414 protein-coding genes, 1 tRNA gene, 1 pseudogene and 1 riboswitch (1 of these 417 only partly in view) are annotated in these 461,373 nt (G+C 64.4%); of the genes and pseudogenes, 245 read left to right on the plus strand and 171 right to left on the minus strand.

Annotated features, from left to right (window positions below; all coding sequences use genetic code 11):
• The first annotated feature begins 496 nt into the window (after positions 1-496).
• The 4 genes from ABIB99_RS00005 (at position 497) to ABIB99_RS00020 (ending at position 3,262) form a co-directional block, all read left to right on the plus strand.
• Complete coding sequence (locus tag ABIB99_RS00005) at positions 497-1,117, plus strand: TetR/AcrR family transcriptional regulator (protein ID WP_502917477.1); 621 nt, start codon at positions 497-499, stop codon at positions 1,115-1,117.
• 51 nt (positions 1,118-1,168) lie between these two features.
• The gene (locus ABIB99_RS00010; RefSeq protein WP_354174202.1) at positions 1,169-2,362 is read left to right on the plus strand and encodes an MFS transporter; all 1,194 of its coding nucleotides are present in this window, start codon (positions 1,169-1,171) and stop codon (positions 2,360-2,362) included.
• A 140-nt stretch (positions 2,363-2,502) separates the two neighbouring features.
• On the plus strand, positions 2,503-2,922 hold the full coding sequence (locus ABIB99_RS00015) for a DUF4118 domain-containing protein (RefSeq protein ID WP_166087212.1): 420 nt from the start codon (positions 2,503-2,505) through the stop codon (positions 2,920-2,922).
• A gap of 139 nt (positions 2,923-3,061) precedes the next feature.
• Complete coding sequence (locus ABIB99_RS00020; protein ID WP_014497279.1) at positions 3,062-3,262, plus strand: hypothetical protein; 201 nt, start codon at positions 3,062-3,064, stop codon at positions 3,260-3,262.
• An 83-nt stretch (positions 3,263-3,345) separates the two neighbouring features.
• Here ABIB99_RS00020 and ABIB99_RS00025 read toward each other — a convergent pair whose 3' ends face one another.
• A complete protein-coding gene (locus ABIB99_RS00025; RefSeq protein WP_354174205.1) occupies positions 3,346-5,736 on the minus strand; it encodes a TonB-dependent receptor in 2,391 nt (796 codons plus the stop codon).
• Between the two features lie 386 nt (positions 5,737-6,122).
• Positions 6,123-7,100 carry a LysR family transcriptional regulator gene (locus ABIB99_RS00030; protein ID WP_028148254.1) on the minus strand — a complete coding sequence of 326 codons (978 nt, stop codon included), beginning with the start codon at positions 7,098-7,100 and terminating at the stop codon, positions 6,123-6,125.
• Positions 7,101-7,219: 119 nt separating this feature from the next.
• Here ABIB99_RS00030 and ABIB99_RS00035 point away from each other — a divergent pair, with 119 nt between their 5' ends.
• The 9 genes from ABIB99_RS00035 to ABIB99_RS00075 all read left to right on the plus strand — a co-directional run bounded on the left by ABIB99_RS00035 (position 7,220) and on the right by ABIB99_RS00075 (position 16,566).
• Complete coding sequence (locus tag ABIB99_RS00035) at positions 7,220-8,257, plus strand: class 1 fructose-bisphosphatase (RefSeq protein ID WP_247314189.1); 1,038 nt, start codon at positions 7,220-7,222, stop codon at positions 8,255-8,257.
• A 12-nt stretch (positions 8,258-8,269) separates the two neighbouring features.
• Entirely contained in the window at positions 8,270-9,145 is an 876-nt protein-coding gene (locus ABIB99_RS00040) for a phosphoribulokinase (protein ID WP_354174207.1), read from the plus strand.
• Positions 9,146-9,161: 16 nt separating this feature from the next.
• The gene (gene tkt, locus ABIB99_RS00045; protein WP_354174209.1) at positions 9,162-11,183 is read left to right on the plus strand and encodes a transketolase; all 2,022 of its coding nucleotides are present in this window, start codon (positions 9,162-9,164) and stop codon (positions 11,181-11,183) included.
• A gap of 14 nt (positions 11,184-11,197) precedes the next feature.
• The gene (gene fba, locus ABIB99_RS00050; RefSeq protein WP_063984963.1) at positions 11,198-12,283 is read left to right on the plus strand and encodes a class II fructose-bisphosphate aldolase; all 1,086 of its coding nucleotides are present in this window, start codon (positions 11,198-11,200) and stop codon (positions 12,281-12,283) included.
• Between the two features lie 31 nt (positions 12,284-12,314).
• Positions 12,315-13,775 (plus strand): form I ribulose bisphosphate carboxylase large subunit, encoded by a 1,461-nt coding sequence (locus tag ABIB99_RS00055; protein ID WP_063984962.1) that lies wholly within the window; start codon positions 12,315-12,317, stop codon positions 13,773-13,775.
• A gap of 11 nt (positions 13,776-13,786) precedes the next feature.
• Positions 13,787-14,194, plus strand: coding sequence for a ribulose bisphosphate carboxylase small subunit (locus tag ABIB99_RS00060; RefSeq protein ID WP_354174212.1), 408 nt, complete (start codon positions 13,787-13,789; stop codon positions 14,192-14,194).
• A 98-nt stretch (positions 14,195-14,292) separates the two neighbouring features.
• On the plus strand, positions 14,293-15,228 hold the full coding sequence (gene cbbX / locus ABIB99_RS00065; RefSeq protein WP_354174214.1) for a CbbX protein: 936 nt from the start codon (positions 14,293-14,295) through the stop codon (positions 15,226-15,228).
• Positions 15,225-15,962 carry a ribulose-phosphate 3-epimerase gene (rpe, locus tag ABIB99_RS00070; protein WP_208073515.1) on the plus strand — a complete coding sequence of 246 codons (738 nt, stop codon included), beginning with the start codon at positions 15,225-15,227 and terminating at the stop codon, positions 15,960-15,962. The genes cbbX and rpe overlap by 4 nt, the downstream gene beginning before the upstream one ends.
• A 391-nt stretch (positions 15,963-16,353) precedes the next feature.
• Positions 16,354-16,566: a hypothetical protein gene (locus tag ABIB99_RS00075; RefSeq protein ID WP_028148245.1), complete on the plus strand. Its 213-nt coding sequence runs from the start codon at positions 16,354-16,356 to the stop codon at positions 16,564-16,566.
• Positions 16,567-16,597: 31 nt separating this feature from the next.
• On the opposite strand, the gene ABIB99_RS00080 is transcribed toward ABIB99_RS00075, so the two are convergent.
• Positions 16,598-17,434, minus strand: coding sequence for a universal stress protein (locus ABIB99_RS00080; RefSeq protein ID WP_063984958.1), 837 nt, complete (start codon positions 17,432-17,434; stop codon positions 16,598-16,600).
• Between the two features lie 194 nt (positions 17,435-17,628).
• Between ABIB99_RS00080 and ABIB99_RS00085 the strand changes: the two genes are divergently transcribed.
• On the plus strand, positions 17,629-19,164 hold the full coding sequence (locus ABIB99_RS00085) for a Do family serine endopeptidase (protein ID WP_166087358.1): 1,536 nt from the start codon (positions 17,629-17,631) through the stop codon (positions 19,162-19,164).
• Between the two features lie 271 nt (positions 19,165-19,435).
• A complete protein-coding gene (locus ABIB99_RS00090) occupies positions 19,436-19,798 on the plus strand; it encodes a hypothetical protein (protein ID WP_028148242.1) in 363 nt (120 codons plus the stop codon).
• A gap of 12 nt (positions 19,799-19,810) precedes the next feature.
• Here ABIB99_RS00090 and ABIB99_RS00095 read toward each other — a convergent pair whose 3' ends face one another.
• Positions 19,811-20,098: a DUF6496 domain-containing protein gene (locus ABIB99_RS00095; protein WP_247314174.1), complete on the minus strand. Its 288-nt coding sequence runs from the start codon at positions 20,096-20,098 to the stop codon at positions 19,811-19,813.
• A gap of 71 nt (positions 20,099-20,169) precedes the next feature.
• On the minus strand, positions 20,170-20,364 hold the full coding sequence (locus ABIB99_RS00100) for a DUF3072 domain-containing protein (protein WP_063984955.1): 195 nt from the start codon (positions 20,362-20,364) through the stop codon (positions 20,170-20,172).
• A 115-nt stretch (positions 20,365-20,479) separates the two neighbouring features.
• Here ABIB99_RS00100 and ABIB99_RS00105 point away from each other — a divergent pair, with 115 nt between their 5' ends.
• Positions 20,480-20,701, plus strand: coding sequence for a hypothetical protein (locus tag ABIB99_RS00105; RefSeq protein WP_038958668.1), 222 nt, complete (start codon positions 20,480-20,482; stop codon positions 20,699-20,701).
• Positions 20,702-20,719: 18 nt separating this feature from the next.
• Positions 20,720-20,905: a hypothetical protein gene (locus ABIB99_RS00110; protein WP_014497260.1), complete on the plus strand. Its 186-nt coding sequence runs from the start codon at positions 20,720-20,722 to the stop codon at positions 20,903-20,905.
• A 98-nt stretch (positions 20,906-21,003) separates the two neighbouring features.
• Here ABIB99_RS00110 and ABIB99_RS00115 read toward each other — a convergent pair whose 3' ends face one another.
• A complete protein-coding gene (locus ABIB99_RS00115) occupies positions 21,004-21,249 on the minus strand; it encodes a hypothetical protein (protein ID WP_354174220.1) in 246 nt (81 codons plus the stop codon).
• Between the two features lie 96 nt (positions 21,250-21,345).
• Positions 21,346-21,603: a hypothetical protein gene (locus ABIB99_RS00120; protein WP_247314168.1), complete on the minus strand. Its 258-nt coding sequence runs from the start codon at positions 21,601-21,603 to the stop codon at positions 21,346-21,348.
• 56 nt (positions 21,604-21,659) lie between these two features.
• On the opposite strand from ABIB99_RS00120, the gene ABIB99_RS00125 reads away from it, so the two are divergent.
• A complete protein-coding gene (locus ABIB99_RS00125) occupies positions 21,660-21,965 on the plus strand; it encodes a hypothetical protein (RefSeq protein WP_354174222.1) in 306 nt (101 codons plus the stop codon).
• An 88-nt stretch (positions 21,966-22,053) separates the two neighbouring features.
• Here ABIB99_RS00125 and ABIB99_RS00130 read toward each other — a convergent pair whose 3' ends face one another.
• The 3 genes from ABIB99_RS00130 to ABIB99_RS00140 form a co-directional block, all read right to left on the minus strand.
• Positions 22,054-23,544: an HWE histidine kinase domain-containing protein gene (locus tag ABIB99_RS00130; protein WP_354174224.1), complete on the minus strand. Its 1,491-nt coding sequence runs from the start codon at positions 23,542-23,544 to the stop codon at positions 22,054-22,056.
• A 14-nt stretch (positions 23,545-23,558) separates the two neighbouring features.
• The gene (locus ABIB99_RS00135; RefSeq protein ID WP_063984951.1) at positions 23,559-29,852 is read right to left on the minus strand and encodes a HAMP domain-containing protein; all 6,294 of its coding nucleotides are present in this window, start codon (positions 29,850-29,852) and stop codon (positions 23,559-23,561) included.
• 458 nt (positions 29,853-30,310) lie between these two features.
• Positions 30,311-30,823 carry a DUF4142 domain-containing protein gene (locus tag ABIB99_RS00140; RefSeq protein WP_354174226.1) on the minus strand — a complete coding sequence of 171 codons (513 nt, stop codon included), beginning with the start codon at positions 30,821-30,823 and terminating at the stop codon, positions 30,311-30,313.
• 94 nt (positions 30,824-30,917) lie between these two features.
• Between ABIB99_RS00140 and ABIB99_RS00145 the strand changes: the two genes are divergently transcribed.
• The 3 genes from ABIB99_RS00145 (at position 30,918) to ABIB99_RS00155 (ending at position 31,649) form a co-directional block, all read left to right on the plus strand.
• The gene (locus ABIB99_RS00145; RefSeq protein ID WP_063984949.1) at positions 30,918-31,112 is read left to right on the plus strand and encodes a hypothetical protein; all 195 of its coding nucleotides are present in this window, start codon (positions 30,918-30,920) and stop codon (positions 31,110-31,112) included.
• 117 nt (positions 31,113-31,229) lie between these two features.
• The gene (locus tag ABIB99_RS00150; RefSeq protein WP_256376429.1) at positions 31,230-31,361 is read left to right on the plus strand and encodes a hypothetical protein; all 132 of its coding nucleotides are present in this window, start codon (positions 31,230-31,232) and stop codon (positions 31,359-31,361) included.
• A gap of 81 nt (positions 31,362-31,442) precedes the next feature.
• A complete protein-coding gene (locus ABIB99_RS00155) occupies positions 31,443-31,649 on the plus strand; it encodes a hypothetical protein (RefSeq protein ID WP_354174229.1) in 207 nt (68 codons plus the stop codon).
• Between the two features lie 136 nt (positions 31,650-31,785).
• Here the strand turns inward: ABIB99_RS00155 and ABIB99_RS00160 are convergent, their stop codons facing one another.
• Complete coding sequence (locus ABIB99_RS00160; RefSeq protein WP_028148230.1) at positions 31,786-32,046, minus strand: hypothetical protein; 261 nt, start codon at positions 32,044-32,046, stop codon at positions 31,786-31,788.
• Between the two features lie 177 nt (positions 32,047-32,223).
• On the opposite strand from ABIB99_RS00160, the gene ABIB99_RS00165 reads away from it, so the two are divergent.
• The 3 genes from ABIB99_RS00165 to ABIB99_RS00175 all read left to right on the plus strand — a co-directional run bounded on the left by ABIB99_RS00165 (position 32,224) and on the right by ABIB99_RS00175 (position 33,040).
• Positions 32,224-32,382: a hypothetical protein gene (locus tag ABIB99_RS00165; RefSeq protein ID WP_354119914.1), complete on the plus strand. Its 159-nt coding sequence runs from the start codon at positions 32,224-32,226 to the stop codon at positions 32,380-32,382.
• Complete coding sequence (locus tag ABIB99_RS00170; protein ID WP_354174232.1) at positions 32,366-32,557, plus strand: hypothetical protein; 192 nt, start codon at positions 32,366-32,368, stop codon at positions 32,555-32,557. The genes ABIB99_RS00165 and ABIB99_RS00170 overlap by 17 nt, the downstream gene beginning before the upstream one ends.
• 108 nt (positions 32,558-32,665) lie before the next feature.
• A complete protein-coding gene (locus ABIB99_RS00175) occupies positions 32,666-33,040 on the plus strand; it encodes a PRC-barrel domain-containing protein (protein WP_354174234.1) in 375 nt (124 codons plus the stop codon).
• A 96-nt stretch (positions 33,041-33,136) separates the two neighbouring features.
• On the opposite strand, the gene ABIB99_RS00180 is transcribed toward ABIB99_RS00175, so the two are convergent.
• Complete coding sequence (locus ABIB99_RS00180; protein ID WP_014497248.1) at positions 33,137-33,601, minus strand: winged helix-turn-helix transcriptional regulator; 465 nt, start codon at positions 33,599-33,601, stop codon at positions 33,137-33,139.
• A gap of 165 nt (positions 33,602-33,766) precedes the next feature.
• On the opposite strand from ABIB99_RS00180, the gene ABIB99_RS00185 reads away from it, so the two are divergent.
• From ABIB99_RS00185 to ABIB99_RS00205, 5 genes are all read left to right on the plus strand, one after another.
• Entirely contained in the window at positions 33,767-34,504 is a 738-nt protein-coding gene (locus ABIB99_RS00185) for an SDR family oxidoreductase (RefSeq protein WP_063986596.1), read from the plus strand.
• A gap of 62 nt (positions 34,505-34,566) precedes the next feature.
• Positions 34,567-35,568, plus strand: coding sequence for an NAD(P)H-dependent flavin oxidoreductase (locus ABIB99_RS00190; protein ID WP_354174237.1), 1,002 nt, complete (start codon positions 34,567-34,569; stop codon positions 35,566-35,568).
• Positions 35,569-35,677: 109 nt separating this feature from the next.
• Entirely contained in the window at positions 35,678-36,097 is a 420-nt protein-coding gene (locus ABIB99_RS00195; RefSeq protein ID WP_063984945.1) for a hypothetical protein, read from the plus strand.
• Positions 36,098-36,215: 118 nt separating this feature from the next.
• On the plus strand, positions 36,216-37,796 hold the full coding sequence (locus ABIB99_RS00200; RefSeq protein ID WP_063984944.1) for an alkaline phosphatase D family protein: 1,581 nt from the start codon (positions 36,216-36,218) through the stop codon (positions 37,794-37,796).
• Positions 37,797-38,100: 304 nt separating this feature from the next.
• Entirely contained in the window at positions 38,101-38,919 is an 819-nt protein-coding gene (locus ABIB99_RS00205) for an aldo/keto reductase (protein ID WP_063984943.1), read from the plus strand.
• 231 nt (positions 38,920-39,150) lie between these two features.
• On the opposite strand, the gene ABIB99_RS00210 is transcribed toward ABIB99_RS00205, so the two are convergent.
• Together ABIB99_RS00210 and ABIB99_RS00215 are read right to left on the minus strand one after the other, a co-directional pair.
• Positions 39,151-39,372 carry a hypothetical protein gene (locus tag ABIB99_RS00210; RefSeq protein WP_063986595.1) on the minus strand — a complete coding sequence of 74 codons (222 nt, stop codon included), beginning with the start codon at positions 39,370-39,372 and terminating at the stop codon, positions 39,151-39,153.
• Positions 39,373-39,525: 153 nt separating this feature from the next.
• Positions 39,526-39,978, minus strand: a complete 453-nt coding sequence (locus ABIB99_RS00215) for a hypothetical protein (RefSeq protein WP_063984942.1) — start codon at positions 39,976-39,978, stop codon at positions 39,526-39,528.
• Between the two features lie 156 nt (positions 39,979-40,134).
• Here ABIB99_RS00215 and ABIB99_RS00220 point away from each other — a divergent pair, with 156 nt between their 5' ends.
• Complete coding sequence (locus ABIB99_RS00220; protein WP_014497240.1) at positions 40,135-40,407, plus strand: helix-turn-helix domain-containing protein; 273 nt, start codon at positions 40,135-40,137, stop codon at positions 40,405-40,407.
• A gap of 8 nt (positions 40,408-40,415) precedes the next feature.
• Here ABIB99_RS00220 and ABIB99_RS00225 read toward each other — a convergent pair whose 3' ends face one another.
• Both ABIB99_RS00225 and ABIB99_RS00230 read right to left on the minus strand, forming a co-directional pair.
• Entirely contained in the window at positions 40,416-41,648 is a 1,233-nt protein-coding gene (locus ABIB99_RS00225; protein WP_063984941.1) for an aminotransferase-like domain-containing protein, read from the minus strand.
• A gap of 54 nt (positions 41,649-41,702) precedes the next feature.
• On the minus strand, positions 41,703-42,230 hold the full coding sequence (locus ABIB99_RS00230) for a DUF3124 domain-containing protein (protein WP_063984940.1): 528 nt from the start codon (positions 42,228-42,230) through the stop codon (positions 41,703-41,705).
• 67 nt (positions 42,231-42,297) lie between these two features.
• On the opposite strand from ABIB99_RS00230, the gene ABIB99_RS00235 reads away from it, so the two are divergent.
• The 4 genes from ABIB99_RS00235 to ABIB99_RS00250 all read left to right on the plus strand — a co-directional run bounded on the left by ABIB99_RS00235 (position 42,298) and on the right by ABIB99_RS00250 (position 47,761).
• Positions 42,298-44,028 carry a cation:proton antiporter domain-containing protein gene (locus tag ABIB99_RS00235; RefSeq protein ID WP_063984939.1) on the plus strand — a complete coding sequence of 577 codons (1,731 nt, stop codon included), beginning with the start codon at positions 42,298-42,300 and terminating at the stop codon, positions 44,026-44,028.
• A gap of 190 nt (positions 44,029-44,218) precedes the next feature.
• Complete coding sequence (gene ribB / locus ABIB99_RS00240; protein ID WP_063984938.1) at positions 44,219-45,295, plus strand: 3,4-dihydroxy-2-butanone-4-phosphate synthase; 1,077 nt, start codon at positions 44,219-44,221, stop codon at positions 45,293-45,295.
• Between the two features lie 138 nt (positions 45,296-45,433).
• Complete coding sequence (locus ABIB99_RS00245; RefSeq protein ID WP_028148218.1) at positions 45,434-46,648, plus strand: acyl-CoA dehydrogenase; 1,215 nt, start codon at positions 45,434-45,436, stop codon at positions 46,646-46,648.
• A 189-nt stretch (positions 46,649-46,837) separates the two neighbouring features.
• On the plus strand, positions 46,838-47,761 hold the full coding sequence (locus tag ABIB99_RS00250; protein ID WP_028158079.1) for an MBL fold metallo-hydrolase: 924 nt from the start codon (positions 46,838-46,840) through the stop codon (positions 47,759-47,761).
• Between the two features lie 53 nt (positions 47,762-47,814).
• Here the strand turns inward: ABIB99_RS00250 and ABIB99_RS00255 are convergent, their stop codons facing one another.
• Both ABIB99_RS00255 and ABIB99_RS00260 read right to left on the minus strand, forming a co-directional pair.
• A complete protein-coding gene (locus ABIB99_RS00255; RefSeq protein ID WP_028148216.1) occupies positions 47,815-48,669 on the minus strand; it encodes a DUF1499 domain-containing protein in 855 nt (284 codons plus the stop codon).
• Between the two features lie 294 nt (positions 48,670-48,963).
• On the minus strand, positions 48,964-50,592 hold the full coding sequence (locus ABIB99_RS00260; RefSeq protein ID WP_063984935.1) for a fatty-acid--CoA ligase: 1,629 nt from the start codon (positions 50,590-50,592) through the stop codon (positions 48,964-48,966).
• Between the two features lie 64 nt (positions 50,593-50,656).
• On the opposite strand from ABIB99_RS00260, the gene ABIB99_RS00265 reads away from it, so the two are divergent.
• Entirely contained in the window at positions 50,657-51,754 is a 1,098-nt protein-coding gene (locus ABIB99_RS00265) for an extensin family protein (RefSeq protein WP_085401297.1), read from the plus strand.
• Between the two features lie 36 nt (positions 51,755-51,790).
• Here the strand turns inward: ABIB99_RS00265 and ABIB99_RS00270 are convergent, their stop codons facing one another.
• Positions 51,791-52,477, minus strand: a complete 687-nt coding sequence (locus ABIB99_RS00270; protein WP_063984933.1) for a L,D-transpeptidase — start codon at positions 52,475-52,477, stop codon at positions 51,791-51,793.
• Positions 52,478-52,814: 337 nt separating this feature from the next.
• Between ABIB99_RS00270 and ABIB99_RS00275 the strand changes: the two genes are divergently transcribed.
• A complete protein-coding gene (locus tag ABIB99_RS00275) occupies positions 52,815-53,792 on the plus strand; it encodes a magnesium transporter CorA family protein (protein WP_354174245.1) in 978 nt (325 codons plus the stop codon).
• A 490-nt stretch (positions 53,793-54,282) separates the two neighbouring features.
• Here ABIB99_RS00275 and ABIB99_RS00280 read toward each other — a convergent pair whose 3' ends face one another.
• From ABIB99_RS00280 to pdxH, 3 genes are read right to left on the minus strand one after another with little or no spacing between them, the layout of a single operon-like run.
• Entirely contained in the window at positions 54,283-55,053 is a 771-nt protein-coding gene (locus ABIB99_RS00280) for a class I SAM-dependent methyltransferase (protein WP_354174247.1), read from the minus strand.
• A 17-nt stretch (positions 55,054-55,070) separates the two neighbouring features.
• On the minus strand, positions 55,071-55,823 hold the full coding sequence (locus ABIB99_RS00285) for an SDR family NAD(P)-dependent oxidoreductase (protein WP_063984930.1): 753 nt from the start codon (positions 55,821-55,823) through the stop codon (positions 55,071-55,073).
• Between the two features lie 25 nt (positions 55,824-55,848).
• Positions 55,849-56,490: a pyridoxamine 5'-phosphate oxidase gene (pdxH, locus tag ABIB99_RS00290; RefSeq protein WP_354174250.1), complete on the minus strand. Its 642-nt coding sequence runs from the start codon at positions 56,488-56,490 to the stop codon at positions 55,849-55,851.
• Between the two features lie 113 nt (positions 56,491-56,603).
• Between pdxH and ABIB99_RS00295 the strand changes: the two genes are divergently transcribed.
• Both ABIB99_RS00295 and ABIB99_RS00300 read left to right on the plus strand, forming a co-directional pair.
• On the plus strand, positions 56,604-57,011 hold the full coding sequence (locus ABIB99_RS00295) for an RT0821/Lpp0805 family surface protein (RefSeq protein WP_028158074.1): 408 nt from the start codon (positions 56,604-56,606) through the stop codon (positions 57,009-57,011).
• A gap of 108 nt (positions 57,012-57,119) precedes the next feature.
• On the plus strand, positions 57,120-58,082 hold the full coding sequence (locus ABIB99_RS00300; RefSeq protein WP_354174252.1) for a DnaJ C-terminal domain-containing protein: 963 nt from the start codon (positions 57,120-57,122) through the stop codon (positions 58,080-58,082).
• A gap of 444 nt (positions 58,083-58,526) precedes the next feature.
• Here the strand turns inward: ABIB99_RS00300 and ABIB99_RS00305 are convergent, their stop codons facing one another.
• Both ABIB99_RS00305 and ABIB99_RS00310 read right to left on the minus strand, forming a co-directional pair.
• Positions 58,527-59,297, minus strand: a complete 771-nt coding sequence (locus ABIB99_RS00305) for an anti-sigma factor family protein (protein WP_354174254.1) — start codon at positions 59,295-59,297, stop codon at positions 58,527-58,529.
• 106 nt (positions 59,298-59,403) lie between these two features.
• Complete coding sequence (locus tag ABIB99_RS00310) at positions 59,404-59,892, minus strand: sigma-70 family RNA polymerase sigma factor (protein WP_014497222.1); 489 nt, start codon at positions 59,890-59,892, stop codon at positions 59,404-59,406.
• Positions 59,893-60,063: 171 nt separating this feature from the next.
• Between ABIB99_RS00310 and fabI the strand changes: the two genes are divergently transcribed.
• From fabI to ABIB99_RS00335, 5 genes are all read left to right on the plus strand, one after another.
• Positions 60,064-60,879 (plus strand): enoyl-ACP reductase FabI, encoded by an 816-nt coding sequence (gene fabI, locus ABIB99_RS00315; RefSeq protein WP_354174257.1) that lies wholly within the window; start codon positions 60,064-60,066, stop codon positions 60,877-60,879.
• 14 nt (positions 60,880-60,893) lie between these two features.
• Complete coding sequence (locus tag ABIB99_RS00320; RefSeq protein ID WP_038958652.1) at positions 60,894-61,493, plus strand: histidine phosphatase family protein; 600 nt, start codon at positions 60,894-60,896, stop codon at positions 61,491-61,493.
• 89 nt (positions 61,494-61,582) lie between these two features.
• The gene (aroC, locus tag ABIB99_RS00325; protein WP_247314124.1) at positions 61,583-62,671 is read left to right on the plus strand and encodes a chorismate synthase; all 1,089 of its coding nucleotides are present in this window, start codon (positions 61,583-61,585) and stop codon (positions 62,669-62,671) included.
• 70 nt (positions 62,672-62,741) lie between these two features.
• Positions 62,742-63,932 (plus strand): adenylate/guanylate cyclase domain-containing protein, encoded by a 1,191-nt coding sequence (locus ABIB99_RS00330; RefSeq protein WP_354174259.1) that lies wholly within the window; start codon positions 62,742-62,744, stop codon positions 63,930-63,932.
• Positions 63,933-63,972: 40 nt separating this feature from the next.
• Positions 63,973-64,371, plus strand: a complete 399-nt coding sequence (locus tag ABIB99_RS00335; protein WP_247314120.1) for a hypothetical protein — start codon at positions 63,973-63,975, stop codon at positions 64,369-64,371.
• Between the two features lie 57 nt (positions 64,372-64,428).
• Here the strand turns inward: ABIB99_RS00335 and clpS are convergent, their stop codons facing one another.
• From clpS to ABIB99_RS00360, 5 genes are read right to left on the minus strand one after another with little or no spacing between them, the layout of a single operon-like run.
• The gene (gene clpS, locus ABIB99_RS00340; RefSeq protein WP_014497217.1) at positions 64,429-64,734 is read right to left on the minus strand and encodes an ATP-dependent Clp protease adapter ClpS; all 306 of its coding nucleotides are present in this window, start codon (positions 64,732-64,734) and stop codon (positions 64,429-64,431) included.
• Positions 64,735-64,775: 41 nt separating this feature from the next.
• Complete coding sequence (locus tag ABIB99_RS00345) at positions 64,776-65,117, minus strand: DUF190 domain-containing protein (protein WP_208085197.1); 342 nt, start codon at positions 65,115-65,117, stop codon at positions 64,776-64,778.
• Positions 65,118-65,119: 2 nt separating this feature from the next.
• Entirely contained in the window at positions 65,120-65,548 is a 429-nt protein-coding gene (crcB, locus tag ABIB99_RS00350; RefSeq protein WP_247314118.1) for a fluoride efflux transporter CrcB, read from the minus strand.
• A gap of 6 nt (positions 65,549-65,554) precedes the next feature.
• Positions 65,555-65,989, minus strand: a complete 435-nt coding sequence (gene crcB, locus ABIB99_RS00355) for a fluoride efflux transporter CrcB (RefSeq protein WP_354174262.1) — start codon at positions 65,987-65,989, stop codon at positions 65,555-65,557.
• A complete protein-coding gene (locus ABIB99_RS00360) occupies positions 65,964-67,172 on the minus strand; it encodes an MFS transporter (RefSeq protein ID WP_354174264.1) in 1,209 nt (402 codons plus the stop codon). Before ABIB99_RS00360 ends, crcB (ABIB99_RS00355) begins: the two co-directional genes overlap by 26 nt.
• A gap of 92 nt (positions 67,173-67,264) precedes the next feature.
• Positions 67,265-67,342: riboswitch (Fluoride riboswitch) on the minus strand.
• Between the two features lie 263 nt (positions 67,343-67,605).
• Here ABIB99_RS00360 and ABIB99_RS00365 point away from each other — a divergent pair.
• Positions 67,606-68,469, plus strand: coding sequence for a DUF1194 domain-containing protein (locus ABIB99_RS00365; protein WP_063984919.1), 864 nt, complete (start codon positions 67,606-67,608; stop codon positions 68,467-68,469).
• 180 nt (positions 68,470-68,649) lie between these two features.
• Positions 68,650-69,282 (plus strand): hypothetical protein, encoded by a 633-nt coding sequence (locus ABIB99_RS00370; RefSeq protein WP_071916058.1) that lies wholly within the window; start codon positions 68,650-68,652, stop codon positions 69,280-69,282.
• Positions 69,283-69,314: 32 nt separating this feature from the next.
• Here ABIB99_RS00370 and ABIB99_RS00375 read toward each other — a convergent pair whose 3' ends face one another.
• Positions 69,315-70,088: an enoyl-CoA hydratase/isomerase family protein gene (locus ABIB99_RS00375; protein ID WP_354174267.1), complete on the minus strand. Its 774-nt coding sequence runs from the start codon at positions 70,086-70,088 to the stop codon at positions 69,315-69,317.
• Positions 70,089-70,306: 218 nt separating this feature from the next.
• Here ABIB99_RS00375 and ABIB99_RS00380 point away from each other — a divergent pair, with 218 nt between their 5' ends.
• The gene (locus ABIB99_RS00380) at positions 70,307-70,690 is read left to right on the plus strand and encodes a bleomycin resistance protein (protein WP_063984917.1); all 384 of its coding nucleotides are present in this window, start codon (positions 70,307-70,309) and stop codon (positions 70,688-70,690) included.
• A gap of 30 nt (positions 70,691-70,720) precedes the next feature.
• Here ABIB99_RS00380 and ABIB99_RS00385 read toward each other — a convergent pair whose 3' ends face one another.
• The gene (locus ABIB99_RS00385; RefSeq protein WP_354174270.1) at positions 70,721-71,779 is read right to left on the minus strand and encodes a class I SAM-dependent methyltransferase; all 1,059 of its coding nucleotides are present in this window, start codon (positions 71,777-71,779) and stop codon (positions 70,721-70,723) included.
• A gap of 254 nt (positions 71,780-72,033) precedes the next feature.
• Between ABIB99_RS00385 and ABIB99_RS00390 the strand changes: the two genes are divergently transcribed.
• Entirely contained in the window at positions 72,034-72,636 is a 603-nt protein-coding gene (locus ABIB99_RS00390; RefSeq protein ID WP_354174272.1) for a hypothetical protein, read from the plus strand.
• Positions 72,637-72,684: 48 nt separating this feature from the next.
• Here ABIB99_RS00390 and ABIB99_RS00395 read toward each other — a convergent pair whose 3' ends face one another.
• Positions 72,685-73,515 carry a GntR family transcriptional regulator gene (locus ABIB99_RS00395; RefSeq protein ID WP_071917648.1) on the minus strand — a complete coding sequence of 277 codons (831 nt, stop codon included), beginning with the start codon at positions 73,513-73,515 and terminating at the stop codon, positions 72,685-72,687.
• 40 nt (positions 73,516-73,555) lie between these two features.
• Here ABIB99_RS00395 and ABIB99_RS00400 point away from each other — a divergent pair, with 40 nt between their 5' ends.
• From ABIB99_RS00400 to ABIB99_RS00420, 5 genes are read left to right on the plus strand one after another with little or no spacing between them, the layout of a single operon-like run.
• Entirely contained in the window at positions 73,556-74,620 is a 1,065-nt protein-coding gene (locus ABIB99_RS00400) for a hydroxymethylglutaryl-CoA lyase (RefSeq protein ID WP_354174275.1), read from the plus strand.
• Complete coding sequence (locus ABIB99_RS00405; RefSeq protein WP_354174277.1) at positions 74,617-75,837, plus strand: CaiB/BaiF CoA transferase family protein; 1,221 nt, start codon at positions 74,617-74,619, stop codon at positions 75,835-75,837. Before ABIB99_RS00400 ends, ABIB99_RS00405 begins: the two co-directional genes overlap by 4 nt.
• A gap of 38 nt (positions 75,838-75,875) precedes the next feature.
• Positions 75,876-76,922 carry an ABC transporter substrate-binding protein gene (locus ABIB99_RS00410; RefSeq protein WP_354174279.1) on the plus strand — a complete coding sequence of 349 codons (1,047 nt, stop codon included), beginning with the start codon at positions 75,876-75,878 and terminating at the stop codon, positions 76,920-76,922.
• Entirely contained in the window at positions 76,919-77,767 is an 849-nt protein-coding gene (locus ABIB99_RS00415; protein WP_354174281.1) for an ABC transporter ATP-binding protein, read from the plus strand. The genes ABIB99_RS00410 and ABIB99_RS00415 overlap by 4 nt, the downstream gene beginning before the upstream one ends.
• Before the next feature lie 2 nt (positions 77,768-77,769).
• Positions 77,770-78,621 (plus strand): ABC transporter permease, encoded by an 852-nt coding sequence (locus tag ABIB99_RS00420; protein ID WP_354174283.1) that lies wholly within the window; start codon positions 77,770-77,772, stop codon positions 78,619-78,621.
• Between the two features lie 40 nt (positions 78,622-78,661).
• Here the strand turns inward: ABIB99_RS00420 and ABIB99_RS00425 are convergent, their stop codons facing one another.
• The 8 genes from ABIB99_RS00425 to ABIB99_RS00460 all read right to left on the minus strand — a co-directional run bounded on the left by ABIB99_RS00425 (position 78,662) and on the right by ABIB99_RS00460 (position 87,747).
• Entirely contained in the window at positions 78,662-79,909 is a 1,248-nt protein-coding gene (locus ABIB99_RS00425; protein ID WP_354174285.1) for a class I SAM-dependent RNA methyltransferase, read from the minus strand.
• A complete protein-coding gene (locus tag ABIB99_RS00430; RefSeq protein ID WP_063984912.1) occupies positions 79,902-80,636 on the minus strand; it encodes a TlyA family RNA methyltransferase in 735 nt (244 codons plus the stop codon). Before ABIB99_RS00430 ends, ABIB99_RS00425 begins: the two co-directional genes overlap by 8 nt.
• A 26-nt stretch (positions 80,637-80,662) precedes the next feature.
• Entirely contained in the window at positions 80,663-81,217 is a 555-nt protein-coding gene (locus ABIB99_RS00435; RefSeq protein WP_063984911.1) for a nucleoside 2-deoxyribosyltransferase, read from the minus strand.
• 37 nt (positions 81,218-81,254) lie between these two features.
• Entirely contained in the window at positions 81,255-83,183 is a 1,929-nt protein-coding gene (dxs, locus tag ABIB99_RS00440; protein WP_028148183.1) for a 1-deoxy-D-xylulose-5-phosphate synthase, read from the minus strand.
• Between the two features lie 589 nt (positions 83,184-83,772).
• Positions 83,773-84,024 (minus strand): exodeoxyribonuclease VII small subunit, encoded by a 252-nt coding sequence (locus tag ABIB99_RS00445; RefSeq protein WP_008132970.1) that lies wholly within the window; start codon positions 84,022-84,024, stop codon positions 83,773-83,775.
• A gap of 68 nt (positions 84,025-84,092) precedes the next feature.
• On the minus strand, positions 84,093-85,022 hold the full coding sequence (locus ABIB99_RS00450; RefSeq protein WP_085401274.1) for a histone deacetylase family protein: 930 nt from the start codon (positions 85,020-85,022) through the stop codon (positions 84,093-84,095).
• Positions 85,023-85,157: 135 nt separating this feature from the next.
• Complete coding sequence (locus tag ABIB99_RS00455; protein WP_354174289.1) at positions 85,158-86,813, minus strand: bifunctional metallophosphatase/5'-nucleotidase; 1,656 nt, start codon at positions 86,811-86,813, stop codon at positions 85,158-85,160.
• 178 nt (positions 86,814-86,991) lie between these two features.
• Positions 86,992-87,747, minus strand: a complete 756-nt coding sequence (locus tag ABIB99_RS00460; RefSeq protein ID WP_166088224.1) for an enoyl-CoA hydratase-related protein — start codon at positions 87,745-87,747, stop codon at positions 86,992-86,994.
• A 302-nt stretch (positions 87,748-88,049) separates the two neighbouring features.
• Here ABIB99_RS00460 and ABIB99_RS00465 point away from each other — a divergent pair, with 302 nt between their 5' ends.
• Positions 88,050-89,285, plus strand: coding sequence for an MFS transporter (locus ABIB99_RS00465; RefSeq protein WP_063984908.1), 1,236 nt, complete (start codon positions 88,050-88,052; stop codon positions 89,283-89,285).
• Positions 89,286-89,502: 217 nt separating this feature from the next.
• Here ABIB99_RS00465 and ABIB99_RS00470 read toward each other — a convergent pair whose 3' ends face one another.
• Positions 89,503-91,278: an acyl-CoA dehydrogenase family protein gene (locus tag ABIB99_RS00470; RefSeq protein WP_354174292.1), complete on the minus strand. Its 1,776-nt coding sequence runs from the start codon at positions 91,276-91,278 to the stop codon at positions 89,503-89,505.
• A 269-nt stretch (positions 91,279-91,547) separates the two neighbouring features.
• Between ABIB99_RS00470 and ABIB99_RS00475 the strand changes: the two genes are divergently transcribed.
• The 6 genes from ABIB99_RS00475 (at position 91,548) to ABIB99_RS00500 (ending at position 96,578) form a co-directional block, all read left to right on the plus strand.
• Positions 91,548-91,622, plus strand: a tRNA-Gln gene (locus tag ABIB99_RS00475).
• Positions 91,623-92,137: 515 nt separating this feature from the next.
• Positions 92,138-92,401, plus strand: coding sequence for a DUF1488 family protein (locus ABIB99_RS00480; protein ID WP_063984906.1), 264 nt, complete (start codon positions 92,138-92,140; stop codon positions 92,399-92,401).
• Between the two features lie 103 nt (positions 92,402-92,504).
• Complete coding sequence (locus tag ABIB99_RS00485; RefSeq protein WP_354174294.1) at positions 92,505-92,822, plus strand: co-chaperone GroES; 318 nt, start codon at positions 92,505-92,507, stop codon at positions 92,820-92,822.
• Between the two features lie 141 nt (positions 92,823-92,963).
• Positions 92,964-94,613, plus strand: coding sequence for a chaperonin GroEL (gene groL, locus ABIB99_RS00490; protein WP_071917644.1), 1,650 nt, complete (start codon positions 92,964-92,966; stop codon positions 94,611-94,613).
• A 585-nt stretch (positions 94,614-95,198) separates the two neighbouring features.
• Positions 95,199-95,570, plus strand: coding sequence for a hypothetical protein (locus ABIB99_RS00495; protein ID WP_354174297.1), 372 nt, complete (start codon positions 95,199-95,201; stop codon positions 95,568-95,570).
• A 333-nt stretch (positions 95,571-95,903) separates the two neighbouring features.
• Positions 95,904-96,578: a Crp/Fnr family transcriptional regulator gene (locus tag ABIB99_RS00500; protein WP_063984903.1), complete on the plus strand. Its 675-nt coding sequence runs from the start codon at positions 95,904-95,906 to the stop codon at positions 96,576-96,578.
• 63 nt (positions 96,579-96,641) lie between these two features.
• Here ABIB99_RS00500 and ABIB99_RS00505 read toward each other — a convergent pair whose 3' ends face one another.
• Positions 96,642-97,040, minus strand: coding sequence for a hypothetical protein (locus ABIB99_RS00505; RefSeq protein ID WP_354174299.1), 399 nt, complete (start codon positions 97,038-97,040; stop codon positions 96,642-96,644).
• Between the two features lie 382 nt (positions 97,041-97,422).
• Positions 97,423-98,379, minus strand: coding sequence for a hypothetical protein (locus tag ABIB99_RS00510; protein WP_354174301.1), 957 nt, complete (start codon positions 98,377-98,379; stop codon positions 97,423-97,425).
• 351 nt (positions 98,380-98,730) lie between these two features.
• Between ABIB99_RS00510 and ABIB99_RS00515 the strand changes: the two genes are divergently transcribed.
• Positions 98,731-99,129 (plus strand): hypothetical protein, encoded by a 399-nt coding sequence (locus tag ABIB99_RS00515; protein WP_354174303.1) that lies wholly within the window; start codon positions 98,731-98,733, stop codon positions 99,127-99,129.
• 47 nt (positions 99,130-99,176) lie between these two features.
• On the opposite strand, the gene ABIB99_RS00520 is transcribed toward ABIB99_RS00515, so the two are convergent.
• From ABIB99_RS00520 to ABIB99_RS00530, 3 genes are all read right to left on the minus strand, one after another.
• Positions 99,177-100,199 (minus strand): alpha/beta hydrolase, encoded by a 1,023-nt coding sequence (locus ABIB99_RS00520; RefSeq protein WP_354174305.1) that lies wholly within the window; start codon positions 100,197-100,199, stop codon positions 99,177-99,179.
• 235 nt (positions 100,200-100,434) lie between these two features.
• Positions 100,435-101,685: a Bcr/CflA family efflux MFS transporter gene (locus ABIB99_RS00525; protein ID WP_354174307.1), complete on the minus strand. Its 1,251-nt coding sequence runs from the start codon at positions 101,683-101,685 to the stop codon at positions 100,435-100,437.
• Between the two features lie 84 nt (positions 101,686-101,769).
• Entirely contained in the window at positions 101,770-103,116 is a 1,347-nt protein-coding gene (locus ABIB99_RS00530) for a nucleotide disphospho-sugar-binding domain-containing protein (protein ID WP_063984899.1), read from the minus strand.
• Between the two features lie 389 nt (positions 103,117-103,505).
• On the opposite strand from ABIB99_RS00530, the gene ABIB99_RS00535 reads away from it, so the two are divergent.
• The 6 genes from ABIB99_RS00535 (at position 103,506) to ABIB99_RS00560 (ending at position 110,365) form a co-directional block, all read left to right on the plus strand.
• A complete protein-coding gene (locus tag ABIB99_RS00535) occupies positions 103,506-104,456 on the plus strand; it encodes a c-type cytochrome (RefSeq protein ID WP_063984898.1) in 951 nt (316 codons plus the stop codon).
• A 365-nt stretch (positions 104,457-104,821) separates the two neighbouring features.
• A complete protein-coding gene (locus ABIB99_RS00540; RefSeq protein WP_014497160.1) occupies positions 104,822-105,547 on the plus strand; it encodes a response regulator in 726 nt (241 codons plus the stop codon).
• A gap of 107 nt (positions 105,548-105,654) precedes the next feature.
• Positions 105,655-106,290: a DUF1127 domain-containing protein gene (locus tag ABIB99_RS00545; protein WP_063984897.1), complete on the plus strand. Its 636-nt coding sequence runs from the start codon at positions 105,655-105,657 to the stop codon at positions 106,288-106,290.
• A gap of 186 nt (positions 106,291-106,476) precedes the next feature.
• A complete protein-coding gene (locus ABIB99_RS00550) occupies positions 106,477-107,385 on the plus strand; it encodes a cytochrome-c peroxidase (RefSeq protein WP_354174310.1) in 909 nt (302 codons plus the stop codon).
• Positions 107,382-109,883: a two-component system VirA-like sensor kinase gene (locus ABIB99_RS00555; RefSeq protein WP_354174312.1), complete on the plus strand. Its 2,502-nt coding sequence runs from the start codon at positions 107,382-107,384 to the stop codon at positions 109,881-109,883. Before ABIB99_RS00550 ends, ABIB99_RS00555 begins: the two co-directional genes overlap by 4 nt.
• 197 nt (positions 109,884-110,080) lie before the next feature.
• Positions 110,081-110,365, plus strand: coding sequence for a hypothetical protein (locus tag ABIB99_RS00560; RefSeq protein ID WP_135215059.1), 285 nt, complete (start codon positions 110,081-110,083; stop codon positions 110,363-110,365).
• A gap of 54 nt (positions 110,366-110,419) precedes the next feature.
• Here the strand turns inward: ABIB99_RS00560 and ABIB99_RS00565 are convergent, their stop codons facing one another.
• Positions 110,420-111,307 (minus strand): VOC family protein, encoded by an 888-nt coding sequence (locus tag ABIB99_RS00565; protein ID WP_354174314.1) that lies wholly within the window; start codon positions 111,305-111,307, stop codon positions 110,420-110,422.
• Between the two features lie 172 nt (positions 111,308-111,479).
• Here ABIB99_RS00565 and ABIB99_RS00570 point away from each other — a divergent pair, with 172 nt between their 5' ends.
• The 4 genes from ABIB99_RS00570 to ABIB99_RS00585 all read left to right on the plus strand — a co-directional run bounded on the left by ABIB99_RS00570 (position 111,480) and on the right by ABIB99_RS00585 (position 116,419).
• Positions 111,480-112,667 (plus strand): CaiB/BaiF CoA transferase family protein, encoded by a 1,188-nt coding sequence (locus tag ABIB99_RS00570; RefSeq protein WP_354174316.1) that lies wholly within the window; start codon positions 111,480-111,482, stop codon positions 112,665-112,667.
• Between the two features lie 103 nt (positions 112,668-112,770).
• On the plus strand, positions 112,771-113,826 hold the full coding sequence (locus ABIB99_RS00575; protein ID WP_354174318.1) for a LacI family DNA-binding transcriptional regulator: 1,056 nt from the start codon (positions 112,771-112,773) through the stop codon (positions 113,824-113,826).
• A gap of 210 nt (positions 113,827-114,036) precedes the next feature.
• Positions 114,037-115,395 (plus strand): ABC transporter substrate-binding protein, encoded by a 1,359-nt coding sequence (locus tag ABIB99_RS00580; RefSeq protein WP_354174320.1) that lies wholly within the window; start codon positions 114,037-114,039, stop codon positions 115,393-115,395.
• Positions 115,396-115,486: 91 nt separating this feature from the next.
• Positions 115,487-116,419, plus strand: a complete 933-nt coding sequence (locus tag ABIB99_RS00585; protein ID WP_354174322.1) for a dihydrodipicolinate synthase family protein — start codon at positions 115,487-115,489, stop codon at positions 116,417-116,419.
• A 95-nt stretch (positions 116,420-116,514) separates the two neighbouring features.
• On the opposite strand, the gene ABIB99_RS00590 is transcribed toward ABIB99_RS00585, so the two are convergent.
• From ABIB99_RS00590 to ABIB99_RS00630, 9 genes are all read right to left on the minus strand, one after another.
• Complete coding sequence (locus ABIB99_RS00590; RefSeq protein WP_354174324.1) at positions 116,515-117,195, minus strand: SDR family NAD(P)-dependent oxidoreductase; 681 nt, start codon at positions 117,193-117,195, stop codon at positions 116,515-116,517.
• Positions 117,196-117,199: 4 nt separating this feature from the next.
• Positions 117,200-118,414 (minus strand): sialidase family protein, encoded by a 1,215-nt coding sequence (locus ABIB99_RS00595; RefSeq protein ID WP_354174326.1) that lies wholly within the window; start codon positions 118,412-118,414, stop codon positions 117,200-117,202.
• Positions 118,411-119,838, minus strand: a complete 1,428-nt coding sequence (locus tag ABIB99_RS00600; protein WP_354174328.1) for a sodium:solute symporter family protein — start codon at positions 119,836-119,838, stop codon at positions 118,411-118,413. Before ABIB99_RS00600 ends, ABIB99_RS00595 begins: the two co-directional genes overlap by 4 nt.
• A gap of 293 nt (positions 119,839-120,131) precedes the next feature.
• Positions 120,132-121,280, minus strand: a complete 1,149-nt coding sequence (locus tag ABIB99_RS00605) for an amidohydrolase (RefSeq protein ID WP_354174330.1) — start codon at positions 121,278-121,280, stop codon at positions 120,132-120,134.
• Between the two features lie 229 nt (positions 121,281-121,509).
• Positions 121,510-122,598, minus strand: a complete 1,089-nt coding sequence (locus ABIB99_RS00610; protein WP_354174332.1) for a mandelate racemase/muconate lactonizing enzyme family protein — start codon at positions 122,596-122,598, stop codon at positions 121,510-121,512.
• A gap of 163 nt (positions 122,599-122,761) precedes the next feature.
• Positions 122,762-123,523: an alpha/beta fold hydrolase gene (locus tag ABIB99_RS00615; RefSeq protein ID WP_354174334.1), complete on the minus strand. Its 762-nt coding sequence runs from the start codon at positions 123,521-123,523 to the stop codon at positions 122,762-122,764.
• Between the two features lie 90 nt (positions 123,524-123,613).
• The gene (locus tag ABIB99_RS00620; RefSeq protein ID WP_354174336.1) at positions 123,614-124,807 is read right to left on the minus strand and encodes a M20/M25/M40 family metallo-hydrolase; all 1,194 of its coding nucleotides are present in this window, start codon (positions 124,805-124,807) and stop codon (positions 123,614-123,616) included.
• Between the two features lie 172 nt (positions 124,808-124,979).
• On the minus strand, positions 124,980-125,741 hold the full coding sequence (locus ABIB99_RS00625; RefSeq protein WP_354174338.1) for an outer membrane protein: 762 nt from the start codon (positions 125,739-125,741) through the stop codon (positions 124,980-124,982).
• Between the two features lie 330 nt (positions 125,742-126,071).
• The gene (locus tag ABIB99_RS00630; protein ID WP_354174340.1) at positions 126,072-127,316 is read right to left on the minus strand and encodes an MFS transporter; all 1,245 of its coding nucleotides are present in this window, start codon (positions 127,314-127,316) and stop codon (positions 126,072-126,074) included.
• Positions 127,317-127,374: 58 nt separating this feature from the next.
• Here ABIB99_RS00630 and ABIB99_RS00635 point away from each other — a divergent pair, with 58 nt between their 5' ends.
• The 3 genes from ABIB99_RS00635 (at position 127,375) to ABIB99_RS00645 (ending at position 132,569) form a co-directional block, all read left to right on the plus strand.
• Entirely contained in the window at positions 127,375-127,743 is a 369-nt protein-coding gene (locus tag ABIB99_RS00635) for a hypothetical protein (protein ID WP_354174342.1), read from the plus strand.
• Positions 127,744-128,152: 409 nt separating this feature from the next.
• The gene (locus ABIB99_RS00640; RefSeq protein ID WP_354174344.1) at positions 128,153-129,385 is read left to right on the plus strand and encodes an efflux RND transporter periplasmic adaptor subunit; all 1,233 of its coding nucleotides are present in this window, start codon (positions 128,153-128,155) and stop codon (positions 129,383-129,385) included.
• Position 129,386: 1 nt separating this feature from the next.
• Entirely contained in the window at positions 129,387-132,569 is a 3,183-nt protein-coding gene (locus ABIB99_RS00645) for an efflux RND transporter permease subunit (protein ID WP_354174346.1), read from the plus strand.
• 189 nt (positions 132,570-132,758) lie between these two features.
• Here the strand turns inward: ABIB99_RS00645 and ABIB99_RS00650 are convergent, their stop codons facing one another.
• The 3 genes from ABIB99_RS00650 to ABIB99_RS00660 form a co-directional block, all read right to left on the minus strand.
• Positions 132,759-135,296, minus strand: a complete 2,538-nt coding sequence (locus ABIB99_RS00650) for a hypothetical protein (RefSeq protein ID WP_354174348.1) — start codon at positions 135,294-135,296, stop codon at positions 132,759-132,761.
• Positions 135,297-135,608: 312 nt separating this feature from the next.
• Positions 135,609-135,926 carry an SdpI family protein gene (locus ABIB99_RS00655; RefSeq protein ID WP_187387775.1) on the minus strand — a complete coding sequence of 106 codons (318 nt, stop codon included), beginning with the start codon at positions 135,924-135,926 and terminating at the stop codon, positions 135,609-135,611.
• A 142-nt stretch (positions 135,927-136,068) separates the two neighbouring features.
• Positions 136,069-136,938, minus strand: a complete 870-nt coding sequence (locus ABIB99_RS00660) for a LysR family transcriptional regulator (RefSeq protein WP_063984879.1) — start codon at positions 136,936-136,938, stop codon at positions 136,069-136,071.
• Between the two features lie 107 nt (positions 136,939-137,045).
• Here ABIB99_RS00660 and ABIB99_RS00665 point away from each other — a divergent pair, with 107 nt between their 5' ends.
• Positions 137,046-138,149 (plus strand): HlyD family secretion protein, encoded by a 1,104-nt coding sequence (locus ABIB99_RS00665; RefSeq protein ID WP_354174351.1) that lies wholly within the window; start codon positions 137,046-137,048, stop codon positions 138,147-138,149.
• Between the two features lie 17 nt (positions 138,150-138,166).
• Positions 138,167-139,273, plus strand: a complete 1,107-nt coding sequence (locus ABIB99_RS00670; RefSeq protein WP_063984877.1) for an FUSC family protein — start codon at positions 138,167-138,169, stop codon at positions 139,271-139,273.
• A 476-nt stretch (positions 139,274-139,749) separates the two neighbouring features.
• Here the strand turns inward: ABIB99_RS00670 and ABIB99_RS00675 are convergent, their stop codons facing one another.
• From ABIB99_RS00675 to ABIB99_RS00685, 3 genes are all read right to left on the minus strand, one after another.
• Complete coding sequence (locus ABIB99_RS00675) at positions 139,750-141,138, minus strand: hypothetical protein (protein WP_063984876.1); 1,389 nt, start codon at positions 141,136-141,138, stop codon at positions 139,750-139,752.
• Positions 141,139-141,463: 325 nt separating this feature from the next.
• Positions 141,464-141,733 (minus strand): HGGxSTG domain-containing protein, encoded by a 270-nt coding sequence (locus ABIB99_RS00680; RefSeq protein ID WP_063984875.1) that lies wholly within the window; start codon positions 141,731-141,733, stop codon positions 141,464-141,466.
• Positions 141,730-142,401 (minus strand): hypothetical protein, encoded by a 672-nt coding sequence (locus ABIB99_RS00685; RefSeq protein WP_283018521.1) that lies wholly within the window; start codon positions 142,399-142,401, stop codon positions 141,730-141,732. Before ABIB99_RS00685 ends, ABIB99_RS00680 begins: the two co-directional genes overlap by 4 nt.
• Before the next feature lie 422 nt (positions 142,402-142,823).
• Here ABIB99_RS00685 and ABIB99_RS00690 point away from each other — a divergent pair, with 422 nt between their 5' ends.
• Positions 142,824-143,798, plus strand: coding sequence for a Bug family tripartite tricarboxylate transporter substrate binding protein (locus tag ABIB99_RS00690; protein ID WP_354174354.1), 975 nt, complete (start codon positions 142,824-142,826; stop codon positions 143,796-143,798).
• A 157-nt stretch (positions 143,799-143,955) separates the two neighbouring features.
• Here the strand turns inward: ABIB99_RS00690 and ABIB99_RS00695 are convergent, their stop codons facing one another.
• The 3 genes from ABIB99_RS00695 to ABIB99_RS00705 all read right to left on the minus strand — a co-directional run bounded on the left by ABIB99_RS00695 (position 143,956) and on the right by ABIB99_RS00705 (position 146,511).
• Entirely contained in the window at positions 143,956-144,231 is a 276-nt protein-coding gene (locus tag ABIB99_RS00695; RefSeq protein WP_063984872.1) for a hypothetical protein, read from the minus strand.
• Between the two features lie 79 nt (positions 144,232-144,310).
• Positions 144,311-145,168, minus strand: coding sequence for a VOC family protein (locus ABIB99_RS00700; RefSeq protein ID WP_354174357.1), 858 nt, complete (start codon positions 145,166-145,168; stop codon positions 144,311-144,313).
• Positions 145,169-145,320: 152 nt separating this feature from the next.
• Positions 145,321-146,511: a urate hydroxylase PuuD gene (locus tag ABIB99_RS00705; RefSeq protein WP_354174359.1), complete on the minus strand. Its 1,191-nt coding sequence runs from the start codon at positions 146,509-146,511 to the stop codon at positions 145,321-145,323.
• Between the two features lie 236 nt (positions 146,512-146,747).
• On the opposite strand from ABIB99_RS00705, the gene ABIB99_RS00710 reads away from it, so the two are divergent.
• Positions 146,748-148,088: a PQQ-dependent sugar dehydrogenase gene (locus ABIB99_RS00710; protein WP_354174361.1), complete on the plus strand. Its 1,341-nt coding sequence runs from the start codon at positions 146,748-146,750 to the stop codon at positions 148,086-148,088.
• Positions 148,089-148,133: 45 nt separating this feature from the next.
• Here the strand turns inward: ABIB99_RS00710 and ABIB99_RS00715 are convergent, their stop codons facing one another.
• From ABIB99_RS00715 to ABIB99_RS00725, 3 genes are read right to left on the minus strand one after another with little or no spacing between them, the layout of a single operon-like run.
• Positions 148,134-148,934 (minus strand): SDR family NAD(P)-dependent oxidoreductase, encoded by an 801-nt coding sequence (locus tag ABIB99_RS00715; RefSeq protein ID WP_354174363.1) that lies wholly within the window; start codon positions 148,932-148,934, stop codon positions 148,134-148,136.
• Between the two features lies 1 nt (position 148,935).
• Entirely contained in the window at positions 148,936-149,490 is a 555-nt protein-coding gene (locus ABIB99_RS00720) for a carboxymuconolactone decarboxylase family protein (RefSeq protein ID WP_354174365.1), read from the minus strand.
• An 11-nt stretch (positions 149,491-149,501) separates the two neighbouring features.
• On the minus strand, positions 149,502-150,314 hold the full coding sequence (locus ABIB99_RS00725) for an SDR family NAD(P)-dependent oxidoreductase (protein ID WP_354174367.1): 813 nt from the start codon (positions 150,312-150,314) through the stop codon (positions 149,502-149,504).
• Positions 150,315-150,547: 233 nt separating this feature from the next.
• Here ABIB99_RS00725 and ABIB99_RS00730 point away from each other — a divergent pair, with 233 nt between their 5' ends.
• From ABIB99_RS00730 to cyoD, 4 genes are read left to right on the plus strand one after another with little or no spacing between them, the layout of a single operon-like run.
• Positions 150,548-151,381 carry a cytochrome ubiquinol oxidase subunit II family protein gene (locus tag ABIB99_RS00730; RefSeq protein ID WP_166088820.1) on the plus strand — a complete coding sequence of 278 codons (834 nt, stop codon included), beginning with the start codon at positions 150,548-150,550 and terminating at the stop codon, positions 151,379-151,381.
• Complete coding sequence (gene cyoB, locus ABIB99_RS00735) at positions 151,371-153,371, plus strand: cytochrome o ubiquinol oxidase subunit I (RefSeq protein ID WP_354174370.1); 2,001 nt, start codon at positions 151,371-151,373, stop codon at positions 153,369-153,371. The genes ABIB99_RS00730 and cyoB overlap by 11 nt, the downstream gene beginning before the upstream one ends.
• Positions 153,371-154,012 (plus strand): cytochrome (ubi)quinol oxidase subunit III, encoded by a 642-nt coding sequence (locus ABIB99_RS00740; RefSeq protein WP_028150138.1) that lies wholly within the window; start codon positions 153,371-153,373, stop codon positions 154,010-154,012. The genes cyoB and ABIB99_RS00740 overlap by 1 nt, the downstream gene beginning before the upstream one ends.
• Complete coding sequence (cyoD, locus tag ABIB99_RS00745; RefSeq protein WP_028150137.1) at positions 154,009-154,398, plus strand: cytochrome o ubiquinol oxidase subunit IV; 390 nt, start codon at positions 154,009-154,011, stop codon at positions 154,396-154,398. The genes ABIB99_RS00740 and cyoD overlap by 4 nt, the downstream gene beginning before the upstream one ends.
• Positions 154,399-154,611: 213 nt before the next feature.
• On the opposite strand, the gene ABIB99_RS00750 is transcribed toward cyoD, so the two are convergent.
• Complete coding sequence (locus ABIB99_RS00750) at positions 154,612-155,400, minus strand: thermonuclease family protein (protein ID WP_354174372.1); 789 nt, start codon at positions 155,398-155,400, stop codon at positions 154,612-154,614.
• A gap of 201 nt (positions 155,401-155,601) precedes the next feature.
• Between ABIB99_RS00750 and ABIB99_RS00755 the strand changes: the two genes are divergently transcribed.
• The 4 genes from ABIB99_RS00755 to ABIB99_RS00770 all read left to right on the plus strand — a co-directional run bounded on the left by ABIB99_RS00755 (position 155,602) and on the right by ABIB99_RS00770 (position 160,573).
• Positions 155,602-157,200: a GMC family oxidoreductase gene (locus ABIB99_RS00755; RefSeq protein WP_354174374.1), complete on the plus strand. Its 1,599-nt coding sequence runs from the start codon at positions 155,602-155,604 to the stop codon at positions 157,198-157,200.
• 7 nt (positions 157,201-157,207) lie between these two features.
• Entirely contained in the window at positions 157,208-157,657 is a 450-nt protein-coding gene (locus tag ABIB99_RS00760; RefSeq protein WP_063984862.1) for a gluconate 2-dehydrogenase subunit 3 family protein, read from the plus strand.
• Between the two features lie 106 nt (positions 157,658-157,763).
• Entirely contained in the window at positions 157,764-158,783 is a 1,020-nt protein-coding gene (locus ABIB99_RS00765; RefSeq protein WP_283018522.1) for a S1C family serine protease, read from the plus strand.
• Positions 158,784-158,842: 59 nt separating this feature from the next.
• The gene (locus tag ABIB99_RS00770; RefSeq protein WP_354174377.1) at positions 158,843-160,573 is read left to right on the plus strand and encodes an FAD-dependent oxidoreductase; all 1,731 of its coding nucleotides are present in this window, start codon (positions 158,843-158,845) and stop codon (positions 160,571-160,573) included.
• 141 nt (positions 160,574-160,714) lie between these two features.
• Here ABIB99_RS00770 and ABIB99_RS00775 read toward each other — a convergent pair whose 3' ends face one another.
• Positions 160,715-164,191, minus strand: coding sequence for an indolepyruvate ferredoxin oxidoreductase family protein (locus tag ABIB99_RS00775; protein WP_231144390.1), 3,477 nt, complete (start codon positions 164,189-164,191; stop codon positions 160,715-160,717).
• A gap of 164 nt (positions 164,192-164,355) precedes the next feature.
• On the opposite strand from ABIB99_RS00775, the gene ABIB99_RS00780 reads away from it, so the two are divergent.
• From ABIB99_RS00780 to ABIB99_RS00790, 3 genes are all read left to right on the plus strand, one after another.
• Positions 164,356-165,309, plus strand: a complete 954-nt coding sequence (locus ABIB99_RS00780) for a hypothetical protein (protein ID WP_354174379.1) — start codon at positions 164,356-164,358, stop codon at positions 165,307-165,309.
• A gap of 329 nt (positions 165,310-165,638) precedes the next feature.
• Positions 165,639-166,343: a cysteine hydrolase family protein gene (locus ABIB99_RS00785; RefSeq protein ID WP_063984857.1), complete on the plus strand. Its 705-nt coding sequence runs from the start codon at positions 165,639-165,641 to the stop codon at positions 166,341-166,343.
• Between the two features lie 4 nt (positions 166,344-166,347).
• Entirely contained in the window at positions 166,348-168,015 is a 1,668-nt protein-coding gene (locus ABIB99_RS00790; protein ID WP_354174381.1) for a regulator, read from the plus strand.
• A gap of 56 nt (positions 168,016-168,071) precedes the next feature.
• Here ABIB99_RS00790 and ABIB99_RS00795 read toward each other — a convergent pair whose 3' ends face one another.
• The 11 genes from ABIB99_RS00795 to ABIB99_RS00845 all read right to left on the minus strand — a co-directional run bounded on the left by ABIB99_RS00795 (position 168,072) and on the right by ABIB99_RS00845 (position 179,345).
• Positions 168,072-170,003, minus strand: coding sequence for a S9 family peptidase (locus ABIB99_RS00795; protein WP_063984855.1), 1,932 nt, complete (start codon positions 170,001-170,003; stop codon positions 168,072-168,074).
• Between the two features lie 160 nt (positions 170,004-170,163).
• Complete coding sequence (locus ABIB99_RS00800; protein WP_371496096.1) at positions 170,164-171,018, minus strand: carbohydrate ABC transporter permease; 855 nt, start codon at positions 171,016-171,018, stop codon at positions 170,164-170,166.
• Positions 171,015-171,953, minus strand: coding sequence for a carbohydrate ABC transporter permease (locus ABIB99_RS00805; RefSeq protein ID WP_063984854.1), 939 nt, complete (start codon positions 171,951-171,953; stop codon positions 171,015-171,017). Before ABIB99_RS00805 ends, ABIB99_RS00800 begins: the two co-directional genes overlap by 4 nt.
• The gene (locus tag ABIB99_RS00810; protein ID WP_063984853.1) at positions 171,950-173,299 is read right to left on the minus strand and encodes an ABC transporter substrate-binding protein; all 1,350 of its coding nucleotides are present in this window, start codon (positions 173,297-173,299) and stop codon (positions 171,950-171,952) included. The genes ABIB99_RS00805 and ABIB99_RS00810 overlap by 4 nt, the downstream gene beginning before the upstream one ends.
• A gap of 58 nt (positions 173,300-173,357) precedes the next feature.
• Positions 173,358-174,137: a sulfur oxidation c-type cytochrome SoxA gene (soxA, locus tag ABIB99_RS00815; protein WP_354174385.1), complete on the minus strand. Its 780-nt coding sequence runs from the start codon at positions 174,135-174,137 to the stop codon at positions 173,358-173,360.
• On the minus strand, positions 174,134-174,451 hold the full coding sequence (gene soxZ, locus ABIB99_RS00820) for a thiosulfate oxidation carrier complex protein SoxZ (protein ID WP_014497100.1): 318 nt from the start codon (positions 174,449-174,451) through the stop codon (positions 174,134-174,136). Before soxZ ends, soxA begins: the two co-directional genes overlap by 4 nt.
• Complete coding sequence (locus tag ABIB99_RS00825) at positions 174,451-174,918, minus strand: SoxY-related AACIE arm protein (RefSeq protein ID WP_063984851.1); 468 nt, start codon at positions 174,916-174,918, stop codon at positions 174,451-174,453. Before ABIB99_RS00825 ends, soxZ begins: the two co-directional genes overlap by 1 nt.
• 4 nt (positions 174,919-174,922) lie before the next feature.
• Positions 174,923-175,375 carry a sulfur oxidation c-type cytochrome SoxX gene (gene soxX, locus ABIB99_RS00830; RefSeq protein WP_063984850.1) on the minus strand — a complete coding sequence of 151 codons (453 nt, stop codon included), beginning with the start codon at positions 175,373-175,375 and terminating at the stop codon, positions 174,923-174,925.
• Complete coding sequence (locus tag ABIB99_RS00835; RefSeq protein ID WP_231144392.1) at positions 175,368-176,651, minus strand: NAD(P)/FAD-dependent oxidoreductase; 1,284 nt, start codon at positions 176,649-176,651, stop codon at positions 175,368-175,370. The genes soxX and ABIB99_RS00835 overlap by 8 nt, the downstream gene beginning before the upstream one ends.
• 46 nt (positions 176,652-176,697) lie before the next feature.
• A complete protein-coding gene (locus ABIB99_RS00840; RefSeq protein ID WP_063984849.1) occupies positions 176,698-178,884 on the minus strand; it encodes a xanthine dehydrogenase family protein molybdopterin-binding subunit in 2,187 nt (728 codons plus the stop codon).
• A gap of 11 nt (positions 178,885-178,895) precedes the next feature.
• Positions 178,896-179,345: a (2Fe-2S)-binding protein gene (locus ABIB99_RS00845; RefSeq protein ID WP_028156974.1), complete on the minus strand. Its 450-nt coding sequence runs from the start codon at positions 179,343-179,345 to the stop codon at positions 178,896-178,898.
• Between the two features lie 320 nt (positions 179,346-179,665).
• On the opposite strand from ABIB99_RS00845, the gene ABIB99_RS00850 reads away from it, so the two are divergent.
• On the plus strand, positions 179,666-181,288 hold the full coding sequence (locus tag ABIB99_RS00850) for a B12-binding domain-containing radical SAM protein (protein ID WP_231144393.1): 1,623 nt from the start codon (positions 179,666-179,668) through the stop codon (positions 181,286-181,288).
• A 4-nt stretch (positions 181,289-181,292) separates the two neighbouring features.
• Here the strand turns inward: ABIB99_RS00850 and ABIB99_RS00855 are convergent, their stop codons facing one another.
• Positions 181,293-182,681: an MFS transporter gene (locus ABIB99_RS00855; RefSeq protein ID WP_063984847.1), complete on the minus strand. Its 1,389-nt coding sequence runs from the start codon at positions 182,679-182,681 to the stop codon at positions 181,293-181,295.
• A gap of 171 nt (positions 182,682-182,852) precedes the next feature.
• Here ABIB99_RS00855 and ABIB99_RS00860 point away from each other — a divergent pair, with 171 nt between their 5' ends.
• Together ABIB99_RS00860 and cax are read left to right on the plus strand one after the other, a co-directional pair.
• Entirely contained in the window at positions 182,853-183,914 is a 1,062-nt protein-coding gene (locus tag ABIB99_RS00860) for an isocitrate/isopropylmalate dehydrogenase family protein (protein ID WP_354174390.1), read from the plus strand.
• 379 nt (positions 183,915-184,293) lie between these two features.
• Entirely contained in the window at positions 184,294-185,349 is a 1,056-nt protein-coding gene (gene cax, locus ABIB99_RS00865) for a calcium/proton exchanger (protein WP_354174393.1), read from the plus strand.
• Between the two features lie 94 nt (positions 185,350-185,443).
• Here cax and ABIB99_RS00870 read toward each other — a convergent pair whose 3' ends face one another.
• From ABIB99_RS00870 to ABIB99_RS00880, 3 genes are all read right to left on the minus strand, one after another.
• A complete protein-coding gene (locus ABIB99_RS00870) occupies positions 185,444-185,905 on the minus strand; it encodes a hypothetical protein (RefSeq protein WP_354174395.1) in 462 nt (153 codons plus the stop codon).
• A 177-nt stretch (positions 185,906-186,082) separates the two neighbouring features.
• The gene (locus ABIB99_RS00875) at positions 186,083-186,721 is read right to left on the minus strand and encodes a hypothetical protein (protein ID WP_354174397.1); all 639 of its coding nucleotides are present in this window, start codon (positions 186,719-186,721) and stop codon (positions 186,083-186,085) included.
• A gap of 9 nt (positions 186,722-186,730) precedes the next feature.
• Positions 186,731-187,918: a zinc metalloprotease gene (locus ABIB99_RS00880; RefSeq protein WP_354174398.1), complete on the minus strand. Its 1,188-nt coding sequence runs from the start codon at positions 187,916-187,918 to the stop codon at positions 186,731-186,733.
• Positions 187,919-188,155: 237 nt separating this feature from the next.
• Here ABIB99_RS00880 and ABIB99_RS00885 point away from each other — a divergent pair, with 237 nt between their 5' ends.
• From ABIB99_RS00885 to ABIB99_RS00895, 3 genes are all read left to right on the plus strand, one after another.
• Complete coding sequence (locus ABIB99_RS00885) at positions 188,156-188,368, plus strand: hypothetical protein (protein ID WP_085404479.1); 213 nt, start codon at positions 188,156-188,158, stop codon at positions 188,366-188,368.
• A gap of 69 nt (positions 188,369-188,437) precedes the next feature.
• Positions 188,438-190,432, plus strand: coding sequence for a LodA/GoxA family CTQ-dependent oxidase (locus ABIB99_RS00890; protein WP_354174400.1), 1,995 nt, complete (start codon positions 188,438-188,440; stop codon positions 190,430-190,432).
• A gap of 8 nt (positions 190,433-190,440) precedes the next feature.
• On the plus strand, positions 190,441-191,442 hold the full coding sequence (locus tag ABIB99_RS00895) for an NAD(P)/FAD-dependent oxidoreductase (RefSeq protein WP_354174899.1): 1,002 nt from the start codon (positions 190,441-190,443) through the stop codon (positions 191,440-191,442).
• Between the two features lie 61 nt (positions 191,443-191,503).
• On the opposite strand, the gene ABIB99_RS00900 is transcribed toward ABIB99_RS00895, so the two are convergent.
• A complete protein-coding gene (locus ABIB99_RS00900) occupies positions 191,504-192,598 on the minus strand; it encodes an amidohydrolase family protein (RefSeq protein ID WP_354174402.1) in 1,095 nt (364 codons plus the stop codon).
• 322 nt (positions 192,599-192,920) lie between these two features.
• Here ABIB99_RS00900 and ABIB99_RS00905 point away from each other — a divergent pair, with 322 nt between their 5' ends.
• The 3 genes from ABIB99_RS00905 to ABIB99_RS00915 all read left to right on the plus strand — a co-directional run bounded on the left by ABIB99_RS00905 (position 192,921) and on the right by ABIB99_RS00915 (position 195,953).
• Positions 192,921-193,274 (plus strand): UBP-type zinc finger domain-containing protein, encoded by a 354-nt coding sequence (locus ABIB99_RS00905; RefSeq protein ID WP_166350696.1) that lies wholly within the window; start codon positions 192,921-192,923, stop codon positions 193,272-193,274.
• A 339-nt stretch (positions 193,275-193,613) separates the two neighbouring features.
• Positions 193,614-195,518 (plus strand): AMP-binding protein, encoded by a 1,905-nt coding sequence (locus ABIB99_RS00910; protein ID WP_354174405.1) that lies wholly within the window; start codon positions 193,614-193,616, stop codon positions 195,516-195,518.
• Positions 195,519-195,578: 60 nt separating this feature from the next.
• The gene (locus tag ABIB99_RS00915) at positions 195,579-195,953 is read left to right on the plus strand and encodes a hypothetical protein (RefSeq protein ID WP_354174407.1); all 375 of its coding nucleotides are present in this window, start codon (positions 195,579-195,581) and stop codon (positions 195,951-195,953) included.
• Here ABIB99_RS00915 and ABIB99_RS00920 read toward each other — a convergent pair.
• Together ABIB99_RS00920 and ABIB99_RS00925 are read right to left on the minus strand one after the other, a co-directional pair.
• Positions 195,922-196,305, minus strand: coding sequence for a YidH family protein (locus ABIB99_RS00920; RefSeq protein WP_028150113.1), 384 nt, complete (start codon positions 196,303-196,305; stop codon positions 195,922-195,924). The genes ABIB99_RS00915 and ABIB99_RS00920 overlap by 32 nt on opposite strands.
• Before the next feature lie 97 nt (positions 196,306-196,402).
• A complete protein-coding gene (locus ABIB99_RS00925; protein WP_247309079.1) occupies positions 196,403-197,146 on the minus strand; it encodes an SDR family NAD(P)-dependent oxidoreductase in 744 nt (247 codons plus the stop codon).
• A gap of 145 nt (positions 197,147-197,291) precedes the next feature.
• On the opposite strand from ABIB99_RS00925, the gene ABIB99_RS00930 reads away from it, so the two are divergent.
• From ABIB99_RS00930 to ABIB99_RS00955, 6 genes and pseudogenes are all read left to right on the plus strand, one after another.
• Complete coding sequence (locus ABIB99_RS00930) at positions 197,292-198,062, plus strand: methyltransferase domain-containing protein (RefSeq protein ID WP_354174409.1); 771 nt, start codon at positions 197,292-197,294, stop codon at positions 198,060-198,062.
• A 212-nt stretch (positions 198,063-198,274) separates the two neighbouring features.
• Positions 198,275-199,276: a DctP family TRAP transporter solute-binding subunit gene (locus tag ABIB99_RS00935; protein ID WP_354174411.1), complete on the plus strand. Its 1,002-nt coding sequence runs from the start codon at positions 198,275-198,277 to the stop codon at positions 199,274-199,276.
• Positions 199,277-199,536: 260 nt separating this feature from the next.
• Positions 199,537-199,884, plus strand: a pseudogene (locus ABIB99_RS00940) (TRAP transporter small permease); the annotation flags it as partial.
• A 237-nt stretch (positions 199,885-200,121) separates the two neighbouring features.
• Complete coding sequence (locus ABIB99_RS00945) at positions 200,122-201,405, plus strand: TRAP transporter large permease (RefSeq protein WP_063986578.1); 1,284 nt, start codon at positions 200,122-200,124, stop codon at positions 201,403-201,405.
• Between the two features lie 121 nt (positions 201,406-201,526).
• Positions 201,527-202,684, plus strand: coding sequence for a diguanylate cyclase domain-containing protein (locus tag ABIB99_RS00950; protein WP_354174413.1), 1,158 nt, complete (start codon positions 201,527-201,529; stop codon positions 202,682-202,684).
• Positions 202,685-202,937: 253 nt separating this feature from the next.
• Positions 202,938-204,860, plus strand: coding sequence for an alkyl/aryl-sulfatase (locus ABIB99_RS00955; protein ID WP_354174415.1), 1,923 nt, complete (start codon positions 202,938-202,940; stop codon positions 204,858-204,860).
• Positions 204,861-205,037: 177 nt separating this feature from the next.
• Here ABIB99_RS00955 and ABIB99_RS00960 read toward each other — a convergent pair whose 3' ends face one another.
• Entirely contained in the window at positions 205,038-206,108 is a 1,071-nt protein-coding gene (locus tag ABIB99_RS00960) for a glycosyltransferase family 4 protein (RefSeq protein ID WP_063984831.1), read from the minus strand.
• 272 nt (positions 206,109-206,380) lie between these two features.
• Between ABIB99_RS00960 and ABIB99_RS00965 the strand changes: the two genes are divergently transcribed.
• From ABIB99_RS00965 to ABIB99_RS00980, 4 genes are read left to right on the plus strand one after another with little or no spacing between them, the layout of a single operon-like run.
• Complete coding sequence (locus tag ABIB99_RS00965; RefSeq protein ID WP_028150105.1) at positions 206,381-208,144, plus strand: ABC transporter ATP-binding protein; 1,764 nt, start codon at positions 206,381-206,383, stop codon at positions 208,142-208,144.
• Positions 208,145-208,203: 59 nt separating this feature from the next.
• Positions 208,204-210,408, plus strand: a complete 2,205-nt coding sequence (locus ABIB99_RS00970; RefSeq protein WP_063986577.1) for an amylo-alpha-1,6-glucosidase — start codon at positions 208,204-208,206, stop codon at positions 210,406-210,408.
• 22 nt (positions 210,409-210,430) lie between these two features.
• Positions 210,431-210,964, plus strand: coding sequence for a PRC-barrel domain-containing protein (locus ABIB99_RS00975; protein ID WP_208085439.1), 534 nt, complete (start codon positions 210,431-210,433; stop codon positions 210,962-210,964).
• 23 nt (positions 210,965-210,987) lie between these two features.
• Positions 210,988-212,301 carry an MFS transporter gene (locus tag ABIB99_RS00980; RefSeq protein WP_354174419.1) on the plus strand — a complete coding sequence of 438 codons (1,314 nt, stop codon included), beginning with the start codon at positions 210,988-210,990 and terminating at the stop codon, positions 212,299-212,301.
• Between the two features lie 42 nt (positions 212,302-212,343).
• Here the strand turns inward: ABIB99_RS00980 and ABIB99_RS00985 are convergent, their stop codons facing one another.
• The 4 genes from ABIB99_RS00985 to fixL all read right to left on the minus strand — a co-directional run bounded on the left by ABIB99_RS00985 (position 212,344) and on the right by fixL (position 215,750).
• Complete coding sequence (locus ABIB99_RS00985) at positions 212,344-213,042, minus strand: helix-turn-helix domain-containing protein (RefSeq protein ID WP_354174421.1); 699 nt, start codon at positions 213,040-213,042, stop codon at positions 212,344-212,346.
• Between the two features lie 103 nt (positions 213,043-213,145).
• The gene (locus ABIB99_RS00990; protein WP_247307759.1) at positions 213,146-213,568 is read right to left on the minus strand and encodes a response regulator; all 423 of its coding nucleotides are present in this window, start codon (positions 213,566-213,568) and stop codon (positions 213,146-213,148) included.
• Between the two features lie 43 nt (positions 213,569-213,611).
• Complete coding sequence (gene fixJ / locus ABIB99_RS00995) at positions 213,612-214,229, minus strand: response regulator FixJ (protein WP_028150099.1); 618 nt, start codon at positions 214,227-214,229, stop codon at positions 213,612-213,614.
• A 3-nt stretch (positions 214,230-214,232) separates the two neighbouring features.
• Positions 214,233-215,750 carry a sensor protein FixL gene (gene fixL / locus ABIB99_RS01000; protein WP_354174424.1) on the minus strand — a complete coding sequence of 506 codons (1,518 nt, stop codon included), beginning with the start codon at positions 215,748-215,750 and terminating at the stop codon, positions 214,233-214,235.
• A 207-nt stretch (positions 215,751-215,957) separates the two neighbouring features.
• Between fixL and ABIB99_RS01005 the strand changes: the two genes are divergently transcribed.
• The 12 genes from ABIB99_RS01005 (at position 215,958) to ABIB99_RS01060 (ending at position 227,759) form a co-directional block, all read left to right on the plus strand.
• The gene (locus ABIB99_RS01005) at positions 215,958-216,791 is read left to right on the plus strand and encodes a universal stress protein (RefSeq protein WP_354174426.1); all 834 of its coding nucleotides are present in this window, start codon (positions 215,958-215,960) and stop codon (positions 216,789-216,791) included.
• A 39-nt stretch (positions 216,792-216,830) separates the two neighbouring features.
• On the plus strand, positions 216,831-217,256 hold the full coding sequence (locus ABIB99_RS01010; RefSeq protein ID WP_354174428.1) for a CBS domain-containing protein: 426 nt from the start codon (positions 216,831-216,833) through the stop codon (positions 217,254-217,256).
• A gap of 301 nt (positions 217,257-217,557) precedes the next feature.
• Positions 217,558-219,207 carry a cytochrome-c oxidase, cbb3-type subunit I gene (gene ccoN, locus ABIB99_RS01015; RefSeq protein WP_354174430.1) on the plus strand — a complete coding sequence of 550 codons (1,650 nt, stop codon included), beginning with the start codon at positions 217,558-217,560 and terminating at the stop codon, positions 219,205-219,207.
• A gap of 10 nt (positions 219,208-219,217) precedes the next feature.
• Complete coding sequence (ccoO, locus tag ABIB99_RS01020) at positions 219,218-219,952, plus strand: cytochrome-c oxidase, cbb3-type subunit II (protein WP_014497065.1); 735 nt, start codon at positions 219,218-219,220, stop codon at positions 219,950-219,952.
• 13 nt (positions 219,953-219,965) lie between these two features.
• A complete protein-coding gene (locus tag ABIB99_RS01025) occupies positions 219,966-220,130 on the plus strand; it encodes a CcoQ/FixQ family Cbb3-type cytochrome c oxidase assembly chaperone (RefSeq protein ID WP_014497064.1) in 165 nt (54 codons plus the stop codon).
• Positions 220,131-220,136: 6 nt separating this feature from the next.
• Positions 220,137-221,012 carry a cytochrome-c oxidase, cbb3-type subunit III gene (ccoP, locus tag ABIB99_RS01030; RefSeq protein WP_354174433.1) on the plus strand — a complete coding sequence of 292 codons (876 nt, stop codon included), beginning with the start codon at positions 220,137-220,139 and terminating at the stop codon, positions 221,010-221,012.
• Between the two features lie 112 nt (positions 221,013-221,124).
• A complete protein-coding gene (ccoG, locus tag ABIB99_RS01035; protein WP_354174435.1) occupies positions 221,125-222,591 on the plus strand; it encodes a cytochrome c oxidase accessory protein CcoG in 1,467 nt (488 codons plus the stop codon).
• Positions 222,592-222,606: 15 nt separating this feature from the next.
• A complete protein-coding gene (locus ABIB99_RS01040) occupies positions 222,607-223,092 on the plus strand; it encodes a FixH family protein (protein ID WP_354174438.1) in 486 nt (161 codons plus the stop codon).
• Positions 223,093-223,103: 11 nt separating this feature from the next.
• A complete protein-coding gene (locus ABIB99_RS01045) occupies positions 223,104-225,293 on the plus strand; it encodes a cation-translocating P-type ATPase (RefSeq protein ID WP_354174440.1) in 2,190 nt (729 codons plus the stop codon).
• Positions 225,293-225,460 carry a cbb3-type cytochrome oxidase assembly protein CcoS gene (gene ccoS / locus ABIB99_RS01050; protein ID WP_014497059.1) on the plus strand — a complete coding sequence of 56 codons (168 nt, stop codon included), beginning with the start codon at positions 225,293-225,295 and terminating at the stop codon, positions 225,458-225,460. The genes ABIB99_RS01045 and ccoS overlap by 1 nt, the downstream gene beginning before the upstream one ends.
• Positions 225,461-225,592: 132 nt before the next feature.
• Entirely contained in the window at positions 225,593-226,735 is a 1,143-nt protein-coding gene (locus tag ABIB99_RS01055) for a patatin-like phospholipase family protein (protein WP_354174442.1), read from the plus strand.
• Positions 226,736-226,808: 73 nt separating this feature from the next.
• Positions 226,809-227,759 (plus strand): oxygenase MpaB family protein, encoded by a 951-nt coding sequence (locus ABIB99_RS01060; RefSeq protein ID WP_354174900.1) that lies wholly within the window; start codon positions 226,809-226,811, stop codon positions 227,757-227,759.
• Between the two features lie 165 nt (positions 227,760-227,924).
• On the opposite strand, the gene glgA is transcribed toward ABIB99_RS01060, so the two are convergent.
• Positions 227,925-229,340, minus strand: a complete 1,416-nt coding sequence (glgA, locus tag ABIB99_RS01065) for a glycogen synthase GlgA (RefSeq protein WP_354174444.1) — start codon at positions 229,338-229,340, stop codon at positions 227,925-227,927.
• 194 nt (positions 229,341-229,534) lie between these two features.
• Between glgA and ABIB99_RS01070 the strand changes: the two genes are divergently transcribed.
• The 9 genes from ABIB99_RS01070 to ABIB99_RS01110 all read left to right on the plus strand — a co-directional run bounded on the left by ABIB99_RS01070 (position 229,535) and on the right by ABIB99_RS01110 (position 238,996).
• Positions 229,535-230,731 carry a CaiB/BaiF CoA transferase family protein gene (locus ABIB99_RS01070; protein WP_354174446.1) on the plus strand — a complete coding sequence of 399 codons (1,197 nt, stop codon included), beginning with the start codon at positions 229,535-229,537 and terminating at the stop codon, positions 230,729-230,731.
• A 131-nt stretch (positions 230,732-230,862) separates the two neighbouring features.
• Complete coding sequence (locus tag ABIB99_RS01075; protein ID WP_354119796.1) at positions 230,863-232,407, plus strand: ABC transporter substrate-binding protein; 1,545 nt, start codon at positions 230,863-230,865, stop codon at positions 232,405-232,407.
• 7 nt (positions 232,408-232,414) lie between these two features.
• Positions 232,415-233,365 carry an ABC transporter permease gene (locus tag ABIB99_RS01080; RefSeq protein WP_071915956.1) on the plus strand — a complete coding sequence of 317 codons (951 nt, stop codon included), beginning with the start codon at positions 232,415-232,417 and terminating at the stop codon, positions 233,363-233,365.
• On the plus strand, positions 233,352-234,221 hold the full coding sequence (locus ABIB99_RS01085; RefSeq protein ID WP_354174449.1) for an ABC transporter permease: 870 nt from the start codon (positions 233,352-233,354) through the stop codon (positions 234,219-234,221). Before ABIB99_RS01080 ends, ABIB99_RS01085 begins: the two co-directional genes overlap by 14 nt.
• Positions 234,218-235,210, plus strand: coding sequence for an ABC transporter ATP-binding protein (locus ABIB99_RS01090; RefSeq protein WP_354174451.1), 993 nt, complete (start codon positions 234,218-234,220; stop codon positions 235,208-235,210). Before ABIB99_RS01085 ends, ABIB99_RS01090 begins: the two co-directional genes overlap by 4 nt.
• Complete coding sequence (locus tag ABIB99_RS01095) at positions 235,207-236,178, plus strand: ABC transporter ATP-binding protein (RefSeq protein ID WP_354174453.1); 972 nt, start codon at positions 235,207-235,209, stop codon at positions 236,176-236,178. The genes ABIB99_RS01090 and ABIB99_RS01095 overlap by 4 nt, the downstream gene beginning before the upstream one ends.
• A gap of 81 nt (positions 236,179-236,259) precedes the next feature.
• A complete protein-coding gene (locus ABIB99_RS01100; RefSeq protein ID WP_166089648.1) occupies positions 236,260-237,327 on the plus strand; it encodes an alcohol dehydrogenase in 1,068 nt (355 codons plus the stop codon).
• A 134-nt stretch (positions 237,328-237,461) separates the two neighbouring features.
• Entirely contained in the window at positions 237,462-238,541 is a 1,080-nt protein-coding gene (locus ABIB99_RS01105; protein WP_354174455.1) for an isocitrate/isopropylmalate dehydrogenase family protein, read from the plus strand.
• 38 nt (positions 238,542-238,579) lie between these two features.
• Positions 238,580-238,996 carry an ASCH domain-containing protein gene (locus tag ABIB99_RS01110; RefSeq protein WP_354174457.1) on the plus strand — a complete coding sequence of 139 codons (417 nt, stop codon included), beginning with the start codon at positions 238,580-238,582 and terminating at the stop codon, positions 238,994-238,996.
• Between the two features lie 15 nt (positions 238,997-239,011).
• Here ABIB99_RS01110 and ABIB99_RS01115 read toward each other — a convergent pair whose 3' ends face one another.
• The 4 genes from ABIB99_RS01115 to ABIB99_RS01130 form a co-directional block, all read right to left on the minus strand.
• The gene (locus ABIB99_RS01115) at positions 239,012-239,833 is read right to left on the minus strand and encodes an enoyl-CoA hydratase (RefSeq protein WP_354174459.1); all 822 of its coding nucleotides are present in this window, start codon (positions 239,831-239,833) and stop codon (positions 239,012-239,014) included.
• A 176-nt stretch (positions 239,834-240,009) separates the two neighbouring features.
• Positions 240,010-241,359 carry a L,D-transpeptidase family protein gene (locus ABIB99_RS01120; protein WP_354174461.1) on the minus strand — a complete coding sequence of 450 codons (1,350 nt, stop codon included), beginning with the start codon at positions 241,357-241,359 and terminating at the stop codon, positions 240,010-240,012.
• A gap of 410 nt (positions 241,360-241,769) precedes the next feature.
• Positions 241,770-242,141: a helix-turn-helix domain-containing protein gene (locus ABIB99_RS01125; RefSeq protein ID WP_014497036.1), complete on the minus strand. Its 372-nt coding sequence runs from the start codon at positions 242,139-242,141 to the stop codon at positions 241,770-241,772.
• Between the two features lie 25 nt (positions 242,142-242,166).
• Entirely contained in the window at positions 242,167-243,216 is a 1,050-nt protein-coding gene (locus ABIB99_RS01130; RefSeq protein WP_038943246.1) for a LysR family transcriptional regulator, read from the minus strand.
• A 482-nt stretch (positions 243,217-243,698) separates the two neighbouring features.
• Between ABIB99_RS01130 and ABIB99_RS01135 the strand changes: the two genes are divergently transcribed.
• A complete protein-coding gene (locus ABIB99_RS01135; protein ID WP_028152051.1) occupies positions 243,699-243,965 on the plus strand; it encodes a hypothetical protein in 267 nt (88 codons plus the stop codon).
• Positions 243,966-244,172: 207 nt separating this feature from the next.
• Positions 244,173-244,904 carry a cytochrome c biogenesis CcdA family protein gene (locus ABIB99_RS01140; protein ID WP_354174465.1) on the plus strand — a complete coding sequence of 244 codons (732 nt, stop codon included), beginning with the start codon at positions 244,173-244,175 and terminating at the stop codon, positions 244,902-244,904.
• A gap of 1 nt (position 244,905) precedes the next feature.
• Here the strand turns inward: ABIB99_RS01140 and ABIB99_RS01145 are convergent, their stop codons facing one another.
• Together ABIB99_RS01145 and ABIB99_RS01150 are read right to left on the minus strand one after the other, a co-directional pair.
• Positions 244,906-246,219 carry an ATP-binding protein gene (locus ABIB99_RS01145; RefSeq protein ID WP_354174467.1) on the minus strand — a complete coding sequence of 438 codons (1,314 nt, stop codon included), beginning with the start codon at positions 246,217-246,219 and terminating at the stop codon, positions 244,906-244,908.
• Complete coding sequence (locus ABIB99_RS01150) at positions 246,216-246,878, minus strand: response regulator transcription factor (protein ID WP_063984805.1); 663 nt, start codon at positions 246,876-246,878, stop codon at positions 246,216-246,218. Before ABIB99_RS01150 ends, ABIB99_RS01145 begins: the two co-directional genes overlap by 4 nt.
• Positions 246,879-247,135: 257 nt before the next feature.
• On the opposite strand from ABIB99_RS01150, the gene ABIB99_RS01155 reads away from it, so the two are divergent.
• Positions 247,136-249,445 (plus strand): TonB-dependent receptor, encoded by a 2,310-nt coding sequence (locus ABIB99_RS01155; RefSeq protein WP_354174469.1) that lies wholly within the window; start codon positions 247,136-247,138, stop codon positions 249,443-249,445.
• Positions 249,446-249,542: 97 nt separating this feature from the next.
• Positions 249,543-249,821, plus strand: a complete 279-nt coding sequence (locus tag ABIB99_RS01160) for a hypothetical protein (protein ID WP_354174471.1) — start codon at positions 249,543-249,545, stop codon at positions 249,819-249,821.
• Positions 249,822-249,839: 18 nt separating this feature from the next.
• Here ABIB99_RS01160 and ABIB99_RS01165 read toward each other — a convergent pair whose 3' ends face one another.
• From ABIB99_RS01165 to ABIB99_RS01175, 3 genes are all read right to left on the minus strand, one after another.
• Positions 249,840-250,973 carry a mandelate racemase/muconate lactonizing enzyme family protein gene (locus ABIB99_RS01165; protein WP_354174473.1) on the minus strand — a complete coding sequence of 378 codons (1,134 nt, stop codon included), beginning with the start codon at positions 250,971-250,973 and terminating at the stop codon, positions 249,840-249,842.
• A 22-nt stretch (positions 250,974-250,995) separates the two neighbouring features.
• On the minus strand, positions 250,996-252,453 hold the full coding sequence (locus ABIB99_RS01170; RefSeq protein WP_063984801.1) for a sensor histidine kinase: 1,458 nt from the start codon (positions 252,451-252,453) through the stop codon (positions 250,996-250,998).
• 400 nt (positions 252,454-252,853) lie between these two features.
• Positions 252,854-254,128, minus strand: a complete 1,275-nt coding sequence (locus tag ABIB99_RS01175; RefSeq protein ID WP_354174474.1) for a serine hydrolase domain-containing protein — start codon at positions 254,126-254,128, stop codon at positions 252,854-252,856.
• Between the two features lie 162 nt (positions 254,129-254,290).
• Between ABIB99_RS01175 and ABIB99_RS01180 the strand changes: the two genes are divergently transcribed.
• Positions 254,291-255,208, plus strand: coding sequence for an intradiol ring-cleavage dioxygenase (locus tag ABIB99_RS01180; RefSeq protein ID WP_354174476.1), 918 nt, complete (start codon positions 254,291-254,293; stop codon positions 255,206-255,208).
• A gap of 757 nt (positions 255,209-255,965) precedes the next feature.
• Here ABIB99_RS01180 and ABIB99_RS01185 read toward each other — a convergent pair.
• The gene (locus tag ABIB99_RS01185) at positions 255,966-257,702 is read right to left on the minus strand and encodes a bifunctional protein-serine/threonine kinase/phosphatase (protein WP_354174901.1); all 1,737 of its coding nucleotides are present in this window, start codon (positions 257,700-257,702) and stop codon (positions 255,966-255,968) included.
• 55 nt (positions 257,703-257,757) lie between these two features.
• Complete coding sequence (locus ABIB99_RS01190; RefSeq protein WP_028146778.1) at positions 257,758-258,597, minus strand: formate/nitrite transporter family protein; 840 nt, start codon at positions 258,595-258,597, stop codon at positions 257,758-257,760.
• 673 nt (positions 258,598-259,270) lie between these two features.
• Here ABIB99_RS01190 and ABIB99_RS01195 point away from each other — a divergent pair.
• From ABIB99_RS01195 to ABIB99_RS01245, 11 genes are all read left to right on the plus strand, one after another.
• Entirely contained in the window at positions 259,271-260,584 is a 1,314-nt protein-coding gene (locus ABIB99_RS01195; protein WP_354174479.1) for a CmpA/NrtA family ABC transporter substrate-binding protein, read from the plus strand.
• A gap of 58 nt (positions 260,585-260,642) precedes the next feature.
• Positions 260,643-261,539, plus strand: coding sequence for a nitrate ABC transporter permease (gene ntrB, locus ABIB99_RS01200; protein ID WP_354174481.1), 897 nt, complete (start codon positions 260,643-260,645; stop codon positions 261,537-261,539).
• Between the two features lie 13 nt (positions 261,540-261,552).
• Positions 261,553-262,347 (plus strand): ABC transporter ATP-binding protein, encoded by a 795-nt coding sequence (locus tag ABIB99_RS01205; RefSeq protein WP_085404431.1) that lies wholly within the window; start codon positions 261,553-261,555, stop codon positions 262,345-262,347.
• A gap of 336 nt (positions 262,348-262,683) precedes the next feature.
• Complete coding sequence (locus tag ABIB99_RS01210; protein WP_063984793.1) at positions 262,684-264,075, plus strand: MFS transporter; 1,392 nt, start codon at positions 262,684-262,686, stop codon at positions 264,073-264,075.
• Between the two features lie 121 nt (positions 264,076-264,196).
• Positions 264,197-264,625 (plus strand): globin family protein, encoded by a 429-nt coding sequence (locus tag ABIB99_RS01215; RefSeq protein ID WP_354174484.1) that lies wholly within the window; start codon positions 264,197-264,199, stop codon positions 264,623-264,625.
• Positions 264,626-264,635: 10 nt separating this feature from the next.
• Complete coding sequence (locus ABIB99_RS01220) at positions 264,636-265,853, plus strand: NAD(P)/FAD-dependent oxidoreductase (RefSeq protein ID WP_354174486.1); 1,218 nt, start codon at positions 264,636-264,638, stop codon at positions 265,851-265,853.
• A gap of 14 nt (positions 265,854-265,867) precedes the next feature.
• The gene (locus ABIB99_RS01225) at positions 265,868-268,573 is read left to right on the plus strand and encodes a molybdopterin-dependent oxidoreductase (protein ID WP_354174488.1); all 2,706 of its coding nucleotides are present in this window, start codon (positions 265,868-265,870) and stop codon (positions 268,571-268,573) included.
• A 261-nt stretch (positions 268,574-268,834) separates the two neighbouring features.
• Entirely contained in the window at positions 268,835-269,731 is an 897-nt protein-coding gene (locus ABIB99_RS01230) for an SMP-30/gluconolactonase/LRE family protein (RefSeq protein ID WP_063984790.1), read from the plus strand.
• 8 nt (positions 269,732-269,739) lie between these two features.
• Positions 269,740-270,579, plus strand: coding sequence for an aldo/keto reductase (locus ABIB99_RS01235; protein WP_063984789.1), 840 nt, complete (start codon positions 269,740-269,742; stop codon positions 270,577-270,579).
• 188 nt (positions 270,580-270,767) lie between these two features.
• Positions 270,768-271,709, plus strand: a complete 942-nt coding sequence (locus ABIB99_RS01240; RefSeq protein WP_187388086.1) for a DMT family transporter — start codon at positions 270,768-270,770, stop codon at positions 271,707-271,709.
• A gap of 60 nt (positions 271,710-271,769) precedes the next feature.
• The gene (locus ABIB99_RS01245; RefSeq protein WP_231144401.1) at positions 271,770-272,849 is read left to right on the plus strand and encodes a zinc-binding dehydrogenase; all 1,080 of its coding nucleotides are present in this window, start codon (positions 271,770-271,772) and stop codon (positions 272,847-272,849) included.
• Here ABIB99_RS01245 and ABIB99_RS01250 read toward each other — a convergent pair.
• The 3 genes from ABIB99_RS01250 to ABIB99_RS01260 all read right to left on the minus strand — a co-directional run bounded on the left by ABIB99_RS01250 (position 272,827) and on the right by ABIB99_RS01260 (position 275,784).
• Entirely contained in the window at positions 272,827-274,254 is a 1,428-nt protein-coding gene (locus tag ABIB99_RS01250) for a TAXI family TRAP transporter solute-binding subunit (protein WP_063984787.1), read from the minus strand. The two genes, ABIB99_RS01245 and ABIB99_RS01250, sit on opposite strands and share 23 nt — an antisense overlap.
• A gap of 51 nt (positions 274,255-274,305) precedes the next feature.
• The gene (ppk2, locus tag ABIB99_RS01255; RefSeq protein ID WP_166089860.1) at positions 274,306-275,226 is read right to left on the minus strand and encodes a polyphosphate kinase 2; all 921 of its coding nucleotides are present in this window, start codon (positions 275,224-275,226) and stop codon (positions 274,306-274,308) included.
• Between the two features lie 96 nt (positions 275,227-275,322).
• Positions 275,323-275,784, minus strand: coding sequence for an Lrp/AsnC family transcriptional regulator (locus ABIB99_RS01260; RefSeq protein ID WP_014497003.1), 462 nt, complete (start codon positions 275,782-275,784; stop codon positions 275,323-275,325).
• 135 nt (positions 275,785-275,919) lie between these two features.
• On the opposite strand from ABIB99_RS01260, the gene ABIB99_RS01265 reads away from it, so the two are divergent.
• A complete protein-coding gene (locus tag ABIB99_RS01265) occupies positions 275,920-278,283 on the plus strand; it encodes a thiamine pyrophosphate-binding protein (RefSeq protein ID WP_354174492.1) in 2,364 nt (787 codons plus the stop codon).
• A gap of 269 nt (positions 278,284-278,552) precedes the next feature.
• The gene (locus ABIB99_RS01270) at positions 278,553-279,983 is read left to right on the plus strand and encodes an aldehyde dehydrogenase family protein (protein WP_247307924.1); all 1,431 of its coding nucleotides are present in this window, start codon (positions 278,553-278,555) and stop codon (positions 279,981-279,983) included.
• A gap of 197 nt (positions 279,984-280,180) precedes the next feature.
• On the opposite strand, the gene ABIB99_RS01275 is transcribed toward ABIB99_RS01270, so the two are convergent.
• Positions 280,181-281,149 carry an SMP-30/gluconolactonase/LRE family protein gene (locus ABIB99_RS01275; protein WP_354174494.1) on the minus strand — a complete coding sequence of 323 codons (969 nt, stop codon included), beginning with the start codon at positions 281,147-281,149 and terminating at the stop codon, positions 280,181-280,183.
• Positions 281,150-281,240: 91 nt separating this feature from the next.
• Here ABIB99_RS01275 and ABIB99_RS01280 point away from each other — a divergent pair, with 91 nt between their 5' ends.
• The gene (locus ABIB99_RS01280; RefSeq protein WP_063984783.1) at positions 281,241-282,065 is read left to right on the plus strand and encodes an NAD-dependent epimerase/dehydratase family protein; all 825 of its coding nucleotides are present in this window, start codon (positions 281,241-281,243) and stop codon (positions 282,063-282,065) included.
• A 70-nt stretch (positions 282,066-282,135) separates the two neighbouring features.
• On the opposite strand, the gene ABIB99_RS01285 is transcribed toward ABIB99_RS01280, so the two are convergent.
• Together ABIB99_RS01285 and ABIB99_RS01290 are read right to left on the minus strand one after the other, a co-directional pair.
• Positions 282,136-282,966: a potassium channel family protein gene (locus ABIB99_RS01285; protein WP_187387771.1), complete on the minus strand. Its 831-nt coding sequence runs from the start codon at positions 282,964-282,966 to the stop codon at positions 282,136-282,138.
• Positions 282,967-282,997: 31 nt separating this feature from the next.
• Positions 282,998-283,903 carry a transglutaminase family protein gene (locus tag ABIB99_RS01290; protein WP_063984782.1) on the minus strand — a complete coding sequence of 302 codons (906 nt, stop codon included), beginning with the start codon at positions 283,901-283,903 and terminating at the stop codon, positions 282,998-283,000.
• A gap of 193 nt (positions 283,904-284,096) precedes the next feature.
• Here ABIB99_RS01290 and ABIB99_RS01295 point away from each other — a divergent pair, with 193 nt between their 5' ends.
• Positions 284,097-284,360 carry a GlsB/YeaQ/YmgE family stress response membrane protein gene (locus tag ABIB99_RS01295; RefSeq protein WP_063986569.1) on the plus strand — a complete coding sequence of 88 codons (264 nt, stop codon included), beginning with the start codon at positions 284,097-284,099 and terminating at the stop codon, positions 284,358-284,360.
• Positions 284,361-284,383: 23 nt separating this feature from the next.
• Positions 284,384-284,770, plus strand: coding sequence for a hypothetical protein (locus tag ABIB99_RS01300; RefSeq protein WP_371496045.1), 387 nt, complete (start codon positions 284,384-284,386; stop codon positions 284,768-284,770).
• Positions 284,771-285,198: 428 nt separating this feature from the next.
• Here the strand turns inward: ABIB99_RS01300 and ABIB99_RS01305 are convergent, their stop codons facing one another.
• Together ABIB99_RS01305 and ABIB99_RS01310 are read right to left on the minus strand one after the other, a co-directional pair.
• Positions 285,199-286,098 carry a translation factor GTPase family protein gene (locus ABIB99_RS01305; RefSeq protein WP_063984779.1) on the minus strand — a complete coding sequence of 300 codons (900 nt, stop codon included), beginning with the start codon at positions 286,096-286,098 and terminating at the stop codon, positions 285,199-285,201.
• Positions 286,099-286,130: 32 nt separating this feature from the next.
• On the minus strand, positions 286,131-286,811 hold the full coding sequence (locus tag ABIB99_RS01310; protein WP_063984778.1) for a GntR family transcriptional regulator: 681 nt from the start codon (positions 286,809-286,811) through the stop codon (positions 286,131-286,133).
• Positions 286,812-286,985: 174 nt separating this feature from the next.
• On the opposite strand from ABIB99_RS01310, the gene ABIB99_RS01315 reads away from it, so the two are divergent.
• The 4 genes from ABIB99_RS01315 (at position 286,986) to ABIB99_RS01330 (ending at position 291,869) form a co-directional block, all read left to right on the plus strand.
• Entirely contained in the window at positions 286,986-288,704 is a 1,719-nt protein-coding gene (locus ABIB99_RS01315; protein ID WP_063986568.1) for an IlvD/Edd family dehydratase, read from the plus strand.
• 61 nt (positions 288,705-288,765) lie between these two features.
• Positions 288,766-289,761, plus strand: coding sequence for a TRAP transporter substrate-binding protein (locus tag ABIB99_RS01320; protein WP_063984777.1), 996 nt, complete (start codon positions 288,766-288,768; stop codon positions 289,759-289,761).
• 192 nt (positions 289,762-289,953) lie between these two features.
• Positions 289,954-290,532, plus strand: coding sequence for a TRAP transporter small permease (locus ABIB99_RS01325; RefSeq protein ID WP_063984776.1), 579 nt, complete (start codon positions 289,954-289,956; stop codon positions 290,530-290,532).
• The gene (locus ABIB99_RS01330; RefSeq protein ID WP_063984775.1) at positions 290,529-291,869 is read left to right on the plus strand and encodes a TRAP transporter large permease; all 1,341 of its coding nucleotides are present in this window, start codon (positions 290,529-290,531) and stop codon (positions 291,867-291,869) included. The genes ABIB99_RS01325 and ABIB99_RS01330 overlap by 4 nt, the downstream gene beginning before the upstream one ends.
• Here the strand turns inward: ABIB99_RS01330 and ABIB99_RS01335 are convergent.
• Positions 291,862-292,443: a histidine phosphatase family protein gene (locus ABIB99_RS01335; RefSeq protein WP_063984774.1), complete on the minus strand. Its 582-nt coding sequence runs from the start codon at positions 292,441-292,443 to the stop codon at positions 291,862-291,864. The two genes, ABIB99_RS01330 and ABIB99_RS01335, sit on opposite strands and share 8 nt — an antisense overlap.
• Positions 292,440-293,234, minus strand: coding sequence for an enoyl-CoA hydratase/isomerase family protein (locus ABIB99_RS01340; RefSeq protein WP_063986567.1), 795 nt, complete (start codon positions 293,232-293,234; stop codon positions 292,440-292,442). The genes ABIB99_RS01335 and ABIB99_RS01340 overlap by 4 nt, the downstream gene beginning before the upstream one ends.
• 228 nt (positions 293,235-293,462) lie before the next feature.
• On the opposite strand from ABIB99_RS01340, the gene ABIB99_RS01345 reads away from it, so the two are divergent.
• Positions 293,463-294,683, plus strand: coding sequence for an NAD(P)/FAD-dependent oxidoreductase (locus ABIB99_RS01345; RefSeq protein ID WP_354174501.1), 1,221 nt, complete (start codon positions 293,463-293,465; stop codon positions 294,681-294,683).
• On the opposite strand, the gene ABIB99_RS01350 is transcribed toward ABIB99_RS01345, so the two are convergent.
• Both ABIB99_RS01350 and ABIB99_RS01355 read right to left on the minus strand, forming a co-directional pair.
• Positions 294,684-295,598, minus strand: coding sequence for a ribokinase (locus ABIB99_RS01350; RefSeq protein WP_354174503.1), 915 nt, complete (start codon positions 295,596-295,598; stop codon positions 294,684-294,686).
• A gap of 19 nt (positions 295,599-295,617) precedes the next feature.
• Positions 295,618-296,511 carry a sugar kinase gene (locus ABIB99_RS01355; RefSeq protein ID WP_014496984.1) on the minus strand — a complete coding sequence of 298 codons (894 nt, stop codon included), beginning with the start codon at positions 296,509-296,511 and terminating at the stop codon, positions 295,618-295,620.
• A 206-nt stretch (positions 296,512-296,717) separates the two neighbouring features.
• On the opposite strand from ABIB99_RS01355, the gene ABIB99_RS01360 reads away from it, so the two are divergent.
• The 10 genes from ABIB99_RS01360 (at position 296,718) to ABIB99_RS01405 (ending at position 307,181) form a co-directional block, all read left to right on the plus strand.
• A complete protein-coding gene (locus ABIB99_RS01360) occupies positions 296,718-297,566 on the plus strand; it encodes a VOC family protein (RefSeq protein WP_354174902.1) in 849 nt (282 codons plus the stop codon).
• Positions 297,567-297,790: 224 nt separating this feature from the next.
• Positions 297,791-298,498 (plus strand): TetR/AcrR family transcriptional regulator, encoded by a 708-nt coding sequence (locus ABIB99_RS01365; protein WP_193375680.1) that lies wholly within the window; start codon positions 297,791-297,793, stop codon positions 298,496-298,498.
• A gap of 321 nt (positions 298,499-298,819) precedes the next feature.
• On the plus strand, positions 298,820-299,629 hold the full coding sequence (locus ABIB99_RS01370; protein ID WP_354119758.1) for an ABC transporter permease: 810 nt from the start codon (positions 298,820-298,822) through the stop codon (positions 299,627-299,629).
• 62 nt (positions 299,630-299,691) lie between these two features.
• Positions 299,692-300,684, plus strand: coding sequence for an ABC transporter substrate-binding protein (locus ABIB99_RS01375; RefSeq protein WP_354174507.1), 993 nt, complete (start codon positions 299,692-299,694; stop codon positions 300,682-300,684).
• A complete protein-coding gene (locus tag ABIB99_RS01380; RefSeq protein ID WP_231144403.1) occupies positions 300,681-301,529 on the plus strand; it encodes an ABC transporter ATP-binding protein in 849 nt (282 codons plus the stop codon). The genes ABIB99_RS01375 and ABIB99_RS01380 overlap by 4 nt, the downstream gene beginning before the upstream one ends.
• 4 nt (positions 301,530-301,533) lie before the next feature.
• Positions 301,534-302,931 carry an enolase-like domain-containing protein gene (locus ABIB99_RS01385; protein WP_354174509.1) on the plus strand — a complete coding sequence of 466 codons (1,398 nt, stop codon included), beginning with the start codon at positions 301,534-301,536 and terminating at the stop codon, positions 302,929-302,931.
• Positions 302,928-304,079: a Gfo/Idh/MocA family protein gene (locus ABIB99_RS01390; RefSeq protein ID WP_063984768.1), complete on the plus strand. Its 1,152-nt coding sequence runs from the start codon at positions 302,928-302,930 to the stop codon at positions 304,077-304,079. Before ABIB99_RS01385 ends, ABIB99_RS01390 begins: the two co-directional genes overlap by 4 nt.
• A 10-nt stretch (positions 304,080-304,089) precedes the next feature.
• On the plus strand, positions 304,090-305,280 hold the full coding sequence (locus ABIB99_RS01395) for a dihydrodipicolinate synthase family protein (protein WP_063984767.1): 1,191 nt from the start codon (positions 304,090-304,092) through the stop codon (positions 305,278-305,280).
• Positions 305,280-306,143 (plus strand): sugar phosphate isomerase/epimerase family protein, encoded by an 864-nt coding sequence (locus ABIB99_RS01400; RefSeq protein ID WP_354174512.1) that lies wholly within the window; start codon positions 305,280-305,282, stop codon positions 306,141-306,143. Before ABIB99_RS01395 ends, ABIB99_RS01400 begins: the two co-directional genes overlap by 1 nt.
• A 792-nt stretch (positions 306,144-306,935) precedes the next feature.
• Positions 306,936-307,181: a hypothetical protein gene (locus ABIB99_RS01405; RefSeq protein ID WP_354174514.1), complete on the plus strand. Its 246-nt coding sequence runs from the start codon at positions 306,936-306,938 to the stop codon at positions 307,179-307,181.
• Positions 307,182-307,319: 138 nt separating this feature from the next.
• Here ABIB99_RS01405 and ABIB99_RS01410 read toward each other — a convergent pair whose 3' ends face one another.
• The 3 genes from ABIB99_RS01410 to ABIB99_RS01420 all read right to left on the minus strand — a co-directional run bounded on the left by ABIB99_RS01410 (position 307,320) and on the right by ABIB99_RS01420 (position 311,912).
• Positions 307,320-308,966 (minus strand): Spy/CpxP family protein refolding chaperone, encoded by a 1,647-nt coding sequence (locus ABIB99_RS01410; protein WP_354174516.1) that lies wholly within the window; start codon positions 308,964-308,966, stop codon positions 307,320-307,322.
• Between the two features lie 420 nt (positions 308,967-309,386).
• Positions 309,387-310,604 (minus strand): ornithine--oxo-acid transaminase, encoded by a 1,218-nt coding sequence (rocD, locus tag ABIB99_RS01415; RefSeq protein ID WP_354174518.1) that lies wholly within the window; start codon positions 310,602-310,604, stop codon positions 309,387-309,389.
• A 75-nt stretch (positions 310,605-310,679) separates the two neighbouring features.
• The gene (locus tag ABIB99_RS01420; protein WP_354174519.1) at positions 310,680-311,912 is read right to left on the minus strand and encodes a cytochrome P450; all 1,233 of its coding nucleotides are present in this window, start codon (positions 311,910-311,912) and stop codon (positions 310,680-310,682) included.
• Between the two features lie 108 nt (positions 311,913-312,020).
• On the opposite strand from ABIB99_RS01420, the gene ABIB99_RS01425 reads away from it, so the two are divergent.
• From ABIB99_RS01425 to cnbZ, 9 genes are all read left to right on the plus strand, one after another.
• The gene (locus ABIB99_RS01425) at positions 312,021-312,563 is read left to right on the plus strand and encodes a hypothetical protein (RefSeq protein WP_014496966.1); all 543 of its coding nucleotides are present in this window, start codon (positions 312,021-312,023) and stop codon (positions 312,561-312,563) included.
• Positions 312,560-313,150 (plus strand): thiamine pyrophosphate-dependent enzyme, encoded by a 591-nt coding sequence (locus tag ABIB99_RS01430; RefSeq protein WP_354174521.1) that lies wholly within the window; start codon positions 312,560-312,562, stop codon positions 313,148-313,150. Before ABIB99_RS01425 ends, ABIB99_RS01430 begins: the two co-directional genes overlap by 4 nt.
• Before the next feature lie 141 nt (positions 313,151-313,291).
• Positions 313,292-313,993, plus strand: coding sequence for a TetR/AcrR family transcriptional regulator (locus ABIB99_RS01435; protein WP_085404399.1), 702 nt, complete (start codon positions 313,292-313,294; stop codon positions 313,991-313,993).
• A 1-nt stretch (position 313,994) separates the two neighbouring features.
• Entirely contained in the window at positions 313,995-315,188 is a 1,194-nt protein-coding gene (locus tag ABIB99_RS01440) for an efflux RND transporter periplasmic adaptor subunit (RefSeq protein WP_354174523.1), read from the plus strand.
• A gap of 70 nt (positions 315,189-315,258) precedes the next feature.
• Positions 315,259-318,354: a MexW/MexI family multidrug efflux RND transporter permease subunit gene (locus ABIB99_RS01445; protein WP_354174526.1), complete on the plus strand. Its 3,096-nt coding sequence runs from the start codon at positions 315,259-315,261 to the stop codon at positions 318,352-318,354.
• Positions 318,355-318,504: 150 nt separating this feature from the next.
• Entirely contained in the window at positions 318,505-321,102 is a 2,598-nt protein-coding gene (locus ABIB99_RS01450; protein ID WP_354174528.1) for a sensor histidine kinase, read from the plus strand.
• Positions 321,099-321,488, plus strand: a complete 390-nt coding sequence (locus tag ABIB99_RS01455) for a response regulator (RefSeq protein WP_014496960.1) — start codon at positions 321,099-321,101, stop codon at positions 321,486-321,488. The genes ABIB99_RS01450 and ABIB99_RS01455 overlap by 4 nt, the downstream gene beginning before the upstream one ends.
• Positions 321,485-322,735 (plus strand): adenylate/guanylate cyclase domain-containing protein, encoded by a 1,251-nt coding sequence (locus ABIB99_RS01460; protein WP_063984757.1) that lies wholly within the window; start codon positions 321,485-321,487, stop codon positions 322,733-322,735. The genes ABIB99_RS01455 and ABIB99_RS01460 overlap by 4 nt, the downstream gene beginning before the upstream one ends.
• 9 nt (positions 322,736-322,744) lie before the next feature.
• Entirely contained in the window at positions 322,745-323,491 is a 747-nt protein-coding gene (cnbZ, locus tag ABIB99_RS01465) for a 2-amino-5-chloromuconate deaminase CnbZ (RefSeq protein ID WP_063984756.1), read from the plus strand.
• A 116-nt stretch (positions 323,492-323,607) separates the two neighbouring features.
• On the opposite strand, the gene ABIB99_RS01470 is transcribed toward cnbZ, so the two are convergent.
• From ABIB99_RS01470 to ABIB99_RS01525, 12 genes are all read right to left on the minus strand, one after another.
• Positions 323,608-324,495 (minus strand): ABC transporter permease, encoded by an 888-nt coding sequence (locus ABIB99_RS01470; RefSeq protein ID WP_039151440.1) that lies wholly within the window; start codon positions 324,493-324,495, stop codon positions 323,608-323,610.
• Positions 324,496-324,498: 3 nt separating this feature from the next.
• A complete protein-coding gene (locus ABIB99_RS01475) occupies positions 324,499-325,440 on the minus strand; it encodes an ABC transporter permease (RefSeq protein WP_231144406.1) in 942 nt (313 codons plus the stop codon).
• 31 nt (positions 325,441-325,471) lie between these two features.
• Entirely contained in the window at positions 325,472-326,983 is a 1,512-nt protein-coding gene (locus tag ABIB99_RS01480; protein ID WP_063984754.1) for an ABC transporter substrate-binding protein, read from the minus strand.
• Positions 326,984-327,006: 23 nt separating this feature from the next.
• Entirely contained in the window at positions 327,007-328,107 is a 1,101-nt protein-coding gene (locus tag ABIB99_RS01485) for an ABC transporter ATP-binding protein (protein ID WP_063984753.1), read from the minus strand.
• Complete coding sequence (locus ABIB99_RS01490) at positions 328,107-329,096, minus strand: ABC transporter ATP-binding protein (RefSeq protein ID WP_354119739.1); 990 nt, start codon at positions 329,094-329,096, stop codon at positions 328,107-328,109. The genes ABIB99_RS01485 and ABIB99_RS01490 overlap by 1 nt, the downstream gene beginning before the upstream one ends.
• Positions 329,093-329,803: a DUF1028 domain-containing protein gene (locus ABIB99_RS01495; protein WP_354119738.1), complete on the minus strand. Its 711-nt coding sequence runs from the start codon at positions 329,801-329,803 to the stop codon at positions 329,093-329,095. Before ABIB99_RS01495 ends, ABIB99_RS01490 begins: the two co-directional genes overlap by 4 nt.
• Before the next feature lie 9 nt (positions 329,804-329,812).
• Positions 329,813-331,618 carry a gamma-glutamyltransferase family protein gene (locus ABIB99_RS01500; protein WP_354174533.1) on the minus strand — a complete coding sequence of 602 codons (1,806 nt, stop codon included), beginning with the start codon at positions 331,616-331,618 and terminating at the stop codon, positions 329,813-329,815.
• 87 nt (positions 331,619-331,705) lie between these two features.
• Entirely contained in the window at positions 331,706-332,695 is a 990-nt protein-coding gene (locus ABIB99_RS01505) for an ABC transporter ATP-binding protein (RefSeq protein WP_085404388.1), read from the minus strand.
• Complete coding sequence (locus tag ABIB99_RS01510; protein ID WP_354174536.1) at positions 332,692-333,678, minus strand: ABC transporter ATP-binding protein; 987 nt, start codon at positions 333,676-333,678, stop codon at positions 332,692-332,694. The genes ABIB99_RS01505 and ABIB99_RS01510 overlap by 4 nt, the downstream gene beginning before the upstream one ends.
• Before the next feature lie 43 nt (positions 333,679-333,721).
• Positions 333,722-334,693, minus strand: a complete 972-nt coding sequence (locus ABIB99_RS01515; RefSeq protein ID WP_354174538.1) for an ABC transporter permease — start codon at positions 334,691-334,693, stop codon at positions 333,722-333,724.
• A 10-nt stretch (positions 334,694-334,703) separates the two neighbouring features.
• Complete coding sequence (locus ABIB99_RS01520) at positions 334,704-335,684, minus strand: ABC transporter permease (RefSeq protein WP_063984746.1); 981 nt, start codon at positions 335,682-335,684, stop codon at positions 334,704-334,706.
• Between the two features lie 104 nt (positions 335,685-335,788).
• Positions 335,789-337,384 carry an ABC transporter substrate-binding protein gene (locus ABIB99_RS01525; protein ID WP_354174541.1) on the minus strand — a complete coding sequence of 532 codons (1,596 nt, stop codon included), beginning with the start codon at positions 337,382-337,384 and terminating at the stop codon, positions 335,789-335,791.
• Positions 337,385-337,769: 385 nt separating this feature from the next.
• Between ABIB99_RS01525 and ABIB99_RS01530 the strand changes: the two genes are divergently transcribed.
• The 6 genes from ABIB99_RS01530 (at position 337,770) to ABIB99_RS01555 (ending at position 345,504) form a co-directional block, all read left to right on the plus strand.
• A complete protein-coding gene (locus ABIB99_RS01530) occupies positions 337,770-338,027 on the plus strand; it encodes a DUF6489 family protein (protein ID WP_008139320.1) in 258 nt (85 codons plus the stop codon).
• Positions 338,028-338,828 (plus strand): esterase/lipase family protein, encoded by an 801-nt coding sequence (locus ABIB99_RS01535; protein ID WP_354174543.1) that lies wholly within the window; start codon positions 338,028-338,030, stop codon positions 338,826-338,828.
• Between the two features lie 46 nt (positions 338,829-338,874).
• Positions 338,875-340,425: a WS/DGAT/MGAT family O-acyltransferase gene (locus tag ABIB99_RS01540; RefSeq protein ID WP_028157105.1), complete on the plus strand. Its 1,551-nt coding sequence runs from the start codon at positions 338,875-338,877 to the stop codon at positions 340,423-340,425.
• A 10-nt stretch (positions 340,426-340,435) separates the two neighbouring features.
• Positions 340,436-341,431: an alpha/beta fold hydrolase gene (locus tag ABIB99_RS01545; RefSeq protein WP_354174546.1), complete on the plus strand. Its 996-nt coding sequence runs from the start codon at positions 340,436-340,438 to the stop codon at positions 341,429-341,431.
• Positions 341,432-341,562: 131 nt separating this feature from the next.
• A complete protein-coding gene (locus tag ABIB99_RS01550; protein WP_354174547.1) occupies positions 341,563-344,799 on the plus strand; it encodes a bifunctional cytochrome P450/NADPH--P450 reductase in 3,237 nt (1,078 codons plus the stop codon).
• 30 nt (positions 344,800-344,829) lie between these two features.
• Positions 344,830-345,504 (plus strand): spermidine synthase family protein, encoded by a 675-nt coding sequence (locus tag ABIB99_RS01555; protein ID WP_063984740.1) that lies wholly within the window; start codon positions 344,830-344,832, stop codon positions 345,502-345,504.
• A gap of 99 nt (positions 345,505-345,603) precedes the next feature.
• Here ABIB99_RS01555 and ABIB99_RS01560 read toward each other — a convergent pair whose 3' ends face one another.
• Together ABIB99_RS01560 and ABIB99_RS01565 are read right to left on the minus strand one after the other, a co-directional pair.
• A complete protein-coding gene (locus ABIB99_RS01560; RefSeq protein WP_063984739.1) occupies positions 345,604-346,068 on the minus strand; it encodes a nuclear transport factor 2 family protein in 465 nt (154 codons plus the stop codon).
• 124 nt (positions 346,069-346,192) lie between these two features.
• Positions 346,193-347,107: an alpha/beta fold hydrolase gene (locus tag ABIB99_RS01565; RefSeq protein ID WP_063984738.1), complete on the minus strand. Its 915-nt coding sequence runs from the start codon at positions 347,105-347,107 to the stop codon at positions 346,193-346,195.
• 164 nt (positions 347,108-347,271) lie between these two features.
• Here ABIB99_RS01565 and ABIB99_RS01570 point away from each other — a divergent pair, with 164 nt between their 5' ends.
• The 16 genes from ABIB99_RS01570 (at position 347,272) to ABIB99_RS01645 (ending at position 361,327) form a co-directional block, all read left to right on the plus strand.
• The gene (locus ABIB99_RS01570) at positions 347,272-347,655 is read left to right on the plus strand and encodes a hypothetical protein (protein WP_063984737.1); all 384 of its coding nucleotides are present in this window, start codon (positions 347,272-347,274) and stop codon (positions 347,653-347,655) included.
• Positions 347,652-348,734, plus strand: coding sequence for a PHA/PHB synthase family protein (locus ABIB99_RS01575; protein ID WP_063984736.1), 1,083 nt, complete (start codon positions 347,652-347,654; stop codon positions 348,732-348,734). The genes ABIB99_RS01570 and ABIB99_RS01575 overlap by 4 nt, the downstream gene beginning before the upstream one ends.
• The gene (locus tag ABIB99_RS01580; protein WP_063984735.1) at positions 348,731-349,324 is read left to right on the plus strand and encodes a GNAT family N-acetyltransferase; all 594 of its coding nucleotides are present in this window, start codon (positions 348,731-348,733) and stop codon (positions 349,322-349,324) included. Before ABIB99_RS01575 ends, ABIB99_RS01580 begins: the two co-directional genes overlap by 4 nt.
• A 202-nt stretch (positions 349,325-349,526) precedes the next feature.
• Entirely contained in the window at positions 349,527-349,982 is a 456-nt protein-coding gene (locus ABIB99_RS01585) for a phasin (protein ID WP_063984734.1), read from the plus strand.
• A 163-nt stretch (positions 349,983-350,145) separates the two neighbouring features.
• Positions 350,146-351,432: a DUF445 domain-containing protein gene (locus tag ABIB99_RS01590; RefSeq protein ID WP_354174552.1), complete on the plus strand. Its 1,287-nt coding sequence runs from the start codon at positions 350,146-350,148 to the stop codon at positions 351,430-351,432.
• Between the two features lie 201 nt (positions 351,433-351,633).
• A complete protein-coding gene (locus ABIB99_RS01595; RefSeq protein ID WP_063984732.1) occupies positions 351,634-352,404 on the plus strand; it encodes an esterase/lipase family protein in 771 nt (256 codons plus the stop codon).
• 202 nt (positions 352,405-352,606) lie between these two features.
• Positions 352,607-353,473, plus strand: a complete 867-nt coding sequence (paaX, locus tag ABIB99_RS01600; RefSeq protein ID WP_063986563.1) for a phenylacetic acid degradation operon negative regulatory protein PaaX — start codon at positions 352,607-352,609, stop codon at positions 353,471-353,473.
• 75 nt (positions 353,474-353,548) lie between these two features.
• A complete protein-coding gene (gene paaA / locus ABIB99_RS01605) occupies positions 353,549-354,541 on the plus strand; it encodes a 1,2-phenylacetyl-CoA epoxidase subunit PaaA (protein WP_063986562.1) in 993 nt (330 codons plus the stop codon).
• Positions 354,542-354,551: 10 nt separating this feature from the next.
• Positions 354,552-354,839 (plus strand): 1,2-phenylacetyl-CoA epoxidase subunit PaaB, encoded by a 288-nt coding sequence (paaB, locus tag ABIB99_RS01610; protein ID WP_014496929.1) that lies wholly within the window; start codon positions 354,552-354,554, stop codon positions 354,837-354,839.
• Positions 354,839-355,615, plus strand: a complete 777-nt coding sequence (paaC, locus tag ABIB99_RS01615) for a 1,2-phenylacetyl-CoA epoxidase subunit PaaC (protein ID WP_063984731.1) — start codon at positions 354,839-354,841, stop codon at positions 355,613-355,615. The genes paaB and paaC overlap by 1 nt, the downstream gene beginning before the upstream one ends.
• Entirely contained in the window at positions 355,609-356,112 is a 504-nt protein-coding gene (gene paaD / locus ABIB99_RS01620) for a 1,2-phenylacetyl-CoA epoxidase subunit PaaD (RefSeq protein WP_354174555.1), read from the plus strand. The genes paaC and paaD overlap by 7 nt, the downstream gene beginning before the upstream one ends.
• Positions 356,113-356,114: 2 nt before the next feature.
• On the plus strand, positions 356,115-357,197 hold the full coding sequence (paaE, locus tag ABIB99_RS01625; protein WP_354174557.1) for a 1,2-phenylacetyl-CoA epoxidase subunit PaaE: 1,083 nt from the start codon (positions 356,115-356,117) through the stop codon (positions 357,195-357,197).
• A gap of 55 nt (positions 357,198-357,252) precedes the next feature.
• Entirely contained in the window at positions 357,253-357,702 is a 450-nt protein-coding gene (paaI, locus tag ABIB99_RS01630) for a hydroxyphenylacetyl-CoA thioesterase PaaI (RefSeq protein ID WP_354174559.1), read from the plus strand.
• A 46-nt stretch (positions 357,703-357,748) separates the two neighbouring features.
• Positions 357,749-359,080, plus strand: a complete 1,332-nt coding sequence (gene paaK / locus ABIB99_RS01635; RefSeq protein WP_354174561.1) for a phenylacetate--CoA ligase PaaK — start codon at positions 357,749-357,751, stop codon at positions 359,078-359,080.
• 181 nt (positions 359,081-359,261) lie between these two features.
• Positions 359,262-360,266, plus strand: a complete 1,005-nt coding sequence (locus ABIB99_RS01640; protein WP_354174564.1) for a quinone oxidoreductase family protein — start codon at positions 359,262-359,264, stop codon at positions 360,264-360,266.
• A 2-nt stretch (positions 360,267-360,268) separates the two neighbouring features.
• On the plus strand, positions 360,269-361,327 hold the full coding sequence (locus tag ABIB99_RS01645; protein ID WP_354174566.1) for a YeeE/YedE family protein: 1,059 nt from the start codon (positions 360,269-360,271) through the stop codon (positions 361,325-361,327).
• Here the strand turns inward: ABIB99_RS01645 and ABIB99_RS01650 are convergent.
• The gene (locus ABIB99_RS01650) at positions 361,306-362,220 is read right to left on the minus strand and encodes a DMT family transporter (RefSeq protein ID WP_354174568.1); all 915 of its coding nucleotides are present in this window, start codon (positions 362,218-362,220) and stop codon (positions 361,306-361,308) included. The two genes, ABIB99_RS01645 and ABIB99_RS01650, sit on opposite strands and share 22 nt — an antisense overlap.
• An 82-nt stretch (positions 362,221-362,302) precedes the next feature.
• Between ABIB99_RS01650 and pdxR the strand changes: the two genes are divergently transcribed.
• The gene (pdxR, locus tag ABIB99_RS01655) at positions 362,303-363,748 is read left to right on the plus strand and encodes a MocR-like pyridoxine biosynthesis transcription factor PdxR (RefSeq protein ID WP_354174570.1); all 1,446 of its coding nucleotides are present in this window, start codon (positions 362,303-362,305) and stop codon (positions 363,746-363,748) included.
• Positions 363,749-363,809: 61 nt separating this feature from the next.
• On the opposite strand, the gene ABIB99_RS01660 is transcribed toward pdxR, so the two are convergent.
• The 5 genes from ABIB99_RS01660 to ABIB99_RS01680 are packed head-to-tail and all read right to left on the minus strand — an operon-like array spanning position 363,810 to position 368,575.
• Positions 363,810-365,033 carry a bifunctional alpha/beta hydrolase/OsmC family protein gene (locus tag ABIB99_RS01660; RefSeq protein WP_354174572.1) on the minus strand — a complete coding sequence of 408 codons (1,224 nt, stop codon included), beginning with the start codon at positions 365,031-365,033 and terminating at the stop codon, positions 363,810-363,812.
• Between the two features lie 25 nt (positions 365,034-365,058).
• Complete coding sequence (locus ABIB99_RS01665; RefSeq protein WP_354174574.1) at positions 365,059-365,721, minus strand: sulfite oxidase-like oxidoreductase; 663 nt, start codon at positions 365,719-365,721, stop codon at positions 365,059-365,061.
• A gap of 3 nt (positions 365,722-365,724) precedes the next feature.
• Entirely contained in the window at positions 365,725-367,053 is a 1,329-nt protein-coding gene (locus ABIB99_RS01670; protein ID WP_063984720.1) for an MFS transporter, read from the minus strand.
• A gap of 32 nt (positions 367,054-367,085) precedes the next feature.
• A complete protein-coding gene (locus ABIB99_RS01675; protein WP_063984719.1) occupies positions 367,086-368,306 on the minus strand; it encodes a cytochrome P450 in 1,221 nt (406 codons plus the stop codon).
• A 59-nt stretch (positions 368,307-368,365) separates the two neighbouring features.
• Positions 368,366-368,575 (minus strand): ferredoxin, encoded by a 210-nt coding sequence (locus ABIB99_RS01680; protein WP_007607931.1) that lies wholly within the window; start codon positions 368,573-368,575, stop codon positions 368,366-368,368.
• A gap of 152 nt (positions 368,576-368,727) precedes the next feature.
• On the opposite strand from ABIB99_RS01680, the gene ABIB99_RS01685 reads away from it, so the two are divergent.
• Positions 368,728-369,375 carry a TetR/AcrR family transcriptional regulator gene (locus ABIB99_RS01685; RefSeq protein ID WP_063984718.1) on the plus strand — a complete coding sequence of 216 codons (648 nt, stop codon included), beginning with the start codon at positions 368,728-368,730 and terminating at the stop codon, positions 369,373-369,375.
• Here the strand turns inward: ABIB99_RS01685 and ABIB99_RS01690 are convergent.
• The 4 genes from ABIB99_RS01690 to ABIB99_RS01705 form a co-directional block, all read right to left on the minus strand.
• The gene (locus tag ABIB99_RS01690) at positions 369,372-370,010 is read right to left on the minus strand and encodes an aspartate/glutamate racemase family protein (RefSeq protein ID WP_354174578.1); all 639 of its coding nucleotides are present in this window, start codon (positions 370,008-370,010) and stop codon (positions 369,372-369,374) included. The two genes, ABIB99_RS01685 and ABIB99_RS01690, sit on opposite strands and share 4 nt — an antisense overlap.
• A gap of 158 nt (positions 370,011-370,168) precedes the next feature.
• Positions 370,169-371,182: an amino acid ABC transporter substrate-binding protein gene (locus ABIB99_RS01695; protein WP_063984716.1), complete on the minus strand. Its 1,014-nt coding sequence runs from the start codon at positions 371,180-371,182 to the stop codon at positions 370,169-370,171.
• 12 nt (positions 371,183-371,194) lie between these two features.
• Positions 371,195-372,544 carry an aspartate aminotransferase family protein gene (locus ABIB99_RS01700; protein WP_063984715.1) on the minus strand — a complete coding sequence of 450 codons (1,350 nt, stop codon included), beginning with the start codon at positions 372,542-372,544 and terminating at the stop codon, positions 371,195-371,197.
• Positions 372,545-372,547: 3 nt separating this feature from the next.
• Entirely contained in the window at positions 372,548-373,420 is an 873-nt protein-coding gene (locus ABIB99_RS01705; RefSeq protein ID WP_063984714.1) for a MurR/RpiR family transcriptional regulator, read from the minus strand.
• An 87-nt stretch (positions 373,421-373,507) separates the two neighbouring features.
• Between ABIB99_RS01705 and ABIB99_RS01710 the strand changes: the two genes are divergently transcribed.
• The 3 genes from ABIB99_RS01710 (at position 373,508) to ABIB99_RS01720 (ending at position 376,187) form a co-directional block, all read left to right on the plus strand.
• Positions 373,508-374,695 carry an amino acid ABC transporter permease gene (locus tag ABIB99_RS01710; RefSeq protein ID WP_354174582.1) on the plus strand — a complete coding sequence of 396 codons (1,188 nt, stop codon included), beginning with the start codon at positions 373,508-373,510 and terminating at the stop codon, positions 374,693-374,695.
• A gap of 2 nt (positions 374,696-374,697) precedes the next feature.
• Complete coding sequence (locus ABIB99_RS01715; RefSeq protein ID WP_231144412.1) at positions 374,698-375,807, plus strand: amino acid ABC transporter permease; 1,110 nt, start codon at positions 374,698-374,700, stop codon at positions 375,805-375,807.
• 197 nt (positions 375,808-376,004) lie between these two features.
• The gene (locus ABIB99_RS01720) at positions 376,005-376,187 is read left to right on the plus strand and encodes a hypothetical protein (protein WP_135215961.1); all 183 of its coding nucleotides are present in this window, start codon (positions 376,005-376,007) and stop codon (positions 376,185-376,187) included.
• A 53-nt stretch (positions 376,188-376,240) separates the two neighbouring features.
• Here ABIB99_RS01720 and ABIB99_RS01725 read toward each other — a convergent pair whose 3' ends face one another.
• Positions 376,241-377,659 (minus strand): amidase, encoded by a 1,419-nt coding sequence (locus ABIB99_RS01725; RefSeq protein WP_354174585.1) that lies wholly within the window; start codon positions 377,657-377,659, stop codon positions 376,241-376,243.
• Between the two features lie 114 nt (positions 377,660-377,773).
• Positions 377,774-378,550 carry an SDR family oxidoreductase gene (locus ABIB99_RS01730; protein WP_063984709.1) on the minus strand — a complete coding sequence of 259 codons (777 nt, stop codon included), beginning with the start codon at positions 378,548-378,550 and terminating at the stop codon, positions 377,774-377,776.
• Positions 378,551-378,709: 159 nt separating this feature from the next.
• Here ABIB99_RS01730 and ABIB99_RS01735 point away from each other — a divergent pair, with 159 nt between their 5' ends.
• Entirely contained in the window at positions 378,710-379,783 is a 1,074-nt protein-coding gene (locus ABIB99_RS01735; RefSeq protein ID WP_063984708.1) for a tartrate dehydrogenase, read from the plus strand.
• A 201-nt stretch (positions 379,784-379,984) separates the two neighbouring features.
• Here the strand turns inward: ABIB99_RS01735 and ABIB99_RS01740 are convergent, their stop codons facing one another.
• The 5 genes from ABIB99_RS01740 to ABIB99_RS01760 all read right to left on the minus strand — a co-directional run bounded on the left by ABIB99_RS01740 (position 379,985) and on the right by ABIB99_RS01760 (position 384,991).
• Positions 379,985-380,626 (minus strand): suppressor of fused domain protein, encoded by a 642-nt coding sequence (locus ABIB99_RS01740; RefSeq protein WP_354174588.1) that lies wholly within the window; start codon positions 380,624-380,626, stop codon positions 379,985-379,987.
• Positions 380,627-380,782: 156 nt separating this feature from the next.
• The gene (locus tag ABIB99_RS01745) at positions 380,783-381,856 is read right to left on the minus strand and encodes a malate/lactate/ureidoglycolate dehydrogenase (RefSeq protein WP_354174590.1); all 1,074 of its coding nucleotides are present in this window, start codon (positions 381,854-381,856) and stop codon (positions 380,783-380,785) included.
• Between the two features lie 11 nt (positions 381,857-381,867).
• Complete coding sequence (locus ABIB99_RS01750; protein WP_354174592.1) at positions 381,868-382,779, minus strand: NAD(P)-dependent oxidoreductase; 912 nt, start codon at positions 382,777-382,779, stop codon at positions 381,868-381,870.
• Positions 382,780-382,791: 12 nt separating this feature from the next.
• Positions 382,792-384,042, minus strand: coding sequence for a Zn-dependent hydrolase (locus tag ABIB99_RS01755; RefSeq protein WP_354174593.1), 1,251 nt, complete (start codon positions 384,040-384,042; stop codon positions 382,792-382,794).
• Positions 384,043-384,073: 31 nt separating this feature from the next.
• Complete coding sequence (locus ABIB99_RS01760; protein WP_071915762.1) at positions 384,074-384,991, minus strand: LysR family transcriptional regulator; 918 nt, start codon at positions 384,989-384,991, stop codon at positions 384,074-384,076.
• A gap of 119 nt (positions 384,992-385,110) precedes the next feature.
• Here ABIB99_RS01760 and ABIB99_RS01765 point away from each other — a divergent pair, with 119 nt between their 5' ends.
• From ABIB99_RS01765 to ABIB99_RS01790, 6 genes are all read left to right on the plus strand, one after another.
• Positions 385,111-385,926 (plus strand): putative hydro-lyase, encoded by an 816-nt coding sequence (locus ABIB99_RS01765; protein WP_166351160.1) that lies wholly within the window; start codon positions 385,111-385,113, stop codon positions 385,924-385,926.
• An 89-nt stretch (positions 385,927-386,015) separates the two neighbouring features.
• Entirely contained in the window at positions 386,016-387,260 is a 1,245-nt protein-coding gene (locus ABIB99_RS01770; protein ID WP_354174596.1) for an ABC transporter substrate-binding protein, read from the plus strand.
• 150 nt (positions 387,261-387,410) lie between these two features.
• A complete protein-coding gene (locus tag ABIB99_RS01775; protein WP_354174598.1) occupies positions 387,411-388,289 on the plus strand; it encodes a branched-chain amino acid ABC transporter permease in 879 nt (292 codons plus the stop codon).
• Positions 388,289-389,272, plus strand: coding sequence for a branched-chain amino acid ABC transporter permease (locus ABIB99_RS01780; RefSeq protein ID WP_063984699.1), 984 nt, complete (start codon positions 388,289-388,291; stop codon positions 389,270-389,272). Before ABIB99_RS01775 ends, ABIB99_RS01780 begins: the two co-directional genes overlap by 1 nt.
• Positions 389,269-390,000 (plus strand): ABC transporter ATP-binding protein, encoded by a 732-nt coding sequence (locus ABIB99_RS01785; protein WP_028146884.1) that lies wholly within the window; start codon positions 389,269-389,271, stop codon positions 389,998-390,000. Before ABIB99_RS01780 ends, ABIB99_RS01785 begins: the two co-directional genes overlap by 4 nt.
• On the plus strand, positions 389,984-390,688 hold the full coding sequence (locus ABIB99_RS01790) for an ABC transporter ATP-binding protein (RefSeq protein ID WP_354174601.1): 705 nt from the start codon (positions 389,984-389,986) through the stop codon (positions 390,686-390,688). The genes ABIB99_RS01785 and ABIB99_RS01790 overlap by 17 nt, the downstream gene beginning before the upstream one ends.
• A gap of 184 nt (positions 390,689-390,872) precedes the next feature.
• Here the strand turns inward: ABIB99_RS01790 and otnC are convergent, their stop codons facing one another.
• Entirely contained in the window at positions 390,873-391,547 is a 675-nt protein-coding gene (gene otnC / locus ABIB99_RS01795; protein WP_354174603.1) for a 3-oxo-tetronate 4-phosphate decarboxylase, read from the minus strand.
• A 105-nt stretch (positions 391,548-391,652) separates the two neighbouring features.
• On the opposite strand from otnC, the gene ltnD reads away from it, so the two are divergent.
• The 6 genes from ltnD to ABIB99_RS01825 all read left to right on the plus strand — a co-directional run bounded on the left by ltnD (position 391,653) and on the right by ABIB99_RS01825 (position 401,122).
• Entirely contained in the window at positions 391,653-392,570 is a 918-nt protein-coding gene (gene ltnD, locus ABIB99_RS01800; protein ID WP_354174605.1) for an L-threonate dehydrogenase, read from the plus strand.
• A gap of 16 nt (positions 392,571-392,586) precedes the next feature.
• Complete coding sequence (otnI, locus tag ABIB99_RS01805) at positions 392,587-393,369, plus strand: 2-oxo-tetronate isomerase (protein WP_247308130.1); 783 nt, start codon at positions 392,587-392,589, stop codon at positions 393,367-393,369.
• Positions 393,366-394,643, plus strand: coding sequence for a 3-oxo-tetronate kinase (gene otnK, locus ABIB99_RS01810; RefSeq protein ID WP_354174608.1), 1,278 nt, complete (start codon positions 393,366-393,368; stop codon positions 394,641-394,643). Before otnI ends, otnK begins: the two co-directional genes overlap by 4 nt.
• A 170-nt stretch (positions 394,644-394,813) precedes the next feature.
• Positions 394,814-396,505 carry a methyl-accepting chemotaxis protein gene (locus ABIB99_RS01815; RefSeq protein WP_063984694.1) on the plus strand — a complete coding sequence of 564 codons (1,692 nt, stop codon included), beginning with the start codon at positions 394,814-394,816 and terminating at the stop codon, positions 396,503-396,505.
• Positions 396,506-396,750: 245 nt separating this feature from the next.
• Positions 396,751-399,930 (plus strand): efflux RND transporter permease subunit, encoded by a 3,180-nt coding sequence (locus tag ABIB99_RS01820; RefSeq protein ID WP_354174610.1) that lies wholly within the window; start codon positions 396,751-396,753, stop codon positions 399,928-399,930.
• Complete coding sequence (locus ABIB99_RS01825) at positions 399,917-401,122, plus strand: efflux RND transporter periplasmic adaptor subunit (RefSeq protein WP_063984692.1); 1,206 nt, start codon at positions 399,917-399,919, stop codon at positions 401,120-401,122. Before ABIB99_RS01820 ends, ABIB99_RS01825 begins: the two co-directional genes overlap by 14 nt.
• 106 nt (positions 401,123-401,228) lie before the next feature.
• On the opposite strand, the gene ABIB99_RS01830 is transcribed toward ABIB99_RS01825, so the two are convergent.
• Both ABIB99_RS01830 and ABIB99_RS01835 read right to left on the minus strand, forming a co-directional pair.
• Complete coding sequence (locus ABIB99_RS01830) at positions 401,229-402,731, minus strand: acetyl-CoA acetyltransferase (RefSeq protein WP_354174612.1); 1,503 nt, start codon at positions 402,729-402,731, stop codon at positions 401,229-401,231.
• Between the two features lie 154 nt (positions 402,732-402,885).
• Positions 402,886-404,019, minus strand: coding sequence for a nitronate monooxygenase (locus ABIB99_RS01835; RefSeq protein ID WP_354174614.1), 1,134 nt, complete (start codon positions 404,017-404,019; stop codon positions 402,886-402,888).
• 255 nt (positions 404,020-404,274) lie between these two features.
• Between ABIB99_RS01835 and ABIB99_RS01840 the strand changes: the two genes are divergently transcribed.
• Both ABIB99_RS01840 and yghU read left to right on the plus strand, forming a co-directional pair.
• Positions 404,275-405,948, plus strand: coding sequence for a flavin-containing monooxygenase (locus ABIB99_RS01840; protein WP_354174616.1), 1,674 nt, complete (start codon positions 404,275-404,277; stop codon positions 405,946-405,948).
• Between the two features lie 184 nt (positions 405,949-406,132).
• Positions 406,133-407,014, plus strand: coding sequence for a glutathione-dependent disulfide-bond oxidoreductase (yghU, locus tag ABIB99_RS01845; protein ID WP_063984688.1), 882 nt, complete (start codon positions 406,133-406,135; stop codon positions 407,012-407,014).
• Positions 407,015-407,186: 172 nt separating this feature from the next.
• Here yghU and ABIB99_RS01850 read toward each other — a convergent pair whose 3' ends face one another.
• The 4 genes from ABIB99_RS01850 to ABIB99_RS01865 all read right to left on the minus strand — a co-directional run bounded on the left by ABIB99_RS01850 (position 407,187) and on the right by ABIB99_RS01865 (position 410,744).
• A complete protein-coding gene (locus ABIB99_RS01850) occupies positions 407,187-407,804 on the minus strand; it encodes a flavin reductase family protein (RefSeq protein WP_354174619.1) in 618 nt (205 codons plus the stop codon).
• Positions 407,805-407,879: 75 nt separating this feature from the next.
• Entirely contained in the window at positions 407,880-409,157 is a 1,278-nt protein-coding gene (locus tag ABIB99_RS01855; RefSeq protein WP_028146896.1) for an acyl-CoA dehydrogenase family protein, read from the minus strand.
• A gap of 315 nt (positions 409,158-409,472) precedes the next feature.
• Positions 409,473-409,853 carry a VOC family protein gene (locus ABIB99_RS01860; RefSeq protein ID WP_166099008.1) on the minus strand — a complete coding sequence of 127 codons (381 nt, stop codon included), beginning with the start codon at positions 409,851-409,853 and terminating at the stop codon, positions 409,473-409,475.
• Between the two features lie 111 nt (positions 409,854-409,964).
• On the minus strand, positions 409,965-410,744 hold the full coding sequence (locus ABIB99_RS01865) for an SDR family NAD(P)-dependent oxidoreductase (RefSeq protein ID WP_354174622.1): 780 nt from the start codon (positions 410,742-410,744) through the stop codon (positions 409,965-409,967).
• A gap of 179 nt (positions 410,745-410,923) precedes the next feature.
• Here ABIB99_RS01865 and ABIB99_RS01870 point away from each other — a divergent pair, with 179 nt between their 5' ends.
• From ABIB99_RS01870 to ABIB99_RS01880, 3 genes are read left to right on the plus strand one after another with little or no spacing between them, the layout of a single operon-like run.
• Entirely contained in the window at positions 410,924-411,712 is a 789-nt protein-coding gene (locus ABIB99_RS01870; RefSeq protein WP_354174624.1) for an enoyl-CoA hydratase/isomerase, read from the plus strand.
• Positions 411,709-412,695 (plus strand): phosphotransferase family protein, encoded by a 987-nt coding sequence (locus tag ABIB99_RS01875; RefSeq protein WP_354174626.1) that lies wholly within the window; start codon positions 411,709-411,711, stop codon positions 412,693-412,695. The genes ABIB99_RS01870 and ABIB99_RS01875 overlap by 4 nt, the downstream gene beginning before the upstream one ends.
• A 3-nt stretch (positions 412,696-412,698) precedes the next feature.
• Entirely contained in the window at positions 412,699-413,076 is a 378-nt protein-coding gene (locus ABIB99_RS01880) for a DUF6285 domain-containing protein (protein WP_354174628.1), read from the plus strand.
• A 187-nt stretch (positions 413,077-413,263) separates the two neighbouring features.
• Here ABIB99_RS01880 and ABIB99_RS01885 read toward each other — a convergent pair whose 3' ends face one another.
• Positions 413,264-414,043 (minus strand): enoyl-CoA hydratase-related protein, encoded by a 780-nt coding sequence (locus ABIB99_RS01885; RefSeq protein ID WP_166351187.1) that lies wholly within the window; start codon positions 414,041-414,043, stop codon positions 413,264-413,266.
• Positions 414,044-414,253: 210 nt separating this feature from the next.
• Between ABIB99_RS01885 and ABIB99_RS01890 the strand changes: the two genes are divergently transcribed.
• A complete protein-coding gene (locus tag ABIB99_RS01890) occupies positions 414,254-415,528 on the plus strand; it encodes an acyl-CoA dehydrogenase family protein (RefSeq protein WP_354174630.1) in 1,275 nt (424 codons plus the stop codon).
• 130 nt (positions 415,529-415,658) lie between these two features.
• On the opposite strand, the gene ABIB99_RS01895 is transcribed toward ABIB99_RS01890, so the two are convergent.
• Entirely contained in the window at positions 415,659-417,239 is a 1,581-nt protein-coding gene (locus ABIB99_RS01895) for a fatty acid--CoA ligase (RefSeq protein WP_354174632.1), read from the minus strand.
• Positions 417,240-417,487: 248 nt separating this feature from the next.
• Positions 417,488-418,360 carry an SDR family oxidoreductase gene (locus ABIB99_RS01900; protein WP_354174634.1) on the minus strand — a complete coding sequence of 291 codons (873 nt, stop codon included), beginning with the start codon at positions 418,358-418,360 and terminating at the stop codon, positions 417,488-417,490.
• Positions 418,361-418,465: 105 nt separating this feature from the next.
• Between ABIB99_RS01900 and ABIB99_RS01905 the strand changes: the two genes are divergently transcribed.
• From ABIB99_RS01905 to ppc, 6 genes are all read left to right on the plus strand, one after another.
• A complete protein-coding gene (locus ABIB99_RS01905) occupies positions 418,466-419,275 on the plus strand; it encodes a crotonase/enoyl-CoA hydratase family protein (protein WP_354174636.1) in 810 nt (269 codons plus the stop codon).
• A 168-nt stretch (positions 419,276-419,443) separates the two neighbouring features.
• Positions 419,444-420,988: an acyl-CoA synthetase gene (locus ABIB99_RS01910; protein WP_354174638.1), complete on the plus strand. Its 1,545-nt coding sequence runs from the start codon at positions 419,444-419,446 to the stop codon at positions 420,986-420,988.
• A 111-nt stretch (positions 420,989-421,099) separates the two neighbouring features.
• The gene (locus ABIB99_RS01915; RefSeq protein WP_354174640.1) at positions 421,100-421,894 is read left to right on the plus strand and encodes an enoyl-CoA hydratase/isomerase family protein; all 795 of its coding nucleotides are present in this window, start codon (positions 421,100-421,102) and stop codon (positions 421,892-421,894) included.
• 87 nt (positions 421,895-421,981) lie between these two features.
• Positions 421,982-423,061: a rhomboid family intramembrane serine protease gene (locus ABIB99_RS01920; protein ID WP_354174642.1), complete on the plus strand. Its 1,080-nt coding sequence runs from the start codon at positions 421,982-421,984 to the stop codon at positions 423,059-423,061.
• Positions 423,062-423,124: 63 nt separating this feature from the next.
• Complete coding sequence (locus ABIB99_RS01925) at positions 423,125-423,529, plus strand: YccF domain-containing protein (protein WP_071915736.1); 405 nt, start codon at positions 423,125-423,127, stop codon at positions 423,527-423,529.
• 122 nt (positions 423,530-423,651) lie between these two features.
• On the plus strand, positions 423,652-426,450 hold the full coding sequence (gene ppc / locus ABIB99_RS01930) for a phosphoenolpyruvate carboxylase (protein WP_063984676.1): 2,799 nt from the start codon (positions 423,652-423,654) through the stop codon (positions 426,448-426,450).
• A 73-nt stretch (positions 426,451-426,523) separates the two neighbouring features.
• Here ppc and ABIB99_RS01935 read toward each other — a convergent pair whose 3' ends face one another.
• From ABIB99_RS01935 to ABIB99_RS01950, 4 genes are all read right to left on the minus strand, one after another.
• Positions 426,524-427,690, minus strand: coding sequence for an SMP-30/gluconolactonase/LRE family protein (locus tag ABIB99_RS01935; protein WP_063984675.1), 1,167 nt, complete (start codon positions 427,688-427,690; stop codon positions 426,524-426,526).
• Between the two features lie 115 nt (positions 427,691-427,805).
• The gene (locus ABIB99_RS01940; protein ID WP_354174646.1) at positions 427,806-428,720 is read right to left on the minus strand and encodes an SDR family NAD(P)-dependent oxidoreductase; all 915 of its coding nucleotides are present in this window, start codon (positions 428,718-428,720) and stop codon (positions 427,806-427,808) included.
• Positions 428,721-428,858: 138 nt separating this feature from the next.
• The gene (locus ABIB99_RS01945) at positions 428,859-429,998 is read right to left on the minus strand and encodes a thiolase C-terminal domain-containing protein (RefSeq protein ID WP_354174648.1); all 1,140 of its coding nucleotides are present in this window, start codon (positions 429,996-429,998) and stop codon (positions 428,859-428,861) included.
• Positions 429,999-430,001: 3 nt separating this feature from the next.
• Positions 430,002-430,415, minus strand: coding sequence for a Zn-ribbon domain-containing OB-fold protein (locus tag ABIB99_RS01950; RefSeq protein WP_038957112.1), 414 nt, complete (start codon positions 430,413-430,415; stop codon positions 430,002-430,004).
• A gap of 193 nt (positions 430,416-430,608) precedes the next feature.
• On the opposite strand from ABIB99_RS01950, the gene ABIB99_RS01955 reads away from it, so the two are divergent.
• From ABIB99_RS01955 to alkB, 4 genes are all read left to right on the plus strand, one after another.
• Positions 430,609-431,958, plus strand: coding sequence for an amidase (locus ABIB99_RS01955; RefSeq protein WP_063984673.1), 1,350 nt, complete (start codon positions 430,609-430,611; stop codon positions 431,956-431,958).
• The gene (locus ABIB99_RS01960; protein ID WP_063984672.1) at positions 431,951-432,637 is read left to right on the plus strand and encodes a DUF2848 domain-containing protein; all 687 of its coding nucleotides are present in this window, start codon (positions 431,951-431,953) and stop codon (positions 432,635-432,637) included. Before ABIB99_RS01955 ends, ABIB99_RS01960 begins: the two co-directional genes overlap by 8 nt.
• A 158-nt stretch (positions 432,638-432,795) precedes the next feature.
• Positions 432,796-433,551 (plus strand): 2OG-Fe(II) oxygenase, encoded by a 756-nt coding sequence (locus tag ABIB99_RS01965; RefSeq protein ID WP_063984671.1) that lies wholly within the window; start codon positions 432,796-432,798, stop codon positions 433,549-433,551.
• Between the two features lie 9 nt (positions 433,552-433,560).
• Complete coding sequence (gene alkB, locus ABIB99_RS01970; protein ID WP_063984670.1) at positions 433,561-434,214, plus strand: DNA oxidative demethylase AlkB; 654 nt, start codon at positions 433,561-433,563, stop codon at positions 434,212-434,214.
• 131 nt (positions 434,215-434,345) lie between these two features.
• On the opposite strand, the gene ABIB99_RS01975 is transcribed toward alkB, so the two are convergent.
• The 6 genes from ABIB99_RS01975 to hpaH all read right to left on the minus strand — a co-directional run bounded on the left by ABIB99_RS01975 (position 434,346) and on the right by hpaH (position 440,857).
• Positions 434,346-435,971 carry a thiamine pyrophosphate-dependent enzyme gene (locus ABIB99_RS01975; RefSeq protein WP_063984669.1) on the minus strand — a complete coding sequence of 542 codons (1,626 nt, stop codon included), beginning with the start codon at positions 435,969-435,971 and terminating at the stop codon, positions 434,346-434,348.
• A gap of 44 nt (positions 435,972-436,015) precedes the next feature.
• Positions 436,016-436,885: a fumarylacetoacetate hydrolase family protein gene (locus tag ABIB99_RS01980; protein ID WP_354174652.1), complete on the minus strand. Its 870-nt coding sequence runs from the start codon at positions 436,883-436,885 to the stop codon at positions 436,016-436,018.
• Positions 436,886-437,079: 194 nt separating this feature from the next.
• Complete coding sequence (gene hpaD, locus ABIB99_RS01985; RefSeq protein ID WP_063984667.1) at positions 437,080-438,063, minus strand: 3,4-dihydroxyphenylacetate 2,3-dioxygenase; 984 nt, start codon at positions 438,061-438,063, stop codon at positions 437,080-437,082.
• A 27-nt stretch (positions 438,064-438,090) separates the two neighbouring features.
• The gene (gene hpaE, locus ABIB99_RS01990) at positions 438,091-439,629 is read right to left on the minus strand and encodes a 5-carboxymethyl-2-hydroxymuconate semialdehyde dehydrogenase (protein ID WP_354174654.1); all 1,539 of its coding nucleotides are present in this window, start codon (positions 439,627-439,629) and stop codon (positions 438,091-438,093) included.
• On the minus strand, positions 439,622-440,020 hold the full coding sequence (locus ABIB99_RS01995) for a 5-carboxymethyl-2-hydroxymuconate Delta-isomerase (RefSeq protein WP_354174656.1): 399 nt from the start codon (positions 440,018-440,020) through the stop codon (positions 439,622-439,624). The genes hpaE and ABIB99_RS01995 overlap by 8 nt, the downstream gene beginning before the upstream one ends.
• Positions 440,021-440,050: 30 nt before the next feature.
• On the minus strand, positions 440,051-440,857 hold the full coding sequence (gene hpaH / locus ABIB99_RS02000) for a 2-oxo-hept-4-ene-1,7-dioate hydratase (protein WP_166351214.1): 807 nt from the start codon (positions 440,855-440,857) through the stop codon (positions 440,051-440,053).
• A 110-nt stretch (positions 440,858-440,967) separates the two neighbouring features.
• Here hpaH and hpaR point away from each other — a divergent pair, with 110 nt between their 5' ends.
• From hpaR to folE, 16 genes are all read left to right on the plus strand, one after another.
• A complete protein-coding gene (gene hpaR / locus ABIB99_RS02005; RefSeq protein ID WP_354174659.1) occupies positions 440,968-441,483 on the plus strand; it encodes a homoprotocatechuate degradation operon regulator HpaR in 516 nt (171 codons plus the stop codon).
• A gap of 294 nt (positions 441,484-441,777) precedes the next feature.
• Complete coding sequence (locus tag ABIB99_RS02010; RefSeq protein ID WP_354174660.1) at positions 441,778-442,923, plus strand: ABC transporter substrate-binding protein; 1,146 nt, start codon at positions 441,778-441,780, stop codon at positions 442,921-442,923.
• Positions 442,924-443,006: 83 nt separating this feature from the next.
• Positions 443,007-443,879: a branched-chain amino acid ABC transporter permease gene (locus ABIB99_RS02015; RefSeq protein ID WP_071915720.1), complete on the plus strand. Its 873-nt coding sequence runs from the start codon at positions 443,007-443,009 to the stop codon at positions 443,877-443,879.
• Complete coding sequence (locus ABIB99_RS02020; protein ID WP_354174662.1) at positions 443,876-445,654, plus strand: branched-chain amino acid ABC transporter ATP-binding protein/permease; 1,779 nt, start codon at positions 443,876-443,878, stop codon at positions 445,652-445,654. The genes ABIB99_RS02015 and ABIB99_RS02020 overlap by 4 nt, the downstream gene beginning before the upstream one ends.
• Positions 445,654-446,382, plus strand: coding sequence for an ABC transporter ATP-binding protein (locus ABIB99_RS02025; protein WP_071917611.1), 729 nt, complete (start codon positions 445,654-445,656; stop codon positions 446,380-446,382). The genes ABIB99_RS02020 and ABIB99_RS02025 overlap by 1 nt, the downstream gene beginning before the upstream one ends.
• Before the next feature lie 17 nt (positions 446,383-446,399).
• Complete coding sequence (locus ABIB99_RS02030) at positions 446,400-447,485, plus strand: malate/lactate/ureidoglycolate dehydrogenase (protein ID WP_354174665.1); 1,086 nt, start codon at positions 446,400-446,402, stop codon at positions 447,483-447,485.
• Between the two features lie 128 nt (positions 447,486-447,613).
• Positions 447,614-448,390: an HpcH/HpaI aldolase family protein gene (locus ABIB99_RS02035; RefSeq protein ID WP_028146930.1), complete on the plus strand. Its 777-nt coding sequence runs from the start codon at positions 447,614-447,616 to the stop codon at positions 448,388-448,390.
• Positions 448,391-448,489: 99 nt separating this feature from the next.
• The gene (locus tag ABIB99_RS02040) at positions 448,490-450,013 is read left to right on the plus strand and encodes a UxaA family hydrolase (protein WP_071915717.1); all 1,524 of its coding nucleotides are present in this window, start codon (positions 448,490-448,492) and stop codon (positions 450,011-450,013) included.
• A 182-nt stretch (positions 450,014-450,195) separates the two neighbouring features.
• Positions 450,196-450,717, plus strand: coding sequence for a PAS domain-containing protein (locus tag ABIB99_RS02045; protein ID WP_354174667.1), 522 nt, complete (start codon positions 450,196-450,198; stop codon positions 450,715-450,717).
• Positions 450,695-451,999: a methyl-accepting chemotaxis protein gene (locus ABIB99_RS02050; protein ID WP_354174669.1), complete on the plus strand. Its 1,305-nt coding sequence runs from the start codon at positions 450,695-450,697 to the stop codon at positions 451,997-451,999. Before ABIB99_RS02045 ends, ABIB99_RS02050 begins: the two co-directional genes overlap by 23 nt.
• A gap of 137 nt (positions 452,000-452,136) precedes the next feature.
• Positions 452,137-455,406, plus strand: a complete 3,270-nt coding sequence (locus ABIB99_RS02055) for a transglutaminase family protein (RefSeq protein ID WP_354174671.1) — start codon at positions 452,137-452,139, stop codon at positions 455,404-455,406.
• A gap of 27 nt (positions 455,407-455,433) precedes the next feature.
• Positions 455,434-457,959 (plus strand): circularly permuted type 2 ATP-grasp protein, encoded by a 2,526-nt coding sequence (locus tag ABIB99_RS02060; RefSeq protein ID WP_354174673.1) that lies wholly within the window; start codon positions 455,434-455,436, stop codon positions 457,957-457,959.
• Entirely contained in the window at positions 457,956-458,834 is an 879-nt protein-coding gene (locus tag ABIB99_RS02065; protein WP_354174675.1) for a transglutaminase family protein, read from the plus strand. The genes ABIB99_RS02060 and ABIB99_RS02065 overlap by 4 nt, the downstream gene beginning before the upstream one ends.
• A 205-nt stretch (positions 458,835-459,039) precedes the next feature.
• Positions 459,040-459,867, plus strand: a complete 828-nt coding sequence (locus ABIB99_RS02070; protein ID WP_063984654.1) for an HD domain-containing protein — start codon at positions 459,040-459,042, stop codon at positions 459,865-459,867.
• A 111-nt stretch (positions 459,868-459,978) separates the two neighbouring features.
• Complete coding sequence (locus ABIB99_RS02075) at positions 459,979-460,869, plus strand: alpha/beta fold hydrolase (RefSeq protein WP_354174677.1); 891 nt, start codon at positions 459,979-459,981, stop codon at positions 460,867-460,869.
• A gap of 126 nt (positions 460,870-460,995) precedes the next feature.
• On the plus strand, positions 460,996-461,373 hold the 5' portion of the coding sequence (folE, locus tag ABIB99_RS02080; protein WP_247308228.1) for a GTP cyclohydrolase I FolE. It continues 249 nt past the right edge of the window; only the first 378 of its 627 coding nucleotides appear in the window; it begins with the start codon at positions 460,996-460,998; the stop codon falls past the right edge of the window.

The following is a 461,373-nucleotide window of genomic DNA, read 5'->3' on the forward strand; positions in this document are numbered from 1 at the left end:
ACCGCGGGTGCGAGGTCAGCACCCGGCCTTCCCTGCGCCCTCTTGGCTTCGAGGGTGGAGAGATCAAGCAAAGCTCGGGCGAGATGCGCCGCGAGGATGCGAAGGCGTGTCTGCGACCAGGCACTCGCTGTCGTCGCCCGGCTTGACCGGGCGATCCAGTCTTCCAGGGACGGCTGTGATTGAGCCGAGAGGCCGCGGCGTGCTGGATTCCCCGCTTGCCGCCTACGCTAAAGCTTCGGCGGCCCTAGACTGAAGCCCCGGCGAAGCCTTGGCGTAGCCGGGTCGCGGGGAATGACAGTGGTATTTTGAGGACGACGCCGATGCCTCACACTCCGTCATTGCGAGCGCAGCGAAGCAATCCAGAGCCTTTCCGCGGAGGGATTCTGGATTGCTTCGCTGCGCTCGCAATGACGATGCGGAGAGAGCGTCCCCTTCATAAACCCCATTCACAACTCCGTGCCTTGATTCGGGAACACTCATTCCCTATTATCCCGCAATGCAAAAAGCCGCGCGCCGTCCCCAGCCTGCCGCCCGTCCGCTCGGCCGTCCCCGGGAATTCGACATGGACACCGCGCTCGACCGCGCCGTACGCGTATTTTGCGAGCGGGGTTATCATGCCACCTCGATCGGTGACCTGACCGCCGCGATGCGGCTTGCCACCGGCAGCGTCTACAAGGCGTTTCGCGACAAGCAGGCCGTGTTCCTGGCCGCTTTCGAGCGCTATGCCGCGGTGCGCCGGGAGCAGACCCGCAGCGCGGCCGCGCGCGGCGCCAACGGTCGCGAGCGACTGCGCCATATGTTGCTGTCCTATGTCGAGCACTCCCAGGGGATCGAGGGCCGTCGCGGCTGCATCGTGGTCGGCGGCGCGGTCGAGCTCGCCGCGCTCGATCCGGACGTCCGCGCCCGCGTCAACGCCCAGCTCGAGACCAACGAGGCCTTCATCGCTGGCCTCATTCGCGAGGGCCAGGCCGATGGCTCGATTCCCGCCCATGTTGCGACCGACGACACCGCGCGGCTGATGATCTGCATCACGCAGGGAATGCGCGTCGTCGGCAAGGCGCGCCTGCCGCTCGACGGCGAGCGCCTGGTCGGCGTCGCGATGAAACTGCTCGCCTGAATTTGTGTCTTATTAGGGAATGATCATTCCCGATATCTGGAGTCTGTTGGAATGACGATGAATGCCACGATCGAGACCGCACCCGGGCCGGATGCGGTGTCGCAACGACTGACCTTCGTGCTTGCCGCGGCCTGTGGCATGGTCGCCGCCAACATCTACTACGCCCAGCCGCTGATCGCCCCGATCAGCGCCGCGCTCGGCCTCTCGCATGCGGCGGCCGGGCTGATCGTCACCATGACGCAGATTGGCTACGGCGTGGGGCTTCTCTTCATCGTGCCGCTCGGCGACCTCGTCGAGAACCGCGCGCTGATCTGCTCCGTCATCACGCTCGGCGCGGCTTCGCTGCTGGCCGCCGCGTTCGCCACCCACGCGCTGCCGTTCCTGATCGCCGCGCTGTTCATCGGCCTCGGCTCTGTCGCCGTGCAGATCATCATTCCCTATGCGGCACACCTTGCGCCGGAAGCCATTCGCGGCCGCGTCGTCGGCAATGTCTCGACCGGATTGATGCTGGGCATCATGCTGGCGCGGCCAGTCTCGAGCTTCATCACGGCAGCGCTGTCATGGCACGCGGTGTTCTTCATTTCCGCCGCGCTGATGATCGCGCTCGCGGCGGTGTTGTGGACGACGTTGCCGAAGCGCAAGCCGGTCGCGCGCATGCATTACGGCACGCTGCTGCTGTCGATGCCGCATCTGGCCCGGACCACGCCGCTGCTCCGGCGCCGCGCGCTCTATCAGGCGAGCCTGTTCGGTGCCTTCACCCTGTTCTGGACGGTGGCGCCACTCCAGCTCGCCAGCGAATTCGGCTTCTCCCAGCGCGGCATCGCGCTGTTCGCGCTCGCCGGCGTCGCCGGCGTGTTTGCCGCGCCAATCGCGGGACGGCTCGCCGATCGCGGCCATAGCCGCATCGCGACGCTGGTCGCCATGCTGCTCGCGGCCGCCGGCTTCCTGGTGACCTATATCGGCGCGGCCGGCTCGATGCTGAACCTCGCCTGCCTGGTCGTGGCCGCGATCGCCATCGATATCGGTGTCCAGGGTAACGTCGTGCTCGGCTTCCGCGCCATCTTCGTGCTCGGGCATGAGCACCGCAGCCGTCTCAACGGCCTCTATATGGCGACGTTCTTCGCCGCCGGCGCTGCCGGCTCTGCGGTCGGCGCCTGGGCCTTCGCGCAAGGCGGCTGGACGCTGGCGTCGGCCATTGGCCTTGCTCTGCCCGTCGCGGGCCTGCTCTATGCGGCGACAGAGTAGTGGTACGATCGTGCCCGCGGCCGTTTACCAAGCCCTGGATACGCAGCCCGGCACCGTGCGATTTCCGTCTCGCGGTTTCCCTGCGGTTGTAGTACTTTGGTCGCAAGCGAGCCCGGTTAACGGGCGGCAGGGGGAGGCTGATGAGGCGTGCGGGACTGGTTGGCGTACCGCGGGTACGGCCATGGTCGTGGCAGGCGTTTCTGCTCGGATTTGTCGTCGTCGCCGTGTCGGCCGCGCTTCAAGGCGTCTGCGTCGCACTCGGCGCAAAGCTCTATTTCGCGGCGTTCCTGCCCAGCCTGTTCGTCCTCGGGATCGTCGCGGGCGCGCCGGCGGCGGTGTTCGCCGCGCTGCTCACCGTTCCGCTGGTGTGGTGGGCGTTCATCCCGCCGTTCTTCCAGTTCATGCCGCTCTCCAGCGCGGGCGCGGATTCCATCAACCTGTTCTGCCTGCTCGCGGTGCTCTTGATCGGCCTTGCCGATCTCTGCCGCGAGACGATGGCAATGATCAGCCGCGGTGGACTGAAGCCCTCGGGCGAGAGCACGGCAACGAATTCGCAATAAATCCGCGTCGCGCGGAAGCGGCGCGTTGCGCCGGCGCAACAGTCCGGCAACCATCCGCGAGCTTGGTGCGCGCCGCTAACTTTTCGAAAAAGATTTGGCCGCAATTTCTCCCCCGGGAATGACGAGGGAGTTTTTGAACATGAACGGTCACGCCATCTTTGAGAACGTGCGCCGCTATCGCGGCATCGCATCGCTCTATCGCCAGACCGCTGCATTCCGCCCTGGCCAGAGCTGGTCGCTTCTGGAGCAGGCGAGCGAGTGGGAAGCGCGGGCGCTGTCGGAGCTGGAAGCCTATTTCGCCGCGCGCGCGGATTACGCCGCCGTCCAGCGCGCCGCCTGATCGTTAACCATCACAGGTATTCGTATCGATGACGAACGGCGCGAACGACACGCGATGGGACGCAGACGTTCGCGCCATAGCCGTCAGAACCGGTAGCTCGCCTGGACCCTCACGGTGCGGCCCTGGCCGGGCGAGATGTTGTTGTTGCCGTCGGCGGACGCCCAATAGCCGCGGTTGAAGATGTTCTCGACCGTGAGCTGCGCCCGCCAGTTGGCATCGATCGTGGCGTAGACGCCGGCATCGAAGCGTACGAAGCTCGGCAGTCTCACCGTGTCATCCGACGATGCAAAGGAATCGCCGAAATAGATGATGCCGAGCGCGGCCGCCCACATCGGCGTGAACTGGTACTTGTTCCACCAGGCGAACTGATTGTACGGCACGAGCTGCACGCGATTGCCGGGCACGACCGTCGCCGACGTCGCGCTGGTGATCTTCGCATCGGTATAGGCATAACCGAGCGTGGACTGCCATTGCTCGGTGACGTAGCCGACGAGGCTCGCCTCGAAGCCGCGCGTCAGCGTGCTGCCGGAGGGCAGGAAGAAGCCGGGATTGTTGCCATCCGCGATCGGCTGGTTGGTGCGGTTGAGGTTGTAGATCGCCGTCGAGAACAACAGCTTCGGGTTGATGTTCCACTTCATCCCGACCTCGGTGTTCTCGAACTTCTGCGGCTGGAGGATCAGTGTGCCGTCGTTGAGCGAGGAGAACTGGTCGCCGGAGGCGGGCAAATAGGAGATGCTGTAGGCGGTGTAGACCGACATCGTCTCCATCGGCTTGAGGAGCACGGCCGCCTGCGGCGACACCAGGTTGTCGGTGCGATTGCGGTTGAGGTTAGTGTTCATGTCCAGCGCCGACATCTCGAAGCGGTCGAACCGCGTGCCCACGATGAGCTGGAGCGCGCGTGAGAACTCGATGGTGTCGCGCAGGTAACCGGACTCGACGTTCAGTGCATATTTACTGTTCGAATCCGGCGTCGTGACGCCATCGGTGTTGGTGCCGGTGAAGTGGTGGACGAAGTTGACCGGCCCGAAATAGGTCGGCGCGAACGGGTTCTGCACGATGGTGTTGGTGCCGTTCGGGAAGACGCCGGTGTTGCGGATATCGACACCGGTCTGGCGGCCGAACTCGGTGCCGAAGCCCACCGTGTGCGCGATCGGGCCGGTCCAGCCCTTGTAGGTGAAGTCGGTCTGGTTGAAGACGTTGTCGCGGTTGGTCGTGTGCTGATAGGCGCCAAGGTTGACCGCGGTGTCGGCTGCGTTGACGGCACCGGCGAGCGGCCCGCCGGTGGGATAGACGTTCTGGTAGAACTTCTGGTAGTCGGCCGCCATCGTGCCGTTGCGCACCGACAGTCCGTTCTGGAAGTCGTGCTCGATGATCGCCATGCCGGTCTGCACGGTCGCCTGCGCGGTGTTGAGGCTGGGGCTGCCGAAGAAGGTCTGAAGATTGCCGTTCGGCGCGAACGGTGTCGTCGGATTGAATCGCGTGACGCCGCCGGGAAGGCCCTGCGAGGGATTGCCGCGATCGGCGGTGCGGCCGTCGTGGTAATATTCGTAGGACAGCTTGATCTTGGTGAAGTCGTCGGGCTTCAGCGTAACGGTCGGGTTAATGCCGTAGCGTTCGAGATGGTTGAAGTCGCGGAACGCATCGCTGCCCTCGTAGAACACGTTCAGCCGGGCGGCGACGTTCTCATTGATGGCTTGTCCTGCATCGAGCGAGACGCGGCGGTCGCCCCACGAGCCCGTCTGCCCCGTCGCCTGGTAGATGCGGGTGCCATCGGCCTCCTTGAGGGTGCGGTTGAGCACGCCGCCGCCGGCGCCGCGGCCGAAGGTCAGGGCGCTCGGGCCCTTCAGTACCTCGATGCTTTGCGCGTTGTACAGGTCGCGGAAATATTGCACGTCGTCACGAAAGCCGTTGACGAAGAAGTTGGCGCTGGAATCGACGCCGCGGATGACGAGCTCGTCGCGATTGCCTTCGCCCTGATGGACGGCGACGCTCGGGACGTAGCGCGTGACATCGGTCAAGCCCTGATAATTCTGGTCGCGGATCTGCTGCTGGGTGATGACGGAAAGCGATTGCGGGATGTTGACGATGGGCGTGTTCGACTTGGTGGCGACGGAGGTGCTGTTGGCGAAATAGCCGACGGTGCCGGTGCGCGCGTCCTGCGATGGCATGAAGGGCTGTGGCGCGGCGGTCGTCTCCGGCCGCCGTGCCGTTTGCGTCCGGCGGGTCCGCCCGCTGCTCGACCGGCGGGCGGCCGAAACGGGATTGGTACGGCGCTGTGCGTCCGGCGCGGTCACGGTGACGGATGGAATCGTCACGCCTTGCGCGGGCGTGGATTGCGCAAAGGCCTGCGGACTAGCGAAGAACGCAGCTGACGTCATCAGCGCGGTCAACACGCCTCCGATACCCGAAAAATTGCGCTTGGACATGTAGCTTGCGGCAGACAAAAGCTCTCCCGCGGCGGCGATGTGGCTCATCGCGCCCTCCCTGACTCTTTCAAAACTCGCCCGGATTCCCCATTGCACGGCCGGATGCGGGGCAAGGAGCATCCGTGCACGCGAAGTCACTGTGTGCATGAACAAAGTGACCGTGCGGCCATTCCGCGCAGGATGATTTGAATCGTTCGAAACTTGTCGGGTTCCAGGCGATCACATGTTTCGGCGCGCCGGCAGGATCCGTGGCGACTAAGGAGTTATCTCGGCGCCCGCGTGTGCTAGCACCAGACCGATCGAGATCTCCTACGTCGGCCGGGACCAGCGATGACCACCTTCAACCGTGTCTTCACGACGGAGCGTCTGCTCCAGATCATCGTCATTCTGGCGGCAACAGTTGCGATGAAGCTGATGGGCTGAATATCGGTGGGCTATTGCCCGCCGAACTCGGGCACGTCGGGCAAATAGTTCGAGCCCTCGGAGCCCAGGAAATCGAACATCGCCTGCGCCGGTGGCAGCAGCACCTTGTCGCTGCGGCGGATCACGTACCATTGCCGGACGATCGGAAGGCCCGCGACATCGAGCACGATGAGACGACCTTCGGCGAGCTCATGCGCCACCGTGTGGGCCGAGATGAAGGCGATGCCGAGCCCGGCGATGACGGCCTGCTTGATGGTCTCGTTGCTGCTCATCTCCATGCCGATGATCGGCTCGAGATCCGATCTCTGGAACATGCCTTCCATCAGCGTGCGCGTCCCTGATCCCGGCTCGCGGGTGAGGAAGGTCTCGTGCACGAGGTCGGTCAGGTTGAGGCCGGAATCCTTCCCCAGCCAGTGTCCCTTGCGCGCGACGATGATGTGCGGATTGCGCCCGAGCTGACGCACGTCGACGCTGACGTCGGCCGGTGGCCGACCCATCACGGCGAAATCGAGATCGTAGCCGTGCATGGCCTCGCGGATCTCCTCGCGATTGCCGATCGTGAGCTTGATCTCGATCTTCGGATGCCGCTTCGAGAACGCCGCGATCGCATGCGGCACGAAATATTTCGCGGTCGAGACCGCGCCGAGATGCACCGTGCCGCCGGTCCGTCCAGCGAGCAGATCGAGCGCGCCCTGGCAGTCCATGATCGCGGCCTCGACGCGTTCGGCGAGCGCCAGCACCTCCTTGCCTGCCTCCGTCAGCAGCATGCCGTCGCCGGTCCGCTGCACCAGCGGCAGGCCGGCGAGGTCCTGAAGCTGCCGGAGTTGCTGGGTGACGGCTGGCTGGGTCAGGCCGAGCTGGCTCGAGGCCGCGGTGACGCTGCCCTTCGCCGAGAGCGCCGCAAGCGAGCGGAGCTGCCGGATCGTCAGATGCCGGAGCTGGGCCGCTGCGTGGCCGGGACCATTATAAGAAAATTCTTTGGCGCTCATTATGAATAGAAATTTTCCTTATTAAGCCGCCCCTGTCAATCTCCTCGTGTTGGGACCGACCGCACCGACCTCCAGCGGGGAGGGAACTGGATGCGGCGCCTGCAAGGGGATGGACGCAGATGACCGGGCAACTCAGGTTGGACGACCACCTTCAACGGTATTCCGAGACGGCGCCGCATGCGCTGGCCGTGGCAGCCGCAGTCGACGCCATCGCGGCGGCAGCGATCGAGATCGCCGACCTCATCGCCACCGGCGATTTTGCGGACGCGTCGGGCCTGACCACCGGCCGCAACAGCGACGGCGATCTCCAGCGCGACCTCGACCTCCAGGCGGATGCGATCCTGCGCCGCTGTCTCAGCAGGCTGCCGATCGCGGCGCTCGCGTCGGAGGAGATGCGCGAGCCGCAAATCGGCGACCGCGAGGCAAAAATCTGCGTCGCGATCGATCCGCTCGACGGCTCCTCCAACATCGACATCAACATGACCGTCGGCACGATCTTCTCGATCCTGCCTGCCCCGGATGACCTGGCTCTCGCCTTCCATCAGCGCGGCTCGGCGCAGCTTGCCGCGGGGTTCGTCACCTATGGGCCGCAGACCTCACTGGTGCTCACGCTCGGCGACGGCGTCGACATCTTCACGCTCGACCGCAGGGCGGGCTGCTTCCGCCTCGCGCGCAGCGCCGTGCAGATCTCCGAGACGTGCGAAGAATTCGCGATCAATGCGTCGAACCGCCGCCACTGGGATACGCCGGTCCGCGCCTTCGTCGACGAATGTCTTGCCGGCGTCGAAGGGCCCGCCAACCACAATTTCAACATGCGCTGGATCGGTTCGCTGGTCGCGGAGGCCTACCGAATCCTCACCCGCGGCGGCGTGTTCCTCTATCCCTCGGACGCGCGCCCCGGCTATGGCGACGGCCGCCTGCGCCTCACCTACGAGGCGCACCCGATGGCCATGATCATCGAACAGGCCGGCGGCTCCGCCACGACCGGGCGCGAGCGCATCCTCGAGCTATCGGCGCAGAGCCTGCACCAGCGCGTGCCGCTGATCATGGGCTCGAGCAACGAGGTGCAGCGCGTCGAGGAACTGCATTGCGATCCGTTGCTGGTCGCCAGCATCTCCGCACCGCTGTTCGCGCGGCGCGGCTTCTTCCGGCTGTGAGCGAGGCGACCCATGTCCAGGAAGCATCCGATCATCTCCATCACCGGCTCCTCCGGCGCCGGCACCACCTCGGTCAAGAAGACGTTCGAACAGATCTTCTTCCGCGAGAAGGTCAATGCCGCCTACATCGAGGGCGACGCCTTCCATCGCTACGACCGTGCCGAGATGCGCACGCAGATGGCGAAGGAAGCCGAGCGCGGCAACAAGCATTTCAGCCATTTCAGCCCCGAGACCAACCTGTTCGAGGAGCTGGAGCGTGCCTTCCGCGACTATGGCGAGACCGGCACCGCGACGACGCGGCACTATGTCCACGACGTCGAGGGGTCCGCACTGCACGGTGCGGCTCCCGGGACCTTCACCGAATGGGAGCGGCTGCCGGAAAGCTCGGACCTGTTGTTCTACGAGGGCCTGCACGGCGCCGTCGTCACCGACAAGGTCAATGTCGCGCGCTACGCCGATCTCAAGATCGGCGTCGTGCCGGTCATCAATCTCGAATGGATCCAGAAGCTGCACCGCGACCGCAGCGCCCGCGGCTATTCGACCGAGGCCGTCACCGACACCATCCTGCGGCGGATGCCCGACTACATCCACTACATCTGCCCGCAATTCACCGAGACCGACATCAACTTCCAGCGCGTGCCGACGGTGGACACCTCCAATCCGTTCATTGCGCGCTGGATCCCGACGCCGGACGAATCGATGGTCGTGATCCGCTTCAAGAATCCGCGTGGCATCGATTTCCCCTATCTGCTGTCGATGCTTCCCCACAGCTGGATGTCCCGCGCGAACTCCATCGTGTGTCCCGGCGCGAAGCTCGATCTGGCGATGCAGCTGATCCTGACGCCGCTGATCATGCAGCTGATCGAGCGCAAGCGAAATCTGAAGTGAATAGGGAGAGAATCCGATGAACATCTCCGTCCACGCCGAAGCCGACATCACGGCAGTCACACACAACGATCTCGCCAATGCCGTCCGCTTCCTCGCGGTCGACGCCATCGAGACCTCGCAGTCCGGCCATCCCGGCCTGCCCATGGGCATGGCCGATGTCGCGACCGTGCTGTTCTCGCGGTTCCTCAAGTTCGACTCCGCGCACCCGAACTGGCCGGATCGCGACCGCTTCGTGCTGTCGGCGGGGCACGGTTCGATGCTGCTCTATGCGCTGCTGCATCTCACCGGCGGCGATGTCAGCCTGGACGACATCAAGGCGTTCCGGCAGTGGGGCTCGAAGACGCCGGGCCATCCGGAATACGGCCACACGCCGGGTGTCGAGACCACGACCGGCCCGCTGGGGCAGGGGATCGCGACCGCGGTCGGCATGGCGCTCGCCGAGCGCATGGCCAATGCACGGCACGGCGACGGCCTGGTCGATCACTTCACCTATGTGATCGCGGGCGACGGCTGCCTGATGGAAGGCATCAGTCAGGAGGCGATCTCGCTCGCCGGTCATCTCCAGCTCAGCCGGCTGATCGTGCTGTTCGACGACAACGGCATCTCCATCGACGGGCCGACCTCGCTGGCCACTTCCGATGATGAGCTCGCGCGCTTTGCGGCTTCCGGCTGGTCGGTCCGCAGTGTCGACGGCCATGACCCCGAAGCGGTTGCGCAGGCGATTGCCGAAGAGCGTGAGAGCACAAAACCGTCGCTGATCGCCTGCCGTACCATCATCGGCTATGGCGCGCCGGACCGTCAGGGCACCGAGAAGGCGCATGGTGCGCCGCTCGGCACCGAGCAAACGGCGGCGGCGCGGCGGACGCTCGGCTGGGACTATCAGCCTTTCGTGGTGCCGATCCCGATCCTCAAGGCATGGCGGATGATCGGACAGCGCGGGCAGGTCGAGCGTCTTGCCTGGCTCGACCGCTACGAATGCGCGACGGCCGCGCAGCGTGAGCTGTTCATCGAGGGCAAGGCCGTTGCCCTGCCGGAGGCCTATGCCCAGGCCTCGGCGAAATTGCGCGAGCGCTTTGCCAGCGAGCGTCCGAAGCTGGCGACGCGGCAAGCCTCGCAACAGGTGCTCGACGGCATTGCCGGGACAATTCCCGGACTGGTCGGCGGCTCGGCGGACCTGACGCATTCGAACCTCACGCACGCCAAAGCGCAGACTCCCGTGACGCGTGGGGCGTTCGCCGGCGGCTACATCCACTACGGAATTCGCGAGCACGGCATGGCCGCCGCGATGAATGGCCTCGCTTTGCATGGCGGATTCATCCCCTATGGCGGCACCTTTCTCGCCTTCTCCGACTACAGCCGGCCGGCGATCCGTCTTGCGGCCCTGATGCGGCTGCGCGTCATCCATGTGATGACCCACGACTCCATCGGTCTTGGCGAGGACGGTCCCACGCATCAGCCCGTCGAGCATCTCGCGGCGCTGCGCGTCATCCCGAACCTTCTGGTGTTCCGCCCCGCCGACGCGGTCGAAACGCTGGAAGCCTGGGACTGCGCGCTTGAGGCGGAAGATCGCCCCTCCGTGCTGTGTCTGTCGCGTCAGGCGCTGCCGACATTCCGCAGCGACGTGCGCGGCAGGAACCGTGTCGCGCGCGGCGCCTACCTCATCGTCTCGCCGGACGGCGGTCGCGACGTCACGTTGATGGCGACCGGCTCCGAAGTCTCGATCGCGCTGGAAGCCGCTCGCCTGCTCGCGACGGAACATATCCGCGCTGCCGTGGTCTCCGCGCCATGCTTCGCGCTGTTCGAGGAACAGCCGGAGGACTACCGCGCCTGTGTGCTCGGCACCGCCCCGCGCGTCGGCATCGAGGCCGCAGTCGCCGGCGATTGGCATCGCTGGATCGGCACTGACGGCGAGTTCGTCGGCATGCGCGGCTTCGGCGCCTCTGCGCCGGCGCCGGTGCTCTACCGCGAATTCGGCATCACGCCGCAAAGCGTTGCCGAAGCCGCCCGGCGGACGATCACTCGCGCCGGCAAGCCATAACAGGAGGAACTTTCGTGGCCCGTATCACCCTTCGTCAGCTGCTCGATCACGCCGCCAACCACGGCTACGCGGTGCCGGCGTTCAACATCAACAACATGGAGCAGGGTATTGCGATCATGCAGGCCGCGGCCGAGGTCGATGCGCCCGTGATCATCCAGGCCTCGCGCGGCGCGCGCAGCTATGCCGGCGATCTCATGCTCTCGCACATGATCGACGCGCTGGAGCGGACCTATCCGGACATTCCGCTCTGCATGCACCAGGACCACGGCAATGACGAGGCGACCTGCGCCTCCGCCATCGCCCACGGCTTCACCTCGGTCATGATGGACGGCTCGCTCAAGGCCGACGCCAAGACCGCCGCCGATTACGACTACAATGTCGACATCACCCGCCGCGTCGTCGATCTCGCGCATTGGGTGGGCGCCTCTGTCGAAGGCGAGCTCGGCGTGCTCGGCTCGCTCGAGCATGGCGGCGGCGAGCAGGAGGACGGCCACGGCGTCGAGGGCAAGGTCAGCCACGACCAGCTCCTCACCGATCCCGACCAGGCCGTCGACTTCGTCCGCGCCACCAAGGTCGATGCGCTAGCGATCGCGATGGGCACGTCCCACGGCGCCTACAAGTTCAGCCGCAAGCCTGATGGCGACATCCTGGCGATGCGGGTGGTCGAGGAGATTCACCGCCGCCTGCCGAATACGCATCTCGTCATGCACGGCTCCTCTTCGGTGCCGCAGCCGCTCCAGGACATGTTCAACCAGTTCGGCGGCGAGATGCCGCAGACCTGGGGCGTGCCGGTGGAGGAGATCGTCCGCGGCATCAAGAGCGGAGTACGAAAGGTCAACATCGACACCGATTGTCGTCTGGCGATGACAGCGGTGTTCCGCAAGGTCGCCGCGCAAACGCGCTCCGAGTTCGATCCGCGCAAATTCCTCAAGCCTGCGATGGATGCGATGCGCGAGCTCTGCCGCGATCGCTTTGAGCAGTTCGGCACCGCGGGCCACGCCAGCAAGATCAAGGTCATTCCCTTGAGCGAGATGGCGCGGCGCTATCGCGCCGGCGAGCTCGACCCGCGCATCGGCGCCCGCGAGTCGGTCGCCGCCTAATCATTCAGAGAGAGAAGAGCAGGAGAGAGCCATGAATGCACACGCAGGAACTGTCCGCGGCAAAGAGCGCTATCGATCGGGTACGATGGAATACGCGCGCATGGGCTATTGGGAGCCCGACTACACGCCGAAGGACACCGATGTCATCGCGCTGTTCCGCGTGACGCCGCAGGAGGGCGTGGACCCCATCGAGGCGTCAGCGGCGGTTGCCGGCGAATCCTCGACCGCGACCTGGACGGTGGTGTGGACCGATCGCCTGACGGCTGCGGAGAAGTATCGCGCAAAGTGCTACCGTGTCGATCCGGTGCCCGGCACGCCGGGCTCGTACTTCGCCTACATCGCCTACGACCTCGACCTGTTCGAGCCGGGCTCGATCGCCAACCTCTCGGCCTCGATCATCGGCAACGTCTTCGGCTTCAAGCCGCTGAAGGCGCTGCGCCTGGAGGACATGCGCTTCCCGGTCGCCTATGTGAAGACGTTCCAGGGGCCGGCGACCGGCATCGTGGTCGAGCGTGAGCGGCTCGACAAGTTCGGCCGGCCGTTGCTGGGCGCGACGGTGAAGCCCAAGCTCGGCTTGTCCGGGCGCAACTATGGCCGCGTGGTTTACGAGGCGCTCAAGGGCGGGCTCGACTTCACCAAGGACGACGAGAACATCAACTCGCAGCCCTTCATGCATTGGCGTGACCGCTTCCTCTATTGCATGGAGGCCGTGAATCGCGCGCAGGCTGCCTCCGGCGAGGTGAAGGGCACGTACCTAAACATCACCGCGGGGACGATGGAGGACATGTACGAGCGCGCAGAGTTCGCCAAAGAGCTCGGGTCGTGCATCGTCATGATCGATCTCGTGATCGGCTACACCGCGATCCAGTCCATGGCGAAATGGGCACGGCGCAACGACATGATCCTGCATCTGCATCGCGCCGGTCACTCGACCTATACGCGGCAGAAGAGTCACGGCGTGTCGTTCCGCGTCATCGCGAAGTGGATGCGGCTCGCCGGCGTCGACCACATCCATGCGGGCACGGTGGTCGGCAAGCTCGAAGGCGATCCCAACACCACGCGCGGCTATTACGACGTCTGCCGCGAAGACTTCAACCCGACAAAGCTCGAGCATGGACTGTTCTTCGACCAGTCCTGGGCGAGCCTGAACAAGATGATGCCGGTCGCCTCCGGCGGCATCCATGCCGGCCAGATGCACCAGCTGCTCGATCTCCTCGGCGAGGACGTCGTGCTGCAATTCGGCGGCGGCACCATCGGCCATCCCATGGGCATTGCGGCTGGCGCGATCGCCAACCGTGTGGCGCTCGAAGCGATGATCCTCGCCCGCAACGAGGGGCGCGACTATGTCCATGAAGGTCCGGAGATCCTGGCCAGGGCGGCAGAGACCTGCACGCCGCTGAAGGCTGCGCTCGAGGTCTGGAAGGACGTCAGCTTCAACTATCAATCCACCGACACGCCGGACTTCGTGCCGACCGCGTTGGAAACCGTTTGAGGAGATGAGATATGAAACTGACCCAGGGCTGCTTCTCGTTCCTGCCTGATCTGACCGACGACCAGATCACGAAGCAGGTGCAATATTGCCTCGCCAATGGCTGGGCGGTGAATATCGAGTTCACCGACGATCCGCATCCCCGCAACACCTATTGGGAGATGTGGGGCCTGCCGATGTTCGACCTCCAGGACGCCGCCGGCGTGATGATGGAGCTCGCCGAGTGCCGCAGGGTTTACGGCGACCGCTACATCCGCATCAGTGGATTCGACTCCAGCCATGGCTGGGAATCGGTGCGGATCTCGTTCCTCGTCAACCGTCCGCCGCAGGAAGCCGAGTTCGAGCTGGTGCGGCAGGAGGTGGGCGGACGTGCGATCCGCTACACCACCGTGCGCCGGCCGGCCGCGCACGCGTCGACCTAGTCACTCCTCTCCGCGCGGAGCACTCCCTGCTCCGTTTCCTTGGCGGACCACTGCTTCGCCGTTCCCCCCGCGGCGAAGCTCCTTTCTTCGAGGTGCCGATGCTTGATGTCCCTCATGCGACGACCGCTGAAACGAGCGAGACCAGTTTCGATCTCCGCAAGGAGGCCGAGGCGGCCGGGATCACCGACACGCTGCAACAGCTCGAGCAGGAGCTGATCGGCCTCCGGCCGGTCAAGAACCGCGTGCGCCAGATCGCGTCACTGCTGCTGATCGAGCGCATCCGCCAGCGTGCGGGACTGGCATCGTCGCCACCGACACTGCACATGTCGTTCACCGGTAATCCGGGCACGGGCAAGACCACGGTGGCGCTGCGCATGGCAAAGATCCTGCACGGTCTCGGTTTCGTGCGGCGCGGGCAGGTGATCTCGGTGACGCGCGACGATCTCGTCGGCCAGTATATCGGCCATACCGCGCCGAAGACGAAGGAGATCTTGAAGAAGGCGATGGGCGGCGTGTTGTTCATCGACGAGGCCTATTATCTGCACCGGCCTGACAACGAGCGCGATTACGGCCAGGAGGCGATCGAGATCCTGCTCCAGGTGATGGAGAACCAGCGTGAGGACCTCGTCGTGATCCTCGCCGGCTATGGCGAGCGGATGACGAGCTTCTTTGCCTCCAACCCGGGTTTCCGTTCGCGCATCGCCCATCACATCGACTTCCCGGACTATGCGGAAGCCGAGCTGCTGGTCATCGCGGAGCTGATGCTGAAGGAGCGTGGATACCGCTTCTCGGCGGCGGCGCGCGGAGCCTTCGAAAATTACATCGCGCTGCGCCGGACCCAGCCCTTCTTCTCCAACGCGCGCTCGATCCGCAACGCGGTCGATCGTATCCGTCTGCGGCAGGCCGATCGCCTCGTCTCCGATCTCGACCGCATGCTCGATGTCGCCGATCTCGAGACGATCGATCCGACGGATGTCCTTGCGAGCCGCGTTTTCAGCGGTGGTGCGGACGCGCAGAGGAGTGCGAAGCCATGACGGGAGAAATCCTCATCGCGCCTTCGATCCTGGCCGCCGATTTCGCGCGCCTCGGCGAGGAGATCAGGGCAATTGATGCTGCCGGCGCCGACTGGATCCACTGTGACGTCATGGACGGACATTTCGTGCCGAACATCAGCTTCGGCGCCGACGTCATCAAGGCGATCCGACCGGCGACGGCGAAGATCTTTGACGTGCATCTGATGATCGCGCCGACCGATCCCTATCTGGAGGCGTTCGCAAAGGCAGGCGCCGACGTCATCACGGTTCATGCCGAAGCCGGCCCGCATCTGGACCGCTCGCTCCAGGCCATCCGCGCGCTCGGCAAGAAGGCTGGTGTCAGCCTGTGTCCGGCTACTCCGGAAGCTGCGATCGAATACGTGCTTGATCGTCTCGACCTCGTGCTTGTGATGACGGTCAATCCCGGCTTCGGCGGCCAGTCCTTCCTCGACTCCCAGATCGAGAAGATCAGGCGCATTCGAAGCATGATCGGCGACCGGCCGATCCGGCTCGAGGTCGATGGCGGCATCACGCGCGACAATGCCGCCGCCGTGGCTGCCGCAGGCGCCGACACCCTCGTGGCAGGATCGGCCGTGTTCCGCGGCAAGAGCAGCGCCGATTATGCCGGCAATATCGCCGCCATCCGCGCTGCTGCGGAAGCCGGCAGGGTTCCGAAGCTGCAACATGGTTCGGCGCAGACGATCCGGGCCGGCGAGGCCGCGCTCACCCGGTAGAATACGGCATACAGGCGTGGCAGAGCCGGCGTCGCGCTGGTTGTGCCATGGCGTGCCATTCCGTCCGAGGTTCTACAGGGCATGCCGCACAGCGCGGCGGGCCTTCCTCGCGCGAGAGTTCTGCGCAGAAATGCAGGGCAATCTCATCGGGTGGCCGGAATCGATCGAACGGTATCTTGATCTGATCGGCATCTCCGTCGTGCGCCAGCGCTACGCCTGGCCAATGAGTTCCACGTGGAGTCCTCCGATAGGAACCAATGGGGCCTGCGCGTTTCCCAGACGTTAACCCAGGTTGCGCGGGACGCTTCGCACGCAGTAAATGTTTTGCATAACCGCCATCGGCCTGACGTAAATCAGGGCAATAAGCTCAGTGAATGCGAGGGAGGGTCTCATGGAGAACGTACGTCGCTACCGGGCGCTGGCGTCTCTCTGTCGTCAGCAGGCGGCCTATCGGCCGCTCCAGAACTGGCAACTCCTTGGCCAAGCCGAACATTTCGAATACCTCGCGGAGATTGCGCTGAAGGCGCATTTCGACGCGTGCAATGCGCAACCCGAGGACGACGCCATCGCCACCGCGCCATTTGAGACCCCCGCCGCGGCGTGAAGGCGTCGGTCCGTTGCGGATCATCTCTCGATCAATGCGACATCAGCGTCGGGACGGTCATGGCTTCCAGCATGGCGCGGGTGACGCCGCCGAGGAAGCGTTCCTGCAGCCGGGAGTGGCCGTAGCCGCCCATGACCAGGAGATCGAGGCTCTCGTCGGCGGCCAGCGACAGGATGGTCGGCTGGATGTCGGCGCGCGCCGCCGACAGGCTGACCGTGCGGGTCGACAATCCGCGCCGGCCGAGGTGTCTTGCCAGATGGCTTGCCGAGACCTCGTCGGGAACCGCGTCGGCTTCGTTGATCGTGATGATCACGATCTCCTCGGCGCGGGCCAGGAAGGGAGCGGCGTCGCGCATCGCGCGGGCGGCGAGGCGGCTGCCATCCCAGCAGATGCCGATCCGGTTCGCCCTGAATGACCCACGAAAGGTGTAGGGCAGGAACAGCACCGGTCCGCCCGCCTGGAACAGGATCTCGCCGGGCATATCATTGTCGAATGAGCCTTGCGCCGGATCGGGCTGCAGCACGATGCTGAGATCGTGGAGCCGCGCCATCTCGCCGAGCGAGCCGGCTGCGTCCGCCGGGATTGCGCCGAGCGGGTGGCAGGTGCAGGAGATGCCGGCGTTCGTGGCTTCGCTCCGAAATATCGCCAACGCGGCCTCGGCACGCTCCACCGCGCGCTCGCGCTCCATCTCGAACACGGCCGCTACGGCGGCACCGCCATCCAGGACGTAGGCAGTGCTGCTCGCGACGTACCCGACGGCGACCGCGTCGACGTGTGCGTTGAGTCTCGCCGCGAGCGAGATCGAGCCGTCGATCACCGCGCTCATCGGGCGCTCGGTCGGGATGTGGACGAGAATGTCTTTGTACATGGCGCGCCTCCGATGGACATCATCCAGTGGCCGCAGCCTATCACTGCGCACGTGGCCTGTGTTGAGCCGCATCAAATATGCAGCCCTGATTTTCGCGGCACCTTTGCCAAGATTTAATCGGACGGACGGGACGCCGTAAGGTGACGATGTCCATGTTGGTTGCAAGGCGACTTACCCAACATGGACATTTCGACATGAACGATCACGTCAATTCCGACACCACCACGTCCCGCAAGATCTTGAAGCCACGCCGGCTTGCGCTGCTGGGCACCGTGGCCGCGCTTGGCGTGGCCGTGCTCGCTGCCTCTCCCGCCTCTTCGCAGTTCGGTCTGAATTCCTTCATCGGGCCGGCCCAGGCGGCGGAAGCCGCCGCGACGCCGCCGGGCTTCGGCGATCTCGTCAGCAAGGTCAAACCCGCCGTCATCTCGGTGCGGGTCAAGATCGACCAGGACAATGACAAGAGCGCGATGCTGCAACAGAACCGGATGGATTCGGACGAGGATTCGCCGTTCGACCAGTTTTCGCGGCAGTTCGGCTTCCGCGGCCCGGGTGGCATGAACGGCATGCCGCGCCAGCGCCACCAGATGATCACGGGCGAGGGTTCCGGCTTCTTCATCTCCGCCGACGGCTATGCCGTGACCAACAACCACGTCGTCGATCACGCCGAGTCGGTGCAGGTGACCATGGACGACGGCACGAGCTACACCGCGAAGGTGGTCGGCACCGATCCGAAGACCGATCTCGCGCTGATCAAGGTCGATGGCAAGAGGGACTTCCCGTTCGTTAAATTCTCCGACCAGAAGCCGCGGATCGGTGACTGGGTGGTCGCGGTCGGCAACCCCTTCGGCCTCGGCGGCACCGTGACCGCCGGCATCGTCTCGGCCAACGGTCGCGACATCGGCAACGGTCCCTATGACGACTTCATCCAGATCGACGCGCCGATCAACAAGGGCAATTCCGGCGGTCCGGCCTTCGACATGAACGGCAACGTGATCGGCGTGAACACCGCGATCTTCTCACCCTCCGGCGGTTCGGTCGGTATCGGCTTCGACATTCCGGCTTCGACCGCGAAGCTCGTCGTCGCGCAGCTGAAGGACAAGGGCTCGGTCACCCGCGGCTGGCTCGGCGTGCAGGTGCAGCCGGTGAGCGCCGAGATCGCCGACAGCCTCGGCCTCAAGGAGGCGCGCGGCGCGATCGTGGACAATCCGCAGGACGGCAGCCCCGCGGCGAAGGCCGGCATCGAGGCGGGCGACGTCATTACCGCCGTCAACGGTACCGCGATCAAGGACTCCCGCGATCTCGCCCGCACCATTGCCACCCTGGCGCCGGGCACGTCCGTGAAGCTCGACGTCTTCCACAAAGGCGCGAGCAAGACGGTGACACTCGCCCTCGGCGAGTTGCCGAACGAGCGGCAGGCCAAGGCCGGCGAGGGCAAGGCGCAGCCGAACACCGGCACGCCGCGCCTCGGTCTCAGCCTGGCGCCGGCCGGCGACGTCCAGGGCGCGGGCCAGAAGGGCGTCGTCGTGACCGAGGTCGATCCGCAGGGACCCGCCGCGCAGCGCGGCATCCAGACCGGCGACGTCATTCTCAATGTCGGCGGCAAGGCCGTCGCCAATGTCGGCGACGTCCGTTCCGAGCTGGCGCAGGCCAAATCATCCGGCAAGAACAGCGTGCTGTTGCAGGTGAAGAGCCAGGAAGCGACGCGGTTCGTCGCGGTGCCGCTGGCCTAAGCCTCGCGCTTCCCGCGGCAAACTCAAAAGGCGGCCTGCGGGCCGCCTTTTTCGTGCGCGTCTGGAAGATTCCCACAGGTGCCGATAACATTCTCGTTAACGGCAGCGTTGATGACGGGTTCGTCCGAAAAAGCCGCGTTCGCTCGTCACAGTTCGGAATCACGTGTTGGGCTTTGGCGTCAATGAAGACGCCCAGGCGAATTGCAGGAGTGGAACTTCGAACGCCCGGCCTTCTTGTGGAACCGGTGGTTCGCATTTGATCGGTGCCGACATGGATCGATTGAAGCTCTCGCTGAGGTGTGCGCTGCTTGTGGCGCCGCTTGTCCTGACGACCGGAAGCGCCCTGGGGCGCGACGATGGCCGCTACGCCAACTCGCCGCTGAAACCCTGGTTCGACAGCTTGCGCAGCCATCTCGGGCCCTGCTGCTCGGATGCAGATGGCTTTGCTGTATCCGACCCCGATTGGGAATCGCACGATGGGCACTATCGCGTGCGGCTCGACGGGCAGTGGGTGGACGTGCCTGATGAGGCCGTCATCACCGAGCCAAACCGGGCTGGCCACACCATGGTGTGGCCGGTGAAGACTGCGTTCGGGATTTCGATCCGCTGTTTCATGCCGGGCAGCATGATCTGACGCGAGTGGGCGTTACCGCTTGCTGGATTTGCGCTTCGCGGTCTTCTTCGCTTTCTTGGCTGTCTTCTTGGCCGTCTTCTTCTTGGAGGTCTTTCGCTTCGACGCCTTCTTCGGGACCTTCTTGCCCTTCGCGCGCGCTTCCGACAGGCCGATTGCGATCGCCTGCTTGCGACTCTTCACGCGTCCGCCACGACCGCCGGGGCCGCTTTTCGCGGTGCCCTTCTTATAACGGCGCATCTCGCGCTCGACATCACTGCTGGCGCTGCGTGAGTAGCGGCGTTTCTTTGCCTTGCGTGCCATCAACTCTCTCCCTTGGCCCGGGAAAGAACCGCATCATTGACCCTACGTTCCAAATGCGCTGGCCGCGCTCCTCAGAAGGAGTTCGCCAACTCGATCTCGTCTTCCAGCGCTCGAATGCGGCGCGCAGCCTCAGTCGAGGACAGAGCCCGATCGTATTGAGTGGGCTGATAGGCCTCCTCGCTCAGACGCTTCAGCCTCAGCCCCTGCGCTCTCGTCATCTGCTCCGCGAGGAAAACCCTGGCGTCGTATTTACCCTGAACCTGCATTTGGCCTCTCCGTTCTGAAATCGTGACTTGACTATATGTTCTTATTTTGTTCTAACAAGCCATGGACAACAGAATTAATGAAATTCGACGCAAAATCAGCGCCTTGAGGCTCGAAATGGCCGACATCGAGGTGTCTGTGCGCGACCTCGTCGATCGCGACCGCGACTGCACAGAAAAGGCCCTGGCGCAGATGGATCTGCGCCGGAAAATCAACCTGCTGATCGGCGAATGGAAGGCGGCCGGTGGCGGCGATGTCCTGCCTGACGTCCGCGAGCGGGTACGCCTTCGTCCTGCAACGACATCCGGCAGTCCGCTGCGCGTGATCGCGCGCCGCTGAGAATTTTGGGAGCGTGCGGTGGAGGAAGACCCGGACACGTACCGGATTCTAAAGCTGCGCGCCGAAATTCTCGAACTCGGCTCCGCCATCCGGCAATTGCAGCGCGAGGGTCTCGACGATGCCGCAGCGCAGCTCCTGATCGCACGCAAACGTGCACAGCTTGAGCATCTCGTGAAGGCGAATGCCGCGGGACGGCCGCTTTAGCGATCTGACGCTGGAAGGATTCCCAATCCAGCTCCAAGCTCCAGCTCCAAAGCGAAAGGCCCCGCGTCGCCGCGAGGCCTTTGATCGTCGGCCGGAGCTCACTTGGTGTTGCTCATGCCGCCCTTGTTGTTCGTCATGGTGCCGCCTTGGTCGGAGCCGGGGCCTGAACCACCTTGACCGGAGGGATCAGCTCCCTTGGTGGACTTGGTGTTGGCGCCTGTGGTCTGCGACGACGACATCGCGGATCCAGGCTTGGCCTTATGCGACTTGGCCTGCGCGGCGAACGGAGCGGCGGCGAGGCCGGTTGCCAGCATCACGGTGAGAGCGAGCTTGGTGGTTTTCATGCGCGGGAACTCCCTGAGTTGAATTGACGCAGGCAGCCAACCGCCGTTTGCCGCAGGAGTTCCGCACGAAAGCGCCCGGTGCGCGTCACGCGCGCTTCAAAATTCCTTGTCCTCGGCGAGGATGAACACGAGGCCCGTGAGCGTCGCGCCGATCGCGAACGTCGTCACCAGTGTGATGATGAAGACCATGGCGGCCGAATGTCCGCCGTGGTTCAGCAAATTTGCGACCGCCGGATTGAACAGGACGAGGGCGAGCCCGAAGACAAGGCCGAGGGCTGCGCCCATCATCGCATGCGTCATCAGCTTGATGACGCCGGTCGGAGAGATGAGGCTCGGCGACTTTTTCCCGCGCATGGAACCGCCTCGCGGTGTGGCATAAAACGCGCACGACGATTGCGGGTTCCATTATCATGACGATTTTGTCATTCCCCGCTTCATCCGACGTTCATGGCGGTCTTGCGAGGATGAATGCCATCAACACGGGAACATTCGATATGGGTAAGGTCGTCTTTCTCTATCGCTCGCTGGCCTATCGCAACGCGGCTGTGGACATGCTGCGCAAGGCGCGCAAGCTGCCGCGCGGCGTCGAGCGGAGCGCAGCCCGCCGTTACGCGCGGGCGCTGCGCGAGCTTTCGCAAACGGAAGCCTGGCTGGAAGGACGTGTCGCTGACGAACCGCAGGCGATGCAGCGCGTGAGGGTCGCCGCGGCGCGCTAGATCATGATCGGTTCTGAGTGAATCAGGGCCGAAACTCCAGATTCCTGTCCTTACGCGCGAACCGGAGCCCACTTCGCTCGCAAGCGCTCTAGCCTGAGGCCCGCTGAAGGGGTTCGGACGGAGCCGCGTCGAACTTGCTCGCGGCCGACGGCGCTACGGTCTTCCGCGTCAGCGGCACCTCGAGGCGGCACAACAGGCCTTCGGCACGCCAGTTGAATTCCGCCTGTCCGCCGAGTTGCGATTCCACACTGGCAAGCAAGCTCCGCGTGCCGAAGCCACGGGATTTCGGCGTCCTCACCAGCGGGCCGCCGGTTTCGTCCCAGGTCAGTGTGAGGTGGTCGTCCTCGACCTGCCAGCCGATCGCGAGCCGCCCCGACCGCGTCGAGAGCGCGCCATATTTCGCCGAATTGGTGAAGAGCTCATGCAACGCCAGCGCCAGCGTCTGCGCTGTCGCCGGCGCCAGCTGAACTTCCGGACCGGCCAGCTTGATCTGGCCGCCGAGCGAGTAGGGCGCGAGCTCCTCGTCGATCAGCCTCGAGAGTTCGGCGCCCTGCCAGCTCGACAGCGACAGGATCGTGTGCACGCGCGCGAGCGCGTTGATGCGCCCTTCGACGGCGTTGACGTAGGCCTTGACCTCGTCGGCGCGGGTGAGGCGCACGATCGATTGCGCCAGCGCCAGCGCGTTCTTGGCGCGATGATCCACCTCGCGCGCCAGCAGGTTTTGTCTCTCTTCCGCGCGTTTGCGTTCGGTGATGTCCACGGTGACGCCGCTCACGCGCACCACGCGGCCGCCCTGGTCCACCGTCGCGGCCGCCGTGCCGACGCACCAGCGCACCTCGCCATCGGGCCGGCTGACGCGAAACTCGCCTTCATAGGCGTGCGCGCCGGTATTGAACGCGGCAATCGCCTGGCTGAATTGGTCGACGTCATCAGGGTGCAGCTGCGCCTGGATGTTGGCCGAGGTGACATTGAAGGTCTCCGGCGTCACGCCGAAGATGCGGTACTGGCCCTCGTCCCACATCCAGTCGCCGTTGATCCAGTCCCAGTCCCAGGACCCCATCTTGCCGGCGGCGATCGCCATGCTGCGCCGCTCCTCGCTCTCGCGCAGCTTTGCGGTGGAATTCTCCAGCTCGGCCGTGCGTGCGCGAACGCGGTCCTCGAGCTCCTGGTTCAGCCGTTCGAGCTCGCGCGTCTTGCGGTAGAGTTCGGCAAACACCTTGATCTTGGCGCGCAGCACCTCCGGCACGACCGGCACCGGCACGTAATCGACCGCGCCCATCTCGTAGCCGCGCAACCGGTCGATGTCGCTCACCTGGATCGCGGAGATGAAGATCATCGCGGTCTTCTGGAAGCGCGGATGCTCGCGGATCATCGCGGCGAGCTCGAAGCCGTCGAGCTCGGGCATGCAGACGTCGACCAGGATCACCGCGATCTCGGTCTTGAGCAGCACCTCCAGCGCCTCGCGGCCCGATGCTGCGATCACGAGGTTCTCGCCGAGTTCCTTCAAGATCACCTCGTAGGCGAGCAGCTTGGCCGGCTGGTCGTCGACGAGGAGGATGTTGACCTTTTCGTGGTCCATTCGCGGATCCAAACTCAGCGGTGCAGCCACATGCGGATTGCAAGCAGCAATTGATCGGTGTTGACGGGTTTGGCGAGGTAGTCGGACGCACCGGCTTCCAGGCATTTCTCACGGTCGCCCTTCATCGCCTTGGCTGTCAGCGCGATGATCGGAAGGCGGGCGAAGGCCGGATTTTCGCGAATGACGCCGATGGTCTGATAGCCATCCATCTGCGGCATCATGATGTCCATCAGCACGATGGCGATCTCCGGATTGGATTCGACCAGCGTCACCGCCTCGCGGCCGGTCGTGGCCGTCAGCACCTTCATGCCTCGCCGTTCCAAGACGCTCGACAGCGCGAAGATGTTGCGGGCGTCGTCGTCGACGAGCAGGGCGGTCTTGCCGATCAGGTCTTCGTCGGAACTGTTCAGCTTCTCCAGCATGCGCTGCTTCTCGACCGGCAGTTCCGTGATCACGCGATGCAGGAACAAGGCGGTCTCGTCGAGCAGGCGCTCCGGCGATTCCACGCCCTTGACCACGATGCTGCGCGCCATGGTGTGGAGTTCCGCATCCTCCTCCGCCGAGAGCTCGCGGCCGGTGAAGACCACCACCGGAACGTTCGACAGGCTCTCGTCGTTGCGGATCTGGTCCAGCACCTCGAAGCCGCTCATGTCGGGCAGCCGCAGGTCGAGCACCACGCAATCGCAGGGTGCCTCGCGCAGCGTCGAGAGCGCGCCGGCGCCGGTATCCGTCGTCACGATCTCGATGTCGTCGTGATGCAGCAGCTCGCGGATCGAGAGCTGCTCGGCCTCGTTGTCCTCGACGATCAGGAGCCGCTTGCGCCGCGGCCGCGCGTATTCCTTGATCTGCGTCAGCGCGGCCGAGACGCCCTCGGTCGTGGTCGGCTTGTTGACGAAGGAGAAGGCGCCGCGGGCCAGCGCATGCTGGCGGTCCTCGTCGAGCGTGATGATCTGCACGGGAATGTGGCGGGTTAGCGGATTGTGCTTGAGCTGGCTCAGCACCGTCCAGCCCAGCATGTCAGGCAGGAACACGTCGAGCGAAACGGCCCGCGGCTGGTACTGCTTCGCAAGCTCCAGGGCCTCCGCGCCGCGCGCGGCGACCAGAACCTTGAAGCCCTTGTCGCGGGCGAGATCGACCAGCACGCGGGCATAATGCGGATCGTCCTCGACGATGAGCAGGATGGTGTCACCGGGCTCGAGATTGAGCCGGTCGTCGGCGATCTGCTCGATGACGCGCTGCTGTTCGGGTGCAGCCGCTTGCAACGCCGGCGGCTGACTGTACTGCTGCGGCGCGGGCGCACGCGGCGCGAGCGTCGGGCCGGAATATTTCAGCGGCAGATAGAGCGTGAAGGACGAGCCCTTGCCGGGCGCGCTGCGCAGATGGATCTCGCCGCCGAGCAGGCTCGCGAGCTCGCGGCTGATCGCAAGTCCGAGACCGGTGCCGCCGTATTTGCGGCTGGTGCCGGCGTCCGCCTGCTGGAACGCCTCGAAGATCAGCTTCTGCTTCTCCAGGGGAATGCCGATGCCGGTGTCCGTCACCTCGAACGCGATCACCGCCGGCGCGGAGTTCAGCACTGGGTGATCCGTGCCCCAGCCGCCGACCGCGGCGACGACCTTCAGGCGCACCTCGCCTTCGGCGGTGAACTTGAAGGCGTTGGAAAGCAGGTTCTTGAGGACCTGCTGCAGGCGTTTGGAGTCGGTGACGATGCTGCGGGCCAGGTTCGGGTCGACGTCGATCTTGAACGACAGGTTGCGGTTTTCCGCCTCGTGCCGGAACGGCCGCCCGACGGTCTCGAGCAGGTTCGCAGTCAGAATCTCCTCGGCGTCGACCGTCACCGTGCCGGATTCGATCTTGGAGAGATCCAGGATGTCGCTGATGAGGTTGAGCAGGTCGGTGCCGGCGCCATGGATGGTGCGGGCGAACTCGACCTGCTTGGCCGAGAGGTTGCCATCCGGATTGTCGGTGAGCTGCTGTCCCAGGATCAGGATCGAGTTCAGCGGTGTGCGCAGCTCGTGGCTCATATTGGCGAGGAATTCGGACTTGTACTTCGAGGTCAGCGCGAGCTCGGTCGCCTTTTCCTCCAGTGCGCGGCGGGCCTGCTCGATTTCCTGGTTCTTGCGCTCGACCTCGACGTTGCGCTCGGCGAGCTGCTGCGCCTTCTGCTCGAGCTGGTCGTTGGTCTGCTGCAATTCGCGCTGCTGGGTCTGAAGCTCGCCGGCAAGCTGCTGCGACTGCTTGAGCAGGCCTTCGGTCTGCATCGTCGCCTCGATCGAGTTGAGCACGATGCCGATGGAGTCGGTAAGCTGCTCGAGGAACGTCATCTGCGAGGTCGTGAACGAGGTCAGCGAGGCGAGCTCGATCACCGCCTTGACCTGGCCTTCGAACAGCACCGGCAGCACGACGAGGTTCTTTGGCGCGACGCGGAACAGCGCCGAGTTGATTGGCACCACGTCGGGTGGAATGTCGGCGATGACGCGCGGCCGTCTGTCGAGGGCGCATTGGCCGATCAGGCCGTCGCCGAGCGGGAGCACGCGCTGATAGGGATAGACGCCGTCGCCGGCATAGGAAGCGAGCAGCAGGAGCCGCGGACTATCCTCGTTCTCGACCTGATAGATCACGCCGGTATGGGCGTTCACCAGGGGCGACAATTCGGTCAGCAGCAGCCGGCCGACGGTGGTGAGATCGCGCTGGCCCTGGAGCATGTTGGTGAATTTGGCGAGATTGGTCTTCAGCCAGTCCTGCTCGGTGTTCACGTCCGTGGTGAGACGGAGGTTCGTGATCATCGTGTTGATGTTGTCTTTCAGCTCGGCGACTTCGCCGCGGGCGTCGACCTGGATCGACCGCGTCAGGTCGCCCTTGGTCACGGCGGTCGCGACTTCCGCGATGGCGCGCACCTGCGACGTGAGGTTGGCTGCGAGCAGGTTGACGTTGCCGGTGAGATCCTTCCAGGTGCCGGCGGCGCCGGGCACGTCGGCCTGGCCGCCGAGCCGTCCCTCGACGCCGACCTCGCGCGCCACCGACGTCACCTGATCGGCGAAGGTCGCGAGCGTCTCGGTCATGTTGTTGATGGTGTCGGCGAGCGCCGCGACCTCGCCCTTGGATTTCACGGTGAGATTTTGTTTCAAATCACCGTTCGCAACCGCGGTCACCACCTTGACGATGCCGCGGACCTGCTCGGTCAGGTTCGCCGCCATGAAGTTGACGGTGTCGGTGAGGTCCTTCCAGGTGCCGGCCACACCGGGCACCTGGGCCTGGCCGCCGAGTTCGCCTTCGGTGCCGACTTCACGCGCGACGCGGGTGACTTCGCCGGCAAACGCGTTGAGCTGGTCCACCATGGTGTTGATGGTGTTCTTCAGCTCGAGGATCTCGCCTTTCACGTCCACGGTAATCTTGCGGGACAAGTCGCCGCGCGCGACCGCGGTCGTGACTTCGGCGATGTTGCGGACCTGCGTCGTGAGGTTCGCGGCCAGCAAATTGACGTTGTCGGTGAGATCCTTCCAGGTACCGCCGACGCCGGGCACGACGGCCTGACCGCCGAGCCGGCCCTCGGTGCCGACCTCGCGCGCGACGCGGGTCACTTCGGCGGCGAAGGAGCGGAGCTGCTCCACCATCGTGTTCAGGGTGTCCTTGAGCAGCAAGATCTCGCCGCGCACGTCCACCGTGATCTTCTTCGACAGGTCGCCGCCGGCGATCGCGGTCGCGACCTCGGCGATGTTGCGGACCTGGGCCGTCAGGTTGGAGGCCATGAAGTTGACGTTGTCGGTGAGGTCCTTCCAGGTGCCGGCAACGCCGGGCACTTCGGCCTGGCCGCCGAGCTTGCCCTCGGTACCGACCTCGCGCGCCACGCGCGTCACTTCGCCGGCAAAGCCGTTGAGCTGGTCCACCATGGTGTTGATGGTGTTCTTCAGCTCGAGGATTTCGCCCTTCACGTCCACGGTGATCTTGCGCGACAAGTCGCCGCGCGCCACGGCGGTGGTCACTTCGGCGATGTTGCGGACCTGGGCGGTGAGGTTGCCCGCCATCGAGTTCACGCTGTCGGTCAAATCCTTCCAGGTGCCGGCGACGCCGGGCACGTTGGCCTGGCCGCCGAGCCGGCCTTCGGTGCCGACCTCGCGCGCCACGCGCGTCACCTCGCCCGCGAAGCGGTTGAGCTGGTCGACCATCGTGTTCAGCGTGTCCTTGAGCTGAAGGATCTCGCCGCGGACGTCCACCGTGATCTTGCGTGACAGGTCACCGCCGGCGATGGCGGTTGCGACCTCGGCGATGTTCCGGACCTGGGCGGTGAGATTGCCCGCCATCGAGTTGACGTTGTCGGTCAAGTCCTTCCAGGTGCCAGCGACGCCCGTCACCTGGGCCTGGCCGCCGAGCTTGCCTTCGGTGCCGACCTCGCGCGCCACGCGCGTGACTTCGCCGGCGAAGGCGTTGAGCTGGTCCACCATGGTGTTGAGCGTTTCCTTCAGCTGAAGGATTTCGCCCGACACGTTCACGGTGATCTTCTTCGACAAGTCGCCCTTCGCAACGGCGGTCGCGACCTCGGCGATGTTACGGACCTGACCGGTCAGGTTCGAGGCCATCGAGTTGACCGAGTCCGTCAAGTCCTTCCAGGTACCGGCGACGCCGCGCACTTGGGCCTGGCCGCCGAGCTTGCCTTCGGTGCCGACCTCGCGCGCGACGCGGGTGACTTCGCCGGCGAAGGCGTTGAGCTGGTCCACCATCGTGTTGATGGTGTCTTTCAGCTCCAGGATTTCGCCGCGCACGTCCACGGTGATCTTCTTCGACAGATCGCCGCCCGCGACCGCCGTCGTCACCTCGGCGATGTTGCGGACCTGTGCGGTCAGGTTTGACGCCATCGAGTTGACGCTCTCGGTGAGGTCCTTCCAGGTGCCGGCGACGCCGAGCACGTTGGCTTGACCGCCGAGCCGCCCCTCGGTGCCGACCTCGCGCGCGACGCGCGTGACTTCGCCGGCAAACGCATTGAGCTGGTCCACCATGGTGTTGAGCGTTTCCTTCAGCTGAAGGATCTCGCCCGAGACGGTCACCGTGATCTTCTTCGACAAGTCGCCGCCGGCGATCGCGGTCGCGACGTCGGCGATGTTGCGGACCTGCGCGGTCAGGTTCGAGGCCATGAAGTTGACGTTGTCGGTGAGGTCCTTCCAGGTGCCGGCCACACCTGGCACCTGGGCCTGGCCGCCGAGCTTGCCTTCGGTGCCGACCTCGCGCGCCACGCGCGTCACTTCGGAGGCGAAGGAGTTGAGCTGGTCCACCATGGTGTTGATGGTGTCCTTCAGCTCCAGGATCTCGCCGCGCACGTCCACGGTGATCTTGCGCGACAGGTCGCCGCGCGCCACGGCAGTGGTGACGTTGGCGATGTTGCGGACTTGGGCGGTGAGGTTGCCGCACATCGCGTTGACGGAGTCGGTGAGGTCCTTCCAGGTGCCGGCGACGCCGGGCACGATCGCCTGGCCGCCGAGCTTGCCGTCGGTGCCGACCTCGCGCGCCACGCGCGTCACTTCGGAGGCGAAGGAGCGCAGCTGGTCCACCATCGTGTTGATGGCTTCCTTGAGCTGAAGGATCTCGCCGCGGACGTCGACGGTGATCTTCTTGGACAAGTCGCCGTTGGCGACCGCGATCGTGACCTCGGCGATGTTGCGAACCTGGTTGGTCAGGTTGTTCGCCATCGAGTTGACGCTCTCGGTCAGATCCTTCCAGACGCCGGTCACTTCCGGCACCTGGGCCTGGCCGCCGAGCTTGCCTTCGGTGCCGACCTCGCGCGCGACGCGCGTCACCTCGGAGGTGAACACGCCGAGCTGCTTGATCATGGTGTTGACGATGGTCGCCGACTGCAGGAATTCGCCGCGCAGCGGGCGGCCGTCGACGTCCAGCTTGACGGTCTGGAGCAGGTCGCCTTGCGCCACCGCCGCGACCGCGCGCGTCACCTCGCGCGTCGGCCACAGGAGGTCGTCGATCAGCGTGTTGACGGAGCCTTCCATGTCAGCCCAGGAGCCGCTGGCGAGGCCGAACTTCACACGCTGGCGGGTCTTGCCCTCGCGCCCTACGACCTGACCGACCAGCTCGAGCTGCTGCGCCATGCGCTGGTTGGCGGCGATGATTTCATTAAAAGTGTCGGCGATCTTGCCGTCGATGCCGAGATAGTCCCCGCTCATCCGCACCGAAAAATCGCCGCTGCGCATGGCCTGCAAGGCAAGCAGCAATTCCGGCCGCGAATCCGGGTCCGACATACCGTTGGTTTTTGGCTTTGGAACGCGACGACCGGAGCGTGATGCAGTTCCGGGATCGAGGTCGCTCATACTGATTCCCCCGCGGCGTCGGCCGAATCCAAGGCGTGACGCAGTTGTCAAAATAGAGCGTCAGCCAAATTCGAAATCAAGCGCCAACGTTGCGGCGCTTGGAATTGGAACCTGCCGTGCTCAGCCCGGCCAAATTAAAATTAACGGTGAGGAGTGACGATGGTTCCATCCCGTTCAGGAAAAAGCCGGCCGGCCGCTGCACCAGAGCTCAGAGCCGTCCTAGGAGAGAGGGCTGGCGCGCCCAGCGGGCGCGGGGCTGTGACTGGCGACCCCGCCGCAAGCTCCGCCACGCCACACGCTGATTCGCAGGCCACGGGGACTGCGACCAGATCGAACCCCAGCGGCAGCGACACCTCGACTTCGGGCGGCAGGGACGACAACGGCGATGCCGGCCCCGAGAGTGATCGTACGGTGCGGCCGTAGAGCGAACAGCATCATCCGGAAGACAAATAGGGCTGCTATTTGTCCGCCATGGTGCGCTCCGCATCTTTCACCTGCGTGCGCAGCATCGGCAATTGCGCGCGCGCGAAGGCGGCGAGCGCAGGATTGTCGGGCGCTTTCAGATAGCGCTCGAGCAGGCTGATGGCGGAGTCATATTCGGGGATTTGCGCGGCATAGAAGCTTCTGACGTAAGTCGGTCCATCCGCATTTTCCGGCTCGACGAGGCTTGCGCTCACTGACGTCGTCTTACCGGCGTGCGGCTCCGCACCGATCGCGTCCTGAATCTGCTTCAGGGTTTTGTCGCGCTTGCCCGCCTCCTCGGCGCGCAGGGCCGCGAGATTCTTCACCTCCGCATTGCCTTTCAGGTCGGTGCTTTCCAGCAGGCTCTGCTGGAAACGGCTGAAGCTGTAGAGGCCGGTGATGACATCGGTTGCTGTCGGCACACGGTCGCCGGCCGTTCGCTCACCCATATTGTCGGCGAACGCCGAGGTGCTGATGAAAGCCAGGATGATCGCGACGAGAATCCTCATGCATCTCCAATGACCGACCTCGTGCGAAGTTCCCTCGCGTTACGATCCGGTAAGGGCGATTGCGGAGCGAGAGTTCCGTTCCCACATCTTCTGTATGAAACAGTCTGACATTTTCAGGGATAACGCCGACAACTGCCTTCAGCTCGCCGAGCGCGCGGAAGGGCAGCCCACCCACAAGCGTTATTTGCGCATGGCGGATGCCTGGACGGCATTGGCGAACGAGCAGGACTGGCTGGACGGTGAAATCCCGCCCGTAAAGGTCCGCGTCCTCCGAACGCAGGATGCGTAAGCGCTCTCATCTTTGTGAATCTGCATGTGAGACTGCTCACGGAATGCAAGCAACCAATCCAGGATCATCCACGAACTGTCGATCGCGTTGATTTTGATTCCAGAAGGAGGTTTTGCGATGGCTCCACGTCTGGCTCTTCTTTCGCTCATTCTCGCCTTTGGCGTCTCGGTCGCGTTCGCGACAGTGACGACGGTGCGGCAGGTGCATCTGGAGAATGCATCGGCGGCAATCCACGCCACGCATAGTTAGCGCTGCGGGCCTCGCGCGCTGGAACATTCGTTGTGCCGGCGCGTAAGCGCTTCAGGACATCTGGAGAGGCGAGAGGACATCATGGCGCATTCCGACCACGGCATCGTCAAGGACAAGCGGGGGGAAGATCAACCGCGCGACAAACAGCGCGCGCAAACCGTGCACAAGACGGATTCGAAGGGCTCGCCGTCGCGCGAAGCGACGCGCGATCCCAAGCTCAACGACAACACCAAGACACCGGGCTCCGGCGTGATGCCGGACGATTCCGGCGACGCGCCGACCGGCTAGTTCTCGCGAGGAACGAATCCCTTCGCGACGAGTCGACGGATTGCTTCCGGCTGTCATGCCCCCGGTGCGCCGGAAGCAATCTCCAAGGACGGCCCTGGTACCCCACTGTGCCGGGGTCGTTTTGCTTGTGAGAGACTCAATCCTCGGTGTCGCCCTCGGGCTTCGCGGGCGCGTGTCCTTCGGGACCGCGACCAAAGACACCAAACTCGCTTGATTTGATGCCTGCCGACGGGTCGATGCTCGTCTCGATGCCCGCGGCTGCGAGCCCGAATTTGAGGAGCTCTCGGACCGCCGCAGCGCGTGTCGGCATGCGGTGCTTGAATCGAAAATCATCGACGGCGGCCAGCTCTTCCGGCGAGAGCATGACCTGGAGGCGCTCGGCGCGAAGGTCATTCATGGTCGATCACGCAAAGTGAGTAAGTTGAGTAGTTTGCTCAACGAACGAGTTTGGTGCGAGTTCCACAAGAGTCGGAAAAATCGCCAGATGAGTAGAAATAATCAGTAAAATCAATAAGTTATTATTGAAACAACTCTGGCGGTGGCGCATTCTTTCGGAAGAGAGGGAGAACAGGCCATGACGGAGGAAGTCAGGTTACCCCGCAAGCTTTCTGAAGAGCCCGAGCCGCCCAAACCGGTGCGTCCGAGTCACCAGAAGGTCATCGAGCAAGTCGAGCGCTGGGCCAACAGCTCGGGGCTGCAACCACCGAGGACGGAAGATGCGAAGACGATCTGAGCCCCACACGTTCGAACAACGTCTCAAGGCAGAGCAGCTGCGGCTCGAGCACGAACTGTCGGGCTTGCCGGATGGACAGCGGCGCGATTCTGTTGTGGCGCGCATCGATCAGCTTCAGACCGCTGCCGCGATGCATGATTTCCTGATGCTACCGGAGGCCGCGGCCGCTCGCTGATCGCCCCTGGCGACCGTGCTCCGTGTCTGATGCGACCACCAGAACATGCGCCGGAACGTTCGCTCGCAGACCCGGTTGGTTCACACGTTGGCTGAGTGGAGAATTGGGATGCTGATGCAAGACGAGTTGGACCGCAGCGAGATGGACAGGTTGATCGGCAGCGACAAGGTCGAGGGAACATCGGTCTATGGCGCCGATCGCAGCAAGATCGGTTCGATCGAACGCGTGATGATCGACAAGGTCAGCGGCAAGGTCTCCTACGTCGTGCTCGGCTTCGGCGGTTTCCTGGGCCTCGGCAACGACCACTATCCGCTGCCCTGGCAGTCGCTGAAATACGATACGGAGCTCGGCGGCTATGTCACCGGGATCACCGCCAAGACGCTCGAAGGCGCGCCGAAATACGGCGAGCGCAGCGACTGGAACTGGGGTGATGATGCGGCAGTCCGAGGCATCAACTCGTATTACGGCGTTCCCTTCGCGTAAGCTCCCATGGAAAGCGAGCTCCGATGAGCAAGGAACGGCCCACCGACTGGATGCCCCGGTCAAGCCGGGGCACGACACCGTTTGCTTGGCGCCACTTTACCCCACCGCCTCCTTCCGTCCCGGTCCCGCATGCACATGCACCTGTTTCGCATGCAGCGGCTCACCGCATTCCGAGCAGACCATCACAGGGTCGAACTCCTTGCCGCAAGTCTTGTGCTGGTGCAGCAGCGGGCGGCCGCGCTCGTCACCCATGTGGGTGTCGCCCCAATGCACCATCGCCATGATGATCGGGTAGAGGTCGAGGCCCTTCTGCGTCAGGATGTATTCGTAGCGCTTGGGCGCCTCGGAATAGGGGACGCGGCGCAGGATGCCGAACCGCACCAGCTTCTTCAGACGCTCCGAGAGGAGGTGCCGCGTGATCTGGAGCGAGGACTGAAACGCCTCGAACCGGCGCACGCGTAAAAAACATTCGCGCAGGATCAGCAGCGTCCAGCGGTCGCCGACCACGGCGACGGTCCGGGAGAGCGAGCAGGGCTCTTCATCCAGCGTGTCCCACTTCATGTAGCGATCTCCGGCAAAGGGTAGTAAGTCAGAAAAAGGAACTGACTTGAATGATCAGCGCTATTTCTAATAAAGAATATCATTCACCCCTGTAGTTTGACAGTTCTATTTTAGAACTATAGCCTCCGGCCCAATCACATACCGTTCTCACCGGAGGAGGTGACCTTGCCCAAGCGAAACGCGACAGCCGCCGTGATCGGGGCCGGCGATTTCATCGGCTCCGAGATCGCCAAGAAATTTTCCGCGGAAGGTTTCACGGTCTTTGCCGGGCGCCGCAACGGCGACAAGCTGGCGCCGCTGGTGAAGGACATCGAGGCCGCCGGCGGCGAGATTCACGCGCGCTCGCTCGATGCACGCAAAGAGGAGGAGGTCATCTCCTTCCTCAATGACGCCGACCAGCATGCGCCGCTCGAAGTCTGCATCTTCAACGTCGGTGCCAACGTCAATTTCCCGATCCTCGACACCACCGAGCGCGTGTTCCGGAAGGTGTGGGAGATGGCCTGCTATTCCGGCTTCCTGGCCGGCAGGGAAGCGGCGCGGCTGATGCTGCCGCGCGGTGGCGGCAACATCTTCTTCACCGGCGCGACGGCGAGCCTGCGCGGCGGCAGCGGCTTTGCTGCCTTTGCCAGCGCAAAATTCGGACTGCGCGCGGTGGCGCAGGCGATGGCGCGCGAGCTCGGGCCGAACAACATCCACGTCGCCCATCTCATCATCGATTCCGGCGTCGACACCGAGTGGGTGCGGCAGCGCCGGCTCGAAGCGCTCGGGGCGAATGCGCTTGATAATCCCGATCTTCTGATGCCGCCGTCATCTGTCGCGGATGCCTATTGGCAGCTCTATCAGCAGCCGAAGAGCGCCTGGACCTTCGAGATGGAGATCCGTCCCTTCGGAGAGAAATGGTGACCGCGGAGCAAGACTGCGGCTAGACTGATCTCAATACAAACTGAAATCCGGGAGGCCCCTACGTGAAGACCGCGATCACCGAACTGTTCGGCATCGAGCACCCGATCATCCAGGGTGGCATGCATTTCGTCGGCTTTGCCGAACTCGCCGCTGCCTTCTCCAATGCCGGCGGGCTCGGCATCATCACGGGCCTCACGCAGAAGACGCCGGAATTGCTCGCGAAGGAAATCGCGCGCTGTCGCGACATGACGGACAAGCCGTTCGGCGTGAACCTCACCTTCCTGCCGACCTTCTCGGCGCCGCCTTATCCGGAATACATCGCGGCCATCGTCGAAGGCGGCATCAAGGCGGTGGAGACGGCGGGGCGCAGCCCGGAGCAATACATGCCTGCGCTGAAGGCCGCCGGCATCAAGGTGATCCACAAATGCACGTCCGTGCGCCACTCCCTGAAGGCCGAGCGCATCGGCTGCGACGCCGTCAGCGTCGACGGCTTTGAGTGCGGCGGCCATCCCGGCGAGGACGACATTCCCAACATGATCCTGCTGCCGCGCGCGGCGGAGGAACTGAAGATTCCGTTCGTGGCCTCCGGCGGCATGGCTGACGGGCGCAGCCTCGTCGCGGCGCTGTCGCTGGGCGCGGCCGGCATGAACATGGGCACGCGCTTCATCGCCACCAAGGAAGCACCGGTGCATCAGAACGTGAAGAACGCGCTTGTTGCGGCAACCGAGCTCGACACCCGGCTGATCATGCGCGCTCTGCGCAACACCGAGCGCGTGCTGAAGAACGCCAACGTCGATCGTCTGCTCGAGATCGAGCGCGAGAAGGGCGCCAAGCTGAGCATCGACGACATCCACGACCAGGTCGCGGGCGTCTATCCGAAGATCATGCTGGACGGCCAGATGGACGCGGGTGCCTGGAGCTGCGGCATGGTCGCAGGGCTGATCCACGACATCCCCTCCTGCAAGGAGCTCGTCGATCGCATCATGGATGAGGCGGAAGAGATCATCCGCAGCCGCCTGATGGGGTTCCTGGACGGGACGGGTGCGGCGCGAAAGCTCGCCTGACTCCGCCAAACTTCTTAACCACGGCGGCACTTGGCCGCTGGAATTGCGCGTGACGCCTCCTAAATAGGAGTAAATTACCCCTTGAAATAAGCAATTTCAGGAGGCGTCCGTGGTCCTGAAGAGCGTTCCATTTGCAGTTGCCGTTGCCCTCGTGCTCGCATGGGGCGGCATTGCGCGCGCTGACGACTACAAGCCCGACGAATATCTCGGTCTCGATCTCTCCAAGGCGGTGCTGTCGCCAAAGCGGCTCGGGCCCGAGACGCAGTTCGCCCCGGTTGCGTTGGAGGCGAAGGGAGGCAACGAGGCGCAGGCGCGCGGCGAACCCATCGACGTGCCGAAGAAAGTTGCCGCCGAACGCGTGCACGTGGCCCAGCCGAAGGTTGTTCATGCCAGGGGCGCCCAGCCACGCGGCGCAGCGCGCACCAAGCTTGCACATCGTCGCGGCAATCCGCTGGACGCGCAGGCGATGGACACCCGCATCCAGACCTGGCCGTGCCGCACCGGCGGCATTTGCAACTGGAAGCACTAGCCGGATCTCTCGCGTCATCCGGGCGTCGCAAAACCGTAGGCGCGGAGTCAAGAAACCGTCAGGATAGGAGTCAAGGAGCGCAGGCACCTTCCGTCGCGATTCGACGAAGGTTTCCTGAATGGCAACGCTCCGCGCCTCGCGCGCATGGACCCGGCGGCAGTTCCTGGTCCGCTCGACTTCAAGCCTCGCCGTTGCCGCGCTCGGCACAGTCGCAAAGCCATCCATCAGCCGCGCCGCCGATCGCCCGCAGATCGCGGGCGGCATTCAGTCCGGCGACGTCTCGGATGGCTCCGCCGTGATCTGGGCGCGCGCCGACCGGCCCGCGCGGATGCAGGTGGAATGCGCGACCGTCGAGAGTTTCAAGACGATCATAGCGTCAGCTTCGCGCGACGCGCTGCCCGATGCCGACTTCACCGCAAAACTGCTGCTGAACGATCTGCCGTCCGGGCAGGATATCTTCTATCGCGTGCGTTTCGACGACATCGCGACCGGCATTGCCGGCGAAAGCCGCGTCGGCCATTTCCGCACCGCGCCGGCTGCAGGGCAATCTATCTCGTTCGTGTGGTCGGGCGACGTCGCGGGGCAGGGCTGGGGCATCGACATCTCGCGCGGCGGCTATCGCAGCTATCGCACCATGCTCGAGAATCGCCCGGACTTCTTCATCCACTCCGGCGATCATATCTACGCCGACTGCACGATTCCCTCCGAGCAGAAGCTGCCGAACGGCGAGACCTGGCGCAATCTGGTGACCGAGGAGAAAGCCGAGGCCGCGCACACGCTGGCGCAATTCCGCGGCAACTACAAATACAACCATCTCGACGAGCATTTTCGCGCCTTCCACGCGCAGGTGCCGATGTTCGCACAGTGGGACGATCACGAGGTCACCAACGACTGGTCGCCGACCGGCAGCTACGACAACGCCGGCTATGAGGACGACGGCACGCCGCGCCTGGTCGCGCGTGCCCGCCGTGCCTTCTTCGATTTCATGCCGATCCGCGACATCGGCACGCGACAGGGGCGCGTCTATCGCAAGATCGCTTATGGTCCGCTGCTCGACGTCTTCATGATCGACATGCGCAGCTATCGTGACGACAGCTGGAACAAGGGCGAGGACCATCGCGGCTGGATTCTCGGTGCCGAGCAGCTCGCATGGCTGAAGCGGGAGCTCGCCGCTTCGCGCGCGACCTGGAAGGTGATCGCGGCCGACCTGCCGATTGGCCTCGTCAGTCTCGATGCCGTCGCGCTCGGCAACGGAGCGCCCGATCGGCGTGAGCATGAGGTCGCCGATCTGCTGGCCTCGATCAAGCACGCGGGCGTGCGCAACATCGTCTGGCTCACCGCCGACATGCACTACACCGCCGCGCATTACTACGATCCGAACAAGGCGCAATTCCAGGATTTTGAGCCGTTCTGGGAGTTCGTCTCCGGACCCCTGCATGCCGGCACCTGGGGTCCGGGCGAGCTCGACAATACGTTTGGCCCGGTCGCGATGTACCAGAACGGCTGCAGCGAGGCGCAGGGGGAGAACCTTGCGCCGTGCTTCGGCCTGCAGTTCTTCGGCAGGGTCGATATCGACGGTGCGAGCGGCGTGATGACCGTGACCTTGAAAGACGTCGACAACCGCGACCTCTGGTCGGTCGACATCGTGCCGCAGCCGCAGCCGCAGGCGCGCCCGGCCGTGGTCGCGCAGCATTCGTGAGTGGGCAACTCTCTCCGTCGTCATGGCCGGGCTTGACCCGGCCATCCACGCCTTGCTGCTCGGCCCTGAGAACGTGGATGCCCGGGCATAGGCGAGCGGAAGCGACGCCGTCCTTCGGACGGCTATGCCCGGGCATGACGGTGGGGACGGATCGCGCATCCCAGCACTAACCCGATCTTGATTGGCCGCCTCGCGTCTCCTGCGCTATAGTCTCTATCCCCGCCACCTCTTTTCAATCACCGAAGAGTCTGCCCTTGCGGCCCCACCGCGTGTTCGGCGGCTGAAATACGTCAGGAGTTAGCTCATGGATCATCTGAAGACACAGGGCATCAGCATGCCCAAGCTCGGCCTTGGCACTTTCCGCATGCAGGGCGATGCCTGCCGCGCGGCGGTCGAGAGCGCACTGTCGATCGGCTATCGCCACATCGACACCGCCGAGATGTACGCCAACGAAGAATCGATCGGTGCCGCGCTCGCCGCGGCCCGGCTGCCGCGCGGCGAGCTGCATGTCACGACCAAGGTCTGGCACGAGAATCTCAGCCCCGATGCGATCCGCCGCGCCTTCGACGCCAGCCTGACCAAGCTCCGGCTCGACCATGTTGATCTCTACCTCGTGCACTGGCCGTCGAAATCCGCGAACTGGGGCGCGGTGTTCGAGACCCTGATGAAGCTGAAGGAGGAGGGGCGTACGCGGGCGATCGGCGTTGCCAATTTCACCACGGCGCTGCTCAAGATCGCGGTCGAGGACATCAAGGCGCCGATCGCCTGCAACCAGATCGAATATCACGCCATGCTCGATCAATCGAGGGTGCTGGCCTATCTCAACGCCAAATCGATCCCGCTGGTCGCCTATTGCCCGCTCGCGCAAGGACGCATCGCGTCAGATCCGGCGTTGGCCGAGATCGGCGCCAGGCACAACGCGACCGCCGCGCAGGTCGCGCTGAAATGGCTGCTCGACCAGGGCGGTGTCGCTGCGATCCCGAAGGCCTCGCGCCGGGAGAGCCAGCAAGCCAACCTCGATGCGCTGAAGATCACGCTCGACGATGCCGACCGCAAGAAGATCGCGGCGTTGCCCAAGGACAGGCGTTGCGTCAATCCAGGCTTTGCGCCGGTGTGGGATTAAAACTCGACGCTGAACGCGCCGCCCTTACCCTCTCCCCTTGCGGGAGAGGGTGGCTCGCTGCGTAGCGGCGAGACGGGTGAGGGGTCTCCATCCGCGAGTCCAATTCTCATTGAATGCGCTGAAGCAACCCCTCGTCCGGCGCTTCGCGCCACCTTCTCCCACAAGGGGAGAAGGAAGAAAGAGCGCAAAGAAATGGCCCCGCGAGGGGCCATTTCCATCATGCGTTACGCATTAATCCCAGTGGTGATGGTGACCGCGCTTGACCACGACGACCCGGTCGTGATGGTGCCAGCCGCGATGCCAGCCGTGGTCGCGATGCTCGCGCATTTCGGCGCGGGCGCCGTAGCCATGATGGTAGCCGTTCTTGATCACCACCGTTTCGGCATTCGCCATCGTCGGTGCAACGATCGCGAGCGCGCCGAGAGCCGCAACCACATAACCAAGCTTCTTCATGATGTCCTCCTCCAATGCAATGCACATGAGAACGGCGCATGTGTGCGAACGTTCCGGAGGAACTGGAAGAGAATTCTGAATGGATGTTCAGACAGACCATGATCCGGAAAAGTGTGAAGCGGTTTTCCAAACGATCATGCTCAAACGTGATGCTCAATCGCAGCGTTGCTGCGCTGGTGTCGGCGCGCCTGTCGCGACGTATTTGCCGTCCCTGATCGTGTACACACCGCGCTCGCTGCGATTGTAGATCGCGCGCAAGCTGCCATCCTTCGCCAGCAGCAGCCCGAACTCACGCGTCTGGTGCAGCGAGGGGAAGTACACCATCACATTGAGCAGGCCCTCGGCTTCGACCGTGGCGGACACAACTTCGTTCTCGTCCCTGGCCTCGCCGAAATCGCGCCGGTACATCACCCGGCCGTCCTTCCTGATCTCGTAAGTCAACAGCGAGCCCTTGTCGCGGTCCGGCCGCGCCGCGCAATCGACCGCCCATGAACCGAGCAGGCCCCATTGCTCGACCGTCGCCGCAAGCGTCTCGGCGCCCGCCGCTGGCGTGAACGCAATCCACAGCATCGCCGCCGCGATCCAGCAGCCTAGACAACGCTTCATGTCCTGAAAAACCCCGCCTCGAACAAGTCCAAGTGTAGCATCCCGCGCGCGATCGTCCATGCGAGCTGGCAATCGCGCGCGAATTTGATCCGCGTCAATGAGGCCGGTCGTATCAAGGGTAGGATGGCGCTCCCGAAGGCGAAGTTGGTGAGAGCGATGCTGAATCAAGTCGTGGATTTCGCGGGCGAGGTACTGCCGGGGAGCTGTGCCGTGCCGCCTTATTCCGAGACCGCGTTCCTGGCCGAGCTGGGCGAGCGCTTGAGGTCCTCGCGTGCGCGGTGCGAGCTGTCGCGCCGGGAGCTGGCACGCCGCTCCGGGATTTCCGAGCGCTACATCGCCCAGATCGAGGCCGGCAAGGGCAACGTCTCGATCGTGCTGCTGCTGCGGCTGGCCTCCGCGATCCACGGCAGCCAGCCTCAGGTGGCCTAGAGCGAGCCTTAGGCCCGCTTCTCCACGTTGGCGCTGCGGGCCGGCACGCCGAACTCCTTGCGGCAGACCTCGGCCAGCACGGCGACGCCCTCACGGATCTGCTGATGCGAGGGGCTCGCAAAGCACAGCCTGAGCCGCGAGCTGGAATGGGGCTTGTTGGTCGACCATTCCGGGCCCGGATTGATCGACACGCCGGCGGCGAGCGCGGCTTGATAGAGTTTTAGCGTATCGACCTGGTCGGGCAGCTTCACCCACAGGAAGATGCCGCCCTTGGGCTCCTCGAACTCGGCCGCCGTCCCGAACTGCTCGTTCAGCGCCTCCATCAGCGTATCGAGCTTGGTGCGCAGCGCCTTCGTCAACGCGGGCACGTGGGTCGAGAAATGCGGCTTGCAATAGGCGGCCAGCACCATCTGCTCCAGTGCGCCGGAGCCTGCATCCGTCTTCAGCGCCAGCATCCGCGACATCACATCCCAGGGCGCGACGATGAAGCCGACGCGCAGCGCCGGTGCGATCGATTTCGAGAACGAGCCGATATGGATCACGCCGCCGTTCGGGCTCATCGCGTGGATCGCCGGCGGTCGCTGCCCCGACCAGACGAGATCGGCGTAGCAATCGTCCTCGAAGATGGGCACGCCATATTCGGCCGCGAGCCGCACCAGTTCGGTGCGGCGGCTCTCCGGCATGATGCTGCCGGTCGGGTTCTGCACGGTCGGGATGGTGTAGATGTATTTCGGCCGGATGCCGCGGCTCTTCAAATCGGCCAGCGTCGAGGCCAGCACATCCATGCGCATGCCGTCCTTGTCGAGGGGGATACCGACGACGTTGACCCCGAGCCGCGCCAGTCGGGTCAACGAGCCCTGATAGCTGTCCTGCTCGAAGATCACGGTATCGCCGCGTGTCAGCAGCGTCGCGTTGACGAGGTCGAGCGCCTGGAGCGAGCCGGAGACGATCAGGAGATCGTCGACGGTGCAGTTGATGCCGGCGTCGCGCTTCAGTTTTGTCACCAGGAATTCGCGCAAGGGCAGGTAGCCCTGCGGCCCGTGCGCCAGGCCGTAGGTCGCGAGCGAGCGGCCTTCCTTTTGCAGGGCGGAATTGGTCGCCTCGATCAGGCCGTCGAGCGGCAACTGCTCGGAATCGTTGTTGCCGCCGACGAAACTGTACTTGGCGAGGCCCGTCCAGCGCGCGGAAGGGGCCGGCAGCCCTGCGGGAAACAGGGGCGCGAAATCGAAGCTGGACGTCATGGGGGCGTTCCTCGTTTTGTTCTTGTTGAGCGGCCGGCCTTGCGCCGGCGTGCCTTACTTCTTGCCGGCCGTCCTCGTCGGACGGCCCAGGCTGATGAAAGCGTAATGCGCATTGGCGACGCCGCCAACCATCAAGGCCTCGACCACTGGCTCGGCGATCTCGCCTGTTGCGGCCCAGTCGACAAGGAAATTGGCCCCGGTCCCCCCGCGCACATCGTCGGTCGGAATGAAGATCGAGACGGTGGCCAGAGGCTTCAGCGCCACCTGGCCCTTCAGGTAGGTCTCGACCTGCTTGCCTGCGGTGTCGAAATAGGCGATGCGTTTGACCACCAGCGGCTGGGTCTCGGAGGCGTTGTGAACGCTCAGCGTCACCGAGAAGTCGACACGTAGTTTGCCCTGGCTCATCGCGACGCTGGAATAGGCGGGCACATAGAACCCGCCGGAGACGGCGAGTTCCTCCTTCGGCAGTGTGGTGAGCGAATCGGCAAAGTTTTGTTCGATATTGACTTTGGATTGCGCGGCTGCGGGCGCGGCAGAGGCGAGGGGACATAGCAGCATTGCTGCGAAAAGCCCTGCTCGCATGTGACGAATTGCTCGCTTGCCGCGCCGCAACCTGGCCCTAGGGTGCGGCAAAACGGACCAATTTGGTATGCACGAACTCATTCGCGACATCACTCTCTGTATTCTGTTTGCCTGGATGCTGGGCCTGCTCGCCCATTTCTCCCGGCAGCCGCTGATCCTGGCCTACCTTATCGCCGGCTTCTGCATAGGTCCATTCGGTGCCGGCTGGGTCAAATCGCAGGAATCGATCAGCGTCATCTCCGAGCTCGGCCTGATCTTCATGCTGTTCATGATCGGGCTCGAGATCGACCTGAAGAAGATCGTGCGGGCGGGAAAGGTGATCCTGTTCGCGGCGGGCGGCCAGCTCATCGGCGGCTGCGTGCTCGGGGTGCTGTTCTTCGTTGGCATCGGCCTGTCGCTCGGCGGTGGGCATTTCGATGCGGTCTATCTCTGCGTCGCCTGCGCGCTGTCGAGCACCGTGATCATCGTCAAGGTGCTCTACGAGAAGCGCGAGCTCGACACGCTGCCCGGCCGCATCACGCTCGGTGTGCTGGTGCTCCAGGATATCTTCGCCATCCTGTTCCTGGCGGTGCAGCCGAGCCTCGCCAATCTCGAGGTCAGCGTCATCCTGCTGTCGATCGGCCGTGTCGCGGTGCTGGTCGCCGCCGCGCTGCTGGTCAGCCGCTACGTGCTGCCGCGCCTATTCCATCAGATTGCCCGCCGCCCCGAGCTGATCCTGCTTGGCGCGCTCGCCTGGTGCTTCCTCGTCGCCGAGACCGCGGAGCGGCTCTCACTCTCGCGCGAGATGGGTGCGCTGATCGCCGGCGTTTCGCTGTCGACCTTCCCTTACGCCCTCGACGTCACCGCCAAGGTCACCACGCTCCGCGACTTCTTCATCACGCTGTTCTTTGTCGCGCTCGGCATGACCATTCCCGTGCCGGGCCTCTCCGTGATCGGGCTTGCCTTGATGATCGCGGCGTTCACGGTGGTCAGCCGCCTCGTCACCACCTTCGCCCCGCTCTACCTGATGAAGCAGGGCCTGCGCGCCAGCCTGTTGCCGGCCCTTAACCTCGCGCAGATCTCCGAGTTCTCGCTGGTGGTGATCCAGACCGGCGTCGCCGACCATCATATCGCGGCCGAAACGGCGAATGCGGCCTCCTTTGCCTTCGTGGTGCTGGCGGTGCTCTCGACCTTCGTGATGACCCGCAGCGACGAGATCACCCGCTGGGCGATCGGCCCCCTGAAGCGGATCGGCCTGCGCGACCTCGACCATGGCAACGGCCACGCCGAGGAGGGGCACGAGGGCGGCCACGGCGAGGCCCGCCGCATCGTCATCCTCGGCTTTTTCCGTGCGGCGAGCGCGCTGCTGGCCGAGATCGAACGGCAGGCGCCGGTGCTGCTCGAGCAGATCACCGTGATCGACTTCAATCCCAATGTGTACAAGACGCTGCTGTCGCGCGGCCTGCACGTGATCTATGGTGACATCAGCAGCGCCGACACGCTGCTCCATGCCGGCGTCGGCAAGTCCGAGATGATCATCCTCAGCGTGCCGGACGCCCTTCTCAAGGGCGCCAGCAACGAGAAGCTGGTCCGCCACGTCCGTACCCTCAACCCGACCGCCATGATCGTGGCCACGGCCGATCTTTTGTCGGATGTGAGCGAGCTCTACGCGGCCGGCGCCAGCTACGTCACGGTGACCCGGCTCAGCGACGCTCATGAGCTGTTTACCGTGATCGAAGCGGCCCAGGCTGGCCTGCTGGCCGACAAGCGGGCCGAGCTCGATGTCCGGCTCGGCGAGCGGCGCGAAGTGCTGCCCTGAAGGCGGCGCGGCCGCTTTCCGTCCGGGCCGTGTGCGCCTATATCCCTGGTATCTTCGGTGCAAGCCTTAGACCCGCGGGCCGGCCCGCCATCAGGCATATGCGGTTGCGTCCAGGACACTAGCGCTTGGGGCCAAGTCCGGCTAAGGCGTCCGGCTAAGCCTCCCGGCCATAACCGATAGAGATTGGGAAATGCCCGATAACGTTCAGGAAGTCTTGCAGGCCTTTGCCCGGGGTGAGCTCGTGGTCGTCACCGACGACGAGGACCGCGAGGGCGAGGGCGATCTGATCGTCGCCGCCTCGCTCTGCACCGCCGAGAAGATGGCGTTCATCATCCGCCATACCTCCGGCATCGTCTGCGCGCCGGTGACCACCGAGGACGCGCGCCGCCTCCGGCTCGATCCGATGGTGGCCCACAACGATTCCGCGCACACCACCGCATTCACGGTCTCGATCGACTACAAGCCCGACGGCGGCACCGGCATCTCGGCCGAAGAGCGCGCCTCGTGCTGCCGCGCGCTGTCCAATCCCAATGTCGGCGCCAACGATTTTGCCCGCCCGGGCCACATCTTCCCGCTGATTGCCAAGGACGGCGGCGTGCTCTTGCGCTCCGGCCATACCGAGGCCGCGGTCGATCTGTGCAAGCTCTCCGGCCTGCCGCCGGTCGGTGTCATCAGCGAGCTGATGAACGACGACGGCAGCGTGATGAAGGGCGAGCAGGTTGCGCAGTTCGCCGCCAGGCACAAGCTCAAGCATGTCACCATCGCCGACATGATCGCCTACCGCCAGGTGCGCGAGAAGCTGATCGAGCGGGTCTCGACCTTCGTCACCGACAGCCCGATCGGGCCGCTTCAGGGCTATGCCTACCGCTCGCCGTTCGATTCCATCGCCCACGTCGCGTTCGTCTATAACGGCGTCGGCGACGGCAAGAACGTGCTGACGCGCTTCCACAAGCCCAACATTGTCAAGGACATCTTCACCGGCCACAAGCGCATGGCGGCGGTGCTCGAGCACTTCAAGAAGTCCGGCCGTGGCGTCTTGGTTTACCTGCGTGACGGCGCCGCCGGTGTCCCCGTTGCTCCGCTGCCCGATGAGAGCGCGAGCGAGGCGGACCGCAACCGCCAGTGGCGCGAGGTCGGTGTCGGCGCGCAGATCCTGCGCGACCTCGGCGTCACCTCGATCCGCCACCTCACCTCTTCGGTGCACGACTACAAGGGCCTGTCAGGCTTCGGCATCGAGATCGTCGCCAACGAGCAGCTTGAAAGCTAGCGCTGTCATTCCGGGGGCGCGCGTTGCGCATCCCCGGGGTTCACGCAGAGCCATCCATCTGCAACGCAATTGCACTTGTTGCCGCGGCGCTTTACTTTGTCGGGCAAATTTTGACGGAACCAGACGAAAGGACGTTTCATGAGCGTGCGCCCTCAGACCAAGGACAAGCCGGCTGCGGCTTCTTTCCAATGGGACGATCCGTTCCTGCTCGACGAGCAGCTCACCGAAGACGAGCGCATGGTGCGCGACACCGCGCGCGCCTATGCCCAGGACAAGCTGCTGCCGCGCGTCACCAAGGCGTATCTCGAGGAGAAGACCGACCGCGAGATCTTCAACGAGATGGGCGAGCTCGGCCTGATCGGCATTACGCTGCCTGAGGAATATGGCTGTGCCAATGCGAGCTACGTCGCCTACGGCCTCGTCGCGCGCGAGATCGAGCGGGTCGATTCCGGCTATCGCTCGATGAACTCGGTGCAGTCCTCGCTGGTGATGTACCCGATCTACGCCTATGGCGACGAGAACCAGCGCAAGAAGTACCTGCCGAAGCTCGCCAGCGGCGAATGGGTCGGCTGCTTCGGTCTCACCGAGCCCGACGCCGGCTCCGATCCGGCCGGCATGAAGACCCGCGCCGAGAAGGTCTCGGATGGCTATCGCCTGACCGGCAGCAAGATGTGGATCTCGAACGCGCCGATCGCCGACGTGTTCGTGGTCTGGGCCAAGTCGGCCGAGCACGACAACCAGATCCGCGGCTTCGTGCTGGAAAAGGGCATGAAGGGCCTCTCCGCGCCGAAGATCGGCGGCAAGCTGTCCCTGCGCGCCTCGATCACCGGTGAGGTCGTGATGGATGGCGTCGTGGTTCCCGAGGACGCGCTGCTGCCCAACGTGTCCGGCCTCAAGGGCCCGTTCGGCTGCCTCAACCGCGCCCGCTACGGTATCTCCTGGGGTGCGCTCGGCGCCGCCGAGGACTGTATGCACCGCGCCCGCCAGTACACGCTCGATCGCAAGCAGTTCGGCAAGCCGCTCGCCGCGACCCAGCTCGTGCAGAAGAAGCTGGCGGACATGGAAACCGAGATCGCGCTGGGCCTCCAGGGTTCGCTTCGCGTCGGCCGTCTGATGGACGAGGGCAAGTTTGCCCCCGAGATGATCTCGATCATGAAGCGCAACAATTGCGGCAAGGCCCTCGATATCGCCCGCGTCGCGCGAGACATGCACGGTGGCAACGGCATCTCGGCCGAGTACCACGTGATGCGCCACGTCCATAACCTCGAGACCGTCAACACGTACGAGGGGACTCACGACGTCCACGCCCTGATCCTGGGACGTGCGATCACGGGCATCCAGGCGTTTTTCTAGTCGCAGCGTTCTTCGGCCGCGGCTAGTTTGCTCCGCTGTCATCGCCCGCCCTGTGCGCAATTGCGCACTAGAGCGGGCGATCCAGTATCCCAGAGACCTCGCCTTCGCCTCAGGCGCCGCGGCGTACTGGATACCCGCTTTCGCGGGGTATGACGGTGAGGGTTGGGGCTGCAGTGCACAGGAAGTCCCATGTCCGACAACGACGACATCCCGTTCAACCGCAACTTTCCGCTCAAAGCCGGTGTCGTCGAGGAAGTCCGTCCCGGCGTGCGGCGCGTGCTCTGTAACAATCCGAGCCCGTTCACCTTCACCGGCACGGTCAGCTACATCGTAGGCCAAGGCAACGTCGCGATCATCGATCCCGGCCCGGACGATGAGGCGCATGCGGCGGCGCTGCTCGATGCCGTGCGCGGCGAGACGGTGAGCCATATCTTCGTCACCCACACCCATCGCGACCATTCGCCGAACACCGCGCGGATCAAGCAGGCGACCGGCGCGCCCGTCTATGCCGAGGGCCCGCACCGTGCCTCGCGCCCGCGCTTCGAGAGCGAGAAGCACAATCCGGAGTCCGGCGCCGACCGCGATTTCGCGCCCGATATCAGGATCGCCCATGGCGATGTCGTCGAGGGGGCCGGCTGGCGTCTGGAGGCCGTGGCGACGCCCGGCCACACCGCCAATCATCTCGCCTTCGCCTGGCCCGAACGGAAATTCAACTTCGTCGGCGATCACGTGATGGGCTGGTCGACCTCGATCGTGGCGCCGCCCGATGGCTCGATGATCGACTACATGGAGTCGCTCGACCGCCTCGCCGCGCGCGAGGAGGATCTGTATTTCTCAGGCCACGGCCCGGAGATCCCGGACGGCCAGCGCTTCGTGCGCTTCCTGATCCGCCACCGCAAGGCGCGCGAGGCCTCGATCCTGCATCGCCTAGCCAAGGGCGAGGCCGATATCCCGACCATGGTGCGCGCGATCTATATCGGTATCGATCCCAGGCTGACGACGGCCGCCGGCTATTCGGTCCTGGCGCATCTGGAAGATCTGGTCGCGCGCGGCGTGGTGACGACGGACGGCGATCCCGTGATCGGTGGGACATATCGAATGGCGGGGGCCTAGCTTCTCGTCATTCCGGGCTGGATGCTGCGCATCGTCCTGGAATGACAGCGGGGCTACTTCTTCACCGTCTTCGCCGGTGCCTTCGGTGGCGCGACCGGCGTCTTCTTCACCGGTTTCAGCGCGTCGGCGTCGGCGGCGGTGTTGAGATCGTCGATGAATTTTTTGACGCGCGCGGCGTTGCTGCCGAGATCACTGTCGAAATAGCGCGACGCCGAGCGGATATCGACGCGGGAATCGTCACCATCGGGCACGACCCGGATCGAGATGTCCTCGCGGAACCCCATGATCGGCGTCCGTGCCACCGCCTCGATGCGGCCGATACGGCGCGGCGGCTGCGGCTCGCGCTCGTCGATGACGAGCCATTTGCGCTTGATGACGAGCTGGCGCGCGATCGCATAGGCCCGATCGACCGGGATCTCCAGCTCGATCGGCTCGATGTCCGGGTAGAATTGGCGCTGCTGCTCGGCCGAATAGAGGCCGGCATAGACCGCGGTGTTGGTGCCATCGCCGGTGCGCAGATGCGCGAGCGCGTCGAAGCGCGGCGGGTCGATCGGGTTGGTGGTGATGTCGTAGATCGGCGGCAGCTTGCGGTATTGCAGGGCGAGATAAGCGGGATAAGCGAGGATCGCGCCGTTGATGAGGAAGGCGAGCAGGATGCGCCCCATGCCGCGCGAGCCGTTCTGCCAGATCGCGGCAAAGCCCGCGAGCCCAAACAGGATCGAGAGGCCGGCGATCGCGAGCCCGCCGAAGAACGTCATCAGCGCCGGTTTCATCTCCAGGAAGTCGAAGCGGACGATGATGATCGAGACCACCACCGCCACCACCGCGAACACGGCCAGATTACGCGCCCAGCTCGCGAGGCTGGACACGGGCTCCGACTGATAGGGAGCGGAAAACCTGCGGGCCATCGGGTGAAGCTCTGCCGGGGTTTCGGGGGCGATGTCGGCCGATTTGGCGCGACGATGGGCCGTTGAGACCACGGCCCGGAAGCAAATTCAAGGGTTCCGCATGCGCCCAGACCGTCATGCCCGGGCATAGCCGTCCGAAGGACGGCGTCGCTTCCGCTCGCCTATGCCCGGGCATCCACGTTCTCCGTGCCGCGGGGCAAGGCCTGGATGGCCGGGACAAGCCCGGCCATGACGTTGTGGAGGCTTCAATGCGTCGAGCGCTCACGCCCTCCAGGGGGAGGGCGGTACCGAGGGTTACGCCGCCGCGTTCGGGAAACGGTAATCCTTGAACTGGTCGCGTAGTGCGGTCTTCAGGATCTTGCCGGTCGCGGTGTGCGGAATGCCTTCGACGAAGGCGACGTCGTCAGGCATCCACCATTTGGCGATCTTGCCGTCCATGAACTTCAGGATGTCCTCGCGGCTGGCCTGCTGGCCCTGCTTGAGCTGCACGATCAGCAGCGGCCGCTCGTCCCATTTGGGATGATAGATGCCGATCACGGCGGCCTCCGCCACGGCGGGATGGCCGACCGCGAGGTTTTCGAGGTCGATCGAGGAGATCCACTCGCCGCCGGACTTGATCACGTCCTTGGAGCGGTCGGTGATCCGCATGTAGCCGGCCTCGTCGATGGTCGCGACGTCACCGGTGTCGAAGAAGCCCTCCTCGTCGAGGATGTTGCTGTCGACGCGGTAATAGGCCTTGGCGACGGCGGGGCCGGAGACCTTGAGACGGCCGAAGGTCTTGCCGTCCCAGGGCAGCTCCTTGCCGGCATCGTCGGTGATCTTCATCTCCACCGCAAAGGGCGCATAGCCCTGCATCTGCAGCACGTCGAGCCGCGCCTCACCGGTCGCATTCTGGAACGGCGGCTTCAGTGCCGCGACGCTGCCGATCGGGCTCATCTCGGTCATGCCCCAGGCGTGGCGCACGTTCGAGCCCATGTCGAGGAAGGCCTTGATCATCGAGCGCGGCATCGCCGAGCCGCCGCAGATCACCATCTTCAAAGCCGGCAGCTTCAGATTGTTGGCGGCCATGTGCTGCAGCAGCATCAGCCACACCGTGGGCACGCCCGCCGTGTGCGTCACCTTCTCGGTCGAGAGCAGCTCGTAGACGGAGGCGCCGTCGAGCTTGGCGCCGGGCATGACCAGCTTGGTGCCTTGCGAGGGGGCCGAGAAGGCGATGCCCCAGCTATTGGCATGGAACAGCGGCACCACCGGCAGCATTGTCTCGGACGCGCTGGTGCCGAGCGCATCGACATTGTTCGCCATCAGCGCGTGCAGCACGTTGGAGCGATGCGAATACAGGACACCCTTCGGATCGCCCGTGGTGCCGGATGTGTAGCACATCGCGGCGGCCGTGTTCTCGTCAAAGTCCTTCCATTCGAACTTGCCGTCGGCCTCCGCGATCCAGTCCTCGTAGGCGACCACGTTCTTCAGCGTGGTCTCAGGCAGATGCGCCTTGTCGGTGAGCACGACGTAGCGTTCCACGCTTGGCAGCTTGTCGGCGATCTTCTCCAGGACCGGAACGAAGGTGAGGTCGGTCATCACGATGCGGTCCTGCGCATGGTTGATGATCCAGGCGATCTGCTCGGGGAAAAGGCGGGGATTGACGGTATGGCAGATGGCGCCGATCCCCATGATGCCGTACCAGACCTCGAGATGGCGCCAGGTGTTCCAGGCGATCGTTGCGACACGGTCGCCGAGCTTGATGCCGTCTCGCTCCAGCACCTGCGAGACCTTGAGCGCCCGCTTGTGGATTTCGCCGTAGGTGGTGCGATGGATCGGTCCCTCGACCGATCGCGTAACGACCTCCTGCTTGCCATGAATCTTGGCGGCGTGTTCGATGATCCGGTGGCAGAGCAGGGGCCAATCTTGCATCAAACCAAGCATTCAGACATTCCTCCGAGGTGGGCTGGACTTTTTATAGCTCTCAGCGCTGGGCCAAAGAATTGTCATGAGTTTTAGCCTGCCGGACTTTCGCCGCAAATGGTCTTGTCGCGGCTATATGTCCGCAGGCGCGGCAATGGTTACCGCTGCGCTCGGGCTGTCGCTTGTGCTGGCGGAGCGGGCAGAAGCGCGAAAATATGCTACGCCGCTGGATATCTTCGGTCTTGGTACACCACGGCCGCGCGCGAAGGTGCACTCCGCCAGGATACCGCTACCAAAGCCCCGCCCGGAGGAGGCCCCCCAAGCAACGGACGAGGCCGCGCCGGAGGCAGAGGGGAAGCCTTCCGCAGACAAGCCGAGCGCGACCAAGCCCGTCGAGGCCGCGCCGCCGCCCGAGAAGCAGCTCTCGGTCTGCCGGCTCGCCTTGACCGAGGAGATCGCCGTCGCGCCGTCCATTCCCGATATTCGCGGCCCCGGCGCCTGCGGCGGCGAGGATCTGGTGCGGCTGGAGGCGATCGTGCTGCCGGACAAGCGCAAGGTGGCGGTCAAGCCGGCGGCGATCCTCCGCTGCACCATGGCCTCCGCGATCGCCGATTGGGTGCGCAAGGACATGGTGCCGCTGGCGGCGAGCCTCGGCTCGACCATCAGCGATCTCGACAATTTCGACAGTTTCGAATGCCGAGGCCGTAACCGCATCGCCGGCGCGATGCTGTCCGAGCACGGCAAGGCCAACGCGCTCGACGTTCGCGCCATCAAGCTCGCCAACGGGCGGTCGATCGGCCTGACCGACCGCGGCATGCCGCGCGATGTGCGCGAGCGCGTGCTGCATTCAGTCTGCGCGCGCTTTTCCACCGTGCTCGGTCCGGGCTCGGACTGGTATCACGAGGACCACATCCATCTCGACCTGGCGCAGCGGCGCAACGACTACCGGATTTGTCAGTGGAACGTCTGGGATCCCCTGCCGCAGGTCGCCCCGTTGCTGCCGGCGGGACGGCCCGAGGAGGCGCCGCCGCGCGAGGTCGCGGCCAGGCCTGAGGCCAAGGATGGAGCCAAGGACGGAGCTGATGACGAGCCGGCGCAGAAATCCCCTGCGCCGGCGGACAAGTCGGCCGCCGATGGCACCAAAGCCGAGCCGCACAAGCCGGCAACAAAAAAGCGCCGGTAAAACCGGCGCTTTTGAATGTCCGAGAGCAGGAAGCGATCAGTAGCTGCCCGCCTGGCCCGTCTGGCTGCCGCCGAGCGCGAGGCGCGAATTGTAGGGCGAGTCGCCATGCTTCGGCTCGAGCACCACGACAATGGTGCCGACCTTGACGCGGCCATAGAGGTCGATCGCATCCTCGTTGGTTAGGCGGATGCAGCCCGACGAGATCGAGGCGCCGATATATTCCGGCTGGTTGGTGCCGTGAATGCGGAACAGCGTGTCCTTGCCGCCGGAGTAGAGATACATCGCGCGGGAGCCCATCGGATTGTCCGGACCCGGTGCAACGTAGGTCGGCACGCCCAGCCGCGAAATCTCGCCCGGGGTCGGATGCCAGGCCGGCCACTCGGTCATGCTGCCAACCTTGGCAATGCCCGACCAGGCCATGGCTTCTTCGCCGACGGTGATGCCGTAGCGGATCGCCTTGCCGCCATCCATGACCCAGTAGAGGTAATGGTTGTCGGAATCGACCACGATCGAGCCCGGCGATTCCTTGCGGTGGTAATCGACGATGGCGCGGCGGAACGGCTCGGCGACGGGGGTGTTCTCGTACCGGACCTTGGCGAGGAGTTCCTTGTCCTTCGGCTTGAAGGCCTTGGTGTCGGTCGCTTCAAAATGTGTGGCCTGCATGCAGCCCGACAGCATCAGGCCAGCGGCCAAAATACCCAGCATAACTTTCAGCGACGACATGATTTGGTTCCAATCGACAACAACTAGCTTTCGCGGGGCTTGAGACGCGCCCAAACCACGACTCCGTTGGGCCCTATTATCGTTGAAATCTGCCACAATTCCAGCGTTTCGGACCTTTTCCCGCGCTGCAAGAGCCGAGCTGTGGCTTTTTTGCCGCAAGTTTTGCGCTCCTGTGCTGGTTTTTAGGCAAAGCGCGCCCGACTGTCGATTCCGTGCCACGGTTGGGCCACGGCGCCGCCACAAATGCAAACGCCCCGTTAATGTGCTTGTCATCTTGAACTTGTCAGAATCGCGCTAAGGGCTGTCAGTCTGTCGCAGGCCCCTGCTGGAGTTGTGCATGTTTTCTGTGTTCGTTCCCTCCGACTCCTCCCTCAAGAAAGCGGTCGTCGAGGACCTCGCGGCGGTTCCCGAGCACGCTGTGTGGATCGACTTGGTCAACCCGACCGCGGCTGAGGACAAGGCGGTGGAGCGGCTCTCGGGCATTGCGATCCCGACCCGGGAGGACATGCAGGAGATCGAGATCTCCAGCCGGCTCTATATCGAGAACAGCGCCCGCTACATGACGGCGACGCTGATGTGCCAGTCCGACACCGACATGCCCCGGACCACGGCTGTGACCTTCATTCTCGGCGACCACCGCCTGGTGACGGTGCGCTACGACCAGCCCAAGCCGTTTGCGCTGGTCGAGGCCAAGCTGGCCCGGTCCTGCACGCCCGTGATCACCGGCGAGATGGTCCTGATGGAACTGCTGGACGCCGTGATCGACCGCTGCGCCGACATCCTGGAGCGCTGCGGCGCGGAGATCGACCAGGTCTCGCACGACATCTTCGAGCCCGAGAGCGAGCGCCACGGCCACGCCAAGCAATATTCCCAGATCCTGATCTCGATCGGCCGCAAGGGCGATCTGACCTCGAAGGTTCGCGAAAGCCTGGTGTCGATCGGCCGCGTCGTCACCTTCCTCTCCGCGGTGGTGGAGGGCGTGAAATGGTCGAAGGACATGCGCGAGCAGCTCAAGACCATGCAGCGCGACGTCGCCTCGCTGACCGACCACGCCTCCTATCTCTCCAGCAAGATCACCTTCGTGCTCGACGCCATGCTCGGCGTGGTCAATCTCGAGCAGAACAACATCATCAAGCTGTTTTCGGTCATGGCCGTTGTCCTGATGCCGCCGACGCTGATCGCCTCGATCTACGGCATGAATTTCAAGGCGATGCCGGAACTCGAATGGGTCCACGGCTATCCGATGGCGCTGGTGATGATGCTCGCCGCCGCGATCGTCCCGTACTGGCTCTTCAAGTGGAAGAAGTGGCTTTGATACCTACCGAGACCTTACGCCGTTCAACGAGACACGGTGGTTGGTGTCGCAGAATAGAGCGGGATTGAGGCCGCGCCGTGATGTGTGCCCGCCGCCCCAATTCCTCCGGTAAAATTTGAGCAGTGGGCTGAACGTTTGCGCGAAACTTGTCTGCGATAAGCAGCATGTTAGCCGCGAGGAACAGCCATGGTTGAAAAACACATAACGTCGCCCCGCAACGTCATCGATCTGGCGAATTATCGTCAGGTCCTGGCGAGCGGCAAGGCGTCGTCGATGTCGGCGCGCATGTGCCGGCACTGTGGTGCTCCGCTGCTCGACGGTGAGAACGACGACGACTGCTCGACTGCGTTCAGCACGGCCGCTCCGCGGCTGCGCGATCGGTCGCGTCGGATTCGAGTCGATTGAGGAACGGAAGGGTAAAGGCGATCCAGGTCCTGCGGCGGCGTTGTCTGGATCGCCTTGCTTCCCGCCCTTCGAGCGGGAAAATCATCTAGCGCTTCACGATCTGGGCCGTCGAGACGACGGTCTCGGCGATGGCGCCGTCGCGACTGAAGGGAGCGAGATGCTGCCCGACGTCGCGCAGCATCGCGTCGGCATTTTCGCCAAGCGCTTCCGGCGATGACGACGAGTAGGTGAGGGTGCGGCGTGTCAGATCCTGCACACTGATTGTGTGGCTGGTCTCAACCGTGACGAACTCGGTGGGCTGAAAGGCGCTGCCGCGAAAGAACGCCGGCAAGTCGCGATGGGTGCGCGTGCCCATGCCTGCCTCCTCCCAGAGCTTGGCCGGTGACCAGCGGCGGCGGACCTCGTTGTAGCCGTCAAGCCACGGGTTGCGGCCGTCGGTGGCCGAGAATGAGGCGCAGATGGCAATTGCGCCGTCGTGCGCGACGAGCCGGTCGAGCAGTGCAAGCGTCAGGTCGCGATCCATCCAATGCAGGGCGCGCCCGATCGTCACGACATCGAAGCTGCCGATGTCGGGAGCCAGCGTTTCGGCCTTGCCTTCGATCAGCGTGATATCCCGCGGTGCGCCCGCTGCGGCGCGTCGCGCCGCCTCGATCATCTCGGGCTCGGGATCGACGCCGACAACGCGGCCGACATAGGGGCCGAAGCCGAGCGCCAGGAGTCCGGGTCCGGTGCCGAGGTCTATCAGGCTGCTCTGTTTGATGAGACCAAGCTTGTGTGCGACGCTGCGAAAGAATTCGCTCGGGTAGGGCGGCCGCAAATGCTCGTAGAGTGACGCAGTGCTCGCGAACCGGCCCATGCTTCGCCTGCCTGGCCTTACACGTGCTGGCCGCCGTTGATGTGGATCTCGGCGCCGTTAACGTAGGAACTGGTGTCCGTGCACAGCACGTAGATGATCTTGGCGACCTCGTCGGGCGTGCCGAGACGGTGCATCGGGATCTGCTGGTCGACGATCTTCTCGGTGCCCGGCGACAGGATCGAGGTGTCGATCTCGCCCGGCGCGATCGCGTTGACGCGGACGCCGACGCGGCCGAAATCGGAGGCCATTTCGCGCGTCAGGGATGCAAGCGCAGCTTTCGATGTGGCATAGGCGGCGCCCGCAAAGGGATGCACGCGCGAGCCCGCGATCGAGGTGACGTTCACGACCGAGCCCCTGGCCGCCTTCAACTCCTCGATCAATCCCCGCGCGATCATGATCGGCGCGAAGAAATTGACGTGGAAGACGTGCGTCCAGGTGTCGAGGTCGGTGTCGACCGAGCCAAGCCGCGAGCCGCCCGGACCCTTTGGCGAGATCGCGGCGTTGTTGACGAGCGCATGCAGCATGCCGCCTTCGAGCCGGTTGCGGATGTCGGTGATCGCGCGCGCGGTGTCCAGGGGGTTGCCGAGGTCGACCTGGATGTGATCCTCGGGGCCGGCATCCCACGGACAGTCCTCGGGGAAGGGATGCCGCGAGCAGGTGATGACGCGCCAGCCCGCCGACGAGAAGCGGATCACGGTGGCGTGGCCGATGCCGCGGCTCGCTCCGGTCAGGAGCAGCGTGCGGCGCGGCGCATTGGACGAATGCGGCATGGACATCTTTCAGGTCGGCCTAAGCTCAGGGATACATCCGCGTCTTGGACCATGGCTGGCCGGCCGCGTCACGGCGAAATTCGATACGGTCGTGCAGGCGGAACGGGCGGTCGTGCCAGAACTCGATACGCGAGGGCGTGATGCGCCAGCCGCTCCAGCCCGGCGGCCGCGGCACCTCGCCGATGATGTGCTTGGCCGCGACTTTGGCGATGGCTTGTTCGAAGGCGAAGCGGCTTTCCAGCGCCTCGGACTGCTTGCTCGCCCAGGCGCCGATCTGCGCCTGCTTGGGGCGGGTGGCGAAGTACGCGTCGGCCTCGGCGTCGGTCACCGGCGTCACGTTGCCGCGGACGCGGACCTGACGGCGCAGTGACTTCCAGTGAAAAAGTAACGCCGCCTTAGGATTTGCGGCGAGTTCGCGGCCCTTCTGGCTCGCGATGTGGCTGTAGAAGACGAAACCGTCGGTGTCGAAGCCCTTCATCAGCACCATGCGCACGTCTGGCAGCCCGTCGGGGTCGACGGTTGCGAGCGCCATGGCGTTCGGATCGTTCGGCTCGCTCTTGATCGCCTCGTTCAGCCAGGCCTCGAACAGCGCAAACGGTTCGTCGGCGGCGGTGAAATCACCGGATGTTAAGGGTGTCTGGTGTTTCATCGAGGTCGTGTCGGTCATGTCCGGAGTCCGAATTGCGTCCCGCGGCCCAAAACGCGTTGTTGTCCGCTACCGCCCTATATAGGGCATGGGGACGCGTTGGCCTATCGGCGATCCGGCCGTCCGGCTTTGTCATGACAATGATTCTGATCGGGCTCGGCTCCGGCGGCTGCAGCTTTTCCCGCAACGACACCAGTGCCTACGCCAAGGCCGACGACAGCGACCTGACCGGCTCGATCGCGCGGCCGGCAAAGGACGCCCCGCCGACCGACACCGATCTTGCCTTCGCCCGTAACGCCGCCTCCGACGTCCTGAGCAAGGGCGACAAGGATTCCAGCCAGCACTGGGAGAATCCGGAAACCGGAGCGCGCGGCTCGGTGACGCCGATTGCGCAGTCCTACGCCGCCGAGGACGGCCGCAAGTGCCGGGACTTCCTGGCGAGCTACGTCAATGGCAGCACCGAAAGCTGGCTCCAGGGCGCCGGCTGCCAAAGCAGCCGTGGCCGTTGGGAGATTCATACGCTAAAGCCGTGGCGGAGCTAGGAATCGGCTCTGCGGCTAGTTGCAAAAATGCCACTCGCCTCCCACATGACCAGCAGATGGGGCGGGGAGCCCTTTGAACAATTCGATTTCTTGAAGGAGACGTGACGGATGCGCGACCCCTATGAGGTCTTGGGGGTGCCGCGGAGCGCCAACGCTGCCGCGATCAAGAGCGCCTATCGCAAGCTTGCCAAGAAGCACCATCCCGACAGCAACAAGGATGACCCCAAGGCCGCCGAGCGCTTCTCCGAGATCAATTCGGCGAACGAGATCATCGGCGACGAGGACAAGCGCAAGCAGTTCGACCGCGGCGAGATCGACGCCGACGGCAAGCCGCGCTTCCAGGGTTTTCCGGGCGGCGGCGGGCCGCGCGGCCGTGCGGGTCCCGGCGGGTTCGAAAGCTATACGTTCCGCAGCGGCGGCGCGGGCCCTGGTCAGGGCGGCGGCGCGTTCGAGGACATCCTCAACAGCATGTTCGGCGGGACGCGTGGTGCGCGGCCCGGGGCCGGCGGCGCCGGGCAGTTCGAATTCGACACCGGCGGGATCGGCCTCGATCTCGACGTTAATGTCGCCATGTCCGTCTCGCTGGAAGAATCGGTCAAGGGTGGCGAGAAGCGCGTCCGGTTGCCGACGGGCAAGGAGCTCAACGTCAAGATTCCGGCCGGCGTCACCGAGGGCCAGCAGATCCGGTTGCGGGGGCAGGGCGAGAGCGCTCAGGGCCATCCGCCGGGCGATCTCCTGATCACGATCAGCATCGCGCCGCACCCGTTCTTCAAGATCGAGGGTGCCGACCTCAGGATCGACCTGCCGGTCACGCTCTACGAGGCGGTGCTCGGCGGCAAGGTCCGTGTGCCGACCCTCGGCAATGCCGTGGAACTGTCGGTCCCGAAAAACACCTCCAGCGGCCGGACCTTCCGCCTCAAGGGCAAGGGATTGCCAAGAACTGGCGGAACCGGGGATCTCTTCGTCACCATCAGGATTATGCTACCGGACGGGAACGACGCCGAGCTTGAGGCATTGATGGAGAAGTGGCGGGACCAACACCCCTACAATCCACGTAGCGGGCTTGGCTAAAGCATGATCCGGACCCGGAGGGCCGCGTGAGAGCGAGGCGTTCATGCGGCGTTCAGCCGTTTTCCGAAAAGATCATGCGCAGAGAAAATTGCTAAAGCGCGAGCCATCGCGCTTTAGGGCGAGATCGCAACTGAAGGGGGTTCTCCCAAAGGACCAGAGCATCTCTCAACAGATGATGCTCGTCATATGCCTGAGGCGTGATAGCGCCTCTCGCCTCATGTGGTTCGACGTGTCGGCTGTCCGGCGGGGCAGTCGATAAATAGGTGCGGCCTCGAGAGGGGGACCAGCGCGGTACCAAAAACCCCAATCGAGGCCGCCCGCGTCGATCGGCGGATCGAACGCTACTCATTTTCTCGTGAGCATCCGGTGCGATAATGAGACGCACCCATGTCTTGATTCCAAATTTTCAATGTCGGAATCGAGGCACCGCCTTCAAGCGGTTGCTCAGGTACCGTTTTTCTCGGCCTGGTCGTAGACCGCCTGCGCGACCTTGGTCAGGCGATCACGATCGCTGCCGCCGCTGACGACGTAGCCGACGCCGCGCTCGGCCCAGAACAGCGCGCCGTCCTTGTCGGCCTTGGCGTAGCGCATCTGAGTCGCGCCGTTCTCGGTCTTGGCGGTGTAGATCGTGTACCGCTCGCCCGAGGCGCCCTCATACATCAGGAACGACGCCGGACCGTTCGGCCCCGGCAAGAGCCGGCCGCCGACGAGCTTCAGCCCGCTCGCCTCCAGGTTCGGCGCGAACACGGTCCAGCCGCAGCGCCTGGTCAACCAGGCCTGGAGATGGTCGCGCTCGTTGCCGCCGACCTCGACGGGGTGGCGAACCTCGACGACATAGAGGCGGTGGGCGTCGAGCGCGTCCGCCGTAAAGCTCTGGAAGGTCGAGGGGGCGTTGGCGGCGCCATGCGCCACCCAGCCGGCGGTGCCGCCGGCCACGAAGGCGACCAGCACAGCCGCCGCGGCGGCATAGAACCATTGCCGGGGACGGCGCTCCAGCCGCTCGAGCTCGAGCCGGGCCGGCACCGGCTCCTGGACGACAGAGTCGTAACGCGCGTGCAGCATCTCGGCCATGGCGCGCCAGGACTGCACGCGCCCGGCATCGTCAGGGTGTGTGGCAAGCCAGGCCTCGACATCGGCGCGGCGCTCGGCCGGCAGCTCGCCGTCGACATAGGCGTGCAGCTCGTCTTCGGTAATGGGAATATTATGGTCGTTCATATCGATCGTCTCTGGCTCTGCGGCCCAAAATGTCTTTCGCGGTTCAACTGCGCTGCTTCCCGCTCCATGCAGGCGAAGCGACCTGCGCGATGCATCAACACTGCCATCACTTCACCCGCTTGAGCGCCGGGCGCTCACCTTCCAGCGAGGCTTTAACGTGGGCTCTCGCTCGCGCCAGGCGCGACATCACGGTGCCGATCGGCACGCCCTGGATGTCGGCGACCTCGCGGTAGCTCATGCCCTCCAGCATCACCAGCAGAAGCACCGAGCGCTGCTCCTCGACCAGCGTCGCCAGCGCCTTCTCGATGTCGCGCCCTTCGGCCTCGGTCCCGCTGGCATCCGGATTGTTCTCCGTCAGCTGCGTGAATTGCGGGCGTCTTGCCAGCGAGCGCCGCCGGTTCTTGTTGAGGTTGGTCAGGATTGTATAGAGCCAGCTCCTGACATCGCCTCCGAGGAACAGGCGCTCCGAACGCAGCGCCCGCACCAGCGTATCCTGCACCAGATCGTCGGCCGCATCCGCATCGCGCGTGAGCGCGCGGGCGTAGCGGCGCAACGCCGGGATCATGGCTTCCACACTCTGGCGAAACGCACTCATGCCGTCTTGACGTCCTGGTGTCCGGCGCGAGCGCCTCAATCATCATAACACCCGAACGGAACGGCTATTCCGGCGCTTGAAACAGCGTTAACGCCGCGTATTAGGACTGTACCGCGAAGGAGGGCTGGTGTACCTCCAGACCTCAACGAGAGCTCGACGGGACGTTAGCAAATGGCGCAGAATTCAGGTCTGATGCAGGGCAAGCGCGGGGTGATCCTCGGCCTTGCCAACAACCGCTCGATCGCCTGGGGCATCGCCAAGGCATGCCACGCAGCCGGCGCCGAGCTCGCCTTCACCTATCAGGGCGATGCGCTCAAGAAGCGCGTCGAGCCGCTTGCCGCCGAGATCGGCGGCCTCGTGCTCGGCCATTGCGACGTCACCGATGCTGCCACCATCGACGCCGCCTTCGCAGTGCTGAAGGAGAAGTGGGGCAAGATCGACTTCCTGGTGCATGCGATCGCCTACGGCGAGCAGCTCGACGGCCGCTACGTCGACACCACGCCGGAGAATTTCTCCAAGTCGATGCTGATCTCCTGCTACTCGTTCACGGCCGTGGCGCAGCGCGCCGAGAAGCTGATGACCGATGGCGGCTCGCTCATCACGCTCAGCTATTACGGCGCCGAGAAGTGGATGCCGCACTACAACGTGATGGGCGTGGCGAAGGCTGCGCTGGAGGCCAGCGTGCGCTATCTCGCGGCCGATCTCGGCGAGAAGAGCATCCGCGTCAACGCGATCTCGGCAGGTCCCATCAAGACGCTCGCGGCATCCGGCATCGGCGACTTCCGCTATATCCTGAAGTGGAACGAGAACAACGCGCCGATGCGGCGCAACGTCTCGATCGAAGACGTCGGCGGCAGCGCGCTGTATTTCCTCTCCGATCTCGCGCGCGGCGTCACCGGCGAGGTGCATCACGTCGATTCCGGCTATCACGTGCTCGGCATGAAGCGCCCGGACGCGCCGGACATCTCGTTCGGCGGCAAGGACTAGCTTATAAATCTGGAATGCCGGTGCCCACGATCTATTATCTTCGCCACGGTGAGACCGAGTGGAATGCGCTCGGGAGGCTTCAGGGCACCAAGGACGTTCCGCTGAACGCGCGTGGACGCGGTCAGGCCGTGCAGGCCGGCGGCGTGCTGGCGGATCTTTTCAAGCGCGACGGCAAGGACAAGGCGGCGTTACCCTACGTGTCGAGCCCGCTCGGGCGTGCACGGCAGACCATGGAACTCGCGCGCGGCAAGCTCGAACTGCCGCCGGCGGACTACGCGCTCGACGATCGCCTGCGCGAGATCGGCTACGGCAGCTGGGAAGGGCTGACGCTGGCCGAGAGCGAGGCGGCCGATCCGGACGTCTATGCCAGGCGTCTCGCCGACAAATGGACGGTCGGCCCCGCGGACGGGGAGACCTACGCCGATGTGCAGGTCCGCGTGCGCGCCTGGTACGACGAGCTCCGGACCGACACCGTCGCAGTCGCCCATGGCGGGACTTGCCGGGCCCTGATGGTTTCGCTCGGCCTGGAGACGCCCGCCAGCGCCGCCGAGCTCTATATCGAGCAGGGCGCCGTCTATGTCTTCCGCGACGGGCGGCTTGAGAAGTTTAGTTAGGCCGGTTCGCCGTCATCCACGGTGGCTATGGGTTTGACCCCCGGCCCCCCGCGCGTTACCACACGCCCGAACCGACCCAGCGAGCAGCGATGTCCTTCAACACCTTCGGCCACATGTTCCGCGTCACCACCTTCGGCGAGAGCCATGGGGTGGCGATCGGCTGCGTGGTCGACGGCTGTCCGCCCATGATCCCGCTCACCGAGGCCGATATCCAGCAGGATCTCGACCGCCGCCGGCCCGGCCAATCGCGCTTCACCACCCAGCGCCAGGAGCCGGACCAGGTGAAAATCCTGTCCGGCGTGATGGCGCATCCGGAGACCGGCGTGCAGGTGACGACGGGCACCCCGATCGGGCTCCTGATCGAGAACACCGACCAGCGCTCGAAGGACTATTCCGAGATCAAGGACAAGTTTCGGCCCGGCCACGCCGACTTCACCTATGAGGCCAAATACGGCCTGCGCGACTATCGCGGTGGCGGCCGCTCCTCGGCGCGCGAGACGGCAATGCGCGTCGCTGCGGGTGCGATCGCACGAAAAGTGCTGCCCGACGTCAAGGTCCGCGGCGCGCTGGTGCAGATGGGCCCGCACAAGATCGACCGCGACAAATGGGACTGGGACGAGATTGCCAAAAATCCGTTCTTCTGTCCCGACAAGGACAAGGCCGCGTTCTTCGAGACCTATCTCGACGGCATCCGCAAGAGCGGCTCGTCGATCGGCGCGGTGATCGAGGTCGTCGCCGAAGGCGTGCCGGCCGGCCTCGGTGCCCCGATCTATGCAAAACTCGATTCTGATCTCGCGGGTGCGATGATGACCATCAACGCCGTGAAGGGCGTCGAGATTGGCGCCGGCTTTGGCGCGGCCGAGCTCACCGGCGAAGAGAACGCCGACGAGATGCGCACGGGCAATGACGGCACGCGCTTCCTTTCCAACCATGCCGGCGGCGTTCTGGGCGGCATCTCCACCGGACAGCCGGTGGTGGTGCGTTTCGCGGTGAAGCCGACCTCGTCGATCCTCCAGCCGCGTTTGACGGTCGATCGCGCTGGGGCCGACACCGAGATTATGACCAAAGGCCGCCACGACCCCTGTGTCGGCATCCGCGCAGTGCCCGTCGGCGAGGCCATGATGGCCTGCGTGCTCGCCGATCACTTCATTCGGGATCGCGGGCAGGTCGGCCGCTAGAGCATTCGTGTCGCGGTACTAGCCCACCGCGCAGCTTGACGTCCTCACAACTTCGTCCGCAAATGCGGACATGCAAAACTCCGAGATCCAGCGCATCACCAACTGGCTGATCGACGGTGCGAGGTCGTCCGGGACCCCTTCCGAGATGATCGCCGAGGTCTGCGAGCATCTGGTCGCGGCCGGCCTGCCGCTGTCGCGGTTCGGTATCTTCATCCGAACGCTGCATCCGGAAATCTTCGGCCGCAATTTCATTTGGCGGGAAGGTCAGAAGGTCGAGATCGGCACTGTCGATTTCGAGATCCTGGACACGCCCGAATTCGCCCGGAGCCCGCTCCGGATCGTGTTCGAGGAGGGGTTGGAGGTCCGGGGACGGATGGACGATCCGGACAGCAAGCGGTTTCCGTTCCTCGACGATATGCGCGCCGAAGGCGTGACCGACTACCTCGCGATGCCGATGCACTATCTCGACGGCTCGATCCACGCGACGAGCTGGGTCACGCGGTGTCCCGGCGGCTTCAGCGACGACGACATCGCGGCGATCCGGACCCTCGCGGCACCGCTTGCACGCGTCAGCGAGATCATCAGCCTGCGCCGCACCGCCGAGATGCTGCTCGACACCTATGTCGGCAACCGTGCTGGCGCGCGCATCCTCGGCGGCCAGATCCGCCGCGGCCACAACGACACCATGCAGGCCGCGATCTGGCTCTCGGATCTGCGCGGCTTCACTGCGCTGTCGGACCGGCTGCCGGCCGAGACCGTGGTCGAGATCCTCAACCAGTATTTCGACTGCCAGGTCACCGCGATCCGGGGCCATGGCGGCGAGGTGCTGAAATTCATGGGTGACGGCCTGCTCGCGGTGTTCCCGATCGATGAATATGTCGGCGATGCCGCGCATGTCTGCACGCGCGTGCTGGAGGCTGCGCGCGAATCCCGCGCCAGCGTCGAGGCGCTCGCCTTTCCGGTCGGCGACGTCGTCGAGCGCTTCCGCTTCGGCGTCGCTCTGCATGTCGGCAACATCCTCTACGGCAATATCGGCGGCGGCAACCGGCTCGACTTCACCTGCATCGGCCCCGCCGTCAATCTCGCGGCAAGGCTGGAGAAGATCACGGGCCGGCTGGGGCGGACCGTCGTGGTCTCGGAAGTCTTCGCGAACGCCTGCCGCCATGACTGGCGCGAGCTCGGCGAATTTCCGATCGCTGGATTTTCCAAGGCGCAGCGCGTGTATGGGCTCGCCGAAGAGACGCCGGTGGTGATGGCCTGAAAGTCGATGCATGATCCCGCATGTGAGACGATGGGTATGCTTGGCACTCTTCCTGTTTCTGGCAGCCTGCGGGTTCGTTCAGGACGAAGCGATTGACGGTCCCTATCGTCTCGTCGCCGTCGACACGGATGACGACATGACGCTTTGCCGCTCCGTCGGCACGGATGGAACTTGCGTTGGCGACGGCCTCCCGGAGCCTACGGTCTTTCAGGCCGGCGCGAACGCCCAGTACATCGTGTTCGCTCGCCATCCATGGACATCGGGAAAGCGACCGGACCGCTCCGTCACGGAGTTTTACTACATCTCGCGAAAAGCAAACGAATGGGACGTTGCGGTGCGGGTTTTCGTGAGCGGCCCCTTCACTGAATCTGAATACCTGGAGGAGAAGCGGAGGCTGCAGCTTCCCCAGTTCAGCAAGGTCTTTGCCAGGTTGAAGTAACTTGCGACCAGATCATCATTGACACGCCTCGGGCGCCGGATCGCGAGCAGCGAGCCGCTATTCCTCGGGCTCCGTCGTGAACAGCAGCGGATAGCCCTTGGCGCGGCCGGCATCGGTGGCGCGGGTGGCCTTGGTTTCGGCGACGTCCCTGGTGAACACGGCGACCACGCAGGCGCCCAGCTTGTGCGCGGTGATCATGACCTTGTAGGCCTGATCCTCGGTCATGCGGAACTCGGCCTTGAGGATCATTGTGACGAATTCGCGCGGCGTGAAGTCGTCGTTGATCAGGATGACCTTGTGCAGCTTGGGCCGCTCGACCTTGGTCTTCGTCCTGGTTTTCGGCTTGGTAACGGTGTCGTTCATTCCGCCTCCCGGAAACGGCGGGCTCGGTTCAGCCGCGGTGCTCAGTGTGCGGCCCTCGCACCATATTGCAGGACCTGTACCTTCTCCAAGGTGATCAGGCCGCTCGACATCATGCCATCCAGGATGGGCAGGAATGCGTTGATGCTGTCCTCGCTGTCGACGATCTCGATCAGTAGCGGCAGGTCTTCCGACAGCCGCAGGATCTTCGAGGTGTGCAGCCGGCTCGACTTGCCGAACCCCATCGGGCCGCGCAGCACGGTGGCGCCCGCGAGATGCCGCTCGCGCGCCGTCATCACGATCGCTTCGTAAAGCGGCTTGCCGCCGAAATGGTCGCTCTCGCCGATGAAGATCCGGAGCGAAACAGCCTGATTGGGGATTTGCATGGTCAGCTCCTCGTCAAGCGATTGTAGCGGCTTGCCATCATATGACCGAGCCACACAGACACCAGCCAGCAGATGACGGATGCCGCGATATAGGCGAGTGCCGTGTATTTCATGCCGCCGTGGAACAGGCGGAAGGTCTCCAGGCTGAAGGCCGAGAAGGTGGTGTAGCCGCCGCAAAACCCGGTCATGACGAATTGCCGGTGCTCGGGCCGCGCCAGCATGCGGCCGTCGGGGCCGGTCAGCGTTGCGTAGAAGCCGATGATCAGCGATCCCGTGGCATTGATGAACAGCGTCGCGACGGGGAAGCCCGGGCCGGTGTCGAGCACGAGGGAGACGAAATAGCGCGCGAGGCCGCCAAGGACGCTGCCGAAGGAAACCCAGGCATAGAGCATCGCGCTGCGCCAGCGGTCGGTGGAGGAGGGAACGGTCATCCGCCTCTAGCCTCCAAGACCGTCAGCGAGGACAAAGCCGCAACTGACGGCGGCAAGGCAAAGCCCGACCGAGAGCGCGACATTGCCGAGCGCATGCATCGGCTCGCCGTTGCGCGCGAGCGTCAGCGTTTGCAGGCTGAACGAGGACACCGTGGTGTAGCAGCCGAGGAACCCGGTCACCGCGAACAGCCAGGGATTGGGGGAGGCGAAGATCGAGCCGGGATGGGTTGCCAGCGCGCCGAAAATGCCGATCAGGAAGGCGCCGGTGATGTTGATGGTCATGGTGCCCCAGGGAAAGGTCTCACCCAGCCGCCGCGCGATCGCGCCCGAGACGAAATAGCGCGCGCAGCCGCCGAGAACGCTGCCGACCACGATTGCGATCACTCCGCTCAACACGACGAACGCCCCTCCATCATCATTTGTCCTCCGCTGCCAGACCATTGCCGACGGCGAGCAGCCCTACGAGCGCGACCAGCGCGAAGCCGAGCCCGGCCAAAAACGTGCCCGCCGGACCGTAGGCATCCCACAGCGCGCCGGCGATCACGCTTGCGGCCAGCAAGGCCAGTCCCGTGAACAGGTTGAAATAGCCGAATGCGGTGCCGCGCAGGCTCGGCGGCGCGGCGTCGGCGACGAGGGCCGACAGCAGGCCCTGGGTCAATCCCATATGCAGCCCCCACAGCACGACGCCGAGCGCGAGGCCCGCGAGGTTCGGCAGCAGCGCGAGCGCGAGGTCGGCGGCCGCGAGGAAGACGAGGCCGAGCGCGAGCAGGCCGGTCCGGTTGATCCGGTCCGACAGCACGCCGGCGGGATAGGCCGACAGCGCATAGACCACGTTCATCAGCACCAGCACCGCCGGCACCCACATCGCAGAGAGACCGATGTTCTGCGCGCGCAGGATCAAAAAGGCCTCGCTGAAGCGCGCGAGCGTGAACACCATGCCGACCGCGACGACGCGCCAGTACACGGATCCGAGCTGCCGCATGGCGGAGGTGTTCAGCGGATTCTTCGTAGTCTCCCGGCTTGGGTCCGGCTCCGGCTCGCTCACCGCGAATGCGATCAGGCCGAAAGACAGGAAGGCCGGCAGCACCGCCACCCAGAAGACAAGGGCAAAATTATCTGCCGTCCACCACATCAGGCCGATCGCCACGAGCGGTCCGACGAATGCGCCGATGGTGTCGAGCGACTGCCGCAGGCCGAAGCTCGCGCCGCGCAGACCCGCAGGTGCGATATCGGCGATCAACGCATCGCGCGGTGCGCCGCGAATACCCTTGCCGACGCGGTCGATGAAGCGCGCGGCAATCAGCCAACCGACGCTGGGGGCAAGCGGGAACAGCGGTTTTGTCAGCGCGGCCAGCCCGTAGCCGAGCGCCGCGAGGAGCTTGCGCCGGCCGAGCCAGTCGGACAATGCGCCGGAGAAGATCTTCGTGATCGAGGCGGTCGCTTCGGCGATGCCCTCGATGAAGCCGACCGTGAGCGTGGAGGCCCCGAGCACGGTGACGAGATAGACCGGCAGCAGCGCGTGGATCATCTCGGAGGAGACGTCCATCAGCATCGAGACGAAGCCGAGCACCCAGATCCCCCTGGGCAGCCCCGCACGCGCAGCATTCGGTGTCGTCGTCGTCACGCCCTGACCTTCGCCCTTCAGGCAACAAAAAACCCGCCATCGGCGGGTTTGTCCATGCTCCCGCCAAAGGCCGAGGCTTTGAGATTGCCCCTCCTCGAGCAGGAGTCATCAGCCCACTACGGTCACAGGCCGACGGGCGGTTGTCGGGGGACTCCATCCCCATCTGTACATCCAACCTAGCATGGAAATCGCACCGGACAAGTGGGCGGGGAAGGTCTGTCTTCGGATCGATGCTGCTGGACGCTCCGGAATGATGGCGTGAGCGATCGCGCATGTCCCCGTGGCGCAAGCGCGGCAACACGGCGGCAGCTTTGCGTGACGTGCGCATTCCCAACTCGCGAATTCCTAACTGGAATGTGAAGCGCAAGCGATCTTCGGACTTTGCGGCAAGGCGATTGCATGTCACCATCGCGTCATACGACGGGAGACTGCGATGCGCATGCTGTTCTCGATCGGGGCTGTGCTGGTGGCCGGCGTACTCGCCGGAGGGGATGTCGCGGGCATCGCGGCACCAGGGCCCAAATTTGAACCGAGCAAGAGTTCGCCACAACGGCTAGCGGCCGATCGGGACGCGCAGACGGTCGATGTCGAGCTGGTCCTCGCGGTCGACGTCTCCTACTCCATGGACATGGACGAACTCGCGATCCAGCGCGAAGGCTATGCGCAGGCGATCCAGTCGAAGGAATTCCTCCAGGCGCTGAAGCTCGGGCCGAATGGCCGGATCGCGGTGACTTACTTCGAATGGGCCGCTTCCAGCGATCAGAAGATCATCATCCCGTGGCGGCTGGTCGACGGACCGGAGACGGCGGACGCGGTCGCCGCCGAGATCTTGAAGACGCCGATCCGGCGCGCCTCGCGCACCTCGATCTCCGGAGCGATTACGTTCGCGATGCCGTTGTTCGACGAGGATCCCTATCGCGGCTTGCGCCGCGTGATCGACATTTCCGGTGACGGCCCGAACAACAATGGCGGCCCGGTGACGGCGGCGCGCGACGCCGCGCTCGAGAAGGGCATCGTCATCAACGGCCTGCCGATCATGGTCAAGGAGCCGTCCTATTCGACCATGGATATCGACAATCTCGACTACTACTACGAGGACTGCGTCATCGGCGGTCCCGGCTCCTTCGTCATCACGATCAAGGATCGCGACAAGTTCAAGGAAGCGATCCGCACCAAGCTCCTGATGGAGGTCGCGGGCCGCATGCCGGAGCGCCCCGTGAGGCGCGTTGCCGACAAGGAGCCACGGGTCAGCTGCTTGATCGGCGAGAAGATCTGGTCGGACCGCTGGGGCCGCTGATCCGCACCACCCCGAATGAGACCTTTTGCCCTGTCCCGCCCGCGGTCGAATTTAACCACGCGTTAACTGCTGCGTGGCCCTAATCGGCCTGCTTCCCGTTGTTTCCGGATAAAGTTCTGACTTCGCCGTCCGGCGCGCGAACAGAAGCGGGTCTGTCAGACAAATCCGCCGAGCAATCCAATGGCCATCGTCACATCGAGCACCAGCCAGATTTCGCCCGCCAACGAGCGGGTGTATCACCAGAGCAGTCTGGTGGGTGACTGGAAGGGCAATTGGGCAGGCAACAACCAGGCCGTCGGCTTCAAGGTCGTGAACATCCGCGGGGCCAGGGCCCAGATCGAATACACCCATAACGGGCACACCGAGCGCGGTATCGGCGAGGTCAATGGTGCAACGATAAGCTACGGCAACGTCACGGTCGGCACCAAGGACGGCAAGAACCTGGTGCTCCTGTTCTCCTCGGGCGTTGGCAAGCAGAGCGCGACTTTGCAGAAACAGGCGCCGGCAGGTTCCGACAGCATCCTCATGGGAAGCTGGGGCGGCTATTCTGCCGACATCGGCAAGAGCGCGAGCTTTCGCGTGCTGGCCATCAACGGCAAAGAGGCGACGGTCAGCGTCACCACCGACGGTATCACTCGCCAGGGCACCGGCTACGTCTACAGGAACGTCATCATGTTCGGGCAGTCGCAGATATCGACCGACAACGGACAAAACGGCAAGATCATCTATCAGGTCGGCTCCAAATCCTTCACTGTGCCGGTGACGAAATATCCGCCTGCGGATTCGTCGTCCTCGGTGGACAGGACGGCCTGAACGTCAGCCTCCCTGGGCGGCCGGCGGCCCCCTCACCATTTCGGCGCACGCTTCTCCACGAACGCCCTCAAACCCTCCTGCGCTTCGTCCGACGTCGCGACATTGCAGAAATCGTCCACTGCACTTGCGATGCTGCGCCGGTAGTCGAGGTCGATCTGGCGCATGAAGGCGGCGCGGCCCATCCGCAGCACGGCGGCCGACTTGCTGGCGAATTGCGCCGCGAGCTTCAGCACCTCGGCCTCGAGCCCGGCATCGTCGACGACGCGGTTCACCACGCCGAGCTCGCGCGCCTCCGCGGCGGTGAAGACGCGGCCGGTGAACAGCAGCTCGAACGCGCGATGACGTCCGACGATGCGCGGCAGGTGTGCGTAGTGGATCGCGGGAATGACGCCGACGTCGATCTCGGGATAGCCGAACGTCGCGCTCTCGGTTGCCAGCACCACGTCGCAGGACACCGCCATGGTCATGCCGCCGCCGCGCGCCGCGCCCCCGACCGCGGCGATCGACGGCTTTCCGAGCCCATACTGGGCGTCGTAAAGGTCGATATAGAGCGCCTGGAGGAATTCGCGGATCTCGGCGCCGGATTTGCCCAGCAGGATGTCGAGGTCGAGGCCGGCTGAAAAGCGCTTGGCGATCGCGCTCGCCAGCACGACAACGCGCGCTTCCGGATCGTTCGCCGCGCGACGCAGGGCCGCGACCACCGCACGGATGACCTCGAGGCTCAGTGCATTGACAGGCGGGCGGCGCAGCGTGATGCGGGCGATGTTGCCTGCGCGTTCGTAGGCGACTGGATTGTCAGATGTCACCGGGTTCTCCATGCTTTCGGGAAACGTGCGGCATCGATCGCGGTGGTGGCGCGGTTATTTCGCGTCGAGCGGCAGCCGCGGCGGGACGCTGTCGTTCGGCGCTTCCGCCTTGTTTGGCGACAGCTTACGGTGCGGCTTGGGTCGTGCAAGACCTCCAGCGCGCATGCTAGACTGCGTGCAGGAGATTGCTTGCCGGATCTTGCCGGATGGAGGGACCAATGACCGACGAACACCCGATGATGGCCGGCTCCGCCACCGTCTTCGTCGTGTCCGACATCACAGCCAGCCTCGCCTATTACCGCGATGTGCTCGGCTTCGAGGTCACCTTCGAATACGGTCAGCCTCCGTCCTACGCCTGCCTCTGCCGCGACGAGGTCGGCCTGCATCTGCTTGCGGCGGCGGTAACGAAGCGGTTGCCCGGGCACGGCGGCATCTGCATCTTCGTCAGGGACGTCGATCAGATCTATGCCGAACTATCGGGACGCGGTGCCAGGCTGCTCAACCGGCCGGAGGACCGCGACTATCGTATGCGCGATTTCGACGTCGTCGACGCCGACGGCAATCAGCTCACGTTCGGTATGGGAACGGACGACGCGGCCTGACATCGCCGGCCGCGCGCGTCCGCCGTTGCATCAGATCCGGGCCTCCAGGATCAGGTTGAAGGGTGTTTCGGCGGCGCGGCGGAAGCGCGACAGGCCGCCTTCGCTGGCGACCTTGCGCAGCCTTGCCTCGCCGGCTTGAGCGCCGAGCGCGAGGCCGACCTCCTGATCGAGCGAGGCCGGCGTGCAGATCATGGTCGACGCCGCATAGTAGACCCGCCCGACAGGATTGAGATTGTCTTCGAGGCGGTCGCCTGCGAACGGCTCGACCAGCATGCAGGTGCCGTCCTTCGCCATGGTCTCGCGCACGTGGCTGATGGCGCCGACGGGATCGCCCATGTCGTGCAGGCAATCGAAGAAGCAGACGAGATCGTAGCCCTCGGCCGGATAGGTCTTCGCCGAGTGAACCGCGAAGCTGACACGATCGCCCAGCTTCGCCTCAGTGGCCGCCTTTCGTGCGGCCGCGATCGAGCCCTCGTGATAGTCGAAGCCGTAGAAGCGGGAGTTCGGGAAGGCCTCCGCCATCAGCCGGGTCGAGACGCCGTGCCCGCAGCCGACGTCGGCGACCTTGGCGCCGCGCTTCAGCTTGTCGACGACGCCTTCGAGCGCGGGCAGCCACTCCTGCACCAGATGATGCATGTAGCCGGTGCGGAAGAACCGGGCGGTGCCGCAGAACAGGCACTCGCTGCGACGATTCCAGCCGACGCCCTTGCCGGACTTGAATGCGTCCGTAATTTTCGGCTCGTCGAGGAACGCCGCGGCAATGACATTGCCGACCGCGCCGAGGAAGACCGGGCTGTCATCATCGGCAAGCGCCATCGCCTGCTCCGGCAGCATCGAGAACTTGCCGGAAGTGGAATCGTATTCGACGTAACCAGAAGCCGCCTGGCTCGCCAGCCACTCGCGGACGTAGCGTTCGTTCGTTCCGGTGGCGCTTGCGAGTTCGGCAGAGTTCATGGGTCCCTTGGCGGCGAGGGCGCGGTAGAGGCCGAGCTTGTCGCCCAGCAGGACCAGCGATGCGTTCATCGCCGCACCGACCTCGGTGATCATCTTGCCCATAAAGGCATTCAACCTGTCGGAATCGACCTCCATGACAGCCTCCATGTTGTGTCTGGCATTTTCAAAGGTCTGCGCGATTGCGTCTTGCCGGACTGCCCCGGCCGATCAGGATCGAAGCGACGGCTCGCGTTCGCGCGTCCTCTATGTGGGTCAATCCGTCGCGCAGGAGGTTCAACACGTCAGGATAACGTAATTTTGGAACTCGATGGCGCGACCACCGGCATCGCGTCACTGGTATTCGCGTGATCCCCGGCATATAATTTCCGCTCTTTTTGACGGTTACCTGAATGTCCAGCCTTGCACGTTCCTGCGGTCTCGCAACTCTCTTCGTGGTGCTCTGCCTCGGCGGAGCGCCGGCTTATGCGCAAGTCGCGCCCTTGCAATATTGGATCCCGGGCGGGCCTTTCGGCTTTGGCGGCAGCGCCGGCCAGGGCTCCGATGGCTACGGCAATTTTCCGAGCTTCAAGGGTGGCAATGCCAACGCAGGCTATGATTTTCGTCCCGGTTTCTTCGTCGGAAGCGAACGCGGCAATCTAGGCCTGGGCGGCCTCAGCCAGCCTGCGCCGGCCGGCAATTTCAGCGCGCTCTCTTATGATGGCACGCAGTTCGGTTACAACTACAAGACCGCGGGCGGCATGCCCGTCACGTTCTTTGCCGGGTTCGACACGCTGAAATACAATGGCGGCATCGGCAGCTCGCTCGCCCCGCTCACCTCCAGCGCCTCGCCCGGCTACGGCGCGTTCGCGGGTGTCGAGTTCAAGCCGACCTCCAACCTCAGCCTGTCGTTCGGCGCCGGTTTCACCCAGCAGCAATCGGGACGCATGGACAGCGACATCAATTCGTCAATGCTGCCCGGCGAGTCGCCGGCGTTGGGTGGCCTACGTCGTTGAGCGGTCACGCGTCGCTTTCGCCGCCCGCTTGACGGCAGCCGCGTTGGCTTACGACAAGCCCGCCACCAGCGGGCGTTGCAGGTGCTTCGCCATCAGCTCTGCCGCTTCGGCATAACGCCGCGTTTCCAGAACCTCGAGCAGGCGCAAATGCTCGCGCACGTGCCGCCGCATGCCGTCGCGGTCGGCGAAGCTGCGATAGGCGAACAGGCGCCTGATCGAATTCACGCGCCTGAGCGATTCAAGAAAGAACGGATTGCCGGCGCCGCGAATGATCTCCTCATGGAATTCGCAACCGGAAAGAAAGACCTCGCCGATCGTCATCTTCTCGAGCTCGCCTTCGAACACGCGCAGCTGGCGCTCGCGCAAGCGTGCAATCACCTCCTGCGGCAGCGCAAAGCCGGGCTGGGCGATTGCCGCAGGTTCGATCACCGCGCGAAACGCCATGGCCTTGGCGTGAGCTTCGGGGTTCGAGACCGTCTCCGCGAAGCGCCAGCCATAGCCCGGCAGGCGTGCAATCCAGCCCTCGGCAGCGATCCGGTCAAGCAGCCGCTGCAACTCGGCCCGGCTGAGGCCATAGCGGCGCATCAGCTCCGCCTCGGTGACGTCAGCCGGCAGTCGGCTTGCGAGCACGTCGCCTGCGATGGACGTATAAACCTGTTCGCTGCGCCTGACCGCCGCGAGGGCTGGCTGGGCTGCGCCGCTGGTCGGATGCTTGGCCAGCACGAACCCGCGATGCGGCTCGCCGCGCGCGAGCCCTGCCGCTTCCAGAGCCTTGAGGCCGAGCCGGATCGGCGCGCGTGAAAGATCGAGCGCATCGGCAAGCCGCTGTTCGATCAAGCGATCGCCAGCCTTCATGCCTTCGCGTCGGGCGAGCGCCATGATCAGCCCGGCGAGGTGCTCAGCGCGCTCGGAACCGCCTTTGCTTGAAGCGGGCGGTCGGGAATTGTCGGAGCCGGTCATTGCAGTGCACGCGGATTTTGAGCTTGACAGACTGTCCCACGGATTGTTCTTTTACGCAATAATATACAATCGAACCAGGGAGAGCCTGATGGCGCATGCGCCGGATGTCCTGATTTGCGAGGTCGGCCCCCGCGATGGGCTGCAAAACCTGGACGTGTTCGTTCCCACCGAAGCCAAATGCGCGCTGATTGATACGATCTCCGCCGCCGGCGTGCGCGAGATCGACGCGGGATCCTTCGTGCCGCCGAAGGTCGTACCGCAATTCGCCGATGTCGATGCGGTGATGGCGCACGCGCTCGCGCACAGGACCGCGACCATCGGTGCACTTGTGCCGAACGTGAAGGGCGCCGAGCGCGCCATCGCCGCCGGTGTCGACGCCATCTACTTCGTCATCTCCGCCAGCGAGACGCACAACCGCGCCAATGTGCGCCGCTCGATCGAAGAGCAGCTCGACGGGTTTCGCGCGGTCCGCGCCGCGATCGACGCCTCTCCGGCGGACCGGCGGCCGCACCTGATGGGCGCGATCGCCACCTCCTTCGGCTGCTCGCTGGAAGGCGAGGTGAGCGAAGCGGCCGTGTGCCGGGTCGCGCGCGCCTTTGCCGAGGCCGGTGCCGACGAGATCGGGCTCGCCGACACCGTCGGCTATGCCACCCCAAAACTGATCAGGCAGATCGTCGAGGCCGTCAGGCGCGAAGTCGGATCGCAGATGACGCTGCGGCTGCATCTACACGACACGCTCGGTGCGGGCCTCGCCAATGCCGTCGCCGGCCTCGAAGCCGGGATCCGGCGTTTCGACGCCGCGGTATCAGGACTTGGCGGCTGTCCATTCGCGCCTGGTGCCCGCGGCAACATCGTCACCGAGGATCTCGTGTTCATGCTGGAGCGCATGGGACTTTCCACCGGCATCGATCTCGATCGCCTGATGCAAACGCGCGAGATTCTGGCCCGCCATATCCCGGCACAACATCTGACCGGGCACCTGCACGAGGCCGGCATTCCCAAGGTGCTGCGGAGGGCGGCATGACGGCGGCCGCGCCCGAGGCGGCAACGGAGCTCCGTCCGCTCGCCGGCCTTCGGGTCATCGAGTTCAGCCAGATGGTGATGGGGCCGAGCTGCGGCTTGATCCTCGCCGATCTCGGCGCCGACGTGATCAAGGTCGAGCCGCCCAAGGGCGACCGCACCCGCTATTTCAAGGGACCGGCTGCCGGCTTCTTCGCCACCTACAGCCGCAACAAGCGCAGCATCGCGCTGGATACGTCGACCGCGGAAGGCCAGAACGTCGCGCGGCGGCTGATCGAGAGCAGCGACGTCCTGATCGAGAATTTCCGACCCGGCCTGCTGAAGCGGATCGGTCTCGACTACGAGTCGGTTGCCGCTTTTGCACCACGCCTGATCTACTGCTCGCTCAAGGGCTATTTGCCCGGCCCGTACGAGAATCGCCTCGCGCTCGACGAGGTCGTGCAGATGATGGGCGGCCTTGCCTACATGACCGGCCTGCCGGACCGGCCGATGCGCGCCGGCGCCTCGGTCAACGACATCATGGGCGGCATGTTCGGCGTGATCGCGATTCAGGCTGCGCTGGCCGAGCGGCAGCGCACCGGCCGCGGTCGTTACATCCAGAGCGCGCTCTACGAGAACAACGTGTTCCTGATGGCGCAGGCCATGATGTGCGAGGTGGTCAGCGGCCAGCCCTCGATCCCCTATTCGATCAAGGACAGCCCCTGGCCGGTCTACGATCTCTTCGACACCAGGGACGGCTCGAAACTGTTCGTCACCATCGTCGGTGAAGAGCAGTGGGAGGCGTTCTGCCGCGCCTTCGATCGCGAATCCTGGCTTGCCGATCCGCGCTTTGCGACGAGCAACGACCGCGTCGACCATCGCGGCTGGCTGATTCCGGAGATCGCGAAGATCTTCAAGCAATGGGACAAGGCCGATCTCGCGGCGCGCCTCGAGCAGCTCGATCTGCCCTACGCGCCGGTGAACAAGCCCGGCGATCTCTTCGACGACCCGCATCTGAACCAGTCGGGCGGGCTGACCAACATTCACCTGCCTGATGGCGGCGAGGCAAAAACGCCGCTGTTGCCGATCTCCATGGACGGCCGCCGGCTGCCCAACCGCTACGATCCGCCGCAGATCGGCGAGCAGACGCGCGAGATCCTGAGCGAGATCGGCGTTTCGTCGAGCGAAATCGAGACGCTGCAAAAGGCAGGAACGATCCGGATTGCGCCTGGGCCGTCCTGACGAACGGATCGATCAAACAAGAATCAAGGGAGGAGCAGATGAACATCACCAGACGCCAGGCGCTGATCGCGGGCTCCACATTGGCCGGCGCATCGATGCTGCCCGGGCAGCTCCGCGCTGAGACCAAGCAGGTATCGCTCGCCTTCGGGCCGGTGTCGCCGGTCTACGCCATCGGCATGATTGCCGAGCTGAAGGGTTACTTCAGGGACGAAGGTCTCGACTCCAAGCTCGTCACCGGTAACGCCGGCACGTTCGGTCGTCAGACGCTGGCGGCGGGACAAGCCGTGTTCGCGCATGGCGATGCCAGCCATCCGCTGCAGCTCAGTGCGCGCGGCAAGCCCTGCAAGATCCTGCTCGCGACCGAGATGGTGTGCTCCTACGCCAACATCGTGGTCCGGCAGGACCTTTACGACGGCGGTATCAATTCGGTCGAGAAGCTCGCGGAGCACAAACGGCCTGACGGCGCCAAGCCGATCGTCGCGGCCACCGCGATCGGGTCGGGCACCTGGGTGTTCGGCACCTATGTGTTCGAAACGCGCGGGCTCGGCGACAGGGTGAACTGGGTCGCCGGCGGCGGACCCAACACGATGTTCCCGTCGCTGCAGACCAAGCAGTTCGACGCCATCATGGCGCCGCCAAGCTGGATCGTCGAGGTCGAGAAGAAGGGCTTTGGCAGGACGATCTACGACACCTCCAAGCCCGGCGTATTCGAGAAGGATTTCGGCGGCACGCTGCCCGTGCTGGTGATCTACACGCTCCAGGACACGATCGAGCAGGACAAGGCGATGGTGCAGGCCTATGTGAACGCGATCCACCGCGCGATGGCTTTCGTGAAGGCGACGCCGCTCGCGGACGTGCAGGCACTGGTCACGCCGAAATATTTCTCGGGCATCGACCCCGATGCAGTCAGCGCCGAGCTCGGCTTCGACAAGTCGACCTGGGCCTATGACGGCGTCATCGACAAGTCCTCGTTCGAACGCGGGGCCAAGCCCTGGTACCGCAAGGGAACGGATATTCCCGAGACGAAATACGAGGATGTCGTCGACATGAGCTTCCTCCAGGCGGCGATGGCGAAATACAAATGATCGCCGCGCCAGGCCCGGGATTCGCGCTCGCGCGAGACGAGGTTGAGAGAGCGGAGACGCGAACCCGCATCGCGGTGCGAGGTCTCGCCAAGCGCTTCAACGCGTCCGGCCGCGAGTTCGTGGCGGTCGATGACGTTTCCTTCGAGGTCAAGCAGGGCGAGTTCGTCGCGCTGCTCGGTCCGTCCGGCTGCGGCAAGAGCACCATTCTCAACATGGTCGCGGGGCTATTGCCGCGCTCGGGCGGCCGCATCCTGATCGATGAGGACACGGTTGAGACCGGCAAGGTCAACCCCAGGGTCGGCTATGTCTTCCAGCGCGACACGCTGTTTCCCTGGCGAACCGTTGAACAGAACATCGGCTATGGGCTGGAGATCGCGGGGCTGCGAAGGACCGAGCGCGCCGGGCGTGTCGCTTCGGCCGTCGAGAAGGCTGGGCTCTCCGGCTTTGCACAGAGCTTCCCCAGCACGCTGTCCGGCGGCATGCGCCAGCGCGTCGCCTTGATGCGCACGCTGATCATGGAGCCCGAGATCCTGCTGATGGACGAGCCGTTCGGCGCGCTCGACACCCACACCAAGCTCGAGATGCACAAGACGCTGCTGGAGATCTGGGAACGCGAGAGGCAGACCGTGCTGTTCGTGACCCACGATCTCGGCGAGGCCTTGACCTTGGCGAGCCGCATCATCCTGCTCTCGGCCCGGCCCGGGAGGCTCAAGGAAGATTTCGACGTCGCCATCCCGCGGCCGCGCGATCCCGTGGACGTGCGCGAGACCGCCGAATTCGGCCGCCTCTACTCGCACATCTGGCATTCCCTCGGCGAAGAATTCCGCCGCACCAGGGCCGAATGATCATGTCCAACAGCCGTAGCGCCGTCCTGTTCTGGCAAGTGGCCATTCTCGTGGTGGTTCTCGTCGTCTGGCAGTGGGGCTTCGAATGGAGCAAGGCGCTGTTGCCGAAGGCCTATGTGCCGAAAATCCTCGATCCGTACTTCGTCGCCAAGCCGTCGTTGATCTGGCAGAGCTTCCTGCGGCTTGGCTGCTTTGCCGATCCCGCCGGCTTTGCCGCCTGCATCAACGGCAACGACAACAATTTGTGGCTCGCCACGCTCGTCACGCTGAAGAACACCTGGTGGGGATTTATTTTCGGCTCAGCGAGCGGAATCGCGGCCGGCCTGGTCCTCGGCCGTTCGGACTTCCTGGCCCGCGTGTTCGGGCCCTATGTCGTGGCGCTCAACTCGATACCGCGCATCGCGCTGGTGCCGCTCGTCATCCTGATCTTCGGCCTCGGCGATCTCTCCAAGATCGCTACGGCATGGCTCGTCGTGTTCTTCGTGGTGTTCTTCAACACCTTCGAGGGAACGCGTGCGGTCGACCGCGATCAGATCGCCGCTGCCCGTCTGCTCGGTGCCAGCGAACTCACCGTGCTGCGCACGGTGGTGATCCCCTCCGCGCTGGCCTGGGTGTTCGCGTCGCTGTTGCCGGCGGTGTCTTTCGCGCTGATCGGCGTCATCGTCGGCGAGTTCATCGGCGCCGAGCGCGGGCTCGGCAAGCTCATCATCGAAGCCGAGGCGCGCGCCAATGCCAGCGAGATGATGGTCGCCATCTTCGTCATGATGTTCGTCGGAATCCTGCTGGCGATCGCGGTACGCTCGCTGCAGTCCTACCTGCTGCGATGGCAGCCGCAATTCGAGCCGTCGGCATAGCAGTCTGCAAGCAATCCGACGGTGAGCGGCAGGTAGCGCATCAGCGCGTGAACCGCGCCACCAATTCCACATGCGGTGTGTGGCGGAACTGATCGACCGGGACAACGGTCTCGATCCTGTAGCCGCCGTCGATGAGGAGCCGGGCGTCGCGAGCGAAGGTTGCCGCGTTGCAGGACACCGCGATCACGACGGGTACCTTGCTCGCAGCGAGTTTCAGCGCCTGCGCCTGCGCGCCCTGGCGCGGCGGGTCGAACACCACGGCGTCGAAGTCGCGCAGCTCCGGCGGCACCAGCGGGCGGCGGAACAGGTCGCGCGGTTCGGCCTTGATCGGCTTCAGCCCTGGTGTGCGCGCCGCCTTCACGAGCGTCGCGACGGCGCCGGCGTCATTGTCATAGGCGGTGACGCGCGCCTTCTCGGCGAGCCTCAAGGCAAACGGGCCGACGCCGCAGAAGAGGTCGAGAACCTCCTTGGCCTTGCCGACGCGCTCGGCGACGAGCGACGCCAGCGTCTCCTCGCCTGCGATCGTTGCCTGCAGGAACGAGCCCGGCGGCAGCGTCACCTCGGCGCGGCCCATCCGCACCGTCGGCGGTAGGCGTTGCAGCACCAACTCGCCGTGCCGCGTCAGCCGCGCCAGCCGATGCTGCTCGGCGACGCGCGAGAGCGCCGTGACCAGCGCCGTCGGCAGCGGGCCGGAGCCGCGCACGTCGACATCGAGACCGTTGGCGGTCGCGGTGACCTGGATGTCCAGCGGCTTCGTCACCGCCATTTTGGACGTCAGGGATTCGGCAAGCGCCCAGGCGGCATCGAGCGCACCTTCGAGCCCGGGATCGAGGATCGGGCAGCGATGGATCGGGATGACGTCGTGCGAGCTCGCCGCCGAGAAGCCGACCTTGAGGACGTCATGCGTGCCGAACCGGCCGTGCAGCGTGACGCGCCGGCGCCCCGCGCCATGGGCATCGACCAGCGGCGCCACCTCGCAATCGATGCCGGCCTGCGCCAGCGTCTCGACCACGATGCCGCGCTTCCACGCGTGATAGGGCTCAGCCGCCCAGTGCTGGATGGCGCAGCCGCCGCAGATGCCGAAATGCGGACAGAACGGCTCGATGCGATCGGGGCTGGCGACATCGACCGCGAGCAGCTTGCGGCGGTCGGGATGGTTGCCGGCGACGTGGTCGACCTCGACGGTCTCGCCGCTAAGCGCGTAGGGCACATAGACGGCATCGCCTGCAGCGAGCGAGACGCCGTCGCCGCGATGGCCGACGTGATCGATCCTCACGCGCTCAACCACGGCGCGCGCCCAGGAAGAATTCGATATTGCCGTCACCGCCCGTGATCGGGGAGGGGAACACCTCGATGTCGGTGCAGCCGAGCGAAGCGGCGAAGACCGCGATGTCGTCGCAGATCTCCTGATGCACGGCGGCGTCGCGGATGATGCCCTTCTTGTTGTGCTTCCGATCCGCCTCGAACTGCGGCTTGATCAGCGCCAGCAGGCTCATCGGTGCCGCTGCCAGTGACAGCGCGACGGGCAGCACCGTCTTGAGCGAGATGAAGCTGACGTCGATGACGACGACGTCGGGCCGCGCCGGCAGCCGTTTGCCATCGTAGCTGCGGATGTCGGTCTCCTCCATCGACACGATCTTGGGATGGTCGCGCAGCGAGGGATGCAGCTGGCTGGTGCCGACATCGATGGCGAACACCAGGCTGGCGCCGTTCGCCAGCAGCACCTCGGTGAAACCGCCGGTGGAGGCGCCGACGTCGAGGCAGACATGGTCCTCGATCTCGATGGGGTAGCGCTCCAGCGCGCCGGCGAGCTTGACGCCGCCGCGCGACACATAGGGATGCGCAGGCTCGGCGACGATCACCGCGTCCTCGGCGATCGTCTCCGAGGGTTTGGCGACCTGCTTGTCGTCGGCGGTGACGAGCCCGGCCTCGATCGCCGCGCGCGCCCGCGCCCGGCTCTCGAACAAGCCGCGCTCGACCAGCAGAACATCCGCACGCTTGCGGGCAGGGGACATCGGATCTCCGGAGGCGACTGAAACGTCTATGGTGCGATCAATCGCGCGGCCGCGATCCGGACGCAAGCCTCGAACGCGGCCAGATCGTGCCAGACGTCGATCGGCATCTGCGCCGGCGTCACCAGCGGGCAGCCGTGCAGCTCCAGCGCATGGATCATCATGAGGTTGTCGACGAGGCCAAAATCCTCGACCGTCAGCCCCTGTGCATCGACCAGCCGTCCGTCCTCGGAGGTCACGTCCATGAAGCGGCCGACGCGGTCGGCATAGACGGCGCCGTCGTTGGAATAGGCCAGGCAAATCTTGCGGCGGCCGGCCATGTAGCCGAGCTCGTAGACGGTGCCGGGGTCGGCGCCGGCACCGCGGAACGGGGTGAGGTTCGCGATGATGGCATCGGCTTCGTCCATCATCGCCTCGTTGCCGCAAAAGATCTGCCGCGAGGCGTCGGGCGAGGTGAGATCGATCGCGTTGTCGAGGGGATAGAGGCCGGTGAGCCCATGCGCAGCGCAGATCGCGGCCTTTTGCCGGCCGATCTCAACCGCATCCGGCAGGAACACGTCGGGCCCTGCCAGATAGATTTTCATGAAGGTCGCGCTGGTTCGCGAAGGTCGAAGCTCGCCGTTAGGCGAGCTTGACCGTCTCGGTCTTGACGTCCTTGCCCAGCGCCTCGAACACCTTGGCGACGATGCCCTTGGCGTCGAGACCGGCACGGCCGTACATCGCGGCCGGCGTGTCGTGGTCCTGGAACACGTCGGGCAGCACCATCGAGCGGAACTTGACCATGCCGCCGTCGAGCGCGCCCTGATCGGTCAGGTACTGCGCGACATGCGAGCCGAAGCCGCCGACCGAGCCTTCCTCGATCGTGATCAGGATCTCGTGGTCGCGGGCGAGCTTGAGAACCAGCTCGGTGTCGAGCGGCTTCATGAAGCGCGCATCGGCGATCGAGGTGGAGAGGCCGTGGGCGGCGAGTTCGTCGGCCGCCTTCTCGCATTCGGCGAGGCGCGTACCGAAGGAAAGCAAGGCGATCTTGCTGCCCTGGCGAATCATGCGGCCCTTGCCGACCTCGAGCGGAACGCCGACTTCGGGCATCTCGATGCCGCGGCCTTCGCCGCGCGGATAGCGCAGCGAGCTCGGACGGTCGTCGATCGCGACCTGGGTCGCCACCATGTGCACGAGCTCGGCTTCGTCGGCCGCGGCCATGATCACCATGTTCGGCAGGCAGCCGAGATAGGCGTTGTCGAACGAGCCGGCATGCGTCGCGCCGTCGGCGCCGACGAGGCCGGCGCGGTCGATGGCGAAGCGGACCGGCAGGTTCTGGATGGCGACGTCATGCACGATCTGGTCGTAGCCGCGCTGCAGGAAGGTCGAGTAGATCGCGCAGAACGGCTTGTAGCCTTCGCTCGCAAGACCGGCGGCGAACGTCACCGCGTGCTGCTCGGCGATGCCGACGTCGAAGGTGCGGTCCGGGAAGGCCTTGTTGAAGATGTCGACGCCGGTGCCGGACGGCATCGCCGCGGTGATGGCGACGATCTTGTCGTCCTTCTGCGCTTCCTTGACGAGGCTCTGGCCGAACACGTTCTGGTAGGCCGGCGCATTCGGCTTGGCCTTGGCCTGGGTGCCGGTCGCGACGTCGAACTTGACGACCGCGTGGTACTTGTCGGCGGAAGCTTCCGCCGGGCCGTAGCCCTTGCCCTTCTGAGTCACGACGTGGACCAGGATCGGGCCGGTCTCCATGTCGCGCACGTTCTTCAGCACGGGCAGCAGATGGTCGAGGTTATGACCGTCGATCGGGCCGACATAATAGAAGCCGAGCTCCTCGAACAGCGTGCCGCCGTCCATCATGAAGCCGCGCGAATATTCCTCGACGCGGTTGGCGCGGTTGGCGATGATCTTGGGCAGGCGCTTGTTGATCTGCTTGGCCGCATCGCGCAGCGTGCGATAGGTCTTGCCCGAGTAGAGGCGCGACAGATAGGCGCTCATCGCGCCGACCGGCGGCGCGATCGACATGTCGTTGTCGTTGAGGATCACGATCAGGCGCGAGTTCATGGCGCCGGCGTTGTTCATGGCTTCATAGGCCATGCCGGCTGACATCGCGCCGTCACCGATCACCGCGATAACGTTGTTCTTGCCGCCGGAGAGGTCGCGCGCGACCGCCATGCCGAGGCCGGCGGAAATCGAGGTCGAGGAATGCGCTGCGCCGAACGGATCGTAATCGCTCTCGCTGCGCTTGGTGAAGCCGGACAGGCCGCCGCCGGTGCGCAGCGTGCGGATGCGGTCGCGCCGGCCGGTGAGGATCTTGTGCGGATAGGCCTGATGGCCGACGTCCCAGATCAGCCGGTCGCGCGGCGTGTCGAAGACATAATGGATCGCGGTGGTGAGCTCGACCACGCCGAGGCCGGCGCCGAAGTGACCGCCGGTCACCGAGACGGCATCGATGGTCTCTTGCCGCAGCTCGTCGGCGACCTGGCGAACCTGCTCGATCTTGAGCTTGCGCAGGTCATCCGGCGTATGGATGGTGTCGAGAAGCGGCGTTTTACTGTATGCGTTCACGGCGATTTCCAATTTGTCAGCGCCGGAAGATCGTTCCGGTGCGCGATGGGTTTGCACAATATCGGCGCAGCGCGAGTCCTTAAACCGTCGGAGCCACCTGCATGGGGCAGGGCCCCGTCTTCAAGCTTAGGTGAGCTTAGGTGCGCTCCGGTTCAGTCCCTGTGATCCCTGTCACTTAGATCGGCTTCGTCCGTCCCAGCCAATTTCATTAGCAGTTTGAAGCGCTTGTCGTCGGTAATTTGTGCCCACGCAAGGCTTGCAAAAAGCCACACTCCGCGCAGCTTTACACCAAAGCTTGGGCCAAAGCCAACCCGCAGGGTCGTTTAGGGGTATGCACCTGCAACCCGCGGGCCAGCTTGGTTAATCCTGGCGCCGGCGGATGGGTTCCAGTCTTGCCCGGTTCCTCGCCTGCATTTTGGGCGAGAGGAAGGCCGTTTTGGCCAGATTCGCGAGCCCGAAAGGCCCTGGCCGGGGGAACTCTTCGATGTCAGTGCCTGGCCGCCGAGGGCTGTAAGCCCAAACAGCGGCGTGCGATCATGAAAAACTGCAGATGGCCGATGCTTGAGGCGGGCGGCTTGAAACGGGGACCTTACTGCACGTCGAGCGGTGCGGTGCCGGTGGCCTGGCCGCTGGCATCGGTGGTGATCTTGTCGACGCGTGCCTCGGCTTGGCGCAGCAATTCCTCGCAGCGGCGCTTCAGCGCCTCGCCGCGCTCGTAGATCGTCACGGATTCCTCGAGTGGCACCTTGCCGTCCTCGAGCCGCTTCACGATGGTTTCGAGCTCCTCGATGGCGCGTTCGAAGGTGAGCCTGGAGACGTCGACTTGGGTATTTTCGGCCATATCCGTTTCCGATTGCCCGCTTCACGTGAGAAAAAGCGCAATTTTGCGGGCGTAATGTGGCGGGTGCGTCAAGCGCCCATCAGGGCGCCGACATGCGCCGTAACAGATTCTTTCAATCCTTGCAGGTCATAGCCGCCCTCGAGCACCGAAACAATGCGGCCCCCTGCGGACTTGTCGGCAAGGTCCATCAGCTTGCGCGTGACCCACGTGTAGTCCTCCGCGCGCAAATTCAGCGAGGCCAGCGGATCGCGGTAATGCGCATCGAAGCCCGCGGAGATGACGAGAAGCTCGGGGCTGAATTTTTCGAGGCGCGGCAGGATCAGTTGCTCGAACGCGGCGCGGAATTCTGGTCCGCCGTCTTCGGAAGCGAGCGGCGCATTGACGATGGTGTCGTGGTCGCCGCGCTCGCCCTTCGCGCCGGTACCCGGAAACAGCGGCATCTGATGCGTCGAGCAGTACATCACGGTCTGATCGGACCAGAAGATGTCCTGCGTGCCGTTGCCGTGATGCACGTCGAAATCGACGATGGCGGCGCGCTGGATGCCGTATTTGCGCTGCGCATGACGCGCCGCGATCGCGGCATTGTCGAAGAAGCAGAAGCCCATCGGCTTGCCGATCTCGGCGTGATGTCCGGGCGGGCGCACCGCGACGAAGGCGTTGCGATGCTCGCCATTCATCACCGCTTCGGTCGCAGCCACCGCGCCGCCGACGCCGCGCATCACCGCTTCCCACGTGCCTGGTGACATCGAGGTGTCGCCGTCGATATAGACCTGACCGCTGGTCGGCGCGATGTGGCGCAGCTCGGTGACGTAGTGCTCGTTGTGGCAGAGCGTCACGAGATCGAGATCGCCTTCCGGTGCCAGGTCGCGCGCCAGGAACTGGAAGCGCTCCTGCGACAGCGCTTCCTCCACCGCCCGCAGGCGGTCGGGCCTTTCAGGATGTCCCGGGGGCGTGACGTGGTCGAGGCAGGCCTTGTGGGAGAGGAGAAGCGTGCTCATCAGGTCGGCCTCACAGGGAACGGGCTCTTGACGTCGCTTGGCGCATCCCGAGCCAAAACGCAAATGCAAAAAGCAATCTAAGCGCTTGGGCGGGAATGGCAAAGGGTGGTTCCGGACAAGTCCGTTTGATCCGGATCAATTCACGCGCAGGATGCGGGTGGGCGGCAGCGGACCGATCGGTCCGTGTGCCCTGAAGAAGGCGAACAGCGCGTCCGCGTCGTAGCCGCCATATTGCTGCGCTGTGCCTTGTTTGGCGGCCGTAAAACCGTCGCCGCCGACGGCGAGGTAATCGTTGACGGTGACGCGGTAGCCGCTTCCAGGCTCGATCGGCTTGCCGTTGAGCGTCATCTTCTCAAGGCTGATTCGCTCGCCGAACGGTTTCGTCGCATCCCAGGTGTAGCTGAACCCGTTCGAGACCTGGAGAATCCGCGGGCGCTTCGGATCGAGCCATTGCTGCTCCAGCATGTCCTTGAGCTGGCTGCCCGTGAGCGTCATCGTAACGAGGCGATTGCGGAACGGCTGGCTCGCGAACAGTTCGCCGAACGACACAGCGCCGTTCTCCTTCGGAACAATGTCGGTGCGGATGCCGCCGGGATTGGTGAGCGCGATGACAGCGCTGCCATCCTTGGCGTCCTTCGTCGCGGCGAGCTGCGCGTCCGCGATGACGTCGCCGAGCGCGCTCTCGCCGGCCTCGTTCGGCACGCGCGACAGCGTCTGCGTCACCGATCCGGCCGGGCGATTCGCAATCGGTGCCGACAGCTTGTCATAGGCTTCGATCAACGCGGTCTGTTCGGGATCCTTCGCCAGCGAGGCATTGGCGACGATGACGTTCTCGGCTTTGGCGCTGACGATGTCGCGGGTTACAGGATCGAGCTTGAGGTCGATCGCGGTGACCAGCGTGCCGTATTTGTCGCCGCTGGTGACGAGCCGCCCGTCGATGTCGCAGACATAGGCGCGGTGGGTGTGGCCGCTGACGACGACGTCGACGGCGCGGTCGAATTTCTTGACGATGTCGACGATCGGCCCCGTAATGGCGGGGCATTCATTGTAGTCGCCTGAGGGCTCACCGCCCTGGTGGATCAGCACCACGATTGCCTCGACGCCGCGCGCCTTCAGCTGCGGCACCAGCGCGTTCACCGTCTCGGCCTCGTCGCGGAATTCGAGCCCGGCAATGCCTGAGGGCGAGACGATGCCCGCGGTCTCCTTCAAGGTCAGTCCGATGAAGGCGACGGGGATGCCCTCGAACTCCCTGATCTCGTAGGGCGGCAGTACGCTCTTGCCGGTCGCGGTCTCGATGGTGGAAGCCGCGAGATAATGGAACTTGGCGCCCGTGAAGGGATGCGGCCCCTGGCAGCCGTCGACCGGATGACAGCCGCCGTTCTGCATCCGCAAGAGCTCGGTCTTGCCCTCGTCGAACTCGTGATTGCCGACAGACGTGATCGCAAGCCCCATCATCGAGAGCGCCTCGACCGAGGGCTCGTCGTGAAACATTGCCGACAGGAACGGGCTCGCGCCGATCAGGTCGCCGGCGGCAACGAAGATCGTGTTTGTATGCCCCTCGCGCAGCTGCTTGACCAGCGTCGCCATGTACTCCGCGCCGCCGGCCGCGACCATGACCTTCTTGCTTTTGTCTTCGGGATCATTGATCCGGATGCCGCCCGGCGGCGGACGCAGATTGCCGTGGAAATCGTTGATGGCGAGAATGCGCAGCTCGACCGGCGCCGCGGTTTGGGCCGAGGCGGGGAGGGCGATGGCGAGGGCGGCAAGGAGGAATAGGAAGGCGTATCGCATGGAACAAGTTTAGTCGTTCCCCGCGAAGATTTCACGAACGTTCTCGCTGTCATTCCGGGGCGCGCGTAGCGCGAGCCCGAAATCCATTCATCCACCAACTCTGCCGCACGATGGATTCCGGGCTCGCGACTTCGTCGCGCCCCGGAATGACGACCATTGGCTGGGCGCCGGCCGCCCCCTACCTCTTCTTCCGGTTTGCAAACGCCTTGAACGCGGCAATCGCCTCGTCCGACTTCAACCGCTCGCCGAACAGATGGGCCTCCTGGTCGATGCGGCGGGTGAGCTCCTCGGGCGCGGCGCGCAGCAGCTTGCGCGAGGCCGCGACCGCCTCGGCCGGCAGCCGGCAGATATCGCGCGCCACCTTGCGCGCCTCGACCTCGGTATGTCCCGGCGAGACCACGGTGTTGACGAAGCCTGCCGCGTGCGCCTCCGCGGCGGTGAAAGTCCGCCCCATCACCAGCATCGCGAAGGCGCGCTGGTAGCCCATCGTGTTCGGCATCAGGAGGCTGGCCGCGCCGACCGGAACGAGCCCGAGATGGATATAGGGCGCGGAGAAGGTCGCGGCGTTCGAGGCGAGCACATAGTCGCAATGAAACAGCATCACGGTGCCCATGCCGATCGAGGCGCCATCGACGGCCGCGATGATCGGCTTGACGTTGAGGGCGAGCGAATAGAGAAATTTTGCGCCGTCCGACAGCGTCTCGGAATTCGGTTCGGCCTGCAAGAAGTCGTCGATGTCGTCGCCGGCGGTGAACACGCCGGAGCCGCCGGTGATGATCATGCAGCGGATGTCGGGATTGTTCTGCGCGGTGTCGATCGCGCGGCTCATCTCGCGATACATGTCCTGCGTGATCGCGTTCTTCTTGCTCGGGCGGCGCAGGGTGATGACGCGCGTTCCGCGCTCTTCGGTGACGACGATATTGCCATTCGGCATGAGAGCCCCCTGCGGTCGCCGCGACGCTTGCCTTGGCGAGTCTCGCAAGCCTCAGCCTACATCATCTTGCAGGCGTGCCAATCCGCCCGCTCGACCTTTTCGAGAACGTCCCCGTGAGTCCGCCACACGGCGCGCTGTCGTTTTTCTGATCGGGAACCGCACCGCACCGGATCATGCCGGTTGTATTGCTTCGCACATGCAGTTGCGCATTGCAACAAATGGCTACAATGTTTCATTTGAAAAACCGGGGGTTGTAGGGCACGATTGCCCAATGCCGTTCCATTTGGCCGATTGCTCGTTTGATGATTGCCGCAACGGGCGTTGACGAATCCTCGCTGCGTTATCGCGGCTGGCGCGTCGTGCTGGCCTGTTTCCTGATGGCCTTCTTCATGTTCGGCTTCGGCCTCTATGGCCAGGGCGTCTATCTCGCCGAGCTCCAGCGCGCCCATGGCTGGCCGGGCACGCTGGTCTCCGCGGCCAGCACCTTCTCGTTTCTCCTCACCTCCGTGCTTGTCATCTTCACCGACGATCTGCTCGCCCGCATCGGGCTGCGCGCGCTGATCCTGTGCGGCCTGTCGGCGCTCGGCGCGTCGACCGTGCTGCTAGCGCTGATGCAGACGCCCTGGCAGCTTTATCTCGCCTATGCGCTGATGTCGGTCGGCTGGACCGGCATGGGCACCGTGGTGATCGCCACCGTGCTGAACGCCTGGTTCGAGCGGCGGCGCGGGCTCGCGCTCAGCCTCGCCTTCAACGGCGCGACCTGCGGCGGCATCGTCCTCGTTCCGCTGTTGCTGTCGCTGACCGGCAGCATCGGCTTCCAGTCCGCCATGCTTGCCGCCACGATGGCGATGGTGGTGCTGGTGCTGCCGGTGGTCGTCATCTTCATCGGCTGGCCGACGCAGATATCGCCGGCATCGGGCGGCCGCTCGTCCGCTGGCATGGCCGCGCCGGCCCATTCCCGCAAGACGCTGCTCGCCAACGCGGCTTTCTGGACCATGGTGCTGCCGATCGCGATCGCGCTGCTGGCGCAGATGGGATTCATCATCCACCAGGTGACGTTCCTCGAGCCGCTGATCGGGCGTTATGCCGCAGGCCTTGCGGTCACCATCATGGCGGCGATGGCGGTGGTCGGCCGCCTGTCGCTCGGCCTGTTCGTCGACCGGCTCGATCCGCGGCTCGCCTGCGCGGCGTCGATGACGAGCCAGGCGGCGGCGCTGTTCGTGCTTCTCCAAAGCACGAACCCGACCGTGCTGCTCGTCTGCTGCGCCGTCTACGGCTTCTCGATCGGCAACATGATCACGTTCCCACCCTTGATCATCCAGCGCGAGATCGGCGCTGCCGCCTTTGCCGCCGCAATGGGATTGGGCACGTCGATCAGCGGCGTCGTCAGCGCCTTCGGCCCCGGCATCATCGGCCTCGTGCGGAGTTTCACCGGCAACTACACGAGCGCGTTTGCGATCTGTGTGATGCTCGATCTCGTGGCGGCGGGAATCGTGCTGTGGCGGCCGGGGAGAAGGGCGAAGCTCGCAGCTTCGTAGGGTGGATGGAGCGAAGCGCAATCCGGGATAGGCTCGAGTGTGGCACGTGCGTCCCACATGTTCGCTGTCATCGCCCGACTTGATCGGGCGATCCAGTACGCCGAGACGTTTGTTGTTTTATCGCGAGGCCGCGGCGTACTGGATTCCCCGCTTTCGCGGGGAATGACAGCGGGGAGGAGGAGAAATCTCCCATGACAACGCGTTGGCAGTATCTCGCTTACAACAACACCGCATCCGCCGCAGCGACCGACTCCGCGCTCTCCGTCACCGTGCGCTCCAGCGCGCCGGCCTGCACCGTGATGTTCTCGGCGAAGAAGCGCGCGAGCGAAACGTAGCGCGGGGCGTCAGTGTTGCCGTCGGACTTGGCGGCGAGCGCCTCGGAGGCCAGCATGCAACCGCCGAGCGTCGAGCCGAACTGCTGCAGATACGGCGTCGCGCCGGCGAGCGCCTCGTTCGGCGCGGAGGTCACGCGCTCCAGCAGCCACTTGCTGGTGCGCGTCAGCGCCTCCAGCGCCTCGCGCAGCTTGATACCTGTGGTGCCGAAAGCGGGATCGTTGGAGGCTTCGACCTGCTTCACGGTTGCCGAGAGCTCGTCGAGCAGCGCCCACACCGCAGCGCCGCCATTGGCCGCGAGCTTGCGCGTGACGAGATCGATCGCCTGAATGCCGTTGGTGCCCTCGTAGATCGCGGTGATGCGCGCATCGCGATAGTGCTGCGCGGCGCCGGTCTCCTCGATGAAGCCCATGCCGCCGTGCACCTGCACGCCGAGATAGGCGACCTCGTTGCCGATATCGGTGGAATAGCCCTTCGCCATCGGCGTCAGCAGCGCCGCGCGCGCGGCGGCGTCCGCGCGGACCTTCGGATCCTTGGCGCGCGTGGAGACGTCGATCGCGACCGCGGTCGCATAGCAGATGGTGCGTGCGGCGGCGGTCTGCGCCCGCATCCGCATCAGCATGCGCTTGACGTCCGGATGCACGAAGATCGCGTCCGAACCGTCGCCCTTCTTGCCGATGGCGCGGCCCTGCTTGCGCTCCTGCGCATAGGCCAGCGCCTGCTGGTAGGCGCGATCGGCGACGCCGACGCCCTCCAGCCCGACGCCGAGGCGGGCCTGGTTCATCATCGTGAACATGCAGCGCATGCCCTGGTTCTCTTCGCCGACGAGGAAGCCGATCGCGCCGCCATGATCGCCCATGGTCATGGTGCAGGTGGGGGAAGCGTGCATGCCGAGCTTGTGCTCGACGCCCGACGCATAGATGTCATTGCGCGCGCCGAGCGCGCCGTCGGCATTGACCATGAACTTCGGCACGAGGAACAGCGAGATCCCCTTGGTGCCCGCGGGCGCGTCCGGCAGGCGCGCCAGCACGAAATGCACGATGTTGTCGGTCATGTCGTGCTCGCCATAGGTGATGAAGATCTTCGTCCCCTTGATGCGATAGGTGCCGTCGGCCTGCTTGTCGGCGCGGGTGCGCAGCGCGCCGACGTCGGAGCCGGCCTGCGGCTCGGTGAGCTGCATCGTGCCGGTCCATTCGCCGGAGACGAGCTTTTCCAGATAGATCTTCTTCAGCTCGTCGCTGCCATGCGCATCCAGCGCCTCCATCGCCGAGGCCGTCAGCAGCGGGCAGAGGCCGAAGGCGACGTTGGAAGCGCTCCAGATCTCGGTGCAGGCGGCGTTGATCGCGATCGGCAGGCCCTGGCCGCCGAAATCCTCGGGGCCGGAGACCGCGTTCCAGCCGCCCTCGGTCCAGCGCTTGTAGGCGTCCGGCCAGCCCGGCGCAGTCGTGACCTTGCCATCGCTGAGCTTGATGCCGTGCTCGTCGCCGACCTGGTTGAGCGGCGCCAGCACGTCGGTTGCGAACTTGCCGGCTTCCTCCAGCACGGCGCTCACGATGTCGCCGTCGAAATCGCCGTAATGGCCGGCCTCCACGGCAGCCTTGAGGCCGGCGCCATGGTTGAGCGACAGCAGCATGTCTGAGATCGGCGCGCGGTAGGTCATGGCTCACTCCCGTGGACAGGTATTGGCGCCGTATTCCCATGAAACGGGGGAGGTCTCAACTGCCCGAACGCCGGGACTGCGCCGGCCCGGAACGGCGCCGCCGCCGGGCCTATAATAAAGGGTGGCACGGCCAGCGCCGGCCCCGGTCCTGGACCTCAGGTATTTTGCCCCTCCAGGCGGTTGAAATGGCGCGCCGCTCCCTATAGACCGGCTGCGACCAGCGGGAATCTGCGGTAGCCGGTTCTTCCGCCCGTTCCCTGGTCGCCTGTTGGGGCGTAGCCAAGCGGTAAGGCAGCGGATTTTGATTCCGCCATTCGGAGGTTCGATCCCTCCCGCCCCAGCCAATTGATATTGCTTACCAAATCGACGTCATCGTTGCCCCATTTGGAGAGCGGATGGCGCTGTCCGCTGGAGACGTTGCTGTTTTTGTTCGCCACCATTCACTCAGAACATCTTCCAGAAACTCGAGATCAGTTACCCGGACGGTGTTTGCGAATTTCGCACAACGATCGCGCGGGTCGCTGAAGACAAGCTGACCACCTGTAGGACTGAGCGCAGTACGAGTGACGGTCGTACCTTGTGAAAGGATCGCATCAACTGCCGCCGCGCTGAGCTCGTGAGTCATTTCAGCGGAGCCAACTAGCTGTTGGCTTGAGCCGATAGCGCGGGTGAGCCGAGATAACTACCACTGAAAATTTATTGCAGCGACGATCAACAGCCCGAAGAAGATCACGAGGCTGGTCGCACTTAATTTTCGTGGGCAGTTGTAATCCGATTCCAGAGTAGCCATTTATGGTTTAGCGCAGCCGGATCGCTCTTAGAACCTATTCCCGTTGCGCAAACTTGATCGGACCCAACCATGATCGAGTTTCCGAATTTCAGTCGTTCATATGACCGAACGCGGCACGCCGTGCGTTTTTGGGGATACGATAGCGCGTTAGAGGCATCGTTCTTCATAGAGGAAGACGCGCTGAGGCGACTTGAACCGGGCGCTCACTCCAACAATGAATCGGATTTCCTGAGCGCATTCGATTCCAATCGTGATGTGATATGTGCCGCCGCTGCCAGGGTGTACGTCCGCGGCAGCAGGGGCTCTTACGATCTGGTCGCCGCCAATTTTTGAGACGAAGCCTCGCGTCTTGATGGAAGCGGAAGACTTCGTTTACGGCACGTGCTTCATTACGACTGCCAATCCAGAAATAATCACAAAAGCCAGGGAGGATCGCATGAAATTCCGTCCGCTCCATGACCGCGTCGTGGTCAAGCGCATAGAGGCCGACGACAAGACAGCTGGTGGCATCATCATTCCGGATACCGCCAAGGAGAAGCCCTCCCAGGGCGAAGTCGTCGCCGTCGGCCCCGGTGGCCGCGACGAAGCCGGCAAGCTGATCCCGATCGACCTGAAGGTCGGCGACCGCGTGCTGTTCGGCAAGTGGTCCGGCACTGAAGTCAAGATCGACGGCGTCGACCTGCTGATCGTGAAGGAAAGCGACATCATGGGCGTCCTCACTGATCTGCCGGCCGCCAAGAAGAAGGCCGCGTAAGCGCCAGCCGGTTTTCCTTACCCTGAGGATTCGGCGTAGCCGGGTTCTCGAAGGATGAGGCCCGCAATTCAAATCTCATCCCTCAAGAGCTCGCCAGTTGCGCGGCTTTTGGGATCTGACCAGTTGAAAACGGAGATCGCCATGTCAGCCAAAGAAGTCAAATTCGGCGTCGATGCCCGCGACCGCATGTTGCGCGGCGTCGAAATTCTCAACAACGCGGTAAAGGTGACGCTCGGTCCGAAGGGCCGCAACGTTGTCCTCGACAAGTCGTTCGGCGCTCCCCGCATCACCAAGGATGGCGTCACCGTCGCCAAGGAGATCGAGCTCGAAGAGAAGTTCGAGAACATGGGCGCACAGATGGTGCGCGAAGTCGCCTCCAAGTCAGCTGACGCGGCCGGCGATGGCACCACCACCGCCACCGTGCTCGCGGCTGCGATCGTGAAGGAAGGCGCCAAGGCGGTTGCCGCCGGCATGAATCCGATGGACCTCAAGCGCGGCATCGACTTGGCAGTGGACGCCGTCGTCGCCGACCTCGTCAAGAACTCCAAGAAGGTCACCTCGAACGAGGAGATCGCCCAGGTCGGCACCATCTCGGCCAACGGCGATGCGGAGATTGGCAAGTTCCTCTCCGACGCCATGAAGAAGGTCGGCAACGAAGGCGTCATCACTGTTGAAGAAGCCAAATCGCTTGAGACTGAACTCGAGGTCGTCGAAGGCATGCAGTTCGACCGCGGCTACATCTCGCCCTACTTCGTCACCAACGCCGACAAGATGCGCGTTGAAATGGACGATGCCTATATCCTGATCTACGAGAAAAAGCTCTCCAGCCTGAACGAATTGCTGCCGCTCCTGGAAGCAGTCGTACAGAGCGGCAAGCCGCTCGTTATCATCGCCGAAGACGTGGAAGGCGAGGCGCTCGCCACCCTCGTCGTGAACCGTCTGCGCGGCGGCCTGAAGGTCGCGGCCGTCAAGGCTCCGGGCTTCGGCGATCGCCGCAAGGCCATGCTGCAGGACATCGCGATCCTGGCCGGCGGCCAGGCGATCTCGGAAGATCTCGGCATCAAGCTCGAGAACGTCACGCTCAACATGCTCGGTCGCGCCAAGAAGGTGATGATCGACAAGGAGAACACAACGATCGTCAACGGCGCCGGCAAGAAGGCCGACATCGAGGCGCGCGTGGCCCAGATCAAGGCGCAGATCGAGGAGACCACCTCGGACTACGACCGTGAGAAACTCCAGGAGCGTCTCGCCAAGCTCGCCGGCGGCGTCGCGGTGATCCGCGTCGGCGGCGCGACCGAGGTCGAGGTGAAGGAGCGCAAGGATCGCGTTGATGACGCGATGCATGCGACCCGCGCGGCGGTCGAGGAAGGCATCGTCCCGGGCGGCGGCGTCGCCCTGCTCCGTGCCTCCGAGCATCTCAAGGGGCTGCGCACCAAGAACGACGACCAGAAGACCGGCGTCGAGATCGTGCGCAAGGCGCTGTCCGCGCCGGCTCGCCAGATCGCGATCAACGCCGGTGAAGACGGTTCGGTGATCGTCGGCAAGATCCTGGAAAAGGAACAGTACGCCTACGGCTTCGACTCACAGACGGGTGAGTACGGCAACTTGGTCGCCAAAGGCATCATCGACCCGACCAAGGTGGTTCGTGTGGCGATCCAGAACGCGGCTTCCGTTGCGGCTCTCCTGATCACCACCGAAGCCATGGTGGCCGAGGTGCCGAAGAGGAACGCCGGCGGCGGGGCGCCTGCGGGTGGCGGCGGCATGGGAGGCATGGGCGGTATGGATTTCTAGGTCAAACCGCTCATGGCCGAACGGCAGACAAGGGAAGGGATGGCCGATTTCCAGGAGGCAGAAGCGACGATCTGCTCACAGGAAAGGGTCAGTTGAGAACCGCATGCGCACTCCGCAGTCCGGCAAACCCTTCCCAGGGAAGCTTCTCCTCGTTTGCCGAGACACCGAGGTGAGACTGCTGTTCTATCGGCCTCGACTGCGAACGGCCTTCCCAAGCGAAAAGCCCGGCCGCGAGGGCCGGGCTGATCGGTAATATATTCAAGTCAGGCAATGCAGGAATAAAGCGGGGAGAGGCGTCGCCGTCTGTTCGAAAAGGAACACCTGAACCGATTATTGGTACCGCCCGCGCTCAACTGCGAAAGGCGGAGAATCTCACAAAGGCCCTGCATTTCCAGGAGCATCAAGGGTGCAGATACTCGCCGTGGCGCGCTGGCATCAGACTGCAGCGAGCCGGCGCATCAAGCCATCCCGAAGGTATCCCCTACGCGAGTGCAGTGAGCAATTTGGTACAGACGCCGATCCCTCGACGTGTCTAGCCTCCTTAACCGGTGAAGCTCAACATACCTCTAAATCAAGGCGAAAATCATGGAAATCTCCAGCGAGACGAAAGCTGCCGTGCGGCCGGCACTGTGGGGAGCCGTGGCCGGAGCAATTGCTCTGGCAATCGCGGGTTTCAGCTGGGGCGGCTGGGTGACGGGTGGGGCCGCCGAGACGCTCGCGAGGAATAGTGCTGCGACGGCTGTCGTCGCGGCTCTCACACCCATCTGCGTTGAGAAGTTTCGACAAGCCGCTGATGCGTCGGAAAACCTGGTCGAAATGAAGAAGACGACCTATGCGTGGGATCAGAGCAAGTTCGTCGAAAAAGGCGGTTGGGCCACGATGCCGGGAAGCACTGAGCCAAATTCGGCCGTTGCGAAAGCTTGTGCCGAATCGCTTGGTAGCAAGAAAGCTGTCTAGCTGCGCGGATAGTCAGGCAAGTCGCGCGGCGGAAATCTGCGCATAGACGCGCCGGCCCCTTGACACGTCTGCATCTTGCGCAGTGGAAGGGGGCTCCTGCAAAGCAGACCAGGCAGTCGTCGCCAGATGGTCAAGCATCAAATTCGTCGTATCTACTTTGAACGGAGAACTCGATGGGACGAAATCCCTGAAGCCCAGGTCGAGCCGAGCGCTTCCCCTCGTCATTTCAGTTCCCGATTTGCCGCACGCCACGCGGCCTTCCAACGGGTGAACATCCTTTCAATTGTGGTAGTATGATTGCGTGTTAATGGTCCAGCGAACGAGAGTCCTGCCTTGGTGAAAGCGGCGAAGGACTTTGATCCCAGAGCATTCCTTGCCAAGGTCGGGGCCGGGAAATCGATCTCGAAAGTTGGCAAAGGTCGGAGCGTGTTCGTGCAGGGAGATGCCGCGGACGCGGTATTCTACATTCAAGAGGGAAAGATCAAGCTCACGGTCGTTTCGGACCAAGGCAAGGAAGCCGTCGTTGGGATTTTGGAGCCCGGACAATTCTTTGGCGAGGGCTGCCTCAATGGTCATCCATTGCGTCTTGCCACGACTACGGCAATGGAGTCCTGTGTCATCACGAGAATATCGAAGACGGCGATGACTACAGCGCTCGAAGGCAAGCCGAAGTTCTCTCAATTGTTCATGGCGTATTTGCTCGCGCGCAATAGCCGGATTGAAGAAGACCTGATCGACCAACTCTTCAATTCGAGCGAGAAACGCTTGGCGCGCCTGCTGCTTCTGCTGGCGAACTTCGGCAAGGAAGCCAGCTCGCAGCCCATTGGCGTCAATATCAGCCAGGAAACGCTGGCCGAAATGATCGGTACGACCCGGTCACGGGTCAGCTTCTTCATGAACAAGTTCCGGAAGCTTGGCTTCATCAGCTACAATGGAAAGATCGAGGTCCATAGCTCGCTTCTGAACGCGGTTCTGCGCGACAAACCCGAGATAGACCGGAAGAACTGATCGCCGCGCGGCCAAACCGAGCGCCGGGCCAAACGCGGGACATTAGCCCACTCGAATAGCGGATCAGGGCGGCAGTTCGTCGCGGACCGAGCCTCCCTCGTTCTCCCATCGTGACAGAGCGGTTGCGCTCGATCTCGCATCGCCAGGCGTGTCCTTTTTCAAAGGCAGCTTGTTGCGACCGATTTCATTGTTGCGCCTGTGATCCGTCAAAAAGACGAAGCCGGCCCGCCAGGTGTTGAATTTACAGCTTTCCTCAGCGCTGGCCGAATCCTTCACGAGCTCGCCGGACGCGGTCGCTCTTGCGCGATGCTGCTGAGATTTGGACATATGCAGAGCCCTTTCGTTGGAAGTCTCCGCGCACTCCGGCCAATCTCGACGGTTGACCAAGGTGGACTTGAATGTGGGGATCGAAGCGGTGAATAGCGAGCCCTCGGCATAAATAAGATTGCCAAAGGAGCGCACGGATCGCTTTGCCGTGCGTCCAATCGTGCCGCGCGGCAAAAGAGCTGCTGTAGCGGATTGTAGTCAGAAACAATTCACTGCCATCTTCGACGACATCGTAGTTGCGAGCGATGGAGTCGGCAGCAATTGGCGGCGAGGAGCACGCGCCCGGCAGCGTCCGACCAATCCCTCAGGCGCGACAATGATGCTGACAGACAGAAACACCGTAATCGCGTCCCGGCGCTGGTTCGCACCCAAGCTTCTGATCTATCGACCAGTGGGATTCGCTGCCGGATGGTAAGACAAGCTGTCCTTGCTTCATTTGGAAATGGCGCAGTCCGCTGCCCGTTGAAGAGAGATCGGGCAGCGACGGCGGCACGGTGGGGCCGTTGGCGATTGATGATCAACTCGGCGTTCGCGGCTTGCTGCTGTTTGATGATGGGCCGCCTGATGCTTGCCGTTCCTTCGCTTCGTAATATTCGGCTGAGAACTTGATGGACCATCGCGCGAAGAACGAACGCAATTCCTGAGTGGGCTTCTCGACGCCGAGATGTTCTGCGACATGCGCCTCGCGCAACCACCTCACCGCCGACGTGAGGCCGGCGGTGCGCTCGAGCCTCTCAACCGCCGCAGTCCCGGCGATCTCTGCCTGCCGATAGCGAAGGCCGAATTTTCTGATCACATGCACGCGCTTGATGATGTCGTAGCCCTTGAAGACGAGCTGAACGAGTGGATGTTTTCTGGCTTGCGGCCAGGCTGCCGGATAGACCGGTAGCACCAGAAGCTTGCTCTTCGCGATGACCGTTGCGAGCGGATGCAGGAGTTGCATCCAGGCTGGCCAGGATGTGACCTTGGCAAACAATATCGCGTGCATCGCCGTTGCCGCACCGAAAGAGATCGGCAGCCAAAGGACCGCGCACAGGATCACGAGCAATGCGGCATTCGGCGTGAGATGCCGGCATGTTCTGAACACCCATGCCATGCCGCCTTCAAAGGCATCATGCACAGCGTGTTCGAACGCCCGATAGCTGATCTTCCGCCGGAACCACAACCAGTTTCGGCGAATCGATCTACCCCACTGTCGACGCTTCGACGCGGACAGGGGAAGCAAGCGCACCGCGCCATTGATGACAGTTACGATGACATCGCCGACAACCCTGGCCGCGAACAGCGGCAGCCAGACAATCTGCATCGCAAAAGGGAAGGCGTAGTCGAGCATCCGCATCAAGATCGCAAGAACGAAACGCAGGATCTTGTTCGTGACGAGCGCGACAACAACAAGTGGGATGATAATCACATCGTCGAGCGCACCGCGAAAGCGGCTTTCCTCGGTCCATGCCGGGTGACGACCATCGGTCACGGTGCACCGTCCGGGCTGAGTGCCGGCTCAGACTAGCACATTGCGCGCTCGACGGGGCCCTCAGGTACCGGTCGTCAGGCGACAGCGAGCACTCCGCATAAGGGGCCAGTTCGCATGACCCGCGTTAACCCTGTCTCTGATCTTGTCCGGTCGCCGCGCCGGCTGGTTTAGTTCTGCCGCCAAGCCGCCTTATTGGATGTCTGCAATTGGTCTCCGATTCTCGGGAGCTTATTTTTCGGCAGGCTTTGAACGAGGCGTCTCGTTCGGGAAGCGTGAAATCAGATGAAAGCGGCTCTCATCCTCGTTGGCTTCGGTACACTCGCGGTGATGGAGCTTGAGACGGCGCCGCGCATGACCAAGCCCGTGAACGCGCCGCCTGTTCAGGCGACCGTCGGGTTACGCGTCTCAGCCGATACGCTGACGACGGCAGACCGGCTCGGGACCCCGCACATGCACACGCAATTTGAAGCGCCTCCGCAGCCGGTCTCCTTGAGCGAACCGATGCCTCCGCCGGATCAAACGGCGAATGTTGCGCCAGAGCCTTTGAAGATCATCGCGCCACACCAGCGCACCGCAAGCGGGAGAAAATTCGCGGTCATGCTGCCCAGACCTCGGCCCGTGCAGGAAACGTCCAAGGCATTTGCGAATGCCAAGCGCGCCAAGCCAGTCGCGGAGGTCAAGCCCTGCCGGTCAGGTGTCTTCGATGGCCTGTTCAAGGCATTGAACCTGTCAACGGGATGTCAGAGCTAGGCCCAAGATCCCTCTGCAGCAGCGATATTGTTTCCGCCACGCCGGGTTCACGCGGCCACGGTATCAATCGAGCGGCGTATCACCTGGCGCACCTCCGCATTCGACAGGAACAGGTCGTGGTTGATAACGCCCCAGCCTGCCTCGGACGCATCGACCACGCGCACCCCGAGCCCTTCGATGGCGGTCTTCTCGGCAGCGCCGACCCGTGTCATCCCACCAGCGATTTGCCCCGACAACGCCAGCGCGCGGTCGTTCGTTGCGGCGATGACGGTGATCTTGCGCGAAAGCGGACCGATGCGGTTGATCGACGACGAGAACACGTCCATGTCGATGTCCGGCGCGGCGAACACCACGGCCCCGATCCTGCCCGCAACGGCGTCACCGGATCGCGCATAGAGCTGGCGCAGGCTTTCGAGCGTCAGCATGGTTCCCATGCTGTGCGCGACGATGTGGACGCGGCCGGCGCTCGAACTCGTCACGACAGACTGCAGCACGCGTTCGAAGCCATCGCGGGACCACATTGCGCTGTCGCGGTCGTAGGCGTAGTCGAACAGTCCAGCCTTCGAGGGCCAGGAGAATACCATCGTCTGGCCGCGGAACCTGATGCCATCGGAGAGATGCGCGGCATCGAGCGCCGCTGTCTCGAACGTCTGCTTGAAGCCGTGCACGTAGATCAGGACGTCTGGTCCGCCGCCGGCCTGCGCGACAAGACTGCCGACATCGCCCGATACCGGCTCGACCCCATCAAGACGCCAATCGTCAAGTCCCGCTGCAGCCAGAGAGAAACGGCTGTCACCAGGCGCTACAAGCTTCGCTCGTGCGACGGTCATCGTAGAAGCCCGCTCCGGCCCGAACCACGGCTTCGACCGGCCGCCGTTCACTGGCTTGCGCGTCGTTACGACGAGCAACGTAGGGTCGACCGAGAGCGACGAAGCGTCGTAGCGTGCGCCGGTAGCACCCAGGCTGGCGCATCCGCCCAGCGCGACGACGCAGGCCGAGGACGCAAGCCCGCCAAGGAGCGCACGTCGGGACGCAATCACTTCGTGTTGCACTAAACGTCGGATGATCACGCAGAACCTTTGGGAACTGCCCCCTGGAGGAGCCCGCCCCCTGCGCGCGTTCCTGAATGATGATGGCGGCGAGAATAAGGGCGGGGCGCGCCACGCCGCTTGTTCCAAATGTTGATTGAAATCGTCGAACAATCAAACGGGTCTTGGTTCCTCCATTCGGAGGTTCGATCCCTCACTGGCCTAGTCAGGTCGCAACCCGGTGGATGCGCCGGGCTGCCAGCCGGATTCGGCCAACTCAGGACTTCGTGGGGCTGCGGACCGCCACGCCGGGATCGATCGTCTGCGACGGTAGGCGGCGTTCGGCGGGGCGCGCGACCAGCAGATAGAGAACCAGAGCGAGCAGCGACGTTGCCGCCATCACGGCGGTCATCGACAACGCGGTCCGTCCGTCGAAGCGAAGTGCGACCAGCCCGCTCGATATTGCGCCGGCGGTCAGCTGAATGCTTCCGGCGGCGGCGCTGACGGCGCCCGCGATCTCCGGGAGACGCTGCATCGTCGCGCTCATCACGTTCGGCACGCTGAACCCGAAGCCGAGTGCGACCGCCATCAGCAGCGCAACCACGAGTGACGTGGGCATCCAGCCGGCCAATGTCATCGCGAGCAGGGCGGTGCTGGCGGCGGCCGACAGCGTCAGCCCGGTTGCGAGCATGCGGGCGGACTCTACGCCGCGTCGGCCGAGCTGGCCGTCGAGAAAGGCGCCGACCATGACGGCCCCCGAGCATGCGCTGAAGATCAGGCCATATTGCTCGGGGCGCAGTCCGATGGCGCCGACGAAGAACAGCGAGGCGCCGGTGACGTAGGCAAACACGGTCGCGCCGCCCGCGGCGCCGACCAGGATGAAAGGCAACGACACCGGATGCGTCAGCACCTGGCGGTAGCTGGCGATGACAGCCGAAAGCCCAAGGCGGCCGGCGCGGTCGGTCGTCGCAGTCTCCGCGAAGCGAAACATCACCACGACCAGCAGCATGAGACCGATCCCCGCCTGGGCGGCATAGATCGATCGCCAGCCGGCGATCGCCAGCAGGGCGGCGCCGGCCGTCGGTGCGATCACGGTCGCGACATTGACCGTGACCATGACGTTGGCGATCTTGCCTCGCGCGGCGTTGCCGTCGAAGAGATCGCGAATGATGGCAAAGGTCGTTGCGGTGGCGGCGGCGCCGATGCCCTGGACGAAGCGGCCCAGCAACAGAACCGGCAGCGAGGACGCTTTCGCGCAGGCAAGGCTTGCTGCGACGAACAGTACGAGGCCGAATGCCAGAATCGGCTTGCGGCCCAGGCGGTCGGAGATAGGTCCGTAGATCAGCGGCGCGGTGGCGAGGCTGAGCATGAAGGCGCTCATGGTCAGCCCGACATCCGACGCGCTCGCGTCGAGCGTCGCACCGGTTGCTGCCAGCGCCGGCAGATTGATGTCGATGCCGGAATAGGGCACGGCCGCCAGAAAACCGAGCAGCAGCGTGAAGGCGAAGGATGCGGGGTCGATTTGCATGGACAGATTTCCGGTTCCGGCTTGGTCGATGTGCATGAGGCGATGGAGGCGCGGTCGCCCGCCCTCCATCGCTGCGTTCGGCGATTACGCGCGCCGTTCGGCGCGCCGCCCCCGGGTTGCCGCCATCGCGCCGGTGTGCGAGCTCTCGTCGGCCACAAGCTCGCCGATGACCCGGAGGATTTCGGCCCGCGTGTCGATCCCGGCAAATTCGTCCGCGATCTGCGAGGCTCGCGACTGGAAGCGGGATTGATCGAGCACCGTCCGCACCGCGTCGCGCAGCGCCTTCGGTGTCGGCTCGTTGGTCGCGAGGTTGATGCCGACCCCGGACCATGCGACCCGCGCGTTGACGTCGGCCTTGTCTTCGGTCAGCCCCGCAGTGACCAGCGGGATGCCGAAGCTCATGGCCTGGTTGACGCTGCCATAGCCGCCGTTGGTGACGAGCACGTCGACGTTCGGCAGCAGCCATTCGAACGGCAGATAGCTGGCGATGCGCGCGTTCGACGGGATCTTGCCGGGGATGGCGTCAACCGGGCGGCCGCCTGCCGTCGCGATCACCAGGATGTCTTTCTCGTCCGCGAGGGCCGCCAGCGTCGGGGCAACCAGCAGATTGAAATTGTGATTGGCCACCGTTCCCTGCGTCACCAGAACGATCTTGCGCGATCCGTCGAGCTCTTCGGCCCAGGGGGGCGGCGGGACCTGGTTGGCGATGATCGGTGGGGTGCCGACGAAATGCACTGAGGGCGGAATCTCGCGAGGAAATTCGAAGCTTGGCACCGACAATTGCAGATAGGCATCCCCGAGAGCGACCACAGAATGGAACATCGGCATCGCGATCGGCCCGACCCCGAGAGACTTCAACGCCCGATTCAGGCGCAGTGACACCGGCTGATCGACTGCCGCATCAAATTCCCGCGCCATGGCCGCATAGCGATCGCGCTCCTCGCCGCTCTTTGCCGGCGGCAGACCGAGGAAATTGGGCGCGCCGTCCTCGCGCGCCCAATGCAGAAACGAGGTCCCGCAGAGCGCGATGGGAGGCCGCTGCGAGCGCGGTCCGAGCAGCATCGGCAGTACACCGAACAGCATGTCGTCGGCGACAATGATGTCGGCGGGGAATTGCCGCAAGATTTGCAGCAGCCCCTGGTGCTGAGCCGGAATGGCGTCGACGAAGATGCGCTCGCAAGCAACACGGAACCACTCCAGTCCCGGCGGGATGGTCTTGAGTTCGGGGAACCGCGAGAAGACGTCGTTCGGATCAAAGTCCGCGTCCTCGGGAAGGGGAAAGAATTTGACGCCGCTGGCTTCGACGCGGGCACGAAAGGCGGTGCCCGTCAGGAAAGCGATCTCGTGGCCATCGCCACGCAGGATTTGCGTGATCGCCAGCATCGGATTGAGATGACCCGTCGCCGGTGTCGAAGCGATAAGAATCTTCATGTGAGTTGACCTCTTGATGATCGATGCACGGTCGCCCCAGAGCGTCCGGTCGAGTGAGAGGCAATTGAAGCGATCGCCGTTACGCCAAGACTTCCGGCGGCAGCGAAAATGGTTACGGCGGCAACGCATCGTGGCGCTGCCAAGGCCGGGCAAAAAGGCCGGTGCAAAAACCGGTGACATCGCGCCGGAAGCCGATAACTCGCACAGGATTACAATTGTAACGCGAGCGGCGGGCGATGAAACGGCACGGAAACACCGCGCTGTTAATCCGGCAGACCTCCGCATGGCACACCTTCGCAGATATTGGCGCGTTGGCGTCGGCCGAAATTCATTTTTGACGATCCGGATGTCGCGCGGCATCGGTCGCGCCCAATTCATTGAGGACTGGCATGGAAAATATTGTCGCCCTGATTGCGATGGTTGCGTTCATCGCGTTTCTGGCCTGGCTGGGCGTTCGCGCCTCCCGGACGAAATCTGCTCTGGCGAAGTGGAGCGGCATGGTGCTGACGGCCATGCTGGCCATCTCAGTGTTCGGCGTTGCCGCTTTGACCGCGGTCGGTATCGTCCGGCAACACGCCCGTTCTGCACCGGTCCCGGATGTGAAGATCGAGGCGACACCGGACCAGATTGCCCGAGGCATGGCCGTGGCCGACGGCTTTTGCGCCGCATGTCACTCGCAGACCGGGACGCTGACCGGCGGCGGCGACGTGGCCAAGGATCTCCCGATTCCCATCGGCTCGTTCGTGCCGGCCAATCTCACGCCCGCCGGCGTCTTGAAGAATTGGTCCGATGCCGAGATCTTTCGTGCCATTCGCAATGGGATCGACGCGAGGGGGCGCTGGCTGGCGATCATGTCCTTCACCAATGCCGGCCGGCTCAGTGACGACGACACCAAGGCGGTGATCGCCTACATCCGCAGCCTGCCCGCGAGCGGTACGCAGACCCCGGATCCGCCGGATCGCTTCAGCCTGCTGGGCATCGTGATGCTGGGCGCCGGACTGTTGCCGGATGCGAAGCCCGTCTTCACCGGCGTGATCACCGCGCCGCCGAAGGCGCCGACGGCGCTCTATGGCAAGTACCTGCTGTCCTATCAGGATTGCCGCGAATGCCACGGCAGGGATCTCGGCGGCGGCGTGCCGGGACAATTGCCGCCGCTCGGACCGGACCTCGGTATCGTCAAGAACTGGAGCCTTGCGCAATTCGTCGACACCATGCGCACAGGCGTTGATCCGAACGGGCATCGGCTCGGCGAGCAGATGCCGTGGCGGCCGATCGGGCGGATGGATGACGACGATCTCGCCGCGATCTACCAGTACCTGTTGGCTCTGCCGGGCTCCTGATGATTCCGTGAAGCCCGCAAACGATCGCGCCCTGCGGGGGCGGGCAACAGCCTGCGCAGCACATCGCAGTCGCTGAACGACAGCGCAGGCCGCAGGCTTCCTATCGCCCCAAAGTAGTAAGCGTTGGGATCACAATTATTCACGTATGCGACATCCGGCGGAATTAGCCGCAGAATTACCCTGTTGCGACGTCATCACGGCATCATAGATAGGCTCAGTGTGTGCCGATGGCCTCGGATATCCCGTTCTATTTTGAGCGATTCCAATTCGGATGACATCAATATCATTTCACCACAGCCGGACGTTGACGTTCGCAATTCTTAAGTACAGCTCACTCGGCGGACGGCGAATTTTGAGAGTATGGAATGCTTGCAGATATTGGCCACATCGTCGTCGTCGATGACGATCCGACGTTAAGGCAAATGGTGATCAAATATCTCGAGGAGCACAATATCCCGACAAGGGCGGCCTCCAACAGATCGGAATTGAACCACTATCTCGATGGCAGCCAGCCGAGCCTGATCATCCTCGATCTTCGGCTTGGTCAGGATGACGGTCTGGACCTGTTGAGGGAAATCCGGTCGCATTCCGACGTGCCGGTCATCATCACGACGGGCCATCGTCCCGACGAGATCGATCGTATCGTCGGGCTCGAGCTTGGCGCCGACGACTACATCATCAAGCCGTTCTCCCTGAGGGAGCTGCTGGCGCGCGTCCGCGCGGTGTTGCGGCGGCAGGAGATGGGACGGGCCGCGCGCGCCCGCGATCCCGAGCGCGGGGGCTATCGCTTCAGCGGCTGGAAGCTCGAACGCCGTAGCCGAAAGCTGACCGATCCCGACGAAGCGCCGGTGCCGTTGAGCAAGGGAGAATATGCGCTGCTGCTGGCCTTTCTGGAGGCGCCGCAGCGTCCCCTGACCCGCGAGCATCTGCTGCAGGCGACCCGTATCCATGAGGATATCTTCGATCGCAGCATCGACGTCCAGGTGCTGCGGCTGCGGCGCAAGCTGGAGACCGATCCGAGCGCGCCGCGCGTCATTCAGACCGAGCGCGGCGTCGGCTATGTCTTCGCGGTGCCGGTCGATCCGTTCTAGAAGCAATTGGCGGATTGCAATTGTAGCCAATTTGCCGATGGCGGTGACCTTGGCGTAACAGCGGGCCGTCAGATTGCCTCCCACCAACAGCGTGTGGGAGATTTACGATGGAGAAGTATTCTCACAGTGTGAGCCGCGTTGCCTTGCCGGGTCACATGGAACTCGACAGGGCGAACTGGGTCGCACGATCTGACGGTCGCGGCATGGTCCGTCTCGGTGCGGTTGCCGCGAGGCATCGCGCGCCGGACATTGCTTCGCCTCCGGATGTGCCGCCTGCCGGGCAGGATCAGCCCGTCACCACATTCTGGTGGGCGGTCTTCGCCTCCCTGATGGAGGGCTTTGCCCTCTACGGTGCAGCCTTGCATCCGACCGCAGCCGCGCCGGTTCAGGCGATGCTGGAGGCCACGAGAGATTGCCGATCGCCCTCGGCGGGTCGCGAGCCCGCGGAGAAGAGCGGCAACGATGGAGCCGACAACAATGGGAATGACAATAATGGGAATATCGTCAGGCTCGATCGCGCCGCGCCGCGCGATGCGCGACTGGAGCGCAGCTGGAATCGGCTGGGGTCGCTCGGCGCGACCCTGGGGACTCTGATGGACCTGCCTGCGTACTGGCGTCGGGAACGTGAGATCAGGAAGGCCGTCGCTGCGTTGATGGAGTTCGATGACCGGACCTTGCGGGACCTCGGGATTTCCGGCAGGTCGGACATCGAGCGGGTGGTGAGGTACTGCCGTGATTGCTGACAGCATCGCCCGGAGCATGTGGCGGCCACCTTCGCGAAATCATCCAGCTTCGATCAAAATTCCTTGAGCAGCCGCGACAATTCTCGCTTCACCCCCACATTGCTGGGCGTGCAGCAGTTCGCCAGATTTCTCGGGGCCGGACGAGGTGCCGGCCTTCGACGTTGCGCGATCGTGATTTGCGCACTGGTGCCGTGCTCTCTGAAGGTCTCTCCGGCACCGTCGCAGTCGCCGCCGGCCTTCGTGTCGGTCCGCAAGGATGAGCCCATCACGCCCATTCCGGCACCGCCGGCAATCAATCCGCTGAAGGTCAAGCTCGGCGAACGACTGTTCTCCGATCGCAGGCTGTCGCACGACAATTCACGCAGTTGCGCATCGTGTCACGATATCGCGACGAACGGCGCGAGCCCGAGGCAGCACGATGTCGGCCCCGACGGGGCGGCGATCACGCTCAACACGCTCACCGTCTTCAATGCGGCGCTCAGCTTTCGCTTCGGCTGGGAAGGAAAATTACGCAACATCGAGGCCGATACCAGGGCGTCGCTGGAAAGCCCGCGCACCATGGCGAGCAGCTCGGTCGAGATCGCAGAGAAGCTCAATGCCGATCCCGACATGCGCGAGAGCTTCTTCGCGGCTTACGGCCACCGCCCGGAGCGCGGCGATGTCGTCGACGCGCTCGCGAACTTCCAGCGCACGCTGGTCACGCCGGGCGGCAAGTTCGATCGCTGGCTGGCGGGTGACGCCGCGGCGCTGTCGGAGGACGAGCTGGGCGGCTACCAATTGTTCAAATCGCTGGGCTGCGCGTCCTGCCATCAGGGCGTCAATGTCGGCGGCAATCTGTTCCAGCGCCACGGCATATTCCACCCGCTCGCATCGCCCGAGCCGAAAATTCTGCGCGTGCCGAGCCTGCGCAACGTCGCGACCACGCCGCCGTATTTCCATGACGGCAGCGCGCCGACGCTCGATGACGCGGTTCGCAAGATGGCCTTTGCCCAATTGAACGCCACGTTGACGGAGAAGCAGGTCAAGGCGCTCGTCGCCTTTCTGAACAGTCTGACCGGCACCTATCGCGGCGCGACTGTCGGAGGCTCCCCATGAAATTTGCCCCCGCCGTGATCGGCGTAACCTGCGTGCTGGCCCTGCTGACCTGGCTGTTGTTGAACGGGCTGAACTTCAATTCGGTGCGTTACGACCGTCAGCTCCAGGCGCTTGGCGACTTCACCCGGTTCGAACGCGCGATGACCAGGGAAGTGCTGACCGCGCGCGCCGGCCTGTCGCGCAACTATGACAAGCTGGTGCAGATGACCGATGCCTATGACGACGCCCTGACGCGGCTGCGCGAAACGCCGGGTCTCAACGCCGAAGAGACCAGGGCCATCGATGTGCTGTCGGCGCGCGCCCTCAGGCAGGAGGACCTGGTCGAACGGTTCAAGAGCCGCAACGCGCTGCTCCAGAACTCCTTTGCCTATTTCGGTCTGTTCAGTGACAAGTTGGCTGAGTCGGATCAGCGGGCGCTGGTCACGGCCGCCTCCGCATTGGCGGCGGCGATGCTGCGCCTGACGCTCGATACGTCGGACGTCGTGGCGCGTCAGGTCCAGGATCGGTTGGAAGAGCTGTCGCTCGCGCAAACCCCGCCACGGGACATGGATTCGGTCCGCGCGTTGCTGATGCACGGGCAGATGCTGCATGACCTTCTGCCCGACATCGACACGATCGTGAAGACGCTCGTCGCCGAAGCGAACAACCGCGAGCAGGATGCCGTATTGGCATTGATCACCAGGCGTCAGCTCGCCTCGCGGGCCTCGGCGCGCCGGGTGCGCCTGTTGCAGTTCATGACGTCGTTGCTGCTGCTCTGCGGTGTAGTCTATTTCGGATTGCTATTGCACCGGCGCGCGGTCACGCTGCGCCGCCGTGCGGCGTTCGAGCACGTCATGGCCGGCATCTCGATGCGGTTCATCGATTCGAGCCGCGAGAGGATCACCGCTGACGTCGAGACCGCGCTGCAACAGCTCGCCGGATGCATCGGTGCGGATCGCGCCTATTTCGTCGGCGCGACCGGGACGACGACAAGCACCTATCGGTGGTCCCGCGACGGGATCGCATTCGAGCCGGGTTGGCCGGATCGCGCGCTGAGCCTCGCGCCACGCTTCGACAGTGGCGAAGGCGGCATCGTTTATATTCCCAAGGTCAAGGCCGCCCATCCCGACGATACGATGAACCTGCTCGAGGACGCCGGCGTCGGCGGCTGGCTGTGCGTGACGGCGGTCCGGGGACATCGCGATGAAATCCTCGGCTTCGATACCGTGCCGGCCGGGGCGCTCGCATACTGGTCCGAAGTCTCGTTGTTTCGCATGGCGTTCGACGCCATCGGCAACGCGATCCGCCGGGTGCGGCTCGAAGGCGAGAAGGAGCGCTTGCAGGCGAGCCTGCAACAGGCACGCCGCATGGAAACCCTCGGCACCTTTGCCAGCGGTATCGCCCACAACTTCAACAATATCGTCGGCGCGATTCTCGGCTATGCCGAGATCGCCGAGGCGCGAATCCGGTCGGGAGGTCGGCCGGCCGGCAGCCTTGCGGAGATCCGCCGTGCCGGGGAGCGGGCGCGTGAACTGGTCGAACAGATTCTCGGCTTCGGCCGCCGCGGCGAGGGCAGGCGGGAGCGTGTCTGCGTCAGGACCCTGATCGACGAGACCAGATCGCTGCTGGCGGCTTCGTTGCCTTCGCACGTCCAATTCGAGGTGAATGAGTCGGCCGAGGAGGCCACCGTGATGGGCGAGCCGGCTCAGTTGCAGCAGGTGATCCTGAATCTTTGTAACAATGCGGCACAGGCGATGACGGAGCCGGGTTGCATCGAGCTCGGCATCAAGGTGTGCGATCTTCAACAGCCATTGTCGATCGGACGCAGTGAGGTCGGCCCCGGCCGCTTCACCGTGATTTCGGTCACCGATCCGGGGCCGGGAATGGACGAGGCGACGCTGGAGCGGATCTTCGAGCCCTTCTTCACGACGCGCCCGGACGGCAACGGCATCGGGCTCGCAACCGTTCGCGAGATCGCGGAGCAATATGGCGGCGCCGTCGCCGTGCAGAGCGAGCCTGATGCGGGCACGCGCTTCGACGTCTGGCTGCCATCCGGCGACCCCGACGAGGCGGTGCCGGTTCAGCACAGCCCCGATCTGGCGTTCCGTGGCGCGGGCGAGACGGTGCTGGTGCTCGACACCGATCGCCGTCGCCTGTTGCGCCATGAGGAAATCCTCGCGGCGCTGGGGTATGAGCCGGTCGGGTTCACCAGGCTGGCGGAGGCGATCACCGCCTGCCGCACCGCGCAAGCACGCTTCGATGCGGCGCTGGTGTGTCACATGCCCGGAGGCTCCTCGATCGAGCTGGCGGCGGCATTGCACGCGGCGGCGCCGGCCTTGCCGATGATTCTGGCGAGCCCATCGACGCGCGAGCTGGCGGTGCCGTCGCTGGAGACGTCAGGGATCACCGAGCTCGTTCATCACCCGCTGATATCGGCGGAGCTCGCCGGCGTCCTGGCGCGGAGCGTCGCCTCGTCGGCCGCGCGACGACGCGTGAGGCGGGCCGCCGTGGCGCGGTAGAGCGTTTTCGAGCGAAGCGGATACCGGCGCGCGCGAAGAAAGCGCGTCAAACAGGAATCCAGAGCTGGCGCACGACAATCGGCGATCGTGGTTGCAATGGTAACGCGATGTCGCCGCGGGCGAAATGGTCGAGTAGCCGGGACCTCCTATCCATCGCATGCGCATCGTCGCAACGTCACCGCGATAGGAGAATGATGATGTCAATCAGACTTGGCGTGACCGTCGTCGCAGCTACGTTTCTGTTCGGATCGGTTTCCAGCCTCAGGGCTGCCGGAGGCGCAAGCGCGCCTGTGACCATGTCCTCGCCTGGCAGTGTGGACGCAATGAAGTTCGCGGACCTGTCCCGGCAGGCTCCCATCGGTCACCGGCAGCCGCGACGCAGCGACGTGCCCGGGTCGACGCAAGCCTCGCCCCAAGACGCGGAGCTGCAGCGGCTCGACAGGGAGATCGACCGCCGGCTGATCATCTGCCGTGGCTGCTGATGGCCGGCCGAGGTCATGGATCGCGCGCGCCGCAAGGCGCGCGTTCGCCACTCCCTATCCCTCGTATTGATCCGGCCCCATCGCCCAGAGCGACTGATCGTGGCCGAATGCGTAATTGCGGTTGTTAATCGCCGGATTGCGATTGACCATCGGCCGCATGAACATCGGATGGGTCGCGCTGCGGACCTCGTGCTCGACCGTGAAGAGATGCCTGCCGCTGTCGAGATCGACGATGTCGCAGAAGCGGTACTGGTATTGATTGTCCTCACGCGAGATCAGGTCGCGCGCCAGGAGTTTGCGGTAAGGGCCGGAGAAGTCGGTGATGTACATCTGCACGTGGTGGCCGTCGTAGTCGCCCTGGGGCCGATCCGTCTCACGGAACAACAGATGCTGGTCGCGGCCGGTCTTCACGGCGGCGACCTGGCCGTCGCCGTTTCGCAAGCTTGCGGGCATGCCCATGATCTCGGGGTAGAAGGCGCAAATTGCCTTCGCGGTGCCTTCCGGCACGTCGAACTCGACATAGGGAATCCCGAGCGCGATGCGCCCGAAGCGCGCGGCGTCCGGCTCGTAGCAGCGCAGTCGGTTGCCCCACGGACAGGTTGCCTCGACATGATCGTTGTGCTCGGCGAATGCGAACGCCGTGCCCTCGAGCTTCTTCGCGACCGACGCGAGCCGCGCCAGCAGCGCCTCGCGGCCCTCGATGACCAGCCCGACATGGCCGCGCAGCACCTGCGGCCTGCCGCTCGGCAAGTGAAACTGGCTCCGTCCGGCATTGATCCACATGTTGGTGTCGGACACCATCAGGTAGGGATCGCGGGTCAGTCCAAGCCCGGTCACGTAGAACAGCGTGGCGAGGCGCTGGTCCGGGACCTGGATGTTGACGTGCTCGAAATGGATCGCGTTGCCGAGATCTTCTGCGGATCGATCGAATTGTTGCGGCATGGATATGCTCTGGCTGGGGGGACTGAGAGGTCGATACTAGAGCAGAATTTCCGCCGGCCGAAACTGTTCGCCGATCACATCTTGGGGGCAGGGGCATGAGGTCCTCTGCCGCCTTGCCGTGGCAGCCAGTCCCTGTAATCTGGCCAGAACATATGAATATGGGAAGGGATCGATGGGAGGAGTTTTGGAGGGCGTGCGCGTCCTCGATTTCGGGCGCTATATCGCAGGGCCCTATTGCGCGACCTTGCTGGCCGAATTCGGCGCCGAGGTCATCCGCGTGGAAAAGCGCGACGGCAGCGAGGACCGCTTCGTGGCGCCGGTCGGCGAGGGCGGCGAAGGCGCGCTGTTCCTGCAGGTCAACCGCAACAAGAAGTGCATCACGCTCGATCCGATGAAGCCGGAAGGGCAGGAGGTGATGCGCCGCCTGATCGCGACCGCGGACGTCGTTGTCGCCAATCTGCCGCCGCAGACCCTGCGCGCGATGAAGCTCGACTACGACTCCTTGAAGGCGATCAAGCCCGACATCATCCTGACGACCGCCACCGCGTTCGGCGGGCCGGGGCCATGGTCCGACCGCGTCGGCTTCGATGGCGTCGGCCAAGTCATGTCGGGCTCGGTCTACATGACCGGTGCCGGCGACCCGCCATATCGGGCCGCGGTGAACTGGGTCGATTTCGGCACGGCGCTGCATTGTGCGTTCGGGACGCTCGCAGCCCTGATCGAGCGCGGCAAATCCGGACGCGGGCAGATCGTCGAGGGCGCGCTGCTCGCCACCGCGCTGTCCTTCACCAATGCGACGCTGATCGAGCAGGCGGTCATCAACGTCAACCGTGTTCCGACCGGCAATCTCGGCCAGACCGCAGCGCCGGCCGACATCTACCGCACCAAAGACGGTTGGGTGCTGTGCCAGGTCACGGGGCATCCGCTGTTCAAACGCTGGGCGAAGCTGATGGGTGAGGAGGACCAGTGGCTGAATGATCCGCGCTTTGCCGACGACATCAGCCGCGGCAACAACGGTCCCGTCATCAGCGCGCGGATGGCGCGCTGGTGCGCCGAGCGCACCACGCAGGAGGCTGTCGACACTCTGGGCAAGGCCATGATTCCGACCGGGCCTGTCCTCAGCCCGCAACAGGCGCTGGACCATCCGCATATTCGCGCCGCCGGCTTCATGCAGGAGGTCGAATATCCCGGCCTGCCGAAACGCGCACCCGTCGCCCGCGCTGCCGTCCGGCTGTCGGAAACGCCCGGCGAGATCGCATCGCGTCCGCCGACGCTCGGCGAGCATACCGACCTCGTCCTGAAGGAGCTTGGCTACGACGTGGCTGCAATCGCGGCGCTTCGGCAGGGCGGGATCGTCTAGGAAGCGCGCGCCTCACGCCAGGAGATTTTCGTTGAGGACTCCGGTGGTCGTCAATACCATGGCAAGGTATTGATCGATCAGGCGTTCGACCGACGTGGCGGGGATGGTGGCAGGTTCAAAGAGAGCGCGTGGAGGCAGCGGCCGCGTCAAGCTCGAGGAGGTCGCCCGCAAGGCCAATGTCTCGACCGCGACCGTCTCGCGCGCCTTCAACGAACCCGACAAGGTCTCCGAAGAGGTCAGGCAGAGGGTCAAGGACGCCGCACGCGCGCTGAACTGGATTCCCAATGCTGCCGGACGGGCGCTGGCCTCGCGCCGGACGCATATCGCCGGCGCCATCATTCCCACCCTGGACGATGAAATCTTCGCCCACCAGATCGGCGGCATGCAGACCGTCTTCAGCGAACGCGGCTTCACGCTGTTCCTGGGTTGCTCGAACTATGATCCGGACGAGGGCTTGAGGCAGGCCGAAGCAATGCTTGCGCGCGGTGTGGAAGCAATTGCCGTGGTCGGCGAAAATCATCCCCCCGAGCTTTTTGACGCGCTCAACTCGCGTGGCATTCCGTATGTGGTGACGTACTCCTACAACAAGCTGTCACCGCATCCGTGCATCGGCTTTGACAATCGCGCCGCGTTCAGCCGCATGACGGAGCATCTGCTGTCGCTGGGCCATCGCCGGTTTGCCGCCATCTTCCAGCCCGACACCAACAACGACCGCGTGAAGGAAAGGCTTCGCGGCGTCAGCGAAGCGCTCGCGGCCGCGGGTTTGGAAATTGCCGCGCAGGATCTGATGATGGGTCCCTCGACGCTGGAGTTCGGCGCGGCCAGCTTTGCCGGATTGATGACGCAAGCCGTCGACGTTCGGCCGACCGCGATCGTTTGCGGCAACGACAATCTGGCGCTCGGTGCGTTGATGGCTGCGCGGGAATGCGGCCTGGACGCGCCCGGGGATTTTTCGATCACTGGCTTCGATGATCTTGCGATTTCATCGCGCTTTTCTCCGGGGCTTACGACGATGAAGGTCGACAATCAGGAGATCGGCGTCCTGGCGGCCAACGAGCTCCTTGCCGTGATCGCGGGCCGGCAAGCGCAGGCGCAGTCCCGCGAAGTCGTGCCTGTTCTGAAAATCCGCGACAGCGCAGGTCACGCCAGGGGCGCCTGATCCCGCAGAGAGCGGTCGTCTCTTCGAGAGCGCGCATCGACCCGCCAAGAGGGCTGCTTCCCTCTCAAAGGGCTGCTTGACTCCTTATATGTAAGCGCTTACATAGCCGCGTTTTAAACGCCATGAGAGCAACCGGCGGGCCCCTCGCCGGATGAGACGGAGGAAACGACAATGCGGAATAGCGTTTTGCGGTGGGCCAGAAACTGTTCGATGGCGGTTTCGCTGCTCTTGCCGATGATGGGAACGGCGAGCCCGGCAGCCGCCGAGGAGAAGCTCGTGGTCTGGTGGAACAAGGGCTACTACAAGGCCGAGGAAGACGCGCTGCTCGCCGTCATCAAGAAGTTCGAGGCCAAGACCGGGGTCAAGGTCGAGCTGTCGCAATATGCGACGCAGGACATGATGCCGAAGCTGGTGGCGGCGCTCGATGCCGGCAGTCCTCCCGACGTGACCTATGCGGACACCTACCATTTCCAGGGCGCCGGCAAGTGGGCCTCCGAAGGCAAGCTGGTCGATCTCGGCTCCGTGCTCGCACCGATCAAGGGCGAGTTCTCCCCGCAGTCGCTCGAAACGGTCATGCTGTACAACGACAAGACCAAGGCGAAGGCCTATTACGCCTTCCCGCTGAAGCAGGCGACGCTGCACCTGCATTATTGGAAGGACATGCTGGAGGAGGGAGGTCTCAAGGAGACCGACATCCCGAAAGACTGGAAGGGCTACTGGTCGTTCTGGTGTGACAAGGCGCAACCGGCCGTGCGCAAGGCGTCCGGCAAGCGCATCTACGGCGTCGGCCATCCGATGGGCGTCGACGCCACCGACAGCTTCATCTCGTTCCTGGTGTTCATGGACGCCTACAACGTCGTGCTGGTCGACGACAACGGCAAGCTCCTGGTCGACGATCCCAAGGTGAAGGCGGGCCTCGTCGCCGCCATGACGGACTATGTCGAGTTCGCCGCGAAAGGCTGCACGCCGCAATCGGCGACGAGCTGGAAGGATCCCGACAACAACGTCGCCTTCCACAACAAGACGACGATCATGACGCACAATTCGACGGTTTCGCTCCCCGGCAAATGGCTCGACGACGCCGGCAACGAGACGCTCACCGCCGAGCAGCGCGACGAAGCCAAGAAGAACTATAATGACCGCATCCGCACCATGGTCTGGCCCAACAAGCCGGATGGTACGCCGGTCCACACCCGCGCCTCCGTGGTGGTCGGCCTGATCTTCGAGCAGGCCAAGAACAAGGACCGCGCCAAGGAGCTCGTCTCGTTCCTGCTGCGCGACGAGAACCTCCAGCCCTATGTCGAAGGCGCCCTCGGTCGCTGGTTCCCGGTCAAGACGGCCGCACAGAAGTCCGCCTTCTGGGACGGCGACGTTCATCGCCGCGCCGTGCGCGACCAGTTCTTCGCCGGTGTCGGCGGCTACGAGATGAGCAAGAACTACAAGTTCACCACCCTGAACAACGAGAACGTCTGGATGAAGGCCGTGAACGCCATCGTCACCAACAAGGTGCCGGTCGACAAGGCCGTCGACGACATGATCGCGCGCATCAAGGAAGTGGCCGGCAACTGACCGCCGGCCCGAACAGCCACGCTCACGCGTTGCAAGACGCGTGAGCGGCAGGCTCCTGCCTGTCAACAATTTCAACCCTGGGAGCCGATTTGTGACCGCAACCGTCAAGGGCATCATTCCGGTGATGCTGACGCCGTTCACCGAAGCCGACGCGATCGACTATGCGGGCCTCGAAAAGCTCGTCGAATGGTACATTGCCAATGGCGCGGATGCGCTGTTCGCCGTGGCCCAGTCGAGCGAGATGCAGTTTTTGAGCCTCGAGGAGCGCGTCGCGCTGGCGCGCTTCGTCGTGCGGCAGGCGGCGGGCCGGGTGCCCGTCATCGCGTCAGGCCACGTCAGTGAATCCCGCGACGATCAAGTGACCGAGCTGACCTCCATCGCCGCGACCGGCGTGGACGGACTGGTGCTGGTGACGAACCGGTTCGATCCGAAGGGGCAGGGCGGAACGGTCTTCATGGACAATCTGCGCCATCTGCTCGACGCGCTGCCCGCCGATCTTCCGCTCGGCCTCTACGAATGTCCCGCGCCGTTCCGGCGGCTCATGTCCGACGACGAGCTGGCGTTCTGTGCCGAGAGCGGGCGCTTCGCGATCCTCAAGGACGTGTCCTGCGACCTCGAGACCGTGAAGCGTCGCGTGGCGCTGACGAAAAACTCCTCGCTCGCCATCGTCAATGCCAATGCGGCGATCGCCTTCGACGCCATCAGAAGCGGATCCGCCGGCTTCACCGGCGTGTTCACGAACTTCCATCCCGATCTCTACAAATGGCTGTTGACCGACAGCGCGCGGCATCCGGCGCTGGCGGACGATCTCTCCGTCTATCTCGCGCTCGCGGCGATGGCCGAGCCGATGGGATATCCCAAGCTGGCCAAGCTGTACCATCAGAGGCTCGGCACGTTCGCCTGCGCCCACAGCCGGACCATCGATTTCGACATCCGTGAGCGCTTCTGGGCGCTCGATGCACTGCTCGACAAGATCATGCAGGGGCAGGCGAGCTTCCGCGCAAGGATCGCGGCCACGCGCTGATGGCGGCCGTTGCCATCTCGATGATGTGAGGGTAACCGCCGCGCGAGGGCTGTCCCTCGAGCGATTGCGGGCCGACCGTGATTACGGCCGTGCGCCTAGAGCGAGCTGCCGCCGCAGATGACGAGCTGCTGTCCGGTGATGGCCGCAGCCTCCGGCGAAAGCAGGAACGCCACCGCGTGCGCGACTTCCTCCGGACGAATGAAGCGGCCGATCGGTGGCAGTTTTGGCGCGACATTGGCGCGCGTCGGGTCTTTCAGCATCGGTGTCTCGGTTGCGGCGGGCGCAACGACGTTGACCGTGACTCCGCGCGGCGCGAGCTCGATGGCCCAGGATCGCGCGAGCGCCACCAGCGCCGCTTTGGTCGCGGCGTATTGACCGCGGCCGGCCGCGCCCGAGGCGGTGCGGCTGCCGATGAGGACGATGCGTCCTCCTTTCGGCAAGCGCGGCGCCAGCGCGTCGGCGAGACGCGCGGCGACATCGACATGCAGTCGCCACATCGCGGCGCCGTCGTCATGGTCGAGCGATCCGAGCTCGCCGACCTTGAGCATGCCGGCCGCGTGAACGAGCGCGGTTGGCGCGACGCCTGCGACGGCGTTTGCGATGTTATCGACCTCCCCGAGATCGAGCGAGAGGTGATCGAAGGCCGGATGGTCGAATGGCGCGGGACGCCGGCTGATGCCGGTGACGCGCCAGCCATCGCGCAGCAGCCGTTCGACGATCGCAGCGCCGATCCCTGAGCTGGCGCCCGTGACGAGCGCGTGCGGCCTCTTGTCCATGGTCTCAGTCCCTGATGGCGCGTTTCACCCATGGCTCTGTCACGCGTACATATTTGATCGCGCGGCGATGGAAGGTGAAGGCCATGTGGATCGCCCCGTCGGCGGTCTCCTTGACCGAAGGGTAGGACAGTTCGCGATTGGTCTGATCGCGTGAATTGTTGGTCATGCAAAGGCCGTCACCGGTCTCGACATTGCGCTTGCTCCACGTCCGCCCGCCGTCGGCGGAGACGGCCAGCGTCATCGGCGCCCGCGGCGCGCCCCAGAACGCGGTGCGTTCGTCCGTCGTCTTGCCGTCGCCGGCGAGCACGGGCGGCAAATCGTCCTCGATCTCGTCATAGAGCGAGAGGCGGCGCCCGGTCGCATCCCTGGCGCTGGAGTCGTTGAAGACCAGCGCGAGATGACCGTTGCCAAGTCGCGTGACCTGGATCGAGGAGTTGTTGTTGGGCAGCACGGTCTGGACCGGCACCGACCAGGTGCGGCCGTGATCGGTGGACCGGCTCTGATAGATGTTGTCCGCCCAGCGGCTGCGGTAAAGGGCGATCAGCGAGCCGTCGTCGAGCCGCGCGATGCACATATGCACGCAGCCGCGGCTGCCGGGGACGTCGATGTCGCGCCAGGTCGCGCCGGAATCGGACGAGATCTTCACCGCGCTGGTGTCCTCGTCGCCGTTCCATTTCCGACCCGGGGTGCTGTGGCAATAGAACACGGGCAGCAGCCAGTCGCCATTGTCGAGCACGACGATCGGCTGCCGGATGAAGGTGCCGCGGCCGCGCTGCTCGGGAAACAGCGTCTCGATCGGGCCCCAGTTCTTGCCGTTGTCGCGGGAGAGGCGGCGGCGGATCAGCGCGGTGTCCTGGTTTCCCGCCAGCTGCGCCGTCCACATCAGCCACAGCGTGCCGTCAGGTGCGGGAAACAGCACCGGGTTCTGCTCCGAACGTCCGTTGTCGTCGGACAGCTTTTCGGCGGGAGACCACTGCGTCGCGCCGCGGGCGAGGCACGAAAAATAGACCGAGATGTCCGACATGCCCTCCTGCGTGCCGCCGAACCAGACGCAGGCCAGATCGCCGTTCGCGAGCGGCATCAGATTGGCGGCGTGGTTCTGCACGCAAGGCGAGGGAATGAAAGCGTCGGACCGGTCGGGATCGCCGGCGGCCGGGCGAACGACGCCGTCGGCGGCGGTCCCGATGTCGGTGGTCACGATCTCGGTATCGATGATCATGTCGAAGTCCTTTCCATCAATGCATTTGGCTGCGACGTCGCGTCGGCGGCCGGAGCGCGGCCCATCACCAGGCGCTCGACCGCCATCACCACCAGCGGTGTCGCGGCCGCGACATACATGTTGTCGACCCCGAAGGGGTTTCCGAGCATGTACCAGGCCGTCGTCGAGATCGCGGCGCCGATCAGGCCCGCGGTGGCGCCGCGGTTGCTGGCAAACAGCGGCAGATAGAATCCCATCATCGCGATGATGGTGATCGACAGGCGCAGCGCGCGCGTGAAGAACGACAGCTTGAGGATTTCCGGGATGAAGAAGACGAAGACCAGCGGTGCAATGCCGATCGCCACCGAGAACAGGCGGGTCATCTTCAGCTCCCGCTCCGGCGTCGGCTTCCAGTAGGGGACGTAGAAGTCGCGGACCACCAGCGAGGCGATCGCGAGCGCAACCGTGCAGACGCTGACGAAGATCGAGGCGACGAGCGAGGTCGTCACGAAAGCCGAGGCCAGCGGCGGCATCTTCTCCAAAAACACCGGCAGCGCGTAGAGGCTGTTCATGTCGGGATAGAGGAATTTCGCGGCGACGCCGATCAGGGCGAGCAAGAATCCGAGCGGCAGGCAGAACGCCGCCGCATAGAAGGTGGCCCTGCGCGCGTCATCGGCGCTCGGCGTCGATGAGATCGCCTGCACGATGAACTGGGTCGAGAAGATCGCGCCGACGGTGCCGAAGGTCCAGGCGAAGATGGTCGCAAAGCCGATCTTGCCGTCCCAGCTGAAGTAATAGGCGGGCAGCTTGGCCTGGATCGGCGCGATGCCGCCGGTCAGCGACATCGCAACCGAGAATATGATGACGATACCGACGACCTTGATGGCGCTGTGCAGGATCGTCACCCAGGCGACGCCCTTCAGCCCGCCGAACACGTAGTAGAAGGTGCTGACCACGGCGATGATGCACATCGCAACAGGCATGCTGACATGCAGTGCGGTGGCGATTGCGGCCGCGCCGCTCACATAGTTGCCGACGTTCACGAGCAGCAGCGCGTAGATCATGATCACCGACACCGTGAGCATGGTCGACTTGCCGTATTTCTGCGCGATCGCCGCCGAGATGGTGTATTCGCCGGAACTGTAGAGCTTCTTCACCATCAGGAACCCGAACAGCAGGAAGCCGATCGAGGCGCCGAGCACAGCCCACCCCGCCGCTATGCCCGACTGAAACGCTTCCTGCGCCGTGCCGACGGTCGATTTGGCGCCGACGAATTCGGACATCATCAGCACGCCGACGACCACCGCCGGCATCGCGCGTGCGCCCGTCATGAACTGATCGCTGGTCCTGCTGCGCAGCCTGAACGTGAGCCAGGACGTGAAGGCGATGTAGGCGACGATCATCGCGACGATGAGCGTGCTGTCGCCATTGAGGATGGCTTGCATCGATGACGTTTCCTCTGGTGGCGCGGATGCGGTGTTGTGAGCCCGCTTGGTCCCGCTGCATGTTGTTCGGAATACGAACAATTGTTCTTTAATTTCATTATTCCTGCCCGCACGTCCCGCGTCAAGCGCGCGCAGCGGTGCGGTGCTGCAACGCGCCCGGTCGGGCAGTCATCGCCGCTGCATGTTCAAAGGGTTGCAGGCCAAAGAAAAAGTGTCGGTGGGACAGTGCGGCGGGACGGTCGGCGCACGGCCGACGTCATGCGCAGGGAATCCGAGGTCCTGCCGTTCCGGGGTCAGTTCGACTTCAGCGCCACCTTGGCGACCTCGGCCATCCAGCTGGACGCGACGGGCAAAATCGCGTCGTTGAAATCGTAGCGCGGGCCGTGCAGCTCGGCGCCGTCGCGCAATTCACCGTTGCCGATCCAGGCGAAGGCGCCGGGGCACTGCTTGAGGAAGAAGGCAAAATCCTCGCCGGCCATGCTCGGCGCGAGATCGCGTCGCACCTCGGTCTGCACCCTCTCCGCGGCAAGGCGCGCCAGGCCCGCCTCGGCAGGCGTGTTGACCACCACGCCGACGCCCATGACGATTTCGGGCGTGACCTTGACGCCGAAGGTCGTTGCAATGCCTGCGCAGACCTCTCCGATCCGCGCCAGGATGACGTCCTTCACCGCGTCGCGATGATACCGCAGCGTGCCGCCGATGGTGACGCGTCCCGCGATCTGGTTGCGCGCCGTGCCGCCTTCGAGCGTACACAGCGAGAGCACGGCGGTGTCGAGCGGATCGATGCTGCGCGACACGACCGATTGCAGCGCCACGATCAGGTGTCCCGCCGCCATGACGGGATCGCGGGTCAGATGCGGCATGCCGGCATGTCCGGCATGGCCGTCGATGGTGATGCTGACGCGTCCGCCGGAAGCCATCACGACGCCGTCATGGACCGCGATGGTGCCGGCTGCGAGCCCCGGCCAGTTGTGGAAGCCGAACACCCGCGTCATCGGAAAGCGGTCGAACAGGCCCGCCCCGACCATCGCGCGCGCGCCGCCAAGGCCTTCCTCGGCCGGCTGGAAGATGAAGTCGACGGTACCGCTCCAACTGGTGTCGGCCACCAGCAGCGCGGCCGCGCCGAGCAGCGAGGCGGTGTGCCCGTCATGCCCGCAGGCATGCATCACGCCTGATGTCGTCGAGGCGTAGGGCAGGCCGGTGTCCTCGGTGATCGGCAGCGCATCCATGTCGGCGCGCAGGCCGACGCGGCCCTGCGCCGCCCCTCGCGTCAGCGTCGCAACCACGCCGTGGCCGCCGATGCCCGCTTCGAAGGGAATGCCGAGCTCGGCGAGCTTGTCCCGCACGAAGGCCGAGGTGGCCTTCTCGTGGAGGCCCAGTTCCGGGTGGGCATGCAGATGCCGGCGCCACTGGGTCAGTTTCTGGTGCAGCTCGGGGGGCAAGGCGGGGATCTTTCGCAAGGAGGGCCGGCTAATGCCAGCATAGCCGAATATTGAGCCGACCCGTCAAGCGCCTGCGAGTGTCTCGCGTGCAGCAACATCGTCATGGCCGGGCATAGCCGTCCGAAGGACGGCGTCGCTTCCGCTCGCCATAGCCGTCCGAAGGACGGCGTCGCTTCCGCTCGCCTATGACCCGGCCATCCACGTCTTGCTTCGGCCATGACGAATTGCCCTACGGCGAGAGTTTCGCCAGCCCTTTCCAGTCGAAGCTGATGCCATGGCCCGGACGGTCCGGCGCCAGCGCCTTGCCGTCCTCGAGCACCAGCGGGTGCTCGATATACTTGTCCAGCCCGAATCCATGCGCTTCCAGATACGAGCGGTTCGGGCAGGCCGCGAGCAGATGCACCGTGATGTCGTGCGCGCCGTGGCTGGTGACCGGGAGATTGAACGCCTCCGCCAGCCGCGCGATCTTCATGAACGCACTCACGCCACCGCAATTGGTGACGTCAGGCTCCGGATAGGATACCGCGCCGGCGACGATGTAGTTCTTGAACTCCCACAGCGAGCGCAGATTCTCGCCGGCCGCGATCGGCACGCCGCCGGCCTGCATGATGCGGGCATGGCCCGCGACGTCGTCGGGGATAACAGGCTCCTCGAGCCAGGTGAGGTCGTAGGGGACGAAGGCGCGGGCGGCGCGGATCGCGTCCTCGACCGTCCATTTCATGTTGGCGTCCGCCATCAGCGGAAAGCCGTCGCCGAGATGTTTGCGCATGGCCGCGACGCGCGCGACGTCGGATTTGAGATCGGGCCGGCCGACCTTCATCTTGATGGCGCGAAAGCCCTTGGCGAGATTGCCGTCGGTCTGCGCGAGCAGCGCCTCGACCGAGAGATCGAGGTCGATGCCGCCGGCATAGCAGGGCACGTGCGCATCGAAGCCGCCGAGCAGGCGGAACAGCGGCAATTTCGCGCGCCGCGCCTTCAGGTCCCACAACGCGATGTCGAGCGCGGACAGCGCCAGCACTGCCGGTCCGCCGCGGCCGCCATAATGCAAGCCCCACCAGACGTGATGCCAGATCGCCTCAGTATCGTCGGCCTCGCGGCCCTCGATCAACGGCGGGATCTCGCGCTTGAGGATGTCGGCCGTCGCCCCGCCATTGCGGCCGACCGTGTAGGTGTAGCCGGCGCCCTCGGCGCCATCGGCATCGCGGATGCGGCAGGTGATCAGCTCGAACGCCGCGATCTCGCCATGCGTTGAGTCCGACAGCGTGACGGGCAGGGGAATCCGGTAGAACCCGGTCTCGATTGTCGAGATGCGTGCCATGTTTCCTTCCTGCTTTTCCTTGCAGGCTAGGCCGGCAGGCATCGGCGGGCAACCGCGGGCGATGCAGGGCAGTTCTGTAGGATGGGTAGAGCGAAGCGAAACCCATCATCTTCGTTACCGCGGCGATGGGTTTCGCTGCACTCTCCCCATCCTGCGGACGACTTCATGCGAAGAAACGACGCAGCTCCGCCGCAACGCGAATCGGGGCGCCTTCGTTGTCTGCCGCGATGTGTCCGGCGCCCTTGAATTCAACGCGCGTCGCGTTCGGCAGGATCGCGGCGAGAGCATCGAGGGCGGTGGCGAGATAGCCCTGGCTCCGATCGCCGCCAAGCAGCAGCGTTTCCGTGCTCAAGCTCCTGAAGCGGTCAAGATCGCCGGCTTTCTCCGCAATCAGCTCGATGTCGTAGTGGACCGTGGGGATGAGCGTGGCCAGAGGCGGCCCGTTGCCAACGGCCGCGTTGGGACGGAGCCGCATCATCATGGCGAAGAACGATTTAAGGACAGGCGCAGGGAGCCTTGTCATGATCTCGTTGTCGCCGGTGCCTTTGAGCACGGCAACAAGGGCGCCCGGCAGATCCCCCTTCGCCAGGGCCGCCTCATAGCCAGCGGCCCAGTAGCGCGGCTGGACCCCGCCGAATTCGAGCGGCGGCTCGTAAAGCGTGAGGCGCGCGATCGCCGGATTGGCGAGCGCGGTGTGCATGGCAACCAAGGCCCCGGCGCTCAATGCAAACACATTTCGTGCGCCCGTCTCGGCGAGAAGCCGGCCGAGATCATCGATCTCGGTCGCCATGCAGTGGTCGGGCCGGAACGGTCCGCTCAGACCACGACCGCGGCGGTCCGGAATGAGAACGGTGAAGCGGTTGGCCAGCGCTGCGCCAAGGTCAGTAAAGCTCGCTGCGCTCTGCAGCGCGCCATGGAGCAGCACCAGTCCGGGGCCTGAGCCCAGTTGCCGATATCCAACGACGGTGCCGTCATTGGCGACAAATGATCTCTCTGAGCTCACGCGCGACGCGTCTCACCGCATCGTCGCGAGCTGCACGGCCAGCGCGCAGGCACGATCGTATTCGTCGAGGTTGATCCATTCGTCGATCGTGTGCGCCTCGTTCTGGCCGGCGCCGAAGGTCACGGTGGGAACGCCGTGGCGGACCATCCAGTTGGCATCGAGGCCGCCATTGGCGGTGCGGACGTTCGGGGTGCCGCCGACCGCGGACACCGCCTCGACCGCGCGTTTGACGACGGGGAGATTGTCCTTCATGCGGAACGGAAAATAGTCGGTCTCGGCCTTGAACTTGACCTTGCCGGATTTGCCCTGCGCGTTCGTCACCTTCTTGGCGGCCTTCTCGAACGCGGCCTTGTAGGCCTTGGTGATCTCCTTGAAGAACTTTCCGTCGTGGCTGCGGCTCTCGCCGCGCACATGGACGTAGTCGGTGACGACGTTGGTGGCATCGCCCGCCGGGCGGCCCTCGCCGCCGGTGACGGGGCCGACATTGCTGGTGCCTTGGCTCTTGCCCTTCACGACCTTGCCGAACCAGCCGCCGGACTTCACGTCTGCAAGCGCGAGCGCCATGATCATGGTCGAGGAGATGCCGCGCTCCGGTGCAACGCCGGCATGCGAGGCGCGGCCGAAGATCTCGACATTCCAGCGGTCCGCGCCGACGGCGCCGATGATGACGTTGGAGGCCGAGCCGCCGTCATAGTTGAAGGCCATCGCCGGCGAGCCGAGCTCGTCCAGCTTGACGTGGCGGGCGCCGTAGAGCCCGCTCTCCTCGCGCACGCAGAACAGCAGCGTGATCGGGGGATGATCGAGCTTCTGCTTGGCGAGCTCGGCGGCCAGCGTCACCAGCACGCCGCAGCCGCAGCGGTTGTCGCCGCCGAGCGCGGTCTTGGCCTCGTTGACGATCTTGCGGCCGGATTTCTTCGGCTTGGCGCCGGCGCACAGCGGCACGGTGTCCATGTGGGTCATGAACATGATGCGCGGCTGGTTGTGCAGCGCGCCGCGGCCGGGCAGGTCGACGATGAGGTTGCCGGTCTCGGTCGGCACGGGAATGCGGGTGTTGGCGTCGTCGAGCCGGATCGCCTTGGCCGGCACGCCGCTCTCCTTCAGCGCGGCGGTGAGCTCACGCCCGATCGCCGCCTCCTGTCCGGTGACGCCCTCGACGGAGAGGAAGCGCATGAGGCGGTCGGTGGCGGCTTTGGTGTCGACAGGCATGAGATGGTCCTTTGATGCACGGTACGCGTCAGCATCCTTCGCTGCGCCGTGTTTCGCAAGGCCTCTCGGACAGTCCGGTGAATTTAGGGCGGGGCAAGGACGACCGCATCAAAGCCACGGCGGCTGCTTGCGGCGGCGCGTCGAACACGACGCGCCGCCTTTGGCACAGCAATCAGTATCGCGCGACGAGCGGGGTGAGGGCAGAATTGAATCGCCAATTCACGCCCAGCATGACGGTTTGCATGTTCTGCCGGACGGTGGCCGGGAAGAAGGGAGTAGCACATCCGGGATTGCTGGTGCAGTTCAGGGTGTAGCCGTTCGTTCCAAAGTCGAAATAATTGTATTCGGCCTTCAACGACAGGTTTGGCAGCAGCGCATATTCGAGGCCGGCGCCGACGACGAATCCCGTCACATCGCGCGACCCCTTGAAATCAACCGAGAAGGCGGCGAAATCGGTCTGCGTCATCTGATAATTGAAGTGGGCGAAGGCGGCGCCGCCCTTGGCGTAAAACAGCACGCGATCGAAGGCGTAGCCGATGCGGCCGGTCGCGGTGGCGACGCGATCGAGTTGGGTCGTCAGCAGGAAGCCGGCGGCGCCGCCCGGAATCAGTGTCGTGCTGGTGTCCTTCATGTCGGCCCAATCGAACTGGCCTTCGAGGCCGACCACGAGGGAGCCGACCTGATAGTCGCAGCCGCCCTGCACACCGGCGAGCCAGCCGCTGTTGTGATTGGCGGTGAATGCTTGCTCGACGATGGGCTGCTGCTCGTTGACCCCGCGGCCGCCGCCGCCATTGCCGCCGACATAGCAACCGGTCCAGGAGAAGGCCGGGGCCGCAGGCGCCGCCTTGTACGGCATCGACACGTCCGCCGCCATGGCCGAGGTCAACGTCGAAACGGCCAGCGCAATGGCGCTGAAAAGGGTTTTGGTGGTCATGCGAGGATCTTCCTTCAACTAACGGCAATGGCGCCTGAGGCGCATCGTGCGTGTCGGCATCGCACAGGCCAGCGACTTCATCTGGTGAGTTGTCCGACTTCGCGATCCGGTCACAATATCCGGCGAGTCACGCGGCGGCTGTAACCACCGGGTCACAGTGGAAATAACGGCCACTGCAGGTTGCGACTTTTCACAGAGGCTGGCGCGACAGGAAGAATCGGGAAGTTCGGTGACAGTGCGCTGAGCTGGGCGTAGCTGGCCGACTGCACGCGACGTCATCGCCAGGGAAAATGAAGCATCCGCTGCGCCACGCTGTTGTGCGAGGCTACTTTACGCGGTGCGCGTATAGGCCAGGAAGATCAGCGCGCCCAGAAGTAGCGCCGCCGCCATGAACAGCAGCACCGCCGGCAGCCCCGCGAATGCCGCCACCGCGCCCGTCATCGACTGCATCAGGGCGGCGCCGAGGAAGAAGGCGAGGTTGATCGCCGCGAGCGCCTTGCCCGCGGTTTGCGCATCGACCAGCTGCCGCGACATGCTGAACAGCAGCGGCTGGGCGGAGGTCGCAAGGCCGATAAGCACGAACAGCACGAGGTCGTATTGCGGCGGCATCACGGGCACGCCGAACAGGGTCGAGACCGCATAATGCGGCGCCCCCAGCGCCATCAGCGCCAGCAGCAGCGCCCCGACCATATGCGTGCCCGCCACCAGCTCGCGGCGGCGACTGAGCCTGCGGTCGATCATGCCGATGCACAGGGGACCTGCGATCATCGCCAGCGTGAACGCGCCGAGCTGGTTGCCGGCCTCGACCCGCGTCAGTCCCTTGACCTCCATCAGCCAAGGTCCGCCCCACAGGCCGCGCAGCACCAGCGAAGTCGCAAGCGACACCAGCGCCAGCGCGATCAGGCCACGCAGGGGGCGCGAGAGTCCGAGCCTGAGCACCTCGATCATCTGCGACAGCGGCGAGGACTCGTCCTTGTGCTCGGCCGGTTGCCTCGGCACCAGCAAGAACACCGCGAGCGCGACGAGGACGCCGCCGAGCGCGGAGATCCAGAATCCGGCGCGCCAGCCGTAATGATCGACCACGAAGGCGAGCGGGCTCGATGACAGCAGCATGCCGATATTGCCGATCGAGAGGATCGCGCCGGACCACAGCCCGAACCGCGCCGCCGACAGTTGCTTGGCCGCCAGCGTCATCGGGCACATCAGCATGCCCGATGTCGCGATGCCGAGCATCACCTGCCCGACCGCGAAGCTTTCGGGCCCCGTCGCGAATCCCGACGCGATGGCGCCGATCACGGTTCCCATAAGCAGGCTCAGCGACACCGGCCGGACGCCGAAGCGATCCATCGCAGCGCCGACCGGAATCTGCGCGGCGGCAAAGGCAAAGGGATAGACCGAGGTGAGGCTCGCCAGCGCCTGCGGCTCGATGTGGAAATCCGCCGCCATCAGGTCAAGGCTGACGGCGGGAATCGTGCGCAGCAAGGTCGAGAGCATGTGCCCGCAGGCGAGCGCAAGCAGCGCAAAGATCAGCGCGCGGGTGCCATCTCCCGCGTTATCAGTGGCAACCGCACTCATCAGCGTCCCGTCCCGGCGAGGGTTTCGGCCGGGTTACACGATTGGCGGGACGGTGCCAATGGGGTCTTCCGGACCTTCGTTCCTCGTTGAAGGCAAGCCGGACATCGCTGACATCCGTGCGAACGCCGGTTGGCCGACACGCTTGCCGCTGAAACTGCGATTCGTCGTTACGTCGTCAGTTGATGACGAGCGCTATTCAATTCTTGCATTCCGATTTATCGAAGCAAAGGTTCGATTGCTCGAGTCTGGAAAAGTCCTCTGTTGCGATGAATACGAGGAGCCCGAGCAGAACCATTGCCGCGATGTTGGAACGCATGCTGGGGCGGTTCTCGACAGTGGCGCGATGGTGTTCGAACTTCGAGAGGTCGAGCATGCGCAAGATGTTGTCGGGCCGTGCATCATCAACCGGATCTCTGCCGCCTCCTGATCGCGTCCGAAACGGTACGACATTTCCCCGGTGGTTCGGTTGATCAGCCTTCATCTCGCGCCTCGTTCCCATCAAGCAGCGCTTGCTGAATTTCAATGATAAGGCCTGACTTGAGGCGAGCGATCCTGAAATTCACGCGCGCTGGCGCAATTCAGCGTGATGCCGCGGTGACCTCTCACGTCCCTCCATTTCGTTTCTGTTTGTTTCTGCCTGTCCTTCGTTGGACGGCTTTGATTGAGCGACTGCGTTCTACAGCGAGCGAACATGAAAATTTGTACAGATTTTCGCACGCGATCGTCATTTTGACGCTGGGATTTTGTCCGCGATACTTCCAATCCGAGGCGGCGGTTTCACCTGCAATCAGTCGGCTTATCTGAAGGCAGGTACAAACAGTTAGAGGGCCATCAATTTGTCAACGCGACCGAAGCTCAGCGTTGCGCTGTTTGGAATCCTTGCAATAGCCGTGGTGGCGTATGGCGTTTGGTATGAGCTCCTCGGGGGCGTCAAGCCAGCCGCAGCGGCCGCCCAAAGCGCTGCCAGTCAGGCCGCGGCGAAGATTCCCGTCACCTCGTTCGTAGTGAAGAAGGCCGACTTTCCCGTGCGCGCCTACGGTCTCGGAGTCGTCTCGCCGTTCAAGACGGTGACGGTCAAGAGCCGCGTCGACGGTCAGATCATCAAGGTGTTCTTCAAACAGGGGCAGATGGTGAAGGAGGGCGATCCACTTCTGGAGATCGATCAACGCCCCTTTACCGCGGCTCTCGAGCAGGCGGTGGCGAAGAAGGCCCAGGACGAGGCCAATCTGAGGAACGACCGGTTGAACCTGGAGCGCTTTCAGAAGCTCGCGAAGCAGCAATTCGAGACCCAGCAAAATCTCGATACCCAGCAGGCCCTGGTCGATCAGATGATCGCGCAGGTGAAGGGCGACCAGGCCGCCATCGACAATGCGCAGACCAATCTCGGTTACACCTCGATCAAGGCGCCGATCAGCGGACGAACGGGTTTCCGGCTGGTTGACCCCGGCAACATCGTGCATGCCGCGGATACGACGGGGATCGTCACCATCGCCCAGCTGCAGCCGATTGCCGTGCAGTTCACGGAACCTGAAGAGCAATTGCAGGCCATCGACAAGGCCTTTGACGCCGGCGAGGTGCCGGTCGAGGCGCTGACCTCGGACGGAACCAGGACACTGTCGCAAGGCAGGCTCGTGGTCATGGACAATTCGGTGAACCAGGCCACCGGGACCATCAGCCTGAAAGCGCGCTTCGACAACAAGGACAATGCGCTGTGGCCCGGCCTGTCGGTCACCACGCGGATGCTGATCGATACGCGCAAGGACGTCATCGTCGTGCCGCAGGATGGCGTGCAGCACGGGCCGTCGGGTCTGTTCGCCTACGTGATGGGCGACAATGGCAAGGTCAGCGCGAGGCCGATCAAGGTCAGTCAGAGCGGCGATGCAAATGCCGTGGTCTCCGAAGGGCTGAACGTCGGAGACAGGATCGTGGTGGCCGGACAGTCACGCCTGTTCGATGGCGCGTTGGTCGAGGAAGCGCCTGCGGCTGCGCCGATGGCGGATGCAAGCGCCACTGCCACTCCGGCCACGAGCGGAACCAAGAGCGGAACCAAGACCGGATCGGCTGACTGACATGGCTGGCGGTATCTCGGCTCCCTTCATTCGCCTCCCCATCGCGACGTCGCTGCTGATGGTCGGCATCGTCTTCGTCGGGATCATCGCCTACCCGCAATTGCCGGTGGCGCCGCTGCCGGAAGTCGACTTCCCCACCATCCAGGTCTCCGCCAACCTTCCCGGCGCGGATCCGGAAACGATGGCTTCTTCGGTGGCGCAACCGCTCGAATCGCAATTTGCGCTCATTCCCGGCGTCTCGGAGATGACGTCGCAGAGCCAGACCAGCTCGACCCAGATCGTTCTGCAGTTCGATCTCTCGCGCAACATCGATGGCGCCGGCTCCGACGTGCTCGCCGCCATCAATGCCGCGAGCGGGCAATTGCCCAAGAACATGCCGACCCCGCCGACCTACAGAAAGGTCAATCCGGCCGACTCACCCATTCTCACGCTCGGTGCCACCTCGACGACGCTGCCGATGACGCAGGTGTCCGACGAGACCTATACCAAGCTCGCGCAGGCGATCAGCCATATCAGCGGCGTCGGCCAGGTCAGTGTCGGTGGACAGCAGGCGCCGTCGATCCGTGTCCAGATCGATCCCGCCAAGCTGGTCGCCAAGGGCCTGTCGCTGGAGGACGTGCGCACCCCGCTCTCGGTGATCACCGTCAACAATCCCAAGGGAACCCTCAACGGCGACACCCGCACTTACACCGTCTATGCCAACGACCAGTTCACCAAGGCCGAGGCCTGGAACGACATCGTCATCGCCTATCGGAACGGCAGTCCCGTCCGCGTCGGCGACATCGGCCATGCCGTCAGTGCACCGCTGGACAATACCCAATACGGCTGGGTCGATGGCAAGCCCGGCGTGTTCCTGGTCATCTTCAAGCAGCCGGGCGCCAACGTCATCGACACCGTCGACAGCGTCATGAAACAGCTTCCGCATCTGCAGGCCGGCATTTCGCCGGCCATCAAGGTCTCGGTGCTGTCGGACCGCACGCAGACGATCCGCGCGGCGGTGAAGGACGTGCAGTTCACGCTGCTGCTGACGATCGGCCTCGTCGTGATGGTGATCTTCGTCTTCCTGCGCAGCGTCTGGGCCACCATCATTCCGTCGATCACGGTGCCGCTTGCGTTGCTGGGCGCCTGCGCGCTGATGTGGATAGCCGGCTACAGCCTCGACAATCTGTCACTGATGGCTCTCACCATCGCGGTCGGCTTCGTGGTCGACGATGCCATCGTGATGCTGGAGAACATCACCCGCTACATCGAGGAGGGCGAGTCGCCGATGGCCGCCGCGCTCAAGGGTGCCAGCGAAATCGGCTTCACGATCATCTCGATCTCCGTTTCGCTGATCGCGGTCTTGATCCCGCTATTGCTGATGAGCGGGATCATCGGCCGCCTGTTCCGCGAATTTTCGGTGACGCTCGCGATGACGATCGCCGTGTCGGCCCTGGTATCGCTGACGTTGACGCCGATGATGGCGTCGCGCTTCCTCAAATCGCACGACGAGGAGCATCACGGCAGGCTCTATATGCTCAGCGAGCGGATGTTCCAGGCCCTCGTGAACGGCTACGCGCGCGGCCTCGACCTCGTGCTGCGTTTCCGCTTCATCACCTTGATGGTGTTCTTCGCGACGATCGCGCTGACGGTCTATCTCTTCGTGATCATCCCCAAAGGGTTCTTTCCGCAGCAGGATACCGGGCTGATCACCGGAATCGTCGAAACGTCGCAGGATGTGTCGATCGCCGATATGGCGAAGCACATGCAGGAGATCGGCGCGATCGTGCTGAAGGACCCCGCGATCGACCACATGGCGATGCGGATGGGCGGAAGCGGCAATACGCTCAACGACGGCACGATGTACATTACGTTGAAGCCGCGGGATGAACGCACCGACTCGGCCGACCAGGTCATCCGTCGTCTGCAGGTCCAGACGGCGAAGGTCCAGGGCGCGCGGCTCTATCTCCAGTCGGCGCAGGACGTACGTGTCGGCGGCCGGGCGTCCCGGACGCAATTTCAGTTCACGCTGCAGTCGACCGATATGGACCAGCTCAACACATGGGCCCCGAAGCTGCTCGCGAAGATGAAGGAGATGCCCGAACTCCGCGACGTCGCGTCCGACCAGCAGACGTCGGGCACGACGCTGACGCTGTCGATCGACCGCAATCAGGCCGCTCGTTTCGGGATCACGCCCGACGTGATCGACGCGACCCTGTATGACGCATTCGGGCAGCGGGAAATCGCGACTTATTTCACCCAATTGTCCACCTACTATGTCGTCCTCGAGGTGCTGCCCTCGCTGCAGAAGAATCCGTCCACGCTAGAGCAGATCTACCTCCGCTCACCGACGACGGGGGGAGAGGTGCCGCTGTCGGCGTTCACCAAGTGGACCACGGCTCCGGTCCGGCCTCTGGCCATCAACCATCAGGGACAGTTTCCCGCGGTGACGATCTCCTTCAATCTCGCGCCCAACGTCGCGCTCGGCCAGGCGACGCAGGCGATCGACGCGATGGAAAAGCAGATGAACGTGCCGGCCGCGATCACCTCGACTTTCGCAGGCACGGCGAAGGCGTTCCAGGAGTCTCTCTCCTCCGTGCCTTTGCTGATCGTGGCGGCGCTGATCGTGGTCTATCTCATTCTCGGCGTGCTCTACGAGAGCTACATTCACCCCTTGACGATCCTGTCGACCCTGCCGTCGGCCGGCGTTGGTGCTCTGGCGACGCTCCTGATCTTCCATTTCGACTTCAGTTTGATCGGGTTGATCGGCCTCGTCCTGCTGATCGGCATCGTCAAGAAGAACGGCATCATGCTGGTCGACTTCGCGATCGCGGCGGAGCGGGATCAGGGCCTGTTGCCGGTTGAGGCCATTCGAAGGGCATGCCTGCTGCGCTTCCGTCCGATTCTGATGACCACGATGGCGGCGGTGCTCGGCGGCGTGCCGCTGATGCTCGGCCACGGGACCGGTTCGGAGCTGCGTCAACCGCTCGGCTACGCCATGGTCGGCGGTCTCTTGGTCAGCCAGGTCCTGACGCTCTTCACCACGCCGGTTGTCTATCTTTATCTGGACCGTGTCTCGCAATGGTTCAGTCCGAAACGACACGCAGGAAGCGATCCTCAGGAAGAGGACGTTGTCGACGACGGCGATCTGGATGTCGTCGAAGAGCTGGACCGGAAGAAATCAAGGGTCTTTGCGGCGGAGTGACTGTTTGACATCCGCGCCGACGGCGAGCGCGGTCCGGTCAATTAGAAAAAGTTCTTGATGGTGGCTCTGCCGGCACTTCACATGTCGGCGCGCAGGGGAGCTGACAGAAACCGAGGATTGCTCGATAGATGCGAATGACCCAAAGCGGTCCTTCACTGCATGAGAGAGCCTGGCCACGAAACGGTATTGCTAGCGAGTGAACTGATAATCGATCCAAACCTGAATCTCCGATAGTCCGCTCAAGTCCAACGAGCCCGCTTCAATTTCGTGCGGCTCAATCGTTACGTCCCAATCTCCGCCCACGCCGCGGCCCCAGATGGCCAATGACGATGGAGCATCGATCGGTGGGTCGGTGTTCTCGACGGGGCGGTCCAGCCGCGTCGTTTCCGCTCGGCGATTGACGGTCTGGGGCGCCAGATGCTGCACCTCAACCGTTCCATCCAGTCGACGCTGCTCGTACTGCGCGCCGTGCCGCACCACGCATGAGATTTCTCCGCTTTGATTGCGCGCTCCAACAAAGGAGACGAGCACGTTCTTGACCTTGGTCTCAAAGTGGCTTTCGGGCAGGTCCGTCGCTTCGAGCCGAAAGCTGAAGCTATGTGTATTGCGGAGCGATGTTAATTCCGGACCGTCCGTGAACGAGAGCCTATGGGTGTCCCAGTCGGGCCTGGCGTCAAAGTAGGAGATATAGGACAATTGCATATTGACGGGGTTCAGGATGCCGCCCCAGGACGCGATCAAGGCGTTTGCGAGAGCGGCTTCGTCCTTTTCGCCTTCGTAGAAGGCCCGGCTGACGTCCGGACTAATCATTCCAGCATCCAGGAAGACGTTCTGTTCCTGGTCGTCGAGCGTATATATTTCGACCGATCTTTGCGCCCGGAAGGCCAGTGTTTGCAGCGATTGGGCCTTTGAGGCTGCTATGTCTATGGCAGCCAGTCCAACTTGCCGAATCGTGTGCTGCCTGTTCAGCAGGTCGGATATCAGCTTATTCACCGATGCAACCACCGCTTCGGCCCGCGCAAGTTTGGCGGTTGCGGCGTCAAGGCGCTGCTGGGCCAAGGCCGCCCGGTTCCCGGCAAGCATCAGTTCGTGAGCCAGTTCGGCACCCTGTTTGACCAGCGCGACATATTTGGAGCTGTCGGGCGCCGCGGTGGCGTTGAGATTTTGCACCAGCTTCACGAAGCTCACGATGGACTTGCCGCCCTTGACGACAGCGTCGATGTTCTTGCCCACCTCCTCGTAGGCTTTTTTGACCTGCGCGAGGTCTTCGTTCTTGACCTTTGCGTCGTCGATCAGAGCCTTTACGATCGGTTCCGCATTGTCGCTGAGGGAGTTGGAAAGCGCGACCAATGACGGCGCAAGCGCAACGACGCTCGCGCCCGCCGTCGGGATGGCGGCTACGATGCTCACCACCGCCGCGCCGATCGACGCCACCGTGCCGAGGAATCCGCCGAACGAGAAACTCTTGGTCGCCATCACCGGCAGCGCCGTCTGAATCTCGGCGGTCACCTTGTCGAGCCGTTGCTTCGCATAGGTGACTTCGTCAACTGAGTTCTTCAGTTCGGTCTTCGCTATGTCGAGCTCGTCACTGCTGTTTGCGCGCGCCGCGAGGACTTCCGTGAGTTGCTGCGCCGCAAACTGACTCATGGTCGCGATTCCCTCCGCGCCCAAAAGCCATGACGTGCCGATGGTCAGGAAGCTCAGCGTCAGGGACCCAAAGCCGGTATAGGCGGCGATGTAGTAGTCAAACCGCGGCAACAGGTCCATCTCGCGCGGCAGGCCCAGCGCGTTGTTGCCGCCACCCTTCCACGCCACCTCGTCCGTCCCTGCAACGGGCTCAGGAAAGCCCACCATCTGTCTTTGCAGACGAAGGGCCTCCACATTGTCCGGCTGAAACTGCAGCGCGGCCGCGAGCTCACCTGCAGCAAGCGTCAGATAGCCTGCGCGATCGGTCACGCGAGAGTTGTACCTGTGATAAAAATAGTCCCCGACAGCAATACGGAACGGGGCCCAGTAATTGGCGTAAACGCCAAGATCACCGCGCACAAGCGCCAGGAACTCCGCTTCGGAAACAACGGTGTAAGCGATGGCCGACGAGATGCCCGAAGCTCCGTCCGCGCCAGACTGGGCTTGTTCGTCACCCAGGAACCCTCCGGCGCCGCCCGCACCACCGCCACCGCCCTCCGCTTCAAGTGCGGGAAAGCCATCCTCGGTCATGGTCGTGAAGGTCAGCGTGCCGGCATTTCCTCCTGCTCCGCCGCTGGTGCCCATGCTGGGAGGACTTCCTGGCGTGCCGGGAATTATCTCGCCGGGAACCCATTCCTCGTGTGTGGTTTCCATGGGCCAGGGATCGGGGACCGTGATCCAGTATCCCTCGATAATGGTGTCGGGCACGCCTTCGGTGCCATCGGCTCCCGTTAGGCCGGCGGCTCCGTGGCCACCAGACACGCTGACATAGGCGCCGGTTGATCGTTTGCACCGGACAATGACGGTGCCGCCACCCCCGCCGGGGTATGCTCCCCTTGCGTTAATTATCTTCCCGTTGCCGTGATACTCGTCGGCGATGATGATCAGGGGCTTCTGACCTACTATGAGGTCAACCTCATGGATCACAACTCGCCCGAGTAGAAAGACGGGGCCCGATCCTACAAAATTATTATAGAAGCCCTGCACATAGGCATTAATGACGACTGTGTCCCGTATATATGGATAGTTGTGCGCATCCATGACGTCGTCGTCCCTGTGTTCAGGTGTACTGCCTGGATCATCGTTGGTGTTACAGGTATCTCGCCGTAGCCGTGATGCACGCTTGAACGCCTCAGCCAGTCATCAGTCGAAGGCTAGTCTCAACCGCGGACGGTGCTCTCAAGGGGCGCAACCTACGACAGCGCGTCCAAGCTCAAGGGGCGTCCACGCGAGCTACTGATACCAATACACTAAAGGTTGTGCTTTCACCAGTTTCGGGCCGCCTCAGGCCACCGCGTCACAACACCACATTGATGACGGCTCGTGGCCCTTAGCCGACTTTCATGACCCAGCTCAGTGTGCCGCTCTCGCCTTCATCAAAACGAACAAATGGGAGGCTAAAGCGACCACCGAGAAAATGACTATTCCTAGTTCAACGCCGTGCACGCTCTGCGGCGCATAGGTCGAAACCAGCCAAATAAAAAGCCGAACAGCTCCCATGAAGACAACCACTCCCCACATCGCGAACCATTTTGGGGCGCTCCATGTTGGCTCGCCGTTGCGTCCCCACTGCATTGCGATGCGGTCCCGCTCGATACGAGGCGCGAAATAGAGGTTTAGGGTTACAACTAACGCAACAGCCAGATCAAAAACGTAATCTGCGGGTAACATATTTTGCGCCTTCCCGGGCAAGCACACTTGGCCCCTCGTGAGACGAACTGCCGCAATCTATGCTTGTTGGAGCCGAGCCGGTCGCGTCTATTTCCCGTATGGTTGCCAGCAGGTTGAGCGTTGCCCGAGGTCTCCCCCTGTTTCACGCCACCGCCTGGGCAATGAAGTTGCGGACGATCTTCGAGGTCTCGCCACGCCGGAACGCCAGAGCCAAGCGCACGATTGGAGCGTCCCCTTTGACCTCACGATAGGTGACGCCGGTTACATGAAGCTGGCGCATTGACGCCGGCACGAGCGAAAAGCCAAGCTCAGCTGCCACCAGGCTGACGACAGAGCTGATCTGCGGCGCGGACTGCCCGAGGGTCGGCTCGAAGCCCGCCCGCCGACAGGCCGCGATGACTGTGTCAACCCAGGCCGATCCGCGCGGCGTCAGAATGAGCGGATCCCCTTTGAGCCTGATAAGATCGATTTCAGTCGACTTCGCCACCGGATGGCTTGCGGGCAATACGACGAGCATCGGCTCGCTGGAGAGACGCCGAAACTGTAGATCGTCCTCGCCCTCATCGGGGCGCAGGAACACCGCGTCCAGCTCTCCTTCCCGAAGGCCCGCAAGGAGGCGGGATGTGCTTGCTTCCTCCAGCGTCAGATCCACATCGGGATAAGCTCGGCGAAACGATCGGATTGTCGAGGTAACAACGGGATTAAATGGTGCCGAGTTGGTAAAGCCGACCCGCAGCGAACCGATTTGACCCCGCGCAGCCCTCTGCGCGGCGCGAATGGAGCGCTCCGCCTGCATAGGAATGACCCGCACGTTCTCTAGAAAAGCGCGCCCTGCCTCGGTCAGTTCAGCACCCTGGGGAATGCGATGGAAGAGCGCAGCCCCGACTTCGGCCTCAAGATCCTTGATCTGTTGGCTCAGCGGCGGCTGCCCGATTCCAACGCGCGCAGCGGCGCGTGTGAAGTTTTTCTCCTCGGCAACCGCGAGGAAATAGCGGATGTGGCGCAGTTCCATGTCAGTGCCAAAAGCTATCGAGATCGTGCTTCCTATATATTTGACTGCGCGATTATCGAAATCAAATATCTCCTATCGGGGGCGCCGATTGACTTGGACGATCGAAATTGGACCAGAATCTGAACGTCAGTCTGAAAGACAAGTCCATCCCCGAGCCGGCGATTGGGAACATGGAACCCCGTCTCCCGGTTGCTGCACCTTCGCTTTCCGCGACACCCGAACTCGATCGATCGCGCGTTTTTTCGCACCGCCGGCGCGCCTTGCTGTTCCTCCTCGCCGTTGCAGCAACTGTCTTAGCCTGGTGGATATCGGGCCATCTGTTCGCCTATACGGACGACGCATACGTCACGTCCGATGTGCTGTCGATCACGCCGGAAGTTACGGGTCCGATCGCAGCGGTTCTTGTGAAAGACAACGAATGGGTGAAGCGGGGAACCCTCCTCTTTACCATCGATCCGGTTCCGTTCAGATTGGCCGTAGAGCAAGCGCGCGCGGAGGAGGCGCGAACTGAGGCTCAGCTGCCGGTCGACCGGGCGCAGTTGCAGGTTCTGCAGGCGCAGAAGGAAGCGGCGGGTGCTGCCGAGAGGCTCGCTGCGGCAAACCTGCGCCGTGACACGCCGCTTGCCCAGTCCGGTACGATCTCCGCGCAGGCCCTCGACACGACTCGTACCACCGAGGAGCAAAGCGCGGCCCAGCAACATGCTGCCGAAGCTGCCTTGCAGAAGGAGAGCGAGACTCTCAGCCTGGATAAGGCTGCCGTCTCATCGGCCCACGCTGCACGTCTTCTCGCCGAATGGCGCTTGGGCTGCACCAAAGTCGTGGCGCCCGTTGATGGTTTCGTGACGCATCTTGCCATTCAAACTGGCGACATGGTTTCCACGAGCCAGGCAGCGGTTGCGATCGTCGATGGAAACGCCTGGCGCGTCGTTGCCAATTACAAGGAATATTATCTACGACACCTCCATCCCGGCGGCCTCGCCTGGATCTGGCTCGACAGCCATCCCTGGCATCTTTATCGCGCGCGCATCCAAGGTCTGGCGCACGGCATTAGTCGCCAGCAAGGAAGCGAGACACTTGTCCCTTACGTATCTCCAACGGTGAACTGGATTCGCCTGCAACGACGGATTCCAGTTCGATTCACGCTGCTCGAATCTCCTGGGAGCGACCAACTCTTCATGGGCGTCGACGCCCGCGTCCTGGTCATCTACTGATTGGGAGAATCTTGACGATGCCGCTCCTGATATCGGCCCTGCGACCCATACCGCAAGCCCTGGTGCGTGAGCTCAAATCGCTCGAGCTTCGCGGCCCGCGCGCCAGAGACGCAGCAAAACTCGCGATCTCGGTGCTGGTTGCTGTCGCGGCGGCAACCATTCTCAACCTTGATGATCTCTCCTGGGCAGCGTTCAGCGGCTACATGGTGATACGTGGCAGCCTCGCCGAGACATTCCGGCGGGGACTGATGCGAATCGTGGGCACTGCCGGTGGAGCACTGCTGGGGCTCCTGCTTGCGCCCAGCGCAGCGGACGCCCCTTTGCTGCTAATCGTTTTCCTCTTCCTTGTGTCATGGATCGGCACCTTTCAGTCGCTGGCGACCAACTACAGTTACGCATGGCTGTTCTTTGGCCTTACGGCCGGGATGGTCATCACCGAGGCGCTCGCCTCGCCAGACTCTGTCGTGCATTTCGCCGCCACGCGGGTGGCGGAGATTACGGTCGGAACGTGCGCATGCCTTGTTGTTGCAAGCCTGTTCCCGGATACACCGAGCCGCAGGGAACAACATGCTTACGACATGCTCTGGTGTGGACGCCTGCGTGATGTGTTGAATGAGAGCTGGCTGCGAGAGAATTGGCTGCTGCTCGAGCACTGTACGCGCGCGGCGCTGGCCGTCGCCTTGCTTCCCCTCATCTGGCGGTGGTTCGGCATTGAGGAGTTCTCACAAACTGCGGTCACATCGTACGTCATCATGATCGTCCCATCGGCCGCGGTGGGGAACCGCCGATATGCTACGATCTACGAGAGGATAGCCCACAGGGCGTTCGGATGCCTGCTTGGTAGCGCGGTCGCTCTTGTCTCTATTGGCCTGTTCGGCACAGGATTGCCGGTAACCGTGCTCACCCTCGCTGCCGGCGTCTGGATCGGCTACCAAATCCAGACAGGACGGGAGATCAACTATCTCGGAACGCAGTTCACGCTCGGGCTTCTCATCACCCTAGTTCAGGGACCAGCTCCGATCACAGATATTACGCCTGGGCTAGAGCGTTTAGTTGGCATCGCGATCGGCTCCGCCATGCTGTGTCTGACGACCTTCGCTTGGCCTTTGGTTCAAGACCAGTAGCATCTCCGACGGAGGCTAACCGCCGTCTTCCCAATGTCGACCGACCAGTCTTCGTATGTCCCCTCAAGCGGCCGGACATCGCGAATGCGATCGTCGAGCCGAACCGTGCTTCAGGTCTCAGCGTGTCAGCTGACGGAGGTAAACCCGACACACCCCGCGCTTACCCCTGATCGCTGCTTTTGACCAAAAGCCGACCTCTGCTGAGATCCGCTATTGCGCCGCTATCAGGGGCACAGCGGACCTCATACGCGCCCTGACTGCCGGGCGTTCTGCGAGTACAAGCCTCGGTGCGCCTCGTGAAACCGGCTCAAGAACCTTCAGCCGTTTCGCTGCGCGGCTGGCGGATGGTTTCCTCGGGCGTGCCGATCCTCGGCCATGATGCCGGCATTCATGAAGCCGACGCAGGTCGAGACATCGGAAGAAGGCCATCTCGTGCGTGACCAGCATGATGATGCCTTCGGCGCTTCTCGCCCCGGTCACCCCTTGGCAGCAACGTACCCATAAAAATTCATAAGAAAGTCCCGAACGGCGAGGGGCTTGACGGCACCGGTTTTTTCCTGCGGATGCGGTATCACGTAGTCTCCATCGCCATATGAGAAGACCTTCGCCTTCACGTACCCGTTCATCACTTGTATCTTCTCGCGCAGCACGACCCAGTGCATTGTAAACGCGGAGCCTTTATCGGACTGGTCGTCATAGTCGATCATATTGGCGCTTATGAAAAGACATACGCGATATCCGCTGTCGAGCAGCCGGTTGGCTTCGTTTACATCGTCGATGTCTTTGTTGTATCGCGAAATGTTGGTATTCTCCCGCACGTCCCGGTATCCTGCCTTGCGAAACCATTGCTCCATTTCGCTCGGCAGGGTGACACCCGCAAGATCGCTGATCTTGCCTGTGTCGTCGAAATCGAGGAACCAGTTCTCCGAATCGCGTATGGAGGCGCATGTCAGCCAATCGACGTGGTCCAGCGACCAGGGTGGCGTGAAGTTCCTCACATCCTTTCCCGGCTTGATCAGCAGGCGGCCAAGGTTCGCCTGCCCCTTCTGATAGAGATCGATCGCGAACCGCGCGTAAGACCCTGGCTTGTCGGACGCGTAGCCGAACATCAGGGCGGATGGCCCGCACAGACTTCCCTGATCTTGATTGATGAGGCTCGGCTTCGCAATGCGCCTGAGAATACCTATGCCGACGCGGTGTGGGTCGAGCTTCGGAAAGAACGTCGTCCTCGTGTTTTTCAGGAAATCGCAGACCATTTCCGCGGCTAGTTTTTTCTGGTCGGAATTGAGGTCGTACGGTCCGATCCCGCGCTTCTCCTTGTATTCTTCTCCGACGAAGAGCGTGATGAGCTTTTTCGAGGTGGGGGAGAGCGTTCTGGAGGTGTTCGCAATGGTGGTCAGGTCGTCCAGCTCGAATGCGGTGACCATGCCGTCTGCGACGGTAGCCCGGATGATGTCAACGATCTCTGCGTAGTCCAGCTTTGAATCGTCGATGAGGCCTTTGCGAAGTGCAGCATCGACGGAAGGAGTCGCGATTGCGTCCCATTGGCCCTTTGGCAGGGCGGGCTTGGCAGCCGCCTTCGTCGACAGTTCAACGAGCCGACTGAATGTCGGGCCGGCAGGCCGAACATAGCCGTCAGGCGTGCCGGGAAAGTTCTTCTTTTGGAAGTACAGAATCGAGTTGTAAAGGCCGTCGCTGGCGTAACCGGTCACGACCATCTGTGGTTTAAGCGTGTTCTCGGCGCCGCCGTCGGAAATGGCGATCTTGTTGAGCAGCGAAATGACCAGCTCCTGATCCTTTTTCCAGTTTTGGCAGCTGCGCCCTGTCGTCGCGAACCGTCCGACCTTGTCTTTCAACTGCAGCATATCGCGCCTCCCCGGAACGGGAATGCTGCCTCGAACGTCCTGACATGCAGCCGAGGCAGGCGCTGTGGCAAGTTTTCCCGCTGTAGGGTTGGTCGCCCCTGCCGTCCCTTGTGTTCATTCGCAAGGACAGCGGTCGCCCTGTGGCGAGGTTCACGAATGCGTTATGTCTGCCTATCGGGGTAGACCGGAATTCGTCGGCGCACAGCTAGAATGTCGCGAATGGCCCATCGCGACCTCTTGTGCTGCCGCACGAACCTGGTCGCTATTGGGGCAAAGCAGGCGTAGCCTTCGTCGCATCACGCCGCGGGGTTTATGGGTACACGGCCTAGCCCAGCTCTTGCAGCAGCTTCCGCGTCTCGCCCAGCAGCGCCCGTATCGCCCTTCGTTCTGCGATCCGGTCTTGCGTGAATAGCCCATGCTTCCGCGCATTCTGATTTCCTCTCGGTGCGCCTGACCTCGCGGCGCTGCCATGCATGCGACAGCGGGTCTTGCCGTGCACCGCCGGCGCGAGGCAGGCGGTGCCGCTGCGTGTCCTGGCGCCGCAGCGCGGACTCGCCAGCATCGCAGCCATGTTGCGGGAGTGATCGCCGCTCATGCGCTGGCGCCTTGTGCGGCATCGACCAGTTCATGTTCGCCTTCGCCGGCTTCGTGAGGCGAGATCGATCCTGCTCCCATCGGCGTGTCCGCGACGCCTTGCTCCGTTACGATCATTCCAGCGTGCTGTACGGCGTGGCTCGCGGTGGCTCCCGCGCCATCCTGCACCGTCAGACTCTGCACCGTGATCGCCCGCTCGCCATTGTTGCGGTACCGGTTGAGCGTCTCGACCTGGGCCGGAAAGATTCGCGTTAGCTTGGCGAGCGCGCGTGAGGCGCTGTCCTGCCGCGGGATGTCGTCGGCGAAGGCGAGGCGATGGGCGCAGCGCATCGCCAGGACGTGAATGGAGACCATCTGCGCCGCCAGCATGGCCTCGATGGAGTCCCTCGGCGCGATGCTCTTCATCATCGAGATCATGAAGGCGAGATTGGCCTCGTCCGGCTTCTGCGCAATCACGCTGGCTTTCACCAATTGCTTCAAGATGCCGTGCAGCGCATCGCGGTCGACGGCACCGAGCGCGTCGGCCAGCAGCCGTTCGCCGGTTTTCGGGTCAGGATGGTCGATGGCAATGCGGCGCCTGTAGAGTTTGATGCGCGGGCTCGCAGCCGGGTCGCTGCGATCGGTTGCCGCAACCGGTGGCGTGGTGTGGCGATTTGGGGATGTCGTCATGTGTCGTGTCCTTTGCCGGCGCAGGTGCGCGACCGCCCGCCCGCGTGCTGCGCGCGGCTACCAATTTCGAGATGTCGATGAGAGGCTTACGCGCGATCGCGGCGAGGCGCCCGAGGAGCGGGCGGCTTGGACGCAGGCGATTGTTGCGATGATGCCATCATGCCGGTGTTTTGCCCGACGTGTCAAATTGCATTTCGTGGTATCCGAAGGTGCTTGTCCTGCGCAAGTCCTTGTCCTGACCGGGGCCGGCTACTGTGCATGGGGTTGTTTTCGCATTTTTTGTCTGGATGCGGCTCTCGCGTGCCGCGCGACGGAATGACGGCGCGCAAACGCGATTGCGAAATCCGGCGCGACCGCTAATCATGATCTCCAGAGGCGCCGCACCATGCAAAAGCGGCAGCGCGGGTCCGGGGAGAGAACGAATGCAACGAACGATTCGCCTGCTGGCGATTGTCGCCGGATTGTGCGTGACGACCGAGGCTCTCGCGCAGAAATATCCGACGCGTCCGGTCAAGATCATGGTCGGCTTCAGCGCGGGCGGCCCGGTCGATGTGGTCGCGCGCATCATCGGCGACCGGCTGAGCAACAAGCTCGGCCAGCCCTTCGTGGTCGAGAACCGCGCCGGCGCCAACGGCATGATCGCAGCCGAGGGCCTGGCGCGCGCGGACGCGGACGGCTACACCATCCTCGCCTGCAACTCGTCCACAATCACGCTCAACAAGACGCTGTTCAAGGACGCCCGCTACGATCCGCAAGGGGACTTTGCGCCGCTCACCACCGTCATCTCGGCGCCGCTCGTTCTCGTGGTCAATCCCGAGAATCCCAAGACGGCCAACATCAACACCGTCGCCGATCTGGTCGCGGCGGCGAAGGCCGCGCCGGGCGCGCTCGCCTACGGCTCGGGCGGCAACGGCAACCTTGCCCATCTCGCCATGGAGCTGCTCAGCCAGAAGGCCGGCATCAAGCTGATCCACGCGCCCTATCGCGGCGGCGCGGCATCCGAGGTCGGCATCCTCGCGCAGGAGGTCCTGGCGGTGTTCGATCCCTTGTCCGCCGTCCCGCTGGTGAAGGCCGGCAAGCTGCGCGCGCTCGCGGTGTCATCGGCCGAGCGGCTGCCGGCGCTGCCTGATGTGCCGACCGTCGCGGAGGCCGGCTATCCCGGCTTCGACATCTCGTTCTGGGTCGGCTTCTTCATGCCGAAGGCCGTGCCCGCGCCGATCCGCGAGACGCTGCACCGTGAGATCGTCGCCGCCGCCAAAGATCCGGCGGTGCAGGAGCGGCTTGAGTCGCAAGGCGTCGTCAGCGTGCTCAACCCGGCCGACTACGCCGCGAAGATCGCGAAGGAGACCACGGAGCTTGCCGAGGTCGTCGCGGCCGCGAACATCAAGGCGGAGTAGGGGCGTCAGGGCGAGAGGATCTGCTTGCGGTAGCGGATCAGCGCTCGCTCGATGCGAGGCGCACGGCGCGGACCTTCGCGCCGGTCGTCTTCCTCGATGCGCCGACGGAATCCTCATTAAAGCAGCAGGGAAAACTGGCCGCGAAGCGGGCTTCGAGCTAGTCCTTGGGAAAATCCTTGCGCATCGCGATCTCGGCGGCGTCGCCGGGCGACAGCACGGTCTGCTCGAACGCTGCTTGCGGCTTCGTCATGATGTCGTAGAGCGAGATGCCCTTGATCGGCTTATCCATGAGCACGCGAACGCAGTCGGCGAGCGTGCCGTTGTAGACGAGATAGGGCGGACCCCGGTCCTTCTGTCTCTCGCCTTTCAGCGACGGCCACTTCTTCAGCTCGGCCGGCGCGTCATAGGCGATCGGCGATTCCTCTTTGAACATGCGCTTGGCCTCGGGCGGCGTGGAAAGCCCGAAAGTCCTAGTGCCGCCGGGTAAACGCTCGTTAAAGAATTAGTTAAAATCAGCCGGCAACGAAGGCGAGCAGGGTGCCGTTGGCCTTGGCCGGCGGCACGCAGATCGCAGCCCCGCTGCGCAACGTAGCCGGACCCAGCGCCTTCTCGGTGGCTGCGAGATCGCCGCTGACGAGGACCAGGGCCGCGCCGCCGCGCGCGGAAAGACCGGTGAGCGGCACGCCGGGATAGCGTTTGCCGAGCTGCTCCAGCGTCAAATAGACGAAGTCGGCGCGGTCGCCGCCGGACGGCACGGCGACTGCACCATCGGCTTCCGTCCTCGGTTCGCGGTCGATCAGGCGGCCGAGATGCGCCGCATCCTGCGCGGGCTCGGGCGTTGCGATCAGCGTCTGCCTGATCCGCTTCGCCGCATTGGCGTGCTTCATCAATTCAGGAATCCACACCGTCTCGCGGGTCTTGTGCTGGCAGGCGAAGATGCGCACGCCGCCGGGCGCCTCCGCGGTCGGCCACATGAAGGTGCGGAATTTTGCCGCCGAGATCGTGCCATCGGGTAGCGTCACCGGCCGTTCGAAATCGGTCGGGCCGATCGGCGTCAGGCCGCGCGCACGGATCTCCTCGGCGCCGGCCGCGCTGTCGATCGCCGTGAAGGCGATGCGCTCGATGCCCTCGCCGTGCCTGTCGACGAAGGCGCGGGCCGGTGCGTTGTGCTCGGTCGCCACCAGCACGCCGAGCAGCTCCATATAGTCGGGGTCGAACATGATGGTGTAATTGCCGGTGCCCATATGCGCGCTGTGGGTGCCGCGCGGCGACAGGGTGAAACCGAGCTGCCTGTAGTTTTCGGCGGCCTTGTCGAGGTCCCGAACCATGACCACGGCGTGGTCGATACCGATGATGTTCTTGAGGGCCACTGTTCTTTCCCCGCAGCAAATGCAAACTTGGATATGGACCGCGCCAGCGGCCGCTGGCCCTGTCTACGCCGGATGGGCGATCAAGTCATTTTCAAATCGGGGCCGGATGCGGAATTTCATTTCGCGAAATGCGGTATCGACGCGTGATGGCGTCACTGCGCCTGCTCGATATAGGCGGCGAGAATGGCGCGCTCCTCGCTGGTCATGTCGGTGATGTTGCCCGGCGGCATCGCATTGGACCACGCCGCTACGCGGCCGATCAGGCGGATGTTGCGATGGATGTGCTCGGGCGCGTCGAGCAAGATGCCCTTGGGCGCGGTCACGATGCCGGCCCAGACCGGCTCTGCCGCGTGGCACATGCTGCAACGGGACATCACGATCTCCTCGACATTGGCGCGCGTCGGCAGTGCCGACAGCGCCCCCGTCCGGACCTCGCGCGGGCCTGCGGCGGAGAGCAAGAGGATCGCGATCACGCCCAACGCGGCGACACCCCAAACCCACCACGGCGATTTGCGCCCCGCGTGCCGCTCGTTGAAGAAGTGGCGGATCACGGGGCCGAGCGCCAGAATGATCGCGACGATGATCCAGTTGAAGCGCGTCGCGTAGAGCAGAGGATAGTGATTGCTGATCATCAGCACGACGACGGGCAAGGTCAGGTAGTTGTTGTGAACCGAGCGCTCCTTGCTGGCCTTGCCGAGCTTCGGATCGGGCGACTGGCCCGCGATCAGGCTGGCGACGATCTTCTTCTGGTTCGGGATGATCAGTGCGAACACGTTGGCGACCATGATGGTGCCGATGATCGCCCCGATCTGGTTGAAGGCGCCGCGCCCGCTCAGGACGTGGGTGAAGGCGTAAGTGAGCGCGACCAGGAACAGATAGCCGCCGATGGCAAAGGGCAGCTCGCGCTGCGCAAGCCCGGTGCGGCAGGCCGCCTCATAGAGCAGCCATGCCAGCGCCAGGCTGCAGAAGCTGAACAGCCCGGCCTGGATCGGTGAGAGGTCGAGAATCGACTTGTCGACCAGGAACAGGTCGGCATCGAGATAGTACACCACCACCATCAGCGCGAAGCCGGACAGCCAGGTGGTGTAGGCCTCCCATTTGAACCAGGTCAGCTCCTCCGGCATCTGGCTCGGAGCAACCAGATATTTCATGATCCGGTAGAACCCGCCGCCATGGACCTGCCAGGCCTCGCCCTGCACGCCGTCCGGCAGGTCAGTCTTCGGCTTCAGGCTGAGATCGAGGGCGATGAAGTAGAAGGAACTGCCGATCCAGGCGATCGCCGCCACCACGTGCAGCCAGCGCAGCAGCAGGCTCGCCCATTCCGATATGATGGATCCCCACATGATCACCCCATCAATTGCGACCTGGATGCCGCAGCTTTGATGACCGCAACCGGCGGTCGCGCCCTTACAATGTGTCGCACCGATCTGCCGCATTTTCCAGTACGATGGGCTCCGGCTGATGCACATCGTGCGGGCATGAGCTGACGTGGGATTCGGCAGGTGTTTGTACTGCCGCAGAACATTTGCGGACCTATAAGCGTCGACGTTCAGGACGCGCAGGCTGGGAGGAAGACGACGTGAAAAGCAGGATCTTGTCCGCAGCAACGGCTGCGGGATTGCTGGTCGCGGTTGCTGCCAGCGCGCAGGCCGAGCCGGTTCTGCAGGGCAAGGACGCCTATGGCGATTGGCAGGCCGACAAGCCCGGCACGGTCAGGTTGATCCGGCCGCAGGACCTCGTCAGGCCCGGCGCGACACGGTCGGTTGCGAGCACCGCGCGTGTGGCGTCGCGACCGCCGGAGGCCACGCCACGTGTGCCGGCGGGTTTCAAGATCGAGCTGTTCGCCGAAGGCTTGCGCGCGCCGCGCATTGTGAGGGTCGCGCCGAACGGCGATGTCTTCGTCGCGGAGACGCGGGCCGACGCCATCCGCGTGCTGCGCGCCGGGGATGGCGGCAAGGCCGCGACCAGCGAGGTGTTTGCCAGCGGATTGAGACGGCCGTTCGGCATCGCCTTCTTTCCGAACGGCGACAATCCGCAATGGGTCTATATCGCCAACACCGACAGCGTCGTCCGGTTTCCCTATCAGGCCGGCGATCTCAAGGCGCGCGGCAGGGCGGAGACGATCGTGGCAAGCCTGCCGCATGACGGCAGCCATTCCACCCGCGACATCGTCTTCACGCCCGACAACAAGCGCATGCTGGTCTCGGTCGGCTCGCTCAGCAACGTCGCCGAGGGCATGGGGACGCCGCCGGGCGGGTTGGATGGCTGGTCGAAGACGCAGCCGCTCGGCGCGGCCTGGGCCAGTGAGCTCGAGCGCGCCACCGTGATGGCCTTCACGCCTGACGGCAAGGACCGGAGGATTTATGCCACCGGCATCCGCAATTGCGTCGGTCTTGCGATCGAGCCGCAGAGCGGGCTGCCCTGGTGCTCGACCAATGAGCGCGACGGGCTCGGCGACGATCTCGTGCCCGATTACGTCACCAGCGTGAAGGAGGGCGCGTTCTACGGCTGGCCGTGGTTCTATATCGGCGGCAACGAAGATCCGCGCCATGCCGGCGCGCGGCCGGATCTCAAGGACAAGGTGACGGTGCCCGACGTGCTGATCCAGCCGCACTCGGCTTCGCTCGGCATGACTTTCTATCAGGGCACGCAGTTTCCGTCCGACTATCAAGGCGATGCCTTCGCCGCTGAGCACGGCTCCTGGAACCGCTCCAAGCGCACCGGCTACAAGGTGATCCGTATCAGGATGAAGGACGGCAAGCCCACCGGCGAGTACGAGGATTTCGTCACAGGGTTTGTCGTGAGTGACACGGAGGTCTGGGGAAGGCCGGTTGGTGTCGCCGTGGCGAAGGATGGATCGCTGCTGGTGTCGGAGGACGGCAATGGCACCATCTGGCGGGCGACGCGCGCACCGCAGTGACGCTGTACCCTCCCTCTCCAGGGGAGGGTAAGCAGCGCGCTCGACTTACCCCCGTCTCACACTTGCGCCACCGTCCACCGGCAGCGTCACGCCCGTGATGAAATTCGCCTCGTCCGAGGCCAGGAACAGCGCGGCATTCGCGACATCCCATCCCGTGCCCATCTTCTTGCGCAGCGGCACCTTGCTGTCGCGCTCGGCTTCGACCTCGGCGCGGGTCTTGTGCCACTCGCGGGCGCGGGTGTCCACGGCCATCGGCGTGTTCATCAGGCCGGGCAGGATGACGTTGGCACGGATGCCGTATTCGGCGTTCTGGTAGGCGAGCTGCTCGGTGAAGGCGATCATGGCCGACTTCGTCGCCTTGTAGGCGACGTAAGGATAGGTCGTGATCGCGGCCATCGAGGAGATGTTGACGATGGCGCCGCTTCCTTGCGCGCGCATGATCGGGATCACTTCCTTCGCGGCGAGAATGCAGCTCTTCAGATTGATGGCGACGACACGGTCGAACGCCTCCTCGGTGATTTGAAGCAGCTCGGCATCGCCACCGGACAGGCTGACGCCGACATTGTTGTGCAGCACGTCGATACGGCCCCAGCGCGATTGCGCGTCCGCCACCATCGCCTTGATGTCTGCGGATTTGGTCACGTCGGCCTTGAAGGCCGCGGCGGTGCCTTGCTCCGCTGCGATCAGATCGACCGTTTCCTGCGCCGATTCCAGGTGATGGTCGACGCACAGCACCTTCGCGCCCTCGCGCGCGAAGGTCAGCGCGGTGGCGCGGCCATTGCCCATGCCTTCGCCGGGGCTCTGGCCGGCGCCGACGACGATCGCGACCTTGTCCTTCAAGCGCATGTCACTTCACTCCAGGGATCGGGTACTGCCGGAGTACCTCTTTGTAATACGGTTCGTTGTCGATCTTCATGGTGGCGAGCACGCGCACCACACCGCAATAGAAGGCGATGGTGAGCACGAGGTCGACCATGTGCTCGTCGGAGAGATCTCTCTTGATCTCGGCGAAGGTCGCGTCCGACATCGCGAGCTCGCGCACCATCTCGCGGGCGCCTTTCAGGATCGCCCTGGCGAGCGGCTCCAGCTTCGACGGCTTGCCCTCGGTCTCCGCCATTAGGTCTGCGATGTCCTCGTCGGTGACGCCGAACTCCCTGCCGATCTTCACATGGTGGGTGAATTCGTACTCCGATTTCTCCATCCATCCGACCTGGAGGATCGCAAGCTCCCGCAGCCGCGGGTCGAGCTTGCTCTGGAAGCGGATATAGCCACCGATGCCGTTGAAGGCGCGCGCCATCTCCGGCGAGTTGACCAGCAGCTTGTGCAGGTTGGTGTTGCGCTTGAGCATGTCGCGATAGTCGGGCGCGACCTGGTCGGCCTCGAGATAGGGCAGGCGGGCCATCCGTGTTCCTTTCAGTGTTCCTGTGATTCACGTTCCGGCGCTTGCAGCGTCACGCCGCCGTCGACCACCAGCACCTGGCCGGTGATATAGCGTGCGAAGTTGCTGAGCAGGAATTTGACGGCGTGGCCGACATCCCAGCCGGTGCCTTCGGTCTTGAGGAGCGAGGCCCTGGCGCGGTTGGCGCGGGCCTGCTCGCTCATGCCGCGGGCATAGACCATCGGTGTGTACATCGGACCGGGGCAGATGCAGTTGACGCGGATGTTGTCACGACCGTGATCGACCGCCATCGCGCGGGTCAGGCCGATGATCGCAGCTTTTGAGGTCGTGTAGGTCGTGAGCCCACGCGGCCTGAGCGCCGAGATCGAGGAGATATTGACGATCGCGCCGCCCTTGGCGGTCTTGATCATCGCGGGGATCGCGTGCTTGGAGAGCAGGAACATGGTCTCGACGTTGACCTGCATGACGCGGCGATACTGCTCGGGTGTCTCGTCGACCACGCTGCCACGGCTGCCGATGCCGACATTGTTGTCGAGGAAATCGAGCCGGCCCCAGCGGTCGAGCGTAGCTTCGACCATTGCCTTGCAATCGGCTTCGCTGGTGACGTCGCCGCCATGCGCCGCTGCCGTTCCGCCCTCGTCCCTGATCATCTCCACGGTGCGCTCGGCGAGCTTGAGGTCGCGATCGGCCACCAGCACTTTTGCTCCGGCGCGGGCCAACAGAATTGCTGCAGCGCGGCCGTTGCCGATGCCGTCGCCAGCGGCGCCACCGCCGCTGATCAGCGCCACCTTGCCGGCGAGGCCGGCATCGTCCTCGGGGCCCTGCATGTCGTTTCATCCCAATTATTTTCGTGCAGATTAGCAATCGCCCTGACAGGAGAGAAGGCCGATGGTCCCGCGCAGATGTCATTGACATCGCATGGAATTGCATGCCGCCGGGCGGCACGGCGCGCGATTAAGCGGGCATATCGCGGAACTGTTCTGCCGAGCTTGCGTTTGTTGCGGGGGCTTTTCCGCGCTAGGCTCTCGCCTGGGGTTTCCCAATCGTCAGTGGCTTGCCGATGAATCTGCTCGATCCACAAGGGCCGGTGGCTGCCGCCAACAGCACCATCCTGGTCGATTCCGTCTTCATCATGCTCGTGATTGTGGTGCCGACCATTTTCGCGATTTTGGCCTTTGCGTTCTGGTTTCGCGCGTCCAATCCGAGAGCACGTTACCAGCCTGACTTCGTCTATTCCGGCCGCGTCGAGATGGTGGTGTGGGCGATCCCAGCGCTCACCGTGATCCTGCTCGGCGGCGTCGCATGGATCGGCTCGCACCAGCTCGATCCCGCCGCGCCCGTGCCGGGCACCGGCAGTCCGGTCCGCATCCAGGCGGTCTCGCTCGACTGGAAATGGCTCTTCATCTATCCGGACCAGCGCATCGCCACCGTCAACACGCTGACGGTGCCGGCCGGTGCCGAGCTGAATTTCCAGCTGACGTCGTCGAGCGTGATGAACGTGTTCTTCATCCCGCAGCTTGGCAGCATGATCTACACCATGAACGGCATGGTGACGAAGCTGAACCTGCGTGCCGACAATGAGGGCAAGTTGCAGGGCCTGTCGGCGCATTTCTCCGGCGACGGCTTTCCCGACATGATGTTCGACGTCAACGTGATCTCGCCGCTCGCCTTCCCGGACTGGGTCGCGACCACGGCGAAGACCGATGCCGTGCTGAACGAGGAGAGCTATACGAAGCTGATGCAGCAGGGCATCGAGAAGAACAGGCTGACCTTTCGCCTGGACGATCCCCGTCTGTTCGACCTGATCGCAACCCAGCACATTCCGCCCGGGCCCGGCCCAGAGCTGCTCTCCGATGCCGGCAGGCCGCACAGTGGAGGTCACGATGCTCGGTAAGCTCGATTGGTCGGCGATCCCGTTCGACCAGCCGATACCCCTCGTCGCGGGTGCCGTGGTGCTGGTCGCGATCCTCGGCGTGCTGATCTGGGTCGTCGTGAAAGGGCATTTGCCCTATCTCTGGCACGAATGGATCACCAGCGTCGATCACAAGCGCATCGGCGTGATGTACATCCTGCTCGCTTCTGTGATGCTGCTGCGCGGCGGCAGCGATGCCATCATGATGCGGCTCCAGCAGGCGGTGGCCTACCAGTCGCAGGGCTATCTCCCGCCGGAGCACTACAACCAGATCTTCTCGGCGCACGGCACCATCATGATCTTCTTCACGGCGATGCCGTTCGTGATCGGGCTGATGAACCTGATTGTGCCGCTTCAACTCGGCGTGCGCGACGTTGCTTTCCCAACGCTGAATTCGGTCGGCTTCTGGCTGACCGCGACCGGCGCGCTGCTGGTCAATATCTCGCTCGTGATCGGCGAGTTCGCGCGCACCGGCTGGCTCGCCTTTCCGCCGCTGTCGGAACTGTCCTATTCGCCGGGCGTCGGCGTCGACTACTACGCCTGGTCTCTCCAGATCTCCGGCGTCGGCACCCTGGTCGCCGGCATCAATCTAGTGACCACCGTGCTGAAGCTGCGCACCAAGGGCATGAACTATCTGCGCATGCCGATGTTCTGCTGGACCACGCTGGCCTCCAACCTGCTCATCGTCGCCGCCTTTCCGATCCTCACCGCCACGCTTGCGATGCTGCTGCTCGACCGCTACCTCGGCTTCCACTTCTTCACGAATGAAGCCGGCGGCAACGTCATGATGTTCATGAACCTGATCTGGGCCTGGGGACACCCGGAGGTCTATATCCTCGTATTGCCGGCGTTCGGCATCTTCTCCGAGGTGGTCTCGACCTTCTCGGGCAAGGCGCTGTTCGGCTACCGCTCGATGGTGCTCGCGACTATGGCGATCTGCGTCATCTCTTTCATGGTCTGGCTGCACCATTTCTTCACGATGGGCGCTGGCCCCGACGTCAACGCCATCTTCGGCATCGCCAGCATGATCATCGCGATACCGACGGGCGTGAAGATCTACAACTGGCTGTTCACGATGTATGGCGGCCGCATCCGCTTTGCGACGCCAATGCTGTGGGCGGTCGGGTTCATGGTCACCTTCATCATCGGCGGGCTGACGGGCGTGCTGGTCGCGGTGCCCCCGGCCGACTTCATGCTCCACAACAGCATGTTCCTGGTGGCGCACTTCCACAACGTCATCATCGGCGGCGTGCTGTTCGGCGCCTTCGCCGGCTTCGAGTACTGGTTCCCGAAGGCGTTTGGCTTTCGTCTCGACGAGCGCTGGGGCAAGGCCGCGTTCTGGTTCACCTTCCTCGGCTTCTACGTCACCTTCATTCCGCTCTATGTCGCCGGCATGCTCGGCATGACCCGGCGCATGCAGCATTACGACGTCGCGGCCTGGCGGCCATGGATGTTCGTGGCGGCCGCCGGCATGGCCGTGCTGTCGATCGGCGTGATCTGCCAGATCGTGCAGCTCGTGGTCAGCATCCGCAACCGCGAGGCCCTGCGCGACCGCACCGGCGATCCCTGGGACGGCCGCTCGCTGGAATGGGCGACCTCGTCGCCGCCGCCCGTGTTCAACTTCGCCTTCTATCCGGATGTGCGCGGCGAGGATGCTTATTGGGATCAGAAGGCCCATGCCAAGCAGCAGCAGCTCGAGCATGATCGGCCGGAGTATCAGGATATCGAGATGCCCAGGAATTCGCCGACCGGCTTCGTCTGCGCGTTCTTCGCCACCATCATGGGCTTCGCGCTGATCTGGCACATCTGGTGGATGGTGATCCTGGGCGGCATCGGCGCATTCGCGACCTTCGTCGTGTTCGCCTGGCGCGACCATGACGAATACGTCATTCCGGCCGACGAGGTCGCAGCGATAGACCGCATCAATCTCGAGGAACGGCGCAGCCTCGTCAGCATGGCGGGAGCGCTCTGATGTCGATGACGGCGACAGCTGGCCGCGCGCATGCCGACCCGCACCACATCGGGCTCGTCGTCGAGCATCCAGGCCCGGCATCGAAGCGCATCGTGACCGCCTACGGCTTCTGGGTCTTCCTGCTCTCCGATATCGTGATGTTCTCCTGCTTCTTCGCGGCCTATGCGGTGCTGTCCGGCCAGACCGCGGGCGGCCCCAGCGGCTCGGAGATCTTCGAGCAGCGCAACGTCGCAATCGAGACGGTCTGCCTGCTGCTGTCGAGCTTCACCTGCGGCATGGCCAGCATTGCCGCCGACGTGCGCAACCGGTTCTGGTTCTATCTCGGCATGACCGTGACCTGCGTGCTCGGACTGATCTTTCTCACCATCGAGTTCCGCGAGTTCGCCGACCTCGTCGCACGCGGCTATGGCCCGTCGCGCAGTGCGTTCCTGACGTCCTTCTTCTCGCTGGTGGGCTGCCACGGCCTGCACGTCTCGGCCGGCATATTGTGGCTGCTCACCATGATGGCCCAGGTCTTTGCAAAAGGCTTTCGCGCCGACGTCCTGCGCCGGATGATGTGCTTTGCGCTGTTCTGGCATGCGCTCGACATCGTCTGGGTCGGGGTCTTCTCTGTCGTCTACCTGCTTGGGAGTGCGGTATGAGCGATCAGACGCATGTGCGGACCGGACACGATCTCGCACCGGGCGAGGAAGAGCAACACAGCGTCGGCGAGCGGGTGCTCGGCTATGTCGTTGGGCTCGGCCTCGCGCTGCTGCTCACGGCAACGTCATTCTTCATCGCCGGAACCGACCTGGTCTGGCAGCCATCGATCCCCGTCGCTCTGATCGTGCTGGCGATCGCGCAGATGGGCGTGCACCTCGTGTTCTTCCTGCACATCACGACCGGGCCTGACAACACCAACAACGTGCTGGCGCTCGCCTTCGGCCTTCTGGTCGTCTTCCTGGTCGTCGGCGGCACCGTCTGGATCATGGGGCATCTCAATGCGAACATGCCGCCGATGGACCAGATCATGCCGATGCGGAAATAGGGCGCACAAAAAGAAGAGCCGCTTGTTGTGACAAGCGGCCCAAGTCTAGGGAGGAAACGCCCGAGCAAAGCAATCGGACCGAAGCCGGATTGCTGCCAAGGAACGCTCGCGCAAAGCGCTTGCGTACATATTAGATGTAGCAACCACCGAGAGAGTTCAATTCCGGATCAATACTGTCTCCGGCTACCGCTCACATGCTCGTGACGGGCTTCCTCATTTCGGCCGGCGGCAATTGTAGGCCTTGCGGAAGCCGGCGGCCTGCGCGTCGTCCTCCGAGCAGAACCAGCGGTCCGGCTTGGTGGTCGCTGGATAGCTCGGGCAGCCCCTCAAGTGATAGATGCCGATATTGCCGGTGACACGGGCGCGCACGGCGAGCTTGCCCTTGATGCTGCAACTCGGCGGCATGGTCAGCTCCTCCGGAAACAGCGCCGCGCGGATTTCCTTGTCGCGGTCGGCGCGGCAGGCGGCGCCGAGCAGCGTGCCGTCCTTCTTGCCCATGCGGAATTCTTGCGGTGCAACAAAGCAGCCCTTCCAGATGCCGGCTGACGCGGTTTTGGCATCGGCCGCGGCAGCCTTGACGTTCGCCTTGATCGGCTCGCGGGCGATGGCATAGCCAAGCTTGACCAGCTGCTCGTTCAACGAGACCTTGTCGCCCTCGGCGGTGCAGATCGCCCGGTGCCGTTTGCCGAAGCTCTTTTCCGGCCCGACATCGTCACAGCGCACGCTGCGTTTGTTGATCAGCTTCGCCAGCTGGTCGCGGGCCTCGATGCCGCAGGTCCAGGGATCGGCGTGATCGTCGATGCAGACCTGGTCCAATTCGGGCGCGTCGACGCCGTCGAGGCGGTAGGTGACGTCGCCGAGCTGGATCGAATTGGCGTCCCGGACGGTCGCGGCCGCCGTCAGCGCGGAGGCCGGCCCGGACGAGGCCAGAAACCCGGACAGAGCGAGACACGAAACAAGCGCGAAGGCGCAGGCGGCGGCAAATGAATTCCTAAAGGACATAACGTCTCGCTATCGATTGCTCTGGCGCCTCGTTCCTAGCATCCGGAGGTCGCGATACCAATGGTCTGCGCCCTGCGAAGTGCGACATTCGCGTGCCAGCCTTTACTGACCGGCCGGTCTGCCCCTATCGTTCGGCACGATCAAAAACCTGCGTAGACCGAATCGCCCTTGAAGCGGCGAGGGCGGGAGGAAGAAAGTTCGATGAAAGACCCCGTGGACGTCCTGATCATCGGCGCCGGCGCTTCAGGCGCCGCGATCGCGTGGTCGCTGGCCGAGACCAAGATGCACATCCTCTGCCTGGAGCAGGGCGGCTGGATGAACCCGGCGGAATATCCCAGCACGGGCCGCGACTGGGAGGCCAAGTTCTACGGGGAATGGTCGTCGAGCCCGAATGTCCGCGGCCGGCCCGAGGACTATCCGATCAACGACGACAATTCGCCGATCAAGGTCGTCAACTACAACGCGGTCGGCGGCTCGACGGTGATGTACACCGCGCACTGGCCGCGGCTGCATCCCTCCGACTTCAAGGTGAAGACGCTCGACGGCGTCGCCGACGACTGGCCGATCGACTACGACGCGCTGACGCCGTTCTTCGAAGAGAACGACCGCATCATGGGCACGTCTGGGCTATCGGGCGATCCGCTGTCGCCGCTGACGCATCCGCCGATGCCGCAGCAGCCGATGGGGTTGTCCGGCGCGATCATCGGCAAGGCCATGAACAAGCTCGGCTGGCACTGGTGGCCGTCGGACACGACAGTCGCGACCACAGACTATGAGGGCCGCGCGCGTTGCATCAATCTCGGCCATTGCACGCCGGCCTGCGCGCAAGGCGCAAAGTCCTCGACCGACATTACCTATTGGCCGCACGCGATCCGTGCCGGCGTCGAGCTGCGCACGCATTGCCGGGTGCGCGAGATCACCACCGATGAGAACGGCATGGCCTCGGGCGTGGTCTATTACGACAAGGACGGCGTCGAGCAGTTCCAGCCGGCGCATGTCGTCATCATCGCCTGCAACGGCGTCGGCACGCCCCGGCTGCTGCTCAACTCGGCATCCAACCGCTTCCCGCACGGTCTTGCCAATTCGTCGGGCCTCGTCGGCAAGAACCTGATGTTCCATCCCTATGCGCAGATCTACGGCTATGTGAAGGAGCCGACCGACAGCAACCGCGCGCCGCCGACCTGCCTGTGGAGCAAGGAATGGTATGACACCGACCTGTCGCGCGGTTTCGTACGCGGCTACGGCGTCCAGTTCGTGCGCGGGGCAGGGCCCGTGTTCGAGGCTGTCGTGAGCGAGCAGAGGGGCATTTTGCCGTGGGGCGCGGATCATCACCGCGTCTTCCGCAAGCTCAATGGCCATCGGCTGGGATTCTCCGCGATCTGCGAGGACCTGCCGGAGGAGCACAATCGCGTCACGCTCGATCCTGTCCTGAAGGACAGCCACGGCATTCCAGCACCGAAGATCGACTACTCGATCAGCGAGAACAGCCGGAAGATGATGGAGCATGCGCTCGCGCGCGGCCGCGAGGTTCTGGAAATGGCGGGGGCGACCGACATCTGCGTCAACTCGCCGATCCCGTGGGGCGGCTGGCATCTGCTCGGCACCGCGCGGATGGGCACCGACCCCGAACGCTCCGTCGTCAACGAATGGGGCCGCACGCACGACGTCAAAAATCTCTTCATCGTCGACGGCAGCATCTTCGTCACCTCGGGCGGCGTGAACCCGACGTCCACCATCCAGGCCCTCGCGCTCTACATCGCCGACCAGATGAAGCAGCGCCTCGCAAACTTGTTCGACTGAGGCCGTCATGTCCGCAGACAATCAACTCACGCGCGCCCAATGCAACGATCTCCGCACCATCGCTGCGATGATCGTGCCCGCCAGCGACGAGTACAAGGTGCCCGGCGCCGACGACCCCGCGATCCAGGCCGATATTCTGACGACGCTGGGCCGCGACACCAAATTGGTGGCGGCGGCGCTGGACCATCTGGCCCGGCTCGCAGGGCAACCGTTCGCCGAGCTCGATGCCGCCAGGCGCGATGCGGTGGCGCAGGAGTTCCGCAGCTCCGGCGGCGCGGCTGCCGCAACGCTCGTCCGCGTCGTCCTGCAATGCTACTACCGCGACGACCGGGTGCTGCGCTCGCTCGGGCTCGAGCTGCGCGCGCCGTTCCCCAAGGGTTACGTGCTCCCGGACGGCGACTGGTCGCTGCTCGACCCGGTCAAGGCGAGGGCGGGCACGCTGCGGCGGGCGCCCTAGCCACCTTGGTAGGTCAAGTCCTGACAGCCCAGCCTTGCGCCCCAGGCGGGTCCCTTGCGTTGGCAGGAACAGGCCACCATCTGTGTGAGCCTCAAGGACTCTTGCCATGCTGGATTTTACCTCAGACATCGTCGATGACGCCGCGTCATCGCGAGCGACAGCGTCTGCCCCGGTCGACGACCGGGCTCTGCTGGACGCCTATTCCAATGCCGTGATCGACGTGACCGACCGTGTCGGCCCCGCCGTCGTGCGCGTCGAGACCGGGCCAAAGGTGCCGAACGGCCGCGAGCGCGGCGGGCTCGGCTCCGGCATCGTGATCTCGCCGGACGGGCTCGTGCTCACCAATAGCCACGTGGTCGGTTCCTCCAGGGAGATCCGGCTGCGGGACGTCGAGGGTAACGTCGGTGAGGCCCGCGTACTCGGCGTCGATCCCGACACCGACCTTGCGTTGCTGCGCGCCAATGGTGTGCGCGACTTGCCCTATGCCGCGCTCGGCAACTCCAAGACCCTGCGGCGCGGCCAGCTCGTGATCGCGATCGGCAATCCGCTCGGCTTCGAGTCGACCGTGACCGCCGGCGTGGTCTCGGCGCTGGGGCGCTCGATCCGCTCAGTGAGCGGCCGCACCATCGAGGACGTGATCCAGACCGATGCTGCGCTCAACCCCGGCAATTCCGGCGGGCCGCTGGTGTCGTCGAATGCCGAGGTGATCGGCATCAACACCGCCATCATCAATGGCGCGCAAGGCATATGCTTCGCGGTCGCCAGCAACACCGCGCAGTTCGTGCTGTCGGAGATCATCCGCCACGGCTATGTCCGCCGCGCCTTTATCGGCGTCGCCGGGCAGACTGCACCGGTCCCGCGGCGGCACGCGGTACTGGCCGGCGTCGACAACAAGATGGGCGCGCTCTTGATGCAGATCGAGCCGAATGGACCGGCGGCGAAGGCGGGCCTGTTGCCCGGCGACGTCGTCATCAAGCTCGATGGTGTCGATATCAACGGCGTCGACGATCTGATCCGCGTGCTCGACCGCGACCGGATCGGCCGGCGGCTCGCCATGGACGTGCTGCGGCTCGGCCGCTTGCGGGCGATCGATATCGACCCGATCGAGCGCAAGCCGGCGCGCTAGCGTTGGTGCCTCCGGGCGAGGTATGACGGCGTCATGCCTCTTTCCCGGACCCTTGCCGCATGATGCCGGCGCATGAGACCTACGATGTCATTGTCGTCGGCGCTGGCGCCGGTGGCATGACGGCCGCGGCGGTGGCCGCCGCTGAAGGCTTGCGCGTGCTGGTGATCGAGAAGACGGCGTTCGTCGGCGGCACCACCGCCTGGAGCGACGGCATGGTCTGGATCCCCGCCAATCCCAAGATGAAGGACGTCGGGCTGTCCGACAGCATCACGGACGCGGTCCGGTATCTGTCGAGCACGGTGCCGGAGCCTGCCAATGCCGGCCTGCGCGCAGCCTTCCTCGCGCGCGGGCCGGAGGCGGTCGCCTATCTCGAAGCCAACACGGAAGTGCGCCTCCAGCCGGTGAAAGCCTGTCCGGACTGTTATCCGGAGCGGTTGGGCGCGACATCAGGCGGGCGCGTGCTGGAGCCGGTCGCGTTCGACGGCACCCGGCTCGGCGCGCCTTTCGCGCGGCTGCGCGCGCCGCTGCCGGAGCTCACGCTGTTCGGCGGGATGATGGTCAACCGCCTCGACATCCCGCATCTGCGCCGGGCCGGAAAATCGTTGCGTTCGACCCTGCGCGCGGCGCGGCTCGTTTCGGAATACGCGTTGCAGCGGCTACGCAATCGGCGCGGCACGACGCTGCATCTCGGCAACGCGCTCGCGGCGCGGCTCTATGCCTCGCTGCTGGCGCGGCAGGTCGAGATTCTCTTCTGCGCCGATGTTGAGGACTTGTCGATGCAGGGCGATCACGTCGGCGGCGTTGTCATCCGCCACGGCTCCCGCGACCGCCTGATCTCAGCGCGTCGCGGCGTGGTGGTTGCGACCGGCGGCTTTTCGCACGACGCTGTGTTGCGCAAACGCTTCTTCCCGGCCGCGGCTGGTTTCGTCTCGGCGGCCAGCACCGCTGGCACTGGCGACGGGCTCCGGCTTGCGGCCACGGCCGGTGCCGCGCTCAACACGGAGGCGACGAGTCCGGCCTATTGGGTGCCGGCCTCGCTGTTCCGTCGCGACGATGGCAGCCGTGGCGTTTTTCCGCATACGGTGACCGACCACGCCAAGCCCGGCGTGATCGCCATCAACGCGGCCGGCCGTCGCTTCGTCAACGAGGCGCAGTCGCACCATGAGTTCGTGCTGGCGATGTTGCGCGACGGCAATGGCGAGCCGGACCGGCCGTTTTATCTCGTCTGCGACCGTCAGTTCCTGTGGAGCTATGGCCTCGGCCGCATCAAGCCGTTTACGCTCAACCTCCGGCGCTATCTGGCGAGCGGCGAGTTGCTCAAGGCTCCAGACATCGCGCAGCTCGCGGCGAAGATCGGCGTCAATCCGTCCGTGCTCATGGCGACGATCGCTGGTTACAACGTTGATGCGAAGCAGGGCCGCGATCCCGAATTCGGCCGCGGCAGCACCATCTATCAGCGCCACCTCGGCGATGCCACGCACAAGCCCAATCCCTGCGTCGCGCCGATCCTCCGCGCGCCGTTCTTCGCGATGCGCATCCATCCGGCCGATCTCGGCACGGCCATCGGCATGAAGGTGGATGCCCAGGCGCGCGTGCTGCGCGAGGACGGGGCCCCGATCGCAGGTCTCTACGCCTGCGGCAACGACATGGGGTCGATCATGAACGGGAATTATCCGGGGCCGGGGATCATGCTCGGGCCCGCGCTGACGTTCGGGTATATCGCGGGGCGGCATCTGGCGGAGGGTGGTGCGGCGCGTGAGACGGCTGCCGGCGTGTCAGCTTCGGTCTAGCCACTACCTCCACCGTCATGCCCCGCGAAGGCGGGGCATCCAGTACGCCGCGGCCTATCGATTCAACCACAACCGCCTCGGAGTACTGGATCGCCCGCCTTCGCGGGCGATGACACCGAGAATGAGGCGACAGCACCCCCGCTACTCCGCCGCCGCCGCAAAGCGGCTGTTCTCCAGTTCGGCCTCCAGCCGCGCTGTCTCGGCCGCCGCCAGCTTGATATTGGCTTCCTTGACGTGCCCGAAGCCGCGGATCGTCTCGGGCACGCGGGCGAGCCGCGCCAGCAGCGGGATCTGCTCCGCCTTCAGCCCGGCCATCCGCTGGTCGATCATGCCGAGATAATCCGCGACCAGCTTCCGTTCGGTCCGGCGCTCCTCGGTGCGGCCGAACGGGTCGAACGCGCCGCCGCGCAGGACCTTCAGCTTGGCGAGCAGGCGGAAGGCGTGGATCATCCAGCCGCCGAACTCCTTCTTCTGAAGGTGTCCGGTGGTCTTGTCGCGCTGCGCGAAGATCGGCGGGGCGAGGTGGTACTTCAGCGTGAAGTCGCCGTCGAACTTCTCCGACACCTTCTTGGCAAAGCTGCCGTCGGTGTAGAGCCGTGCAACCTCGTATTCGTCCTTGTAGGCCATCAGCTTGAACAGGTTTTTGGCGACCGCCTCGGTGAGCTCCGTGGACGCGGGCGAGACTGTGCTCTCTGCCTTGCGCACCTTGGCGACGGCCGTGCGATAGCGGTCGGCGTAGGCCTTGTCCTGATAGCCGGTCAGAAACTCCGCGCGGGTCGCGATCACGTCGTCGAGCGACTTCGTCGGCGCGGAAGCGCGGCTCTTGAACTGCAGCACGCTGCGCACGCGCGACATGTCGTGGGCGGCCAGCCGTCCCCAGGTGAAGGCCAGCTTGTTCATCTCGATCGCCGCGCCGTTGATCTCGATGGCGCGGAGCAGGGCCTCCAGCGACAGCGGGATCGCGCCCTTCTGGAAGGCGAAGCCGAGCATGAAGGGATTTGTCGCGATCGAGTCGCCCATCAGGGCCGAGGCAATGCCTGTCGCGTCGATGATGTCGAGGTTCGTGTCGCCGACGGCGTCACGCAGCACGGTCTGCATCGTGCCCATCTCGAAGTCGAGATCGGGATTCTGCACGAAACTCGCGGTCGGCTGCAGGTCGGCGTTGATGAACGCCTTCGTCACCCCGCGTTCGGCACGGCTCAGCGCGGAGGGACCTGCCGAGACGATCATGTCGCAGCCGAGAATGACGTCGGCGCCGCCGGTGGTGATGCGGACCGCGGAGATGTCCTCCGGCCTCCGTGCAATGCGGACATGGCTCATCACCGCGCCGTTCTTCTGCGACAGGCCGGTGAAGTCGAGCGCCGAGCAGCCGCGGCCGTCGACATGGGCGGCCATGCCGAGCAGCGCGCCGATGGTGATGACGCCGGTGCCACCGATGCCGGTGACGAGGATGTTGTACGGCGCCTCGAGCTCGCGGGCAGGAGGCAGCGGCAGGTCGGCGAACAACTGTCCGGAATCGACCGCCGACGTCTTCATCCGCTTCAGGCTGCCGCCGTGCACGGTGACAAAGCTCGGGCAGAAACCCTCGACGCAGGAAAAGTCCTTGTTGCAGTTCGACTGGTCGATCTGGCGCTTGCGGCCGAACTCCGTCTCCAGCGGCTGCACCGAGACGCAGTTGGAGGCCTGCGAGCAGTCGCCGCAGCCTTCGCAGACCAGCTCGTTGATGAAGGCACGCTTTGCGGGATCGGGATAGAGCCCGCGCTTGCGGCGGCGGCGCTTTTCGGCTGCGCAGGTCTGGTCGTAGATCACGACCGTGAGGCCCTTGATGTCACGCAGCTCGCGCTGGACGGCGTCGAGCTCGCGGCGGTGATGGATGGTCGCGCGCTGCGGGAAGTAGTTGCCTTCCGGATACTTCGTCGGATCGTCCGATACGATCGCAAGTCGCTTGACGCCCTCGGCCCAGACCTGATGCGCGATCTGCGCGACGTTGAAGGCGCCTTCGGCGGGCTGGCCGCCGGTCATCGCGACCGCGTCGTTGTAGAGGATCTTGTAGGTGATGTTGATGCCGGCGGCGGAAGCCGCGCGCAGCGCAAGTAGGCCAGAATGGGTGTAGGTGCCGTCACCGAGGTTTTGGAAGATGTGCTTCTCGGTGGTGAAGGGCGACTGGCCGATCCAGTTCACGCCCTCGGCGCCCATATGCGAGATCAGATCGGTACGGCGGGTCGGCATGCTCAAGGCCATGCCGTGGCAGCCGATGCCGGCCATGGCGCGGCTTCCCTCGGGCACGCGCGTCGAGGAGTTGTGCGGGCAGCCCGAGCAGAAGAACGGTGTGCGCGCGAGCTTGATCTGCGTGCTTGATGTGACGGGACTGTCGAAGGCCTCGAGCCGGGCGAGGCGTTGCTCCAGCACCGGGCTGTGATGCCCGAGCTTGCGCAAGCGTGCCACCAGCGCGCCCGCGACGATGGTCGGCGTCAGCTCGCCCTCGCTCGGCAGCAGCGGCGCGCCGCGCTCGTCGCGTTTTCCGGTGACCGTCGGCCGCCTGGAGGCATCGATATTGTAGAGGATGCGCATCAGCTGGTCTTCGATGAAGCCGCGCTTCTCCTCGACCACCAGCACGTCCTGAAGACCTTCGGCGAAACGCTTGGCGCCGCTTTCCTCCAGCGGCCAGGTCAGTGCGACCTTGTAGATGCGCAGGCCGAGGTCCTGCGCCTCCTTGTCGGTGATGCCCAAATCGGCCAGCGCCTGGCGCAGATCGAGATAGGCCTTGCCGGTCGCGAGAATGCCGAGCCGTGCCGGCTTGGAATCGAGCACGATGCGGTCGAGCTGGTTGGCGCGGGCAAAGGCCTGCACGGCGGCCATCTTCGGGCCGAACAGGCGCCTCTCGGCGTCCAGCGGCGGATCGGGCCAGCGGATGTTGAGGCCGCCGGGCGGCATCTCGAAATCATCGGGCAGCACGATCTTGATGCGCTCGGGATCGCTGTCAATCGAGGCCGAGCTTTCCACGGTCTCGCTGATCGCCTTGAAGCCGACCCAGCAGCCGGAGAAGCGCGACAGCGCAAAGCCGTAGAGGCCGAGGTCGAGATAATCCTGGAGCGTTGCCGGATTGATCACGGGGATCAGCGCCGCCGCGAACACCTGCTCGCTCTGATGCGCCAGCGTCGAGGACTGGCAGCCGTGGTCGTCGCCGGCGAGTGCCAGCACGCCGCCATTGAGCGAGGTGCCGGCCGCATTGGCATGTTTGAGCGCATCGACCGAGCGGTCGACGCCGGGGCCCTTGCCGTACCAGATGCCGAACACGCCATCGACCTTGGCGCCGGGAAACAGGCCGACCTGCTGGCTGCCCCAGACGGCGGTCGCAGCCAGGTCCTCGTTCAGGCCGGGGACGAAGGCGATGTCGTGCTGCTGGAGGTGCGACTTCGCGCGCCACAGCGCGTGGTCGTACATGCCGAGCGGGGAACCACGATAGCCCGAGATGAAACCGCCGGTGTTGAGGCCCTGAAGCCGGTCGCGTTCGCGCTGCAACATGGGCAGCCGAACCAGCGCCTGCGTGCCGGACAGGAAGATCCGCTTCGATTCGAGCCGGTATTTGTCGTCCAGCTCGACCTGCATCAGCGTCATTTCAGGAGTCCTCGTCTCTCGTTCGGCGTGGGGGTTTGCGCTGCGGGAGGGATAGCGGCGGCGCGACGCGAATTGCGACAGTCAAGAGCATGGGCCGGCGAAGTCAATACGGCTAGCCGCATCCGTGGCGCTCCTGCTAGTCATGGCTGCCTGTGGAGGACACCATGGCTGCAAACGCATTCGACACCGAGATTACAGAGACGGCCGAGGCGCTGATTGGCCCGTGGCGCCAGCCGCGCCAGATGCTTCACGCGCAAGTCTACGACGCGCACGCCTCGATCCGCGACGATGCCACCGCGCAAAAGCTCGGCTTCAAGGGCGGCACCATCGAAGGCCCGACACATTTCAGCCAGTTCGCCCCGCTCGGCGCGCGGCTGTGGGGGCAGGCCTGGTTCGAGAGCGGTTGCCTGTCCGCGCATTACCGCAACGCCTGCTTCGAAGGTGAGGAGGTGCAGGCGATGCTGTCGAAGCCGCTGCCCGACACGAGCCAGTGCCAGATCCAGATGGTCAAGCGCGACGGCACCGAGGTGCTGCGCGGCACGGCCTCGGTCGGCGAACCTCATGCGGCGACCGCGCTCGAGGCGCGCCTCACCGAGCTCAAGCCGCTCGCCGATCCCGTGATCCTGCGCGATGTGAAGGTGGCGCAGACCAGCAAACGGCAGACGGTGCGGATGGCGTTGGACCAGAACATGGGCGACCTCTATCCGTTCTCTCTCCGGCAGAAGCTCGCCGTCATCACCGAGAACTCGCCATATTATTCAGGCGCCGACAATCCGTGGGGGAAGGCCATCATCCCGATGGAGATGTTGAGCGTACTCTTCCAGTACCGTTCCAAGGACGATCCGCTGCCGGCGAAGGGGCCGGCGGTCGGCCTGTTCGCGGATCAGGAGATCAGGCTGATCAAGGGGCCGCTCTTCGTCGATGAGGAGTACGAAATCGAGCGTGAGGTTGTCGCGCTCTCCGGCAGCCGCCGCACCGAGAGTGCCTGGATTAAAACGCGCGTGTTCGGCAAGACGGGCGCGGTGGTGGCCACCATGCTGCTCAACATGGCGACGCTGAAGGATTCGTATGCGCCGTATGAGATGGAGTATCGGCAGCTGTACGGCACGGGGCGGTAGCGCTACGGCCTCCGCCGTCATTCCGGGGCGCGCGCAGCGCGAACCCGGAATCCACTTTCCTCGCGTACTGCGGCCCGATGGATTCCGGGCTCGACGCTGTCGCGTCGCCACGGAATGACGGCGAGCGAGTCCGTCGCTGCCCGCTCATCCTTTAAGCAACTGCACGTCGCAAAGCCGTCGCACAGGGAATAAGCAGCCGTCAGCCGCTGACGTAACCTTCTGAGTGCGCAGCAAATTCTCTCGCGGCCTGTGCCCCACCGCTATTGTACACAATGGCACGGCGTTTGCAGAACTCCTGGCAAAGAGAGTTCTCGCGGGGGCCTTGAGTTATGTTGAACTCAACCAAGCCGACACTGGGCGTCATCAGCGCCGAGCCCGAGCCGATCAGGCTCGACTGGCCTGCCACCGCACTTCTCATCATCGACATGCAGCGGGATTTCATGGAGCCGGGCGGCTTCGGCGAGACGCTTGGCAACGATGTCAGCCAGCTCGCGCGCGCGGTGAAGCCGATCGGCGCGGTGCTGAAGGCGGCGCGTGACACCGGCATGCTGGTGATCCACACGCGCGAGGGGCATTTACCTGATCTGTCCGACGCGCCGCCCGCAAAAGTCGAGCGCGGCGCGCCGTCCTTGCGCATCGGCGATCCCGGCCCGATGGGGCGCATTCTCATTCGCGGCGAGGCCGGCCACGACATCATTCCCGAGCTTTATCCGCTCGACAGCGAAGTCGTGATCGACAAGCCCGGCAAGGGTGCCTTCTACGCCACCGAGCTCACGGACGTGCTGGAGAAATACGGCATCGAGAACTTGCTCGTCTGCGGCGTCACAACGGAAGTGTGCGTCAACACCACCGTGCGCGAGGCCAATGACCGCGGCTATCGCTGTGTCGTCATCTCGGACGGCTGCGCATCCTACTTCCCGCAATTTCACGAGATGGGCCTGAAGATGATCAAGGCCCAGGGCGGCATCTTCGGCTGGGTCGCGGACTCAGCCGCAGTACTGGAGGCAATGAAGACTTCGACCACACAGGGGTAATGTCATGAGCACATTGACGGGGACGGCCGGTAAATCTGATCTGAGCAAGTCCGAGTTCAAGCCGGCACTATGGACATCGGGCGACTGGAACGCGTTCTTCGGCTTCGGCACCAACATCCTCGTCAACATGCTGGTGCTCACGGGCCTGCTGCGCTTCGTCCTGAAGATGCCTGATAGTCTCGTGTTCGGCCGCATCCTGCCCGCGCTCGGGCTGATGATGTGTCTCTCCACCTTCTACTACGCGTATCTCGCCTATCGGCTGGCGCAGAAGACGGGCCGTAACGACGTCTGCGCACTGCCCTCGGGCGTCAGCGTACCGCACATGTTCATCGTCACCTTCGTGATCATGCTGCCGATCACGATCAAGACCGGTGATCCGCTCAAGGGCTGGTCGGCCGGCCTCGTCTGGGTGTTCTTCCAGAGCTTTATCCTGATGATCGGCGGCTTCATCGCACCGTTCATCCGCAAGATCACGCCGCGCGCGGCGCTGCTCGGCACGCTCGCCGGCGTCTCCGTCACCTTCATCTCGATGCGTCCGGCGTTAGAGATGTACATGACGCCGCAAATCGGCCTGGTCTGCTTCGCCATCATCTTGGTGAGCTGGTTCGGCGGCGTGAAATATTGGCGCGGCATTCCCGCAGGCCTCGTCGCGATCGCGGTCGGCATGGTCATCGCCTGGGGCTCGAACCTGTTCGGCCTCGGTCTCGGTGGGCTGAACGTCAAGGGCGTCGGCGACGCTTTCGCGAACTTCGGCTTCTCGGTGCCGATCCCGGCGGTAGGCTATGTCTTCTCCGGCTTCGAATTCCTAGGCGTCATCCTGGTTACCGCCATTCCCTTCGGCATCTACGACCTCGTCGAGGCCATGGACAATGTCGAGAGCGCGGAAGCGGCCGGCGACGAATATCCCACCACGCGGGTGCTGACCGCCGACGGCGTCGTCAGCCTGATCGGCTGCCTGATGGGCAACCCCTTCATCAACGCCGTCTATATCGGTCATCCCGGCTGGAAGGCGATGGGCGGCCGCATCGGCTATTCGGCTGCGACCGGCATCATGGTGGTGGTGCTGGCCTGGTTCGGCATCATCTCGGTGCTGCTGGCACTGGTGCCCGTCGTCGCGATCTCGCCGATCCTGCTCTATATCGGCATGCTGATCGGCGCGCAGGCGTTCCAGACCACACCGGTCAAGCACGCGCCCGCGATCGTGCTGGCGCTGACGCCGCATCTTGCTGCCTGGGCCAAGCTCCAGATCGACACGATGCTCGGCTCGACCATGATGGCGGCGACCACTGTCGGCGGTCTCGCCGCCGACAAGGCCGACGCGGTCAAGGCCGCGGCGATCGCAGCATTGCCACAGCAGGGCGTGTTCTATCACGGCTTAGAGGTGATGGGCGGCGGCTCCATCCTCGGCGGCCTCATCCTGGGTGCGATCGGTGTCTTCATCATCGAGCGCGACTTCGAGAAGGCCTCGGCCTTCGCGCTGGTCGGTGCCGTGCTCACTTACTTCGGCTTCATGCATGGCGAGGCCGTGGGTATTGGCGGCGGCTTCGGCGTCACGCCCGCGGTGGCGTTCGCCTACGCGGTGATGGCGGCGGGACTGTTTTCCGCCAGCAAGCTCGGCGCCACCGAGCGCTACGCCGCCCATCCGGAGATGCACGCCGCGCCGGCGGAGTAGGCATCGGCCAGTATTGATCGCCGCCGGGTGACACCATGTCGCCCGGCGGCGTTTTTTTAGGCGACGCCCAGATCGGACAGGATATCGGCCCCGGCACGAACCTCGTGACTGGATCCCCGGAAATCCTCGCCAACGGGCTCGCAGGCGCCACCCAGATGCCGTGCAAAGAACGCCTCGGCAATTGCGAGATAGGAGAGCTGGTTCGGCGGCCTCTGGAATCCGTGCCCCTCATCGGGATAGACGATGTAGGTCACGGGAATGCCTTTCGCCTGCATAGCCGCTGCGATGGTGTCGCTTTCCGCGATCTTGCAGCGAACGTCGTTGGCGCCATGAAAGATCAGCATGGGCTTCTTGATGTTGTCGACCTTGTTGATCGGTGAACGTTCGGCGAGCAGCTTACGGCCTTCCTCGGTGCGGGGATCGCCGTAGCTGCGATACATGAATTCCGCAAAGCCGGCCCAATAGGGTGGCATCGACTCCAGCAGGGTTTGCAGGTTGGAGATGCCGACGACCGGCACGGAACAGCAGAAGACGTCCGGCGTGAAGGTTGCGCCGACGAACGAGGCCAGGCCGCCGTAGGACAGGCCGAAAATCGCGACTTTGTCCTTTTGCGCGATGCCTTCGGCGATCGCCCAATCGACCATGTCGATGAGATCGTCGTGCATCTTTCGCGCATGCTCCTTCTCGCTCGCCGCGACAAACGCCTTGCCGAAGCCCGTCGATCCCCGATAATTGACCGAAAGCACGGCGTAGCCGCGATCGGCCAGCCATTGGTGATCCCTGCGATAGCCGTAGATATCCCGTCCCCACGGACCGCCGTGGACGATGAGGACCATCGGCAGCGGCCGAGGCGGGCGATCACCATCGATGTCGGCGGGCAGCGTGAGGTACGAGACGAGGGGCAGGCCGTCGCGCGATTTGCCCTGCACTTCCTGCATCGAAGCGAGGCGGTAGGGCTTCAGCTCGGGGCGCGCCGAAAACAGCTCGGTGATGGTCTGCTTGTCGCGGTCAAGGAGATGATATGTGATGGGTTGATCCGGCGCGTGGCTCGCCACGATCCATCGGCGGCCATCGTCGGTTTGGCTCTCAACATAAAACGCGTGGTCGCGTAGTCGCGCCTTGATCAGATCAAGCTCGGCCGCAATCGCAGGCGTGAAAGCCGTCCATTCCTGCCGACCGGGATCGATGCAGACCGCTTCGGGTTCGAGTGTCCGGGTGTTGAATATGGCTCCCGTCACATCGGCGCGGTCGCTTGCGAACAAGACACGTTCGTCACCCGTCGACCAGTTGATGCTTAGCAGGGCCGACTTGTCGTGCGTGACGCTCGAAGTCATATGGAGGTAGTTGCCCTCCGCGTCGAAATTCCAGGGCCGGGTGCTGATGTAGGCCTCGTATGAGGTATCGCGCCAATGCGTGACCTCGCCGTCGTCAATACGCCAGAGCCGTGTGCCTCCGTCAGGCGCGTTGCTGTGCGCGTAGCGCGGCTTCAACTGCCAGTCGAGCCCGACGTAATGGAACTCCTGGCGATTTTCCCAAACCAGGCTGCGTTCGCCGGTTGCGAGGTCGAGCACGTAGACATCGTGCCAGCGCGGGTCGCGATCGTTGAGGCTGACTGCAATCTTGTCAGGAACCATGTGCGACCAGTGCGTCGGCATCGCTCGGACATTGGCAAAGGGCGTGAGATCCCGGAGCTCTGAACTGCGGGGATCGACGACGAACAGGCGCAGATTCTCATCGCCGTTCTCGTCGTTGAGAAACATGATGTAGCGGCCGTCCGGGCTCCAACTCTGCCAGTTGATTGGTCGGCCCGTGGTGCGTGTTACGGGCTGGCCCGCCGCAATGCTGTCGACCGGAGAAACCCAGACGTTCAGAACGTCATCGACAGGGGCGAGCCAGGACAGCCATTGCCCATCTGGTGACAACTTGGTGCCGACGTAGGTCGGATTGCCAAACAGTTTTCGGCGCGGAATCAGAGGGCGAGCTGACATGTGGCGTCTCGTACGCAGGCGCGACTTCCATCGCGCATCGTAGTGCTACGGTATGTAGCATATACACGCGAAAACCTTGCGTCAACTCCAAGTAGAGCGCGTGCTCGTGGCGCGGGAAGCGCGCAAGAGTGCGCTCCCCAGAGGATTGAGATTGGCGCAGCTACCCGCCCTTGACCGCCCCCGCCGTGAGCCCCGCCACGATCTGTCGCTGGGCGAACACTGTGAGCAGCAGCACCGGGAGAGTGACGATCAGCGCGGCCGCGGCCAGCGGACCCCAGCTCAACTGGTCGAACGAGATCATGTTGTAGACGGCGACGGGCAGGGTGCGCGTCTCGCGTCCGGCCAGCACGATGCCGAACACAAAATTGTTCCAGGAGAAGATCACGGCGAGGATGAAGGCGACCGCGATCCCGGGCTTGGCGATCGGCAGGGCGACGTGCCGAAAGACCTGCCACCGCGTGGCGCCGTCGATCAGGGCGGCTTCCTCCAGTTCCATCGGTGTCGTCTCAAAGTAACCGATCATGATCCAGATCACGATCGGCACCGTCACGACGAGATGGATGATGATCTGCGGCACCAGCGTGCCGAGCAATCCCAGCCACTGGAACAGCAGGAACAGCGGGATCAAATAGGACAGGCCGGGCGTGATGCGCGCGATCAGGATCACGATCGCGGATTTGTGCGCGGCCATGCGCGCGATGCCGTAGCCGGCGGGAACGCCGACGAGCAGGGCCAGCGTGGTCGCGCCGCCGGTGACGATCAGGCTGTTGACGAAATAGGTCAGGAAGCGGTTGGAAGCGAGCACGTCGGCGTAGTTCTTCCAGGCGATGCGATCGGGGATGAACACCGGCGGGTAGGCGGCATTGTCGACCTCGAACTTGAGCGACAGCGACGCCATCCAGAGGAAGAACAGGATCGCCGGCGACACGATGACGAACACCGAGAGCCACAGACCGATCCTGCCAATGACCTGACGTAGGTTGATTCGACTTGGGTTGACTTGACTTGAGCTCATGCGCCGCTCGCGATTTCGGTCCACAGCATGCGCTGGCGGGCATAGAGCATCACGGCCGCGAGGGCGACGATGAGGAGGAAGAACACCACCGCGATCGCCGAGCCGTAGCCGAGGTCGTAATAGGTGAAGGCTACGCTGTAGAGATAGATGTTGATCGTCTCCGACGCCGAGCCCGGTCCGCCCTGCGTGATCGCGAAGATGATGTCGAAACTCTTCACGGCGTCGATCATGCGGATCATGCCGGCGATGAACAGGAACGGCATGATCAGCGGCAGGGTGATGAAGCGGAACACCTGCCAGAAGCTGGCGCCGTCGATCTGCGCGCTTTCATAAGGCTCGGTCGGGATGGCGGCGAGGCCGCCGAGCACGATCAGCATGACCAGCGGCGTCCATTGCCAAGTCTCGACCAGCACGAGCGAGGGAATGACGGTCGCGGGGTGGAAGACCCAGAGCTGTGCGGGGATCCCGACCAGCGACAAGAGGTAGTTCAGCACGCCGAGCTGCGGGTGGAACATCATGGTCCAGACCAGCGCGATCGCGACGGGGGTCGCCATCATCGGCATGATGAAAATACCGCGCAGAAAGCCGCGGCCGACGAATTTCTGGTGAAACACGACGGCCGCGAACGTGCCGAGAATCAGCGGCAGCAGCACCGATAGCAAAGTGTAGACCATGGTGTGGCCCACCGCCTCGATGAAGCGGGGATCGCTCGTCAGCCGCAGATAGTTGGAAAACCCGACGAAGGTGGTCGGTGAGCCGACCTTCCACTCGTTCAGGCTCATCCAGATGGTGAAGACCCACGGGAAGATGATGATCGCGAGCACGACGACCAGCGCCGGCACCACGAACGGCCAGTAGGACGGCGGCCGCAACGCCTTCTCCGGCGCGGCATCAGACTGTGCCGCGGCCGGAGTCGATTGTGTCAACGCACTCACGCTTTTTCGCTGCGCTCCAGGATCGGCCGGTACTGATCGTGAGCCTTCTTCAACTCGGTCGCGGGATCGGCGCCCGATAGTGTCGAGGTGAGGGCCGCGCCGACGAGATCGCGGAATTCGGCGACCGGGATCACGACGGGAAGGCCGAGCTTGCTGATCTTGGCGGAATCGATCACCGACTGCAGCCACTCCTTGGGCATCTTCACGCCGTTCTGGACCTCGGGATCGCCGAGGATCGAGTTGCGGAACGGCACGCCGCCGCCGGCCTGCAACAGCCGTGCGCCCTGCTGCTTCGAGACCGCCCACTGGCAGAGCAGATAGGCGGCTTCCTTGTTTTTGCTCGCCGCGGCAATGCCGATGCCGTCGCCATAGGTGGCCGAATATTGCCCCTTCGGTCCGGCCGGCACGACGGTGTAGCCGACCTTGCCGACGACGCGCGAGGCGGCGGGGTCCTCCAGCGGCGGCGCCCAGCCGACGCCGTCGATCCACATCGCCGAACGTCCTTGCGTGAACGAGGCCATCGACTCCATCCAGTTGAAGCCGGCGACGCCTGGCGGGGCGACCTTCGTCAGCAGCGTCTGATAGAGCTTTGTCGCCGCGACCGCCTCGGGGCCGTCCGTGAGGATGTTGCCTTTGGCGTCGAGGAATTCGCCGCCATAGTCGAGGAAGAAGTTGGTCCACAACGTCATGTTGGCGTTGCGCAGGCCCCGTCCGACGAAACCGTAGGTGCCTTCCTTGGTGTCGGTCAGTTTTTCGGCGGCCGCGACCATCTCGTCGAGGGTCTTGGGGACGGCGACGCCCTTCTTCTGGAACAACTCCTTGTTGTAGTAGAGGATGAAGTAATCGACCGACCAGGGCAGCGACAGCATCTGGCCCTTGTCGTTCTTGGCGTATTGCAGGCCGGCGGCCGAGAAATCGCTCTCGACGAGATCGGGCGCCGTCAGCGTCGGATCCTTCATGAAGGGCGTCATGTCGGCCAGCCAGCCGCCCTTCTCGAACTGCCGCTTCTGCACGTGATAGCTGAGATGGACGACGTCGAAGCTCGGCCGGCCCGAGGTCAGCTCGATCACCACTTTCTGGCGCTGCTGCTGCTCGGGGATCTGTTCGGATTCCACCTGGATGCCGGTGAGCTCGGTGAACTCCTTGATGTTTTTTTGCAGGTTGTCGCCGCGCGGACCCTTGGCGAGGATCACCTCCAGCTTGGTCCCGGCGTATTTCTTCCAGTTGACCTCGGCGCGTGCCGGTAGTCCGGTCAGGCTGAGCGCGCCAGCCGCGGCGGTCCCCGTCAACAGCGTGCGGCGCGAGATGTTATGGTTGGCCACGTCAAATCCCTCCCTCTGATTCATTTTCTTTGGGAGGGATACTAACGGCCGTGCCACGCCTGCCTAGTCCTAATCTGGGGACTCAGGGACGCACGGCAGGCGTCTCCATCGGCAGGCCGCGCGCCCGCGACATCAGGTAGAGTTCAAGCGCGACCAGCTCGGGCGCGCCGTAATCATAGGCCTGGGCGCGTACGCCGGTCATGCAACTGCGCAACCTTCGCTCGATCGACCCCAGCGTCTGCCACTCCAGGCGGTAGAGCGGATAGCCGGTCGGCTGTCCTTGCGTGATCGGCGCGCCCGCAAGACGCTTGTCGAAATTGTCGTCGTGGCAGTTGGTGCAGGCGAGGTTGAGCTGACCCTCGCGCCGCATGAAGAGGTCGCGGCCCTGCGCCACGAAAGGCTTCAGCTCCGGATCATCGCCGGCCGAGATCGCGACGCCGCGGGACTGGTGGGCGATAAAGGCGGACAGCGCCAGGAGGTCGTGGCTCTCGTAGGGCAGCGCCGGCGCCTGCTGATGATTGGCGCGGCAGAGGTTGATGCGCTGGTCGAGGGTGACGGGGCGCGCCAGCGCCTTGTCGAAGGCCGGATAGCGCGCCGCGACGCCCTTCATGCTGGTCGTTGCATCGCCGTGGCAGTCCGCACAGGCCTTGTCGGCGCTGCCGGCCTTCTTCGCCCAGAGCGCCTCGCCGTCGAGCACGAAAAGCATGCCCGGATTGGACGTGTCGTCATCCTGCATCGCGCGCGTGTCCGGCCCCATGAACGAATAGCCGGAGCGGCGCGCGTCCGGCGGAATCTCGCCGGCGAGCAGGGCAGGGGCCGCGGCCAACAATGTTGCCGCCGCTATCGCGCGCCAAAAGATCATTCGACCGTGATCGAGGCCGATGCGGTCGACGAATAGCCGTTGTCGCCGATCCATTCGAATTCGAACTTGCCGCTCTCCTTCGCGACCGTGAAGAAGGAGAGGTATGGGTTGGCCGCGATCGCCGGAAACAGGTCGGCGCGGAAAACTTCGGTGCCATTGTAGCGGCACGTAAAGCTCGTGATGATGTCGCGCGGCACCAGCGCGCCGTCCGCGGTGTGGCGGAAGCCGGTCTCCATGATGTGCGAGGTCAGCGTGCGGATCTCGATGACATCGCCGCGTTTGGCTTTTGCCGGGACGTTGATGAGCGCGGCCATCAGTTCATCTCCTCGGTACAGGCGGCCAGCGTCACGACGATGTCGGCGGCGACCTGCCAGAACGTGTCATCGGACATGCGTGCGATTGCCACCACCTTCTGGGTGTCGGCGAGCCGGATCCGGGTCGAGACCTGGGCGCGGCCGGAGGAGGGATTGAGATAGAAATTGCCGATGTTCGGCTGCGGGTTCTTCTCGTTGAAGACGTGGATGCTCTTGACGTAGTCGTTTGCGGTCATCGGGCTTGCGACGCTCACCGTCATCGGCACCGTGTTGCCGTTCTCGACCAGAGGCGGAATGTCGAGCTTGACCTTGCCGGTGCGAATCTGGGCTTCGCCGACGACGTTGCGGATGGCGGTGCTGAGCATCGCGGGCGTCGCTTCCAGCGGTCGCAGCGTGACGATCGGGATCGTCCCGGCGACCGTCGCGCCGCCTGCAATACTCAGGAATTGTCGTCGCGTGGTTGGCATGAAGCTAGTTCCGAAGCGTTACAAGAAAGGCCACGATGTCTTCGATCTCCGCGGCGGATAATATCGGCTTGCCGGCAAAATTGCGCCCGACCCGGACCAGCCCGTCGTTGCGATAATAGGACGGCATGATGGTCTGCGGGTTGTAGCGCGATGCATCGACCAGCCGCAGCCGCAACTGGCCCGCCGACCACCAGTTTCCGGTGCCGGTGAGATCGGGTGCGAGGTCACCCTGGAACCGCGCCTCCGGGAACGGACCGGAATGGCAAAGGATGCAGGTCGTGGTGCGCGCAACCACCAGCGCGCGTCCACGCGCAGGATCGGCTGGTGAGCCCGTGAGCGGCTCCGGGATGGTGTCACCGATGATTTTGTAGCGCACGAGCTCGTCGGCTCTTGCGCCGCAAGCCAGGGCAACGCCGGCGGCGATCAGCGCTGCGATATGAAGGAATGCTCTAGCCAAAGGTGTCCGCCGTGATGGTTTGAAACCAGCGTTCTGCCTCCGCGGCCTCGCGGGCGCGCAGCTCGCGCGGCGCATCGACCGGGCTGGTCGCGCCGCCCTCGACCTCGGCAAAGATGTCGCCCCTGGGCTGGTAATTGCCGGCGAGCGAGAAGCCGTAGCCGGGCGCGGCCGTGTTGTAGCAGACGCCGGTCAGCCGCGGCGTCTCCGGCGCGCGGCCCGCGAACAGGTTGAGGATGGCGGCGGCGCAGGCCTTGCCCTGTGCGCTCGCGGCCGACGCCGATTTGGGAATGCCGCCGCCGAGGCAGGCGTCGCCGATGACATGGATGTTCGGGACGAGCTTCGACTCGAATGTCACGGGATCGATCGGGCACCAGCCGGTCGCATCCGCCGCGCCCGCGATCTCGGCGATGCGGCCGGCGCGTTGCGGCGGGATGACGTTGGCGACATCAGGCGTGTAGTTGCCGAACTCGGTGATGATGGTCCTTGTCGAAGGATCGACCGAGGTGACGCGACCGCCCTGCGACAGCGCGATGCGCTCGATCATGTCGCCATAGAGCTCCTTCCACGCCTTCTCGAACAGCCGCTGCTGCGAAAAATTGTCCTTGGCATCGAGGACCAGCACCTTCGAGCGCGGCTTCTTCGTCTTCAGGTAATGCGCAATCAGGCTGGCGCGTTCGTAGGGCGCCGGCGGGCAACGCGACGGGTTGGCCGGGATGGCGATGGCGACCGTGCCGCCGTCCGCCATCGCCTCCAGTTGCCTGCGCAGCAGCAGCGTCTGCGCGCCGGCCTTCCAGGCGTGCGGCATTTTCTCGGATGCTGCTTCGTCATAGCCGGGCAGGGCCTCGAAATGGAAGTCGATGCCAGGGGAGAGTACGAGACGGTCATAGGGCAGCGCGACGCCGTCGGTCGTCACGACGCTGCGCCGCTGCGGCTCGATTGTGGTGACGGCCTCGCCGATCACGGTGATGCCCTCGGCGGCGAGCTTGTCATAGTCGAACTGCTGCGCGTCGATCTCACGCAGGCCCGCAATCACCTCGTTGCTGAAGGGGCAGGAGGTGAAGACCGCGTTCGGTTCGATCAGGATGATTTGCAGGTTTTCCTGCGCGCGTTTCAGCGCGCGGGCGCAGGCCGCGCCGCCGAACCCGCCGCCGACCACGACGATACGTGCTGCCGACTGCGCACGCGGGACCGATGGCCGCGCCAGCGTCGCGGCGGCCGCGGTGATGCCGAGCACGGCATTCCGCCGTGTCACCGGGCGCGTGGTCATCAGGATCATCCAGGCAAAAATGCCGCGGCGGCCGTTGCAGCCGCCGCGGCGTTTCTCAGGCGAAGGTGATGTTCTGGTCGCGCAGCGGCACCGAGCGGATGCGCTTGCCCGTCGCCGCGAAATAGGCGTTGAGCACCGCCGGCGCCGCGACGCCGATGGTCGGCTCGCCGACGCCGCCCCAGAACCCGCCGCTCGGCACCATCACCGATTCCACCTTCGGCATCTCGTTGATGCGCATCGAGTTGTAGGTGTCGAAGTTGGTTTGCTCGATCTTGCCGTCCTTGACGGTGCAGCCGCCGTAGAACAACGCGGACAGGCCATAGACGAAGGAGCCGGCGATCTGCCGCTCCACCTGCGCCGGATTGACGACGTAGCCGGGATCGGTGGAGGCGACGATGCGATGCACCTTGATCTTGTTGCCGTCGGTCACCGAGATTTCGGCGGCGCCGGCAACATAGCTGCCATAGCCCATGACCTGCGCGATGCCGCGATAGACGCCCTGCGGCGCCGGCTTGTCCCAGCCGATCTTCTCGGCCACGGCATTGAGCACCGCCAGATGCTTGGGATGGTTGCCCATCAGCTTGCGGCGGAATTCGAGCGGGTCCTGACCTGCGGCCTGGGCCAGCTCGTCCATGAAGCATTCCATGTAGATCGCGTTGTGATTGACGTTCACGCCGCGCCAGAAGCCGGGCGGAACGTGCGGGTTGCGCATCGCATGCTCGATCAGGAGGTTCGGCACCGAATAGCCGAACGCGGCTTCGCCGGACTGGGCGACGCCCTGGAATGCGGCCGGATCCATGCCGTTCTGCAGCGCTTCGGGGCGCAGCGAGAACAGGATCGACTGCCCGGACAGGCGGTAGTGCAGCGCCACCAGATTGTTGTTGGCGTCGAACGCGCCGGTCATCTTGCACTGGGTGATCGGGTGATACCTGCCGTGCGCCATGTCCTCTTCGCGCGACCACAACAGCTTGATCGGCGTGCCCGGCATCTGCTTGGCGATCATGACCGCCTGGCGGACGTAGTCGGTCTGGCCGCGCCGGCCGAAGCCGCCGCCGGGCATCACCTTGTACACGTCGCACTTCTCCGCTGGCAGGCCGGAGGCCTCCAGCACCGCCGCGAAGACGGCTTCGCCGTTCTGCGTGCCGCACCAGACCTCGCATTTGTCGGCCGTGTAGAGCGCGGTGGCGTTCATCGGCTCCATGGTGGCGTGGTTCTGGTAGGGGTAGTTGTAGACGGCTTCGACTTTCTTCGCTGCGCCGGCAATCGCGGCTTTGACGTCGCCGTTCTTGTTGCCGACATAGGCCGGCTGCGCGTCGTCGAGGCCCTCAGCCAGCCACTTCGCGATCGACTCGCTGGAGACCTTGGCATTCTCGCCCTCGTCCCAGACGATCGGCAGCGCTTCCAGCGCGGTCTTGGCGTGCCACCAGGTGTCGGCAACGACCGCAACCGCGGTATCGCCGACCTTGACGACCTTCTTGACGCCTTTCATGCCGGTGATCTTGGCTTCGTCATAGCTCTTCAGCTTGCCGCCAAACACCGGGCAGTCCTTGATTGCGGCGTTCAGCATGCCCGGCAGCTTGACGTCGATGCCGTAGATCATCGTGCCGGTGGTCTTGTCGGCGGTGTCGAGCCGCAAGAGGCCCTTGCCCGCGATGGTCCAGTCCTTGGGATCCTTGAGCTTGACGTCGGCCGGCGGCGTCAGCTTGGCGGCGGCTTCGGCGACCTTGCCGTAAGTTGTCGTCTTGCCCGACGCCTTGTGGGTGATGACGCCCTTGGCGACGGTGCATTCGGAGGCCGGCACCTTCCACTCGTTCGCGGCGGCCTCGATCAGCATCACGCGCGCGGTGGCGCCGCCCTTGCGGACATAGTCCTGCGACGAGCGGATGCCGCGGCTGCCGCCGGTCGAGAAATCACCCCAGACGCGCTTGCGGGCGACGCTCTGGCCGGGGGTCGGATATTCGGTCGTGACCTTCGACCAGTCGCATTCGAGTTCCTCGGCGACCAGCTGGGCGAGGCCGGTGAGCGAGCCCTGGCCCATCTCGGAGCGGGCGATGCGGATCACGACGGTGTCATCGGGCCTGACTACGACCCAGGCGTTGACTTCCGGCGCGCCGTCGGCCGCGCGGACCACGGCGGGGCCACCGAAGGGGAGATCGAGCCCGATCGCGAGGCCGGTGCCGACAGCGGCGGTGCCGATGACGAAGGCGCGACGGTTCATCTTGGGAGAAACATGCTTGTTCATGGGACGGCTCCTCAGGCGCTGGCGATCGTGTGGATCGCTTCGCGCACCTGCTGGAAGGTGCCGCAGCGGCAGATATTGGTGATGGCCTCGTCGATGTCGGCGTCGGTCGGCTTCGGCTTTTCGGCGAGGAGTGCGGCCACCGCCATGATCATGCCGCTCTGGCAATAGCCACATTGCGGAACGTCCTTGGCGATCCAGGCTGCCTGCACCTTGTGCAGCGTGTCGCCGGATGCGAGCCCCTCGATCGTGGTGATCTTCTTGCCTTCGGCCTCGCTGACCGAAATCCCGCAGGAACGGATGGCGACGCCGTCCATGTGAACGGTGCAGGCGCCGCATTGCGCAATGCCGCAGCCATATTTGGTGCCGGTCAGGCCGGCATTCTCACGGATCGCCCAGAGCAGCGGCGTATCCGGCTCGACGTCGAGCGTGAAGGTTTTTCCGTTGATTGTTAGGTTTGCCATCGCAAGTCCCCTGATTGGCCCAATCCACCGATCGGACTCAGGGAACAATGTGTCTGGCAAATTGGAACTGTTCAAATCAATAGTCCGAGGGGTGGCCAACAGCGAGGCTGGCATGCGCGGGGAAGAATGTCGGGAGCGCGGTGTTGCCGCCGAAATCGCCGTCCAAGCGGCCGGATGAGCCTCTCCCGGCGCCAAGAGGTGGCTCGGAACGACGCCCGGCGCGTTCCGGGCAGTTCCCATTGCGGCGACAGTTTGTCCTTTTTACCGGGGTGCAAGACGAACGCGCTCTGGTACACTGGGACGAAGCAAAAAGGGATTCCATGAACGTACCGCAGCGCTGCAACGTATTGATGCTCTATCCGCTGTTCTTGGCGGAGTCGTTCTGGAGCTTTGGCGAATCCTGCGAGCTGATGGGTGTGAAGCGACCCGCGGCCCCCCTCGGCCTGATCACGGTGGCCGCGATGCTGCCGAAGGACTGGACGGTCCGGCTGATCGACTGCAACACGCAAGCCTTGGGTGACGAGGATCTCACCTGGGCCGACGTCGTGTTCACCGGCGGCATGCTGCCGCAGCAGGCCGATACGCTGCGCCTGATCGAACTCTGCCGCGCCGCCGGCAAGCCGGTGGTCGTCGGCGGACCCGATCCCACCTCCAGCCCGCACATCTACGAGAAGGCCGACTTCCGGGTGCTCGGCGAGGCCGAAAGCGTCATCGACGAGTTCATCGCGGCCTGGGAAAGCGGGGCCCGCGCCGGCGTCTTCACTGCGCCGAAATTCCAGGCCGACGTAACAAAGACGCCGGTGCCACGCTTCGATCTCCTGAAGTTCGAGGACTATCTCTACCTCGGTGTGCAATATTCGCGTGGCTGTCCGTTCACCTGCGAGTTCTGCGACATCATCGAGCTCTACGGCCGTGTGCCGCGCACCAAGACGGTCGAGCAGATGTTTGTCGAGCTCGAGACGCTCTACCGGATGGGCTACCGCGGCCATCTCGACTTCGTCGACGACAATTTCATCGGCAACAAGAAGTCGCTGCGGCAGTTCCTGCCCCAGCTCGCCGAATGGCAGCGCGCGCACGGCTATCCCTTCGAATTGTCCACCGAGGCCTCGGTCAACCTGGCCGACGATCCCGAGCTATTGGAGCTGATGGGCGCGGCCAATTTCTTCGGCATCTTCGTTGGCATCGAAAGTCCGGACCCTGCAACGCTGGTCGCGATGCGGAAGAAGCAGAACACGCGGCGCAACATCGCCGAGAGCATCCACAAGATCTATGCCGCCGGCATGCTCGTCACCGCGGGTTTCATCGTCGGCTTCGACACCGAGAAGGTCTCGATGGCGGAAGCGATGATCGATTTCATCGAGGAGGCCGCGATTCCCGTCGCCATGGTCGGCCTGCTCTATGCGTTGCCGAACACGCAGCTCACGCGCCGACTCGAGCGTGAAGGCCGGCTGCATCCGGGCCACGATCTGGCGCCGACCATCGGCGCCGATCAGTGCACGGACGGCATCAACTTCGATCCGGTCCGCCCGTTGCGCGACATCCTGACGGACTACAAGCGGGTGCTGGAGCACATCTACAGCCCCGCCGCCTACGCAGGACGCGTCGACCGCCTGATGACGCTGCTCGACCGATCCAGGCAGCGCCCCGAGCTCGCCGAGGGCGACATCCGCTCGCGGGTCGGGGCGATGGAGACGGTGCACCGCGTTGTCACCGCCCTTCCCGAAGCGCGCGGGCCGCTGTGGCAGACCTTCATGAACTGCGCCAAGCGCGACACGTCATCGGCACGGATCGCGGTGCAGATGATTGCCGCCTATGCGCATCTCGGGCCGTTCTCGCGCAAGGTCATCGAAGCCATCGACGGGCGCCTCGCTGCGCTCGATGACGAGACGGTCATCCCGACCGCTGCGACGCTCGACACCACCGCAGCCCGGCACCTGGCCTGAAGGCTTACTTCACCGCCAGCCGCAGGAAGCTCATCACGCTGCCGAGCGCGGCGAAGCCGGCGCCGAGCCCCAGAGCGACGGTCGCGCCATCGTGACCGGCCAGCGCAAAGCACAGCGCCGCGAGTGCGGCTCCCGTCGTTTGCCCTGTCAGCCGCGCGGTGGCGACGATGCCGGAGGCGCTGCCGCTGCGGTGCGGCGGCGCGCTCGACATCACGGCCTTCATGTTCGGCGCCTGGAAGAAGCCGAACCCCATGCCGCAGATCACCATCCGCCAGATGATGTCGGGGATGGCAGGATTGGACGGAAGCATCGCGAGCAATGCCATGCCGAGGCCGAGCAGCACGAGCCCGATGCCGCCGAGCAGGCCGACCGCGTGCCGGTCGGAGAGGCGCCCCGCGATCGGCGCCATGATGCCGACCACCAGCGGCCAGGGCGTCATGAAGAAGCCGGTCTCGACCTGCGAACGCCCGAGCACGTCCTCGAAATAGAACGGCAGCGAGACGAAGGCGAGGCCCTGCACGGCGAACGAGCACACCGCGGTCGCTGCCGACAGCGCGAACATCGGCCGGCTGAACAGGTCGATCGGCAGCATCGGCGCGGGATGGTCGGCATGCCGGCGCGTCAGGATGAAGCCGAGTGCGAGGGCCGTGATCAGCTCGATGCCCACGACGACGGGCGACAGATTGTGCGCGGCGCTGCCGATGCCCGTGATGAACAGGCCGAGGCAGGCGGACGCAAGGACCGCGCCGAGAAAATCAAAGCCGTGATCGGCGCGCGGCGTCTTCGGCAGCATTGCAAAGCCGATCCCGATCGCGACGAGGCCGAACGGGATGTTGACAGCGAACAGCCACGGCCACGGGCCGACTGCGAGGATGGCAGAGGCGATCGATGGACCGATGGTGAAGGCGGTCGCGACCACGAGCGCGTTGTGGCCAAAACCGCGGCCAAGCATCCGGCCGGGATAGACGAAGCGCACCAGCGCCGTGTTGACGCTCATGATGCCGCTGGCGCCCAGGCCCTGCAGCGTGCGCGCGACCAGCAGGCTGTCCAGCGACCACGCCACCGCGCAGAGCAGCGAGGCGATGGTGAACAGGATCAGGCCGCCGAGATAGATGCGCTGGTGCCCGACGATCTCGCCGAGCGCACCGAGCGGCAGCAGGGTCGCCACCAGCGCGATCTGGTAGACATTGACCACCCAGACCGATTGCTCCGGCGTGACGTGCAAATCGGCGGCAATGGCTGGCAGCGCGATATTCGCGATCGCGGTGTCGAGGGAGGCCATCGCCAGCGCAGTGAAGATGGCGGCGATCGCCCAGCGCCGCTGCGTGGCCGGAAGGCCGTCGGCAATGGGATGATCGGGCTCGCGCGCGGCGGCAGGTAACGTGATTGTCATTGCCTGGCGCGTTGCTCCGGCGGCGTGGTGAAAGGGGACTTTTGGCATGTACTACGCCGAAGGCCGCTTCCACAGGCATATGCTTGCATGCTGTGTATGCGCGAAGGTCAGGCGATGCGGCCGGCGGCTGGCGTATGATCGCGCCAACTGCTGCAATCTTGGGGGATCACCATGCAAATCGTCGTTCTGCCCGGTGACGGCATCGGACCGGAGATCACGACCGCGACATCGGGCGTGCTGCGTGCGGCCTCCGAGCGCTTCCAGCTCAATCTGCGCCTCGAGGAGCACGCGGTCGGGCACGCGAGCCTGAAGCTATCAGGCACGACGGTGCGCCCCGAGTTGCTCGACATCGTCCGCGCCGCCGACGGTCTGATCCTGGGGCCGACCGCGACCTTCGACTTCAAGGACGAGGCCCATGGCGAGATCAACCCGTCCAGGCACTTTCGCAAGAGCCTCGACCTCTACGCCAATGTCCGGCCCGCGCGCACCTATGCGGGGCGGCCCGGCCGGCTCGGCGAGTTCGACCTCGTCGTCGTGCGCGAGAACACCGAAGGGTTTTACGCCGACCGCAACATGGAGCAGGGCAATGGCGAGATGCTGGTCACGCCTGACGTCGTGATCTCGTTGCGCCGGATCACGCGCCTCTGCTGCGAGCGCATCGCGCACGCCGCCTGCCGCCTGGCAATGAAGCGGCGAAGACATCTGACCATCGTGCACAAGGCCAATGTGCTCAAGATCGGCGACGGCATGTTCCTCGACATCTGCCGCGCGGCGGCGAAGGGCTATCCCGGCCTCGAAGTCGACGACATCCTGGTCGACGCCATGATGGCGCATGTCGTGCGCAACCCCGATCGCTTCGACGTCATCGTCGCCACCAACATGTTCGGCGACATCCTGTCCGATCTCACGGCCGAGCTCTCCGGCAGCCTCGGCCTCGGCGGCTCGCTCAATGTCGGCGACCGCTATGCGATGGCGCAGGCTGCACACGGCTCGGCGCCTGACATCGCGGGGCAGGACGTCGCCAATCCGGTCTCGCTGATCCTGTCGACCGCGTTGCTGCTGGCCTGGCATGGCGAGAAGACCGGCGCCGTCCGCTATGAGGAAGCCGCGCGTGCGATCGAAGCCGCGGTGGCGAAGGCGCTTCGCGAGGGCAGGGCGACGCGCGACGTCGGCGGCAAGCTCGGCACGATCGCGGCAGGTGCTGCGATTGCGGAGATCTTGCAGGCGGAGTGAGCCATCGTCGCGGATGCCTGCGATTTTTTTGGGGGCCAACACAAAAACTCGAAAAACAACCCCATGCACAGTAGAAGGCTCCTTGATCGATAAGGGATTTTCGGAGCGCGTCGCGACGACCTTCGTGACGGTGGTCACGTTGACCCGTCGGGCAAAACACTGGCATGATGGTATCGTGCCAGCGGTCGGGGACAAGGGCGCATTCTCATCATGCGCGACGTCCGCTTCCTGACGTCCAGTGGCCCGTCTCCTCTGGCCCGCTTGAGCCAGATCAAGACTCACCCCGCGGCGGCGCCGGACCTTTCCATCAACGCATCCATGGAAAGGGCGGCCCATATGACAACCCCTCAGGGAAATCCGGGATACACCTCTGCTCTGGATGCTGGTCTTCGTGCCCATCGTGCTGATGGCGGAGGCGGTCGCCCCGCATTCCCACACGCTGCTGTTCGTGCTCGCCGTGCTTGCGATCGTGCCGCTGGCGGCGCTGCTCAGTCACGCCACCGAAGCGGTCGCCGCCAGAACCGGCGATGCCGCGGGTGGGCTGCTCAACGCAACGCTCGGCAATCTGACGGAGCTGATCATCGCCATCACGGCGCTGCGGGCAGGCGAGTACATGCTGGTGAAGGCCTCGATTGCCGGCGCGATCGTCACCAACGCGACATTCATGCTCGGCGCCTGCCTGCTGCTCGGCGGCCTGCGCTACCACGTGCAGGAGTACAACCGCGCCGGCGCGCGCCTGTCGTCCGGCCTGTTGCTGATGGCGACAGTCGCCCTGCTGGCCCCCTCGGCAGTCGCCGACCTCGAGCATTTGCCGCAGGACGGAGGCGTCATTCACAAGCTTAGCGTCGGCATTTCAGTCCTGCTGATCGCGGCTTACGCGCTTGGCCTGTGGTTCTCGCTCGGGACGCACAAGGAATTGTTCGCAAGCGCCGATCACGGCGAGCAGGAGGAAGCGCACTGGCCGATCGGGCTAGCCGTTGGGACGCTGCTGGCCGTCACCGTGCTGGTGGCGCTGGTGAGCGAGATCTTCGTGGAATCGGTGCAGAAGGCGGCGGAAACCTTCGGCATGAGTCCGGCTTTCGTCGGGTTCATCATCGTTTCGCTGGTTGGCGCCGCTGCCGAATTTGCAGTTGCCCTTGCCGCTGCGCGCAAGGACCGCCTCGACATGGTCGTCAGCATTGCGCTCGGCAGCGCCTCCCAGATCGCGCTGTTCGTTGCACCCGCGCTCGTGCTGCTCAGCTATGTCGTGGGACCGACGCCAATGAACCTTCAGTTCTGGCCTGGCGCCGTCACCATGGTGATGATCGCAACAGTCACGGCGACCTTCATCACCACCAGTGGACGCTCGGCATGGTTCGTCGGCGCGCTGATGATTTTCATTTATGCGGTGTTTGCGCTGACGCTGTATGTCGTCCCGCCGGCGGGCGAGGGATGAGGTGCACTCGCCCGCCGGCACAGGGGTGAATTGGCTCATCGGAGAATGGCGGCCCGTGGCGAGCCATCCTCCGAAGCGGCGAATACGTTTCCCGCTAGTAGGCCCAGTAGCTGCCGGTGGGCGGGCAATTGTCGCCGCCATAGCCATAGCCGTAGTTGCCGCCGCCATAACCGTAATACGATGCGGCCGGGTAGCCGTTGCCATAGGCGGGATAACCGCCATAGTAGCCACCGTAGTACCCGCCATAGCCGCCGTAATAGGCGCTCCGCGCGATTGCGCCGCCGACGATCGCGCCGGCGACCACACCATAACCGAGGCCGCGATAGCCGTAGCCGCGATAACCCCAGCCTCCGCGGTAGCCCCAGCCGACGCCGCGATAGCCGTAGCCGCCGCCGCGCCAGCCGCCGACCCAGCGCACTTCGGTGGTGACCTGATCGACCATCGATTTCATCGTCGAAAGATGCGTCGGGATCGGCCCGGCCTGAGCGATTGTGCCTGATAGCAGGGCGCCGGCTCCGGCGAGAACGAAGGTACGCAGGGAATTCGAGGATGTCATGATCGATCATCTCCTTGGCTTACGGGCGGCGCTTTCTGCGCGGCCGTACCCATTCCGGGATGGCAATGCCGCGGCGGGTTTGATCCAGATCAAGCGTCGACGGCGTATCCGGCCTGGACCTCGACGGGATCAATGTGCGATGCCGTCGGTAAGCGCGCGCAGGCTCCTTGCGGGCGGCTACTTCAAGTCGACCGTATCTTCCGCGATGATTTCTTCGTCGAATCCGGTCGTCCGCAACACGCGCACCGCGGCACGTTTGGCGCCGGCGAACTGATTGCGATCGACGTCCACCTCGGGAGTGGGACGACTCACTGCGATCGTGTCCCACGTCGACTTGTTGTCCGGCTTGACCTGGACCGAGTAGGTCACGCCGGCGACGGGCTGCAAACCGCCGAGCTGGTCGATCTTCAATGGTCGCCGGCTGGCTGCCGCAGCCCCGGCGAGCTCGAGTCCGAAGGTGGCGCCTGCGGTCGGCCCGGAGGGGGCCGCCCCGGCCTCGTACCGGCTGATCTCCTTCCCCTTGAGCTGGAGGCTTACCGACTTCATGCCGCTCACCCGTGGAAGGTCCGCCTGAATCAGACCGACTTCGTTCGGCCGGTCGGGTTCAGCAGATGACCGGCGGATCACGACAGGCTCCCGATAAACTTCCTTGCCTTTGTCGTCGTAGGCCACGAGTTCCACGTCCTTGTCGGTGGCGGCGTCCGACGCGATGGTGGAGACCGACGGGTTCACATACATGATCTTGCCGTCGCCAGCGGTCTTGTTGATGGTCGCGACGACGTGAACGAATGATCCGGTCTTGATTTCGGTCTTCATCGGATCCTCCTAGGCGACCGGCGGACCGAGGGCGTCCTCTTCCAAAAGCCGGGTCATTATCGCCTGGTAAGTGTACGCCGATAGCCACTGGTTGTCTGCATAGGTCATCACGTCGTGATATGTGAGCCCCGGCAACGCAGCGGTCGGCAAGCCGAGTTCGTGATCCCCGGTGTCGACACCGACATATTTGTTGTCCGGCTTGCTGATACAGCCGTTCTCATAAGGGAATGTCGGATCGCTCGCGTCCTGCGCGGCGGGGGGAAATCCCGGATGAAACCGGCCGAACGTATGTCCAAGTTCGTGTGCGCCGTACCAGTCGGCATATGACGCGTCGCGATCGCCGGCAAAGCCGTTCGGCACGCCCGCGGGTCCGGAAGCGACGGTGTCCGGCTGGGGCGTGCCCGGAATGGCGAACGCCTTTCCTCGCATGAAGTTGTTGGACGCGTTATCGTCGACGAGACCGTAATAGTGCGTGCGCGGGTCGACGCCGCTGCTCACCTCGCGGCTTCGCAGCGCGGCGATCTGGGCATTGGCGAGATCGACCGTCGAGTCGTCGAACGGCGCGGCAAAATCCGCGTCCACCACCATGTGGGACCATTCGAGCGCGGCGACAGGATAGGCGCGGTTGAGAAACGACTTGAGATACGAAAAGTGGACCGCAGCGGGGGTGACGGTCGTTGTGCCCGCCCTGTATCGAAGACCGATCACCCGGATGCGCAACGGCGGCGCCGCCGCGAATGTGACGGGCGCGATGTTGAACGCCGCCGCCGGAAGGTCGCCGCCTCCGGGCTGAAAGATGCGGCTGATGCGCAAGCTGAGCGTGCCCGCGCCGATGGCCGCGGCCGGCAGGCGGAAGTTCAGGCTCTTGTCGATGTCTTCCCGCTGTTCACGGAGGCTGAAGGGCGAGCCCGGGTCCACCCGAAGCGAGTTGAGGGCCGGGACGAACGTGTCGCCTCCGCCACTCCGGCTCCACGCAATTTCCGCGGTGATCTGACCGGGCTGCGACACCGAAGTCGGCTCAAGATAGAGGCGAACGAGCGTCGCCTTATCGGCGACCAGCGGCACCGAATTCGTCACGTCCTGAACACACTGGACGATCTCGACGCCGCGCACCTGCACGCCGGTCTGCGGCTGAGCAAGGCCGAGCGGGCGGCGCTTGCGAGGTTTGAGTCTGGGAACGCCCGAGCCGCGATGCACGCACATCATGCACATGGTGTTGTTCCGGCTTTGATGACCCGTAACGCGAGCTTCGCTTTGTCGCGTGGACTTTAGGTCTACATTGATACTATACTACTCGCTATAATTGAACAAAGCCAACCCTGCGGATCGGTCATTTGGACGCAGCGCGGTTGACATAGCCTGTTGTCGGAGCCGGTCGCGAAAGGCCCCCGCACAGCAAGTTCTGCGGCGAATTATTTGCGCGGAGGACGTTCGATGCTGCATCGCTTTCAGTCGCGTGGGCTCGGCGCGGCAGCTGCTCCGCAGAGCACCGCGCCGCCACGTTCGGAGTTCGAGCCGATCGAGGACATCCGCGCCTCGTTCATCGACAAATTCCAGAGGCGGCGGATCGAGGCCGGCGAGAAGCCCGCCGCCCTGAGGCGCAGCCTGAACGGACAGCCGATCGACGAGCCGGACCATCCGCGCTGATGGCCTCGCGGCAAGTCTCGTGCGACGCCTCCGTTTTTGGACAATCCCTTTTGATATCGAGGTCAGACGATGATCGATCCAAACGCAATTGCAGCGTTGAAAGTCTATCCGCCCATCGGCGTCGCCCGCGTTGGCAACGCGCAAGGCGCCGGCGACTACGTCATCGGCCCCGAGATGATCGGCGGTGCGTCGACCTTGCCCGGCACGACGCCGGAACAGCCGGCTCGCTTTGTCGAGGACTTTCGCACCGCGAACGGAGAGATCAAGCGGCAAGCCGCGCGCTTCCGCATCTACGCCCACATGAAGGACGGCAGCGTGCAGGAGGTGACCGCTGCATCCGCGAAGATCGAGTGGCGCGTCTGCATCGCAAACCTCAAGGCCGGCTGGTACGAGTTCAACCAGGCAATGGACCTCGGCCCGCTGAGCCAGAGCGCGTTGCAGCGAAATCGCGAGCTGGTTTTGCCGGACGCCAGGTGGAAGCTCGACATCACGCCAACCCCGCGAAGCATCGCGGGGCAGGGGGCTGGCCCGATCAGGTTGGACGATGGCGCGTTCTGGGGTTCGCCGGTCTATCTCGGCGAGCTTCGTACCGACGAGGAGGGGCGGCTGATCTTCCTCGGCGGCAATGGAGTTTCGCGGCCGTTCCGCAAAGGGACCCGGCCCCTGACTTTCGCCAACAATCCAGGTTGGCACGATGACGTCAGCGACGGGCCGGTGCGGGCGCAAGTGACATTTGCGGGGCATGCACCGATCGATGTGGAGCCCGGCTATGTCTGCGTTACGCCGCCGAATTACGCGCCGGGGCTGTTCGGTCTCGTAACGATGGACGACGTGGTGCGGGAGGTGTTCTACGACAAGGGCTGGATTCCGCGACCGGTCAAGACCTCGTTCGTCAACGACGTGCAACCGATCTTTCAGCGCCTGACCGGACTGCAATGGGTCAACCACGGGCTCTTCGTCGTTCATGGTTTTGGCTCGCCGCTCGACGCGCAGAATGCGCAAGTCCTCGCCAAGCTCAACGACGCGTCTGCTGCAAATGCGGCGTGGCGCACGGCCGTGCTGGCGTTGTTTCGCGATCCAGGCGCGGGCGGCGCACTGATCGAAGATAAGATAGCGCAGGTGTTCGGCGATGCGGTCGACCAATTCTTCGAAGGTCCGCCGAAGCCTTCGAATTCGCTGCTTGCCGTGACGAAGACCCAGTACGCGCACCTCAAGCGCTGGGCTGCTGGAACATTCGATGCCGACGGGCCGTCGCACCAACCGGCGCAGCCGCACGACTTCTCTGCCCAGCCTCCCGAGGTCCAGATCGCGCATCTCGAGCGCGCGCCTTTGCACGATTGTCTCGGCGGCCCGTTCCATCCCGCGATGGAGATGACATGGGTGATGCGGATTCCGCTGATGTGGGCATCGGCGTATCGGCTGAAGGTCCTGGCCGGTGAGCAACCAGCGCGGCAGGACTTCGGGGGTACTCTCACGCCGGCGGTCTGCACCGGCGCGAATGGTCCGCACGATGGTGTCGCAGCCGGCTGCCTCACCCGCTTCCTCGGCGTGCCCTGGCAGACCGATCATACCTCGTGTAATTCGGCCGCCGACTACTTCCCGTCGACGTTCCTGTCGATGCCGACGTTCTGGGGACCGCGTGCCCCGGATCAGGTTCTGGCAGACGGAAACTATCTGCGTGCGGCCGCCATCGCGCCTCTCGGCCAGGCGACGCAACAGCAGACCTTCAAGCACCTGATGAACCGGGTCGACTGGTTGCGCGACATCCGCGGCAACGATTACTCTGACCGCCTGTCGAACATGATTGCGGAATGGTCCGAGCTCGGCATGGTGTTGCCGGTGAAGAACGCGCCTGCATCTCTGCCGGTGCAGGATCTGCGCGTCGAGCAGGGACGCCGCGACAACAACGGGCCGATCGATGTCACGGCCGATCCGAAGTACCACGCGGTCGAAGACATGGAGAGCCTTTTCTTGCCGCAGACGACAGCGGGCCTGGCGCAGCGGCGCGGCGCACGCAAGACGGCTCCCCCGCCGAAGCGGACCTATCGCCCGGGCGAGATCTGACCTTGGACGTGCTGCGCACCGACTGTCTCGTGGTCGGCGCGGGGCCTGCCGGCCTGACCGCCGCACGCCTGCTGGCCCTTAAGGGTCGCACGGTTATTGTCGCAGATTCCGGCGTCACGCCGACGACGCGGCTTGAGCTCCTTGCTCCGGCCTCGCTCGTCACTGTTGCGGCGGTGGGACTCGAACATCTGCTCGACGATCCGGCGATCGCCCGAGCCTGTCTCGGGATTCGGCGAACACACCGTTCGGGCGCGTCGGACTACGAGGACTTTCTGCGTCATCCCTGCCGCGTCGGGTATGTGGTCGATCGCGCCCGTTTCGACGAGCGCCTTCGCGACGAGGCTGTCGCCGTCGGGGTTACATTTTATGGGCTGCGCGCAATCGGCGTCACGCCGGACCGCGGCGTTATCTGTCGCGCGAGTGATAGCGCTCGGACGAAGGTCGTCCTTGCGGAGGTCGTCGTCGATGCAACGGGTCGCGCCGCCGCGATTGCGCGGCGCCGGGGCGCGCGCGTGGCCGCCCGGGATCGCATGGTCGCCGAACTGGTCGAGGATGCGGCTGATGGCGCACCGGCCGGTTCCGCATCGTGGCTCGAATACAGCAGCGATGGACCGACCTGGTCTTATCGCATCCATGGACCGCAAGGGCGTGTGCAGACTTGGCGCATTCGCAGATATGGCACACCGGCTGGAGCGGCGCTGCTCAGCGTGGACGCGTCTGCTTGCCTCCTCTCGGAGGCCGCGGGCGAAGGTTGGATTGCAGTGGGCGATGCGGCGATGGCGTTCGATCCGATTGCCTCTCAGGGCCTGTTCAACGCATTGTCGTCCGCTTTGGTCGCGACGGGTGCGCTGTTGTCGGCCGATCGGCTGAGCCTGACCTCGGCGCGATTGTATTCCGACGCGGTCGCCACAACATTCCTTCACTGCGAAGCAGGCCGTATCAGCGTCTATGGCACCATGCCTCCGGCGCCGCAGTCATGGGCCGCGCCGGCAAAAACGATCGCGCAATGAAGCATGATTTCGCGGGCCGATCGGGCTCCGAAACCCGCTCCACGTTTTTCGGGATGATCCTCTAACCCTGCAGCCGGGGAACGAGACGTGCCGCGTTCTGATGGCCGATCGCATCGAGATCGTCTGTCGAGAGGCCAAGCTTCTGCAACTGCGCGAACTGGCCAAGGCCGAAATACGGATAGTCGCTGCCATAGGTGATCTGGGAGGCGGGTACGAGCTTGAGCAGCGCGGCCATGGACGGCGCGAATGTCGCATTCGCGGTGTCGTAGTGAAGCCGGCGTAGCTCGCCTTCGATTCCTTCCGGCGCAAACTCCTTCAGGTCGGGCCGCGCCTCATAGAACGAATTGATCCGCCCGGCCATCATCGGTATCGTGCCGCCGGCGTGCGAGAACAGCCATTTGATGTCGCGGTGGCGGGCGAATGCGCCGCTGAGCAGAAGGCTGGTCACGGTGCGTGTGGTGTCGTGCGGGACTTCGATCACGGCTGGAAACGTTCCGACGCTGAGCGCGCTACAGCAACTCGCGACCAGCGGATGCACATAAACGACCGCCTTGCGACGGTTCAGCTCCTCGAACACCGGCCTGTAGGCGGCATTGCCGAGCCATTTGTCGCCGTAGCTGCTTTGCAGCCCGATCCCGTCCGCCTTGAGCGTGTCGAACGCATATTCGATCTCCCTGAGCGTGGCATCGACGTCCTGCATCGACAAGGTCGCGAACAGGCCGAAACGGCCCGGATGGTCGCGCATCATGTCCGCCGCGTACTCGTTGCAGGTGCGCGCGAGCCGGCCGGCTTCCGCCGGCCCAAGGTCGAACCACACGCCAGGCGTGGAGGCGACCGACAGGATGCCTGTGCGGATGCCATTGCGGTCCATGTCCTCGACGAGCTTCTCGCGGGTCCAGGCCACCTGGCCGGGAAAGTGCGGCTGCTTGCGTGCGTCTTCGTAGCCAAGCCAAAGCTTTTGATACTCAGGCGGATAGAAATGAAGATGGGTATCGATCAGCACGGGCTTGGTCTGTCCGTGGACCGCAACGGCGGGGATGGCCGAGGCAAGGCCAAGCGCACCGACGCCAGCGAGAAAGCCGCGCCGCGACGAGGACGGGCCGTAGCAGGTGGGGCAGGCGTGATGCCCTCGAGATTTTTGATCCCATTTGTTCATGTTGCACGTCTCCCGTGACGAACTGGCAAAGCCAAGGCCTGTGGTGCTTCTATCGGCAGAACGTTTCGTCCCTCCGCTGTCTGTGGTGCGGCCGCAGCGGGGCAATGATTGTTGGGGATTGGAATACGCCGATTTTTCGTCGCCGAACGATGCCTCGCGTCACGCCTGTGCATCGCCGCCGCAACTTTGTGTGAACGCCTCTCCAATTCTCCCGCGAGATGCTCCCTGATGTCGCGAGGTTGACCCGTCGGGCGAAACACTGGCAAAATGCGATGGCGGCGAAGATTTGCGATGACCGCAATCACTTTCAGTGAGTGGATCGATGAAGTCTGACAGGGATGGCATCAACCTCGCGGCCAAGCCAAGCGGAACGGGTTGCGTGGAATGCTCGGCTGCTGGCGGATGGTGGTTTCATCTTCGCAGATGTGTCGAATGCGGTCACATCGGCTGCTGTGATACGTCACCCAATCAGCATGCAACGAAGCATAACGCGGCGACGGGTCACCCGATCATCACGAGCTTCGAGCCGGGCGAACGGTGGTTTTACGACTATCGCACGGGACAGCCCTTCGCGGGCCCGAAGCTGCAAGGCCCGCACGCGCATCCGTTGGACCAGCCGGTGCCCGGGCCGGACGGCGCGGTGCCTCCGGACTGGCAATCGCTGCTGCATGAATAGGTCGCAGCCTCTGGCAACTGGTCCATAGCCGACGAGCGCGTTTAGCAGCGGGGTTGCTTCCGGGCATCGCGCGTGAACTCACGGGCGGACGTCTTGCGCGAACTCTCGACACCCGTGAATCCCCCATTGGAACCCTCACTGGTGTCCGTGGCGCCGGATCAGCGACATTGCAAATGCAACGCGATCCTCGCGAAGATGAAATTCTCACGCAACGTAGCATCGAGATATTGCCCTCCCGACGTTCTGCAGGAGCCTCATTGCGCGTGAGGACTACAGATCGTTTGCGTCGATCGCCGTCGCCTCAGCCGGGCCTTCGCGGATATCAAAAGGAGAACGCCTGTGCAGCCTGCTCTCGACCATCCTGCTTCCACGCCATATTGTTCTATGCCTTCACCACCGACCGACATCGAGGTCACGAGAAGGGATGACGGCACCCTGATATTGCGATCGCGGATTGTGCTCGCTGGAGTGAGCGGGACGATTTGCGCATACCTTCCCCACTGGGCTCAGGAAACGCCGGACCGCGTCTTTCTCGCGCAACGAACCCGCGACAATGCATGGCAGTCGATCAGCTATGGCGAATTCTGGTCTCGAGTGCGCTCGGTCGGGCAGGCGCTGATTGATCGGGGTGGCGCAGCGGGCGATACGCTGGCCATCCTGTCCGGCAATTCGATCGAGAATGCGGTGATCCAGTTCGCCGCGATGTCGATCGGTCTGCAGGTTGCGCCGATCTCGCCAAGCTACAGTCTTCTGCCAGGTGGCCTCAGCCGCATCGAAGACATCGCGAAGGTCCTCACGCCGAAGTTTGTGTTTGCCCAGAAGGCGGATCCCTTCGTGCAAGCCCGTGCCATCCCCGGCTTTGCGCAGGCCGAATGGATAACGGCGGAAGAGGCGGCGGATACCACGCCGCTGTCGGAGCTATCCGCCGCGACACCGGGTCACGCGTTTGAGGCGGCGTTCGCAGCACTCGGACCGGAGACCGTCGGCAGAATCCTGTTCACGTCGGGATCGACCGGCTCTCCCAAGGGAGTGATCAATACCCATCGCATGATGTCGAGCGTGCTGCAGATGGCCGCTCAGGTCACGCCGGTCTCGCAGCCCCTGGTTCAGATCGAATGGCTGCCCTGGCATCATACCATGGGCTGCAACGTCATACTGAATGGGATTCTGAAGAACGGCGGCTCTCTCTATCTCGACGATGGCCGACCGACGCCCGAAGCGTTTCATCGAACAATCGCCAATCTGCACGACGTTTCTCCGACGGCCTCATTCAATGTCCCAACCGGTTACGCTTTGTTATGCGCCGCGCTCGGCGAGGATCCAGACCTGAGGCGGAAGTTCTTCCATCGCATCGACAGAATGATTTTCGGGGGCGCGGCGATCCCGGCGTCCGTAATGGCAACGCTTCAGGAATATGCAATCGAAGTCCGCGGCGAGCGAGTTCCAATTTTGGCCGGATACGGTGCCACGGAAGCCGGGCCGACCATCTGCGTGTCTTATCGACCGTGCGAAGCGCCGGGAGAGATCGGCTTGCCGGCACCCGGCATCGAACTCAAGCTGGTTCCGGCGATGGACGGTTACGAGGCGCGGGTCCGTGGCCCGAACGTCATGCCCGGTTATCTCGGATTATCCGAATTGTCCGCGGCAGCATTCGACGAAGAGGGCTTCTATCGAGTAGGCGACGCGGTCTCGTTCATCGATCCCGCGGATCTCTGCCGCGGCCTGAGGTTTTCCGGGCGTCTCTCGGAGAATTTCAAAATGATGACAGGCACGTGGGTGCTGGTCGGCGAGCTGCGTGCCGCCATCCTGAACCGGATGGGCGGCGTGCTGCAGGATCTGGTCATCGGAGGCGAGGGCCGCGATTCTCTCGTCGCGCTGGTATGGCTCAATCCGGACCGTGCGAGGCGACATGCTAACGGCGCAGCAGGCGCGGATTCCGGTGACACCCTTTCATTGGATTCCGGCGTTCGCGCATACGTCCATCGGGTCTTGACCGAGCATAACCTGGCGGCAGCGACCAACGCGCGGATATCGGCCGTTGCCATCCAGATCCAGCCGCTGTCGCTCGCGGCAGGCGAGACAACGGACAAGGGCTACATCAATCAGCGCGGGGTCCTGAAGAACCGTTCCGCCATTTTCGACAGTCTCTATAGCGGAGCAGCCTCGCCGCACATCATCCGGCTTGCCTCTCATCCACGCGCGTTGTCGACGGCAGGAAATGCAGTCACGTCGACTGATGCATGATCAGAGAGCCCGGCCGCCGACCTTCCGGGCGTGTTTCTTAAAGGGACCGCCTCTGCGTCATTGACGGCGGCGACGCCAGTAGATGTGGACGAGTGTGCGGCGAACGCCGCAACCCCAACGCGCCGCCGCGGCGATGCCGCAGCCGGCCCTGCCTTTCATTCAACCCGCGAAGCCCAAATTCTCACCATTGGCCTCGGCTTGCTCATTTCGGCGGCTTGGAATATGTATAGACATGCGGTCCATCATCGCGGCCGCAACATCACGTCAGTCAACACCGAGGTCGGCCCCGATGTGATCCTGATGGACGAGCCGTTCGGCGCTCTCGAAGCCCAGACCCGTATGGTGATGCAAAGCGATCTCCAGACGTTGTCGATGGAAGCCGGCGCCACCGCTAGGTCCAAAGTCAGAGCGCAAAATAGACGGTCATCGCTGTAACGATCAGGCCCAGCACAACGGCGAGCACCAGTTCTGTCTTGATGCCGCCGGCGGAATGAGATTGTGCATCGTCAATCATTCGGCCAGTCCTGATGAAGCGAAAGAGCGAAATCACGATGATTGCGATCCCGATCGCGATCAGCGCGAGGCCGTCATAGTGACTGAACGCTCCCGTGAAGCGATCGAATTGCAGTCGGGACCCGATCTCCGTCCTGTTGGCTTCAGCGATAGTTCGGACGAAGAGGTTGAATTTCTCGACGACAAAGCCAAACGCGATGATTGCGATGCCCGTCCTGACCCAGGCGAGAAAAGTCCGCTCGTTTGCCGCGTGGTCTGAGTATCTCTCAATCATCAAGACCTCTCTGGTTGCTGTCGATGGGGTTCGTTGCGCGCTATTCCCGCAGGAGCGGAGCGGCGGGGCGCACTGTATGCGAAGCCAGGGCAATCCCTCAGAACTGATACCTCCGCAACCCTCCATCCACCGGGATCACCGTGCCCGTGATGTACCTTGCCACCGGTGAGGCCAGAAACACCGCGAGCGCCGCGAGGTCCTCCGGCTCGCCCCAATACCCGACCGGGATCTCTTCCTCGGCAAAGCGCTCGCGATAATCCGGCGGGTAGTTGCGGCGGATCTGCTCGCTCATGATGCGGCCGGGCGGGATGCAGTTGATGGTGATGCCGTGCTCGCCGATCTCGCGTGACAGGCCCTTGGCCCAGGCGTGCACGGCGGCCTTTGCGGCGAAGGCAGCGTTGAGTCCCTCCGGCTCGGACTTGCCGGTGATGTTGACGATGCGGCCCCATTTGCGTTCGATCATCTGCGGCAGCAGCGCATGCGCGATGCGGCGATAGCTGGTGAAATTCAGCGCGATCGCCTCGTCCCATTTGCTGTCGGGCGCATCGACCGGCAGCGGGCGGCTGCCGCCGGCATTGTTGATGAGAATGTCGACATGGCCGAGCTCTTTGAGCGCAAAGGCCGCGATGTTCTCCGCGGCGTCCTTGGCCATCACGTCCTGCTCGAACGGCGTGATCAGGCCGGAGCCAACTTCCTTCACCAGCTCGGCAAGCAGATCAGTGCGCCGCGCCACGCCGACGACGCGGACGCCTTCGGCAGCCAGGCCCTTGGCGATGGCGCGGCCGATGCCGATGCTCGCCCCTGTCACGACTGCGGTTTTCGATTTGAGCCCGAGGTCCATGGTCACACGCTCTCTTGTTTGTTTTTTGCTTCTTGTCGTTCGTTTCCTGCCCGTCCCGCCGGCTTCGCGAATTGCCTGAGCGGGACGAGCAGTGGTAACCAAGAGCCTCGACGAAGGAAACACGAAAAAGAAAAGGCGTTGAGCAATGGTCTGGGATCCGCAGCAATACCTGAAATTCTCCGGCCATCGGCTTCGGCCCGCCGTCGACCTGTTGATGCGGATTCCGGATTTCGCCCCGCGCGCGATCGCCGATCTCGGGGCAGGGGCCGGCAACGTGACAAAACTGATCAAGGAACGCTGGCCGAACGCGACCGTGACCGGTGTCGAGGGCTCGGCCGAGATGGTGGCCGCCGGCCGCAAGGCGGCGCCGGATGTGGAATGGTCGCACGAGGACCTCGGCCATTGGCGCCCCGCCAGGCAATACGATTTGATCTATTCCAATGCCGCACTGCACTGGCTGCCCGATCATGCGGCACTGTTTCCGTCAGTCATGGCGAAGGTGACGCCCGGCGGCATGCTTGCGGTGCAGATGCCGCGCAACTTCCTCGCGCCATCGCATGTGCTGATCGGCGAGACGGCGCTGAACGGTCCGTGGCGGTCAAAGGTCGAGCATCTCGTCACCCCGCCGCCGGTCGAAGGGCCGGCCTTCTATCATGATTTGCTCGCGCCGCTTTCCCAGAACGTTGACATCTGGGAGACCGAATATCTGCAGGTGCTCGAAGGCGACAATCCCGTGAAGGAATGGACCAAGGGGACCTGGCTGACGCGCTATCTCGACATCCTGCAGGGCGATGAGAAGGCAGCGTTCGAGGCCGCCTATGGCGAGCGGGTGGCGAAGGCCTATCCGAAGAATGCAGCGGGGCAGACGCTGTTTCCGTTCCGGCGTCTGTTCATGGTCGCCCAGCGCAAGGACTGATCGCACTGCCGCAATGCGACATAAACCGTTCGCAACCCGGGACTGGGAGCGGGTCCCGGGTTGCGCGGACAACAGCCGTCAAGCTAGCTTGCCTGTGGCAAATTGGGCTTAGGTCTAGTTGTTCGGGTGGTGGATTGCTGCCACTACTGGGCTGCAAACCGGGCTGCAAAACAAAAAGAACCCGGTTTTAGAGGTTGTTGGGAGGTTACTTCATGCGCAAGCTGCTTCTTGCGGTCGCCGCCGCAGCTATTCTCGTGGCCCCAGCGGTGGCACAGGCCCAGAGCCCTGTTGTCATCAAGTTCAGCCACGTGGTCGCCAACGACACCCCGAAGGGCAAGGGCGCGCTGAAGTTCAAGGAACTCGCCGAGAAGTACACCGACGGCAAGGTCAAGATCGAAGTCTATCCGAACTCCTCGCTCTACAAGGACAAGGAGGAGATCGAGGCGCTCCAGCTCGGTTCGGTGCAGATGCTGGCACCCTCGACCGCGAAATTCGCGCCGCTCGGCATCAAGGAATTCGAGGCGCTCGACCTGCCCTGGCTGTTCAAGGACGACGAGACCTATTCCAACGCGATGAAGGGCACGATCGGCAAGTGGCTGTTCCAGAAGCTCGAGGCCAAGGGCATCACCGGGCTCGCGTATTGGGACAACGGCTTCCACATGGTGTCGTCGAATCGCGCGTTGATGAAGCCTGAGGATTTCAAGGGCCTGAAATTCCGCATCTCCGGATCGAAGATCGCGGACCAGTATTTCCGCCTGATGGGCTCGATCCCGCAGATCATGGCGTTCTCCGAAGTCTACCAGGCGCTGCAAACCGGCGTGGTCGACGGCTGCGAGAACACCGCGTCGAACTACCTGACCCAGAAGTTCTACGAGGTGCAGAAGGACATCACAGTGTCCTATCACGCGCATCTGCAATATGCGGTCATCGTCAACTCGAAATTCTGGTCCGGCCTGCCGCCCGACATCCGCACCCAGCTCGAGAAGGCGATGGTGGATGCAACCGAGTACACCAACCAGATCGCGCACCAGGAGAACGAGGACGCGCTGGCCGAGATCAAGAAGGCGGGCAAGACCAAGCTGCATTATCTGACTGACGCCGACCGCAAGGCGTGGCAGGAATCGATGCGGCCGACTTATACATGGGCAAAGGGTCGGGTCGGGCAGGAGGTGCTCGATCTCGTCGCCAAGGAACTCGACGTCAAGATGAACTGACGCGTTTTCCGCAAGGACAATACGAACGGTCGGGAGTGTGCGCACTTCCGGCCGTTTCGCATCGATAGGGGGACTTTGATTTGCTTCGCGTGCTCAATCAGGCGCTCAACCATCTCGAAGAATGGCTGATCGCGACGCTCATCGCGGCTGCAACCGGGTTGATCTTCATCGCCGTGGTGCACCGTTACGGCGCAGGCGAATCGATCGTCCTCTCCAGATGGGCGGCTGCGCACGGGATGAACTGGCTCGCGACGCTGTCGATGGCGGTGTTCACCTTCCTGTCCGAGCTCGACCTGTCTTGGGCGCAGGAACTCTGCATCTACATGTTCATCTGGATGGCGAAGTTCGGCGCGGCCTATGGCGTGCGCACCGGCATCCATGTCGGCGTCGACCTGCTCGTCAACCGCCTGCCCGAACATTCGCGCAAGCACGTGATCCTGTTCTCGCTGCTGTGCGGCGCGCTGTTCACGGGCATGATCGCGGCCTTCGGCGCCTCCTTCGTCGCCGAGATGTTCAAGACCGGCCAGCAGTCCAATGACCTGGAAGCGCCGATGTGGTTCGTCTATCTGGCGATCCCGCTCGGCTCGGGCCTGATGTGCTTCCGCTTCCTCCAGGTCTCGTGGTCCTACTACTGGACCGGCCATCTGCCGCATCACGACGAGAGCCATGTCGAGGGCGTGGAGGCCGACGTCTCGCCGGCGCTGCATCCGCAGCCCGCCGGCGCGGCGACCAGGGCCGCCGCGCGAAAAGTGTCGCCGCTCGGCGTCATCCTGATCATGGCGCCGATCCTGATCTTCGCGATGTGTCTCGCCGAGAAGTTTGGCGTGGTGGTGCTGCCGCACTGGATGCGTGCCGCGACCGTGTTCGCGCTGCTGATCGCGCTGATGCTGACCGGCATCCCGGTCTCGATCGCGCTTGGCCTCACCGTGATGACGTTCCTGTTCACGCTGACCACGGTGCCGATCGAAGCGGTCTCGATGAAGCTCTTCACCGGCATCGAGGGGTTCGAGATCATGGCGATCCCGTTCTTCATCCTCGCCGGCAATTTCCTCACCCATGGCGGCGTCGCGCGCCGCATGATCAATTTCGCGACCTCGCTGATCGGCCACTGGCACGGCGGTCTCGGCCTTGCCGGCATCGTCGCCTGCGCGATGTTCGCGCTGGTCTGCGGCTCGAGCGTCGCGACCGTTGCCGCGATCGGCGCGATCGTGCTGCCGGAGATGGTCCGCCACGGCTATCCCATGCATTTCGGCGCCGGCATCATCACCGTTGCCGGCTCGCTCGGCATCCTGATGCTGCCGTCGATACCGAAGATCGTCTATGCGGTCTCCACCAATACCTCGATCGGCGCGCTGTTCGTCGCGGGCCTGCTGCCGGGCATCATGCTGACGACGATGCTCTGCATCGTCACCTGGTGGCTCGCACGCAAGCGCGACTATCCACGCCTGCCGAAGGCGAGCTGGGGCGAGACCGTCCGCACCTTCCGCGAGAGCATCTGGGGATTGATGCTGGTCGTCATCATCATCGGCGGCATCTACAGCGGCCTGTTCACCGCCACCGAGGCGGCCGCGATGGCTGCGGTCTACTCCTTTATCATCGCGGTGTTTGTCTACAAGGCGATCAAGATCGTGGACGTGCCGCGGGTGCTGCTGCGCGCCGCCAACACCAGCGCGATGCTGCTCTACATCGTCACCAACGCGGTGCTGTTCTCCTTCGTGCTCTCCAACGAGAACCTGCCGGCGACCTTGGCCGACTGGATCGCGGCGCAGAACCTCGGCTGGGTCGGCTTCCTGCTGGTCGTCAACATCCTCCTGCTGCTCGCCGGCAATTTCATGGAGCCGAACTCGATCATCCTGATCATGGCGCCGATCCTGGCGCCGGCGGCCAAGAAGCTCGGCATCGACCTCGTGCATTTCGGCATCGTGATGGACGTCAACATGGAGGTCGGCCTCTGCCATCCGCCTGTCGGGTTAAATCTCTATGTCGCCTCGATGATAGCGCGCATGCGAATAACCGAGCTCGCGGTCGCCGTGTTGCCGTGGCTCATCACCATGCTCGGCTTCCTCGTCATCGTGACGTATTGGCCCGATTTGACGCTGTGGCTGCCGCGGGTGCTGGGGATGCATTAGCGCCGCGGGCGGGCGGGACATGGCTAACGCGCGGTAAACACGCGCGCTCAAATGCCATCGCTGTGCTGGGAACCCATTTTTACGGGTCTGCGGTAGAAGCATGCCAGCGGATGGGGCTGGCATGTTCTTCAACAGAATGGAATCCGGACGGGCGTCGATTTCCGACCCCGTCTATATGGAAGTCATCACGGGTCTTCACGGCACGACGATGCCCACCGTTCTCGCGGCCGCCTGCCAGGCGATGGTCGGTGCGATTACGACCTACGAGACCGGCGACACGGTGACGGCCGGCCTGTCGGTCGCCGGTGTCGTGGTGGCCATTGTCCGCCTGTTCGAAATCTTCGCCTTCCGTCGCCGCCTCGGGTATCCGCCGCAGCTCGGTCGAGCCGAAGCCGTGCTCTGGGAGCGGCGCTATGTTGCAGGCACCGTCGTCACTGCCCTGGTGCTTGGCGTGTTTGCCGCGCGCAGCATCGTGCTGGGTGACGCGCTCTGTTCCGTGATGGCGATCGGCATTGGCTTCGGCTTTGGCGCCGGCGTGGTGGCGCGGCTGGCGCTGCGTCCCGTCGCGGCGCTGCTCGATCTCGTCGCGATCGCCGCGCCTGCCGCGATCGTGACCTTCATGCAACCTGATCTGCGTCACGTCGGGCTCGGGCTCCTCATCCTGATGTATGTGGTCGCGAGCTTCGAGATGGTGCGGCTGAGCTTCAACGCCTCGATCAACCAGATCACGCTCAAGCGGCAGTTCGAGCAGCTGTCGCGCCTGGACCCGATGACCGGCGTGTCCAATCGTTCGGTGCTGGCCACGGACCTGCCGCAGATGCTGGCGGCCGGGATGATTGCCGTTCATACGCTCGACCTCGACCGCTTCAAGGAGGCGAACGACCGGTTCGGCCATCCCGTCGGTGACGCACTGCTGAAGCAGGTCGCCGGGCGGCTCAAGGCGCTCGCCGCGCAGGATGACCTCGTGGTCCGGATGGGCGGCGACGAGTTCGTCCTGGTGCAGCGTGCGGCGGCTGATGCGGAAGCGATGGCGCAGCGCATCGTGCAGTCGATCAGCGCGCCCTATGATATCGACGGACAAATGATCGAGCTCGGCGTCAGCGTCGGCGTCGCCGTCGCGCCGGACGACGGGCGCACCGCGGAAGCGCTGCTGTCGCGCTCCGACAAGGCGCTCTATCGGGCCAAGCAGGAACGCGGCGGTTATGTGCTGGCGCGGGATTTGCGGATGGCGGATGCGAGCGCATCGGGCCAGATCTTGGCGGAAGAGCTCGCTGCGTAAGCCACGCGAACGGTGCACCCTCTACCCTTGTGGGAGAGGGTGGCTCGCCGCGCAGCGGCGAGGCGGGTGAGGGGTTTCTCTCCGCACAAACAGTCTTGCGGGCGGAGATATACCCCTCATCCGGCGCTTCGCGCCACCTTCTCCCACAAGGGGAGAAGGGAAGAGGCATCTCGCTCGATTTCGGCAGTCTCCTCCGATAGCAATCACCCGCGAGATGCGGTTAGATGCTCGCACAGGCCGGGAGGAAACAAGAATGACCAGCAACGAGCCGAAGGACGCAACACCCTCCGTCATCGCGCAGCAAGCAACGATGCTGAATGCGCTGCCGTTTTCCGACACGCGGGATTTCGACGACGCCGCGCGTGGCTTCCTTGGTACGATCGAAAATGCGGAGATCGCCAACCCGCAGGGGCGGACGGTGTGGAGCCTGAAGCCCTATGGCTTCCTCTCCAGCGAGACGGCGCCGCCGACCGTCAATCCGAGCTTGTGGCGACAGGCGCGGCTCAACATGCATCACGGCCTGTTCGAGGTGGTGCCCGGGGTCTACCAGGTGCGCGGGCTCGACATCGCCAACATGACGCTGATCGAGGGCGACAGCGGTGTCATCGTGGTGGACACGCTGACGTCGATCGAGGGCGCACGTGCCGCGCTCGATCTCTATTACAGGCATCGTGGCCAGAAGCCGGTGGCCGCCGTCATTTTCACCCACACCCATACCGACCATTGGGGTGGCGCGCGCGGCGTGCTGGAGGAGGACGCGCTGGCAACCGGCGCCGTGCCGATCATCGCGCCGAACCTGTTCATGGAGCATGCCGTCTCCGAGAACATCATCGCGGGGCCGGCGATGCTGCGGCGGGCACAATACCAGTTCGGGCCGTTCCTCGCCAAAGGCGTGCGGGGGCAGGTCGACAACGGGCTCGGCAAGTCGATGGCGGCGGGCGCCGTGGCACTGCTGCGTCCGACAGACCTGATCATGGCAACCGGCGACAGGCGGGTGATCGACGGCGTCGAATTCGAATTCCAGATGGCGCCGAACAGCGAAGCGCCGGCGGAGATGCACTTCTTCATCCCGCGCTACAAGCTGCTGAACCTCGCCGAGAACTGCACGCACAATTTCCACAATCTGCTGCCGTTCCGCGGCGCCGATGTGCGCGATGCGCTGGCCTGGTCGAAGTATCTCAACGAGGCCTTGCGGCTCTGGGACGGCAAGGCAGAGGCGATGTGCGGACAGCATCACTGGCCGGTGTGGGGCCGCGAGCGGATCGGAACGATGATCCGGCAGCAGCGCGATCTCTACAAGTTCGCGCATGACCAGACCATCCGCCTGATGAACCACGGCCTCACCGCAGCCGAGATCGCCGAGACGATCCAGTTGCCGAAGAGCCTGGAGGGCGCCTGGCACGGCCGCGGTTATTACGGCCATATCCGGCATAACGTGAAGGCGATCTACCAGAAGTATCTCGGCTGGTACGATGCCAACCCGGTCAATCTCGATCCGCTGCCGCCGGTGGAATCCGGCAAGAAGTATGTCGAGTACATGGGCGGCGCCGAGGCCATCCTCGCGCGCGCGCGCAAGGACTTCGACAAAGGCGAGTTTCGCTTTGTCGCGCAGGCGCTCGGCCATGTCGTCTTCGCGGAGCCGGAGAATGAAGCGGCGCGTGCGTTGCTCGCGGATACGCTCGAGCAGCTCGGTTATGCCGCCGAGAGCTCGACCTGGCGCAACGCCTATCTGTTCGGCGCGCAGGAGCTGCGTCAGGGCATGCCGAAGACCCCGCCGCGTCCGCCGATGCCGCGCGAGACGCTGGCGGCGCTACGCACCGAGCAGCTCTGGGACGTGCTCGGCATTCGGCTCAACGGCCCCAAGGCCGAGGGCAAGCACATCGTGCTGAACTGGAGCTTTTCCGATACCGGCGAGATCTTCGTGCTCAACCTGGAGAATTGCGCGCTGACTTATACGGAGGGCGTGCAGGCGGAAGGCGCGGACGCCAGTTTCACGCTCGCGCGCGCAACGCTCGATGAGGTCATCGCGAAACTGACGAGCTTTCCGGAAGCGGTCGCCGCCGGCAAGATCAAGCTCGCGGGCAACCCGATACGGCTTGCCGAGCTGATGGGCCTGATGGACGAATTCCCGCGCATGTTCGAGATCGTCGAGCCGAAGCGGGCGGTGGTGAGTTAGGGCACCGCTCGCCTCGTTCTTGCTGGCATCGCCCTCCGCACTCTCGCTGTCATCGCCCGGCTTGACCGGGCGATCCAGTATTCCAGAGACCGCAGTGCTTGAGCCGAGAAGCCGCGGAGTACTGGATGCCCCGGTCAAGCCGGGGCATGACAGTGTGTCGTGAGGTGAAAGCGGCCCTTACTCCGCGCTGCTCACCAGCTTGATCCGCGGCGCCTGCGCTTCCGTCAGGCTGCGATAGGCCGCGAGATAATCCAGCGCCATCCGCCGCGCCGTAAAGCGCTTCTCGAACTGCTTGCGGATGGCCGCGCGATCGAGTTGCGGCAGGCGCTTGACGACGCCGGCGGCGCTGATGATGTCCTCGACCACGAAGCCGGTGAGGCCCTCATCGATGATCTCGGGCACCGAGCCGCGGTTGAAGGCGACGACCGGCGTGCCGCAAGCCATCGCTTCGATCATCACGAGACCGAACGGCTCCGGCCAGTCGATCGGCAGCAGGAGGCCGAGCGCGCCGCTCAGGAAGTCGGATTTCTCGTGGTCACCGATCTCGCCGATGAAGTCGACCAGCGGATTGTTCTGGATCATCGGCTTGATCAGTTCGTCGTAATAGTCCTGGTCGGCGCGATCGACCTTGGCCGCGATCTTCAGCGGGATGCCGCAATGCATCGCGATCTTGATGGCGCGGTCAACGCCCTTCTCTGGCGCGATGCGGCCGAGCACGGCGAGATATTCCTGCTTCGCCGGCTTCGGCGTCAGCAAGGTCTCCGGCAGGCCGTGTTGGATCGTCGTCACCCAGTTCGCCTGCGGCACCGGCCTGCGCTGCGCGTTCGAGATCGAGATGACAGGCATTTTCGAGAAGGTGTTGAACACGGGCTGATGCTCCGGCAGGTCGAGCCGGCCGTGCAGCGTGGTCACGAACGGGGTCGGCTGCCGGTGGAACAGGGACCATGGGTAGTAGTCGAGATGGAAGTGGAGGAAGTCGAACTCCTCGTCGTCACATTTCTGCCGCACGCGCTCCAGGAGCACCATATGCAGCGCGTTGGGATCACGCACGGAACCGTCGAGGCGAAGCGCCCGCGGCCAAAGTGCGTCCAGCTTCGCCGACGTCTGCGAGTCACCGCTGGCGAACAGCGTGACATCGTGTCCAAGGGCAACCAACTCCTCCGTCAACCAGTGCACCACCCGCTCGGTGCCGCCATACAGCTTGGGTGGAACAGCCTCAGTCAACGGAGCTACCTGCGCGATGCGCATCTCGCCATCTCCTCTGTGATCATGGAAGTAAAACCCCCGCCGTGTCTCGGCACCGGCATGCCAGACGAGGGAACGTTCTCGCAATTGCGAAGTTCCTTCAACGAACGTTACTTCTTCGACACACTTCAGTCGGCCGCGATGCTGCCATCTCCTCTTCTCACATCGTCCGCATCCGCATGTCGTGATGGCCCGGCCCGGGAACCGAGGCGAAGCGGTCGATGTTCAATCGGCTAATAGAAAAATCGAAATCAATACGACGGGGTCGCAGTCACATGGATCATCTTTCTGGTTACGCGCGCAGGCCATTTGCCTTTGTCTTGCGCTATCTGCGACGACGGCCGGCATCGCATCTCGTGATCCTGACCGCTGTCGTTGCAGCCGTTGCCTGTTCCGTGGGCACGCAATACGGCGTCAAATCCCTGGTCGACAGCCTGTCCGCGGGAACTTCGCACGGTGGCAGCGTATGGCTGGCATTCATTTTACTCATGTCGCTGATCGCTGCCGATAATTTCCTGTGGCGGATCGCGAGCTGGACCGCGAGCTTCACCTTCGTTCGTGTCACGGGCGATTTACGCCGTGACATATTTCGTCATCTAACCGGACACGCGCCGAGCTATTTCTCGGATCGCATGCCGGGCATGCTGACGAGCCGTATCACCGCGACCTCAAACGCGGTGTTCACGGTCGAGAACATGTTCGTCTGGAATGTGTTGCCGCCGTGCATCGCCACAATTGCGGCCATCGGGCTGATTGGAACCGTCAGTCCCTATATGGCACTCGGCCTGATCGTGGTCGCGGGCGGTATGGTGATAGCGATGTTCCATTTGGCCGCAGCCGGCAAGCCGTTGCATGACGACTTTGCCGACAAGGCCGCCGTCGTCGACGGCGAGATGATCGACGTCATCAGCAACATGCCGCTGGTCCGCGCCTTCTGCGGCATCGGCCATGAGCACGAGCGGTTCGACGCGACGGTGAACCGGGAACTGACCGCGCGCGGCCGTAGCCTGCGTTATCTGGAAAAGCTGCGGCTCACGCATGCCGGCGTGACGGTCGTCCTGACGGTTGCGCTGATGGCCTGGGCGATCACGCTCTGGCAGCAGGGCGAGGCGACCACCGGCGATGTCGTGCTGGTCTGTACGCTCGGCCTCTCCATTCTCAACGCGACGCGCGACCTCGCGGTGGCGCTGGTCGATGTCACCCAGCACGTCGCGCGCCTGACCGAGGCGATCGCGACCTTGCTCGTGCCGCATGAATTGCGCGATCATCCCGAGGCCGAGCCGCTGATGAAGAGCGGCGCCGCGATCGCGTACAACAACGTCACCTTCGGCTATCCCGGCGGCGAAAAAATCTTTGAACGGTTCAGCCTGCGGCTTCAGCCCGGCCAGCGCGTCGGCCTGGTCGGCCAGTCGGGCGGAGGGAAATCGACCCTGTTCACGTTGCTGCAGCGGTTCTACGATGTCGATGAAGGCAGCGTGACCGTCGATGGCCAGGATATTTCCAAGGTGACCCAGCTGAGCCTGCGTGAGGCCATCTCGGTCGTGCCGCAGGATATCTCGCTGTTCCACCGCTCCATCCGCGAGAACATCCGCTACGGCCGTCCGAACGCGACCGACGACGAGGTGCTGCGCGCGGCGATCGCGGCGCGCTGCGATTTCATCGACAGCCTGCCGGAAGGTCTCGACACCATGGTCGGCGACCGCGGTGTCAAGATGTCCGGCGGCCAGCGCCAGCGCATCGCGATCGCGCGTGCCTTCCTGAAGGACGCGCCGATCCTGCTGCTGGACGAAGCGACCGCCGCGCTCGACAGCGAATCCGAGGAGGCGATCCGCGAGGCGCTGTCGCGCCTGATGCGCGGCCGTACCGTGATCGCGATCGCGCACCGGCTGGCGACGCTGCGCAATTTCGATCGCGTCCTGGTGCTGAAGAATGGCAAGATCATCGAGGACGGCGCGCCCGACCGCCTGATGCAGGGCCACGGCCCCTACCGTGAGCTGGTGACGCAGGAGATGAGCCGGCTGGCGAAGTTCGCCGCGTAAGTCCAACAGTTGCGTTTGCGTTGGTCGCGTTCGAAAAACTGGCCGCAGGGGAGCAGCTCATGGCAGCCGAAGCCGTAACCCAGATCATCTCGGTAACGCAGACGGAGGAGGCCGTCGCGGAGCAGGCGTTCTACATTCCGATGACGGGGCCCGCCGCGCGGCCCCGTCGGTCGCTCAAGCACGACGACACCTTCATCGTGCTGGACAGCCATGGTGACATCGGCGCCTCCGCGGGCGGGCCGGACGGCCTGTTCAACTGCGACACGCGCTATCTGGCGCGGCTGGAGCTCGTGCTCGACGATCTCCAGCCGCTGCTGCTCGGCTCGAATCTTCGCGATGACAATTCGGCCCTGACCGTCGATCTCACCAATCCCGATATCTATCGCCAGGGCCGCATCGTGCTGCAGAAGGACCTGCTGCACATCGTGCGCACGATCTTCCTGTGGCGCGGCACGGCCTATCAGCGCATCGGCGTGCAGAACCATGGCGACCGTCGCGCCAGCCCGGAGCTGACGCTGCTGTTCGACAGCGACTTTGCCGATCTGTTCGAGGTGCGCGGCGAGCGGCGCCCGCACCGCGGGACCGGCACCAGCAAGTTGCTCGGGCCGACCGACGTGCTGTTCCACTATCGCGGGCTTGACGATGCCGTGCGTACCACCGGCCTGCATTTCGACCCGCGTCCGACGCGGCTGTCGGTGAATGCCGCGACCTGGCAGCTCGACCTGGACCCGCACCAGTCGAAATCCCTTTTCGTGGCGGTGTCCTGCAACCGGCCGATCGCGGAGAAGCCCGCGCGCTTCTTCAGGGGCCTGCTCGCCCATCGCCGCGAGATGCGCCAGTCAACGAAGGGCATGGCCAGCATCGAGACGTCGAACAACATCTTCAACGAGGTGCTGTGCCAGGCCATGGCCGACCTCAACATGCTCATGACGGAGACGCCGCAGGGGCGTTATCCCTATGCCGGCATTCCCTGGTACTCGACGACGTTCGGCCGCGACGGCCTGATCACCGCGCTCCAGATGCTGTGGATCGATCCGCGGGTCGCGAAGGGCGTGCTGCGGCGGCTCGCGCATTTTCAGGCAGAGACGGTCGATCCGCTGAACGATGCGGCGCCCGGAAAAATCCTGCACGAGATGCGTGGCGGCGAGATGGCTGCGCTCCGCGAGGTGCCGTTCGCGCAATATTACGGCAGCGTGGATTCGACCGCCTTGTTCGTGCTGCTCGCCGGAAGCTATTTCGAGCGCACCGGCGACGAAAAGACCCTGACCGAGCTGTGGCCGGCGATCGAGGCGGGGCTGGCCTGGATCGACGGCCCGGGCGACCCCGACAGGGACGGCTTCGTCGAATACCAGCGCGCCACCGAAAAGGGCCTCGCCAACCAGGGCTGGAAGGACTCGTATGACGCGATCTTCCATGCCGATGGCCAGCTTGCGGAAGGCAATCTCGCCCTTGCCGAGGTGCAGGGTTACGTCTTTGCCGCCAAGCAGCTCGCCGCACGTTGCGCGTTGCGGCTCGGCAAGCCGGACCTCGCCAAAAAGCTCGAGACCGAGGCCAAGGCGCTGGCCGAGCGGTTCGAGAAGGCATTCTGGTGCGAGGAGCTCGGTACCTATGCGCTCGCGCTCGACGGCAAGAAGCGGCCCTGCAAGGTGCGGACATCCAACGCCGGGCAGGTGCTGTTCAGCGGCATGATCCGCGAGGACCGCGCACGTCTCGTCGCCGCCGATCTGATGGCGCCGCACTTCTTCTCGGGCTGGGGCATCCGCACGGTCGCGCAAGGCGAGGTGCGCTACAATCCGATGTCCTATCATGACGGCTCGATCTGGCCGCACGACAATGCGCTGATCGCGCTCGGGCTCGCGCGCTACGGCCTCAAGCATTCGGTGGCGCATGTCTTCAAGGGCTTGTTCGACGCGGCGACATACATGGACCTGCGGCGGCTGCCCGAATTGTTCTGCGGCTTCCGGCGCGAGAAGCGGCGCGGCCCGACGCTCTATCCGGTCGCCTGCGCGCCGCAGGCCTGGGCCAGCGCGACGCCATTCACGCTGCTGGAGGCAGCGCTCGGCATCGAGTTCGACGTCGCGCGCGGCGAGATTCGCCTGCGCAATCCGCATCTGCCGGCGTTCCTGAACGAGGTGATCCTGCGCGATCTGCGATTGGGCAATTCCAGCGTGGATCTGCGCGTCAGTCGTCACGGCGACGACGTCGCGCTGGAGGTCTTGCGCACGCGCGGCCAGATCCAGGTCTCGATCGTGCTGGCACGCTAGCGGCGCCTGCGAGGAGGGTTTTATGCGTACCGCCGGATGGTTGGTTCTGAGCGCAGCGATCGTCGCGGGATTGACGGTCGCCGCATCGCGTGCCGCGGAGGAACCGCCCGCGGGCCCAACGACGCCCCCCAGCGAAGCGAACGCGCCGGCCGCGGTGCAGCCGCCGACCTCCACCGTGCCGGTCACGCCGAAGGACGCCGCGCCGCCGCCGTCCGTGACCATCATCGGTGCGAGCGACGCCCATGGCGTGCTCGGCCGTGACGTGCGCAGCGCCGCCGACGAGGACATGGGCCGCATTGTCGACATCATCGTCGACCGCGCCGGCCGTGTGCGCGCCGCCGTGATTGATTTCGGTGGTTTCCTCGGCGTCGGCAGCCGCAAGATCGTGGTGGACTGGAACGCGATGCGGTTCGGCAAGATTGCCAACAAGAAGGACAGCATCACGCTGGAATTGACCAAGGCGCAGGTCGCAGCCGCGCCGGAATACAAGGAAGACACGCCGATGGTGGTGCTCGGCGCGTCCGGCAGCCTGCAGCCGCTGCAAGCGATTCAGTGAGGCGCGGGGAGGGATGGCCGCCGGTGCTGTTGTCGAGGAAGCGGAACCACGCAGATCGCGATAGCCGCGTTGAACGGTACAAGGTTGCCGCGCCGCCGCCTGCGGGCCTTCCGGCGCCGTCGCGCCAGAGCCTGCGCGGCCTCGACTGGTTCATCTTCTTCCTCGCCGACGTTCAGACCGGGTTCGGTCCCTTCATCGCGGTCTACCTCACGACGCAGAAATGGACTCAGGTCGAGATCGGCCTCGTGCTGTCGATCGGTGGCATCGTCGCGCTGATCGGGCAGATGCCCGGTGGCGCGATCATCGATGCCGCGAAGTCCGAGCGGCTGGTCGCAGCGCTTGCGATAGCGACCATCGGCTTCTGCGCGCTCGCCTATGCGGCGATGCCGATCTTCCCCGTGGTGGTTGCTGCGGCCACGCTGCATGCGGCGGCGAGCTGCGTGCTGGGGCCGGCGATCGCGGCGATCAGCCTCGGCCTGGTCGGTCCGCTTGCGATCGGCGAGCGGCTCGGCCGCAATGCGCGCTTTGCGTCCCTCGGCAACGGCGTCGCCGCCGCCGTGATGGGCACGGCCGGCTATCTCCTGTCGAGCCGCTCGGTGTTCCTGGTCACCTTCCTGCTCGCGATTCCGACCCTGATCGCGCTGTCGCGCATCCGCGAGGAGGAAGTGGACATCGCGCGCTGTCACGGCGAGATGCCGCGCGAGGCGCCGGTTCCAGGCGACACCAATCTCTGGCACCTGATCCGGCAACGCCCGCTCATCGTCTTCGCGCTGAGCGTGCTGCTGCTGCAATTGGCGAACGCCGCGATGATGCCGCTGATGGCGAGCGCGGTAACGGCGCGGTCGAGCCAGTGGGCAACGGTGCTCGTCGCCTTCTGCATCGTCGTGCCGCAGGCGATCGTGGCGCTGCTGTCGCCGACGGTCGGACGCAAGGCGCAGCTCTGGGGCCGGCGGCCGCTGCTGCTGATCGGATTCGGCGCGCTGACGATCCGGGGCCTTCTGTTTGCGACCGTGCGCGATCCCTATCTGCTGGTCGCGGTGCAGGTGTTCGACGGCATCACGGCGGCGGTGTTTGCGGTGATGATCCCGCTGATCGTGGCCGACGTCGCCTTCGGCAGCGGCCATTTCAATCTGGCGCAAGGCATTGTCGGGACCGCGACCGGCATCGGGGCGTCCTTGAGTACGGCGCTTGGCGGCTATGTCAGCGACAAGTTCGGCAATGCCACCGCCTTCATCGGGCTGTCCGGCGTCGCCGCGACCGGGCTTTTGCTGATCCTCTTTGTGATGCCGGAAACCCGGCGCACCGGCATGATCGCGCCGAAAAAAATGGCCGGCTGAACGAATTCAGCCGGCCAAAGCGGGTGGGGAAGAAGACAGAAATCAGGCGTCGAGATTGTGCAGGCGCTGACGGTTGCGCAGCACGATCTGGCGGGCGCCGGAAAATCCCAAAATGCCCTGGGCGTGAAGCTGCGACAGCGCGCGCGACACGGTCTCCAGCGTGAGGCCGAGATAGTCGCCGATGTCGCGACGGCACATCGGCAGTGCCATCATGCCGGCTACCGCGAGGCGGCGGTCCATCTCGAGCAGGAAGGTTGCAACGCGCTCCATCGCGGTCTTGCGTCCGAGCAGCAGCATGTGGTCCTCGGCGTGACGTAGTTCGCCGGCGGTCATGGCCCAGAGCTTGCGGGCGACCTGCACGTCGGTGCCGGCGGCCTTCTCCAGGCTCGCGCGCTTCACCAGGCGCACGGTCGTGTCGATGATGGCTTCAGCGGCGAGGCGGTGGCTGGGACCGGATTCAAGGCCGAACACGTCACCGGGAAGATGGAAGGAGCCGATCTGGCGGCGGCCGTCGGAGAGCAGCTTGTAGCTGCGCACCGCGCCGGTGATGACCTGGTAGACATACTCGGCCGGCTCGTCCTCGCCGTAGATCTCCTCGTCCTTGCGGTAGGAGAACTCGGTGGCGACGAGGCCGACATGGCCGGCGATCGCGCCGAACTGGTCGGAGACGGGATGGGCAGGGGCAATCTTGGCACGAACTTGGGTGTTGATCGCCTGGGTCTTGAGCGTCTCGGTCAGCATCTGCGCCATCTCCGTTGTGATGACGCTTTGATACGCGGGTTCAGATGCTTCGAAAATTTCGCGAGATATCTTAAGGGGGTTTACCTACGTAGAACCCCGTAGGTCAGTTGCCGCGGCCGCCCTGGATGGCGTGGCGGATGCACTTGACCAGGGTTTCGTCGAGAAGCGGCTTCAAAATCACGTCCTTGACGCCTGCTGCGGCGGCCCGGGCCGAGATATTCCCATCGGGATAGCCGGTGATCAGGATCACGGGCGTGCCCTCGTCGGACTGGCGCAACCGGCCGGCCAGCTCGATGCCGTTGATGTCGGGCATCTTGTAGTCGATCACGTAGCAGTCCGCCCCCTGCGCGCCGCTGGCATTCAGCAGGGCCGTGGCATTCCTGAAGGTCCGCACGGTAAAGCCGTCGGTTTCCAGCAGGAATTGCAGGGATCCCAGCACAGCGGCATCGTCGTCGACAACGTAGACGGTGGGCTTTGCGGATGACGTCACTGGAAGCCGCTGTTGGTGCGAGCCGATCTCGATCATCCCATCTGGCTAGCACGGCCCGGGAGAATGATTTTGACCTGCCTCAATCCTTCAACATCCCGGCGCGCATCGCCAGCCGGACCAGCTCCGAGAGGCTGTTCGCCTGCATCTTGGTCATCACATTGGCCCGGTAGACCTCGATGGTGCGGGGGCTGATGTCGTATTCACGGGCGATCAGCTTGTTGGAGAGGCCCGCGATCAGCCCTTCCATGACCTGGCGCTCGCGCGGGCTGAGGGAGGCGACGCGGGCGGCGATGTCCTGCGAGATCGCCTCGTTCTTCGCCGCCGGCTCGGCCTGGCGGATCGCCGTCTCGATCATGGTGGTGAGGCGGTCGTCCTCGAACGGCTTCTCGAGAAAGTCGACCGCCCCCAACTTCATCGCCTCGACCGCGAGCGGCACGTCGCCATGGCCGGTCATGATCAGGATCGGGAACGGGCTTTGCTGCGCCTTCATCCGCTTCAACAGCTCGATCCCGTCGATACCAGGCATGCGCACGTCCGAGACGACGCAGCCGAAGGCAAGGCCGGGCAGGACATCGAGGAAGGCTTGCGCATCGTCAAACAGGGTGACGCCGAAGCCGGAGGAATCCAGCAGGAAGTTCAGCGAGTCCCGCATCGCCTCGTCGTCGTCGATGACGTAGACATGTCCCTTGGTCGTCATGGATCAATTCTCATCGGCTGCCGGGAGAGTGAAGCGGAATGTCGCGCCGCCCGATGCGTTGCTCTCGGCCCACATGCGTCCGCCGTGAGCCTCGATGATCGAGCGGCTGATGGACAGTCCCACGCCCATGCCGGTTTCCTTGGTGGTGAAGAAGGTCTGGAACAGGTTGGGAATGACGTCGCCCTGGAATCCGGAACCGGTGTCGGACACCTCGACCTCGATCATGTCGTCACCGACGCGGGTGTTGGCGACGACGAGCTCGCGCTGCGGCGACTGCGCCATCGCTTCCAGCGCGTTGCGGAACAGGTTGACCAGCACCTGCTGGATCTGCACGCGGTCGGCGAGCACGAGATCGGCGTCGGGATCGAGGCTGAAGCGGAGCTGCACGTTCTGCTCGCGCGCGCCGGCAAGCCCGAGCGCGCCGGCCTCCTCGATCAGCTTGGACAGGCTCTCGACCCGCTTCTCGGACTCGCCGCGGGAGACGAAGTCGCGCAGGCGGCGGATGATCTGGCCGGCGCGCAAGGCCTGCTCCGCGGCGCGATCCATCGCACTTTCGATCTTCGGCGTGTTGGGATCGGTGCTGCCGGCCAGCAGCCGCCGCGATCCCTTCATGTAATTGCTGATCGCCGCCAGCGGCTGGTTGATCTCGTGGGCCAGCGCCGAGGCCATCTCGCCCATCGCGGTCAGCCGCGACACGTGGACGAGCTCGGACTGCAATTCCTGGAGCCGCGCCTGGGTCTGCTGGTGCTCGGTGAGGTCGCGGACGAAGCCGGTGAAATAGGGCTCGCCGCCGGACTGCATCTCGCCGATCGACAGGTGCATCGGAAAGGTCGTGCCGTCACGGCGCTTGCCGGTCACGATGCGGCCGATGCCGATGATGTGCGGATCGTTCGTGCTGCGATAGCGCGCGATGTAGCTGTCGTGGCGGGTGCGGTCGGGCTCCGGCATCAGGACGCTGACGTTCTGGCCGATCGCCTCCTGCTCGGACCAGCCGAACAGGCGCTCGGCGGCGGTGCTGAACAGTTGCATGATGCCGCGACCGTCGATGACGATCATGGCGTCGGGAATGGTGTGAAGGATCGAGCGAAGATGGGTCTCACGCGTGCGCAGCGCTTCCTCGACCTGCTTTTCCTCGTCGATATCGAGGAAGATGCCACTGAGATGGCGAGCGACGCCGGATTCGTCTCGGATCAGGCCGGCGCGGGCCCTGATCCATTTGCCGCGGCCGGAACTGGCGGAAATCCTGAAGGAGACGTCGAAGCCGCCGCCATGCTCCGAGACCTGCTTGATCGCGTTCTCGACGCGCTCGCGGTCGCCGGGCTCGAGGCGCGACAGGAAGAGGTCGTAGCTTGCCGGCTGGCCCCGCTCGATACCGAGCAGCATCCTCGCGGTTTCCGACCACTCCAGCTCGCGCGTCGTGAGGTCGAGATCCCAGGTGCCGACGCCGAATCCCTCGATCCGGACCCGGAAATGCTCGCCGCGACTGTCGTCTGGCGGATGCGTTACGCGGGTCGGCGACAATCGATGACTCCCATCTTCGCACGGCGGGCGTGGCGCCGCGAACATGACAGCAATTTCGCCCATGGACCGGCCCGAGGCAAGTTCGGATGTCTGATTCCATTGGCGGATTTCCCGCAAGGTCGCGCCCGGCGATTTGATCTACCTCATCCTGCCCCGTCACGGCGAGGCTAGATTTCGCGCCAGTTCATAGCTGAGCGGAGAATCCCAATGACTTACGCGACCGTGATGGTCAGCCTGGCGCTCGACCAGTCCAACGAGGCGCGCCTTCAGGTCGCGGGCGAACTCGCCGAGCGATTCGAGGCGGCCATTATCGGGGTTGCCGCAGGGCAGTTCGCGCCGCCGCTCTATTTCACCGACGGCGCCGAGGCCCAGAGCCTTATCGATCAGGAGGAAGCCTCGATCAGGAAGCGCCTCGCCGATCTGGAGGCGCAATTCCGCGCCGCCACCAGGGCGCGCGGCGGCCGCGTGGAGTGGCGCGGCGCCATGGATTTTCCGGCGCGATTCGTGCTGGCGCAGGCACGATGTGCCGACATCATCGTCAGCGGCGGCCACAGCCCGGCCTTCTCCGACGCGTTCGCGCTTGCAAGTCCCAAGGACCTGGTGATGCAGGCCGGCCGCCCGCTTCTCGTCGTTCCCGATAAGGTCAACTGGCTCGACCTGCGCAGCGTGCTGGTGGCGTGGAAGGACACGCCGGAGGCGCGGCGCGCGGTAGCGGATGCGCTGCCGATGCTGCGCAAGGCGAGGGACGTCACCATCGTCGAAATCCCGGAGCGCGACGACGACCGTTCGGCGGTGATGGCCGGCGTCACCGACGTTGCCGCCTGGCTCGCCCGTCACGGCGTCACCGCGAGCGCACGCGTCTCGGAGGCCGTGCGGAACGCAACCGCTGCCGCGCAGTTGGAGCAGGTCGCCGGCGACCTCGGGGCCGGCCTGATCGTGGCGGGCGCCTATGGTCATTCGCGCTTTCGCGAGCTGATCCTCGGCGGCGTCACCGAATATCTGGTCACCCAATCCGCCCGCAGCGTGCTGCTGTCGCACTGACGGCCGCCCGGCCCAAAAGCTAATCGAGGAGGACGCGCCGTGTACAAGTTTCTTGAGCAGACCGTGGACGGCTACATGACGCGCAACGTCAGGACAGCGCGGCGCGACCAGGACCTGCTCGCGCTCAGCGAGATGTTCGAGCGTGATGACTTCAACTCCTATCCGGTCGAGGACGACGGGCAGGTCGTCGGCATCGTCACCAAGTTCGACATCTTGAAGTGTTTCGCGTTCTCGCCGAGCCAGATGCTGCCGCGCTATCGCGACCTGATGAGCCGCAGGATCGGCGACGTCATGACGCCCGAGTTCATCTATGTCAGCCCCGACACGCGGCTGACGCGCGTGCTCCAGATCATGGTCGAGCACCGCATCAGAAGCATCATCGTGCTCGACGGCGCCGAGAAGCTGGTCGGAATCATCGCCCGCGAGGACGTCATCAAGGCGCTCAAGGCGACGGCGCAAGAGTGACTTCCTCCTTCTCCCCTCATGTCCGCCGAAGCCTTGGCGAAGGCGGATGTGGGAGAAGGTGGCGCGAAGCGCCGGATGAGGGGTTCTCTCCACCGAAAGACTCTCCGTGCGGAGCCAACCCCTCACCCAAGTGAGTGCGCGGCACCGTCCTCGCTGCCCTCTCCCACAAGGGGAGAGGGCACTTCAACTGGCGGGCGCCGCATCACTCGCCCGAATAGAAATCCACCTGTCTTGATTTCAATCAATTCGCCGCGAGGTCGAATGTGGTTTCTGGCGGCGTGTTCTTTCAGAGAGAATCCGCATGAGCCAGCCCTCCATCTCCAAATCCATGACCATCGGTGAAAGCGGCCTGGCTATCGTGTTCGCAGTCACCGCCTTCCTTTGCGTGATCGCCTCGGCCAAGGCGCTCGATTCGGCCTTTGCCTTCCATGCCGCGCTCAGCGCAGCGGCGAGCTTGGCTGTGGTCTTTGGCATCATCAACCGCTACTTCGATCGTCCGGCGGCGCTGTCGCCGGCGGAGATCAACGGCCGCCCCAACTACAATATGGGTCCGATCAAGTTCACCGCCGTCATGGCGATGTTCTGGGGCATTGCCGGCTTCCTCGTCGGCCTCATCATCGCCTCGCAACTGGCGTGGCCCGCGCTGAACTTCGATCTGCCCTGGACCAGCTTCGGCCGGCTGCGTCCGCTGCACACCTCCGCGGTGATCTTCGCCTTCGGCGGCAACGTGCTGATCGGCACGTCGCTCTATGTCGTGCAGAAGTCCTGCAGGGTGCGCCTTGCGGGCGACCTCGCGCCATGGTTCGTCGTGATCGGCTACAACTTCTTCATCCTGATCGCCGGCACCGGCTATCTGCTCGGTGTCACCCAGTCGAAGGAATATGCCGAGCCGGAATGGTATGCCGACCTCTGGCTCACCATCGTCTGGGTCGCCTATCTGCTGGTCTTCCTTGCCACGATCATCAAGCGCAAGGAGCCGCACATCTTCGTCGCGAACTGGTTCTATCTCGCCTTCATCGTGACGATCGCGGTCCTGCATCTCGGCAACAATCCCGCGCTCCCCGTCTCGGTGTTCGGCTCGAAATCCTATGTCGCCTGGGGCGGCATCCAGGACGCGATGTTCCAGTGGTGGTACGGGCACAACGCGGTCGGCTTCTTCCTGACCGCCGGCTTCCTCGCCATCATGTACTACTTCATCCCGAAGCGCGCGGAGCGGCCGATCTATTCCTACCGGCTGTCGATCATCCACTTCTGGGCGCTGATCTTCCTCTACATCTGGGCCGGCCCGCACCATCTGCACTACACGGCGCTCCCCGACTGGACGCAGACGCTCGGCATGACCTTCTCGATCATGCTGTGGATGCCCTCCTGGGGCGGCATGATCAATGGCCTGATGACGCTGTCGGGCGCCTGGGACAAGCTGCGCACCGACCCCGTGCTGCGCATGCTCGTGGTCTCCGTCGCCTTCTACGGCATGTCGACCTTCGAAGGCCCGATGATGTCGATCAAGGTGGTGAACTCGCTCAGCCACTACACCGACTGGACCATTGGTCACGTGCATTCCGGCGCGCTCGGCTGGGTCGGCTTCGTCTCGTTCGGCGCGCTGTACTGCCTGGTGCCGTGGGTGTGGAATCGCAAGGGCCTCTACAGCCTCAAGCTCGTCAACTGGCACTTCTGGATCGCGACCCTCGGCATCGTCCTCTACATCTCGGCGATGTGGGTGTCCGGCATCCTGCAGGGCCTGATGTGGCGCGCCTACACCTCGCTCGGCTTCCTCGAATATTCCTTCATCGAGAGCGTCGAGGCGATGCATCCGTTCTACATCATCCGCGCCGCCGGCGGTGGGCTGTTCCTGATCGGCGCGCTGATCATGGCCTACAATCTCTGGATGACCGTTCGCGTCGGCGAACTGGAAGTCCAGATGCCCGTCGCGCTTCAGCCGGCGGAATGAGGAGCCTTCCATGTCGTTCTGGACACGCCACCAAATCTTCGAAAAGAACTCGATCGTCCTGATCGTCGGCATTTTGCTGGTGATCGCGATCGGCGGTCTCGTCGAGATCACGCCGCTGTTCTACCTCAAGAGCACGATCGAGGCGGTCGACGGCGTCAGGCCCTACACGCCGCTGGAGCTCGCGGGCCGCAACGTCTACGTCCGCGAAGGCTGCTATCTCTGCCATTCGCAGATGATCCGCCCGCTGCGCGACGAGGTCGAGCGCTACGGCCACTTCTCGCTCGCCGCCGAGAGCATGTACGACCACCCGTTCCAGTGGGGCTCGAAGCGCACCGGTCCCGATCTCGCCCGCGTCGGCGCCAAATATTCCGACGACTGGCACGTCACCCATCTGACCAACCCGCGCGCAATCGTGCCGCAGTCGGTGATGCCGGGCTATCCGTTCCTGAGCCAGACCGAGGTCGATCCCGATACGATCGCCGACCACATGAAGACGCTCAAGGCCATCGGCACGCCCTACACCGACGACCAGATCGCGAACGCAGGCGCCGATCTGAAGGCCCAGGCCGATCCCGACAATGCCGGCTCCGACGCCTTCGGCAAGCGCTACGCCAAGGCCGTCGTGCGCAATTTCGACGGCAAGGCCGGCACGCCGACCGAGATGGACGCGCTGATCGCGTACCTGCAGATGCTCGGCACGCTGGTCGACTTCAAGCTCTACAACGAGAAAGCCAATCTTCGCTGAGAAGGCATCACCGATGAAAGCCATCCTGACACTCGACAATCTCGCGTCTGGTCTGGTGACCACGATCTGGACGCCGGTGTTCGTCGCGATCTTTCTCGCGATCATCGCCTACGCATTATGGCCCCGCAACAAGGCCGCTTTCGACGAAGCGGCGCGCCTGCCGTTGCGGGAGGAGTAAGAGATCATGACCGACCATCATAGCGACATCGATTCCGTCACCGGCAAGTCCACGACCGGACATGAGTGGGACGGCATCAAGGAGCTCAACACGCCGCTGCCGCGCTGGTGGGTGATCTCATTCTACCTCACCATCGTCTGGGCGATCGGCTACTGGATCGTCTATCCGGCCTGGCCGCTGATCTCCAGCAATACCACGGGCCTGTTCGGCTATTCCTCGCGTGCCGACGTCGCGGTCGAGCTCGCCAACCTCGAGAAGGTCCGGGGTGACAAGATGGCGGCGCTGGGCGCCGCTTCGCTCGCCGACATCGAGAAGGACCCGGCCTTGCTGGCGCTTGCGCGGGCCAAGGGCAAGACCGTGTTCGGCGACAATTGCGCGCCATGCCACGGCTCAGGCGGCGCCGGCGCAAAAGGCTTCCCGAATCTCAACGACGACGACTGGCTGTGGGGCGGCACGCTCGACCAGATCATGCAGACCATCCAGTTCGGCGCGCGTTCCGGTCACGCCAAGGCGCATGAGGGCCAGATGCTAGCCTTCGGCAAGGACGGCGTGCTGAAGGGCGACGAGATCGTCACGGTCGCCAATTACGTGCGGTCGCTGTCGGGCCTCTCGACCCGCAAGGGCTTTGATGCCGCGAAGGGCGAGAAGATCTTTGCGGAGAATTGCGTCGCCTGCCACGGTGACGGCGGCAAGGGCAACCCGGAGATGGGCGCCCCGAATCTGACCGACAAGATCTGGCTCTACGGTTCTGACGAAGCGAGCCTGATCGAGACCATCAGCCTCGGCCGCGCCGGTGTGATGCCGGCCTGGGAAGGGCGGCTCGATCCCGCCACCATCAAGGCGATGGCGGTTTACGTCCACTCGCTGGGCGGCGGAAAATAGCCTGCTCGCGACAAGCGGGGGCGAACAAAAGTGTCCCCGCTTGAGCTGGATCAACTGACGCGCTCGCGCCGGGTCTAGGTTTAATCGCACCTTTTCGAGAAGCTTCTTGGCGATGAACAAGACCGTGAACCCGAACGACCTCACATCGAACGATGACGACGGGCCGCTCTACGTAGCCCAGAAGAAGGTGTATCCCCAAAGCGTCTCCGGTACGTTCCGCCGGATCAAATGGGGCCTGATGGCGTTCTGCCTCGGCGTCTACTACTTCCTGCCGTTCGTGCGCTGGAACCGCGGCATCGGTGCTCCGAGCCAAGCGGTGCTGATCGATCTTCCCAACAGCCGCTTCTACTTCTTCTTCATCGAGCTGTGGCCGCAGGAGATCTACTACTTCACCGGCCTGCTGATCGTCGCCGCGGTGGCGCTGTTCCTGATGAACTCGGTCGGTGGCCGCATCTGGTGCGGCTATCTCTGTCCGCAGACGGTGTGGACCGATCTGTTCTACGCGGTCGAGCGGCTAGTCGAGGGCGACCGGCGCGAGCGGATGAAGAAGGACAAGTCGTCCGATCCGATGAAGCTGGAGCGCATCTCCGAGATCGTGCTCAAGCATTCGATCTGGCTCCTGATCGCCTGGTGGACCGGCGGCGCCTGGGTGCTCTATTTCAACGACGCGCCGACGCTGGTGAAGGAGCTCGTCACCTTCCAGGCGCCGATGATCGCCTATATCTGGATCGGTATCCTGACGGCCACGACCTATGTGCTCGCCGGCTTCATGCGCGAGCAGGTCTGCACCTATATGTGCCCGTGGCCGCGCATCCAGGCCGCGCTCACCGACGAATGGGCGCTCAACGTCACCTATCGCTACGACCGCGGCGAGAAGCGCACTTCGGTGAAGAAGGCAATCGAGCTGCGCGCGCTCGGCGAACACGTCGGCGACTGCGTCGACTGCTATCAATGCGTCGCGGTCTGCCCGACCGGCATCGACATCCGCAACGGGCCGCAGCTCGAATGCATCCAGTGCGGACTCTGCATCGATGCCTGCGACAACGTGATGACCAAGATCGGCCGGCCGAAGCGGCTGATCGGCTACGACAACGACATCAACATCCAGCGCCGCCGGGAAGGCAAGGCGCCGGTCTACCGCATCGTCCGGGCCCGCACCGTCGCCTACAGCGCGATCATCGCGGCGGTTGGCGGCATCATGATCTACACGCTCGCGACGCGCAGCCTGCTCGACGTCAACGTGCTGCACGACCGCAACCCGGTCGCGGTCAGGCTCAGCGATGGCTCGATCCGCAATGCCTATACGGTGCGGCTCTTGAACAAGAGCGGCTATGACCGCGTCATCGCGATCGACGCGAACGGTCCGGCCAACCTGACCACGCATGTCGTCGGCATCGATTCCGTGACGCCGGATCGGCCGATGATCGTGATCCCGCGCGACTCCACCAGCGAGCTGCGCCTGCTGGTCACCGCACCGGCGGAAAGCAATCCGGAAAAGTCGGTTCCCGTTCGCTTCCACGTCACCGACATCGGGCTCGGCGAGGTCGCCACCGCCACCGACAATTTCGTATCGCCCTAGGATCAGGAGACTGCCATGGCCACCAAGCCGCTGACCGGAACAAAAGTGTTCCTGATGCTGGTCGCCTTCTTCGGGCTCGTGATCGGCGTCAACGTGACCATGATGAAGCTCGCGATCGCGACGCTGCCCGGCACCGACGTCGACAGCCCCTATGCCGCGGGCCTCACCTATGATCGCGAGATCTCGGCGGCGCAGGACCAGGCCGCGCGCAACTGGAAGGTCAACGCCCATATCGAGCGCCGCGCCGATGGCGCTGCCACGCTTCAGGTCGATGCGCGTGATGCGATCGGCCAGCCGATGAGCGGGTTGAAATTCGGCGGACGTCTGGAGCGGCCGACCGACAAGCGCGCCGATCTCGCAGTCGAGCTGTCGGAAGCCGGCATCGGCATCTATCGCGGCAATGCCACTGCCGTCGCGCCGGGGCAGTGGGATCTCGTGATCGAGGGCGAGGCGCGCGGGACACGCGTGTTCATGTCGCGCAACCGCGTGATCCTGAACTGAGGGAATTCGTCATGCAGGTCACGCGGGATTTTTCGCATTACGTCCGGGCCGCGGGCGATGGTATCAAGCACATCGATCTCGCGGTCGAGGGGGTTCAATGCGCCGGTTGCATGGCCAAGATCGAGCGCGGATTGTCAGCCATCCCCGACGTCACGCTGGCGCGCGTGAACCTCACCGACCGCCGCGTCGCGCTGGAATGGAAGCAGGGCACGCTCGACCCGGCCCGCTTCATCGATCGGCTGGAAGAGCTCGGCTACAAGGCCTATCCTTACGAGACCGAGAGCGCGGAAGCGACGGAAGTGGCGGAATCCCGCTTCCTGCTGCGCTGCCTCGGCGTTGCCGCGTTCGCCACCATGAACGTGATGATGCTGTCGATCCCGGTCTGGTCCGGCAACGTCTCGGACATGCTGCCGGAGCAGCGCGACTTTTTCCACTGGCTGTCGGCGCTGATCGCGCTGCCGGCGGCGGCCTATGCCGGCCAGCCGTTCTTCCGCTCGGCCTGGCGCGCACTGTCGGCCAAGACCACCAACATGGACGTGCCGATCTCGATCGGGGTGTGCCTTGCACTCGGCATGTCCGTGGTCGAGACCATCCATCACGCCGAGCACGCCTATTTCGACGCGGCGATCATGCTGCTCACGTTTCTTTTGGTCGGCCGCTTCCTCGACCAGAACATGCGGCGGCGGACCCGCGCGGTCGCCGGCAATCTCGCCGCGCTGAAGGCGGAGACGGCGGCCAAGTTCGTCGGGCCCGACGAGATTTCGCAGGTGCCGGTCGCGGCGATCCATCCCGGCGACATCGTGCTGCTGCGGCCCGGCGAGCGTTGCGCGGTCGACGGCACGGTGATCGAGGGGCGTTCCGAGATCGACCAGAGCCTGATCACCGGCGAGACGCTCTATGTCACGGCGGAGAGGGGCACGGCGGTCTATGCGGGTTCCATGAACATCTCCGGCACGCTGCGGGTGCGGGTCTCGGCGGCGTCGGAGGCGACGCTGCTCGCCGAGATCACGCGGCTGCTCGACAACGCGCTGCAGGCGCGCTCGCGCTACATGCGGCTCGCCGACCGCGCTTCGCGGCTCTACGCGCCGGTGGTGCATGCGACCGCGCTGATCACCATCCTCGGCTGGGTCATTGCGGGTGCAGGCTGGCACGATGCGATCGTGACCGGCGTGGCCGTGCTGATCATCACCTGTCCGTGCGCGCTTGGGCTCGCGATCCCGACCGTGCAGACGGTGGCCTCGGGCGCGATGTTCAAAGCAGGCGTGCTGCTCAATTCAGGCGACGCCATCGAGCGGCTGGCCGAAGCCGACCACGTCATCTTCGACAAGACCGGCACGCTGACGCTGCCCGATCTCGAAGTGATGAACGCGGCCGATATTCCCGCCGACATTTTTGAACTTGCCGGCCGGCTCGCGCTGTCGAGCCATCATCCGGTCGCCGCCGCAGTCGCGCAGGCCGCTGGCGCAAGGTCGCCGATCGTTGGTGCGGTCGAGGAGGCCGGGCAGGGCGTGCGCGCAACGGTGGATGGTGTCGAGCTTCGCCTTGGCCGTCCGTCCTTCTGTGGAGCCGAAGCGCTGGTCGACAGAGCCACGCTCGATCCCGAAGCCTCCATCGTAGCTTTCAGCAAAGGGACTGAAAAGTTCATCCTGTCGGTGCGTCAGGGCCTGCGCCCGGACGCGCAGGCCGTGATCGCGGCGCTGAAGGCGCGCAATATCGGCATCGAGATTCTCTCCGGCGACCGCGAGCCCGCGGTGATCGCGGCGGCCCATGCGCTGGGCATCGCCGAATGGCGCGCCGGCGTCACGCCGGCCGACAAGATCGCGCGGATCGAGGAACTGAAGCGGCGCGGCGCCAAAGTGCTGATGGTCGGCGACGGCATGAATGACGCGCCCTCGCTGGCGGTCGCTCATGTCTCGATGTCGCCGATCTCGGCTGCGCATCTCAGCCAGGCGACTGCCGATCTCGTCTTCCTCGGCCGCCCGCTGGCGCCTGTCGTCGCCGCGATCGACGCCTCCCGCAAGGCGCTGCATCTGATGCGGCAGAACCTCTGGCTGGCGATCGGCTATAACGTCCTCGCCGTGCCGGTGGCGATCAGCGGCGTGGTGACGCCCCTGATTGCGGCGGCGGCCATGAGCGGGTCGTCGATTCTGGTGATGCTGAATTCGCTGAGGGCGCGTAGTGCGTCACGGGAGATCGTGTGATGGAAATCCTGGTGATCCTGGTGCCGCTGGCGCTGATGCTCGGAGGCGCCGGCCTCGTCGCCTTCCTCTGGTCGCTTCGCAGCGGCCAATATGACGATCTCGACGGCGCGGCGTGGCGGGCTATCGCCGACGACGAGCCGCCGCAGGACGCCCCGGTCAAGCGTTAACGCTCCGTTGGTTCCGCGCTGCCCTTTTCGGACATGGTCGCTGGACGGCCGGCGGTCGCCGGGCGTAACAATGCCGGAGGATTTTGCGTAGAAGCGACGGGGCAGGCTCTCCGGAGCAGGAGCGTGACGAGCATGCAGAAAAATGTCGGAGTGTGCGGGTCTAACGATCTGCCGGGACAGGTCGTGCTGGTGCTGCAGGGCGGCGGTGCGCTCGGCTCCTATCAGGCGGGCGTCTACCAGGCCCTGCACGAGGCCGGGATCGAGCCGGACTGGGTCATCGGCACCTCGATCGGCGCCATCAACGGGAGCCTGATCGCCGGTAATGCGCCGGAAAACAGGCTCGCGCGCCTGAAGGAGTTCTGGAAGCGGATGGAGCAGAATCCGGTCTGGGCTCTGGGTGGCGCCTTTCCCGACTTCAGCGAGAAGCTCACCTATTTGTCGACTGTCACCCACGGCATTCCCGGCTTCTTCCGGCCCAACCCGCTGGCGCATGCGGGAGATTCCTTTCCACTCGGCGCCGATCATGCCGGCTTCTATTCGACCGCGCCACTGGAGAAGACGCTGAGCGAGCTGGTCGATTTCGATCTGGCCAATCGCTGCGCGCCGCGACTGACGGTCGGTGCGGCTCATGTCGGCACCAGCGAAATGCGCTATTTCGACAGCCGCGACGGCGAACTGACGGTGAAGCATGTCATGGCCTCGGGCGCGCTGCCGCCGGCCTTCCCGGCGGTGCGCATCGATGGCGAGCTGTATTGGGACGGCGGCATCCTGTCGAACACGCCGACGGAGGCCGTATTCGACGACAATCCACGCAGGGATTCGCTGATTTTCTCCGTGCATCTGTGGAATTCCGTCGGCGCCGAGCCGACCACGATGGCGGAGGTCTTGAACCGCCATAAGGACGTGCAGTACTCCAGCCGCATCGCGAGCCAGATCGTGCGGCAGCAGCAGGCCCATCGGCTGCGCCACGTCATCAACCAGCTTGCCGCGCGATTGCCCGAGAGCGAGCGCAACGATCCCGCGGTGAGGGAATTGATGAGCTACGGCTGTCCGACCCGCATGCATGTGGTGCGGCTGCTGGCGCCGCAACTCGATCGCGAAACCCATACCAAGGATATCGACTTCAGTCCGTCGGGCATTACGCGGCGCTGGCATGCGGGCTACGCCCACACGAGGTCGGTGCTGGCGCGAAAGCCGTGGATCGGCGAATTCGATCCGCTCGCCGGCGTGGTGCTGCACGAGCATATGGACGAGATGCCGATGGCGGCGGAGTAGGGCCGCGTCCGCTTTCATCGAATTGCCACAGGCCCTGCGGATCGTGGCCGTCGGCAACCGAAAGGCCTTGCAGTTGGTATCCGGGAACGATCTGGAATTGGCCCTCGATCAGGTCCGCGCCGACGCCGCGGGACCGGTTGCCGGTGTGTTCGGCCCTGACACGGTGACCTGGCAGATCGACCGGGAGGCCGTCATCTTTCTCGGCGCCGGCCGCGCGCTGTTGTTGCAGCTGGCGCATCCCTGGGTCGCTGCCGCCATCGCGGAGCATTCACGAACGCTTGCCGATCCGATCGGTCGCTTCCATCGCACCTTCGACATCGTCTTTGCCATGGTGTTCGGCTCGCTCGACCGGGCGCAGTTGTCGTCCCGGCAATTGCATCGGCGCCACAGCATGATCGTCGGCGCGATGCCCGAGGCCGTCGGTCCGTTCGCGGCAGGCTCGCGCTACTGCGCCAACGACATTCCGTCGCTGCGCTGGGTTCATGCGACGCTGGTCGAGACCGCGGTGATGGCGCATGACCTGGTCCTGCCCCCGCTCTCGGCGGAGGAGCGCGAGCGCTACTGGAGCGAGAGCCGGATGTTCGGCGCCTTGTTCGGATTGACGGCCGACGATTTGCCCGCGGACTGGTCCGGCTTTGCGGCCTACACCGCGGCGATGGCGCAGTCGGACACGCTGACGATCAGCCCGGCGGCGCGCGAGATCGCTGCGCAGATCCTTGGCGGCGCCCGTCCGTGGCTGCGGCCACCGCGATGGTATCGCGCGCTCACCGCGAGTTTGTTGCCGGAGCGCCTGCGAGCGGGCTTCGGGTTTGAATTCGACGAGCGCGACAAGAGGGCAGCCGACAATGCGCTGAGATGGATCAGGCGCGTCTATCCCAAACTGCCAGACCGGCTGCGCTATGTCGGTCCTTACCAGGAAGCGCAGGCACGGCTGCGGGGCGAGCCGCAGCCCGACTGGATGACCCGGTGTCTCAATCGCGCCTGGATCGGACGGCCGCAAATGGATGTGCGCGGGAAGGGATGAGGTTCTCAGCTCTTGGAGCGACGGGCGATAGAGTGGCGCGCCTCTCTCCACATCGTCATTGCGAGCGCAGCGAAGCAATCCAGACTGTCGCCGCGGAGACAGTCTGGATTGCTTCGTCGCTTCGCTCCTCGCAATGACGGAGAATGGAGAAGCGCCGCCTCAGCCTCACACTGACGCCAGCCTCCTATACAGCGCGCTATAACTGCCGGCCGAGATGCTCCAGGAGAACGAACGTCCCATCGCGCTGCGACGCATGGAGTCGAGCTGCTCATGCGCCACGAAAGCTGAGAAGGCGCGGCGGACCCCGCCGAGGAAGGATTCGTGCGAGGGTTTTGAGAACAGGAAGCCGGTCTCGCCGTCGGTGATGGTCTCGGCGAGGCCACCGGTCTGGTGACCGATCGGCAGCGAGCCGAAGCGCTGGGCGTACATCTGGCTGAGGCCGCACGGCTCGAAGCGCGACGGCATCAATGTGAAATCGCTGCCCGCGAAGATGCGCCGCGCCTGGGCGTCGTTGAAGCCGATCGTGACCCCGATCGCGTCGGGGCGGCGGCGATGTGCGTCGATCAGTGCCTGCTCGAGCGCGGGCTCGCCGGAGCCGGTGACCACGATCTGCCCGCCGGCGTCGATGATCTCGTCGGCGGCCGACAGCACGAGGTCGATGCCCTTCTGGTGCACGAGGCGTGCGACGATCGCGAACATCGGGCCGCGCGACACCGCGAGCCCGAACTGCTTGCGCACGTAATCCGCATTGGCCTTCTTGCCGACCCAGTCGCCGGCGCCGAACTGTTGGGCCAGCTGGGAGCAGGAGCGCGGGTCCCAGCTCTCGTCGATGCCGTTGAGAATGCCGGTGAGCTCGGCCGCATCCGAGCGGACACGAAGCAGGCCTTCGAGACCGCAGCCGAATTCCTCCGTCGTGATCTCGCGTGCATAGGTGCCGCTGACGGTGGTGAGGTGCGAGGCATAGACCAGCCCGGCCTTGAGGAAGGAGAGCTGGTCGTAGAACTCGACGCCGTCGATATGGAAGGAGCTCTCGGGGACGCCGATCCGCCGCAGCGAGTCCTTCGGGAAGAGTCCCTGGTAGGCGAGGTTATGGATGGTCAGGATCGACGGCAGCTTGGCGCCGCGCCAGGCGAGATAGGCCGGCACGAGCGAGGCCTGCCAGTCATTGGCATGGATCAGGTCTGCTGCCCAATTCTTGTCCAGCTTGCCCATGGCCAGCTCAGCGGCTGCCGAGGCAAAGCGCGCAAAGCGGATGTCGTTGTCCGGCCAGTCGTGTCCGGACTCGTCGCCATAGGGATTGCCGGGTCGGTCGTAGAGTTGTGAGCACAACAGCACATAGACCGGCAGCCCGTCCTTGGTCGCAGCCCGGCCGAGCGAGCAGGCCGGCATCTCCGCGAGCGCCGGGCAGCGGCCAACGATCTGAATATGCGTGAGTTGTTCGATGATGTCGCGGTAGCCGGGCAACATGACCCGGATATCGGCGAGAGGGCGAAGCGCCCTGGGAAGTGCAGCGGAAACGGCGCCGAGTCCGCCAACGCGGACGAAATCGTCCATCTCGGTTGTGACGAACAAGACCCTCAAGAACAGCTGCCCTCTTCCGATCCCGTCTGTTGCTATGCAAGAACGGGTCCAGTTGTCCTGGAATCCCCAAGCTCGCCCGTGAGACGCGTCCGTTCGGTAAAGACTTTCCTACTCACCCGCCGCCCTCTGGGGTCGGCGCATCAACAAGAGAGAACTTCGATAGTTCCTAAGAGGCCGAGGGGGCGTAAGCAGGCATGCAGTTAGCAGATAAGCATGAGGGGACGACGACAAAGGCCTTCGCGGGCCTCAGGGTCCTGGATTTTTCGACCACCATCGCCGGTCCCCACTGTGCGCGGATGCTTGCCGACATGGGCGCCGAGGTCATCAAGATCGAGACCGATGGCGGCGAGACGATGCGCACCCGGCCGCCGCTGCGCAAGGGGTGCAGCACCGTATTCGGCCAGCTCAACGTCGGCAAGAAAAGCGTCGTGCTCGATCTCAAGTCCGAGGAGGGCAAGGAGGCGGTGCGCCGGCTCGCCGCGACCGCCGATATCCTGGTCGAGAACTTTCGCCCCGGCGTGATGCACCGGCTGCGGCTTGACTACGACCGCCTGCGCCCGGTCAATCCCAAGCTGATCTATTGCTCGATCTCGGGCTACGGCCAGACCGGCCCCTCGGCCGAGCTGTCGGCCTATGCGCCGGTGATCCATGCGGCCTCCGGCTACGACATGGCGCATCTCGCCTACCAGCCCGGCCGCAGCCGGCCGGATTATTGCGGCATCTACCATGCCGACGTCGTCACCGGCACCTACGGTTTCGGCGCGATTGCGTCGGCGCTCTATCAGCGCACCGTGACCGGGCAGGGCCAGCACATCGACGTTTCGATGCTGGAGACGATGCTGAGCCTGACGGTGATCGAGCTGCAGAGCTCGCAATTCGCGGTGAAGCCGCCGCCGCGCCCGATGTTCGGCCCGACCGAGACGGCGAGCGGCTATGTCATGATCACGGTCGCGAGCGAGAAGACGTTCCAGTGCCTGATGGGTGTGATCGGCCGCCCCGAATGGATTTCCGATCCGCGCTTCTCCACCTACGCCGCGCGGCGCGAGAACTGGGCTGACATGATGGACGGGGTCGAAGCCTGGTCGCGGCCGCTCACGACCGACGCATGTCTTGTCGCGCTTGGCGCGGCCGGTGTGCCGGCCTCGGCCTATCGCACCGTGTCCGAGGCGCTGGCCGATCCGCAACTCGCGCACCGGCAGGCGCTCTCGTCCGTGGAGGACGAGGGTGGCTCGTTCCAGGTGCTCAATCTGCCGTTCCGGATGTCGGGCGCCGACACCACGCCCGGCAAAACGATGGCCGTGCTCGGCGAGCACACGGACGCATTGCGCGAGGAGATCGGCCTCGCCGGTGATGCGCCAATTCCGTCAGGCAAAACGGCTGCGACAAACTGAGCGCATCGCAGCACCACTACAGCGTTTGATCACTCGCGTGTTCCTCTTGCCGTGGCGAACATTTATCGCCAAGCTCGCCTCCGAGTCATTCAACGATCCGAAACATCGGACGAGGGATCCCGGGAGGAACCATGACGAACCTTGCTGCCGCGGCGCGCAAGCACGCGCCGATTTTCCTTGTTGCGGCATTTTCTCTACTTCCGCCGGCCGAGCCGGCACAGGCGCAGAAGGCGGGCGGCAGCATCACCGTCGGTCAGGAGCTGGAGATTACGGGCTTCGATCCGCTCAAGGTCGGGGTCTACGACACCTCGACCTTCACCGCTGCGGCCGCGATCTTCGACACGCTCACCACGCTCGACGAGAAGGGCGAAGCCGCGCCAAAGCTGGCAGTGTCCTGGACCCATTCGGACGATTACAAGAGCTGGACCTTCAAGCTGCGCCAGGGCGTGAAATTCCACGACGGCACGCCGTTCAATGCGCAAGCCTTCAAGGAGAACTTCGATCGGCAGAAGGACCCCGCCAACAAGTGCCGCTGCGCCTTCTACATCACCAACGTCAAGGAGGTGCTGGCGCCCGATGAATATACTGTCGTCTACAATCTCACCGATCCTTCCGTGAATTTGCCGGCGACGAACACCATCCAGAGCCAGAACAACGTCGTGCATTCGCCGACGGCGTGGAAGACCAAGGGCGACGACTACAATCGCAATCCCGTCGGCACCGGTCCCTACATCCTGAAATCATGGACGGCCGGCGATCGCATGGTTCTGGAGAAGAACCCGGGCTACTGGGACAAGGGCCGTCCCTATCTCGACCGCATCATCCTGAAGCCGCTGCCCGACGCGCAGTCGCGTTTCGCCTCGCTGCAATCGGGCGAGGCCGACATCATCTGGGACGACGAGAACGACGCCGACAACATCATGAAGGCGCAGAAGGACTCCAAGCTCACCGTGCACACCTACAAGGGCTCGGGCGCGCAGGTCTATGCCTTCAACACCAAGGTGGCGCCGTTCGACGACGTCCGCGTGCGGCAGGCGCTGGTGATGGCGATCGACCGTCCAAAGATGTCGCAGGCGATCAGCAACGGCCTGAGCCGGCCCGCGACCAATCCCTATGGCGACGGCTCCTGGGTCAAGTGCAAGGACGACGGCGCGCTGCCGTTCGACGTCGAGAAGGCCAAGGCGCTGATCAAGGACTATGGCAAGCCGGTCGAGTTCAAGACGATGGTGACCGCGACGCCGCGCGGCCGCATGATCGGCCAGGTGCTCCAGCAATTCTGGAAGCGCGCCGGCGCCAACATGGAGATCGAGCAGGTCGACCAGGCCACCATTCCGCCGCGCGCGTTCATGCGTCAGTTCCAGCTCATACCCTGGCGCATCGTCGACCTCGCCGATCCCGATCCGCAGATGTATGCGAACTTCCGCAGCGGCAGCCCGCTGGCGCTGGCCAACTTCGCCGATCCGGAGCTCGACCGGCTGCTCGACCACTCCCGCGTCACCGCCGATCCCGCCGCGCGTATCGAGGACTATTGCGCGATCAGCCGCCTGATCAACAAGGAGGCAGTCTGGTTCTGGACCTTCCAGAACACCTATTACGCGCTGTCGAGCGCCAAGCTGAAGGGCTTTCCGAAAATCTACAACGGCGTGATCGACGTCTCGACCACCTGGCTGGAATGACCGCGCGATGCTGAACTTCGTCGTGCGGCGGCTCCTTGCCATCCTGCCGGTGCTGCTCGCCGTCTCGCTGCTCACCTTCCTGATCGCCGCGTTGCTGCCGGGCGACCTTGCCTATGTCATCCTCGGCGATCAGGCGACGCCGGAGAATGTCGCGGCGTTGCGCCGTGACATGGGGCTCGACCAGCCGCTGTGGTGGCGTTATCTGAGCTGGCTCGGTCACGTCCTGCAGGGCGATCTCGGCCGCTCCTTCCGCACCGGGCAGACGGTGTTGCAGGCGGTAGCCGAGCGCATTCCGGTCTCGCTCGAGCTGATGCTGATGGCCGAATTCATCGGGCTACTGATCGGCGTACCGCTCGCGATCGCCTGCGCCGCGCGCGCCGGTGGCGCCTTCGACCGCTTCATGACCGGCAGCGCCTTCGCCATGCTGTCGATGCCGTCCTTCCTGATGGCGATTTTGTTGATCTATCTGTTCGCGGTCGAGTTGCGCTGGCTGCCGGCGACCGGCTATGTGCCGTTCACCGAGGAGCCGCTGTCGAACCTGCGCTTCTTCGTGCTGCCGGCGCTGACGCTGGCGCTGGCGGAATGGCCTGGAATCATGCGGGTGCTGCGCTCCGACATGATCGCGACCCTGCAGGAGGACTATATCGCGCTCGCCAAGGCCAAAGGCCTCAAGCCGGCGCGCATCCTGTTCGTGCATGCGCTGAAGCCATCGTCGCTGACGTTGGTGACGGTGACAGGCATCAATATCGGGCGCCTGCTGGGCGGCACGCTGATCGTGGAATCGATCTTCGCGCTGCCGGGCATCGGCCGCCTGCTGGTCGGCGCGATCTACACCCGCGACCTCGTCATCCTTCAGGGCGTGGTACTGCTGGTCGCCTGCGGCTTCGTCCTCGTCAATTTCATCGTCGACATGCTCTACGCCGTGCTCGATCCCAGGATCCGCCATGGCCACGCTTGAGCTCTCCATCCAGGACGAGGCGTCGGCGCCCGTCCGCCGCGGCCGCAGGCTCGGCCTGTTGTTCTGGTTGGCGAGCGCCTGGCTCGCGATTGTCCTGACGCTCGCGATCCTCGCGCCGGTGCTGCCGCTGCAGAATCCGACGGATATGGACATGCTGGAGCGCCGTGCGGCGTTCTCCGGGGAACACTGGCTCGGCACCGACGGGCTCGGCCGCGACGAATTCGCCCGCCTGATCTTTGGCGCGCGGGTGTCGCTGACGGTGGGGCTGATCGCGCCGATGATCGGCCTTGCGCTCGGCGGCGCGCTTGGTCTCCTCGCCGGCTATTTCCGCGGCCGGTTCGAAACGCTGGTGGTCGGCAGTATGGACGTGCTGCTGGCCTTTCCGCCGCTGATCTTCGCGCTCGCGGTGACCGCCTATCTCGGCCAGTCCATTCCCAATCTCACCCTGATCCTCGGCGTGCTCGGCATTCCCGCCTTCATGCGCGTGGCGCGCGCGGCGACGCTAACGCTGGCGCGGCGCGAGTTCGTGATCGCGGCCGAGGCGCTCGGCGCCAGCCATGCGCGCATCCTGCTGCGCGAGCTGCTGCCGAATGTGATCCTGCCGCTGCTGGCCTTCTTCCTGCTCGGCGTCGCCGTCACGATCGTGGTCGAGGGCGCGCTGTCCTTCCTCGGGCTCGGCGTGCCGCCACCGATGGCGAGCTGGGGCAGCATGATCGGCGAGGGGCGCGACAGCCTCGACGTCGCGCCGCGGCTGGCCTTCCTGCCGGCAACGGCGCTGTTCTTGACCGTGCTGGCCTTCAACCTGGTCGGCGACACCTTGCGGGCCCTGACCGACCCGCGTCAGGGGGCGCTATGAGCGCGCCGCTCCTGACCATCGAGGACGTGGCGGTCGAGCTGCCGACCCCGCGCGGCAATTTGCGCGCCGTGGATCATGTCGGTCTGTCGCTGGAAGCGGGCCGCACACTCGGCATCGTCGGCGAATCCGGCTGCGGCAAGACCATGCTGTCGCGCGCGGTGCTTCAGCTCTTGCCGAAGAAGGCGAAGCTGACCGGGCGCGTGATGTTCGACGGCCAGGACCTGGTGCGGCTCGACTCCGAGCGTCTGCGGCGCCTGCGTGGGCGCGACCTCGCGGTCGTGTTCCAGGACCCGATGACCTCGCTCAACCCGGTGCTGACCATCGGCACCCAGCTGATGGAGACGATCCAGGAGCATCTCGAGCTCGATGCGCCGGCGGCGCGGAAGCGCAGCATCGAGCTGCTCGCCGCCGTCGGAATTCCGGCGCCGGAGCAGCGGCTCGCGCAATATCCACATCAATGTTCCGGCGGCATGCGCCAGCGCATCGCGATTGCGATCGCGCTATCCTGCGAGCCGAAACTGTTGATCGCGGACGAGCCGACCACGGCGCTCGACGTCACGATCCAGGCGCAGATCCTCGATCTGCTGGCGCGCGAGCAGCGCCGCCGCCACATGGCGATGATCATCATCACCCACGACCTCGGCGTCGTCGCCGGCCGCGCCGACGAGGTGGCGGTGATGTATGCGGGCAGGGTGGTCGAGCGCGCGCCGACGCAGGCGTTGTTCAAGCGCATGCACATGCCCTACACCGAGGCGCTGCTGGCGGCGATCCCGAAGCTGGAGACCGCACCGCATACGCCGCTGCCGGCCATTTCCGGCCGTCCGCCCGATCCGACCCGGCCACTCAAAGGCTGCTCCTTCGCGCCGCGCTGCCGCTATGCCGTGGGGCGCTGTCACGAGGCCAAGCCCGAATTGAAGGGCGCGGAGATGCCGGGGCATCTCTATGCCTGCTTCCATCCCATCCAGATGACGGAGGGGATTGGCGCATGATGCAGTTTGCCATACCCGCTGAGCCGCTCCTGAACGTCGACAATCTCGTCGTCGAATACGGTCTCGGCAACAAGACGGTGCACGCGGTCTCCGGCGTCAGCCTCCAGGTCGCGCGCGGTGAGACGCTGGGGCTGGTCGGCGAATCCGGCTGCGGCAAGTCGACGCTGGGGCGCGCGGTGCTGCAATTGCGCCGCGCCAAATCCGGCCGCGTGCTGTTCGACGGCGAGGACCTCACCGCGATGGAAGGCGAGGCGCTGCGCAAGATGCGCCGCCGCGTGCAACTGATCTTCCAGGACCCGATCGCCTCGCTCAATCCGCGCCGGCGCATCGGCGACATCGTCGCCGAGCCGCTGATCATCGCCGGCGTCAAGGATGCCGCCGAGCGCAAGCGGCGCGTTCACGACGTGCTGTCCGCGGTCGGGCTCGACCCTGACATCGTGGCGGCCCGTCTGCCGCACGAATTCTCCGGCGGCCAGTGCCAGCGCATCTGCATCGCACGATCGCTGGTGCTCAACCCCGAATTCATCGTCTGCGACGAGCCGGTCTCGGCGCTCGACGTCTCCATCCGCGCGCAGATCCTCAACCTGCTCGAGGAGATGAAGGCACGCTTCGGCCTGACGCTGCTGTTCATCGCGCATGACCTCGCGGTGGTGAAAGCGGTCAGCGACCGCGTCGCGGTGATGTATCTCGGCCGGCTCTGCGAGGTCGGGCCGTCGGAGCAATTGTTCGCAAGGCCCGCTCATCCCTACACGGACCTGCTGTTGCAGGCGATCCCGGTGCCCGATCCGGACGTGCGTCCCGTCGAGAGTGTGGCGACCGGCGAACCGCCATCGCCGATTGCGCCGCCGTCCGGCTGCCGCTTCCGCACCCGCTGCCCGCGGGCCGACCAGCGATGCAGCGCGGAGATACCGGAGTTGCGCGAAGTCGCACCCGGCCAGTTCGCGGCTTGCCACCATCCGCTGGCCTAAACTAAAGACGGTAGCGGATTTGTTTCGCCCCGCCGGTCATGGCATGGTGGCGACGACAAGAAGTATGCCGGGAGGACGCCGATGAAGAGTTTCAAGGTCGCCGATTTCAAGGCGCCGCTGCAGGAGTTCGACGAGGCCACGCCGCAGCCGTCGGGCACGCAGGTGCTGATCAAGGTGAAGGCCGCCGGCGTCTGCCACAGCGACCTCCACATCTGGGAAGGCGGCTACGATCTCGGCCACGGCCGCAAGCCGTTGTCGCTGAAGGACCGCGGCATCAATCTGCCGCTGACCATGGGCCATGAGACGGTCGGCGAAATCGCAGCCTTCGGCCCCGACGTGAAGCCGACCGACCAGGGCGATCTCAGGCTCGGCGATGTCGGCCTCGTCTATCCCTGGATCGGCTGCGGCAAGTGCGCGACGTGCCTGGCCGGTGACGAGAACATGTGCCTGACGCCGCGCTCGCTCGGCGTCTATTGCGACGGCGGCTACTCCGACCACATGCTGGTGCCGCATCCGCGCTATCTGCTCAACCTGAAGGGGCTCGATCCCGCCTCGGCGGCGCCCTACGCCTGCTCTGGCGTCACCACCTACAGCGCGCTGAAGAAGGTCGAGCAGCATTTTGACACGCCGATCGTGATGTTCGGCGCCGGCGGTCTCGGCCTGATGGCGCTGTCGCTGCTGAAGGCAATGGGCGGCAAGGGCGCGATCATGGTCGACATCGACGCCAGGAAGCGTGAGGCCGCCGAGAAGGCCGGCGCGCTCGCGACCGTCGATCCCAAGGCGCCGGATGCGCTGGAGCAGCTTGCCAAAAAGGCGGGCGGGCCGATCCGCGCCGTGATTGATCTGGTCGGTAACGCCGCGACCACGCAACTCGGCTTCGATTGCCTGACCAAGGGCGGCAAGCTCGTCATCGTCGGCCTGTTCGGCGGCGGCGCGACCTGGGCGCTGCCGCTGATCCCGATCAAGGCGGTGACGATCCAGGGCAGCTATGTCGGCAATCTGCGCGAGACGCAGGAGCTGCTTGACCTCGTGCGCGCGAAGAACGTGCCGCCGATCCCGGTGACGCGCCAGCCGCTCAACAAGGCCAATGACGCGCTGGTGCAATTGCAGCAGGGCGCGGTGGTCGGTCGCACGGTGCTGACGCCGTAATAAACGCTCTCTCCTCCGTCATTGCGAGCGAAGCGAAGCAATCCAGAAATCCCTCCGCGGACACAGTCTGGATTGCTTCGTCGCTTCGCTCCTCGCAATGACGTCCTTGGCTCGTCCTTCCTAAGGTCTCTCAAATGTCCGCAAACAACGCCTTCCACATTGCCGTGCTCGCCGGTGACGGCATCGGTCCCGAAGTCATGGCACCGGCCATCGAAGTCCTGCGCAAGATCGAGGCGAAGTCCGGCCTGAGCTTCCGCTTCACCGAGGCGCCGGCCGGGGCCAACAATTATCTCGCGACCGGCAAGTCGATGCCCGATTCCACCATCAAGCTCTGCGAGGAGGCCGACGCGATCCTGCTCGGCGCCTGCGGCCTGCCGTCGGTGCGCTATCCCGATAATACCGAGATCGCGCCGCAGATCGAGCTGCGGTTCATCTTCGATCTCTATGCCGGCGTGCGCCCGGCGCGGCTCATTCCGGGCGTGCCGAGCCCGATCGTCGGCGCGGACCAGCGCGGCATCGATCTCGTCGTGATCCGCGAATCCACCGAAGGCCTGTTCGCCTCGATGGGCAAGGGCGTCGTCACCCATGAGGACGCGCGCGAGACCATGGTGATCACGCGCAAGACCTCCGAGCGCCTGTTCGAGTTCTCGTTTCGGCTCGCCGAGCGGCGCAAGGCGCGCGGCAAGCCGGGGATGCTGACCTGCGTCGACAAGGCGAACGTGTTCAAGGCCTTTGCATTCTTCCGCGGCATCTTCGACGAGATCGAGAAGAAGCATCCGAACGTGAAGACCGACCGGCTCTATGTCGATGCCTGCTCTGCGATGCTGGTGAAGCGTCCCTGGGATTTCGACGTGATGGTGATGGAGAACATGTTCGGCGACATCGTCTCCGACATCACCGCGAGCCTGATCGGCGGCCTCGGCATGGCGCCGTCCGCCGACATCGGCGACAAATATGCCGTGTTCCAGCCCTGCCACGGCACCGCACCCGATATCATGGGGCAGGGCAAGGCCAATCCCACTGGCATGATCCTGTCGGCGGCGATGATGCTGGACTGGCTCGCCGACAAGCACGGCGTCGAGAGCGCGGCAGAAGCCGGCGAGCAGATCGAGCGTGCGGTGGATCAGATCTACGCCAGCGGCATCAAGCCGATGGAGTTCGGCGGCAGCAACGGCACGGCGGACATTACGAAAGCGGTGCTCGCTGCGCTGTAGTTACCGCACGCGGTCTATATCGGAGGAGCTGGAAGTCAATGAGCAATCCGGTTCCCGAGCACTATCGGCACCTCCGAACCTTCGCCTTCGGCGACAATCCCGCGCTCGCGGATGAATTGGTCGAACTCGTCGCCAAGGGCGTCAAGACCGCGACTTGCAGCACGGAGGACGAACCGAACACGTCGACGCCGGGTGAGCGCTGGGTCGTGCTTGACGGACGGGGAGAACCGCGCTGCGTCATCGAATCCGTCGAGATCACCTATCGGCGCTTCAATGACGTCGATGCCGCGTTTGCGCACGATGAGGGCGAAGGCGATCGAAGCCTCGCCTATTGGCGTAGCGCCCATCGGACCTATTTCGGCCGGCTCGGACGATTCAGCGAGGACATGACGCTCATGTGCGAGCGCTTCCGCCTGATCGAGCTGTTTGGTGATCAGGCGCCTGCGCCTTGCTGAGCCCGGACGCCGAGGCTACTTGCCCGTAAACTGCGGCTTGCGCTTTTCCATGAAGGCCTGCCGGCCCTCGCGAAAATCCGCGCTGTCCATGCAGGCGTGACCGATCGCCTTGATCGCCTCCAGGTCGCGCTGGCTCTCGTCCTTCAACACCTGTGCGATAGTGATCTTGGCGGCCTTGATCGCGAGCGGGGCGTTCTCTGAGATGGTCTGCGCGATCGTCATCGTCTCCCCCCACAACTCGTCGATCGGGAACAAGCGCTCGACGAGGCCAATGCGCAGCGCCTCGGCGGAATCGATCCGCATGCCCGTGTACATCAGAAGCCGTGCCCAGGACGGGCCGACCAGCGACACCAAATGCTTCAAGCCGTCATAGCCGTAGGCGATGCCGAGCTTTGCCGCGGGAATGCCGAACTGGCTGCCATGTGCGGCGAGACGGATGTCGGCGAGCATCGCGACCTGCATGCCGCCGCCGAGACAAAAGCCCTCGATGCAGGCGATGGTCGGCTTGGGATAGTCGGCGAGCAGCGCGCGCTGGGCGGCGCTGCGCCTGGCATATTCCTCGGACGCCGCCGCATTGTGGCGGGTCTTCTCGAACTGGCTGATGTCGGCCCCGGAGACGAATGCCTTGCCGCCGGCGCCGCGCAGGATCACGACGCGAACCGTCGCGTCATCGCGCAGGCTCGTCAGCGCCTCGCCAAATCCCTCCCACATCTCCAGCGACATCGCGTTGCGCTTGTCAGGATTGTTGAAGGTGATCACGCCGACGCCGTCGATGACCTGCTTGAGGATCTTGCCGTCGGCAAGGGGTGTTTCGGTCGTGCTGGAATTGTCAGGCATTGCGCGCTCGCTGTCGTAGGCCGGGCGCAATGTGCGGCCGGGGCGCTGCCCGGGTCAACCGCGACGAGGGACGCGGCTTTGCATCCGCCTGTGGCGCGATTGCATGGCGCGAGAAGCGGTTATTCCTTGAGCATGATCTTTTCGGAAAACCGCTGCACACTTTTCCGGATAAAGCTCTACTGCGTTGCGTGCATGTGCGCGGTCAGGGGATGGCTGCCGGCATTGCTGAAGAACGCCGCCTCTTCGGCGGTGGCCTCCAGCAACTGCTCGTCCTGACTATAGACGTCGTTGCGGAACTGGACGGTCTGGTCCCTAGTCATCCATGCCGTGAGGTAAATCCAGGCCACCGGCACCTTCTTCGCCATGGCGACCTCGAGGTGCTGGCCGCTCGCAATCTCGGCATCGATCGCGGCGCGGCTCCATTTCGGCTGGTCCTTCAGCAGCCAGGCGGCGAGATCGCGCACATTGTCGACGCGCGAGCAGCCATGGGAATCGAAGCGGTAGTCGTCGCTGAACAGATTGCGCTGGTTGGTGTCGTGCATATAGACCGAATAGGCGTTCGGCATGTCGATCTTCACCGCGCCGAGCGCGTTGAAGGTGCCGTTGTGCTGGCGCACGGTGAAGTTCGGCGTGTGCGTGCCCGACCAGTCGACCGCGTGCGGATCAATCGGATTGTCGTGGGCGTCGAGCACCTCCATGTGCATGCGCGACAGATAGGTCGGATCCTTGCGCATATGCGCCGAGATCTCGGTCTTGGCGATCGAGGACGGCACCGTCCAGGTCGGATTGAGCACGACGCTGGTGATCTGGGCCGTCAGGGTCGGCGAGGGCTTCTCGGTCTTGCCGACGATGACGCGATAGCGCCGCACCACAACATCGTTCTCGACCGCTTCGGCAAACGCGGCGGGGATGTTGACCACGACATAGCGCTGGCCGAAGCCGAAATTCATGTTCTCGAGCCGCTGGAGCGAAGCCTCCAGCTGCCGGATGCGCTTCTGCACGGAGACGTTCATCGCCGCGACCGTGCGCGGCGTCACCGTGCCGGTCGGCGCCAGACCATGACGGGCCTGGAAGCGCTTCACGGCGTCGGCGAGATCCTGGTCGAAGGCGCCGGTCGCCTTGTCGGCGGCGAGATCGCCGGAGAGGATTAGTCGCTTGCGCAGCAGCTCGTCGCTGGCGCCCTGGACGCCGAGGGCGAACTTGGCATCGGCAGGGATGGTCGGCCAGCCGCCACGTACGGCAAGATCGGAGTAGCTAAGCGCGGCATCCTTGATGCGCTGGGCCGAGCCCTCGTCATAGGTTGGCTCGCGCGTCAGCGCGAGCGCCGCGGCGGAGCGGCTCTCCGCCGTCGAAGCGGGCGCGGCAGCCTTCGGAGCGGCAGCATGGGCCGGGTTCGCCGCGGCCGGCACCGTACCGGCCGCCGTTGCCGGCCTGGGGTTTGCCTGTCCCGTGGTTTCGGTTTGCGCCAGCGCGGAGGCGCTCGCGAGCACGCCGACGGCAACGATCATCGCATGGCGTTTCGACATGTGTCCCATTTTCCCCACGAGGACGAGGCCCGGACGGGCGCTCGCATTGGCAATTCCCGCTCGCCGCGCCGCGTGCGCCGATTCGCAAAAATCGGCGGGAAGCTAGAGCCCCGGAGTTGAGGTCCCATTAAGCACGGCAGTCGAAAGCCTGCGCGTCCGAGGCGGGGCGTCTCGATTGGGTCGCAGCAGGGGCGGGATCGGTTCGCGAAATCCGCGGCGATGGCGGGCAAATTGCCGGGAAACCCGCAGCAAGAAACCCGCAGCAAGAAATCCGCAAGAAAAAAGGGCGGCTTGGCCGCCCCGAAAGGAGAGCCGCGCGCAAGCGCGCGGACTGGGTCTCGTTCAATCCGGCCGCGCCCCCGTGACGCGGCGGATTGAACATCGGCCGTAAAGGTCCGAGCCCGATCGGCTCAGGCCTCGTTCGCTGCGATCGATTCCATCAGCGAGACGAGCTGACGCTGCACCGTCTGGTCCTTGATCTTGCTGTAGGCGCGCAGCAGGCGGAGGCTGAAGGCGGAATCGAGGAACAGCAGGCTCTCGACTTCGCGCGCCTTGTTGTCGCCGTCATAGAAGAAGGTCACGGGCACATCGAGGGCGGTGGCGATCTGCTGAAGCCGAGCCGCGCCGACGCGATTGACGCCCTTCTCGTATTTCTGGACCTGCTGGAAGCTCACGCCGAGCTTCTCGCCGAGCTCGGCCTGCGAGATCTTCATCTCGACGCGCCGCAGACGGATCCGCTTGCCAAGCTCAATGTCCGGCTTGCCGGCGCTGCGCTGCTTCATTCTTTTCGCCGCTGCTTTCATACTCTCACCTTTGTTCTTCGGTTGAAAATCCCCCGAAGAGCTGGGTCAGGGGTTCGCCCATATACTCGTCCTTGAATTCATGCGGATGCACGAACTCTTCCTTAAACCACGGGAATCGCGCCGGATTGAAAGCCTCGATCAGCCAGTCAATCATGTGCCGAACGCGTGGAATCCGGCCGCTACCAGGGTGGTAGGACAACCAGATATCCAGCGGCCTGTTCAGCTCGACCTCCAGTGGAATCAACTTCCCGCCAAGCGCAATGGCGTAGCTCGGGAATACGCCGATGCCGGCGCCATTCGCGACCGCCCAATAATTGGCGCTTGAGACGTTGGTCTTCATGACCAGCAGGTCACGTTCCGGAACGCCTGGGAAGAAGCTCTCGAAGGTTTCCTTGGCGGCAAGCTGGTCGGCGAATTGCAGCACCAGGCGGTGCTTGATCAATTCGAGCGCCGAGCGCGGCGTGCCGTGTTTTTCAAGGTATTTTTCCGAAGCCCAGAACATCAGGTGCATGCGGCCGAGCCGCACCAGCTTGACGTCGAGCGCGGAGGGACGCGACAGATGGATGGCGACGTCGGCCTCGTGACGAGAGACATCGGCCGAGCGCATCGCGCAATGGAGGTCGACCAGGATCTTCGGATAGGCCTGCTGGAATTCGACCAGCCGCGGGGCGAGCCAGAACGTCCCGAGACCCTCGGTGACGGCCACGCGAACTTCGCCGGACAGGGCGTTGGCCGTCGAATCGCTGGTGCGCAGCACGTCGAAGGCGGCCGCCTCCATGCGCTCGACTGCGGAGACCACCAGTGCACCTTCATCGGTCAGATGCGTGCCGTGGACGTCGCGGGTGAACAGGGTGGTGCCGGTCTGGCGCTCGAAATCATCAATCCGGCGGCGGACGGCGTTGATCGACAGCGACAGGCGTTCAGACGCCGAGCGAAAACTGCCGCATCGAACGACTTCCAGGAATATGCGGGCCGCATCCCAATCGGAGAGGCCGCTGATGTTGATCTTTGGGCGTTCCTCCTGTGGAACGCCCCTTTCCGCCAAGGAGTGCATACAAGTCCCTTCGGATTGCTAAACTGGCAGAATTGGGCGCAAACCACAACCACTGCGGGTTGGGGAACGGCGACTTTTGAACGCCATCGTTACTGCCTCGTGGGCGGTATCCGAGTGTTACTAAGGCTGAGAATCGAATCGGCCGACCAACGTTGGAATGAGGGGTGTGGCGTGAGTTCCGTTGCGAGCCCTGAAATGGCTGCAGGATTGTCGGCGTTTTCCGTCACGGAAGTCCTTGCGCGCGAGCTGTCGCCGCGCGGAATGGGTCGATCATCCAGTGCCGCGCGTTCGACTCCCGGCCACGACGATAATGGCGTCCCGCGCAGCGGGTCGATGTTCGCGGGAGCCACGGTTTCCCGGCAAAATCATACTGAAATCATGTTCGGAGGCGTCGGCGCCTCGTGTTATTCTCGGTATCCCATGGGGGCCGAGGGGATTTCCACAAACACGTCTCGCAGGCCGAACTAACGGAAAGAACGCCGGTGTCGCATTCAGACGAACAGTTGCAGTCGGTGCTGGAAACGCTTGAGGAGTGCCGCAAGGTTCTCAACGAGAGCAATAACCGCGAGTCGGCCGAGCTGCTGTCTATCGTCATCCTCGACGTGCGGATGAAGCTCAAAGGAATTGACAGTGCCGATCTCAAGGCGCTGTGCGACGAAATGTTGCGGAGCGCTGGAAGCGAACCGCAGCCCCCCTCCAAGCAGACGCAGGACCAGCCCCGGCGTCCGCTGCTCCGCGTGGTGAAGTAGCCGCGCCGCCGAGTCTCGCTTTTTGGCGAGGTTTGTGCGCGTCCCGATGCCGCATCTGTGATCGCAGACGGCATCGGGAGGAGCCTGGTTTCGTGCGCCTCTGTTGTGCGCATTCCCCGGCATCGGCTACACCGGAGCCGGTTCGGCTCACGCCCGCGCGCATTCCCGGTGCGCGGCCAAAGAGCCTGAGATGGCTCCGACTGCATCATGCAAAATGTCTCGATCCCGGCGGCCCTGATTGCCGGCCTCGTCAGCTTCCTCTCTCCCTGCGTTCTGCCCCTGGTTCCGCCCTATCTGATCTATCTCACGGGCGCCACGATCGAGCATGTCGAGAACAAGGAGCCTGCCTCGGCGTCCAAGCGCGCCGTCATGATGTCGGCGCTCCTGTTCGTGCTCGGCTTCTCCACGGTGTTCGTGGCGCTCGGCGCCAGCGCTTCGCTGATCGGCGGGCTGATTCGTGCATGGTCGGCCGAGCTGTCGATCCTTGCCGGCATCGTCATCATCATCATGGGCCTGCACTTCCTGGGACTGACGCGGATCGGCCTGTTGATGCGCGAGGGGCGCCTGACCGCGCCCAAGCCTGTCGGCCTGTGGGGCGCCTATGTGATGGGCCTCGCCTTCGCCTTCGGCTGGACGCCGTGCATCGGCCCGATCCTTGCCGCGATCCTCTCGATCGCCGCGGCGGAGGCGACGGTGACGAAGGGGGCGGGCCTGCTCGCAGTCTATTCGGCCGGCCTCGGCATTCCCTTCCTGATCGCCGCCCTGATGATCGAGCAGTTCTCGAAGCTGTTCGCGCGCATGAAGGGCCAGCTCGTCAATGTCGAGCGCGCCATGGGCGTCCTGATGGTGATCACCGGCATCGGCTTCCTCACCGGCACGGTCTCGAATGTCAGCATCTGGCTGCTCGAGACGTTCCCGGCGCTGCAGACGATCGGTTAGCTCACGCGGTCGGCACGGTAGTCAGGTCAAACCGGACATGCGCGACGATGCCGGTCGCGCCGCTCCGGTTCTGATGCATCAGCCTGAAGCCGTGCCGGTCGGCGGTGGATTTGGCGATCGCAAGACCAAGCCCGGTCCCCTCGACGCCCTGTGGCGCAGCCCTGAAGAAGCGGTCGTAGATGAACGGCATTGCGTCTTCGGGAATGCCTGGGCCGTCATCGGCGATCTCCAGCGCGCAAATCTTGCCGTCATTGACGACCCTGAGTTCCACGGAGCCGCCTGAACCTGAATAGCGAATGGCGTTGTCGAGCAGGATGGCGATGAGCTTGGCGATCGCGTCGCGATCGCCGAGGAACCTGCACGGTGTCTCCGCCGTCATCGCGAGCTGGACGTTGCGCGCCTCAGCCAGCGGATAGAAGTCGGCCAGCAACGACGTCGCGAGCGCGGCAAGATCGATGTCGTCGCGCTTCTGGATCGAGGCGCCTTCCGTTCTGGCCATTTCGAGCAACTGGCTCGCCAGATGCGATGCGCGCCGCACGCCGTCCCGAAGTTCGTCGGCAAGCTCGCGAGTCTGTCTGGACAGATCCGCGGCGATCAGGTTTTCCGCTTGAATCTGGAGCGCGGCCAGAGGTGTCCTCAGTTCGTGCGCCGCGTCCGCCACGAAGCGGCGCTGCGCTTCGAGTGCCGACCGGTGACGATCGACGAGCTTGTCGATGGCAACGATCAGGGGAGCCACTTCCGCCGGTACGCCCACCGGACGCAGGGGCTCCTGCGCATCGACGCTGCGCTGGCCGATTTCGGCCGACAGCCGTTGCAGACCGCCCATCGTGCGGCTGATCGACCAACCCAGAACGGCCCAGACCAGCGGGATGGCGAGCAGCAGCGGAAGCGCGGCGCCTGTCGCCGCGTGCAGCGCGATCTCGTGCCTGGCGCTCCACGCCTGCGCGATCTGGATATCGTGCTGCGCGTGGCTCCAGCGATAGACGCGCCAATCCTGCCCGTCGGCGGTCACGTCGGACAATCCCGGCACTGATTGCCACGGAATATCGATCGGAGGACCCGCCCGATGCACCAGCGCGCCGGAGCGATCCCAGATGCGGACGACCAACTGATCCTCGTCTTCGCTTTCGAGCAGCGGACCCGCATCGTTGCGGTCGCCTGGACCGACATTGACGGCGATCTCCTGCAACTGCGCGTCGAGGAACTTGTTCATCTCATAGGCGACCAGGCCGAACGATGTTGCCGTCGCCAAGAGGCCGATGGCGGCCAGCAACAGCGTCGCGCGCGTGATGATCGTCTTGCGAAGAGAGCTCATGATCCGGACTTCGTGACCATCCAACCGGCACCGCGGATGTTCCGGATGACGTCCTTGCCATACCGCTTGCGCAAGCCGTGGATGACGACGTCAACGGCGTTGCTCTGCACCTCGTCGCTCCAGCCGTAGATCCGGCTCTCGATCTGGCCTCGCGACAGAATGGTTCCGGGACGCTCCATCAGGGCGTACATCACCGAGAACTCCCGCGCGGAAAGCGTCGATTGGATGCCGCGGAAGGTCGCCACATGGGTCGATGGATCGAGCGTGATCTCCTTGCTGCTCATCAGCGAATTGGAGCGGTCGTTGACCCTGCGCATGACCGCGCGGATGCGCGCGAGCAGGGCGCGCAACTCGAACGGCTTGACGATGAAGTCGTCGGCGCCGAGATCGAGTCCCGCGACCATGTCTTCGACCCGGTCGCGGGCCGTGATCACCAGGATGGGCGAAGCCTTCCTGCTGCGCGCGGCCTTGAGAATCTCGAAGCCGGTCATGCCGGGCAGTCCGATATCGAGCAGCGTGATCGCGTGCTCGGCGCGTTGCAGCGCGGCGTAGCCGTCCTGTCCGTCGCGGGTCCAGTCCACGGTCATTCCGTTTCGCTTCAATCCGCGGACGAGCGCCTTGCCGAACATCGGATCGTCTTCGATCAGCAGGAGGCGCATTGATTCAGGGAAAATCGCTGTGTTGGAGTGGTGGCGCGTCGCAGCACCAAGCGCCACATTCGACACCGTGGCCAAATGGTCAACCGCCTGCGCCTCAATTTAGAACTCTTACAAATTTGGGCGCGAGCGTAGAGAGGCTCGACCTATTCTAAATCCGATCTAATCCTCATCTAATTCTTCGCATTGCAGATGCGCCCCAGTTTGGGACCGCGAAGCCGTCTTTCAGAGCGGCACGCGAAGCTTTTGGGGCGTTGCAGATGGAATTGGGTTGTTGGGGTGGCCGTAAGGCGTTGCGTGGTTTTCTGCTGTCGACAACGGCAGCGCTGTCATTCAGTGGCGGGCTGACGATGCAGGCGGGCCCGGCCTCTGCGCAGCAGGGGCAGGCGGCGGGAGCCTTGCCGTCAGTCGTCGTTTCCGCTCCGCAGCAGCGCGCCCGCCGGGCGCAGACCGCGACCACCTCGCGCGCAGCGCGATCGAATCGCCGGACGGCCACCGTCGCACCGGTCGAGAAGAAGCCGCCGAGCGTCAACAATCAGGACGCGCGTACCGGCCAGAAGGGCTATGTCACGCGGAGCGTGACCAGCGCGACGAAAACCAACACGGCTCTCCTCAACGTGCCGCAGTCGGTGACGGTGCTGACGAAGGATTTCATCAGGGACCAGGCCTTCACCTCGATCGGCGAGGCGACCCGCTATGTGCCCGGCGTGATCTATCACCAGGGCGAATCGCATCGCGACGACCTCGTCATCCGCGGCCAGCGCAGCAACGCCGACTTCTACACCAACGGCATCCGCGACGACGTCCAGTATTTTCGCGACTTCTACAACATTCAGCGGCTCGAGGTCCTGAAGGGGCCGAACGCGATGATCTTCGGCCGCGGCGGTGGCGGTGGCGTCGTCAACCGCGTGCTCAAGGACGCCGACGGTACGACCATTCGCGAGGTGACGGTCGGCGGCAATTCCTATCCCGGCGCCCGCGTGACCACCGACGTCGGCCAGGCGATCAACGAGAACTGGGCCTTCCGCCTCAACGCGATGTACGAGAACACGCAGAGCTATCGCGATTTCGTCAACCTCGAACGCTGGGCGATCAATCCTACCGCGACCTTTGCGCCGAACGACACCACGACGATCAAGCTGAGCTACGAGCATCTGCACGACCGGCGTACCGTCGATCGCGGCATCCCTTCGCAGATCCGCCCCGGAAACGCCTTCCCGCGCTATCCCTACGATACGTCGTCGTCTGCGTTCTTCGGCAATCCCAACCTCAACTATGCGCTCGCCGATGTGGATATCGGAACCGCTGTCGTCGAGCACGATTTCGAGAACGGGTGGACGATCAAGAATTCGTCGCAGATCGCCAACTACGACAAGTTCTACCAGAACATCTATCCGGGCGGAGGAGCCAATTCCGGTGCCGTCAATGCCGCCGGAACCTCGAGCAATCTGCAAGCATACAACAACGAGACCGATCGGACGAACTACTTCAACCAGACCGATCTCACCTACAAGTTCGGGACCGGCCCAATTCGTCACACCGTCGTCTTCGGTGCCGAGGTGGGTCGTCAGAACGGCCTGAACTTCCGGCAGACCGGCCTCTTCAATGGCGTCTCGTCGACCATTACGATCGATCCGAGGAATCCGACGTCGTACGTTCCGGTCACTTTCGCCAATAATGGGGGTACCGATGCCAACAACACCTACAAGCTCAATCTCGGCGCCGTCTACGTCCAGGACCAGGTCGAGATCACGCGCTATCTGGAGCTGATCGGCGGCCTGCGGTTCGATCACTTCGACCTGACGTCGCGAGACCGGCGCACATTCGTCGAGCTCAACCGGGTCGATGATCTGGTGTCGCCACGCGCCGGTGTCCTGTTCAAGCCGCTCGAAAACCTGTCGATCTACGGTAGCTACAGCATCTCGTATCTGCCGAGCGCCGGCGACCAGTTCAGCGCTCTGACACCGGGCCTGGCCATCGCAGCGCCCGAGAAGTTCGTGAACAAGGAAGTCGGGCTCAAATACGACATCTTCCCGTTCCTGCAGTTCGCTACGGCGATCTACGAACTGGACCGGACCAATCAGCGCTTTGCCGATCCCAACAATGCCGGATTCTTCATTCTGAGCGGAGCCACCAAGACCCGCGGCTTCGAAGCGTCTCTGACCGGCTACGTGACGGACGCCTGGCAAATCACGGGCGGCTACGCTTACACGGATGCGCGGATCACCAGCAACAACTCCGCGACCATTGTCGCCGGCAACCGCGTGGGACTTGTGCCGTACAATACCTTTTCCCTCTGGAACAAGTATCAGTTCACGGAGCAGTGGGCCGCGGGCCTCGGTGTGATCCACTACTCGAACTTCTTCGCATCGTCCGACGACACCGTCCTGATTCCGGAGTTCACGCGAGTGGACGCCGCTGTGTTCTTCAGGCTCAACGAGACCTGGCGGGCTCAGCTCAACATCGAAAATCTCCTCGACCGGAAGTACTATTCGACCGCGGATGGGAATAACAACATCACGCCGGGGTCTCCACGTGTGTTCAGATTGTCAGCCACGGCGAACTTCTGATGGTGTTGAGATGACACGCGCGAGTGGCCGGGCTGAAGGCAGGTCGACGGCACGCAAGAGCAATCGCGCCGCACAGGCGGCGCGACAGCGCTGCTTCGTGCTGGAGATCAACCAGAGACCGGTTCTGGCGTTCTCGGCCAGCTCACTGCGATCCGCCCGGGCGCGCGTGCAGGAAGCGTGGTTCGTCCAGGAATTGGAGAGCATGCGTTCAGGTGGGCGTCCTCTCCTGTGCCCGGATCATGTCCGACAGGTCAGGCTCGCGCTTCCCGCCGAGATTGCCGCGGTGGAACTCGGACGCGGCCTCGATGAGGCGCGCGGCGAGGACGCCAAATATGGCTTCGCGTTTCTCGTTCCGATCGACGTGCCGCCGAATTAACGGCGTCGGCCGCTTTTTCTATTGAACCGCGAAGCGCGCGAGCGCCTCGCGGTCGATATCGATACCCAGCCCCGGGCTGTCAGGCACCCGCACGAAACCCTTCTCGTGTTCGATCGGCTCCTTCAAAATCGCCTGCCGGATCGGATGCTCGGTGCGGTCGAATTCGAGCATCGGCTCGATCGGCGCAAGCGAGGTCGGCGTGTGTGACGGCAGCACGGCGAGGAGCTGCAGCGAGGCCGCGATCGCGATCCCGGTGCCCCAGACATGCGGATTGTAGCGGATGCCGAACGCCTCGCTCATGTCGGCGATCTTCTTGCATTCGGAGAGGCCGCCCGCGGCGCAGGTGTCGGGCTGGGCGATGTCCAGCGCATGCGATGCGAACAGGTCGCGGAAGCCGAAGCGCGCGAACTCGCACTCGCCGCCGGCGATCGGAATCGTCAGCGCGGATCGCACCGCGCGATAGCCCGCGACATCCTCCGGCGGCACCGGCTCCTCGAACCAGCCGATGTCGTAGCGCTCGATCATGCGGCCGAGCCGGATCGCCGCCACTGCATCATAGGCGTGGTTCGCATCGACCATCAGCGCGACATCCGGGCCGATCGCCTCGCGCACCGCGCGTGTGACTGCGGCATCCTCGGCGATGCCGAAGCCGACCTTCAGCTTCACGGCGCGAAAACCTTCCGCGGCGTAGCCGGCCGCTTCCTCCGGCAGGTATTTGAGCGGATCGCCTGATTTGCGCCGGTAGAGCCCGGTCGCATAGGCCGCTATCTCCTTGCGCGCGGCGCCGCCGAGAAGCTGATGCGCTGGCACGCCGAAATGCTTGCCCTTGATGTCCCACAACGCGATGTCGATGCCGCTCAGTCCCTGGATCACGACACCCTTCTGGCCGTGATCGCGCAAGCGGGCGTAGACCATCTGCCACAGCACGTCGGTGCGCAGCGGATCCTCGCCGATCAGCCAGGGCGCGATGCTCTGCACCACCGCCGCCGTCATCCGCGCCGGCCCATAGCATTCGCCCCAGCCGGTCAGGCCGTCATCCGTCTCGATCTCGACCAGCATCGCGGTGCGCGTATCGTACCAGGCCCGCGAATAGGCGAACGGCTGCGAGAGCTTTGCTTCGAGGATGTGCGTGCGCACCTTGGTGATCTTCATCGCCGATGTTCCTTCAATCCGTTCACCGCGCCTCGTCCAGCACGCACGTCACCGTGCAGACGACGCCGCGCGGCAGGAAGTCGACGGTCGCCTCGCCGCCGAGCTGGTCGCGCGCGCTGCGCTCGATCAGGCGCGATCCGAAACCGCGCTGCACCGGCTCCGTCACCGGCGGTCCGCCGATCTCGCTCCAGATCAGCCGCAGCCGGGGCTTCGGCGTGTCGGCGATGACCTCCCAGTCCAGCGTGACCCGGCCGGTCTCGTTCGACAGCGCGCCGTATTTCGCGGCGTTGGTGGCGATCTCGTGCACGATCATCGACAGCACCACGGCGAGCCGCGGCGACAGCGGCACGGCGGGGCCGGCCATGCGGATGCGACCGGGATTGCTCAGCAGGAACGGCTGGAGCACGCGCGCGATCACATCCCTCAGCTCCGATCCCGCCCATTTCTCCTGGCTCAGAAGATTATGCGCCTCGGCGAGCGCACCGAGTCGTCCCTCGAACTTGGTCCGCTCGTCCCGGCTTGAACTTCGGAAGGTCTGCACCGCGATCGCCTGCATCAAGGCCAGCGTGTTCTTGACGCGATGGTTGAGCTCCTCGATCAGCAGATTGTGCAGCATCTCGCCGCGCGCGATCGTGGTCGCCATCCGCACCGCGAAGGTCAGGCCGGTCAGCAGCAGGATGCCGCCGATCAGGCTGGTGATCGCGATGTCGCGCCAGAGCGGGGCGATCAGCGATCTCTCGGCGACACCGGCCACGACCGTCCAGCCGGTCAGCCGCGACCGCGTATAGGCGGAGGACAGCGCGACGCCGTCGAGCGAAACGGTGGAGAGGGTCGCCTCCGGCGTCCGAGCCATCGCATCGTTCAGTGCGCCGGAGGCCTGCTTGCCGAACGTCTCGGCCGGATTGGGCGCGCGCGCGAACACGCGACCCTTGGTGTCCAGCAGCGACACCGTCCACTGATCGTTCGGCCGCTGCTGCTCGACCAGTTTCTGGAATGTCGCGATCGGTGGGCTGAAGGAGAGCGCGTAGACGACCTCATCGTTACGCAGCACGGGAACCTCGACGGTCACGATCGGTCGGTTCTTGGTCGAGCCGGTGAACAGGTCGGAATATTGCGGTGACTTGCTCGCAAATACCCGCTCGACGATCTCGCGATTGTTGCGGGGTGGCAGGTTTGTCGTTTCACTCGTGACGGTCGAGAACAGCTGGTGTCCGCTCCCGTCCGCCACCAGCAGGACGCTGTCCTCGCCATATTGGCTGATGAACCCGGTTGCCAGCCGGCGGAAGTCGTCGAAGTCGCCGCTTTGCAGGGCGTTGCTGAGCGCCAGCACCTGCAAGCCGCCGGTCATTCGCTGCACTTCGGAATCGAGCACGAGGCGCATGCTTCGCACCGTCTCCAGCACGCGTCGTGTCGCGTCGCTGCGGTCCTGGCGGTAGTTGGAATAGGCAATACCGACCGCAAAGACGATCAGCGGCAACATCGTTCCCGCGACCAGAAGAGCGAGCCGGACCGGCAGAGTGAGCTTTGACAAGCGCGGGCGTCCCGGTTCCAGCGCAGCGGCGCCGGATTATGATTTTGGGGAGACCATACGGGTGAGACTTGCACCGCGCCACGATTTTCGCGTCCGGCGAGCGCGTCAGAGAGGGATTTTGCAGCGCGGTCGCGGGCGCCAAGTCGCGCACCGAGGCTGAAAGCGGCATGAAGACCGTCAAGGTCTGCACGTCCAACTGAGGAGAATGACGCAATGCCAGTTCTGATTTTGTGGGCCGTGCCCGCCGTTCTGGTGCTCGGCGGCGGAATTTATCTGATCGGCCATATGCACTAGGCAACGACGGGCCCTCGCGATCGATCGCGAGGGCCCGTTCTTGTTGAGACGTAGCTCAGAGATTGCTCTCGGTGATCGCCGCATAGACCATGCTGCGCAGTTCGCGCCGGAGCGGATAGGCGCTCGACGGCAGCACCTGCGTCATGAAGATGGTGATCAGCTCCTCGGCCGGGTCGATCCAGAACGAGGTCGTGGCCGCGCCGCCCCAATTATATTCGCCCGGGCTGCCGGCGATCAGCGTCTCCGCCGGGCGCATGGTCACGGCGAAGCCGAGGCCGAAGCCGATGCCGTTATAGCTGGCTTCCGAGAACAGCGAACGCGATACCTCCGGCAGCGCGCGGCCGCCCGGAATGTGGTTGCTCGTCATCAGCGCCAGCGTCTTCGGCCCGAGCAGGCGGACGCCGCCCAGCTCGCCGCCATTGAGCAGCGCGCGGCAGAAAGTGAGATAGTCGGCGACCGTCGAGCATAGTCCGCCGCCGCCCGAGATGAACGAGGGCGGAGACAGGAACGAGCTCTTGGTCGGGTCGTCCTGGAGCGTCAGGCCCTCGCGGCGCTGGCCGGCATGGAAGGTCATGCCTCCACCGGGATCAGCTGAATAGCAGGCCGCGAAACGGTGCGCCTTGGCGGCCGGCACGTGAAAATCAGTGTCGGTCATGCCGAGCGGATCGAGGATGCGCGTTTTAAGGAACTGCTCGAAGGGAATCCCGGAGATCTTTCCGACGAGATAGCCGAGCACGTCGGTCGCCACCGAGTAGTTCCAGGATTCGCCCGGCGAGAATTCCAGCGGAATCTTTGCCAGCGCCTCGATCATGGTCTGGAGCGTGCCGGCTTTCTCGACCTCGCCGATCTTTTCAGTGCGATAGGCGGCATCGACGTTGGAGCGCTGCTGGAAGCCGTAGGTGAGACCGGCGGTGTGCCGCAGCAGGTCGACGATCAGCATCGGCCGGGACGGCGGCCGGGTCAGGAAGGCCGGCGCGGTGCCGGCGACGAACACGCCGAGATCCTTCCATTCCGGAATGTATTTGGCGACGGGCTCGTCGATCGCGACGAGGCCTTGCTCGACCAGCATCATGAAGGCGACGCTGGTGAGCGGCTTGGTCATGGAATAGATGCGGTAGATGGTGTCGTCCTTGACCGGCGCCTTGCGCTCGACGTCGGCAAAGCCCTGCACCGAGCTGTGGGCGACCTTGCCGCGGCGGTAGACCAGCAGGTGCGTGCCCGGAAAGCGGCCGGCATCGATGTAGCGGCTCTTCAGATGCGCATCGACGCGGTCGAGCGCAGCCTTGGACATGCCGACGGATTCGGGCGAGGCGGGGGTAGGGGCGAGCATCAGTTCCTCCGGGGCGATTTGTCGGAAAGTTGATAGCGAAATGCCGGCCCCATTCCAAGCCGGTTGCGCTTAACGCGGCCGGGCCTGCTGGTGTAGGCTGCACTCTGGAACGCCTCCAAGGAGCCCATCCGGGCCAACGAGAAAACTCAGGGCAGACGCACCATGACCCAGTTCAACGAGCCCGAACTCACCGAAGCCGTCGTCAAGAGCTTCGACAATACGCCTGATGCGCGGGCAAAATTCCTGCTCCAGGAATTGGTGAAGTCGCTGCACGATTACGTGAGCAAGACCGGTCTCACCTTCGAGGAATGGGAATACGCCATCGATTTCCTGACCCGCACCGGCCACAAATGCACCGACACAAGGCAGGAGTTCATCCTGCTCTCCGACGTGCTCGGGGTCTCCATGCTGGTCGACGCGGTCAACCACAGGGATCGCGAGGGCGCCACCCAGACCACGGTGCTCGGCCCGTTCTATGTCGGCGAGCACAAGGTCACGGCCCACGGCACCGACATCTCGCCGAACAATCAGACCGGTGAACGGATGTTCGTGCAGAGCCGCGTCACCGACCTCAAGGGCAAGCCGCTCGCGGGCGTTCCCGTCGACGTCTGGCATGCCGACGATGACGGCTTCTACGATTCACAGAAACCGAACTACGACGAGGTCGGCGCTTCGGCGCGGGCGCGCTTCATCACCGACAGCGACGGCCGCTTTTTCTTCCGCACCATTTTGCCTTGCAGCTATCCGATCCCGACCGATGGCCCGGTCGGCGAGATGATCATGCAGACCAAGCGCCATCCGATGCGCCCCGCGCACGTGCACTTCCTGGTCAATGCCAAGGGCTACGAGCCGCTGATCACGCACGTCTTCATGGACGGCGACAAATATCTCGATTCCGACGTGGTGTTCGGGGTCAAGGACGACCTCGTCGCCAAGGTCGAGCCGCGCAACGACCCTGAGATGCCCGACGGCTCCAAGGCAAACGGGCAGTGGCATTTGATGACGTACGAATTCCACCTCAAGCCCGGTGGCGGCATGGCGCCGAAGCCGCTGGGCGTGAAGGCGGAGGAGCCGGCGTGAGGGCCCGCAGCTGGAGCGCACATTCGGCCGCTCGGTAGTCAGGGCGCGTGCGACGTCCGCTGTGCTTCTGGTAGCTGCGCAACAGCGGACCTCACTGGATGTCCGAGTTGGGCCAACAACAAACATACTGCGAACATAAAGAAGACGCGAGGCGAGCCGGCCTTAACGCCCCCGGAGCGTCCCGATCAAGCAGGACGGATACCGCCTGTTCGTGCAGCGCGTGGGTTCACATGCCACTCCCTCCGCCACCGCCGCCGCCACCACCAGCTTGTCTGGACGCTTCGAGATTTCTGTCTAAACGACTGGGTTCATTAGGCGCGTAACCGAAAGCTCCCGGATATCCCTTCTTCGATCCCATTGTTTGCAGCTCATGCAGCGGAGCGTAGCCGGGGGCGCCCGGGTGATGTCTCTTAGAGATCTTATGCTGCAGACCAAGTGCTTTGCCTGGTACACCCTGCGCAAGCGCGGCTGGTGCGGCGGCGATGAGAGCGGCGGCACAAAGTGCGATGATCGTTGTCTTCACTTTTCGGTCCTCCCTCCTTGAAACAAAAGAGCCCGCGTAGGGGATTCAACGCCGTCGCGACGGCATAGTCGAGCGCAAAAACGTCTAGCCGCAATCAACCTTTAAACCCAGCTAATCGCGCGATGTTTGGGCTATTTGGCCGATGTCGCATATGGGTCACCAGCGGCAATGCTCTGACGAGCGACAATGGTTCCACTTGGCCGCTAGAAGTGGACGTCCGCGCCCTTCTGCGCCCTATCGCGCGTGCAGCAGCGCCAGCAGCACGACGACGACGCAGGCCAGCGCTGCCGTGGTCAGCTTCCAGAACATCAGCGGGCTACGCTCCAGAAGCGGCGTGATCCGTGTGTCGAGATAGGCCGGATTGGGCGTGCGAAGCTCGAAGACGAATTCGGACAGATCCTCGTGCCGCTTGTAGGGATCGGGATGGAGCGCGCGCCTGAGCGCGCCGTCGACCCAGGCCGGCACGTTGCGGTCGTCGTCGGCCGGACGATACTGAAGTCTCCGCGCGTCCGCCTTGCGCCGGATCCTGGCGATTTGGGTGCCATAGGGAAGCTTTCCCGTCAGCATCTGGTAGCAGATCACGGCCAGCGAAAACATGTCGGAGCGCGGCGAGCCGCCTTGCCCAAGAAAATACTCCGGCGCCGTGTACTGGACCGTTCCCAGGATGTCGTCGGCCTCGTCTCGCGGCGCCGCCTCCGCGACGCCCGCGACCCTGACCGACCCGAAGTCGATGATCTTCGCGGTGCCCGTCTTGTCGATCAGAATGTTGTCGGGCCTGAGGTCCTGATGCAGCATTTCCATGCGGTGGAAGGCGCGCAGCCCCGCGGCGATCTGCTCGACCAGCCCACGGACGGTTTCGAGATCGGGGCGCGGATTGTCGGTCATCCACTGCTTCAACGTCTGCCCTTCGACGAATTCGGTCGCGACGTAGAGGTAGCTGCGCCGTCGCGACTGTGACAGCGGCTTCAGCACGTGCGGGCTGTCGATCCGCCGCGCGATCCACTCCTCCATCAGGAAGCGCTTGAGATAGGCGGCGTTGTCGCGCAAATCGATCGACGGCAGCTTGAGCGCGACCGGCGCCTCGGTCTCCACATCGACGGCGAGATAGATATGACTGCGGCTGCTGCCGTGGATTTCCCGGATAATCCTGTAGCCGTCGAAGACCGCTCGCGGCTCCGGCAGCGGAGGTAGCGGCAGCTGTGACGTCTGATTGAAGATACCGGCCGGCTCGCGCTGCGGCACCGCGTCGATGCGCAGGATCTGGACGGTGATGTTGTCGTCGCTGCCGCGCCGGTAGGCTTCCTCGACGATCGCCTTTGCCGCGCCGTCGAGCTCGGCTGCGTGCTCGCCGAGTGCGCTGGTGATGAAGCGCTGATCGACGAATTCATAGGCACCGTCGGTCGCCAGGATAAAGGTATCGCCGGCCTCGATCTCGACCGTCTGGTAGTCGATCTCGAGCTGCGGATTGATGCCGAGCGCGCGGCCGAGATAGGTCTGCTCCGACGACACGATGATGCGGTGATCGTCGGTCAGCTGCTCGAGCGCCTTGCCGGCGACGCGGTAGACGCGACAGTCGCCGACATGGAAGATGTGCGCGGTGGTCGCCTTGATGACCATGGCGGTCAGGGTGCAGACATAGCCCTTGTCGCGGTCATAGGCATATTGGCTCTTGCGCGTCTGCGCGTGCAGCCAGGAATTGGTCGCGTCCAGCACGCGGCGGGCGGAGGTCTTCACCGTCCAGGATTCCGACGTGCAGTAATAGTCCATCAGGAAGCTCTTGACCGCCGACTCGCTGGCGATCTGGCTCACCGTGCTGCTGGAGATGCCGTCGGCGAGAACGGCCGCGATGCCCTTCAGGCTGAGCTGCGGCTCTTCCGGAATCAGGACGCCGTGAAAATCCTGATTGACGGGCTTGCGCCCCCTATCGGAGTGCTGGCCGACAGAGATCAGGAGTCCGCGGGTCATCGTCATCACCAGGCGAAGGGAGCCTCACCCTGGTCGGGCGAGGCTCCTCTGTCGAGACGTATCAGGCCGCAACGCGGGTCGGCGCAGCCTTGCCGGCCTGGCGCTTCGGCTTGGTCATGACGTGGGTGGCGTAGAGGGTCATGCCGGTGAACGCGAGGCCGCCGACGAGGTTGCCGAGCACGGTCGGGATCTCGTTCCAGATCAGATAGTCCATGATCGAGAATTTGGCATGGAGCATCAGGCCCGACGGGAACAGGAACATGTTCACGACGGAATGCTCGAACACCATGTAGAAGAACAGCATGATGGGCATCCACATCGCGATGACCTTGCCGGGGACCGAGGTCGAGATCATGGCGCCGACGACGCCGGTCGAGACCATCCAGTTGCACAGCATGCCGCGCATGAACAGCGTCGCCATGCCGGCCGCGCCGTGCGCGGCATAGCCGAGCGTTCGGCCTTCGCCGATGTTTCCAATGGCCGCTCCGACCTTGTCGGGGTCTTGCGTGAAGCCGAACGTCGTCACGAAGGCCATCATGAAGGCGACGGTGAAGGCGCCGGCGAAGTTGCCGACGAAGACCAGGCCCCAGTTACGCAGCACGCCGCCAAGCGTGACGCCGGGACGCTTGTCGATCAGGGCGAGCGGCGAGAGCACGAACACGCCGGTGAGCAGATCGAAGCCGAGCAGGTACAGCATGATGAAGCCGACCGGAAACAGTATCGCGCCGATCAGCGGCTGGCCCGTGTTCACGTTGATGGTGATGGCGAACCATGCGCCGAGTGCGAGGATGGCGCCGGCCATGAAGGCGCGGATTGCAGTATCCCGGGTGGACATGAAGATCTTGGACTCGCCCGCATCCACCATCTTGGTGACGAATTCCGAAGGCGCGAGATACGACATCAATGGTTCCTTTTGTTTCGTAAGTGAGATCGACACGCCCGAGAGAGCGCAGCTGAACATCATTGGCCGTGCGGACAGCTCTGCCGCGCACGAGGGCTATGGAAGGTCTGGAAGCCTTGGGAATCGCGTCACGAGGACTGAGCCGGGAGGGCCGCGAAGCAGTTGAGCTTCCGGGATGCAGCCGCCAGAGGCTGCAACAATGCGGCGAGCCGCAGTCTTCGTTGACGTCGGTGAAGAAGCAAGTTGCGTGCCGTGTGGACGTGTTAGAAAAGTATAGCGATATCAATCAGATGCCGCACGCGTTCAGCTGACTTTTGCGGACGCACGGCCTTTTGCTTGGGCGACTGCATAAGATTTGTGCGGCGCACAAAGAATGAGCAATCCGCAAATTCCGCGTGCGCAGCAGGCCTGCGACAGTCTGGCGCGGCATCAATAACCCATTCATTTTTCGACGTTTTTCGGAGTGTCGGGCTTGGCATGAAGCTTGAATTATTCAAGCCGACGCCATTGAAGCCGTCCCGCGAGACTTCTCATCCGATTTGCCGACGCCACCAGACGGGGGTCTCCCCCGTCATGCGTTCGCATGCGCCTTTTTCTGGCGTCACGGACGGACGGGCTGCTCGCGAGCACTGACGCCATCAATTCTGCAACGATGCAAAGGACGACACTGCCTATGACCAAGCGCACCCGCCAGCCCTCGGGCCTGAGCCGCCGTCAATTGTTGAAGGCCGCCGGCTCGACCGCTGCACTTCTCGCCGCCGCAAAACTGAATTTCCCCGCCGGTGCGTTCGCACAGGACGCTGGCCCCGAGGTCAAGGGCGCCAAGCTCGGCTTCATCGCGCTGAGCGATGCCGGCCCGCTCTTCGTCGCCAAGGACAAGGGCCTGTTCGCCAAATACGGCGTGCCCGACACCGACGTGCAGAAGCAGGCCTCATGGGGCACCACGCGCGACAATCTCGTGCTCGGCTCGGAGGGGAACGGCATCGACGGCGCGCACATCCTGACCCCGATGCCGTATCTGATTTCCGCCGGCAAGGTGACGCAGAACAACCAGCCGACCCCGATGTACATCCTGGCGCGGCTCAATCTCGATGCGCAGTGCATCTCGGTCGCCAAGGAATATGCCGACCTCAAGGTCGGTGCCGACGCGTCGGTGCTGAAGGCGGCGTTCGAGAAGAAGAAGGCCGATGGCAAGTCGGCCAAGGTCGCGATGACCTTCCCGGGCGGCACACATGACCTCTGGGTCCGCTATTGGCTCGCCGCCGGCGGCATCGATCCCGACAAGGACGTCGAGACCATCACCGTGCCGCCGCCGCAGATGGTGGCGAACATGAAGGTCGGCACCATGGACGCGTTCTGCGTCGGCGAGCCCTGGCCCGGGCAGCTCGTGCATCAGGGCATCGGCTACACCGCCGTCAACACCGGCGAGATCTGGAGCAAGCATCCCGAAAAGTCGCTCGGCATGCGCGCGGCCTGGGTCGACAAGAACCCGAAGGCTGCCAAGGCGATCCTGATGGCCGTGATGGAGGCGCAGCAATGGGCCGACAAGATGGAGAACAAGGAAGAGCTCGCGACCATCATGGCGAAACGGCAGTGGATCAACTGCCCGGTCGAGGACATCGCCGATCGCGCCAAGGGCAAGTTCGACTACGGCAATGCCGGCAAGGTGGTCGAGAACTCACCGCACATCATGAAGTACTGGCGCGACTTCGCCTCCTATCCGTTCCAGAGCCATGATCTCTGGTTCATGACCGAGGACATCCGGTGGGGCAAATATGAAGCTTCCTTCGACAGCAAGGCGCTGATCGGCAAGGTCAATCGCGAGGACATGTGGCGCGATGTGGCCAAGACGCTCGGCGTCGCGGCCTCGGAGATTCCAGCCTCCACCTCGCGCGGCAAGGAGACCTTCTTCGACGGCAAGGTGTTCGATCCCGAAAATCCGGCGGCCTATCTGAAATCGCTCGCGATCAAGCGCGTCGAAGTCTGATGGAGCCAGCGGCCGCCCTTGGGCGGCCGCATCTTCCTTGAGCTGGAGAGAGATTGCGATGAACATGCCTGCCACGAAGATGGACATTGAGACTGCGACCCCTGCGGGCACCGCCGCGCCGGTCGTTGCGATGACGCCGAAGCGCCCGCCGCGCAGCGAAGCCTACGCGCGGATGGCAAGGGAGACCGCCGTGCGCGTGATCCCGCCGCTGGTCGTGATCGCGCTGCTGACGCTGGTGTGGGAGCTGATCTGCCGCCGCGCCGGCTCGACGCTGCCGCCGCCGTCGCGGGTGTTCAAGGACACCAAGGAACTGATCTTCGATCCGTTCTTCGATCATGGTGGCATCGACAAGGGCCTGTTCTGGCATCTCTCCGCAAGCCTTCAGCGCGTCGCGCTCGGCTATTCGCTGTCGGCGATCGCCGGCATCGCGCTCGGCGTGTTGGTCGGGCAGTCGGTCTGGGCGATGCGCGGGCTCGATCCGCTGTTCCAGGTGCTGCGCACGATCCCGCCGCTCGCCTGGCTGCCGCTCTCGCTCGCGGCCTTCCGCGACGGCCAGCCGTCAGCGATCTTCGTCATCTTCATCACCTCGATCTGGCCGATCATCATCAACACCGCGGTCGGTATCCGCAACATCCCGCAGGACTACCGCAACGTCGCCGCGGTGGTGCAGCTCAATCCGCTCGAGTTCTTCGGCAAGATCATGATCCCGGCGGCGGCGCCCTACATCTTCACGGGCCTTCGCATCGGCATCGGCCTGTCCTGGCTCGCCATCATCGCGGCTGAAATGCTGATCGGCGGCGTCGGCATCGGTTTCTTCATCTGGGACGCCTGGAACTCCTCGCATATCAGCGAGATCATCCTGGCGCTGTTCTATGTCGGCATCGTCGGCTTCGTGCTCGACCGCCTGATCGCGGGCCTCGGCAAGATCGTCACCCGCGGCACGGCACAGAACTGAGGGAGAAGGGCACATGACCGCCTATCTGAAGCTCGACCATATCGACAAGGTCTTTACCCGCGGCGCCGCCAGCACGGAGGTGCTGAAGGACATCAACCTGACGATCGAGAAGGGCGAATACGTCTCGATCATCGGCCATTCCGGCTGCGGCAAGTCGACCCTGCTCAACATCATCGCAGGCCTGACCGGCGCCACCACCGGCGGCGTGCTGCTCGAGAACCGCGAGGTCAACTCGCCGGGGCCCGATCGCGCGGTAGTGTTCCAGAACCACAGCCTGCTGCCGTGGCTGACCGTCTACGAGAACGTCAAGCTCGGCGTCGACAAGGTCTTTGCCAGGACCAAGTCCCGCGCCGAACGCGACGCCTGGGTCATGCATAATCTCAACCTGGTGCAGATGGCCCACGCCAGGGACAAGCGTCCTTCGGAAGTCTCCGGCGGCATGAAGCAGCGCGTCGGCATCGCCCGTGCGCTGGCGATGGAACCGAAGGTGCTGCTGCTCGACGAGCCGTTCGGCGCGCTCGACGCGCTGACCCGCGCGCATTTGCAGGACTCGGTGATGGCGCTGCATCAGAAGCTCGGCAACACCATCCTGATGATCACCCACGACGTCGACGAGGCGGTGCTGCTATCCGATCGCATCGTCATGATGACGAACGGGCCGAGCGCGCGCATCGGGGAGGTGCTGGAGGTGCCGCTCGCACGTCCCCGCAAGCGGCTCGATCTTGCGACCAACTCCACCTATTTGAAGTGCCGCCACCGCGTGCTCGAGTTCCTCTACGAGCGTCATCGCTTCGTCGAGGCCGCGTAAACCAAGGTTTAACGTGGATGATAAGCGCGCCTAAATAATCGACACCTCGCTCAATCCTTGTGCGCCGCACAAGGATTGAGCGAACCGCTAAATTTGCGAGCGAAATACGCCTGCAAGAACTTCGGGCAATGCGAACAAGCCCCTGAATTCCCTGTATTTCCCGAACGCGCGCAATTGGCACGGAAATTGAAATACCTTTTCCGACGCCAACGACGACGTCCCTCAACATCATCAATCAGCATCGTGAACTCGCCACCGGGGCATGGCCTCGGCGCGCGCCTCCGCGTGGAGGCTGAGCCTGCAACGACGCAGCGGTGAGCCAAGAAGGGATTATCAATGACGACGAATCCGACTCGAAATCCGACGTGGATTTCTGATTGGCGCCCCGAAGACGAGGCGTTCTGGAATGCGGGCGGCAAAGTGATCGCCCGGCGTAACCTGATCTGGTCGATCGTGGCCGAGCATATCGGCTTCTCGGTGTGGCTGATCTGGAGCATCGTCACCACCAAGCTGCCGCAGGCGGGCTTCCACTACACCACCGACCAGCTGTTCCAGCTCGTCGCGGTGCCCGGGCTGATCGGCGCATTGATGCGCTTCCCCTATACGTTCGCGGTCACGACCTTCGGCGGCCGCAACTGGACAATTTTCAGCGCGGCTGTCCTGTTCATCCCGACGCTGTCGCTCGCCTACTTCGTCGGCCAGCCCGACACCCCGTTCTGGCTGATGCTGCTGATCGCATCGACCGCGGGTCTCGGTGGCGGCAATTTCGCCTCCAGCATGACCAACATCTCCTTCTTCTTCCCTGACCGGATGAAGGGATGGGCGCTGGGGCTGAACGCGGCGGGCGGCAATATCGGCGTCTCCAGCGTGCAGCTGCTGACCCCGATCCTGATGACGCTCGCGGTCATCAACCTGTTCCAGGCGTCCCCCGTCGACGGCATCTTCCTCCAGAACGCAGGCCTGATGTGGGTGCTGCCGATCGCGATCGCGGTGTTCGGCGCGGTGTTCTTCATGAACAACCTGACCACGGCCAAGTCGTCGATCACGAACCAGCTTGCCGTGGTCAAGCGCAAGCACACCTGGATCATGGCGTATCTCTATATCGGCACGTTCGGATCCTTCATCGGCTACTCGGCGGCGTTCCCGCTGCTGATCAAGACGCAGTTTCCGGCGATCTCGATCTCGATCGCGTTCCTCGGGCCGCTGGTCGGTTCGTTGTCGCGACCGCTCGGCGGCTTGCTCGCCGACAAGATCGGCGGCTCCATCCTCACCTTCTGGAATTTCATCGCGATGGCGGGCGCCACCGTCGGCGTGCTCTACTTCGTCGGGCACAAGGACTTCACCGGCTTCCTTGCGATGTTCCTGATCCTGTTCGTGACGACGGGCATCGGCAACGGCTCGACCTACCGCATGATCCCCTCGATCTTCCGCGAGCAGAACCTGTTCAGAGTGCGCGGCAAGGGCGATGCGGCGCGCGCGGCGGCGTTGAAGACCGCGAGCATCGAGAGCGGTGCGGCGGTCGGCTTCATCGGCGCGATCGGCGCAGTCGGCGGTTATCTGATCCCGACCGGTTTCGGCAAGTCGATCGCCATGACCGGTGGTCCCTCGCTCGCGCTCGCGATCTACCTCGCTTTCTACGCCTCCTGCCTCGGACTGACCTGGTGGTTCTACCTGCGTCGCAGCCCGCAGGGTGAGGGCGCGTCAAGCCTCGCCGAAGCGCGAGTCTGAGTTTGGCACGAATGTCGCTTCTCCCCGTACGCGGGGAGAAGACTCTCTGATGACGTTTGACCCATGAACCTTGTTCGCAACGGCGCGGACAAAGGCAGACCGAAACAGACAGGAGAACATCATGACTTCAGAACAGATCACCCTCATCCAGCAGAGCTTTTCCAAGGTCGCGCCGATTTCAGAGGCGGCCGCGGTGCTGTTCTACGATCGCCTGTTCGAGGTGGCGCCGTCCGTGCGCGCGATGTTTCCCGAGGACATGACCGAGCAGCGCAAGAAGCTGATGGGCATGCTCGCTGCCGTCGTCGGCGGCCTGTCGAAGCTCGAGACGATTCTTCCCGCGGCCTCGGCGCTCGCCAAGCGTCACGTCGCCTATGGCGCCAAGGCCGAGCACTATCCGGTGGTCGGCGCGACCTTGCTCTGGACCCTCGAGAAGGGCCTCGGCGAGGCCTGGACGCCCGAACTCGCCACGGCCTGGACCGACGCCTATGGCGTCCTGTCCGGCTACATGATTTCCGAGGCCTATGGCGCACAGGCGCAGGCCGCCGAATAGGAGATGTCTTGTGAGTGAACCGCTGGTCATCGTCGGTAACGGTATGGCGGCCGCGCGTCTGGTCGACGAGCTCGCCAAGACCTCGCTCGGCCGCTACGCGGTCGCGGTGATCGGCGAAGAGCCGCGGCTCGCTTACAATCGCGTGCTGCTCTCCTCCGTGCTGGCCGGCGAGACCGGCTCGCACGAGATCGAGCTGAGACCGGCGGACTGGTGGCGCCATCGCGGCGTCACCGTGCGCTACGGCTATCGCGTCACCGAGATCGACACCGGCCGCCGCGAGCTGAAGATCGAAGGTGAAGAGAGCGTCGAATATTCCAAGCTCGTGCTCGCCACCGGCTCGACGCCGCTGCGGCTCAACGTGCCGGGCGCCGATCTCACCGGGGTGCACACGTTTCGCGATACGCGCGACGTCGATCTGCTGCTGACGCTCGCTGCGGCGAAGAAGCGCGTCGTCGTGGTCGGCGGCGGCCTGCTCGGGCTCGAAGCGGCCTATGGCCTTGCGAAAGCCGGCGCGCCGGTGACGCTGCTGCACCTGATGGACCGGCTGATGGAGCGCCAGCTCGATCTGCCGGCGGCCGACCTGCTGAAGATGCTGGTCGAGCGCAAGGGCATCCGCATCCTGCTCAACGCCTCCACCGCCCGCATTCACGGCGACGGCCATGTCGAAGCCGTCGAGCTTGCCGACGGCACGCGCATCGAGGCGGATGCCGTGATCTTCGCCGCCGGCATCAGGCCGAATGTGGCGCTTGCCAAAGAGGCGGGCATCGCGGTCAACCGTGGCATCGTCGTCAACGACGAGATGCAGACGGCCTCGCCCGACATCTACGCGCTCGGCGAATGTGCCGAGCATCGCGGCACCTGCTACGGCCTGGTCGAGCCCGCTTACGAGCAGGCGCGGGTGCTGGCGCGGCATCTCGCCGGCCGTCCCGCCGCCTATCAGGGCAGCGTGGTCTCGACCAATCTGAAGGTCTCCGGCGTCAGCGTCTTCTCCGCCGGCGACTTCATGGGTGGGGACGGCAGCGAGAGCCTGGTGCTGTCAGACCGCAGGCGCGGCACCTACAAGAAGCTCGTCATCGCCGACGGCCGGCTCACCGGCGCGGTGCTGATCGGCGATACCGTCGATGCGCTCTGGTATCTCGAGCTGATCCGCAATCGCGACAAGGTGACGGCGATCCGCACCGACATGATGTTCGGCCGCGCGCTGGCGCGTCCTTCCAAGGCGGCTTGATAAGGCAGCTCGATATGACGGCGATCGATCCCACGCTCCGCGCCACCAAGACGACCTGTCCCTATTGCGGCGTCGGCTGCGGCGTGCTGTCGACGCCCGACGGCAACGGTGGCGCGGCGATCGCGGGCGACCCGGATCATCCCGCCAATTTCGGCCGGCTGTGCTCGAAGGGCTCCGCGCTCGGCGAGACCGTCGGGCTGGAGAGCCGGCTGCTCTATCCGATGATCCGCTGCAAGGGCGTGCTCGAACGCGTCGCCTGGAGCGATGCGCTCGACCACGTTGCCCATCGCATGCAACACATCGTGGCGCGCGACGGCGCCGACGCGGTCGCGTTCTATCTCTCGGGCCAGCTCCTGACTGAGGACTATTACGTCGCCAACAAGCTGATGAAGGGCTTTGTCGGCACGGCCAATGTCGACACCAATTCGCGGCTCTGCATGTCGTCCTCGGTCGCGGGCCACCGCCGCGCCTTCGGCGCCGACACCGTGCCCGGCTGCTACGAGGATCTCGACCAGGCTGATCTCCTCGTGTTCGTCGGCTCGAATGCGGCCTGGTGTCATCCGGTTCTGTTCCAGCGCATGCTGAAGAACCGGCAGGAGCGCGGCGCGCGCATGATCGTGATCGATCCGCGCCGTACCGACACGGCGAGCGACGTCGATCTGTTCCTCGGCCTCAAGCCCGGCACCGACACCGCCTTGTTCTCCGGCCTGTTCGTCCATCTCGCCGACAATGGCGCGCTGGACCAGGATTACATCGCGCAGAACACGTCGGGCTTCGATGACGCGCTGGCGCGCGCGCGCAACATCGCCGGCAGTGTCACCGCGACCGCGCTGGCGACGGGCCTGTCCGAACAGGACGTCGCCGCCTTCTTCAAGATGTTCCGCGACACCGAGCGCGTCGTCACGCTCTATTCGCAGGGCGTCAACCAGTCGGCGCAGGGCACCGACAAGGTCAACGCGATCCTGAACTGCCATCTCGCCACGGGGCGCATCGGCAAGCCGGGCGCCTCGCCGTTCTCGCTCACCGGCCAGCCGAACGCGATGGGCGGCCGCGAGGTCGGCGGCCTCGCAAACCAGCTCGCCGCGCATATGAACTTTACACCGCCGGATATCGACCGTGTCAGGCGGTTCTGGAAGGCGCCGCGCATCGCCACCCATGAAGGGTTGAAGGCGGTGCAGCTGTTCGAGGCGATCAACCGCGGCGAGGTCAAGGCGTTGTGGGTGATGGGCACCAACCCGGCGGTGTCATTGCCGGACGCGGACGTCGTGCGTGAGGCGCTGAAGAAGCTCGAGCTGTTCGTGGTCTCCGAGAACGTGCTCTCCAATGACACGGTCGAGGCTGGGCCGCATGTGCTGCTGCCGGCGCTCGCCTGGGGTGAGAAGTCGGGCACGGTGACCAACTCCGAACGCCGCATCTCGCGCCAGCGCTCGTTCCTGCCGGCGCCGGGCGAGGCGCGGCCGGACTGGTGGATTCTGAGCGAGACCGCAAAGCGGCTCGGCTTCGGCGACAGCTTCAACTACAAATCCGCCGCCGATATTTTCCGCGAGCATGCCGCGCTCTCTGCTTTCGAGAACGACGGCAGCCGCGATTTCGACATCGGCGCGCTGACCGCGCTCTCGGACGAGGCCTTCGACGCCTTGAAGCCGGTGCAGTGGCCGGCGCGCGAAGGAGTGGCGCCCGGCGAGCGCTTCTTCGCGAGCGGCGGCTTCTTCACCAATGACGGCAAAGGCCGCTTCGTCGCGCCGGAAGTGCCGGCGCTGCGCGGCGAGACCGGACCGTCGCGCCCGCTGCGGCTCAACACGGGACGCATCCGCGACCAGTGGCACACCATGACGCGCACGGGTCTCAGCCAGCGTCTCGGCGCGCATCTGCCGGAGCCGTTCGTCGAGATCCATCCGGATGATGCCAGCAAACACGGCATCGCGCATGACGGCTACGCCCGCATCACCACCGATTACGGCCAGTGCATCCTGAAGGTCGTCGTCAGCGACCGTCAGCAGCGCGGCACGCTGTTCGCGCCGATCCACTGGAGCGCGATGAACGCCTCGCACGGCCGCGTCGGGGCGCTCGTGCAGTCCTTCACCGATCCGTTCTCGGGCCAGCCGGAGTCGAAAGCCACGCCGGCGGCGATCGCGCCTTATGAATACGTCTTCCGCGGCTTTGCGCTGTCGCGCAAACAGCTCGATCTGCCGCCGAACCTGATGTGGACGCGTGTCACGGTTGCGGGTGGCTTCGGCTATCTCTTCGCCGACAATGCGGATCTGTCGCGCTGGCCGGCCTGGCTCGACGGTGTCGCCGGCGAGGACGTCGCCGACTATCGCGACTTCGGCGGCGGCGTTTATCGCGCGGCCTCGTTCGCGGGCGACCGCATCGAGACCTGCCTGTTCGTCGGCCCCGCGCATGATGCCGGCGACTGGGAGGTGGTGAAGAGTCTGTTCGTGGCCGATCACGTCACCGACGAGCAGCGCCGCATGCTGCTGTCAGGCAAATCGACGGAGGGCGCGGCCTCGACCGGCCCCATCGTCTGCGCCTGCTTCGGCGTCGGCCGCGGCACCATCTGCGACACCATCGCGAGCGGCGCGCGCACGGCGGCCGAGATCGGCGCCAAGCTCAAGGCCGGCACCAATTGCGGGTCATGTATCCCTGAGCTGAAGCAGCTGATCGCGACGACGGAAGTGGCGCCGGCGAAGCAGGCGAAGGTCGCGGCGGCTGCGGGGTAGGGGATCTCTCCAGACTGGGAGACGGTCTCGTGCCCCGGACGCTGCGCAGCACGAAGTGATGCGCTGCAGAGCCGGGACCCATCTCACAGCAGAGTGTTTGGCCTTTCTGGGTCCCGGCTCTGCGCAGCGGCGTTTCACGCTGCAGCGCGTCCGGGACACGAGAGTGACGTGGACGCAGCCATGCCCTTCGCCCAATCGACGCGCCCGCGATTGTGCCCTATGTTGCCGCGATCCCCCTCCACATGCACAAAAACAACAATGATGTACCTGGAAACGCCGCCGCGCCTGATCGAAACCAAGATCTTCTCCGCCATGCCCGACCAATTCCGCCGCAAGGGCGTGCGGACCGATTGGGCCGAGGCCAATCGGCCGGGTGTGCCGACCGATAGTTTCATCGAAGGGCCGTCGTTCGACAAAGACGGCAACCTCTATATCGTCGACATTCCCTTCGGCCGCATCTTCCGCATCGCGCCTGATGGCGGGTGGTCGCTCGTGATCGAATATGAGGGCTGGCCGAACGGGTTGAAGATCGCCGCCGACGGCCGCATCCTCGTGGCCGACTACATGCACGGCATCATGGAGCTCGACGCCGGGGCGGGGCGCATCAGGCCCATCCTGACCGCGCGCAATTCAGAATCGTTCCGTGGCTGCAACGATCTGCATCTCGCCTCCAACGGCGACATCTTGTTCACCGATCAGGGCCAGACCGGTCTGCACGACGCAAGCGGCCGCGTCTATCGCCTGACGCCAAGCGGCCGGCTCGATTGCCTTGTTGACACCGGCATCAGCCCGAACGGCCTGGTGCTCGATCCCAGCGAAACCGTGCTGTTCGTCGCCATGACGCGCGACAACGCGGTGTGGCGGTTGCCGTTCATGAAGGACGGCAGCGTGTCGAAGGTCGGCCGCTTCTGCTCGCTGTTCGGCACCAGCGGTCCTGATGGCATGACCATGGACGCGGCCGGTCGCCTGTTCGTCGGCCACGCCTCGCTCGGCCACGTCTTCGTGTTCGCGCCGAACGGAGAGCTGATCGCGCGGATCAAGTCCTGCGCGGGTCCGAGCTGCACCAATGTCGCCATCGGTGGCGTCAAGAAAGATCGGCTCTATATCACGGAGTCAGGGACCGGCAGCGTGCTGGTTGCGGATATCAGCGGACTGTGAGCTTTGACATGAACGCAAAACCCTTCGGCAAGACCGGCGCGAACGTCTCCGTCATCGGGCAGGGCACCTGGTATCTCGACCATGGCGACCGCAAGCGCGCGATCGCGGCGCTTCAGCGCGGGCTCGATCTCGGCATGACCCACATCGACACCGCCGAGATGTACGGCGATGCCGAGCTCGTCATCGCCGATGCGATCGCAGGCCGCCGCGATGAAGTGTTCCTGGTTTCAAAGGTGCTGCCGAGCAACGCCTCGCGCGGCGGCACCATCACGGCGTGCGAACGCTCGCTGAAGCGGCTGAAGGCCGATCGTCTCGACTGCTATCTGCTGCACTGGCGCGGTTCCTATCCGCTCGAGGACACGGTTGCCGCGTTCGAAGAGTTGGTGAAGGCCGGCAAGATCAAATCCTGGGGCGTCTCCAATTTCGACGCCGACGATCTCGACGAAATTCTCGACGTCTCCGGCGAAGGCCGCATCGCCTGCAATCAAGTGCTTTATCATCTGAAGGAGCGCGCGATCGAGCATGCGGTGATCCCGTGGTGCGAGAAGCGTGGCGTTGCTGTCGTTGCATACTCTCCGTTCGGCCACGACGATTTTCCCGCAAGCAACAGCAAGGGAGGCGCGGTGCTGGCACGCATCGCGGAGGCGCGTCGTGTGACACCGCGGCAGGTCGCGCTGAGCTTCCTCACCCGTGCAACTACGGTGTTCGCGATCCCGAAGGCGTCGTCCGCGGAACATGCCGGCGAGAATGCGGCGGCCGGCGATCTCGTGCTGACGAAAGAGGAGATTTCGGCGCTCGATGCGGCGTTTCCGCGCGGTCCGAAGCCGCGCAGTCTGCCCATGTTGTAGTGCACAAACGCCTATTATTAATGGAGTATTGACGCGCGGGGTCGTCAGCGCATATCGGCATCCTGTTTTCAGAAGTTGTGAAAGCGGCGCATTTGTCGTTTTTTACGATCGTTCCCGAATCGTAGTTTTCCCAGGTTCCAGCCGTGACACCGCCGCCCGCCGCAGCCGCAAGGCTCGACAGTATTCCCATGCCCGTGCCGGAGAAGAAGCAGGAGGCTCGCCGCGCGCCTGCGCGCGTCGATCATCCCTTCAAGGGCATCGCGCTGGTGCTGCTGTCGACGGTATTCCTCGGCTGCTCCGACGTCACCGCAAAGTATCTGTCGACGAGCCTGCCGTCGATCGAGATCACCTGGATCCGCTTCGTCACGTTCGCGCTGATGTTCACGCCGGTGATGCTGCCGGGCTCGCCGCTGCGTGCGATGCGCACCGATCGCCTCGGCCTGCAATTGATGCGCGGCGTCGCGCTGCTCGGCTCCTCGCTGTTCTTCATCACCGGTCTCCGTTTCCTCCCCATCGCGGAAGCCTCGGCCACCGGCTTCGTCTCGCCGCTGTTCGTCACCGCGCTGTCGATCATCTTCCTGAGCGAGAAGGTCGGCATGCGCCGCTGGATCGCGACCGCGATCGGTCTCATCGGCGTGATGATCATCCTGCGTCCGGGCTCAAATGCGTTTCACGCCGCCGCGTTCTTCCCGATCATCTCGGCATTCTGCTGGGCCGCTGCGCTGATCCTGACGCGCATGATGAGCGGGCGCGAAGCCGTCCTCACCACCATGGCCTATTCGGCGCTCACGGGCGTTGCGATCCTCAGCCTGATGGTGCCGTTCGTCTGGGTGACGCCGAACTGGACCGCGATCGGGCTCGGCATCGTGATCGGCGTCGCGTCGACCGTGGGCCAGTGGATCATCGTGCTGGCCTATCGCTACGGCGATGCCTCGGTGCTGGCGCCGTTCTCGTACACGCAGTTGCTGTGGGTCAGCATTCTGGGCTTCTTCCTGTTCGGCGAAGTGCCTGACGTCTGGACCGTCACTGGCGCTGCCTTCATCGTCGCCAGCGGTCTATACATCGCCCATCGCGAGCGCATCCGCCGCGCCCAGCTGCTGGTGCTGGAAGAGCGTTCCCCGAACCCCTGACGCAAGTTCGCGTGTCCCGCTTCGTGCTATCAACGGTTCCAACAACACGGGAGGAGCCGGATGCGCGCTGCGATTTTCAGGAACGGTGAGATTGTCGTCGACCGGATGGCCGAGCCGAAGCCGGGCCCCGGCCAGGTGTTGGTCAGGACGCTCGCCTGCGGCATCTGCGGCTCCGACCTTCACGCGCGCCTGCATGCCCCCCGCATGGTGGAGATGGCGAGGAAGACCGGCCGCAAGCCGATGGATCTCGCCCGCGACGTCGTGTTCGGGCATGAGTTCTGCTGCGAGATCGTCGATTACGGTCCCGGAGCCGCGCGCAAGCTCAAGCCCGGCACCCGCGTCTGCTCGCTGCCGGCGCTCGTGACGCCGCAGGGCATCGAGGGCATCGGCTATTCCAACGACAATATCGGCGGCTATGCCGAGGCGATGCTGCTCAGCGAGCCCCTGCTGCTTGAGGTGCCCAATGGTCTCGCGCCCGAACATGCGGCGCTAACCGAGCCGCTCGCCGTCGGCGTCCACGCCGTGGCGAAAGCCAACATCCGTGGCGGCGAGGTGCCGCTCGTGATCGGCTGCGGCCCGGTCGGGCTCGCGGTGATCGCCGCGCTGAGGATCAAGGGTCTGCATCCGATCGTCGCTGCCGACTATTCGCCGGCGCGGCGTGCACTGGCCGCAAAGCTGGGGGCCGATATCGTCGTCGATCCCAGGGTGACGCAGCCCTATGCGACCTGGGCCGAGCACGCGCAGATGTCGGAGGCCGAGAAGGCGGCGCGCCCGCCGTTGCAGGCCATGCTGCCGGCACTGAAGCCCGCAATCATCTTCGAATGTGTCGGCGTGCCCGGCCTGTTGCAGCAGGTGTTCGAGGGCGCCCCGCGTGATGCGCGCATCGTGGTGGTCGGCGTCTGCATGGAGACCGACAGGAGCGAACCCATGCTCGGCATCATGAAGGAGCTCAATGTCCAATATGTGCTCGGCTACACGCCGGATGAGTTCGCAGCGTCACTGCGCCTGATCGCGGAAGGGCAGGTGGATGCGGCGGCGATGGTCACCGCCGAGGTCGGTCTCGACGGCGTCGCAAAGGCGTTCGCTGATCTCGCCAATCCTGAGGCGCACACCAAGATCATCGTGCAGCCGTGGAAATAGGGAACGGCTGAAGCACGCCGCCATCGGGTTTCGCGGCGACGTCGGCATCGCTCATCTGGGCGATCACGGCCCGGCGGTCGACGATCGCCTGATGGAATTGCGCCAGCACGAGACCGAAGGCGGTGAGGTCGCCGTCTTCGATGGCGCCGTCCTCGTGACAGGCCAGCGTCTCGCGCAGGATGTCGTCGGCTGCGCTCTGCATCGCCGCGAGATCGTCGAGCGACGTCGCCTCCCGCACGCTCGAGATCGCGTTGAGCAGGCGGTCGCGATGCAGCGCGTTCTCGCTGCGCTCCTCGCGCCGCAGATAGTGCCGCAGCCACGCGGCCACCGAGCCGAAGCCCGAGAGCAGCAGCACCACGCCCCAGATGTAGTCGCTGTACTTGTCCATGAAGCTGCGCTCGTTGCCGTCGATATAGGCGGCAGCTCCCGGATGGGCCGGCAGCGCGGCGTCTTTGTCGGTGTCAGGCTTCTGGATGTGGCTGGCGCCGGGCAAGTCCTTCACGAGCGACTGACGGACCGTAAACAGCTCGCGGGTGAAGGCAGCGACCGTGTCCTCGGACAATGAAGCAGGCGCGACGATCAGATGATTGACGGCGATGGTGTCGATCTTGTCGTCCGGCCGCTGCGGCGTCGTGGAAAATGCGCTCGCGGGAATTTCTTCGGATTCGTAGAGCGGATGCCGCTCTGCGATGGCGTCGGAGACGTCGACGGACAGGAACTTGGGCTCGCCGCGCAGGCGTGCGGTGGTGGCGATCGTGCTTGCGATCGCCTTGTCGTCGAGTGCGCCCACCATCATGAAGGCGTCGAGCGTTGAGTCCTGGGCCATCTCGGAGATGCGGTCGATACCGAACTGTGCGATCGTGACCTTCTGCGGATTGACGCCTGACTCGGCGAGGATGACACGGAGCAGATTGAGATTGGCATCGCCAAGGCCGACGACACCGATGCGGCGCCCGGTGAGGGAGGCGATCTCCATGATCTTCGGCCTGGCGGCACCCTTGCGCGCCGCTGGCGCCCACAACACCACGAAATTCCGCCGGAGGATCGCCACCGAATTGGTGTCGGCCGGCATGGCGGAGTCGCCGCGAGCCACCGCAAGGTCGGCCTTGCCGGCGCCGAGCAGATTGAGGCTTTGCAGTGTGCCGTCGGTCTCGATCGGCACGGGTCGCACCGCGCCACCCCTGGCGTCGAACGCCTTCGCCACGGCCGCAATCAGCGCCTGGTCGTCACTGCCGGCTGGCCCGACCGCGATGCGTAGCGTCGCCGGCTGCCAGACCCAGTAGGCGAGGGCAAGAGCGACCGTGAGCACCGAGAGCACGCTTGCGAGCGCGAGCCACGGGCCAAAGCGATTGCGGCGGCGAGACGACGCGTCTCTCCTCACGCTCAGATCGCTCGGCACGGGCATCTCGCTTTCCTCATCGGCAAGCTCGCCCGACGGCAGGCGCGGCGGGTGCCGTCAGTATTTCGAAGGCACGTACATCTCCGGCGGAATCGGTCCGCGGTGGTAGTCGGGGTTGCGGACGCGCGGCGGCAGCACCACGGGCACGCGGGCGACCTCCTGGTACGGCATCTGGCTGAGCAGATGCGCGATGCAGTTGAGGCGGGCGCGCTTCTTGTCGACGGCGTCGACGATCCACCATGGCGAGTCCGGCAGATGCGTGTGCTCCAGCATCGTCTCCTTGGCCTTGGTGTACGCCTCCCAGCGGCTGCGCGCCTCGACATCCATCGGGCTCAGCTTCCACTGCTTCAGCGGATCCCTGATGCGCATGCTGAAGCGGAACTGCTGCTCGTCGTCAGTGATCGAGAACCAGTATTTGACCAGGATGATGCCGGAGCGGATCAGCATCCGTTCGAACTCCGGCACCGTCTTGAAAAATTCCTGGTATTGCTCCTCGGAGCAGAAGCCCATCACGCGCTCGACGCCGGCGCGGTTGTACCAACTGCGGTCGAACAGCACGATCTCGCCGCCGGCGGGCAAATGCGAGACGTAGCGCTGGAAGTACCATTGCGTGCGCTCGCGCTCGCTCGGGGCGGGGAGCGCGGCGACACGGCAGATGCGGGGATTGAGACGCTGGGTGATACGCTTGATGACGCCGCCCTTGCCGGCGGAGTCGCGGCCCTCGAACAGCACCACGACCTTCTTCTTCTCGCTCTGCACCCAGTCCTGGAGCTTGACCAGTTCGCCCTGGAGGCGGAGCAATTCCCGGAAATAGAGCCTGCGATCTACCGTCGGGCGGAGCGCGTCCGTCTCGTCCAGCAGCTCGTCGAGCCTGCTGTCATCGAGCTCCATCTCCAGTTCTTCGTCGAGATCGTCGGTCATTTCCCGGATGATGCGCTCGCGTTTGGCCATTTCAGGGGTGCGGTCGGATGCGGTCATGGGTCCTTCTTTCGGCAGGGTGCCTGTCGCCCGTGACCATCGGCGGGGTTTATTGCGCCCATGTGACACCGGTTCCGAAATAGCCCGGCGGAGCCGTCAGACCGGCAGGGCGATCGAATATTTGACCTGGCTCAGCGCAAAGCTCGACTCGATCGAGGCAATGCCGTCGAGCCGGGTCAGCTTGGTCTTCAGGAAGGTCTCGTAGGAGGCGAGGTCGGCCGCCACCACGCGCAGGAGATAGTCGCGGTTGCCGGTCATCAGATAGCACTCCAGCACCTCGTCCCATTTCGAGATCGCGCGCGCGAAACGATTCAGATCCTCCTCCTTCTGCCGCGCCAGCTTGATCGAGATGAAGACGCTGACATGCAGCCCCAGCGCCTTCTGGTCGACGGTCGCGATGTAGCGGCTGATGACGCCGCGCTCCTCCAGCAGCTTGACCCGGCGATGGCAGGGCGACACCGAGAGCCCGACCTTGTCGGCCAGCTCCTGCATGGTCAGCCGGCTGTCGTTCTGGAGCAAAGCAAGGATTTTCCGGTCGATGGCGTCGAGGTCTGGCATTGGGATGAAACCTGTCTGAAGTGCTGATCCATTGGTAAAGTATCCCAATATTTGAGGGCATGGCGCGAAAAATTGAGAAGTTTGGCGCCGCCCGCAGGCGTATCATCGTCGGACCTGTTTCCGGGAGCCATTGTGATGCCCGTTGATACCGCCCGTCTGGACACGTTGACCGCGCTGGCCCGCAAGGCGCTGTGGCTGTCGTCATGGACCATCCATCACGCCAACCACATCCGCGCCAACGCGGACGGGCTCAAGGTCGGGGGCCATCAGGCCTCGTCCGCCTCGCTCGCCACCATCATGTCGGCGCTGTATTTTAGCGTCCTGCGCCCTGAGGATCGCGTCGCGGTGAAGCCGCATGCGAGCCCGGTGTTCCACGCCATCCAGTATCTGTTCGGCCGGCAGACGCGCGAGAAGCTGGAGAACTTTCGCGGGTTCAAGGGCGCGCAGTCCTATCCCTCGCGCACCAAGGATGTCGACGACGTCGATTTCTCCACCGGCTCCGTCGGCCTCGGTGTCGCGCAGACGCTGTTTGCCTCGCTGGTGCAGGACTACGTCAAGGCGCATGGCTGGATGAAGGATCGCCGCGAAGGGCGGATGATTGCCCTCGTCGGCGATGCCGAGATGGACGAGGGCAACATTTTCGAGGCGCTCGCCGAAGGCTGGAAGCACGGTCTGCGCAACACCTGGTGGGTGGTCGACTACAACAGGCAGTCGCTCGACGCCGTCGTGCGCGAGGGGCTCTGGGAAAAGTTCGAGACCATGTTCCGCAATTTCGGCTGGGACGTGGTGATCGTGAAATATGGCCGCCTGATGCGCGAGGCCTTTGCCGAGCCCGGCGGCGAGGCGCTTAAAGCTTGGATCGACAATTGCCCGAACGCGCTCTACGCGGCGCTGTGCTTCCAGGGCGGCGCCGCCTTCCGCAAGCATCTGCACGACGAGATCGGCGACCAGGGCCCGATCACCAAGCTGATCGACAGGCGCAGCGACGAGGAGCTGCTGGCGCTGATGTCGAACCTCGGCGGCCACGACATGGCGAGCATGCTGGAGGCGTTCGAGTCGATCGATCACGATCGCCCGGTCTGCTTCATCGCCTACACCATCAAGGGCGTCGGCCTGCCGTTCCAGGGCCACAAGGACAACCACGCCGGCCTGATGACGGTCGCGCAGATGGAGAAATATCGCGAGAGCCAGAACATCCGTCCGGGCCACGAATGGGACAAGTACGAAGGCCTCGCGCAGAACGCCGCCGAGCTCGACGCCTTCCTCGCGCGCGTGCCGTTCAACCAGGATGGCCGCCGGCTTACCGCGCCTGTTATCGAGGTGCCCCAGCAGCTGGCGTTCAAGCCGTCGACCCAGATGTCGACCCAGCAGGGCTTTGGCCTCGTGCTGAACGAGATCGCGCGCGGCGACAGCGAACTCGCACAGCGCATCGTCACGACCTCGCCCGACGTCACGGTCTCGACCAATCTCGGTCCGTGGGTGAACCGGCGCGGCCTGTTCGCGCGCGGCGAGAAGGCGGATTTATTCCGCAGCGAGAAAATTCCCTCCACGTTCAATTGGGACTTCTCGCCCAAGGGGCAGCATCTCGAGCTCGGCATCGCGGAGATGAACCTGTTCATCATGCTCTCGGCGCTGGGCCTGTCGCACCAGATCAACGGCGAGCGGCTCTTGCCGGTCGGCACCCTCTACGATCCCTTCATCGAGCGCGGCCTCGATGCATTGAACTACGCCTGCTACCAGGATGCGCGCTTCATGGTGGCGGCGACGCCTTCGGGCATCACGCTGGCGCCTGAAGGCGGTGCGCACCAGTCGATCGCGACGCCGTTGATCGGCATGGCGCAGGACGGGCTCGCCTCGTTCGAGCCGGCTTTCGTCGACGAACTCGCCGTGATCATGGCTTGGGGCTTCAATCACATGCAGCGCGATCCGGGCGAGGGCGGCTCGGTCTATTTGCGGCTCTCGACGCGCAGCATCGAGCAGGCGCAGCGGATCATGACGCCGGAGCTTGCGCAGGGCATCACCGACGGCGCCTATTGGCTGCGCAAGCCGGGGCCCAATGCCGAACTCGTGATCGCCTATACCGGCGCGGTCGCGCCCGAAGCGATCGAGGCGACCGGCTTCATCGGCGAGAGCCGCCGCGACATCGGCCTGCTCGCGATCACCTCGGCGGATCGTCTGCATGCGGGTTGGACCGCTGCGCGGAAATTGCGGCGCGATCGGCGGGGTGTGCAGCATCTCAGCCACATCGAAAAGCTGCTCGCGCCGCTGCCGCGCGACTGCGGCATCGTGACCGTGATCGACGGCCATCCCTCCGCGCTCGGCTGGCTCGGCAGCGTTCGCGGCCATCGCGTCGAGGCGCTCGGCGTCGAGCAGTTCGGCCAGACCGGCACCATCGCGGACCTCTACCGCCATTACGGCATCGATGCGAACGCCATCATCGATGCGGCGGAAAGCCTCACCACCGGCGCACCGGTGCTGCATCGGAAGATGGCGGTGTAGTTGAGGTAACTGCCCTGTCATTCCGGGGCGACGCGTAGCGTCGAGCCCGGAATCCATACTCCCGATCGTGGTTATGGATTCCGGGCCCGCGCCAAGTGGCGCGTCCCGGATTGACACCTGAGGGAGCCTTGCCTCGTTCCCGCCATCGGCTCATATATCCTCCGTCCGCCGCAACGCTGGCCCCGCATATGGCGGGTTCAATTGCCGGCGCTTTCGTGCAAGGATGCCTGCCGAAACGCCCCCTCCAAGCCCCCAAGAAGAGGTTTACGATGGTCAATCGCATGCAATTCTACATCGACGGCGCCTGGGTCGATCCCGCCGTCAAGAAGTCCACCGCCGTGGTCAATCCCGCGACGGAAGAGGCGATGTACGAGGTTGCGCTGGGCTCCAAGGCTGACGTCGACAAGGCCGTCACTGCTGCCAAGCGCGCCTTTGCAACTTTCTCCCAGACCAGCCGCGAGGAGCGCGTCGCGCTGCTCACGAAAGTCATCGAGGTCTACAAGGGCCGGCTCAAGGAGATCGGCGCCGCCGTCTCCGACGAGATGGGCGCGCCGCTGCCGATGGCGGAGAAGCTCCAGGCCGGCGCCGGCCTCGGCCACCTCATGACCACGCTCGACGTGCTCAAGAACTATCATTTCGAGGAACCGGTCGGCACCGCCATGGTGCTGCGCGAGCCGGTCGGCGTGGTCGGCATGATCACGCCCTGGAACTGGCCGCTCAACCAGATCGCCTGCAAGGTCGCGCCTGCGCTCGCCGCCGGCTGCACCATGATCCTGAAGCCGTCGGAGTTCACCCCGACCTCGGCTTTGATCTTCGCGGAAATCCTCCACGAAGCGGGTGTGCCGAAGGGCGTGTTCAACCTCGTCAACGGCCTCGGCCCCGAGGTCGGCGCCGCCATGAGCGAGCATCCTGATATCGACATGATCTCGTTCACCGGCTCGACCCGCGCCGGCATCGACGTGGCCAAGCGCGCCGCGCCGACCGTGAAGCGCGTCAGCCAGGAGCTCGGCGGCAAGTCGCCGAACGTCATCCTCGAAGGTGCCGACCTGACCAAGGCGGTGACCGGCGGCGTGATGCACATGTTCAACAACTCCGGCCAGTCCTGCAACGCACCCTCGCGCATGATCGTGCCGCTGTCGAAGATGAAGGAAGTCGCTGCGATCGCGAAGGCTGTCGCCGACAAGACCAAGGCCGGTGATCCCCGCGCTGAAGGCACTACCATTGGTCCGGTCGTCAACCGCGGCCAGTGGGACAAGATCCAGGGCCTCATCAAGAAGGGCATCGACGAGGGCGCAACGCTCGTCGCCGGCGGCCCGGGCCTGCCTGAGGGCGTCAACAAGGGCTTCTACGTCCGTCCGACCATCTTCGCCGACGTCACTCCCGACATGACGATCGCCCGTGAAGAGATCTTCGGACCGGTGCTGACCATCATCGGCGCCAAGGACGAGTCTGAGGCCGTGCACATCGCCAACGACACGCCGTATGGCCTTGCCGGCTACGTCTCGGGCGCCTCGGTGGAGGACGCCAAGCGCGTCGGCCGGCAGATCCGCGCCGGCAACGTCAACCTCCAGGGCGTGCCCAACGACCGCTCCGCGCCGTTCGGCGGCTACAAGCAGTCGGGCAACGGCCGCGAGTGGGGCAAGTACGGCCTCGAGGACTTCCTCGAAGTGAAGGCCGTTGCGGGCTTCAACGCGGCGTAAGTTTTTTCGCCTGAACGAACAAAGCGCCGGAGCGGGAGACCGCTCCGGCGTTTTTCGTTTTGTCGACGTGTCTGCAACGCGGGAATTCGTAGGCTGGGCAAAGGAGCGTAGCGACGTGCCCACCATTCCGCGACGAACAAGAAGCGGTGGGCACGCTTTCGCTTTGCCCACCCTACGAGACCGTCTCTGCGTAACGCCTATCCCCCGACCGCGCCTTGCGTGTTCACATACAGCGCGTAGATCGACTGGCTTGCCGCCATGAACAGGCGATTGCGCTTGACGCCGCCGAAGCAGAGATTGGCGCAGCGCTCAGGCAGCGCGATGCGGCCGATCATGACGCCGTCGGGCGCGAATACGACGACGCCGTCGAGCTCGGGATCGCCCATGCCCCAGCCGCACCAGAGATTGCCGTCGATGTCGCAGCGCATGCCGTCCGGTGTGCCCGGGCCGGCATCGATGTGGACGCGCTTGTTGGAGATCGTGGTGCCGTCAAGCGAGACGTCATAGGCGAGGATCTTTCGGTTCGGCACGCCGCGCGATTCCACGACATACAGAATCGTCTCGTCGGGCGAGAAGCACAGCCCGTTGGGGCCGAGCACGCCTTCGGCGACGATGGTCGCCTTGCCCGTTGCAGGATCGAGCCGATAGACGTTCGGCTCGATCTCGGGCTCGGCCTTGTAACCCTCGTAATTGCCGAGCAGGCCGAAGGTCGGATCGGTGAACCAGATCGATCCGTCGGACTTCACCACGACGTCGTTCGGCGAGTTCAGCGGCTTGCCGCCGAACGAATCCATCAGCACGGTGATGCTGCCGTCATATTCGGTGCGCACCACGCGGCGGCCGCCATGCTCGCAGGTGACGAGCCGGCCCTGACGATCCCTGGTGTTGCCGTTGGCGAAATTCGAGGGCTTTCGGAAGACCGAGACGGTTCCGGTCTCCTCCTCCCATTTGATGATGCGCTGGTTCGGGATGTCGCTGCACAGGAGATAGCGGCCGTCGCCGAACCACACGGGCCCCTCGGCCCAGCGCAGGCCGGTCGCCAGCCGCTCCACCGCCGACAGCTTCAGCCAGTATTTTTCGAAGCGGGGGTCCAGTGCTTTTATCGCCGGATCGGGGTAATAGGTCGCCGGCCGCCAGCCTTGAGTGTGGGACGATGCATCGTTCATGTGCAGGTCTCTTTGTTGCGTTCCCTCTGTCCAAGTCTGCTAGCATCAGTTATCTACGGCCGCAAATCGGTCACCACAGGCGAGGGAAGACATGCCGCGTATTTTGATGACGGGAGCTTCGGGCGGAATCGGCACGAGCCTGCGAAAGCTGCTGCCGCCGATCTATCCGGATCTCCTGCTCTCCGACATCAAGCCGCCAGCCGATCTCGGCGCGAACGAACAATTCAAGGCGGCGGATCTCGCCGATCTCGCGCAGTGCGAGGCGATCTGCGAGGGCGTCGACGGCATCATCCATTTCGGCGGCTATTCGGTCGAAGGCACCTGGGACCAAATCCTCCAGGCCAACATCATCGGCGGCTACAATCTGTTCGAGGCCGCCTACCGCAAGGGCGTCAAGCGCGTGGTGTTCGCCTCGTCCAACCACGCCGTCGGCTTCTATCCCCGCCACCACAACATCGGGACCGACGTCACCCCGCGCCCCGACGGCCGTTATGGCGTCAGCAAGGTGTTCGGCGAGGCCGTCGGCGCGCTCTACGCCGACAAGCATGGCCTGAAGGTGACCTGCCTGCGCATCGGCAATTTCGGCGACATGCCGCTCGACCAGCGCCGGCTCTCGATCTGGCTGAAGCCCGACGACCTCGTGCAGCTCTGCCGCATCGGGCTCGAACATCCCGACATCCATTTCGAGGTCTTCTACGGCGCCTCCCTCAACGAGCGCGCCTGGTGGGACAACCACCGCGCCTACGAATTCGGCTATCGCCCGACGGGGCGCGCCGAGGATTTCCGCGAGCACGCGATGGCCGAGCAGGCCAAGCTGAAGCCGGATCCGGTCGGCGACCACTACCAGGGCGGCGCGTTCTGCAGCAATGAGTTCGACGGCGATGCGAGCCGCATCATTGATTGGAGTAAGCGCTGAAATGCCATGCCCCCTCTCTACAGTCATGAGGTGAGGGGGCCTCTCCGCGGCACTCGCGCCGGCATGCAGCCTAGTCCATGCCTTCATCGGGAATGTTCAAGACGGTGCCACAAGCTTTGCAATGCACCGCGTCGACATCGTGGCGCTGCAGGGCGCAAACCGGACAGGGGAAGCGTACCTTGGAGGGCGCGAGCAGTGCCTTGGCGAGATTCAGGAAAAGGGTCACGCCAAAGATCATGATGACGACGGTGATCAGGCGGCCGACGGTCCCGGGCAAGGTGATGTCGCCGAAGCCGGTCGTGGTCAGTGCGGTGACCGTGAAGTAGAGCGCGTCGGCATAGTTGGCGATCTGATGATTGTGAGACTTCTGCGTCTCGTAGACGATCCCGGTCATCACGAAAATAAACACGCCGAGGTTCACGACGGCAAAAACAACTTCCTCGTTTCGCCGGAAGAAGGGGCTGTCGACCCGGAGGCGCGCTACCATCTGGTAGTCGCGCAGCAGCCGCAATGTTCGAAATGCGCGCAAGAAGCCGCCGGCCTCTCCGGCGAGCGGCGCAAGGAACGAGATGATGACGACGATGTCGGTCCAGGTCGAAAGCCGCGCCAGGTCGTGCAGCGGCTGACGGCTGATGATCATCCGTGCGGCGAAGTCCGCAAGGATCAGGACGCCGAACACGACATCGAGCGACTCGACGGCCCTGTTGCGAGGCAGGAACGAGGTCGCGATGATGAACAGAACCGTGACGACGTCCAGCGCAAGCAGGGCGTATCGGAATTTTATGCAGCCGAACGTGTCGCCTTCGTAAAGTTGCCGGATCCTGCCCTTCAGGGCCTCAAATGGGACGGCGACGACGTCGAGCGGCCCATGTCCCTTCGTACTGTTGCGATAAAATGCCATGGTCAGCGACCGCCGCGCCTATCTCGGTAGCCTACGCTTCCGAAGGATCGAGCATTTCGCCAATCTTGTTGACGGCGACATTGATCGACATGCCCAAATAGTCGCCGGGATCGCCGAACCACGAGCCAGTCAGCGGCACGGCCTGGCCCGGATGCCGCGCAATGGCCACCGGAATGAGGTCGAATCCGGCGCTCAGACTGTTGGTTGGATCGTAATCCAGCCAGCCGGCACCGGGCAGGAATACCTGCACCCATGCGTGGGTCGCGCCGGAGCCGGTCATGCCCACGGCACCGCCATCGAGCGCCGCATCATAGAGATAACCGCTGACGAAGCGAGCGGCGAAGCCGAGCCGGCGCAACGTCTCGATCATCAGCCAGGCGAAGTCCCGGCAAGTGCCCGATTTCGTGCGCAGCGTTTCGCCGGGTGACTGTGTGCCTTCGGCATCTCTGCCGCGATAGTTGAAGTCGCTGCGAAACTTGCCGAGCATTCGGCGCAGCACGTCGGCGGTCCGATCCTGATCGCCGGCAACGAAGCTCTTGGTCCACGCCGCATGGCTGCCGTCTGCATCGTCGGCATGCGGGCGCAGGTAACCGGCAAGGTCGGTCCATTCGTCCGGGGTGTACTGCACGGGGACCTCCTCGGCCCGGGGCTCCAGCGGAAATGTCTCCAGACCCTTGATGCCGAAATAGACGCCACGAACCCTAAACGTGAATGTCAGCTCGCTGCCGGGTTCGCTGAAGTCCATCACCGTGACGGCATTGGAGCGGGAGTCGGTGACCCAATGCACCTTTGACGGCAGGCTGGTAGCAGCGGACCAGCGAAGCAGCCGGGTCGCGGCGCCGCGCCGCGGCAGGAACATCGCCCGGTGCGTGCCGAACGTCACCGGCTTTGCATAGCGGTAGGTCGTGGTGTGCGTGATCTCGCCAATGATCGCCATGCATTGATCCGCTTCGCGTTGCGGAGCGCATTGAGCGCCTTCCCGCGCAAGAGAGAGCAGGCGCCAGCTTTCGGCCCGGCCGCTTCCACCCATTGATCTAGATCAACGTCGTTCCCGGGATCGTCTGGCCCATCAAGCGATCACGCATTCCTTCAGACGTTGATGTGCAAACCGACCGAATGGAGCGATGGACATGGGTATCCTTTGGACGATCATCATTGGATTTATCGTCGGCGTGGTCGCGAAATTCATCATGCCCGGTGACAAGTCCGAGCCCACGGGGTTCATCCTGACGACGGTCTTGGGAATCGTCGGCGCGTTCGTCGCGACCTGGCTCGGTCAAGCCGTGGGCTGGTATCATTTCGGAGAGGCCGCCGGCTTCATCGGCAGCGTGGTCGGAGCCATCATCCTCCTCTTCCTGTACGGCCTTGTCATGGGTCGTCAGGGGCGCGCTTGAAAATCACGCTATCAGCCGTCGCGATGCTCGCGATGATCGTCTCAGAGCCTGCGCGAGCCGGAGCGCTCAGCGACGCCGAGGCGACGTTCCTCGACCAGCTCGTCACCGCATCCGTGGTGCTGGAGCAGCGATGCGACGGTTACGAGGTCGATGGCGCCGGCGGCGTTCAGCTCGGCGCGCGGCTTCTCGGCAGCCCTGAGGCGGCGATGGCCATGATCGACGCCTATGCTGCGGCCATCAAGGCCCGCGACGGCGAGACCTACGATCCCGGTAAATTCCGCCCCGAGGTGTCCGACGCGGCCGGCAAAACGTTCAGGCGCGTCCGGGCGGACTTGATCAAGAACCCGAAAGGAGCCTGCGCCGACTACGGCGATGCCAGCGTGGATCGTGGCCTGCTGAGGCGATACTAAACGGGAACAAGCTCTGATTGAGAATGGCCTGTCACTCGCGCTATGCTATCGTCTGCTCCGGGACGTGCATTTCCCGTCCCAGGCAACAAGAACAGGGAGGATGGCTATGAAGACGTTAGCGATGTCAGCGTTGATCCTTGCTACCTTGTCGGTCGCGCCGGTGAGCGCCGCACCGATCGGCTCCGCGGCTCACCTGAACCCAAACCAAGGTCCCGGATGCTCGCTCTCCGGCGCCGCGGTTGCGAATTGCAAGAACGTCCTCAACTTCAAGTCTTACTACGAGTGCCGCAGTAACCGCATGGAGCGAGGTTGGACTGGCGTTGAGAGCGGCTACTACTGCCGGGCTCTCGACCTCAAATAAGAGCGCGGGTCAGTTCAGAATTTTGGGAGGCCGCCTGCGTTGGCGGCCTCTTCTACCGCGATGAGTGTCAGGCACGCATCCCGATCGCCGGACGAAATGGCGGACCGTCCCAAGGCTGCGGTGCGGCGGCATAGCGGTCGAAGCGCATTGTGTGGCTGGCGAGCCCCTGGCTCATCACGCGGAGGCTGTTCGCATAGCCGAACATCGCTATGAGCGGTACCGTCGCATCGATCGCGACCGTGTCTTCGTCGACGACCCTGGAGTGGGCGGTCCCACGCCGCGATGTCAGGTCGTCAACGATCGATTGCGCGAACGGCGTCGGTGTCACCACTTCGACCTTCATGATCGGCTCAAGCAAGACCGATTCCGCCGTTTGCAGCGCCCTGCGGAACGCGGCATTAGCCGCGATCTCGAAGGCGAGCGGTGAAGAATCGACGTCGTGATACTTGCCGTCGATCAGCTGGACCCTGACGTTCACCACCGGAAAGCCCGCAATCACGCCGCAGGCCAGTACGCTTTCGAGCCCTTTCTCGATCCCGGGCATATATTTGTTCGGTAGCGCATCCACACCAATGTTGCGTTCAAGCTGGTATCCCTCGCCAAGCTCATTCGGCTCGATGGCAAGCTTGACGGCGGCAAACTCCCCCTTAGGCCCGTAGATCTTTTTGTGAGTGTATTCCGCTTCCGCACGTTTGGTCGGATGCTCAAGAAATGCCACCTGCAGGGCACCAATATTGACGGCTATTCCAGAGGTCCGGTTGAGGGCGTCGATCGCGCTCTCGATGTGGTTTTCGTTCGTTCCCTTCAGGATGATCTGAGCGGAGTCTTGATCAACCGACACGGCGAGCGCTCCGTCCTTGGCGGTGAGCTTCAAGAGCGCAGCAACGAGCTTCTCATGATCGGCCCTGGACTTCGCTTCGATGGCGACGTCAACAAGCAGGGGTGGCGTGCTCACATCATGCGGCATTGTAAGACCTGTAGCGTTGCCTTGGTCTAGCGTCAGCTCTCCTCACCCGCAATCCGCGCCAGATAATCCGACTTGCTGAACTGCATGTGATCCACGCACAGCTGCGCCAGCGCCCAGCTGTCGCGGCCCTTCAACAGCTCGATCATCAGCTCGTGCTGGCGCCGCGATTGCGCCAACCCCTCGCGGTCGGCGAGGTTCTTGGCGCGCATCGGCAGCGTCAGGTTCATGTAGTCCTGGAGCGAGCGCACCAGATAGGGATTGCCGCAGGCCGAGAACAGCGCGAGGTGGAAGGCGTCGTTGGCCTCGTGAATGCCGCGCAAATCCTGCACATCTGCCTTCGCGCAATATTGCCGCTGCAGCCCAGTCAGCTCGTCGATCAGGTCTTGCGGCGCGGGCAGGGGGATCATCAGCGCGGCCTGCCGCGTCAGCATCTCGCGGACCTCGTAGATCTGCCGGACTTCCTCGGCCGAGTAGAACCGCACGGTGGCGCCGACGTTCTTCTCGCGGCGGACGATGCCGCGGCGCTCGGCATCGACCAAGGCCTGCCGCACGAAGTGCCGGGAGGTGCCGTAGCGCGACATCAGCGCGTCTTCGGTGAGGCGCGCGCCCGGCGGCAGGCGGCCGAAGATGATGTCCTCTTCCAGCCGCGCGACGACATCGTCCGGATCGTCGCGCCGGACCAGCATGGCGTCTGCGGTGCGGATGTCGGACATGCCCTCAGCCTCCGGCTCATGCCGGTCCGCCTTGTGGAGCAGGGAGAACCCGGATTGTCAATAATTTGTGTCGGATGGCGGTGTCTGGGGCAGAAAGCGCGACGATCTGGCCCAATCTTATTGACAATCAGGGGGCAGGCTGTAGCACAATGGCAAGCGAGAAGGAGCGGTATGATGACGAGTGGTTTGCGCAAAGGGCTGACGAGCTATGGCGATGCCGGCTTCTCGCTGTTCCTGCGCAAGGCGTTCATCAAGGCCATGGGCTATTCCGACGACGCGCTGGAGCGCCCGATCGTCGGCATCACCAACACCTATAGCGACTACAATCCCTGCCACGGCAACGTCCCGCAGATCATCGAGGCCGCCAAGCGCGGCGTGATGCTGTCGGGCGCGATGCCGTTCGTGTTTCCGACCATCTCGATCGCCGAGAGCTTTGCGCATCCGACCTCGATGTATCTGCGCAACCTGATGGCGATGGACACCGAGGAGATGATCCGCGCGCAGCCGATGGATTCGGTGATCGTGATCGGCGGCTGCGACAAGACCCTTCCCGCGCAGGTCATGGCCGCAATCAGCGCCGACCTGCCGACGGTGGTCATTCCCGTCGGTCCCATGGTGGTCGGCCATCACAAGGGCGAGGTGCTCGGCGCCTGCACCGATTGCCGCCGTCTCTGGGGCAAATATCGCGCCGGCGAAATCGACGATGTCGAGATCGAAGCGGTCAATGGCCGCCTCGCGCCGTCGGTCGGCACCTGCATGGTGATGGGCACGGCCTCGACCATGGCCTGCATGATCGAAGCCATGGGCCTGTCGCTGCCGATGAGCGCGACGATTCCCGCGCCGCACGCCGAACGCTTTCGCCTGGCCGAAGCGAGCGGCAGGGTTGCCGCCGAGATGGCCAAGACCAAGGGGCCGAAGCCGAGCGAATTGCTGACGCCGGCGTCTTTCAAGAATGCGCAGGTCGTGCTCCAGGCGATCGGCGGCTCGACCAACGGCCTGATCCATTTGACGGCAATGGCGCACCGCTCGCCCCACCGCCTCGATCTCGAGGTGTTCGACCAGATTGGCCGCGAAGTGCCGGTGCTGGTCGACCTCAAGCCGTCGGGCGAACACTACATGGAGCATTTCCACCACGCCGGTGGCGTGCCGAAATTGCTGGCGCAGCTCGGCGATCTCGTCGATCTCGACGCGAAGACCATCAGCGGCCAGACGCTGCGCGATGTCGTCGCGAATGCGGAGGACGTGCCGGGCCAGGATGCGATCCGTCCGCGCGACAATCCGATCAAGAAGGAAGGCGGCCTTGCCGTCCTGCACGGCAACCTCGCCCCGCGCGGTGCCGTCATCAAGCAGTCGGCCGCGAGCCCCAAGCTGTTGCAGCACACCGGGCGTGCGGTGGTGTTCGAATCCGTCGAGGACATGACCTTGCGGGTCGACCATCCCGATCTCGACGTGAACTCCGACGACGTGCTGGTGCTGCGCAACGCCGGCCCTAAGGGCGCGCCCGGCATGCCCGAGGCGGGTTATCTGCCGATCCCGAAGAAGCTCGCGCGCGGCGGCACCAAGGATATGGTGCGCATTTCGGATGCGCGCATGAGCGGCACCGCGTTCGGCACCATCGTGCTTCACATCACGCCGGAATCCGCTGTCGGCGGACCGCTCGCGCTGGTAAAGAACGGCGACATGATCCGGCTGGATGTTGCCAAGCGCAGCATCGAGCTGCTGGTCGATGCCGCCGAGCTGGAGCGTCGGCGCGCCGCATTGAAGCCGGCCGCAGCACCCGATGAGGCGCGGCGCGGCTACGCCTGGCTGTTCAACGAGACCATCATGCAGGCCGACGAGGGCTGCGACTTCGATTTCATGCAGAGGACTGGGAAGCAGACTGAGAAGGGGTGACGAACCACCCGAACGAGCGCTCAGACCGCACAAGCGGCGGGCGATAAAACAGGGGGAAACGATGATTGCACGATCCATGCGTGGGTTGGTGGCCATGGCCGCCGTACTTTTCGTCACCGGGGCCGGGGCACAGGAGGTGAAGCATTATCGCTTTGCCTACGATCAGCCGCGCAACACCGGCTATTCCATCGCGGGCGACCTCTTTGCCGACAAGCTCAAGGAATTGAGCAAGGGCACCATGATCATCGACCAGTATCCGGGTGCGCAGCTCGGGCAGGAGCCGCAAGTGCTCCAGCTCGTGAAGGCCGGCGACATCGAATTCGCCATCATCTCCTCGGCCAACACCGCGACGATCTCGCCGCAGGCCGGCGTGATGTCGCTGCACTTCCTGTTCCGCGACGAGAACCATGTGGTCAAGGGGCTGGCCGATCCCCGCGTGTTCGAAGCCCTCAAGACCATGATCGACGAGACCACGCAGGGCCTGCACGTGATCGCGACGGGCTCGCAGGGTGTACGCCACATGTACTCCAAGAAGGAGATCCACAATGTCGGCGACATCAAGGGGCTGAAGATCCGCGTCCAGGCGACCGCGACAGAGGACATGATGTTCCCGGCCTACGGCGCCCAGACCGTGCATATGCCGTTCGGCAGCGTCTACACCAGCTTGCAAACCGGCGTCGTCGACGTCGCCGAGAACAGCATCAACGTCTACCTCGTCAACAAGCACTACGAGGTCGCCCCGGTCCTCAACATCACCGAGCACGAGGCCAACAACGCGCTGGTGTTCGTCTCCGACAAGCTCTGGCAGAGCCTGTCGGCGGAGCAGAAGGGGTGGGTGCAGGCGGCGGCCAACGAGGTCAGCACGAAAGAGCCGCAGAAGGCGTTTGACCTCGAGCGCACCGCGGCCGACAAGCTGAAGAAGATGGGCGTGAAGATCGTCGACAACGTCGACAAGAAGAGCTTCACGGTGATCGCCGATCCCTATCTCGACAAGCTCGCCAAGGAGCTCGGCCCGCATGCCGAGAAGATCAAGAATTTGATCCGGTCGGTGAACTAGCCCGCCTGTGGCCATCCTTCGAGACGCCCGCCTATGGCGGGCCCTCAGGATGAGGTCGTGCTTTCCGGCGAGATTTTAGACCCTCATGGTGAGGAGCCCGCCAAAGCGGGCGTCTCGAACCATGCAGGCCGAGCACGTTCGGCAGCTTCCCAGCTGTCACATGCGATAGCTCCGGGACGAAGGGGAAATTGAATGGCCGTCGCCGACAAACTGCTCGTTCAACGCCAGCGTCACCTCAAGTGGCGCTGGCTCGACTGGCTCGAGCTTGCGCTGATGATCCTTTGCGGCGTGCTCTGCTTCGGCTTCTCGCTGTCGGTCACCGCCGACATCGTCACACGCACCATCGGCCACCCCTGGCTGTGGCTCCAGGAAGTCACCTCGACGCTGTTCATCTATGCGATCTTCGTCGGGACCGCGGTCGCGACCCGACGCAACGATCACCTCTATCTCACCGCGATCTCCGAAGCGATGCACGGCACGGCGCGGCTGATCGTCGAAGTGATCATTCGTCTCGTCGTGCTCGGCGTCGCCTTCTGCCTGATTTGGTACGGCTATCAGAACTATCTTCGCGGCTTCGGCAGCTTTCGCTTGCCGTCGGGCACCCCGATCGCCTCGCTCTATGCGATCATCCCGCTGTCTGGCGTGCTGATCGGCCTGTTCACCATCGAGCAGCTCGTCAACGGCTTGCGCAACGGCTTTGACCATCACGAGCCGCCCGAAGAGGACGGAGCGCCCGTCATCACGGACGTGCAGATGAGGGCGCAGCCGTGAGCGCACCTGTTGTCCTGGCGTTGATGTCGATCTGCTTCCTGTCGTTCGGCTATCTCGGCGTGCCCGTGCCGTTCTCGCTGATGGCCGGCGTCTTCATCGGTGCGATCCTGTCGGATGTCTCGCTGGCCGCGATCATCCAGAAGATATTTGACGGCGTGGACTCCGAGGCGTTGCTGGCGATCCCGTTCTTTCTGCTGGTCGGCGAGCTCATGAGCTCGGCCAACGTGGTGGTACGAATAGCCAACCTGTCAGTATCGCTGGTCGGGCACATCAGGGGCGGGCTGTCGCAGGTCGTCGTCGTCTTCAGCATGTTCTTCTCGGAAATGTCGGGCTCGACCACCGCCGACGTCGCCGTGATGAGCCGTGCGCTGGGCGGCCCGATGAAGCGCGAGGGCTACGAGCCCGCCTTCATCGCCGCGATCATCGCGTCTGCCTCGACCATCGCGGCGCTGGTGCCGCCGAGCATCACGGCGGTGGTCTATGGCGCCGTCGGCAACGTCTCGATCGCCGGCCTGTTCATGGCGGGCGTGGTGCCTGGGCTGATGATCGGCTTCGGGTTGATGATCTATTGCTACTTCTTCGGCCCTTCCGGCCTGCGCAAGCCGCGCGCGCCGCTGCGGCAGGTGGTGTTCGCCGCGGGTGACGCCGCCCTGCCGCTGATGATCCCTGTCATTTTGCTCGGCGGCATCCTCACCGGCTGGTTCACGCCGACGGAAGCCGGCGTCGTTGCGGTGGTCTGGATTGTCGTCGTCGTGATCCCCGCGCTGAACCGCGGGCATATCAAAAAGATCCCATACGATTTCTGCCTTGCAGGCCTGATCTTCTCGCTGCCGCTGATCACCATCGGCGCCGCCAATGCCTTCGGCTGGATGCTCGCTTACTTACGCGGTGCGAGTTACATCGCCGACATGATCACCTCGATTGCCGGCAACGATCCGCATCTGATCATGCTGCTGATGGTGCTGCTCTTCACCGTGGTCGGTGACTTCATCGAGCCGGTGCCGACCATCATCATCTTCATGCCGCTGGTCAACGCGCTGACCGAGGCCGGCGACATCAACGCCGTGCATATGGGCGTGGTGCTGATCGCCACGCTCGCCTTTGGCCTGATCACGCCGCCATACGGCCTGGTGCTGCTGATGGCCTCGAAATTCGTCGGCATCAGTTTTGCCAAGGCCTTACGCGCCGCCTTGCCGATCTATGTGGTGTTCCTGGCCACGATCGCGTTCGCGATCTATTTCCCGAGCGTGGTGCTGTGGCTGCCGCAGAAAGTGCTGCCGGAATCGGTCGGCTGCTTCAAGTCGCCGGCGGGGACAGGCTACATCTGTCCTAAGTGACGAGCTGCTCGACGCGCCATTGCTCGCCTTCACGGAGGTAGCGAAACGGCGTGCCGTGGCTGTTCTTGAAATAGCTGCCGGCGAGCGATTTCGCCATTCCCTGCATCACCGCGTCGTGGCAGACGAACAGGAAGTCGTCGTCAGGATGACGGTCGAGCCATGCGGATACGCAAGCCAGCGACCGATCGGTCATGGCGTCCCAGTTTTCGCCGTCGGCGGGCAGGATCGAGACGAGGCCCGTCGCTGAGTTGACGCCGTGCTTGATCATGAGGTCGCGGACAGGGAGGCCCTCAAAGCTTCCGAAATCGAACTCGATGATGCCGTCGTCGATCGAGAGCGGCGCCGAAATGGCGTCCGCGATGATCTTGGCCGTTCGCGCCGCGCGCACCAGCGGGCTCGCGACGATGCGGCTGATGCCGGTACCGCGCAACATGTCCGCGGCCTCGTGCGCCTGCGCAAGGCCGTCCGCGTTCAGCGGGTTGTCGGTTCGTCCCTGAAACAGCCCCTGCCTGTTCCAGTCGGTCGCGCCGTGGCGCAGGCCGCAGAACGAGCGCGCCGGTGCCGGCGCGCTCACTTGCCTTTGCTCGTGAATTTTTTCACGGCGACGCGGAAATCCTCCGTGTTCATCGCCATGATGATCTTCTGCTCCTCGGCATCGAGCTGCTGCTTCACCGGTGTGGTCCCGGCCTGGTAGACCAGCGACTTGGTGCCGGCGATCGCCGCCGGCGGATTCTGCGCCAGGCGCTCGGCGAGTTTTCGCGTGGCCGCCTTCAGCTCCGCGGCGGGGACGACCTTCGCAACCAGGCCCCATTCATAGGCCTGCTGCGCGGTAAAACTGTCCTCCGACAGGAAGATCTGGAGCGCACGTCGCGATCCGACCGTACCGACGATCCCGACCGTCGAGCCGCCGTCCGGCGACACCCCGATCTTGGCATAGGCCGGCGTGAACTTGGCATCCTCCGCGGCGATGCAGAGATCGGTGACGAAGGCGAGGCCCATGCCGGCGCCGGCTGCCGAGCCGTGCACGCTGGACAGCGAGATCTTCGGCATGCGCCGGATGATCTCGATGAAGGCATGATAATGCTTCAGCAGCTCGCCGACGACCGGCGTGACCGTGCCGGTTTCGGCCGCAGCGCCGATCGTCTGCAGATCGCCGCCGGCTGAGAAGGCGCGGCCTTCTCCTTCGAGCACGACGACCCTGATGTCGTCGGCGCCTTCGAGATAGGCCGCGAGCTGTTCGAGCTTCTGCGCAATTGCAAGGTTGATCGAGTTGAACGCGGCGGGGCGGTTGAGCGTGATGGTTGCGATCGGGCCGTCGATCCGCAGCAGGGCGGGATCGTCGGGTTTTGAGACGGGAGCTGGCATCTGGAATATCCCCGGCATGAGGTCGTTGCTGCAACTAAATCGCAGAAGGTCGGGGGGGACAATCCCCGCATGCCGCTCTTGCGCAGGACGGAATGATGGGCTCAAATGGGGCCGCCTTCGTTTAGGAACGGACACGAGCGCCGGCTCCTCCTGGGCAAGCCAAGCCAATATCAGCGAGAGAGGAGACGACATGGGTGACGCTCGTGTCTCCGGAAATGGGCTGTTCCAATGACGGGTGGTCCGGTGATCATTGTCGGTGCCGGCCATGGCGGCTACCAGGTCGCGGCATCCCTGCGTCAGGCGGGCTTTTCCGACCGCGTCTGCCTGATCAACGACGAGGCGCATCTGCCCTATCAGCGGCCGCCGCTGTCCAAGGCCTATATCAAGGGCTCGGCCGGGCCGGAGAGCCTGATGTTCCGGCCGGAGAAATTCTACCAGGATCAGAAGATCGAGCTGATTGGGGGCCGCGCGGTGTCGATCGATCGCGCCGGCCACAAGGTGCATCTCGCATCCGGCGAGACGCTGCCTTACGGCCACCTCGTGCTGGCCACGGGCGCGCGCAACCGGCTGCTTGATTTGCCGAATGCGAATTTGCCCGACGTGAAATATCTGCGCATCCTCGACGACAGCGAGGCGCTGCGACAGATCATGCCGTCGAAGTCGCGTGTCGTGGTGATCGGCGCCGGCTTCATCGGCCTCGAATTCGCGGCCACCGCGCGGATCAAGGGCCTCGAGGTGGACGTGCTCGAACTCGCCCCGCGCGTGATGGCGCGCGCGGTGACGGCGGAGGTCTCGGAGTATTTTCAGGCGCGGCATCGCGAGGCCGGCATCCGCATTCACCTCGGTGTGCAGGCAACCTCGATCGAGGCTGAGGGCGGCAAGGTCACCGGCGTTTCCTTGAGCGACGGAAGGCATCTGCCGGCCGACCTCGTCGTGGTCGGTGTCGGCGTGCTGCCGAACATCGAGCTTGCGGCGGAGGCGGGGCTTGCCGTCGCCGCCGGCATCATCGTCGACGAATATCTCTCGACGTCCGATCCTGACATCTCCGCGATCGGCGACTGCGCGCTGTTCGCCAGTCCGCGCTTCGGCGGATCGCAGCGGCTGGAATCGGTGCAGAACGCCACCGATCACGCCCGCTGCCTCGCGGCGCGGCTGACCGGCGACCGCAAGGCCTACGACGGTCACCCCTGGTTCTGGAGCGACCAGGGCGACGACAAGCTCCAGATGGCGGGGCTGACCACCGGCTATGACCGCGTCGTGCTGCGCGGCGATCCCGCGAAGAAAGCGTTCTCGGCGTTCTGCTACAAGGGCGACAGACTGCTCGGCATCGAGTCGGTCAACCGTGCCGGCGACCACATGTTCGGTCGCCGCCTGTTCGGATTGGAGCGCTCGATCACGCCAGAGCAGGCCGCGGACGAAGGCTTCGACCTGAAGAGTGCGCTGGCCTGATCATCCGGCCTTGATGACGGCGGCGACTTCCGCGGCCGTCGGCATCGACGGCCCGGCGCCCATCCGCTGCACGCTGATCGAGGCGGCCGCGTTGGCGAAGGCGAGCGCGGTACGCAGGGACACGCCCTCCGCCAGCTGCGCCGCAAGCGCGCCGACGAAGCAATCGCCGGCGCCGGTGGTGTCGACCGCCTTCACCGCGCGGCCGGACACCGCGAATTCCTCGCGGCCGGCGAGCGCGAGCACGCCCCGCTTGCCGAGCGTCACGCAGATGGTCTGGTCCTCGCGTGCCTGAAGTTGTCGCGCGACGTCGATGATTGTTGCGGCCTCGTCGCCGTCGGAGAGCTCCACGCCCGCGAGGAAGCCGAGCTCGGTCTCGTTCAGCACGAGGATGTCGACGAGCGCCAGCAGCTCGGCGGACATCTTTTGCGCGGGTGCCGGATTGAGCAGCGTCGTGGCGCCGGCGCTGCGGGCGCGCTGGAAGAAGGCGGCAATCGTCGGCAGCGGAATCTCGAACTGGCTGACGGCCACATCGCCCTTCGCCAGCGGAACGTCCGCGACATCGTCGGCGCCGACCAGCGCATTGCTGCCGGGGATGACGACGATGGTGTTGTCGGAGGCTGCCACCGTGATGATCGCGGTGCCGCTATGCGTGTCGGCGTCCCGAACAGAGCCGAGCTCGATGCCCTGCGCACCGAGGAACGTCCGCAACTCAGCGCCAAATGAATCCTTGCCAAGCCGGCCGATCAGCGTGGTCTTCACGCCGAGTCGCGACGCCGCGACGGCCTGGTTCGCGCCCTTGCCGCCGGGAAAATACAGCACCTGCCGGCCGGCGACGGTCTCGCCGACTTTGGGGTGGCGATCGGCGGTCGCCACCACATCCATGTTGATGCTGCCGGCGATAAAGACGCGCCCCATGATATGCCCTTACAAAGCCCTAGACCCTGACTTCGAACTCGTGCCTGACTTTGGCGATGTCCACAAGGGTCGGCAGTCCGGCCTCGTTGCCGAGGCGCTGGATCTTGAACGTCGAGGCGGCGCGGGCGAAGTCGAAATGCTCGCGCCAGCTTTTGCCGGGATGGGCGAGGTAGGAATAGACATAGGCGCCGTGGAAGACGTCGCCGGCGCCGTTGGTGTCGATCACGCGCTCGCGCGGGATCGGCATCGCCGGCATGACCTCGACCGCACCCGTTTCATTGTACCAGAGCAGGCCCTTCTCACCCATGGTGACACCGCCGATCTTGCAGCCGCGGCTCTTGAGGTAGTCGAGCATCTTCTCGGGCGTCAGGTCCATCTGCTCACACAGGCGTTCGGCGACGATGGCGACGTCGATGAATGCGAGCAGCTCATGCGTGTTGGTGCGCAGGCCGCCGCCGTCGAGCGAGGTCAGAATGCCGGCCTCGCGGCAGACCTTTGCATAGTGGATCGCGGCATCGGGTTGATGGCCGTCGATGTGCAGGGCGCGGCAGCCGCCGAGATTGAGCATCGGGAACGGATGGATGTGCTCGTCGTCGCGGCAGCGGACGATGGCGCGCTTGCCGTCCTTGGGCATGATGAAGGACAGCGAGGACTGGTTCACCTTCCGCCCGTGCAGCGAGATTGCGTATTTCGCGCACATGTCCTGGAACATCCGCCCCAGCCAGTCATTGGCCGCCGTGGCGATGAGATCGGGCACGATGCCGAGCTTCGCGCAGCAGAACGCCGCCGTCACCGCGTTGCCGCCGAAGGAGACCGCGTAGTCCGTTGCCACGTGCTTTTCGTCGCCGGTCGGCATGTGGTCGGTGATGAAGACGACGTCGATATAGGTCTGACCGATAAAGAGAGCCTGCATTGGTTGTCCGTGATGCGCTGGGTGGTCCCGGCCGGCGAGCTTACTCTAACACCGGTTCCGCTCTGGGGACGCTGAAATTATTCGCAAATCTGCCGCCCGAGCGCTTGAGGTCGGCATGGGGCCGGAATACGACCATCACCGGTCCATGCCAAGCCCGGACAAACGCCGTCCTTCGGGATGGTTCCAGGTCGATCAAGGGGGGAATGATGATCACCGGCCTCGATCACGTCGTCGCCCTGGTGAGGGATATCGGTGCGGCCAAGGCGGCGTATCAGACGCTGCTCGGGCGCGCGCCGGCCTGGCAGAATTCCGGCGAGGGCGCCGACCGCGTGCTGTTCACGCTTGCGAACATGACGATCGAGCTGATGGCGCCGAGCGGCTTTAACGTTGCGGCGGACCGGATCCGCGCGCTGCTCGACGATCGCGAGGGCGTGCTCGCCAGCCTGTGCTTTCGTGTCGCAGACATGAGCAAGATGCACCGGCGGCTGGAGCGGGTGGCCTTGAGGCCTGATCCGGTCGCCGAGGTCGAAAGCAGCGACGTCGCGAGCGGCGCAATCCTGCACTGGAAACGCACGCGTGCCGCCACCGAATTGACGCGCGGCGTGCGCATGTTCTTCCTCGAGCTCGCCGAGGAGCGGCCGTTGTCGGCTGCGACCGACATCGCGCCGATCGACGGGCTCGACCACGTCGTGGTCACCACCGAGGATTCCGACCGCGCCGCCGCGCTCTATGGCGCGCGGCTCGGCCTTGATCTCGCACTGGACCGCTCGCACCAGGATTGGGGCCAGCTGATGTTCTTCCGCTGCGGCGACCTCATCGTCGAAGTGGTGCGCCGCCCCGTGGCGGGCGGGGATTCCGTGCATGACCGTCTCTGGGGCCTGAGCTGGCGGGTCGCCGACATCGACGCCACGCGCGCCCGCCTGCTCGCCGCCGGCCTCGACGTCACCGAGGTGCGCAACGGCCGCAAGCCGGGCACGCGGATCATGACGGTGCGGAACGGCACCTGCGGGATCCAGACGGTGCTGCTGGAGCGCTCGCCGAAGCCGGTGGATTGAAGGGGCCGTACTCTTCCCGCGTCGTTGTGCGGATGCGACGAAGACTCCCGTAGGGTGGGCAAAGCGGAGCGTGCCCACGTCTTTGCCCAATTGATGAGAAGACGTGGGCACGGCGCAAATGCGCCTTTGCCCACCCTACGAAGCTGCGTCCGGGGCACGAGATCGTTCTCAAACGCCCGCCCGCGTGTTACACACGTCATGACAGCCCCCAGCGAGCAACCGGTTTGGCGAAGGCAAAGCGAACTCTGAAATGGCAGCGCGACCCCGAGGGGATGCGGCTGCGCATTCTCGAAGCCGCCAAGCAGGAGTTTTCGGCCCACGGCCTTGCCGGCGCGCGTGTCGACCGCATCGCGGCGAAGGCCGGCGCCAACAAGCGCATGCTCTATTATCACGTCGGCAACAAGGACGAGCTCTATCTCGCGGTGCTCGAAGGCGCCTATGACAAGATCCGCAGCGAGGAGCGGGGGCTGGATCTCGAGCATCTCGATCCGCCCGAAGCTATCCGCCGGCTGATCGAGTTCACCTGGAACTACTTCCTGCGCAACCCGGAATTCCTGTCGCTGCTCCAGACCGAGAACCTCGCGCGCGCAAAGCACCTCAAGCGCTCGACCAAGGTCAAGTCGATGCACTCGCCCTTCGTCGAGATGATCCGCACCGTGGTGCGGCGCGGCGTCGACAGCGGCGATTTCCAGGTCGCGGTCGATCCGGTGCAGCTCTACATCTCGATCGCGGGGCTCTGCTTCTTCTATCTCTCCAATTCGGCCACGTTGAGCGTGATCTTCGGCCGCGATCTGCTGGCCAAGGACGCCAAGGACGAGCGGCTTTCGCACATGGTCGGCCTCGTGCTGGCCGCGCTGACGGGGCGATCGACCGCGCTGTTCGAGATCGCCAAGGCGCCGAAGTCGCGCAGCGCGGTGGCGCAGACGGTTTAGCGGCCTAGTCCGCGCGTTGGTGGACTAATCGTCCGTCGTTTCCTCAATCTCCGCCGTCATTGCCCGCGAAGGCGGGCAATCCAGTATTCCAGAGACGGTTGAGATTGAACCGAGAAGCCGCGGCGTACTGGATTCCCCGCCTTCGCGGGGAATGACACCGAGGGTGAGGCGGTTTCGTGCCCCGGACGTAGCGCAGCAGCACGTCCGGGACACGAGAGGAGGCCAGGAACCGGCACAAAACGTCACAGGGAAAGCTCTGGACAGTATTTATCCAACGAGTTAATTTCTCCCCCGAACGAAGAAGAATGCCGGGAGTGAGACGTGGCTGAGTTGAAGCCGCAAGGTGCGGTATCCAAGATGCTGAATGCGGCCTGGGTCCGGCCGTTTTTGTTCCTGGTCTTCATCGTCGTCGCCTGGGATCTTGCGATCCGCCTGTTCAGGATCCCCGCCTATCAGATCCCGGCGCCGGCCGACGTCGTCGCGGTGCTGCGCACCGAATGGCCGGAATTGCTGCGCCAGTCCTGGCCGACCACCTATGCCACCGTCTGCGGCTTCCTGCTGTCGGCGCTGTTCGGCATCCCCGTTGCGATGCTGATCGCGGGGTCGAAGACAGTGGAGAGCTATGTCTATCCGCTGCTGGTGTTCTCGCAATCCGTGCCGAAGATCGCGATCGCGCCGCTGTTCGTGGTGTGGTTTGGCTTCGGCATCATTCCCAAAGTGATTTCCGCCTTCCTGCTCGGCTTCTTCCCGGTGGTGGTCTCCGCCGTGCAGGGCTTCAAGTCGGTCGACCCTGACATGGTCGATCTCGCGCGCGCCATGCAGGGCAGCCGGTTCCGGGTTTTCCTCGCGGTGAACCTGCCGCATGCGCTGCCGGCGATCTTCTCAGGCCTCAAAGTGTCGGTGACGCTGGCCGTGGTCGGCGCTGTCGTCGGCGAATTCGTCGGCTCCAATTCCGGCATCGGCTACGTGATGCAGCGCTCGATCGGCACGTTCGACCTGCCGACGATGTTCGCAGCGCTCGTGATCCTGGCGCTGCTCGGCGTGATCCTGTTCTGGATCGTGGACCGGATCGAGAAGCTGGTCATTCCCTGGCATGTCAGCCAGCGCGAAGACGTGATTTTCGCCTCGTAACAAAAACTAAGGCAACGAACGGCCATCAACGGCCGACGCAACAAGGGCAAGGGAGAGAAACGATGAAGCGGTGGATAGGAGCTGTCTCGGCTGCGCTGATGGTGTTTGCGACGATGCCCGCGCAGGCCGCCGACAAGGTCGTGCTGATGCTGAACTGGTACGTCTATGGCGAGCACGCGCCGTTCTATTACGGCAAGGCCAAGGGCATCTATGCGGCCGAGGGCATCGACCTCGAGATCCAGGAAGGCCGCGGCTCGGCTGCGACCACGCAGGCCGTGGCCGCCAAGACCGCCGATTTCGGCTATGTCGACATCCCCACCATGATGCGCGCCGCAATCAAGGGCGCACCTGTCGTCGCGACCGGCGTGCTGCTCCAGACCAGCCCGATGTCGGCCATGGGCTTCGTCGACAAGAACATCAGGAAGCCTGAGGACATCAAGGGCAAGACGGTGGCGATCACACCGGCCGATTCCATGACCCAGATCTGGCCGCTGTTCCTGAAGAAGACCGGCCTGAAGGAGAGCGATTTCCAGACGGTCGCCGGCGACGGCCAGACCAAGCTCAATGCCGTCATCAACGGCCAGGCTGATCTGCTGCTCGGCTACGTCATGGACCAGTCGATGAAGATCAAGGACGCTACCGGAAAGGACGTGTTCCCGATCAAGTTCGCCGACTACGGCATCAACATGGTCTCCTCCGGCATCATCGCCAACGCCGACTATGTGAAGGCCAATGCCGACCTCGTCCGCCGCTTCATGTCGGCGACGACCAAGGCGGTCGAAGCCGCCGAGAAGGAGCCGAAGGCGGCTGCGCAATCGATCCTCGATGCCAACCCCAAGGGCGGCAAGATCGACACCCTGACGCAGGGCTTTGAGCTGACCATTCCGCTCTACCGGACCGCGGAGACCAAGAGCAAGCGGCCGTTCCAGGTCACCGACCAGAACATGACGGACTCCGTCAATCTGATGGTCGAATATGGCGGACTGGATGCCAAGGCCAAGGAGAACCCGAAGGCCTTCTACACCAACGATTATCTGCCGAAGAGCGGATCGTGAAGCAAGCCGCAGTCGTGAGCGAAATCGTGCAGCAGGCCGCGCATCTGAGACTGGTGAGCGACCGGGCTGCCGGCGATGCGTCGGGCATCAAACTTTCCGGCGTGTCGAAGACCTACCGGACGCGCGACGGCGACGTGCCGTCGCTGCGTCCGCTCGATTTCCACATCAACGACGGCGAATTCTTCGTCGTGGTCGGCCCAAGCGGTTGCGGCAAGTCCACGCTGCTCAAGCTGATCTCGGGGTTGCTGCCGCCGACGTCAGGCGAGGTCCTGGTCGAGGGTGAGAAGGTCACGAAGCCGCACGGCAATGTCGGCATCGTGTTCCAGAACGCGCTGCTGCTGCCCTGGCGCAACATCCTCGCGAACGTGATGCTGCCGATCGACATGAAGCGGCTGCCACGACAACACTATCTCGATCGCGCCAAGGCGCTGCTGAAGCTGGTCGGCCTCGAAGGTTTCGAGAAGAAGCTACCCTGGCAGCTCTCGGGCGGCATGCAGCAGCGAACCTCGATCTGCCGTGCGCTGGTGCACGATCCCAAGATCATGCTGATGGACGAGCCGTTCGGCGCGCTCGACGCGTTGACGCGCGAGCGCATGAATGTCGAGTTGATGCGGATCCAGCGCGAGACCAGGAAGACGGTGCTCCTGATCACGCATTCGATTCCCGAGGCCGTGTTCCTCGCCGACCGCGTGCTGGTCATGACCGAGCGGCCCGGCGCGATCGCTGCGATTTACGACGTGCCGCTGCCGCGCCCGCGTTCGCTCGATGTGATGGCCGATCCTGTCTTCACCGAGCTCGTGCAACGCATCCGCAAGCATTTCTTCTCGCAAGGTTCGCTGGATTGAAGTCATGGCGCCGCGCCTGAAGCTGCGAGACATCGCGTTCTTTGAACGTCCCGTGCATTTTGCGCGGCCGTTCCGCTTTGGCGCGATCACCATCAACGCGACGCCGCAGCTGTTCGTGCGGGTCGAGATCGAGGTCGAGGGCAGGGGGAGCGCGGTCGGTGCCAGCGCCGAGCTGCTGGTGCCAAAATGGTTCGACAAGCGGCCGGAGCTGTCGCCGGCGCAGACGGTCGACGGCCTGCGGCGTTCGCTGGAGATTGCGCGGGGCCTTTATCTTGCGCGGACTGGATTCTTGACGGCGTTCGATCTGCATGCCTCGTGCATCTGTGCCCAGATCGCGACTTGCGCGAAAAAGAATATTCCGGCGCTTGCGGCGGCTTATGGCCCCGCGGAAATCGACAAGGCGATCCTCGACGCACTGCTGCGTGGGGTTGAAACCAACTTTTTCGACGGCATGGTTGGCAACGTCGCGGGCATCGATGCGCGACTTTCTCCTGACCTGAAGGAAACGGATATCGCGCAGTTTCTCGCGGGCCGAAAGCCGCTGCCGCGCGTTGCCATCAGGCACACCGTGGGCCTCGACGATACCGTCGAAGGTGAGGGCGGTGTTGCCGATGCACGCGAGAACGCCGGTGCCAATTACTTCAAGCTGAAGCTATCAGGGGATTTCGCGGCTGATGCGGCTCGGTTGACGCGTATTGGCAAGGAGCTCGATACGCTGGGGCGTGACTACAAGGTGACGCTTGACGCCAACGAACAGTATGCCGATCTCTCCGCACTGCATGCGCTGACCGACCGGCTCGACCACGATGCAGCGCTGCGGTCGATCGCGTCACGGCTGCTCTATGTCGAACAGCCGATGCCGCGCGATATCACGCGGCAGTCGCCGCTCGGCTCGCTCGCCGCGCACGGCTTCATCATCGACGAGGCCGACGATTCCTACGATGCGTTCCCGGCGGCGCGCGCGCTCGGCTATTGCGGCATTTCCTCGAAATCCTGCAAGGGCCTCTACAAGTCCATCGTCAATGCGACCCGCGCAGCGAAATGGAGCACGGACGGCGCGCGGTTCTTCGTGACGGGTGAGGACCTGACCTGCCAGGCAGGTCTCGCCGTGCAGCAGGATCTCGCGCTCGGTGCGTTCATCGGCGTTACCCATGCCGAGCGCAACGGCCATCACTATGTCGACGGTTTTGGCGAGACGCCTGCCGCCGAAGCGCAGGCCTTCGCGGCCGCGCATCCCGATCTCTACGCCGACGCCGGGCAGGGCATCCGGCTCTCCATTCACAACGGCGATCTCCTGACGGGATCGCTGACCGCAACGGGCTTTGCGACATCGGTCCATCCGGACTGGTCGGCGCTCCGTCCGCTCGAACAGCCAAAATCACTTCAGGAGCAATTGGCATGACCACCCAACGCCTCGGCCTCATCATGAACGGCGTCACCGGCCGCATGGGGCTCAACCAGCATCTCATCCGTTCGATCGTCGCGATCCGCGAGCAGGGCGGCGTTCGGCTGAAGAACGGCGACCGCGTGATGCCCGATCCGATCCTGGTCGGCCGCAGCGCCGACAAGGTCGAAGCCCTCGCCAAGCGCTACAACATCACGCGCTGGACCACCGACCTCGATGCGGCGCTCGCCGACAAGAACGACATCATGTTCTTCGACGCAGCGACCACGCAGGCCCGCCCCGGCCTGCTGACCCAGGCGATCAATGCCGGCAAGCACGTCTATTGCGAGAAGCCGATTGCGACGAATTTCGAGGAGGCGCTCGAGGTCGTTAAGCTCGCCAACGCAAAGGGCGTCAAGCATGGCACGGTGCAAGACAAGCTGTTTCTGCCCGGCCTGAAGAAGATCGCCTTCCTGCGTGACTCCGGCTTCTTCGGCCGCATCCTCTCGGTGCGCGGCGAATTCGGCTATTGGGTGTTCGAAGGCGGTTGGCAGGAGGCGCAGCGACCGTCCTGGAACTACCGCGACGAGGACGGCGGCGGCATCATCCTCGACATGGTCTGCCACTGGCGCTACGTGCTCGACAATCTCTTCGGCAACGTCCAGAGCGTGGTCTGCATCGGCAACACCGACATCCCCGAGCGTTTTGACGAGCAGGGCAAGAAATACAAGGCGACCGCGGATGATTCCGCCTACGCGACCTTCCAGCTCGAGGGCGGCGTCATCGCCCACATCAACATGTCCTGGGTGACGCGCGTCTATCGCGACGACCTCGTCACCTTCCAGGTCGACGGCACACACGGCTCGGCGGTCGCGGGCCTGTCGGATTGCATGATCCAGGCGCGGCAGGCAACGCCCCGGCCGGTGTGGAATCCCGACGAGAAGCGGCTGCACGACTTCTACGGCGACTGGCAGAAGCTGCCTGACAACGTCACCTACGACAACGGCTTCAAGGAGCAGTGGGAGATGTTCATCCGCCACGTCTACGAGGACGCGCCCTACAAGTTCACACTGCTCGAAGGCGTCAAGGGCGTGCAGCTCGCTGAATGCGCGCTGAAGAGCTGGAAGGAGCGGCGCTGGATCGACGTCGCCCCGATCAAGGCCTGAGGAGGGACACATGAACAAGCCCGTCCAGCCGATGTCGTCGTTGTCCCTGAAACTGCCGAAGGCCGATCGCTCGATCGAGACCTATCGGCTCGCGGCCTCGCGCACGTTCCCCGCAAAACTCGAAGGCCCTTTGAACCGCATCGCGTTCTCGGCCGTGCACACGGTCGTCGATCCCTTTGCGGACAACGATCCCTGGCTCTCCGCCGCTGTCGACTGGGACAAGACCATCGCCTTCCGCGAGCACGTCTGGGACCTCGGCCTCGGCGTCGCCGAAGCCATGGACACCGCGCAACGCGGGATGGGGTTGGACTGGCCGACTTCGCTGGAGCTGATCACCCGCTCGGTCGGTGCCGCCAAGCGGCGCAATGCGCTGGTGTTCTCCGGCGCAGGTACGGATCATCTTGCGGTCGAGGATGCCAAGAGCCTCGACGACGTCATTCGCGCCTATGAGGAGCAGCTCTCGGCCGTCGAGAAGGTCGGCGGCCGCATCATCCTGATGGCGTCGCGTGCTCTCGCAAAACTCGGCCGCAGCGCCGACGATTACGCCAAGGTCTACAACCGCGTGCTGTCGCAGGTCCGCGAGCCCGTGATCATCCACTGGCTCGGTGACATGTTCGATCCGGCGTTGACGGATTATTGGGGCACCAAGGATTTGGACAAGGCGATGGACGTTGCGGTGGCCATCATTAACAACAACGCCGCCAAGGTCGATGGCGTCAAGGTCTCACTGCTCGACAAGCAGCGCGAGATCGACATGCGCCGCCGCCTCGACAAGCGCATCAAGATGTATACCGGCGATGACTTCAATTACGCGGAGCTGATCGCCGGCGATAGCCAAGGCTTTTCGCACGCACTGCTCGGCATCTTCGATGCCATCGCGCCTGCAGCGTCCTACGCGCTGTCGCGGCTCGCGGCTGGCGACGAGGCCGGCTTCCACGACGTGCTGGGGCCGACGGTGCCGCTGTCGCGCCACATCTTCAAGGCGCCGACGCGCTTCTACAAGACCGGCGTCGTCTTCATGGCGTATCTGAACGGCCATCAGGACCACTTCACCATGGTCGGGGGCCAGGAGAGCGCGCGCTCGATGCTGCATCTGGCCGAGCTGTTCCGGCTGGCCGATCAGGCCGGCCTGCTCGCCAATCCTGAAATGGCGATGCGGCGGATGAAGACCGTGCTGGCCTCGCACGGACTGGAAGACTGATGCGCGATTTCTCGTCCGACCATCGCTGGCTGTCACTCAACACGGCGACGGTCCGCAAGCAGGGTGACCTCGTCGAGATCATCGATGCCTGTGCGAAGCACGGCATCCGCGCCATCGATCCCTGGCGCGATCAGGTCGCTTCCGTCGGTCTGGATCGCGCCGCGCGCGCGGTGCGCGATGCCGGCCTCGAGCTGTCGGGCTACTGCCGTGGCGGCATGTTCACCTCGGACGCATCGCGTCGCGGCGAGGTTCGCGACGACAACCGCCGCTGCGTGGATGAGGCCAAGGCGCTGGGCGCGCCCTGCATCGTTCTCGTCGTTGGCGGTCTGCCGCAATATTCGCGGCCGGGCAGTGAGGCGTCCAAGGACATCGTCGCCGCGCGCGATCAGGTCGAGGAGGCACTCGCCGAGATGCTCGACTATGCCAGACAGGCAAAGCTGCCGCTGGCGATCGAGCCCTTGCATCCGGCCTATGCAGCCGACCGCGCTTGCGTGAACACGACGAAACAGGCGCTCGACATCTGCGATCGGCTCGACCCCGGCCGCAGCGGCATGCTTGGCGTCGCGCTCGACGTCTATCACATCTGGTGGGATCCGGAGCTGATGGCCCAGATCGCGCGCGCCGGCAAGGATCGCCTGCTCGCGTTCCATGTCTGCGACTGGCTGGTGCCGACCAGGGACATCCTCAACGACCGCGGCATGATGGGCGACGGCGTCATCGACATCCAATCGGCGCGCGCCGCTGTCGAAGCGCAAGGCTATGCCGGTTATTCGGAGATCGAGATCTTCTCCAACGACTGGTGGGGCAAGCCGATGGACGAGGTGCTGCGCACGTGCATCGAACGGCACAGGACGGTGGTGTAGCTCCCACGCGCGCTGTCCTCACGGGCTTGCGACTTGTTGCCGCGTGTTGAAGTGCGCCTTCCGCTTGACGGCACCGAAGCGGCGGGCTCGGGCGATTCAGCGAGCCGGTTGGAGTACCACCAACGAGAGGTGGACAGCCGTCAGCTTTCAGGCAGAATGATATCATCCCGATGCCGCAGCCTCGCCACGGTCTGCGCCAGATCGGATGCGGTAATCAGTGGCATCAACGATCGGCAGGCACGGCGGATGTACCCACGCCTGATGATCTTGGATGGCCCCGACGTGCAATCGTCGGGGCCATTGTTGTGATCGGCGGGGCAACGCTAGCGACTTTTGCCGGAGGCCCGGGCGTGTTCCAGCCCCAGGCCAGTTCTATTACGGCGATAAGGAAAGACCGCCCGAAGGCGGTCTTGCAGTCCAATGTGCCGGGCCAAAATAGTTTCGGGATCAAACCTTGTCCGGCCCGGTCTGATCGCCAGCTAACCACTATCGCGGGAAGGCCGCTGACAATTAAGATTTCAGTCCTGAAATGGAAGGCACCTGCGACCTAGGAACCCGTCGTCCGACGCGAGTCTTGTTGCGTGCCTGCGTACAGCGCTGGCCGAAGGTGCCGCGGCGCTGAGAGCTCGGCTAGCTCTCAGGGTTGGAGCTGCTCACGTCGGTGAAAAGTCAGACGATTGCGCTATCATCGATTGACCGTCAAACACCGGACTATCACTCGGCAATTCAATCTGCGAAATTGTGACAACATAAATGCGCTTGTAAACAAGCTGGCGCGAAGGGAGGTTCGCAGTGGAGGCAGTGGAGAGAGTACAGCGCTTGCGTGCGATGGGTTCGCTGTGCCGCCAACAGGCCGCGTACAACAGCATGAACAAATGGAAGCTGCTCGCAGAAGCAGAATACTGGGACCATCTGGCCGATCTTGAGTTGTCTGCTCACTCCCAGCAATGCAACGCCAATAGCGCGGATGAGAAAGAGCGGCCTCAGGCGATCCCAACCGCGAATGACGCTGGACCGAAGACGATTTCCGTCGCGTGAGGTCGAGACGAGGCGGTTGTTTGCATTCCGCGCCGCCGCACTTCTCACGGAGAGAAGCGGCTGTGGAGCAGGGCGATGACGGCGCCCCGCGTCGTTCGGCCGCTGCTCGCATTGCAACGAGAGAATGCGACGCCGCCGTCACGGGCCTGCGAGCTGTTGCAGCGTGTTGAAGCGCGCCTTCTGCTCGCTGCTCAGCGTGGCATAGAACTCGTCAAGGGCGGGCTCGACCAGCTTGGCGGCCTGAAGCATGGCCTCGAGCCGGTGCTGCATCGCCTCCAGTCGTCCGACCGGCGTCAGCGGCACATCATTCGGACAGGCCGCCTGTAGGCCCTCAACGCCCTTCGCTGTCGCTTCGCTGAGGCGGTCGAGCGCTTCCTTCTGCTTGCCCGCGGGGTGAAGCACAGCCTCGATCCTCTGGATCGGCAACTGGGTCAGGCCGGACTTCGGATCGCCGCAGCCTTCGGCACTGGCTTCCTGGGCACTGGCTTGCTGCTGCCGAGGCGAGCGGTCGCCGATGTTGGGGCCGAGCGCGTTGAAGCGGGCCTGCTGCTCGTCACTGAGCGAGTTGTAGAAAGTCTCCAGTGCCGGTCGCACGATCTTGACCGCATCCAGTGTCGCGCTGACGCGGTTCATCATCGCCCGCAAGCGGCCAGGCGGCGTCAGTGCATAAGTTTCCGCACAGGAGTCCTTGAACACACCGGCGGCGTTGGCCGCCGCGGTCTTCAACGCGTCGAGCAGCGCGCGTTGCTCCGCCGTCGGCCGCACCGCCCGCGTGATATCGTCGAGCGGCCAAGCGGTGACGCCCTTGTCCGGCGTGCCGCACAATTGCTGCAGCGTTTGCGGGCTCACGCTGGCGCGCTGGCGCGCGCGGGTGCCGCCGCCGGCTTGCGGATAGTCATTCGGGTTGGTGCTGGCATAGGCGGAATAGGGACTGTCATCGCCCCAGAACACGGTGTCGACGAAGTCGTCATACGCGTACGCCCAATAGCCGGGCTCGTAGGCATAGGACCAGAACGTGTAGTCAAAAATGTCGGAATAGGCGTAAGGCCAGAACACGGGCCCAAGCCATGCCACGAACACCGCGGGATGGCGGTGTCGCCAGGCCTTCCGGGGAGCCCAGCCGCTGTGGCGGGTGACGAGGGCCGCCTGGGTTTGCGCAGTCGCCCGCTCGCGGAAGTGCGCCGCAAACCGCCCGCGCGCGGCGGCAGCCGCTGCGGCTGTTGCAGCGGGGGCCTGCAGTCCCAGCCTCTGCTGGCGCGCCAGATCGATTTGCTGCGCGCGTTGCTCGCGCTGCAGCAGGCGGTTCTGCGCCGTCAGTGCGCGTTCTTGTGCGCGTTGCGCGCGTGCGCCGTCCGGTTTTTGCGACTGCAATGTCTGCACACGTTGCTGGAGGCGATCGATGCGGGTCTGGCGCTCCGTGGTCTGGCGCGACAGCATCTCGCGCTGTCGCTGCTCGACGTGCTGCTCACGCTGTTGGACGCGCTGCTCGCGCTCCAGCAGCCTATTCTGCGACTGCAGCAACCGCTGCTGCTCGCGTTGCGCTCCCGCGCCTTCCGGCTTTTGCGACTGCAATGTCTGCACACGCTGCTGCAAGTGGTCGATGCGGCCCTGGCGTTCCGAGGCTTGGCGCGACAGCGTCTCGCGCGGCCGTTCCGGCCGCTCGCTCACGGCCGGCGGCGCGCTGGGGTGTGAGGGGGCGGCAATATGCGGCGTCGGCGGCGGTGCCATCGCCGGACGTTGCGGAGCTGCCGGCGCGCGGTGGAATTCAGGTCGCGGTGCCGCCACGTGCGGGGCAGCTCGCTGCGGCGGTGCCGCGAAGTGCGGTGCCGGGCGCGGCAACGGGGAGGCCATGCGAGGCGCCGGATTCGGCGCCATGGCCGGCCGCTGCGGCATGGGTGGGGGATGAAATGCCGGCGCGGCGGGACGCGCCATCGCAGGTGGCGCCGCCGGTCGGGCCATCGCGGGCGGCGCTGCCGGTCGGGCAGCCGCTCCCGGTGGTCCACCCCGATGGTCCTGGGCGGACGCGCCGACGCTCGCCGCGAGCATCGAGACACCGACCAAAAACGCCGAAAGGCACACGGCACGCGGAAGCATGATCGCAACTCCACGCTCGTCCCAGTCGCCCGGAACCGTTCAACGCGCAGGCGGCGAAATCGTTCGTTGTTGACTGTCAGCGGCCTTGCGGTCTTCCGACGCAGGCAGACCTCACGCGAAATCCTGCGTCAGGGTGGCAGCGATTCTCTCCAAGGCCCAATCAACCTGGTCACTGGTAATCACCAGCGGCGGGGCGAAGCGGATCGTGTGCTCGTGGGTATCCTTGGCGAGGATACCTTCGGTCTGCAGAGCCTCACAGTAGCGGCGCGCACGGCCGGCTTCAGGGTTGAGCTCGACCGCCAGCATCAGCCCGCGTCCGCGCACGTCGCGCACCGTGTTGGCGCGGATGCTTCTGAGGCCCTTCAGGAAGCGTTCACCTTGCACCGCAGCGTTCTCGATCATCCCTTCCTCGACGAGAACGCGGAGCGCCGCCCGCGCCACCGCGCAGGCGAGCGGATTGCCACCAAATGTTGAGCCATGCTGACCCGGTTTCAGCGTGCCGAGGACCTCGTTGTTGGAAAGCACGGCCGAGACGGGATAGAAACCGCCGGACAAAGCTTTGCCGAGCAGGGTCACATCCGCCTCGATGCCCTCATGCTGTTCCGCAAGCAACTTGCCGGTGCGGCCGAGTCCAGTCTGGATCTCGTCGAGGATCAGCATCACGTCGTGCGCCGTGCAGAGCTCGCGCACCCCGGTGAAATAGCCTGTCGGTGGAATGATGACGCCGGCTTCGCCCTGGATGGGTTCGACCAGGAAGGCGACGGTGTTCGGCGTGATGGCGTCTTCCAGCGCGGCAAGATCGCCGAAGGGAATGATTTTGAAGCCCGGCGCGAAGGGGCCGAAATGTTCGCGCGTGGCCGTGTCGGTCGAGAAACCGACGATACCGAGGGTGCGTCCATGGAAATTGTTGGCGCAGACGATGATCTCGGCTTGCCCGTCGGGCACCCCCTTCACCTCATAGCCCCATTTGCGCACGGACTTGATCGCGCTCTCAACGGCTTCGGCTCCGCTATTCATCGGCAGCACCTTGTGAGAGCCGGTGAGTTCCGCGATCTCCTCGTAGAAGGGAGCAAGCTGGTCGTTGTGGAATGCACGCGAGGTCAAGGTCAATCGGCCGGCCTGCTCGACCATGGCGGCCAGGATTTTCGGGTGGCAATGGCCCTGGTTGACCGCCGAATAGGCGGAGAGGCAATCCAGATATCGGTTGCCCTGGGTGTCCCAAACGAAGACGCCTTCGCCGCGCGACAGGACAACGCCAAGCGGCTCGTAATTGCGGGCGCCGAAGCGCGCCTCCCTCGAGATGAAATCAGCGACTGGCGGACTACTCATTCGCCACTCCAGCTCACGTGTCTCACGCATTCTAACAGATAATGCGTGGCTCGTTCGAAATGATGCCCGCGGGCCTCAACCTATGGAGCAGGGCACGCTCAGGAAGCCGCGGAACCGCACCCGCCCGCCCCGCACCGGATGGCGGCTCACGGCATAGTTCGGGAAGCGCGCCAGGAAGCGCGAGATCGCAATCGCGCCTTCGAGCCGCGCCAGCGCCATGCCGGCGCATTGATGCGCGCCGGTGGCGAAGGCGAGATGCCGGTTCGGCGTGCGTGCGATGTCGAAGCGTTCGGGCTCCTGAAACTGGGCGGGATCGCGGTTGGCCGCCCCGATGCACAGCGTCACCGACGTGCCGGCGTCGAGCATGACGCCGCCGAGCTCGATCTTCTCTGTCGTCATGCGGTTGCCGAGCTGGTTCGAGCTCTCGTAGCGCAGCATCTCCTCGACCGCAGTCTTGATCATGTCGGAGTTTTCGATCAGCCGCTGCTTCTGGTCCGGATTCCGGTGCAGCGCGACGAGGCCGTTGCCGATCAGATTGGTGGTGGTCTCGTGCCCGGCATTGAGCAGGAAGATGCAGTTGTGCAGCAGCTCCTTCTCGGTCAGCCGCTCGCCGTTCTCCTCGCCGTTGCCTTCTCCCTGGATCAGGCGCGTCAGCACGTCACGCTCGGGATTGCCCGGCTTTTGACGCCTGCGCGCGACCAGGGTTTCGAGATAGGCGAGGAAGTCCTTCACCGCCTTGTTGCCGCGCGCAGCCACTTCGGGCGACACCACCGGTTCGAGCGCACCGAGGATCGCCAGCGACCAGTCGCGCAGCGGCTCGCGTTCGTCGTGGGGAACGTCGAGCAGATTGCCGATCACTTCGATGGGGATCGACGCGGCGAAGTCGTCGATCAGCTCGCAAGCCTCCTTGGCGGCGATGGCATCGAGCAGGCCGTCGACCAGCTTGACGATATCAGGCTCCATCCCCGCGATCGCGCGCGGCGACAGCGCGCCCATGATCAGGCGGCGTACGCGGGTGTGGGCGGGCGGGTCGTTGAAGACGAGGCTCGTGGTGTGGTGCTCGTAAAGCGGGGTGTCGCCGTATTTCGGCGCGAACTCGCGCTTCTTGTCCGAACTGAAGGACTTTGTGTTCTTGTAGGTGGTGACGAGATCGTCATAGCGGGTCAGGAACACAGTGCCGTTGGGGAGGCGCTTGACCGGCTCGTTTTCCCGCAGTGCACGATAAGTCGGGTAGGGATCGTCGTAGAATTCGGGTGTCAGCTTCTCCAGATCGAAATTGGCCGCCAGTTCTTTCGCACTTGCGTTCATCGCCGCCATACTCGCCGGTTGAGACCGATATGCTGTTTTCGCTCTTTCGAGCGGCTCGGCTCACCGTCTACAGTCGTGTCGTGATTTGCAAGCCGACCGGACAGGAAAATGCACGCCCGCGCTGACGCTGCCGACACGGCCCCGAATTGGCCCGACGATATTTTCGCGACATTGCAACGCTTCGACGTCCGGCAGGTGCCTTACGTGCCAGATGCCGGCCATTCGAAGCTGATCCAGCGCGTGCTGGCCTCATCCACGATGCGCGGCATTCCGCTGACGACGGAGGAGGAGGGCGTCGCGCTCCTGGCCGGGGCCTGGACGGGCGGACAACGCGGCGTGCTTCTGATGCAGTCGAGCGGGGTCGGCAATTGCATCAACATGCTGTCGCTGATCCCGATCCTGCGCTTTCCGTTCCTGACGCTCGTGACCATGCGCGGCGAGTGGGGCGAGTTCAATCCGTGGCAGGTGCCGATGGGATCGACCACGCAGGGCGTGTTCGAGCTCTCGGGCGTCCAGGTGCTGCGCGCGTCCAATGCGGCCGAGGTGCCGGCGGTGCTGGAGGCGGCCGCAGCGCAGGCCTACAACGCACTCACGCCCACCGCCGTTCTGCTGTCGCAGCGCCTGATCGGCGCCAAGGTTTTCACCAAATGAGCAAGGCCAATCTCCTCGACCGCCGCCAGGTGGTGTCCACCCTGCTTGCGAACCGCAAGGATGTCGTTGCGATCGGCGGCCTCGGGGCCTCCACCAACGACATGTGTGCCGCCGGCGACCACGCGCGCAACTTCTACCTCTGGGGCGGCATGGGCGGCGCGGCGATGATCGGGCTTGGCCTGGCGCTGGCGCAACCAAAACTGCCGGTGCTGGTCATCACCGGCGACGGCGAGATGCTGATGGGGATGGGGAGCCTTGCCACCATCGGCCTGCAGAAGCCGTCCAATCTCTCGATCGTGGTGCTCGACAACGAGGCCTATGGCGAGACCGGCGGTCAGACCAGCCACACCTCCGCGGCTGCCGACCTCGTCGGCGTCGCCAGGGCCTGCGGCATTGGGGACGCCCGCGCGATCTCGACCATGGCCGAGGTCGAGGCCTTCGCCAAAGCCGTCCACGACGTCTCGGCGGGGCCGCGATTTGCCAATGTGAAGATCGACAGCGCCAGCCTGGAACGGATTCTCCCAGTCCGGGACGGAACTTACATCGTCAACCGGATCCGTGGCGATCTCGGCTTCCAGCCGATCTAGCGCCGCTTGGCTCCGTCCTGAGCAACGTTCCGGGCCCTCCGGGCGGGGAAGTGTGGCCATTTTCCAACAAGTTTGTACCCACATAGGTTGCGCCGCAGCATTCTGCTTGACTTTTGCGTGGGTGAGTGCTTACTCACTAACATGAGCTCACTGCGAATGACGAGCGACCTGAGGCGTCAATTGATCCTCGGCGCCGCAAAGCGTTGCTTTGCCCGACACGGCTATACCGGCACCACGACCAAGAGCGTGGCGGCCGCCGCGGCCATTTCCGAGGCGCTGCTGTTCAAGCATTTCCCGTCCAAGGCGGCGCTCTACGCCGAGATCCTCAGCGACGAGTGCGAAGCCGATCCGGCACTGACGGACCTGCTCGAGCGGGAGCCCTCGACGGCCACGCTGGTCGAGTTGATCCGCGGCATGGTCCAGCATTTCCTCCACATCGCCGACGGGCCCGATCAGGAGGAGGCGCAGCGCCTGCGACTGATGGCCACCAGCCATCTGGATGACGGCGAATTCGCCCGTCTGCTATATGCCAAGATCGAGAAGCTGATCGGGGCGGTCTTCCTCGCCTCGCTCGAGCGCGCGGTTGCCAGCGGTGACGCGCGGCCGTTCAGCGGCGATCCGCTCAACCTGTTCTGGTTCGCGCATCATTCGGTGATGATGGCTGCGCTGACCAGGCTGCCGGCCACGCCCTGCCTCGTCTACGGCAAGGCGAACGATCTGGAGCGGCAGCTCTGTGAGTTTCTCCTGAGGGGTATCGGACTTAACGACGCCGCAATTGCTTCGCATTTGGGCCGCGATCAGGCCGCGGATGCGGGCAAGACGGCGATTGCAGAAAGCGCATGACATGAACATCGTAACCGAACACAAGATTTCGGGCGAACCGATCGACACCAAGGCTCCCAAGCGTCCGGTTAGGCCGGTGCTGTGGTTCATCATCGTCGGCACGCTCCTGGGCGTGCTCGTTGGCGGCCTCGTCTGGTTCAATTACTTCCGCGGCCAGATGATCAAGCAGTTCTTCGCCAACAACAAGCCGCCGCCGACCGCGGTCAGCGCGGCCGAGGCGAAGTCCGAGGTGGTGCCGAACCTGCTCACCGCAGTCGGTGGCCTTGCCGCCGTGCACCAGGTCGACGTCAGCGCCGACGTCAACGGCCGCGTCACCGAGATCAAGTTCGAGCCGGGTACGCATGTCGATTCCGGCACGCCACTGGTGCAGTTCTTCGACATGCCGGAGCAGGGCGACCTCGCCAACTACAAGGCGCAGGCAACCGTCGCACAGCTCTCGCTCGACCGCGCCAAGCAGCTGGCATCGCGCCAGTTCGGCCCGCAGGCGACCGTCGATAACGCGCAGGCCGCCTACGATCAGGCGCTGGCCGGCATCGCCAAGACCGAGGCGGTGATCTCGCAGAAGCTGGTGCGTGCGCCGTTCTCCGGCGATCTCGGCGTCCGCAAGGTCGAAGTCGGCCAGTACCTGACGGCCGGCACGGCGATCGTATCGCTGACCGACCTGTCGGAGCTGTGGGCCAACTTCACGGTAACCGAAAAGGACTCGGGCAACCTCAAGGTCGGCCAGCCGGTCCGGCTCAAGGTTGACGCCTATCCGGGCCGCACCTTCGACGGCAAGATCACCACGATCGAGCCGCAGGTCGCGGCCGACACCCGCAATATCCGCGTGCAGGCGACGGTCGCCAATCCGGAGAAGATCCTGAAGCCGGGCATGTTCGTGACCACGACGGTGGTGCTGCCGGCGAAGCCGGCCGTGATCACCGTGCCGGAAACGGCGGTCGATTACACGCTGTACGGCGACTCCGTGTTCGTGATCACCGAGAAGAAGGAAGAGGACGGCAAGACCAGCCTCTCCGCGGTGCGCACGTTCGTGCAGACCGGCAGCCGGGTCGACGGTCGCGTCGAAATCATCAAGGGCGTGAAGGTGGGCGACAAGGTCGTCGCTGTCGGCCAGCTCAAGCTGCAATCGGGCGCCCCAGTTGCGATCTCGACCGATTCGGCGCCGCAGATCCCGGCGCAGCCGCCGCGCTACTGATCCAATACATCCAGGTGATCCGGCCTCGCCGGGTCACTTTTCTTGAGACAAAGAAATCGAGATCGCTGCGATGCGCTTTACCGATATTTTCATCAAGCGACCGGTCCTGTCGGTCGTCGTCAGTCTGCTGATCCTGCTGATCGGCCTGCGCGCGGCGATGGTGCTGCCGATCCGGCAATATCCGAAGCTGTCGAACACGGTCATCAACATCACGACCGTCTATCCCGGCGCGTCCGCAGACCTGATCCAGGGCTTCATCACGACGCCGATCGAGCAGGCGGTCGCCTCGGCCGAAGGCGTCGACTACATGACCTCGTCCTCGGTGCTCGGCACCTCGACGATCCAGGTCTACATCAAGCTGAACTTCGATCCGAACCAGGCGCTCACCGAGGTGCTCGCCAAGACCAACTCGGTCAAGTACCTGATTCCAAAGGAATCCAACGACCCGATCGTCACCAAGACCACCGGCCAGACCACGGCCGTGATGTATCTCGGCTTCTCCTCCGAGGAGCTGTCGGGCTCGGCGATATCAGACTATCTGACGCGTGTGGTGCAGCCGGTGCTGTCGACGGTCGACGGCGTGGCCTCGGCCGACATTCTGGGCGGCCAGACCTTTGCGATGCGGCTGTGGCTCGATCCCATGAAGATGGCCGGCCGCAACGTGTCGCCGGCCGATGTCGCCGCCGCGATCGCCGCCAACAACTTCCAGTCCGCAGCGGGGCAGACCAAGGGCTATCTGATCGTTTCCAACATCTCGACGAACACCAGCCTGACTGACGTCAACCAGTTCAGGAAGATGATCGTCAAGGCCAAGGACGGCGGCTTTGTGCGGATGGAGGACATCGCCACAGTCGAACTCGCCGCCCAAAGCACGGATGCCAGCGTCGCCTTCAATGGCGAGCATGCGATCTTCATTGGCGTGAACGCGACGCCGCAGGGCAACCCGCTGACGCTGGTCAAGGGCGTGCGCGCGCTGTTCCCCGAACTCGAGCGCAATCTTCCGCCGTCGATGAAGATGAAGGTCGCCTACGACTCGACCAAGTTCATCCAGTCTTCGATCGACGAGGTGGAGAAGACGCTGGGTGAAGCCGTGATCATCGTGATCGTGGTCATCTTCCTGTTCCTGGCCTCGCTCCGTTCGGTCATCATTCCCGTCGTCACCATTCCGCTGTCGATGATCGGCGTCTGCACCTTGATGCTGGCGTTGGGTTTCAGCTTCAACCTTCTGACCCTGCTCGCGATGGTGCTCGCGATCGGCCTCGTGGTCGACGACGCCATTGTCGTGGTGGAGAACATCCATCGCCATCTGGAGGAAGGGAAGACGCCGGTTCAGTCGGCGCTGGAAGGCGCGCGCGAAATCGTTGGGCCGGTCATCTCCATGACCATCACGCTCGCGGCGGTGTACGCGCCGATCGGCTTCCTCGGCGGCCTGACCGGTTCGCTGTTCCGCGAATTCGCCTTCACGCTCGCGGGCTCGGTGATCGTGTCAGGTGTGATCGCGCTGACGCTGTCGCCGATGATGTGCTCTATTCTGCTCAAGAATACCGAAGAGGGCCGCTTCGCCAAGCTGGTCAACAAGGTGTTCGGCGCTTTGACGCGCTGGTATGGGCGCAGGCTCGACCGCTCGCTCGATTACAAGGCGATCACCGGTCTGTTCGCGGTGACGATCCTCGGGCTGGTCGGCTTCCTCTACATGCACACCTCGAAGGAGCTGGCGCCTGAGGAGGACCAGGGCATCGTGTTCGCGGTGACCAAGGCGCCGAAATACGCCAACATCGACTATGTCGATTTCTACGGCGATAAGCTCGACGAGAAATTCCAGAAGTTCCCCGAAACCGATCTGCGCTTCGTGCTGAACGGCATCAACGGCCCGCAGGGCGGCATCGCCGGCATGCTGCTGAAGTCGTGGGACGAGCGCAAGCGCTCGTCGATCCAGTTGAAGCCGCTGGTGCAGGCCGAGCTTTCCAAGATCGAGGGCGTGCAGGCTTTCGCGTTCAACCTGCCGCCGTTGCCGGGTGGCCCCGGCGGTCTGCCGGTTCAGATGGTGATCAATTCCACCGCGGGCTTCCAGACAGTCTATGAGCAGATGGAGAAGCTGAAGGACGCCGCGCGCAAGAGCGGCATGTTCATCGTCTCCGACAGCGACCTCGCCTACAACCAGCCGAACGTGGAGGTCACGATCGACCGCACCAAGGCGCAGGATCTCGGCGTTAACATGCAGAACCTCGGCTCTACGCTCGCGGTGCTGCTCGGTGGCAACTACATCAACCGCTTCAATCTGGAGGGCCGGTCCTACCAGGTGATCCCACAGGTGCCGCGCAGCAGCCGGCTCTCGCCGGAATCGCTCGGCGGCTATTATGTGACGACCAACACGGGCCAGCAGCTCCCGCTGTCGACCGTGGTCTCGGTCAGGACCAAGACTGATCCGAATTCGCTGACGCATTACAATCAGCTCAATTCGGCGACGTTCTCGGCTGTGCCAATGCCCGGCGTGACGGTCGGATCGGCGGTCGACTTCCTCGAAGGCGAGGCCAAGAAGCTGCCGGCCGGCTTCAGCCACGATTATCTCGCGGACTCCAGGCAATACGTGCAGGAGGGCAACCAGCTTGCGATCACCTTCGGTTTTGCGTTGATCATCATCTTCCTGGTGCTGGCGGCGCAGTTCGAGAGCCTGCGTGACCCATTCGTGATCATGATCTCGGTGCCGATGGCGATCGTGGGTGCGCTGATCCCGCTGTTCTTTGGCATGGCGACCATGAACATCTACACCCAGGTCGGTCTGCTGACCCTGGTCGGCCTGATCACCAAGCACGGCATCCTGATGGTGGAGTTCGCCAACGAGCTCCAGGTCAACGAGCGGCTCGACCGCCGCTCGGCCATCGAGATGTCGGCCCGCATTCGTCTGCGGCCGATCCTGATGACCACGGCCGCGATGGTGACCGGCCTGATCCCGCTCCTGACTGCGTCCGGCGCGGGCGCGGCCAGCCGCTTCTCGATCGGCCTCGTGGTGGTCGCCGGCATGTCGATCGGTACGCTGTTCACGCTGTTCGTGCTGCCCGCGGTCTACGTCGTGCTGGCAACCGACCACCGCGCGGCGGCCGATTCCGAGCGGAACAAGGAGGTCAACGATCTCGACCTCAATTCCAAGGCGCTGCGACCGACCTGAGCCGCAGGTCAGCGAACCAGAGGGCGGCAGCGGCATCCGTTGCCGCCCTTTTCCTTTGTCCCGCAGCCTGCGTAGGCCGTCAGGCTTACGGGGGAGTCCTTTCCGCGTTGGCGAGAGACAAGTTCCGGCCTTCTTGCTAGATTCGCCGGGATGAGCATCTCCCTCCACCCCGACACCCCGCAAGCCAGGACAGTGCCGAGCGCTGCCGCGGCTGGCGTCGTGCCCGGCGAGGCGGCGGGGCGCGGGATCAGGACCCGGCTCTTCACCAAATATGTCGCGCTGTTCGTGGCCGTCGTCGCCATTGCGCTGCTGGCCAACGGGCTGTTCGAGGTCTTCTTCTATTATCGCGAGCACAAGGCCGCGCTGATCCGGGTCCAGCATGAGCAGGCCGAGGCAGCGGCGGCCAAGATCGGCCAGTTCGTCAAGGAGATCGAGAGCCAGCTCGGCTGGACCACGCAGCTGCCCTGGTCGGCGGGCTCGATCGAGCAGCGCCGGTTCGACGCGCAACGGCTGCTGCGCCAGGTGCCCGCGGTCACAGAGCTCGCCCAGGTGGATGCGACCGGCAAGGAGCGCTTGCGAGTCTCGCGGCTGGCCATGGACGCGATCGACAGCGGGATCGACCTGTCGGCCGACCCGAAGTTCACCGAGGCGGTCGCGCACAAGGTCTATTACGGCCCGGTCTATTTCCGCAGGGAGTCCGAGCCCTACATGACGCTCGCGCTGGCCGGCGCGCGCAAGGATGCTGGCGTCAGCATCGCGGAGGTCAATCTCAAGCTGATCTGGGACGTCGTGTCCCAGATCAAGGTCGGCGAGCACGGGCACGCCTATGTGGTCGGCCCGGAGGGACGCCTGATCGCGCATCCCGACATCAGCCTGGTGCTGCGCAACACCGACATGTCGGGCCTCGCGCAGGTGCGCGCCGCGCAGGCTGGAGGCGGCACCCTGTCCGACGCGCTCCCCGAAGCGCGCAATATCCAGGGGCAGAAGGTGCTGACCACATCGGCCCCGATCGAGCCGCTGCATTGGACCATGCTCGTCGAGCTGCCGGTCGAGGAGGCCTATGCGGCGCTCTATGCTTCGCTGCAGCGGCTGGCGATCGTGTTGCTCGCAGCGTCGATCTTCGCGGTGCTCGCCGGGATTTTCCTCGCGCGCCGCATGGTCGGACCGATCCAGGCCCTGCGCAGCGGCGCCGAGCGGATCGGCGGCGGCGATTTCTCGCAGCGCATCTCGATCAAGACCGGCGACGAGCTTGAAGGACTCGCCGACCAGTTCAACGACATGGGCGCGCGGTTGCAGGAATCCTATGCGGATTTGGAAAACAAGGTCGAGCGGCGGACGGCTGAATTGTCCGAAACGCTCGAGCAACAGACGGCGACTTCTGAGGTGCTGGAGGTCATCAGTTCCTCTCCGGGCGAACTCGCTCCCGTGTTCTACAAAATGCTCGAAAATGCGACGCGGGTCTGTGGCGCAAGTTTCGGCGTCATGAATCTCTGGGACGGTGAAAGCTTCACGATTGCGGCGGATTACAATGTGCCGGCTGCGTTCGCTGCTTCGCGAAAAGATGTGGAAATCCGACCTCGTCCGAACAGCGCGCTCGCCGAGGTCGTCAGGACACGTAAGGTCGTCCACGTTCACGATGTGCGAAACACACCTGCCTATCTTGCTGGTGGGCCTGCCGTTCGCGCGATCTCAGACGTCGCCGGCGCCCGTACGATCGTCATCGTGCCGATGCTGAAGGAGAACGAGCTGATTGGCACGATCGCGGTCTATCGCAAGGAGGTCCGTCCGTTCGCCGACAAGCAGATCGCACTGGTTGAGAATTTCACCAAACAGGCTGTGATTGCGATCGAGAACGCTCGACTGCTCAAGCAGCTTCGTGAGCGTACCACGGAGCTGTCGCAGTCGCTCGACAATCTGCGTACCGCGCAGGATCGCCTGATCCAGACCGAGAAGCTCGCCTCCCTCGGCCAGCTCACGGCGGGGATCGCCCACGAGATCAAGAACCCGCTCAATTTCGTCAACAATTTCTCCTCGGTCTCGACCGAGCTGATCGATGAACTCAACCAGGCCCTGCAATCGGCTTCGCTCGACGGCAAGACGAAGGAGGAGGTCGACGAGCTGACCGGCATGCTCAGGAGCAATCTGGAAAAGGTGGTGCAGCACGGCAAGCGCGCCGATTCCATCGTCAGGAACATGCTGCTGCATTCGCGCGCGGGTTCCGGCGAGCATCGCCCCAGCGATATCAATGCCGTCGTCGAGGAAAGCCTCAATCTCGCCTATCACGGTGCGCGCGCGGAACGGCCCGCCTTCAACGTCACGCTTGAGCGCGAGTTCGATCCCGGGGCCGGGACGGTCGATGTCTATCCGCAGGAGATCGCGCGCGTCTTGCTCAATTTGATCTCGAACGGCTTCTATGCTGCGGCCAAGCGCAAGGAGAGCGCGACGGACGGCTTCGAGCCCACCTTGAACGCGGCCACCAAAAACCTCGGCGACAAGGTCGAGATCCGGATCCGCGACAACGGCACAGGGATTCCGCCCGAGGTGAAGGCGAAATTGTTCAATCCGTTTTTCACCACCAAGCCGGCCGGCGAGGGCACCGGGCTCGGCCTGTCCATGAGCCATGACATCGTCGTGAAGCAGCACGGCGGCACGATCGACGTGAACACCGAGCCCGGTGTATTCACCGAATTCATCATCACGCTGCCGCGCCAGATGGCGGCGGACGATACTCCCGGAGGCAAGAATTGAACGTTTACATCCTGGTCGTCGATGACGAGCCCGACGTCGAGGCGCTGTTCCGGCAGCAGTTCCGGCGTGACCTGCGCGCCGGACGCTTCCAGATGGAATTCGCGCCGTCCGCGTCCGATGCGCTCAGGCTCGCCTCCGAGGTGCGCGACCCCTCGTTGATCCTGATCCTGTCCGACATCAACATGCCCGGCATGAGCGGGCTCGACATGCTGCCCAAGGTGCGCGCCGAGCATCCGGACGTTCCCGTCATCATGATCACGGCCTATGGTGACGCCGAGACGCGCCGGAAGGCGATCGAGCGTGGCGCCATCGGGCTCCTCACCAAGCCGATCGATTTTGCGCTGCTGCGGCAGGAGATCGACACGAGGCTCGAGCAAGCCGCATGACTTCGACCATCCTCTTCGTCGATGACGAGCCAGACCTCGAGGCGCTGATCCTGCAGAAGTTTCGCAGGCAGATCCGCGACGGGCTCGTCGACATCATGTTTGCACGCGACGGCGTCGAGGCGCTGGAGTCCCTCGAGCAGAACCCGCATGTCGACATGGTGGTCTCCGACATCAACATGCCGCGCATGGATGGGCTGTCGCTGCTGGCGAAGCTCCAGGAGGCCGAGGACAAGAAGTCGACTATCATCGTCTCGGCCTATGGCGACATGAGCAACATCCGCACCGCCATGAACCGCGGCGCGTTCGACTTCCTCACCAAACCGATCGACTTCGCCGACCTGGAAGCCACGATCGAGAAGACCATTCGCCATATCGAGATGCTGCGCGAGGTGCGGCGCCGTCAGATGGAGGCGGAGCGGGCCCATGCCGCGCTGTCGCGCCATTTCTCGCCCGAGCTCGCCAAGCGTCTGGTGGCGGGCGGCGAGGGTGAGGGGATCGAGGTGCAGTGGCGCGATGTCGCCACCATCTTCACCGATATCACCGGGTTCACCTCCCTGGTCGAGAGCGCGCCGCCCGAGACGCTCGGCGCGCTCCTCAACGAATATGTCGGCGGGATGACCGAAACCATCTTCGCGCATGAGGGGACGGTCGCAAAAATCATCGGCGATGCGATCCAGGTGCTCTTCAATGCGCCCGGCGATCAGCCGGACTATGCGACGCGTGCGGTCGCCTGCGCCCATGACCTCGATGCCTGGGCACAGGATTTCTGCGCGCGCCAGAGGGCCGTGGGCGTGAATTTCGGCACCACCCGCATCGGCATTCACGCCGGGCCGGCACTGGTCGGCAATTTCGGAGGCAACCGCTTCTTCGACTACACCGCCTATGGAGACACCATCAACATCGCGGCGCGACTGGAGGCCGCCAACAAGCATCTGGGAACACGCATCTGCGCCAGTGCCAGCGTCGCCAAGGCTGCCGAGCATTTTCAAGGCCGTCCCGTGGGTGATCTGATGCTGCGCGGACGCAGCGAACCGCTGCGTGCGTTCGAACCGTTGCCGCAGGATAAATTCGAAGCGCCAAGGACGGCGCAATATTCCGAGGCTTTTGCCAAGATGGAAGCCGGCGACGTCGCGGCCATGCCGGCCTTTGCCGCGCTGGTCGGGATGCACGCCGACGATTCCCTGGCCGGCTTTCACCTGAAGCGCTTGCTCAACGGTGCCAAGGGCATCCGCATGAAACTGGATTAGGAGTTCGACATGATTGGTGATTTCTCCGCCGGCAACTATCGGTTCATTCCGTCCGTGTTCCAGTATTCGGCGGGTGCCGCCGCTGACGACGGATACGAGATTGAGCGGGTTCGGTTCGATCGCCTGGTGCCGCTGGCCGAGGGATTTGCGCTCGCGGCGAAGTATATCCAGGAAGCAGGGCGTCCGCTGACGGCGTTCTGTGCCTGCGAGTTGCGCTCACCGGCGGCCTTCAGCGAGGAAGGCTTTCGCGCATTCAACCTGCATTATGTGAAGACGCTGTCCGAATGGGGCATCTTCGACGGCACCACCAATCCGGTGGCGCGCAGCAATGTCTGTCCGGAGATCGATCCGCCGTCCGAGCCGTCGTTCTATGCTTTCTCCTTCACGCGTCCGACAACCTCGAAGGCACCAAGCTTCGTGATCGCCGGTGGCGCCGAGGCGCGCGAGGGCGGCGGCACCTATGTCGAGCGCACGGTGCGCTACCGCGACCTCAGCCCGGAGGGTCTTCGCGAGAAGGTGCGGTTCACCACGACGTCGCAGATGGAGAACCGGATGACGGCCTTCGGCTTCGGCTGGAAGGACACCACCGGCGTGCAGGCCTATTCCGTGCACGATTTCCACCACGCGCTGGTCGACGAGCTGGTCCGCCACGGCGCGCTGCGCTCCGGCCTGACCTGGCATTTCGCCCGTCCGCCGGTGGTCGACCTCGAATACGAGATGGATTGCCGTCGCGTGATGCGCGAGACCGTGATTTGAGGTCCTCATCCTGAGGAGCGGCCGTCAGGCCGCGTCTCGAACGATGGCTCCAGGTGACAGTCGGGCCTTCATGGTTCGAGACGCGCGTAAGAACGCGCTCCTCACCTGAGGGACTGCTAGCGCTGGCGCGGGTCGAGCGCGTCGCGCAGGCCGTCGCCGAGCAGGTTCAGCGACAGCACCACGAGGAAGATCGCAAGGCCCGGCCAGATCGCCATCCACGGCGCCTGGGTCAGGAAGCGCTGCGCCGCGTTGAGCATGCTGCCCCAGGACGGTGCCGGCGGCTGCTGGCCGAGGCCGAGGAACGACAGCGCGGCTTCGGCGATGATGGCGGCGGCGATCGACAGCGTCGCCTGCACCAATAGCGCGGGAAGGATGTTCGGCAGGATGTGCGAGAACGCGATCCGCCACGGCGGATTGCCGAGCGCGCGCGCCGCCTCGACATAGTCTTCGGCCTTGACGCTCAGCACCTGCCCGCGCGTCAGGCGGATGAAGATCGGCGTTGCCGAGATGCCGATCGCGATCATGGCGTTGCCGAGGCTGGGACCGAGGAAGGCGGCCAGCGCGATCGCCAGGATCAGGAACGGGCAGGCCAACATCGCATCGGTGATCCGGCTGATCAGCGCGTCAACAAATCCGCCGCGATAGCCGGCGAGGAGACCAAGAGGGACACCGATCCCGAGCGCGATCGCGACCGAGATCAGACCCGCCATCAGGGAGGCCCGCGCGCCGTAGATGACGCGGCTGAGGATGTCGCGGCCGAGATCGTCGGTGCCGAACCAGTGGGCGGCGGTGGGCGGCTTGCGCACCAGGCTCCAGCTCGTTGCAATGGGATCATAGGGCACGACCAGCGGCGCAAGGGCCGCAAGCAGGATGAAGGCTGTGATCACGACAAGCCCGAAGACCGCGGCCTTGCGCTTGAACAGGCGCCGCCGCGCACGGCGGGCCGGGCTGTCCAGCTCGTAGGCCTGGGTGGCGGGACTGGCTGGCAGTGCGGCGTCGGTCATCGTCTAACCTCGCAGCCGCGGATTGACGAGGACATAGGCGACGTCGGCGACGAGATTGAGCGTGATGTAGACTGTGGCCGTCACCAGCACCACGCCCTGCACCACCGCATAGTCACGGTTGAAGACGGCGTCCACGATCAGCTTGCCGAAGCCGGGAATGGAAAAGATCTGCTCGGTCAGCACCGCGCCCGACAACAGCGTGCCGAGCTCGAGCGCGCCGAGGGTGATGATCGGCGTCAGCGCGTTGCGCATCGCGTGCTTGAGGATCACCGAGCGCTCGGAGAGACCTTTCGCGCGCGCGGTGCGGACATAGTCGCTCTCCAGAACCTGGAGCATGGCGCTGCGTGTGTGCCGCATCAGGACCGCTGAAATTGCGTTGCCGAGCACGAAGGCCGGCATGATGGTGGCGGCCAGGCTCGCGCGCCAGTCCTCCGTGAGCGGCACATAGCCTGAGGCCGGCAGCCAGCCCAGGTGAATCGAGAACAGGAAGATCATGAGGATTCCGAGCCAGAAATTCGGCGTCGAGATGCCCCATAGCGCGAACAGATTGGCGCCATAGTCCCAAACCGTGCCCTTCTTCACCGCGGAGATGATGCCGGCGGGAATGCCGATGAGGAACGCGATCAGGATCGCCATTGAGCCGAGCTGGAGCGTCACCGGCAGTTTCTGGGCGATCAACTCGCGCACCGGCATCTTGTTGCGCAGCGACTCGCCGAAATTACCGGTGAGGACTCCCTTGAGCCAGTAGACATATTGCACGGGGATCGACTGATCGAGCTTGTACTGCTGCCGGATCTGCTCGATCGCTGCGGGATCGCGCTCCTCGCCGGCCATCACCAGCGCGGGATCGCCCGGCAGCAATTGCTGGAGCGAGAAGATCAGCACCGACACGAAGAACAGTGTCGGCACGATCTGCGCGATGCGGCGGGCGAGGAAGTTCAGCATGGCTCCACGCGTTTCCCGAGTGATGCCGCGATCACTTGAACTTCAGCCCGACCACGCGCACGAGGCCATCAGGCATCTGCCGGTAGCCCTCGAGCTTCTTCGTATGCGCGATCAGGAGCGTACGATGATAGATGTAGATGATCGGCAGGTCGTCGAGCAGGATCTTGGTCAGCTTCCCGTAGATCGCCTTGCGCTCCTCGACATTGGACGTCGCCCGTCCGTCTTCCATCAGCTTGTCGGCTTCGGGGTTCGAATACACGCCGTCGTTCTGCGGCGCCTTGCTGCGCATGAAGATGTAGGAATTGCCGTCCGGGTCGATGCGTCCGCTCCAGTTGATCTGGAACACCTGGAACTCGCCGGCCTGCGCCTGCTTGAAGGTGGTCGCGAATTCAACGACGCGGACCTTGATGTCGAAGCCTGCTTCGGCGGCCATGGACTGCACGACCTGGGCGACGGCCTCGTACTCGGTGCCCTTTGGTACCATGTAGTCGACGGTGACGGGCAGGCTGACACCGGCTTCCTTCAACAGCGCCTTGGCCTTGGCGATGTCGCGACCCGGAATGGGGAAAGCCTTCTGATAGTATGGATGCGTCGGGCTGACCCATTGATTGCCCGGCGTGAACTCGCCGTTGAATACGACCTGGTTGATGGCCTCGCGATCGATCGACAGGCTGAGTGCCTGGCGTACCTTCGCGGATTGGCTGAGTGGCCCCTTGGTCTTGTCGTTGCCGATATTGATCGTCAGGCCCTGATAACCGAGCTCGGGCGCCGTCGACAGCACCAGCTTGGGATCGGCGCGCACATCCTTGATGTCGGTGGCCAGCACGCGCTCGATCAAATCGAGCCCGCCGGACTTGAGGTTGGCAAGGCGCACCGTCGCGTCGACAATCGGCAGGAACACGACGCGGTCGATATGGATGTTGTCCTTGTTCCAGTAGTCGGCAAACTTCTCGAACACCATGCGGTCCTGTTGGACGCGCTCGACGAATTTGTAGGGGCCGGCGCAGACCGGATGCAGGCCGAACTTGTCGCCCGCCTCCTTCGCGGCCTTCGGCGAGACCATCATGCCGGAGCGGTCGGTGAGCTGGGCGATCAGCGGCGAGTAAGGGGTCTTGAGCACCAGCTTGATGGTCAGGGGATCGACCACCTCGACATGGTCGACGCTGGCAAGCTCCGACTTCCGGAACGAGGTCGGCAGCGTCATGTGACGCTCGATCGAGAACTTTGCGGCTTCGGCGTCCAGCGGTTCGCCGTCATGGAATTTGACGTTCGGCCGGAGCTTGATCGTCATCTCCTTGCCGTCGGCCGAAGTCTCGTAGGACAGCGCGAGCTGCGGCACGATGTTGAGCTTCTCGTCGATGTCGAACAGCTTGTCGCAGAAGGCGGAGAAGACGATGCGGCCGACATAGGTGCGGCCGATGCTGGGATCGAGGATATCGGGGTCTTCGGCGATGCCGATGCGAAGCGTGGTCTGAGCCTGGGCTGCGCCCGCGAGCGACGTCAGCACAGCCGACGCCAGGATTGTCAAACGCATGAAACTCATCGCTCTCAACCTCTGTTTTGCGGCTATGCCGGGTCCGTTCCCAATGAACTAACCCCGCTGCCGCGGACTGCTTCCGGGCCCCCGCTGAAGGCGGCGACCAATTTTTCAAGGACCGGCGAGAAGCCGCCGTCGGACGGGACGATCGCCGCGGAGGACGGCAGTTCCGACGTTCGGTGACAGGCCGTTGCATGTCCGATGCCATCCGGCACGAGCTGCGGCATTTCACTGCGGCAGCGGTCGATCACGTAGGGGCAGCGGGTGTGGAAGCGGCAACCCGGCGGCGGGCTGAGTGCGCTGGGGATCTCTCCCTGCAGCACAATTCGGCTGCGCTTTGCCCGCGGTTTAGGCATGGGGATCGCGGACAGCAGCGCACGGCTGTAGGGATGGCGGGGTGCCGCGAACAGGGCGTCCGCCTCGGCAGTCTCGACGATCTGGCCGAGATTCATCACGGCGACATGGTCGGCGATGTGCTTGACCACGGCGAGGTCATGCGAGACGAAGATATAGGCCAGCCCAAGCCGGTCCTGAAGCTCGCGCAGCAGGTTCAGGATCTGCGAGCGGATCGAGACGTCCAGCGCCGAGACCGGCTCATCGCAGATGATCAGTTTTGGTTCGACCGCGAGCGCGCGGGCAATGGCGATGCGCTGGCGTTGGCCGCCGGAGAATTCGTGCGGATAACGCCGCTCGAGCCGTGGCTCGAGGCCGACCAGCCGCAAGATTTCCGCGACGCGCTCGCGCCGTTGCGCCGGCGGTACCAGATCGTGCAGCGCCAGCGGCTCGGTGAGAATCTGGCCGACCGTCATGCGCGGATTGAGCGAGGCGTAGGGGTCCTGGAAAATGATCTGTGCTTCGCGGCGGAAGGCGCGGAGCGCCGCGGCGTCCAGCGAGAGCAGGTCACGGCCGGCGAAACGCACCGTGCCTGCATCCGGCTCGATCAGCCGCAGCACCAGGCGACTGACGGTGGATTTGCCGCAACCGGATTCGCCGACCAGGGCCAGCGTCTTGCCGGCGTCGAGAGAGAAGCTGACGCCATCGACCGCTTTGACATGCCCCAGTGCCCGGCCGAACAGCGAGCGCCCGGCGACAAAATGCTTGACCAGGCCTTCGACCTCGAGAAGCGCCATCACGACACCAGAAGTTCGAGCGGTGCGCGGATGCAGCGCGAGAGGTGGCCGGGGCTGACCTCGACCAGCGGTGGCGGTGCCTTGGTGCAGGCGTCCAGCACGAAGGGGCAGCGCGCGGCGAAACGGCAGCCGCCGGGTGGCTGCGCCATGTTCGGCACCATGCCCTCGATCGTGGCCAGTTGCTCGGCGCGACGATCGAGCCGCGGGATCGAGCCCAGCAGGCCGACGGTGTAGGGATGCTGCGGCATGGCGAACAGCTCGTCGACCGGCGCGCGCTCGACGATCTCGCCGGCATACATCACCGCGACCTCGTCGCAGACTTCGGCGACGACACCGAGATCGTGGGTGATCAGGATGATGGCGGCGCCGCTCGCCGCCTTCAGTTCGCGCATCAGCTCCAAAATCTGCGCCTGCAGGGTGACGTCGAGCGCGGTGGTCGGCTCGTCTGCGATCAGCAGCCGCGGATCGCAGGCCAGTGCCATCGCGATCATCACGCGCTGGCGCATGCCGCCGGAGAGCTTGTGCGGGTATTCGTCGATCCGCCGCTCCGGCGAGGGGATGTGGACGCGGCGCAGCAACTCGATGGCCCGCTCGCGCGCGCTGCGCCGCGAGCCGCCGCGATGGCGCAGAATGGTCTCGATGATCTGGTCGCCGATGGTGAAGCTCGGGTTGAGCGACGTCATCGGCTCCTGAAAAATCATCGCCAGCCGGTTGCCGCGGAGGTCGCGCAGCGTCTGGTCAGGAGTCTTCAGCAAGTCAAAGCCGTCGAAGCGGATTGCGCCCGAGATCTCCGCGCTTTGCTTCGGCAGCAATCCCATGATCGCCAGCGACGTCACGCTCTTGCCGCAACCGGATTCGCCGACGAGGCCGAGCGTCGCGCCATTGGCGACGCTGAGATCGACGCTGTCGACGGCGTGGGTCACGCGGCCGTCGTCGCCGTGGAAGCGGATGCGCAGATCCTTGATCTCGATGAGAGGACTTGCGCTCATGATTGCCTTGCTCGGCTCGCAGCGATGCTGGCGTCGATGACGCTGCGATCGGTGTTGCCTGCCGGGTTCTGCCGCGTCGGCATGGAAGAGCGGAAATGTACCCAGAGTTCCTGACTGACGCGCTCCAGCCGTTCGAGTTCGCCCAGCGGATCGAGATGATCGTCGGCGCGAATGTCCAGCGCCGGCCATTCCTCCTCGCCGTGGATCAGGAGCGCAGCGGATTGCTTGCCGCGCTTGTCGCCGCCGGCGGCCTCGCCCGCGCGCATGGCGGCAAGCAGGCGGCGCGGGAAGGGTAGGCTGTCATTGGCGATATAGGTCTTCGCGGTCTCGTCGAGCACGTCGGCGCCGGCAAGCATGTTGCCGGCAATGGAGAAGCCGCTGCCGGCGATGTGCCCGCACCAGTCGACGCAGTCGCGCCCGGTATGCGCGGCGATCGCGCCGCTGGCGTCCATGATGTGGATCTGGCGGCTCTCGCGGCCGTCGTCGGTCGCGAGCTGGGTGGCGAGAACGTCATGCGCGTTCAGGCCCTCGCGCAGCAGCTTGACGCCGTCGATGCCGTAGTAGGGATTGACGAAGGCCTGGGTCGCGATGGCGCCGAGACCGGCCGCGATGTAGGGCACGCGCGCGCCGACGGCGAAGAAGCGGGTAGCTACAGCGATGCCGAACTGGCCGGTGGCAGGGTCTCGCGCGATGATCGACCAGGTCATGTGCTGCCTTCAGCGCCCTGCGGCGTAGCCCTGCATGCCACGCGGGTTGGCGGCGGCGCGGCGGCGCACCCCGACGCGCGAGGCCGCGGTGAGGCGACCTTCCGACCAGTCGGGGCCGACCTCGACAATGTGTCCGCGCTCGCGAAGATTCTCGATCGTCGCCTTCGGCACGCGGTTCTCGACCACGAGCACACCGGGGCGTGCGGTGCGCGGCCAGAACGAGATCGGAAAATGCTCGGAGTGCCAGGCCGGCGCGTCGATCGCTTCCTGGAGATTGAGGTTGCAATGGACGTGCCGTAGGAAGAACTGTGTGATCCACTGATCCTGCTGGTCGCCGCCGGGCGAGCCCCAGGCCAGATACGGCTCGCCGTCGCGTAGCGCCATGGTGGGGGACAGCGTCGTGCGCGGCCGCTTGCCCGGCGCCAGCGCGGCGGGATGGTCTTCCTCCAGCCAGAACATCTGCGCGCGGCTCCCGAGGCAGAAGCCGAGCTCCGGAATGATCGGTGAGGATTGCAGCCAGCCGCCGGATGGCGTCGAGGACACCATGTTGCCGGCCTTGTCGATGATGTCGAAATGCACGGTGTCGCCGCGCACTTCGCCGAAGCGCCCGACTGTCGGCTCGCCCGCGCCAAGCGCGCCGACCGCCTCACGCTGCCCCTCGGCGCGGCGCAGCTTGACCACGCCGCCAAAACCTTCGACCGAACCGGGCAGGAAGTCGAGCGATGCCTTCTCTGAGATCAGTTTGCGGCGTTCGTCATTATAGGCATCCGACAGCAGCGTCGCGATCGGGATCTCGCTGAACTTGGGATCGCCGTAGAACTTTTCGCGGTCTGCGAAGGCGAGTTTTGCGCATTCGATCTGGAGGTGGATGAATTCCGGCCCGGTCGGATCGAGCCCGTCGAGCGCAAAGCCCTTGAGCAGCGCGAGCTGCTGGAGCGTCACCGGACCCTGGCTCCAGACGCCGGCCTTGCAGACGGTGTAGCGGCCATAGTCGTAGGTGAGCGGTGCCTCGATCGTTGGCTGCCAACGCGCCATGTCGTCCGCCGAGAGCACGCCGCGATGCGGCGAGCCGCTGACATCCATCACCTCCTGAGTGCGGCAGAACTTGTCGATGGCTTCCGCAACGAAACCTTGCGACCAGGCCTTTCGCGCACGCTCGATCTCGGCGTCGCGGCCACCACCGCCGCTCTCGGCTTCGCTGAGAATGCGGGCGTAGGTCGCAGCCAGCGTCTTGTTGGTGAAGAGGGTGCCGGGCTTCGGCACTTCGCCATTGGGCAGATAGACCGCGGCCGAGGTCGGCCAATGCTTGCGGAACAGCTGCTCGACGGTCTGGATCGTGGCGCAGGCGCGCTCGACCAGCGGATAGCCGTCGCGCGCGTAGGAGATCGCGGGCTCCAGCACGTCGCGCACGCGCATCGTGCCGTAGTCGCGCAGCAGCATCATCCAGGATTCGAACGTGCCGGGGACGCAGGCCGCGAGCAGGCCGGTGCCGGGCACCATGTCGAGGCCTTCGCTCTTGTAATGCGCGATGGTGGCGCGCGCTGGCGCCGGGCCCTGGCCGCAGATCACCTCGGTGCGTGCTCGTTTGACGTCATGCACGATGATGGGCACGTCTCCGCCCGGGCCGTTCAAATGCGGTTCGACGACCTGGAGCGTGAACGCCGTGGCGACGCCGGCGTCGAAGGCATTGCCGCCCTTTTCCAGGATGGCCATGCCGACCGCGGTCGCGATCCAGTGTGTGGTGGCGACGACCCCGAACGTGCCCTCGATCTCGGGGCGCGTCGTGAAGGGATCGGGATTGACGTTGCTGGCCATGGGATTTCGCTACCTTATTTGTCGCGCGCGCAATTGATCACAGGCGATGCCGTGCCGCCAATGCGTGGACCGCATGGCACGCGCGCGTCACGCCGGGACCGGCGCGGTGTTCACCGCATGGCAGGCGACGCCGGCGATCAGTTCCGGGGCTTCCTTGCGGCAGAGATCGAACGCCAGCGGGCAGCGCGGATTGAAGGCACAGCCGGGCGGCGGATTGATCGGGTTCGGAATCTCGCCCTTCACCGGAATGCGCTGGCGGCCCGACATAGCGAGGTCAGGCACGGCGCCCAACAGCATCTTGGTGTAGGGCATGCGCGGTCGGGCGAACAGCTCGCGTCCCTCCGCGATCTCGACGATGCGGCCGAGATACATCACGCCGACGCGGCTCGCCATGTGGCGGACGACGGCGAGGTTGTGGCTGATGAACATGTAGGTTAGGCCGAACTTATCCTGGAGGTCGCGCATCAGGTTCAGGATCTGCGCCTGCACGGAGACGTCGAGCGCCGAGGTCGGCTCGTCGCAGACGATGAACTCCGCATCGGAGGCGAGCGCTCGCGCGATCGCGATGCGCTGGCGCTGGCCGCCGGAGAACTCGTGTGGAAATTTCAACCGGTCGTCGGGATGCAGACCGACAAGGCTGAGCAGTTCGCCGACGCGCGCCTGGATATCGCGCTCGCCCTGGATCAGGTCGAAGGCGCGGATCGGCTCGGAGATGATGGCATCGACCCGGAAGCGCGGGTTCAGGCTCGCATAGGGGTCCTGGAAGATCATCTGGATGCGGCGGCGCAGTTTTCGCCGCGCCTGCGCCTGCCGTGGATCGGTCATCGAGATGCCGTCGATCAGCACGTTGCCGGAACTCGGCGGCAGCAGGCCGACCACCATTCGCGCCACCGTGGTCTTGCCCGAGCCGGACTCGCCGACCAGAGCAAAGGTCTCGCCCTTCCTGATGTCGAAGCTAACGTGATCGACAGCCTTGAGATATTCGAGATGCCCGCCTTCGAGCACGCGGTTGAGCCAGGGTTTTGAGACGTCGAAGACGCGGCGCAGATTTGTGGCCTGGACGAAAGGCGTGCTCATGCCGCGCTCTCCGCAGGCACGGTGTCGTAGAGATGGCAGGCAACGGATTGGGTGCCGCGCGATAGTGGCTCCGGCCGTTCAACCCGGCAGCGATCGAAGGCGAAGGCGCAGCGCGGATTGAACGAGCAGCCGCGCGGGATCGCCGATAGGCGCGGCATGGAGCCGGGGATCTGCACCAGGCGCTTGTCGTCCCCGGCAAGCGTCGGAATCGCGCCCATCAGGCCCTTGGCGTAAGGGTGCAGCGGATTCCTGACGACGTCCTGTACCGGGCCGATCTCGGCGACGCGGCCGGCATACATCACCGCGACGCGGTCGGAGGTCTCCGCGATCACGCCCATGTCGTGGGTCACCAGCATCACGGCGGTGCCGTGGTCGCGGCCGAGCCGCTTGATCAGCGAGATGATCTGCGCCTGTACGGAGACATCGAGCGCGGTGGTTGGCTCGTCCGCGATGATCAGCTCGGGCTCGGCGCAGATCGCCAGCGCAATCACCACGCGCTGGCGCATGCCGCCGGAGAATTCATGGGGATAGCCGTCGATGCGCTTATCCGGTGCGGGAATGCCGACTTCGGCGAGCAGGTCGATGGCGCGACGGCGGGCGGCCGTCTCGGACAGGTTCAGGTGGGTTTTGATCGTCTCGATGATCTGGTCGCCGACCCGGTAGAGCGGATTGAGCGAGGTGAGGGGATCCTGGAAGATCATGCCGATCCGTTTTCCCCGGATGCGGCGTATCTCCTCGGCCGGCAGATTGTCGATGCGCTGGCCGGCGAGACGAATCTCGCCGCCGGCGATGCGGCCGGGCGGATCGATCAGGCCGATCACTGCCAGGCCGGTGACGGACTTGCCGGCGCCGGATTCGCCGACCACGCCGAGCACCTCGCCCTTGGCGATGTCGAACGAGACGCCGTCGATCGCGCGCAACGTGCCGCGGCGGGAGGCGAACTCGACCTGAAGATTGCGCACGGAGAGTACGGGTTCGGTCATGGGCGAGGCGATTTCATCGAAGCTTTGCTCATCGAAGTCTTGCTCATCGAAGTTTCGGGTTGAGCGCGTCGCGCAGCCAGTCGCCGAGCAGGTTGATCGACAGGATCAGTGCGGCGAGCGCAAGCCCGGGGAAGGCGACGATCCACCATTCGCCCGCGAACAGATAGTTGTTGCCGATGCGGATCAGCGTGCCGAGCGACGGCATGGTGTCGGGCAGGCCGACGCCGAGGAACGACAGCGTCGCCTCGGTGATGATGGCGAGTGCGAGGTTGATGGTGGCGATGACCAGGATCGGACCCATCGTGTTGGGCAGCACGTGCCGCAGCATGATCTTTGGCGCGGGCAGGCCGATCAGCTGCGCTGCGGCCACGTAGTCCTTGTTCTTCTCGACCATCACGGAACCGCGCACCGTCCGGGCATATCCGACCCAGAAGCTCAGGCCGATCGAGATCACCAGCACCACCAGCATGCTGTTGGCATCCAGCCGGTTACCGAGGATCGATTTCGCGATGCCGTTGACCAGCAGCGCGATCAGAATGGCGGGGAAGGTCAGCTGCACGTCGGCGATCCGCATGATCACGCCGTCGACCGCGCCCCCGAAATAGCCGGCGATCAGGCCGAGCGCGATTCCGAGCGCGCCGGCGAAGACCACGCCGGCGACGCCGACGGCGAGCGAGATGCGCAAGCCATAGAGGATGGCGGAGAACACGTCGCGGCCCTGCTCGTCGGTGCCGAGCAGGAACGGGCTCTGGCCGTCGGCGGTCCAGAGCGGTGAGATCCGCGAGTTCATCAATTGCAGCTGCGCCGGATCGAACGGGTTCTGCACCGCGAGTGCCGATGCAAAGATCGCGAGCAGGAAGAACAGCACGGTAATGGCCGCCGCCACCATGGTCAGCTTGGAGCGGCGGAACGAATAGAAGATGTCGCTGTCGAGCGCGCGGCTGAGCCAGCTGCGGGCGGCATGCGTCGGCAGCGTGCTCGGCTTGTCGGAATTTGAGGCGACTACGTCGGACATGGAGGCTGCCTTATGCCGCGCGGCCGATGGTCGAGCGCAGGCGCGGATCGACCACGGTGTAGAGGATGTCGACCACCAGATTGATGGTGACGAAAATCAGAGAGACCATCAGCAGGTAGGCGGCCATAATCGGGATATCGACGTTTTGCACGGCCTGCACGAACAGAAGTCCCATGCCGGGCCATTGGAATACGGTTTCGGTGATGATCGAAAATGCAATAACCGAGCCAAACTGCAGTCCGGCCACCGTGATGACGGGAATGAGCGTGTTCTTCAGCGCGTGGCCGAAATGGATGGCACGGGTGGTCAGCCCGCGGGCCCGAGCGAAGCGAATATAGTCGGTCCGAAGCACTTCCAGCATTTCCGCGCGCACCAGCCGCATGATCAGGGTCATCTGGAACAGGCCGAGCGTGATCGAGGGCATGATCAGCGCCTTCAGGCCCGACAGCGTGAGCAGCCCGGTCGTCCACCAGCCGAGCTTGACTACCTCGCCGCGACCGAACGAGGGCAACCAGCCCAATGTCACCGCGAACAGATAGATTAGGAGAATGCCGATCAGGAAAGTCGGCAACGAGATGCCGATCAGCGAAACCGCCTGGAATAATTTGGCGAGCACGGTGTCGCGTTTGAGCGCCGAATAGACGCCCATCAGGATGCCGAACACCATTGCGAATACGGTCGCGCAGATCGCCAGTTCCAGCGTCGCGGGCATGCGCTCCATCAACAGCGTAGAGACCGGCTGGCGGAACTGATAGGAGACGCCGAATTTGAACTGCGCGGCGTTGCCGAAATAACGGACGAACTGCACCGGCACGGGATCATCGAGGCCGAGCGATTTGCGCACAGCTTCGCGTTCGGCCGCCGACGTATCGATCGAGACGATCTGGTTGACCGGGTCGCCGGCGAAGCGGAACATCGAGAACGCGATGATGCCGACGGCGAACATGACGCCGATGGCCTGAAGGGCGCGGCGAAGAGTGAAAGCGAGCATGCCTTCCACTATCCTTGGGTGTGCGTTTGGCTGACGTCTTTGTCAGCCGGAAAAGGAAAGGTCCCGGAAGCCTGACGCTGCCGGGACCTCGTGTTCAACTGTCGCTATTCCTTCTTGGTCGCCCAGTGGAACATGACCAGATTGTCGGCGCGCTGCGGCAGGTTGACCTTCTTCGATACGCCCCAGGCCAGCGCCTGCTGGTGCAGCGGGATGTAGGACCAGTCCTTGTTGCCGATCTCGTAGGCCTGCTTGATCAGCTGGTTGCGCTTGGCGGTGTCGGTTTCGACCAGCACCTTGTCGGTGATGGCGTCGAACTCCTTGTTGCAGTAACCGCCGAGATTGGCTTCGCCTCGCGAGGATTTCGCATCGTCGCGGCAGCCCATGATGTCATAGAGCACGTTGTGGGAGTCCATCGTGCTCGGCGTCCAGCCCAGCATGTAGAACGAGGTCTGGTAGCCGCCCTGCTTCAACACCTTGGCGAAGTATTGCGCCTTCGGCTGCGCCAGCAGATTGATCTTGACGCCGATGCGGGCGAGCATGCCGACGACGGCCTGGCAGATCGCGGCGTCGTTGACGTAGCGATCGTTCGGGCAATCCATTGTGACCTCGAAGCCGTCGGGGTAGCCGGCCTCGGCCAGGAGCTTCTTGGCACCGTCAGGGTCGAATTTCGGCCGGGTGAACTCCTTGGACAGCAGGAACAATTCCGGAGCGATCATCAGTGCCGACGGCGTCGCCAGCCCGCGCATCACGCGCGTCTTGATCAGCTCGATGTCGATCGCCTTGTAGAAGGCCTCGCGGACCCGGATGTCCTTGAATGGGTTCTTGCCCTTGATGCTGGAGTAGAGCAACTCGTCGCGGACCTGATCGAAGCCGATGAAGATGGTGCGCAGCTCCGCCCCCTTCAGCACCTGGGCGTTCGGGCTCGAATCGACGCGGGAGATGTCCTGGATCGGCACCGGCTCGATGACGTCGACTTCGCCCGACAGCAGCGCGGCGACGCGGGTGGCGTCGGAGGCGATCGGGGTGAAGATGATCTCCTTCAAATTGCCTTCGACCTTGCCCCAGTAATTGGGATTGGCCTTGAACACCGTCTTCACGCCGGGCTGGTGGCTCTCGATGATGAAGGGACCGGTGCCGTTTTCGTGGAGCGAGGCGTAGCTCGGCGTGGTCGCCGCCACCGGCGTCGGGTCGACGACGTTGTTCTCCTCGGCCCATTTCTTGTCCATGATGTACCAGACATCCCACGCGTTATGCAGGATGGGATTGGGCGACGGCAGGACGAAATCGACGGTGTAGTCGTCGACCTTGATCACCTTGACGTCCGGAGCAAGGCGGGTCTGCATGTTGGACCCCTTCTTGCGGACGCGATCGGCCGAGAACAGCACGTCGTCGGCGGTGAAGGGATCGCCGTTGTGGAATTTCACGCCTTTGCGCAAATGGAAGCGCCAGCGGGTCGGCTCCGGGGTTTCCCAGCTTTCCGCCAGCGCCGGAATGATCTTGAGGTCCTTGTCGCGCGCGGTGAGGCCTTGATAGACGTGACCGAGATGGGCGTGGGTGGTGCTCTCGTTGAGCGTATAGGGATCGAGCGACTTCAGGTCACCCTGGTTGGCATAACGTAGCGTCTGGCTCGACGCCGGCGAGACCGCCAACGCAAGCGTACCGGCGAGCGTCGCCGCAAACAGAGTTCGACCGACTGACATTCTTGACCCTCTCCACTCTGCCGCGCCGTGATTTTTGATTGTTCGGCGGGCGTCCCAATCCATGTTGCCCAGAGTTCACGACCCGTGCAAGCGCCATTCCAGCAAGGAACGCGCCAAGTTGCGCCGCTGTGCAGCAATGCTGGCCGACAATCTGGCGGCGAGGGGTTCGCGGGCGATATTCGACTTTCGATCGGTGAAGTCCCCGGCCGCGGGGCCCTCGTGCCCCGCCGGGCGCCGAGGAAGCGGGCTCATGGCGGGCGCGATTTCATTGACCATATCCGCCGATCGCGGAAGCAAGGCCGGCCGCCAGCCTCAGGTCGCTTGCGTTGCACACCGTCTCGCGGCGATACTGCGACAGGCCGCTCGAATCTCATCTGGAGGGGACATGAAAGTTAACATCGAAATTGACTGCACCCCCCTTGAAGCCCGCCAGTTCTTCGGACTACCCGACGTGATGCCGATGCAGACCGCCGTGATGGACAAGTTGCAACAGCAGATGATGTCCAACATCGAAAAGGTCTCGCCGGAGTCGCTGATCCAGAGCTGGTTCACCTTCGATCCGAAGATCGCCGAGCGGTTTCAGGACATGTTCGTCACCATGGCCGGCCTCGGCAGCCCGCGCAGCGGCGACAAGAAGAAATAAATGTCGCCCGGGCCGGACGAGCCGCAGGCGTCGGGCCGGCTTCGTCCGCCGAGCCTCGGCCTGCTGCTGGCCGAAGCGCGTGGACTTTTCGAATTCAACGCCAGCCTGATGCTGTCGCCGCTCCTGATGCGCGCGCCCAGGGGCGACGGCCATCCGGTGCTGGCACTGCCGGGCTTTCTCGCCAGCGATCTCTCCATGGTGCCGATGCGGCGCTATCTCAGCGAGCTCGGCTATGAGGCGCATGCCTGGCGGATGGGGCGCAATCTCGGTGGGCTGGGGCGGATGAGGGAGGCCTTGCGGACGCGCCTTGCCGAAATCCACGCCACGAGCGGACGCAAGGTCAGCCTGGTCGGTTGGAGTCTCGGCGGCGTCTATGCCCGCGATCTCGCACTCCAGGCGCCCGAGATGGTCCGTTACGTCGTCACGCTCGGCAGCCCGTTTGCCAACGACGTGCGGGCGACCAACGCCACGCGGCTCTACGAAGCGTTGTCCGGCGATCGTGTCGAGGATTTTGCCGAACTGCGCGAGGCGATCGCCGGCGATCTGCCGGTGCCGGCGACGTCGATCTATTCGCGCGCCGACGGTGTCGTGAACTGGCGAACCTGCTTGTTGCGTCCCTCCGACCGCGCCGAGAACATCGAGGTGCACCTGGCGAGCCATATCGGGCTTGGCGTGAACCCCGCGGCGCTGTGGGCCGTGGCGGACCGCCTGGCGCAACCGGAGGGGGAATTCTGGCCGTTTGACCGGGCAGGGCCGTTTGCCATTGCATATGCCCCGCCGGAACGGGCAGTATCGGCCTGACGAGAAGCGCCGGCAAAGGCGCCCGTCAAAATTAGCGGAGGGAACTATGGCTGACGGTAAGAAGCTGTCGTCGCTGGACGCATCATTTCTCTATCTGGAAACGCCGGAGATGCCGATGCATGTCGGCAGCATGGCGATCTTTCGCCTGCCTGACGACTACAAGGGCGACTTCTTCGAAGACTTCAAGGCGATGATTGTCTCGCGCCTGCACATCGCGCCGATCCTGAAGGCACGGCTGGAGAAGGCGCCGCTTGATATCGATCATCCCTCCTGGGTCGAGGACGACCAATTCGACATCGACCGCCACATCTTCCGCGCCAGCCTGCCGCAGCCGCGCGACCGCGCCACGCTCGAACGGATCGTCGGCTGGATGCACGCCAAGCTCTTGAACCGCGCCCGGCCGCTCTGGGAGTTCTACGTGTTCGAGGGCATGAAGGACAACGAGGTCGGGCTCTATTCCAAGATGCACCACGCCGCCATCGACGGCGGCGCCGGGGCGGCGCTGACCAACATGATCTACGATATCTCGCCCACCCCCCGGAAGGTCGATCCGCCGACGGCGGGCAGCAAGCCCGGACAGGAGCCGCGCGACATCGCCGCCAACCTGCTCGATTCCTATCAGCAGCTCTTCACCCAGCCGCTCGATGCCTCGGCCGCCGCGAAGAACCTGCAACTGCCGCGCACGGGCAAGAGCGACATCGGCTCGATCCTGTTCGACAATGCGATGTACCAGATCGAGAGCGCGGTGCGCTTCGCCGGCAACATCCCGACCATGGTCAAGAGCGTCTCCGACGTGCTCGGCAAGATCTCCGATCCGAAATCCCGGGAAAGCCTCGCCAGCATGGTGTCGCCGCCGACCATGCTGAACAAGACGATTTCCTCGGAACGCAGCTTTGCCGGCGTCTCGATCTCGCTGTCGCGTTCAAAAGCGCTCGCCAAGCAGGCCGGCGGCAAGCTCAACGACGTGGTGCTGGCGCTCGCCTCCGGCGTGGTCCGGCGCTACCTCCAGCAATATGGCACGCTGCCGGCGAAATCGCTGACCGCCGCCGTACCGATCTCGCTGCGCGAGGAAGGCAACACCGAGGCCAACAACCAGGTGTTCGGCATGATCTGCTCGATCGCGACCAATATCGACGATCCCAAGGCGCGGCTGGAGGCGATCATCGCGCAGTCGACCAAGTCCAAGGAGATGTCGCATCCGTTGCGGGCCCTGATGCCGCAGATTTCCAACATCTCGATGCTGGGTGCGCCGATGATGGTACAGGTTCTGGCGCTGCTCTACAGCCGCTCGAACCTGTCGGACGTGCTGCCGCCGGCCGCCAACATCACGGTGTCCAACGTGCCGGGGCCGCGGCAGACGCTCTATGCTGCCGGCGCGGAGCTGTTGCACATCTTCCCGGTGTCGATCTCGACGCATGGACAGGCACTCAACATCACCGTGCAGAGCTATCGCGACCAGCTCGACTTCGGCTTCATCGTCGGCGCCAACATCATTCCGCACGTGCAAGTGATGTGCGACATGCTACCGGAGGAGTTCGCCGCGCTGGAGGCGGCCTATGCGCCGCCGGCGGCCGACGTCAAGGGCGCCGCAGAGTAGGAATATTGCGATGATTGAAATGCCACCGCTCAAGTTCGTGCAGACGAACGGAATTCGCATGGGCTACTACGAGGCGGGCCCGGTCAGCGACAAGCCGCCGATGGTGCTGTGCCACGGCTGGCCGGAACTCGCCTTCTCCTGGCGTCACCAGATCAAGGCGCTGAGCGAGGCCGGCATTCGGATGATCGCGCCGGACCAGCGCGGCTATGGCGCGACCGACCGGCCCGAGCCGGTCGAGGCCTACGACATCGAACATCTGACCGGCGACCTCGTCGGGCTCCTCGATCATCTCCAGATCGACAAGGCCATCTTCGTTGGTCACGACTGGGGCGGCTTCATCGTCTGGCAGATGCCGCTGCGGCACGTCGACCGGGTCGCGGGGGTGGTCGGCATCAACACGCCTCATACCAACCGTGCCTGGGCCGATCCGATCGAGCTGTTGCGCGCTCGCTTCGGCGACAAGATGTACATCGTGCAGTTCCAGGATCCGGCGCGCGAACCCGACAGGATCTTCGGCAGTCGCGTCGAGCAGACATTCGATGCGTTCATGCGCAAGCCGGCGCCGCGCCCGCCCGATGCGCCGGCGGAGGAAGTGATTGCCGGCGTGGGCGCTTCGCCGCGGGTCAATCTGGCGTTTCCGCAGATGATTGCGGCTTACGACGCGAAGCACGATCCGCGCACGCCGATCCTGTCGCCGGAAGAGAAAAAGGTGTTCGTCGACAATTTCACCAGAACGGGCTTCACCGGCGGCATCAACTGGTACCGCAACATGTCGCGCAACTGGATTCGCGCCGAAGGGCTCGATCATACGGTGCGGGTGCCGTCGCTGATGATCATGGCGGAGAACGACGCGGTGTTGCCGCCGTCTTCCGCCGATGGCATGGACAAGCTGATTCCCGATCTCGAAAAATATCTGGTCCGCGACAGCGGCCATTGGACGCAGCAGGAGAAGCCGGAAGAGGTCAGCGCCAAGTTGATCGAATGGCGTAGAAGGCGGTTTGGCTAGCGCTCGTCGTTGCGAACGCGTCATTGCGAGGAGCGAAGCGACGAAGCAATCCAGACTGCCTCCGCGGATATATTCTGGATTGCTTCGCTTCGCTCGCAATGACGACATTGAGGCAGGGGGACTACATTTCGATGCCATCCAAGAACCGTCTGGACCCGATTCCGCAGCCGCCGACCAAGCCGGTGGTCGGCAACATGCTGTCGCTGGATTCGGCCGCGCCGGTGCAGCACCTGACCCGGCTTGCCAAGGAGCTCGGGCCGATCTTCTGGCTCGACATGATGGGCTCGCCGATCGTCGTCGTCTCCGGCCACGATCTCGTCGACGAGCTCTCCGACGAGAAGCGCTTCGACAAGACGGTGCGCGGTGCGTTGCGCCGCGTGCGCGCGGTCGGCGGTGACGGCCTGTTCACGGCCGACACCAGGGAGCCGAACTGGAGCAAGGCGCACAACATCCTGCTTCAGCCGTTCGGCAACCGCGCCATGCAGTCCTATCACCCGAGCATGGTCGATATCGCCGAGCAGCTCGTCAACAAATGGGAGCGGCTCAACGCCGACGACGAGATCGACGTCGTCCATGACATGACCGCGCTGACGCTGGACACGATCGGCCTGTGCGGGTTCGAGTACCGCTTCAATTCCTTCTATCGGCGCGACTACCATCCCTTCGTCGAGTCGCTGGTGCGTTCGCTCGAAACCATCATGATGACGCGCGGCCTGCCGTTCGAGCAGCTGTGGATGCAGAAGCGGCGCAAGACGCTCGCCGAGGACGTCGCCTTCATGAACAAGATGGTCGACGAGATCATCGCCGAGCGCCGCAAGAGCGCGGAAGGGATCGACGACAAGAAGGACATGCTCGCCGCGATGATGACCGGCGTCGACCGCTCGACTGGCGAGCAGCTTGACGACATCAACATCCGCTACCAGATCAACACGTTCTTGATCGCGGGCCACGAGACCACCAGCGGCCTGCTGTCCTACACGCTCTACGCTCTGCTCAAGCACCCGGACATTCTCAAGAAGGCCTATGACGAGGTCGACCGCGTCTTCGGCCCCGACGTCAACGCGAAGCCGACCTACCAGCAGGTGACGCAGCTCACCTACATCACGCAGATCCTCAAGGAAGCGCTGCGGCTGTGGCCGCCGGCGCCGGCCTATGGCATCTCGCCGCTGAACGACGAGACTATCGGCGGCGGCCAGTACAGGCTCAGGAAGGGCACCTTCATCACCATCCTGGTGACGGCGCTGCATCGCGATCCCTCGGTCTGGGGTCCAAATCCCGACGCGTTCAATCCCGAGAATTTCAGCCGCGAGGCCGAGGCCAAGCGGCCGATCAACGCCTGGAAGCCGTTCGGCAACGGCCAGCGCGCCTGCATCGGCCGCGGCTTCGCCATGCACGAGGCCGCGCTCGCGCTCGGCATGATCCTCCAACGCTTCAAGCTGATCGATCACCAGCGCTATCAGATGCATCTGAAGGAAACGCTGACGATGAAGCCGGAAGGCTTCAAGATCAAGGTACGTCCGCGCGCCGATCGCGAGCGCGGCGCTTATGGCGGGCCCATCGCGGCTGCGGTTTCAGCGCCGAGAGCACCGCGTCAGCCGACGGCGCGGCCCGGCCACAACACGCCGATGCTGGTGCTTTACGGCTCCAATCTCGGCACGGCCGAGGAGCTGGCGACGCGCATGGCCGATCTTGCCGAGATCAACGGCTTTGCCGTGCATCTCGGGCCGCTCGACGATTACGTCGGCAAGCTGCCGCAGGAGGGCGGCGTGCTGATCATCTGCGCCTCCTATAACGGTGCGCCGCCTGACAACGCGACGCAGTTCGTCAAATGGCTCGGCGACGATCTGCCGATAGATGCCTTTGCCAATGTGCGCTACGCCGTGTTCGGCTGCGGCAACAGCGATTGGGCGGCAACCTATCAATCGGTGCCGCGCTTCATCGACGAGCAATTGTCGAAGCATGGTGCGCGCGCAGTCTATCCGCGCGGCGAAGGCGATGCGCGCAGCGATCTCGACGGCCAGTTCCAGAAATGGTTCCCTGCGGCCGCGCAGGTTGCCACCAAGGAATTCGGCATCGACTGGAATTTCACCCGCACCGCGGAGGACGATCCGCTCTATGCGATCGAGCCTGTCGCAGTAACCGCCGTCAACACCATCGTGGCCCAGGGCGGTGCTGTCGCGATGAAGGTGCTGGTCAATGACGAGCTTCAGAACAAGTCCGGCGCCAATCCGTCCGAGCGTTCGACGCGCCATATCGAGGTGCAGCTGCCGTCCAACATCACCTACCGCGTCGGCGATCATCTGAGTGTGGTCCCGCGCAATGATCCGACGCTGGTGGATTCGGTTGCCCGTCGCTTCGGCTTCCTGCCGGCGGACCAGATCAGGCTTCAGGTCGCCGAAGGCCGCCGCGCGCAGCTGCCGGTCGGCAATGCCGTCTCGGTCGGACGCCTGCTCAGCGAGTTCGTCGAGCTGCAGCAGGTGGCGACACGGAAGCAGATCCAGATCATGGCCGAGCACACCCGCTGCCCGGTCACCAAGCCTAAGCTGCTGGCCTTCGTTGGCGAGGAGGCCGAGCCGCTCGAGCGTTATCGCACCGAGATTCTGGCCAGGCGCAAATCGGTGTTCGACATGTTGCTCGAATATCCGGCCTGCGAACTGCCGTTCCACGCTTATCTGGAAATGCTCTCGCTGCTGGCGCCGCGTTATTACTCGATCTCGTCGTCGCCGTCGGTCGACCCGGCGCGATGCAGCGTCACGGTCGGCGTGGTCGAAGGGCCGGCCGCCTCCGGGCGCGGTGTCTACAAAGGCATCTGCTCGAATTATCTCTCCAACCGGCGTGCGGGCGATGCGATCTATGCCACCGTGCGCGAGACCAAGGCCGGCTTCCGGCTCCCCGATGAGTCATCCGTGCCGATCATCATGATCGGCCCGGGCACCGGACTGGCGCCGTTCCGCGGCTTCCTCCAGGAGCGCGCTGCGCGCAAGGCGAAGGGCGCCGCGCTCGGTCCGGCCATGCTGTTCTTCGGCTGCCGCCATCCCGACCAGGATTTTCTCTACGCGGAGGAGCTGAAGGGGCTGGCGGCAAGCGGCATCACCGAGCTCTTCACGGCATTCTCGCGTGCAGATGGACCGAAGACCTATGTGCAGCACATGCTTGCCGCGCAGAAGGACAGGGTCTGGCTGCTGATCGAGCAGGGCGCGATCATTTATGTCTGCGGCGATGGCGGCAAGATGGAGCCCGACGTGAAGGCCGCGCTCGTTGCGATCCATCGCGAGAAGAGCGGCAGCGATGCCGCCACGGCTCTGCGCTGGATCGAGGAGATGGGCGCGAAGAACCGCTATGTGCTGGACGTCTGGGCGGGAGGGTGATTGTTCGTCCGATCGTGCTAAAGCTCTCCCATGATTCCCTGGGAAAAGATCGACACCGCCAAAATCCCCGGCTCCGACGAAGAGCTCCGCCTGATGCGGCGCGGCAAGGAGTTCTCCATCAAGCTCGGCACCAACGAGCTGATGAACAATCGCCTGTCGGGCTCTGAGGCCGCGCTCGCAACTCTCGCGGCAAAGCAGATCGAGACGGTCGCAAAACCCGTTGTCCTCATCGGAGGCCTCGGGATGGGCTTTACGCTGCGCGCGGCGCTGACTGTGCTCGGGAGCAAGGCGAAGATCGTGGTCTCCGAGCTCGTGCCGGCGGTGGTCGCCTGGGCGCGCGGCCCGATGGCCGAGGTCTTTGGCGACAGTCTCGATGATGTCAGGGTGAAGATCCGGGAGACTGACGTCGGCGGGATCATCCGCGCGCAGCGGTCGGCCTTCGACGCCATTCTGCTCGACGTCGACAACGGGCCGGAGGGGCTGACCCGGAAGGGCAATAACGCACTCTACAATGCGAGCGGGTTGAAAGCGGCGAAGGTGGCGCTGCGGCCGGGCGGCGTGCTCGCCGTCTGGTCGTCGGGACCCAACCCGGCCTTCACCAAGCGCCTCGGCAGCGCCGGCTTCGATGTGAACGAAGTCAACGTTCGCGCCACCGGACGAGGCGGCGGCGCGCGCCATGTGATCTGGATCGCGAGGAGGAGCTAGGCGGCGATTTGTAGCCCGGATGGAGCGAAGCGAAATCCGGGGCGGTCGATCCGCAAAGAGTGGTCCCGGATTACGCTGCGCTTCATCCGGGCTACGGCTCTAGAACATCGTATTGTTGTTCGCCGGATTTTCCGGGATGTCCTGAACAACGTCCCAGTGTTCGACGATCTTGCCGTTTTCCAGCTTGAAGATATCCACGATCGCGCGGCCCCTGCTGCCGGGCTCGCGAACGGAGTGGACGTGCAGGATGACAAAGTCGCCGTCGACGAATGAGCGCTTGACCTCGCTGTGCGAGCTCGGGAACTTTTCGCGCAGGAAGCCGATGAACTTGCGAAAACCGTCCGGACCATCGGGCGCGTTCGGATTGTGCTGGACATAACGGTTGCCGACATAGGCGAGGGCGGCGTCGGCGTCCTTTTGGTTAAGGCCCTTCTCGTAGAAGGCCAGTACGGCGGCGCGGTTGGCTTCTTCCTGCGCGCTGGCGGCCAGCGCAGCGCCGTTGCCGAGGGACAGCATGAGAATGGAAGCCGCAATCATTGCGACGGACCGGACGATGAGATGCATGTGAGCTCCGAGAGGCCGCAGCCTCTGTCTTGCGATTGAGGAAGGCCTGTATAGCTTTCGCCCCGGCTCGCGTTAAGAGAGTAACCGGAAGCTCACATGGTCACCGCGAGGAGACCGGTCGCGTCTACGCCGCCTGCGCCGCCGCCCCATGAGCGTGTTTGTCGATGGCGCGGATGATGTCGGGCCAGAAGCGCATCGGCAGCGCATGGCCCATGCCGTCGATCATCAATAGCTTTGCGCCGGGAATCGACTCTGCGGTGTCCTTGCCGCCTTCGGGCCGCACCAGCGGATCGACGGTGCCGTGAATGACCAGCGTCGGTGTTTTCACGCCACGCAGCCGCTCCTTGCGGCTGCCGGAGGCGAGTACGGCGCGGAGCTGCCGGCCGACGCCGGCCGGATTGAGGCCGCGTGCGAAGACGCGCTCGGCACGATCGGGGTCGAGCGCTTCCTCTTCCGGAAAGGACCCGGCGCGCAGCACCTTCCAGGTCTCGCCGAAGCGGACGATGAACTCCTCCTTGCTGCGTGGCGGCGGCGCCATCAGCATCGCGGAGGCCTCGCGTGTCGGCGGCGGCACACGCGGATTGCCTGTCGTCGACATGATCGAGGTCAGCGAGCGCACGCGCTCTGGAAACGACAGCGTCACCTCCTGCGCGATCATGCCGCCCATCGAGGCGCCAACCAGATGCGCCGACTTGATGCCGAGCGCATCCATCAGGCCGACCGTGTCCTTCGCCATGTCGATCAGCTTGTAGGTCGCGGCCACGGGAATCCTGAGAAAGCGCAGCTTCAACAGCTCGAGTGGCGTCAGGCGTTTACCGCCCGTCAGATGGCTCGACTTGCCGATGTCGCGATTGTCGAAGCGGATCACGCGAAACCCATGCACGGCGAGCTGCTCGCAGAACGCATCGTCCCAGTGGATCATCTGCGCCCCGAGCCCCATGATCAGCAGCAGCGGCTCGGCATTGTCGTTGCCAAAGATCTCGTAGCAGATGTCGATGCCGTTGGCGCGGATGGTCTGGGGCGGCTGATGGGTGGTCACGGGCGCGTTCCCTCCTGCTGATCGATGCTGTATCGCACGGTTTGCCGCCGCAAAGAAGCCGTGTGCGCCGCACCGCGCGACCTGCCGGTTGACCGCTCCCTCGCAACGGTGTGGTATGGCGAAAAAAGAAGGGCATCGCAGCTCTCGATATCAGGAGGACGCCGATGACCGACAAGACCAATGACCCGGTCGCCATGTGGCAGAAGATGGTTGGTGAGATGGAGAAGGGGTTCAACTCCTTCGCCAACCAGGCCATGTCGTCGCCCGAGTTTTCACAGGCGATGAACCGCGCGGGAGGAGTTGCTGCAGGTGCTCAGAAGCAACTCGGCGAGCTCATGGAAAAATATCTGGTCTCCATGAACCTGCCCAGCCGCGATCAGGTCACTGGCCTTGCCGAAAGGTTGCAAGCCATCGAAGGCCAGATCGGTGAGATCAAGTGGATGCTGAGCCAGATGGCGGCACGTTCCGGCGTATCTCAGGGCTCCGATACGGCATTGCGACCGCCGCGCACCAAGCGCCCGCCGTCCGAGGGCGGAGAGCAGACATGAATGCAGCCACCGGACTAGATTTCGCATCGCTCCCTGATCGCATCCAGTCCGAGGTGCAGCGCGCCATCCAGCGCAGCATCAAGGGCGTCGAATATTTTTCGACTTCGGGCCCTTCGCTCGGCTCGACGCCGAAGGACGTGCTGCATTCGCGCGGCACCATGAGCCTCTATCACTACCGGCCGATGTCCGACGAGATCTACCGCGTACCGGTCTTGATCGTGATGGCGACCACCAATCGTGGCTACATCCTCGATCTCGTGCCTGGTCAGAGCTTCATCGAGTTCCTGCTCAAGCGCGGCTACGACGTCTACATGCTGGACTGGAGCGCGCCGCGGCCGGAGGAGAAGAGCCTGCGCATGGAGGACTATGTCCTCGACTTCATCCCGGATTGCGTCCGCCGCGTGCAGGCCGATTCCGGCGAGCAGGACGTCTCCGTGATCGGCTATTGCTTCGGCGGCGTGCTGTCCCTGCTCTATGGCTCGATCCACAAGGACGGGCCGATGAAGAACCTGATCTGCTTCACCACGCCGATCGACTTTCGCGAGATGAAGCTGTTCTCGAATTTCTCCGACCGGCGTTATTTCGACGTCGACCGCCTCGTCGACAGCGTCGGCAACGTGCCGCCGGAGATGATCCTGTCCTCGTTCGAGATGCTGCGCCCGGCCTCGCGCACGGTGAGCCAGATCCAGCTCTGGGAAAACATCTGGAACGACGAGTTCGTGAAATCGTACCGGATGTTCGACCGCTGGGCGACCGACACGCTGCCGCTGGCGGGCGAATATTTCCGCACCATCACCAAGGACCTGATGTGGGACAACAAGCTGTTCAACGACACCATGTCGGTCGGCGGCCGCGCGGCGAAGCTCGAAGACATCAAGGTGCCGTTCCTGCACGCGGTCGCGGAGCACGATCACATCGTGCCGTATGAGGCCGCAAAACACCTGATCGCCAAGATCGGGTCCGAGGACAAGGAAGAGGTGATGCTGAAGGGCGGTCACGTCTCGCTGGTCGCCGGCGCCAATGCGGTGAAGCGGCTGTGGCCGAAACTGGATACCTGGCTGGGGAAGAGATCGACATGAGTGAGCAGCGTTCCTATCCGCGTCAGGTCAAGACCGACGCTGGCGATATCGAGATCCGCCTGATGTCGCCTGCGGACGAGGCCGCGATGCTGGCCTTCGGCAAGGGCCTGCCGACCCATGATCTGTTGTTCCTGCCGCGCAACATCAGCGAGCCGAAGGTGCTCTCGGCCTGGGTCAAGGAGATCGAGCGCGGCGCGATTACCAGCCTGCTCGCGGTCAGGGACGCCAAGGTCGTCGGCTGCGGCACGCTGGTGCGCGATCCGCATTCCTGGTCGCCCCATGTCGGCGAGATCCGGATGGTTGTTTCCCTCGACGTGCGCGGGAAGGGGGTCGGGCGGGCGCTCTCGCAGGAGACCTTTGCGCTCGCGCTCGGCGCCGGCCTGGAAAAGCTTTCGGTCCAGATGACGGTCGACCAGCAGGCGGCGATCGCCCTGTTCGAGAGCCTCGGCTTCAAGGCCGAGGCGCTGCTGCGGGACCATGTCCGGGACGTCGACGGCAAGACCCACGACATTGTCGTGCTCGGCCACAACATCGCACAGGTCCAGGCCCAGATGGAGGCCTATGGCTTGCCGGGAGCCGTCCAGCATTAGGGCGGCCGTCTCGCCTTCCGGGAACCCAACTGGCTAGGGAGGCGCCAAATTGCCTCCCATTAAGGCTGTTCACGATTTCGTGGTATCGCAGTGCAATACGAATATTGCATCGCACCATTAATTATGTCATATAAGCCGTGCCCCGGGCCAATGAGGACGGGGTGAGCCCATAGCTCAACCCAATGAGGATGGAGAGAACCCCATGACCACCGAAACCAACACTGCCTTCGAGGGCTTCAAGGACGCTTTCAAGAACATCCAGAACCTGGAAGTTCCCGAGGCCGCCCGCGAGTTCGTCAAGAAGTCCGCCAACACCGCCAAGGACCGTGCTGCCGAGGTGTTCGCTGGCTCCGAGCGCGTGACCGCCGCCGTCGAGAACGCGGTGACCGAGTCCGTCACCGAGGCCGGCAAGATCAGCCGCAACATCCAGCAGGCGATCTACGAGGACGCCGAGGCGTTCTTCGCGGGCATCGACAAGCTCGCGTCCGCCAAGTCGATCAGCGAAGCCGTCGAGATCCAGTCGAGCCTGCTCCGCGCCCGCGGCGAAGTTTTCGTCTCGCGCGCCAAGGCGACCGCCGACTATGTCGGCAAGCTCGCTGCCAACGGTGCGAAGTCCGCTCAGGACAACTTTGCCAAGGTCTACACCAAGACCGCTTGATACGGCACCCTGAGTACAAACTGAAATTTGAGGCCCGCTTCGGCGGGCCTTTGTTTTTTGCGCTGCCGTCATTGCGAGCGAAGCGAAGCAATCCAGTCCGTCTCCGTGGAAAGACTCTGGATTGCTTCGCTTCGCTCGCAATGACGAGTAGGGTGATGCAGTGATGACCCCGCCCGCTACCTTCTCCTTCGACACCCCCGGTGACGCCGAACGCGCGGCGGAGCTTCGCCGCGTCAAAGCACTGGCGACGCTGGTGCTGGCCTCGACGCTTGCCCTGTTCGTCGTTGCGAAATGGCTTCTGCCAGTGCATCCCGTGTTCGGCTTCATCGCGGCCTTCGCAGAAGCCGCGACCATCGGCGGGCTCGCCGACTGGTACGCGGTGGTCGCGCTGTTCAAGCGGCCGCTCGGCCTGCCGATCCCGCACACCGCGATCATCCAGAGCAATCAGGCCCGCATCGCCGACAAGCTCGGCGAGTTCATCCAGGTGCATTTCCTCGAGGCCCGCCCCGTCGAGGCCAAGCTGAGGGAGATCGATTTCGGCTCCTTCGTCGCCGACTGGCTGCGCGACCGCAAGCGCAGCGATGATCTCGCGCGTTTCGCGCTGCGCCTGCTGCCGGAGGCCGTCTCCGCGACGGAAAGCTCGGGTCTGATGACCTTCATCATTCGCCGCATGTCCTCGCAGCTCCAGGCGATCGACCTTGCGCCGCTCGCGGCCGGCACGCTGCGCGGCTTCGTCGCGGAAGGGCGGCATCAGATCCTGTTCGATGATCTCCTGCGCGTGATGCACGAGACGCTGAACCAGACCGAGACGATGGCGATGATCCGCGAGAAGGTGCGCGCGGAGTTGCCGACCCTGCTCAGGCTCTATCGCGCCGACAAGTTTCTGGTGAACAAGATCGTGGCGTCCGCCACGGCTTTTTTCAACGAGGTGCGCAGCGATCCCAAACATCCGTTTCGCGGCGAGTTCGATCGCATGGTGCTGGGCTTCGTCGATCGGCTCGGCACCGATCAGGCCTATATCGATCGTATCGACGGATTGAAGCGCGATCTGCTCGCCCGGCCCGAGCTTGCCGATCTCGCCCGGACCGTCTGGACCAACATGCGCTCCTTCATCGAGCGCAGCGCAAGCGGCGAGACGCAGGTACTGCAGCATCATCTCGCCGGCATGTTCGTCGCCGCGGGTGAGGCGCTCGCCGGCGATGCCGAGCTCCGCGGCGAGATCAACAAGGGCCTGGTGGCGGTGCTGCGCAGCTTCGTTGCGGATCAGAAGAGCGGCGTCTCGACCTTCATTTCCGACCAGGTCAAGGCGTGGGATATGGCGCAGTTGATTTCGCTGATTGAAATCAACATCGGCCGCGACCTGCAATACATCCGCTTCAACGGTTCGTTGATCGGCGGGCTCGCAGGTCTTGCGCTCTACTCCGTAGAATTCCTGCTTCGATGGTTGTGACTTTTGCGTCACGGACGCTGGCATTCACCTGCGGGCCTATTGTCGCCTTGGGCTTCACCCGCTTGAATGTCTGGAACCGGCCGCCTAGCTGATTCATGCTGCGTTGCGGAACGTTCGAGAAGCCGGACTGTTGGAATTCGTACCCATTTGCCGGCATCGCAACCGGTAGCCTTTTCAGCAATTCTGCCCAGGGGACCATTGATGACCGCTACTGCCCAGACGCTGCGTCCGCCGTCCCGTACCTTGATGTTCCTGGAAGGGCGCGCGATCCACGAGTTCGGCGCATTCCTCGGCGCGCTGCCGCTGCTGAGCCTCGCGCCCCGCGGCGATGGGCATCCGGTGCTGGTGTTCCCGGGCCTCGTGGCCTCCGACGCGTCGACGCGCGCGCTGCGCTCCTTTCTGACCAGCAAGGGCTACGCGGCAAGCGGCTGGCGCCAGGGCCGCAACTACGGCCTGCGCGAGGGCGTGCAGCATGCGATGGTCGATCTCGTGCAGGAGCTCAGCGACAAGCATGGCCGCAGGATCAGTCTGGTCGGCTGGAGCCTCGGCGGCCTCTATGCGCGCCAGCTCGCCAAGATGATGCCGGCGCGCGTGCGCCAGGTGATCACGCTCGGCAGCCCCTTCGCGGGCGATCCCCGTTCGACCAATGCCTGGCGCGTCTATGAATGGGCGAGCGGCCGGAAGTCCGACGAGGTCGATCCGCAGTTCGGCGGCGAGCTCGCCGTCCCGCCGCCGGTGCCGACCACCGCCATCTTCAGCCGCACCGACGGCGTCTGCGCCTGGCAGGGCTGTATGGAGAAGACGGGCGCGCAGACCGAGAGCATCGAGGTCGAGAGCAGCCATTGCGGCATGGGCCATCATCCCGCCGCCGTCTATGCGGTCGCCGACCGCCTCGCGCAGAAGGAAGGCCAGTGGCGGCCGTTCGACCGCAGCGGCTGGCGCAGCATGGTCTATCCCGATCCGCATCGGTAAGCGCGGCCTGCATGGTTCGAGACGCGCGGCTTTGCCGCGCTCCTCACCATGAGGACTGAGAGCTAGTGATGCGGCGCGAAAGCGATCAGACCTCATCCTGAGGAGGCGCGAAGGGCCGTCTCGAAGGATCGAGCCCGGCTCTCGCTTTGATTGTAGCTCCCGTCCATTGTCGCGCCCGCACCAAACGCGCTATGCCTCGCGCATGGCGCATCCATTGTCCCGCATCATCGACCAGCTCAAGCGTGAGCCGTCACGCACGGGCTCCATCGTCATCACCGTGTTTGGCGACGCGATCGTGCCGCGCGGCGGCTCGGTGTGGCTCGGCACGCTGTTGGAGTTCTTCGAGAGTGTGGACATCGATAGCGGCGTGGTGCGCACCGCGATGTCACGCCTTGCTGCCGATGGCTGGCTGACACGCGAAAAGGTTGGCCGGAACAGTTTTTATCGCCTGGCCGATAAAGGAAGTCAGACCTTCGAGGCCGCCACGCGCCACATCTACGATCCGCCATCGTCGGACTGGACCGGGCGTTTCGAGCTGCTCCTGATCGGCAACGGGGAGGATCGCGACGTCTCGCGCGAAGCGCTGCGCAACGCCGGCTTCGGCAGTCCGCTGCCCGGCGTGTGGGTCGCGCCATCAGGTGTGCCGGTGCCGGACGAGGCTGGCGGGGCAATCCGTCTCGAAGTCTCGGCTGAGGATGACAGCGGGCGCCGTCTGCTCAGCGCGAGCTGGCCGCTGGACCGCACCGCAGACGCCTATCTGAAATTCATGAAGACGTTCGAGCCGCTCCGTGCCGCTATCGCGCGCGGTGCGGATCTGTCCGAGGCCGACGCCTTCACCGCGCGCATCCTGCTGATCCACTATTACCGCCGTGTTGTGTTGCGCGATCCGCTGCTGCCCGAGAGCTTGCTGCCGGGCGACTGGCCCGGCAGGGCAGCACGTGAACTCTGCGGCGAGGTCTATCGCGCGCTGCTTGCGCCGTCGGAACAATGGCTTGATAGCCATGGAACCAATGAGAAGGGGCCACTGCCGCCGGCTCGAAAGCTCCTGGAGCGGCGGTTCGAGGCCTGATTTATATGTTACAGAAATATCTTGCATGACGTAATTTTTGTTATATATTGCCTCCCAATAAACGGGTGGATGCGCATGTATACCCAGGCGCTGAATACGGCCGAGACTGACGATCGCGGTCTCGAGGATGCGGCGAAGGCTGCGCAGTTCCAGGCCCGCATTGATGCCGAGGAGCGCATCGAGCCGAACGACTGGATGCCGGCGGCCTATCGCAAGACGCTCACCCGCCAGATCTCCCAGCACGCCCATTCCGAAATCGTCGGCATGCTGCCTGAGGGCAACTGGATCACGCGCGCGCCGACCTTGCGCCGCAAGGCGGCGCTGCTGGCCAAGGTGCAGGACGAGTGCGGCCACGGGCTCTATCTCTATGCCGCCGCCGAGACGCTCGGTACGTCGCGCGAAGAGCTGGTCGACGCGATGCTCACCGGCAAGGCCAAATATTCCTCGATCTTCAATTATCCGACGCTGACCTGGGCCGACATCGGCACCATCGGCTGGCTGGTCGACGGCGCCGCGATCATGAACCAGATCCCGCTGTGTCGTTGCTCCTATGGCCCGTACGCACGCGCGATGATCCGCGTCTGCAAGGAGGAGTCCTTCCACCAGCGCCAGGGCTACGAGATCATGCTGACGCTGTGCCGCGGCTCGGATGAGCAGAAGGCGATGGCGCAGGACGCGCTGAACCGCTGGTGGTGGCCGGTGCTGATGATGTTCGGTCCGCCCGATGCGACGAGCCAGCACAGCGACACATCGACGAAGTGGAAGATCAAGCGCTTCTCCAATGACGAGCTGCGCCAGAAGTTCGTCGATGCCACCGTGCCGCAGGCGCAATATCTCGGCCTCGCCATCCCCGATCCCGGCATGACGCGGGACGCCGAAGGGCACTGGCGCTACAGCGAGATCGACTGGACCGAATTCAAGCAGGTGCTCGCCGGCAACGGCCCGTGCAACCGCGATCGGCTTGCCGCGCGTCGCAAGGCGCACGATGAGGGCGCCTGGGTGCGCGAGGCGGCAGCTAGCTATGCCGCAAAGCGCGCGCAGCGTCAGACCGCACAAGCCGCGGAATAAGGAGATCACGATGGCCACGCCGAACACACCGCTGTGGGAAGTCTTCATTCGCAGCCGCAACGGGCTCGCGCACAAGCATGTCGGCTCGCTGCATGCGAATGACGCCACCATGGCCCTGCAGGCCGCGCGCGACATCTACACCCGCCGCGGCGAGGGCCTGTCGATCTGGGTCGTGCCGTCGACCGCGATCACCGCGAGCGATCCCGCCGAGAAGGGCATGATGTTCGAGCCAGCGGAATCGAAGATCTACCGGCATCCGACGTTCTACGAGGTGCCTGAGGAAGTGGGGCACATGTGATGCTTGTGGCCAACATCCAGGTCTCCGAAACGCCGCTGGTGCTCTACGCGTTGCGCCGCGCCGACGATGCGCTGATTCTCGGTCATCGTCTGTCGGAATGGTGCGGACATGCGCCGATGCTGGAAGAGGACATGGCGCTCTCCAACATCGCGCTCGATCTGATCGGCCAGGCGCGTGAACTCTACACCTACGCAGCCAAAGCCGAAGGCAAGGACAACAACGAGGACAAGCTCGCCTATTTGCGCGACGTCAGGCAGTACCGCAACCTGCTGCTGGTCGAACAGCCGAATGGCGACTTTGCCCAGACCCTGGTGCGGCAGTTCTTCTATTCCGCCTTCGCCGACCTCTATTGGCGCGCGATGATGAATTCGCGCGATACGACGCTCGCGGCCATTGCCGCCAAGTCCGAGAAGGAGAGCGCTTATCATCTGCGCCACGCCTCGGAATGGATCATTCGGCTTGGCGACGGTACCGGCGAGAGTCACGCCAGGGCGCAGGCCGCGATCGATCATCTCTGGGCCTTCACCGGAGAGATGTTTGCCGTCGACGAAGGCGAACGCGCTTTGATCCATGCCGGCATCGCTGTGGATCCCGGCACCTTGCGCGGCCGCTGGCTGACAACGTTGTCTGACGTCGTTGGTGAAGCAACGCTCAGGCTGCCGCAGAATGACTGGATGCAGCAGGGCGGCCGCGTGGGCCGCCACAGCGAGCATCTCGGTCATCTCCTGTCCGAGCTTCAGTCGATGCAGCGTACATTTCCGGGGCAGACATGGTGACGGTGCTCGAGCGCGACAGCGAGCTGCGCCGGCGCGCCTGGGATGCCGCGGCGAGCGTCGTTGACCCTGAAATCCCGGTGCTGACCATCGCCGATCTCGGCGTGCTCCGCGACGTCGAGCTCGACGGCGATCATGTCGAGGTCGCGATCACCCCGACCTATTCGGGCTGCCCGGCCATGAACATGATCGCGTTCGAAATCGAGCTTGCGTTGGAACGCGCCGGTTTTCGCCAGCCGAAAGTGCGCACCGTGCTGTCGCCGGCATGGACCACCGACTGGATGAGCGAGGAGGGGCGCCGGAAGCTGCACGCCTACGGCATCGCGCCGCCGCAAGCCTCCAGCTCACGCCGCGCGCTGTTCGGCGAGCAGGCCGTCGCGTGCCCGCAATGCGGCTCTGACAAGACCGAGCTGCTGTCCGAGTTCGGCTCGACCTCCTGCAAGGCGCTCTGGCGCTGCAAGGCCTGCCGCGAACCCTTCGATTATTTCAAGTGTCATTGACCATGTCCGCAGCCGCACCGCGCTTTCATCGCCTGACCGTCAACGACCTCCGCCGCGAGGCGGCCGACGCTGTGTCGATGACCTTCGCGGTCCCCGGCGAACTCGCGGGCGACTACGCTTTCGCGCCCGGCCAGTACCTCACGCTCCGCACCATGCTGGATGGCGAGGAAGTCCGGCGCTCCTATTCGATCTGCTCGGGTCCTGACGATGGCGAGATCCGCATTGCCGTGAAGAAGATTGACGGCGGAGCATTTTCGAACTGGGCGGCGGATGAACTCAAATGCGGCGACGAGCTCGACGTCATGACGCCAACCGGACGCTTCGGCGTGATCCCGCCGGCAGATGGCGGACGCATCCATGTCGGCTTAGCCGCAGGCTCCGGCATCACGCCGATCCTGTCGATCGTCAAGGGCGTGCTCGCGCGCGAGCCGGACAGCCGCTTCTTCCTGTTCTACGGCAACCGCGCCACCGACAACATCATGTTCCTGGAGGCACTCGAGGAGCTGAAGGACCGCTTCATCGATCGCCTCTCGATCTTCCACGTCATCTCCGGCGAAGAGCAGGACATCCCGATCCTGCATGGCCGGCTCGACGGCGACAAGGTGAAGGTGCTGCTGCGCTCCCTGGTGCCGGCCGCGAGTGTCGATCATGTCTTCATTTGCGGTCCATCAGGCATGAGCGAGGATATCGAGGCGACCTGCAGGGATCTCGGCATCGCGGAGGAGCGCATCCACGTGGAGCGCTTCGTCTCCGAATTCGGCGGCAAGCCGCGGCCGAAGAAGGCCGTTGCGCCCGACGCGCCGCCAAAGGCGATCGCCTCGCTGATCATCGACGGCAAGCGCCGCGACGTGCCGGTCGCCGAGGATGAGGCGATCCTCGATGCCGCGCTGCGCGCCGGCGTCGATCTGCCCTTCGCCTGCAAGGGCGGCATGTGCTCGACCTGCCGCGCCAAGCTGGTCGAGGGCGAGGCGCCGATGGACATCAACTATTCGCTGGAGCCCTGGGAGTTGAAGGCCGGCTTCGTCCTGACCTGCCAGGCAAAGCCGTCGTCGGAGCGGGTCGTCGTCGATTACGATCACGTTTGACAGTTATGGCCAGGCAGCAGAGCATTATGGCCAAACACTTGGCCGGGAGAAGCGCGTGAGCGTCAAAGCCAACCTGTTGCCCGAGGATATTGCCCGCGCCTGCGCCGACGCGATGTGGGCGGAGGATGATGCCTCCAAGGGTCTCGGCATGGAGGTCGTCGAGATTGGTCCGGGCTTCGCGATGCTGGCGATGAATGTGCGGCCGGACATGGTCAACGGCCAGCGCATCGCCCATGGCGGCTTCATCTTCACGCTCGCCGATTCCGCCTTCGCCTTTGCCTGCAATTCGCACAATGAACGTGTCGTGGCGGCACAGGGCCAGATCACCTTCATCAAGCCGGGCAAGCTTGGTGACCGCCTCGTTGCAAGGGCGCGCGAGGTCAGCCGTGGCGGACGCTCAGGCATTTACGATGTGCGCGTGACAGCTGGCGACACCGTCATCGCGGAATTCCGGGGGCATTCGCGTGTCATTCCCGGCACGTGGCTGCCGACGCAAGATCAATAAAAAGAACCAACCAATAAAAAGAACCAACCAATGTGGGGAAACGAGCATGGCTCTGACGAGGCTCAAGGAAGGTGGCAACGCCTATCGTGCCGAGATGGACGCGCATGAGCGCGCGTCACGTGACGAGATCATGGCGCTGCAAAAGCAGCGGCTGGCCTGGTCGCTGAAGCATGCCTACGACAACGTCGCGCATTACCGCCAGGCCTTCGACAAGGCCGGCGTGCATCCGTCCGACTTTCGCGAACTCTCCGATCTCGCGAAATTCCCGTTCACGGTGAAGACGGATCTGCGCGACAATTATCCCTTCAACATGTTCGCCGTGCCGCGCGAAAAGCTGGTGCGCGTGCATGCCTCCTCCGGCACCACGGGAAAGCCGATCGTGGTGGGCTATACGCAACGCGACATCGATACCTGGTCGGAGGTGATGGCGCGCTCGATCCGCGCCGCCGGCGGCCGCACGGGCATGATCATCCACAACGCCTATGGCTACGGCCTGTTTACCGGCGGATTGGGCGTGCACTACGGCGCCGAAAAACTTGGTTGCACCGTGGTGCCGATCTCCGGCGGCATGACCGAGCGGCAGGTGCAGCTCATCAACGATTTCCGGCCCGACATCATCACGGTGACGCCGAGCTACATGCTGGCGATCCTCGACGAGTTCAAGCGCCAGAAGCTCGACCCGCGCCAATGCTCGCTCAAGGTCGGCATCTTCGGCGCCGAGCCCTGGACCAATGCGATGCGCGGCGAGATCGAGGACGCCTTCGACATGGACGCGACCGACATCTATGGCCTCTCGGAGGTGATCGGTCCAGGCGTTGCGCAGGAATGCATCGAGACCAAGGACGGCCTGCACATCTGGGAGGACCATTTTTATCCCGAGGTGATCGACCCGGAGACTGGCGTGGTGCTGCCGGACGGCGCGAAGGGCGAGCTGGTCTTCACCTCGCTGACCAAGGAAGCCTTCCCGGTGATCCGCTATCGCACCCGTGACCTGACGCGGCTGCTGCCGGGCACGGCGCGGCCGGGCATGCGGCGAATGGAGAAGGTAACGGGCCGCTCGGACGACATGATCATCCTGCGCGGTGTCAATCTGTTCCCGACCCAGATCGAGGAGGTGCTGCTCGCGACCGACTGGTGCGGCGGGCATTTCATTCTTGAACTCACCCGCGAAGGCCGCATGGACGAGCTGACCATCATTGCCGAGGCGCGGCCGGAAAGCTGGGACGGCCGGGGGCTAGTCGATCACGCCGACCGCATCGCGACCCACATCAAGAACACCATCGGCATCAGTTCCCAGGTGCGCGTGGTCGCGCCGGCCACGCTGGAGCGCTCGCTGGGCAAGGCCAAGCGCCTCTACGACAAGCGGCCGAAGGACTAGCTGTCGCTCCTCGTGGTGAGGAGCGCCGAAGGCGCGTCTCGAACCATGAAGGCCCGGATGCTGCAGCGCGGGCCTGCATCCTTCGAAAACGCCGCTCGCGCGGCTCCTCAGGATGAGGGGAAGCGGTTGACTTGACCGGTCCCAAAGGCGACAAGGCCCGCGAGAAATCGTGGGTCTTTCGATGTCATCAGCCGATCGCAAAACCGTCGAAGCGCGCTGCGTCCGCCTCAATGCCAAGGCCGACAATGCTGCGGCGATCGCGCCGCTGATCGAGCGTCATATGCTCACGCGCGGTCCGAAGGATCTCCTGATCGAGATCAAGGCCGCCGCCGTCAACCCGTCCGATGTGAAGGCCGCGACCGGGCTGATGCCCTATGCAGTCTTCCCCCGCACGCCCGGCCGCGATTATGCTGGCGTGGTGATTGACGGGCCGGCCGATACGATCGGCCGCGAGGTGTTCGGCTCCTCCGGCGATCTCGGCATCCGCCGTGACGGCACCCATGCCAGCCATCTCGTCGTCGAAGCTGACGCCGTGGTGGAGAAGCCGAAGACGGTGTCCTGGGAGGAGGCCGCCGGCATCGGCGTGCCCTTCGTCACCGCAATGGAAGGCTTTCGCCGCGCCGGCATTCCGAAGCCCGGCGAAACCGTGCTGGTGTTCGGCGTCAACGGCAAGGTCGGTCAGGCCGCGGTCCAGATCGCGACCTGGCAGGGCGCGCGCGTCATCGGCGTGGTGCGCAAGGCGGAAGCCTATGAGGGCCATGCCAACGCAGCCATCGAGACGATTGACGCCTCGGCGACCGATGCCGCCACGCGCGTGCGCGAACTGACCGGCGGCAAGGGGGCCGACATCGTCTTCAACACGGTCGGCGATCCCTATTTCCAGGCCGCACACAAATCGCTCGGATTGCGCGGCCGCCAGATCCTGATCGCCGCGATCGACCGCATCGTGCAGTTCAACATCCTCGAATTCTACCGCGGGCAACACACCTATGTCGGCATCGACACGCTCGGGCTGTCCTCGGCCGCGACCGGCGCGGTGCTGCGCGACCTCGGCCCCGGCTTTGCGAGCGGGCACCTGAAACCGTTCCCGATCAAGGCGAATGCCGTCTATCCGCTGGAGCGCGCCAAGGAGGCCCATGTCGCGGTCGCCGGTTCGTCGCGGGATCGCGTGATCCTGAAGCCTTGACCATGGACTCGTCCACTCAACTCGTCATCCTCGCCGGCCTCATCATCGGGCTCATCTATGGCGCCGTGGGCCTGCTCAGCGGCTTCTGCCTGATGAGCAGCATACGCGGCTGGCTGGCCGAAGGAGACGGGCGGCTGGTGCGGACCTTTGCGATGGCGATGGCTGTTGCGGTTGCTGCGAGCCAATTCCTTGCCGGTAGCGGCATGGTCGATCTCGGCAAGTCGATCTATCTGCAACAATCCTTTTCAGTGCCGGTGCTGTTCCTCGGCGGCCTGTTGTTCGGCTACGGCATGGTGTTGTCGAACGGCTGCGGCTCGCGGGCGCTGGTGCTGCTCGGCCGCGGCAATCTCCGCTCCTTCGTCGTCGTGATCGTGCTCGCCATCGCCGCGCAGATGACGCTCAAGGGCCTGATCGCGCCGGTGCGCATTGCGCTGGTCCAGGCCTCGCAAACGACCGTCAACGCCAACTCGCTGCCGTCACTGTTGGCGACGCTCGGTCCCGGTGAAGGGGTCTCGCGCGCGCTGAGCGCTGCTGCAATCGCCGTTGCGCTGATCCTGTTTGCGTTCGCACACCCGGCATTCCGGCGTTCGCCGGGCCAGATTGCAGCCGGTGTCGTCGTCGGGCTCCTGGTCGCTAGCGGCTGGTTCGTCACCGGCTATCTCGGCGCCGACGATTTCAATCCCGTCCCGGTGACGTCGCTCACCTTCGTCGCGCCGATCGCGGACGCGCTGCAATACGCCATGCTTTCGACCGGTCTGACGCTCAACTTCGGCATCGCCACCGTTGCCGGCGTTCTCGCCGGCAGCCTCGTCACCGCGCTCGCCACGGGCCGTTTCCACCTCGAAGGTTATTCGTCGCCGCGCCACATGCTGCGCTCGGCCGGCGGTGCAGCGCTGATGGGGATAGGCGGCGTGATGGCGTTCGGCTGCTCGATCGGTCAGGGGCTCACCGGCGTATCGACGCTTGCTCTGGGCTCGTTCGTCGCGGTCGCCGGCATCCTGCTCGGCACGTCGGCCGGCCTGCGCGGTGCACTGCGGGTTCAGCCGCTCGCGGTGGCTTGACCGCGCAGCAGCCGGTCGCCCAGCGTCGCGAGACCGATGCCGGTGACGATCAGTCCGGCCGCGACGGCAAGACTCATGTCGATTGGCTCGCCCAGCAGGATCGCAGCACTGGCGATGCCGACGAGCGGCGTCCCGGTGGTGCCGAGCGAGGTCGTCAGGGCCGAGATGCTCTTGTTGACCATCGACATCGCCCAATAGGCCAGCGCCGTTCCGATCAGGCCGGAATACAGGAAAAGCAGCACGAGCTTCCACGACCATTCCGCGTGCGGCGGGCCCTCCATGATAGCAGCCGATCCCGTCAGTACGATCGTCGCCACGAGCACCTGCCAGAGCAGGAGCTGGAGCGGCGATGCAATCCAGCGATGCGCGCTCATATAGATGATGTTCGCGGCCCAGGACATCGCGGCCAGGACGACCATGCCGGCCCCGAGCAGGACGTTGGTATTGGTCCAATCGATCGACGTGGGGTTCAGGATCACGGCAAGGCCGACGAGTCCGAGCAAGGCGCCGGCGAGCTTGGGCGCCGTCAGCGTATCCTTCCCCAGCAAGGGCGCGGCGATCGCGACCCAGAGCGGCGTGGTGTAGCCGAGCACGATCGCTTTGCTCGCGGGCAGGAAGCGCACACCGGCCGCAACCAGAACCGAGAACACCGTCATGTGCAGCAGCGCGACGCTCAGGATCACCGGAATGTCGCGCCGCTCCGGGATCATCAGATTGTTGCTCAGCCCGAGGATCACGAACAATCCGGCCAGCGCGATCCAGCTCCGGATCGCCGAAGTCCACAGTGGCGGGAGGAACTGGACGAGTTGCTTCGTCACCGACCAGTTCACGCCCCAGGCCAGCACGACGATCAGGAACAGGCCGACGGCCGCGCGGGAGGAGAGGGAGTTCATCGCAAAATCCTTGAAGCAGTCCAGTCCGGCGCATAGCATCCGGATTGGCACCTGAAAAAGTGCCAGATCGGAAAGGAATAAGGTGCCAGTTTCGGAAGGTGTGATCTCCGCCCTGATCGAGCTGAAGCGGACCGACGACGAGGGGCTGACGGCGCAACTGACGAGCCAGCTGCGAGACCTGATCGCGACCGGTCGGCTCGGCAAAGGTCGCGCGCTGCCGTCGAGCCGCCGGCTCGCGAGCGACCTCGGCGTGTCGCGCAACACCGTTACTTATGCCTTCGAGCAGCTCGCCGCCGAGGGATATCTCGAGGCGTCGCACGGTCGTCGTCCCATGGTCACGGTCGACGGCGGCCGTAACGAAGAGGCGGGTGCCGTCGCACCGAGCGTCCGCTCTGGCAAGCCGCGGCTCTCGCCCTGGGCGTCGAAGCTCAAGCAGACCGACTGGCCGATGTCCTATCAGGCGCCGCTAAAGCCCCTGCGTCCGGGGCATGGAGATGCGCGGGAGTTTCCGCACGAAGTGTGGGCCCGCTGCCTGCGCCGCAGCGCGGTGCGCGCAGCCAAGCGCGAGCTTGGACCGGTCAACCGGACGCGCCTGCGCCAGGCGCTGGCGCATTATCTGGCCGCCAGCAGGGGCGTCCGCGCCACCGCAGACCAGATCCTGATCCTGCCGAGCGCGCAGGCCGCGCTGACCCTGATTGCGGCTGCGCTCATCACGCCCGGCGACGATGTCTGGGTCGAGGATCCCGGCTATCCCGGTGCGGCGGCGGCCTTCCGTGCCTCCGGCGCGCGCGTGATGGGGATGAAGCTGGATGGGCAGGGCATGCAGCGGATGCCGGGCATGGCCGCGCCAAAGCTCATCTTCATGACGCCCTCGCACCAGCATCCGACCGGGCGGTTGATGTCGCTCGCGCGCCGCACCGAATTCTTGGGCATGAGCAGGCCAGGCGAGACCTGGATCGTCGAAGACGATTACGATGGCGAATTCCATTATGACAGCCGGCCGGTGCCGGCCTTGCAGGGGTTAGACGCCCATGGCCGCGTGTTCTATGTCGGAACGTTTTCGAAGGCGATGACGTCGGATATCCGGCTCGGCTATGTCGTCGCGCCACCAGGGCTGGTCGGCACCCTCGAGATCGCACAGCGGCACATCGGGCTGATCGCCTCCAGCCACATCCAGGAAGCGCTGGCGGAGTTTATCGCCGACGGGCATTTTCTCGCGCATCTGCGTCGGATGCGGCGGCTCTATCACGCGCGCCGCGATCACCTCGTCGAGGGACTGGAGCGCCACCTGGGCGAACTTCTCTCCGCCGAAGTGCCCTCGGGCGGCATCCAGCTGGTCGCCCGCCTCAAGCGCGGTCGCGCCGATCAGGCGGCGGTGCAACGGCTGGTCGAGGCAGGCGTCGAAACGCGGGCCCTGTCCAGCCTGGCGCTCGGCCGTCCACGCGACCATGGCCTGCTGCTCGGCTTCGCGGCCTGGCGCGAGAATGAGATCAGCGCGGCGGTGCGGACCATGGCGTCGTGCTTCTAGAGCATGATCCGGAAAAGTGTGAAGCGGTTTTCCGAAAAGATCATGCTTAAACAATAACGCGCTAGTCCACGGCCTTCGTCACGATGCGGATCTCCGAGGTCAGCGTCCGGTGCACCGGGCACTTGTCGGCGATCTCCATCAGCTTCTTGCGTTGCTCCGCATCGAGCGCGCCGTCGATCGCGATGTCGCGCTCGATCTGGTCGAGCATGCCATCGCGCGTCTCGCACTCCGCGCAATCCTTGGCGTAGATTTTCGAATGCTTCAGCGTGACCGTGACGCGATCGAGCGGCAGCGATTTGCGATCGGCATAGAGGCGCATGGTCATGGAGGTGCAGGCACCCAGCCCGGCGAGCAGGAAGTCGTAAGGGCCGGGGCCGGCATCCTCGCCGCCAGCGGCGACCGGCTCGTCAGCCACCAGATGGTGCGGGCCGACGGTGATGGCCTGGTTGAACTTGCTCTTGCGGGTCTCCTGCACGACCACTTTGCGCGGCTCCTCCGCGAGATCCATCGCCTTCGCGGGCTTCGCGGTGTCGATGTAGCGGCTGGCCCAGGCCGCGATCACGTCGGCCGCGTAGAGGGCGTCGGCCGGCTTGGTCAGGAGATGATCGGCGTGGTCGAGCGAGACGAAGCTCTTGGGGTGTCTTGCCGCAACGAAAATCTTGGTCGCATTGTCGATGCCGACGGTGTCGTCGACAGGGGACTGCATCACCAGCAGGGCCTTGTGCAGGCCGGTGATGTCCTTCATCAGTTCTTGCTCGGCGATGTCGTCGAGGAATTCGCGCTTGATGCGGAACGGGCGCCCCGCGAGCGAGACCTCGACTTCGCCCTGCGCGCGGATGCTGTCGAGCTGCTCGCTGAACAGACCGGTGACGTGAGCGGGATCGGACGGCGCCGCGATGGTCACGACAGCCTTGGCTTCCGGAATCCTTCCGGCGGCGGCGAGGATCGCGGCACCACCGAGGCTGTGGCCGATCAGGATCGACGGCGCCGTGCGGACCTGGCGCAGATGATCGGCGGCGCGCATGAGGTCGGCGACGTTGGAGGAGAACGTCGAATTGGCGAAATCGCCTTCGCTGGAGCCGAGCCCGGTGAAGTCGAAGCGCAGCACCGCAATGCCCTTGGCGGCGAGCGCAACCGAGATGCGTTTTGCCGCCAGCGTGTCCTTGCCGCAGGTGAAGCAGTGCGCGAACAGCGCGTAGGCCCTGGGCTCGCCATCGGGCAGTTCCAGCGCGGCGGCTAGTTGATGGCCACCTTCGCCGGTGAATTGAAAGCGTTCCGTCGGCATGGGATTCCCCCGTCCTTGCTTGAACTTAATCGCTTGAATAACGCTGCTCGGCCCAGGGATCGCCGCGGTTATGATAGCCGCGGACTTCCCAGAAGCCCGGCGCGTCCTCGGTCAGGAATTCGATGGCCTGAAGCCATTTGGCGCTCTTCCAGAAATACAGATGCGGCACGACGAGTCGCACCGGGCCGCCGTGCTCTTCGGTCAGCGGCTGACCCGACCAGCTGTGGGCGAGCAGCGCGTCCTCGGCGGCAAAGTCTTCCAGCGTGAGGTTGGTGGTGTAGCCGTCATGGGAATGCAGGACCACGAAGCGCGCATCCTCGCGCGGCCGGCAGGCTGCCAGCAACTCGCGCGTCGCAAGCCCTTCCCATTGATTGTCGTAGCGCGACCAGGTCGTCACGCAATGGATGTCGGACGTGATCTGCGCCTGCTTCTGCGCCGCGAATTCGGCAAAGGTCCAGAACACGGGGGTCTCGATCGCGCCGTAGACGTCGAGCCGCCAGCGTTCGCGCGAAACCGGCGGCACGACTCCGAGATCGAGCACCGGCCAGTCCTTGGTGAGATGCTGGCCCGGCGGCAGCCGCTGATCCTCCGGTCGCGTAACGCGGCCCGTGAGGAAGCGGCCTTCGCGCGCCCATTTTTCCTTGGTGCGCGTCAGCTTGCTGTCGGGCGGCTCGTTGTCGTCGGCCATGAGCTACTCGTGGCGATGCATCGCGGAGGCGTGCTTGGTGTCACGCATGGTGGAATAGATGATCAGCGACAGGCAGATGACGCCGGCGAGATAGTAGTAGAACCACTCCTCATGCCCGATGCTCTTGAAATAGAGCGCGATCGCCGGCGCCGTGCCGCCGAAGATCGAGACCGTGATGGCGTAGGGCAGGCCGACGCCGAGGGCGCGGACATTGGTCGGGAACAACTCGGCCTTCACCACAGCGTTGATCGAGGTGTATCCGGCGACGAACAGCCAGGCGCAGCAGATCAGAATGAAGGCCATGAAAGGCGACTTGGTCTCCTTCAGCGTCATCAGCAGCGGCACGGTCGCGAGCGTACCCGCGACACCGAAGAAGATCAGCAACGGCTTGCGCCCGATCTTGTCGGAGATCGCGCCGTAGATAGGTTGCAGGATCGTCGCGAAGATCAGCGTGCCGAAGATCACGAAAGTGGTCTGGTCCTCGGTCAGGCCGACCGAGAGCTTGACGAAGGTCTGCATGTAGGTGGTGAAGGTGTAGAACGCCGCGGTACCGCCGGCCGTGAGGCCGACGACCAGCAGCAGCTCGCGGGGGTAGCGCAGCAAATTGGTGATCGAGCCGGTCGGCTTCACCACCTTCTTGGCTTCCTCGAAGGCCTCGGTCTCGTGCAGATTGCGCCGCATCACTGCGGCAAAGATCGCCAGCGCCGCGCCGATCGCAAACGGGATGCGCCAGCCCCAGGCCTTGAGCTCCTCCGGCGTGAGGAAGACCTTTTGCAGGAGCAGCAGCACGATGATCGCGGTGAGCTGGCCGCCGATCAGGGTGACGTATTGAAAGCTCGAATAGAAGCCGCGATGCTTGGGATCGGCGACCTCGCTGAGATAGGTCGCGCTGGCACCATATTCGCCGCCGAGGCTCAGGCCCTCGATGACGCGGGCGAGCGCCAGGATCACCGGCGCGGCGAAACCGATGGTCGCATAGGTCGGCGTCAGCGCGATGATCAGCGAGCCGAAGCACATGAAGACGACCGACAAGGTCAGCGAGATGCGCCGGCCGAAATGATCCGCGATGTAGCCGAACAGCCAGCCGCCCAGGGGGCGCATCAGGAAGGTCGCCGCGAACACCACGGCGACGTTCAATTGCTGGACGACGGGGTCGTTGCCAGGGAAGAAGGCCGGAGCGAAATAGAGCGCGAACGCCGTATAGGCGTAAAAATCGTACCACTCGACGAGATTGCCGATCGAGCCGATGAAGATCGCCTTGATCCGCCGTTTGGCGTCGGCGATGTCGATGTCGATGTGATCAGAGGCCGGTAGGGTTGCTTGCTCTGTCACGTCCGGCCTCTCTCCGTTGGTCTTGGAAAGGCCTACATCGCCTTTCCGAACAGAAATGGCAACTGGCGGGGGCCTCTCACCGTGCCCTGTGACCAGGTCACCGTGCCTGCCGGATCGAGGGAGAAGTCCGGGATCCGCTTCAGCCATTCCTCCAGCGCAACCTGCATCTCCATGCGTGCAAGGTTGGAACCGACGCAGCGGTGGATGCCGAGGCCGAAGGCGGCATGGCGATTCTCCCGGCGGTCGATCACGACTTTGTCAGCGTCCGGAAACATCTTGGGGTCGCGGTTGGCGGCCGGGAACGACAGCAGCACCATGTTGCCCGCCTTGACCGGGCAGCCCGAGATCGTGGTCTCCTTGACCACCTCGCGGGCCATGGTCACCGGCGAATAGGCCCGCAGCAGCTCCTCCACGGCGATCGGGATCAGCCCGGGCTCGGCGATCAGCCGTTCGCGGTCGGCCGGCGTCCGGGCGAGATGCCAGAGCGAGGAGCCGATCGCACTCCAGGTGGTGTCGATGCCGGCGATCAGGAGCAGCCGCAGCGAACCCAGCACATGGGACTCTTCCAGCGGCTGGCCTTCCTTGTCCTTGGCGTTCATCAAATAGGAAATCAGGTCGTCGGTCGGCTTCGATCTGCGCTCCTCGATATGCGTCCTGAAATAGGCGCTCATCTCCTGCACGGCCTGGAGCAGCTTGCTCTCGTCCTTGATGCCGAGCTCGAGGATCATGTGGATCCAGTCGATGAACCGATCGCTGTCGCTCTCGGGAATGCCGAGCATGTGGGCGATAGCCTGAACCGGAATATATTTGCTGTAGCGCGCTGCGGCATCGACCTTGCCATCGGCGATGAACCCGTCGATCAGCTCGTTGCAGATCGCGCGCATCCGCGGTTCCAGCTTCTTCATCGCGTCCGGCGTGAAAGGCGGCAACAGCAATTGCTTGGCTGGCTTGTGTACGGGCGGGTCGGAGGTGATCGGCGGAGCGGCGTTCCTGGCGACTTCGGGTCGAACGTCACGGACGATGATGCGGCGCGAGGAGAAATGCTCGGTGTCGTTGGCGATCTCGCGCACCGCCTCATAAGTCGTCGGCATGTAGCAGCCGAGGAAGCGCTTTGTATGCACCACCGGGCTCGCGGAGCGAAGCTCCTCCCAGATCGAGAACGGATCCTCCGTCCATTGCGGATCGGTGTGGTCGAAATCGTTGACCCAGTCGGTGACGGGCGGGTGGGCGACAGGCTGGCTGACGTCGGACATGGCAGGAAATCCCTCGGGGCTCGTGTTCGCTAAAAGCACGCAAGCGGGCAGGGGCCGCGCTACTCCTCGATCACATCGATCGCAATTTCCGGGCAGTTGGATTTGGCAAGCCACGCCTTGTCTTCGAGACCGGGGGGCACGGTGCCGTCCCCGGCCTCATGGGCGTTGCCGTATTCGTCGAGCTCGAACAGCTCCGGCGCGAGCGCCTTGCAGCGCGCGTGGCCCTGGCATTTGTCGGGATCGACGTGAACCCTCAGTCGCTCTGTCATGGCGGCTTCCTCGGTCGTGTGCGCGGGGCCCGAAGGCCGCGCGATCCTCATGTCAATTTTATCGGCGGCATTTGCCGCCGCTTTAAGTTATATGCTATTACATTCGCGGCGGGCTTCCCCTGTCAAGCGCAAACTTATAGGCTTGACGTAACATGCGTTCACAACTCGTCCGTAAGCCGGAGAATACTTACCACCATGGCGATCTCCGTGACGCCTTGATCAAGGCCGCGCTGCGCGAGGCGGAGCAGGGCGGCGCCGAGGCGATCAGCATCAAGGCGCTTGCCAAACAGCTCGGCGTCTCGCAGCCGGCGCCGTATCGGCATTTTGCCGACCGTGATGCGCTGCTAACGGCGGTGACGGCGGAAGCGTTCCGGCAGCTCAGTGCACTTCTGCGCGAGGCGATGGCGAAGCCGTCGAAGCAATCGAAACTGTCGCGGCTGGCGCAGGCGACGCTCGATTTCGGTCTGCGCCGCAACGGCATCTATCGCCTGATGTTCGCTTCCCGCACCGTGTCATGCGCGGCAAAGGGCAGCGAGCTGCACGACGCCACGCGCGAGACTTTTGCGCTGGTGATCGAAGCCCTCGAGGCGCCGGCGGTCGGCTTCTTGCGCGAGCGGCAAGCGCTCAAGATCTGGGCGGCGTTGCATGGCGTGGTGATGCTGGCCGAGCAGGGCCTGTTCACCGGCGAGGCCGCGCATGCCACGCGCGAGGAACTGGTCGAGGACTTTGTGAACGAAACGAAGGCCGCGCTTGCTGCTGCGATCAAGGATGCGCGTCGTCGGAAAAAGGCCGGCGCCTAGGCCTTCGCTTTCAGCAGCCTCATCAACTTGTCGACCGCGCTGTCCGGGGTCGTCACGACCGGGCGGCCGGTGGCTTCGGCGACCAGCGGCGCGGTTGCCGCGATGCTGAATTGCGCGAGCGCAATGACGTCGCAATCGCGCAAGTCCTTTGAAGCCTCGACAATCAGCCTGTCGTGCGTGGCGCGATCGCCGCGATCGAGCGCCGCCAGCGCGCCCTCGGCGAGTTTCGGCACGACCTGGGCCGAGGCCGGAAACTCCGGTAGCATCGAGGCCAGTGTCGGCGGGAAGGTCGAGAGCAGGCCAATTCGCTTGCCCATGGTCACGGCCTGCTCGATCATCGCCTCGTTCGGCTTCAGCACGGGCATTGGCGCATGTGCGCGCGCGACGGCCTCGATGCAGGGGCCGAACGCCGAGCAGGTGAACAGGATTCCGTTCGCTCCCGTAGCTGCCGCATAGTCGCCGAGCGCGAGGAAGCGCTCGGTCATGGCATCGTTGAGCACGCCGTCGCGGGCCAGATCCGCCGACAGGCTGTCGTCGAGCAGGTTCATCAGCCGCGCCTCTGGCCACGCCTTCGCGAACGCAGCCTCGATCGGCGCGATGGAATGCTTGAGGGCGTGAATCAGGGCGATGCGCATCGGTGTCTCTTCTCCCTCTCCCCGTTCTTACGGGGAGAGGGTCGGGGTGAGGGGCTCTATCCACGTTGAAAGTGAGGGATGAATTCGCGGAGGCTCCCCCTCACCCGACCGCTGCGCGGTCGACCTCTCCCCGCAGGCGGGGAGAGGTGAAGCACCGTTTACTTGAACGGCACCGCGTACATCAAGCCGCCCTTGCTCCAGAGGCCGTTGAGGCCGCGGTCGAGCTTGAGCGGGCTCGCCTTGCCGACATTGCGCTCGTAGATCTCGCCGTAATTGCCGGTGGCCTTGATCACCGTCACCAGCCATTTGTTATCGAGACCGAGCCGCGAGCCGAGGTCGCCGGAGGCACCCAGCAGGCGCTGGACCGCCGGCGTCTGTGACTTCGCCATCTCGTCGACATTGCCTTGCGTGACACCGAGTTCCTCGGCCTCGATCAGGCCGTAATGCAACCAGGTGATAATGTCGCTCCAGACTTCGTCACCGTTGCGGGTGAACGGGCCGAGCGGCTCCTTGCTGATGGTCTGCGGCAGCACGACGTAGTCGGCCGGATTCGGCGCCGCGGTCGTCACGGCGCCGGCGAGCGCGGAGGCATCCTGGGTCATGGCATCGCAGCGGCCGCCGAAGAAGGTCTGGTACATGGTGTCGACGCGGTCGAACACCAGCGGCTTCCAGTCGATGCCGTTGGCGCGGCCGTAATCGCCGAGCGTGACTTCATGCGTGGTGCCCTGCGCGACGCAGACAGTCGCACCCTTCAAATCCTTGATCTCCTTCACGCCGAGGTCCTTCTTCACGACAAAGCCCTGGCCGTCATAGAAGTTGACCGGCCCCTGGCGGAGGCCCAGCGTCACGCCGCGCAGATAGGTCTGCGTCGAGTTGCGGTAGAGTACGTCGATCTCGCCCGATTGCAGCGCGGTGAAGCGATTCTGCGCGGTCAGCGAGACGTAGCGCACCTTGCTGGCGTCGCCGAGCACGCCGGCCGCGAGCGCGCGGCAATAATCGACGTCGAGACCCTTGTAATTGCCCTGCGAGTCCGGCGCGGAGAAACCGGCAAAGCCGGCGCTGACGCCGCAGATCAGCGTGCCGCGGCTCTTCACCGTGTCGAGCGTCGCCGCCGACGCGGCAACCGTCGATGCTGCAAGCATGCCGGCTACGATAACCACTTTCCTCATCATATGACTCTCCCCTCAGTGATTGACACTACGCAACACGTTGTCGACGGCGGTGCCGAGCTTGTCGACGATCAGATCGATCTCGGCAGCCGAAGCGATATAGGGCGGCGCCAGCAGCACATGGTCGCCACGGGCGCCGTCCACGGTACCGCCACCGGGATAGCAGCCGAGCCCGTTGGCGAAGGCTTCCGCCTTGATCTTCTGGTTCAGCTTGAGCGCGGGATCGAACGAGGTGCGGCCGGCGCGATCGGCGACGAGCTCGATCGCCCAGAACAGGCCGCGGCCCCTGATGTCGCCGATATGGCGGTGATTGCCGAAGCGCTCGGTCAGGCGCTGCTCGAGTTGCTTGCCGCGCTCCTTGACGCGGTCTAGCAGGCGGTCCTCGCGGATCACATCCTGCACCGCGAGCGCGGCTGCGCAGGCGAGGGGATGCGCCAGATAGGTGTGGCCATGCTGGAACGCGCCGGAGCCCGAGCGGATGGTGTCGATGATCTTGCCGCTCGCGAGCATCGCGCCGATCGGCTGATAGCCGCCGCCGAGACCCTTTGCGATCGCCTGGATATCCGGAGCAACGCCCTCCTGCTCCCAGGCGTGCGTCGTGCCGGTGCGGCCCATGCCGCTCATGACTTCGTCGAGGACGAGGAGGGCGCCATGCCGGTCGCAGATCTCGCGCACCGCCTTGAAGTAGCCGTCCGGTGCCGTCACCGCACCGGCGGTGGCACCGACGACGGGCTCGGCGAGGAACGCGGCGACGGTGTCGGGGCCAAGCCGCTGAAATTCGGCTTCGAGCTCCGCGGCCAGTCGCGCCACGAACTGCGCATCGGATTCGCCCTCGTGCTTCTCGTGATAGGCGAAGGCCGGCGTCACATGGCTGAAGGCACCGGACAGCAGGGGCGCATAGGGCGCGCGCCGCCAGGTATTGCCACCGGCGGCGAGCGCGCCGAGCGTGTTGCCGTGATAGCTCTGCCGCCGCGCAATGAAGTGCTGCCGCTGCGGCTCGCCGCGCTCGATGAAATATTGCCGCGCCAGCTTGATGCTGGCTTCGATCGCCTCCGATCCGCCACTGACGAAATAGGCGTAGGCGAGACCGCCGGGTTCATGCCCGACCAGCGTCTCGGCCAGCGCCTCGGCCGGCTCGGAGGAGAAGAAGGCGGTGTGCGCATAGGCCAGCGTCGAGGCTTGTTTTGCCATCGCCGCGATCACGCGCGGATGCTGATGGCCGAGGCAGGAGACGGCTGCGCCGCCGGAGGCGTCGATCACGCGCCGCCCGTCCTCGGCGAAAAGATAGACGCCTTCGCCGCCGATCGCCTTGGGTGGCGTTTCGCGCAACGAACGGTGCAGCACGCGGCTGGTGCGAGCGGCCATGGGTCAACCTTTCTCTGAAATGTATGTGGAGGCCGCGGCGAGCCGCGCCTCGGTGGTTTCCAGGCGCTTCTTCGCGGCCGTGCCGCCGAGCGAGAATGTGACCGCCGCGAGCGATTGCGCAATCGCGATGGCACCCGTGAGACTCGGGAAGAAGCCGGGGGACGAGGCCGCCTCGAACAGCAGCACGTGGTCGGCGCCTTCTGCCATCGGCGCTGAGAGGCTGTCCGCGATCGCGATCAGCGCTGCGCCGGCACGATGGGCGGCCTGCGCAACGCGGACGCTCGCATGCGTGTAGGGCAGGAAGCCGATGACGATGACGGCTTCGCCGGTACGAAAGGCGCCGAGATCGAGATCGTCGGGGCCGGATGCGCCGACGAGTTGCACCTGTTCGGGACGGAACAGCCGGAGCTCGTAGTTCAAGAGCTCCGCGACGCTCCGGCAGCTTCGGTAACCGGCAATCCAGATACGCTTGGCGTCGTGCAGCGCGCGGGCTGCATCCGCAATCGGCTGGGCCGGAATGCGCAGAAGGCCGGCGCCCTCGGCCTCGAGCTTGTCGGTGACGAGCGCGACATCGGCGTTCGGGCCGTGACGGCGGCTCTTGGCGCGGCCCGAGAAAGGTGAGATCTGCGAAGGCCGCCGCGCTTCGGTGAGTGCCGCGCGCAACTGGTCCCAGCCGGAATAGCCGATGGCCTTGGCAAGCCGCGTGAATGCAGCCGGGTCGGCGCCGGCCTCGGCGGCGAGATCGCGCATCGAACGGGTGGTGGCGTCGTAGTCATTGGCGGCAACGAAGCGGCCGACCTCCTGCAGGCGCAGGGGGAGCGATGGCAACGCAATGCGCAGTTCGCTCAAGGGCGAGGATTTCGTGGGCTCGGCCATGAAACATTTGTTGCACGCTTTTAAGATTGGTGCAACAGTTGACGTGCGCCGCCGGAAATCGTTGCTCGCCAGAAGGATTTTTGTGCTGTGACTTCAGACAGTCCAAGACCGCCGCCCCGCCGTCGCTTCTTCGGCGGATTTGGCCGCCGAGAGCTGCAAGGCCTGTTCTGGCAGGTGCTCGTCGTCGGAATCGTGCTTGGGGTTGTCGCCTTCCTCTGGTCCAACACCGTCACCAATCTCTCGGCCCGCCGCATCACCACCGGCTTCGCTTTCCTCGGCCGGGAAGCCGGCATGCCGATCGCCGACAGCCTGCTCTCTTATAATCCGAGAGACACGTACCTGTGGGCCTTCGTCGTCGGCATCGCCAACACCTTGCGCGTCGCCGTGATCGGCATCGTGCTCGCGACGATCCTGGGCACGCTGATCGGCATTTCGCGTCTCTCCGCCAACTGGCTGTTGTCGCGGCTCGCCGCCGTCTATGTCGAAACGCTCCGCGACATCCCGCTGCTGCTTCAGCTCTTGTTCTGGTACGTGTTGATGCAGGCGCTGCCGGCCGCGCGCGCGGCCTGGCGGCCGGTCGAGGGCGTATTTCTGTCCAATCGCGGCCTGATCCTGCCGGCGATTCCGGTCGGCTCGCCGCAGCTCTGGGTGCTCGGTACAGCCGTGCTCGGGCTTGCCGTGTTCTATCTCATCAGGCGATGGCTGATCGCGCAGCAGATGCGCGACGGCAAGCCGCGGCCGGCGTGGCCCTTTGCGGTTGGCCTCATCGTCGCGCTGCCGGCGGCAATGTCGGTGGCGCTTGGTGTGTCCTGGAAGATCGAATGGCCGGAGCTGCGCGGCTTCAACTTCGTCGGCGGGCTGACGCTCGCGCCGGAGTATTTCGCGCTGCTGATCGCGCTCGTGACCTACACCTCGGCCTTCATTGCCGAGATCGTGCGCAGCGGCATCCAGTCCGTGCCGCGCGGACAATGGGATGCCGCCAATGCGCTCGGCTTGCGCCGCAGCTTCATGCTGCGGCAGATCATCCTGCCCCAGGCGCTGCGCGTCATCGTGCCGCCGATGACGAGCCAGTACCTCAACCTGACCAAGAACGCCTCGCTCGCGGTCGCGATCGGCTACCAGGACGTCGTGTCTGTCGCCAATACCACGCTGAACCAGACCGGGCAGGCGATCGAGGCCATCGCGCTGATCATGGCGGTGTTCTTGACCATCAGCCTCTGCATCAGCTTCTTCATGAACTGGTACAATTCGCGCATCGCGCTGGTGGAGCGCTGATCATGACGGCGATCGCCGATATTCCGGACGCCCCGCGCGCTGCCCGCCGCCCGCAGATGGGCAACCCGGTGCTGCGCTGGCTCCGCACCAATTTGTTCTCGTCGATCCCGAACGCTATTCTTTCGGTCGTGTTGCTGGCAGTCCTCGCCAAGGGCATCTTCAGCTTCGTGCAGTGGGGCATCGCGAATGCCGTGTGGCTCACGCCGGCAAACGACTCCAGCGCCTGCCGCGCCGCGCGCGGCCTCGGTGCCTGCTGGGCGATCATCCCCGAAAAATATCGCTTCATACTGTTCGGCACCTATCCGTTCGACGAGCAGTGGCGGCCGGCGCTGTCGGTGGTGCTGTTCATCGCGCTGTTCTATCTCTCCACCCGCCGCGCCCTGTGGCGGCGCGAGCTGGCCTATATCTGGATCGGCGCGCTGGCGCTGATCAGCGTACTGATGTGGGGCGGCGTGTTCGGCCTCTCCTTCGTCTCGCAGGACCGTTGGGGCGGATTGCCGGTGACACTGATCCTGGCGACGTTTGGATTGGCCTTTGGTTTCCCGCTCGGCATCCTCGTCGCGCTCGGCCGGCGCTCAAAGCTGCCGGCGATCCGCTCGCTCAGCGTGCTCTATGTCGAACTGATCCGCGGCGTGCCGCTGGTGAGCCTGTTGTTCATGGCGAGCGTGATGTTTCCGCTGTTCATGCCGAGCGGCTTCAATATCGACAAGCTGCTGCGCGCGCAGATCGCCATCATCCTGTTCGCGGGCGCGTATCTTGCCGAAGTCATCCGCGGCGGCCTCCAGGCCGTGCCGCGCGGGCAATATGAGGCCGCCGATGCGCTCGGGCTGTCCTACTGGCGCAAGCATCGTCTGATCGTGCTGCCGCAGGCGATCCGCCACGTCATCCCGCCGCTGGTCAACACCTTCATCGCGTTTTTCAAGGACACCAGCCTAGTCCTGATCATCGGCATCTTCGACCTGCTGACGACGGCCAAGACCGCGATCATCGATCCGGCCTGGCAGCAATTCTCGGTCGAGGTCTACATCTTCGTCGCCGCGATCTACTTTGTCTTTTGCTTTGCGATGTCGCGGTACAGTCGCGGCCTGGAGGCGAATACCGCCTCGAGGTGAGCGGCTTTCCCCGCCGCGGGAGCGAGCCAGAAACGCTGGAAGCCTATACTGGAGCGCGAAATGCTTATGCCGCGCCTATATCGCGTGCCTGGATTCAAACTGGCAATCCTACGCGGCGAGATCCATCTGCAATTTGCTGGTGGCACTCACAAGAGGCACGTCACATCATGATGAAATCAGTTCTCGCAGCGTCGGCCATGCTGGTCGCGCTTTGCTCCGCCGCCTCTGCCCACGAGGCAATGAATCACTCGCACATGGCTTCGGCGGCCACCGCCCAGATGTCGGAAACGCATCCGAACTCCTTCGCCTTCGCCGCTCCAACGGATGAGGCCGGATACGATGCGCATCGGTATCACGGCGGGCCGAAAGCGAACGACTAGGGTCTGACCGGCGCACGGCGGGGACGGCCAAGTCCCCGCCGGTGCGGCTCGCGTCAGGCCTTCACCTTGGGATCGATCGGCGTGGAGCCGCGCAGACCCAGAATATCTTCCAATACCTTCGCGCCGGCGATCACCTGCGCATCCGCGCGCGGGGCACCGACGACCTGTACGCCGACCGGGAGGCCAGACGCCGTGAAGCCGCAGGGCAGCGACAGCGACGGGCAGCAGGCGAGCGTGATAGCGTAGACGATGCCGAGCCATTCGACATAGTTCTCGAACTTCTTGCCGGCGCATTCGGCGACATAGCGGTGCTCGATCGGGAAGGGCGGCACGATCGTGGTTGGCGTCAACAGCAGGTCGTAGTTTTTGAAGAACTCGATCGCGCGCGCGGTCATGCCGACGCGTTGCGCCTCGGCGCGCGCGAGCTGCTCGACGGTGAGCTTGAGGCCTTCCTCGATGTTCCAGATCACCTCGGGCTTCAGGAGGTCGCGCTTGGTCCGCAGCAGATTGGCCTTGGTGATCGCGAAATCGAAGGCGCGCAGGACGTGGAAGCATTCATGCGCCTCGCGCCAGTCCGGATGCGCTTCCTCCACGATCGCGCCGGCCTCCGCGAAGCGTTCAGCGGCCTTGCGCGTGATCGCCTTGACCTCGGGATCGACCGGGGTGATGCCGAGATCGGGCGAATAGGCGATGCGCTTCGGCTTCTTGCCTGACTGCGCCGCCGACAGGAACGAGGTCGCAGGTGCGGGCAGCGACAGCGGGTCGTCCGCATAGTCACCGCTCATGGCATCCAACAGCAGCGCAAGATCCTCGACGTTGCGCGCCATCGGCCCCACCACGCCGAGATTGCGGTCGATCGCCGATTTGGGCGTATGTGCGACGCGCCCGATGCTCGGCCGCATGCCGACGACGCCGCAGAACGCCGCGGGGCTGCGCAAGCTGCCGCCCATGTCGGAGCCCTGGGCGAGCCAGGCCATGCCGGTGGCCAGCGCCACGGCCGCGCCGCCGGAGGAGCCGGCCGCAGACTTCGTCGTATCCCAGGGATTGAGGGTCGCGCCGAATACTTCGTTGAAGGTGTTGGCGCCGGCGCCGAATTCCGGTGTGTTCGACTTGGCGTAGACGACCGCGCCATTGCCTTCGAGGTTCTCGACCATGAGATCGGACTGCTTAGGCACATTGTCCCTGAAGATCGGCGAACCCTGTGTGTTCAGCACGCCCGCGACATCGGTCAGGTCCTTGATCGGTACCGGCAGGCCCGCGAGCAGCCCGCGGGCTCCGGCCGGCTTCTGCATCAGCGCCTTGGCGTTGTCCCGCGCGCGTTCGAAGCATAGCGTCGGCAGCGCGTTGACCTTGCCGTCGACCTCACCGATGCGCTTCTCCAGCACATCCAGAAGCTCGAGCGGCGAGACGTCGCCGGATCGCAGCTTGTCGACGACGTCGCGTGCGGTTTCGCGGATCAGGTCTTGAGACAACTATTTTACTCCTGTGCTTATTGTGTCGTCATTGCGAGCGCAGCGAAGCAATCCGAACTGCCACAGCGGATGCATTCCTGGATTGCTTCGCTGCGCTCGCAATGACGGGAAAAACTAACCCCAGCCCGCGCTGATGCCGCCATCCACGGTATAGATGACCCCCGACGTATATCCGGCGCGATCAGACGCCAGGAACGCCATGAGATCGCCGATCTCGCGCGCATGCGCCGGACGGCCGAGCGGCAGACTCTTCTGGAATTCCTTGTAGCGGCTCTCGTCGCCGAACTGGTGCTTTGCCCGCGTCTTGAGCAGGGTGACGTGGCGATCGGTGCCGACCGGGCCGGGATTGATGCCGACCACGCGGATGTTGTCGGCGAGGCTCTTGCCGCCGAGCGCGCGGGTGAAGGCCATCAATGCGGCGTTGCCGGCGCTGCCGCAGATGTAATTGGCGTCGAATTTTTCGCCGGCCGCGCCGATGTCATTGACGATGACGCCGCCGCCCTTCGCCTTCATCTGCGCGTAGATCTGCCGCGTCAGGTTGATGTAGCCGAACACTTTCAATTCCCAGGCGTGCCGCCAGGTCGCCTCGTCGATCTTGTCGATCGAGCCGCCGGGAATGTCGCCGGCATTATTGACGAGCACGTCGATGTCGGCGGCTTCCCTCGCGAGCCGCGCCAAATCCTCGGCCTTGCGCAGGTCCACGATGCTCGTCGCGGCATCGATCTGGTGCGCGGAGCGCAGGCGGTCCGCCAGCGCCTTGAGCTGGTCGCCGCTGCGGGCGGCGAGCAGGAGGTTTGCGCCTTCCTCGGCAAACGCCTCGGCGGCGGCTGCGCCAATGCCTTTGGACGCGCCTGTGATCAGGACGCGCTTGCCACGCAGATGCAGATCCATGAAGGGTACTCGCTCGGTGGGAACATCAGGATCAAACCAGTAGGCGCTCGGCCGCGCCACGGTCAACATTGCAGTGCAGCGTTGCACTGCTGCCGAGTTTGGTCCATTGCAGTGCGGTCAAAAAGGCGGCGGCTGCCGGACCAACCAGGGACGTTCTCGATGAGCAAGAAACAATACCGGATTGCAGTCATTCCCGGCGACGGCATCGGCAAGGAAGTGATGCCCGAGGGCCTGCGCGTTCTGGAGGCAGCGGCGAAGAAGCACGGGGTGTCCCTGCATTTCGACCATTTCGACTTCTCGTCCTGGGACTATTACGAGAAGCACGGCCAGATGATGCCGGACGACTGGAAAGAAAAGATCGGCAAGCATGACGCGATCTATTTCGGCGCCGTCGGCTGGCCGGCCAAGATTCCGGATCACGTCTCGCTGTGGGGGTCGCTGATCAAGTTTCGCCGCGAGTTCGACCAGTATGTGAATTTGCGCCCGGTGCGGCTGATGCCCGGCGTGCCGTCGCCGCTGGCGAACCGCAAGCCCGGCGACATCGATTTCTGGGTGGTGCGAGAGAACACCGAAGGTGAATATTCCTCCGTCGGCGGCCGCATGTTCCCGGACACCGACCGCGAGTTCGTGACGCAGCAGACGGTGATGACCCGCATCGGCGTCGACCGCATCCTGAAATTCGCTTTCGAGCTCGCGCAGTCGCGGCCGAAGAAGCACCTGACCTCGGCGACCAAGTCCAATGGCATCTCCATCACCATGCCCTATTGGGACGAGCGCGTGGAGGCGATGGCGAAGAAGTTTCCGGGCGTGAAGTGGGACAAGTACCACATCGACATTCTGACCGCGAACTTCGTGCTGCATCCCGACTGGTTCGACGTCGTGGTCGGCTCGAATCTGTTCGGCGACATCCTCTCCGATCTCGGCCCGGCCTGCACCGGCACCATCGGCATCGCGCCATCGGGCAACATCAATCCCGAGGGCGATTTCCCCTCGGTGTTCGAGCCGGTGCACGGCTCGGCGCCTGATATTGCGGGGCAGGGCATCGCCAACCCGATCGGCGCGATCTGGTCCGGCGCGATGATGCTCGAGCACCTCGGCGAGAAGGAAGCCGGCAAGTCGATCGTCGATGCGATCGAGCGCACTCTCGCCGAACGCACGCTGCGCACCAAGGATCTCGGCGGTAACGCCGACACCACCGCCTGCGGCAAGGCGGTTGCGGATATGGTGGATTGAGGCGGCAGATCTTCCCCTCTCCCCTTGTGGGAGAGGGTGGCTCGCCGCGTAGCGGCGAGACGGGTGAGGGGTCTGTCTCCGCAGAGACGGGCCTCCCGTCCGAGAAGTTTTTCTTCGCGGAGAGAACCCCTCATCCGGCGCTTCGCGCCACCTTCTCTCACAAGGGGAGAAGGAAAGGGGCAGCGGTGTTTTGGGCGCGCTCTACACATACGATTTCCGCGTCGGATCGAAGATCGGCGGATAATCGTTCTCGTCGAGCAGATCGAGAAACGGGTCGAGTCCCCGGGACTTGATGAGGCCGAGCTCCTGATGCGAGATCAGGTTCACGGTCAGGATCTCCACGGGATCGCTCGCGATCTCCAGCGCCTCGGCGATCTGCTTATCGGGGCCGATGATCGGTGTGAGAAACAGGAACGTCTGGAAGTCCGTTCCTGCAACCGGCGGACACGGCAGCGCGACGCGATGACCAAAACCGAACCAGGTCGTGTCGATGAACGGCAGATTGGCCAGCCAGCGCAGATTGGCGCAAACCTCCTCTGTCGGCTTCCGGACATACCACATCAGCTCGGCACGTGGCTTTGCGTCCCCATGCACCCCCGGCATTCGCTGTTCGCTCATGCCGTTGGTCAGAAGCACATAACCTTCGTCAGATCCCTCCTGGCACACCGGCACGAAATCGCGGCCAAAGGCGTGGATGTCGATGCGGCGCTCGGCGCTGTCCGTGAAGCTGTATTCGGGTTCGTCAAGCTCGCTTTCGTAGATGGCGAGCCGTTGCTGGTAGAGATCGGCCGCGCGGGACGGCCGACTTGAGCCGGACATGAGTTTTGCGAGACGGGAAAGCATGCGAACCTCGGGGCGGGATATCCGCGTTGTCGCAAGACAACGCGGGCCGGTTCAAATCCGTCCCGCGGACACGGCGACGATTCGCCGTGGTCCATACCTTCTTGCGCGATTGTGCATTCGGCCGGAAGTATTCTGCGAGATGCGCTTCGTTCCCGACTAGCCCGCGATTTTCTCGATCGCCGCCTGATCCAGCCCGAACTTCGTCCCGGCCTCCAGGATTTCCTGCCACGTGGTCGGGTCGACCGGAATGCCTTCGGCGAGGCGCTTCTTCCTGGTCTCGCGCTCGGGATCGCCGGCGATCTTCACCTTGTCGACGCCGGAAGCGGGCGGCGAGCCGGTGTGCCAGGCAACAAAACTCTCGACCTCGCTCGCAAGGTTGTCGCCGGTGCCGAGCTTGTCCGGATCGATGACGATCGAGAGCATGCCGTTGAGGACGTTGTACTTGCCGTCGGACGGGCCCTTGACCACCTGCCCGCCGGAGAGCGCGCCGCCGAGGATTTCGCACACCAGTGCGAGGCCGGAGCCCTTGTGCTCGCCGAACGGCAGGATGGCGCCGTGCGGCGGGATCACGGTGTAGCGCGGGTTGGTGGTCGGCTTGCCTTCGTTGTCGACAATGGTGCCGGGCTCGAGCTCGACGCCCTTGTTGTGGGCGACGCGGGTCTTGCCCTGCGCGATCCTGCTGGTGGCGAAGTCGAGCACGATCGGGTCCTTGCCCCTGCGCGGGATGCCCACGCAGAACGGGTTGGTGCCGTGGCGCGCATCGCTGCCGCCCCACGGCGCCACGATCGGGCGCGAGATCACGTTGACGAAGTGGATCGAGACCAGCCCGTGGTCGATGCACTGCTCGGCCCAATGGCCGATGCGGCCGATGTGGTGCGAGTTGGAGAGGCCGACGAGACACACGCCGTTGCGCTTGGCGCGCTCTGCCGCCAGCTCCATCGCCTCGTGCCCGATCACCTGGCCATAGCCGGTGAGGCCGTCGAGCGTGAGGAGCGGACCGGTGTCGAGCACGATCTTGACGTGCGCGTTCACGGCGAGGCCGCCCGTGGTGACGCTCTGGACATAGCGCGGGATCATGCCGACGCCGTGCGAGTCATGTCCTCTAAGATTGGCCTCGACGAGGTTGGTGGACACGAGCTCGGCTTCGCGGTCCGTAGACCCGCCCGCCTTGACGATGGCGCGGATGGCGTTGGTGAGCGGCTCTGCCTTGATGGTGCGGTAGTCGGCCATTGTAGTTGCTCTTATCCTTTCACAATCCGGCGGCAATGAACCCATGCCGCTTCAATGAGGTCCTCGCTGGCTTCCGGCGTGCGGAAGGCCGAATGCGCCGACAGCGTCACGTTTGGAATCTTCGTCAGCGGATGGTCGCCGGGCAGGGGCTCGGTGTTGAAGACGTCGAGGCCGGCATGGCGGATGTGGCCGGACTTCAGCGCGTCGATCATCGCCTGCTCGTCGACGACCGCGGCACGCGCGGTGTTGATCAGGATGACACCGGGCTTCATCGCAAAAATCTTCTCGCGCGTGATCATGCCGCGGGTCTCGTCGTTGAGCAGCAGATGCAGCGACACGACGTCGCTTCTCGCCAGCAGCGTGTCGAGATCGGTGAACTCGACGCCCGGATGGCTCTTTGGCGACCGGTTCCAGGCAATCACCTTCATGCCTGAGCCGACCGCAATTCGTGCGACTTCCGCGGCGATGCCGCCGAAGCCGATCAGGCCGAGCGTCTTGCCGGTGAGCTGCATGCCATCCTCGCGCAGCCAATTGCCGACGCGCATCTCGCGGTCCATCATCGCGATGACGCGGGCCGAGGCCCACATCAGCGCGATCGCGGACTCTGCGACTGCCGTGTCGCCATAGCCTTTGATCAGATGCACGGAGATGCCGAGCTCGGCGAGTTCTTCCGGATTCATGTAGCTGCGCGCGCCGGTGCCGAGGAACACGACGTGCTTGAGGCCGGCGCATTTCTTCGCGACCTCGGTCGGCAGCGCCGTGTGGTCGACGATAGCGATCTCCGCACCATCGAGGACTTCAGGATATTGCTCGGGCTTGATGTCGGGATCCCTGTGAATCCGCACCTTGGGGTCGCCGGGCTTCTCCAGTCGCTCCATGATCACGGCGAGGGCTTCGTTGGCGTCGACGAAAACTCCGCGCATGGCTCTCTCCGATCAGGACGCGACGCCGGCGATCGCCAGCACGGTATGCATCAGGACGTTGGTGCCTGCGGCGCAGTCGGGCTGCGTGGCGTCTTCCAGCTCGTTGTGGCTGATGCCGTCCTTGCAGGGTACGAACACCATCGCCGCCGGCATGACGGTGTTGAGGTTGCAGGCATCGTGGCCGGCGCCGGAGGTGATGCGGCGCGAGGAATAGCCGAGCGTCTTCGCTGCGTTCTCGACCGCCGCGATCAGCTTGGGATCGAAATGCGTCGGCGGCTTGCGCCAGACCAGGTCGATCTTGACCTCGACCTTGCGGCGCGCGGCAATCTCGGCAATGGCGGCGCGCAGATCGCGATCGAGCGCGTCCATGATGGCGCCATCCGCGCTGCGGCAATCCATGGTGAAGGCGATCTCGCCGGGAATGACGTTGCGCGATGGGTTTGCGACCACGGCCTCGCCGATGGTGCCGACTGCCTTGGGCCCATGCTTCTTCGCAATGGCCTCCATCGCCAGCACGATTTCGGAGAGCGTCGCGAGCGCATCGCGCCGCAGTGGCATCGGCGTCGACCCGGCATGGCTCTCGAAGCCGGAAATCTTGCCGTCGTACCAGAGCACGCCCTGGCCGGAATCGACCACGCCGATGGTCTTGCCTTCGGCCTCGAGGATCGGACCCTGCTCGATGTGCAGCTCGACGAAGCAGCCGAGCTTCTGGAAGCCGACCGGCTTGTCGCCGCGATAGCTGATGCTGTCGAGCGCCTGGCTGACGGTCGTGCCGTCGATATCCTTGCGCGACAGGATGTCGTCGGTGGTGAAATCGCCGACGTAAGCGGCGGAGGCCATCATCGCCGGTGCGAAGCGCGAGCCTTCCTCGTTGGTCCAGTTGACGACGCAGATCGGCGCTTCGGTTTCGATGCCGGCGTCGTTCAGCGTGCGGATCACCTCCAGCGCGCCGAGCGTCCCCAGAATGCCGTCATACTTGCCGCCTGTCGGCTGGGTGTCGAGATGCGAGCCGATGCCGACGGGCAGCTTAGTCATGTCGCGGCCCTTGCGCAGGCCGAACTGTGAGCCGAGCGCGTCCGTGTGCACCTCGAGGCCGGCGTCCTCGCAAGCCTTGCGGAACCAGTCGCGCACCTGCTTGTCTTCGCTGCTCAGCGTTAGCCGCCGCACACCGCCCTTGGCCGTCCCGCCAAACTGGGCGGTCTCGTGGATGGAGCCCCAGAGGCGGGCGGAATCGATTTGCAGATTGGTGGCGGCTCGGCTCATGCGGTCGGTCTCTCGGTTGTCCGGCGCTTTTTCAATGACGCGCCGGCGCGGACTCGTCAACCGCGAGGCTGCTCTGCGCAATCTGCCGCGCGAGCTCGGCGACGCGCTCCACCGCGACGACGTCAGGCGAGGCGAGCCAGCTCGCTGTGAATGTCAGCGGCGCTATGGCGAGATCGGTTTCGAGCAGCTGTAACCGCCCGTCGGCGAGCTCGTTCTCGACGATGGCATCTGGGATCACGGCGATGCCGAGCCCTTCGACCGCCATGTGAATGACCGTCGCCAGCGATGCGGACGCATGCAGCCGGATCGGCGGCAGCTCCGGCCGGTCGAAGACTTCGCGCACGACCTCGTAAGGCCTGGTCTTGCGCGGGAAGGTGATGATCGGAAACCGCGCGAGGTCGGCGCGCGTCACCGGGCCGTCGCCGAGCCCGAGCGAGGGGCTTGCGAGAAAGCCGATCGGATAATCCGCGAGCACGCGATTGTGGACGCCCGAGGCCGACAGCGGCCCCACCACGAAGGCAAGCTCGATCTCCTGCGCGAGCAGGCGCGCAGTGAGGTTCGGCGTGATGTCGACCTCGATCTCCAGCGACAGGTTCGGATAGACCTCGTTCATGCTCTTGACGAGCCGCGGCAGCCAAGTGTGCACGATGGTCTCGGCGACGCCGAGGCGCATCACGCCGCGCATCGCCGAGCGGTCGCCGATCTCGGCGATCATCGCCGCCCTCAGACCGATCAGCTTCTCGGCATAGACCATCATCTGCCGGCCGCTCGGCGTCGGCGAAGCAACGCGATGATCGCGATTGAGGAGCTTCACGCCCATCTCGCGCTCGAGCTGGGCGATGCGCTGGGAGATCGCCGGCTGGGTCGTATTGAGCCGTGCTGCGGCGCCGCGAAAGCTGCCGAGCTTCACAACCCAGAGGAAGGTTTCGATCGACCTGAAGTCCAGCATGAGAAGGATTTTCCCGATCGATAAATCTAATTTATCAAGATCGATTAGAAAGGAAGATTAGACTTTATAGCATGCTTGGTGTTGGCTGTCTTTGTCGAGTTTATAGGCAGGTCGATCAAATGACTGTTTTGGTGGCAGCGCAGCAAACTGAAACGCCCGACACGCTCCCGAGCCGCCTGGCACGGCTCGCCTATCGCGGCGGCCAGGTCGGATCTACCGCCGGCGTCGCTCCCGGCTTCGTCCAGGGCAATCTGGCGATCCTGCCGGCCGAATACGCCAGCGCCTTTCACCGCTTCTGCCAGCTCAATCCGAAGCCGTGCCCGATCATCGGCATGTCCGACGTCGGCAGCCCGCACATCCCCGCGCTCGGCGCCGATCTCGACATCCGCACCGACGTGCCGCGTTATCGTATCTGGCGCGACGGCGAGGTGGTGGACGAGCCGACCGACGTGACCAAGCATTGGCGCGACGATCTCGTGACCTTCGTGCTCGGCTGCTCGTTCTCGTTCGAAGAGGCGTTGCTCGACGAGGGCATGCCGATCCGCCACATCGAGCAGAACGTGCGCGTGCCGATGTACCGCACCAACATCGCCTGCGGCGAGGCCGGTCCGTTCGCCGGTCCCATGGTGGTGTCGATGCGTCCGTTCAAGCCGGCCGATGCGATCCGCGCGGTGCAGATCACCTCGCGTTATCCCGCCGTGCACGGTGCCCCCGTGCATCTCGGCCATCCGCATTTGATCGGCATCAAGGACATCGCCAAGCCGGATTACGGCGATCCCGTGCCCGTCGCCGACGACGAGATCCCGGTGTTCTGGGCCTGCGGCGTGACGCCGCAATCGGTGATCAACGCCGCCAGGCTGCCGTTCGCGATCACGCATTCGCCCGGCCTGATGCTGGTGACGGATCTGAAGAACCGGAACATGGCCGTGATTTAGTAGGCAGCGTTTGCTGCTTCTTCGGGCTTTACCGCATCCATCAATCGCTCCATTCGATCAGTCGAAATTTAGTAACAGGGGACTTTGCCATGACGATCTCTCGCCGTGACGTGCTGCTTGGTGCCACAGCCACTGCCGCGCTGGTGCCGCTCGCTGCACGCGCCCAGACCTCCGAGGTCGTGATCGGCGTGATCTATCCGTTCTCCGGCGGCAGCGCGCAGCAGGGCGTCGACGCGCAGAAGGCCTATGAGACCGCGCTGGAGGTCATCAACAAGGACACGGATTTCGATCTGCCGCTGGCCAAGGGCGAGGGTCTGCCGGGCCTCGGCGGCGCAAAAGTCCGCCTCGTGTTCGCCGACCACCAGGCCGATCCGCAAAAGGGCCGCGCCGAGGCCGAGCGCCTGATCACGCAGGAGAAGGTCTCCGCGATCATCGGCACCTATCAAAGCGCGGTCGCCGTCACCGTCAGCCAGATCTGCGAACGCTACCAGATCCCGTTCGTCTCCGCCGACAACTCCTCGCCGAGCCTGCATCGCCGCGGCCTCAAATATTACTTCCGCGCCGCCCCGCATGACGAGATGTACTCGGCTGCGATGTTCGACTTCTTCGATGCCTTGAAGAAGAAGGGCACCAAGATCGAGACGCTGTCGCTGTTCCACGAGGACACCATCTTCGGCACCGATTCCGGCAACGCCCAGGCCAAGATCGCCGGCGAGCGCGGCTACAAGATCGTCACCGACATCAAGTATCGCGCCAATTCGCCGTCGCTGTCGGCCGAGGTGCAGCAGCTCAAGAGCGCCAATGCCGACGTGCTGATGCCCTCGAGCTACACCACGGACGGCATCCTGCTCGTCAAGACCATGGGCGAGCTCGGCTACAAGCCGAACGCGATCGTGGCGCAGGACGCCGGCTTCTCGGAGAAGGCGCTCTATGATGCCGTCGGCGACAAGCTCGAAGGCGTGATCTCGCGCGGCACCTTCTCGCTCGATCTCGCGCAGAAGCGTCCCATGGTCGGCAAGATCAACGAGATGTTCAAGGCGCGCTCGGGCAAGGACTTCAACGACCTGACCTCGCGCCAGTTCATGGGCCTGATCATCCTGGCCGACGCCATCAACCGCGCCAAGTCGGCCGACGGCGAGAAGATCCGCGATGCACTGGCTGCGACCGACATCCCGGGTGAGCAGACCATCATGCCCTGGAAGCGCGTCAAGTTCGACGAGGCCGGCCAGAACAACGACGCCGACCCGGTGCTGCTGCAATATATCGGCGGCAAGTTCGTCACCATCTTCCCGCCGCAGGCCGCGATTGCGGAAGCGACCTGGCCGATGAAGTAAGATTGGGAAGCGGGAGCTCGGACGTAGCTCCCGCCCTCATCCTGAGGAGCGGGCGTAGCCCGCGTCTCGAAGGACGAGGGCTGGGCCATCCTTCGAGACGCGCGCTGGTGCGCGCTCCTCAGGATGAGGATCTATTTCGGGGGACGACTTTTGACAGCTCAAGCCATTATCCAGAGTCTCGCGAGCGGCCTTCTGATGGGCCTGCTCTACGGACTGATCGCGGTCGGCCTCGCGCTGATTTTCGGCCTGATGGACGTCACGAACTTCGCCCATGGCGAATTCCTGATGATCGCGATGTACCTGTCCTTCTTTCTGTTCGCGTTCTTCGCGATCGATCCCCTGCTGTCGGCCCCATTGGTTGCCGCGGCGATGTTCGTGTTCGGAGCGGTGGTCTATCTACTCCTTGTACGCTTCGCCATGCGGGCCAAGGCCAATGCCGGCATGGTGCAGATCTTCACGACTTTCGGCCTTGCGATCGTGATGCGCGGCCTCGCGCAGTACTTCTTCACGCCGGACTATCGCAGCATTCCACAGTCCTGGCTCGGCGGTAAAACCATCTCGGTCGCCGGCATCTTCCTGCCCGAGCCGCAGCTCATCGGTGCGCTGGTCTCGATCGCGGCCTTCGCCGGGCTCTACCTCTTCATCCACCGCACCGACTTCGGCCGCGCGCTGGAAGCCACCCGCGAGGATCCCGGCGCCGTTGCGCTCGTCGGCATCGACAAGAACCGCGTGTTCGCGTTCGGCTGGGGCCTCGGCGCCGCGCTGGTCGGTCTCGCCGGTGCGATCATGGCGGTGTTCTTCTACATCTATCCCGATGTCGGCGCGTCGTTCGCGCTGATCGCCTACGTCACCGTGGCGCTCGGCGGCTTCGGCAGCGTGTTCGGCGCCTTCGCCGGCGGCATCATTGTCGGCCTGGTCGAAGCGGTGACCGCGCTAGTGTTGCCGCCATCGCTGAAGTCCGTCGGCATCTATGCCGTCTATCTCCTCGTCGTCTTCATCCGGCCGCGCGGCCTGTTCGGGTCGATGTGATGGACAAGGCTTTTGCAGCGCGGCGCCGCCGCGACCTCATCATCGCCGCAGTGCTGGCCGGGCTCGCAGCGCTGGCTCCGCTGTTGATCAAGGATGTTTACGTCCAGAACATCCTGATCCTGACCCTGATGTATGCGGCGCTGTCGCAGAGCTGGAACATCCTGTCCGGCTATTGCGGACAGATCTCGCTGGGGCACGCGCTCTATTTTGGCATCGGCGCCTACACCACCGAGCTGCTGTTCACCAAGTTCGGCGTGCTGCCCTGGTTCGGCATGCTCGCCGGCGGCGTGATTGCGGCGATCATCGCAATGGGGCTCGGCTATCCCTTCTTCCGCCTGCGCGGCCATTACTTCGTGATCGCGACCATCGTCATCGCCGAGATCGGACTGCTCTTGTTCCAGAACTGGGAATGGGCGGGGGCTGCCATGGGAATCACTGTTCCCGTGCGCGGCGACAGCTGGCTGAAATTCCAGTTCATGCGCAGCAAGCTGCCGTACTTCTATTTCGCGCTGGTGCTGTGCAGCCTCGCCTGGTTCGTCACCTGGTGGCTGGAGGACTCCAAATGGGGCTTTTGGTGGCGCGCGGTGAAGGACAATCCGGAAGCGGCCGAGAGCCTCGGCGTCGTCGTGTTCAACTCCAAGATGGGCGCGGCCGCGGTCTCCGCCTTCCTCGTCGCCATCGGCGGCGCGTTCTATGCGCAGTTTCTCGCCTATATCGACCCTGAAAGCGTGATGGGCTTCCAGTTCTCGCTGCTGATGGCGTTGCCGGCCGTGCTCGGCGGCATCGGCACCCTCTGGGGGCCTGTGCTTGGGGCTGCCATCCTGATCCCGATGACGGAGCTGACGCGCTCTTATATCGGTGGCTCAGGCCGTGGCGTTGACCTCATCGTCTACGGCGCCCTGATCGTCGCGATCTCGCTGGCCCTGCCGCGCGGCTTGGTGAGCCTGTTCTCCCGTTCGAAAGCAAGAGGAGCTACGCGATGACTGCGCTCCTTGAAACCCGCGGCGTCTGGCAGCGGTTCGGCGGCCTCGTCGCCAACAGCGATGTCTCAATCTCGGTCGGCCGCGGCGAGATCGTCGGTCTGATCGGGCCGAACGGTGCCGGCAAGTCGACGCTGTTCAATCTCATCGCCGGCGTCCTGCCGCCGACGCAAGGGTCGATCTGGTTCGACGGCGAGGATGTCACCAACATGCCGGCGGCCGAGCGCTGCCAGCGTGGCGTCGGGCGCACCTTCCAGGTGGTCAAGAGCTTCGAGACCATGACTGTTATCGACAACGTCATCGTCGGTGCTCTCGTGCGCAACACCGTGATGCGCGAGGCACGCCGCAAGGCGCATGAGGTGCTCGAATTCACCGGCCTTGCCGCGCGCGCCGACGTGCTCGCGAGCGACCTCGTGCCGGCCGAGAAACGCCGCCTCGAAGTTGCCCGTGCGCTGGCGACCGAACCAAAGCTGCTGCTGCTGGATGAAGTCCTGACCGGCCTGACGCCGACCGAGGCGCAGACCGGCGTCGCGCTGGTGCGCAAGGTGCGTGATGCCGGCATCACCGTGTTGATGGTCGAGCATGTCATGGAGATCGTGATGCCACTGGTCGACCGCGCCATCGTGCTCGACCTCGGCAAGGTGCTGGTCGAGGGTAAGCCGTCCGACGTCGTCCGCGATCCCAAGGTGATCAGCGCATATCTGGGAGATCGTCATGCTGTCGGTGCATGAAGTCACGACCGCCTATCAGGGTCTGGTCGCGATCTCCGCGGTCTCGATCGAGGTCCAGAAGGGCGAGATCGTCTGCGTTGCCGGCGCCAATGGCGCGGGCAAGTCGACGCTGCTCAAATCCATTGCTGGCGCTGAGCGTCCGCGCTCGGGCTCCGTGACGTTCGACGGCAAGCGCCTCGACGGCATGGCGCAGCATCACGTCACCGCCACCGGCATCGCCTATGTGCCGGAGAATCGCCGCCTGTTCCCGCGCCTGTCGGTGCGCGACAATCTCCGCCTCGGCAGTTACCTGTACCGCGGTGACGCCGACCGCGAAGGTCCGCTCGACCTCGTCTTCACGCTGTTCCCGCGTCTCCAGGAACGTTTGGAGCAGCGCGCCGAGACGCTGTCCGGCGGCGAGCAGCAGATGCTCGCGATCGGCCGGGCGCTGATGACGCGCCCGCGGCTGTTGATGCTGGACGAGCCCTCGCAAGGCATCATGCCGAAGCTGGTCGACGAAATCTTCCAGGCGGTACTGCGCATCCGCGACGCCGGCATGACCGTGCTGATCGTCGAGCAGCGCATGGCCGAGTGCCTCGAAATTGCCGACCGCGCCTACATCCTGCAAACCGGCCGCGTGCTGATGCAGGGCCCGGCCGCGGAGATCAGGGGGAACCCGGACGTACGGAAGGCGTATCTGGGGCTGTAGCTGCAAAGTGTTGGGCGCGCGCGTCCCACACTCTCGGTGTCATCGCCCGACTTGATCGGGCGATCCAGTATTCCAGAGACGTCAGAGAGATACGGATAAGCTGCGGCGTACTGGATTCCCCGCCTTCGCGGGGAATGACAGCGTTGCGCGGGGCGGTCCTGCCCGACTCTCGACCGCACGAAGCTTAGTGCTCGTGCCCATGCTCCGGCAGCGTCACCCCGAACACCTTCACCAGATCCTTCACCTGCTCCGGCGACAGATACCGCGGGTTCACCCCCCGCAGCAGCAGGTACAGCTTCGCCGTCTCCTCCAGCTCCTCCGTCGCGAACACCGCGGCCTCCAGCGTGTCGCCGGCGACCACCGGGCCGTGATTGGCGAGCAGCACGGATGAATATTTGCCCGCCAGTCCCTTGATCGCATCCGCAACCGCGGGATCGCCGGGGCGGTAATAGGGCACAAGCGCGGTGGCGCCGCATTTCATCAGATAATAGGCCGTCATCGGTGGCAGCGCGGCGCGCGGGTCGATCTCGGGCAGCATCGAGAGCGCGACCGAATGGGTGGAGTGCAGATGCACGATCGCCCGCGCGCTTTCGCGCGTGTCGTAGAGCGCGGTGTGCAGCGGAACTTCCTTGGTCGGCGCATCGCCCGAGAGGAGGCGCCCCCGTGCGTCCAGCCGCGACAGTCGCGCCGGGTCGAGGAAGCCGAGCGAGGCGTTGGTGGGGGTGACGAGCCAACCCCCGTCGTGCATCTTGACGCTGATATTGCCGGAAGAGCCCGGTGTCAGGCCGCGCTCGAACAAGGACCGTCCGAAGCGGCAGATATCCTCACGCAGCCGGGTCTCGTTGCTCATAGCCGTCATGCCCGCTTGTCTCACGCTTTGGCAGCGCGGCCAAGCCGTGTTATTCGGATCAGTGAGCCGCCGCAAAGGGCGGCCGTCCTGGAAACGTTCGCAAGGGTCAGTTGCATGTCCGCCTCCACGTCACAAAATCAGCGTATCGCGGTCATCGGGCTCGGCTCGATGGGGTTCGGCATGGCGACCTCGCTGAAGCGCGCTGGTCATGTTGTGACCGGCTGCGACGTCTCGGCTGACGCGGTGGCGCGTTTCGTGAAGGACGGCGGCGCAGGCGCCAGCACGCCGGCGGAAGCGGCCAAGGGCGCCGACATCGTCGTCAGCGTCGTCGTCAATGCCGCGCAGACCGAGACCATCCTGTTCGGCAAGGATGGCGTCGCCGAGACCCTGCCGAAGGACAGCGTCTTCCTGTCCTCCGCAACCATGGACCCGGATGTGGCCCGTCGCCTCGCAAAGCAGTTGGAGGCGACCGGCCGTCACTATCTGGATGCGCCGATCTCCGGCGGCGCGCAGCGCGCGGCCCAAGGCGAACTGACGATCCTTGCCTCCGGCAGTCCCGCTGCCTTTGCAAAGGCACGGCCGGCGCTCGATGCCATGGCGGCAAAACTGTACGAGCTCGGCGATGCCGCAGGGCAGGGCGCCGCCTTCAAGATGATCAACCAGTTGCTCGCCGGTGTGCATATCGCCGCCGCCAGCGAAGCGATGGCGTTCGCCGCCAAGCAGGGCCTCGACATCCGCAAGGTCTATGAGGTGATCACGGCCTCCGCCGGCAATTCCTGGATGTTCGAGAACCGCATGCCGCACGTGCTCGACGGCGATTACACGCCGCGCAGCGCGGTCGAGATCTTCGTCAAGGACCTCGGCATCATCCAGGACATGGCGCGCAGCGCCCGCTTCCCGGTGCCGGTCTCGGCCGCCGCTCTCCAGATGTTCCTGATGACGTCAGCTGCCGGCATGGGCCGCGATGACGACGCCTCGGTGGCGCGCATGTACGCGCAGGTCACCGGCGTCAAACTTCCCGGCGACAAGTAAAGCCAAGAGGATTCCAATGCCCCGTTTCGCCGCCAACCTCTCGATGATGTTCACCGAGGTGCCGTTCCTCGACCGTTTCGACGCCGCCGCGCAAGCGGGCTTCACTGCAGTCGAATTCCTCTTTCCCTACGAGCATCCGGCTGAAGTGGTCGGCGAGCGGCTCAAGCGCAACGGTTTGACGCAGGCGCTGTTCAACCTGCCGCCGGGCGATTGGAATGCCGGCGAGAAGGGTTTTGCGGCGCTGCCGGCGCGATTCTCCGATCTTAAGGCGAGCCTGGAGACCGCGTTGCCTTACGCCAAGGCGACCGGCGTCAAGCGGCTGCACTTGATGGCCGGCATTGCCAACCGCGGCGAGCGCGTCGCGATCGAGGCGTTCTACAAATCGGTGGCGTGGGCTGCGGAGTTCTTCGCTCCGCACGGCATCGATATCGTGCTCGAGCCGATCAATGCGCGCAATGTGCCCGGCTACTTCCTCAACGATTTCGGCTTCGCGCGCGACCTGATCCAGGAACTGAGACTGGCGAACCTGAAGCTCCAGTTCGACATCTATCACTGCCAGATCATCCATGGCGACGTCACCATCCGCCTGCGTGAGATGATGCCGATCATCGGGCACATCCAGATCGCCAGCGTCCCCTCGCGCAACGAGCCCGACGGCGAGGAGCTGAACTATCCTTTCCTGTTCACTGAACTCGACCGGCTCGGCTATACCGGCTTCGTCGGTTGCGAATACAATCCGCGCGGCAAGACCACCGATGGCCTCGCCTGGTTCAAGCCTTATGCGGGAGTGAAGCCGTGACGCTCGCACTGGGTTGCATCGCCGACGACTATACCGGCGCCTCCGATCTCGCCAACACGCTGACGCGCGCGGGCCTGCGTACCGTGCAGACTATCGGCGTGCCCGCGGACGATCTCACGCTGCCCGAGGTCGACGCCGTCGTGGTGTCGCTGAAGAGCCGCTCGATCGAGGCGGGCCTTGCCGTGTCGCGCTCGCGCGCGGCGGAGAAATGGCTGCGTGGCCGCGGGGCGCGCCATGTGCTGTTCAAGATCTGCTCGACCTTCGATTCCACCGATGCGGGCAATATCGGCCCGGTGATGGACGCGCTGCGCGCCGATAGCGGCGAGGCCGTCGTGCTGGTGACGCCGGCCTTCCCGGAGACCGGTCGCACGGTCTACCAGGGCAATCTGTTCGTCGGCGCCGTGCCGCTGAACGAGAGCCCGCTCAAGGACCATCCGCTCAACCCGATGCGCGATTCCAACCTGGTGCGCGTGCTGGCACGCCAGAGCAAGACGCAGGTGGGTCTCGTCGACCTCGCGACCGTCACCCGCGGCGCGGAGGCCGTGCGGGCTCGGCTGGCCGAACTGTCAGGCAAGGGCATCGGTGCCGCGATCATCGATGCCGTGTTCGACCGCGACCTCGAGACCATCGGCCTCGTCGCTGCCCAGCATCGGCTGTCGGTCGGCGCCTCCGGCATCGGCCTCGGACTGGCGCGGGCTCTCGTCTCGACGGGCAAGGTCAAGTCGGCCGCTGGCAGCGGCGGGGCGGACGCCGCCGTCAGCGGACCGGCGGCCTGCCTCGCCGGAAGCTGCTCGCAGGCGACGCTTCAGCAGATCGCCAACGCCGAACGCGTCATGGCGGTGCTCCATCTCGATCAGGACCGTATTCTTACGGGAGCGGACGAAGTGCAGCGCGCGATCGCCTGGGCCAGGCCGCGTTTAGCCGACGGTCCGGTCCTGATCGCGTCGAGCGCGACACCGGATCAGGTCGCCGCCTTGCAGGCGCGCCACGGCCGCGATGCGGCCGGTCACGCCATCGAGCAGGCGATGGCCGACATTGCGGAAAACCTAGTCAAATCAGGCGTCAGGCGGCTGGTCGTGGCTGGCGGCGAGACCTCCGGCGCCGTCGTCGATCGCCTCGGGATTCCCGGCTTCCTGGTCGGTGCGGAGATCGCTGCGGGCGTCCCGGTGCTGCGCGCCGTCGGCGCTGAAGCAGGCGATATGTTGCTCGCGCTGAAGTCCGGAAATTTCGGCGGGCCGGAATTCTTCGCGGACGCGCTTGGGCTCATGCGCTGAGCGCAGGGCGTTCTTAGCTGCCTGTTCATTTCTTTCAGGCTCCGTACTCGAACGGAGTCGTAGTTAACATCTGCTCAGTCGCTCTGTTGTCTGATGTCGGCGTCGCTCCTTTTGGTTGATTGTTAAGACCTCCCGGACGCGCGCCCGCGCCAGCACAACGAGACCCGATTATGTTCGCCACCATTTCCATTCGCGCCAAGATCATCAGTGTCGTGGCGTTCCTGCTGGTCGCGATGACCGGCATGGGCCTGCTCGCCGTCACGAAGATGCGGTCGATGAACGCCAACACCACCGACATCACCACGAGCTGGCTGCCCAGCGTCCGGGTGCTCGGCGAACTCCGCGCCAGCGTCATCACCTACCGCAACGTCGTTCGCCAGCACATGCTGTCCGAGACCCTCGAGGAGAAGCTCGCCAACGAAAAGACGGCCGGCACCGTCATCGAGGCGCTCGCCAAGTCCCGCAAGGCCTACGAGCCGATGATCACTTCGCCCGAGGAACGCCGGCTGTACAACGAATGGGCCAAGCTCTGGGACGATTACAAGAAGGGCACCGAAGACGTCATGGCGCTGTCGCGCAAGGAGGCCGGCAAGGTCCCGCATGACGCGCAGGAGCTGAACACCAAGACGGTCAACAAGATCGGCCTTGCGTCGGATGAGGTCCTGATGAAGGACATCGATCTCAACACCAAGGGCGGCGACCAGGCTGCCCAGGATGCCGCCGACAGCTATTTCTATGCCTTCATGCTGGTCTCGATCATCCTCGGCGCCGCCGTGATCATCGGCATCGGCGTCAGCTTCTACCTGGTCCAGGACGTCTCCGCCGGCATCAACTCGATCATCCAGCCGATGCAGGCGCTCGGCAAGGGCGACCTCTCCGCCGAAGTCCCGCATCGCGGCGAGAAGACCGAGATCGGCGCCATGGCCGACGTACTCCAGATCTTCAAGGAAGCCTTGATCGCCAAGAAAGCCGCCGACGAGGCCGCCGCCGCCGATGCCGAAGCTAAGATCGAGCGCGGCCGCCGCGTCGACGGCATCACCCGCGATTTCGAAACGATGATCGGCGAGATCGTCCAGACCGTGTCGTCGGCCTCGACGCAGCTCGAAGCCTCCGCCTCGACGCTGACCTCGACCGCCGACCGCTCACAGCGGATGGCGACCACGGTCGCCGCGGCCTCGGAGGAAGCCTCGACCAACGTGCAGTCGGTAGCCTCGGCCACCGAGGAGATGGCCTCGTCGGTCGGCGAGATCAGCCGTCAGGTGCAGGAATCAGCGCGGATGGCGGGCGACGCCGTCGGCCAGGCCCGTGCCACCACCGAGCGCGTCAGCGAGCTGTCCAAGGCGGCCTCCCGCATCGGCGACGTCGTCGAGCTGATCAACACCATCGCCGGCCAGACCAACCTCTTGGCGCTGAACGCCACCATCGAGGCGGCGCGTGCCGGTGAAGCCGGCCGCGGCTTTGCGGTGGTCGCCTCCGAGGTGAAGGCGCTCGCCGAGCAGACCGCCAAGGCGACCGGCGAGATCGGCCAGCAGATCTCCGGCATCCAGGCGGCGACCAACGACTCGGTCGGCGCCATCAAGGAGATCTCCTCGACCATCGAGCGTCTCTCCGAAATCTCCTCGGCGATTGCGGCTGCGGTGGAAGAGCAGGGCGCAGCGACCCAGGAGATCGCCCGCAACGTGCAGCAGGCGGCGCAGGGGACCCAGCAGGTCTCCTCCAACATCACCGACGTGCAGCGCGGCGCGACCGAGACCGGCACCGCCTCCTCGCAGGTGCTGTCGGCAGCGCAGATGCTGTCCAACGACTCGAGCCGCCTCAAGACCGAGGTCAGCAAGTTCCTGACCAACGTCCGCGCGGCCTGAGCCGGGAAACCATCGCAGTTCTGAAGGCGGCGCCTGCGGGCGCCGCTTTTTTTGCTGGGGGTGAGCCGCTTCCGTAATATTCCGGCCGCAGGCTGCATATCTGGAATGCGATTTCGCAGTGCGATAGCAGGGAAGTGACCGGACGGGGCGGCGCTGTCGTTGGCCATTTCCACGGTGTTCGGGTAAATCAGCCCTAGGAACCCGTGGGGCGTGTTCCCTGTCCCTGATTTGGAATTGCCTGACCAATGATTGCTCTGGTCCGTATTGCCCTGAGCCGACCCTACACGTTTGTCGTGCTCGCGCTTCTGCTCCTGATCATCGGGCCGCTCGCGGCCCTGCGGACGCCGACCGACATCTTTCCGGACATCCGCATCCCCGTGATCGGCGTGGTCTGGCAGTACACCGGCCTGCCGCCGGACCAGATGTCCGGCCGCATCACCACGCCGTTCCAGCGGGCGCTGACGACGACCGTCAACGACATCGAGCATATTACCGCCAACTCCTATAACGGCTTTGGCATCATCAAGATCTTCTTCCAGCCGAACGTCGACATCCGCACCGCCAACGCGCAGGTCACCGCGATCTCGCAGACGCTGCTGAAGCAGATGCCGCCGGGCGCAACGCCGCCCCTGATCCTGAACTACTCCGCCTCGACCGTTCCGATCATCCAGGTGGCGCTGTCGGGCGATGGCCTGACCGAGCAGAACCTCGCCGATATCGGCATCAATAATCTGCGCACCCCGCTGGTCACCGTGCCCGGCGCGGCGATCCCGTATCCGTTCGGCGGCAAGCAGCGCCAAATCCAGATCGACCTCGATCCGACCGCGCTCCAGGCCCGTGGCCTGTCGGGCCAGGACGTCGCCAACGCGCTCGCAGCCCAAAACCTGATCACGCCGGTCGGCACCCAGAAGATCGGCCAGTTCGAATACAACATCCAGCTCAACAACTCGCCGCTGAAGATCGACGAGCTCGGCAATCTGCCGATCAGGACGGTCAACGGCGCGATGGTCTATGTGCGCGACGTCGCGACCGTGCGTGACGGCAATCCGCCGCAGACCAACATCGTCCATGTCGACGGCAACCGCTCGGTGCTGATGATGGTGCTGAAGGCGGGCGCGACCTCGACGCTCGATATCATCGCCGGCATCAAGCAGAAGGTGATCGACGTCAAGGACCAGCTGCCGGACGCGCTGAAGATCGGCTTCATCGGCGACCAGTCGGTGTTCGTCCGCGGTGCGATTCAAGGCGTCGCGATCGAAGGCGTGATCGCGGCGCTGCTGACCAGCGTCATGATCCTGCTGTTCCTCGGCAGCTGGCGCTCCACGGTCATCATCGCGGTCTCGATCCCGCTCTCGGTGCTCGGCGCCATCATCATGCTGTCGGCGATCGGCGAGACGCTCAACATCATGACGCTCGGCGGCCTTGCGCTCGCGGTCGGCATCCTCGTCGACGACGCCACCGTGACCATTGAGAACATCAACTACCATCTGGAGCAGGGCAAGCCGGTCGAGCAGTCGATCCTCGACGGCGCCAACCAGATCGTGACGCCGGCTTTCGTCTCGTTGCTGTGCATCTGCATCGTGTTCGTGCCGATGTTCTTCCTCTCCGGCGTCGCGCGCTTCCTGTTCGTGCCGATGGCCGAAGCCGTGATGTTCGCGATGATCTGGTCGTTCATCCTGTCGCGCACGCTGGTGCCGACCATGGCGAACTATCTGCTGCAGGCACACGTCCATCACGAGGGCGCGCCGCCGAAGTCGCGCAATCCGCTGGTTTGGTTCCAGCGCGGCTTCGAGAAGCGGTTCGAGCGCATCCGCGGCGGCTACCATAATCTGCTGGGACTGGCGCTGGTGCACCGCGCGGTGTTCGTGATCGGCTTCCTCTGCGTGGTCGGCGCGTCCTTCGCGCTGGTGCCGTTCCTCGGGCGCAACTTCTTCCCGGCGGTCGATGCCGGCAATATCCTGATGCATGTCCGCACCCAGGTCGGCACCCGCGTGGAGGAGACGGCCAACCAGCTCGCAGACGTCCAGAAGGCGATCCGCAAGCTGATCCCCGGCGAAATCGAGACGCTGACCGACAACATCGGCATGCCGATCTCCGGCATCAACATGACCTACAACAACACGGGCGTGATCGGCCCGCAGGACGGCGACATCCAGATCAAGCTGAAAGAGGGCCACAAGCCGACGGAAGAGCACGTGCGCGTGCTGCGCGAGCAGCTGCCGCGCCTGTTCCCCGGCGTCAGCTTCGCGTTCCTCCCCGCAGACATCGTCAGCCAGATCCTGAACTTCGGCGCGCCGGCGCCGATCGACCTGCAGATCCGTGGTGCCAATATCGGTGCCAACTTCGCCTACGCCAACAATTTGCTGGCGAGGGTTCGCAAGATTCCGGGCGTTGCCGATGCGCGCATCCAGCAGTCGCCGAACAATCCCACCTTCAACATCGACGTCGACCGCACCCGCGCGCAATATGTCGGCCTGACCGAGCGCGACGTCACCAACAGCCTCGTGGTCAATCTCGCCGGCTCCTCGCAGGTCGCGCCGACCTACTATCTCAATCCGGAGAACGGCGTGTCCTACTCCATCGTGATGCAGACGCCGCAATACCAGATCGACTCGCTCAGCGCGCTCCAGACGCTGCCGATCACGGCCACCGGCAATTCCCAATCGCCGATCCTCGGCGGCATCGCCGACATCAAGCGCTCGACCTCGAGCGCGGTGGTGTCGCAATACGACATCCAGTCGCTGGTGCAGATCTTTGCCACGACCTCGGGCCGCGATCTCGGCGCGGTCGCCGCCGACATCCGTCAGGTGATCGCCGACACCGCCAAGGACGTGCCGAAGGGCTCCTCCGTGGTGCTGCTCGGCCAGGTGCAGACCATGAACAGCGCCTTCACCGGCCTTCTGTTCGGCCTGCTCGGTGCCGTCGTGCTGATCTACTTCCTGATCGTCGTGAACTTCCAGTCCTGGTCCGATCCGTTCGTGATCATCACGGCGCTGCCGGCCGCGCTCGCCGGCATCGTCTGGATGCTGTTCATGACCGAGACGACGCTGTCGGTGCCCGCCCTGACCGGCGCGATCATGTGCATGGGCGTTGCCACCGCCAACAGCGTGCTGGTGATCTCCTTCGCCCGCGAGCGCTACGAGGAGCTCGGTGACCCCATCGCCGCTGCACTCGAGGCCGGCTTCGTCCGGTTCCGCCCGGTGCTGATGACCGCGCTCGCCATGATCATCGGCATGGCGCCGATGGCCCTGGGGCTCGGGGAGGGCGGCGAGCAGAATGCGCCGCTTGGCCGCGCCGTGATCGGCGGCCTGATCTTTGCAACTTTCGCCACGCTGATGTTTGTTCCCGTGGTGTTCAGTATGGTACACAAGAAACAAGGCGCCAAAGCCGCCGCCCCATTGGAGACTCCGCATGTCGCCCACTGAACCCCGCTCCCCGGTGTCGCACCGGAAACTGGGCATCTTCGGCGTGGTGGCGCTGATTGCGGCAGGCCTCGTCGTCGGCACCGGCATTCGTGCCCGCGAGGAGCAGGGCTCCAAGCTGAAGGAATGGACCGACGATCAGGCCGTTCCCAGCGTTGCAGTGACCCTGCCGAACGCAAAATCCCTCAACGGCACCATCGACCTGCCGGGTCGGCTCGAAGCCTATTACCGCGCGCCTATCTTCGCACGCGTCTCCGGCTATCTGAAGAGCTGGAGCGTCGACATGGGCGCGCGCGTCAAGGCGGGGCAGGTGATCGCCGAGATCGAGGCGCCCGACCTCGACCAGCAACTGCTTCAGGCCCGCGCCGACCTCGCCAGCCAGCAGGCCAGTGCCAGGCTCTCGGAAGCAACGCTCAACCGGCGCAAGACGCTGGTCGCCTCCAACTTCGTCTCCGCGCAGGAGATCGACGAGCGCACCGCCGATCTCTCCAACAAGAACGCGGCCGTCCACTCAGGCCAGGCAAATGTCGAACGGCTTGAAGCGCTGGCCGGCTACAAGAAGATCACGGTGCCGTTCGATGGCGTGGTCACGGCGCGCGATACCGACGTCGGCGCGTTGATCAATGCCGGCGGCGGCTCCGGCCCGGCGATGTTCGTGGTCTCCGACATCACCAAGCTGCGCGTTTACGTCAACGTTCCCCAGAACTACGTGCCTGCGATCAAGATCGGCGCCAAGGCCACCATGGTCATGCCGGAATACCCGAACCGGACATTCCAGGCGACGGTCGAGGCGTCTTCGCAGGCCGTCGACGTCGCCTCAGGAACCACCCGCATGCAGCTTCGGCTCGACAATTCCAACGGCGAGTTGATGCCCGGCGGCTATGCCAGCGTGAAGCTCAACCTTCAGCGCGACACCGCGCCGCTGAGCATTCCCGCCAGCGCCCTGATCTTCAACGGCAGCGGTCTGCGTGTTGCGACCGTCGGTCCCGACGACAAGGTGCAGTTCAAGACCGTGACCATCGCACGCGATCTCGGCAAGGAGATTGAACTCGCCTCGGGCATCGCACCCGACGACCGCGTGATCACTGCCCCGCCGGATGGTATTTCCGACGGCGACCAGGTTCGCGTCGCCGGCGGTGCCGGTGCCAAGGGCAAGCCGGCGACGGCGTCGGAGAAGCAGGCGCCGAAGGGCTAGGTTGATCTCGTAGGGTGGGCAAAGCGAAGCGTGCCCACCGTCTTCATGTGATTGGAGGAAGAATGGTGGGCACGGCGCAAGAGCGCCTTTGCCCACCCTACGAAAGCTACGCCACCCGCCACTCCGGCACGTCATCCGCGGCCATCGCGATCTCGCCGAGCGAGCCTACCGGCGTGCGATCCATGTTGAGCAGATGCGCCAGCGTCGCCGCGTCGCTCGCCGGAATGCGCGCGAGTGTGCGCCGCTCGTCCGCCGTCCGCAGCATCACCACGCCGTGTTCGACATCGCCGCCGCGGCCATAGAGCACCGTAAAGCTCTCGACCTTGCCCCTGCCTGAAACCTCCGTGACGAACTCGGGCACCGCGCGCTTGTTGCGGTCGGCCTCGGCTTGCACGCTGGTCTCCTGCGCCAGCGCCTCACGTGGCGTCTTCGACACCACCAATGCGTGGTGCTTGGTGACGAAGCCGCCCTGGCCGTAGAGCAGCCCGAGCTTGGCACCATCGCGCACACGCCGCACCATCGCGCAGGCCGCATGCGTCATGTAGGTGTTGAGCGGCGCGCCGAAGAAGGTGAGACCACCGGTCACGGTCGGCTGCACGTCGGCCCCGAGGCCAAGCGTCCGCCGCGCCATCTTGGGCACGCAAGGGAAGCAGCTATAGAGCTCGATCGCGTCGAATCCGTCGCCGCCGGCGAGGTCCATCGCCGCCTTCAGCACCGCATTCTGCGGATGGCTTTCATGGAACTGATCGCGCAGGAGGTAATCCCGCGGCTCTTCGGCCGAGGCGCCACCGAGCGGATAGACCAGCTTGTCCTCGGCGATGCCGGCCGCGCGCGCCCTGGCGAGGCTGGTGAGCAGCAGCGCGCCGCCCATGTTGACGCTGGGGTTGGCGACCATGAGCTTGTTGTAGGGCCAGGCGATCAGCCGGTTGTCCGCCGTCGGCGTCGTGATCTCGTCCGGCGCATAGCGCCGCTTCAGCCAGGCGTTGGGATTTTCGGCGGCGGCTTCGGAGTAGCGCGACCACAGCGTGCCGGACTCTGCCATGGCTTCGCGCGGCGTCTGGCCCCAATGGGCGGAGGAGGCGGACTCATAGAATGGATAAACCGTGACGGGACGGAACACGCCGAGCTTCACCGCCAGCGGCTTCTGGAATGCCGCACCACGCTTGGGCTCCTCGACGTCATGGGCGAACGGCGTCCAGGGTAGCTTGACCCCGGCGCGCTCCGCCTTGGTCGCGGTCGACTGCGCCTCCGCGCCGCAGACTGCCGCCACCGTGCATTCGCCGCGCGCGATGCGCTTTGCCGCCTCGTGGAGGTAGCGGATCGGGCTCTCACCGCCGACCGGGCCGTAATAGCAATGCGCCGGCGCAATGCCGAGCCGCTGCGCCAAAAGCTTTTCCGGATCGCGATAGCGCCAGCTCAGGAAGTTGACGACGTCGAGCGACTGCACCTCGCCAAGCAGCTTTGCGCCGGCGTCCTGCTCGGCCCGCCGTAGCGCCTGTTCGAGCAGATCCAGCGGCTCGAGGCCGTCGGTAATCTCCTTGGGTCGGTCGATGATCTCGCCGATGCCGACAATGACGGGGATGCGGTCTTCTGGGATGTTGTCAGTCATAATCTCGATTCACGATGTTAGTTGTCTCGTCATTGCGAGGAGCTCGCGACAAAATTGCGAAGAAATTTTGCGCTGTAGCGACGAAGCAATCCAGAAATGTATCCGCGGAAGCAGTCTGGATTGCTTCGCTTCGCTCGCAATGACGATGTGGATGCTACTCCGCCACCAGCGCATTCATGTGCTCGACGGCCTCTGCAAATTCTTCCTTGAACTCCTGCACCACCGCGCCCGCCGACTTCACGCTGTCGATCAGGCCGACGCCCTGGCCGACGAAATAGCTGACGAGGTCGCGCGCCTTGGCGTTGCCGCTCGCCGCCGCGCGGTCGATCGCGTTGAAGGCGTCGCGGCTGATGACGCTTTGCAGCGGCATCGGCAGCGCGCCCGGGCTTTCCGGCGCGCGGTCCCAGGCATCGGTCCAGACCGAGCGGAGCTGGCGTGCTGGCTTGCCGGTGCGCCCCTTCGAACGGATCGCGTCGCGAGAGGACGCCGCGATCATCTTCTCGCGGAAGATCTCCGTGGTCTCGGCCTCCACGGTGGCCAGCCACACCGAACCGGTCCAGGCGCCGGCCGCGCCCATCGCCATGCAGGCCGCCATTTGCCGTCCCGTCATGATGCCGCCGGCCGCGAGCACGGGCACGTCGCGGATCTTCTTGATCGCCTTGATCACCTCCGGCACCAGCACCAGGGTGGAAACCTCGCCGCAATGGCCGCCGGCCTCGGTGCCCTGCACCACGAGAATGTCGACGCCGGCCGCGACCTGGCGCAACGCATGCTCCTTGGCGCCGACGAGGGCGGCAACCGGCACGCCGTGCTTCCTGCCCATCTCGATCATCGCCTTCGGCGGCACGCCCAGCGCGTTGGCGATCAATCGGATCGGATGGTTGAAGGAGACCTCGAGCAGCTGAAGTGCCGTCTTCGCGTCGAACGGTTGCGGCTGGTTGTCGGCCACATCACTTGTCATCAACTCGATATCGTACTTTTTCAGGAGGTCGCGCGTGTAGGCGCGGTGCTCCTGCGGTACGCGCGCCTCCAGGCTCTTCCAGGTGACGTCCTTCTCGCCTGCGGTCGAGATGTTTTCGGGGATCAGGACGTCGATGCCGTAGGGCTTGCCGTCGACATGCTCGTCGATCCATTTCAGCTCGCGTTCGAGCGTGTCGGGCGTGTGCACGGTGGCACCCAGCACGCCAAAGCCGCCGGCACGGCTGACGGCGGCAACGACGTCGCGGCAATGGCTGAAGGCGAGCAGCGGGAACTCGATGCCCAGCATGTCGCAGATCGGCGATTTCATGGCTCTCTCCCGGCAGCCGTCGCGTTGCTGTTGTTGCTTTGCTTGAGCGAAGGCGCTTCGAAGCTAGCTCATCGTCGTCAACGATGCCAATCCGGATTTGGCCGCGCATCTTGCGTGCAGACGCCACGCGGCGGATGAGCCATTCCGCTGCACAAAATAAACAGACCGGAGCCCGCCGATTTGCCTCTTGCGCTTTTGTGGGTCTGTGAGAATGCTGGCGCAAACAAAGAGAAAACAGCGAGGGAGCGCCAACTGATGTCGCAAGCGCAAGCGAGTCAGGCCCGAACCGTGAAGGCCCAAGCCTTGAAAGCTTACGACGTGGTCGTCGTCGGCGCGGGCTTTGCCGGCATGTACATGCTGCACCGCCTGCGCGGTCTTGGATTCTCGGCGGGCGTCTATGAGCAGGGCGGTGGCGTCGGCGGCACCTGGTACTGGAATCGCTATCCCGGCGCGCGCTGCGATGTCGAGAGCATGCAGTACTCCTACTCGTTCTCGGAAGAGCTTCAGCAGGAGTGGGACTGGAGCGAGCGCTATGCGCCGCAGCCGGAGATCCTGAAATACGCCAACCACGTCGCCGATCGTTTTGACCTTCGCCGCGACATCCAGTTCGACACCCGCGTCGAGCGTGCGGCGTTCGACGCGCGCGCGAAGTGCTGGTCGGTGACAACGTCGGACGGCCAGACGGTTGAGGCGCAGTTCATCGTGCTTGCGACCGGCTGCCTCTCGAACGCGCGCAAGCCCGACATCAAGGGCCTCGAGAGCTTCAAGGGACCTATCTACCACACCGGCAACTGGCCGCATGAAGACGTCGACTTCACGGGCTTGCGCGTCGGCCTGATCGGGACGGGATCGTCTGGCATCCAATCGACGCCCGTCATCGCCGAACAAGCAAGACATCTCACCGTCTTTCAGCGAACGGCGAATTTTTCAATTCCCGCGCGCAACGCCGCGCTGACCGACGAAGAGCGCAACAATTTCCGCAAGACCTATCCGGAGATCCGCCGCTTCGCCCGCGAAGTCGCAGGCAACGGCATTTTCGCCGAGCAGCCCGATCGCGGCGCACTCGACGACAGCGACGAGACCAGGAATGGCAAATATTCGGCGCGCTGGGAGCGCGGCGGGCTCACCTTCATGTATGTCTACAACAATCTCGGCCTCGAGCGATCCGCGAACGATACCGCGGCGAACTTCGTGCGCGGCAAGATCGCCGAGATCGTGAAGGACCCCGAAACCGCGAAGCTGCTCCAGCCCAACAGCCATCCGATCGGCACCAAGCGCATCTGCATCGATACGGATTATTTTGCGACCTTCAACCGGCCGAACATCTCGCTGGTCGACATCAAGACCAATCCGATCGAGGAGATCACCGCGAATGCCGTGCGCGTCGCAGGCAAGGACCACGAGGTCGACGCGCTGGTGATGGCGACGGGCTTCGATGCCATGACCGGCTCGGTCGCGAAGATCGACATCAGTGGCCCGGGCGGACGGACGCTGAACGAAAAATGGGCGGAAGGCCCGAAGACCTATCTCGGGCTGATGAGCGCGGGCTTTCCGAACCTCTTCATCATCACCGGCCCCGGCAGTCCGTCGGTGCTCTCGAACATGATCGTCTCGATCGAGCAGCATGTCGACTGGATCGCCGATTGCCTCGTTCACATGCGCAGGCAGGGTGTTGCCACCATGGAGGCAAGCGGGGAGGCCGAGGACAAGTGGGTCGCCCATGTCAACGAGGTCGCCCGCGGCACGCTCTATCCGCAGGCCAATTCCTGGTACATGGGCGCCAACATTCCAGGCAAGCCGCGCATCTTCATGCCCTATATCGGCGGCGTCGGTGTCTACCGCCGGATCTGCGACGAGGTCGCGGCGAAGGGATATGAGGGGTTTTTGCTGGGGCGGGCCGAGCAGGGGCTGACGGCGGCCGCGTCCTGAACCTGGCTCTTTCCGATCGTTATTCCCGGGGGGCGCGGAGCGGCGGGCGCGGAACGAGGTCGGGGAAGTGGCCTGCCATGACGAAACGTAGAGTTGCCCCGCCCGGCAATGCATTTCTGCGCCCTTGCCATTGGCCATTCGCGGGCTAATTAATGCAGGCGCATCTTTTCGCCGGAGCCCCCGCATGACCGACGCCCCCGCCTACGTACCGCCCAAGGTCTGGACCTGGAACAAGGAGAACGGCGGGCAGTTCGCCAGCATCAACCGCCCCATTGCCGGCGCGACCCACGACAAGGAACTGCCGGTCGGCAAGCATCCCTTCCAGCTCTATTCGCTGGCGACGCCGAACGGCGTGAAGGTCACGGTGATGCTGGAGGAACTGCTGGCGCTCGGCCACAAGGGCGCCGAATACGATGCCTGGCTGATCAGGATCGGCAATGGCGACCAGTTCGGCAGCGGCTTTGTCGACATCAACCCGAACTCGAAAATTCCCGCGCTGGTGGACCGGTCCGGTCCCGAGCCGATCCGGGTGTTCGAATCCGGCTCGATCCTGGTCTACCTCGCCGAGAAGTTCGGCGCCTTCCTGCCGAAGGACATCAAGAGCCGCACCGAAGCGATGTCCTGGCTGTTCTGGCAGATGGGCAGCGCGCCCTATCTCGGCGGCGGCTTTGGTCACTTCTACGCCTATGCGCCGACCAAGATCGAATACGCCATCGACCGCTTTGCGATGGAGGTCAAGCGCCAGCTCGACGTGCTCGACCGGCGCCTTGCCGACAACGAGTACCTCGCGGGCAATGATTACACCATCGCCGACATCGCGGTGTGGCCCTGGTACGGCGCGCTCGCCAAGGGGCTGGTCTATGGCGCCGGCGAATTCCTGTCGGTGCAGGACTACAAGCACGTGCAGCGCTGGACCGACCAGATCGCCAAGCGTCCGGCCGTCAAGCGCGGCCGCATGGTCAACCGCGTTTCCGGCGATCCCGCCAGCCAGCTCCACGAGCGCCACGACGCCGGCGATTTCGACACCAAGACCCAGGACAAGATCGGCGAGCCGGCCGCGACGTAAACGGTGCTCGCTTCACCTCGCCCCGCTTGCGGGGAGAGGTCGAATTCGATCGACGATCGAATTCGGGCGAGGGGGACTCTCCGCGAGTCCAACTCACACTGTTTTCTCGGAAGCAGCCCCTCACCCAGCCCTCTCCCCGTAAGAACGGGGCGAGGGAGCGCGATGGCGCGGCCTACTTCCCCTTCGCTCCCTCCGCCGTCGGGAACACCACGCGATCATCCGTGCGGCAGTAGCGATCGGCGAACATGCGGCCGATCGGATGATAGCGGTCCATGTGCACCCGCATCGCCTTGTCGTCCCACAGCTCGTCGCGGATATGGAAGTGGATGCCTTCGCCCATGATCAGCCGGCGATCGTCGTTGACGTCGATCATCTTCCAGAGCTTGCACTCCATCGCCCAGGGCGTGTCGGCGAGCCGCGGCACGGCGATCTTCGCCGACGGTGCGAGCTTCAGCCCGAGATAGTCAGGCTCGCCCACTTCAGGGGGAAAGTCGCCGCTGCTCTCGTGCATGGCCTTCGCCAGTGGCTCGTCGGCGAGGTTGACCACGAACTCGCCGGTGCGCTGGATGTTGAGAAAGGTGTCCTTGTCCTGGCCGTTGGGCTTGCGGTTCGCCGCGAACATGCACAGCGGCGGATCTTCGCAGAAGGCGTTGAAGAAGCTGAACGGCGCGGCGTTGACGATTCCGGTCGGCCCGACCGAGGTCACCCACGCGATCGGCCGTGGCAGGATGAAGGACGTCAGCACCTTGTAGCGCTCGCGTGGCGTCAGGTCGCTGGCGGCGTATTCCATGGTGGCTCCTGGACGGAAGGCTTGCTTTCTTCACCTCTCCCCGCAAGCGGGGAGAGGGGAAAGAGAGAGGGAGGATTACGCCATGCTCAACTCGTGGCGTCCCACCACCATCCAGTGCACCTCGTCCGGACCGTCGGCGAAGCGCAGATGGCGGACGTCCTGGTACATCTCCGCGAGCGGGGTCCAGTGCGAGATGCCGGTGGCGCCGTGCATCTGGATCGACTGGTCGATGATCTTGCAGGCGCGCTCGGGCACCATGGCCTTGACCATGGAGACCCAGACGCGGGCCTCCTTGTTGCCGAGCACGTCCATCGCCTTGGCGGCCTTCAGCACCATCAGCCGCATCGCCTCGATCTCGCAGCGCGCCTGCGCGATGATCTGCATGTTGCCGCCGAGATGGGCGATCTTCTTGCCGAAGGCCTCGCGGGTGAGGCCACGCTGCACCATCAGATCCAGCGCCTTCTCGGCCTTGCCGATGGTGCGCATGCAGTGATGGATGCGGCCCGGGCCGAGCCGGAGCTGCGAGATCTCGAAGCCGCGGCCTTCGCCGAGCAGCATGTTTTCCTTCGGCACACGGACGTTGTTGAAGCGCATGTGCATGTGGCCGCGCGGGGCGTGGTCCTGGCCGAACACGTACATGGGCCCGAGCACCTCGACGCCGGGCGTGTCGCGCGGCACCAGGATCTGCGACTGCTGCTTGCTGGGCGCCGCATCCGGATTGGTCTTCACCATCACGATGAGGATCTTGCAGCGCGGATCGCCGACGCCGGAGATGTAGTATTTCTCGCCGTTGATGACCCATTCGTCGCCGACGAGCTTTGCGGTCGTGGAAATGTTCTTGGCGTCGGAGGAGGCGACGTTCGGCTCGGTCATGACATAGGCCGAACGGATCTCGCCGTTCATCAGCGGCTTCAGCCACTTCTCCTTCTGCTCCTTGGTGCCGACGCGCTCCAGCACTTCCATGTTGCCGGTGTCCGGCGCCGAGCAGTTCATCGTCTCGGAGGCCAGCGGGCTCTTGCCGAGCTCGGAGGCGATATAGGCGTAGTCGAGATTCTTCAGGCCCTGACCGGTCTCGTCGTCGGGCAGGAAGAAGTTCCAGAGACCTTCCTTCTTGGCCTTGTTCTTGGCGACCTCGAGCACCTCGAGCTGCTTCGGGGTGAAGCTCCAGCGATCCTCCTTGCCTTCGCCGGCCTTGGCGAACTCGATCGACATCGGCTCGACGGTGTCGCGGATGAACTTCCTGACGTGATCGTAGAGCGGCCGGACCTGGTCCGACATGCGGAGATCGTTGAGCTCATCGCCGGGATTGAGAGTGTAGTTGGTGGTGCGGGGTATGTAGGCGTGCTTTGTCATTGTTCCTCCCGGGGTCACTGAGATCGCGTTGGGCCGCAGAATAGTCGCAGCGCGGCGAAAGCGCGAGCGCGCATTTTTTCAGGCGACCCATGCCATGCGATGGAATATCGCGAGTGCGTTTGAAATGTTGTTTGAACGGGGTCGCAGTTTCGGTGTGTCCGCGCGCCAATCTCCGCTGTCATCGCCCGATTCAATCGGGCGATCCAGTACTCCGTGACGTCTGTGGTTCACCGAGAAGCCGCAGCGTACTGGATTCCCCGCTCCAGTGCGCAATTGCGCACAAGGCGAGGAATGACAGCGGTGGATGTGGCTGGCCTAGTTCGCCATCCGATGCATCGCGCAGATCTTGTTGCCGTCGAGATCGCGCAAATAAGCGATGTAGAGCTTGTTCCCTGCGCCCTCGCGGATGCCGGGCGGATTCTCGATCGGCGTTCCGCCGGCGGCGACACCGGTGGCGTGCCACTTGTCGACCTGCTCAGGCGAGTTGGCGGCAAAGCCGATGGTGCTGCCATTCGCACACGTGGCGGCCTCGCCGTTGATCGGCTTCGTTACCGAGAACACGCCGGTCTTGGTGATGTAGAAGATGCGATGGCCGTCGACTCTGGCCGGGCGCACTTCGAGCGTGCCGAGCAGCTGGTCGTAGAACGCCTTGGCCTTGTCGAGGTCGTTGGTGCCGATCATGATGTGTGAGAACATTTGCCCATTCCCCTCAGAGTTTGTAGCCCGGATGGAGCGTAGCGAAATCCGGGTCTTGCTTACTTTTGGAAGTTCCCGGATTGCGCTGCGCTCCATCCGGGCTACGAGAAATCAAAACGCCGTATAGCCGCCGTCGATCACGAACGTATCCGCGGTGTGATACGACGACGCCTTGCTCATCAGATACACCGCGATGGCGCCGAAATCGCTGGCCTCGCCGAAGCGCCGCATCGGAATGCGCGGCATCACATTGGCGACGAACTTCTCGTTGGCCATGATGCCCGCGGTCATGTCGCTCTTGATCCAGCCGGGCAGGATCGCATTCGCGGTGACGCCGTGACGCGCCAGCTCGACGCCGAGCGCGCGCACCAGCGCGTTGATCGCGGCCTTGGTCGCGGCATAGTGCTCGTTGCGCGCAGTGCCGAAGATCGAGGCGAGGCTCGATGTCGCGACCAGCCGGCCGAAGGGATCACCGGCATTGGCGCGCTCGGTCATGTGTTTTGCGGCGGCCTGGAACGCGTGGAACACGCCGTCCAGATTGGTCGCAAACATCGTGCGCCACTCCTCCTCGGTGCGCTCGATGAAGGAGCGCCGGCCGCCGCCGCCGATGCCGGCATTGGCAAAGCAGCCGTCGACCCGGCCGAAAATGTCGAGTGTCGCCTTCATCGCGGCATTGACCGAAGTTGGATCGGTGACGTCGCAGACGCGGGTGTCGACCTTGCCGGAGAGGCCCGTCATGCTCGCGGCAGCAGCCTTGTTCTTGTCAGGATTGCGGCCCCAGATCGAGACGTTGCAGCCCTGGCCGGCGAGCGCCTGCGCGATGCCGAGCCCGATACCGCCATTGCCGCCAGTGATCACGGCGACGCGGCCGCTGAGGTCGAAAAGGTTCATGGCGCGTTTCCTGTTTTTGGCACGGGCGCGCGCCAGCCTGTGCGCGCAAGATTGTGCGATACGACGACAAGGTATGTTCGGACCACCATGGACAAGGCCGCGACAAAAATCAAATATGCGCCCCGGCAAAACTAATTCCGGTCTGCGAAACATCGCTAGTATCAACTGACGAGGAAACCATGCAGTTCAAACATGTCACGCTCGATTTCGATGGCTCGGTCGCGATCCTCCGGCTCGACCATCAGGAGGTGATGAACGCGGTCTCCATGGACATGCTGGGCGGCCTCTCCGATGCCCTCGACGCGATCGAGGAGAAGAAGGGCGAGGTCCGCTGCGTGGTACTGACCGGCGCGGGGCGGGCGTTCTGCACCGGCGCGAATCTGCAAGGGCGCAACAACCAGTCGAAGAAGACCAAGGCCGGCCTGACGCTCGAGACTGGCTTTCATCCCTTCCTGCGCCGCATCCGCAATCTGCACTGCCCGATCGTCACGGCCGTCAACGGCCCGGCCGCTGGCGCCGGCATGAGCTTCGCGCTGCTCGGCGACATGATTTTGTGCGCGCGGTCCTCTTACTTTCTTCAAGCCTTCCGTCGCATCGGCCTGGTGCCGGATTGCGGCTCGACCTGGCTGCTGCCGCGCCTCGTCGGCCGGGCGCGCTCGATCGAATTGTCGCTGATGGGCGAGCGCCTGCCGGCCGAGAAGGCGCTGGAATGGGGCCTCGTCAACCGCGTCTATGACGACGGCGTGCTGATGGAGGAGGCGATGAAGCTCGCGCGCGATATCGCCAGCGGCCCGACGGTCGCGCTGTCGCTGATCCGCAAGCTCTACTGGGACAGCCCCGAAAATTCGTTCGAGGATCAGCTCAATCTCGAATTCCAGTGCCAGCTGCGTGCCGGCGACACGGACGATTTCCGTGAAGGTGTTGGCGCGTTCCTGGAGAAGCGCCCGGCGCAGTTCAAAGGCAAATGATCGAGGCCGAGCTCTCCCGCAGCGTCGTGCGCTGGTGCGAAGGGGCGACTGGCGTCACCGGCGCGGCAAAACTCTCCGGCGGCGCCAGCCAGGAAACCTGGCGCTTCGACATCGAGCATCCCGATGGGTCGATCGGCGCGATCCTGCGCCGCTCGCCGAAGGGCTATGGCGCCGCGCCGACGCGCGCGGCAGGTCTCGCCGCCGAAGCCCAGTTGATGCAGCTTGCCTATGAGGCGGGCGTGCCGTCGCCGCGCGTGATGCATGTGTTGACGCCCGACGAAAATCTCGGCACCGGCTTCATCATGCAACGGGTCGAGGGCGAGACCATCGCCCGCAAGATTCTTCGCGATGATGAGTACGCGGCGGCCCGGCCGCGTCTCGCACGGCAGATCGGCGGCGTGCTCGCCGGCCTGCACAGGCTGCCGCAGGACAAGCTGCCGGAACTGCGCAGCCGGTCCGCGACCCGGGAGATCGGCGAGTTCGAGCGCGACTATCGCAGCCTGAACTGGCCAAAGCCCGTGTTCGAGCTGGCGCTGCGCTGGCTGCGCGACCATGATCCGGGGCCGTCGGCCGAGACCACGCTGGTGCACGGCGATTTCCGCAACGGCAATCTCATCATCGGCGCGGACGGCGTCCGCGCCGTGCTCGACTGGGAGCTCGCCCATCTCGGCGATCCCATGGAGGATCTCGGCTGGGTCTGCGTCAACTCCTGGCGCTTTGGTGAGATCGACAAGCCGGTCGGCGGTTTCGGCTCGCGCGAGGAATTGTTCGCCGGCTATGAGGCCGCGGGCCGCAAATGCGATCCTGCGCGCGTCAAATTCTGGGAAGTGATGGGCACACTGCGCTGGGGCATCATGTGCGGCGGCATGATGCAGCGGTTTCGCGAGGGGCCTGACCATTCGATGGAACGCGCCATGATCGGCCGCCGCGCCAGCGAGACCGAGATCGATCTGTTGCGGCTGCTGGCGCCGCGCGGGAGCTGACACATGCAGGACGAACCGACACCGACCGAGCTGACCAAGGCGGTCGCCGATTTCCTCCGCAACGACATCACGCCGCTGATCTCCGGCCATCAGGCCTTCAAGCTGCGCGTCGCCATCAACATCCTCGACCTCGTGACGCGGCAGCTGACGCAGGAGGAGAGGAGCGACGCGAAGGAGGTGGAGCGGCTGCGTGCGCTGCTGGGCATGGACGGCTCGGTCGCCGATCTCAACCGCGCGCTCGCCGAGCGCATCGCCAACGGTGAGGTTGATCTGGCAACGCCTGGCCTCGCCGAGCATCTGTGGGCGACCACGATGGACAAGCTCGCGGTCGATCAGCCGAACTACGCATCGTACAAGCGGGAGCTGGGGCGAGGCGGGTAGACGGTGCCATATTCTCCGCTGTCATCGCCCGCCTAGTGCGCAATTGCGCACAGGGGCGGGCGATCCAGTATTCCAGAGACGGCAGTGAGATACATTGAAGCCGCGGCGTACTGGATGCCCCGGTCAAGCCGGGGCATGACACCTGTGGTGTTGGGACATCCGTCGTCGTGACGAGGAGAGCGGCACTCTACTTCCCCACCCATTTCGGCGGCCGCTTCTCCGAGAACGCCTTCGGGCCCTCGATGTAATCCTGCGAAGCCACCATCGCCTTCACCGCCGGATATTCGCGCTGCTCCTCGATCGCCTGTTCCAGTGACACGGCGAGCCCCTTCTGGATGGTCTGCTTCGATGCCCGGATCGACATCGGTGAGTTCTTGGTGATCATCTCCGCCCAGCGCAGTGCGCCCGACAGCGCCTCGCCCTGCGGCACCACCTCGTTGACGAAGCCGAGTTCATGGCCCTCCTTGGCGCTGACATGGCGCGCGGTGAGGATCATGCCCATGGCGCGTTTCAGGCCGATCTGGCGCGGCAGGCGGTGCAGGCCGCCGGCAAGTGCGGCGAGGCCGACCCGTGGCTCGGGCAGGGCGAAGGTCGCGTTCTCGGACGCGATGATCAGGTCGCAGGCGAGCGCGATCTCGAAGCCGCCGCCCATGGCGACGCCGTTGACCGCGGCGATGATCGGCTTGTCGCAGTCGAAGCGCGAGGTGAGGCCGGCAAAGCCGCCCTTGTCCCAGCCGCGCTTGCCGCCCGCCGCCTGCCACTTCAGATCGTTGCCGGCGCAGAACGCCTTGTCGCCGGCGCCGGTGACGACCGCGACCCACTGCTCGGGATCGGCGGAGAAGTCGTCGAACACCTTGTTGAGTTCGAAATGCGCATCGATGTGCAGCGCGTTGTAGACCTCGGGCCGCGACAGCGTGATGATCGTGATTGGCCCCTTGCGTTCCACTTTTGAGAATTTCAGATCCATCGCGCGCTCCCGCATTTTCTCGTGAAGGAATATTGGCATCATACTAGCGCGCGTCAGTGCCGCGACACCATCGAATTGCGCGGGCGCGCCTTGCGCCTGTTACACGCCTTGCCTTGCTTGACTTGTGCACGCTCTTCTCACCTTAATCGTGTGAAGCAAAATGCGCCTAGCGCCTTAACGCAAAACATAAAATCAATCCGGGAGAGCACCGTGGATTTCTCATTGCCTGCCGATCTCGTCGCCTATCTCGGAGAGCTCGATCGTTTCATCGAACGCGAGATCAAGCCGCTCGAACAGTCCGACGACAACATCCGCTTCTTCGACCATCGCCGTGAATGGGCGCGCACCGACTTCGACAATGGCGGCCTGCCGCGACATGAGTGGGAGGCGCTGCTGCGCAAGGCCAAGGATCTCGCGGATGCCGCCGGCCATCTGCGCTTCCCGGTGCCGAAGCAATATGGCGGCAAGGACGGCTCCAATCTCTGGATGGCCGTGATCCGCGAGCACTTTGCCGCCAAGGGTCTCGGCCTGCACAACGATCTCCAGAACGAGCACTCCATCGTCGGCAATTTCCCTGTTGTCACCATGCTCGATCGCTATGGCCGCGACGACCAGAAGGCGATGATCGACGGCTCGATCAAGGGCAAGTACCGCATCACCTTTGGCTTGACGGAGCCGCATCACGGCTCGGACGCGACCCACATGGAGACGCGCGCGGTGCCCGCGACCCGCGACAACGTCAAGGGCTGGATCATCAACGGCGAGAAGATGTGGACGACCGGCATGCACGTCGCCACGCATTGCGCGCTGTTCGCGCGCACCTCGGGCAATGACGGCGATGCCCGCGGCATTACCTGCTTCCTGGTGCCGGCCAAGAGCCATGGCGTGAAGGTCGAGGAGTACATGTGGACCTTCAACATGCCGACCGACCATCCCCGCGTCAGCTTTACGGACGTGTTCGTGCCTGAGGATGCGCTGTTCGGCGAAGTCGGGCGCGGCCTATCGCTGGCGCAGTGCTTTGTCCACCAGAACCGCATCCGCCAGGCGGCAAGCTCGCTCGGCGCTGCCGTCTACTGCATCGACGAGAGTGTCAAATACGCGCGCGAGCGAAAACCGTTCGGCAAGGCGCTCGCCGAGAACCAGGCGATCCAGTTCCCGCTGGTCGAGCTCGCCACCCAAGCCGAGATGCTGCGCCTGTTGATCCGCAAGACGGCCTGGGAGATGGACCAGCTCAATGAGGAGCAGATCGAGCGCACGCTCTCCGACCGCGTCTCCATGTGCAACTACTGGGCAAACCGCCTCTGCTGCGAATCCGCCGACCGTGCCATGCAGGTCCACGGCGGCATGGGCTATTCACGCCACAAGCCGTTCGAGCACATCTACCGCCACCACCGCCGCTATCGCATCACGGAGGGCAGCGAGGAGATCCAGATGCGCAAGGTGGCGGGGTTCTTGTTCGGGTATATGGGGCCGGGGAAGCATTGAGCGGTTGCTGCGAAGCATCGCTGCCGTAGGGTGGGCAAAGCGGAGCGTGCCCACCGTTCTTGTTGCAAACGAAGATTGGTGGGCACGGCGCTTCGCGCCTTTGCCCACCCTACGGTACCGCACCAAGCGGTCAGTTCACCCTTCTATCCTTCCCCGCCCAATAAGGCTCGCGCAGCTGCCGCCGCAAAATCTTGCCTGACGGGTTCCTCGGCAGGGCCGGCAAAAACTCCACGCTCTTCGGTGTCTTGAACCCGGCAATGCGTTCGCGGGTGAAGTTGATGATGTCGGTGGCGGTCGCCTGCTTGCCGGGCTTCATCACCACCACGGCCTTCACCGCCTCGCCCCATTTGTCGTCGGGCACGCCGATCACGGCGGCTTCCGCGATATCGGGGTGATCGCACAGCGCGCTCTCGACCTCGGCGGGGTAGATGTTCTCGCCGCCGGAGATGATCATGTCCTTGATGCGGTCGTGGATGTAGAGATAGCCGTCCTCGTCCATGTAGCCGGCGTCGCCCGTGCGCAGCCAGCCATCGCCGCGCAGGGTCGCCGCAGTCGCCTCCGGCAAGTTCCAGTAGCCGGCCATGTTCGAGCCTGAGCGCGTCGCGATCTCGCCGACCTCGCGCGGCGGCAGCGGCTTGCCGTCCGCATCCAGGATCGCGATCTCGACACCCGGCAGCGCCTTGCCGGCCGAGCGCATCCGCTCGAGGCCCTCGACGTGGTCCTCCGGCGGCAGCGCGACGATGGTGCCGGTGGTCTCGGTCATGCCGTACATCTGCACGAAGCCGCATTTGAAGATCTCGATGCATTCCTTCAGCAGCGCCGCCGGAATCGGCGAGGCGCCATACAGCATGTATTTGAGCCGCGAGAAATCGACCGTCTTCGCGCGGGGCTGCCGCACCACGAACTGCATCGCCGCCGGCACCATGAACAGCTTTGTGATGCCCGATTGCTCGAAGAAATCCAAAACCTTGGTCGGATCGAACTCGCGCGCGATCACGCCGCGGGCGCCGTGATAGAGTCCCATCACGCCCCAGCCGGAGCCGCCGATGTGGAAGATCGGCATCGCCACCAGCGACACGTCGTCGGTCGACCACCGGTTCCACTCCGGCTTGTCCTCGGCATCGCCTGTCTGTACCAGGTTGAGGAAGTTCGCATGCGACAGCATCGCGCCTTTCGGCTTGCCTGTCGTGCCCGACGTGTAGAGCTGGATCGCGATGTCCTTCGTGTCGATCGGCACCTTCGGGTCGTCGCCGCTTTGCGCATCGCGCCAGGCCGTAAAATCCTGCCATTCCGGCGCGCCGCCTTCGGTGGTGATGACAGTGCGCACGCTGGGCAACTGGTCCTTGATCTGCGAGACCAGCGTGATGAACTCCGGCCCGACGAACAGCACCGGCGCCTTGCAGTCGCCGACGATGAATGCGACCTCGGGGCCGGCGAGTCGCCAGTTCACCGGCGCCATCACCACGCCGGCTTTCATCGCGCCCATCAGCAGCTCGAAATAGAGGTCGCTGTTCTTGCCGAGATAGGCGATGCGGTCGCCGCGTCTGACGCCCATCGCGATCAACGCGTTGGCGACCTTGTTGGTCTTGACGTCGAACTCGGCAAAGCTGGTGACGCGGCCCTCGAACTCGTAGGCGGTGGCGTTGCCGCGGCTGGTCGCGCGCTCGCGCACCATGTCGGCGAGATTCGCCAATGGCTGTGTGGTGGACATGTCTCTCCCGTGGCGTCTTGTTTTTATGCCTGGGAGTGTGGCGTCATCCGCGGGTGAAGACAAGATGGGAGAGGCCCCGCTGGCGTCCCGGACAAGCGCAGCGAAGCGGAGCGCAGATCCGGGAGCCATAACCACAGGAAGAGGTTTTGCGGAGACTCGGAGTTACCGGTCTCGCGCCAAACTTCTCCCTGGGGTTATGGGTCCCGGGCTCGCGCTATGCGCGCCCCGGGACGACAGCGGTGAGTGCATCACCCCCGCTTGGCCCGATCCTTCTCGTTCTGCGCCATGATGCTCTCGCGCGCGGTTTTCCAGTCGTCGTCGCCCCAGTCGCGGAGCTGGTAGAAATTGCCGCCCATCGCCAACGCCTGCGCGCCGTCCATCGCGATGGTCTCGCCGCTGATCCAGTCGCAGCCGCCGGAGATCAGGAACACCGCGAGGTTCTGCAATTCCTCCATGGTGCCGACGCGGCCCATCGGGTTCATCGCCCTGGTGCGCGCGCCGGCTTCGTCGCCGGGCTTGATGCGCTTGCTCATGCCCTCGGTCGGGATCTCGCCCGGCGCGATGGTGTTGAGGCGGATGCCGTAGCGGCCCCATTCGGTCGCGAGCGACATCGTCATGGCGTGGATCGCCGATTTGCTCATCGCGGACGGCACCACGTAAGGCGAGCCGTTGCGCACCCAGGTCGTGGTGATGGAAACGACATTGCCGGGCTGCTTCAAGGCGATCCAGCGCTTGCCGACCGCATGGGTCACGTAGAACGTGCCGTGCATCACGATGTTGGCGACGGCATCGAAGCCGCGGGGCGAGAGCTCTTCGCTGCGCGAGATGAAATTGCCGGCCGCGTTGTTGATGAGATCGGTGAGGGGAGCGTCACGAAAGATGGTCTCGATCATCTCTTCGACCGCGAGCGCGTTGCGGATGTCGACGCCGTGGCTGGTGACGCGGCCACCATACTCAGCCATCAGCTCGGTCGCGGTCTCGTCGCACACGATCTTGCGCCGGCCGCAGATGTGCACCTCTGCTCCAAGCTGGAGGAAGCGCGCCGCCATCGACTTGCCGAGCCCGGTGCCGCCACCGGTGACAAGGATGTTCCGGCCGGCCAGAAGATTTTCCTTGAACATGGCTGTTTCCTCCGCAGGCATTGTCAGTTAATTGGTCGATTGACTAAATCCGGCCGCCGGCTTCCTGTAAAGCGGCACTGAACAAGAACAGGGGAGAATTCATCCATGGAAGAGCGCGTCTCGATCTCGATCTCGGAAGGCGTCGCCGACGTGCGCCTGGTGCGCGCGGACAAGATGAATGCGCTCGATCAGGCGATGTTCGAAGCCCTTGTTGCCGCAACCGACCGGCTTTCGAAGGAAAAGGGCGTGCGTGTCGTCGTGCTCTCGGGCGAAGGCCGCGCCTTCTGCGCCGGTCTCGACATGGGGCGTTTTGCCGCCATGAAGGAGACAGGCGGCAACGGAATTCCGGGTGGCGAAAATCGCGATCTCACCAAACGTACGCATGGCCAGGCGAACTTTCCGCAACAGGCGGTATGGGGCTGGCGCCAGCTTCCGGTTCCCGTGATCGCGGCCGTGCACGGCGTCGCTTTCGGCGGTGGGTTCCAGCTCTCGCTCGGTGCCGACATGCGCTTTCTCTCACCGGATGCGCGGATGTCGGTGATGGAGATCAAATGGGGCCTCGTGCCCGACATGGCCGGCACGCCGATCCTGGCCTCGCTCGTGCGCGACGACATCCTGCGCGATCTCACCTACACCGGCCGCATCTTCTCCGCACAGGAGGCGATGAGCTACGGCCTCGCGACGCGCATCTGCGACGACCCGCGCGCCACGGCTCTCGAAGTCGCGCGCGAAATCGCCGGCAAGAGCCCCGATGCGATCCGCGCCGCCAAGCGCCTGCTCAACAATCTCTCGGTCGATCCCGGCCCGGCGCTGCTCGCCGAGTCCGTCGAGCAGCAGAAGCTGATCGGCAGTGCGAACCAGACCGAAGCGGTGCGCTCCAATCTGGAGAAGCGTGCGGCGAGCTATGTGGACTGACAGGCTCTCCGTCATGGCCGGGCAGAAGCGCGAAGCGCGTCTTCGCGCTAGAAGTCCCGGCCATCCACGTTCTTGGTCCGAAGCGGCAAGCAAGAACGTGGATCACCGGGACAAGCCCGGTGATGACGACTAACTGACACCGTCGCTAAACAACGAAGAAAAACAAAAATGAGCGAAACGTCCCCATTCCTCGGCATCGTCTCCGGCGAGCGCCGCCGTGCCCACGCCGAAGTCGCCGCCCGCGCGGATCGCATCGCGAGCGGCCTCGCCAAAATCGGCGTCAAGCAGGGCGATTGCGTCTGCATGCTGATGCGCAACGACATCGCCTTCCTCGAAGCCGCCTACGCCGCGATGCGGCTCGGGGCCTATGGCGTGCCGATCAACTGGCACTTCAAGCCGGAGGAGATCAACTACATCCTCGGGGATACCGGCACGTCCGTGCTGATCGGTCATGCCGACATGCTGCACGCCCTGCGCGATGTGATCCCGAAAGGCGTCACCGTGCTCAGCGTGCCGACCCCGCCGGAGATCCTGTCCAACTACAAGATCGATCCCGATCATCTGGTGAAGCCGGACTTCGCGATCGATTTCGAGTCCTGGCTGGCGCAACACCAGCCCTATGACGGCCCGGTCGTGCCGCAGCCCATGAACATGATCTACACCTCGGGGACGACAGGCCATCCCAAGGGCGTGCGGCGCAATGCGCCGACGCCGGATCAGCAGGCCGCAGGCGAGCGCATGCGTGCGATGATCTATGGGCTCAAGCCCGGCGCCCGCGCGATCCTGCCGGGCCCGCTCTATCATTCCGCGCCGAACTCGTTCGGCATCCGCGCCGGCAAGCTCGGCGGCGCGCTGGTGCTGATGCCGCGGTTCGAGGCGGAAGAATTTCTTGAGCTGATCGAACGGTACAAGATCGACACCATCTTCATGGTGCCGACCATGTTCATCCGCCTGATGAAGCTGCCGGAGGTGGTCCGCAGGAAGTACGACGTCTCCTCGCTCCGCCACGTCATCCATGCCGCCGCGCCATGTCCGGCCGACGTCAAACGCGCCATGATCGAATGGTGGGGGCCGGTGATCTACGAGTTCTACGGCTCGACTGAGTCGAGCGCGGTTACTTTCGCGACCTCCGAGGACGCACTGAAGAAGCCTGGCACGGTCGGCAGGATTTCGCCGGGCGCCGAACTGCGTTTCATCGGCGATGACGGCCGCGTGCTGAGCGTGGGCGAGATCGGCGAGATCTATTCTCGCATGGCCGGGATGGCCGACTTCAGCTACCACAACAAGCCGGAGAAGCGCGCCGAGATCGATCGCGACGGTTTCATCACCTCCGGCGACGTCGGCTATATCGACGAGGACGGCTACGTCTTCATCTGCGACCGCAAGCGCGATATGGTGATCTCAGGCGGCGTCAACATCTATCCGGCCGAGATCGAATCCGTGCTGCATGCCGTGCCCGGCGTGCACGATTGCGCCGTGTTCGGCATCCCCGATGCCGAGTTCGGCGAGGCGCTGATGGCCGTGGTCGAGCCGCAACCGGGTGTCACGCTCGATGCGTCCGATGTCCGTGCAAGGCTGAAGACGTCGCTCGCCGATTACAAGGTGCCCAAGCACATCGAGATTCGCAGCGGGCTGCCGCGCGAAGACTCAGGAAAGATCTTCAAGCGCCGCCTGCGCGATCCCTATTGGGAGCAGGCGGGGCGGAAAATTTGAGGGCCTTGTAGCCCGGATGGAGCGAAGCGCAATCCGGGGCGGTGCTCGCGTCAAAAAGACCCCGGATTTCGCTGCGCTCCATCCGGGCTACGAACACAGGAACGAATGATCATGACCGACGCCGCAAACGAAGTGCTCTACGAAGTCGCCGACCACATCGCGGTGATCACGCTGAATGCGCCGGAGCGCATGAACACGATCTCCGGCCCGATGCTGAACGATCTGGCGCGGCTGCTGACCGAGGCCAATGAGGACCGCAACGTCCGGGTCGTGATCTTCACCGGCAAGGGGCGGGCATTCTGCGCCGGCCTCGATTTGCGTCAGGAGCGCGACGGCAATGGCCTCAGTGCCGCGTCGTCGCCGACCACGATCAATCTGCGCAACACGCCGCCGACCGTGCTTCAGGCGATGGACAAGCTGACCATCTGCGCCGTCAACGGCGGCGCCGCCGGTTACGGCATGGACACCGCGCTCGGCTGCGATATCCGCATCATGGCGGAGTCCTCGAAGCTTGCGGCGGCCTTCGTCAAGCGCGGCGTCGTGCCGGAATCCGGCGGCACCTGGCTGCTGCCTCGGATGCTCGGCTGGGCCAAGGCTTCCGAGCTGATCTTCACCGGCCGGACGCTCAGCGCCCGCGAGTGTCTGGAATGGGGCCTCGCCAACGAGGTCGTGCCGGATGCCGACTTGATGGGCCGCGCCCGCGCCATCGCCCGCGAAATCGCAGCCAACGCGCCGCTCGCGGTGCAGGCCTCCAAGCGCATGATGCGGATGGGCCTCAACGAGAACTTCTCCGATCACGTTCACCACGTCTACCTCCAGCTTCTGCCGCTGTTCAAGACACAGGACATGGCCGAGGGCATGAAGGCGTTCATGGAGAAGCGTGAGCCGAAGTTCGAGGGGCGGTAGGCGCCGCCTGATCGCGCACGCTGGAGTAGCAATCAGTAATCGGCTCGGCTAGGTTGACGTTCCCACGCCAACCGCTTGCGATCGCCGATGCCCTCATACCGCGCCAGCTTCTTCGAAGTTCCTCATGCGGCCCTTTACGCGCTGATGACGGTGACCGTCCTGGCGTCGGGATTCTGCTTCATCCAGGCAGGTAGTCCGGCGGCGTCGGCAGAGTTGTTGTATCGCTATGGCGGCATGTATTCGGGCGCAATCGCGCGGCATGAGTACTGGCGCCTGCTCGCCTATGGCTTCCTGCATGTCAACTTCGTCCACCTCACCATGAACATGTTGTGCCTCGTGCTGTGGGGCGGACATCTCGAGCGGCGAGTGGGACCGGCCTATTTCCTCATCATCTATCTCTGCGCGATGGTGTTCGGCGCCGTCATCGGCAATGGCATCCATTCCACGCCCTATTTGACCGTCGGCGCGTCCGGCGCCACGTCGGGCATTTTGGGTGCGCTGCTCTGCCTGTGGATCCTCGGCAAGCTCGACGTCAGGTTCGACTTCTTCGCCATCAACATCGGATTGAACATCGCGTTTGCGCTCGGCAATTCGCGGATCGACTGGGGCGTCCATCTCGGCGGCTTTGCGGCCGGATTGATCGCCTGCGCATTGCTGGACCTCATCGAGAAGGCGAATCCTTACGCGCTTCGTTGCAAATTTCCCGAAGCCGTGAAGGTCAATCTCACTCTGTTGGCCTGTGTTGCTGCTGCGTGGGCTTGGAGCGGTCAGGCCATCGCCGCCGGGATTTCCGGATGGGGCCTGGCCATCGTTGTCGTGATCGCATGCTGTGCGGTCGTGAAGGTGGTTGATCTCGTCCTCTCCATGAAGAAGGGTCTTGCGATCGTCGTGGTCGCCCTGGCTGGAGCGAATGCTGTCACCATCCTGCTGTGCGGTTTGGCTCTGGCATCTTCTTGCAGTCCGCGCTGGCCAACCGGGTCCGTTCCACTCGATAATCTTCTCGTCATATTCTGTCCCAATCCTGTTCTGATCTCGGGGCTGGCCGCGATCGGTGCCGCCGCGGTGACGCTGTGGCTCTGCGCAAGGGAAATTTCGCGCGGGATCGAGGATGTCGGATTTGTCGGCACATCGCTGCGTGCCGAACGCAGCCGGCGTCATGGACTATGACCGCGGAGGTCGTGCTATAAGAGGGCTCATTGACCCCGGATCATCCCAAGGTTCCTAAATCTAATGGCCCCCGTTTCCATTCTGCTCAACGTGATCTGGATTCTCATCGGCGGTGCCTGGATGGCATTCGGCTGGCTGGTGGCTTCTGTCATCATGGCCATTACCATCATCGGCCTTCCCTGGGCGCGGGCGGCGTTCAACATCGCGGTCTACGCCCTGCTGCCGTTCGGCTCGCGCGCGGTCAACCGCGACGAGGTCACCGGTATGGGCGATATCGGCACCGGCCCGCTCGGGGTGATCGGGAACATTATCTGGTTCGTGCTGGCCGGCTGGTGGCTGGCACTCGGCCACGTGCTGACAGCCGTGATCTTCGCCGTCACCATCATCGGCATTCCCTTTGCCTGGGCCCATCTGAAGCTTGCGGGGATCGCGCTCTGGCCGATCGGCAAGGTGATCGTGCCGGCCTAGCCGCAAGGAGTGATCGCCCCTTTCAGTGTGCGCCGCCCCCAACTTCATCTTGCGCTGCGGCAAAAAACTTGCACACTCGGCTGAGCCGGGCAGCGAAGCGAGCTCGAACAAGGAAGCGAGCCATGTCCCTCCAGACCGTGCCACCCGACACCACTGACCATCGCCCTAATCGCCCTGAGGACGCCCAGGCGCTGGAGGCAGATGTGCGGCTGCGTGACGACATCCGCCTGCTCGGGCGCATCCTGGGCGACACGGTGCGCGACCAGGAGGGCGCGGAATTGTTCGACTTGGTCGAGCGCATCCGCCAGACCTCGATCCGGTTCCACCGCGACGAGGACCGGCTTGCCCGCCGCGAGCTCGAGCAGATCCTCGACAGCATGTCGACCTCCGAGACGGTGCGGATTGTCCGCGCCTTCAGCTATTTCTCCCACCTCGCCAACATCGCCGAGGACCAGAACAACATTCGCCAGATGCGCGCCCGCAGTGCCGCCCAGAGCACCGGTTCCGGCGTACTGGCGGAGACGCTGGCCCATGCCAGGGACGCCGGGATCAGCTCCGATGTGCTGCGTAATTTCTTCAAGACCGCGCTGGTCAGCCCGGTCCTGACCGCGCACCCGACCGAGGTCCGTCGCAAGAGCACCATGGATCGCGAGATGGAGGTCGCGGCATTGCTGGACCGCCGCGAGCGTGTGGCGCTGACTGAAGACGAGGCCGCCGCCAGCGACGAACAGCTCCGCCGCGAGGTGCTGACGCTGTGGCAGACCAATCTCTTGCGCCGGACCAAGCTCACCGTGCTCGACGAGGTCGCCAATGGCCTGTCCTTCTACGACTACACCTTCCTGCGCGAGGTACCGCGGCTGGTCAACGTGCTCGAAGACCGGCTGGAGGAGAGCGGCGAGGCGGCTGCAAGCGAGCTCGCCTCGTTCCTGCGCATGGGCAGCTGGATCGGCGGCGACCGCGACGGCAATCCCTTCGTCACCGCCGACGTCATGCGCGGGACGCTGCGGCTGCAGTCGAGCCGGGTGATGCAATTCTATCTCAACGAGCTGCATGTGCTCGGCTCGGAGCTGTCGATCGCAGCGCACCTCGCCGACGTCTCCGAGGAGCTGCGGACGCTGGCGGAACGCTCGCCCGACACCTCGCCGCACCGGAGCGGCGAGCCTTATCGTCTCGCGGTCTCCGGCATCTATGCGCGCCTGACGGCGACGGCCGAAAAGCTCGAGGTCGAGATCACGCGCCGGCCGGTCGGCAAGGGCAGGCCTTACGAGACCGTCAGGGAGCTGCAGGCCGATCTCGACGTGCTGCACCGTTCGCTGATCTCCAACAATGCCCGCGTCATCGCCCGCGGCCGGCTGCGACTGCTGCGGCGCGCGGTGGATTGCTTCGGCTTCCATCTGGCGCGGCTCGACATCCGCCAGAATTCGGCCGTGCACGAACGTACCATCGCCGAGCTGATGGATGCCGCGAACCCCGGCATGTCCTATCTCGCGCTGGGCGAGGACGCGCGCATCTCGCTGCTCACCAATGAATTGCGCAGCACACGCTCGCTGGTCTCGCCATTCGTCAAATACAGCGACGAGACCATGGGTGAGCTCAACGTCTTCCATTCCGCCGCGGAGGCGCATGCGAAGTTTGGCTCGGACGCCATTCCCCAATGCATCATCTCGATGTGCAAGGGCATGTCCGACATGCTCGAAGTGGCCGTGCTGCTCAAGGAGGTCGGCCTCGTCCATCCCTCCGGGCGCAGCGCCATCAACATCGTGCCGCTGTTCGAGACCATCGAGGATTTGCAGGCCTCCAGCGGTATCATGGATCGCATGCTGTCGCTGCACGATTACCGCCGCCTCGTCGACAGCCGCGGCAGCGTACAGGAGGTCATGCTCGGTTATTCCGACTCGAACAAGGATGGCGGCTTCGTCACCTCGGGCTGGGAACTCTACAAGGCCGAGATCGGCCTCGTCGACGTGTTCGAGCGTCACAGCGTGCGCTTGCGCCTGTTCCACGGCCGCGGCGGCTCGGTCGGCCGCGGTGGCGGTCCGAGCTATGACGCCATCATCGCCCAGCCCGGCGGCGCGGTGAACGGGCAGATCCGCATCACCGAGCAGGGCGAGATCATCTCGTCGAAATATTCCAACGCCGAAGTCGGCCGCAACAATCTGGAGATCCTCGCCGCCGCAACGCTGGAGGCGAGCCTGCTGCATCCGCGCCAGAGCGCGCCGCGCCGCGAATATCTCACCGCGATGGACGAGCTTTCAAATTTGGCTTTCAAGGCCTATCGCGGCCTCGTCTACGAGACCGACGGTTTCGTCGATTATTTCTGGGCCTCCACCGTCATCAACGAGATCGCGACGCTGAACATCGGCAGCCGTCCGGCCTCGCGCAAGAAGACCCGCGCGATCGAAGATCTGCGCGCCATTCCCTGGGTGTTCTCCTGGGCGCAGTGCCGCCTGATGCTGCCCGGCTGGTACGGTTTTGGCAGCGCGGTCGAGCAGTGGATCGCGGAGCATCCCGACAAGGGCATGCCGTTCCTGAAAGAGCTCTACAGGGAATGGCCGTTCTTCCGCATGCTGCTGTCGAACATGGACATGGTGCTGGCCAAAAGCTCGATCGCGATCGCCTCGCGCTATGCCGAGCTCGTGCCGGACGAAGCCTTGCGCGAAAAGATCTTCGGCCGCATCCGCCGCGAATGGCATTCCTGCATCGAGACGCTGCTCGACATCATGGGCCAGGACCGGCTCCTCCAGGGCAACCCGCTGCTGGAGCGCTCGGTGCGCCACCGCTTCCCCTATCTCGATCCGCTCAACCACGTGCAGGTCGAGCTACTCAAGGAGCACCGCGCGCAGAACCCGGACGAGCAGGTGTTGCGCGGGATTCAGCTCACCATCAACGGCATCTCGGCAGGGTTGAGGAATACGGGTTAATGGGGCGAGTAGCGAACAGAAGGGCGTGCCGCTGCCGACTATTCGCTACTCACCATTCGCTATTTGTTGATGTTCACGGCTTTAGTGCGCCCTGCACACTGGTGTACACAGCATAGAGCGATGTCGAGCCACAGATATACAGCCTGTTTCGCTGCTGACCGCCGAAGCTCAGATTCGCTACTGTTTCCGGAATATGAATCTTGCCGAGCAGACCGCCCGATGGCGTATAACAGCGCACGCCGTCTTCGTTCGGATCGCCCCAGCCCACCGAACACCAGACCCGTCCTTCGGTGTCACAGCGGACGCCGTCGGTGATGCTTGGCTTTGGCATCTCGGCGAAGACCTTGCTGTTCGACACCTTCCCCGCCGCCACGTCGAGGTCGAACACGCGGATATGCGATGGGTTGTCCGGTCCGTCCGTGAATCCGGTCTCGCAGATGTAGAGCTTCTTCTCGTCGGGCGAGATGGTGATCCCGTTGGGTTCCACAAAATCGTCGATGACGACCTTGACGTCGCCGGTTTTCGGGTCGACGCGGTAGACGTTCTTCTTCTCCTGCTCGGGGTCGGCCTTGATGCCCTCATAGAAGCCACCGATGCCGTAGGCCGGATCGGTGAACCAGATCGCGCCATCGGCGGTGACGACCGCATCGTTCGGCGAGTTCAGTCGCTTGCCATTGAATTTGTCGGCAATGATGGTGATCGAGCCGTCGAGTTCGGTGCGCGTCACACGCCGCCCACTATGCTCGCACGTGATCAGGCGTCCTTCGCGATCGATCGTGTTGCCGTTCGAGTTCATCGAGGGTTGACGGTAGACGCTGGTATGACCGTCATCCTCCGAGAAGCGCATGATGCGATTGTTGGGGATGTCGCTGAACAGCAGATATCGTCCGGCTGCAAAATACACGGGACCTTCGGCCCATCGGAAGCCGGTTGCAACACGCTCAACCGCCATGGTGCCGGCGAAGGCCGGGAAGTCGGCAGGCCCGAACGTTGGCGGCCCCTTCTTCGCGGATTCCAGACGGGAGTCCGGGTAGCGGCTGCCGGGAAGCGGTCCCAAGGGCAACGGGGCCGTCGATATCGTCGGAGTGCCGGTCTGGCCCAATGGCGCGACAGAGGCTGCCAGGGTTGCGTTCATCGTAACGCCGGTCGCGGCTACCGCCGCTGCCGCGCCCTTCAAGAGGGTGCGGCGTCCAAGGCACGGCTCATCAGTACCGGTAGAATTGGTCAGTGATTTTGTCATAGTCGCCTCCCGTTTTTTTGTTGGAAGGAAACCATTCGCCCGCAATCGGGCGTAATGCGGGCGATCTCCGGTCGGACAACCGGAGATCGCAATGCAACAATTGCTGGGAAAACGGCTAGACGGGATCCCAGGGGAAGATGTCGGCCGAACGGTCGAGCTTGTAGAACGAGCCCTTCAGTGCCGGCATGCCGTGTTCCGCGATCGTTTGCGGCGTCCAGCCCTCGCTGCGATGAACCGAGCGCAGCGGGCGGTTCTGGCTGAACAGGAACAGCTCGTTCATGCGTGCGCCGAAGATCTGCCCGGAGACGTCCTTGGCGGCATCGGAGAGCAGATAGGCGCAGATCGGCGCGATCTTCTCCGGTCCCATCTGCTTGATCTTCTCGACGCGCGCCTTCTCAGCTTCGGTCTCGGTCGGAATGGTGCCGATCATGCGGGTCCAGGCAAACGGCGAGACGCAGTTGGAGCGGACGTTGAAGCGGCCCATGTCGAGCGTGATCGACTTCGACAGCCCGATGATGCCGAGCTTGGCCGCGGCGTAGTTGGCTTGGCCAAAATTGCCGATCAGGCCGGAGGTCGAGGTGAAGTGCACGAATGAGCCGCTCTCCTGCTCGCGAAAGATCCGCGCCGCAGCGTGGCTGACGTAGAACGAGCCCATCAGGTGAACCTTGATGACGGCCTCGAACGCTTCCACGCTCATCTTGTGGAAGATCATGTCGCGCAGGATGCCGGCATTGTTGACGACGCCGTCGAGCTTGCCGAAATGATCGGTCGCGGTCTTCACGATCTTGCTGGCGGGGACAGCTTCCGCCACCGACTCGAAATTGGGCACCGCGATGCCGCCGCGCTTCTTGATCTCGTCGACCACCTCCTCGGCAGGCGAAGCGCTGGAACCGGCGCCGTCGGCGGCAACACCGGGGTCGTTGACGACGACCTTGGCGCCCTCCGCCGCGCAGAGCAGCGCGATCTCGCGCCCGATGCCGCGGCCCGCGCCGGTGACGATGATGACCTTGTCTTGCAGTGATTTTGTCATGTGAGTTCTCCGCTAGCCGTTCCAATTTCCGCCGTCATTCCGGGATGCGCCGCAAGGCGCAGGCCCGGAATCCATACTCCCGATCGTGGTTATGGATTCCGGGCTCGTCGCTGACGCGACGCCCCGGAATGACAGTCGTTACCTCTCGTTCGTAAACACGATCGTGCCACTTGCCGCGAACATGCCGCCGACGCCGTGACACACCGAAATCTTCGCGTTCGGCACCTGCGCCGGCGCGATGCCGCGCATCTGGCGCACGCTCTCCTGGAGCGCGTACATGCCGTACATGCCCGAATGCATGTAGGACAGGCCGCCGCCATTGGTGTTGAGCGGCAGCTTGCCGCCGGGCCGCGTGTTGCCGTCGGCGATGAATTGGCCTGTCTCCTCATGCGGCATGAAGCCGAGGTCGCCAAGGCCGAACAGCGGCAGATGCGCAAACGCATCGTAGATCATGAGATGGTCGACATCCCGGTGCGCGATGCCGGCTTCCCTGAACGCCAGCGGGCCGGCGGTCTTGAACGCGCGCGAGGAGTTGAAAGTCTCCATCTGGCTGACCATCGGCGTTTCCACGCTCTCGCCGGTGCCCATGATGTAGACGGGCTTCCTCGGAAAATCCTTGGCGCGGTCGGCCGAGGTCAGGATCAGCGCGCCGCCGCCGTCGGTGACGAGGCAGCACTGAAGCAGGCGGAACGGATAAGCGATCATGCGCGAGTTGAGGACGTCGGCGACCGTGATCGGGTCCTTCATCATCGCGCGCGGATTCTTCGCCGCCCATTCCCGCTGCACCACCGCGACCGAAGCAAGCTGCTCATGGGTGATGCCGTAGGTCTTCATGAAGCGCAGCACGGGGATCGGGAACATGCTGGGCGGGCCGTAGACGCCGAACGGCGCCTCGAATTGGCCGTTGAGGCTGTCCGGCGGCGTCGAGCGCGGCGCCTTTCCGATCATCGACTTGCCGCTCTCGGCATGCGTGATCAGCACGGTCTTGCAGAGACCGGCCTCGATCGCCGCCGCCGCATGGCGAACGTGCAGCATGAACGAGCAGCCGCCGACCGAGGTGCCGTCCACCCAGGTAGGCCTAATGCCGAGGTAATGGCAGACCTGCTGCGGCGTTTCGACCGCGGTGGCAAAGCCGTCGATGTCGGAGAGTTTCAGCCCGGCATCCGCGATGGCGTTGAGCGCCGCATCCGCGTGGAGCTGGAGCTGCGACATATTGGGGATGACACCGAGTTCGGTGGTCTCGGCCGCGCCGACGACGGCAACCTGGTTGCTGCGCATGGCCTATCCCTTCGCCGGACGGAACACGGGGAGGGTGATCTTGTCGTCGAGCGCCTGGAAGGCGACTTCGAGCTTCATGTCGAGCTCGAGCGCCTCCGGCGTCTGCGGACAATCGATGATGTTGCTCATCATCCGCGGTCCTTCGGCGAGCTCGACCACCGCGATCGCATAAGGCGGCGTGAAGCCGGGAGCGGCGGGACGATGATTGATCACGTAACTGTAGAGGAAGCCCTTGCCACTCGCCTTGAAGATGCTGACCTTGCGCGAGGCGCAGGATGGGCAGAACGGACGCGGCGGGAAATAGACATGCGCGCAGGCGTCGCAGCGCTGCAAACGCAATTCGCCCGCTTTCGTGCCGTCCCAGAAATGCTGGGTCTCCGGCGTCGGTTTCGGGCGCGCGCGCTGCGGTTCGGCCATGTCGGAAAACCCTCCCAAAGGCAATTCTTGATAAGGCCTGGGCTTCACGCCTGGCTATTTCGATCTTGATGCGACAATCGACCATCGCGCGTCAACGGTCCAGCAATGCGCATGCATGCCATCATGCGCACAATGCTTGTGTCGAACCGAGGCGGCGCTATAGATTGCGCGCGCAATATTCCGTGAGACAGACATGCCCGATTTTCCGACACTGGCGAAACTCGCCGACGACCTCGAAAGCGGCCGCACGACCTCCCGCAAGCTGGTCGAGGCATGCCTCGCCAGGATCGCCGACCCGGCCGGCGAGGGCCAACGCACATTCATCCACGTCGACAAGGACGCCGCGCTCGCAACCGCGGATGCGATGGACGGCTTGCGCAAGGTCAAGGCGGCGCCGTCGCGCTATGCCGGTATCCCGGTCTCGATCAAGGATCTCTTCGACATCAAGGGCCAGGTCACGCGCGCCGGCTCCCGCGCGCTCGACGATTCTGCGCCGGCCGATCAGGACGCCGCGACGGTGGCGCGGCTGCGCAAGGCCGGCTTCGTCGTGATCGGGCGGACCAACATGACTGAGTTCGCCTATTCCGGCATCGGCATCAATCCGCATTACGGCACGCCGAAGGGCGCCTGGAACCGAGCCGAGGGACACGTGCCCGGCGGCTCGTCCTCGGGCGCCGCGGTGTCCGTGCTCGACGGCATGGCGCATGGCGCGCTCGGCACCGACACCGGCGGCTCCTGCCGGATTCCGGCCGCCTTCAACGGCATCGTCGGCTACAAGCCGACGCAGCGCCGCGTGCCGCTGGACGGCTCCGTGCCGCTGTCCTTCTCGCTCGACAGCATCGGGCCGCTGGCGCGGTCGGTCAGCTGCTGTGCCATTCTCGATGCCGTGCTCGCGAACGAGCCGATCGTCCCGCTGAAGCCGCGGCCGGTAAAGGGCATGCGGCTCGCAGTGCCGACCACGATTGCGCTCGACGATCTCGATGCGGACGTGGCCTCGACGTTCGAGCGCGCGCTCAAGAGCCTCGCCGATCACGGTGCGATCATCGAGCGGATCGAGATGGCCGAATTTCACGACATCGGCCCGATGAACGCCAAGGGCGGCTTTGCGGCGTCCGAAAGCTATGCCTGGCATCGCTACCTCATTACGGCCAAGGGCGACGTCTACGACCCCAGGGTCTCCGTGCGCATCATGCGCGGCGAGGCGCAGAGCGCTGCCGATTACATCGATCTCCTCAACGAGCGCCGCTCGCTGATCGTGCGCGTCAATGCGCGCGTCGCGCCCTATGACGCGCTGGTGCTGCCCACCACCGCCAACACGCCGCCGAAGATTTCCGATCTCGCCGATGACAAGGCGTTCACCAGGGAAAACCTGCGGGCGCTGCGCAATTGCACCCTCATCAACATGATCGACGGCTGCGCCATCTCGCTGCCCGCGCATCGCGAGGGTGACGTTCCTGTCGGCCTGATGCTGGCGGGCGCGGGCGGATCTGACCGTCGTATTTTCGAGCTTGCTGCCGGCATGGAGGCCGTAATTCGTGTTTGACCTGACTTTCACCGTTGACGCCCAGGACACCACCACGCCGCTGACATTGGCGATCGACCAGATGGTCATTGCGGGCTGGACCGGCCGCGATCCCGTCGCGCGCGACAAGCACATCGCCGAGCTGCAAGAGATGGGCATCGCCCCGCCGGCCTCGACGCCGATCTACTACCGCGCCTCGGCGCGCCGGCTGACCCAGGAAGACGGCATCGAATGCTGTGGCGGCGATTCCTCCGGCGAGGTCGAATTCGTGCTGATCGGCTGGCAGGGCCGCATCTTCGTCGGCTGCGGCTCCGACCATACCGACCGCAAGGTCGAGGCCTACAACGTCACGGTCTCCAAGCAGATGTGCGACAAGCCGGTCGCATCCACGCTCTGGGAGCTCGAGGACGTCATCGGTCATTGGGACAGGATGATCCTGCGCTCCTACGCCACCATCAAGGGCGAGCGCGTGCTCTACCAGGAGGGCACGCTGGACGCGATGCTGCCGGTCGCCGACCTCATCGCGCGCGGCTTTGAGGGTGGCAAGTTCCCCGACGGCTGCGCCATGTTCGGCGGCACCTTTGCTGCCAAGGGCGGCATCCGCCCCGCCGATCGCTTCGATTTCGAGCTGGAAGACCCCGTGCTGAAGCGCACGATCAAGCACGGCTACGACGTGACGACGCTGCCGGTGCGGGGCTGAGGCGCCTCCCCACCGTCATTGCGAGCGCAGCGAAGCAATCCAGGCTGGTTCCGCGGAGGCAGTCTGGATTGCTTCGTCGCAAGGGCTCCTCGCAATGACGGGGAGATAATCGGGAATCGGGTGGCGGCGGGCGGATCGATCTTGCGAAAGTCGTAGCTATGACAGCAACAGCACGCAAATCGCCTCAATCGCCTCATAAGTCGGCCGCCGACCTCGCCGCCCATGTCGACACCCTCGACTGGCCGCAGATCACGGCCGAGCTCGACTCCCAGGGCAGCGCCGTCCTGAAGAATCTGCTGGCGCCCGACCTATGCCGCGCCATCGCCGCGCTCTATCCCGATGATGCGGGCTTCCGCAGCCGCATCGTCATGGGCCGCCACGGGTTTGGCCGTGGCGAGTACAAATATTTCTCCTACCCGCTGCCCGATCTGATCGCGGAGCTCCGCCCGGCGCTCTATGCGCATCTTCAGGGCGTTGCCAATCGTTGGAACGAGGCGATGGGGATCGACATCCGTTATCCAGCCGCGCATGCGGCGTTCCTCAAGCGCTGCCACGAGGCAGGCCAGGCGCGGCCGACGCCGCTGCTGCTGCAGTACGAGACCGGCGATTTCAACTGCCTGCACCAGGATCTCTATGGCGAGCACGTGTTTCCGCTCCAGGTCGCGATCCTCTTGTCCGAGCCGGGACGCGATTTCACCGGCGGTGAGTTCGTGCTGACCGAGCAGCGCCCGCGCATGCAGTCGCGTGCCGAGGTCGTGCCGCTGATGCAGGGCGATGCGGTCGCTTTCGCCGTGCATCACCGCCCGGTGCAGGGGACACGCGGGACTTACCGCGTTAATCTCCGCCATGGCGTCAGCCGGATCAGGTCCGGCCAGCGCCACACGCTGGGTGTGATCTTCCATGATGCCAAATGAGCGTTGCGATTGACGGGTGATCTGTTCGACACCGCCGCCGAGGCACAGCCGTCGCGCGAGGAGATCGCCGACGGTGCCGTCTTGCTGCGCGGGTTCGTCAGGCCGATCGAGAGCGAGTTGATCGCCGCCGTGCGCGCGATCGTGACACAGTCGCCGTTCCGCCGCATGACCACGCCCGGCGGCCACCTGATGTCGGTGGCGATGACCAATTGCGGCGAGCGCGGCTGGATCACCGATCACACCGGCTATCGCTATGATCCCATCGATCCGCGAACCGGCGCGCCATGGCCCCAGATGCCGACGGTGCTTCGCGACCTGGCCCGAGGCGCGGCGGAGCAGGGCGGGTTCACCGGCTTTGCGCCCGACGCCTGCCTCGTCAATCGCTACGAGCCCGGCACGCGGCTGTCGCTGCATCAGGACAAGGACGAGCTGGACTATTCGGCGCCGATCGTCTCGGTCTCGCTTGGGCTGCCCGCGACCTTCCTGTTCGGCGGCCTGGCGCGCAGCGACAAGCCACGCCGCTTCCGGCTTGTCCATGGCGACGTGGTCGTCTGGGGCGGAGCTAGCAGGCTCGCCTATCACGGCGTCGCGCCGCTCGCCGATGGCGAGCACGCGCTGCTGGGAAGGAAGCGGATCAATTTGACCTTCCGCCGGACGCGCTGACGCTTCTCGTCATTCCGGGATGCGCCGTAAGGCGCAGGCCCGGAATCCATACTGCCGATCGTGGTTATGGATTCTCAGATGCGCAATCGCGCATCATAGCTCGCGCTACGCGCGCCCCGGAATGACAACAACTACGGCTTCGGCGGATGAATAAACGCCCAGGGGCTGACTTCCGAATCCCGCGTCACCTCGATCGAAATCAGATATGGCCCGCCATGGGCCAGCGCCTTTTCCATCGCCGCCTTGAACTGGTCCGGCGCGGTGACGCGCGCAGCAGCCACACCAAAGGACTCCGCGAGCTTGACGAAATCCGGATTGACCAGATCGGACGCCACCACGCGGCCGTTAAAGCGCTCGCGCTGGTCGCGGCGGACATTGCCATAGGCGTTGTTGTTGAACACCAGCGTCACCACGCCGATGTTGAACTGCACGGCGGTGGCAAGCTCCTGCACGCCGAACATGAAGCCGCCGTCGCCGGTGATCGCGACCACCGGCTTGTCGGGATTGGCCACCTTGGCCCCGAGCGCGGTGGGGAAGCCCGAGCCGAGCGTGCCCTGATAGCCTGACGTGATGAAGGTGCGCGGCTCGTAGATCGGAAAGCCGTACCAGGAGGCGAAGCCGAACTGCGATAATTCATCGGTGACGATCGCGTTCGCCGGCAGCACCTCGCGCAGGATGTTGAGATACGCCATCTGCGGCTGGATGCTCTGGATCTCCGCCAGCGCGGCCGCGGTGGCCTCGCGGATCGCGGCGCGGCGGCCGGCGGTCTTGCCGTAGCCGGCCTTGCTGACCGCTTGGATCAGATCGGCGGTCGCGGTCTTGGCATCGGCGACGATGGCGGTGTCGGAGATGAAGCGCCGCATCTCGACGGGATCGATGTCGATGCGGATGCTCTTCAACCCGTCGGGCCGATACGGCCAGCGCGACATGGTCGGCAGCTCCAGCCGCGAGCCGATGCCGATCATGAGATCGGTCTTCGGCCACAGCTTGTAGGCGGCCGCCATCGTGAGCCCCAGCTCATGCGCGTTGGAGACGATGCCGCGCCCGCTGCGGAAGGCGACGACGGGTGCATCGATCATCTCGGCGAGCTCGAGGATTTCGTCGCGCGCCTCGATCGCGCCGCTGCCGACGAAGATCATCGGCGCCTTGCTGCTCCTGATCACCGCGGCCGCCTGCGTGATCAGATCAGGGTCGGGCAATGGCGCGGGCAGCGGCTCCAGCACCTTTGCGGCACAGGTGTCCGCGCGCTGGGTGAAGACGTCCCAGGGCATCTCGACCGAGGCAGGGCCGCGCCGCCCGGACGTCATTTCCTGGAAGGCGCGCGACACGGTGGTCGGCGCGTTGCCGGGCGTTTCAATCCGATCCGCCCATTTCACATAGGTGCGCAAGGTGGCGAGCTGATCCGGCATCTCGTGCAGATGGCCGCGGCCCTTGCCCAGAAACTGCGTCGGCACCTGGCCGGTGACGCACAGCACCGGCTCGTTGCAGCCGTAGGCGGTCAGCAGCGCCGCACTCGCGTTGAGCACGCCGGGGCCGGGCACCACGCTGAACACACCGGGCTTGCCGCTGGAGCGCGCATAGCCGAACGCCATGTAGCCGCAGGCTTGCTCGTGCCGCGCGCCGATCACCTTGAGCTGGGCCTGGTGGAAGGCGTCGAACAGACCGTAGACCTGCGCGCCGGGCAGGCCGAACACGGTGTCGACGCCGTGGGCGACAAGGCCGCTTACGATCGCTTCGCCGCCGGTGAGGGTGGTCATTGTACTATTCCATTTCGATTGTTGTCAGGCTTCTTCGATTGTTGTCAGGCTTCGTCGACGACGCCATTCCGTAGCATGCCGATGCCTTCGGCTTCGACCTCGATGACATCGCCGGGCGTCAGATAGCGCGGCGGATCGAACCGCGCACCGGCACCGGTCGGCGTGCCCGTCACAATGATGTCACCGGGGACCAGCGTCGCGAAGGTCGAGATATAGCTGATGAGATAGCGGAACGGGAACATCAGCCGGCTGGTGCGGTCGTCCTGCCGGAGCTCGCCGTTGACATGCGTGGTGAGCCTGATGTCGGCGATCTGCGCTTCCCTGGTGTATGGCACCAGCCACGGGCCGAGGCTGCCGCTGGAATCAAAATTCTTGCCCTGCGTGACGTTGAACTTGGCGTGGCGAAGCCAGTCGCGCACCGAGCCTTCGTTGCAGAGCGTGAGCGCTGCGATGTGGTCGAGCGCGGCGCTTTCCGCGATGTGCCGGCCCGCCTTGCCGATGACAAGCACGATCTCGCCTTCGTAGTCGAGCTGCGCTGACGCGCGCGGGCGCACCAAAGGCGTGTCGTGGCCGACGAAGGAGCGAGGCGAGCGCATGAACATGCTCGGATATTTCGGCGCCTCCTGGCCGTCCTTGTACTCGGCATTGCGGTCGGGATAGTTGACGCCGATGCAGATGATCTTTTCCGGTGCGGGCACCGGCGGCAGCCAGGTGATGTCGCCGAGCGCGTGGTCTGGCGTCAGGCTGGCGGCCTCCTCGGCAAGGCTCACGAGCTTTCCGGCGGCGATCACTTCGCGCAGCGTCGGATAGTCTTTTGCGTGGCGTGCTGAGAGATCGACGATGCCGCCCTCAAGGACGGCGCCGTACTTGGTTTCATCCTTGACGGAATAGGTGGCGAGGCGAGGGAGCTTCATTGGTGACTCTTCACTTCCTGTCGTCCCGGCGAACGCCGGGACCCATACCGCGGAATCTATCGATTGGATGAGGTAGGAGTACCGAACAACGGGTCTTCGCCAAACTCCTCCCTGTGGTTATGGGTCCCTGCTCCCGTGCGCAATTGCGCACTAGGCAGGGACGACGAAGAGAGAGGCTTTGCCTGTCATCGGCATTAATCCGCCACGAGCACGTCGGCGACGAACTTCGGCTCACGCACGGCTTGCCCGCTAAACGGCGAGCCCTGCTCGAACCAGGACCGCGGCGCCGGCGCGCCCCACAGCGTCTGGCGGCGCGGATCGCGCAGCGACCAGCGCAGCGGCTCGTGGTCGTGATCGCCGGTGAAGTAGTCGCTGGTGTAGAGTTCGAGACGGTGCCCGTCGGGGTCGCGCACGTAGAGGAAGAACGCATTCGAGATGCCGTGGCGTCCCGGGCCGCGCTCGATGTTCTTGACGAAGCCTTGCGAGGCCATGACGTCGCAGAGATGGATGATGTTCATCGCCGTCGGCGTCCAATAGGCGAAGTGGTGCAGGCGAGGGCCCTTGCCGTTGGTGATGGCGAAGTCGTGGACATTGCCCTTGCGATGCATCCAGGCAGCCGCAATGCGCCCGTTCGGTCCGTCCTCCTCGGCGTATTCGGTGAGACGGAAGCCGAGCCGGGCATAGAAGTCGACGGTGTCCTGCACCTCGGCGGCGAAGACGTTGAAATGATCGAGCCGCTGCGGATGGCATCCCCTGTAGAGATCGTAGCGGCGAAGCAGATGCGGGCGGCGGTCCATCGACGCGTACAGCTCGATCTGGAAGCCGAAGGGGTCGGTGAATTGCAGCGTGCGGCCCTGGAAGGGCTGGTCGACGAAGGCGTAAGAGAGACCGTTCTCCGAAAGGAAGGAGGCGGCCTTGTCGAGGTCTTTGTCGTTGCCGACCTTGAAGCCGAGCCGGGCGCAGGCGGGTACCGCCGCCTTGCGCAACACCAGCGAGTGATGCTGGTGCTCCTCGGCTGCGCGCAGATAGACGACCTTGTCGTCGGCATCCTCGACATGCAGCCCGACGGTGGTCTCGTAGAACGCGCGGCTGAGCTTCAGGTCGGTCACGTCGAGCACGACGTGGCTGGAGCGGATGATGTTGAACGGCGGTTCGAAGATGTGTTGCGGTACGGGCATCGGCGTTTCCCCTCGGCTCGACGAGCGTCAGATTCCCAATTTCTGAATCTTGTGCGTGCCCCGCGCCAGCGAGACGTGCTTGGTTTCCATATAGAAATCGAACGAGTAGTCGCCGCCGTCGCGGCCGATGCCCGAGGCCTTCATGCCGCCGAACGGCGTCGGCAGATGGCGAACGTTTTCCGAGTTGAGCCAGATCATGCCGGCCTCCAGCGCGTCGGCGACACGTAGCGCGCGGCCGACGTCGTTGGTCCAGACATAGCCGGTGAGGCCGTAGCGGATGTCGTTGGCGATCTCGATCGCATCGGCTTCGTCACGGAAAGGCAGCACGGTGAGGAAGGGGCCGAACACCTCCTCCTGCGCCACGCGCATCTTGCCGTTCGCGCCGGTCACCAAGGTCGGCTCGACATAATGCCCGCCGCCGGGGCCGTCATAGGTCTTGCCGCCGACGGCGATCACAGCACCATCCTGCCGCGCGACGTCGAAATAGGAGCAGACTTTTGCGAGGTGCCGCTCGTGGATCAGCGGCCCGATCTCGGTGGCGGGATCGAGCGGATGGCCGACCTTGAGTGCCTTCACGCGCGCGGTCAGCTTCTCAATGAATGTCTCGGCAATGTTCTGCTGGATCAGCAGGCGGCTCGACGACGTGCAGCGCTCGCCGTTGAGCGAGTAGATCATGAACACGACGGCATCGAGGGCGCGGTCGAGATCGGCGTCGTCGAACACGATCACCGGGTTCTTGCCGCCGAGCTCGAAATGCACGCGCTTCAAGGTCGGCGCGCCCTGAACCATGATCGCCGAGCCCGTCGCGCTCTCGCCGACGAAGCCGATCGCCTTGATCGCGGGATGCTCGGTCAGGGCCTTGCCGGCCTCCTCGCCAAAACCGTGCACGGTGTTGAGCACGCCGTCGGGAACGCCGGCTTCCTTGACGAGCCTTGCCAGAATGGCGGCCGTCACCGGTGACCATTCGGCCGGCTTGTGCACGACGGTGCAGCCCGCCGCCAGCGCCGGGGCAATCTTCCAGGTCGAGAGCATGAACGGCGTGTTCCACGGCGTGATCACGCCGACCGGGCCGATCGGCACGCGGGTCGAGACGTTCCAGTGCTCATCGCTCGGCGTGTTCTGGCCATCGCGCGCCTCGGCGCATTTGTCCGCGAAGAAGCGAAAATTCTCGGCGGCGCGGATCGCGGCCTTGGCCATGAAGCGATAGGCCTGGCCGGTGTCGATGCATTCGAGCACGGCGATGTCGTCGGCATTGTCCTCGATCGCATCGGCGACCCGGTGCAGCAGCTTCTTCCGCATCGCCGGCCCCTTGTCGCGCCAGGACTTGAAGGCCAGCGCAGCGGCGGTGGCTGCGGCGTCGATGTCCTCGGCGTTGCCGCGCGCGACGCTCGCAAGCGTGGCGCCATCGACCGGCGACTTGGTCTCGAATGTCTCGCCGGAGATCGAGGGGACTATCTTGCCGTCGATCATGTGGCCGATGCCGTCGGCCCGCAGCGTCTTCAGCAGCGGCGCCGCGCGGTCGCGATTGGCCTGGAACACATCGGCTTTCGGCGTGGGCTTATCCATGGGCAGCCTTCACTTTCAGGGCGTCGTGGATGTTGTTGCGCTTCCAGCTCGTATCCTTGTCGTTGATCTGCATGTCGAACGACAGGGCGAACTTGCTGGCGGCGAAGATGGGATCGAGATGTTTTGAAAGCGCCTGGAAGACGTGCTCGCCGGCTTTCTGACGCGTGGGAAGGTCGCGGCCTTCGCCGATGCGCAGGACCATGTCGAGAAAGCTGTAGTCCTGCCGCGCGTCCGCGATCGCATAGTGCTCGCACCTGACCGCGCGGACGCGGATGCCGCCGAGCGGGAAGATGCCGGTCTCGACCGCCGCCTTCCGCACCACCTCGCAGACGGCGCCGATGTCGAGGCGGCCGTCGAGATTGGCCGAATATTCGATGGTGAAATGCGGCATCGCGGTTTCACTCCCTGTTTTTTTGTTCGTCTAAGCGAAGTAGCAGCTCACCGAGCCGTAGGCGCCATAATCGGCCTGAATTGTGTCGCCCTTGCGGGTCTCGATCGGACGGATGAAGGAGCCGGCGAGCACGACCTGCCCGGGCTCCAGCGCAAGGCCCAGCGGCGCGATCTTGTTGGCGAGCCAGGCAACGGCGGTTGCGGGATGATTGAGCACGCCCGCGGCAAGGCCCGTCTCTTCGAGCTGGCCGTTTTTGAAGCAGAGCGCGCCGATCCAGCGCAGGTCGGCGTCCAGCGGGCGGATCGGCCGTCCGCCGAGCACGATGCCGGCGTTCGCCGCGTTGTCGGCGATGGTGTCGAAGATTTTTCGTGTCGCCTTGGTGCCGGGATCGACGCGTTCGATGCGCGTGTCCAGGATCTCAAGCGCCGGCACGACGAAATCGGTGGCGTTGAGCACGTCGAACATCGTGCAGTCCGGCCCCGCGAGGCGCCTGCTCATGACGAAGGCGAGCTCGGCCTCGACACGCGTGGCGATGAAGCGCTCGGTCGGGACAAGGCCGCCATCGGCAAAGAACATGTCGTCGAGCAGCACGCCGGAATCCGGCTCGTCGATATTGAGCGCGCTCTGCATCGCCTTCGAGGTCAAGCCGATCTTGTGGCCTTTGACGGTGCGGCCCTCCGCGAGCTTGAGGTCGACCCAGGCCTTCTGAATCGCGTAGGCGTCAGCGATGGTAATGCCCGGAAAATCCTGCGAGAGCTGCCGGATCTGGGTGCGGGTCTTCTCCGCCTGGTGCAGACGGTTCGCGCAAGCTTGGATATCGTCGTTGGAAAGCGCCATCTGTGATCTTACAAATCGTGGTGCCGGAGATACTTAACATGTTAAGTGAATGCGTCAAACACAATTTGGGTTTGCTGCACTGCAAACATTTTGCGGCTTGAAAGGGCGTCATGACGAAGAGACCGGCTGATCCCGCGAACGGAAGTGAGCCCGCCGCACGGCAGGTGCCGATGCGCGACTTCTCGCGCTCGCTGCCGATGTCGCTGCTCAGGGCGCGTGAAGCGGTGATGCGGCAATTTCGTCCCAAGCTGCGCGAGCACGGCCTGACCGAGCAGCAATGGCGCATCCTCCGCGCACTGGCAGCCATCGAGGCCGCGGAGGTGACTGAACTCGCGCGCACGGCATTTCTCCTCGGGCCGAGCCTGTCGCGCATCCTGCGCGATCTCGAGGCGCGCAATCTGATCGAGCGCAAGACCGCCAAGGCGGACCAGCGCCGCAGCATGGTCTCGATCTCGAAGGAGGGCGTGAAGCTGATGGCCGCGGTCGCCCCATCCTCGGAAGCGATCTACGCCGAGATCACGCAGCGCTTCGGCGCGCGCAAGCTCGCCGAGTTGCAGGAGATGCTCGGTCAGTTGGAATCGTGTCTCGCTTCCACGGACGCGAGTGACGTCACGGATGAAACGTAACGGCAAATTTGCATGATCACTTTCCAACTACGCATGACTGTCATCATTGCATAATGCGTGGGCAGCGCGGTCGCCGCGAAATGCGTGAAAATGCCGTGAGAAATCGCTGAGAATAGACAGCCGTCGCGGGTGTTGATCACTATTGGGTGCGCGCTCTGCGCAGTTAGTCGATGTTGGCGCAATATCAATTTACTCGTATCGGCAGAATTCGTAAGTAGCATCCGGTTCTGTATTCAGCGATAGAGCCAAGACCAAGAAGGGCCGACAAGGATGCCCGGCCCCAGGGAGGAATGAATGAGACTGACGAGACGCGACTTCGCGGCCGGAATTGCTGCCGGCATTGCCGCGCCCTACCTCATCAAGAGCGCGCATGCGCAAGGCGCTACCATCAAGATCGGCATGTGCGCGCCCGTCACCGGTCCCGCCGCTGAATCCGGCGGCTACGCCATCAAGGGCGCCAAGCTTGCGCTCGAAGCTGTGAACAAAGCCGGCGGTATCCTGGGAAAGCAGGGCGAACTGATCGTCGAGGACGACCAGACCACCAATCCCGGCATCGTGCTCGCTTTCTCCAAGCTCGCCGCGCAGTCCGACATCGTCGGGTTCCTCGGCTCGATCCGTTCGACCCAGGTGCACGCGATGGCGCCCGACGTGATCAAGCTTGGCAAGCCCGTGATGATCGGCGGCACCGATCCTAACCTCACCCACATGGGCAATCAGTGGCTGTTCCGCTGCCGCCCCAATGACAGCTATTCTGGCCGCGTCATCGCCGAATACGGTGTCACTACGCTGGCCAAGAAGAAATGGGCCGTGCTGCACTCCACCGATGCGTTCGGCACCGCAGGCGGCAAGGCGCTGACCGCCGCGCTCGAAAAGCTCGGCGCGCCGCCGGTGCTCGATCAAGGCTATGCCAACCAGAGCCAGGACTTCACCCCGGTCGTGCTCGCGATCAAGCAGTCCGGCGCCGACATCCTCGGTTCCTACTTCACGTTCGAGAACGATCTCGGCATCTTCGCCCGCCAGCTCCGTCAGCTCGGCGTCAACATCCCGTGGGTCGGCTCGCCTTCGATCGTCAACATCACCGCGCTGAAGCTCGCAGGTCCCGCGCTGTACAATACATATGGCGTTGCCGATTATGCCGAGAATTCCAGCGAAGGCTCGAAGGCGTTCGGCAAGATCTACCGTGATGCGGTCAAGGTCGCGCCCGACAACCAGAGCTCCTGGACCTTCGACGCCATCAGCGTCTTGTCGGCGGCCATCAACAAGGCCGGCACGACCGATCCGGCCAAGGTCCGCGAAGCCATCCTCGCGATCAAGAAGTTTCCGGGTGCCGAGGGCGAATACAATTTCGACCAGAACGGCGATGGTCTCCACGGCTACAACATCGTGAAGAACGAGAAGGGCAGCATCGTCTTCGACAAGCACATCGAGTTCAACGACTGACGTTGAAACGGCCTCCCCGATTTCGATCGGGGAGGTCGAACCGTCTTTCGGCGAACGCATCCGACCTCCAACAGAAGCTTGTCATGGATCTCGCCCTACAACTCCTTTTTACCGGCATCGGTATCGGCGCCGTCTACGCGCTCGTCGCGCTCGGCTTCGTGCTGATCTTCCGTGCCACCAATGTGGTGAATTTCGCCCAGGGCGAATTCTCCATGGTCGCGGCCTATCTGATGGTCGTCGCGGTCGAAGCCGGTCTGCCCTATTGGGCGGCCTTCATCGTCGCGCTGCTCGGCATGGCGCTGCTCGGTGTCATCTTCAATCTCGGCGTCTATTATCCGCTGCGCCACCGCACCTATCTGCCTGTGATCATCGCCACCATCGGCGCCTCGATCCTGCTCGCCAATTCCGTGCTCGCGATCTACGGCCCGCAGCCGCAGGTGCTGGAAGGCTGGTTTGAGACGCCGGGCATTCAGGTCGGCCCGGTCTATCTCGACAGCCAGTATCTGCTGATCATCGGCGTGACCATCTGTCTCGTGATCTTCAATTTCTGGTTCTTCGAGAAGACGCTGCTCGGCAAGAAGCTGCAGGCGACCTCGCAGGACAAGGAAATGGCCTCGCTGCTCGGCATTTCCGTCTCCACCATGATCATGATCACCTTCATCTATTCGGCGGTGCTTGGCGGCCTTGCCGGCATCCTCGTCGCGCCCGTGCTGTTCGTCTCGATCCAGATGGGCTCGACGATCGCGCTGAAGGCGTTCGCGGCCACCATCATCGGCGGCTTCGGCGACGTTGCCGGCGCCATCATCGGCGGTCTCGCGCTCGGCGTGATCGAGACCTTTGGTGCGGCCTATATCTCGGTGCCCTACAAGGACGGCTTCGCTTTCCTGGTGCTGGTCGCCTTCCTGATCTTCCGGCCGCAAGGTATCTTCGGCGAACGCGTGGCGGAAAAGGCATGAGCGCACCCAGCGACAACATGCCGATTCCGGCGCCCGCCATCCGTTCGAAACCGCTCGTGATCCGGCACCTGCCGTACTTCATCGGCGCGGCGATCCTGGTCGCGCTCGCGGCCAACATGCGCTTCGACGGATACGTCCATAACATCCTGCTGCAGGCCACCACGTTCTCGATCGCGGTGTTCGGCCTCTCGGTCGTGCTCGGCCTGTGCGGCCAGATCAATCTGGCGCAGGCGGCGTTCTTCGGGCTCGGCGCCTATGCGGTCGGCATGGGCACGACGGATCTGCAGCTCAGCTTCTGGCTGTGTCTCGTCGGCGGCTGCGTGATCTCGCTGCTCGCGGGCGCGTTCCTCGGCATGTCCACGCTGCGGCTCGGCGGTCATTATCTTGCGATGGTGACGATCTCGTTCCAGCAGATCGTCACGCTGGTGATGATCAATGCGATCTGGCTCACGCGCGGTCCCGACGGCGTCCCCAACATCAAGCGTCCCGAGATGTTCCAGTCGTCGCAAAGCTATCTCGCCTTCTGCGTCGCGATGCTGGCGATCGTCGGCTACCTGGTCTGGCATCTCTCCGACACCAAGCTCGGCCGCGCCATGCGCGCCGTGCGCGACAACGAGCTTGCGGCCGGCGTCAACGGCATCGACGTCTTCCGCACCAAGATCTACGCCTTCGCGCTCTGTGCGCTGCTCGGCGGGCTCGCGGGCGGATTGTTCGCCGGCGGCTTCGCCTATGTCAGCCCCGATCAGTTCTCCTTTGCGGAATCGATCGTGTTCCTGACCATGTCGCTGCTCGGCGGCGTGGCCTCGCCGATCGGTTCTGCCATCGGCACGGGTCTCTTGATCCTGATCCCGGAATGGCTGCGCTTCCTCAAGAGCGTGCCGGGCCTGTATCTCGCGATCTACGGCCTGTTCGTGATCCTGATCATCCGCTTCATGCCCGACGGCATCTGGGGCTTTGTTGCGGACGCCTTCACGCGCTGGCGCGCCAAGATCAAGGCGCCGCCGGCAGCGGCTGCCCTGCAATTGAAGCCGGCGACGATCGGCGGCGACACGGTGCTGGAAGTCACCGGGCTGTCGAAGCATTTCGGTGGCCTCAAGGCCGTCGACGGCGTCGACATCGCCGTGAAGCGCGGCGGCGTGCATGCGCTGATCGGTCCGAACGGCTCGGGCAAGACCACGACGCTCAACGTGCTCTCGGGTCTCTATGAAGCGACAGCCGGCAGGATCATGCTCGACGGCACCGACATCACCCACATGCCGCCGCATCAGCGCACGGCTTCTGGTCTCGGCCGCACGTTCCAGAACATTCGCCTGTTCCGTTCGATGACGGCGCTGGAGAATGTCGAGATCGGCGCCGAGCGGCCCGGCAACACCATGGTCGGGAAGGGTGACGACGCCCTGACTGAGCGGGCGATGGAGGCGCTGACCTTCGTCGGCCTCGGCAGCCGCGCCAACGAGCTGATCTCGAGCTTCTCCTACGGCCATCAGCGGCTGATCGAGATTGCCCGTGCGCTCGCATCGAACCCGACGCTGCTGCTGCTCGACGAGCCGGCGGCCGGCCTCAACTCGACCGAGAAGCTGGAGCTGCACGAGCTGCTCAAGCGCATCGCGGCGCAGGGCCTGACCATCCTGATCATCGATCACGACATGACGCTGGTCTCGGAAGCGGCCCAGCACATCACCGTGCTCAACTTCGGACGCCGTATCGCGGACGGCGAATCCCTGGCCGTGCTGCGTCATCCCGACGTCGTCTCCGCCTATCTCGGGAGCGAATGATGCCGTTGCTCGAAATCCGCAATCTGGTGGTGCGCTACGGCGAGATCGAAGCGCTGCGCGGGGTGACCTGCGCGGTGGAGCAGGGGCAGGTGGTGACGCTGCTCGGGGCCAACGGCGCCGGCAAGTCCACGACCTTGCGCGCCATCTCCGGCCTCGCCAAGCCGACCTCCGGCGACATCCTGTTCGACGGCAAGTCGATTGCAGGTCTTGGTCCGGAAGCGATCGTCCGCATGGGCATCTCGCACGTGCCGGAAGGCCGTAGGGTCTTCCCGGGTCTCACCGTGAAAGAGAACATCATGCTCGGCGCGTCCAATCGCCGGGCGCCGACCTCGGAGATCTCGCGGGAGGCGGATGCGATGTTCGACCTGTTCCCCGACATCCGGAAGTTCACCAACGCGCTCGGCTGGACGCTGTCCGGCGGCCAGTTGCAGATGGTGGCGGTCGCGCGCGGCTTGATGGCCAAGCCGCGGCTGTTGTTGCTCGACGAGCCCTCGCTTGGTCTTGCGCCCGTCATCGTGCAGGCCGTATTCAAGATCATCTCGGAGATCCGGCGCAACACGACGGTGCTGCTCGTCGAGCAGAATGCGCGCATGGGCCTGTCGGTGGCCGATTACGGCTATGTGCTCGAAACCGGCCGCATCGTGCTGGGCGGCAAGCCCGACGCGCTCTGGGGCAACGAAGCGATCCGCGCCGCCTATCTCGGCGGCCATGCCAAGGTGAGTGCTTAAACGGGAGATATTTCGCGATGGTCACGATCCAGGTCCAGAACCTCATCGATTTCGTCGGCGAGGTGTTTGGTCGCGCAGACTCCTCTCCGGAGGAGGCCAAGCGGATCGCGACCTATCTCACCACGGCCAATCTCACCGGCCATGACAGCCACGGCGTGATCCGCGTGCCCGTCTATATTCGCTGGCTGAAGACCGGCTTCGTGGTCCCCAACCAGACCGCGGAAGTGGTTGTCGACACGCCTTCGCTCGCGGTAGTCGACGGCAAGTTCGGCTACGGCCAGACCGTGACGCCGCAAGCGGTCAGGATCGGCATCGAGAAGTGCAAGAAGGCGGGCCTTGCCGCTGTTGCGCTGCGCAATGCCGGCCATATCGGCCGCGTCGGCGACTGGGCCGAGATGGCCGCCGCCGAAGGGTTGGTCTCCGTGCATTTCGTCAATGCCGCCGGCTCGCTGCTGGTGGCGCCGTTCGGCGGCGTCGAGAAGCGGTTGTCGACGGCGCCTTACTGCGTCGGCATCCCCCGCGAGGGCCAGGACCCGATCGTGCTGGATTTCGCCACCTCCGTCGTCGCCGAAGGCAAGGTGCTGGTCGCAAGCCGCGGCGGCAAGAAGCTGCCGAAGGGCGCGCTGGTCGATGCCGACGGGACCCTGAGCGAGGACCCGACCGTGCTCTACGGGCCCTTCACGCCCGAAGGGCCGCGCGATCACACCAAGGGCACCGGTGCCATCCGCGCCTTCGGTGATCACAAGGGCTCCGGCCTTGCCTTCATGTGCGAGCTGCTCGGCGGCGCGCTGACCGGAACCGGGGCCACCTCGGGCGGGCGGCGCTTTGCCAACGGCATGCTGGCGTTCTATGTCGATCCGAAGGTGATCGATACCTCCCATGTGTTCGATGCAGAGGTATCGCGCTATACCGACTTCATCCGTGCCACCAAGCCGATGGCGGGGGTCGATCAGGTGCTGATTCCCGGCGATCCCGAGCGGAAAACCCAGGCTGAGCGCACCAAGAACGGCATCCCCTTGCCGGATGACACCTGGGCGGCAATAGTGAACACCGCCCGCGAGGTCGGCGTCAGCGAAGTCAGCATCCAGCGGGCGACCGCATAGGTCTTGCGTCATTGCGAGCGTAGCGCGGAGCCCCGGTTCGCGGTAACAGCAGAGCCGTGCTGTCGCGGCGCTCGTCATGGTGACGAAGGTCCAAACAACGGTCCAAGCAACAAAAGAAGGAAGGCAACGTGGCGAACAAGGTCAAGGAAATCTGGAAGTCGGGCAAGGCCGTGGTCAACGCGTGGCTCGCGATTCCCTCCGGCTTCTCGGCCGAGATGATCGCGCAATGCGGCTTCGACAGCGTCACCGTCGACATGCAGCACGGCGTGCAGGACTATCTCTCGATGGTGCAGTGCTTCCAGGCGATGGACAAGCATCCCGTGACCCCGATGGTCCGCGTGCCCTGGAACGAGCCCGGCATCATCGGCAAGGTGCTCGACGGCGGCGCCTACGGCGTGATCTGCCCGATGGTGAACACGGCGCAGGAAGCGAAAAACCTCGTGTCGTATTCCAAGTATCCGCCGCAGGGCGTCCGCTCCAACGGCCCGATCCGCGCCGGCATGTACGGCACCGCGGGCTCCTACCAGAAGACCGCGAATGCCGACACCATCCTGCTGCCGATGATGGAGACCAGGACCGCGGTCGAGAACATGGAAGCGATCCTCGACGTCGAGGGCATCGACGGCGTCTATATCGGCCCGTCCGACCTCGGCTTCTCCTACGGCCTCGAGCCGAAGCTCGACCGCAGCGAGCCCGAGATCCTCGCGATCTACGACAAGATCATCAAGGAATGCGCCAAGCGCGGCCTCAACCCGGGCATCCATTGCAGCGGCGCGGAAGGCGCGGCGCGTGCGATCAACATGGGCTTCAAGCTGGTGACGTTGTCCAACGAAGTCGGCCTGATGACGACCTACGCCAAGATGCAGGTCAACGCGACCCGCAAGGATTCGGCCGGGAAGGCCTAAGAAAATCGTGAATGGCGAATGGGGAGTAGCGAATAGTGCTGCTCCCCTTTTTCCATTCGCCACTCACCACTCGCTATTCGCCTCCGAAGGAGACCTGCCATGACCATCAGCCCCGTCATTCGCCTCCATCCCGATGATGGCGTGCTGATCGCGCGCGCGAGCCTGCCGCCGGGAACATTGGTTGCCGACGGCGTGACCACGGTCGAGCGCATTCCCTCCGGCCACAAGGTCGCGATCAAGCCGATCGCAGTGGGCGAGCCGGTCAGGCGCTACGGCCAGATCATCGGCTTTGCGACGGTGCCGATCGCGCCGGGTCAGCACGTGCATACGCAGAACTGCGGCATGGGCGATTTTTCCAAGGACTATGCCTATTGCGCCGACGTCAAGCCGACGCCGAACTTCGATCTGCCGGCAACCTTCGAGGGCATCCGCCGCCCGGACGGCCGCGTCGCCACGCGCAACTATATCGGCATCCTCACCTCGGTGAATTGCAGCGCGCATGTCGCAAGCCTCGTCGCCGACGTCTTCAAGAAGAATCCGTTCACCGGCGACAATCCGCTCGCCGACTTCCCCAATGTCGACGGCGTGGTCGCGCTGACCCACAAGACCGGCTGCGGCATGACGCAGAACGAGCCCTTGGCGCTGCTCCGCCGCACGCTCGGCGGCTATGCGCGTCACGTCAACTTCTCCCACGTCATCGTGCTTGGGCTGGGCTGCGAGGTGAACCAGATCGGCGGCCTGATGGAGGAGCAGAAGCTCGCCGGCCGCCTGCGCGCGATGGACATCCAGGAGGTCGGCGGCACCCGCAAGACTGTCGAAGCGGGTATTGCCTTCGTGCGTGAAGCTCTCGCGGACTCCAACAAGGTCAAGCGCGAATCCGTGCCCGTCAGCGAACTCACCGTGGCCCTGCAATGCGGCGGCTCGGACGGCTATTCCGGCGTATCCGCCAATCCGGCGCTTGGGGCTGCCAGCGATCTCATCGTCCGTCACGGCGGCACCGTGATCCTGTCCGAGACGCCGGAGACCTACGGCGCCGAGCACCTGCTCACGCGCCGCGCCGTCAGCCGCGAGGTCGGCGAGAAGCTGGTCGATCTCATGCGCTGGTGGGACGCGTATACCGAGCGCGAGGGCGCCGAGATGAACGCCAATCCGAGCCCCGGCAACAAGGCCGGCGGCCTCACCACCATTTTGGAGAAATCGCTCGGCGCGATGGCCAAGGCCGGCACCACCAATCTCGTCGACGTGCTGCGCTATGCCGAGCCCATCACCAAGAAGGGTTTCATCTTCATGGACACGCCCGGCTACGATCCGGTCGCGGCGACCGGCCAGGTCGCCGGCGGTGCCAATCTGGTCTGCTTCACCACCGGCCGCGGAAGCGTGTTCGGCTGCAAGCCGGCGCCCTCGATCAAGCTTGCCACCAACACGCCCATGTACAAGCGCATGGAGGAGGACATGGACGTCAATTGCGGCACCATCCTCGAAGGCGAGGAGAGCGTCGAGCAATGCGGCCAGCGCATCTTCGAGCTCATCCTGAAGACGGCGTCCGGACAGCCGACCAAGAGCGAAAGCTTCGATTTCGGCGGCGCCGAATTCGCGCCCTGGGTGCTAGGGGCGACGATGTGAGGCTACGCGGCGTAACTCGCCGCGCAATATGCAGAATGAGCAGCGTACGTACGTAATCCTACGGAGCGTCAGGTGACCACACGGGTTCCCGCGGTCACGCATGATTAATCATTCTTGCCGTATTCCGATAACGATGCGGGCGAATCCTTCGGGGCGCTGCCCTTCGTGAGGATTCGTCAACGATGACGCGTGCGATACGGCCGACTGGCGTGGAAAATCTCCTCGGTGAGGAGGAGCTGATCGTGTCGAAGACCGATCTCAAGGGCCGCATCACCTACGCCAACGACGTCTTCGTCCGCATGGCCAAATATCCCTACGCGGAACTGATGGGGGCGCCTCACAGCATGATCCGCCACCCTGACATGCCGCGCTGCGTCTTCAAGCTGCTCTGGGATACGCTCCAGTCCAAGCAGGAGATCTTCGCCCACGTCGTCAATCTGGCCAAGGACGGCAGCCATTACTGGGTGCTCGCCCATGTCACGCCGACGTTCGACCAGCGCGGCAATGTCGTCGGCTATCATTCCAACCGTCGCAAGCCGGATCCGGTGCAGATCGAGCGCATCAAGCCGATCTACAAGACATTGTGCGCCGAAGAGGCGCGGCACGCCAACGCCAAGGACGGCATGCACGCGAGCTTCGATGCGATGGTCGGACTGCTGAAGCAACAGGGTGTCGGTTACGATGAATTTGTGCTCTCTCTCTAAGGCGCAGGGAGCGACCGCGCTCGCATGTGCTCTTGCCGTCGTTGCGCTCGTCCTCTCGCTCCTCGGTGTGACCGGTATCTCCGGAGCTGCTTTGCTCGGTGCGACGGTCGCGCTGCTTGGCTACGCCGTCTGGTGTCAGCATCGCACGGCGGTCGCCGTGGATGAGATCGCCGATGTCTGCCGCAAGGCTTCGCATGGCGATCTCGAAGCGCGTATCCTGAGCGACCGTCAGGCAGGACGCATTGGATCGATCCAGAAGTCGGTCAACGACATGCTCGACATCACCGATGCTTTCCTGCGCGAGGCCTCGGCATCGATGGACTATGCCAGCCGCGGCAAGCATTTCCGAAAAATCCTTGCGCGCGGATTACCCGGCTCGTTTCGCCATTCGGCCATCGTGATCAATTCGGGCACCGACAGCCTCGGCCGACGCGTGGTCGAGATCGGAGATATCGCAAAACAGTTCGGCACGCATCTCGACCGGGTTGCCGGCACGTTGATGGGCGCAGCGACCGACCTCGAATCCGACGCCGGCCAAATGGCGGCGGCAGCCGAGAAGACCAGCCGGCAGACTTCCGGCGTGCTCAGCGCCTCCGATCAGGCTTCGCGCAACGTTGCAACCGTCGCCAGCGCCGCCGAGCAGCTCGCGTCCTCGATTGCCGATATCGGCCGCCAGGTGAGCGGCTCGACCGCGAGCACGGGACGCGCGGTGAACGAAGCCAATCGCGCCGGCAGCGAGATCCGCACGCTTTCGGACGCCGCGCTACGGATCGGCGACGTCGTCAAGCTGATCAGCGAGATCGCCTCGCAGACCAATTTGCTGGCGCTCAACGCCACCATCGAGGCGGCCCGGGCAGGCGAGGCCGGCCGCGGCTTTGCGGTGGTGGCCTCCGAGGTCAAGAGCCTCGCCAACCAGACCGCGAAAGCGACCGAGGAGATCAGCGCCAAGGTCGGCGAGATGCAGCAATCGACCACCAATTCGGTCGCAGCCGTCGAGGCGATCGCGCAGACCATCGCCGAGATCAACGGGATTACCGCCTCGATCGCGACCTCGATCGAGCAGCAGGGGCTCGCGACCCGCGAGATCGCGCGCAACGTCCAGGAGGCCTCGGCCGGTACCTCGCAGGTCTCCTCCAACGTCACCGGCATCAGCGAAGCCGCGGCCGATACCGGGCGCGTGGCGAGCCGCGTCAACAGCGCCTCCGAGCGCGTCCATGGCGAGGTCGAGACGCTGCGGCGCGAGGTGACGCAGTTCCTGCAACGGTTGACCTCGGCGGCGTAGAGAGCCGGAGCCTCCGAAACAGCGACGCGCAAGCGGTCAGCCCGCACCTTGCGTAGGCACGCTCTGCCCGTTGTTAGTGCTTGATCGCGACCACCAGCGGTGTTCTGCTCAAAAAAGCTGCTGGAGCACCGCAACCCGTGTCGATCTACGTCGCATTACACCACGTCACGCACTACAAATACGACCGCCCGATCGATCTTGGTCCGCAGACCATCCGCCTGCGGCCGGCGCCGCATACGCGCACGCCGGTCCTGAGCTATTCGCTCAAGGTCACGCCGGCCAATCATTTCGTGAACTGGCAGCAGGACCCGCAGGGCAACTGGCTGGCGCGCTACGTCTTTCCGGAGAAGGCGACCGAGCTGAAATTCGAGGTCGATTTCACGGCGCAGATGACCGTGGTCAACCCGTTCGACTTCTTCGTCGAGCCCTATGCCGACAGCTTTCCGTTCGAATACACCAAGGATCTCAAGACGGAACTCGCGCCTTATCTCGAGACCATCAAGCCCGATCGCCATTTCGCGAAGTATCTCGACTCGATCCCGCAGGAAGCCCCGAACACCGTCAACTTCCTGGTCGATCTGAACAGGGCGTTGCGGGATCGGGTCCGTTACATCATCCGCATGGAGCCCGGCGTGCAGACACCGGAGGAGACGCTCTCCTCCGGTGCGGGCTCGTGCCGCGACTCCGCGTGGCTCTTGATCCAGACCTTCCGTCATCTCGGCCTCGCGGCGCGCTTCGTCTCCGGCTATTTGATCCAGATCCGTCCCGACATCGACCCGATCGAGGGACCGCCGGAAGTCGAGAACGACTTCACCGATCTGCACGCTTGGGCCGAGGTCTATCTGCCCGGCGCGGGGTGGATCGGTTTCGACGCGACGTCCGGCATGCTCGCGGGCGAGGGGCACATCCCGGTTGCGGCCACGCCGCATTATCGTTCGGCGGCGCCGATCTCCGGCGGCGCCGGCTTTGCCGAGGTCGAGTTCGAGTTCGACATGAGCGTGAAGCGCATCCGCGAGGCGCCGCGCATTACGAAGCCGTTCTCCGACGAATCCTGGACGCGGCTCAATGACCTCGGCGAGCAGGTCGACGGCGATCTCGCCGCGCAGGATGTCCGGCTGACCATGGGCGGCGAGCCGACCTTCGTCTCCGTCGACGACCTGGAAGCGGCGGAATGGAACACCGAGGCCGTCGGCCCGACCAAGCGCGCGCTCGCCGACGATCTGATCCGCCGCTTGCACACGCGCTTCGGGCCGGGTGGCCTGCTGCACTTCGGCGAGGGCAAATGGTATCCCGGTGAAAGCCTGCCGCGCTGGGCCTTTGGCCTGTACTGGCGCAAGGACGGCGTACCGATCTGGAAGAATGCCGATCTGATCGCCAGGATCGAGAATCCGCGGCGCGCCGAGGTCAAGGACGCCCAGGAATTCGTGGAGGGCGCGGCGGCGCGGCTCGGACTTGATCCCGGCTACGTCATCCCAGCCTATGAGGACACCGCGTACTGGCTCCAGAAGGAAGCCGAGCTTCCCCTCAACGTCGATCCGTCCGATTCCAAATTATCCGATCCCGAAGCCCGCGCGCGGATGGCGCGCGTGTTCGACGAGGGCCTCAACACGCCGCGTGGCTTCGTGCTGCCGGTGCAACGCTGGAACGCGCCGCCGCGCTGGCGCAGCGAGCGCTGGCAACTCCGGCGCAATCATCTGTTCCTGATGCCGGGCGATTCACCGCTGGGCTTGCGCCTGCCGATCGGCTCGCTCGGCTACATCCCGCCCAACCAATATCCTTACATCGTCGAGCAGGATCCGTTGGAGCCGCGGGGCAAGCTGCCGGTGTTCACGCTCGCCGCGCGCCCGGAATCGCCGCCGCAGGTCGCGCCCGAGCATCTCAACACGTCCGTCCCCGTCCGCACCGCGATGTCGGTCGAAGTCCGCGACGGCGTGCTCTGCGCCTTCATGCCGCCGGTGGAGCGCATCGAGGATTATCTCGAGCTGGTCGCGGCCCTCGAAGCGACCGCCGAGGAGATGCAGATCCAGGTTCACGTCGAAGGCTATCCGCCGCCGTTCGATCCGCGCATCGAGGTGATCAAGGTGACGCCCGACCCTGGTGTCATCGAGGTCAACATCCAGCCGGCCAAGAGCTGGCGCGAGGCGGTCGACATCACCGTCGGGCTCTATGAGGACGCCGGCAAGACACGCCTCGGCGCCAACCGCTTCCTGGTCGACGGCCGCCACACTGGCACCGGTGGCGGCAACCACGTCGTGGTCGGCGGCTCCAGCCCGCAGGACTCGCCGTTCCTGCGCCGGCCTGATCTCTTGAAGAGCCTCGTGCTGTACTGGCAGCGGCATCCGTCACTGTCCTATTTCTTCTCCGGCCTGTTCATCGGCCCGACCAGCCAGGCGCCGCGCATCGACGAAGCCCGGCACGACAGCATCTACGAGCTCGAGATCGCGCTCTCGCACGTGCCGCCACCGGGCTACCAGACGCCGCTGTGGCTGGTGGACCGGCTGTTCCGGCACCTGCTCGTCGACATCACCGGCAACACCCACCGCGCCGAGATCTGCATCGACAAGCTCTATTCGCCCGATGGCACCACTGGCCGGCTCGGCCTCGTCGAATTCCGCGCGCTCGAAATGCCGCCCGACCCGCGCATGTCGCTGGCGCAGCAGCTCCTGATCCGCGCGCTGATCGCAAAATTCTGGCGCGAGCCGCAGACCGGCAAATTCGTGCGCTGGGGCACCGCGCTGCACGACCGCTACATGCTGCCTCACTTCATCTGGGAGGATTTTCTTGATGTGCTTTCTGAGTTGAAGCAGTCCGGTTATCCCTTTGAGCCGGAATGGTATCTGGCCCAGCTCGAATTCCGCTTCCCCGCCTTCGGCCGCATCCATCATGGCGGCGTGACGCTGGAGCTGCGGCAGGCGCTGGAGCCCTGGCATGTGCTCGGCGAGGAGGGCTCGGCCGGCGGCACGGTGCGTTATGTCGACAGTTCGGTCGAACGGCTTCAAGTGAAAGCTGAGGGGTTTGTCGAGGGCCGCCACATCGTGACCTGCAACGGCCGCCGCCTGCCGATGACCTCGACCGGCCGCTCGGGCGAGGCCGTGGCCGGCGTCCGCTTCAAGGCCTGGCAGCCGGCCTCCGGCCTGCACCCGACCATCCCCGTTCATGCGCCCCTGACCTTCGACCTGATCGACACCTGGAACGGCCGCTCGCTGGGCGGCTGTGTCTATCACGTCGCCCATCCCGGCGGCCGCAGCTACGACACCAAGCCCGTCAACACCTACGAGGCCGAGGCGCGGCGGCTGGCGCGCTTCCAGGACCACGGCCATACGCCGGGTCCGATGCAGCCCCCGCCCGAGGAACGCACAAATGAGTTTCCGCTGACCCTCGACTTGCGGACCCCGCTCCTGCAATGAGAATGATGGTGGGGCAGGGAGAGGCGCATGGGCGAGGGCGCAGCCGAGCAGGACGACAAGACGGGTAAGGCGCAAGGTCAGCGCGAAGGCCAGCGCCGCCTCGCGCAATGGGTCCGCGACTATAGCCGCCTGCCCGGCATCCCCGACGAGTTCCTGGGGCCCGACGGCGCCCCCCGCGCGGTCTGGAGCCGCTTCTTCGACGCCTTCGGCGCGCTCGCGCCGGACGAGATCGAACGGCGGTTCGGCATGGCCGACCGCCATTTGCGCGAGGCCGGCGTCACCTACCGTGCGCCCGGCGACAGCGCCGACCGGCCGTGGTCGATTAGCCATCTGCCGCTGCTGATCGACGAGGCCGACTGGAAGCAGCTGTCCGCCGGCATCACCCAGCGCGCCGAACTGCTCGAGCTCGTGCTGCGCGACATCTATGGCGAGGGGCGGCTGGTCGCGGAAGGCGCGCTGCCGGCCGCCGCGATCGCCGGCAGCCCCGAATATCTCCGTCCCGTCTGTGGCGTGCCGCCGCCGGGCGGGCGCTATCTCTCGCTCTACGCCGCCGATGTCGGCCGTGGGCCCGACGGGCGCTGGTGGGTGCTCGGCGACCGCACGCAGGCGCCGTCAGGGGCGGGCTATGCGCTGGAGAACCGCCTGGTGCTCTCGCGCGCCTTCTCCGACCTCTACAAGTCGATGAACGTGCCGCGCGTCGCGCCGTTCTTCGAGGCGTTTCGCGACAGCCTGCGCGCGCGCGCCGATCGCGACGAGCCGCGCATCGGCGTGCTCACGCCGGGCAGCTTCAGCGAGACCTATTTCGAGCACGCAACCCTGGCGCGCTATCTCGGCTTCCTGCTGGTCGAGGGTGACGATCTCGCCGTCAGCGACAACCGTATCCACATCCGCACCGTCGCCGGCCTGAAGCGGCTCGACGTGCTGCTGCGCCGGGTCGATTCCAACTCGCTCGATCCGCTCGAGCTCGATGCGTCCTCGCATCTCGGCGTGGCCGGCCTGATCGACGTGCTGCGCAAGGACGGCGTCGTCGTCGCCAACATGCCGGGCTCGGGCGTGCTGGAGGCGCGCGCGCTGCTCGGCTTCCTGCCGGCCCTGAGCCGCCGCCTGCTCGGGCAAGAGCTCAAGATGCCGCATATCGCGACCTGGTGGTGCGGCCAGCGCAGCGCGCGCGACGAGGTGCTGTCACGGCTCGACGAGGTCGCGATCGAGGGCGCCTATCGCCGCGGCGTTCCCGGCTTCGACAGCAATGGCCCGGTGCTCGCGAGCGAGCTCGACGCCGCCGGGCGCCAGCGTCTTATCGACGCCATCAGCGCGCGTGGCATGGACTATGTCGGCCAGGAGGTGGTGCGCCTCTCGACCATGCCGGTATGGGAGCAGGGACAGCTCTCGCCGCGTCCCTTCGTGCTGCGCGTGTTCGCGGCCGCGACGCCCGACGGCTGGGCCATCATGCCCGGCGGCTTCTGCCGGATCGCCGAGCAGGCGGATGCACGCGCGGTGTCGATGGGCGACGGCGCCCGCGCTGCCGACGTCTGGGTGGTCTCGGACAAGAAGGTCTCGATCGCGACGCTGCTGCCCGCGACCGACAAGGTGCGGATCCGCCGCATCGCCGGCGTGCTGCCGAGCCGCGCCGCGGACAATCTGTTCTGGCTCGGCCGCTATCTCGAACGCGCCGAGGCAACGCTGCGGCTGGTGCGCGCGCTGGGCTCGCCGAGCGGGCCCAACAAGGGCACCGCGGCCTCGCTGCAATCGGCCGACCGCATCCAGCGCCTGCTGGTGGCGTGGGGCGCGATCTCGCAGGCCTCGCGCACTGCGCCGGGGCGCATCGTCGCCGAAGCGCTGCAGAGCCCGGAGCGGTTCGGCTCGGCGCTGTCGCTGGTGCGCGCGGCGCAGCGCACGGCGACATCCCTGCGCGAGCGGCTGTCGCCCGACGCCTGGCAGGTCATCACCGAGATGGCCGATCGGCTGGCCTACGAGGTCGAGGACGACGACGATGTGCTGAGCGCGGCCGAGCTGACCTTGCAGGAGCTTGCGAGCCTTGCGGGACTGGCGCAGGAGAACATGAACCGCGCCGCCGGCTGGCGCTTCCTCGATATCGGCCGCCGCACCGAGCGCGCCATCAACACCACGCGCTTCGCGCGCCAGTTCGCCTATGACGAGGCCTGCGACGAGGATCTCGATATCCTGCTGACGCTGGTGGATTCCCAGATCACCTACCGCTCGCGCTATCTGCTGGCGCCGATCCTGGCGCCGGTGCGCGATCTCGCGGTGCTCGACAGCTACAATCCGCGTTCGGTCGCGTTCCAGGTGACGACGCTGAACGAGCACATCGCTTCGCTCCCGAGCCTGAAGGAGCACGGCCTGATCGAGCAGCCGCAGCGGCTCGCGGTGGCGGCGCAGGCGATGCTGGCCACCGCGGAAGCCGAGAAGCTCGAGGTCAAGACCCTGTTCTCGCTGGAACAGGACCTGCTCAGCCTCGCCGAGGCGATCGGGCTGCACTACTTCCCGCACGGCCCCAATGCCAGCCGGCCGGAAAAGCTGACGGGGCTGGCGTGATCTACGACATCCGTCACGTCACGACTTACGAATACGAGAGTGCGGTTAGCTTCGCTCGCTGCACGCTGCGGCTGGAGCCGAAGAGCGGCGACGGTCAGGAGCTGATCTCGCACAGGGTCGAGATCCGGCCGCGCCCGTCCGAGCGCCACGTCCGCCGCGACTTCTTCGGCACGCTCACCGAGAGCGTCGTGATCGAAACCGCGCACCGAAACTTGCGCATCGACTCGCGCTCGCGCGTGTCCGTCTCGCGCAAATCGCCGGCGCGCGATGCCGTCAGCCCGCCTTGGGAGAGCATCCGCGACATCGCGTTTGAAGCAACGAGCCTCGGGCCGTCCTCGCCGGTCGGCTATGTCTTTGCGAGCCCGCTGGTGCCGGTGCTGCACCCCGTCAGCGCCTATGCGGCCACGAGCTTTGCGCCCGGCGCAGGGATCCTCGCCGGTGCGACCGATCTCATGCATCGCATCCGCACCGAATTCCGCTACGATCCGAAGGCCACGGTGATCTCGACGCCGCTTGGCGAGGTCTTCGACAAGCGCCACGGCGTTTGTCAGGACTTTGCCCATGTGATGATCGCAGGGCTGCGCGGGCTCGGCCTTCCGGCAGCCTATGTCAGCGGCTATCTCCGTACCATTCCGCCGCCGGGCCAGCCGCGCTTGCAGGGCGCCGATGCCACCCATGCCTGGGTGTCGCTGTGGTGCGGCGCGGAGCTTGGCTGGATCGATTTCGATCCGACCAATGATTTGCTGGTCGCCAACGATCACATCGTGCTCGCGGTCGGGCGCGACTTTTCCGACGTCTCGCCGGTCGACGGCATCATTGTCGGCTCGCCGAAGCAGAAGCTCGGCGTCGCCGTGGACGTGCTGCTGGTGGAATAAAAGCGGTCTCGCCGGCTCGGCCAGGCTGTGTCGCGGCCCGACCGCAACCGTGATGTCGCAGGGCACAACAGCAACATATTTCCGTAAATTCGTCCCGGCGTTTGGTCACTTGGCCCAAGATGGGCTATGCTGGCCGTTGCGTTGAGGACACGAATGAGACGTCGGGAGCTGGCGTGGGACACCACCGACAAGCGGGGCTGCATCCATGATGACGTTACCGAGACTGGCGGCTGAATCCCTGGAGAAGTTGCTGGGCTCGTTCATGCGTCGCAGGTACGACGATTCCTATGCCAGGGTGGTGGAGGCCTCGACGCGCACTGCGATGGAATGCATCGGCAACAGCGATGCGCTCTATCACAATATCGAGCATACGATGCTGGTGACGCTGGCGGCCCAGGCGATCATGCTTGGCCGCAATCTGCACACGCACCTCGATGCCGAGGACTACATCCATATCCTGATCGCCTGCCTTGCGCACGACATCGGCTATGTTCGCGGGCTGTTTCCGGAGGACGACGAAGACGGTTTCGTGGTCGACGAGGCCGGCACCAAGGTGTCGCTGCCGCGCGGCGCGTCGGATGCCAGTCTGATGATGTATCACGTTGATCGTTCGATGCTTTTCGTGCGGCGGCGGCTGCCACCGATCCGCGGTATCGACAGTGAGCGCGTCGCCCGCGCCATCGAGGGCACCCGCTTCCCGGCCCGTGAAGGCCAAGAGTACGACGACGAGGCCTCGATCCTGCGCGCCGCGGACTTCATCGGTCAGCTCGGCGATCCCAACTATCTGCGCAAGGCCAACGCGCTCTACTACGAATTCGAAGAGGTCGGCATCAATCGCCAGCTCGGCTACGACTCGCCCGCCGACATCGTGAACCGCTATCCACAATTCTACTGGAACAGCGTCGCACCGCACATCCAGACCGAGATCAGCTACCTCAACAAGACCGAGATCGGCCGGCAGTGGATCGCCAATCTCTACAGCAATGTGTTCCGCGCCGAACGCGAGATCTCGCTGTCAGGCCCGCAGAAATAGCCCCCTTAGCCCGCATGGAGCGAAGCGGAATGCGGGGACGTCTGTATCCGCGAATCCCGGATTGCGCTGCGCTCCATCCAGGCTACGGCCTCTCAACTCCGTGAGCAAATCATGCAACAAAAAACCATCGCCACGGATATCCTCGACATCGCCTATCTCGAATACGGCGCGCCGGATGGCTGGCCCTGCATCATGGGCCACGGCTTTCCCTATGATGTGAACGCCTATGCCGAGACCGCGCCTTTGATCGCGGAAGCGGGCGCGCGGGTGCTTGTGCCGTGGCTGCGCGGCTACGGGCCGACGCGGTTCCGGTCCGCCGCGACGCTGCGCTCCGGCGAGCAGGCGGCGCTCGGCGCCGATCTGCTGGCCTTCATGGATGCGCTTCACATCGGGCGCGCGGTGGTCGGCGGTTACGATTGGGGTGGGCGCGCGGCCTGCGTGGTCTCGGTGCTGCATCCCGAGCGCGTGATCGGACTGGTCTCCGGCAATTCCTACAACATCCAGAACATCGCGCGCGCGATGGAGCCGGCTTCGCCACCGGAGGAGGCGGCGCTCTGGTATCAATATCTCTTCCACAACGAGCGTGGCCGGCGCGCGCTGGAGCGCAACCGGCGCGGCTTTGCGCGCCAGCTCTGGTCGATGTGGTCGCCGAAATGGGTCTTCGACGACACGACGTTCGAAACGAGTGCGGTGGCGTTCGACAATCCTGATTTCGTCGATGTCGTGATCCACTCCTACCGTCACCGCTACGGGCTGGTCGAAGGCGATCCCGCCTATGCCGCGATCGAGGCCAAGCTCGCCGCGCAGCCGCCGATCCGTGTCCCGACGATAGCGGTCGACGGCGACAGCGACGGCGTCAATTCCGGCACCGCCCATCATGCGGCCAGGTTCGAAGCCTTCTTCGAACGGCGTGTCTTCGCTGGAGCGGGCCACAACCTGCCGCAGGAGCGGCCTGCCGAATGGGCGCGCGCCGTGCTCGACGTGCGGACAGCAGCCTCGTAAAGCCCGGCTTTCCCGCCCTACCGCCCGGTCGCCCGATTTTTCGCGACTTCGGGAACCTTTTCCGATTGCAGCCGTCCAAGCTGAGGGGCCGCCAGATGTGCGCGGCTCATTGCAGGGAGGCTATTGATGAATTCACATGCGCGCAGGTTGGAGGGCGTCGCGGTGGCGCAGCTGCCGGGCGAACGGCCTGGCAGAGCCGAGGTCGAGCAGGCGGTCCGGACCATGATCCGCTGGGCGGGCGACGATCCCGCGCGCGACGGTCTGCACGACACGCCGGACCGGGTTGCGCGCGCCTTCGAAGAGTATTTTTCCGGCTATGCGCAGGATCCGACCGAAATCCTGCAAAAGACCTTTGAGGAGATCGAAGGCTATGACGAGATGATCGTCCTGCGCGGCGTTCGCTTCGAAAGCCATTGCGAGCACCACATGGCGCCGATCGTGGGCCGCGCCTGGGTCGCCTATATCCCGCAGGGCCGCGTCGTCGGCATCAGCAAGCTCGCGCGT

It is taken from the genome of Bradyrhizobium sp. LA6.1 (assembly GCF_040547805.1).
GTDB classification, from domain to species: domain Bacteria; phylum Pseudomonadota; class Alphaproteobacteria; order Rhizobiales; family Xanthobacteraceae; genus Bradyrhizobium; species Bradyrhizobium barranii.

Coding starts and splice junctions, on each gene's coding strand:
- ABIB99_RS00005 (WP_502917477.1), top strand. CDS start 497: ATGCAAAAAGCCGCGCGCCGTCCCCAGCCTGCCGCCCGTCCGCTCGGC.
- ABIB99_RS00010 (WP_354174202.1), top strand. CDS start 1,169: ATGACGATGAATGCCACGATCGAGACCGCACCCGGGCCGGATGCGGTG.
- ABIB99_RS00015 (WP_166087212.1), top strand. CDS start 2,503: ATGAGGCGTGCGGGACTGGTTGGCGTACCGCGGGTACGGCCATGGTCG.
- ABIB99_RS00020 (WP_014497279.1), top strand. CDS start 3,062: ATGAACGGTCACGCCATCTTTGAGAACGTGCGCCGCTATCGCGGCATC.
- ABIB99_RS00025 (WP_354174205.1), bottom strand. CDS start 5,736: ATGAGCCACATCGCCGCCGCGGGAGAGCTTTTGTCTGCCGCAAGCTAC.
- ABIB99_RS00030 (WP_028148254.1), bottom strand. CDS start 7,100: ATGAGCGCCAAAGAATTTTCTTATAATGGTCCCGGCCACGCAGCGGCC.
- ABIB99_RS00035 (WP_247314189.1), top strand. CDS start 7,220: ATGACCGGGCAACTCAGGTTGGACGACCACCTTCAACGGTATTCCGAG.
- ABIB99_RS00040 (WP_354174207.1), top strand. CDS start 8,270: ATGTCCAGGAAGCATCCGATCATCTCCATCACCGGCTCCTCCGGCGCC.
- tkt (WP_354174209.1), top strand. CDS start 9,162: ATGAACATCTCCGTCCACGCCGAAGCCGACATCACGGCAGTCACACAC.
- ABIB99_RS00055 (WP_063984962.1), top strand. CDS start 12,315: ATGAATGCACACGCAGGAACTGTCCGCGGCAAAGAGCGCTATCGATCG.
- ABIB99_RS00060 (WP_354174212.1), top strand. CDS start 13,787: ATGAAACTGACCCAGGGCTGCTTCTCGTTCCTGCCTGATCTGACCGAC.
- cbbX (WP_354174214.1), top strand. CDS start 14,293: ATGCTTGATGTCCCTCATGCGACGACCGCTGAAACGAGCGAGACCAGT.
- rpe (WP_208073515.1), top strand. CDS start 15,225: ATGACGGGAGAAATCCTCATCGCGCCTTCGATCCTGGCCGCCGATTTC.
- ABIB99_RS00075 (WP_028148245.1), top strand. CDS start 16,354: ATGGAGAACGTACGTCGCTACCGGGCGCTGGCGTCTCTCTGTCGTCAG.
- ABIB99_RS00080 (WP_063984958.1), bottom strand. CDS start 17,434: ATGTACAAAGACATTCTCGTCCACATCCCGACCGAGCGCCCGATGAGC.
- ABIB99_RS00085 (WP_166087358.1), top strand. CDS start 17,629: ATGAACGATCACGTCAATTCCGACACCACCACGTCCCGCAAGATCTTG.
- ABIB99_RS00090 (WP_028148242.1), top strand. CDS start 19,436: ATGGATCGATTGAAGCTCTCGCTGAGGTGTGCGCTGCTTGTGGCGCCG.
- ABIB99_RS00095 (WP_247314174.1), bottom strand. CDS start 20,098: ATGGCACGCAAGGCAAAGAAACGCCGCTACTCACGCAGCGCCAGCAGT.
- ABIB99_RS00100 (WP_063984955.1), bottom strand. CDS start 20,364: ATGCAGGTTCAGGGTAAATACGACGCCAGGGTTTTCCTCGCGGAGCAG.
- ABIB99_RS00105 (WP_038958668.1), top strand. CDS start 20,480: ATGGCCGACATCGAGGTGTCTGTGCGCGACCTCGTCGATCGCGACCGC.
- ABIB99_RS00115 (WP_354174220.1), bottom strand. CDS start 21,249: ATGAAAACCACCAAGCTCGCTCTCACCGTGATGCTGGCAACCGGCCTC.
- ABIB99_RS00120 (WP_247314168.1), bottom strand. CDS start 21,603: ATGCGCGGGAAAAAGTCGCCGAGCCTCATCTCTCCGACCGGCGTCATC.
- ABIB99_RS00125 (WP_354174222.1), top strand. CDS start 21,660: ATGACGATTTTGTCATTCCCCGCTTCATCCGACGTTCATGGCGGTCTT.
- ABIB99_RS00130 (WP_354174224.1), bottom strand. CDS start 23,544: ATGGACCACGAAAAGGTCAACATCCTCCTCGTCGACGACCAGCCGGCC.
- ABIB99_RS00135 (WP_063984951.1), bottom strand. CDS start 29,852: ATGAGCGACCTCGATCCCGGAACTGCATCACGCTCCGGTCGTCGCGTT.
- ABIB99_RS00140 (WP_354174226.1), bottom strand. CDS start 30,823: ATGAGGATTCTCGTCGCGATCATCCTGGCTTTCATCAGCACCTCGGCG.
- ABIB99_RS00145 (WP_063984949.1), top strand. CDS start 30,918: ATGAAACAGTCTGACATTTTCAGGGATAACGCCGACAACTGCCTTCAG.
- ABIB99_RS00150 (WP_256376429.1), top strand. CDS start 31,230: ATGGCTCCACGTCTGGCTCTTCTTTCGCTCATTCTCGCCTTTGGCGTC.
- ABIB99_RS00155 (WP_354174229.1), top strand. CDS start 31,443: ATGGCGCATTCCGACCACGGCATCGTCAAGGACAAGCGGGGGGAAGAT.
- ABIB99_RS00160 (WP_028148230.1), bottom strand. CDS start 32,046: ATGAATGACCTTCGCGCCGAGCGCCTCCAGGTCATGCTCTCGCCGGAA.
- ABIB99_RS00165 (WP_354119914.1), top strand. CDS start 32,224: ATGACGGAGGAAGTCAGGTTACCCCGCAAGCTTTCTGAAGAGCCCGAG.
- ABIB99_RS00170 (WP_354174232.1), top strand. CDS start 32,366: ATGCGAAGACGATCTGAGCCCCACACGTTCGAACAACGTCTCAAGGCA.
- ABIB99_RS00175 (WP_354174234.1), top strand. CDS start 32,666: ATGCTGATGCAAGACGAGTTGGACCGCAGCGAGATGGACAGGTTGATC.
- ABIB99_RS00180 (WP_014497248.1), bottom strand. CDS start 33,601: ATGAAGTGGGACACGCTGGATGAAGAGCCCTGCTCGCTCTCCCGGACC.
- ABIB99_RS00200 (WP_063984944.1), top strand. CDS start 36,216: ATGGCAACGCTCCGCGCCTCGCGCGCATGGACCCGGCGGCAGTTCCTG.
- ABIB99_RS00205 (WP_063984943.1), top strand. CDS start 38,101: ATGGATCATCTGAAGACACAGGGCATCAGCATGCCCAAGCTCGGCCTT.
- ABIB99_RS00210 (WP_063986595.1), bottom strand. CDS start 39,372: ATGAAGAAGCTTGGTTATGTGGTTGCGGCTCTCGGCGCGCTCGCGATC.
- ABIB99_RS00215 (WP_063984942.1), bottom strand. CDS start 39,978: ATGAAGCGTTGTCTAGGCTGCTGGATCGCGGCGGCGATGCTGTGGATT.
- ABIB99_RS00220 (WP_014497240.1), top strand. CDS start 40,135: ATGCTGAATCAAGTCGTGGATTTCGCGGGCGAGGTACTGCCGGGGAGC.
- ABIB99_RS00225 (WP_063984941.1), bottom strand. CDS start 41,648: ATGACGTCCAGCTTCGATTTCGCGCCCCTGTTTCCCGCAGGGCTGCCG.
- ABIB99_RS00230 (WP_063984940.1), bottom strand. CDS start 42,230: ATGCGAGCAGGGCTTTTCGCAGCAATGCTGCTATGTCCCCTCGCCTCT.
- ABIB99_RS00235 (WP_063984939.1), top strand. CDS start 42,298: ATGCACGAACTCATTCGCGACATCACTCTCTGTATTCTGTTTGCCTGG.
- ribB (WP_063984938.1), top strand. CDS start 44,219: ATGCCCGATAACGTTCAGGAAGTCTTGCAGGCCTTTGCCCGGGGTGAG.
- ABIB99_RS00245 (WP_028148218.1), top strand. CDS start 45,434: ATGAGCGTGCGCCCTCAGACCAAGGACAAGCCGGCTGCGGCTTCTTTC.
- ABIB99_RS00250 (WP_028158079.1), top strand. CDS start 46,838: ATGTCCGACAACGACGACATCCCGTTCAACCGCAACTTTCCGCTCAAA.
- ABIB99_RS00255 (WP_028148216.1), bottom strand. CDS start 48,669: ATGGCCCGCAGGTTTTCCGCTCCCTATCAGTCGGAGCCCGTGTCCAGC.
- ABIB99_RS00260 (WP_063984935.1), bottom strand. CDS start 50,592: ATGCTTGGTTTGATGCAAGATTGGCCCCTGCTCTGCCACCGGATCATC.
- ABIB99_RS00265 (WP_085401297.1), top strand. CDS start 50,657: ATGAGTTTTAGCCTGCCGGACTTTCGCCGCAAATGGTCTTGTCGCGGC.
- ABIB99_RS00270 (WP_063984933.1), bottom strand. CDS start 52,477: ATGTCGTCGCTGAAAGTTATGCTGGGTATTTTGGCCGCTGGCCTGATG.
- ABIB99_RS00275 (WP_354174245.1), top strand. CDS start 52,815: ATGTTTTCTGTGTTCGTTCCCTCCGACTCCTCCCTCAAGAAAGCGGTC.
- ABIB99_RS00280 (WP_354174247.1), bottom strand. CDS start 55,053: ATGGGCCGGTTCGCGAGCACTGCGTCACTCTACGAGCATTTGCGGCCG.
- ABIB99_RS00285 (WP_063984930.1), bottom strand. CDS start 55,823: ATGCCGCATTCGTCCAATGCGCCGCGCCGCACGCTGCTCCTGACCGGA.
- pdxH (WP_354174250.1), bottom strand. CDS start 56,490: ATGACCGACACGACCTCGATGAAACACCAGACACCCTTAACATCCGGT.
- ABIB99_RS00295 (WP_028158074.1), top strand. CDS start 56,604: ATGACAATGATTCTGATCGGGCTCGGCTCCGGCGGCTGCAGCTTTTCC.
- ABIB99_RS00300 (WP_354174252.1), top strand. CDS start 57,120: ATGCGCGACCCCTATGAGGTCTTGGGGGTGCCGCGGAGCGCCAACGCT.
- ABIB99_RS00305 (WP_354174254.1), bottom strand. CDS start 59,297: ATGAACGACCATAATATTCCCATTACCGAAGACGAGCTGCACGCCTAT.
- ABIB99_RS00310 (WP_014497222.1), bottom strand. CDS start 59,892: ATGAGTGCGTTTCGCCAGAGTGTGGAAGCCATGATCCCGGCGTTGCGC.
- fabI (WP_354174257.1), top strand. CDS start 60,064: ATGGCGCAGAATTCAGGTCTGATGCAGGGCAAGCGCGGGGTGATCCTC.
- ABIB99_RS00320 (WP_038958652.1), top strand. CDS start 60,894: ATGCCGGTGCCCACGATCTATTATCTTCGCCACGGTGAGACCGAGTGG.
- aroC (WP_247314124.1), top strand. CDS start 61,583: ATGTCCTTCAACACCTTCGGCCACATGTTCCGCGTCACCACCTTCGGC.
- ABIB99_RS00330 (WP_354174259.1), top strand. CDS start 62,742: ATGCAAAACTCCGAGATCCAGCGCATCACCAACTGGCTGATCGACGGT.
- clpS (WP_014497217.1), bottom strand. CDS start 64,734: ATGAACGACACCGTTACCAAGCCGAAAACCAGGACGAAGACCAAGGTC.
- ABIB99_RS00345 (WP_208085197.1), bottom strand. CDS start 65,117: ATGCAAATCCCCAATCAGGCTGTTTCGCTCCGGATCTTCATCGGCGAG.
- crcB (WP_247314118.1), bottom strand. CDS start 65,548: ATGACCGTTCCCTCCTCCACCGACCGCTGGCGCAGCGCGATGCTCTAT.
- crcB (WP_354174262.1), bottom strand. CDS start 65,989: ATGGTCTGGCAGCGGAGGACAAATGATGATGGAGGGGCGTTCGTCGTG.
- ABIB99_RS00365 (WP_063984919.1), top strand. CDS start 67,606: ATGCGCATGCTGTTCTCGATCGGGGCTGTGCTGGTGGCCGGCGTACTC.
- ABIB99_RS00370 (WP_071916058.1), top strand. CDS start 68,650: ATGGCCATCGTCACATCGAGCACCAGCCAGATTTCGCCCGCCAACGAG.
- ABIB99_RS00380 (WP_063984917.1), top strand. CDS start 70,307: ATGACCGACGAACACCCGATGATGGCCGGCTCCGCCACCGTCTTCGTC.
- ABIB99_RS00385 (WP_354174270.1), bottom strand. CDS start 71,779: ATGGAGGTCGATTCCGACAGGTTGAATGCCTTTATGGGCAAGATGATC.
- ABIB99_RS00390 (WP_354174272.1), top strand. CDS start 72,034: ATGTCCAGCCTTGCACGTTCCTGCGGTCTCGCAACTCTCTTCGTGGTG.
- ABIB99_RS00395 (WP_071917648.1), bottom strand. CDS start 73,515: ATGGCGCTCGCCCGACGCGAAGGCATGAAGGCTGGCGATCGCTTGATC.
- ABIB99_RS00405 (WP_354174277.1), top strand. CDS start 74,617: ATGACGGCGGCCGCGCCCGAGGCGGCAACGGAGCTCCGTCCGCTCGCC.
- ABIB99_RS00410 (WP_354174279.1), top strand. CDS start 75,876: ATGAACATCACCAGACGCCAGGCGCTGATCGCGGGCTCCACATTGGCC.
- ABIB99_RS00415 (WP_354174281.1), top strand. CDS start 76,919: ATGATCGCCGCGCCAGGCCCGGGATTCGCGCTCGCGCGAGACGAGGTT.
- ABIB99_RS00420 (WP_354174283.1), top strand. CDS start 77,770: ATGTCCAACAGCCGTAGCGCCGTCCTGTTCTGGCAAGTGGCCATTCTC.
- ABIB99_RS00430 (WP_063984912.1), bottom strand. CDS start 80,636: ATGTCCCCTGCCCGCAAGCGTGCGGATGTTCTGCTGGTCGAGCGCGGC.
- ABIB99_RS00435 (WP_063984911.1), bottom strand. CDS start 81,217: ATGAAAATCTATCTGGCAGGGCCCGACGTGTTCCTGCCGGATGCGGTT.
- ABIB99_RS00445 (WP_008132970.1), bottom strand. CDS start 84,024: ATGGCCGAAAATACCCAAGTCGACGTCTCCAGGCTCACCTTCGAACGC.
- ABIB99_RS00450 (WP_085401274.1), bottom strand. CDS start 85,022: ATGAGCACGCTTCTCCTCTCCCACAAGGCCTGCCTCGACCACGTCACG.
- ABIB99_RS00455 (WP_354174289.1), bottom strand. CDS start 86,813: ATGCGATACGCCTTCCTATTCCTCCTTGCCGCCCTCGCCATCGCCCTC.
- ABIB99_RS00460 (WP_166088224.1), bottom strand. CDS start 87,747: ATGCCGAATGGCAATATCGTCGTCACCGAAGAGCGCGGAACGCGCGTC.
- ABIB99_RS00465 (WP_063984908.1), top strand. CDS start 88,050: ATGATTGCCGCAACGGGCGTTGACGAATCCTCGCTGCGTTATCGCGGC.
- ABIB99_RS00470 (WP_354174292.1), bottom strand. CDS start 91,278: ATGACCTACCGCGCGCCGATCTCAGACATGCTGCTGTCGCTCAACCAT.
- ABIB99_RS00480 (WP_063984906.1), top strand. CDS start 92,138: ATGATCGAGTTTCCGAATTTCAGTCGTTCATATGACCGAACGCGGCAC.
- ABIB99_RS00485 (WP_354174294.1), top strand. CDS start 92,505: ATGAAATTCCGTCCGCTCCATGACCGCGTCGTGGTCAAGCGCATAGAG.
- groL (WP_071917644.1), top strand. CDS start 92,964: ATGTCAGCCAAAGAAGTCAAATTCGGCGTCGATGCCCGCGACCGCATG.
- ABIB99_RS00495 (WP_354174297.1), top strand. CDS start 95,199: ATGGAAATCTCCAGCGAGACGAAAGCTGCCGTGCGGCCGGCACTGTGG.
- ABIB99_RS00515 (WP_354174303.1), top strand. CDS start 98,731: ATGACCAAGCCCGTGAACGCGCCGCCTGTTCAGGCGACCGTCGGGTTA.
- ABIB99_RS00525 (WP_354174307.1), bottom strand. CDS start 101,685: ATGCAAATCGACCCCGCATCCTTCGCCTTCACGCTGCTGCTCGGTTTT.
- ABIB99_RS00530 (WP_063984899.1), bottom strand. CDS start 103,116: ATGAAGATTCTTATCGCTTCGACACCGGCGACGGGTCATCTCAATCCG.
- ABIB99_RS00535 (WP_063984898.1), top strand. CDS start 103,506: ATGGAAAATATTGTCGCCCTGATTGCGATGGTTGCGTTCATCGCGTTT.
- ABIB99_RS00540 (WP_014497160.1), top strand. CDS start 104,822: ATGCTTGCAGATATTGGCCACATCGTCGTCGTCGATGACGATCCGACG.
- ABIB99_RS00545 (WP_063984897.1), top strand. CDS start 105,655: ATGGAGAAGTATTCTCACAGTGTGAGCCGCGTTGCCTTGCCGGGTCAC.
- ABIB99_RS00555 (WP_354174312.1), top strand. CDS start 107,382: ATGAAATTTGCCCCCGCCGTGATCGGCGTAACCTGCGTGCTGGCCCTG.
- ABIB99_RS00560 (WP_135215059.1), top strand. CDS start 110,081: ATGTCAATCAGACTTGGCGTGACCGTCGTCGCAGCTACGTTTCTGTTC.
- ABIB99_RS00565 (WP_354174314.1), bottom strand. CDS start 111,307: ATGCCGCAACAATTCGATCGATCCGCAGAAGATCTCGGCAACGCGATC.
- ABIB99_RS00570 (WP_354174316.1), top strand. CDS start 111,480: ATGGGAGGAGTTTTGGAGGGCGTGCGCGTCCTCGATTTCGGGCGCTAT.
- ABIB99_RS00575 (WP_354174318.1), top strand. CDS start 112,771: ATGGTGGCAGGTTCAAAGAGAGCGCGTGGAGGCAGCGGCCGCGTCAAG.
- ABIB99_RS00580 (WP_354174320.1), top strand. CDS start 114,037: ATGGCGGTTTCGCTGCTCTTGCCGATGATGGGAACGGCGAGCCCGGCA.
- ABIB99_RS00590 (WP_354174324.1), bottom strand. CDS start 117,195: ATGGACAAGAGGCCGCACGCGCTCGTCACGGGCGCCAGCTCAGGGATC.
- ABIB99_RS00595 (WP_354174326.1), bottom strand. CDS start 118,414: ATGATCATCGATACCGAGATCGTGACCACCGACATCGGGACCGCCGCC.
- ABIB99_RS00600 (WP_354174328.1), bottom strand. CDS start 119,838: ATGCAAGCCATCCTCAATGGCGACAGCACGCTCATCGTCGCGATGATC.
- ABIB99_RS00610 (WP_354174332.1), bottom strand. CDS start 122,598: ATGGCACGCATCTCGACAATCGAGACCGGGTTCTACCGGATTCCCCTG.
- ABIB99_RS00620 (WP_354174336.1), bottom strand. CDS start 124,807: ATGCCTGTCGACACCAAAGCCGCCACCGACCGCCTCATGCGCTTCCTC.
- ABIB99_RS00625 (WP_354174338.1), bottom strand. CDS start 125,741: ATGACCACCAAAACCCTTTTCAGCGCCATTGCGCTGGCCGTTTCGACG.
- ABIB99_RS00630 (WP_354174340.1), bottom strand. CDS start 127,316: ATGAGTGCGGTTGCCACTGATAACGCGGGAGATGGCACCCGCGCGCTG.
- ABIB99_RS00635 (WP_354174342.1), top strand. CDS start 127,375: ATGGGGTCTTCCGGACCTTCGTTCCTCGTTGAAGGCAAGCCGGACATC.
- ABIB99_RS00645 (WP_354174346.1), top strand. CDS start 129,387: ATGGCTGGCGGTATCTCGGCTCCCTTCATTCGCCTCCCCATCGCGACG.
- ABIB99_RS00650 (WP_354174348.1), bottom strand. CDS start 135,296: ATGGATGCGCACAACTATCCATATATACGGGACACAGTCGTCATTAAT.
- ABIB99_RS00655 (WP_187387775.1), bottom strand. CDS start 135,926: ATGTTACCCGCAGATTACGTTTTTGATCTGGCTGTTGCGTTAGTTGTA.
- ABIB99_RS00660 (WP_063984879.1), bottom strand. CDS start 136,938: ATGGAACTGCGCCACATCCGCTATTTCCTCGCGGTTGCCGAGGAGAAA.
- ABIB99_RS00670 (WP_063984877.1), top strand. CDS start 138,167: ATGCCGCTCCTGATATCGGCCCTGCGACCCATACCGCAAGCCCTGGTG.
- ABIB99_RS00675 (WP_063984876.1), bottom strand. CDS start 141,138: ATGCTGCAGTTGAAAGACAAGGTCGGACGGTTCGCGACGACAGGGCGC.
- ABIB99_RS00680 (WP_063984875.1), bottom strand. CDS start 141,733: ATGAGCGGCGATCACTCCCGCAACATGGCTGCGATGCTGGCGAGTCCG.
- ABIB99_RS00685 (WP_283018521.1), bottom strand. CDS start 142,401: ATGACGACATCCCCAAATCGCCACACCACGCCACCGGTTGCGGCAACC.
- ABIB99_RS00690 (WP_354174354.1), top strand. CDS start 142,824: ATGCAACGAACGATTCGCCTGCTGGCGATTGTCGCCGGATTGTGCGTG.
- ABIB99_RS00695 (WP_063984872.1), bottom strand. CDS start 144,231: ATGTTCAAAGAGGAATCGCCGATCGCCTATGACGCGCCGGCCGAGCTG.
- ABIB99_RS00705 (WP_354174359.1), bottom strand. CDS start 146,511: ATGTGGGGATCCATCATATCGGAATGGGCGAGCCTGCTGCTGCGCTGG.
- ABIB99_RS00715 (WP_354174363.1), bottom strand. CDS start 148,934: ATGCGCTTGAAGGACAAGGTCGCGATCGTCGTCGGCGCCGGCCAGAGC.
- ABIB99_RS00720 (WP_354174365.1), bottom strand. CDS start 149,490: ATGGCCCGCCTGCCCTATCTCGAGGCCGACCAGGTCGCGCCCGACTAT.
- ABIB99_RS00725 (WP_354174367.1), bottom strand. CDS start 150,314: ATGCAGGGCCCCGAGGACGATGCCGGCCTCGCCGGCAAGGTGGCGCTG.
- ABIB99_RS00730 (WP_166088820.1), top strand. CDS start 150,548: ATGAATCTGCTCGATCCACAAGGGCCGGTGGCTGCCGCCAACAGCACC.
- cyoB (WP_354174370.1), top strand. CDS start 151,371: ATGCTCGGTAAGCTCGATTGGTCGGCGATCCCGTTCGACCAGCCGATA.
- ABIB99_RS00740 (WP_028150138.1), top strand. CDS start 153,371: ATGTCGATGACGGCGACAGCTGGCCGCGCGCATGCCGACCCGCACCAC.
- cyoD (WP_028150137.1), top strand. CDS start 154,009: ATGAGCGATCAGACGCATGTGCGGACCGGACACGATCTCGCACCGGGC.
- ABIB99_RS00750 (WP_354174372.1), bottom strand. CDS start 155,400: ATGTCCTTTAGGAATTCATTTGCCGCCGCCTGCGCCTTCGCGCTTGTT.
- ABIB99_RS00755 (WP_354174374.1), top strand. CDS start 155,602: ATGAAAGACCCCGTGGACGTCCTGATCATCGGCGCCGGCGCTTCAGGC.
- ABIB99_RS00760 (WP_063984862.1), top strand. CDS start 157,208: ATGTCCGCAGACAATCAACTCACGCGCGCCCAATGCAACGATCTCCGC.
- ABIB99_RS00765 (WP_283018522.1), top strand. CDS start 157,764: ATGCTGGATTTTACCTCAGACATCGTCGATGACGCCGCGTCATCGCGA.
- ABIB99_RS00770 (WP_354174377.1), top strand. CDS start 158,843: ATGATGCCGGCGCATGAGACCTACGATGTCATTGTCGTCGGCGCTGGC.
- ABIB99_RS00775 (WP_231144390.1), bottom strand. CDS start 164,191: ATGACGCTGATGCAGGTCGAGCTGGACGACAAATACCGGCTCGAATCG.
- ABIB99_RS00780 (WP_354174379.1), top strand. CDS start 164,356: ATGGCTGCAAACGCATTCGACACCGAGATTACAGAGACGGCCGAGGCG.
- ABIB99_RS00785 (WP_063984857.1), top strand. CDS start 165,639: ATGTTGAACTCAACCAAGCCGACACTGGGCGTCATCAGCGCCGAGCCC.
- ABIB99_RS00790 (WP_354174381.1), top strand. CDS start 166,348: ATGAGCACATTGACGGGGACGGCCGGTAAATCTGATCTGAGCAAGTCC.
- ABIB99_RS00795 (WP_063984855.1), bottom strand. CDS start 170,003: ATGTCAGCTCGCCCTCTGATTCCGCGCCGAAAACTGTTTGGCAATCCG.
- ABIB99_RS00800 (WP_371496096.1), bottom strand. CDS start 171,018: ATGAGCTCAAGTCAAGTCAACCCAAGTCGAATCAACCTACGTCAGGTC.
- ABIB99_RS00810 (WP_063984853.1), bottom strand. CDS start 173,299: ATGAATCAGAGGGAGGGATTTGACGTGGCCAACCATAACATCTCGCGC.
- soxA (WP_354174385.1), bottom strand. CDS start 174,137: ATGATCTTTTGGCGCGCGATAGCGGCGGCAACATTGTTGGCCGCGGCC.
- soxZ (WP_014497100.1), bottom strand. CDS start 174,451: ATGGCCGCGCTCATCAACGTCCCGGCAAAAGCCAAACGCGGCGATGTC.
- ABIB99_RS00825 (WP_063984851.1), bottom strand. CDS start 174,918: ATGCCAACCACGCGACGACAATTCCTGAGTATTGCAGGCGGCGCGACG.
- ABIB99_RS00835 (WP_231144392.1), bottom strand. CDS start 176,651: ATGATCCTGATGACCACGCGCCCGGTGACACGGCGGAATGCCGTGCTC.
- ABIB99_RS00840 (WP_063984849.1), bottom strand. CDS start 178,884: ATGAACAAGCATGTTTCTCCCAAGATGAACCGTCGCGCCTTCGTCATC.
- ABIB99_RS00845 (WP_028156974.1), bottom strand. CDS start 179,345: ATGGCAAACCTAACAATCAACGGAAAAACCTTCACGCTCGACGTCGAG.
- ABIB99_RS00850 (WP_231144393.1), top strand. CDS start 179,666: ATGAACGTACCGCAGCGCTGCAACGTATTGATGCTCTATCCGCTGTTC.
- ABIB99_RS00855 (WP_063984847.1), bottom strand. CDS start 182,681: ATGACAATCACGTTACCTGCCGCCGCGCGCGAGCCCGATCATCCCATT.
- ABIB99_RS00860 (WP_354174390.1), top strand. CDS start 182,853: ATGCAAATCGTCGTTCTGCCCGGTGACGGCATCGGACCGGAGATCACG.
- cax (WP_354174393.1), top strand. CDS start 184,294: ATGCTGGTCTTCGTGCCCATCGTGCTGATGGCGGAGGCGGTCGCCCCG.
- ABIB99_RS00870 (WP_354174395.1), bottom strand. CDS start 185,905: ATGACATCCTCGAATTCCCTGCGTACCTTCGTTCTCGCCGGAGCCGGC.
- ABIB99_RS00875 (WP_354174397.1), bottom strand. CDS start 186,721: ATGAAGACCGAAATCAAGACCGGATCATTCGTTCACGTCGTCGCGACC.
- ABIB99_RS00885 (WP_085404479.1), top strand. CDS start 188,156: ATGCTGCATCGCTTTCAGTCGCGTGGGCTCGGCGCGGCAGCTGCTCCG.
- ABIB99_RS00890 (WP_354174400.1), top strand. CDS start 188,438: ATGATCGATCCAAACGCAATTGCAGCGTTGAAAGTCTATCCGCCCATC.
- ABIB99_RS00900 (WP_354174402.1), bottom strand. CDS start 192,598: ATGAACAAATGGGATCAAAAATCTCGAGGGCATCACGCCTGCCCCACC.
- ABIB99_RS00905 (WP_166350696.1), top strand. CDS start 192,921: ATGAAGTCTGACAGGGATGGCATCAACCTCGCGGCCAAGCCAAGCGGA.
- ABIB99_RS00920 (WP_028150113.1), bottom strand. CDS start 196,305: ATGATTGAGAGATACTCAGACCACGCGGCAAACGAGCGGACTTTTCTC.
- ABIB99_RS00925 (WP_247309079.1), bottom strand. CDS start 197,146: ATGGACCTCGGGCTCAAATCGAAAACCGCAGTCGTGACAGGGGCGAGC.
- ABIB99_RS00930 (WP_354174409.1), top strand. CDS start 197,292: ATGGTCTGGGATCCGCAGCAATACCTGAAATTCTCCGGCCATCGGCTT.
- ABIB99_RS00935 (WP_354174411.1), top strand. CDS start 198,275: ATGCGCAAGCTGCTTCTTGCGGTCGCCGCCGCAGCTATTCTCGTGGCC.
- ABIB99_RS00945 (WP_063986578.1), top strand. CDS start 200,122: ATGCGTGCCGCGACCGTGTTCGCGCTGCTGATCGCGCTGATGCTGACC.
- ABIB99_RS00950 (WP_354174413.1), top strand. CDS start 201,527: ATGTTCTTCAACAGAATGGAATCCGGACGGGCGTCGATTTCCGACCCC.
- ABIB99_RS00955 (WP_354174415.1), top strand. CDS start 202,938: ATGACCAGCAACGAGCCGAAGGACGCAACACCCTCCGTCATCGCGCAG.
- ABIB99_RS00960 (WP_063984831.1), bottom strand. CDS start 206,108: ATGCGCATCGCGCAGGTAGCTCCGTTGACTGAGGCTGTTCCACCCAAG.
- ABIB99_RS00965 (WP_028150105.1), top strand. CDS start 206,381: ATGGATCATCTTTCTGGTTACGCGCGCAGGCCATTTGCCTTTGTCTTG.
- ABIB99_RS00970 (WP_063986577.1), top strand. CDS start 208,204: ATGGCAGCCGAAGCCGTAACCCAGATCATCTCGGTAACGCAGACGGAG.
- ABIB99_RS00975 (WP_208085439.1), top strand. CDS start 210,431: ATGCGTACCGCCGGATGGTTGGTTCTGAGCGCAGCGATCGTCGCGGGA.
- ABIB99_RS00985 (WP_354174421.1), bottom strand. CDS start 213,042: ATGCTGACCGAGACGCTCAAGACCCAGGCGATCAACACCCAAGTTCGT.
- ABIB99_RS00990 (WP_247307759.1), bottom strand. CDS start 213,568: ATGATCGAGATCGGCTCGCACCAACAGCGGCTTCCAGTGACGTCATCC.
- fixJ (WP_028150099.1), bottom strand. CDS start 214,229: ATGACGACCAAGGGACATGTCTACGTCATCGACGACGACGAGGCGATG.
- ABIB99_RS01005 (WP_354174426.1), top strand. CDS start 215,958: ATGACTTACGCGACCGTGATGGTCAGCCTGGCGCTCGACCAGTCCAAC.
- ccoN (WP_354174430.1), top strand. CDS start 217,558: ATGAGCCAGCCCTCCATCTCCAAATCCATGACCATCGGTGAAAGCGGC.
- ccoO (WP_014497065.1), top strand. CDS start 219,218: ATGTCGTTCTGGACACGCCACCAAATCTTCGAAAAGAACTCGATCGTC.
- ABIB99_RS01025 (WP_014497064.1), top strand. CDS start 219,966: ATGAAAGCCATCCTGACACTCGACAATCTCGCGTCTGGTCTGGTGACC.
- ccoP (WP_354174433.1), top strand. CDS start 220,137: ATGACCGACCATCATAGCGACATCGATTCCGTCACCGGCAAGTCCACG.
- ccoG (WP_354174435.1), top strand. CDS start 221,125: ATGAACAAGACCGTGAACCCGAACGACCTCACATCGAACGATGACGAC.
- ABIB99_RS01040 (WP_354174438.1), top strand. CDS start 222,607: ATGGCCACCAAGCCGCTGACCGGAACAAAAGTGTTCCTGATGCTGGTC.
- ABIB99_RS01045 (WP_354174440.1), top strand. CDS start 223,104: ATGCAGGTCACGCGGGATTTTTCGCATTACGTCCGGGCCGCGGGCGAT.
- ccoS (WP_014497059.1), top strand. CDS start 225,293: ATGGAAATCCTGGTGATCCTGGTGCCGCTGGCGCTGATGCTCGGAGGC.
- ABIB99_RS01055 (WP_354174442.1), top strand. CDS start 225,593: ATGCAGAAAAATGTCGGAGTGTGCGGGTCTAACGATCTGCCGGGACAG.
- ABIB99_RS01070 (WP_354174446.1), top strand. CDS start 229,535: ATGCAGTTAGCAGATAAGCATGAGGGGACGACGACAAAGGCCTTCGCG.
- ABIB99_RS01075 (WP_354119796.1), top strand. CDS start 230,863: ATGACGAACCTTGCTGCCGCGGCGCGCAAGCACGCGCCGATTTTCCTT.
- ABIB99_RS01080 (WP_071915956.1), top strand. CDS start 232,415: ATGCTGAACTTCGTCGTGCGGCGGCTCCTTGCCATCCTGCCGGTGCTG.
- ABIB99_RS01085 (WP_354174449.1), top strand. CDS start 233,352: ATGGCCACGCTTGAGCTCTCCATCCAGGACGAGGCGTCGGCGCCCGTC.
- ABIB99_RS01090 (WP_354174451.1), top strand. CDS start 234,218: ATGAGCGCGCCGCTCCTGACCATCGAGGACGTGGCGGTCGAGCTGCCG.
- ABIB99_RS01095 (WP_354174453.1), top strand. CDS start 235,207: ATGATGCAGTTTGCCATACCCGCTGAGCCGCTCCTGAACGTCGACAAT.
- ABIB99_RS01100 (WP_166089648.1), top strand. CDS start 236,260: ATGAAGAGTTTCAAGGTCGCCGATTTCAAGGCGCCGCTGCAGGAGTTC.
- ABIB99_RS01105 (WP_354174455.1), top strand. CDS start 237,462: ATGTCCGCAAACAACGCCTTCCACATTGCCGTGCTCGCCGGTGACGGC.
- ABIB99_RS01110 (WP_354174457.1), top strand. CDS start 238,580: ATGAGCAATCCGGTTCCCGAGCACTATCGGCACCTCCGAACCTTCGCC.
- ABIB99_RS01115 (WP_354174459.1), bottom strand. CDS start 239,833: ATGCCTGACAATTCCAGCACGACCGAAACACCCCTTGCCGACGGCAAG.
- ABIB99_RS01120 (WP_354174461.1), bottom strand. CDS start 241,359: ATGTCGAAACGCCATGCGATGATCGTTGCCGTCGGCGTGCTCGCGAGC.
- ABIB99_RS01125 (WP_014497036.1), bottom strand. CDS start 242,141: ATGAAGCAGCGCAGCGCCGGCAAGCCGGACATTGAGCTTGGCAAGCGG.
- ABIB99_RS01130 (WP_038943246.1), bottom strand. CDS start 243,216: ATGCACTCCTTGGCGGAAAGGGGCGTTCCACAGGAGGAACGCCCAAAG.
- ABIB99_RS01140 (WP_354174465.1), top strand. CDS start 244,173: ATGCAAAATGTCTCGATCCCGGCGGCCCTGATTGCCGGCCTCGTCAGC.
- ABIB99_RS01145 (WP_354174467.1), bottom strand. CDS start 246,219: ATGAGCTCTCTTCGCAAGACGATCATCACGCGCGCGACGCTGTTGCTG.
- ABIB99_RS01150 (WP_063984805.1), bottom strand. CDS start 246,878: ATGCGCCTCCTGCTGATCGAAGACGATCCGATGTTCGGCAAGGCGCTC.
- ABIB99_RS01155 (WP_354174469.1), top strand. CDS start 247,136: ATGGAATTGGGTTGTTGGGGTGGCCGTAAGGCGTTGCGTGGTTTTCTG.
- ABIB99_RS01165 (WP_354174473.1), bottom strand. CDS start 250,973: ATGAAGATCACCAAGGTGCGCACGCACATCCTCGAAGCAAAGCTCTCG.
- ABIB99_RS01170 (WP_063984801.1), bottom strand. CDS start 252,453: ATGTTGCCGCTGATCGTCTTTGCGGTCGGTATTGCCTATTCCAACTAC.
- ABIB99_RS01175 (WP_354174474.1), bottom strand. CDS start 254,128: ATGCTCGCCCCTACCCCCGCCTCGCCCGAATCCGTCGGCATGTCCAAG.
- ABIB99_RS01180 (WP_354174476.1), top strand. CDS start 254,291: ATGACCCAGTTCAACGAGCCCGAACTCACCGAAGCCGTCGTCAAGAGC.
- ABIB99_RS01185 (WP_354174901.1), bottom strand. CDS start 257,702: ATGACGATGACCCGCGGACTCCTGATCTCTGTCGGCCAGCACTCCGAT.
- ABIB99_RS01190 (WP_028146778.1), bottom strand. CDS start 258,597: ATGTCGTATCTCGCGCCTTCGGAATTCGTCACCAAGATGGTGGATGCG.
- ABIB99_RS01195 (WP_354174479.1), top strand. CDS start 259,271: ATGACCAAGCGCACCCGCCAGCCCTCGGGCCTGAGCCGCCGTCAATTG.
- ntrB (WP_354174481.1), top strand. CDS start 260,643: ATGAACATGCCTGCCACGAAGATGGACATTGAGACTGCGACCCCTGCG.
- ABIB99_RS01205 (WP_085404431.1), top strand. CDS start 261,553: ATGACCGCCTATCTGAAGCTCGACCATATCGACAAGGTCTTTACCCGC.
- ABIB99_RS01210 (WP_063984793.1), top strand. CDS start 262,684: ATGACGACGAATCCGACTCGAAATCCGACGTGGATTTCTGATTGGCGC.
- ABIB99_RS01215 (WP_354174484.1), top strand. CDS start 264,197: ATGACTTCAGAACAGATCACCCTCATCCAGCAGAGCTTTTCCAAGGTC.
- ABIB99_RS01225 (WP_354174488.1), top strand. CDS start 265,868: ATGACGGCGATCGATCCCACGCTCCGCGCCACCAAGACGACCTGTCCC.
- ABIB99_RS01230 (WP_063984790.1), top strand. CDS start 268,835: ATGTACCTGGAAACGCCGCCGCGCCTGATCGAAACCAAGATCTTCTCC.
- ABIB99_RS01235 (WP_063984789.1), top strand. CDS start 269,740: ATGAACGCAAAACCCTTCGGCAAGACCGGCGCGAACGTCTCCGTCATC.
- ABIB99_RS01240 (WP_187388086.1), top strand. CDS start 270,768: ATGCCCGTGCCGGAGAAGAAGCAGGAGGCTCGCCGCGCGCCTGCGCGC.
- ABIB99_RS01245 (WP_231144401.1), top strand. CDS start 271,770: ATGCGCGCTGCGATTTTCAGGAACGGTGAGATTGTCGTCGACCGGATG.
- ABIB99_RS01250 (WP_063984787.1), bottom strand. CDS start 274,254: ATGCCCGTGCCGAGCGATCTGAGCGTGAGGAGAGACGCGTCGTCTCGC.
- ppk2 (WP_166089860.1), bottom strand. CDS start 275,226: ATGACCGCATCCGACCGCACCCCTGAAATGGCCAAACGCGAGCGCATC.
- ABIB99_RS01260 (WP_014497003.1), bottom strand. CDS start 275,784: ATGCCAGACCTCGACGCCATCGACCGGAAAATCCTTGCTTTGCTCCAG.
- ABIB99_RS01265 (WP_354174492.1), top strand. CDS start 275,920: ATGCCCGTTGATACCGCCCGTCTGGACACGTTGACCGCGCTGGCCCGC.
- ABIB99_RS01270 (WP_247307924.1), top strand. CDS start 278,553: ATGGTCAATCGCATGCAATTCTACATCGACGGCGCCTGGGTCGATCCC.
- ABIB99_RS01275 (WP_354174494.1), bottom strand. CDS start 281,149: ATGAACGATGCATCGTCCCACACTCAAGGCTGGCGGCCGGCGACCTAT.
- ABIB99_RS01280 (WP_063984783.1), top strand. CDS start 281,241: ATGCCGCGTATTTTGATGACGGGAGCTTCGGGCGGAATCGGCACGAGC.
- ABIB99_RS01285 (WP_187387771.1), bottom strand. CDS start 282,966: ATGGCATTTTATCGCAACAGTACGAAGGGACATGGGCCGCTCGACGTC.
- ABIB99_RS01290 (WP_063984782.1), bottom strand. CDS start 283,903: ATGGCGATCATTGGCGAGATCACGCACACCACGACCTACCGCTATGCA.
- ABIB99_RS01295 (WP_063986569.1), top strand. CDS start 284,097: ATGGGTATCCTTTGGACGATCATCATTGGATTTATCGTCGGCGTGGTC.
- ABIB99_RS01300 (WP_371496045.1), top strand. CDS start 284,384: ATGCTCGCGATGATCGTCTCAGAGCCTGCGCGAGCCGGAGCGCTCAGC.
- ABIB99_RS01305 (WP_063984779.1), bottom strand. CDS start 286,098: ATGCCGCATGATGTGAGCACGCCACCCCTGCTTGTTGACGTCGCCATC.
- ABIB99_RS01310 (WP_063984778.1), bottom strand. CDS start 286,811: ATGTCCGACATCCGCACCGCAGACGCCATGCTGGTCCGGCGCGACGAT.
- ABIB99_RS01315 (WP_063986568.1), top strand. CDS start 286,986: ATGACGAGTGGTTTGCGCAAAGGGCTGACGAGCTATGGCGATGCCGGC.
- ABIB99_RS01320 (WP_063984777.1), top strand. CDS start 288,766: ATGATTGCACGATCCATGCGTGGGTTGGTGGCCATGGCCGCCGTACTT.
- ABIB99_RS01325 (WP_063984776.1), top strand. CDS start 289,954: ATGGCCGTCGCCGACAAACTGCTCGTTCAACGCCAGCGTCACCTCAAG.
- ABIB99_RS01340 (WP_063986567.1), bottom strand. CDS start 293,234: ATGCCAGCTCCCGTCTCAAAACCCGACGATCCCGCCCTGCTGCGGATC.
- ABIB99_RS01345 (WP_354174501.1), top strand. CDS start 293,463: ATGACGGGTGGTCCGGTGATCATTGTCGGTGCCGGCCATGGCGGCTAC.
- ABIB99_RS01350 (WP_354174503.1), bottom strand. CDS start 295,598: ATGGGGCGCGTCTTTATCGCCGGCAGCATCAACATGGATGTGGTGGCG.
- ABIB99_RS01355 (WP_014496984.1), bottom strand. CDS start 296,511: ATGCAGGCTCTCTTTATCGGTCAGACCTATATCGACGTCGTCTTCATC.
- ABIB99_RS01360 (WP_354174902.1), top strand. CDS start 296,718: ATGATCACCGGCCTCGATCACGTCGTCGCCCTGGTGAGGGATATCGGT.
- ABIB99_RS01375 (WP_354174507.1), top strand. CDS start 299,692: ATGAAGCGGTGGATAGGAGCTGTCTCGGCTGCGCTGATGGTGTTTGCG.
- ABIB99_RS01385 (WP_354174509.1), top strand. CDS start 301,534: ATGGCGCCGCGCCTGAAGCTGCGAGACATCGCGTTCTTTGAACGTCCC.
- ABIB99_RS01390 (WP_063984768.1), top strand. CDS start 302,928: ATGACCACCCAACGCCTCGGCCTCATCATGAACGGCGTCACCGGCCGC.
- ABIB99_RS01395 (WP_063984767.1), top strand. CDS start 304,090: ATGAACAAGCCCGTCCAGCCGATGTCGTCGTTGTCCCTGAAACTGCCG.
- ABIB99_RS01400 (WP_354174512.1), top strand. CDS start 305,280: ATGCGCGATTTCTCGTCCGACCATCGCTGGCTGTCACTCAACACGGCG.
- rocD (WP_354174518.1), bottom strand. CDS start 310,604: ATGAGTAGTCCGCCAGTCGCTGATTTCATCTCGAGGGAGGCGCGCTTC.
- ABIB99_RS01420 (WP_354174519.1), bottom strand. CDS start 311,912: ATGAACGCAAGTGCGAAAGAACTGGCGGCCAATTTCGATCTGGAGAAG.
- ABIB99_RS01425 (WP_014496966.1), top strand. CDS start 312,021: ATGCACGCCCGCGCTGACGCTGCCGACACGGCCCCGAATTGGCCCGAC.
- ABIB99_RS01430 (WP_354174521.1), top strand. CDS start 312,560: ATGAGCAAGGCCAATCTCCTCGACCGCCGCCAGGTGGTGTCCACCCTG.
- ABIB99_RS01435 (WP_085404399.1), top strand. CDS start 313,292: ATGAGCTCACTGCGAATGACGAGCGACCTGAGGCGTCAATTGATCCTC.
- ABIB99_RS01440 (WP_354174523.1), top strand. CDS start 313,995: ATGAACATCGTAACCGAACACAAGATTTCGGGCGAACCGATCGACACC.
- ABIB99_RS01445 (WP_354174526.1), top strand. CDS start 315,259: ATGCGCTTTACCGATATTTTCATCAAGCGACCGGTCCTGTCGGTCGTC.
- ABIB99_RS01450 (WP_354174528.1), top strand. CDS start 318,505: ATGAGCATCTCCCTCCACCCCGACACCCCGCAAGCCAGGACAGTGCCG.
- ABIB99_RS01460 (WP_063984757.1), top strand. CDS start 321,485: ATGACTTCGACCATCCTCTTCGTCGATGACGAGCCAGACCTCGAGGCG.
- cnbZ (WP_063984756.1), top strand. CDS start 322,745: ATGATTGGTGATTTCTCCGCCGGCAACTATCGGTTCATTCCGTCCGTG.
- ABIB99_RS01470 (WP_039151440.1), bottom strand. CDS start 324,495: ATGACCGACGCCGCACTGCCAGCCAGTCCCGCCACCCAGGCCTACGAG.
- ABIB99_RS01475 (WP_231144406.1), bottom strand. CDS start 325,440: ATGCTGAACTTCCTCGCCCGCCGCATCGCGCAGATCGTGCCGACACTG.
- ABIB99_RS01480 (WP_063984754.1), bottom strand. CDS start 326,983: ATGAGTTTCATGCGTTTGACAATCCTGGCGTCGGCTGTGCTGACGTCG.
- ABIB99_RS01485 (WP_063984753.1), bottom strand. CDS start 328,107: ATGGCGCTTCTCGAGGTCGAAGGCCTGGTCAAGCATTTTGTCGCCGGG.
- ABIB99_RS01490 (WP_354119739.1), bottom strand. CDS start 329,096: ATGAGCGCAAGTCCTCTCATCGAGATCAAGGATCTGCGCATCCGCTTC.
- ABIB99_RS01495 (WP_354119738.1), bottom strand. CDS start 329,803: ATGACCTGGTCGATCATCGCGCGAGACCCTGCCACCGGCCAGTTCGGC.
- ABIB99_RS01500 (WP_354174533.1), bottom strand. CDS start 331,618: ATGGCCAGCAACGTCAATCCCGATCCCTTCACGACGCGCCCCGAGATC.
- ABIB99_RS01505 (WP_085404388.1), bottom strand. CDS start 332,695: ATGAGCACGCCTTTCGTCCAGGCCACAAATCTGCGCCGCGTCTTCGAC.
- ABIB99_RS01510 (WP_354174536.1), bottom strand. CDS start 333,678: ATGACCGAACCCGTACTCTCCGTGCGCAATCTTCAGGTCGAGTTCGCC.
- ABIB99_RS01515 (WP_354174538.1), bottom strand. CDS start 334,693: ATGTCCGACGTAGTCGCCTCAAATTCCGACAAGCCGAGCACGCTGCCG.
- ABIB99_RS01520 (WP_063984746.1), bottom strand. CDS start 335,684: ATGCTCGCTTTCACTCTTCGCCGCGCCCTTCAGGCCATCGGCGTCATG.
- ABIB99_RS01525 (WP_354174541.1), bottom strand. CDS start 337,384: ATGTCAGTCGGTCGAACTCTGTTTGCGGCGACGCTCGCCGGTACGCTT.
- ABIB99_RS01530 (WP_008139320.1), top strand. CDS start 337,770: ATGAAAGTTAACATCGAAATTGACTGCACCCCCCTTGAAGCCCGCCAG.
- ABIB99_RS01535 (WP_354174543.1), top strand. CDS start 338,028: ATGTCGCCCGGGCCGGACGAGCCGCAGGCGTCGGGCCGGCTTCGTCCG.
- ABIB99_RS01540 (WP_028157105.1), top strand. CDS start 338,875: ATGGCTGACGGTAAGAAGCTGTCGTCGCTGGACGCATCATTTCTCTAT.
- ABIB99_RS01545 (WP_354174546.1), top strand. CDS start 340,436: ATGATTGAAATGCCACCGCTCAAGTTCGTGCAGACGAACGGAATTCGC.
- ABIB99_RS01550 (WP_354174547.1), top strand. CDS start 341,563: ATGCCATCCAAGAACCGTCTGGACCCGATTCCGCAGCCGCCGACCAAG.
- ABIB99_RS01555 (WP_063984740.1), top strand. CDS start 344,830: ATGATTCCCTGGGAAAAGATCGACACCGCCAAAATCCCCGGCTCCGAC.
- ABIB99_RS01560 (WP_063984739.1), bottom strand. CDS start 346,068: ATGCATCTCATCGTCCGGTCCGTCGCAATGATTGCGGCTTCCATTCTC.
- ABIB99_RS01570 (WP_063984737.1), top strand. CDS start 347,272: ATGACCGACAAGACCAATGACCCGGTCGCCATGTGGCAGAAGATGGTT.
- ABIB99_RS01575 (WP_063984736.1), top strand. CDS start 347,652: ATGAATGCAGCCACCGGACTAGATTTCGCATCGCTCCCTGATCGCATC.
- ABIB99_RS01580 (WP_063984735.1), top strand. CDS start 348,731: ATGAGTGAGCAGCGTTCCTATCCGCGTCAGGTCAAGACCGACGCTGGC.
- ABIB99_RS01585 (WP_063984734.1), top strand. CDS start 349,527: ATGACCACCGAAACCAACACTGCCTTCGAGGGCTTCAAGGACGCTTTC.
- ABIB99_RS01590 (WP_354174552.1), top strand. CDS start 350,146: ATGACCCCGCCCGCTACCTTCTCCTTCGACACCCCCGGTGACGCCGAA.
- ABIB99_RS01595 (WP_063984732.1), top strand. CDS start 351,634: ATGACCGCTACTGCCCAGACGCTGCGTCCGCCGTCCCGTACCTTGATG.
- paaX (WP_063986563.1), top strand. CDS start 352,607: ATGGCGCATCCATTGTCCCGCATCATCGACCAGCTCAAGCGTGAGCCG.
- paaA (WP_063986562.1), top strand. CDS start 353,549: ATGTATACCCAGGCGCTGAATACGGCCGAGACTGACGATCGCGGTCTC.
- paaB (WP_014496929.1), top strand. CDS start 354,552: ATGGCCACGCCGAACACACCGCTGTGGGAAGTCTTCATTCGCAGCCGC.
- paaC (WP_063984731.1), top strand. CDS start 354,839: ATGCTTGTGGCCAACATCCAGGTCTCCGAAACGCCGCTGGTGCTCTAC.
- paaD (WP_354174555.1), top strand. CDS start 355,609: ATGGTGACGGTGCTCGAGCGCGACAGCGAGCTGCGCCGGCGCGCCTGG.
- paaE (WP_354174557.1), top strand. CDS start 356,115: ATGTCCGCAGCCGCACCGCGCTTTCATCGCCTGACCGTCAACGACCTC.
- paaK (WP_354174561.1), top strand. CDS start 357,749: ATGGCTCTGACGAGGCTCAAGGAAGGTGGCAACGCCTATCGTGCCGAG.
- ABIB99_RS01640 (WP_354174564.1), top strand. CDS start 359,262: ATGTCATCAGCCGATCGCAAAACCGTCGAAGCGCGCTGCGTCCGCCTC.
- ABIB99_RS01645 (WP_354174566.1), top strand. CDS start 360,269: ATGGACTCGTCCACTCAACTCGTCATCCTCGCCGGCCTCATCATCGGG.
- ABIB99_RS01650 (WP_354174568.1), bottom strand. CDS start 362,220: ATGAACTCCCTCTCCTCCCGCGCGGCCGTCGGCCTGTTCCTGATCGTC.
- ABIB99_RS01660 (WP_354174572.1), bottom strand. CDS start 365,033: ATGCCGACGGAACGCTTTCAATTCACCGGCGAAGGTGGCCATCAACTA.
- ABIB99_RS01665 (WP_354174574.1), bottom strand. CDS start 365,721: ATGGCCGACGACAACGAGCCGCCCGACAGCAAGCTGACGCGCACCAAG.
- ABIB99_RS01675 (WP_063984719.1), bottom strand. CDS start 368,306: ATGTCCGACGTCAGCCAGCCTGTCGCCCACCCGCCCGTCACCGACTGG.
- ABIB99_RS01680 (WP_007607931.1), bottom strand. CDS start 368,575: ATGACAGAGCGACTGAGGGTTCACGTCGATCCCGACAAATGCCAGGGC.
- ABIB99_RS01685 (WP_063984718.1), top strand. CDS start 368,728: ATGCGTTCACAACTCGTCCGTAAGCCGGAGAATACTTACCACCATGGC.
- ABIB99_RS01690 (WP_354174578.1), bottom strand. CDS start 370,010: ATGCGCATCGCCCTGATTCACGCCCTCAAGCATTCCATCGCGCCGATC.
- ABIB99_RS01695 (WP_063984716.1), bottom strand. CDS start 371,182: ATGATGAGGAAAGTGGTTATCGTAGCCGGCATGCTTGCAGCATCGACG.
- ABIB99_RS01700 (WP_063984715.1), bottom strand. CDS start 372,544: ATGGCCGCTCGCACCAGCCGCGTGCTGCACCGTTCGTTGCGCGAAACG.
- ABIB99_RS01705 (WP_063984714.1), bottom strand. CDS start 373,420: ATGGCCGAGCCCACGAAATCCTCGCCCTTGAGCGAACTGCGCATTGCG.
- ABIB99_RS01715 (WP_231144412.1), top strand. CDS start 374,698: ATGACGGCGATCGCCGATATTCCGGACGCCCCGCGCGCTGCCCGCCGC.
- ABIB99_RS01720 (WP_135215961.1), top strand. CDS start 376,005: ATGCTGGTCGCGCTTTGCTCCGCCGCCTCTGCCCACGAGGCAATGAAT.
- ABIB99_RS01730 (WP_063984709.1), bottom strand. CDS start 378,550: ATGGATCTGCATCTGCGTGGCAAGCGCGTCCTGATCACAGGCGCGTCC.
- ABIB99_RS01735 (WP_063984708.1), top strand. CDS start 378,710: ATGAGCAAGAAACAATACCGGATTGCAGTCATTCCCGGCGACGGCATC.
- ABIB99_RS01740 (WP_354174588.1), bottom strand. CDS start 380,626: ATGCTTTCCCGTCTCGCAAAACTCATGTCCGGCTCAAGTCGGCCGTCC.
- ABIB99_RS01745 (WP_354174590.1), bottom strand. CDS start 381,856: ATGGCCGACTACCGCACCATCAAGGCAGAGCCGCTCACCAACGCCATC.
- ABIB99_RS01750 (WP_354174592.1), bottom strand. CDS start 382,779: ATGCGCGGAGTTTTCGTCGACGCCAACGAAGCCCTCGCCGTGATCATG.
- ABIB99_RS01755 (WP_354174593.1), bottom strand. CDS start 384,042: ATGAGCCGAGCCGCCACCAATCTGCAAATCGATTCCGCCCGCCTCTGG.
- ABIB99_RS01760 (WP_071915762.1), bottom strand. CDS start 384,991: ATGCTGGACTTCAGGTCGATCGAAACCTTCCTCTGGGTTGTGAAGCTC.
- ABIB99_RS01765 (WP_166351160.1), top strand. CDS start 385,111: ATGACTGTTTTGGTGGCAGCGCAGCAAACTGAAACGCCCGACACGCTC.
- ABIB99_RS01770 (WP_354174596.1), top strand. CDS start 386,016: ATGACGATCTCTCGCCGTGACGTGCTGCTTGGTGCCACAGCCACTGCC.
- ABIB99_RS01780 (WP_063984699.1), top strand. CDS start 388,289: ATGGACAAGGCTTTTGCAGCGCGGCGCCGCCGCGACCTCATCATCGCC.
- ABIB99_RS01785 (WP_028146884.1), top strand. CDS start 389,269: ATGACTGCGCTCCTTGAAACCCGCGGCGTCTGGCAGCGGTTCGGCGGC.
- ABIB99_RS01790 (WP_354174601.1), top strand. CDS start 389,984: ATGCTGTCGGTGCATGAAGTCACGACCGCCTATCAGGGTCTGGTCGCG.
- otnC (WP_354174603.1), bottom strand. CDS start 391,547: ATGACGGCTATGAGCAACGAGACCCGGCTGCGTGAGGATATCTGCCGC.
- ltnD (WP_354174605.1), top strand. CDS start 391,653: ATGTCCGCCTCCACGTCACAAAATCAGCGTATCGCGGTCATCGGGCTC.
- otnI (WP_247308130.1), top strand. CDS start 392,587: ATGCCCCGTTTCGCCGCCAACCTCTCGATGATGTTCACCGAGGTGCCG.
- ABIB99_RS01815 (WP_063984694.1), top strand. CDS start 394,814: ATGTTCGCCACCATTTCCATTCGCGCCAAGATCATCAGTGTCGTGGCG.
- ABIB99_RS01820 (WP_354174610.1), top strand. CDS start 396,751: ATGATTGCTCTGGTCCGTATTGCCCTGAGCCGACCCTACACGTTTGTC.
- ABIB99_RS01825 (WP_063984692.1), top strand. CDS start 399,917: ATGTCGCCCACTGAACCCCGCTCCCCGGTGTCGCACCGGAAACTGGGC.
- ABIB99_RS01830 (WP_354174612.1), bottom strand. CDS start 402,731: ATGACTGACAACATCCCAGAAGACCGCATCCCCGTCATTGTCGGCATC.
- ABIB99_RS01835 (WP_354174614.1), bottom strand. CDS start 404,019: ATGAAATCGCCGATCTGCGACATGCTGGGCATCGAGTTCCCGCTGCTC.
- ABIB99_RS01840 (WP_354174616.1), top strand. CDS start 404,275: ATGTCGCAAGCGCAAGCGAGTCAGGCCCGAACCGTGAAGGCCCAAGCC.
- yghU (WP_063984688.1), top strand. CDS start 406,133: ATGACCGACGCCCCCGCCTACGTACCGCCCAAGGTCTGGACCTGGAAC.
- ABIB99_RS01850 (WP_354174619.1), bottom strand. CDS start 407,804: ATGGAATACGCCGCCAGCGACCTGACGCCACGCGAGCGCTACAAGGTG.
- ABIB99_RS01855 (WP_028146896.1), bottom strand. CDS start 409,157: ATGACAAAGCACGCCTACATACCCCGCACCACCAACTACACTCTCAAT.
- ABIB99_RS01860 (WP_166099008.1), bottom strand. CDS start 409,853: ATGTTCTCACACATCATGATCGGCACCAACGACCTCGACAAGGCCAAG.
- ABIB99_RS01865 (WP_354174622.1), bottom strand. CDS start 410,744: ATGAACCTTTTCGACCTCAGCGGCCGCGTCGCCGTGATCACTGGCGGC.
- ABIB99_RS01870 (WP_354174624.1), top strand. CDS start 410,924: ATGCAGTTCAAACATGTCACGCTCGATTTCGATGGCTCGGTCGCGATC.
- ABIB99_RS01875 (WP_354174626.1), top strand. CDS start 411,709: ATGATCGAGGCCGAGCTCTCCCGCAGCGTCGTGCGCTGGTGCGAAGGG.
- ABIB99_RS01880 (WP_354174628.1), top strand. CDS start 412,699: ATGCAGGACGAACCGACACCGACCGAGCTGACCAAGGCGGTCGCCGAT.
- ABIB99_RS01885 (WP_166351187.1), bottom strand. CDS start 414,043: ATGGATCTGAAATTCTCAAAAGTGGAACGCAAGGGGCCAATCACGATC.
- ABIB99_RS01895 (WP_354174632.1), bottom strand. CDS start 417,239: ATGTCCACCACACAGCCATTGGCGAATCTCGCCGACATGGTGCGCGAG.
- ABIB99_RS01900 (WP_354174634.1), bottom strand. CDS start 418,360: ATGTTCAAGGAAAATCTTCTGGCCGGCCGGAACATCCTTGTCACCGGT.
- ABIB99_RS01905 (WP_354174636.1), top strand. CDS start 418,466: ATGGAAGAGCGCGTCTCGATCTCGATCTCGGAAGGCGTCGCCGACGTG.
- ABIB99_RS01910 (WP_354174638.1), top strand. CDS start 419,444: ATGAGCGAAACGTCCCCATTCCTCGGCATCGTCTCCGGCGAGCGCCGC.
- ABIB99_RS01915 (WP_354174640.1), top strand. CDS start 421,100: ATGACCGACGCCGCAAACGAAGTGCTCTACGAAGTCGCCGACCACATC.
- ABIB99_RS01920 (WP_354174642.1), top strand. CDS start 421,982: ATGCCCTCATACCGCGCCAGCTTCTTCGAAGTTCCTCATGCGGCCCTT.
- ABIB99_RS01925 (WP_071915736.1), top strand. CDS start 423,125: ATGGCCCCCGTTTCCATTCTGCTCAACGTGATCTGGATTCTCATCGGC.
- ppc (WP_063984676.1), top strand. CDS start 423,652: ATGTCCCTCCAGACCGTGCCACCCGACACCACTGACCATCGCCCTAAT.
- ABIB99_RS01935 (WP_063984675.1), bottom strand. CDS start 427,690: ATGACAAAATCACTGACCAATTCTACCGGTACTGATGAGCCGTGCCTT.
- ABIB99_RS01940 (WP_354174646.1), bottom strand. CDS start 428,720: ATGACAAAATCACTGCAAGACAAGGTCATCATCGTCACCGGCGCGGGC.
- ABIB99_RS01945 (WP_354174648.1), bottom strand. CDS start 429,998: ATGCGCAGCAACCAGGTTGCCGTCGTCGGCGCGGCCGAGACCACCGAA.
- ABIB99_RS01950 (WP_038957112.1), bottom strand. CDS start 430,415: ATGGCCGAACCGCAGCGCGCGCGCCCGAAACCGACGCCGGAGACCCAG.
- ABIB99_RS01955 (WP_063984673.1), top strand. CDS start 430,609: ATGCCCGATTTTCCGACACTGGCGAAACTCGCCGACGACCTCGAAAGC.
- ABIB99_RS01965 (WP_063984671.1), top strand. CDS start 432,796: ATGACAGCAACAGCACGCAAATCGCCTCAATCGCCTCATAAGTCGGCC.
- ABIB99_RS01975 (WP_063984669.1), bottom strand. CDS start 435,971: ATGACCACCCTCACCGGCGGCGAAGCGATCGTAAGCGGCCTTGTCGCC.
- ABIB99_RS01980 (WP_354174652.1), bottom strand. CDS start 436,885: ATGAAGCTCCCTCGCCTCGCCACCTATTCCGTCAAGGATGAAACCAAG.
- hpaD (WP_063984667.1), bottom strand. CDS start 438,063: ATGCCCGTACCGCAACACATCTTCGAACCGCCGTTCAACATCATCCGC.
- hpaE (WP_354174654.1), bottom strand. CDS start 439,629: ATGGATAAGCCCACGCCGAAAGCCGATGTGTTCCAGGCCAATCGCGAC.
- ABIB99_RS01995 (WP_354174656.1), bottom strand. CDS start 440,020: ATGCCGCATTTCACCATCGAATATTCGGCCAATCTCGACGGCCGCCTC.
- hpaH (WP_166351214.1), bottom strand. CDS start 440,857: ATGGCGCTTTCCAACGACGATATCCAAGCTTGCGCGAACCGTCTGCAC.
- hpaR (WP_354174659.1), top strand. CDS start 440,968: ATGACGAAGAGACCGGCTGATCCCGCGAACGGAAGTGAGCCCGCCGCA.
- ABIB99_RS02010 (WP_354174660.1), top strand. CDS start 441,778: ATGAGACTGACGAGACGCGACTTCGCGGCCGGAATTGCTGCCGGCATT.
- ABIB99_RS02015 (WP_071915720.1), top strand. CDS start 443,007: ATGGATCTCGCCCTACAACTCCTTTTTACCGGCATCGGTATCGGCGCC.
- ABIB99_RS02020 (WP_354174662.1), top strand. CDS start 443,876: ATGAGCGCACCCAGCGACAACATGCCGATTCCGGCGCCCGCCATCCGT.
- ABIB99_RS02025 (WP_071917611.1), top strand. CDS start 445,654: ATGCCGTTGCTCGAAATCCGCAATCTGGTGGTGCGCTACGGCGAGATC.
- ABIB99_RS02030 (WP_354174665.1), top strand. CDS start 446,400: ATGGTCACGATCCAGGTCCAGAACCTCATCGATTTCGTCGGCGAGGTG.
- ABIB99_RS02040 (WP_071915717.1), top strand. CDS start 448,490: ATGACCATCAGCCCCGTCATTCGCCTCCATCCCGATGATGGCGTGCTG.
- ABIB99_RS02045 (WP_354174667.1), top strand. CDS start 450,196: ATGACGCGTGCGATACGGCCGACTGGCGTGGAAAATCTCCTCGGTGAG.
- ABIB99_RS02050 (WP_354174669.1), top strand. CDS start 450,695: ATGAATTTGTGCTCTCTCTCTAAGGCGCAGGGAGCGACCGCGCTCGCA.
- ABIB99_RS02060 (WP_354174673.1), top strand. CDS start 455,434: ATGGGCGAGGGCGCAGCCGAGCAGGACGACAAGACGGGTAAGGCGCAA.
- ABIB99_RS02070 (WP_063984654.1), top strand. CDS start 459,040: ATGATGACGTTACCGAGACTGGCGGCTGAATCCCTGGAGAAGTTGCTG.
- ABIB99_RS02075 (WP_354174677.1), top strand. CDS start 459,979: ATGCAACAAAAAACCATCGCCACGGATATCCTCGACATCGCCTATCTC.